At 43.4% G+C, this 461,373-nt stretch carries 399 protein-coding genes, 1 tRNA gene, 2 other RNA genes, 9 pseudogenes and 2 riboswitches (2 of these 413 only partly in view); of the genes and pseudogenes, 343 read left to right on the top strand and 68 right to left on the bottom strand.

Going from position 1 to position 461,373, the window contains the following annotated elements; translation table 11 throughout:
- Window positions 1-372, bottom strand: the 5' portion of a protein-coding gene (locus ACZ49W_RS07130) for a hypothetical protein (RefSeq protein ID WP_464814625.1). 288 nt of this gene lie to the left of the window's left edge; only the first 372 of its 660 coding nucleotides appear in the window; its start codon is at window positions 370-372; its stop codon lies beyond the left edge, outside the window.
- Between the two features lie 331 nt (window positions 373-703).
- Here ACZ49W_RS07130 and brnQ point away from each other — a divergent pair, with 331 nt between their 5' ends.
- The 14 genes from brnQ (at window position 704) to ACZ49W_RS07060 (ending at window position 16,148) form a co-directional block, all read left to right on the top strand.
- The gene (gene brnQ / locus ACZ49W_RS07125) at window positions 704-2,038 is read left to right on the top strand and encodes a branched-chain amino acid transport system II carrier protein (protein ID WP_464814624.1); all 1,335 of its coding nucleotides are present in this window, start codon (window positions 704-706) and stop codon (window positions 2,036-2,038) included.
- Window positions 2,039-2,156: 118 nt separating this feature from the next.
- A complete protein-coding gene (gene sstT / locus ACZ49W_RS07120; RefSeq protein ID WP_464814623.1) occupies window positions 2,157-3,374 on the top strand; it encodes a serine/threonine transporter SstT in 1,218 nt (405 codons plus the stop codon).
- 91 nt (window positions 3,375-3,465) lie between these two features.
- Window positions 3,466-4,452: a LacI family DNA-binding transcriptional regulator gene (locus ACZ49W_RS07115; RefSeq protein ID WP_464814622.1), complete on the top strand. Its 987-nt coding sequence runs from the start codon at window positions 3,466-3,468 to the stop codon at window positions 4,450-4,452.
- A 137-nt stretch (window positions 4,453-4,589) separates the two neighbouring features.
- On the top strand, window positions 4,590-5,609 hold the full coding sequence (locus ACZ49W_RS07110; protein ID WP_464814621.1) for a hypothetical protein: 1,020 nt from the start codon (window positions 4,590-4,592) through the stop codon (window positions 5,607-5,609).
- A gap of 14 nt (window positions 5,610-5,623) precedes the next feature.
- On the top strand, window positions 5,624-6,580 hold the full coding sequence (locus ACZ49W_RS07105) for an NAD(P)-dependent oxidoreductase (protein WP_464814620.1): 957 nt from the start codon (window positions 5,624-5,626) through the stop codon (window positions 6,578-6,580).
- An 88-nt stretch (window positions 6,581-6,668) separates the two neighbouring features.
- Complete coding sequence (locus tag ACZ49W_RS07100) at window positions 6,669-8,120, top strand: PTS galactitol transporter subunit IIC (protein ID WP_464814619.1); 1,452 nt, start codon at window positions 6,669-6,671, stop codon at window positions 8,118-8,120.
- Window positions 8,121-8,222: 102 nt separating this feature from the next.
- Window positions 8,223-9,212 carry an amidohydrolase family protein gene (locus ACZ49W_RS07095; protein WP_464814618.1) on the top strand — a complete coding sequence of 330 codons (990 nt, stop codon included), beginning with the start codon at window positions 8,223-8,225 and terminating at the stop codon, window positions 9,210-9,212.
- An 86-nt stretch (window positions 9,213-9,298) separates the two neighbouring features.
- Window positions 9,299-10,819 (top strand): FGGY-family carbohydrate kinase, encoded by a 1,521-nt coding sequence (locus ACZ49W_RS07090; protein ID WP_464814617.1) that lies wholly within the window; start codon window positions 9,299-9,301, stop codon window positions 10,817-10,819.
- Window positions 10,816-11,547, top strand: coding sequence for a sugar phosphate isomerase/epimerase family protein (locus ACZ49W_RS07085; protein WP_464814616.1), 732 nt, complete (start codon window positions 10,816-10,818; stop codon window positions 11,545-11,547). Before ACZ49W_RS07090 ends, ACZ49W_RS07085 begins: the two co-directional genes overlap by 4 nt.
- Window positions 11,548-11,680: 133 nt before the next feature.
- The gene (locus ACZ49W_RS07080) at window positions 11,681-12,523 is read left to right on the top strand and encodes an SAM hydrolase/SAM-dependent halogenase family protein (protein WP_464814615.1); all 843 of its coding nucleotides are present in this window, start codon (window positions 11,681-11,683) and stop codon (window positions 12,521-12,523) included.
- A 9-nt stretch (window positions 12,524-12,532) separates the two neighbouring features.
- On the top strand, window positions 12,533-13,081 hold the full coding sequence (locus tag ACZ49W_RS07075; RefSeq protein WP_464814614.1) for an ECF-type riboflavin transporter substrate-binding protein: 549 nt from the start codon (window positions 12,533-12,535) through the stop codon (window positions 13,079-13,081).
- Window positions 13,082-13,084: 3 nt separating this feature from the next.
- The gene (locus tag ACZ49W_RS07070; RefSeq protein ID WP_464814613.1) at window positions 13,085-14,758 is read left to right on the top strand and encodes an ABC transporter ATP-binding protein; all 1,674 of its coding nucleotides are present in this window, start codon (window positions 13,085-13,087) and stop codon (window positions 14,756-14,758) included.
- Window positions 14,751-15,584 (top strand): energy-coupling factor transporter transmembrane component T family protein, encoded by an 834-nt coding sequence (locus ACZ49W_RS07065; protein WP_464814612.1) that lies wholly within the window; start codon window positions 14,751-14,753, stop codon window positions 15,582-15,584. The genes ACZ49W_RS07070 and ACZ49W_RS07065 overlap by 8 nt, the downstream gene beginning before the upstream one ends.
- 66 nt (window positions 15,585-15,650) lie before the next feature.
- Window positions 15,651-16,148 carry a beta-class carbonic anhydrase gene (locus tag ACZ49W_RS07060; RefSeq protein ID WP_464814611.1) on the top strand — a complete coding sequence of 166 codons (498 nt, stop codon included), beginning with the start codon at window positions 15,651-15,653 and terminating at the stop codon, window positions 16,146-16,148.
- 48 nt (window positions 16,149-16,196) lie between these two features.
- On the opposite strand, the gene ACZ49W_RS07055 is transcribed toward ACZ49W_RS07060, so the two are convergent.
- Window positions 16,197-16,400: a hypothetical protein gene (locus ACZ49W_RS07055; protein ID WP_464814610.1), complete on the bottom strand. Its 204-nt coding sequence runs from the start codon at window positions 16,398-16,400 to the stop codon at window positions 16,197-16,199.
- A 113-nt stretch (window positions 16,401-16,513) separates the two neighbouring features.
- Between ACZ49W_RS07055 and ACZ49W_RS07050 the strand changes: the two genes are divergently transcribed.
- The 3 genes from ACZ49W_RS07050 to ACZ49W_RS07040 all read left to right on the top strand — a co-directional run bounded on the left by ACZ49W_RS07050 (window position 16,514) and on the right by ACZ49W_RS07040 (window position 17,728).
- Window positions 16,514-16,852 (top strand): hypothetical protein, encoded by a 339-nt coding sequence (locus ACZ49W_RS07050; RefSeq protein WP_464814609.1) that lies wholly within the window; start codon window positions 16,514-16,516, stop codon window positions 16,850-16,852.
- 71 nt (window positions 16,853-16,923) lie between these two features.
- The gene (locus ACZ49W_RS07045; RefSeq protein WP_464814608.1) at window positions 16,924-17,532 is read left to right on the top strand and encodes a CPBP family intramembrane glutamic endopeptidase; all 609 of its coding nucleotides are present in this window, start codon (window positions 16,924-16,926) and stop codon (window positions 17,530-17,532) included.
- 25 nt (window positions 17,533-17,557) lie between these two features.
- Window positions 17,558-17,728: a hypothetical protein gene (locus tag ACZ49W_RS07040; protein ID WP_464814607.1), complete on the top strand. Its 171-nt coding sequence runs from the start codon at window positions 17,558-17,560 to the stop codon at window positions 17,726-17,728.
- A gap of 52 nt (window positions 17,729-17,780) precedes the next feature.
- Here the strand turns inward: ACZ49W_RS07040 and rsmG are convergent, their stop codons facing one another.
- On the bottom strand, window positions 17,781-18,494 hold the full coding sequence (gene rsmG, locus ACZ49W_RS07035) for a 16S rRNA (guanine(527)-N(7))-methyltransferase RsmG (protein ID WP_464814606.1): 714 nt from the start codon (window positions 18,492-18,494) through the stop codon (window positions 17,781-17,783).
- A gap of 166 nt (window positions 18,495-18,660) precedes the next feature.
- Here rsmG and ACZ49W_RS07030 point away from each other — a divergent pair, with 166 nt between their 5' ends.
- The 5 genes from ACZ49W_RS07030 (at window position 18,661) to ACZ49W_RS07010 (ending at window position 22,089) form a co-directional block, all read left to right on the top strand.
- Entirely contained in the window at window positions 18,661-19,212 is a 552-nt protein-coding gene (locus tag ACZ49W_RS07030) for a LemA family protein (RefSeq protein WP_464814605.1), read from the top strand.
- Between the two features lie 59 nt (window positions 19,213-19,271).
- Window positions 19,272-20,279: a dihydroorotate dehydrogenase gene (locus ACZ49W_RS07025; RefSeq protein WP_464814604.1), complete on the top strand. Its 1,008-nt coding sequence runs from the start codon at window positions 19,272-19,274 to the stop codon at window positions 20,277-20,279.
- 84 nt (window positions 20,280-20,363) lie between these two features.
- Complete coding sequence (htpX, locus tag ACZ49W_RS07020; protein ID WP_464814603.1) at window positions 20,364-21,263, top strand: zinc metalloprotease HtpX; 900 nt, start codon at window positions 20,364-20,366, stop codon at window positions 21,261-21,263.
- A 17-nt stretch (window positions 21,264-21,280) separates the two neighbouring features.
- Window positions 21,281-21,817 (top strand): YceD family protein, encoded by a 537-nt coding sequence (locus ACZ49W_RS07015; RefSeq protein ID WP_464814602.1) that lies wholly within the window; start codon window positions 21,281-21,283, stop codon window positions 21,815-21,817.
- Between the two features lie 119 nt (window positions 21,818-21,936).
- The gene (locus tag ACZ49W_RS07010; protein WP_464814601.1) at window positions 21,937-22,089 is read left to right on the top strand and encodes a hypothetical protein; all 153 of its coding nucleotides are present in this window, start codon (window positions 21,937-21,939) and stop codon (window positions 22,087-22,089) included.
- 33 nt (window positions 22,090-22,122) lie between these two features.
- Here ACZ49W_RS07010 and ACZ49W_RS07005 read toward each other — a convergent pair whose 3' ends face one another.
- The 3 genes from ACZ49W_RS07005 to ACZ49W_RS06995 are packed head-to-tail and all read right to left on the bottom strand — an operon-like array spanning window position 22,123 to window position 22,944.
- A complete protein-coding gene (locus ACZ49W_RS07005) occupies window positions 22,123-22,329 on the bottom strand; it encodes a hypothetical protein (protein ID WP_464814600.1) in 207 nt (68 codons plus the stop codon).
- Entirely contained in the window at window positions 22,295-22,576 is a 282-nt protein-coding gene (locus ACZ49W_RS07000; protein WP_464814972.1) for an Rgg family transcriptional regulator, read from the bottom strand. The genes ACZ49W_RS07005 and ACZ49W_RS07000 overlap by 35 nt, the downstream gene beginning before the upstream one ends.
- Before the next feature lie 20 nt (window positions 22,577-22,596).
- Window positions 22,597-22,944 (bottom strand): helix-turn-helix domain-containing protein, encoded by a 348-nt coding sequence (locus tag ACZ49W_RS06995; protein ID WP_464814599.1) that lies wholly within the window; start codon window positions 22,942-22,944, stop codon window positions 22,597-22,599.
- A 291-nt stretch (window positions 22,945-23,235) separates the two neighbouring features.
- Between ACZ49W_RS06995 and ACZ49W_RS06990 the strand changes: the two genes are divergently transcribed.
- From ACZ49W_RS06990 to ACZ49W_RS06925, 14 genes are all read left to right on the top strand, one after another.
- Window positions 23,236-24,210 carry an MFS transporter gene (locus ACZ49W_RS06990; RefSeq protein WP_464814971.1) on the top strand — a complete coding sequence of 325 codons (975 nt, stop codon included), beginning with the start codon at window positions 23,236-23,238 and terminating at the stop codon, window positions 24,208-24,210.
- Window positions 24,211-24,326: 116 nt separating this feature from the next.
- Window positions 24,327-25,262: a dihydroorotate oxidase gene (locus ACZ49W_RS06985; RefSeq protein ID WP_464814598.1), complete on the top strand. Its 936-nt coding sequence runs from the start codon at window positions 24,327-24,329 to the stop codon at window positions 25,260-25,262.
- Window positions 25,263-25,470: 208 nt separating this feature from the next.
- Window positions 25,471-25,947: a transcriptional regulator NrdR gene (gene nrdR / locus ACZ49W_RS06980; protein WP_464814597.1), complete on the top strand. Its 477-nt coding sequence runs from the start codon at window positions 25,471-25,473 to the stop codon at window positions 25,945-25,947.
- A complete protein-coding gene (locus ACZ49W_RS06975; protein ID WP_464814596.1) occupies window positions 25,944-27,125 on the top strand; it encodes a DnaD domain protein in 1,182 nt (393 codons plus the stop codon). Before nrdR ends, ACZ49W_RS06975 begins: the two co-directional genes overlap by 4 nt.
- A complete protein-coding gene (dnaI, locus tag ACZ49W_RS06970) occupies window positions 27,112-28,005 on the top strand; it encodes a primosomal protein DnaI (RefSeq protein ID WP_464814595.1) in 894 nt (297 codons plus the stop codon). Before ACZ49W_RS06975 ends, dnaI begins: the two co-directional genes overlap by 14 nt.
- Before the next feature lie 16 nt (window positions 28,006-28,021).
- A complete protein-coding gene (gene der / locus ACZ49W_RS06965) occupies window positions 28,022-29,332 on the top strand; it encodes a ribosome biogenesis GTPase Der (RefSeq protein WP_464814594.1) in 1,311 nt (436 codons plus the stop codon).
- A 137-nt stretch (window positions 29,333-29,469) separates the two neighbouring features.
- Entirely contained in the window at window positions 29,470-32,565 is a 3,096-nt protein-coding gene (locus tag ACZ49W_RS06960) for a pilus expression-regulating Snf2 family helicase (protein ID WP_464814593.1), read from the top strand.
- Between the two features lie 85 nt (window positions 32,566-32,650).
- The gene (locus tag ACZ49W_RS06955) at window positions 32,651-34,000 is read left to right on the top strand and encodes an MATE family efflux transporter (protein WP_464814592.1); all 1,350 of its coding nucleotides are present in this window, start codon (window positions 32,651-32,653) and stop codon (window positions 33,998-34,000) included.
- A gap of 110 nt (window positions 34,001-34,110) precedes the next feature.
- Window positions 34,111-34,722, top strand: coding sequence for a divisome accessory protein ZapJ (locus tag ACZ49W_RS06950; protein WP_464814591.1), 612 nt, complete (start codon window positions 34,111-34,113; stop codon window positions 34,720-34,722).
- Window positions 34,723-34,735: 13 nt separating this feature from the next.
- Window positions 34,736-36,067 carry a UDP-N-acetylmuramate--L-alanine ligase gene (murC, locus tag ACZ49W_RS06945; RefSeq protein ID WP_464814590.1) on the top strand — a complete coding sequence of 444 codons (1,332 nt, stop codon included), beginning with the start codon at window positions 34,736-34,738 and terminating at the stop codon, window positions 36,065-36,067.
- A 9-nt stretch (window positions 36,068-36,076) separates the two neighbouring features.
- Window positions 36,077-36,559: a GNAT family N-acetyltransferase gene (locus tag ACZ49W_RS06940; protein ID WP_464814589.1), complete on the top strand. Its 483-nt coding sequence runs from the start codon at window positions 36,077-36,079 to the stop codon at window positions 36,557-36,559.
- A 109-nt stretch (window positions 36,560-36,668) separates the two neighbouring features.
- On the top strand, window positions 36,669-38,417 hold the full coding sequence (mltG, locus tag ACZ49W_RS06935) for an endolytic transglycosylase MltG (RefSeq protein WP_464814588.1): 1,749 nt from the start codon (window positions 36,669-36,671) through the stop codon (window positions 38,415-38,417).
- Window positions 38,418-38,496: 79 nt separating this feature from the next.
- Window positions 38,497-38,982 (top strand): transcription elongation factor GreA, encoded by a 486-nt coding sequence (gene greA, locus ACZ49W_RS06930; protein ID WP_464814587.1) that lies wholly within the window; start codon window positions 38,497-38,499, stop codon window positions 38,980-38,982.
- A gap of 114 nt (window positions 38,983-39,096) precedes the next feature.
- Window positions 39,097-39,312, top strand: a complete 216-nt coding sequence (locus tag ACZ49W_RS06925) for a YdbC family protein (RefSeq protein WP_464814586.1) — start codon at window positions 39,097-39,099, stop codon at window positions 39,310-39,312.
- Between the two features lie 78 nt (window positions 39,313-39,390).
- Here ACZ49W_RS06925 and lysS read toward each other — a convergent pair whose 3' ends face one another.
- Window positions 39,391-40,881, bottom strand: a complete 1,491-nt coding sequence (gene lysS, locus ACZ49W_RS06920; protein ID WP_464814585.1) for a lysine--tRNA ligase — start codon at window positions 40,879-40,881, stop codon at window positions 39,391-39,393.
- Window positions 40,882-41,041: 160 nt separating this feature from the next.
- On the opposite strand from lysS, the gene ACZ49W_RS06915 reads away from it, so the two are divergent.
- Together ACZ49W_RS06915 and ACZ49W_RS06910 are read left to right on the top strand one after the other, a co-directional pair.
- Window positions 41,042-42,082, top strand: coding sequence for a M42 family metallopeptidase (locus ACZ49W_RS06915; protein WP_464814584.1), 1,041 nt, complete (start codon window positions 41,042-41,044; stop codon window positions 42,080-42,082).
- Window positions 42,083-42,147: 65 nt separating this feature from the next.
- Window positions 42,148-43,050 carry an HAD family hydrolase gene (locus ACZ49W_RS06910; RefSeq protein WP_464814583.1) on the top strand — a complete coding sequence of 301 codons (903 nt, stop codon included), beginning with the start codon at window positions 42,148-42,150 and terminating at the stop codon, window positions 43,048-43,050.
- A 239-nt stretch (window positions 43,051-43,289) separates the two neighbouring features.
- Here ACZ49W_RS06910 and ACZ49W_RS06905 read toward each other — a convergent pair whose 3' ends face one another.
- The 4 genes from ACZ49W_RS06905 to ACZ49W_RS06890 form a co-directional block, all read right to left on the bottom strand.
- Window positions 43,290-43,946: a histidine phosphatase family protein gene (locus tag ACZ49W_RS06905; RefSeq protein ID WP_464814582.1), complete on the bottom strand. Its 657-nt coding sequence runs from the start codon at window positions 43,944-43,946 to the stop codon at window positions 43,290-43,292.
- Between the two features lie 442 nt (window positions 43,947-44,388).
- On the bottom strand, window positions 44,389-44,862 hold the full coding sequence (locus ACZ49W_RS06900) for an aminoacyl-tRNA deacylase (RefSeq protein WP_464814581.1): 474 nt from the start codon (window positions 44,860-44,862) through the stop codon (window positions 44,389-44,391).
- A 91-nt stretch (window positions 44,863-44,953) separates the two neighbouring features.
- Window positions 44,954-45,904 (bottom strand): peptidoglycan recognition protein family protein, encoded by a 951-nt coding sequence (locus tag ACZ49W_RS06895; RefSeq protein WP_464814580.1) that lies wholly within the window; start codon window positions 45,902-45,904, stop codon window positions 44,954-44,956.
- Window positions 45,905-45,974: 70 nt separating this feature from the next.
- On the bottom strand, window positions 45,975-46,841 hold the full coding sequence (locus ACZ49W_RS06890) for a glycoside hydrolase family 25 protein (RefSeq protein ID WP_464814579.1): 867 nt from the start codon (window positions 46,839-46,841) through the stop codon (window positions 45,975-45,977).
- A 182-nt stretch (window positions 46,842-47,023) separates the two neighbouring features.
- Here ACZ49W_RS06890 and ACZ49W_RS06885 point away from each other — a divergent pair, with 182 nt between their 5' ends.
- From ACZ49W_RS06885 to tpiA, 6 genes are all read left to right on the top strand, one after another.
- Complete coding sequence (locus tag ACZ49W_RS06885) at window positions 47,024-47,524, top strand: ECF transporter S component (protein WP_464814578.1); 501 nt, start codon at window positions 47,024-47,026, stop codon at window positions 47,522-47,524.
- Window positions 47,525-47,536: 12 nt separating this feature from the next.
- Window positions 47,537-47,917, top strand: a complete 381-nt coding sequence (locus ACZ49W_RS06880; protein ID WP_464814577.1) for a DUF4430 domain-containing protein — start codon at window positions 47,537-47,539, stop codon at window positions 47,915-47,917.
- Between the two features lie 112 nt (window positions 47,918-48,029).
- Entirely contained in the window at window positions 48,030-50,726 is a 2,697-nt protein-coding gene (gene ppc, locus ACZ49W_RS06875) for a phosphoenolpyruvate carboxylase (RefSeq protein WP_464814576.1), read from the top strand.
- A 117-nt stretch (window positions 50,727-50,843) separates the two neighbouring features.
- Window positions 50,844-52,109 carry a cell division peptidoglycan polymerase FtsW gene (gene ftsW / locus ACZ49W_RS06870; protein WP_464814575.1) on the top strand — a complete coding sequence of 422 codons (1,266 nt, stop codon included), beginning with the start codon at window positions 50,844-50,846 and terminating at the stop codon, window positions 52,107-52,109.
- A 337-nt stretch (window positions 52,110-52,446) separates the two neighbouring features.
- Entirely contained in the window at window positions 52,447-53,643 is a 1,197-nt protein-coding gene (gene tuf / locus ACZ49W_RS06865) for an elongation factor Tu (RefSeq protein WP_464814574.1), read from the top strand.
- 159 nt (window positions 53,644-53,802) lie between these two features.
- Window positions 53,803-54,561: a triose-phosphate isomerase gene (gene tpiA, locus ACZ49W_RS06860; RefSeq protein WP_464814573.1), complete on the top strand. Its 759-nt coding sequence runs from the start codon at window positions 53,803-53,805 to the stop codon at window positions 54,559-54,561.
- Window positions 54,562-54,630: 69 nt separating this feature from the next.
- On the opposite strand, the gene ACZ49W_RS06855 is transcribed toward tpiA, so the two are convergent.
- The 5 genes from ACZ49W_RS06855 to ACZ49W_RS06835 form a co-directional block, all read right to left on the bottom strand.
- The gene (locus ACZ49W_RS06855; RefSeq protein WP_464814572.1) at window positions 54,631-55,869 is read right to left on the bottom strand and encodes an aminoacyltransferase; all 1,239 of its coding nucleotides are present in this window, start codon (window positions 55,867-55,869) and stop codon (window positions 54,631-54,633) included.
- Between the two features lie 10 nt (window positions 55,870-55,879).
- Window positions 55,880-57,115, bottom strand: coding sequence for an aminoacyltransferase (locus tag ACZ49W_RS06850; RefSeq protein ID WP_464814571.1), 1,236 nt, complete (start codon window positions 57,113-57,115; stop codon window positions 55,880-55,882).
- Window positions 57,112-58,329, bottom strand: a complete 1,218-nt coding sequence (locus ACZ49W_RS06845) for an aminoacyltransferase (protein WP_464814570.1) — start codon at window positions 58,327-58,329, stop codon at window positions 57,112-57,114. The genes ACZ49W_RS06850 and ACZ49W_RS06845 overlap by 4 nt, the downstream gene beginning before the upstream one ends.
- The gene (gene yidA, locus ACZ49W_RS06840; protein WP_464814569.1) at window positions 58,329-59,138 is read right to left on the bottom strand and encodes a sugar-phosphatase; all 810 of its coding nucleotides are present in this window, start codon (window positions 59,136-59,138) and stop codon (window positions 58,329-58,331) included. The genes ACZ49W_RS06845 and yidA overlap by 1 nt, the downstream gene beginning before the upstream one ends.
- 70 nt (window positions 59,139-59,208) lie before the next feature.
- On the bottom strand, window positions 59,209-60,501 hold the full coding sequence (locus ACZ49W_RS06835; RefSeq protein ID WP_464814568.1) for an HD domain-containing protein: 1,293 nt from the start codon (window positions 60,499-60,501) through the stop codon (window positions 59,209-59,211).
- A 102-nt stretch (window positions 60,502-60,603) separates the two neighbouring features.
- On the opposite strand from ACZ49W_RS06835, the gene ACZ49W_RS06830 reads away from it, so the two are divergent.
- From ACZ49W_RS06830 to ftsX, 9 genes are all read left to right on the top strand, one after another.
- The gene (locus ACZ49W_RS06830; RefSeq protein ID WP_464814567.1) at window positions 60,604-60,987 is read left to right on the top strand and encodes a YwiB family protein; all 384 of its coding nucleotides are present in this window, start codon (window positions 60,604-60,606) and stop codon (window positions 60,985-60,987) included.
- Between the two features lie 104 nt (window positions 60,988-61,091).
- A complete protein-coding gene (locus ACZ49W_RS06825; protein WP_464814566.1) occupies window positions 61,092-61,604 on the top strand; it encodes an HdeD family acid-resistance protein in 513 nt (170 codons plus the stop codon).
- A 197-nt stretch (window positions 61,605-61,801) separates the two neighbouring features.
- Window positions 61,802-64,495: a cation-translocating P-type ATPase gene (locus ACZ49W_RS06820; protein ID WP_464814565.1), complete on the top strand. Its 2,694-nt coding sequence runs from the start codon at window positions 61,802-61,804 to the stop codon at window positions 64,493-64,495.
- A gap of 169 nt (window positions 64,496-64,664) precedes the next feature.
- Window positions 64,665-65,573, top strand: a complete 909-nt coding sequence (locus tag ACZ49W_RS06815; RefSeq protein WP_464814564.1) for a metal ABC transporter ATP-binding protein — start codon at window positions 64,665-64,667, stop codon at window positions 65,571-65,573.
- A gap of 3 nt (window positions 65,574-65,576) precedes the next feature.
- The gene (locus ACZ49W_RS06810; RefSeq protein WP_464814563.1) at window positions 65,577-66,377 is read left to right on the top strand and encodes an ABC transporter permease; all 801 of its coding nucleotides are present in this window, start codon (window positions 65,577-65,579) and stop codon (window positions 66,375-66,377) included.
- A gap of 106 nt (window positions 66,378-66,483) precedes the next feature.
- A complete protein-coding gene (gene queG / locus ACZ49W_RS06805) occupies window positions 66,484-67,608 on the top strand; it encodes a tRNA epoxyqueuosine(34) reductase QueG (RefSeq protein WP_464814562.1) in 1,125 nt (374 codons plus the stop codon).
- Window positions 67,609-67,655: 47 nt separating this feature from the next.
- Window positions 67,656-68,751 (top strand): peptide chain release factor 2 gene (prfB, locus tag ACZ49W_RS06800; protein ID WP_464814561.1). Its coding sequence is split into 2 segments (ribosomal slippage): window positions 67,656-67,727 and window positions 67,729-68,751, totalling 1,095 coding nucleotides; the frame shifts between segments, so codons are not numbered across the junction.
- Between the two features lie 11 nt (window positions 68,752-68,762).
- Window positions 68,763-69,455, top strand: coding sequence for a cell division ATP-binding protein FtsE (ftsE, locus tag ACZ49W_RS06795; protein ID WP_464814560.1), 693 nt, complete (start codon window positions 68,763-68,765; stop codon window positions 69,453-69,455).
- The gene (gene ftsX, locus ACZ49W_RS06790; protein ID WP_464814559.1) at window positions 69,448-70,347 is read left to right on the top strand and encodes a permease-like cell division protein FtsX; all 900 of its coding nucleotides are present in this window, start codon (window positions 69,448-69,450) and stop codon (window positions 70,345-70,347) included. The genes ftsE and ftsX overlap by 8 nt, the downstream gene beginning before the upstream one ends.
- A 68-nt stretch (window positions 70,348-70,415) precedes the next feature.
- On the opposite strand, the gene ACZ49W_RS06785 is transcribed toward ftsX, so the two are convergent.
- A complete protein-coding gene (locus ACZ49W_RS06785) occupies window positions 70,416-71,054 on the bottom strand; it encodes an MBL fold metallo-hydrolase (RefSeq protein WP_464814558.1) in 639 nt (212 codons plus the stop codon).
- Window positions 71,055-71,139: 85 nt separating this feature from the next.
- Here ACZ49W_RS06785 and ACZ49W_RS06780 point away from each other — a divergent pair, with 85 nt between their 5' ends.
- From ACZ49W_RS06780 to nadE, 13 genes are all read left to right on the top strand, one after another.
- Window positions 71,140-73,590 (top strand): bifunctional DnaQ family exonuclease/ATP-dependent helicase, encoded by a 2,451-nt coding sequence (locus ACZ49W_RS06780; RefSeq protein ID WP_464814557.1) that lies wholly within the window; start codon window positions 71,140-71,142, stop codon window positions 73,588-73,590.
- A 90-nt stretch (window positions 73,591-73,680) separates the two neighbouring features.
- Window positions 73,681-74,157, top strand: coding sequence for a cell wall elongation regulator TseB-like domain-containing protein (locus tag ACZ49W_RS06775; protein ID WP_464814556.1), 477 nt, complete (start codon window positions 73,681-73,683; stop codon window positions 74,155-74,157).
- Window positions 74,154-75,335: a pyridoxal phosphate-dependent aminotransferase gene (locus ACZ49W_RS06770; protein ID WP_464814555.1), complete on the top strand. Its 1,182-nt coding sequence runs from the start codon at window positions 74,154-74,156 to the stop codon at window positions 75,333-75,335. Before ACZ49W_RS06775 ends, ACZ49W_RS06770 begins: the two co-directional genes overlap by 4 nt.
- A gap of 12 nt (window positions 75,336-75,347) precedes the next feature.
- Window positions 75,348-76,691, top strand: a complete 1,344-nt coding sequence (asnS, locus tag ACZ49W_RS06765) for an asparagine--tRNA ligase (RefSeq protein ID WP_464814554.1) — start codon at window positions 75,348-75,350, stop codon at window positions 76,689-76,691.
- Between the two features lie 436 nt (window positions 76,692-77,127).
- Window positions 77,128-77,691 (top strand): TlpA family protein disulfide reductase, encoded by a 564-nt coding sequence (locus tag ACZ49W_RS06760; RefSeq protein ID WP_464814553.1) that lies wholly within the window; start codon window positions 77,128-77,130, stop codon window positions 77,689-77,691.
- 62 nt (window positions 77,692-77,753) lie between these two features.
- Complete coding sequence (rapZ, locus tag ACZ49W_RS06755) at window positions 77,754-78,647, top strand: RNase adapter RapZ (RefSeq protein ID WP_464814552.1); 894 nt, start codon at window positions 77,754-77,756, stop codon at window positions 78,645-78,647.
- Window positions 78,644-79,621, top strand: a complete 978-nt coding sequence (locus tag ACZ49W_RS06750) for a YvcK family protein (RefSeq protein WP_464814551.1) — start codon at window positions 78,644-78,646, stop codon at window positions 79,619-79,621. Before rapZ ends, ACZ49W_RS06750 begins: the two co-directional genes overlap by 4 nt.
- Window positions 79,618-80,529, top strand: coding sequence for a DNA-binding protein WhiA (gene whiA, locus ACZ49W_RS06745; protein WP_464814550.1), 912 nt, complete (start codon window positions 79,618-79,620; stop codon window positions 80,527-80,529). Before ACZ49W_RS06750 ends, whiA begins: the two co-directional genes overlap by 4 nt.
- 200 nt (window positions 80,530-80,729) lie before the next feature.
- Window positions 80,730-86,192 carry a Rib/alpha-like domain-containing protein gene (locus tag ACZ49W_RS06740; protein ID WP_464814549.1) on the top strand — a complete coding sequence of 1,821 codons (5,463 nt, stop codon included), beginning with the start codon at window positions 80,730-80,732 and terminating at the stop codon, window positions 86,190-86,192.
- A gap of 283 nt (window positions 86,193-86,475) precedes the next feature.
- A complete protein-coding gene (locus ACZ49W_RS06735; protein ID WP_464814548.1) occupies window positions 86,476-95,769 on the top strand; it encodes a Rib/alpha-like domain-containing protein in 9,294 nt (3,097 codons plus the stop codon).
- Between the two features lie 153 nt (window positions 95,770-95,922).
- Window positions 95,923-97,317 (top strand): amino acid permease, encoded by a 1,395-nt coding sequence (locus ACZ49W_RS06730; RefSeq protein ID WP_464814547.1) that lies wholly within the window; start codon window positions 95,923-95,925, stop codon window positions 97,315-97,317.
- A 131-nt stretch (window positions 97,318-97,448) separates the two neighbouring features.
- Window positions 97,449-98,915, top strand: a complete 1,467-nt coding sequence (locus ACZ49W_RS06725) for a nicotinate phosphoribosyltransferase (RefSeq protein ID WP_464814546.1) — start codon at window positions 97,449-97,451, stop codon at window positions 98,913-98,915.
- Complete coding sequence (gene nadE / locus ACZ49W_RS06720; RefSeq protein WP_464814545.1) at window positions 98,912-99,736, top strand: NAD(+) synthase; 825 nt, start codon at window positions 98,912-98,914, stop codon at window positions 99,734-99,736. The genes ACZ49W_RS06725 and nadE overlap by 4 nt, the downstream gene beginning before the upstream one ends.
- Before the next feature lie 92 nt (window positions 99,737-99,828).
- Here nadE and pbp1a read toward each other — a convergent pair whose 3' ends face one another.
- On the bottom strand, window positions 99,829-102,054 hold the full coding sequence (gene pbp1a, locus ACZ49W_RS06715) for a penicillin-binding protein PBP1A (RefSeq protein WP_464814544.1): 2,226 nt from the start codon (window positions 102,052-102,054) through the stop codon (window positions 99,829-99,831).
- Window positions 102,023-102,643 (bottom strand): Holliday junction resolvase RecU, encoded by a 621-nt coding sequence (gene recU, locus ACZ49W_RS06710; RefSeq protein ID WP_464814543.1) that lies wholly within the window; start codon window positions 102,641-102,643, stop codon window positions 102,023-102,025. The genes pbp1a and recU overlap by 32 nt, the downstream gene beginning before the upstream one ends.
- A gap of 70 nt (window positions 102,644-102,713) precedes the next feature.
- Here recU and ACZ49W_RS06705 point away from each other — a divergent pair, with 70 nt between their 5' ends.
- From ACZ49W_RS06705 to ACZ49W_RS06685, 5 genes are all read left to right on the top strand, one after another.
- Window positions 102,714-103,244 carry an SLOG family protein gene (locus ACZ49W_RS06705; protein WP_464814542.1) on the top strand — a complete coding sequence of 177 codons (531 nt, stop codon included), beginning with the start codon at window positions 102,714-102,716 and terminating at the stop codon, window positions 103,242-103,244.
- A gap of 111 nt (window positions 103,245-103,355) precedes the next feature.
- Window positions 103,356-103,739, top strand: a complete 384-nt coding sequence (gene gpsB / locus ACZ49W_RS06700; RefSeq protein ID WP_464814541.1) for a cell division regulator GpsB — start codon at window positions 103,356-103,358, stop codon at window positions 103,737-103,739.
- A 15-nt stretch (window positions 103,740-103,754) separates the two neighbouring features.
- An RNA gene (rnpB, locus tag ACZ49W_RS06695) (RNase P RNA component class B) lies at window positions 103,755-104,135 on the top strand.
- Window positions 104,136-104,213: 78 nt separating this feature from the next.
- Complete coding sequence (locus ACZ49W_RS06690; protein WP_464814540.1) at window positions 104,214-105,371, top strand: THUMP domain-containing class I SAM-dependent RNA methyltransferase; 1,158 nt, start codon at window positions 104,214-104,216, stop codon at window positions 105,369-105,371.
- Between the two features lie 28 nt (window positions 105,372-105,399).
- Complete coding sequence (locus ACZ49W_RS06685; protein ID WP_464814539.1) at window positions 105,400-107,064, top strand: cell division site-positioning protein MapZ family protein; 1,665 nt, start codon at window positions 105,400-105,402, stop codon at window positions 107,062-107,064.
- A gap of 50 nt (window positions 107,065-107,114) precedes the next feature.
- Here the strand turns inward: ACZ49W_RS06685 and ACZ49W_RS06680 are convergent, their stop codons facing one another.
- Window positions 107,115-107,597 carry an S-ribosylhomocysteine lyase gene (locus ACZ49W_RS06680; RefSeq protein WP_464814538.1) on the bottom strand — a complete coding sequence of 161 codons (483 nt, stop codon included), beginning with the start codon at window positions 107,595-107,597 and terminating at the stop codon, window positions 107,115-107,117.
- A gap of 144 nt (window positions 107,598-107,741) precedes the next feature.
- On the opposite strand from ACZ49W_RS06680, the gene ACZ49W_RS06675 reads away from it, so the two are divergent.
- The 20 genes from ACZ49W_RS06675 (at window position 107,742) to ACZ49W_RS06580 (ending at window position 126,852) form a co-directional block, all read left to right on the top strand.
- Window positions 107,742-109,349 carry a ribonuclease Y gene (locus ACZ49W_RS06675; protein ID WP_464814537.1) on the top strand — a complete coding sequence of 536 codons (1,608 nt, stop codon included), beginning with the start codon at window positions 107,742-107,744 and terminating at the stop codon, window positions 109,347-109,349.
- Between the two features lie 127 nt (window positions 109,350-109,476).
- The gene (locus ACZ49W_RS06670; protein WP_464814536.1) at window positions 109,477-110,706 is read left to right on the top strand and encodes a hypothetical protein; all 1,230 of its coding nucleotides are present in this window, start codon (window positions 109,477-109,479) and stop codon (window positions 110,704-110,706) included.
- A complete protein-coding gene (locus ACZ49W_RS06665; protein ID WP_464814535.1) occupies window positions 110,699-111,700 on the top strand; it encodes a hypothetical protein in 1,002 nt (333 codons plus the stop codon). The genes ACZ49W_RS06670 and ACZ49W_RS06665 overlap by 8 nt, the downstream gene beginning before the upstream one ends.
- Entirely contained in the window at window positions 111,682-112,278 is a 597-nt protein-coding gene (locus tag ACZ49W_RS06660; protein ID WP_464814534.1) for an LPXTG cell wall anchor domain-containing protein, read from the top strand. Before ACZ49W_RS06665 ends, ACZ49W_RS06660 begins: the two co-directional genes overlap by 19 nt.
- A gap of 4 nt (window positions 112,279-112,282) precedes the next feature.
- Entirely contained in the window at window positions 112,283-112,762 is a 480-nt protein-coding gene (locus ACZ49W_RS06655; protein ID WP_464814533.1) for a hypothetical protein, read from the top strand.
- Between the two features lie 151 nt (window positions 112,763-112,913).
- Window positions 112,914-113,030 carry a putative holin-like toxin gene (locus ACZ49W_RS06650; RefSeq protein WP_464814532.1) on the top strand — a complete coding sequence of 39 codons (117 nt, stop codon included), beginning with the start codon at window positions 112,914-112,916 and terminating at the stop codon, window positions 113,028-113,030.
- A gap of 195 nt (window positions 113,031-113,225) precedes the next feature.
- Window positions 113,226-113,375 (top strand): putative holin-like toxin, encoded by a 150-nt coding sequence (locus ACZ49W_RS06645; protein ID WP_464814531.1) that lies wholly within the window; start codon window positions 113,226-113,228, stop codon window positions 113,373-113,375.
- Between the two features lie 313 nt (window positions 113,376-113,688).
- Window positions 113,689-114,309 carry a guanylate kinase gene (gene gmk / locus ACZ49W_RS06640; protein WP_464814530.1) on the top strand — a complete coding sequence of 207 codons (621 nt, stop codon included), beginning with the start codon at window positions 113,689-113,691 and terminating at the stop codon, window positions 114,307-114,309.
- A gap of 25 nt (window positions 114,310-114,334) precedes the next feature.
- Window positions 114,335-114,652 (top strand): DNA-directed RNA polymerase subunit omega, encoded by a 318-nt coding sequence (gene rpoZ / locus ACZ49W_RS06635; protein ID WP_464814529.1) that lies wholly within the window; start codon window positions 114,335-114,337, stop codon window positions 114,650-114,652.
- Window positions 114,653-114,699: 47 nt separating this feature from the next.
- Window positions 114,700-117,084 carry a primosomal protein N' gene (locus ACZ49W_RS06630; protein ID WP_464814528.1) on the top strand — a complete coding sequence of 795 codons (2,385 nt, stop codon included), beginning with the start codon at window positions 114,700-114,702 and terminating at the stop codon, window positions 117,082-117,084.
- A gap of 70 nt (window positions 117,085-117,154) precedes the next feature.
- Complete coding sequence (locus ACZ49W_RS06625; protein ID WP_464814527.1) at window positions 117,155-117,697, top strand: hypothetical protein; 543 nt, start codon at window positions 117,155-117,157, stop codon at window positions 117,695-117,697.
- Between the two features lie 13 nt (window positions 117,698-117,710).
- The gene (fmt, locus tag ACZ49W_RS06620) at window positions 117,711-118,658 is read left to right on the top strand and encodes a methionyl-tRNA formyltransferase (RefSeq protein ID WP_464814526.1); all 948 of its coding nucleotides are present in this window, start codon (window positions 117,711-117,713) and stop codon (window positions 118,656-118,658) included.
- Entirely contained in the window at window positions 118,636-119,952 is a 1,317-nt protein-coding gene (rsmB, locus tag ACZ49W_RS06615) for a 16S rRNA (cytosine(967)-C(5))-methyltransferase RsmB (RefSeq protein ID WP_464814525.1), read from the top strand. Before fmt ends, rsmB begins: the two co-directional genes overlap by 23 nt.
- Window positions 119,953-119,988: 36 nt before the next feature.
- Window positions 119,989-120,729 (top strand): Stp1/IreP family PP2C-type Ser/Thr phosphatase, encoded by a 741-nt coding sequence (locus ACZ49W_RS06610; RefSeq protein WP_464814524.1) that lies wholly within the window; start codon window positions 119,989-119,991, stop codon window positions 120,727-120,729.
- Window positions 120,726-122,633, top strand: a complete 1,908-nt coding sequence (gene pknB, locus ACZ49W_RS06605; RefSeq protein ID WP_464814523.1) for a Stk1 family PASTA domain-containing Ser/Thr kinase — start codon at window positions 120,726-120,728, stop codon at window positions 122,631-122,633. Before ACZ49W_RS06610 ends, pknB begins: the two co-directional genes overlap by 4 nt.
- A gap of 114 nt (window positions 122,634-122,747) precedes the next feature.
- Entirely contained in the window at window positions 122,748-123,446 is a 699-nt protein-coding gene (liaF, locus tag ACZ49W_RS06600; protein ID WP_464814522.1) for a cell wall-active antibiotics response protein LiaF, read from the top strand.
- Window positions 123,443-124,471 (top strand): envelope stress sensor histidine kinase LiaS, encoded by a 1,029-nt coding sequence (locus tag ACZ49W_RS06595; protein ID WP_464814521.1) that lies wholly within the window; start codon window positions 123,443-123,445, stop codon window positions 124,469-124,471. Before liaF ends, ACZ49W_RS06595 begins: the two co-directional genes overlap by 4 nt.
- Complete coding sequence (locus ACZ49W_RS06590; protein ID WP_464814520.1) at window positions 124,437-125,081, top strand: response regulator transcription factor; 645 nt, start codon at window positions 124,437-124,439, stop codon at window positions 125,079-125,081. The genes ACZ49W_RS06595 and ACZ49W_RS06590 overlap by 35 nt, the downstream gene beginning before the upstream one ends.
- A 14-nt stretch (window positions 125,082-125,095) precedes the next feature.
- Window positions 125,096-126,493 (top strand): Cof-type HAD-IIB family hydrolase, encoded by a 1,398-nt coding sequence (locus ACZ49W_RS06585; protein ID WP_464814519.1) that lies wholly within the window; start codon window positions 125,096-125,098, stop codon window positions 126,491-126,493.
- Window positions 126,490-126,852 carry a S1 RNA-binding domain-containing protein gene (locus ACZ49W_RS06580; protein WP_464814518.1) on the top strand — a complete coding sequence of 121 codons (363 nt, stop codon included), beginning with the start codon at window positions 126,490-126,492 and terminating at the stop codon, window positions 126,850-126,852. The genes ACZ49W_RS06585 and ACZ49W_RS06580 overlap by 4 nt, the downstream gene beginning before the upstream one ends.
- 36 nt (window positions 126,853-126,888) lie before the next feature.
- On the opposite strand, the gene ACZ49W_RS06575 is transcribed toward ACZ49W_RS06580, so the two are convergent.
- Window positions 126,889-127,521 (bottom strand): YigZ family protein, encoded by a 633-nt coding sequence (locus tag ACZ49W_RS06575; RefSeq protein WP_464814517.1) that lies wholly within the window; start codon window positions 127,519-127,521, stop codon window positions 126,889-126,891.
- Window positions 127,522-127,555: 34 nt separating this feature from the next.
- Between ACZ49W_RS06575 and ACZ49W_RS06570 the strand changes: the two genes are divergently transcribed.
- The 11 genes from ACZ49W_RS06570 (at window position 127,556) to ACZ49W_RS06520 (ending at window position 138,682) form a co-directional block, all read left to right on the top strand.
- The gene (locus ACZ49W_RS06570) at window positions 127,556-128,857 is read left to right on the top strand and encodes an ATP-dependent helicase ComFA (protein ID WP_464814516.1); all 1,302 of its coding nucleotides are present in this window, start codon (window positions 127,556-127,558) and stop codon (window positions 128,855-128,857) included.
- Window positions 128,854-129,516, top strand: a complete 663-nt coding sequence (locus ACZ49W_RS06565; RefSeq protein ID WP_464814515.1) for a ComF family protein — start codon at window positions 128,854-128,856, stop codon at window positions 129,514-129,516. The genes ACZ49W_RS06570 and ACZ49W_RS06565 overlap by 4 nt, the downstream gene beginning before the upstream one ends.
- Window positions 129,517-129,594: 78 nt before the next feature.
- Window positions 129,595-130,143: a ribosome hibernation-promoting factor, HPF/YfiA family gene (gene hpf / locus ACZ49W_RS06560; protein WP_464814514.1), complete on the top strand. Its 549-nt coding sequence runs from the start codon at window positions 129,595-129,597 to the stop codon at window positions 130,141-130,143.
- A 123-nt stretch (window positions 130,144-130,266) separates the two neighbouring features.
- Window positions 130,267-131,322, top strand: coding sequence for a hypothetical protein (locus tag ACZ49W_RS06555; RefSeq protein ID WP_464814513.1), 1,056 nt, complete (start codon window positions 130,267-130,269; stop codon window positions 131,320-131,322).
- Between the two features lie 14 nt (window positions 131,323-131,336).
- Entirely contained in the window at window positions 131,337-133,058 is a 1,722-nt protein-coding gene (locus ACZ49W_RS06550) for a zinc ribbon domain-containing protein (protein WP_464814512.1), read from the top strand.
- A gap of 62 nt (window positions 133,059-133,120) precedes the next feature.
- Window positions 133,121-134,719, top strand: coding sequence for an Hsp70 family protein (locus ACZ49W_RS06545; protein ID WP_464814511.1), 1,599 nt, complete (start codon window positions 133,121-133,123; stop codon window positions 134,717-134,719).
- Complete coding sequence (locus ACZ49W_RS06540) at window positions 134,716-135,270, top strand: hypothetical protein (RefSeq protein ID WP_464814510.1); 555 nt, start codon at window positions 134,716-134,718, stop codon at window positions 135,268-135,270. The genes ACZ49W_RS06545 and ACZ49W_RS06540 overlap by 4 nt, the downstream gene beginning before the upstream one ends.
- Entirely contained in the window at window positions 135,267-136,046 is a 780-nt protein-coding gene (locus ACZ49W_RS06535) for an ATP-binding cassette domain-containing protein (RefSeq protein ID WP_464814509.1), read from the top strand. Before ACZ49W_RS06540 ends, ACZ49W_RS06535 begins: the two co-directional genes overlap by 4 nt.
- An 8-nt stretch (window positions 136,047-136,054) precedes the next feature.
- Window positions 136,055-136,870 carry an ABC transporter permease gene (locus tag ACZ49W_RS06530; RefSeq protein ID WP_464814508.1) on the top strand — a complete coding sequence of 272 codons (816 nt, stop codon included), beginning with the start codon at window positions 136,055-136,057 and terminating at the stop codon, window positions 136,868-136,870.
- A gap of 1 nt (window position 136,871) precedes the next feature.
- Window positions 136,872-137,075 (top strand): hypothetical protein, encoded by a 204-nt coding sequence (locus tag ACZ49W_RS06525; RefSeq protein WP_464814507.1) that lies wholly within the window; start codon window positions 136,872-136,874, stop codon window positions 137,073-137,075.
- A gap of 11 nt (window positions 137,076-137,086) precedes the next feature.
- Window positions 137,087-138,682: a hypothetical protein gene (locus tag ACZ49W_RS06520; protein ID WP_464814506.1), complete on the top strand. Its 1,596-nt coding sequence runs from the start codon at window positions 137,087-137,089 to the stop codon at window positions 138,680-138,682.
- Window positions 138,683-138,735: 53 nt separating this feature from the next.
- Here the strand turns inward: ACZ49W_RS06520 and ACZ49W_RS06515 are convergent, their stop codons facing one another.
- Window positions 138,736-139,365, bottom strand: coding sequence for a TVP38/TMEM64 family protein (locus ACZ49W_RS06515; protein WP_464814505.1), 630 nt, complete (start codon window positions 139,363-139,365; stop codon window positions 138,736-138,738).
- Between the two features lie 42 nt (window positions 139,366-139,407).
- Between ACZ49W_RS06515 and ssrA the strand changes: the two genes are divergently transcribed.
- The 15 genes from ssrA to ACZ49W_RS06440 all read left to right on the top strand — a co-directional run bounded on the left by ssrA (window position 139,408) and on the right by ACZ49W_RS06440 (window position 164,520).
- Window positions 139,408-139,755: a transfer-messenger RNA gene (gene ssrA / locus ACZ49W_RS06510) on the top strand.
- A gap of 118 nt (window positions 139,756-139,873) precedes the next feature.
- Window positions 139,874-141,184, top strand: coding sequence for an RsmF rRNA methyltransferase first C-terminal domain-containing protein (locus ACZ49W_RS06505; protein ID WP_464814504.1), 1,311 nt, complete (start codon window positions 139,874-139,876; stop codon window positions 141,182-141,184).
- Between the two features lie 21 nt (window positions 141,185-141,205).
- Window positions 141,206-142,069: a phosphate ABC transporter substrate-binding protein PstS family protein gene (locus tag ACZ49W_RS06500; protein WP_464814503.1), complete on the top strand. Its 864-nt coding sequence runs from the start codon at window positions 141,206-141,208 to the stop codon at window positions 142,067-142,069.
- The gene (gene pstC / locus ACZ49W_RS06495) at window positions 142,069-143,007 is read left to right on the top strand and encodes a phosphate ABC transporter permease subunit PstC (protein ID WP_464814502.1); all 939 of its coding nucleotides are present in this window, start codon (window positions 142,069-142,071) and stop codon (window positions 143,005-143,007) included. Before ACZ49W_RS06500 ends, pstC begins: the two co-directional genes overlap by 1 nt.
- Complete coding sequence (pstA, locus tag ACZ49W_RS06490) at window positions 142,997-143,881, top strand: phosphate ABC transporter permease PstA (protein WP_464814501.1); 885 nt, start codon at window positions 142,997-142,999, stop codon at window positions 143,879-143,881. The genes pstC and pstA overlap by 11 nt, the downstream gene beginning before the upstream one ends.
- Before the next feature lie 9 nt (window positions 143,882-143,890).
- A complete protein-coding gene (gene pstB / locus ACZ49W_RS06485; RefSeq protein ID WP_464814500.1) occupies window positions 143,891-144,694 on the top strand; it encodes a phosphate ABC transporter ATP-binding protein PstB in 804 nt (267 codons plus the stop codon).
- Window positions 144,695-144,703: 9 nt separating this feature from the next.
- The gene (gene pstB, locus ACZ49W_RS06480; RefSeq protein WP_464814499.1) at window positions 144,704-145,462 is read left to right on the top strand and encodes a phosphate ABC transporter ATP-binding protein PstB; all 759 of its coding nucleotides are present in this window, start codon (window positions 144,704-144,706) and stop codon (window positions 145,460-145,462) included.
- Window positions 145,463-145,470: 8 nt separating this feature from the next.
- Entirely contained in the window at window positions 145,471-146,130 is a 660-nt protein-coding gene (phoU, locus tag ACZ49W_RS06475; protein WP_464814498.1) for a phosphate signaling complex protein PhoU, read from the top strand.
- 176 nt (window positions 146,131-146,306) lie between these two features.
- On the top strand, window positions 146,307-148,844 hold the full coding sequence (locus tag ACZ49W_RS06470; protein ID WP_464814497.1) for a M1 family metallopeptidase: 2,538 nt from the start codon (window positions 146,307-146,309) through the stop codon (window positions 148,842-148,844).
- Between the two features lie 199 nt (window positions 148,845-149,043).
- Window positions 149,044-159,426 (top strand): Rib/alpha-like domain-containing protein, encoded by a 10,383-nt coding sequence (locus tag ACZ49W_RS06465; protein ID WP_464814496.1) that lies wholly within the window; start codon window positions 149,044-149,046, stop codon window positions 159,424-159,426.
- Window positions 159,427-159,584: 158 nt separating this feature from the next.
- Complete coding sequence (locus ACZ49W_RS06460; RefSeq protein ID WP_464814495.1) at window positions 159,585-160,031, top strand: CopY/TcrY family copper transport repressor; 447 nt, start codon at window positions 159,585-159,587, stop codon at window positions 160,029-160,031.
- On the top strand, window positions 160,028-162,229 hold the full coding sequence (locus tag ACZ49W_RS06455) for a heavy metal translocating P-type ATPase (RefSeq protein ID WP_464814494.1): 2,202 nt from the start codon (window positions 160,028-160,030) through the stop codon (window positions 162,227-162,229). The genes ACZ49W_RS06460 and ACZ49W_RS06455 overlap by 4 nt, the downstream gene beginning before the upstream one ends.
- Window positions 162,226-162,435 (top strand): heavy-metal-associated domain-containing protein, encoded by a 210-nt coding sequence (locus ACZ49W_RS06450; protein WP_464814493.1) that lies wholly within the window; start codon window positions 162,226-162,228, stop codon window positions 162,433-162,435. The genes ACZ49W_RS06455 and ACZ49W_RS06450 overlap by 4 nt, the downstream gene beginning before the upstream one ends.
- Before the next feature lie 104 nt (window positions 162,436-162,539).
- The gene (locus tag ACZ49W_RS06445; protein WP_464814492.1) at window positions 162,540-163,214 is read left to right on the top strand and encodes a response regulator transcription factor; all 675 of its coding nucleotides are present in this window, start codon (window positions 162,540-162,542) and stop codon (window positions 163,212-163,214) included.
- A complete protein-coding gene (locus tag ACZ49W_RS06440) occupies window positions 163,204-164,520 on the top strand; it encodes a sensor histidine kinase (RefSeq protein WP_464814491.1) in 1,317 nt (438 codons plus the stop codon). Before ACZ49W_RS06445 ends, ACZ49W_RS06440 begins: the two co-directional genes overlap by 11 nt.
- Before the next feature lie 192 nt (window positions 164,521-164,712).
- On the opposite strand, the gene rpsT is transcribed toward ACZ49W_RS06440, so the two are convergent.
- The gene (rpsT, locus tag ACZ49W_RS06435) at window positions 164,713-164,964 is read right to left on the bottom strand and encodes a 30S ribosomal protein S20 (RefSeq protein ID WP_464814490.1); all 252 of its coding nucleotides are present in this window, start codon (window positions 164,962-164,964) and stop codon (window positions 164,713-164,715) included.
- A 124-nt stretch (window positions 164,965-165,088) separates the two neighbouring features.
- Entirely contained in the window at window positions 165,089-166,009 is a 921-nt protein-coding gene (gene coaA / locus ACZ49W_RS06430; RefSeq protein ID WP_464814489.1) for a type I pantothenate kinase, read from the bottom strand.
- A 167-nt stretch (window positions 166,010-166,176) separates the two neighbouring features.
- Here coaA and ACZ49W_RS06425 point away from each other — a divergent pair, with 167 nt between their 5' ends.
- The 9 genes from ACZ49W_RS06425 (at window position 166,177) to nox (ending at window position 175,550) form a co-directional block, all read left to right on the top strand.
- Window positions 166,177-166,767 carry a class I SAM-dependent methyltransferase gene (locus ACZ49W_RS06425; RefSeq protein WP_464814488.1) on the top strand — a complete coding sequence of 197 codons (591 nt, stop codon included), beginning with the start codon at window positions 166,177-166,179 and terminating at the stop codon, window positions 166,765-166,767.
- Window positions 166,764-168,041: a pyrimidine-nucleoside phosphorylase gene (locus tag ACZ49W_RS06420; RefSeq protein WP_464814487.1), complete on the top strand. Its 1,278-nt coding sequence runs from the start codon at window positions 166,764-166,766 to the stop codon at window positions 168,039-168,041. The genes ACZ49W_RS06425 and ACZ49W_RS06420 overlap by 4 nt, the downstream gene beginning before the upstream one ends.
- A 21-nt stretch (window positions 168,042-168,062) precedes the next feature.
- A complete protein-coding gene (gene deoC, locus ACZ49W_RS06415; RefSeq protein WP_464814486.1) occupies window positions 168,063-168,737 on the top strand; it encodes a deoxyribose-phosphate aldolase in 675 nt (224 codons plus the stop codon).
- Window positions 168,727-169,113, top strand: coding sequence for a cytidine deaminase (locus ACZ49W_RS06410; RefSeq protein WP_464814485.1), 387 nt, complete (start codon window positions 168,727-168,729; stop codon window positions 169,111-169,113). The genes deoC and ACZ49W_RS06410 overlap by 11 nt, the downstream gene beginning before the upstream one ends.
- A 76-nt stretch (window positions 169,114-169,189) precedes the next feature.
- Entirely contained in the window at window positions 169,190-170,245 is a 1,056-nt protein-coding gene (locus ACZ49W_RS06405) for a BMP family lipoprotein (RefSeq protein WP_464814484.1), read from the top strand.
- A gap of 133 nt (window positions 170,246-170,378) precedes the next feature.
- A complete protein-coding gene (locus ACZ49W_RS06400; protein WP_464814483.1) occupies window positions 170,379-171,911 on the top strand; it encodes an ABC transporter ATP-binding protein in 1,533 nt (510 codons plus the stop codon).
- Entirely contained in the window at window positions 171,904-172,965 is a 1,062-nt protein-coding gene (locus ACZ49W_RS06395; RefSeq protein WP_464814482.1) for an ABC transporter permease, read from the top strand. Before ACZ49W_RS06400 ends, ACZ49W_RS06395 begins: the two co-directional genes overlap by 8 nt.
- A 1-nt stretch (window position 172,966) precedes the next feature.
- Entirely contained in the window at window positions 172,967-173,932 is a 966-nt protein-coding gene (locus ACZ49W_RS06390; protein WP_464814481.1) for an ABC transporter permease, read from the top strand.
- Between the two features lie 247 nt (window positions 173,933-174,179).
- The gene (gene nox, locus ACZ49W_RS06385; RefSeq protein WP_464814480.1) at window positions 174,180-175,550 is read left to right on the top strand and encodes a H2O-forming NADH oxidase; all 1,371 of its coding nucleotides are present in this window, start codon (window positions 174,180-174,182) and stop codon (window positions 175,548-175,550) included.
- 51 nt (window positions 175,551-175,601) lie between these two features.
- Here nox and ACZ49W_RS06380 read toward each other — a convergent pair.
- Together ACZ49W_RS06380 and ACZ49W_RS06375 are read right to left on the bottom strand one after the other, a co-directional pair.
- A protein-coding gene (locus ACZ49W_RS06380; protein WP_464813996.1) for an IS3 family transposase occupies window positions 175,602-176,944 on the bottom strand; the annotation gives its coding sequence in 2 pieces (ribosomal slippage) (window positions 175,602-176,494 and window positions 176,494-176,944; 1,344 coding nt in all).
- Between the two features lie 68 nt (window positions 176,945-177,012).
- A complete protein-coding gene (locus tag ACZ49W_RS06375) occupies window positions 177,013-179,172 on the bottom strand; it encodes an LTA synthase family protein (protein WP_464814479.1) in 2,160 nt (719 codons plus the stop codon).
- Window positions 179,173-179,348: 176 nt separating this feature from the next.
- Between ACZ49W_RS06375 and ACZ49W_RS06370 the strand changes: the two genes are divergently transcribed.
- The 4 genes from ACZ49W_RS06370 (at window position 179,349) to gorA (ending at window position 183,024) form a co-directional block, all read left to right on the top strand.
- Complete coding sequence (locus tag ACZ49W_RS06370; protein WP_464814478.1) at window positions 179,349-180,503, top strand: class I SAM-dependent rRNA methyltransferase; 1,155 nt, start codon at window positions 179,349-179,351, stop codon at window positions 180,501-180,503.
- Window positions 180,504-181,190 (top strand): type I 3-dehydroquinate dehydratase, encoded by a 687-nt coding sequence (locus tag ACZ49W_RS06365; protein ID WP_464814477.1) that lies wholly within the window; start codon window positions 180,504-180,506, stop codon window positions 181,188-181,190. It begins immediately after the preceding gene.
- 29 nt (window positions 181,191-181,219) lie between these two features.
- Window positions 181,220-181,558 carry a YlbF/YmcA family competence regulator gene (locus ACZ49W_RS06360; protein WP_464814476.1) on the top strand — a complete coding sequence of 113 codons (339 nt, stop codon included), beginning with the start codon at window positions 181,220-181,222 and terminating at the stop codon, window positions 181,556-181,558.
- Between the two features lie 113 nt (window positions 181,559-181,671).
- Entirely contained in the window at window positions 181,672-183,024 is a 1,353-nt protein-coding gene (gene gorA / locus ACZ49W_RS06355; RefSeq protein WP_464814475.1) for a glutathione-disulfide reductase, read from the top strand.
- A gap of 45 nt (window positions 183,025-183,069) precedes the next feature.
- Here gorA and ACZ49W_RS06350 read toward each other — a convergent pair whose 3' ends face one another.
- The gene (locus ACZ49W_RS06350; protein WP_464814474.1) at window positions 183,070-183,507 is read right to left on the bottom strand and encodes a DUF6556 family protein; all 438 of its coding nucleotides are present in this window, start codon (window positions 183,505-183,507) and stop codon (window positions 183,070-183,072) included.
- A 119-nt stretch (window positions 183,508-183,626) separates the two neighbouring features.
- Between ACZ49W_RS06350 and ACZ49W_RS06345 the strand changes: the two genes are divergently transcribed.
- The 9 genes from ACZ49W_RS06345 to ACZ49W_RS06305 all read left to right on the top strand — a co-directional run bounded on the left by ACZ49W_RS06345 (window position 183,627) and on the right by ACZ49W_RS06305 (window position 191,790).
- Window positions 183,627-184,769: a cysteine desulfurase family protein gene (locus tag ACZ49W_RS06345; protein WP_464814473.1), complete on the top strand. Its 1,143-nt coding sequence runs from the start codon at window positions 183,627-183,629 to the stop codon at window positions 184,767-184,769.
- Window positions 184,769-185,983 carry a tRNA uracil 4-sulfurtransferase ThiI gene (gene thiI, locus ACZ49W_RS06340; RefSeq protein ID WP_464814472.1) on the top strand — a complete coding sequence of 405 codons (1,215 nt, stop codon included), beginning with the start codon at window positions 184,769-184,771 and terminating at the stop codon, window positions 185,981-185,983. Before ACZ49W_RS06345 ends, thiI begins: the two co-directional genes overlap by 1 nt.
- Before the next feature lie 9 nt (window positions 185,984-185,992).
- Window positions 185,993-186,535, top strand: coding sequence for a GNAT family N-acetyltransferase (locus ACZ49W_RS06335; protein ID WP_464814471.1), 543 nt, complete (start codon window positions 185,993-185,995; stop codon window positions 186,533-186,535).
- Between the two features lie 24 nt (window positions 186,536-186,559).
- A complete protein-coding gene (locus ACZ49W_RS06330) occupies window positions 186,560-187,420 on the top strand; it encodes a methionyl aminopeptidase (protein WP_464814470.1) in 861 nt (286 codons plus the stop codon).
- A gap of 1 nt (window position 187,421) precedes the next feature.
- Complete coding sequence (locus ACZ49W_RS06325) at window positions 187,422-188,351, top strand: YihY/virulence factor BrkB family protein (protein WP_464814469.1); 930 nt, start codon at window positions 187,422-187,424, stop codon at window positions 188,349-188,351.
- Between the two features lie 130 nt (window positions 188,352-188,481).
- Window positions 188,482-189,366 carry an ABC transporter ATP-binding protein gene (locus ACZ49W_RS06320; RefSeq protein ID WP_464814468.1) on the top strand — a complete coding sequence of 295 codons (885 nt, stop codon included), beginning with the start codon at window positions 188,482-188,484 and terminating at the stop codon, window positions 189,364-189,366.
- A gap of 2 nt (window positions 189,367-189,368) precedes the next feature.
- Window positions 189,369-190,091: an ABC transporter permease gene (locus ACZ49W_RS06315; protein ID WP_464814467.1), complete on the top strand. Its 723-nt coding sequence runs from the start codon at window positions 189,369-189,371 to the stop codon at window positions 190,089-190,091.
- Window positions 190,081-191,190 (top strand): histidine kinase, encoded by a 1,110-nt coding sequence (locus ACZ49W_RS06310; protein WP_464814466.1) that lies wholly within the window; start codon window positions 190,081-190,083, stop codon window positions 191,188-191,190. The genes ACZ49W_RS06315 and ACZ49W_RS06310 overlap by 11 nt, the downstream gene beginning before the upstream one ends.
- Window positions 191,191-191,790, top strand: coding sequence for a response regulator transcription factor (locus ACZ49W_RS06305; RefSeq protein WP_464814465.1), 600 nt, complete (start codon window positions 191,191-191,193; stop codon window positions 191,788-191,790).
- A 69-nt stretch (window positions 191,791-191,859) separates the two neighbouring features.
- Here the strand turns inward: ACZ49W_RS06305 and ACZ49W_RS06300 are convergent, their stop codons facing one another.
- Window positions 191,860-192,291 carry a GtrA family protein gene (locus ACZ49W_RS06300; protein ID WP_464814464.1) on the bottom strand — a complete coding sequence of 144 codons (432 nt, stop codon included), beginning with the start codon at window positions 192,289-192,291 and terminating at the stop codon, window positions 191,860-191,862.
- A gap of 114 nt (window positions 192,292-192,405) precedes the next feature.
- On the opposite strand from ACZ49W_RS06300, the gene ACZ49W_RS06295 reads away from it, so the two are divergent.
- Entirely contained in the window at window positions 192,406-193,338 is a 933-nt protein-coding gene (locus tag ACZ49W_RS06295) for a ketopantoate reductase family protein (RefSeq protein WP_464814463.1), read from the top strand.
- Window positions 193,339-193,363: 25 nt separating this feature from the next.
- Here ACZ49W_RS06295 and ACZ49W_RS06290 read toward each other — a convergent pair whose 3' ends face one another.
- Window positions 193,364-193,816: a hypothetical protein gene (locus ACZ49W_RS06290; RefSeq protein WP_464814462.1), complete on the bottom strand. Its 453-nt coding sequence runs from the start codon at window positions 193,814-193,816 to the stop codon at window positions 193,364-193,366.
- 218 nt (window positions 193,817-194,034) lie between these two features.
- Window positions 194,035-194,132: riboswitch (PreQ1 riboswitch) on the top strand.
- Here ACZ49W_RS06290 and ACZ49W_RS06285 point away from each other — a divergent pair.
- The 4 genes from ACZ49W_RS06285 to addA all read left to right on the top strand — a co-directional run bounded on the left by ACZ49W_RS06285 (window position 194,130) and on the right by addA (window position 201,892).
- On the top strand, window positions 194,130-194,639 hold the full coding sequence (locus ACZ49W_RS06285; protein ID WP_464814461.1) for a QueT transporter family protein: 510 nt from the start codon (window positions 194,130-194,132) through the stop codon (window positions 194,637-194,639). (Overlaps the previous riboswitch by 3 nt.)
- A gap of 27 nt (window positions 194,640-194,666) precedes the next feature.
- Window positions 194,667-195,029 (top strand): OsmC family protein, encoded by a 363-nt coding sequence (locus ACZ49W_RS06280; protein ID WP_464814460.1) that lies wholly within the window; start codon window positions 194,667-194,669, stop codon window positions 195,027-195,029.
- Between the two features lie 78 nt (window positions 195,030-195,107).
- Window positions 195,108-198,293, top strand: coding sequence for an ATP-dependent nuclease subunit B (rexB, locus tag ACZ49W_RS06275; protein WP_464814459.1), 3,186 nt, complete (start codon window positions 195,108-195,110; stop codon window positions 198,291-198,293).
- Entirely contained in the window at window positions 198,290-201,892 is a 3,603-nt protein-coding gene (addA, locus tag ACZ49W_RS06270) for a helicase-exonuclease AddAB subunit AddA (RefSeq protein ID WP_464814458.1), read from the top strand. The genes rexB and addA overlap by 4 nt, the downstream gene beginning before the upstream one ends.
- Before the next feature lie 37 nt (window positions 201,893-201,929).
- On the opposite strand, the gene ACZ49W_RS06265 is transcribed toward addA, so the two are convergent.
- Window positions 201,930-202,238 carry a hypothetical protein gene (locus tag ACZ49W_RS06265; protein ID WP_464814457.1) on the bottom strand — a complete coding sequence of 103 codons (309 nt, stop codon included), beginning with the start codon at window positions 202,236-202,238 and terminating at the stop codon, window positions 201,930-201,932.
- A gap of 167 nt (window positions 202,239-202,405) precedes the next feature.
- Here ACZ49W_RS06265 and trhO point away from each other — a divergent pair, with 167 nt between their 5' ends.
- From trhO to ACZ49W_RS06230, 7 genes are all read left to right on the top strand, one after another.
- Window positions 202,406-203,392 (top strand): oxygen-dependent tRNA uridine(34) hydroxylase TrhO, encoded by a 987-nt coding sequence (gene trhO / locus ACZ49W_RS06260; RefSeq protein ID WP_464814456.1) that lies wholly within the window; start codon window positions 202,406-202,408, stop codon window positions 203,390-203,392.
- Between the two features lie 95 nt (window positions 203,393-203,487).
- A tRNA-Thr gene (locus tag ACZ49W_RS06255) sits at window positions 203,488-203,560 on the top strand.
- Between the two features lie 66 nt (window positions 203,561-203,626).
- A complete protein-coding gene (locus ACZ49W_RS06250; RefSeq protein ID WP_464814455.1) occupies window positions 203,627-204,640 on the top strand; it encodes an NAD(P)/FAD-dependent oxidoreductase in 1,014 nt (337 codons plus the stop codon).
- A gap of 21 nt (window positions 204,641-204,661) precedes the next feature.
- Window positions 204,662-204,988, top strand: a complete 327-nt coding sequence (locus tag ACZ49W_RS06245; protein WP_464814454.1) for a DMT family transporter — start codon at window positions 204,662-204,664, stop codon at window positions 204,986-204,988.
- 129 nt (window positions 204,989-205,117) lie between these two features.
- Window positions 205,118-205,486: a MarR family transcriptional regulator gene (locus ACZ49W_RS06240; protein ID WP_464814453.1), complete on the top strand. Its 369-nt coding sequence runs from the start codon at window positions 205,118-205,120 to the stop codon at window positions 205,484-205,486.
- 15 nt (window positions 205,487-205,501) lie between these two features.
- Window positions 205,502-206,467, top strand: a complete 966-nt coding sequence (locus tag ACZ49W_RS06235; protein WP_464814452.1) for an NAD(P)H-dependent flavin oxidoreductase — start codon at window positions 205,502-205,504, stop codon at window positions 206,465-206,467.
- Window positions 206,460-207,302: an SDR family NAD(P)-dependent oxidoreductase gene (locus ACZ49W_RS06230; protein ID WP_464814451.1), complete on the top strand. Its 843-nt coding sequence runs from the start codon at window positions 206,460-206,462 to the stop codon at window positions 207,300-207,302. The genes ACZ49W_RS06235 and ACZ49W_RS06230 overlap by 8 nt, the downstream gene beginning before the upstream one ends.
- A gap of 38 nt (window positions 207,303-207,340) precedes the next feature.
- Here ACZ49W_RS06230 and mnmE read toward each other — a convergent pair whose 3' ends face one another.
- The gene (gene mnmE, locus ACZ49W_RS06225) at window positions 207,341-208,711 is read right to left on the bottom strand and encodes a tRNA uridine-5-carboxymethylaminomethyl(34) synthesis GTPase MnmE (protein ID WP_464814450.1); all 1,371 of its coding nucleotides are present in this window, start codon (window positions 208,709-208,711) and stop codon (window positions 207,341-207,343) included.
- Window positions 208,712-208,914: 203 nt separating this feature from the next.
- On the opposite strand from mnmE, the gene ACZ49W_RS06220 reads away from it, so the two are divergent.
- The 13 genes from ACZ49W_RS06220 (at window position 208,915) to trmD (ending at window position 219,447) form a co-directional block, all read left to right on the top strand.
- On the top strand, window positions 208,915-209,244 hold the full coding sequence (locus tag ACZ49W_RS06220; RefSeq protein ID WP_464814449.1) for a hypothetical protein: 330 nt from the start codon (window positions 208,915-208,917) through the stop codon (window positions 209,242-209,244).
- A 65-nt stretch (window positions 209,245-209,309) separates the two neighbouring features.
- Window positions 209,310-209,828, top strand: coding sequence for a hypothetical protein (locus tag ACZ49W_RS06215; protein WP_464814448.1), 519 nt, complete (start codon window positions 209,310-209,312; stop codon window positions 209,826-209,828).
- 78 nt (window positions 209,829-209,906) lie between these two features.
- A complete protein-coding gene (locus ACZ49W_RS06210) occupies window positions 209,907-210,281 on the top strand; it encodes a DUF1149 family protein (protein ID WP_464814447.1) in 375 nt (124 codons plus the stop codon).
- Between the two features lie 3 nt (window positions 210,282-210,284).
- Window positions 210,285-211,145 carry a DegV family protein gene (locus ACZ49W_RS06205; RefSeq protein WP_464814446.1) on the top strand — a complete coding sequence of 287 codons (861 nt, stop codon included), beginning with the start codon at window positions 210,285-210,287 and terminating at the stop codon, window positions 211,143-211,145.
- Window positions 211,146-211,148: 3 nt separating this feature from the next.
- Window positions 211,149-212,357, top strand: coding sequence for a CCA tRNA nucleotidyltransferase (locus ACZ49W_RS06200; RefSeq protein ID WP_464814445.1), 1,209 nt, complete (start codon window positions 211,149-211,151; stop codon window positions 212,355-212,357).
- A complete protein-coding gene (locus ACZ49W_RS06195; RefSeq protein ID WP_464814444.1) occupies window positions 212,350-214,218 on the top strand; it encodes an ABC-F family ATP-binding cassette domain-containing protein in 1,869 nt (622 codons plus the stop codon). The genes ACZ49W_RS06200 and ACZ49W_RS06195 overlap by 8 nt, the downstream gene beginning before the upstream one ends.
- A gap of 201 nt (window positions 214,219-214,419) precedes the next feature.
- Window positions 214,420-215,577: an efflux RND transporter periplasmic adaptor subunit gene (locus ACZ49W_RS06190; RefSeq protein WP_464814443.1), complete on the top strand. Its 1,158-nt coding sequence runs from the start codon at window positions 214,420-214,422 to the stop codon at window positions 215,575-215,577.
- 13 nt (window positions 215,578-215,590) lie between these two features.
- Window positions 215,591-216,301, top strand: coding sequence for an ABC transporter ATP-binding protein (locus ACZ49W_RS06185; RefSeq protein WP_464814442.1), 711 nt, complete (start codon window positions 215,591-215,593; stop codon window positions 216,299-216,301).
- Between the two features lie 10 nt (window positions 216,302-216,311).
- Window positions 216,312-217,529 (top strand): ABC transporter permease, encoded by a 1,218-nt coding sequence (locus tag ACZ49W_RS06180; protein ID WP_464814441.1) that lies wholly within the window; start codon window positions 216,312-216,314, stop codon window positions 217,527-217,529.
- A gap of 117 nt (window positions 217,530-217,646) precedes the next feature.
- Window positions 217,647-217,919 carry a 30S ribosomal protein S16 gene (rpsP, locus tag ACZ49W_RS06175; protein ID WP_464814440.1) on the top strand — a complete coding sequence of 91 codons (273 nt, stop codon included), beginning with the start codon at window positions 217,647-217,649 and terminating at the stop codon, window positions 217,917-217,919.
- 9 nt (window positions 217,920-217,928) lie between these two features.
- Window positions 217,929-218,168, top strand: a complete 240-nt coding sequence (locus ACZ49W_RS06170; RefSeq protein ID WP_464814439.1) for a KH domain-containing protein — start codon at window positions 217,929-217,931, stop codon at window positions 218,166-218,168.
- A 48-nt stretch (window positions 218,169-218,216) separates the two neighbouring features.
- The gene (gene rimM, locus ACZ49W_RS06165) at window positions 218,217-218,735 is read left to right on the top strand and encodes a ribosome maturation factor RimM (RefSeq protein WP_464814438.1); all 519 of its coding nucleotides are present in this window, start codon (window positions 218,217-218,219) and stop codon (window positions 218,733-218,735) included.
- A complete protein-coding gene (trmD, locus tag ACZ49W_RS06160) occupies window positions 218,725-219,447 on the top strand; it encodes a tRNA (guanosine(37)-N1)-methyltransferase TrmD (protein WP_464814970.1) in 723 nt (240 codons plus the stop codon). The genes rimM and trmD overlap by 11 nt, the downstream gene beginning before the upstream one ends.
- A 46-nt stretch (window positions 219,448-219,493) precedes the next feature.
- Here the strand turns inward: trmD and lctO are convergent.
- Window positions 219,494-220,630, bottom strand: a pseudogene (gene lctO / locus ACZ49W_RS06155) (L-lactate oxidase).
- A gap of 200 nt (window positions 220,631-220,830) precedes the next feature.
- Between lctO and nagB the strand changes: the two are divergent.
- The 16 genes from nagB (at window position 220,831) to ACZ49W_RS06075 (ending at window position 237,343) form a co-directional block, all read left to right on the top strand.
- Window positions 220,831-221,532: a glucosamine-6-phosphate deaminase gene (gene nagB, locus ACZ49W_RS06150; protein ID WP_464814437.1), complete on the top strand. Its 702-nt coding sequence runs from the start codon at window positions 220,831-220,833 to the stop codon at window positions 221,530-221,532.
- Between the two features lie 2 nt (window positions 221,533-221,534).
- A complete protein-coding gene (locus ACZ49W_RS06145; RefSeq protein WP_464814436.1) occupies window positions 221,535-222,266 on the top strand; it encodes a pseudouridine synthase in 732 nt (243 codons plus the stop codon).
- Between the two features lie 27 nt (window positions 222,267-222,293).
- Complete coding sequence (locus ACZ49W_RS06140) at window positions 222,294-223,241, top strand: competence protein CoiA (RefSeq protein ID WP_464814435.1); 948 nt, start codon at window positions 222,294-222,296, stop codon at window positions 223,239-223,241.
- Between the two features lie 4 nt (window positions 223,242-223,245).
- The gene (gene pepF / locus ACZ49W_RS06135) at window positions 223,246-225,051 is read left to right on the top strand and encodes an oligoendopeptidase F (protein ID WP_464814434.1); all 1,806 of its coding nucleotides are present in this window, start codon (window positions 223,246-223,248) and stop codon (window positions 225,049-225,051) included.
- A 119-nt stretch (window positions 225,052-225,170) separates the two neighbouring features.
- Window positions 225,171-225,785: an HAD-IA family hydrolase gene (locus ACZ49W_RS06130; protein ID WP_464814433.1), complete on the top strand. Its 615-nt coding sequence runs from the start codon at window positions 225,171-225,173 to the stop codon at window positions 225,783-225,785.
- 48 nt (window positions 225,786-225,833) lie between these two features.
- A complete protein-coding gene (locus tag ACZ49W_RS06125) occupies window positions 225,834-226,541 on the top strand; it encodes an O-methyltransferase (RefSeq protein WP_464814432.1) in 708 nt (235 codons plus the stop codon).
- A 61-nt stretch (window positions 226,542-226,602) separates the two neighbouring features.
- Window positions 226,603-227,592, top strand: coding sequence for a peptidylprolyl isomerase PrsA (gene prsA, locus ACZ49W_RS06120; protein ID WP_464814431.1), 990 nt, complete (start codon window positions 226,603-226,605; stop codon window positions 227,590-227,592).
- Between the two features lie 248 nt (window positions 227,593-227,840).
- Window positions 227,841-230,465 (top strand): alanine--tRNA ligase, encoded by a 2,625-nt coding sequence (gene alaS / locus ACZ49W_RS06115; RefSeq protein WP_464814430.1) that lies wholly within the window; start codon window positions 227,841-227,843, stop codon window positions 230,463-230,465.
- Window positions 230,466-230,556: 91 nt separating this feature from the next.
- The gene (locus ACZ49W_RS06110) at window positions 230,557-231,078 is read left to right on the top strand and encodes an HD domain-containing protein (RefSeq protein WP_464814429.1); all 522 of its coding nucleotides are present in this window, start codon (window positions 230,557-230,559) and stop codon (window positions 231,076-231,078) included.
- Between the two features lie 35 nt (window positions 231,079-231,113).
- Window positions 231,114-231,500, top strand: a complete 387-nt coding sequence (locus tag ACZ49W_RS06105) for a PaaI family thioesterase (RefSeq protein ID WP_464814428.1) — start codon at window positions 231,114-231,116, stop codon at window positions 231,498-231,500.
- Window positions 231,501-231,636: 136 nt separating this feature from the next.
- Window positions 231,637-233,985 (top strand): ABC transporter ATP-binding protein/permease, encoded by a 2,349-nt coding sequence (locus tag ACZ49W_RS06100; protein WP_464814427.1) that lies wholly within the window; start codon window positions 231,637-231,639, stop codon window positions 233,983-233,985.
- 91 nt (window positions 233,986-234,076) lie between these two features.
- Window positions 234,077-234,886, top strand: a complete 810-nt coding sequence (locus tag ACZ49W_RS06095; RefSeq protein WP_464814426.1) for an N-acyl homoserine lactonase family protein — start codon at window positions 234,077-234,079, stop codon at window positions 234,884-234,886.
- A gap of 73 nt (window positions 234,887-234,959) precedes the next feature.
- Complete coding sequence (locus ACZ49W_RS06090; RefSeq protein ID WP_464814425.1) at window positions 234,960-235,529, top strand: NAD-dependent epimerase/dehydratase family protein; 570 nt, start codon at window positions 234,960-234,962, stop codon at window positions 235,527-235,529.
- A 1-nt stretch (window position 235,530) separates the two neighbouring features.
- On the top strand, window positions 235,531-235,977 hold the full coding sequence (locus tag ACZ49W_RS06085) for an SRPBCC family protein (protein ID WP_464814424.1): 447 nt from the start codon (window positions 235,531-235,533) through the stop codon (window positions 235,975-235,977).
- On the top strand, window positions 235,974-236,459 hold the full coding sequence (locus ACZ49W_RS06080; protein ID WP_464814423.1) for an Rrf2 family transcriptional regulator: 486 nt from the start codon (window positions 235,974-235,976) through the stop codon (window positions 236,457-236,459). Before ACZ49W_RS06085 ends, ACZ49W_RS06080 begins: the two co-directional genes overlap by 4 nt.
- A 92-nt stretch (window positions 236,460-236,551) precedes the next feature.
- The gene (locus tag ACZ49W_RS06075) at window positions 236,552-237,343 is read left to right on the top strand and encodes an alpha/beta hydrolase fold domain-containing protein (RefSeq protein ID WP_464814422.1); all 792 of its coding nucleotides are present in this window, start codon (window positions 236,552-236,554) and stop codon (window positions 237,341-237,343) included.
- A 39-nt stretch (window positions 237,344-237,382) separates the two neighbouring features.
- Here the strand turns inward: ACZ49W_RS06075 and ACZ49W_RS06070 are convergent, their stop codons facing one another.
- Entirely contained in the window at window positions 237,383-237,736 is a 354-nt protein-coding gene (locus ACZ49W_RS06070; protein WP_464814421.1) for a DUF3397 family protein, read from the bottom strand.
- A 55-nt stretch (window positions 237,737-237,791) separates the two neighbouring features.
- On the opposite strand from ACZ49W_RS06070, the gene ACZ49W_RS06065 reads away from it, so the two are divergent.
- The 4 genes from ACZ49W_RS06065 (at window position 237,792) to rplA (ending at window position 240,580) form a co-directional block, all read left to right on the top strand.
- Window positions 237,792-238,343: a methylated-DNA--[protein]-cysteine S-methyltransferase gene (locus ACZ49W_RS06065; protein ID WP_464814420.1), complete on the top strand. Its 552-nt coding sequence runs from the start codon at window positions 237,792-237,794 to the stop codon at window positions 238,341-238,343.
- 29 nt (window positions 238,344-238,372) lie between these two features.
- Complete coding sequence (locus ACZ49W_RS06060) at window positions 238,373-239,245, top strand: CPBP family intramembrane glutamic endopeptidase (RefSeq protein ID WP_464814419.1); 873 nt, start codon at window positions 238,373-238,375, stop codon at window positions 239,243-239,245.
- A gap of 126 nt (window positions 239,246-239,371) precedes the next feature.
- Window positions 239,372-239,797, top strand: coding sequence for a 50S ribosomal protein L11 (gene rplK, locus ACZ49W_RS06055; RefSeq protein ID WP_464814418.1), 426 nt, complete (start codon window positions 239,372-239,374; stop codon window positions 239,795-239,797).
- 93 nt (window positions 239,798-239,890) lie between these two features.
- Window positions 239,891-240,580, top strand: a complete 690-nt coding sequence (gene rplA, locus ACZ49W_RS06050) for a 50S ribosomal protein L1 (RefSeq protein ID WP_464814417.1) — start codon at window positions 239,891-239,893, stop codon at window positions 240,578-240,580.
- Between the two features lie 42 nt (window positions 240,581-240,622).
- Here rplA and ACZ49W_RS06045 read toward each other — a convergent pair.
- Window positions 240,623-241,096: pseudogene (locus tag ACZ49W_RS06045) on the bottom strand (transposase); the annotation flags it as partial.
- A 694-nt stretch (window positions 241,097-241,790) separates the two neighbouring features.
- Between ACZ49W_RS06045 and ACZ49W_RS06040 the strand changes: the two are divergent.
- From ACZ49W_RS06040 to ACZ49W_RS06020, 5 genes are all read left to right on the top strand, one after another.
- Window positions 241,791-244,877, top strand: a complete 3,087-nt coding sequence (locus ACZ49W_RS06040; RefSeq protein WP_464814416.1) for a DEAD/DEAH box helicase family protein — start codon at window positions 241,791-241,793, stop codon at window positions 244,875-244,877.
- A 360-nt stretch (window positions 244,878-245,237) separates the two neighbouring features.
- On the top strand, window positions 245,238-246,302 hold the full coding sequence (locus ACZ49W_RS06035) for an AbiH family protein (RefSeq protein WP_464814415.1): 1,065 nt from the start codon (window positions 245,238-245,240) through the stop codon (window positions 246,300-246,302).
- Between the two features lie 23 nt (window positions 246,303-246,325).
- Complete coding sequence (locus ACZ49W_RS06030) at window positions 246,326-247,426, top strand: restriction endonuclease subunit S (protein ID WP_464814414.1); 1,101 nt, start codon at window positions 246,326-246,328, stop codon at window positions 247,424-247,426.
- Window positions 247,423-248,070 carry an SLATT domain-containing protein gene (locus tag ACZ49W_RS06025; RefSeq protein ID WP_464814413.1) on the top strand — a complete coding sequence of 216 codons (648 nt, stop codon included), beginning with the start codon at window positions 247,423-247,425 and terminating at the stop codon, window positions 248,068-248,070. The genes ACZ49W_RS06030 and ACZ49W_RS06025 overlap by 4 nt, the downstream gene beginning before the upstream one ends.
- 24 nt (window positions 248,071-248,094) lie before the next feature.
- Window positions 248,095-249,711, top strand: coding sequence for an HsdM family class I SAM-dependent methyltransferase (locus ACZ49W_RS06020; protein WP_464814412.1), 1,617 nt, complete (start codon window positions 248,095-248,097; stop codon window positions 249,709-249,711).
- Window positions 249,712-249,740: 29 nt separating this feature from the next.
- On the opposite strand, the gene queA is transcribed toward ACZ49W_RS06020, so the two are convergent.
- Window positions 249,741-250,772, bottom strand: coding sequence for a tRNA preQ1(34) S-adenosylmethionine ribosyltransferase-isomerase QueA (queA, locus tag ACZ49W_RS06015; RefSeq protein WP_464814411.1), 1,032 nt, complete (start codon window positions 250,770-250,772; stop codon window positions 249,741-249,743).
- Window positions 250,773-250,934: 162 nt separating this feature from the next.
- Between queA and ACZ49W_RS06010 the strand changes: the two are divergent.
- From ACZ49W_RS06010 to ACZ49W_RS05975, 8 genes and pseudogenes are all read left to right on the top strand, one after another.
- Window positions 250,935-251,033: pseudogene (locus ACZ49W_RS06010) on the top strand (YSIRK-type signal peptide-containing protein); the annotation flags it as partial.
- An 81-nt stretch (window positions 251,034-251,114) separates the two neighbouring features.
- On the top strand, window positions 251,115-256,268 hold the full coding sequence (locus ACZ49W_RS06005) for a ZmpA/ZmpB/ZmpC family metallo-endopeptidase (protein WP_464814969.1): 5,154 nt from the start codon (window positions 251,115-251,117) through the stop codon (window positions 256,266-256,268).
- A 151-nt stretch (window positions 256,269-256,419) separates the two neighbouring features.
- A complete protein-coding gene (locus ACZ49W_RS06000) occupies window positions 256,420-261,450 on the top strand; it encodes a ZmpA/ZmpB/ZmpC family metallo-endopeptidase (protein WP_464814410.1) in 5,031 nt (1,676 codons plus the stop codon).
- A gap of 150 nt (window positions 261,451-261,600) precedes the next feature.
- Complete coding sequence (gene rlmD, locus ACZ49W_RS05995) at window positions 261,601-262,953, top strand: 23S rRNA (uracil(1939)-C(5))-methyltransferase RlmD (protein WP_464814409.1); 1,353 nt, start codon at window positions 261,601-261,603, stop codon at window positions 262,951-262,953.
- 294 nt (window positions 262,954-263,247) lie between these two features.
- Entirely contained in the window at window positions 263,248-264,180 is a 933-nt protein-coding gene (locus ACZ49W_RS05990; protein WP_464814408.1) for a helix-turn-helix transcriptional regulator, read from the top strand.
- 86 nt (window positions 264,181-264,266) lie between these two features.
- Window positions 264,267-264,719: a DnaA ATPase domain-containing protein gene (locus ACZ49W_RS05985; RefSeq protein WP_464814407.1), complete on the top strand. Its 453-nt coding sequence runs from the start codon at window positions 264,267-264,269 to the stop codon at window positions 264,717-264,719.
- A 169-nt stretch (window positions 264,720-264,888) separates the two neighbouring features.
- On the top strand, window positions 264,889-265,425 hold the full coding sequence (locus tag ACZ49W_RS05980; protein ID WP_464814406.1) for a 3'-5' exonuclease: 537 nt from the start codon (window positions 264,889-264,891) through the stop codon (window positions 265,423-265,425).
- 149 nt (window positions 265,426-265,574) lie between these two features.
- Window positions 265,575-266,453, top strand: coding sequence for a ribonuclease D (locus tag ACZ49W_RS05975; protein WP_464814405.1), 879 nt, complete (start codon window positions 265,575-265,577; stop codon window positions 266,451-266,453).
- Between the two features lie 57 nt (window positions 266,454-266,510).
- On the opposite strand, the gene ACZ49W_RS05970 is transcribed toward ACZ49W_RS05975, so the two are convergent.
- From ACZ49W_RS05970 to ACZ49W_RS05950, 5 genes and pseudogenes are all read right to left on the bottom strand, one after another.
- Window positions 266,511-266,804 (bottom strand): DUF5960 family protein, encoded by a 294-nt coding sequence (locus ACZ49W_RS05970; protein WP_464814404.1) that lies wholly within the window; start codon window positions 266,802-266,804, stop codon window positions 266,511-266,513.
- Window positions 266,791-267,104: pseudogene (locus ACZ49W_RS05965) on the bottom strand (hypothetical protein). Before ACZ49W_RS05965 ends, ACZ49W_RS05970 begins: the two are co-directional and overlap by 14 nt.
- Before the next feature lie 53 nt (window positions 267,105-267,157).
- Window positions 267,158-268,573, bottom strand: a complete 1,416-nt coding sequence (locus ACZ49W_RS05960) for a Y-family DNA polymerase (protein ID WP_464814403.1) — start codon at window positions 268,571-268,573, stop codon at window positions 267,158-267,160.
- A gap of 122 nt (window positions 268,574-268,695) precedes the next feature.
- Window positions 268,696-268,923 carry a hypothetical protein gene (locus tag ACZ49W_RS05955; protein ID WP_464814402.1) on the bottom strand — a complete coding sequence of 76 codons (228 nt, stop codon included), beginning with the start codon at window positions 268,921-268,923 and terminating at the stop codon, window positions 268,696-268,698.
- Window positions 268,924-268,925: 2 nt separating this feature from the next.
- A complete protein-coding gene (locus ACZ49W_RS05950) occupies window positions 268,926-269,615 on the bottom strand; it encodes a helix-turn-helix domain-containing protein (protein WP_464814401.1) in 690 nt (229 codons plus the stop codon).
- A gap of 149 nt (window positions 269,616-269,764) precedes the next feature.
- On the opposite strand from ACZ49W_RS05950, the gene ACZ49W_RS05945 reads away from it, so the two are divergent.
- Window positions 269,765-271,303 carry an HsdM family class I SAM-dependent methyltransferase gene (locus ACZ49W_RS05945; protein ID WP_464814968.1) on the top strand — a complete coding sequence of 513 codons (1,539 nt, stop codon included), beginning with the start codon at window positions 269,765-269,767 and terminating at the stop codon, window positions 271,301-271,303.
- A gap of 98 nt (window positions 271,304-271,401) precedes the next feature.
- On the opposite strand, the gene ACZ49W_RS05940 is transcribed toward ACZ49W_RS05945, so the two are convergent.
- Window positions 271,402-272,037: a hypothetical protein gene (locus ACZ49W_RS05940; protein ID WP_464814400.1), complete on the bottom strand. Its 636-nt coding sequence runs from the start codon at window positions 272,035-272,037 to the stop codon at window positions 271,402-271,404.
- Window positions 272,038-272,227: 190 nt separating this feature from the next.
- Here ACZ49W_RS05940 and ACZ49W_RS05935 point away from each other — a divergent pair, with 190 nt between their 5' ends.
- Window positions 272,228-274,096 carry an XRE family transcriptional regulator gene (locus ACZ49W_RS05935; protein WP_464814399.1) on the top strand — a complete coding sequence of 623 codons (1,869 nt, stop codon included), beginning with the start codon at window positions 272,228-272,230 and terminating at the stop codon, window positions 274,094-274,096.
- Window positions 274,097-274,501: 405 nt separating this feature from the next.
- Window positions 274,502-275,107, top strand: a complete 606-nt coding sequence (locus ACZ49W_RS05930; RefSeq protein ID WP_464814398.1) for a hypothetical protein — start codon at window positions 274,502-274,504, stop codon at window positions 275,105-275,107.
- A 44-nt stretch (window positions 275,108-275,151) separates the two neighbouring features.
- Here the strand turns inward: ACZ49W_RS05930 and ACZ49W_RS05925 are convergent, their stop codons facing one another.
- The 5 genes from ACZ49W_RS05925 to ACZ49W_RS05905 form a co-directional block, all read right to left on the bottom strand.
- Window positions 275,152-277,107 (bottom strand): DNA polymerase, encoded by a 1,956-nt coding sequence (locus tag ACZ49W_RS05925; RefSeq protein ID WP_464814397.1) that lies wholly within the window; start codon window positions 277,105-277,107, stop codon window positions 275,152-275,154.
- A 234-nt stretch (window positions 277,108-277,341) separates the two neighbouring features.
- Window positions 277,342-277,890: a DUF2815 family protein gene (locus tag ACZ49W_RS05920; RefSeq protein WP_464814396.1), complete on the bottom strand. Its 549-nt coding sequence runs from the start codon at window positions 277,888-277,890 to the stop codon at window positions 277,342-277,344.
- 4 nt (window positions 277,891-277,894) lie between these two features.
- The gene (locus tag ACZ49W_RS05915; protein WP_464814395.1) at window positions 277,895-279,016 is read right to left on the bottom strand and encodes a DUF2800 domain-containing protein; all 1,122 of its coding nucleotides are present in this window, start codon (window positions 279,014-279,016) and stop codon (window positions 277,895-277,897) included.
- Window positions 279,009-279,332 carry a hypothetical protein gene (locus ACZ49W_RS05910; protein WP_464814394.1) on the bottom strand — a complete coding sequence of 108 codons (324 nt, stop codon included), beginning with the start codon at window positions 279,330-279,332 and terminating at the stop codon, window positions 279,009-279,011. Before ACZ49W_RS05910 ends, ACZ49W_RS05915 begins: the two co-directional genes overlap by 8 nt.
- Window positions 279,307-279,441, bottom strand: a complete 135-nt coding sequence (locus tag ACZ49W_RS05905) for a hypothetical protein (RefSeq protein WP_464814393.1) — start codon at window positions 279,439-279,441, stop codon at window positions 279,307-279,309. Before ACZ49W_RS05905 ends, ACZ49W_RS05910 begins: the two co-directional genes overlap by 26 nt.
- 308 nt (window positions 279,442-279,749) lie before the next feature.
- Between ACZ49W_RS05905 and ACZ49W_RS05900 the strand changes: the two genes are divergently transcribed.
- The 41 genes and pseudogenes from ACZ49W_RS05900 (at window position 279,750) to ACZ49W_RS05700 (ending at window position 317,587) form a co-directional block, all read left to right on the top strand.
- Complete coding sequence (locus ACZ49W_RS05900) at window positions 279,750-282,026, top strand: phage/plasmid primase, P4 family (RefSeq protein WP_464814392.1); 2,277 nt, start codon at window positions 279,750-279,752, stop codon at window positions 282,024-282,026.
- 274 nt (window positions 282,027-282,300) lie between these two features.
- The gene (locus tag ACZ49W_RS05895; RefSeq protein ID WP_464814391.1) at window positions 282,301-282,582 is read left to right on the top strand and encodes a VRR-NUC domain-containing protein; all 282 of its coding nucleotides are present in this window, start codon (window positions 282,301-282,303) and stop codon (window positions 282,580-282,582) included.
- Window positions 282,563-283,939, top strand: a pseudogene (locus ACZ49W_RS05890) (SNF2-related protein). The gene ACZ49W_RS05895 and the pseudogene ACZ49W_RS05890 overlap by 20 nt, the downstream one beginning before the upstream one ends.
- Window positions 283,932-284,435 (top strand): hypothetical protein, encoded by a 504-nt coding sequence (locus ACZ49W_RS05885; RefSeq protein WP_100664842.1) that lies wholly within the window; start codon window positions 283,932-283,934, stop codon window positions 284,433-284,435. Before ACZ49W_RS05890 ends, ACZ49W_RS05885 begins: the two are co-directional and overlap by 8 nt.
- Before the next feature lie 186 nt (window positions 284,436-284,621).
- Window positions 284,622-284,849 (top strand): DUF7678 domain-containing protein, encoded by a 228-nt coding sequence (locus tag ACZ49W_RS05880; RefSeq protein ID WP_464814390.1) that lies wholly within the window; start codon window positions 284,622-284,624, stop codon window positions 284,847-284,849.
- 88 nt (window positions 284,850-284,937) lie between these two features.
- The gene (locus ACZ49W_RS05875) at window positions 284,938-285,120 is read left to right on the top strand and encodes a DUF6900 domain-containing protein (protein WP_068993600.1); all 183 of its coding nucleotides are present in this window, start codon (window positions 284,938-284,940) and stop codon (window positions 285,118-285,120) included.
- A 47-nt stretch (window positions 285,121-285,167) separates the two neighbouring features.
- On the top strand, window positions 285,168-286,205 hold the full coding sequence (gene metK, locus ACZ49W_RS05870; protein WP_464814389.1) for a methionine adenosyltransferase: 1,038 nt from the start codon (window positions 285,168-285,170) through the stop codon (window positions 286,203-286,205).
- Between the two features lies 1 nt (window position 286,206).
- Entirely contained in the window at window positions 286,207-286,572 is a 366-nt protein-coding gene (locus tag ACZ49W_RS05865) for an HNH endonuclease (RefSeq protein ID WP_464814388.1), read from the top strand.
- Between the two features lie 298 nt (window positions 286,573-286,870).
- Window positions 286,871-287,332 carry a helix-turn-helix domain-containing protein gene (locus ACZ49W_RS05860; protein ID WP_464814387.1) on the top strand — a complete coding sequence of 154 codons (462 nt, stop codon included), beginning with the start codon at window positions 286,871-286,873 and terminating at the stop codon, window positions 287,330-287,332.
- Window positions 287,304-288,560: a site-specific DNA-methyltransferase gene (locus tag ACZ49W_RS05855; protein ID WP_464814386.1), complete on the top strand. Its 1,257-nt coding sequence runs from the start codon at window positions 287,304-287,306 to the stop codon at window positions 288,558-288,560. Before ACZ49W_RS05860 ends, ACZ49W_RS05855 begins: the two co-directional genes overlap by 29 nt.
- Window positions 288,557-289,837 (top strand): DNA cytosine methyltransferase, encoded by a 1,281-nt coding sequence (locus ACZ49W_RS05850; protein WP_464814385.1) that lies wholly within the window; start codon window positions 288,557-288,559, stop codon window positions 289,835-289,837. The genes ACZ49W_RS05855 and ACZ49W_RS05850 overlap by 4 nt, the downstream gene beginning before the upstream one ends.
- Window positions 289,838-289,909: 72 nt before the next feature.
- Window positions 289,910-290,158 carry an Nmad4 family putative nucleotide modification protein gene (locus tag ACZ49W_RS05845; protein ID WP_464814384.1) on the top strand — a complete coding sequence of 83 codons (249 nt, stop codon included), beginning with the start codon at window positions 289,910-289,912 and terminating at the stop codon, window positions 290,156-290,158.
- A gap of 1 nt (window position 290,159) precedes the next feature.
- The gene (locus ACZ49W_RS05840) at window positions 290,160-290,372 is read left to right on the top strand and encodes a DUF4314 domain-containing protein (protein WP_464814383.1); all 213 of its coding nucleotides are present in this window, start codon (window positions 290,160-290,162) and stop codon (window positions 290,370-290,372) included.
- Window position 290,373: 1 nt separating this feature from the next.
- Window positions 290,374-290,604, top strand: a complete 231-nt coding sequence (locus ACZ49W_RS05835; RefSeq protein ID WP_464814382.1) for a hypothetical protein — start codon at window positions 290,374-290,376, stop codon at window positions 290,602-290,604.
- A gap of 50 nt (window positions 290,605-290,654) precedes the next feature.
- The gene (locus tag ACZ49W_RS05830) at window positions 290,655-291,128 is read left to right on the top strand and encodes a phage terminase small subunit P27 family (protein WP_464814381.1); all 474 of its coding nucleotides are present in this window, start codon (window positions 290,655-290,657) and stop codon (window positions 291,126-291,128) included.
- Window positions 291,125-292,717 (top strand): terminase large subunit, encoded by a 1,593-nt coding sequence (locus tag ACZ49W_RS05825; protein WP_464814380.1) that lies wholly within the window; start codon window positions 291,125-291,127, stop codon window positions 292,715-292,717. Before ACZ49W_RS05830 ends, ACZ49W_RS05825 begins: the two co-directional genes overlap by 4 nt.
- A gap of 70 nt (window positions 292,718-292,787) precedes the next feature.
- Window positions 292,788-293,045 carry a type II toxin-antitoxin system Phd/YefM family antitoxin gene (locus ACZ49W_RS05820; RefSeq protein WP_018374772.1) on the top strand — a complete coding sequence of 86 codons (258 nt, stop codon included), beginning with the start codon at window positions 292,788-292,790 and terminating at the stop codon, window positions 293,043-293,045.
- Window positions 293,042-293,413: a type II toxin-antitoxin system death-on-curing family toxin gene (locus ACZ49W_RS05815; RefSeq protein ID WP_464814379.1), complete on the top strand. Its 372-nt coding sequence runs from the start codon at window positions 293,042-293,044 to the stop codon at window positions 293,411-293,413. The genes ACZ49W_RS05820 and ACZ49W_RS05815 overlap by 4 nt, the downstream gene beginning before the upstream one ends.
- Window positions 293,414-293,553: 140 nt before the next feature.
- Window positions 293,554-294,837: a phage portal protein gene (locus ACZ49W_RS05810; RefSeq protein WP_464814378.1), complete on the top strand. Its 1,284-nt coding sequence runs from the start codon at window positions 293,554-293,556 to the stop codon at window positions 294,835-294,837.
- Window positions 294,830-295,525, top strand: a complete 696-nt coding sequence (locus ACZ49W_RS05805) for a head maturation protease, ClpP-related (RefSeq protein ID WP_464814377.1) — start codon at window positions 294,830-294,832, stop codon at window positions 295,523-295,525. The genes ACZ49W_RS05810 and ACZ49W_RS05805 overlap by 8 nt, the downstream gene beginning before the upstream one ends.
- Window positions 295,526-295,543: 18 nt before the next feature.
- Window positions 295,544-296,749: a phage major capsid protein gene (locus ACZ49W_RS05800; RefSeq protein WP_464814376.1), complete on the top strand. Its 1,206-nt coding sequence runs from the start codon at window positions 295,544-295,546 to the stop codon at window positions 296,747-296,749.
- A gap of 2 nt (window positions 296,750-296,751) precedes the next feature.
- Window positions 296,752-297,009 (top strand): head-tail connector protein, encoded by a 258-nt coding sequence (locus tag ACZ49W_RS05795; protein WP_464814375.1) that lies wholly within the window; start codon window positions 296,752-296,754, stop codon window positions 297,007-297,009.
- Entirely contained in the window at window positions 297,009-297,347 is a 339-nt protein-coding gene (locus tag ACZ49W_RS05790; RefSeq protein ID WP_464814374.1) for a head-tail adaptor protein, read from the top strand. Before ACZ49W_RS05795 ends, ACZ49W_RS05790 begins: the two co-directional genes overlap by 1 nt.
- Complete coding sequence (locus ACZ49W_RS05785) at window positions 297,340-297,708, top strand: HK97 gp10 family phage protein (protein ID WP_464814373.1); 369 nt, start codon at window positions 297,340-297,342, stop codon at window positions 297,706-297,708. Before ACZ49W_RS05790 ends, ACZ49W_RS05785 begins: the two co-directional genes overlap by 8 nt.
- Window positions 297,709-297,714: 6 nt before the next feature.
- Entirely contained in the window at window positions 297,715-298,041 is a 327-nt protein-coding gene (locus tag ACZ49W_RS05780) for a hypothetical protein (protein ID WP_464814372.1), read from the top strand.
- 1 nt (window position 298,042) lies between these two features.
- Window positions 298,043-298,612, top strand: a complete 570-nt coding sequence (locus tag ACZ49W_RS05775; protein WP_464814371.1) for a major tail protein — start codon at window positions 298,043-298,045, stop codon at window positions 298,610-298,612.
- Between the two features lie 11 nt (window positions 298,613-298,623).
- Window positions 298,624-299,043, top strand: coding sequence for a hypothetical protein (locus ACZ49W_RS05770; protein WP_464814370.1), 420 nt, complete (start codon window positions 298,624-298,626; stop codon window positions 299,041-299,043).
- A gap of 32 nt (window positions 299,044-299,075) precedes the next feature.
- Window positions 299,076-299,207, top strand: a complete 132-nt coding sequence (locus ACZ49W_RS05765; RefSeq protein ID WP_270315119.1) for a hypothetical protein — start codon at window positions 299,076-299,078, stop codon at window positions 299,205-299,207.
- 18 nt (window positions 299,208-299,225) lie between these two features.
- Entirely contained in the window at window positions 299,226-302,345 is a 3,120-nt protein-coding gene (locus ACZ49W_RS05760; RefSeq protein ID WP_464814369.1) for a phage tail tape measure protein, read from the top strand.
- Entirely contained in the window at window positions 302,342-303,064 is a 723-nt protein-coding gene (locus tag ACZ49W_RS05755; RefSeq protein WP_464814368.1) for a phage tail protein, read from the top strand. The genes ACZ49W_RS05760 and ACZ49W_RS05755 overlap by 4 nt, the downstream gene beginning before the upstream one ends.
- Window positions 303,064-307,611, top strand: coding sequence for a phage tail spike protein (locus ACZ49W_RS05750; protein ID WP_464814367.1), 4,548 nt, complete (start codon window positions 303,064-303,066; stop codon window positions 307,609-307,611). The genes ACZ49W_RS05755 and ACZ49W_RS05750 overlap by 1 nt, the downstream gene beginning before the upstream one ends.
- A 12-nt stretch (window positions 307,612-307,623) precedes the next feature.
- Window positions 307,624-307,830 carry a hypothetical protein gene (locus ACZ49W_RS05745; RefSeq protein ID WP_464814366.1) on the top strand — a complete coding sequence of 69 codons (207 nt, stop codon included), beginning with the start codon at window positions 307,624-307,626 and terminating at the stop codon, window positions 307,828-307,830.
- Window positions 307,831-307,835: 5 nt separating this feature from the next.
- The gene (locus ACZ49W_RS05740) at window positions 307,836-308,204 is read left to right on the top strand and encodes a hypothetical protein (protein WP_222348619.1); all 369 of its coding nucleotides are present in this window, start codon (window positions 307,836-307,838) and stop codon (window positions 308,202-308,204) included.
- Window positions 308,182-308,577 carry a phage holin family protein gene (locus ACZ49W_RS05735; protein WP_464814365.1) on the top strand — a complete coding sequence of 132 codons (396 nt, stop codon included), beginning with the start codon at window positions 308,182-308,184 and terminating at the stop codon, window positions 308,575-308,577. The genes ACZ49W_RS05740 and ACZ49W_RS05735 overlap by 23 nt, the downstream gene beginning before the upstream one ends.
- A gap of 6 nt (window positions 308,578-308,583) precedes the next feature.
- On the top strand, window positions 308,584-310,053 hold the full coding sequence (locus ACZ49W_RS05730) for a LysM peptidoglycan-binding domain-containing protein (RefSeq protein ID WP_464814364.1): 1,470 nt from the start codon (window positions 308,584-308,586) through the stop codon (window positions 310,051-310,053).
- A gap of 222 nt (window positions 310,054-310,275) precedes the next feature.
- Window positions 310,276-311,517 carry a recombinase family protein gene (locus tag ACZ49W_RS05725; protein ID WP_464814363.1) on the top strand — a complete coding sequence of 414 codons (1,242 nt, stop codon included), beginning with the start codon at window positions 310,276-310,278 and terminating at the stop codon, window positions 311,515-311,517.
- The gene (locus tag ACZ49W_RS05720) at window positions 311,420-312,772 is read left to right on the top strand and encodes a recombinase family protein (RefSeq protein WP_464814967.1); all 1,353 of its coding nucleotides are present in this window, start codon (window positions 311,420-311,422) and stop codon (window positions 312,770-312,772) included. Before ACZ49W_RS05725 ends, ACZ49W_RS05720 begins: the two co-directional genes overlap by 98 nt.
- 102 nt (window positions 312,773-312,874) lie before the next feature.
- Entirely contained in the window at window positions 312,875-314,158 is a 1,284-nt protein-coding gene (locus tag ACZ49W_RS05715; RefSeq protein WP_464814362.1) for a GmrSD restriction endonuclease domain-containing protein, read from the top strand.
- Entirely contained in the window at window positions 314,155-314,874 is a 720-nt protein-coding gene (locus ACZ49W_RS05710; RefSeq protein WP_464814361.1) for a hypothetical protein, read from the top strand. Before ACZ49W_RS05715 ends, ACZ49W_RS05710 begins: the two co-directional genes overlap by 4 nt.
- A gap of 333 nt (window positions 314,875-315,207) precedes the next feature.
- Window positions 315,208-315,957 carry an ABC transporter ATP-binding protein gene (locus tag ACZ49W_RS05705; protein ID WP_464814360.1) on the top strand — a complete coding sequence of 250 codons (750 nt, stop codon included), beginning with the start codon at window positions 315,208-315,210 and terminating at the stop codon, window positions 315,955-315,957.
- Window positions 315,938-317,587, top strand: a complete 1,650-nt coding sequence (locus tag ACZ49W_RS05700; protein WP_464814359.1) for a hypothetical protein — start codon at window positions 315,938-315,940, stop codon at window positions 317,585-317,587. The genes ACZ49W_RS05705 and ACZ49W_RS05700 overlap by 20 nt, the downstream gene beginning before the upstream one ends.
- Before the next feature lie 43 nt (window positions 317,588-317,630).
- On the opposite strand, the gene yghU is transcribed toward ACZ49W_RS05700, so the two are convergent.
- The 3 genes from yghU to ACZ49W_RS05685 all read right to left on the bottom strand — a co-directional run bounded on the left by yghU (window position 317,631) and on the right by ACZ49W_RS05685 (window position 321,439).
- Window positions 317,631-318,422: a glutathione-dependent disulfide-bond oxidoreductase gene (gene yghU / locus ACZ49W_RS05695; RefSeq protein WP_464814358.1), complete on the bottom strand. Its 792-nt coding sequence runs from the start codon at window positions 318,420-318,422 to the stop codon at window positions 317,631-317,633.
- Between the two features lie 87 nt (window positions 318,423-318,509).
- A complete protein-coding gene (locus ACZ49W_RS05690) occupies window positions 318,510-319,250 on the bottom strand; it encodes an amino acid ABC transporter ATP-binding protein (RefSeq protein ID WP_464814357.1) in 741 nt (246 codons plus the stop codon).
- Window positions 319,250-321,439 carry an ABC transporter substrate-binding protein/permease gene (locus ACZ49W_RS05685; protein ID WP_464814356.1) on the bottom strand — a complete coding sequence of 730 codons (2,190 nt, stop codon included), beginning with the start codon at window positions 321,437-321,439 and terminating at the stop codon, window positions 319,250-319,252. Before ACZ49W_RS05685 ends, ACZ49W_RS05690 begins: the two co-directional genes overlap by 1 nt.
- Window positions 321,440-321,592: 153 nt before the next feature.
- Between ACZ49W_RS05685 and uvrB the strand changes: the two genes are divergently transcribed.
- A complete protein-coding gene (gene uvrB, locus ACZ49W_RS05680; RefSeq protein WP_464814355.1) occupies window positions 321,593-323,581 on the top strand; it encodes an excinuclease ABC subunit UvrB in 1,989 nt (662 codons plus the stop codon).
- 73 nt (window positions 323,582-323,654) lie between these two features.
- On the top strand, window positions 323,655-324,116 hold the full coding sequence (locus ACZ49W_RS05675; protein WP_464814354.1) for an 8-oxo-dGTP diphosphatase: 462 nt from the start codon (window positions 323,655-323,657) through the stop codon (window positions 324,114-324,116).
- Between the two features lie 68 nt (window positions 324,117-324,184).
- On the opposite strand, the gene ACZ49W_RS05670 is transcribed toward ACZ49W_RS05675, so the two are convergent.
- From ACZ49W_RS05670 to ACZ49W_RS05655, 4 genes are all read right to left on the bottom strand, one after another.
- A complete protein-coding gene (locus ACZ49W_RS05670) occupies window positions 324,185-325,321 on the bottom strand; it encodes an ABC transporter ATP-binding protein (RefSeq protein WP_464814353.1) in 1,137 nt (378 codons plus the stop codon).
- A gap of 12 nt (window positions 325,322-325,333) precedes the next feature.
- Window positions 325,334-326,170, bottom strand: coding sequence for a sugar ABC transporter permease (locus tag ACZ49W_RS05665; RefSeq protein WP_464814352.1), 837 nt, complete (start codon window positions 326,168-326,170; stop codon window positions 325,334-325,336).
- Window positions 326,170-327,522 carry a carbohydrate ABC transporter permease gene (locus tag ACZ49W_RS05660; RefSeq protein WP_464814351.1) on the bottom strand — a complete coding sequence of 451 codons (1,353 nt, stop codon included), beginning with the start codon at window positions 327,520-327,522 and terminating at the stop codon, window positions 326,170-326,172. Before ACZ49W_RS05660 ends, ACZ49W_RS05665 begins: the two co-directional genes overlap by 1 nt.
- Window positions 327,523-327,676: 154 nt before the next feature.
- Entirely contained in the window at window positions 327,677-328,927 is a 1,251-nt protein-coding gene (locus tag ACZ49W_RS05655; protein ID WP_464814350.1) for an extracellular solute-binding protein, read from the bottom strand.
- A gap of 167 nt (window positions 328,928-329,094) precedes the next feature.
- On the opposite strand from ACZ49W_RS05655, the pseudogene malQ reads away from it, so the two are divergent.
- From malQ to rpsU, 37 genes and pseudogenes are all read left to right on the top strand, one after another.
- A pseudogene (gene malQ, locus ACZ49W_RS05650) lies at window positions 329,095-330,642 on the top strand (4-alpha-glucanotransferase); the annotation flags it as partial.
- Between the two features lie 9 nt (window positions 330,643-330,651).
- A complete protein-coding gene (gene glgP / locus ACZ49W_RS05645; RefSeq protein ID WP_464814966.1) occupies window positions 330,652-332,910 on the top strand; it encodes a glycogen/starch/alpha-glucan family phosphorylase in 2,259 nt (752 codons plus the stop codon).
- A 290-nt stretch (window positions 332,911-333,200) separates the two neighbouring features.
- On the top strand, window positions 333,201-334,337 hold the full coding sequence (locus ACZ49W_RS05640) for a 1-propanol dehydrogenase PduQ (RefSeq protein ID WP_464814349.1): 1,137 nt from the start codon (window positions 333,201-333,203) through the stop codon (window positions 334,335-334,337).
- 84 nt (window positions 334,338-334,421) lie between these two features.
- A complete protein-coding gene (locus ACZ49W_RS05635) occupies window positions 334,422-334,766 on the top strand; it encodes a BMC domain-containing protein (protein ID WP_464814348.1) in 345 nt (114 codons plus the stop codon).
- A gap of 23 nt (window positions 334,767-334,789) precedes the next feature.
- Window positions 334,790-335,365 carry an ANTAR domain-containing response regulator gene (locus tag ACZ49W_RS05630; RefSeq protein ID WP_464814347.1) on the top strand — a complete coding sequence of 192 codons (576 nt, stop codon included), beginning with the start codon at window positions 334,790-334,792 and terminating at the stop codon, window positions 335,363-335,365.
- Window positions 335,352-336,773, top strand: a complete 1,422-nt coding sequence (locus tag ACZ49W_RS05625; protein ID WP_464814965.1) for a sensor histidine kinase — start codon at window positions 335,352-335,354, stop codon at window positions 336,771-336,773. Before ACZ49W_RS05630 ends, ACZ49W_RS05625 begins: the two co-directional genes overlap by 14 nt.
- Before the next feature lie 115 nt (window positions 336,774-336,888).
- Complete coding sequence (eutA, locus tag ACZ49W_RS05620) at window positions 336,889-338,322, top strand: ethanolamine ammonia-lyase reactivating factor EutA (RefSeq protein ID WP_464814346.1); 1,434 nt, start codon at window positions 336,889-336,891, stop codon at window positions 338,320-338,322.
- A 24-nt stretch (window positions 338,323-338,346) separates the two neighbouring features.
- Window positions 338,347-339,717, top strand: a complete 1,371-nt coding sequence (locus ACZ49W_RS05615; RefSeq protein ID WP_464814345.1) for an ethanolamine ammonia-lyase subunit EutB — start codon at window positions 338,347-338,349, stop codon at window positions 339,715-339,717.
- Window positions 339,718-339,733: 16 nt separating this feature from the next.
- Window positions 339,734-340,687: an ethanolamine ammonia-lyase subunit EutC gene (gene eutC / locus ACZ49W_RS05610; protein WP_464814344.1), complete on the top strand. Its 954-nt coding sequence runs from the start codon at window positions 339,734-339,736 to the stop codon at window positions 340,685-340,687.
- Between the two features lie 16 nt (window positions 340,688-340,703).
- Window positions 340,704-341,357 carry an ethanolamine utilization microcompartment protein EutL gene (gene eutL, locus ACZ49W_RS05605; RefSeq protein ID WP_464814343.1) on the top strand — a complete coding sequence of 218 codons (654 nt, stop codon included), beginning with the start codon at window positions 340,704-340,706 and terminating at the stop codon, window positions 341,355-341,357.
- A 16-nt stretch (window positions 341,358-341,373) separates the two neighbouring features.
- On the top strand, window positions 341,374-341,922 hold the full coding sequence (locus ACZ49W_RS05600; protein WP_464814342.1) for a BMC domain-containing protein: 549 nt from the start codon (window positions 341,374-341,376) through the stop codon (window positions 341,920-341,922).
- Complete coding sequence (locus ACZ49W_RS05595) at window positions 341,923-343,416, top strand: acetaldehyde dehydrogenase (acetylating) (protein ID WP_464814341.1); 1,494 nt, start codon at window positions 341,923-341,925, stop codon at window positions 343,414-343,416.
- A 20-nt stretch (window positions 343,417-343,436) separates the two neighbouring features.
- Complete coding sequence (locus tag ACZ49W_RS05590) at window positions 343,437-343,709, top strand: BMC domain-containing protein (RefSeq protein ID WP_464814340.1); 273 nt, start codon at window positions 343,437-343,439, stop codon at window positions 343,707-343,709.
- 41 nt (window positions 343,710-343,750) lie between these two features.
- A complete protein-coding gene (locus tag ACZ49W_RS05585) occupies window positions 343,751-344,032 on the top strand; it encodes a BMC domain-containing protein (RefSeq protein WP_464814339.1) in 282 nt (93 codons plus the stop codon).
- 77 nt (window positions 344,033-344,109) lie between these two features.
- Window positions 344,110-344,754: a hypothetical protein gene (locus ACZ49W_RS05580; protein WP_464814338.1), complete on the top strand. Its 645-nt coding sequence runs from the start codon at window positions 344,110-344,112 to the stop codon at window positions 344,752-344,754.
- A gap of 14 nt (window positions 344,755-344,768) precedes the next feature.
- Window positions 344,769-345,404 (top strand): ethanolamine utilization phosphate acetyltransferase EutD, encoded by a 636-nt coding sequence (gene eutD, locus ACZ49W_RS05575; protein ID WP_464814337.1) that lies wholly within the window; start codon window positions 344,769-344,771, stop codon window positions 345,402-345,404.
- Window positions 345,405-345,429: 25 nt separating this feature from the next.
- Window positions 345,430-346,050 carry an ethanolamine utilization protein gene (locus tag ACZ49W_RS05570; protein ID WP_464814336.1) on the top strand — a complete coding sequence of 207 codons (621 nt, stop codon included), beginning with the start codon at window positions 345,430-345,432 and terminating at the stop codon, window positions 346,048-346,050.
- A 14-nt stretch (window positions 346,051-346,064) separates the two neighbouring features.
- Complete coding sequence (locus ACZ49W_RS05565) at window positions 346,065-346,337, top strand: EutN/CcmL family microcompartment protein (RefSeq protein ID WP_464814335.1); 273 nt, start codon at window positions 346,065-346,067, stop codon at window positions 346,335-346,337.
- A 26-nt stretch (window positions 346,338-346,363) separates the two neighbouring features.
- Window positions 346,364-347,464 carry an ethanolamine utilization protein EutH gene (locus ACZ49W_RS05560; protein ID WP_464814334.1) on the top strand — a complete coding sequence of 367 codons (1,101 nt, stop codon included), beginning with the start codon at window positions 346,364-346,366 and terminating at the stop codon, window positions 347,462-347,464.
- Window positions 347,465-347,482: 18 nt separating this feature from the next.
- Complete coding sequence (locus tag ACZ49W_RS05555; protein ID WP_464814333.1) at window positions 347,483-347,932, top strand: cupin domain-containing protein; 450 nt, start codon at window positions 347,483-347,485, stop codon at window positions 347,930-347,932.
- Between the two features lie 182 nt (window positions 347,933-348,114).
- The gene (locus tag ACZ49W_RS05550; protein ID WP_464814332.1) at window positions 348,115-350,211 is read left to right on the top strand and encodes a C69 family dipeptidase; all 2,097 of its coding nucleotides are present in this window, start codon (window positions 348,115-348,117) and stop codon (window positions 350,209-350,211) included.
- Window positions 350,212-350,247: 36 nt separating this feature from the next.
- Window positions 350,248-353,463, top strand: coding sequence for a ZmpA/ZmpB/ZmpC family metallo-endopeptidase (locus ACZ49W_RS05545; protein WP_464814331.1), 3,216 nt, complete (start codon window positions 350,248-350,250; stop codon window positions 353,461-353,463).
- A gap of 76 nt (window positions 353,464-353,539) precedes the next feature.
- The gene (locus ACZ49W_RS05540; RefSeq protein ID WP_464814330.1) at window positions 353,540-357,088 is read left to right on the top strand and encodes a pneumococcal-type histidine triad protein; all 3,549 of its coding nucleotides are present in this window, start codon (window positions 353,540-353,542) and stop codon (window positions 357,086-357,088) included.
- A 104-nt stretch (window positions 357,089-357,192) separates the two neighbouring features.
- Window positions 357,193-359,232, top strand: a complete 2,040-nt coding sequence (locus ACZ49W_RS05535) for a dipeptidase (protein WP_464814329.1) — start codon at window positions 357,193-357,195, stop codon at window positions 359,230-359,232.
- Window positions 359,233-359,308: 76 nt separating this feature from the next.
- Window positions 359,309-362,347 (top strand): CocE/NonD family hydrolase, encoded by a 3,039-nt coding sequence (locus tag ACZ49W_RS05530; protein ID WP_464814328.1) that lies wholly within the window; start codon window positions 359,309-359,311, stop codon window positions 362,345-362,347.
- Window positions 362,348-362,411: 64 nt separating this feature from the next.
- Entirely contained in the window at window positions 362,412-362,663 is a 252-nt protein-coding gene (locus ACZ49W_RS05525) for a DUF1912 family protein (protein WP_464814327.1), read from the top strand.
- A 288-nt stretch (window positions 362,664-362,951) separates the two neighbouring features.
- Window positions 362,952-363,503, top strand: a complete 552-nt coding sequence (locus ACZ49W_RS05520) for a GNAT family N-acetyltransferase (protein WP_464814326.1) — start codon at window positions 362,952-362,954, stop codon at window positions 363,501-363,503.
- Entirely contained in the window at window positions 363,503-364,087 is a 585-nt protein-coding gene (locus ACZ49W_RS05515) for a P-loop NTPase family protein (RefSeq protein WP_464814964.1), read from the top strand. Before ACZ49W_RS05520 ends, ACZ49W_RS05515 begins: the two co-directional genes overlap by 1 nt.
- 100 nt (window positions 364,088-364,187) lie before the next feature.
- Complete coding sequence (locus ACZ49W_RS05510) at window positions 364,188-364,478, top strand: hypothetical protein (protein ID WP_464814325.1); 291 nt, start codon at window positions 364,188-364,190, stop codon at window positions 364,476-364,478.
- 11 nt (window positions 364,479-364,489) lie between these two features.
- The gene (locus ACZ49W_RS05505; RefSeq protein WP_464814324.1) at window positions 364,490-364,987 is read left to right on the top strand and encodes a DUF5655 domain-containing protein; all 498 of its coding nucleotides are present in this window, start codon (window positions 364,490-364,492) and stop codon (window positions 364,985-364,987) included.
- Window positions 364,988-365,004: 17 nt separating this feature from the next.
- Window positions 365,005-365,769, top strand: a complete 765-nt coding sequence (locus ACZ49W_RS05500; protein ID WP_464814323.1) for a hypothetical protein — start codon at window positions 365,005-365,007, stop codon at window positions 365,767-365,769.
- A 13-nt stretch (window positions 365,770-365,782) separates the two neighbouring features.
- Entirely contained in the window at window positions 365,783-368,428 is a 2,646-nt protein-coding gene (locus ACZ49W_RS05495; protein WP_464814322.1) for a valine--tRNA ligase, read from the top strand.
- An 84-nt stretch (window positions 368,429-368,512) separates the two neighbouring features.
- Entirely contained in the window at window positions 368,513-370,315 is a 1,803-nt protein-coding gene (locus tag ACZ49W_RS05490; protein WP_464814321.1) for a DUF6119 family protein, read from the top strand.
- Between the two features lie 27 nt (window positions 370,316-370,342).
- On the top strand, window positions 370,343-371,179 hold the full coding sequence (locus ACZ49W_RS05485) for a DNA adenine methylase (protein WP_464814320.1): 837 nt from the start codon (window positions 370,343-370,345) through the stop codon (window positions 371,177-371,179).
- Window positions 371,169-371,963: a DNA-methyltransferase gene (locus ACZ49W_RS05480; protein ID WP_464814319.1), complete on the top strand. Its 795-nt coding sequence runs from the start codon at window positions 371,169-371,171 to the stop codon at window positions 371,961-371,963. Before ACZ49W_RS05485 ends, ACZ49W_RS05480 begins: the two co-directional genes overlap by 11 nt.
- A 508-nt stretch (window positions 371,964-372,471) precedes the next feature.
- Window positions 372,472-373,326 carry a type II restriction endonuclease gene (locus ACZ49W_RS05475; protein WP_464814318.1) on the top strand — a complete coding sequence of 285 codons (855 nt, stop codon included), beginning with the start codon at window positions 372,472-372,474 and terminating at the stop codon, window positions 373,324-373,326.
- 157 nt (window positions 373,327-373,483) lie between these two features.
- A complete protein-coding gene (rpsU, locus tag ACZ49W_RS05470) occupies window positions 373,484-373,660 on the top strand; it encodes a 30S ribosomal protein S21 (protein ID WP_464814317.1) in 177 nt (58 codons plus the stop codon).
- A 104-nt stretch (window positions 373,661-373,764) separates the two neighbouring features.
- Here rpsU and mscL read toward each other — a convergent pair whose 3' ends face one another.
- Window positions 373,765-374,130, bottom strand: coding sequence for a large conductance mechanosensitive channel protein MscL (gene mscL, locus ACZ49W_RS05465; protein WP_464814316.1), 366 nt, complete (start codon window positions 374,128-374,130; stop codon window positions 373,765-373,767).
- A gap of 160 nt (window positions 374,131-374,290) precedes the next feature.
- Between mscL and dnaG the strand changes: the two genes are divergently transcribed.
- The 19 genes and pseudogenes from dnaG (at window position 374,291) to ACZ49W_RS05370 (ending at window position 392,417) form a co-directional block, all read left to right on the top strand.
- Window positions 374,291-376,081 carry a DNA primase gene (dnaG, locus tag ACZ49W_RS05460; RefSeq protein WP_464814315.1) on the top strand — a complete coding sequence of 597 codons (1,791 nt, stop codon included), beginning with the start codon at window positions 374,291-374,293 and terminating at the stop codon, window positions 376,079-376,081.
- A 7-nt stretch (window positions 376,082-376,088) separates the two neighbouring features.
- Window positions 376,089-377,198, top strand: a complete 1,110-nt coding sequence (gene rpoD, locus ACZ49W_RS05455) for an RNA polymerase sigma factor RpoD (protein ID WP_464814314.1) — start codon at window positions 376,089-376,091, stop codon at window positions 377,196-377,198.
- 73 nt (window positions 377,199-377,271) lie between these two features.
- Window positions 377,272-377,583 (top strand): metal-sulfur cluster assembly factor, encoded by a 312-nt coding sequence (locus ACZ49W_RS05450; protein ID WP_464814313.1) that lies wholly within the window; start codon window positions 377,272-377,274, stop codon window positions 377,581-377,583.
- An 11-nt stretch (window positions 377,584-377,594) separates the two neighbouring features.
- Window positions 377,595-378,521, top strand: a complete 927-nt coding sequence (locus tag ACZ49W_RS05445) for a glycosyltransferase family 2 protein (RefSeq protein WP_464814312.1) — start codon at window positions 377,595-377,597, stop codon at window positions 378,519-378,521.
- Window positions 378,522-378,595: 74 nt separating this feature from the next.
- A complete protein-coding gene (gene rfbD / locus ACZ49W_RS05440) occupies window positions 378,596-379,450 on the top strand; it encodes a dTDP-4-dehydrorhamnose reductase (RefSeq protein WP_464814311.1) in 855 nt (284 codons plus the stop codon).
- Between the two features lie 111 nt (window positions 379,451-379,561).
- Window positions 379,562-380,722, top strand: coding sequence for a beta 1-4 rhamnosyltransferase Cps2T (gene cps2T, locus ACZ49W_RS05435; protein ID WP_464814310.1), 1,161 nt, complete (start codon window positions 379,562-379,564; stop codon window positions 380,720-380,722).
- Window positions 380,712-381,650 carry a glycosyltransferase family 2 protein gene (locus ACZ49W_RS05430; RefSeq protein ID WP_464814309.1) on the top strand — a complete coding sequence of 313 codons (939 nt, stop codon included), beginning with the start codon at window positions 380,712-380,714 and terminating at the stop codon, window positions 381,648-381,650. The genes cps2T and ACZ49W_RS05430 overlap by 11 nt, the downstream gene beginning before the upstream one ends.
- Window positions 381,647-382,453, top strand: a complete 807-nt coding sequence (locus ACZ49W_RS05425; protein ID WP_464814308.1) for an ABC transporter permease — start codon at window positions 381,647-381,649, stop codon at window positions 382,451-382,453. The genes ACZ49W_RS05430 and ACZ49W_RS05425 overlap by 4 nt, the downstream gene beginning before the upstream one ends.
- Entirely contained in the window at window positions 382,453-383,619 is a 1,167-nt protein-coding gene (locus ACZ49W_RS05420) for an ABC transporter ATP-binding protein (RefSeq protein ID WP_464814307.1), read from the top strand. Before ACZ49W_RS05425 ends, ACZ49W_RS05420 begins: the two co-directional genes overlap by 1 nt.
- 2 nt (window positions 383,620-383,621) lie before the next feature.
- Window positions 383,622-384,881 (top strand): glycosyltransferase family protein, encoded by a 1,260-nt coding sequence (locus tag ACZ49W_RS05415; RefSeq protein WP_464814306.1) that lies wholly within the window; start codon window positions 383,622-383,624, stop codon window positions 384,879-384,881.
- Complete coding sequence (locus tag ACZ49W_RS05410) at window positions 384,874-386,097, top strand: rhamnosyltransferase WsaF family glycosyltransferase (protein ID WP_464814305.1); 1,224 nt, start codon at window positions 384,874-384,876, stop codon at window positions 386,095-386,097. Before ACZ49W_RS05415 ends, ACZ49W_RS05410 begins: the two co-directional genes overlap by 8 nt.
- Entirely contained in the window at window positions 386,090-387,073 is a 984-nt protein-coding gene (locus ACZ49W_RS05405; protein WP_464814304.1) for a glycosyltransferase family A protein, read from the top strand. Before ACZ49W_RS05410 ends, ACZ49W_RS05405 begins: the two co-directional genes overlap by 8 nt.
- A gap of 2 nt (window positions 387,074-387,075) precedes the next feature.
- Window positions 387,076-387,369 (top strand): annotated as a pseudogene (locus ACZ49W_RS05400) (glycosyltransferase family A protein); the annotation flags it as partial.
- 188 nt (window positions 387,370-387,557) lie between these two features.
- Window positions 387,558-387,959, top strand: a complete 402-nt coding sequence (tnpA, locus tag ACZ49W_RS05395; RefSeq protein ID WP_464814303.1) for an IS200/IS605 family transposase — start codon at window positions 387,558-387,560, stop codon at window positions 387,957-387,959.
- Window positions 387,956-389,065 carry an IS200/IS605 family element RNA-guided endonuclease TnpB gene (tnpB, locus tag ACZ49W_RS05390; protein WP_464814302.1) on the top strand — a complete coding sequence of 370 codons (1,110 nt, stop codon included), beginning with the start codon at window positions 387,956-387,958 and terminating at the stop codon, window positions 389,063-389,065. Before tnpA ends, tnpB begins: the two co-directional genes overlap by 4 nt.
- A gap of 313 nt (window positions 389,066-389,378) precedes the next feature.
- Window positions 389,379-390,305, top strand: a complete 927-nt coding sequence (locus ACZ49W_RS05385; RefSeq protein ID WP_464814301.1) for a glycosyltransferase family 2 protein — start codon at window positions 389,379-389,381, stop codon at window positions 390,303-390,305.
- Window positions 390,286-391,695 carry a DUF2142 domain-containing protein gene (locus ACZ49W_RS05380; protein WP_464814300.1) on the top strand — a complete coding sequence of 470 codons (1,410 nt, stop codon included), beginning with the start codon at window positions 390,286-390,288 and terminating at the stop codon, window positions 391,693-391,695. The genes ACZ49W_RS05385 and ACZ49W_RS05380 overlap by 20 nt, the downstream gene beginning before the upstream one ends.
- Window positions 391,696-391,738: 43 nt before the next feature.
- Window positions 391,739-391,879: a hypothetical protein gene (locus ACZ49W_RS05375; protein WP_464814299.1), complete on the top strand. Its 141-nt coding sequence runs from the start codon at window positions 391,739-391,741 to the stop codon at window positions 391,877-391,879.
- Window positions 391,857-392,417, top strand: coding sequence for an LPXTG cell wall anchor domain-containing protein (locus ACZ49W_RS05370; protein ID WP_464814298.1), 561 nt, complete (start codon window positions 391,857-391,859; stop codon window positions 392,415-392,417). The genes ACZ49W_RS05375 and ACZ49W_RS05370 overlap by 23 nt, the downstream gene beginning before the upstream one ends.
- 68 nt (window positions 392,418-392,485) lie before the next feature.
- Here the strand turns inward: ACZ49W_RS05370 and ACZ49W_RS05365 are convergent.
- From ACZ49W_RS05365 to murT, 3 genes and pseudogenes are all read right to left on the bottom strand, one after another.
- Window positions 392,486-392,674: pseudogene (locus ACZ49W_RS05365) on the bottom strand (ISL3 family transposase); the annotation flags it as partial.
- 215 nt (window positions 392,675-392,889) lie between these two features.
- Window positions 392,890-393,678 (bottom strand): lipid II isoglutaminyl synthase subunit GatD, encoded by a 789-nt coding sequence (gene gatD, locus ACZ49W_RS05360; protein ID WP_464814297.1) that lies wholly within the window; start codon window positions 393,676-393,678, stop codon window positions 392,890-392,892.
- A 1-nt stretch (window position 393,679) separates the two neighbouring features.
- Entirely contained in the window at window positions 393,680-395,020 is a 1,341-nt protein-coding gene (gene murT / locus ACZ49W_RS05355) for a lipid II isoglutaminyl synthase subunit MurT (RefSeq protein WP_464814296.1), read from the bottom strand.
- Window positions 395,021-395,123: 103 nt separating this feature from the next.
- Between murT and cdaA the strand changes: the two genes are divergently transcribed.
- From cdaA to ACZ49W_RS05320, 7 genes are all read left to right on the top strand, one after another.
- Window positions 395,124-395,975, top strand: coding sequence for a diadenylate cyclase CdaA (gene cdaA, locus ACZ49W_RS05350; protein WP_464814295.1), 852 nt, complete (start codon window positions 395,124-395,126; stop codon window positions 395,973-395,975).
- A complete protein-coding gene (locus ACZ49W_RS05345; protein WP_464814294.1) occupies window positions 395,968-396,945 on the top strand; it encodes a CdaR family protein in 978 nt (325 codons plus the stop codon). The genes cdaA and ACZ49W_RS05345 overlap by 8 nt, the downstream gene beginning before the upstream one ends.
- A gap of 57 nt (window positions 396,946-397,002) precedes the next feature.
- The gene (gene glmM / locus ACZ49W_RS05340) at window positions 397,003-398,355 is read left to right on the top strand and encodes a phosphoglucosamine mutase (protein ID WP_464814293.1); all 1,353 of its coding nucleotides are present in this window, start codon (window positions 397,003-397,005) and stop codon (window positions 398,353-398,355) included.
- A gap of 219 nt (window positions 398,356-398,574) precedes the next feature.
- A complete protein-coding gene (gene hemW, locus ACZ49W_RS05335; protein WP_464814292.1) occupies window positions 398,575-399,708 on the top strand; it encodes a radical SAM family heme chaperone HemW in 1,134 nt (377 codons plus the stop codon).
- Between the two features lie 4 nt (window positions 399,709-399,712).
- Window positions 399,713-400,462, top strand: a complete 750-nt coding sequence (locus ACZ49W_RS05330) for an acyl-ACP thioesterase domain-containing protein (RefSeq protein ID WP_464814291.1) — start codon at window positions 399,713-399,715, stop codon at window positions 400,460-400,462.
- Window positions 400,437-401,210, top strand: a complete 774-nt coding sequence (locus ACZ49W_RS05325) for a TIGR01457 family HAD-type hydrolase (protein ID WP_464814290.1) — start codon at window positions 400,437-400,439, stop codon at window positions 401,208-401,210. The genes ACZ49W_RS05330 and ACZ49W_RS05325 overlap by 26 nt, the downstream gene beginning before the upstream one ends.
- A complete protein-coding gene (locus tag ACZ49W_RS05320) occupies window positions 401,200-401,823 on the top strand; it encodes a TIGR01906 family membrane protein (RefSeq protein WP_464814289.1) in 624 nt (207 codons plus the stop codon). Before ACZ49W_RS05325 ends, ACZ49W_RS05320 begins: the two co-directional genes overlap by 11 nt.
- A 50-nt stretch (window positions 401,824-401,873) precedes the next feature.
- Here ACZ49W_RS05320 and ntdP read toward each other — a convergent pair whose 3' ends face one another.
- Window positions 401,874-402,407: a nucleoside tri-diphosphate phosphatase gene (ntdP, locus tag ACZ49W_RS05315; RefSeq protein ID WP_464814963.1), complete on the bottom strand. Its 534-nt coding sequence runs from the start codon at window positions 402,405-402,407 to the stop codon at window positions 401,874-401,876.
- 73 nt (window positions 402,408-402,480) lie between these two features.
- A complete protein-coding gene (gene recX, locus ACZ49W_RS05310) occupies window positions 402,481-403,254 on the bottom strand; it encodes a recombination regulator RecX (RefSeq protein WP_464814288.1) in 774 nt (257 codons plus the stop codon).
- 87 nt (window positions 403,255-403,341) lie between these two features.
- Here recX and rlmD (ACZ49W_RS05305) point away from each other — a divergent pair, with 87 nt between their 5' ends.
- Window positions 403,342-404,700, top strand: a complete 1,359-nt coding sequence (rlmD, locus tag ACZ49W_RS05305; RefSeq protein WP_464814287.1) for a 23S rRNA (uracil(1939)-C(5))-methyltransferase RlmD — start codon at window positions 403,342-403,344, stop codon at window positions 404,698-404,700.
- Between the two features lie 101 nt (window positions 404,701-404,801).
- Here the strand turns inward: rlmD (ACZ49W_RS05305) and ACZ49W_RS05300 are convergent, their stop codons facing one another.
- Window positions 404,802-405,938 (bottom strand): cation:proton antiporter, encoded by a 1,137-nt coding sequence (locus ACZ49W_RS05300; protein WP_464814286.1) that lies wholly within the window; start codon window positions 405,936-405,938, stop codon window positions 404,802-404,804.
- Between the two features lie 152 nt (window positions 405,939-406,090).
- On the opposite strand from ACZ49W_RS05300, the gene ACZ49W_RS05295 reads away from it, so the two are divergent.
- Window positions 406,091-406,768 (top strand): MgtC/SapB family protein, encoded by a 678-nt coding sequence (locus ACZ49W_RS05295; protein ID WP_464814285.1) that lies wholly within the window; start codon window positions 406,091-406,093, stop codon window positions 406,766-406,768.
- Between the two features lie 282 nt (window positions 406,769-407,050).
- Window positions 407,051-407,201: riboswitch (adenosylcobalamin (AdoCbl) riboswitch) on the bottom strand.
- A gap of 65 nt (window positions 407,202-407,266) precedes the next feature.
- Here the strand turns inward: ACZ49W_RS05295 and ACZ49W_RS05290 are convergent.
- Window positions 407,267-408,512: pseudogene (locus ACZ49W_RS05290) on the bottom strand (MFS transporter).
- Window positions 408,513-408,748: 236 nt separating this feature from the next.
- Window positions 408,749-409,519, bottom strand: coding sequence for a peptidylprolyl isomerase (locus tag ACZ49W_RS05285; protein ID WP_464814284.1), 771 nt, complete (start codon window positions 409,517-409,519; stop codon window positions 408,749-408,751).
- Window positions 409,520-409,681: 162 nt separating this feature from the next.
- Here ACZ49W_RS05285 and mntA point away from each other — a divergent pair, with 162 nt between their 5' ends.
- From mntA to ACZ49W_RS05265, 4 genes are all read left to right on the top strand, one after another.
- Window positions 409,682-410,029 (top strand): type VII toxin-antitoxin system MntA family adenylyltransferase antitoxin, encoded by a 348-nt coding sequence (mntA, locus tag ACZ49W_RS05280; protein WP_464814283.1) that lies wholly within the window; start codon window positions 409,682-409,684, stop codon window positions 410,027-410,029.
- On the top strand, window positions 410,019-410,378 hold the full coding sequence (locus ACZ49W_RS05275; RefSeq protein ID WP_464814282.1) for a HepT-like ribonuclease domain-containing protein: 360 nt from the start codon (window positions 410,019-410,021) through the stop codon (window positions 410,376-410,378). The genes mntA and ACZ49W_RS05275 overlap by 11 nt, the downstream gene beginning before the upstream one ends.
- Before the next feature lie 51 nt (window positions 410,379-410,429).
- Window positions 410,430-412,682 (top strand): DNA translocase FtsK, encoded by a 2,253-nt coding sequence (locus ACZ49W_RS05270; protein WP_464814281.1) that lies wholly within the window; start codon window positions 410,430-410,432, stop codon window positions 412,680-412,682.
- Window positions 412,683-412,827: 145 nt separating this feature from the next.
- Window positions 412,828-418,932, top strand: a complete 6,105-nt coding sequence (locus ACZ49W_RS05265; RefSeq protein WP_464814280.1) for a ZmpA/ZmpB/ZmpC family metallo-endopeptidase — start codon at window positions 412,828-412,830, stop codon at window positions 418,930-418,932.
- A gap of 55 nt (window positions 418,933-418,987) precedes the next feature.
- Here ACZ49W_RS05265 and ACZ49W_RS05260 read toward each other — a convergent pair whose 3' ends face one another.
- Both ACZ49W_RS05260 and ACZ49W_RS05255 read right to left on the bottom strand, forming a co-directional pair.
- Window positions 418,988-419,875 carry an IS3 family transposase gene (locus ACZ49W_RS05260; protein WP_464813868.1) on the bottom strand — a complete coding sequence of 296 codons (888 nt, stop codon included), beginning with the start codon at window positions 419,873-419,875 and terminating at the stop codon, window positions 418,988-418,990.
- Window positions 419,872-420,192, bottom strand: coding sequence for a transposase (locus ACZ49W_RS05255; protein WP_464813867.1), 321 nt, complete (start codon window positions 420,190-420,192; stop codon window positions 419,872-419,874). Before ACZ49W_RS05255 ends, ACZ49W_RS05260 begins: the two co-directional genes overlap by 4 nt.
- Window positions 420,193-420,347: 155 nt before the next feature.
- On the opposite strand from ACZ49W_RS05255, the gene ACZ49W_RS05250 reads away from it, so the two are divergent.
- The 12 genes from ACZ49W_RS05250 to fni all read left to right on the top strand — a co-directional run bounded on the left by ACZ49W_RS05250 (window position 420,348) and on the right by fni (window position 431,700).
- Entirely contained in the window at window positions 420,348-420,584 is a 237-nt protein-coding gene (locus ACZ49W_RS05250; RefSeq protein WP_464814279.1) for a DUF1146 family protein, read from the top strand.
- A gap of 13 nt (window positions 420,585-420,597) precedes the next feature.
- A complete protein-coding gene (gene murA, locus ACZ49W_RS05245) occupies window positions 420,598-421,875 on the top strand; it encodes a UDP-N-acetylglucosamine 1-carboxyvinyltransferase (RefSeq protein ID WP_464814278.1) in 1,278 nt (425 codons plus the stop codon).
- Window positions 421,872-422,048, top strand: coding sequence for a DNA-directed RNA polymerase subunit beta (locus ACZ49W_RS05240; protein ID WP_464814277.1), 177 nt, complete (start codon window positions 421,872-421,874; stop codon window positions 422,046-422,048). The genes murA and ACZ49W_RS05240 overlap by 4 nt, the downstream gene beginning before the upstream one ends.
- A 9-nt stretch (window positions 422,049-422,057) precedes the next feature.
- The gene (locus tag ACZ49W_RS05235) at window positions 422,058-422,894 is read left to right on the top strand and encodes a DNA/RNA non-specific endonuclease (RefSeq protein WP_464814276.1); all 837 of its coding nucleotides are present in this window, start codon (window positions 422,058-422,060) and stop codon (window positions 422,892-422,894) included.
- 279 nt (window positions 422,895-423,173) lie between these two features.
- A complete protein-coding gene (gene pheS, locus ACZ49W_RS05230; RefSeq protein WP_464814275.1) occupies window positions 423,174-424,223 on the top strand; it encodes a phenylalanine--tRNA ligase subunit alpha in 1,050 nt (349 codons plus the stop codon).
- Between the two features lie 12 nt (window positions 424,224-424,235).
- Window positions 424,236-426,638, top strand: coding sequence for a phenylalanine--tRNA ligase subunit beta (gene pheT / locus ACZ49W_RS05225; RefSeq protein ID WP_464814274.1), 2,403 nt, complete (start codon window positions 424,236-424,238; stop codon window positions 426,636-426,638).
- 120 nt (window positions 426,639-426,758) lie between these two features.
- Window positions 426,759-427,301: a hypothetical protein gene (locus ACZ49W_RS05220; RefSeq protein WP_464814273.1), complete on the top strand. Its 543-nt coding sequence runs from the start codon at window positions 426,759-426,761 to the stop codon at window positions 427,299-427,301.
- 107 nt (window positions 427,302-427,408) lie between these two features.
- A complete protein-coding gene (locus tag ACZ49W_RS05215; RefSeq protein WP_464814272.1) occupies window positions 427,409-427,585 on the top strand; it encodes a hypothetical protein in 177 nt (58 codons plus the stop codon).
- A gap of 306 nt (window positions 427,586-427,891) precedes the next feature.
- Window positions 427,892-428,773, top strand: coding sequence for a mevalonate kinase (mvk, locus tag ACZ49W_RS05210; protein ID WP_464814271.1), 882 nt, complete (start codon window positions 427,892-427,894; stop codon window positions 428,771-428,773).
- Window positions 428,755-429,699: a diphosphomevalonate decarboxylase gene (gene mvaD / locus ACZ49W_RS05205; protein WP_464814270.1), complete on the top strand. Its 945-nt coding sequence runs from the start codon at window positions 428,755-428,757 to the stop codon at window positions 429,697-429,699. The genes mvk and mvaD overlap by 19 nt, the downstream gene beginning before the upstream one ends.
- Window positions 429,692-430,690, top strand: coding sequence for a phosphomevalonate kinase (locus ACZ49W_RS05200; RefSeq protein WP_464814269.1), 999 nt, complete (start codon window positions 429,692-429,694; stop codon window positions 430,688-430,690). Before mvaD ends, ACZ49W_RS05200 begins: the two co-directional genes overlap by 8 nt.
- Window positions 430,690-431,700, top strand: a complete 1,011-nt coding sequence (gene fni, locus ACZ49W_RS05195) for a type 2 isopentenyl-diphosphate Delta-isomerase (protein ID WP_464814962.1) — start codon at window positions 430,690-430,692, stop codon at window positions 431,698-431,700. Before ACZ49W_RS05200 ends, fni begins: the two co-directional genes overlap by 1 nt.
- A 55-nt stretch (window positions 431,701-431,755) precedes the next feature.
- On the opposite strand, the gene ACZ49W_RS05190 is transcribed toward fni, so the two are convergent.
- On the bottom strand, window positions 431,756-432,736 hold the full coding sequence (locus ACZ49W_RS05190; RefSeq protein WP_464814268.1) for an L-lactate dehydrogenase: 981 nt from the start codon (window positions 432,734-432,736) through the stop codon (window positions 431,756-431,758).
- Between the two features lie 188 nt (window positions 432,737-432,924).
- Between ACZ49W_RS05190 and gyrA the strand changes: the two genes are divergently transcribed.
- The 11 genes from gyrA (at window position 432,925) to cydC (ending at window position 447,589) form a co-directional block, all read left to right on the top strand.
- Complete coding sequence (gene gyrA / locus ACZ49W_RS05185) at window positions 432,925-435,375, top strand: DNA gyrase subunit A (protein ID WP_464814267.1); 2,451 nt, start codon at window positions 432,925-432,927, stop codon at window positions 435,373-435,375.
- Between the two features lie 6 nt (window positions 435,376-435,381).
- A complete protein-coding gene (locus ACZ49W_RS05180) occupies window positions 435,382-436,125 on the top strand; it encodes a class A sortase (RefSeq protein WP_464814266.1) in 744 nt (247 codons plus the stop codon).
- Window positions 436,126-436,599: 474 nt separating this feature from the next.
- A complete protein-coding gene (gloA2, locus tag ACZ49W_RS05175; RefSeq protein ID WP_464814961.1) occupies window positions 436,600-437,001 on the top strand; it encodes an SMU1112c/YaeR family gloxylase I-like metalloprotein in 402 nt (133 codons plus the stop codon).
- A gap of 68 nt (window positions 437,002-437,069) precedes the next feature.
- Window positions 437,070-438,041 carry a DUF1002 domain-containing protein gene (locus ACZ49W_RS05170; RefSeq protein WP_464814265.1) on the top strand — a complete coding sequence of 324 codons (972 nt, stop codon included), beginning with the start codon at window positions 437,070-437,072 and terminating at the stop codon, window positions 438,039-438,041.
- Window positions 438,042-438,373: 332 nt separating this feature from the next.
- Complete coding sequence (locus ACZ49W_RS05165) at window positions 438,374-439,336, top strand: ROK family protein (protein ID WP_464814264.1); 963 nt, start codon at window positions 438,374-438,376, stop codon at window positions 439,334-439,336.
- Between the two features lie 191 nt (window positions 439,337-439,527).
- Window positions 439,528-440,427, top strand: coding sequence for a prenyltransferase (locus tag ACZ49W_RS05160; RefSeq protein WP_464814263.1), 900 nt, complete (start codon window positions 439,528-439,530; stop codon window positions 440,425-440,427).
- A 19-nt stretch (window positions 440,428-440,446) separates the two neighbouring features.
- Window positions 440,447-441,655 (top strand): NAD(P)/FAD-dependent oxidoreductase, encoded by a 1,209-nt coding sequence (locus ACZ49W_RS05155; protein ID WP_464814262.1) that lies wholly within the window; start codon window positions 440,447-440,449, stop codon window positions 441,653-441,655.
- A 32-nt stretch (window positions 441,656-441,687) separates the two neighbouring features.
- Window positions 441,688-443,109: a cytochrome ubiquinol oxidase subunit I gene (locus ACZ49W_RS05150; protein ID WP_464814261.1), complete on the top strand. Its 1,422-nt coding sequence runs from the start codon at window positions 441,688-441,690 to the stop codon at window positions 443,107-443,109.
- Window positions 443,109-444,143 carry a cytochrome d ubiquinol oxidase subunit II gene (gene cydB, locus ACZ49W_RS05145; protein WP_464814260.1) on the top strand — a complete coding sequence of 345 codons (1,035 nt, stop codon included), beginning with the start codon at window positions 443,109-443,111 and terminating at the stop codon, window positions 444,141-444,143. The genes ACZ49W_RS05150 and cydB overlap by 1 nt, the downstream gene beginning before the upstream one ends.
- Window positions 444,133-445,848 carry a thiol reductant ABC exporter subunit CydD gene (gene cydD, locus ACZ49W_RS05140; RefSeq protein ID WP_464814259.1) on the top strand — a complete coding sequence of 572 codons (1,716 nt, stop codon included), beginning with the start codon at window positions 444,133-444,135 and terminating at the stop codon, window positions 445,846-445,848. The genes cydB and cydD overlap by 11 nt, the downstream gene beginning before the upstream one ends.
- Window positions 445,841-447,589, top strand: coding sequence for a thiol reductant ABC exporter subunit CydC (gene cydC / locus ACZ49W_RS05135; RefSeq protein ID WP_464814258.1), 1,749 nt, complete (start codon window positions 445,841-445,843; stop codon window positions 447,587-447,589). Before cydD ends, cydC begins: the two co-directional genes overlap by 8 nt.
- An 860-nt stretch (window positions 447,590-448,449) precedes the next feature.
- Here cydC and ACZ49W_RS05130 read toward each other — a convergent pair.
- From ACZ49W_RS05130 to ACZ49W_RS05120, 3 genes are read right to left on the bottom strand one after another with little or no spacing between them, the layout of a single operon-like run.
- The gene (locus ACZ49W_RS05130) at window positions 448,450-449,007 is read right to left on the bottom strand and encodes a putative quinol monooxygenase (RefSeq protein ID WP_464814257.1); all 558 of its coding nucleotides are present in this window, start codon (window positions 449,005-449,007) and stop codon (window positions 448,450-448,452) included.
- On the bottom strand, window positions 449,004-449,921 hold the full coding sequence (locus ACZ49W_RS05125; protein WP_464814256.1) for an amidohydrolase family protein: 918 nt from the start codon (window positions 449,919-449,921) through the stop codon (window positions 449,004-449,006). The genes ACZ49W_RS05130 and ACZ49W_RS05125 overlap by 4 nt, the downstream gene beginning before the upstream one ends.
- A gap of 10 nt (window positions 449,922-449,931) precedes the next feature.
- Window positions 449,932-450,921: a polyprenyl synthetase family protein gene (locus ACZ49W_RS05120; RefSeq protein WP_464814255.1), complete on the bottom strand. Its 990-nt coding sequence runs from the start codon at window positions 450,919-450,921 to the stop codon at window positions 449,932-449,934.
- A 175-nt stretch (window positions 450,922-451,096) separates the two neighbouring features.
- Between ACZ49W_RS05120 and ACZ49W_RS05115 the strand changes: the two genes are divergently transcribed.
- The 8 genes from ACZ49W_RS05115 to purF form a co-directional block, all read left to right on the top strand.
- Window positions 451,097-451,228, top strand: a complete 132-nt coding sequence (locus ACZ49W_RS05115) for a teichoic acid D-Ala incorporation-associated protein DltX (RefSeq protein ID WP_464814254.1) — start codon at window positions 451,097-451,099, stop codon at window positions 451,226-451,228.
- An 8-nt stretch (window positions 451,229-451,236) separates the two neighbouring features.
- Window positions 451,237-452,784, top strand: coding sequence for a D-alanine--poly(phosphoribitol) ligase subunit DltA (gene dltA, locus ACZ49W_RS05110; RefSeq protein ID WP_464814253.1), 1,548 nt, complete (start codon window positions 451,237-451,239; stop codon window positions 452,782-452,784).
- Window positions 452,784-454,028 (top strand): D-alanyl-lipoteichoic acid biosynthesis protein DltB, encoded by a 1,245-nt coding sequence (gene dltB, locus ACZ49W_RS05105; RefSeq protein ID WP_464814252.1) that lies wholly within the window; start codon window positions 452,784-452,786, stop codon window positions 454,026-454,028. The genes dltA and dltB overlap by 1 nt, the downstream gene beginning before the upstream one ends.
- 91 nt (window positions 454,029-454,119) lie before the next feature.
- Window positions 454,120-454,359 (top strand): D-alanine--poly(phosphoribitol) ligase subunit DltC, encoded by a 240-nt coding sequence (gene dltC / locus ACZ49W_RS05100; RefSeq protein ID WP_464814251.1) that lies wholly within the window; start codon window positions 454,120-454,122, stop codon window positions 454,357-454,359.
- Window positions 454,352-455,620, top strand: coding sequence for a D-alanyl-lipoteichoic acid biosynthesis protein DltD (gene dltD, locus ACZ49W_RS05095; protein ID WP_464814250.1), 1,269 nt, complete (start codon window positions 454,352-454,354; stop codon window positions 455,618-455,620). Before dltC ends, dltD begins: the two co-directional genes overlap by 8 nt.
- A gap of 167 nt (window positions 455,621-455,787) precedes the next feature.
- Complete coding sequence (gene purC / locus ACZ49W_RS05090; protein ID WP_464814249.1) at window positions 455,788-456,495, top strand: phosphoribosylaminoimidazolesuccinocarboxamide synthase; 708 nt, start codon at window positions 455,788-455,790, stop codon at window positions 456,493-456,495.
- 1 nt (window position 456,496) lies between these two features.
- On the top strand, window positions 456,497-460,219 hold the full coding sequence (locus tag ACZ49W_RS05085) for a phosphoribosylformylglycinamidine synthase (RefSeq protein WP_464814248.1): 3,723 nt from the start codon (window positions 456,497-456,499) through the stop codon (window positions 460,217-460,219).
- 9 nt (window positions 460,220-460,228) lie between these two features.
- Window positions 460,229-461,373: the 5' portion of an amidophosphoribosyltransferase gene (purF, locus tag ACZ49W_RS05080; protein ID WP_464814247.1), read on the top strand. Its footprint extends 295 nt past the window's final position; the window shows 1,145 of its 1,440 coding nt (coding positions 1-1,145); it begins with the start codon at window positions 460,229-460,231; its stop codon lies beyond the right edge, outside the window.

The following is a 461,373-nucleotide window of genomic DNA, read 5'->3' as shown; positions in this document are numbered from 1 at the left end:
CTTAGCAGAGAAAAAGCTTGCTTGTGCTTTAGCTTTTTGATCGGTGTGTTCAGGTGAGTCCAACTGTTGAGGCTGAGGGGCAGGCTCTTGTGGCTGAACCTTCTGTTCAGCCTTTTGGTAGATGTCTGTCTGGTCTTGTTCCCCTTTTTCTTGCTCTTGGTTTAGGGCAGGTGGACTTTCTGAAACTTGTGCTTGGACAGGGAGATCTTGGGAGACATCCTTATTCGCTGTTTCAGGAGTTGTCATCTGTCTCGCTGTCTGGGCTTCTAGGACCACGCTCTGCGCCTTGACTCCTTGTGGTGTTAGGATAAATCCTAGGAAAAGAGCCATCCCCAGTAACCAATGCTTAAAGGAATGTGGTGGTTTTTGCATCTATTTCCTCCTATGTTCTCAAATCTGCTGTTCATCTTGTTGAAGCCAACAAGGTGTTGGAGTGCCCGTCATTGCACCCTCGTCATCGTCCTTAGCCTCCTATGAATGAGTATACCAAAAAACGCTTTCATCTTCAATTTATTTCTTATTTTTCTTAAACCGAACGCTAGGGTTCTTCTGTTTCGAACCTGTGCTGAAAAAGAGGGAGAAAGTTCGGTTTTCTCTCAAAAAGAGGGGAATAGATTATTCAAAAGTAAAATAATTTGTGAATTGGCTCTTCCATTTATCTAAAAATTTGGTATAATGATAAAAAATGAAAAGGAGATTTGTGATGTTAAAAAAAGGATCGCTGACAGGCCTACTTTTATTTGGCATATTTTTTGGAGCGGGAAACTTGATTTTCCCTCCTAGTTTAGGGGCTTTGTCAGGCGGGAATTTCTGGCCGGCTATTGCTGGATTTGTCTTGTCTGGTGTGGGGATAGCCGTCTTGACCTTGGTGATTGGTACACTCAATCCAAAAGGCTATGTGCATGAGATTTCTACCAAGATTTCCCCCCTTTATGCCACGATTTATCTGGTGGCGCTCTATCTTGCCATTGGCCCTTTCTTTGCCATTCCTAGAACAGCCACCACAGCCTATGAGGTGGGGATAGCGCCGCTTTTACCTAGTGGGGTAGCTGGTCTTGGCTTGGTCATTTTTACGGTGATTTACTTTGCCATTGCCTACCTCATCGCTCTTAATCCTTCCAAGATCCTTGATAGTATTGGTCGAATTTTGACCCCAGTTTTTGCTATTTTGATTGTCATTTTGGTGGTGTTAGGGGCTGCCAAGTACGGTAGTCATCCGACCCAAGAGGCTGTTGGAACCTATGCTAATGCTGCTTTTGGAACAGGATTTTTAGAAGGTTATAATACGCTAGATGCTCTTGCTGCGGTTGCCTTTAGTGTGATTGCGGTTCAAACCTTGAAGCAACTCGGCTTTACCTCTAAAAAAGAGTACATCTCAACCATCTGGGTGGTGGGGATCGTTGTGGCACTTGCCTTTAGTGCTCTTTATATCGGTCTTGGCTTTTTGGGCAATCACTTCCCAGTGCCACAAGACATCATGACAGGCGATACCAATAAAGGGGTTTATGTCCTTTCTCAAGCGACCCAAGCTATTTTTGGTAGCAGCGCGCAAATCTTCCTTGCTGTTATGGTTGCCATGACCTGCTTTACCACAACGGTTGGTTTGATTGTGGCAACGGCTGAGTTTTTCCAAAAGACCTTCCCAAGATTTTCTTATAAGGTCTATACCACAGCCTTTACCTTGATTGGTTTTGCGATTGCAAATGTGGGATTAAATGCCATCATTACCTATTCAGTTCCTGTTTTGCTCTTGCTTTATCCGATTACCATTACGATTGTCATGATGGTCATGTTAAATCGCTTAGTTCCTCTTTCAAAACTTGGTATGCAGATCACCATGGGAGTGGTGAGCGTCCTATCCTTCCTTGTGGTTCTGGCTAGCCAGTTCAAGTGGGAAGGGGTGAGCAATATGATTAACCACCTTCCGTTTGCGGACGCTTCTATGCCGTGGTTAGTGCCAGCTTTACTTGGTCTTGCCCTGTCCTTGGTCCTTCCAGGTAAGCAAAAAGCCGAAAGTTTTGAGATAGATCAGCTTTAAAAGATAGTAAAAAGAGAATGAAATCCTTTTCATTCTCTTTTCTTAACTTGAAATTTTCTTTATTTTCTTATATAATAGGAGTTACACTGATTAAAGCGATGAATAAAAGGAGTATCAGATGAAACAAACACTTGCTATGTGGCAGCGACTGAGTTTGATTCAGCGCATTATTGTTGGGGTTTTTGTGGGCTTAATCTTGGGGCTTTTGTTACCCAAGTGGTCCGTTATTGGCCTTTTTGGAACGGTCTTTGTTGGTGCGCTAAAAGGCGTTGCCCCCGTCTTAGTCTTTGTCTTGGTCGCTTATGCGCTTTGTCAAACGCGTGAGGGACAACAAACCAACATGAAAACGGTCATCGTTCTCTACCTTGTCGGAACCTTTTCTGCGGCTTTGGTGGCGGTTGTGGCGAGTTTTCTATTTCCTGTTCGCTTGATTCTATCAGAAGGCGGGGGAGCTAAGGTTGCCAGTCAAGCTCCGCATGGGATTGCGGATGTCTTTCAAACCTTTTTGACCAACATTGTGGATAATCCTATCAATGCGATTGCGACAGCTAACTATATCGGTGTATTGGCCTGGGCAGTTTTGTTTGGTCTAGCCCTACGAAAAGCTAGTGATAGCGTCAAGGACCTTTTGGGCAATCTTTCTGATGCCACGTCACAAGTGGTTCAGTGGGTGATCAACTGTGCGCCTTTTGGGATTATGGGCTTGGTTTACACCACGGTTGCAGATAATGGTCTTGGTGTTTTGGGACACTACGGTCAGCTGCTCTTGTTACTGATTGGTACCATGGCAGTGGTGGCTTTGGTGGTCAATCCTTTGATTGCCTTTGTCATGATGCGAAAGAATCCTTATCCTTTGGTTTTTCGTTGCTTAAAAGAAAGTGGCTTGACTGCCTTCTTTACGCGCTCATCAGCTGCCAATATTCCAGTTAATATGAAACTCTGTGAAGATCTAGGTCTTGATAAGGATACCTACTCCGTGTCTATTCCTCTTGGAGCGACCATCAATATGGCAGGGGCAGCGATTACCATCACGGTCTTGACCTTGGCTGCGACCAATACCTTGGGCATTACGGTTGATTTTCCGACGGCCTTTCTCCTTAGTGTGGTAGCGGCTCTTTCAGCCTGTGGAGCTTCTGGTGTCGCTGGGGGGTCTTTGCTCCTTGTACCACTAGCTTGTAGCTTATTTGGTATTTCAAATGATTTGGCGATTGAAGTGGTGGGGGTTGGATTTATCATCGGAGTTATCCAAGACTCTTGTGAGACAGCCATCAACTCTTCGACAGATGTCCTCTTTACAGCTGTTGCGGAAAAATCAGCTTGGAAGAAAAAGGCTTAAAAGAGGGGGAAGATCCCTCTTTTTTGGTCCAAAATTCCCAAAGCGTGGTAAAATAAAACTATGAAAAGACGGCAAATCAAAGGAGAAGAAGATGTCAAAGAGGGTAACCATCAAAGATATCGCCAAACAAGTCGGGGTCTCTCCAGCTACGATTTCCTATTATATGAATGGAAATTACAAAAAAATGTCAGATGAGACCAAGGCACGCATTGCAGCAGTGATTGCAGAAACAGGCTATCAACCCAGTAAAGTGGCGCAAAGCCTCGTCACCAGAGATACCAAAACCATCGGGGTTGCTCTGGCGGATATTACCAACCCCTTTACCTCAACGATGATGAAGGGTATTTACGATGCCTGCAAAGAAAGAGGCTATGCGGTGACCTTTACCAATTCCGACAATGCTGTCGAAAGTGAGCTAGCTAGTCTGGTGCAATTACGTCAGCAAAATGTTTCAGGGATTATTCTTGACTCGGTTGATCCCAATCATCCGCAATTAGCTGATTTTGACTCTCAGCAACTGGTCATGGTCGATCGGCAAGCCAAAATCTTGCAATTTGACACGGTGGTATCGGATAATCAAGATTCAACCCAAGCATTTCTGGCACTGATGAAAGAAAAAGGCTATGAAACCATCTATTTTGTAACCTTTCCCTTATCTGGCATCTCGACCAGAGAGCTACGCTATCAAGCCTTTCAAGAAGTCATGCGTCAAAATCCTCTAGACCATCTCTTGACCTTGGGGGAAGAAGGGCTAAAAGACAAGGTAGAAAGGATCTTGAACAGCTCAACTGAAAAACCAGCCTTTTTTACCATGAATGGTCCGTCCTTACTGGCTTTTCTCCAACTGGTCAAGGATCTGCCCTTTAGTTACCCAGTGGACTTTGGCTTGGGCACCTATGAGGATTTGGACTGGATGAGTGCTCTAAACCCGGGTGTTTCAGCTATTCGCCAGGATTCTTATGCCATTGGCTGTGAGGCGGCTTTTTGTCTATTGGATAAGCTAGAAGAGGGAGATTTCTCTCGCTCTGCAGAGCTAAAGGTGGTCAAGAACCAGATTATTTTGAGGGATTCTTTTTAAAAAATGAGAATTTTCGATAGAAAGCGCTTGCTTTTTCGAAAGATAAGCGTTATAATAAGAGAGTAAGGTTAAGTTTAACGTTTAACCTATTCTTTTAAGGTTTTGAGTTAAACGTTTCACTAGAAAAGGAGGTTGCCATGCACATTCAAAAAATCCTCAGTCATCCCTTGGAGGCCTGTTATGCGGTCTGTCGTTTGACGGATACTGAGCATGATTTTCTTCTTGTGGCTTCGGAAGTGGATGACGCTTGCTACGCTTTTGATGTCCATCATGACTTTAAACGTATAGTGGTCTGGGAGCGTGTCGGTGGAACCATGAGTTTGATTCCGATTCCAGGGACCATGGATTTTATCGCCACCCAGCGCTTTTATCCGGGCTTTGATGCTAGTCGGTGTCAGCTGGTTTACGCTCGCTTTACAGGGGAGACTTGGGAGGTTGAAAAACTCATGGATTTCCCTTATTTGCACCGCTTTGATGTGATTGAGTCGTCTGCGGGGCTCTTGTTTGTGGGCTGCACCATTGCGAATTCTAAGGCCTTTGTCGAGGATTGGTCGGACAAGGGAGCGATTTTTGTGGGGCGCTTTGATGCGCACAAACGTCAGCTTCTAGACTTGCGCGCCTTGCCTCTTAGGTTGTTGAAAAACCACGGCTACTATGCGGTACATGAAGAGGGCTATTCTCTCATCACCAGTGTTGAAGGGATTTTCAAACTCACCTATCCAGATAAGTCAGATACCAAGGATTGGCGCTTGGATCAGCTCTTTTCAGAGGAAACTAGCGACGTGGTGTCTGTGGATTTGAATGGCGATGGGCAAAAAGAACAGGTCATCATCCAAGGATTTCACGGGGATGGTTTTCGGATTTTGTCTGAGGATTTCTCCCAAGAGCTCTACCGTCATCCGGAAAGAACGCCTTTTGGGCATGCCCTTTGGGCTGGTGAGCTGCTAGGTGAGCAGGTGGCTGTCTTTGGTTACAGGTCAGATCAAGCAGACTTGTATCTCTACCGCTTTGAAGAAGGCAAGCTCGTCTATGATGTGGTGGATGAAGGCAATGCCTCTAGTAACTGTTTGGCCTTTGAAAAAGAAGGACGGGCCTATATCTTCTCTGCCAATAATGGCAGGGGCGAAGTGGCCTTATATGAATTAAGTCATCATTAAAAGGAGGACAAAAGATGTCTAAGAAAAAAGTATTGGTAACGGGTATCGTTCCTAAAGAAGGTTTGGTCGAATTGATGGAAAAATTTGACGTGACCCATACAGAGGGTGAACCTTTCTCTCGTGACTATGTCTTGGAACACTTGGGAGAGTATGATGCTTGGCTTCTTATGGGGCAAAAAGGGGACAAGGAACTCCTTGATGCAGGCAAAAATCTAGAAATGATTTCCCTTAATGCAGTTGGTTTTGACCATGTGGATATCGCTTATGCTAAGGAAAAAGGCATCGTGGTGTCTAATTCTCCACAGGCTGTGCGTATCCCAACAGCTGAGATGACCTTTACCTTATTGCTAGCTGCAACCAAACGCCTCGCCTTTTATGACAAGGTGGTGCGTGAGGGAGGCTGGATTGACCCAAGTGAGCGCCGTTATCAAGGATTGACCCTCAGTGGAGCGACCTTGGGAATCTACGGTATGGGTCGCATCGGTTCAACTGTGGCAGGTTTTGCCAAGGCTTTTGGCATGAAGGTCTTGTACCATGATCCTTTCCGTATGCCAGAAGAAAGGGAAGCAGAACTCGGCGTGGAATACCGTGAGTTTGACGATTTGGTCCAAGAAGCCGATGTCATCACCATCCATGCGCCACTCTTAGAGTCCACCCGTCACAAGTTTAACAAGGATATCTTTAAGAAGATGAAGAACCGCAGTTACTTGGTCAATGCTGCGCGTGGTCCAATCGTTTCTGAAGAAGATCTCATCTGGGCTTTGGAAACTGGTGAAATCGCTGGAGCTGGACTAGACGTGTTTGAATTTGAACCAGAAGTGTCAGAACGCCTTAGAGCTTTGGATAATGTCATCATGGCGCCTCATGCAGGAACAGGAACTATTGAGGGCAGACGTACTCTGGCTAAAGAAGCAGCAGATAATATCATCGCCTTTTATGAGGGTCATCCGCAAAATGTGGTCAACCCTTAAAGCCATCACATGTGGGGAAGACATTGCTTCCCCACATCTTAGAACAGCTGTGTAAGCGCTTAAAAATTAAAATAGAAAAGGAAATCTTATGTTACAAGCACTTCATGACTTTTTCGATGTCTTTGGTGCATCGACTGTTGTTCCTATGATGATCTTCATCGTCAGCCTTTTTCTCAAGGTTCCGCCTAAAAAAGCCTTCTTTAGTGCCCTTCGTGCTGGGGTGGGTTTGACAGGATTTGGCTGGGTCATCTCGTCTTTTGCCCCTCTTGTGACCAAGTACATCCAGCAGATGGTCCAAACCACAGGGCTTAATTTGCCGATTGTGGATATTGGTTGGCAGGCAGGGTCTTTGACCGCCTTCTCTTCTGAGATTGGCCTATCTTTCTTCGTCTTTGGTCTTTTGATTGAGCTGGTCCTCTTTTTGGTGGGGATCACACGGGTCTTTGTTCCGTCCAACCTGTGGAATAACTTTGGTTACATGGTTTGGGGAACCATGATGTATGCCGCAACAGGGAATTTTGTCCTCTCCTTTGCCTTTATGGTTTTCGTCCTTCTTTACTCTCTCATCATGTCAGAAGTGGTGGCAGACCGCTGGGCGGATTACTACGGCGTAAAAAATGCGACCATCAACTCCATTCACAACATTGAAACCTTGATTCCTGCTCTCATTTTAGATCCGATTTGGAACCTTCTTGGGGTCAACAAGGTCAAGCTCAATCCAGAATCCTTGAAAAAGAAATTGGGGATTTTCGGAGAGCCTATGGTTCTAGGTTTTCTGCTTGGTCTTATCATTGGCGTTCTTGGCAGTCTCAAGGATTTAGGGAATATCAAGGCTTGGGGTGGTATCTTGAGTTTTGCGGTCGCTCTTGCGGCTGTGATGACCATCTTCCCGCTCATCACGGGTGTCTTTGCTTCTGCCTTTTCACCCCTTGCTGCGGCAGTTGAGAGCAACAAGAAAAAAGAAAGCGAAGACGAAAGTATCAACAATAAGAAACGTTGGTTTATCGCTGTGGACGATGGGGTTGGCTTTGGTGAACCTGCGACCATCATTGCTGGTTTGATTTTAGTACCGATTATGGTTTTGATTTCCTTGGTCTTGCCGGGAAACAAAGCGCTTCCGGTCGTGGATTTGATTGCCATTCCCTTTATGATTGAAGCTATGATTGCTGTAACCAAGGGTAATATCTTGAAAGCCATCTTAAATGGGATTATCTGGTTCTCTCTAGGGCTTTATGCCGCCTCTAGCCTTGGTCCGATTTACACCGATGCTGTCAAACAATTTGGTGCAGCCCTCCCTGCTGGTGTCACCCTCATTATGAGTTTTAACCTCTTGGCACACCCGCTGACGGCTCTTGTCTTTTTTGCTTGGCTATCTGGCAATCCTCTTTATATCGGTGTGAGCGTTGTTATTTATCTAGTCTTCCTCGTCTTATTGAGAACGAGACGTGACAGCATTTACAGCTACCTCAAGAAAATGGCAGACAAAAACAGTGGCTTTGAAGGAAGTACCGAGAAAATCTTTATCGGCGGAGATGAGTAGGAGAGCCTTCTCCTCCTAAAGTTACTGGGGAAAACTTCATTGCATCGAAAATTTCTGCCCAAGGCAGAATCGCGACTTTGTATCTTATGAAAGGATTATCTTATGAAAAAAATTGATGGACATGCTCATATTGTTGGAGCGATTGCTGGTTTTAATGGGAAGGGTCGTTTGAATGCGATCGGCAATGGTTATGCGATTTGGGATGATGGAGAATTGATTAAGCTCATTCCAGATGGTTATGGGGACAAGGATTTTACAGCGGAGAGCTATCTTCGTTTCATGGATGACAATGGAATTGAAAAAGCGGTCATCCTGCAAGGTCATCTCAATGGCTACCAAAACTATGAAACTTACTTGGCGATGAAGAAATACCCTGAGCGCTTTACGGGAGCTTTCTCTGTGGATCCTTTTGCGGAAAATGCCATGACAATCGTCAAGCGCCATGTGGAAGAATTGGGCTTTAGGGCGATCAAGTTTGAAATCAGTCAAGGTGGCGGCATTCACGGTTATCGTGGTCAGATGACACCGTTTCGTCTAGATAGCGATCCACATGTTAGCCAGATTTTGAGCTATCTCTTGGATTATCCTGGTTTTGTGGTGACAGTAGATTATGGCAACTGGGATCAAATCAGCCATCAACCAGATGCGATTGCTAATCTTGCACGCCTTTACCCAAGTTTTGATTTTGTGGTTTGTCACTTGTCCTTCCCACATGCAGATACGCCAAATCGTTTGCGTGGGGATTTGGTGATGTGGAAAGACTTAGAGAATATCTACACCGACATTTCTGCGATCCAAGATATTGATCGTCCTGATGCCTTTCCATTTCCAAAATCAGAACAAAATGTACGCATTGCAAAGGAAATCTTGGGTGCAAAACGCATCATCTGGGGAACGGATGCACCGTGGTCTGCAACCTTTAACACTTATGAAGAATTATCTACTTGGCTAGAGCATACGGATATCTTTACGCCAGAAGAGCTAGAAGATGTCCTTTACAACAATGCTGATCGGGTTTATTTCAAACCAGCAGCCGTGGCAGCTAATCGTGCTGCGCAAGATGAGATTACCAAAGCCCTCAACCTTTTCTAGAAAAAGCTGAGTTCGGAGAGTAGGACCCATGGTCTTTCTCTCCTTCTTTGGCTAGATGATAAGAGAGATAGAAAGGAAAAAAGGATATGCCTTATTATTTAAGTATTGATTACGGGGGAACCTCCACTAAGGTTATCTTGTTTGACAAAGAGGGAAGGGAAGTGGCTCACCATGCTTTTGAGACCCTCAAGATTGAGGAGATACCAGGTCAACGGGAGATTGATTTGACCCAGCTCTGGCAGCAGGTCCAAACCAGTATCAAGAAGGTAATTGAGACTTCTCGAATCCATCCGCAAGAAGTTGCAGCTGTGACTTGTATTGGACACGGTAAAGGCTTGTATTTACTAGATAAAGGTGGACGAGAGTTAGGACGCGGCATCCTCTCGACTGATGAGAGAGCTAGCCATCTGGTCAGTCAATTTGAATCGCGTATCGGGGAACTCTGGTCCATCACCCATCAGCATGTGGTTGCCAGTCAAGCACCTGTTTTATTGCGTTATCTTAAAGAGAACGCCCCAGAAACCTATGCTAGCATCGGCTTTGTCTTATCAGCCAAGGATTATCTGCGCTATAAGCTGACCGGGCGCATCACCCAAGAAATCGGAGATGCTTCAGGCAACCACTGGATTAATTTGGAACAACAGACCTATGCGGATGAGAGTCTAACCTTTTTTGGCATTGAGGAGATGAGAATGGCGCGCCCTCCCTTGGTGGGGAGTCGCGATCTTGTCGCTGGTCTCTCGCAGGAGGTGGCAAGGGTTACGGGACTTTCTGCTGGGATATCGGTCATAGCTGGTCTCTTTGACATTGATGCCTGTGCCCTTTCATCTGGTGTTTTGGACGATCACTACATCAGCGCCATTGCTGGAACGTGGAATATCAATACTTATGTCAGTCACCTCCCAGCAGTGCAGGAGTCAGGTTTGATGAATTCCTTGTTTGCAGATGGAAAGTATCTAGTTGAGGCGAGTAGCCCCACCTCTGCTGGGAATTTAGATGCCATGCTCAAGATGCTCATGAGTGAGGAGATAGCGCATCTAAGTGATCAAGGGCAGTCTATTTATGAAACCTTGGAGATTTTTCTTGCTGAGACGGATAGCTGTTATAATTCCTTGATTTTTCTTCCGTTTTTGTATGGTAGTCAGGTCGGTGAAAAAGCCAGTAGTTGCTTCTTTGGATTGACACGGACATCTAGTAAATCACAGATGATAAGGGCGGTCTATGAGGGCATTTGCTTTGCTCATCGCTACCATATAGAGCAGCTCCTAGAGAGCATGGCAGAAGTACCTAGAGCTATTCGTCTGTCTGGTGGAGGGACCAATTCGTCTCAATGGATGCAGATGTTTGCCGATAGTCTAGGCTATCCTGTCGAGGTCTTGGAGGCTAAGGAATTGGGCGGTTTAGGAGGTGCTATACTAGCTAGATCTAGCTTAGAGGATCTATCCTTAGCTGCAGTCAGTCAACAGATGACCAGAGTCAAAGAAAGATACGAGCCAAATCCTAAGGCTCAAGACCACTACGACCAAAAATATCAAGTCTATCGGCGTTTACTAGAAGCCCTTAAACCTGTTTGGGTATCCTTAGAAGCCTTAAAGGAGCTATCATGACAAAGGAAGTATTGATTTTAAATAGTATCGTTTTTTTGGACCAACTAGAAAGGGGGGAGCGTCAGCTAGATCTGCTCGATATTTTACCTGATTTGGGTCTATCTTGTTTTGAAGTGCGACGGGAATTTTTAACCCAAGGTGAGAGAACAGAGCTAGCCAAGAAAGCTCATCAAATGGGAATCAGACTCTTTTATAGTGTTAATAGTGATTTTTTCCTTGAAGGGCAGGTCAATCCTCAGCTTTCTGCTATTCTTGCTGAAAGCAAGGATTTAGGTGCGTTTGGGCTCAAGCTCAATACCGGATCCAGCCAAGGGATTGAGGCAGATGAGCTAACACCTTACCAAGACTTGCTAAAAGCAGGACCAAGATTGTTTTTGGAAAACAATCAAACCCCAGAACACGCTAGCATCATGAACTGTAAGCGTAGTATGGACTTAGTGAGACAGGCTAATTTACCTATCGACTTTGTCTTTGATACAGCCAATTGGGCGTTTGTGGGAGAAAATCCCCTCAAGGCCAGAGATGAACTTAAAGAGGTGACCCGCTACCTCCACTTAAAGAATTATCAGTTAGAGGACGGCAAGGCCAGTCTTTCAGGACTCTTTGATGGAGAACTAGATATTTTAGATCTTATCAAGAGTTTTCCTCAGGTGGATTATTTGGCGCTAGAGTATCCTGCTTCACTAGAAACCTTGACAGCAGATATAGATCGTTTGAGTCATCAGTAAAGAAATCGGACAGGGAGTCAGCCTGTCCTTTTTATTATAGTTTTAAACTATACCATCGCTTAAAAAATTCCTCTTAGAAAAGCGAACGAAAATATGGTAAAATAGAATAATCTTTAAGAAAAAGAGGAAAGACATGGCAAATAAATTATTGGTATTGCAATCAGACTTTGGTCTAGTGGACGGGGCAGTGTCTGCTATGACAGGTGTGGCTCTACAAGAAGATCCGACCTTGGGCGTTCACCAATTGACGCATGACATTACACCGTATAACATTTTTGAAGCCAGCTACCGTCTCTTTCAGACCATTGATTACTGGCCAGAAGGGACGACCTTTGTCTCCGTCGTCGATCCTGGCGTAGGGTCTGACCGTAAGAGCGTGGTGGCCCTCACCGAGACCAACCAGTATATCGTGACTCCAGATAATGGGACGCTGTCTTATATCAAAAAGCATATCGGGATCAAGGCCATCAGAGAAATCTCTGAGGTCAAAAACCGCAGGGAAAACACCGAGTATTCCTATACCTTCCACGGTCGGGATGTCTATGCTTACACCGGTGCTAAGCTAGCTAGCCGCCACATCAGCTTTGAAGAGGTGGGGCCAGAGCTTTCGGTGGACCGGATTGTGGAGTTGCCAGCCGTAGAGACTAAGGTCGAAGACGGGCGTGTGCTTGGTGCTATCGACATCTTGGACGTGCGCTTTGGTTCTTTGTGGACCTCGATTACAAGAGAAGAGTTCTATACGCTAGATCCAAAGTTCGGCGATCGTTTTGAAGTGACCATCTATCACAACGATATGCTGGTCTATCAAAATCAAGTCACCTACGGCAAGTCTTTTGCTGATGTGCGTTTGGGGCAACCCATTCTTTATATCAATTCCCTCTATCGTCTAGGTCTTGCCATCAATCAAGGTTCTTTTGCCAAGGCCTATAATGTCGGTGTTGGTCCTAGCTGGATCATTGAAATTAAGAGTATTTAGGAGAAAATGATGAAAAATACACCTATCAAAAAAGTTGTCGCAACCGGTATCGGTGCAGCCCTCTTTATCGTGATCGGGATCTTGGTCAATATCCCAACCCCAGTGCCAAATACTAGCATTCAGTTGCAGTATGCGGTTTTAGCCCTCTTTGCTCTTCTTTACGGACCGGGTGTGGGCTTTTTCATCGGTCTCATCGGTCATGCGCTCAAGGATGCCATCCAGTATGGGTCTGTTTGGTGGACTTGGGTCATCGTGAGTGCCTTGATTGGTCTTGGCATCGGTCTTTTAGCCAAACGTATCCGCCTAGACAGTGGACGTGTCACCACTAAAGACTTGGTCCTCTTTAACGTCACGCAAGTCGTCTGCAACTTCCTTGGTTGGGGAGTCATCGCGCCTTTTGGCGATGTAGCGGTCTATAAGGAAATTGCAAGCAAGGTTTATGCCCAAGGCATCTGGTCTGCTAGTGTCAATGCCCTCACTATCGGTATTGGAGGCACTCTTCTCATCGTCCTTTATGCTAGAACGAGAACCCAATCTGGCAGCCTCAAAAAAGGATAAGCTATGGAAAAAGCGATAGAATGGAAAGATTTTTCCTTTCGTTATGACATTCAGCAAGAAGCAACCTTAAAAAATATAACTCTCACCATTTATCAAGGGGAAAAAGTCCTCATCGCAGGACCGTCTGGCTCTGGTAAATCCACACTAGGCCAGCTCATCAATGGCATCATTCCCAACCACTATAAAGGGGAAGCCACAGGCGACTTTTTCATGGAGGGAAAACCCGCCTATGATCTGTCCATCTATGACAAGTCTAGGCTAGTTAGCACGGTCTTGCAGGATACGGACGGACAGTTTATCGGTCTTTCGGTGGCTGAGGATATAGCCTTTGCCCTTGAAAATGACGGTGTGGCACAAGATAGCATGAAAGCCAGTGTTCATGACTGGGCAAAACGACTCGATCTAGACAGCTTACTGCCTCAAAGACCTCAAGATCTCTCAGGTGGGCAAAAGCAGCGGGTCAGCCTAGCGGGTGTCCTAGTAGATGAAAGCCCTATTCTCCTCTTTGATGAGCCGCTTGCTAATCTGGATCCTCATTCCGCAGATGTGATTTTGCGGTTGATTGATGATCTGCACCGCAAGGAGGAGCTGACCACCATCATCATCGAACACCGCTTAGAGGAGGTTCTAGAAGCGCAGGTGGACCGAGTGGTTTTGATGTCTGATGGAAGGATCGTTTTTAACGGTACGCCTAATGATCTGCTAAAGGCTGACATTTTGAGTACCTACGGCATCAGAGAACCACTTTATATCAGCAGTCTGCGTGAGTTGGGCTATGACTTGTCCAGTTTTGATGATTTGCTCGATCTCTCTCATCTGCCTCTAACACCTGCCAACCTCCCCCTACCGATAGAAAAAAACAATGTTTCTCAAGAAACCATCCTTGACATCAAGGATTTGTCTTTGACCTATCCCAATGGTAAAAAGGTCCTTGATGGGCTAAATTTGGCTATTGGTCGTGGGGAGCGCTTGGCTATCATCGGCAAAAATGGTGCTGGCAAGTCCAGTCTGGCCAAGGCGCTTTGCCAGTTTGTGCCAAGTCAGGGAGAGGTTCGCTATCAAGGGCAAGATTGTAGCCGAGATACCATCACAGAAAGGGCTAGCCGAATTGGTTATGTCCTGCAAAATCCCAATCAGATGATTAGCCAGACCTTGGTCAAAGACGAGGTGGCACTAGGTCTTGTCGCCAAAGGACTAGCCCAAGAGGAGATCGAAAGTAAGGTTCAGCGCGTGCTAAAGATCTGCGGTCTTTACGAGATGAGGGATTGGCCCATCTCAGCCCTTTCCTATGGGCAAAAGAAACGGGTCACCATCGCTTCTATTCTCGTTTTAGAACCAGAGGTCATCCTCTTAGATGAGCCGACAGCAGGGCAGGATCTGAAACACTATCAAGAAATGATGGATTTTCTAGATGATTTGCAAGAGGCAGGTCACACCATCGTCATGATTACTCATGACATGCAGCTTATGCTTGAGTATAGCGACCGTGCGGTGGTTTTGGTGGATGGGAGCATCATTTCAGATGGTAAGCCCTTTGACATCTTGAGCGATCCGGATCTTCTAGCGCGTGCTAATCTAAGAAAGACCAGCCTGTTTGACTTGGCTGGCGCTCTGGGAGTGAGTCCACAGAGTCTTACGGCTTACTACATTGATAGACAAGGAGACAGTCATGCTTGATGGAAAATTATTGGGTTATCAAGAGGGACATAGCCTCATTCACCGCTTGTCAGGTTCCAGCAAGCTTCTCTTTTTCGTCCTCACCTCCATCGCCTGCATGATTAGCTATGATACACGGCTCATCGCCTGTATCGCTATCTTTGCCATGGCGCTCTTTCCTATCGCTCGGATTCGGTGGAAGGACGTTTCGTTTGTCATCTATTTGGTCCTGATATTTGCGGTGCTAAATGTCATCATGGTCTATCTCTTTGCCCCTCATTACGGGGAGGAGATCTATGGGCACAGGACCATCATCTTCAAGGGGATTGGGCCGTACTCGCTTAGTCTTGAGGAGCTCTTTTACCTCTTTAACCTCGCGCTCAAATACTTTTGTACGGTGCCTTTGGCTGTCGTCTTTTTGCTCTCAACCCATCCTAGCCAGTTTGCCGCCAGTCTTAACCAGCTAGGTGTGCCTTACAAAACTGCCTATGCGGTCAGCTTGACCCTGCGTTATATCCCAGATTTGCAGGAAGATTACCGTATGATTCGTTTGTCCCAAGAAGCTAGGGGCCTAGACTTGTCTAAAAAAGCCAGCCTCCTTGCTCGCATCAAGGGCAATATCCGCATCATCGCTCCTTTGATTTTTAGCTCGCTAGAGCGCATTGATACGGTGGCTTTAGCCATGGAGCTGCGCCGTTTTGGTAGGGAGAAAAAGCGGACTTGGTATCATACCAAGCCCTATACCCTAGCGGACTGGCTCAGTGTCGCTGTGGCTGTCCTCTTTCTAGTCATAAGCCTTAGCCTCATTTCTCTCAACCACGGTCGTTTCTACAATCCGTGGAAATAAAATAGATTTTCAGAAAAAGCATATCCATTTTCTGACAAAACTTTCAAAAAATGATAAGATAAGGCTATGTCTTACTTTGAACACTTTTTATCTGCCAATCAAGCCTATGTCGCTCTTCACGGGGACTTGCATCTGCCTATTAAGCCCAAAACCAGAGTAGCCATTGTGACCTGTATGGACTCAAGGCTCCATGTCGGTCATGCCTTGGGTTTGGCACTTGGGGATGCCCATATCCTGCGTAATGCTGGCGGTCGGGTGACCGAGGATGTCTTGCGCTCCTTGGTCATTTCCGAGCAGCAACTGGGAACACGCGAAATCGTCGTACTCCATCACACCGACTGCGGTGCTCAGACCTTTACCAATGCAAGCTTTCATCAAGAACTTGAAACCAAACTGGGGGTGGATACCTCTCACATGGATTTCTTGCCTTTTTCAGATGTGGAGGCAAGTGTGCGTGAGGACATGGCTCTTCTCAAGGCGTCGCCTCTTATTCCAGATGATGTTGCTATTTATGGTGGTATCTATGACGTGGACACAGGACGCATCACCAAGGTGGAAGCCTAATACCTAACAAGAAGTCAGAACCAAGGGTTCTTGGCTTTTTTCTTAGCCCTAGAAATAGCGTCTAAGTGCAGCATCCAGATGACGGATGCCCCGCTCTCTCAAGTAAGAAAGAGACGGATCAATGCTCCTGTCAATGACTCCAAATAAGCACCAGTGCTCCCTAAAAATCATCTCATAATCAATCTCATGACCGATGAGAATAATCAGCGCATGAGGTGATGCACTGCGGATGTTTTTTAGAATCGTTTTCATTTTTTTCGGACGAGAAAAAGGCCCTGTTGTGATAAAATAGATAGTGTAAGGCGGATGAAAAGGTTTTCTATAAGTTATCTCATGTGGGATGTGTTGGTGAAAGGAGCAGAAAGATGAGAAAAATGTTAGTGTCTCTAGGAGTTGGGTTAGTTGTCGTGTCCAATGTGGCGATACTCTTTGGCATCGGAGGGAGTCCTAGCAGTAATACGGCGGTTCCTGTTTTACTTGTTTTTCTTGTATTTGTCTCTCAGTTGCGTAAAAAAACCATCAATCCAGCAGGTCTAGAGCTTTCAGCAGTATGGGCATTGGCTGGTCTATCAGTGCTGCGGCTCATCAATCACTTTTTTCCCTTATCAGACGGTGTCAATGCCAGCATGGGTTTGCTTACCTTTGTCATAGGGCTAGCACTTGTGGTATCCTTAGCTTTGAAGGAAAGGAAGAAGGAAAAGTAAAGGCGTTTATTATGATAGAAGAATGGGTAGCATGAAGCGATTCATTTTGCTAGAAAGAAGAGGGCTTAAAGATGGAAAAAATACCAGAGCGTTTGATTAATGGACTCCTAGGTTGTTGTAGTTTGTTCCTGATTTTTGGGATAACTTACAGTATAGATGGGAATGACTCTATACATCAGTTTGCCTTTATCTTGGTGACACTGGGCTTTGTCCTAGCATCGCTTTATCTGGTGAGGAAAATGAATATCGATAGTTTGAACTTGCCCAGTTTAAAATCTCTTTTACTCATGTGGGGACTCTTTCTCATTATGGAGACTTTTTCAAAATTGTATCTGCATTTCTTAGGGGTACATTCCCAAGCAGCAGATTTCAATGGGAGCTCCAAGATGTCTATTGCCCTTGTGATTGGGACTGGTATTTTAGACCCTATCTTAGAAGAAAGCTACTCGCGTGGTTTTCTACAAAAAGGTGCCTTTGCTAATAGGTGGTGGGGGATTGTCCTTGCCTCAATATTTTTTGCTTGGATGCATGGACCGAGTGACATCAGTGGTTTTTTCTTCTACTTTGTTCCAGGCTTGATTTTAGGTTATGCCTATAAAAAAACCGATAGCCTATGGACACCTATCTTCATGCATATTTTGCACAACAGTTTGGGAGTGTTATTAGCGATATTACTATAAGATTAGGTATGATGGAGGTTTTCTCATGAAAAAAATCGTTTTAGCTCTTGTTTTATATGCTGGTTTTGCCTTTAGCCTACACATCTTAAAGGAGCAGTTCGGTCTAGATGGAGGGCTTTATCAAGGTATTCGTCTCTTATTGCTTTTAGGGATATTTATTGTTTTTCGCTTGATTAACCGCTCGGAAAAAGAGTGAGCTGTTTGGCAATGAAAAAAACGACACGCATTAGAGTGTCGTTTTCTGGTTGTTAGAGTGGTTTCTTATTGGGGGTGCCTGCTTTTCTAGGGTATTTGTTGGGGGTTTCCTTGGCCTTTTGGATGATGACCAGATGACGCTCATCTCCGTTTGGTAAGGCATAGTCCATGACCTCTGTCACCTTGGCAAAGAGCAGGCGCAGGGCATTTTGGGCCTCATCTAGCTCAGATTTTGTATTGCTAGCCTTGAGGGCGATGAGTTTGCCCCCCACTTTGAGAAAAGGGATGGTCAGCTCTAAAAGGACCGATAGCCTAGCCACAGCGCGTGCTGTCACAAGGTCAAAACTAGCTCTAAAATCCTTGTCCTTGGCCAAATCTTCTGCCCGACCGTGGTAAAAATGTACCTTAGTCAGCCCCAACTCCTCCGAAAGAAGGTGCAAAAATTGGATGCGCTTGTTGAGGGAGTCGATGATGGTCACCTCAAGCTCTGGAAAGAGAATCTTCATGGGAAGGCTCGGAAAACCAGCCCCAGCCCCAATATCGAGGAGTCTGCTTGGCTTGTTTTCAATTGTGCCTTGTAGGATGGGGGCAATCGAATCATAGAAGTGCTTGAGATAGACCTCTTCTTTTTGGGTGATAGCGGTCAGATTGACCTTTTCATTCCACTCGATGAGGCGAGAAAAGTAGGTTTCAAATTGGTCTTTTTGTTGATCAGAAAGGGGAAATCCCTCTTGTTCTAATTGCTGATAAAAATCTTGCGGTGTCATAGAGGCTCCTTTGCTCGGTAGAAGAAAATCATCTCCATTTTACCACAATTTGTCTCGGAAAAAAAGGAAAGATTGTTTTCGATACTTTTTCACTAAAATGCGACTTTTTGTTCGTTTCTTCCTTCGTTTTTTGGTACAATAGAAAAAATGTAGAAAGGAGACGGAGATGACCATCTGGATTATCTTGGGAATAGTTGTTCTCTTGGTGGTTTGGGGAATCGCTAGCTACAACGGTTTGGTCCAAAGCAGGATGCAGACCAAGGAAGCCTGGAGTCAGATTGATGTGCAGCTAAAACGCCGTAACGATTTGATTCCTAACCTGATTGAGACGGTAAAAGGCTATGCTAGCTATGAGGAAAAGACCTTTGAAAAGATCACCCAACTGAGAACACAGGTTCAAACGGCAAGTAGCCCGCAAGAAGCTATGCAAGCCAGTGACGCTTTGTCCCGGCAAGTATCTGGACTCTTTGCGGTGGCTGAAAACTACCCTGACCTCAAGGCCAATAGTAGTTTTATCAAGCTGCAAGATGAGTTGACCAACACGGAAAATAAAATTTCCTACTCACGTCAGCTTTATAACAGCACCACCAGCAACTACAACACCAAATTACAGACTTTTCCGACCACTGTCATTGCAGGGCTCTTTGGCTTTAAGCCAAGTGAGTTCCTAGAAACGGCAGAAGAGGAAAGAGCTGTTCCAAAAGTATCATTTGATTAGTAATTGTTCGTCAAACAAGTAGTTATTGTATATATCTAAGCGATAAAGGGAGAAACAAGATGAAATCATTATTTTTTAATCCACCACTTCTTAACACACCATGCCCATGGTGCCGCGATTTAGACCAATTACGAGACCTCTACAACTCGGCTCACACAGGAGCTGTGACCACCCGTACCTCTATGATTGATGGTTTCCCAGATGATCCTAAGGTCAACCAGTTTGTCTTTTTCAACCCATTGACACAACAGGCAGCAACGCCAAATGTGTCTGAAGCAGGTGAGGGACAAACCTCTAGTCTAAACACCATTGGTTTTAGCCCTTATACGCTTGGGGAATACCTATCCTTTATCAAGACCATTTCAGATGAGCAAGAAGAAAGAGATCACTATAAGCCTTTCGTTGTGTCTGTCACTGGTGTGCCAGAAGAAATGGCAGAAGCCTACAAGATTATCACCGACTTTGAAGACCAAGTCAAGATGGACTTGATCATGGAGGTCAACCTTTCTTGTCCAAATATCCCAGGAAAAGTCTCTCCAGCCTATGACAAAGATGAGTTGCTCCTTTACCTTGAAGCTCTTAAAGGCTCTATCGATGATCTTAAAGAAGCAGGAACATATAAGGAGATTGCGATTGGGATTAAGACCCCACCATTTACCTACCAAGAGCAGTATGATGTCTTTATCTCAGCCCTACTTGAGATGACCAAACGTCATGGTGGCCTACCGATTACTTTCTTGGTATCGACCAACACTTTGGGATCTTCCCTTCTTCTTGATACAGATAACCTCCCTGATACCGTGCTTGCCTCTATGACAGGAACTGGTATTGGTGGTATGGCGGGTTCTGCTATCCATCCTCTTTCTCTTGGAAATGTCTATACCATCCGTCAGATGTTAAACGACTATCCAGAGCTTAGCGACCTTCAAATCATTGGTGTTGGAGGGGTGAGTGACCTTGGTGGCTTCAAGCGCATGAAGTCTGTTGGTGCAGACTTTGTCGGTATCGCGACCGCTCTAGGAGTCAAGGGTCTCTCAGTCTTTGAAGAAATCAACAGCCAACTCTAGTCCATAGGACCAAGTAGGAAAAGTCTGGGAGTTTTACTTCCAGCTTTTCGTATTCTATACTAAAATAGTAAGGAAGATCAGACCATGTTATATGATCAGATTGCCTCCAATAAGCGCAGGACTCTTGTTTTGCTGGTGGTGTTTTTTGCCCTCTTATCAGCGATTGGAGCAGCTGTGGGCTACCTGATGCTCGGCAACTGGGCAGCTGGGGTGGCGATTGCTGCCATCATCGGGGCTATTTATGCCTTTAGCATGATTTTTCAGTCCACCAGCGTCGTTATGGCCATGAATCAGGCGCGTGAAGTCAGTGAAGCAGAGGCACCAGACCTCTATCATATTGTTGAGGATATGGCTATGGTGGCGAGGATTCCTATGCCCAAGGTCTATATCGTTGATGATCCATCGCTCAATGCCTTTGCGACGGGTTCTAGCCCTGAAAATGCGGCGGTTGCTGTGACCACAGGTCTATTAGCGGTCATGAATCGTGAGGAACTAGAAGGGGTTATCGGACACGAAGTCAGCCACATCCGAAACTATGACATTCGCATCTCCACCATTGCCGTTGCTTTGACCAGTGCTGTTGCCTTGATTTCCAGTATGGCAGGTCGGATGATGTGGTATGGTGGTGGCAATAGAAGACGCAGCAATGACAACAAGGATAATGGAGTGGAGGGCGTTCTTGTCTTGGTTCTCTCTATTGTGACCATTGTCCTAGCGCCTCTAGCGGCAAGCCTCGTGCAGCTCGCTATCTCAAGGCAACGCGAGTATCTGGCGGATGCCAGCTCCGTTGAGCTGACCAGAAATCCCTATGGACTTATCAAGGCGCTTGAAAAACTCAAGACCTCTAGCCCTATGGATCACCCAGTCGATGATGCCAGCAGTGCCCTTTATATCAATGACCCTAAAAAATCAGGCGCTCTTCAGCATCTCTTTTATACCCATCCGCCACTCGATGATCGGATTGAACGCCTCAAACACATGTAAAAAGAAAGGAATCCCCCGTGTTTTACCTCAGTGAGATTAGAAAACAAGCAGATGGCCTCGCCTTTGATGAGACCCTGTCTCTAGGAGAAGCGCTAAAAGAGCGCAATCCTGAAATCCTAGCCATCACTCCCATCCATGCCAAGGGAAAAGTGACCAAAAGTGGTGCGCTCTACCTTCTTGATTATGAGCTTAGCTATACCATCACCCTTGCTTCTAGCCGTTCGCTAGAACCCGTAGAACAAAAAGAAGACTACCCTGTTAATGAAGTCTTCATTGAAAAAGCCGATGTGGCTGAAAACCAAACCTTGGTGGATGAGGACTTGGTTCTCATCTTAGAGGGAGATCGCATTGACCTAGAAGAAAGCGTCATGGATAACATTTTGCTTTCGATTCCCATGCAGGTCCTCACCGAAGAGGAAAAGACCAGTCAAAGCCTCCCATCAGGTGGCAACTGGTCTGTTATAAGCCAAAGCGACTACGAAACCATGAAACAAGCTAAAAAAGAAGAAAATAACCCTTTTGCCAGTCTCACTGGTTTGTTTGATGAAGAGTAAAACTGTTCAGTGAACAGTTTTAGCCCGAACCTAAAAACAAGAGAGTGAGGAAAAATCGCATTTCTTTGAAATGACCGATTTTTGTCTCGCTCCTTTTGTAAGATGGTTAAGGAGTAGCGATGAAACGATGGCTTTTGATTGGTTGTTGCTTTGTCCTCTTTTTCTATGGACTAAAGAAAATGGCGCAAGGCTCTTACATCAGTGGATTATTTAAGATAGGACTTGCTGGACTTATGCTGATAATCTATTGGGATAAGGAAAGTTTCAAATGATGTTATAAGAAAAGCCACTAGAGCCAAGTTGTTCTAGTGGTTTTTGTGTGCGGTCATCATCTGCTTAAAATCATCAGGAGCGAGCCTTTTAGCGAGTTCTTGCTTGGACTGTTCATAGACAGGACCGTTATCATCGATAAAAGAAATAGTGGATAAGATCTGGGTCAGTTGAGCTAGAGCTGTCTTTTTATCCCGATACTGGTAATCAAAAAGGGCGACGAGTTCTTTTATTTTGAGCATTGGCTTGGTCATTTTCATCAAGACAGAGCAGGATGGTGTTATTGAGGAGCATATAGATAGGGGAAAAGCCCCAGTCAATGGTCTGGTAGTAACGCTTGCAGATGTTTAGAGCTAGGGTTGACAGGGCAATCATGTGTTCATGCTGATAAAAAGGCATGGCTTGGCAGTAGAGATAGAGGTCGTGAAGGGTCCAATTGTCTAAGGACATGAGATATTGGTGAATGTGTTCCAATTCAAGAGGAGAAATAGGCTCTGCTTTACTGCGGCCTAGGAGGAGTTTGATGAGAAGAACGGACAGGTCGGGATCTGAAAAATACCTTGGTATCTTTTGGTTTCTAGCATTTGCTCCAAGTTGGAGAGTTGCTGATCGCTAACTTGTGTGTGCAGTTGGCTAATGGAGAGCTGCTCTTTTTCTTGAAAAGACTGATAGACGTACATAAATTCGATGATGTTAACGCCAAGCCTATCTAGCAGCAGCATAAAATTGCGAGTGGAAATATCTGATAAACCGCGTTCCACCTTTGATAGAAAGGCAACGGTCATCAGATTTTGGCAAACCTGCTCAAGGGTCAATGACTGAGATGTTCTGAAATAGCGTAAGGTTTTTCCGATCATGTCCTCTCCTTTTTACCCTATATGACAAAATAATGGATAATTTTAGTATAGTGCTAGAATGAGTAGGAGTCAACTAAAACAATTTTAGGAGGGTCTTATGACGAAGTCTTATCGTTTCTTATTTCAAACACGGGCGATTGGTTGCGAAAGCTAGCGCTTCCCTTTATTGTCTTACAAAAAACGGGTTCTGCCTTTCACATGGCGACCTTGTATGGGATTTCCTTTTTACCTTGGCTCTTTTTTTCCTTATTTGGGGGTATTTTAGCGGATCACTATCGGAAAAATTGAGTCATTGCTTTTGGTCATCTCTTATCCTTGGTCTTTTTGTGGCTACTGATTCAACAGTTGCATCAGCCCTCTCTTCATTTATTCCACATTTATCTTCTTGCCTTTTTGTTAGCTAGCGTTGAACCCTTGGTGCATCCGTCTTTTCATAGTTTACTGCCAGAGTTGGTGACAAAAGATCACATTGCGAGAGCTAATTCTGAGATTCAACTTATTGATAATGGCTTAAACATCATCGGTCCTATGGTTAGTGGTGGTTTGATGACCTTGGTGTCGCCTTATCGTTTGCTCTGGTTTAATCTCATTTTCTTTTTAGTGGCAGGGCTTTTGGTCTTGTTTATCCAAGGGGAAAAACCGATCAAAAGCTCTTCGGAAAATGTGGTTCAGACCTTGGTTTCTGGTTTTACCTATCTTTACAAGGATAGGGTGATTTTATCAGGCTCTCTTTTGTTTTTGATGACCAATTTTGGCATTCATCTCTTTCAAGCCAATCTCATTTACTATCTCACCAAAACTTTGGGCTACAGTGCATTTGACTATGGTCTTATCCTTTCTTTAGCAGGTCTAGGTGCGATTTTGGGTTCGCTCTTAGCCGCTAGACTAGATGGACAGTATCAAGCAGGGAAGATTATTGCGCTAAGTACCATGAGTGCAGGCTTGTTCACCCTTCTCCTTCCTCTTTCAGGGTCTCTTTGGTATCTGGGTGTCATCTTAGCCATGACCAATCTTTGTGGCAGTGTCAATGTTGTGACTTACTTTACCCTTAGGCAAAGCATTGTTCCCAAGGCTATGCTTGGTCGGGTCATCAGTGTGACACGGATGATTTCTTACCTATCCATCCCTCTAGGCGCTTACTTAGGCGGTTATCTGGTTTCTAAGGATATTTCGATTCCAACTCTCATTCTTCTAGCAGGTCTCATCCGTTTTTTGGCAGGGGTCTTTGGCTATCTTAGCCCTTTGAATCAGTCTTTGGAGAAATGATAGTTTCCCTCCCACCCCGCAAGCCTTTGGGCTGATAGAGATAGAAAGGCGCTTAAAAGTATTTTTTAGGTGCTTTTTATGATAAAATGAAGAAAATGAGTATTTAGGAGGAACATATGGTATCAACTAAGACAAATATTGCAGGATTTTCTTTTGAAAATTGCCTGATGAATGCAGCAGGAGTTGCTTGTATGACGATTGAAGAGCTAGAGGAAGTAAAAAACTCGGTAGCTGGGACATTTGTAACCAAGACGGCAACTTTAGAATTTCGTGAGGGAAATCCTGAACCTCGTTATCAGGATGTGCCACTTGGCTCAATCAATTCGATGGGGCTTCCCAATCAAGGTTTGGATTATTATCTGAATTATCTACTGGATTTACAAGAAAAAGAACCAGAACGAACGTTCTTTTTATCTCTAGTTGGTATGTCTCAGGAAGAAACGCACACCATTTTAAAACAGGTTGAAGCAAGCTCTTTTAAGGGATTGACAGAATTAAATTTATCTTGTCCAAACGTACCAGGCAAGCCCCAAATTGCTTATGATTTTGAAACGACTGAACAGATTTTAAAAGATGTTTTTAGCTATTTTACAAAACCATTGGGAATCAAGCTTCCTCCTTATTTTGACATGGTGCACTTTGATCAGGCTGCAGCTATTTTTAATCAATTTCCACTGGCTTTTGTGAATTGTGTGAATTCTATTGGGAACGGCTTATACATTGAGGATGAATCGGTGGTTATTCGTCCTAAGAATGGTTTTGGAGGAATTGGCGGTGAGTATATTAAACCAACAGCGCTTGCTAATGTTCACGCCTTTTACCAACGTTTGAAGCCAGAAATTCAAATCATTGGAACGGGTGGTGTATTGAACGGTCGTGATGCTTTTGAGCATATTCTTTGTGGAGCGAGTATGGTTCAGATTGGAACAACTCTCCACAAAGAAGGAATCGCTGCGTTTGCTCGTATCACAGCAGAATTACAAGCTATCATGGCAGAAAAAGGTTACCAGACTCTCGATGATTTCCGCGGGAAATTGCGCTATGTTATATAGAATAAAGTCATCGATGGCTGGTGAGAAAAAGAAATGTGTCTTTATCTATTTGTTTAATTTATATACGAACTAAGTCCATCATGAATAAATAAGTTATTAAATGACGAGATATAGCCGGTGTGCGTGCAAGCCTTTTGGCTTGCTTTTCTATTGCCATAAAATATGCTATAATGATAAGATAAGGTCAAAAAGAAAAGAGGTGAGTGATTTGCGTTGTCCAAAATGTCACGGGAATAAATCCAGTGTAGTGGATAGTAGGCAAGCAGAAGATGGCTATACCATTAGGCGAAGGCGGGCTTGTGATGATTGTCAGACCCGTTTTACGACCTTTGAGCGAGTGGAGGAGCTGCCGCTTCTTGTGGTCAAAAAAGATGGCACGAGGGAGCAATTTTCAAGGGACAAGATTTTAAATGGGATTATTCAAAGTGCCCAGAAACGTCCAGTGTCCAGCAGTGATATTGAAAAGGTCATCAACCGTATTGAGCGCAAGGTGCGCATGGACTATGATAGTGAGGTGGCAACAGAGGTCATTGGTAATCTCGTTATGGATGAGCTAGCAGAGCTAGATGAGATTACGTATGTGCGTTTTGCCAGTGTTTATAAGAGCTTTAAGGATGTTGATGAGATTGAGGAGCTCTTGCGGCAAATCACCCAGCGAGTGAGGAGTAAGAGCAAGCGACCATGAGATCGAGTGATTCTTTTACCTACATAAAGCACAATCAAGTCAGTCTTGATGCCAACAGTCTCATCAAGTGCTACCTTCCCATCATGGGAAGAGATGCGCTGGCTCTCTACCAGTATCTTGTGGTCTTTTTTGATGATGGGGCGGAGGAGCACCGTTTTATCTACCTCATGGATCACTTGGGGGTGAACTTTACCGCCTTTCAAGAGGCCTTGGCAGTTTTGACTGCCCTTGATTTGGTGTGCTTGTATCAAAAAAATCAGTCTCGTTATGTGATCGAGTTGAAAACGCCCATCAAACCAGAAGAGTTTGTCGCACATCCTGTTTATCTGCGCCTCTTACAGGGAAAATTAACGGAAACTACCATTAAAAGCCTGAGCTATCAAGAACCGCAAGGACTGGAAAATATTTCCAAATCCTTTTCAGAAGTATTTTCAGCAGAAGGTCAAGTGGCGCCTAAACGCCCTCATCCCAAGCATGATTTTCCCCTTGATGCTTTTAAAAATCGCATGAAACAAGATGGCTTAGTCTTTAAGGAGGAGCGCACGGATGTCTTGGCGCTTTATCAGCTCATGGAGCAAGAAGGGCTCAACTGGTTAGAGCTTTACCGCTTGGCCAAGGAAACCGCCTATCAGCAGGTGCTTCAAGTGTCACGGCTAGTGGCGCAGTTGCAGGCGAAGCCTTCTCTAAGTAGTTTGTCTTCTCAAGAAGAGAAGATTTTTCGAGCGGTTAAGGGGGTTAGTCCAAGAGATCTTCTCGCCCAGATCAAGCAAACCAGACACGCTCAAGTTGTGGCGAGTGAGACCAAGGCGGTTGATAGCTTAGTGGCGCAAGGTTTTTTGGATGAAGTGATTAATTTGCTTCTCCTTTATAGTTTTGAGCGGGTGGATTCAGCAAATTTGAATGTGACCTTTTTCAAAAAAGTAGCCAATGATATGGCTTACCAAGGGGTGAAAACCGCTCAAGATGGCTTGGTGTATTTGCGAAAAACCAGAGAAGAAACCAGCCAAAAGAAACCAAGAAAGCCAAGAGCTAGCACCAAGAAAAAGGCCAGCAATGTGCCAGACTGGAGCAATCCAAACTACGTCAACCAGACCACCGAGGCGGAAAAAGAAGCCTTGGAAATGAAAAAACAAGCCAAACTAGCACGCTTAGAGGAGGGTGAGGATGCAAAAGATTGACCAGCATTTAGGAAATACTCAAGTTAGAGCCAGCTTGAGAGTTCTTGAGGAGCAGATTCTCTCACAGCCTGTGATTGCTGCCTTTATCACTGAGCATGAGCTGACGAGCCAAGAAGTGACAAGGAGCCTCCCTAAGTTTAACCAATATTTGGTGGAAAAAAGGCGGTTTGACGAAGGAGCGTCTGATTACAGCGCCAAGGGTTACGAGCCTATTCTTGTGATGAATGAAGGCTATGCGGATGTGTCTTATCGTGAAACCAAGGAACACAGGGATTATGCGCTGAACCAAGAGGTGGAAAACCGCATCCAGCTCATCAATCTGCCCAAGTCTTATCGCCACATCAGCTTTCAGGATATTGACTGGGATGATCGTAATCGCGAGGAAATCTTAGGTCAGTTGATTGACTGGGTGGCAGACTACGAAAAAGACTCTAAGGGGATTTACCTCTACGGTGATATGGGAATCGGTAAGTCTTTTATGTTGGCTGCTTTTGCCCATGAGTTGTCGAAGAGAAAAGGGGTTTCAACGACTTTCTTACATTTTCCTAGTTTTGCGGTGGACATCAAGCATGCCATCACCGATAACAAGGTCAAAGAAGAGATTGATAAGGTTAAGAGTGCAGAAGTTCTGATTTTGGATGATATTGGAGCGGAGCAGTCCAGTTCTTGGTTGCGTGATGAGGTCTTGCAGGTCATCTTGCAGTACCGCATGCTGGAGGAGTTGCCGACCTTTTTCACCTCTAATTATAGTTTAGCAGACTTGGAACAAAAATTAGCCGATGTCAGAGGTAGTGAAGAAAGCTGGCAGGCCAAGCGGGTCATGGAGCGTATTCGCTTTCTCGCCAAGGAATGGCACCTCAAAGGCATCAACCGAAGATAGAAATAAGGAGAACAATATGGCACTACCAACAGTTGCTATTGTAGGGCGGCCCAATGTGGGCAAATCGACCCTGTTTAATCGGATCGCAGGAGAACGAATCTCGATTGTAGAAGATGTAGAAGGTGTGACGCGGGATCGGATCTATGCCACAGCCGAATGGCTCAACCGTTCCTTTAGTTTGATTGATACAGGTGGTATCGATGATGTGGATGCGCCTTTTATGGAGCAAATCAAGCACCAAGCTGACATCGCCATGACAGAAGCGGATGTCATCGTCTTTGTGGTGTCGGCAAAAGAAGGGGTGACCGATGCCGATGAGTATGTGGCAAAAATCCTCTACCGCACCCATAAACCAGTGATTTTGGTGGTCAATAAGGTGGACAACCCTGAGATGAAGTCTGAGATTTACGACTTTTATTCGCTTGGTTTAGGAGATCCCTATCCAGTGTCATCTGTCCACGGGATGGGAACAGGAGATGTACTCGATGCCATTATCAACGACCTACCAAATGAAGGCGAAGAGGAAGATCCAGACTTGATTAAGTTTAGCTTGATTGGTCGTCCCAATGTGGGCAAATCGAGTCTGATCAATGCCATCTTGGGTGAGGAGCGCGTGATTGCAAGTCCCATCGCAGGAACAACCCGTGATGCCATTGACACCACCTTTGTGGATAGCGAGGGGCAAGAATACCTCATGATTGATACCGCTGGAATGAGAAAGTCGGGCAAGGTCTATGAAAATACGGAGAAATACTCCGTCATGCGCTCCATGAGAGCCATTGACCGCTCCGACATCGTGCTTCTCGTCATCAATGCTGAAGAAGGCATCAGAGATTATGACAAGCGGATTGCTGGCTTTGCGCACGAAGCAGGTAAGGGGATGATTATCGTGGTCAATAAGTGGGATGCGATTGAAAAAGACAACCACACCACCAACCAGTGGGAAGCTAATATCCGGGAAGAATTCCAGTTTATCCCTTATGCGCCCATTATCTTTGTCTCAGCGGTGACCAAACAGCGGCTCAACCGCCTACCTGAGATGATTAAGCGCATCAGCGAGAGCCAAAACCGCAGGATTTCCTCAGCTGTGCTCAATGAAGTTATCATGGATGCGGTCGCCATCAACCCAACGCCAACGGATAAGGGAAGACGACTCAAGATTTTCTATGCCACTCAGGTGTCTGTCAAGCCACCGACCTTTGTCATTTTTGTCAATGAAGAAGAGCTTATGCACTTCTCCTACTTACGTTTTTTGGATAACCAAATCCGAAAAGCCTTTGGTTTTGAAGGCACACCAATTCACTTGATTGCAAGGAAAAGAAAATAGAATAGAATGAAAAGCAAGGTCATTTGGCTTTGCTTTTTCCTTTTGCAAAAAACCGATAAGATTTGTAAAATTAAGTTAATAATAGAAAAATAAATGGAAAAATGCTATAATAGAGGGGAAAATAAGGTGGTGACAGTATGGCAAGAATGATTCCAGGTCGTATTCGAAACGAAGGCATCGACCTGTCAGAAAAAGGCTTAGTCGAGTTTTTAGGAGAAAAGGCAGATACCATCAGTGCCTTGGTTGATGGTGTTTTCATTGACTTTTCTTTTGATGACGGTAGGGTCAAGTGTGAGTGTGTTGATTTTTCAAACAAGGGTTACTGCAAGCACTTGGCGGCTGTTGAGCATGCGCTTAAAAATCACTCCAAAGCCAAGCAATTAGCCCATCAGGTTCGGGTGAGAGAAGAAAAAAAGGTCAAGCAGGAAAAACAGAAATCCTTCGGACGCTTGTTTTTAGAAGGCTTGCAGCTGGATTATGACACCAGCACACTTTACCGTTTGTCTGCCTATGGGATTGAGGACACCTACCACAGAGAGATGCGCTGGACGCTAAAGCTTAATCGTCTTCCAGACAAGCGCAGTTATGTCATCCGTGATATCAAGTCTTTTTTGAATACGGTCAAAAAAGGACATGGGTATCAAATGGGGAAAAATTATTTTGAAACGCTTTCGCTGGATCGCTTTGATGAAGAAAGTCAAGCTGTCATTCGTTTTTTATGGCGCTTGGTTCCTGATCAAGACGGCATTGATACCAGTTATTTATTTGAGGGGCAAAATCGGTTTTTGTCTTTACCGAGTGGCTTTTTTGAGGAGGGGATGACCCTTCTCAGTCATCTTTATGAATTTGAGTATGAGCTGGGTCAAAAGACTTATCAAGAGGTCACCTTTGCTCCCTTGAGTCAAGTTGTTGGTCTGTATGAGATTAGAATAGAGGAGCGAAAGCATCAATTTGAGATGCGGATCACAGAAAATGATGCGACCTTTTTCTTTGGTTATGCTTATGCTTGGTATAGGGACACCTTCTACCAGTTAGACCTTAGGCAGCAAAAATTAGCCGCAGCTATTGATACCCTTCCCCTAGAGGATGAGGGGGACCGTTTCTTGTCTTTTCATCTGGAAGATCAAGATAAGCTGGCACTTAGTTTAAAGGACTTTGCCCAGCTAGGTCCGGTACGTGCACCTGAGCACTTGGAAATCAAGGATTTTGTTGCGATTTTTGCATTTGCTCTCTCAGACCCTCACACCATTGAGCTGACCCTTTCCTTTGACTATGGGACTAAAGAGGTGACGAGTGATGAGGAGCTTTCTAAACTTCCTTTTACTAGCCCTCGTGAGCACGAAGAGTCTGTCTTTTCCTTGATAGACAAGGCAGGATTTGAAGGGCGTTTTGTCGCTTACAAATCACAGCGTTGGGATAGGGACTGGTTTACCTTTTTCACCGAAAGTCTTCCCTTGTTTAAGCAAGCAGGACAGGTCATTGTGAGCGATGTCTTATCAAGTTTATTTGTCACCAAGGGACCTATGATTTCTCTTGAAAAGGCAGCGGGTTTACTAGAGGTGGCCTTTGATTTTTCTGGCATTTTAGAAACAGATGTCAAAGAAGCCATGAACGCTCTTCTCAATCAGAAATCCTATTATTTGAGCCGTTCAGGTCGTTTGGTGATTTTTGATGAGGAAACAAAAAAAGTCAGTGAGACCTTGAAGCGCTTGCGAGCAGGCAAGGTGTCAGACAATCGCTTGTCCATCTCTAGTAGTGGTGCCTACCAGATGACTCAGCTCTTTTCTGATATGGATCGGGTCACTTTTTCAAAAGAAGTGGAGCAAATGGCTTATGATCTCATGCACCCCGAACAGTTTGATTTGCCACCATTAGCCATCAAGGGAGAGCTACGCGATTACCAAAAGGTTGGGGTCAAGTGGTTTAACATGCTCAATAGCTATGGCTTTGGTGGAATTTTGGCAGATGATATGGGACTTGGCAAGACCTTTCAGACCATCGCTTTTTTGAGCAGTCAGTTGAGGGCAGATTCTAAGGTCTTGATTCTCTCGCCGTCTAGTTTGATTTATAACTGGCAGGATGAGTTTGAAAAATTCGCCCCGCATTTGGATGCCAAAGTGGCTTATGGTCCCAAGTCGCTTAGAGATGACATCATCTTAGCCAATCATCAGGTGACGATTACTAGCTACCATTCCTTTAGGCAGGATTTTGAACACTACAAGCGCCAAAGCTATGATTATTTGATTTTGGATGAAGCCCAGCATCTTAAAAATATGCGCACCAAGACTGCCCAGCATTTGCGTGCTTTTCCAGTTAAGCGGTGTTTTGCCTTATCTGGAACACCGATTGAAAATAAACTGATGGAAATCTGGTCGATTTTCCAAATGGTTTTACCAGGGCTTTTGCCAGGTCAACGGCAGTTTAGCAAACTCTCTCCAGAAGAGGTTGCCAAGTATATTCGCCCCTTTATCCTAAGACGTAAAAAAGAAGAGGTGCTCACAGAGTTGCCAGAACTGACGGAAGTGACCTATGTCAATGAGCTAGCTGATGAGCAAAAAGCCATCTACCTTGCCCAACTAGAGCAGATGCAGCAGATGATTCGGACGCATAGTGATGCGGAACTCAGTCGTGGTCGCATTGACATCTTGTCTGGTATCATGCGCTTGCGGCAGATTTGTGATACCCCTGCCCTCTTTATGCCCTATGAGGGGGAAAGCGGTAAGCTAGATAGCCTGTTTCAGTTGCTAGAGCAGATCAAGGAAAATGGGCACCGCGCCCTCATCTTTTCTCAGTTTAGGGGCATGCTAGACCTCCTAGAAGAAAAGATGGCTGATCTTGGCTTGAGTCACTTTAAGATAACTGGTTCTACCCCTTCGCATTTGCGCCAAGAGATGACCAAGGCCTTTAACAAGGGCGAGCGAGATAGCTTTCTCATTTCCTTAAAGGCAGGAGGAGTAGGGCTCAATCTCACTGGAGCCGACACGGTCATCCTCATTGACCTCTGGTGGAATCCAGCCGTTGAGATGCAGGCTATCGGTAGAGCCCACCGAATGGGGCAAGAAAATAAGGTTGAAGTCTATCGTCTTATCACAAAAGGCACGATTGAAGAGAAGATCTTAGCTCTTCAAGAAAGTAAAAAGCACCTCATCTCTACTGTCTTAGAAGGCTCAGGAGCCGAAGGCAAGTTGAGCTTAGAAGAAATTAAGATGATTTTAGGCATTGAGGTAGATTAGAGAAGGACTGGAGAGTATTTCCAGCCCTTCTTTATTTGCGACGTCAAATGTGTTATACTAAGAAAAAATAAGAAGAGGAAGAAGTATGTATCCAACCAAGAGTCAAGAAGAGAAAATCAAGCTCTTCTTTCAGATTTTTTTGCCCATATTGGTCTATCAATTCGCCAATTTTTCGGCTTATTTTATTGACACGACCATGACTGGTCAGTACAGCACACTGGATTTAGCTGGGGTGTCGATTGCGACCAATCTTTGGAGTCCCTTTTTTTCTTTTTTGACGGGGCTTTTATCTGCTTTGGTTCCGATTGTTGGTCAGCATTTGGGTCAGCAAAAGCCCCAGCGCATTGCTAGTGATTTTTATCAGTTTTTTTATTTGTCCTTGGGGCTAGCGCTTGTTTTGTTTGCTTTGATTTATATTGGTGCCCCAGCGGTCTTGGGCAGTCTTTCCTTAGATAGAGCAGTTCACCAGATTGCTTGGCGTTATCTGAGTTATCTTTCTATCGGAATTATTCCCCTCATGCTGTTTAGTGTCATCCGTTCTTTATTTGATGCGCTTGGTTTGACGCGGCTTTCCATGTATTTGATGCTTCTCATCTTACCGCTCAATGCTGGTCTTAATTATATGATTATCTACGGCAAAGGGCCTTTTCCAAGGCTCGGTGGGGCAGGAACAGGACTTGGAACGGCGCTTGCGTATTGGATTTTGCTGTTTGTAGCCTTAGCGATTTTGCGCTACCATCGCGTTTTAAAAGGCTACCGTTTATGGCAGGTTCGCCCGCTACGTTTTGAGGGGCTAAAGGCAGGTTTGCTGCTTGGTTTACCGATTGGGGGAACCATTTTTGCGGAGGTTGGGATTTTTTCTGCGGTTGGGATCTTGATGGCTAAGTTTTCGTCTTTGGTGATTGCTAGCCACCAGTCTGCTATGAACTTTTCCACGCTCATGTACGCCTTTCCTTTGAGTATTTCGATGGCGATGGCCATCATGGTTTCTTACGAAGTGGGGGCAAAGCGCTGGGAGGATGTGGCGGCTTATACCAAGATTGGGCGCATCATGGCAGGTTTATTCTTTTTTGTGACCTTTGTCTTTCTCTTTAGTTTTCGCTACCAAGTGGCAGAACTCTACGGGCACGACAAAGACTTTGTGCGCTTGACGGCAGTCTTTTTGACTTATAGCTTATTTTTCCAGATGGCAGATAGCTTTGCAGCTCCCTTGCAAGGGATTTTAAGAGGCTACAAGGATACTGCTGTTCCTTTTGTCATTGGTGTTGTGAGCTACTGGGGCGTTACCATTCCTGTTGCCTTGTTTTTAGATAATGTTTTGCACTTTGGTCCTTATAGCTATTGGATTGGCTTGATTTTGAGTTTGGTGGTGAGTGGGGCCTTGTTCCAATGGCGTCTCAACCGGGTGAAAAAGATTCAAGAAAGGGAGAGTTAGGCATTTTGCCTAGCTTTTTTTGATGGGAAATTGCCCCATTCCCACTTAATTTTGAAAAATAAAGGAATTTACGGTATAATAGGGTCTGTCTAGAGAAAGGAAAGAAATGCATGCCAGAAGCAAAGAGACGCTTCCCTCTTGTGGGTGACAATGAACCTGTCGTCACACCAGAGCGACAGATGAATTTGTATGAAGAAGCAGACTTTATTAGCAATAGCCATCAAAACCAATCGGCTCAACTTCCCCATCCTAGTGAGTGGGTGAGCTATGAGAACTTTGACCTCCCCCAGTTTAGTCAGGAAAAATCCTTGGTCAAGGAAAGTCCAGCACCTCCTTCTCCCCTAGAAGAGGGAGCGTCTTATGCTGAACGTATGAAAGAAGAGGCAAGACGAGATGTGAAGGCGAAAAAAAATGCCCACATTGAGCGCTTGCCTCAAAAAGCCCAGCTCACTTTTCCTATTTCAAAAGAAAAGGCCTTGATGGAATTGGCGCAAAAAAGGGAGTCCCTACACGATTTAACCGCTCCTCTTAGGCAAAAAGACTATATTTTAGTGGAGTTGAAAAAACGTTATAAGGAGCCAGATAACCCTTCCTTAAAGACAAAAAAGACAAGCAATAATTATGACTTTTTAAAGAAAAGCCAAATTTACAACCCGACAAAGAAATCCGAGTCAGATTACAAGCCCATTAAGGAAGTCAATCTGACCCACTACCATTCATAAAGAAGGAAAAACCATGACAAAGCACTATCATTTTATCGGAATTAAAGGATCAGGCATGAGTGCCCTTGCTCTTATGCTACATCAAATGGGGCACAAGGTCCAAGGAAGCGATGTGGACAAGTACTATTTCACCCAATATGGTTTAGAAGAAGCTGGCATTGCCATCTTTCCATTTGATGAAAAGAACCTGACAGAGGACGTTGAGTTGATCGCAGGGAATGCCTTTAGAGAGGACAACAACCAAGAAGTGGCCTATGCGATTAAGGAAAACCGTCCTTTTAGACGCTACCATGAGTTTTTGGGGCATTTTATGGAGCAGTTCACTAGTTTTGGTGTGGCAGGTGCTCACGGAAAGACGTCAACAACTGGGCTACTTGCGCATGTGCTCAAGCATATTGCGGATACGTCTTATTTGATTGGTGATGGGACAGGTAGGGGTTCTGCTAGCAGCGACTATTTTGTCTTTGAAGCCGATGAGTATGAGCGCCATTTTGCGCCATATCATCCCGATTATTCGATTATTACCAATATTGATTTTGACCACCCAGACTATTTCACCAGTCTTGAGGACGTTTTTTCGGCCTTTGACGACTATGCCAAGCAGGTCAAAAAAGCGCTATTTGTTTACGGTGAGGACAAGGAATTGCGCCGTTTGACTAGTCCAGCGGATATTTACTATTATGGTTTTTCAAAAGAGGATGATTTTACGGCAGTGGATTTGGTGCGAACGACCAATGGTTCTGATTTCAAGGTCGAGCATCAAGGGAAGGTCATTGGTTCTTTCCACTTGCCTGCTTTTGGTAAACACAATATTTTAAACGCCACAGCTGTCATTGCCAACCTTTATGTGGCTGGTTTTGATATGGCAGATGTGGCCAAACATCTTGGAACATTTGGTGGGGTGAAGCGTCGCTTTACTGAAAAGTTAGTAGGTGATACTATTATCATTGATGATTTTGCCCATCATCCGACTGAAATCGTGGCAACGCTTGACGCTGCTCGTCAAAAATACCCTTCAAAAGAAATCGTAGCCGTTTTCCAACCCCATACCTTTACACGGACGATTGCACTCTTGGATGAATTTGCCAGTGCTCTTGATGAGGCAGATAGTGTCTATCTGGCTCAGATTTATGGCTCAGCGCGTGAAGTGGATAAGGGTGAGGTCAAGATTGAAGACTTGGCAGAAAAGATTAAAAAGAAGGCAGAAACGATTACCGTTGACAATGTCTCACCGCTCTTAGGACACAAGGACGCTGTTTATGTCTTTATGGGAGCAGGGGACATCCAGACCTATGAGTATGCGTTTGAGCAGCTGATTTCACGGCTCGCTCAAAATAACCGATAAGGAGAACTCATGCAAATCAGAAATGCTAAAAGGAGCGATTTAGACGCGCTCTATGCGATTGAAGAGGAAAATTTTGCAGCAAACGAAGCCCTACCCAAATCGGTTTTAGAAGCCTATTTAGCGACGATTTCAGACACGCTCTTAGTTGCAGAGATAGACGGGCATTTGGCAGGCTATATTGCTAGTCACGCAAGAAAAGACAAGTATCTAGAGGATGAGGTCTTTACAGGGGCTAGACCCAATACCGTTGAAGGAGGCTTTTTGGTCATCAGTTCCCTCGCTGTTTCGAAGAGCTTTCAAGGTCAAGGAGTGGGGACAGCCCTTCTTGCTGCCTTAAAAGATTTGGCAGTCGCTCAGAACCGGCTTGGACTTAGTTTGACCTGCCACGATTACCTCATCAAATATTATGAATGGAATGGCTTCAAAGATGAAGGAGAATCCAGCTCGACGCTAGGTGGTGAAACTTGGTTTAATATGGTGTGGTATCGGTAACATTTTATTACAAGGAGATAACAATTTCCCGATAAAGTAGGGAATAATCTTGCTTTTATGCGACTTTTAGGTTATAATGGCGTTTGATAAAAATGAGGAGGTTGAGCGTTTGAAAGACAACGACACACCTAAGAAACAAGGTGAGCCCTCTTTTAAGGAGCAGATTTTATCTGAGCTAGAAGAGGCCAACCGATTAAGAAAATTAAAAGAAGAAGAACTCCGTCAAAAAGAGCTGGAAGTTCAAGCTGCAGCTGAAAAGACGGAGGAGCTTTTTGAGGCTTATACCGAGCAAAAGCGTCTTGAAGATCGTTCAAAAGGTGATAGGGCTGCTCTTGAAAAGAAAGCTCAAGCTGCTTTAGATGACATCAAGGTGGATGACACCATGGCTCATCTTGATCCCGAGGTGAGATCGACTCTCAATTACATCACCAGAACCTTTACACCAGATAAAAGGGACAAGGATGAGGATTTCTCGGCGAGCTCTCGTCTGAAAGAAGAACCGATTGAGCTGGTTCAGACGCAAAATTTAGCAGACCTCGTTGGTTTATCTGACCATGCAGAAGCAAGCCTTTCTGAGGTGATGGAAACCATGGATTTGTCCAACTTGCGACAAGACACGGCCTTTTTGACCGCCATCAAGGAAGAAGAGGAAAAAGAAGAAGCTAAGAAAACTAAAAAAGAGAAAAAAACTGATTTGCCGCGTAAGGACAAAAGCAAGCAAACAGGAACCTTGGCCAAGCGAATTTCGCGTGTCTTGATTGCCTTGATTTTGATTATTGGTCTTGGGACAGCTTTTTTTGGTTATACTTATGTCACTTCGGCGCTGAATCCCGTGGATAAAAAAGCCACAGACTATGTGCAGGTGGATATTCCAGCTGGTTCTGGCAATAAGTTGATTGGACAGATTTTAGAAAAAGCAGGCGTGATTAAGAGTGGAACGGTCTTTAACTACTACACCAAGTTCCATAATTACACTAATTTCCAGAGTGGTTACTACAATCTACAAAAGAGCATGTCACTGGAGGAAATCGCTAAAGCCCTGCAAGAAGGGGGAACAGCTGAGCCCACGAGACCAGCGGCTGGTAAGATTTTAATTCCTGAAGGCTACACGATTGAGCAAATCGCAACAGCCATCACGGAAAATGCAGCCAACAAGAAAAAGGGCAAAACACCTTATAAGCGGGCGGATTTCTTAAAATTGGTTAAGGACCAAACCTTTATCGAAAAGATGACCAAAAAGTATCCAGAATTACTCGCTAGCTTGCCTAAGGCTTCAGACGTCACCTATCAGTTGGAGGGGTATTTATTCCCAGCAACCTACAATTACTATGATGAAACCACTTTGGAAGATTTGGTAGATCAGATGTTGGCTGCGATGAATACCAACCTCTCCTCTTATTACAGTACGATTGAGTCTTCAGGAAGAACGGTGAATGACATTTTAAGTTTGGCTTCCTTGGTGGAAAAAGAAGGGGCGACAGACGATGATAGAAAGACCATTGCTGGAATTTTCTATAATCGCTTGAATCAAAATATGCCTTTGCAAAGCAATATTGCTATTCTTTATGCAGAAGGTAAGCTCGGTCAAAAGACGACCCTAGCAGAAGATGCTAGCATTGATACCAGCATTGATTCGCCTTATAATATCTATAAGAATACAGGTCTGATGCCTGGTCCAGTGGATAGCCCAGGGCTTTCAGCCATTAAGGCGGTCATCAAGCCAACGGAAACCAACTACCTTTACTTTGTCGCTGATGTGAAAACAGGCAAGGTCTATTATGCTGAAAACTATGATGAACACGAAGCTAACGTGGAAAAATACATCAATAGTCAGCTAAATAGTAGCAGTAGTAACTAGTGAAGTAGAGTTTGGGCTGGTCCCAACTCTCTTCTTTACACGAAAATTATTCAACATTATCATTAGAAAAGAGATTATTATGGCAGAAAAAACCTATCAAATGACCCTTGCAGAAAAAGAGCAACTTGAAAAAGAACTAGAAGAACTCAAGCTCGTTCGTCGTCCAGAAGTGGTCGAGCGTATTAAAATCGCTCGCTCGTATGGAGACTTGTCTGAAAACAGCGAATACGATGCCGCAAAAGATGAACAAGCCTTTGTGGAAGATCAAATTTCAACCCTTGAAACCAAGATTCGCTATGCTGAAATCATTGATAGCGATAGCATTGCTAAAGACGAGGTAGCGATCGGAAGAACCGTCGTTGTCCAAGAAGTCGGTACAAACGATAAAGATACCTATGCTATTGTTGGTGCAGCTAGTGCCGATATTTTCTCTGGCAAGATTTCCAATGAAAGTCCGATTGCCCAAGCCCTTATCGGGAAAAAAGTGGGAGAGACAGCAAGAATTGACTCTCCTGGTGGTAGCTACGAAGTGGAAATTGTTAGCGTTGCAAAAACAGAACAATAATATTCCAAGGGTAGGCAGAAAGCCTGCTCTTTTTTAAACTATTTTTCTCTACATTTTGGCAAGATTTTGCTATAATAAGAGAACCTATTGCGAATAATAAGATGAGGAGGCATTATGGCAGAATTTAAGTTTGAAATTGTAGAGGAACTCTTGGTTCTCTCTACCAGTGAAAATGGTTGGACCAAGGAGTTGAACCGCGTGAGTTTCAATGGGGCAGAGCCCAAGTTTGACATCAGAAGTTGGAGTCCTGATCACACCAAGATGGGAAAGGGTATTACCCTAACCAACGAAGAGTTCAAAACCTTGACGGATGCCTTTAAGGGACATTAAAAAAGAGTTTGGTACAATCCTATGTCCCCCAATGTTTGGGGAGCTAGGACGTGCCAGACTCTTTTTTGTTGGTTAGCTTTATTTCATCGTTGGGAAAAGAAGGACATCACGAATAGTGGTGGTATCGGTGAGTAACATGCAGAGACGGTCAATCCCAATACCAAGTCCACCTGTTGGTGGCATACCGTATTCGAGGGCTTCGATATAATCATAGTCGATGCCAGTTGCTTCATCGTCTCCCAATTCTTTGGCCTTTGCTTGGGCCTTGAAGCGCTCAAGCTGGTCGATTGGATCGTTTAACTCTGTGAAGGCATTGCCATATTCTTTGGTCATGATAAAGAGCTCAAAACGATCGGTAAAGCGTGGGTCTTCTGGGTTCTTCTTGGCAAGAGGAGAAACGGCAACAGGATGGCCATAGATGAAGGTTGGCTGGATAAGGGTATCTTCGACAAATTCTTCAAAGAAAGCATTGATGATTTGTCCGACTTCAGTGTAGTGCTTCTCCACAGGAACGTGTTTTTCCTTAGCCAGAGCAACCGCTTCTTCAAAGGTCATGTCTTGCCAGAAGTCCACACCTGTTTCTTCTTTGATGGCATCGACCATGTGGACGCGTTTGAATGGCAAGTGAATATCAATCTGTGTTCCTTGATACATGATTGGCCCCTCACCCTTAACTGCTTTAGCAGCATGTTGGATGATGCCTTCTGTCAGGTTCATGATGTCATCAAAGTCAGCGTAGGCTTCGTAAACTTCGATGGAAGTAAACTCAGGATTGTGGGTTGCATCCATCCCTTCATTACGGAAAATCCGTCCGATTTCATAGACTTTTTCCATACCACCGACGATTAAGCGTTTCAAATGCAACTCGGTTGCGATACGAAGCACCATATCGATATTTTGTGCATTGTGATGGGTGATGAAAGGACGAGCCGCAGCGCCTCCTGCTTCGTTGTGAAGGACAGGGGTCTCTACTTCCAAGAAGCCAAGTCCGTCAAGATAACGGCGGATTTCAGAGATGATTTGAGAGCGTGTGATAAAGCGTTCAAAACTCTCACGGTTGGAAATCAAGTCCAAGTAGCGCTTGCGGTAGATGGTTTCGACATCAGTCAGGCCGTGGAATTTCTCAGGCAGAGGGCGAAGGGCCTTAGAGAGATGCGTGAGCTTGGTTGCCTTAATAGACAACTCGCCCATATCGGTCCGCATGATTTCGCCTTCTACTCCTAGGAAATCACCAAGGTCTGCTTTTTTGAAAATTTCGTAATTTTCTTCACCCACCATGTCTTTTCTGACATAGATTTGGATTTGACCTTCACGGTCTTGGATATGGGCAAAACCAGCCTTACCCTTGCCACGCTTGGTCATAAGACGACCAGCGATAATAGCTGTTTGGTCGAGTTCGAGTAGGTCTTCTTTGGTTTTATCGGCGTATTTGGCTTTCAACTCACCAGAGTTGCTGGTGCGCTCAAAGCGTTTTCCAAAAGGATCAATCCCTTGTTGGACTAGGTCATTCATTTTTTGACGACGAACCAACTGCTGATCGTTGAGTTCTTCTAAGTGTTCTGTTGTCATGTTATCCTCCTTGTAGTCATCCCTTTCATTTTACCACAAAAGAGGGGGAAAATATACCCTGAAAGCTAAGAAAATCAATGAAAGACCAAGGGGTAATCTGAGATGAGTTGCACAAGAAATAGCGAGATTGTGCTATAATAAGAAATAGGAGGATAAAGCAATGAAGACAGTTGTGGATTATTTACAAGAATTGGTGGCGATTCCCTCACCGACAGGCTATACCAAGCAGGTAGAAGCCTATTTGGTGCAAACTTTGGAGCAGCTAGGCTATCAGCCAGAGCATAGCCCAAAAGGAACGGTCAGTGTCACACTTGAAGGAGAAATCACGGACAAGGAGCGTTATGTGACCGCTCATGTGGACACTTTGGGAGCGATTGTGAGAAGTATCAAGCCAGATGGACGCTTGAAGTTAGACAAGATCGGAGGCTACCCTTGGAACATGATTGAGGGAGAAAATTGCCTTATTCACTCATCCAAGACAGGTCAAAAACATAGTGGAACTATCCTGATTCATCAAACCTCAACCCATGTCTATAGGGACGCAGGAACCTTAGAGCGCACTCAGGATAATATGGAAGTCAGGCTAGATGAAAAGGTTAAAACAGCAGACGAAACTAAAGAACTAGGCATTGGAGTAGGGGATTTTGTCTCTTTTGATCCACGTTTTCAAGTGAGTGAGACGGGTTTTATCAAGTCACGTTTTTTGGATGACAAGGTATCAGCTGCCATTTTGCTCTATCTTTTGGATTGCTACCAAGCCGAAAAGCTGGTCTTACCCGTGACGACCACCTTTGCCTTTAGTGTTTTTGAGGAGGTGGGACACGGAGCTAACTCCAACTTCTCAGACAAGGTAGTCGAGTATGTGGCGGTAGATATGGGCGCTATGGGAGATGACCAAGCAACAGATGAGTACACGGTTTCTATCTGTGTCAAGGATGCGTCTGGTCCTTACCATTATGCTTTTAGGCAGCATTTGGTGGATTTGGCACAAGCCCAAAACATCCCTTATCAGCTTGACATCTATCCGTATTATGGCAGTGATGCGTCCGCTGCGATTTCTGCTGGTCTTGAAGCCAAACATGCTCTTTTTGGAGCGGGCATTGAGTCTAGCCACTCCTATGAGCGAACCCATTTAGATTCGGTGGAGGCAACCAAATATCTTCTCAACGCTTATTTGTTTAGCCCTTTGGTTGAAGATTAGGTGTGAAAATAGTATAATGAAAGCGTCCCATTTTCTTAAAAAAATGAAAGAAAGGCTGAAAAAACGTGATCACTTCCATTGTATTTGACGTCGATGATACCATTTATGACCAAGAAGCCCCTTATAGACTAGCGATTGAGCAGGTCTTTCCTGATTTTGATTATGAGCATAACCAACAGGCTTATATCCGTTTTCGCCATTATTCTGATGTTGGTTTTCCACGTGTTATGGCCAAAGAGTGGACCACGGAGTATTTCCGTTACTGGCGTTTGCGTGAGACCTTGTTAGAATTTGGTTACAGGGAGATTGATGAAGCGAGTGCTAAGACTTTTCAAGAGGTTTACGAATATGAGCTAGATCATATCACCATGCTTGATGAGATGCGCATGACCCTTGATTTTCTCAAGGAAAAAGGGGTCAAGATGGGCATTATTACCAATGGACCGACCGAGCATCAGCTCAAAAAAGTCAAAAAACTAGGCCTTTATGATTACATCGAGCCCAAGTGCGTTATCGTCAGTCAAGCTACCGGTTTTCAAAAGCCAGAAAAAGAGATTTTCAATCTGGCGGCCGAGCAGTTTGACATGAATCCCAGCACCACCCTTTATGTGGGGGACTCTTACGACAATGATGTCAAGGGGGCACAGGCAGCAGGCTGGCATGCGCTGTGGTTTAACCACCGTGGTCGAACCCTAAAGGCTGGTCACAAGCCGGTTTATGATTTGGAGATTGATAACTTCGAGCAGCTTTACGGAGCCGTCAAGGTCTTGTTTGACCTTCCGACCAACAAGTATATTTTTGATGCCAATGACAAAGAAAATCCTGTCTTTCAAATGGGCTTGGAAAATGGTCTGATGATGGCAGCAGAGAGACTTCTTGAGAGCAATATGAGTATTGATAAGGTGGTCATCATGTTGCGCCTGGATAAAAAACAAGAGCGCCTCCTTCGGATTAAATACACGAGGTAATCGCCTTTTTCGTGAAGTGAATAATATAGTCGTTTAGGTTATCTTTTATGACTTTGTTAACTCTTGCCTAACTCCAGTGATGTCTGCGACAACGCCATTTTATCCTAAAAGCAAACAAACTGACTATAAAACAGAGGCTGGGAAAAATGTACCCAACCTCTGTTTATTTCTAACCTAAATATAAAAGAGTGAGGAAAAATCAAAGACGGTAACATTGAGCCGATTTTTCCCACTCTCTTTTATTGTGCCATGAGTTTGGCTGGTTGGTAGTCCTCAGACGTCATGTAGGACAGGTCATTCCAAATGACCACTTTAAAGGTTTGATTATCCGTGGTTTCAAGAATGGTGATGCTGCCGTTATCCAGAAAACCCTTTTGCCTCAAGAGAGCGGTCGGATAACCAAGAAGGTAGCCTAGTCCTGCTGATAGGGTCGGACCGTGTCCCACGATAAGGACATTATCTAGTTCGTCTGGATTCAGCTCTTGGATAAAGTCAGCAATGCGGTGGGTGACCTGATAGACACTCTCTGCGCTAAACAAAGAATGATTGAATTGGGCGAGATTGTGGGCAAAGGCATGCATCTGTTTGGGATAGATGGCATTGATAATGCTGAATTTTTGACCTTCGAGATTGCCCAAATGCCATTCTCTAAGTTGTTTGGTCTTATCCAGTCGTGGTGGATTGATCTGCTGATTTTGGATAATCCTTGCCGTGTCCTTAGCTCGTTTGAGGTCGCTCGTGTAGATGCGGTCAAATGGCACATATTTCAGCGCCTGACCGAGTTCATTGATTTGTGAAATCGCATCGGTGGTCAACTCTGGGTGGTTGGTCGCGCCTTGTAAGCGCCCTTCCAAATTCCACGATGTCTCACCGTGCCTGATAAAATAAAGTTTCATCTCATCTCCTTTTATTAAGATACAAAGGTGCGGTTCTTGCTTTAGCAAGAAATCTTCCAAAGAAAATTAGGGAACTTGACGAAGAAACCTTAGTTTCTAGGAAAGTGAGTCTATTTTCAAAGGAAGATACAAAGTCGCGATTTGCGTTAGCAAAATTTTCAATGGGAAAATAGCGAAGTATTCCCCTCGCCAGAGATAAAGGTCACTTGCGTTCCTCTTTATCCCACGCTTCTTGCTATTAGGCAAGAAGCTAAGCGACTGACTAGCTTTTTCATTCGGTCAACTTGACCTCAGAAAAAGCGTCGCCACCATAAGATACAAAGGGCGTTCAGCCCGAGTTCCACTCGCTAGTGATAAAGGACGCTAACGCATCTCTTTATCCTACGCTTCTTGCTATCTGGCAAGAAGCTAGCCGCAAAGCTCACCTTTACTTTTCGCTTCATCATTCGCTCAGATCAGCAAAGTGCGCTTCTACAAAGTCAGCTAAGGTTTGGCTATGCACGTCAATGGAGCGTCCCACTTCGCCCGAAGAGACAATCATATCTCCAAGCTCAAGCGCGCTGTTATCAATATAAATGGGAAAGTTGTGTCTTTGGCGAATGCCGACAGGATTATTGGCACCATGGATATAGCCAGTGGTTTTTTGTAAGTCCTTTTGCGGAATCATATGGACTTTTTTGTTGCCAGATACCTTGGCTAGTTTTTTCTCAGAGAGATGGCGAGTGATGGGAAGAATACCAATCACAGGCCCTGTTTTATCTCCTATCAGTGCAAGGGTTTTAAAAATCCTGTCCCTCGTGATGCCGTCAGGCAAATCGCCTTCAAGGGCATTGAGAGCTAAGGCAGTATAAGGGATATTGGCCTTGTCTAAGATTTGTTCGACAAGGGTCTTCTTCAAACTTTTTTTCTTACTCACGTTTTTTCCTTTTTTTGTGAAATGATCTCGTCCTAAAAGATAAACGAAAAGACGGTATTAAGATTATTATAGCATGTTTTTATCGTCAGCACTAGGTCAAGAGATTGTAATAGGCTTGAACCAAGTCCACAAAGTCTGCAAATTGGTATGAGACACCAAAAAAGGATTGGGCGCTATTTTCAAAATAAGCGCTTGGGTCGGTGTGATCTGTCCCTCCTAGATAGGTGCTGACTAGCTCATGGCTCCAGACGGTTCCTGTCTTATCTTCCTTAGCCATGGTCACAGGTAGCCCGTTTTGCTTGAGCTGATAGGCGGTGTAGTAGGCGGCGTTTGCGAGCTGTTTGGCGAAATCTTTTGCAGAATGCTGGTGAACCATTTCAAACTGGATATAGTAAGGATTGGCATTGGGGCCAGCCCCTTGGGCAGCTTTTTTCTCATCGGCAATAGACAAGACCTTGTTTTGGTCGATAAAGGCATGGACAAAAACGCCAGTCTTTGGGTAATTTTTAACCATATAGTCCACTTCGCTGTCTAGGCTTGAGCTGTCGTTGCCTGTGCTGTGAACGATGATCCCTCTTGGTTTTTGTAACCAAGTTTGATAGGAAGAGGCTTGAAAGCCTTGGTCCTTTCTCTCTAATTTAGCTTTAGGATAGTGGAGGGTATCTGCGATATAGCTATTGATGGGGTTTTGGTGATTGAGATCAAGCCCCCTTGCTTCTGCAAAGTAGGTCTGGTTTTTAAAAATCACCTTGACAAAGGTCTTGGGCTGTCCAAAAAGATAGGACAGGTGATAGGACTTGATTTTAAGAGCGGTATTGGCTGGAACTTGTCTAGACCACAGGGTGGATCTGGTCGGATAGAGGTTTAAAGCGGTCTTAGTGCGTACCAGTTCTTGGTCCTTGAGCGTATAGCTACTTCTTGGAAGAATGGTTGTGAGTAAGCCCACGATCAAGATGATGAGGGCTAAAAGAAAAAGTCCTAGTTTTTTTCTGTTTCGTCTGATTTTACGATTGGTTTGTCGTTTCTTCTTTTTTCTTGGCATGATTTTATCTTATCATATTTTTTAGAAATTAGAGGTGGATAAACTAAAGAAGAGCCAAACAGTTTTGGCTCTAATTGTTTTCTTTTATGGGACCAAATAATTTTTCGTAAGTGGTCTTTTTATCCTTGTTAACTGAGATTTGATTGAGGTCAAGTGGTCGATCAAATCCGTTGAGATAACCTTGAGAGGTGTATTGGTGGAGGTCATAGTTGAGCGTGGTATTTGGTGCTGCTTCAAAATAACCAGAGTCAGAGCCATAGGTTGGAATCCAGACGGCATCAAAATTTTTGACCGAGATTTCTTGCTCCTGCATAAAGTAGGTCCCAATGTAGATACCGACATTTTTAGCGCCTAAATCCTTTAGTTCTTTTCTAAAAGCCTCGATGCCTTTATTCATATCCTTCATGGTTTCTTCTTCAACGTCAACCCAGTAAAAGGTCGGGTGGTAAGGAGAAGCGTTTTTATAAAATTCTTGCGCTTCTTCTTTCATTTCCTTGACATTTTTACCAAGGGCATAACTATAAACAGCAACAGGGACATTTCTTTTTTGGAGCTCTTTGATATGGGTGCGAAAAGATTTGTCCACCCCTGTGGTATAGGCAGCGTTATTGGTGGCTGTGATTTGTGACCCGCCATAAACGCGCACAATAGCTCCGGAAATTTGGTTTGATAGCATATCGTAGTCAATCTCACTAGGGAGTTGCCAGCCAGAAAGATCGATAATGGGATTTAATACAACATCTGTTTGCGTGCTTGTTGAGCTTGTCTTTTTTTGGCTCGATTTAGAAGTTGAGGTGGGAAGCTGGTTCAATGTGGCTTTAGCTTGGGCGAGGTTTTTCTTTTGGATGTGATCCGAATGCACCTTAGCGACAAGAACCAATAGGCTAAAGAGAGCAAAAAAGATTAGCACGACGATGGGTTTTAGTCTTCTTCTCATCATTACCTCCATTGTAACCGAAAAATGCTTAAAAAGCAAAGTTTGTTTTTAGAATTGGGACGCTTTAGTGATAATGTTATATAATTTTTGATAAAATGTTATATTTGGTAACTAATGTAACAAAGAAATCTTGACAAGAGGGCTTCTTTTGGAGTAAACTGAGGGAAGAAGAGGTGAAAAATGTGTCTGTGAAACAAATCAGTCGTGTGGCGATTTTAGCTGCCCTGTGTGTGGTCTTGCGCTATGCGTTTTCGAGCCTTCCCAACATCCAGCCCTTGACGGCTATTTTTTTGTGGTGGGCGCTATGGGTTAGCTTCGGGGAATCCTTAGCGATTATGACGATCAGTATGGTAGTGAGTGGCTTTTTGTTGCTATTTGGACCTTGGGTCTTATTTCAAATCCTGTCTTTTGCGCTGGTGGTGAGCTTATTTAGGCTCCTAGCTGGGCAATTGGGGAGAAAGTCCTTAATCATTCAGACTTTCCTTGCAACAGGGGCAACCTTTTGCTATGGCTTACTCATTGATAGTATGCTGGCGCTATTTTATGACAGTCCAGTTATGGTTTATGTCCTATCAGGTCTTAGCTTTGATGTTTTACATGCCTTATCGACCTTAGTGTTTTACCCTTTGGTGGGACGTTTATTTGCTCGCTTTTTCCCTCAACTATTTCAAAATAAAATTTAAAGGAGTCTTGCGATGACCAAATGGATTAAAACCCTACTTGTTACCCTAGCTTGTTTCTTGGTGACGGCTTGTGCCAATTCAAATACCCAAAAAACAGAAGAAAAAACCGCCCAAACGACGGTGCACCTGATTGTGACTGCTAATAACAATAAGACGGATGAAACGGTCAAAGCCCAAAAAGATAGCACCGTCATGGATGTCTTAAAAGCCAACTATGATGTTAAAGAAAAAGACGGTTTTATCACAGCTATTGATGGTGTCTCTCAGGACGAGGCAAAAAAACGCTACTGGATGTTTAAGGTCAATGACAAAGTCGCTCCAAAAGCCGCCAATCAAATCAAGGTTAAAGAAGGCGATAAGATTGAATTTTATCAAGAAACCTTTAACAATTAAGAAAAAGTGGGAAGCCCCACTTTTTTTGTGAAACGGTGAACGTTATTGGTATTTTTGGCAAAAACGTGATAGGATAGAAAGAGTAAGAAAGCATGAGTGAGGAAAGTGAGCTGTGAGTATTCAACGATTAGAAAATTTAAGTGATAAAACCAGTGTTGAAAAAGAAGTTGCCATCTTAAAACAATTGCTTGAAGAAGTTACCCAACAAATAGCAGGCAATGAAACGATGGATCTAATTAGGCGACTGAGTGAACAGTCCTTAAAGCAAGATTACCAAGCGCTTGAAGCAACGATTCATAGCATTAGCAATGAGCAAATGGTCGTGATTGCTCGCTATTTTTCGATTTTACCGCTTTTAATCAATATTGCAGAAGACGTTGATTTGTCTTATGCGGTCAATTATCAAAAAAATCAAGATGAAGACTACCAAGGGAAGTTGTCCTTGATTATGGACGAAGTGGTCAAAGAAGCAGATGCCAAACACTTGCTTGAAAAAATGACCGTTGTTCCTGTCTTGACAGCCCATCCAACCCAAGTGCAACGCAGAACCATGTTGGGGCTAACCAGAAGCATTCATCAGCTATTGCGCAAGCACCGAGACTTAAAAGAAGGGCTCTTGGATGAGAAAAAATGGCGGCGTGACCTCCGCAGGCAGATCCAGCTCATCATGTCTTCGGATATGATTCGGGAGAAAAAGCTCAAAGTTAAAAATGAGATTACCAATGTCACGGAGTATTACAACCAGTCTTTGATTGCGGCCATTACGGACTTGACTTTGACCTATAAGCGACTAGCTAGTGAGCGTGGGCTAGACTTAGAAACCCCTCATCCCATTAACATGGGCATGTGGATTGGAGGAGATAGGGACGGGAATCCTTATGTGACAGCTGAAACCCTACGCTTGTCGGCGGTGACACAAAGCGATGTCATCTTGTCCTACTATATCCAGATGGTTGAGGGCTTGTACGATGAGCTATCCATTTCGACCTCTCTTTCACAAGCAACACCAGAAGTGGAAGCCTTAGCGGAGAAATCCACCAACAGTTCTGAGTTTCGTGAGAAAGAGCCTTACAGAAGAGCGCTTGATTATATCAAGATGCGCTTACAAGCGACCAAGGATTACTTGGTCTTGGACCAAGAAAATCCCCTTCGTTATCAAAAAGCGCAGGATTTCAAGGCGGATTTGAAGGCGATTGAAACCTCGCTTGAGACCCATCAAGGGCAAGGTTTGATTGAAGGGCCTTTTGAAGCGCTTCTTATGGCAGTGGATATTTTTGGTTTTTATTTGGCTAGCATTGATTTACGTCAAGATTCGAGTGTTCATGAGGCTTGTGTGGCTGAACTCTTGCGAGAAGCGCAGATCGAAGCGCATTATAGCCAGCTAGACGAGAAGGAAAAATGCCGTGTGCTCCTCCATCAATTAATGGAAGAGCCGAGGACGCTTTCTTCTGTTCCCAGTCAAAAGTCAGAACTCTTACAAAAAGAGTTGGCTATTTTCCAAATGGCGCGTGATCTCAAGGATAAAATCGGTGAAGAGGTCATCAAGCAACACATCATCTCGCATTCAGAAAGTGTATCTGATCTCCTTGAGTTGGCTGTCCTCCTCAAAGAAGTTGGGCTGGTTAATCAAGAAAAAGCAAGAGTTCAGATTGTGCCGCTTTTTGAAACCATCGAGGATTTGACCAGTGCTAGCGCCATCATAGCAGGGTATTTGGAGCTTCCTGTCGTGGATAGCTGGCTAAATCATAACCACCGTTACCAAGAGATTATGCTAGGCTATTCTGACAGTAACAAGGACGGTGGCTACTTAGCTTCTGGCTGGACGCTTTATAAGGCCCAGCGGCAACTAACGGCTATCGGGGACGAGCATGATGTCAGGATTACCTTCTTCCATGGTCGCGGTGGTACAGTCGGTCGTGGTGGGGGGCCATCTTATGATGCCATTACCTCTCAGCCTTTTGGTTCTATTAAGGATCGCATCCGCCTCACTGAGCAAGGAGAAGTCATCGGGAATAAATATGGAAACAAAGACGCTGCCTACTACAATCTCGAAATGCTGGTTTCTGCCACGCTCAATCGCATGGTCATGCGCATGATATCAGATGAGGCAGACATTGTGGAGTATCGAGCGATTATGGATGAGATTGTAGCGGATAGTTATGCGACTTACCGAGACTTGGTTTTTCATAATCCACACTTTTATGATTATTTCTTCACGGCAAGTCCTATCAAGGAAGTGTCTAGCCTCAATATCGGATCACGTCCAGCTGCTAGAAAAACCATCACAGAAATCAGTGGCTTAAGAGCCATTCCTTGGGTCTTTTCTTGGTCACAAAATCGGGTCATGCTTCCTGGTTGGTACGGGGTCGGCTCAAGTTTTAAGGCCTTTATTGATAAAGAGGAGGGAAATCTTGCTATGCTACAAAAAATGTATCAAGAATGGCCTTTCTTTAGAAGTCTCTTGTCTAATGTAGACATGGTCTTGTCCAAGTCCAACATGAACATTGCCTTTCGCTATGCAGAACTCTGTGAAGACGAGGAGACAAGGAGTGTCTTTAACCTGATCTTAGATGAGTGGCAACTGACCAAGGAGCTAATCCTTGCTATTGAAGGGCATGATGACCTTTTGTTTGATAACCCTTATCTCAAAGCCAGCCTTGATTACCGCCTGCCTTACTTCAATGTCCTCAATTATATCCAAATTGAGTTGATTAACCGCTTGCGCTCAGGCGAGCTCTCTCCTAAGCAGGAAAACCTCATTCACATCACTATCAACGGCATTGCAACAGGGCTTCGGAACTCTGGTTAAAGGCAAGAAAACTTTTGGTTACGACCAGAAGTTTTTTTGTTCGTCACGATTGAGATTTTCTTTTTTGAGCCAAAGGTGGTATAATCTTTAAGATATAAGGAAAAATCGGAGAAATCCATGAAGATTGATAAAAAACATTTAGTAAATTATTCCATTGTTATCCCCTATCTGATGCTGTCAGTGATTGGGCTAATTATTGTTTATTCAACCACAAGCACTAGCTTGATCCAATTTGGCTTAAATCCTTTTCGTTCCGTGTTAAACCAAGGTCTCTTTTTAGTGGTCAGTCTCATCGCTATCACCTTTATTTATCGTTTGAAGCTTAACTTTTTGAAAAATGGCAAAGTGCTCAGCGCAGTGATGGTGATTGAAATGATTTTGCTCATGATCACGCGTTTCTTTCGACCTGTTAATGGGGCACACGGTTGGATTGTTTTAGGACCGATTAGCTTTCAGCCAGCCGAGTATCTTAAATTGATTATGATTTGGTTTTTGGCCTACACCTTTTCTCAAAAGCAAGACCAAATCGCACAAGAAGATTATCAAGCCCTAACCCAGAAGCGATGGTTTCCAAGGAACTTGGAGCAGTTAAAAGATTGGCGCGTTTATGCCTTGTTTTTGATTTTATTGGTTGCAGCCCAGCCCGATTTAGGAAATGCCACCATCATTGTTCTCACCAGCATTATCATGTATGCCGTTAGCGGGATTGCTTACCGATGGTTTTCGAGTTTGATGATTGGGATTGTCAGCGCCTCAGCCCTATTTTTAGGAGCGACGGCTCTGATTGGCGTGGACACCATGGCTAAGATTCCTATTTTTGGTTATGTTGCCAAACGTTTTAGTGCCTTTTTCAATCCTTTTGAAGACTTGACCGACTCAGGGCACCAGTTGGCCAACTCCTATTATGCCATGAGTAATGGGGGCTGGTTTGGTCTTGGTCTTGGCAATTCTATCGAAAAAAGAGGCTACCTACCAGAAGCCCAGACTGACTTTGTTTTTGCCATTGTCATGGAAGAGTTGGGCTTGATTGGATCAGTGTTGATTCTAGGATTGGTCTTTTTCTTGATTCTTAGAATTTTATTAGTCGGTATTAAGGCTAAAAATCCTTTTAACAGCATGATTGCCCTCGGTGTCGGTGCCATGATGCTGACTCAGGTTTTTGTCAATATCGGAGGAATCTCAGGCTTAATCCCATCCACTGGGGTGACCTTTCCTTTTCTTTCGCAAGGAGGAAATAGTTTGCTCGTTTTATCTGTGGCCATTGGTTTTGTCCTCAATATCGATGCCAATGAAAAACGAGAAACCATCTACCAAGAAGCACAAGCCAACTACCAAGCCCAAATGGAAAAAGACTATCCTTTTGGTTCAAGCAACCGTTTTTAGCCAAATAGAAGAGAAGAAAAGAGCGAGTGACAGACTTGCTCTTTTGTCATAAGTAGCAGCAGATTTTTAGTAGAGAAGTGAAAAATGAACGAAGAGATTTCTGCCATTTATTCCGTCAGAAGATTGCAACAACGAAACCAAACGATTCTTTTTTTGCTTCTAGTATGCCTTCTCATCTCAAAAATCAGCCTTAGGAGCACTTGGTCAAAGAATAATTGCGAAAAAAGCATTAAAACACTTGCATTTTTAGTGTAATTTGATAGAATAGTAAAGTACAGTTAGACCGTATTTTACCGTCTATCTTATAAAATATATTTTATTGGAGGCTTTTCCTAAAATGGCAAAAGAAAAATACGATCGTAGTAAACCACACGTTAACATTGGTACTATCGGACACGTTGACCACGGTAAAACTACTTTGACAGCAGCTATCACAACTGTATTGGCACGTCGTTTGCCTTCAGCAGTTAACCAACCAAAAGACTATGCGTCTATCGATGCTGCTCCAGAAGAACGTGAACGCGGAATCACCATCAACACTGCGCACGTTGAGTACGAAACTGACAAACGTCACTACGCTCACATCGACGCGCCAGGACACGCGGACTACGTTAAAAACATGATCACTGGTGCTGCCCAAATGGACGGTGCGATCCTTGTAGTTGCGTCAACTGATGGACCAATGCCACAAACTCGTGAGCACATCCTTCTTTCACGTCAGGTTGGTGTTAAACACTTGATCGTCTTCATGAACAAGGTTGACCTTGTTGACGACGAAGAATTGCTTGAACTCGTTGAAATGGAAATCCGTGACCTTCTTTCAGAATACGATTTCCCAGGTGACGATCTTCCAGTTATCCAAGGTTCAGCTCTTAAAGCGCTTGAAGGTGATGCTAAATTTGAAGACATCATCATGGACCTTATGAACACTGTTGATGAGTACATCCCAGAACCAGAACGTGATACTGACAAACCACTTCTTCTCCCAGTCGAAGACGTCTTCTCTATCACTGGACGTGGTACTGTTGCTTCAGGACGTATCGACCGTGGTACTGTTCGTGTCAATGACGAAGTTGAAATCGTTGGTTTGACTGAAGAAACTCGTAAAGCAGTTGTTACCGGAGTTGAAATGTTCCGTAAACAATTGGACGAAGGACTTGCAGGAGACAACGTTGGTGTTCTTCTTCGTGGTGTTCAACGTGACGAAATCGAACGTGGACAAGTTCTTGCGAAACCAGGATCAATCAACCCACACACTAAATTTAAAGGTGAAGTTTATATCCTTACTAAAGAAGAAGGTGGACGTCACACTCCATTCTTCAACAACTACCGTCCACAATTCTACTTCCGTACAACTGACGTAACAGGTTCTATCGAACTTCCTGCAGGTACAGAAATGGTTATGCCTGGTGATAACGTGACAATCGACGTTGAGTTGATCCACCCAATCGCCGTAGAACAAGGTACTACATTCTCTATCCGTGAGGGTGGACGTACTGTTGGTTCAGGTATCGTTTCAGAAATCGAAGCATAATTGCTTTCTTCCCAAAGGAACTAATTACAAGTCAGACAAAAAAGTCCCACTTTATGGGGCTTTTTCTTGTTCTTTCCTTAGAAAGTGTGAAAAATCTTGGTTTTTATTGTGAAATATGATACAATAAGAAGGTAATTAAATTAGAAGAGGTATGTGAACATGTCACGTAAACCATTTATCGCAGGAAACTGGAAAATGAACAAAAGCCCTAAAGAAGCGCAAGCATTTGTCGAAGCGATTGCTGGCAAATTGCCTTCAGATGAGTTGGTAGAAGCAGCGATTGCAGCACCAGCCCTTGATTTGAACGCTCTTCTTTGGTTTGCTAAGGAATCAACACTTAAAGTAGCGGCACAAAACTGCTATTTTGAAGATGAGGGAGCCTTCACTGGTGAAAACAGCCCTAAAGTCTTGGCTGAGATGGGTGTGCCTTATGTGGTGATTGGTCACTCTGAGCGTCGTGATTATTTCCACGAAACAGACGAAGACATCAACAAAAAAGCGCATGCTATTTTCAGAAATGGCATGACACCAATCATCTGTTGTGGTGAAAGTCTTGAAACGTATGAAGCTGGTAAGGCGGTTGAGTTTGTTGGTGCTCAAGTATCAGCAGCTCTTAAAGGCCTTTCTGCTGACCAAGTGGCTTCTCTTGTGATTGCCTATGAGCCAATCTGGGCGATTGGAACAGGAAAATCAGCTACTCAAGAAGATGCACAAAAGATGTGTAAGGCAGTGCGTGATGTCGTTGCTAAAGATTTTGGACAAGAAGTAGCCGACAAGGTACGTGTTCAATACGGTGGTTCAGTAAAACCTGAAAACGTTGCGGAATACATGGCTTGCCCAGACGTAGATGGTGCTTTGGTTGGTGGTGCTTCTCTTGAGCCAGCTAGCTTCCTTGCCCTTCTTGATTTTGTAAAATGAGTCTTATCGAAACGAACTACACGATTAATAAAAAAGGTTGGAATGATTTCCAGCCTTTTTATTTTGAGGTTAGACGCGTTTTAATAGTTTTTTGATAACTTGGATCAAGCGGTATTTCATCGGATAAGGATAGTAATAAAAACTTCCAGGTTTTCGTTCGATATGACCTTTAAAGTTTTGTTTGAAACCTAGGATGCCATCTGTTCCATCAAATTTTCCTTCGATACCAAGCAGATTATAGGAGGGAATATGCCGCCTAATACTTTCTAACATAGCATATTCTTGGATGAGGGCAGGAGCATAGAATTTGTTAAATTCATGATACGAGCCACTGGAGTAGTAGGTGGTTTCTTGATTGGTATACATAAAGAGGCTACCAGCTAGGATGATATCTTTTTCGCCATATGTTTCAAGAAAGGGAGCTGCTTCTTCCATCCTAAGGTCAAAACTGTCTAGTTGACTTCGCAGTTCTCTTAGGCGATTTTGCTTTTTCTCAGACTGGGGGTGTTGGAGGATGTCTTGTTCCAGTTGGTTGATTTTTTGCCTTAAGGCTTGTCTTTGGTGGGACAATTGTTGCTGATAGTCAGCGAAGTTCACTGTAGCTACAATAAATTCAGCATCACTTCCAAAACTATCGTATAGAATCTGATAATAGGAAAAATTTTTCTCCTCAAAACCTTTGCGAACGGATGTTGCATCTAAAATATCTTGGAACAATGGGAGCTCATCACGGGTTAGGCGTTTTAGCTTGATTCCAAAACTTCCTGCTTTTTTGATGAGGGACTTCCCTTTTTTACTAAAGGAAGCGACGAGTGTGTCTTCCCTTAATGATGAAAGTGATTTGACATAGTGCCAGTCACTAGTTCCATAACCCGAAGTTAGTCCACCATAGTGGTAGCCAGCTGCTTGATAGAGGTGAATCAGTTCCTCATTAGCTGGTCCGGTCGGTTCTCCTTTGTCGGTATAAGTTTGATAGGTGTCATAAGGTTTGATTTCTAATTCGATAACCTTTTGTGCCTTAGCAAAAGCCTTTAGCTGCACTAAAAATTCTGGGAGGAAATCTTTCCTTTGATAGATAGGACCGTAGTGGATTTCCATGCGGTTCCCTCCAGCGATAGGAGTGCTAAAGGCAAGTGCCGCTACTTGTATGTGACCGTGGTTGTCTTTAAGAGCGATGAGGTGAGGTGTGTATCCCCGTTTGTTCAGGAGTTTTGCCATGGCACTGGACTGTTCAAAGCTACGATGTGCGACAGTTTTGGCAAAATCGTCAAATGCTTCTTCACTAATGATTTGTAATGGCAAGGACATGTGTTTCTCCTTAGCGCCCCATCAGTTTTTTTAGGAAAGTGATGGCTTTATATTTTAAAGGGGAAGGGTAATAGCGGAAGGTTCCCATCTTTCTGACAATGTAGCCGTTAAAATTTTGTTTAAAACGTAATACCCCATCGGAATGGTCAAATTTCCCTGTAATACCAAGAAAATTGTAAAGAGGAATCTGACGCTCAATGCTTTTTAGCATGACGTGTTCTTGTAAGAGGGCTGGGGCGTAGAAACTATTGAATTCTGTGTAGGAACCGCTAAAGAGGTAAACACTTTCTTGAGGGGTATAGATGAAAAGGCTGGCTGCTAGAACCACATCTTCATCTCCGTATTGACGAATCATTTTCTTTGCTTCATCAATCCTTACAGTAAAGGTGTCAAACTGGTCGGTTATCTCTCGCAGTTGATTCTTCTTTTTATGTGAGTTGGGATGATTTTGTAAATCGTCTTCTAATTTTTGAATCTTTTGTTTGAGTTTTTCTTGGCTTGAGGTTAGCTGATGGAGGTAGTGAGTAAAGTTGAGGGTTGCCACCATAAACTCGCAGTTGTCACCAAAGCTGTCATAAAAATCTTGATAATAATCGAGCGATTTGTCCGCATATTGGTGGCGATCAGCCGTTTTAGTGGTGATGTCTTTAAAGATATGGAGCTCTTCACGTTTCAAAGGGCGGATGGTAATGCCAAAAGTTTTGGTCTTTTTGATGAGGGGACGTCCTTTTTTGCTAAAGGAAGGAATCAATTGTTCAGCGCTCAAGCCACTGAGATCCTTGACATAATGCCAGTCAGGCTCACCGCCTGGATAACCAGTTTTTAGACCATCATGGGCATAGCCTAGGCTGGTTAGTTGCTCGATGAGTTCGGGGTGCTCTGCGGACATGGCTTCGCCATCGGTGGTGAAACTCTGGTAGGTGTCATAGGGCTTGACTAACAGTTCCAAAGCCCCTTGTTCCTTGGCGTAGGTCTTTAAGGCTTGGTAAAAATCGCTTAAAAAACTAGGATCAAAAACAACTGGTCCAGAATTAATTTCCATGTGCAGTCCTCCCGTCATAGGCATGCTATAAAGTAGGGCTGCCACCTTGATTTGATCCTTGTCGCTCAATCCTAGGAAATGGACGCTATATCCTCTCTTTTTGAGGAGGCTTGCCATCTCTAAGGATTGTAGGAAGGACTTTTCAGGCACTGTTTGGATAAAGTCAGAAAACTGTTGTTCAGTTAGTGAAGTGAGGGTTTTCATGAATGTCTCTTTCTCATTTTTTTTCGGATATCATAAGCCCAAGTTGACAGTTTATAAAGGAGAGGGTTGACAGGTAGGGTAAACTCTCCAATGAATTCTTCAATGGTTGGACCATAGTGAGATTTAAAGCGGGTCAGACCATCGTCTAGAGTGCCTTCAACCCCTCCAAGATTGGCCCAGCGTACGCCTCTTTTTTGGGCATCGGTAAATATCTTGGCATCGACTAAATATTGAGGGAAAACGAGCTTGAAGTCTTGGTTCATGCCCGCGTAGAGGAGTTCCATGGTGTCGCCAAATTGGATGCCGAGGGTTCCTGAAATGACGATTTCCTCAGAATATTGGCTCGCTAAAGGAGAGAGCTCTTTGATGGCTTTTTCATAGGAAGCGATTTGTTCATTGAGTTTGTTTAAGCGTCGTTTTTGATGAGCAGGAGTATCTGCGAGGTCTATTTTAGCTGTCTCTAACTTAGAGCGATAGAGGTCTAAGGTTTTTTGAGGATGAAAGAAAGCTAAGTAGAGATAAGCATCGTCTCCATAAGTGGTCATGAGTTTTTTAAAGTAGTCACTGTTTCTGAGGGAAACGCCTTTTCTTTCTTCAGTCAGGGCAATCACTTTGGCAAAGTCATCGACTTGCTCAATACCGACACGCTCCACCCTGACACCATAGTTTTTGGCATATTTGATCAAGCGTTTAGATCGTTTACTATAGTCTTTTTCAAAATCATCAACCAAATAAACATTGGCTTGGAAACGGGGCTGGATGGTCTCTGAGATAAAAAGGGTCTCGCCAGCCCATTTAACCCCAGCTGCTTCAAGATTAGCGATGGCAGCTCTCGTTTCAGAGTTTTCATCGATTTCTTCGTTGATTTTGTGAGCCTTTAGGAGAAGGGCAGGATCAAACTTGATAAAGAGGGCTTTTTTGGTCTTACCAAATGCCTTTAGTGAGGTCATGACAAAAGCCACCAGCTCTTTATCTTGATAGTCCATGACTGGTCCTCTTGGGATGTAGAACATGGTCATGCCAAGAGGAAGTGACTTGATGAGGATACTCGCCACAGCGACTAGCTGATTATCTTTGTAAAAGCCTAGGCGTTCATTCGCCCAGTTGTCCTTGATGTTTGCCCAGTTGGCGCTTTGGAGGAGGTTGGTTTGCTGGCTTTCTTTGACAAAAGCGTCGTGTTCACTCGCAGAGATACCGACTTTATAGCTATACATTAGTTGAGTACCCACTTTCTAATGGCATAGGCGACACCGGATTGGTCGTTGGATTTGGTGATATGTTTGGCGATTTGTTTGACACTTGGATTGCCATTTTCCATGACAACAGGAGTGCCTGCGACTTCTAGCATGGCACGGTCATTTTCTTCGTCACCAATAGCCATAATCTCGTCTGGTGTGATACCTAGTTTTTCAGCCAAGTGGAGGATAGCGGTTCCTTTGTCTGTGGTTTTGGGAAGGATTTCGAGATAAAAGGGCGCAGACTTGACTAAGGTGTAGCGTTCATAGAGGTCAGCAGGGAGCTGCTCGATGACTCTATTTAGTAGAGCAGGTTCATCGATATACATCATCTTTATGATGTTACGATCTTTCATCTCTTCTGGTGTACGGTAAAAAATAGGCAGATCCACTAAACTAGATTCATGCACAGTGTATTTCCCGATATTACGATTTGGGGTAAAGATGCCGCGTTTACTGATGGCATGCATGTGAACACCGAGCTTAAGGCTAAGCTGGTGCACATCAAGATAGTCTTCGTAGCTCATGGTGGTGGCAGCTAGCTCTTTTCCTGTGGCGGTTTCTTGGACGAGACCGCCATTGAAGGTCACGACATAGTCTCCTTCTTGATCGAGCTTTAGGTCTTTTAGGAGCTGCTTCACGCCTGAGATGGGACGCCCTGTGGCGATGACGACCTTAACTCCAGCTTTTTTGGCATCTTGGATTGCCTCAAAGACTTCTGGTGTGATTTCTCTTTTGGAAGTTAATAAGGTGCCGTCGATGTCAACGGCTACTAATTTAATAGACATAGGATTTCCTTTCGGGTAAAAATATCATCTTCTATCTTACTAAAAATATCAGGATTTGTCATAAACCAGTCTAACCTTGATTGGAATTCTGACACAGCTGGATAAAGGCTTCTTTTTCCTCGGTAAAGAGGTCATCTAGTTGAAGCATATCCTTTGGAAAATAAAAGCGCAAATCCCCTTGAAGAGTACCAAGTAGCGAGTGGACGATGGGAGAAGTTTGTGAGAGCTCTTGCAAGCGACCATCCGCTAGGAGGATCTCAATCTGGGTTTTGGGATTATTGGCTGTCGGGCGATAGATGTCATAAGGAAGGTCAAAACTCTGATTGAGCGCTGTATAGTAGGTCGGATCATAGCCGACTTCAAGAACGAGATCTTGCAGCTTTTTGAGAAGTTCTGGATCTTCTTTTAACAAGACCACAGATTTAAAGACATGGCGGTTGATAAAGCGGCTGGATAAATCGCTGAGAATCGGGTCAAAAGCCTCCATCCAGTCCTCGAAATACGCCGTCATCACACTATCGTCTAATTTGAGGTAGTCTTTTAGCTGGTAATTTTTCTGGAAAAAAGGAAGCAAGCGTGGGCTTGTTCTTTCAAAATAAGCGGGATTCCTCTGAAAGAGAACCTTAGCGCGCTTGAGGAGCTGAGTGAGCAAGACCTCCATGGATCGACTCGCAGGGTGAAAATAAACCTGCATATACATCTGATAGCGACTGAGCAGATAGTCCTCCACGGCATGATAACCACCATAGGTAAAGGCAATACCATCCTTAACAGGGCGAATACTGCTCAAAATACGGGTCAGATCAAATTGCCCATACTCCACCCCAGTAAAGTAGGAGTCTCTCAGCAGATAGTCCATGCGGTCGCAGTCAATCTGGCTAGAGATGAGTTGCACCACTTGCTTGTTGGGATAGGTGTGGTTGATGACACTGGCGACTTTTTCTGGAAAGTCAGGTGCTACCCGTGAGAGGATAGCGTGAATCTGGGTACTGTCATCGAGGATAATCTGCCTTGTGATGGCTTCATGATCCGTGTCAAAAAGGTGTTCAAAGGTGTGGGAGTAAGCCCCGTGTCCAATGTCATGCAAAAGAGCAGCTGTCATGGTGAGGAGATTTTCTCCCTCGTCCCAGATGTCAGAAAAAGCCTTGCTAAAGCGTTCAACAATCCGGCGAGAGAGTTCATACACGCCTAGCGAATGAGAAAAGCGGCTGTGTTCCCCACCGTGAAAGGTGAAGCTGGTCGTGCCCAGCTGTTTGATCCGGCGCAGGCGTTGAAATTCAGGTGTATTGATGAGGTCGTAGATGACAGGGTGATCCACTACGACTTGATGATGGACAGGGTCACGGAATAATTTTTCTTTCATAGGATTATTATAGCATAAAGCGGTGGCTTCTTCTTGCAAGTTCTCTTAAAGCCTGCTACAATACAAAATAAAAACGACTTTTGAATGAAGGAGGACAAACAAGTGGGTATTCGTCTAAAAAATCGAATCGACATGGAAGGACAGATTGAGGAAATCGAAGAAAGTTATGAAGGAGAGGTGATTGAAAAAGGCGATCAGCTCTACCTTCAGTTTAAAAATGAAGCCGATGAGCAGATGGTCTTAAAGGTGGAAAAGGCTAAGGTGACCTTGACCCGATTTGGTCAGTCTAAAAGCCAGATGCGCTTTATCTTGGACCAGTTAGGCGAAGCGACTTTTCCAACCCCAGTGGGACTTCAAACCCTCATCACCAAAACCAAACGCCTCGATCTAGGAGAAAAGCAGCTTTCCTTATCCTATGACCTCTTGGCTAAGGAAGATGATGAGAAAAGCTTGGCCCACTATGATTTAGACGTTTTTTGGGATTAGTCTAAGACCCACTTGATTTTTTAAACTATTTTTTGTAAACTAATGAGAAGTCCATTGCTATTTTTTGGACTTATAGTATATATTTAGGAAAAAGGAGTATAAAAATGAAGTGGTTATCTCTTCTTGTGAGTATTGTTTTGATTTGCCTTGGTGGCTGGTTGCTTTTCAATCCACTAGCTAGTCTAGCAGGAATTGGCTGGTTGATGGCGCTTGGTTTGTTGATTTCAGGAGTCACTGAAATCATGAATTATTTCAACTCACGTTACCAACATAGTTTTTGGGAATTGCTTTACGCTATTGTCACTGTCTTGTTTGGTCTTGCGCTTTTGTTTGGCCCAGCCCTTAACTTGGCTCTTTTAGCCCCAACTATTTTAACCTACTGGTTATTAATCGGCGGTGTGGTTCGGTTGATTTCTGGTCTTGAATTGAGAGGACGTGTGCGCATCTTAGGACGTAGCCTTGTTTGGTCTGGTGCTTTATCATTGCTTTTAGGTTTGATCATGTTGGCAAATCCTGGTGCATCAGCTTTATTCCTAGGCTATGTGATTGCTCTTTCTCTCATTTATAAGGGCGTTGAAGCCTTGATTTTCTTCTTTGACTTGGTGGCATTTTCTTAAAAAAATGTCCGATAAGACTTGCGAATTTCCTTATTTTCGTGTACAATATTAGGCAAATAAGGGAGTAGCTAGCGGGTTATACCGTTACAAGGTCGTCAGTCCGAAAGAAATTTCCGGCCTTGTATGAAATAGCGAGACTTGTTGAAAAAACAAGTCTCTTTTTGTTTGTCGCAAAAAGAGATGAAAAAGGAGAGATCATGACAGAAAAACAAAGGCAAGAAGCCTTTTATCGTCAGTCTATCGACCAAGTGTTAAACGAAGTTGATAGCCAATCCAATGGGCTTTCATCCGCTCAAGTGGAAAGTCGTCTTGGTATTTACGGCAAAAACGAACTGCCTGAAGGGGAGAAAAAGTCTGTTTTCGCGCGTTTTCTTGACCAGTTTAAGGACTTGATGATTATCATCTTGTTGATTGCAGCGGTGCTGTCTGTGGTGACATCTGGAGGAGAGGATATTGCAGATGCCATTATTATCCTTGCTGTGGTCATTATCAATGCCGCTTTTGGGGTTTACCAAGAAGGTCGGGCAGAAGAAGCGATTGAAGCCCTTAGAAACATGTCCACTCCTACGGCCAAGGTCCTAAGAGATGGGCAAATCCAAGAGGTGTCCTCAACTGAGCTGGTGCCTGGAGATATCGTGACTCTAGAAGCAGGGGATGTGGTGCCTGCTGATATGCGTCTCATGGAGTCTAATTCCCTCAAAATCGAGGAAGCAGCCCTCACCGGAGAGTCTGTCCCTGTCGATAAGGACGCTGGAGTCGTGCTAGAAGGGGATGTGGCACTGGGGGATCGCATCAACATGGCTTATCAAAGTGCCAATGTGACCTATGGTCGTGCGATTGGTGTGGTCGTCAATACTGGTCTTTACACCGAGGTGGGACGTATCGCAGGTATGCTCCAAGAGACGGACGAAACCGCAACACCGCTTAAAGAAAGCCTTAATAATCTCTCTAAGGTCTTGACCTATGCCATTTTAGCCATTGCAGCGGTGACATTTGTCATCGGAACCTTCCTACAAGGACATCCTTGGGTGGAAGAGTTGACCACCTCTGTGGCTCTAGCGGTTGCGGCTATTCCAGAGGGGCTTCCTGCTATCGTGACCATCGTCCTTGCCATGGGAACGCAAGTTCTAGCTAAACGTAACGCAGTGATCAGAAGACTCCCTGCGGTAGAGACGCTAGGCTCAACCGAGATTATCGCTTCTGATAAGACTGGGACTCTCACGATGAACAAGATGACCGTGGAAAAAGTCTTTTATGATGCGGTCTTGCACGATGCAAAAGACGACATCGAGCTTGGGCTTGACATGCCACTTCTACGCTCTGTGGTTCTTGCCAATGATACGCAAATCGACCCAGACGGGAACCTCCTAGGAGATCCGACAGAAACCGCCTTTATCCAGTACGCCTTGGACAAGGGCTATGACGTCAAAGGTTTCCTTGAGAAATACCCTCGTGTAGCGGAAATCCCATTTGACTCAGATCGTAAGCTCATGTCAACGGTTCATCCCTTGCCAGATGGTCGTTACTTGGTGGCTGTAAAAGGAGCGCCAGATCAACTCCTTAAACGTTGTACCCATAGGGATAAGGCAGGAGACATTGCTCCAGTTGATGAAGTGATTACAGAACTCATCACCACCAATAACTCTGCCATGGCGCATGAGGCCTTACGTGTTTTAGGTGGGGCGTATAAGATTATCGATGAAATCCCAAGTGATTTAACCAGTGAAAACTTAGAAAATGACCTCATCTTTACCGGTCTTATCGGTATGATTGACCCAGAGCGTGCTGAAGCTCGTGATGCGGTCAAGGTGGCAAAAGAAGCGGGCATTCGTCCGATAATGATTACAGGAGACCACCAAGACACAGCAGAAGCTATTGCCAAGCGTTTGGGCATTATTGATGAAAAAGACACCGAAGACCGTGTGTTGACAGGTGCTGAGCTGGATCAGCTTTCTGATGCTGAATTTGACAAGGTAGTGGCTCAATACTCTGTCTATGCGCGTGTGTCACCTGAGCACAAGGTGAGAATCGTAAAAGCCTGGCAACATCAAGGCAAGGTGGTTGCCATGACAGGAGATGGGGTCAATGACGCTCCAGCTCTTAAGACTGCTGACATCGGTATCGGTATGGGAATCACAGGAACAGAAGTTTCTAAAGGTGCGTCTGATATGATTCTAGCAGATGATAACTTTGCGACCATCATCGTTGCAGTTGAGGAGGGACGTAAGGTCTTCTCCAACATCCAAAAGACCATCCAATACCTGCTTTCAGCTAATACCGCAGAAGTCTTGACCATCTTCTTTGCCACCCTCTTTGGTTGGGATGTCTTACAGCCGGTTCATCTCTTGTGGATTAACTTGGTGACCGACACCTTCCCAGCTATTGCTCTTGGGGTTGAGCCAGCCGAGCCTGGTCTCATGCGTCATAAGCCACGTGGTAGAAACTCTAGTTTCTTCTCAGGTGGGGTCATGTCCTCTATCATCTATCAAGGAATTTTACAAGGTCTGCTTGTGCTTGGGGTTTACTGGTACGGTATTACCTTCCCAGTTCATACAGAAACAGCCCTCATTCATGCAGATGCCCTCACCATGTCCTTTGCGACCTTGGGGCTCATCCAGCTGGTGCATGCCTTTAACGTCAAGTCTGTGTACCAGTCTGTCTTTACGGTTGGACCGTTCAAGTCTGCGACCTTCAACTGGTCGATCCTCATTTCCTTGGTGCTTCTCATGTCCACCATCGTTATCAAACCGCTTGAAGGGATCTTCCGTGTAACGGAGCTTGATCTTAGCCAATGGTTGGTGGTCTTTGCAGGAAGCTTTGCCATGTTAGGCATTGTTGAAATCGTGAAATTGGTCCAAAGAAAATTAGGACTTGATAAAAATGCTATTTAATAGCTAAAAAGAAAGGTTGAAACGAGCGTTTCAGCCTTTTTTGCTGTTATCTTTTGTTATAATAAAAATAAGCAAGAGAAAAGTAGCTAAAAGATGGAGCGGTTGAGAAAAGAACTCTGATTTGTAGTTGATGAAATGAACATTTTTGATAAGACAAAAAGGAGTAAACATGATAATAGATATTAACCGATTGAGTGTGAGGTACGGTGAGCATCTGGCTTTGAAAGAGGTGTCGGTCACGATTGATAAGGGTGATTTTATTGGTTTGTTGGGCTCTAACGGCGCAGGCAAATCAACTTTTATCAATGCTTTGGTGGGTTTGCAAAAAACAGCTGGCGGTGAGATTAACTATAATGAGGCAGAACTGCATCAGAAAAAGCAGCCTTTTGCTTCAATTGGCTTTACCTCGCAGACTTCGATGATGGATTATTACACCACGGTGTGGGACAATGTCATTCTAGGCTTGCATCTAGCTGGAAAAAAAGGGCATGAGGCGGCTAGTCTGTGTGAAGCAGCTCTAAGGATCACCAGTCTTTTGGATAAAAAGGATAGCTTGGTCGAGTCCTTATCTGGTGGACAGCTCCAACGGGTCCAAATCGCCAGATCCATTGCCCATCAGCCTGATATTTATCTATTGGATGAGCCGACGGTGGGGTTAGATGCAGAGTCCTCAGATAAACTGCTTTGCTATCTAAAGAAAGAGTCCCAAAGAGGAAAGACCGTCATGATTTCCTCCCATGATATCCACCTGTTAGAGCAGTTTTGTACCAAGATTCTCTTTTTAAAACAAGGGCGTGTGGCCTTCTTTGGGCCGATAGATGCCTTTATCGATCGAGATGTGTCAGTGATTCAGTTTGTCAGTGCTAGTCCTTTGAGCGCCGATCAGTTGGCTTGGTTGGAGGATTACCGCTACCAGACCAAAGTGGAGGGAGAGCGGACTGGTTTGGTCTATGTGTCTAAAAAAGACTCCTTTCAAACCATCCTCAATGAACTGTGGACTGTTTTTGACATTGTTGACATCGCAATCAAAGACAAACAGCTAAGGGAAAGCTATCTGGAGAGAGTAAGGGAGGAATGAGTCTTGAAAGCCAGTGATTTAAGGAAAAAATCGAATTTAGGGGCCTATGGTGGGCTTATCGTTGCAAGAAATGAGCTCACTGCCTTTTTAAGAAGTGAAGGACTGATTGCCTCTCAGTTAGTCCAACCCCTTCTTTATGTTATCTTTATCGTTATCGGTCTCAATGCTTCGATAGGATCGGTCTCCTATGCTGGTATAAGGGTGCCCTACGCGGAATATACCCTTATCGGCATTATCGGCTTACTCATCATTGGTCAGATGACTCAGGTGATTTACCGCGTAACCATTGATAAAAAATATGGCTTGCTGGCTCTGAAGCTCAGCAGTGGGGTAAGACCTATCTATTATCTCTTAGGCATGAGTCTTTTTGCTGTTTTAGGCCTGTTGATTCAAGAGATAGCGATTGGCGGGGTTGCGATATTATTTCATATTCCGCTTCAGCTTGGTAAATATGGGGTGGTCATGTTGCTTTCCTTGGTCGTCTTACTCTTTTGGAATGCCCTTGGTGTTTTGATCACCATGTTTATTAACGATTATCGGACAAGGGATTTGGTCATCCGCTTTTTCTTGTCTCCTTTGGGATTTACCGCCCCTATTTTCTATGTGATGGATGGTGCTCCAGATTTTATTAAAATCATGGGACAATTAAACCCACTGACCTACCAGATTGCCGTCTTTAGACAGGTTTATTTTGAGTCCTATCAGCTCGTTTCCATTGGGGCCTTGGTCTTGGTTTCTGCTTTGGCCATGCTTTTTACGACACTCATTATCCCTAAAATCAATCTGGTTCTTGTCGAGAGATGAAACATCACCCCCATTCTCCTAAGAAGGAGAGTGGGGCTTTTTTTGAAAAAGTAGGAAAAGCAACTTTGACCTTGAAAGTTTGGGAAATTTCTTATAAGATAGACCTATGACACTCAAAGAAGAGATTAAACAACTGGCCTATGAGATTGGAATTTCCAAAATCGGCTTTACCACAGCGGATAACTTTGATTATTTGGAAAAAAGCCTGCGTCTGGCTTATGAAAATGGCACCAATTCTGGTTTTGAGCATAAAAATATCGAGGAACGCTTGGATCCAAAGCTCTCTTTGGCAAGCGCTAAAACCATTATTTCCATTGCCGTAGCTTATCCGCATAAACTCCCCATTCCCCCGCAAAAGACCCCCTATAAACGAGGGAAGTTTACCCCTAATAGTTGGGGCTTAGACTATCACCGTGTCCTCCAAGACAAGTTGCAGCGTTTAGCGAGAGGGATTGAGGAGCTGTGTCAAGATTTTCCTCTGGAACACAAGGCCATGGTGGATACGGGTGCCTTGGTTGATACTGCGGTGGCAAGACGGGCTGGGATTGGTTTTATCGGTAAAAATGGTTTGGTCATTTCAAAAGAATACGGATCTTATATGTATCTGGGGGAGTTGATTACCAACCTTGAGATTGAGCCGGATAGTCCTGTGGATTATGACTGCGGGGATTGTAGGCGGTGCTTAGATGCCTGTCCGACCTCTTGTCTTAATGGGGATGGTACCATGAATGCCAAGCGTTGCCTGAGTTTTCAGACCCAAGACAAGGGCATGATGGATCTGGAGTTTCGTAAAAAAATCAAGACCGTTATCTATGGCTGTGACATCTGTCAGATTTCTTGCCCCTACAATAAGGGCATCAACAATCCACTAGCCAGCGATATTGATCCTGATTTGGCCCACCCTGAGTTGATTCCTTTTTTGGAGTTGAGTAACAAGTCCTTTAAGGAAAAGTTTGGCATGATTGCAGGTTCTTGGCGGGGGAAAAATATCTTGCAGCGCAATGCCATTATTGCCCTAGCCAATGCCCATGATAAGACGGCTATCATCAAGCTCTTAGAAATCATTGAGAAAAAGCAAAATCCCATTCATGTGGCCACTGCCATCTGGGCACTTGGTGAAATTGTGCGTACGCCGAGCGATGATTTAATAACTCTCATTCTTGAGATTGAGACAGATAACACCGATATTTTGACGGAGCGTGAGCGCTTATTAAAAAAATGGCAAGTTTAGCCAAATTGTGTTAGAATAAAACAGATTATAAGAAAGAGGTACATCAAATGGATATGGCCGAAAACAGGCATAAAATCAATACACACAAAGAAAAGCTAGCCAGCTTTGGGAGGTCTCTTTGACTTAGAAGGTCTTGAAGAAGAGATTGCCCAATTAGAACACCAAATGTCAGACCCTGATTTTTGGAATGACAATCAAGCCGCGCAAAAGGTCTCCCAAGACTTGAATGAAAAAAAGCAAGCCTACCAGACCTTTCATGACATGCTAGAGCTTTCTGATGAGATTGAGGTCTTGTTAGAGTTGGTGACAGAGGATGAGAGTTTGGCAGAAGAGCTAGAAAGCAGTTTGGTAAAGCTCGACCAGCTCATGACCAGTTACGAGATGACCTTGCTCCTTTCTGACCCTTATGACAACAACAACGCTATCCTAGAGATTCATCCTGGTTCAGGGGGGACAGAAGCCCAAGATTGGGGAGATATGTTGCTACGAATGTACACTCGTTTTGGTCATCAAAAAGGCTTTAAGGTGGAGGTCTTAGACTATCAAGCAGGTGATGAAGCAGGCATCAAGAGTGTCACCCTTTCCTTTGAAGGGCCTCATGCTTATGGTCTTTTGAAGTCTGAGATGGGAGTGCATCGCTTGGTTAGGATTTCACCGTTTGACTCGGCTAAGCGTAGGCATACGTCGTTTGCCTCAGTGGAGGTCATGCCAGAATTGGATGATACCATTGAGGTCGATATCCGTGATGAGGACATCAAGATGGATACTTTTCGCTCTGGCGGTGCTGGGGGGCAAAATGTCAATAAGGTCTCAACCGGTGTGCGTTTGACCCATATCCCAACAGGGATTGTTGTGGCCTCAACCGTGGATAGGACTCAATACGGCAATAGAGACCGTGCCATGAAGATGCTCCAAGCCAAGCTCTATCAGTTGGAAGAAGAGAAAAAAGCTGCAGAAGTCAGCGCCCTTAAGGGCGATAAAAAAGAAATCACTTGGGGCAGTCAGATTCGTTCTTACGTCTTTACTCCTTATACCATGGTCAAGGATCATAGGACCAGCTATGAGGTCGCTCAGGTGGACAAGGTTATGGACGGAGACTTGGATGGCTTTATCGATGCTTACCTCAAGTGGAAAATGGAATAAAGGAGGACAAGATGGCGGATATTCGATTTGAAAATGTGACGAAAAAATACAAACGCTCAACCCCAGTCTTACGCAATATTGACCTGACCATTGAACAAGGCGAGTTTGTCTATCTGGTTGGTCCCTCTGGTGCGGGGAAATCTAGCTTGATCAAACTCTTGTACCGTGAGGAGCAAGTGACCAAGGGAGATTTGAGTGTGGGACGTTTTGATGTGACCAAGATGAGAAAGAGTCAGATTCCGATTCTTCGCAGGAGTTTGGGTGTGGTCTTTCAAGATTACAAGCTCTTGCCCAATAAAACGGTCTATGAAAATGTTGCTTTTGCGATGGAAGTCATTGGCAAAAAGCGTAAAGAAATCAAGCAGCGTGTCCCTCAAGTTCTAGAAATGGTGGGCATAAGGCATAAGGCCAAGAGTTTTCCAAAGCAACTCTCAGGCGGGGAGCAACAGCGTGTTGCGATTGCGCGTGCCATTGTCAACCATCCTAAGATTTTAATCGCTGATGAACCAACCGGAAACCTCGATCCAGAGATTTCTCTTGAAATCATGCACATCCTTGAGGAGATTCATGACAGTGGGACGACTGTGATTATGGCAACGCATAATAGTCAGTTGGTGCATGCCTTTAGACACCGAGTTGTGGCGCTAGAAAACGGCCGCATTGTCAGAGATGAAGAGGAAGGAGAGTACGGATACGATGATTAGAAGTCTGGGAAATTCCTTTAAAAGTTTAAAGCGAAACGGCTGGATGACCTTTGCTGCCATCACTTCGGTGACGATTGTATTGGCTTTGGTAGGTTTCTTTGTGGCGCTTTTGCTCAATACGGAACGCATCGCCTCTGGCATTGAAAAAAATGTTAAGATCAATGCTTATTTAGCAGTGGATTCGACTGAAAATCAAGAAACCACCAAGGATGGTAGTAACAATAGCAGTTATCATCAAGTCAAAGAGGCTCTTGAAAAACTAGAGCGAGTGGACAAGGTGACCTTTTTGAGTAAGGACCAGCAGCTGGATAACCTGAAAAAGACCTTGGGCGAAGGCTGGGGCAATCTGGACTCTAACCCACTTTCGGATGTTTATGTGGTCGAGGTCAAGTCTCCATCTGACATCAAGGCAGTCGCTAGCGAGATTAAGGAAATCAAGGGCGTTGACGAAGTGGACTACGGTGGAGCCGATACCGACAAACTCTTTGCGGTTGCCAACTTTATCCGAGTGTGGGGATTTGCTGGGGTCGGTGTCTTTGTCCTCATTGCCATCCTCCTCATCTCCAATACCACGCGCTTGACCATCCTCTCTCAGAAAAATGACATTGAGATTATGCGTTTAGTGGGCGCTAAAAATTCTTACATCAGAGGTCCTTTTTTCTTTGAAGGGGCTTGGGTAGGACTTTTGGGTGCTATTCTTCCTGCGGTTGCTCTCTTCTTCATCTATGAGGGTGTTTATCATGCGGTCAATCCGACCCTCTTACAGCAGGAATTGAGCTTGTATCCACCGACCTTCTTTTTACCTCTCTTAATTGGTGGTGTCCTTTTACTAGGGATGTTAATCGGTTCCTTTGGTTCCTTGATTGCCATGAGACGGCATTTGAAAGTATAGTCACTGCCGTTTAGCTTTGATAACTTTGTCTTCAATCTTAAAAACACAGGAAAACCTGTGTTTTTTGCTTAATCTTGAAAATAAGGGTTGGTTTTGATTTCGTGCTCAATGCTGGTTTTAGGTCCGTGACCAGGATAGACGGTGTAGTGGTCTGGCAGGGTGAAGAGTTGGGTTTTGATACCATAAATGAGGTCGTCAAAGTTACTGGTCGGCAGATCCGTTCGTCCGATGCTTCCCCTAAACAGAGCATCACCAGAAAAGACCACCTCATCGTCTTGAAAGACAAAGGAAACTCCGCCATGAGAGTGTCCTGGGGTGGGGACTACGGTAAAGGTGAACTCTCCTATCTCATAAGGAACATGATAGTGAAAAAAGTCATCCGCTGGTTCGATGATGACATCCTCCATATCAGCGTGTCTAGAAAGACCTGAGAGGTTATCAAGAGGAGAGCCTAGCCAGCTAGCCTCTTGTTCTGAGATATAGACGGGTGGCTGGTTGAAATGCTGTCTGACCAAATCCACACTCATGATGTGGTCGTAGTGGGCATGTGAGAGAAGGATGGCAGCCACGGGTTTATCGATCTCTTCTAGGGTTTTAAGGATAGTCTTACCATCACTACCTGGGTCAATGACGAGGCAAGCCTCCTCACCAATGAGGTAATAGGTGTTTTCCTGCGCAGCAGGGTTAATCGTTTTCAAAATCTTCATGTCTTTAGTGTAGCAAAAAAAGACGAATTTGGCGATAAAAAGGTCTCACTGAGCAAGAGTCCATCTAAAATGATATAATAAAGCTATGAAAAATGAGAAACATACTCGGTATGCGGTCGTGGATCTAGAGGCCAATAAGGATGCCTTAGGTTTTTCCATCATTCAGGTCGGCATCGTCCTCATCGAAGATGGGAAAATCATTGATCATTATCAAACCGATGTCAATCCGCACCAGTCTTTGGATTCCCATGTGGTGGAGCTGACTGGAATTACCGATCAGCAATTACAAACAGCGCCCGATTTTGCACAAGTAGCAGGCGAGATTTATCATTATTTAGAAGATACCGTTTTTGTGGCTCATAATGTCCAGTTTGATGCCAATCTTTTGGCAGAAGCTCTCTTTCTTGAGGGCTATGAGTTGCGCGTCCCTTGGGTGGATACGGTAGAACTCTCACGGGTGCTCTATCCCACCATGGAAAAATATGGTTTGGAATCGCTGAGCCAATCCTTGGGCATTAAGCTAGACCAGGCCCATACTGCCTTAGCCGATGCAAGGGCAACGGCAGAGCTATTTTTAAAGATCCAAGACAAACTCAGAAAACTGCCCAAGGTGACTCTCTTAGCCTTGAGCCGCTTGGCGGACAACCTCTTATATGAAAGCCACTTGGTGATTGATGATCTGTTAGCCCAAAAATCAAAGACACAAGAGCAGGACTATGGGGTGATTGGCGAGATTGCTTGCTTGAAACCAAAGCCAAGTCCTAGAGGTCCTCTTTCTTGGTCTTTTGATTTTACCAGCAATCTCAAGCAGCTGGGGCTATCGCCAAGACAAGGGCAAGAGGCGTTTGCAGATGTGGTGAATCAAGAGCTTGAAAATCCCTTTCCTAGCTTTATCGAAGCAAAAACAGGCATGGGAAAAACCTACTCTTACTTGATTCCTTTATTGTCCAAAGCGAAGGCCCCCATTATTGTTGCGCTGTCCACCTTGGCCTTACAAGACCAGTTGATGACACAAGAGGTGGCAAATTTGCAGGCTGTTTTTCCTTTTAAGGCAACCAGTATCAAGGCGCCTCGTCACTACATTAGTCTAGAGGCCTTTTCTAGGGTCTTGCATCAGCCTGACAAAAATCGCCATATCAACTGCCACAAAATGCAGATTTTGGTCTGGCTGTGTGAGACAAGGACGGGAGACCTTGATGAGCTCAAAAACCAGCATCAATTTGAAGCCTTTTTTGATGATTTGAGACATAAAGGTCAGCTCCAGCCTGCCTCTCCCTTTTATTCCCTTGATTTTTGGCGAAAGGTCAATCAAGACCTTAAAGACAGCCAATTAGTTATCACCAATCATGCGTATTTACTGGAAATGGCTAAAGCATCCCCGCAAAAATTAAAGGCTGATGTGGTGGTGATTGATGAAGCCCAGCGTTTCTTCTTTAGTTTAGAGCGTTTGGCACAGAAAAAAATTGATTTAAAGCCAGAGATAAAAGAGGTCAGACGCCTCCTGCAAGCGCCTCAGTCTTTGCTTGAGAGACGGTTATTAGAGAGCCTTCTGTTTGAGCTCTTGCGTTTAGAGAAACTCTCCAAGAAACGGCATGTGCTAACCAAACAGGAAAAACAAAAATTGTCCCAAGACCTCTTGGAGTTAAAAAAAACAGGGCTCTCTCGCTTAGAGCAGTTTTTATCACTTGATTTTCCTTACTTTTTTGTGGAGCAAGATTATCTCGGTAAAGAGGCCAAACCTTATCTCAAGGCGAGCCGTGAGCGGCTCTTGACCTTTGACGAGGTGCTTGGTCCCAAGAAAACCTATTTTGTCTCAGCGACCCTGACCCTTAGCCCAAAGATTCATCTAGCGGATTTATTGGGGATTTCTGCTTACCATTTTCATCAGATTTCGGGTCAATTTGCTAAAGAACAGCGGATTTTTGTTGATACAGATATGCGAGAGGTTCACCGAAATGATGTGGATTACACCGCGCAACTGGCTTGGAAGATTTGGCGTCTAGCTCAACTGAAAAAGCCAATTTTGGTCCTTTTTACCTCTAAAAAAGATTTGTTTGCTGTCTCAGAAGCGCTAGAAGAAATCGATTGCCCCCATCTTTGCCAGTACAAGCACGGAGATGCGACCAACTTGAAACGTCGCTTTGACCGTGAAAAGTCAGCCGTCTTACTTGGGACAGGAAGTTTTTGGGAGGGCATGGACTTTAGCCAGCAAGACCAGCTCATTCAGGTGATTGTTCGTCTGCCCTTTGATCATCCAGGAGATGCCTTTATCCAAAAAGTTTTGGCCAATTTTGAAAAAGAAGGAAAAAACGGCTTTTATCAGTACAGCTTACCTGCCATGATGCTCCGACTCAAGCAAGCGCTTGGTCGTTCGAGCAGAAAGGAAAATCAAACCTCTTGTGTGGTCATTCTAGACGCTAGGATTTTGAGCAAGTCTTATGGAAAATCCGTTAAAACCTTGCTCGCGCAAGAATCTCCTGTTCAGGAAGAAAATTTTGATAAAATCCTGTGGGAAATAGCAGAATTTTTGATATAATGGAAAGTAAGTGTTAGGCTAGTGAAGTGATAGAGAACGTTTTTTCTCGTTATTCTTGCCTAAGTAGTTAAAATGAAAGAGAGGAAAATAGTGATAAAAACAGCATTAACGCCACTAAAGCAATATGGCATAGGCTTGTTGTTGGTCTGTTTTTCTCTTTTGTTTGCGGTCTTTATCATCTTCTATTTAGGTCTGCAACCCCGTCAAAAAGAAACGAGAGAAGCCAGGCAAATAGCGCAGTCTAGTGGAGAGGTCACCAAAATCAACAGCACCAGCGTCTATTACGGTGAGACCACTCTTTATACCGTTTTTGGTCAAAATAAGGAGAACCAAGCGGTCATCCTAGCCATCTCTCCTCAGACTGGAAAAGTGGAGACGTTTGAGCTATCAAAGGGCCTTAGTCAAGAACAGGCGAAAGAAAAAGCCAAAGAAAACGGTGCGAAAAGCTCTAGTCGCGTTTTGTTTGGAGAATATCAATCAAAACCCATTTGGGAGGTCAAATCGGGTCAGTCCTATTATCTGATTGATTTTGAAACGGGAAATCTAGTGAAGAAGGAGGGCTTATGAAGCAGCTAGCACAGCGGATTTTAGACATGAAAGAAAGCGTGACCTTGGCAGCTGATGCAAGAGCCAAGGCGTTAAAAGCCCAAGGAAGAGACATTCTATCTCTGACCTTGGGTCAGCCAGACTTTCCAACACCAGCACATATTGATGAAGCAGCCCTTTTGGCTATAAGAAGTGGTAAGGCTAGCTTTTACACAGTGGCAAGCGGACTACCTGAGCTCAAGTCAGCTATTCAATCCTATATGAAAACCTACTATGGTTATGAGGTGAGCACTCGTCAGATCACGGTGGCAACAGGAGCGAAGTTTTCGCTTTACACCTTCTTTATGAGTGTCCTAGACCCAGGTGATGAGGTGATTATCCCCACACCTTACTGGGTGTCTTATAGCGATCAGGTGGAGCTAGCTGAAGGTAGCCCAGTCTTTGTTTCTGGTCTTGAGGCAAATGACTTTAAGGTGACAGTAGAGGACTTAGAAAAGGCTAGAACCGCTAAAACCAAGGTCTTGGTGCTCAATTCTCCATCAAACCCTACCGGTATGATTTATAGCAAAGAAGAACTACTGGCTATTGGAAACTGGGCGGTGGAGCACGACATTCTCATCTTAGCTGATGATATTTATGGACGTTTGGTCTATAATGGAGCGGAGTTTATCCCGATTTCTAGCTTGTCTAAAGCCATTCGTAAACAAACGATTGTCATCAACGGCTTGTCTAAAGCCTACTCTATGACTGGTTGGCGAGTGGGATTTGCTGTGGGAGATGAGGCGATTATTTCCAGCATGAGTAAGCTAACGGGACAAACCACCTCAAATCTAACCGCAGTCAGTCAGTATGCTGCTATTGAGGCACTCACTGGTCCGCAGGATTCGGTGGAAATGATGCGCCAAGCTTTTGAGGAAAGGCTCAATGCCATTTATCCCTTGCTAGCTGAGGTGCCTGGCTTTACCGTTAAAAAACCGCAGGGAGCCTTTTACCTCTTTCCAAATGTCAAAAAAGCCATGAAAATGAAAGGTTACACCGATGTGACCGCATTTACCACAGCCATTTTGGAAGAAACAGGAGTCGCCTTGGTGACAGGAGCAGGCTTTGGTGCTCCAGAAAATGTCCGCATGAGCTACGCCACAGATCTAGCAACCCTAAAAGAAGCCGTAAAACGGCTCCATGAGTTTATGAAAAAATAGAAAAGAGAGAATATGTCAAACTATATCACCATTACAGATGTCAAAAAACATGTCGGAGAAGAAGTCACTATCGGTGCTTGGGTGGCCAATAAGTCTGGAAAAGGAAAAATCGCCTTTTTACAACTGCGTGACGGAACTGCCTTTTTCCAAGGGGTTGCCTTTAAGCCTAACTTTATCGAGAAATTCGGCGAAGAAGTAGGAACTGAAAAGTTTAATACCATCAAAAAACTCAGCCAAGAAAGCTCGGTCTATGTGACAGGTGTGGTCAAAGAAGATGAGCGTTCTAAGTTTGGCTATGAGCTTGATATTACAGATATCCAAGTCATCGGTTCTTCTGAGGACTATCCTATCACGCCAAAAGAGCACGGCACGGACTTTCTCATGGACAACCGTCACCTCTGGCTACGTTCTCGTAAGCAGATGGCCATGATGCGCATCAGAAATGCCATTATCTATGCCTCTTACGAATTTTTCGACCAAAATGGCTTTGTCAAGTTTGATAGTCCTATCCTTTCAGGAAATGCAGCGGAAAACACGACGGAGCTTTTTGAAACGGATTATTTCGGAAATCCTGCCTTCCTAAGCCAGTCTGGTCAGCTCTACCTAGAAGCTGGGATGATGGCGCTAGGTCGTGTCTATGACTTTGGACCGGTCTTTCGTGCGGAAAAATCCAAGACCAGACGTCATTTGACTGAGTTTTGGATGATGGATGCTGAGTATCCTTTCTTGACTCATGACCAATCTCTTGATTTGCAAGAAGCCTATGTCAAAGCGCTTATTCAAGGCGTTTTGGACCGTGCGCCTGAGGCTTTGGAAATCTTGGACCGTGATACCGACTTACTTAAAAAATACATTGCAGAGCCATTCAAACGTGTCTCTTATGATGATGCCATCGACCTCTTGAAAGAGCATGCTGATGATGAGGATGCAGACTATGAGCCAATCGAGCACGGAGATGACTTTGGTTCACCGCATGAAACCTGGATTTCCAACTATTTTGGTGTACCGACCTTTATCGTCAACTACCCAGCAAGCTTTAAGGCCTTTTATATGAAACCAGTCCCAGGAAATGAAGAGCGTGTGCTCTGTGCGGATCTCCTTGCCCCAGAAGGCTATGGGGAAATCATCGGAGGTTCTGAAAGGGAGACAGACTACGATAAATTATACAACAAGATTGTTGAAAACGGTCTTGATCCAAAAGATTATGACTGGTATCTTGATTTGCGTAAATACGGAACGGTTCCACATGCTGGTTTTGGACTTGGTTTAGAGCGCATGGTGACCTTTGTCGCAGGGACCAAACACATCCGTGAAGCCATCCCATTCCCACGTATGTTGCATCGCATTAAACCGTAAGAGGTGAGCTGTGGTCTGACTTAGTCAGACACAAAGACTTTGAAAAATCTATCTTTTTCTGAAGAAGTTAGCTCCGTATTCAGTGATTAAGCGACCAAGTTTGACCAGTCTTTGTTCGGTCAATGGGTCTTAGAAAAGCGCTATTTAATAGTTTATTGGTGAGGATAAGGCTGTTATTCAGCCTTTTTCACTATTCTTTCGCCTATAGTCATTTCGTTTATCTTTTATGACTGTGTTAACTCGTCTTGCCTAACGGTAAGTTATGTCTGCGACTCGTTGCCTCGTCCTAAAAGCAAACGAAACAACTATATCTTCTGAACGTTTTAAATCATCATATTAAACGCTTTCATTATCTTTTTTGTTGTGTTATACTATCCTTATAGAACAATAACCGCACCGCATTTGGTGTTTGCACCTAAACAGAAAGGATACTCACATGAAAAAATGGACCATTTTAGCGACGGCAACCTTGGCTACACTAACGCTTGCTGCTTGTTCTCATCAAAAAGAGGACACGAGTAGTCCGATTTTACCTAAAACGACCCAGCTGTCGAGCGTTCCTGATGTGACCCTTGAAGCACCCGATGGCAAAAAGGTTCACCTCTCTGATTTTAAGGGGAAAAAGGTCTATATTAACTTTTGGGGGACTTGGTGTGGGCCTTGTCGGGCAGAGATGCCAGACCTTGAGAAGGTCTATCAAAAGTATAAGGACAACAAAGACTATGTGTTTATCTCTGTGGCGTCGCCAAATGACAAGGAGTTGGGCAACACCCAGCCTGTTGATGCCAAGAAGAATAAGAAAGAAGTGCTAGAGGAAGCTAAAAAAATCGGGGTTAGCTATCCTGTTTACTTTGACACCAAAGATAGCCTAGCCAAGGCTTACAAGCTTAGGTCTATTCCGACACAGATCTTTATCCCAAGTGATGGTAAGAGTAGTTCTTATCTCGCTGGAGGTCTGTCTCAAGAAACCTTAGAACAGCTTCTGAAAGAAACCAAATAATTTTTAGAACCTCCTTTCTTGAATGGAGGTTCTAAATCCATCAATAGTAGAAAGGAAATGACATGCAAGAAACCTTACAATTAGTCATCGTGACGGGCCTAAGTGGAGCGGGAAAGACCGTTGCCATTCAGTCTTTTGAAGATTTGGGTTATTTTACCGTGGACAATATGCCACCTGCCCTTGTTCCCAAGTTTTTAGAACTCTTGTCTCACAATCAGCAAGAATCTTATCAAAAAGTCGCTCTTGTCATTGACATGCGTAGCCGTCTCTTTTTTAGAGAGTGGTTAGATGTTTTGAATGATTTGGAAAAAGAAGAAGGGCTTGAGGTTAGGATTCTCTTTTTAGATGCAACGGATACGGAGTTGGTTTCGCGCTATAAGGAAACCAGACGTAGTCATCCCTTAGCACCCGATGGACGGGTCTTAGATGGCATTGTTTTGGAGCGTGAGTTACTGTCGCCTCTCAAAAATCTCAGCCAGCATGTGGTGGATACCACCACCTTAACCCCTAGAAGGTTGCGTGAGACCATCAGTGAACAGTTTGGGAACTCAGGAGAAACAGCTGGCTTTCATATTGAAGTGGTGAGCTTTGGCTTTAAATACGGGATTCCGCTCGATGCTGATCTGATGTTTGATGTCCGTTTTTTGCCTAATCCTTATTATCAAGCAGACTTGCGCCAAAAAACAGGATTGAATCAAGCAGTTTACGATTATGTGATGGAACAAAAGCAATCCGAAGACTTTTACCGTCACCTCTTGGCTCTCTTAGAACCCATTATCCCAGATTATCAAAAAGAAGGAAAGGCGCTTTTAACCATCGCTATTGGCTGTACAGGTGGTCAACACCGGAGTGTGGCTTTTGCCCATCGTTTGGTAGAAGCTCTCAAAAAAGATTGGCCTGTTCATGAAAGTCACAGGGACAAGGATCGACGAAAAGAAACGGTGAACCGCTCATGAGAAAACCAAAGATTACAGTGATTGGAGGAGGAACAGGGATTCCTGTCATTCTCAACAGCCTGCGCCACCAAGATGTGGACATTACTGCTATTGTGACTGTGGCAGATGATGGAGGTTCTTCAGGAGAGCTGCGCTCAAGCCTGCAGTTGACTCCCCCTGGAGATTTACGCAATGTCCTCGTTGCCATGAGTGATATGCCAAAATTTTATGAAAAGATTTTTCAATACCGTTTCAAGGATAACGAGAGTCCTTTTTCCGGTCATCCTTTGGGGAATCTTATCATTGCAGGGATTTCAGAAATGCAGGCTTCGACCTATGATGCCATGCAGATTTTGACCAAATTTTTCCATACCACAGGCAAGATCTACCCAGCCAGTGAGCAGCCTTTGACGCTTCATGCTGTCTTTCAAGATGGGCATGAGGTCATTGGTGAGAGCAAGATTGCAGGCTATGAAGGCATGATTGATTACGTTTTTGTGACCAATACCTATAATGATGAAAAACCTAGCGCCAGTCGCAAGGTAGTTGAAACGATCATGAACAGTGATATGATTGTCCTTGGTCCTGGCTCGCTCTTTACCTCTATCCTTCCCAATCTCGTCATCCCAGAGATTAAGGAGGCGCTAAATACCACCAAGGCTGAGGTGGTCTATGTCTGCAATATCATGACCCAGCACGGTGAGACAGAGCGCTTTACAGACGCGGATCATGTGGCGGTCCTCAGTCGTCATCTGGGTCAAGCTGTTATCGACACCGTTTTGGTCAATGTGGAAGAAGTGCCAAAAAGCTATATGAATAGCAATCAATTTGACGAATATCTGGTGCAGGTGGACCATGATTTTGAAGGCTTGCGCCATTTGGCAAAGCGAGTGATTTCTGCCAATTTTTTGAGATTAGAAAAGGGAGGCGCCTTTCACCACGGCGATTTGGTGGTGGAAGAACTCATGCGCCTCATTAAGGTGAGGTCCTCATGAATTTTACCCATCGTGTGAAAGAAGAACTCTTGAGCCTTCCTATGGCAGATAAGGCGGAACTTTCTGCCCTCATCAAACTCTTGGGCAATGTGGGTCTGAGTCGTTCGGGGCTAACCTTGTCTGTAACTACTGCTCAAGCAAGATTGGCGCGAGTCCTTTATGAATGGTTGCTAAAGACCTATCATGTCCTACCAGAGTTGCGCCATCATCAAAAGACCAATCTCAGGAAAAATCGGGTTTATACCGTTGTGGTTAGCCACCAAGTTGAAGCCATTTTAGATGATCTGCAGCTAGCCGATGCTTTTTTTGGCTTAGAAACAGGGATAGAAAAAAGAGTGCTATCAGATGACGAAGCAGGGCGTGCTTATTTGAGGGGGGCTTTTTTGGCGGTTGGAACCATTCGCGATCCAGAGTCTGGCAAATACCAGCTAGAGTTGCCTTCTGTCTATCTTGAGCATGCGCAGGCGCTGGCTTGTCTTATGCAGAAGTTTCTCCTTGATGCCAAGGTGATTGAGCGAAAAAATGGGGCGGTCACTTATTTGCAAAAGGCAGAAGACATCTTAGATTTTCTCATTGTGGTAGGAGCAAAAGACAGTTTTCAGACCTTGGAAGAAATCAAGATTTTGCGTGAAACGAGAAATGATCTCAACCGAGCCAATAATGCAGAAACAGCCAATATTGCAAGAACTATCGCCGCCAGCATGAAAACCATTCATAATATCGCAAAATTAAAGGAAAGCAAAGGCTTTGAAAATTTGCCCGTCGAGTTGCAACAAGTGGCAGAATTGCGTCTCGCCCACCCAGACTATTCTCTCCAAGAACTCGCTGATAGTCTTCCCTTCCCCATTACTAAAAGCGGAGTCAATCATAGACTAAGAAAACTCAATAAACTAGCAGAAGAGATTTAGAAACTGTCGATTTTATCGAATATTCCGACAGTTTATTTTTTGTTTTATTAGAAAATCTGACATTTTGAAAGTAAAATTTATTTGTTTAAATAAAGGTGAAAGTGTGAAAAATACTTTGACAAATCAATAAAATAAGACTAAAATGTTACTATATAGAATGCCTTTTCATCTATATCATTTATCACTATAAGGAGATTCCCATGGATTTTAAGAAAAAGGAAATATTTTCCATCCGTAAATTTAAAGTTGGTGTATTTTCTGTTTTATTAGGCTCGTTGGCAGTCGGTGTGTCAACTGTATCAGCAGATAGTTTGGAGGGTCAAGCTCAGACCAATCCTGATGCTGCCTTGAGTAATAAAGCAGAAAACGACCTTCAAGAAGATGTAGCACTTGTGACAGCTACTCCAGTTGAAGCGCCAAAAGCCCTTGAAACAGGCCTAGCGCAAGAAAAAACCGAAGCAATCGTTGAAAAACCAGTTGCAGAAGAAGTAAAAGTTGCTAGTGACCTTGTAAAACCAGAAGTTAAGGAAGCAGCTAGTCAGAGCGTTCTTACGCCTAGCTTGCCTGAAAAGGTTGCGGTGGCAGATCCTACCAACTTGACGGATAACGACAAGTCTAAGGTTCTTCGTCGTGTCTTGAAAGCCAATCCTGATTTGCTGGCTGAGAATGTAGCGATTGCAAACGATGGGACCATCACCCTCACCAAAGATGATCAGGTTAAGACCCTTCTTGCCAGTGATGTGGTTTATGAGGCGGCAAGTATTCCAACTGGTGACCAGCCTTTTGCGGAAGTCAGCACCAAAAACCCAGCGATTAAGTCTGTGACGGAAAATGCGCGTGAGATTGTCTTTTGGCAAGGTGTGGGTAGTACCGAGCGTGTGAAATTAGCGACGGTTGACCTCAACTTTGCAGCTGATCTCAAATTCATGTTCACCCAACATGATAGCCCTAACCAATACGATCCAAATGAAACAGACTGGAAACGCAATGGTTCAGATGCCAAGGTAAGTTTGGATGTTGTTCGTCCAACCAACCGTAAGACGGAAGTTTATCTGAAACCAGGGTCTATTTTGGAGAGAGCGGACAAGGGAACCACGATTCAAGATAGTTATACAGCGACCCTCAAGATTTCACAATCAGGTCGTAGAGCGCAATACACACCAGGATCACATCCTTATGTCTTGCACTCCATTGCCGTTCCAAATGTGACCAATCCAATCAATAAACCAGTTGGTCAGATGGTAACCAATGATGAAATTTTAAACGCTGTTAAGGCTGCTTTTGTAGGTCTTCCAGCAGACACAGAAAAACCAATCAATCCAGCTAATAACGCGATTTACCCACGTTGGACAGCTCTGGGATGGAACGATATTAAGGCGGAGGTCTTGACGACTACCCTTCCAGGATCTGGTAAAAATAACAAGGTTGAAGTGAAATTGACACTTCCAGCGGATCGTGGTGGCAACACCGTGACTGTACCAGTTATTGTCAACTATGTGCCTGAAGCGCAAGCACAAACGGTTAATTTGGGTGAAACTCCTGTTGCGACCAACTCTATCAAGGACTTCAGTAAGTTGCCAACTGGAACTACAGCCGCTTATAAGACCAAGATTGATACCTCAAAAGCAGGCGATAAGGCAGGCACTGTTGTCGTGACTTATAAAGATGGCACCAAAGATGAAGTTCCAGTAACGGTCAAGGTTGTGGATAACCGTACGGACGCTGAAAAATACACGCCAACTGAAAAAGCTCAAACAGTTAATCTCAACCAAGCCCCTGTTGCTGCTGATTCGGTAGCTAATCTCAAAGACTTACCAGCAGGGACTAAGACTGCCTTTAAGACGCAAATCGATACCAAGACACCAGGCAATAAACCAGGTACCGTTATCGTGACTTATCCAGATAATTCTAAGGATGAGCTTCCAGTAACCATTAAGGTTGTGGATAACCGTACGGACGCTGAAAAATACACGCCAACTGAAAAAGCTCAAACAGTTAACTTGAACCAAGCGCCAAAAGCGGCGGACTCCGTTGCCAATCTCGGTGACCTCCCAGCAGGTACTAAGACAGCCTTTAAAACTCAAATCGATACCAAGACACCAGGTAATAAACCAGGTACCGTTATCGTGACTTATCCAGATAATTCTAAGGATGAACTTCCAGTGACCATCAAGGTTGTCGATAACCGCACGGACGCTGAAAAATATGACCCAACAGCTAAGACTCAAACGGTTGGTCTTAATGCGACACCAAAATCTGATGCTTCTGTTGGCAACTTGAGTCAGCTACCAAAAGGAACCACCACTGCCTTCAAGAGTCCAGTGGATACTAAGACGGCAGGTGATAAACCAGCGACCGTAGTGGTAACTTACCCAGACAATTCTAAAGACGAAGTTCCAGTAACTGTTAAGGTAACGGATAACCGTACGGATGCGGATAAGTACGAACCAACCGAAAAACCACAAAGTGTTAATCTTAACCAAACACCTAAGTCTGATGATTCCGTGGCTAACCTCAAAGATTTGCCAGCCGGTACTAAGACCGCCTTCAAGACACCAGTGGATACTAAGACGGCAGGTGATAAGCCAGCAGTTGTGGTTGTCAGCTACCCAGATGGTTCAACAGATGAACTTCCAGTAACCATCAAGGTCGTCGATAATCGTACCGACGCTGACAAGTACGATCCAACAGCCAAGAGCCAAACCGTTGGTCTTAATGCGACACCAAAATCTGACGCTTCTATTGGTAACTTGAGCGACCTTCCAAAAGGCACAACCACTGCCTTCAAGAGTCCAGTGGATACTAAGACGGCAGGTGATAAACCAGCGACCGTAGTGGTAACTTACCCAGACAATTCTAAAGACGAAGTTCCAGTAACTGTTAAGGTAACGGATAACCGTACGGATGCGGATAAGTACGAACCAACAGCCAAGAGCCAAACCGTTGGTCTTAATGCGACACCAAAATCTGACGCTTCTATTGGTAACTTGAGCGACCTTCCAAAAGGCACAACCACTGCCTTCAAGACGCCAGTTGACACTAAGACCGCAGGTGACAAACCAGCGACAGTTGTCGTGACTTACCCAGACAATTCTAAAGACGAAGTGCCAGTAACTGTTAAGGTAACGGATAACCGTACGGATGCGGATAAGTACGAGCCAACCGAAAAACCACAAAGTGTGAACTTGAATGACACACCTAAGTCTGATGATTCCGTGGCTAACCTCAAAGATTTGCCAGCCGGTACTAAGACAGCCTTCAAGACACCAGTGGATACTAAGACGGCAGGCGATAAGCCAGCAGTTGTGGTTGTCAGCTACCCAGATGGTTCAACAGATGAACTTCCAGTCACCATCAAAGTTGTCGATAACCGCACGGACGCAGACAAGTACGAACCAACAGCCAAGAGCCAAACCGTTGGTCTTAATGCGACACCAAAATCTGACGCTTCTATTGGTAACTTGAGCGACCTTCCAAAAGGCACAACCACTGCCTTCAAGACGCCAGTTGACACTAAGACCGCAGGTGACAAACCAGCGACCGTAGTGGTAACTTACCCAGACAATTCTAAGGACGAAGTGCCAGTAACTGTTAAGGTAACCGATAACCGTACGGATGCGGACAAATACGAACCAACCGAAAAACCACAAAGTGTGAACTTGAATGACACACCTAAGTCTGATGACTCTGTGGCAAATCTTAAAGATTTGCCAGCCGGTACTAAGACCGCCTTCAAGACACCAGTGGATACTAAGACGGCAGGTGATAAGCCAGCAGTTGTGGTTGTCAGCTACCCAGACGGTTCAACAGATGAACTTCCAGTAACCATCAAAGTTGTCGATAACCGCACTGACGCTGACAAGTACGATCCAATCGCTAAGGATCAAAAAGTGAACATGGGCGATCAACCAAAAGCAGCGGATTCTATCGCTAACCTCAAGGATCTTCCAGAAGGCACGAAAGTTGACTTCAAATCACCAGTTGATACGTCAACTGCTGGCGACAAGGATGCTGTTGTGGTGGTAACCTACCCAGATGGTTCTAAGGACGAAGTTCCAGTGAAGATCACGATTGTTGATCCACGCACTGACGCTGACAAGTACGATCCAATCGCTAAGGATCAAAAAGTGAACATGGGCGATCAACCAAAAGCAGCGGATTCTATCGCTAACCTCAAGGATCTTCCAGAAGGCACGAAAGTTGACTTCAAATCACCAGTTGATACATCAACTGCTGGCGACAAGGACGCTGTTGTGGTAGTGACTTACCCAGATGGTTCTAAGGACGAAGTTCCAGTGAAGATCACGATTGTTGATCCACGCACTGACGCTGACAAGTACGATCCAATCGCTAAGGATCAAAAAGTGAACATGGGCGATCAACCAAAAGCAGCGGATTCTATCGCTAACCTCAAGGATCTTCCAGAAGGCACGAAAGTTGACTTCAAATCACCAGTTGATACATCAACTGCTGGCGACAAGGACGCTGTTGTGGTAGTGACTTACCCAGATGGTTCTAAGGACGAAGTTCCAGTGAAGATCACGATTGTTGATCCACGCACGGACGCAGACAAGTACGAGCCAGTAGCTAAGGATCAAAAAGTGAACATGGGCGATCAACCAAAAGCAGCGGATTCTATCGCTAACCTCAAGGATCTTCCAGAAGGCACGAAAGTTGACTTCAAATCACCAGTTGATACATCAACTGCTGGCGACAAGGACGCTGTTGTGGTAGTAACCTACCCAGATGGTTCTAAGGACGAAGTTCCAGTGAAGATCACGATTGTTGATCCACGCACTGACGCTGACAAGTATGAACCAATCGCTAAGGATCAAAAAGTGAACATGGGCGATCAACCAAAAGCAGCGGATTCTATCGCTAACCTCAAGGATCTTCCAGAAGGCACGAAAGTTGACTTCAAATCACCAGTTGATACGTCAACTGCTGGCGACAAGGATGCTGTTGTGGTGGTAACCTACCCAGATGGTTCTAAGGACGAAGTTCCAGTGAAGATCACGATTGTTGATCCACGCACTGACGCTGACAAGTATGAACCAATCGCTAAGGATCAAAAAGTGAACATGGGCGATCAACCAAAAGCAGCGGATTCTATCGCTAACCTCAAGGATCTTCCAGAAGGCACGAAAGTTGACTTCAAATCACCAGTTGATACATCAACTGCTGGCGACAAGGACGCTGTTGTGGTAGTGACTTACCCAGATGGTTCTAAGGACGAAGTTCCAGTGAAGATCACGATTGTTGATCCACGCACGGACGCAGACAAGTACGAGCCAGTAGCTAAGGATCAAAAGGTCAACATGGGAGACCAACCAAAATCTGATGCTTCTATCGGTAACCTCAAAGACTTGCCAGCAGGTACCAAGACTAGCTTCAAGAGCCCAGTTGATACGAGCACTCCAGGAGTTAAAGACGCAGTAGTTGTCGTGACTTACCCAGATGGCTCAAAAGATGAAGTTCCAGTTCGTATCATCGTGGCAGAACCTCAGAAAGCTATGCCAGTTAGCCGACCAATGGCTAAGAAAGCTGAACAAGCAACCCTACCAAAAACAGGTGATAGCTCCAACTCTCTTCTAGCAGTAGGTGCGATTCTAACTGTCCTTGGTTTGGGAATGACTACTAAAGGTCGCAAGAACGAAGATTAAGCCCAGTTGTCTGCTCTTTCCTAAGAGAGTAAGGGCATCGGTTAATCAAACAAAAAACTAGACACTTAAACAAGAGTGTCTAGTTTTTTTGTGTTTTTAGAAATGATTTTTTCTTTTTAGTTTGATGTATAAAATTAAAAGAGGATAAATAAGCATAAAGATAATTAACAAAAAATTTGTAAAACCGAAAACATAACGTTTGACAACTCTTTCACAACACGGTAGAATGTTCTCAATAGGTGTTACTTCCTATGAAACTATTTTCATTAAAGAAGGAGAATTTATGGATTTTAAACGTAAACAGATTTTTTCTATTCGTAAGTTTACAGTTGGGGTATTCTCGGTCCTTTTAGGATCTATGATTACCGGAACTGCTCTTGCTGAAGCAGATACCATCACTGCATCAACTGAGCAATCAGCTGCACTAGTAGGCACAAGCCCATCAATAGAAGCAACTGCTGAAACAAAAACCACAACAGAGCTTGCTCCTAAAGAAGAGGTTGCAAAAGTGGTTGAGGACTTGAAGCCCTCAGATGCTCAGGGAGAAGTCGCTAAGGTTGAGCAAACTGCCAAGGAAGTAGCACCAGAAAAAGAAGCGAAACCAGTAGCAACTTCTGAGCTAGCACCTAAGGCAACAAGCCCTGTGGCAGAAACGCTAGCACCAACTCAAGCGTCAAATTCGCAAACGCTTGCAAGCGAAACACCAAAAGAGGCACCAGCGCTTGAGTTTAGCCTTTCTGAAAAAGTAGCAGTGGCTGACCCAGCAAACCTCAAAGAGAGTGACAAGAGCAAAATTTTGAGCCGTGTCCTACGTGCAAACCCAGGGCTCACTGCTGAAAATGTCGTCATCGCTAGTGACGGACGTGTCACCATCACCCAAGACGGACGTGTCCATGTCATCGATGCTAAGGATACCGTCTATGAAGCAGAGCGTATCCCTGAAGGGGACCAGACTTTTGCCGTGTCTGATGCTAAAAGATGGTCAGCAACGACAAATAATGAAAAAACTCAAGTCCGTAATCAGTTCTTAAACGTGACGAGCACGAATCAAGGTAACGTTGCCTCAGCGACACCATCTGGAAAACAAGATATCTATTTCTGGAATGGAAAACCTGCTAGCTCTGACATCAAACTCGCTGATGTCACCTATAAGGCGGCTCCAACAGGTACTAATGCAGTGAAGTACTCCCTCCATCAAAACTCAAACGGAGCGGCAGCCCTTCGTGCGAATCAAATCTTTAATGATGGGAAAGTCTCTTCCTCTAGTTCAAAAATTAATTTGAAGGAAGAGACAACGAATTTAACGACAACGGTTTCCATTGCTAAAGGGTCTGTATTAAATGCGCAAACAGCTAATATCGCAGGAGTTCGCTACTCCAGTGTTCTTGCGGTGCAACAACAAACAGCTGCTAATACCAAAAACCCTGAAGCTGGGAATAACCTTACGGTAAAAAATGTTCGTGATAACTATAAGGCGCAAACTTACCAGCTCGTCTATGCCAATGGTAGCCAACCTTACTTCTTCAGAAATGTCCAAGTCCCATCTGTCAGTAAGGCGATTACCAAAGATGAAGGAGAAAAAGTTACCCAAGCCGATGTAGAAGCTGCGGTTAAGGCTGCTTTTGACACTATCGCCAAAAACACCACTTCTGGTATTCCTTCATATAAGACAGGAGATTACACTCGTCCTGCCATCACTTGGAACGAACTAAAAAAGACCTTCCTAGTGGATAAAGATGGAAATTCTATCGAAGAAAGTGCTCTCCCAACGAGTGGAACAGACCAACTCGTTTATCTCAAGCTCGCCTTTAATGAAAATAATGGCGGAAACGAAGTGGTGATTCCTGTCAAGGTGACATGGACAGTCAGCAAGGTTAGTAAGCCAGATGTCACGGCAAATGACAATGGTAGCGTGACAGTCACACCCGTGCAAAAGACCGGTAAGGAAGAACCGACTAAATTGGACGTAACTTACACTCCAGAAGGATTAACAACACCGAAGACCTTGAGTGCAACCAAAACAAATGGGCAGTGGACTCTTCCAGCTGATGCACCAAGTGGTACAACCATTGATGCCAATACTGGAGCTATCACTCTTCCAGAAAATGCCGTAGCAGATGGAACAGAAGTCAAAGCTATCGCCACCAGTGCGAGTGGTGCAACTTCTCCACAAGGTGAGGATGCAGCTAAAACCCTTCCACCAAAAGCACCAAGCATTGATAAAACAGCGAATGCGACAACAATCACACCAAGTACCGAAGGCAAACCTGCAACAGGTTTGACGGTGACTTATACCCCAGCTCCTACAGAGGAAAATGAAAATCCTGAACCAGTTGAGTTAGTGGCGACCAAGGGTGAAGATGGACGTTGGAGTCTTCCAGACGATGCGCCAGAAGGGGTGACAATCGATCCTCAAACTGGAAAGATCACCATTCCTGCAAACCAAATCAAGGAAGGCACAAATGTTGAAGCCAAATCTTCTAATGAAGCAGGAGATTCAACAGCAGAAGAGCCAGCAGATATCACTGCGCCAGAAGCACCAGTAGCTAAGGCAAACGACGATGGTAGTGTGACCGTGACACCTCCGTCAGATGATGACGTCGCTAAGATGAACGTCACTTATACGCCAGAAGGTGGTACTGAAAAGACTGCTCAAATTACTAAGGATGAAAACGGCAAGTGGAAATCAGATGATCCAAATGTTACGGTGAATCCAGATACGGGTGTCGTGACTATCCCAGCTGATAAAGTTAAGGACAACACGACCGTTTCAGCAAATGCTGTTGATGCTTCAAACAATGTTTCACCAAAATCAAATGAAGTAACAGCAAAACAAGTACCAACACCAACGGAATCTGCTAAGATTTCTCCAGTAGAAGCTGGGGCAGATAGTGTCACCTTGACTGGTCTTGATGGGCTAGATAAGAAAAAAGTTTATGAATTGGTCATTTCACCAACCAAGGATTCTCAACAAAATGCTTCTCAGTTGGTTGATGGTCTTTTCCAAAAATATCCAAATGCAGGAGATAAAATTAGCCTTTTAAGAGATAGTTTTGATGATACGACAACCTTACCAGAGGGACAATGGTTGACCCTTCGAGATAAGGCTGGTAATATCATTGATCAAATTCAAATTGGTCCAAAAACACCACCAGAAAAGGCTCCAGCACCAGAAGCACCAACCGTCACACCAAACGATAATGGTAGCGTGACGGTGACACCAAGCACCACAGGTGAGCCTGCGACTAAGGTGGACGTGACTTATACGCCAGAAGGTAGCGATACGCCTGTAACGGTAACGGCTACAAAAGGGACAGATGGAACTTGGAGCGTTCCAGCAGGTTCTGATGTGACGGTTGATCCAGCGACGGGTGCGATTTCTATTCCAGCGGACAAGGTCAAAGACGGATCAACTGTTACCGCTAAGGCGAAAAACAAGGATGATGTTGCTTCACCAGATGCAACAGGCCAAGCTGGCAACAACCCAGTTGTCAAGCCAGATAAACCAGTGATTGACACAGACTTGACCAACAAGGCAGGAACAACAGATGCCATTACTGTTTCTGGCAAAGAGGGTGAAACCATTACCCTTTACGGTCCAAATAGTGAAGAAATCGGAACAGGTACGGTTGGTAGCGATGGCAAGGCAGTGATTAAACCAAACAAGGCTATTCCAGCAGGCGACATCACAGCCAAGGCAACCAAAGACGGTCAAACTTCTGATGCGAGTGCGCCTAAGACGGCAACAGTAGCAGCACCTACTAAGCCAGCCATTACAACTGATTTGACTAAGCAAGCGGGTGAAAAACCTGAGATTTCAGTGACGACAACACCAGGTGCTGAGGTAACACTCTACGATGAGAACAATAATCCTATTGGTAGTGCCACAGCAGATGAAAATGGTGTAGCCAAAATCACACCAGAAAATCCATTGCCAGAGGGTGACATCACAGCTAAGGCAAGCAAGGATGGTCAAGACTCTGAGATTAGCGACCCAGCTAAGGCAACCAAGTCTGATGCCAACAAGTACACACCAACACTCAAACCAGACGCACCAAATACGAAGGCGCCAGCTAAAGGTAAAGCTTTGATTAATGGTTCAGATGCACCAGGTGCAAGCCTTGGTGACAGCGATAAAGATGCGATTAAGGACAAGGTTGATGTGTCTAAATTGCCAGCAGGTACAACGCTTGATATTCCAGCTGATGCAACAGTTGGTGGTACAGCGGATAATCCAACCGTAGCTGTTACAGTGAACTATCCAGATGGAACCTCTGAAACAGTTGACGTCCCTGTTAAACAAAAAGACAGTGCCAAGAATGAGCCAGAAATCAACCCAACAGCTGAACCAGGTAAGTCAACAGCTGACAAGGCCTTGATTGACCAAAAACCAGAAGTTGGTAAGGAATTGACTAGCCCAACAGACCAAGCGTCTGTCATTGCTAAGGTCAAATTGCCAGATGGTGCAACAGCAACTATTCCAGATGGCACTAAGATTGGTGGCACAGAGGACAACCCAACAGTTGAAGTTCTCGTTCATTATCCAGATGGTTCTATTGATAAGATCCAAGTTCCTGTGAAACAAAAGGATAGTTCAGCTAATGAACCAACGCTCAAGGAAGATGCACCAAACACACCAGCTCCAGCAGCAGGTAAGGCGCTCATCGATCAAGAGCCAGTCGTTGGTGAGCCAATCACATCTGATGCCGACAAGAAAGCTATCACGGACAAGGTTGATCTTCCAGATGCCTTCAAGGATGCGGACGGCAAACCAGTTGCAGGCACAACCGTTGAAGTTGCAGGCCCAGTCAAGACTAACGCTGATGGCGACAAGGTCGTTCCAGTTGAAGTGACTTATCCAGACGGCACCAAAGATACGGTTGATGTTCCTGTGAAACAAAAGGACAGCGAAAAACCAGCCAATGAGCCAAGCCTCAAACCAGATGCGGCTAAGACACCAGAAACAGCTAAAGGCAAAGCCTTGATTGACGGTTCTGATGCACCGGGTTCAGACTTGAGCGAACCTGACAAGGCTGCTATTGTGGACAAGGTGAAAGTTCCAGCAGGTGCGTCTGCTAAGGTTCCAGATGATGCCAAGGTTGAAGGTACCGTGGACAACCCAACAGTTCCAGTTGAAGTGACCTATCCAGATGGTACTAAGGAAACTATCCAAGTCCCTGTTAAACAAAAAGACAGTGCCAAGAATGAGCCAGAAATCAACCCAACAGCTGAACCAGATAAGTCAACAGCTGACAAGGCCTTGATTGACCAAAAACCAGAAGTTGGTAAGGAATTGACTAGCCCAACAGACCAAGCGTCTGTCATTGCTAAGGTCAAATTGCCAGACGGTGCGACGGCAACTATTCCAGATGGCACTAAGATTGGTGGCACAGAGGACAACCCAACAGTTGAAGTTCTCGTTCATTATCCAGATGGTTCTATTGATAAGATCCAAGTTCCTGTGAAACAAAAGGATAGTTCAGCTAATGAACCAAGCCTCAAACCAGATGGCGCAGATACGCCAGCTCCAGCAGCAGGTAAGGCGCTCATCGATCAAGAACCAGTTGTTGGTGAACCAATCACATCTGATGCCGACAAGAAAGCCATCACGGACAAGGTTGACCTTCCAGACGCCTTCAAGAACCCAGATGGTACACCTAAAGAAGGCACAACTGTTGAAGTTGCAGGCCCAGTCAAGACTAACGCTGATGGCGATAAGGTTGTTCCAGTTGAAGTGACTTATCCAGACGGCACCAAAGATACGGTTGATGTTCCTGTGAAACAAAAGGACAGCGAAAAACCAGCCAATGAGCCAAGCCTCAAACCGGATGCGGCTAAGACACCAGAAACAGCTAAAGGCAAAGCCTTGATTGACGGTTCTGATGCACCGGGTTCAGATTTGAGCGAACCTGACAAGGCTGCTATTGTGGACAAGGTGAAAGTTCCAGCAGGTGCGTCTGCTAAGGTTCCAGATGATGCCAAGGTTGAAGGTACCGTGGACAACCCAACAGTTCCAGTTGAAGTGACCTATCCAGATGGTACTAAGGAAACTATCCAAGTCCCTGTTAAACAAAAAGACAGTGCCAAGAATGAGCCAGAAATCAACCCAACAGCTGAACCAGGTAAGTCAACAGCTGACAAGGCCTTGATTGACCAAAAACCAGAAGTTGGTAAGGAATTGACTAGCCCAACAGACCAAGCGTCTGTCATTGCTAAGGTCAAATTGCCAGATGGTGCAACAGCAACTATTCCAGATGGCACTAAGATTGGTGGCACAGAGGACAACCCAACAGTTGAAGTTCTCGTTCATTATCCAGATGGTTCTATTGATAAGATCCAAGTTCCTGTGAAACAAAAGGATAGCGAAGCGAACGAGCCAAGCCTCAAACCAGATGGCGCAGATACACCAGCTCCAGCAGCAGGTAAGGCGCTCATCGATCAAGAGCCAGTCGTTGGTGAGCCAATCACATCTGATGCCGACAAGAAAGCCATCACGGACAAGGTTGACCTTCCAGACGCCTTCAAGAACCCAGATGGTACACCTAAAGAAGGCACAACTGTTGAAGTTGCAGGCCCAGTCAAGACCAACGCTGATGGCGATAAGGTTGTTCCAGTTGAAGTGACTTATCCAGACGGCACCAAAGATACGGTTGATGTTCCTGTGAAACAAAAGGACAGCGAAAAACCAGCCAATGAGCCAAGCCTCAAACCAGATGCGGCTAAGACACCAGAAACAGCTAAAGGCAAAGCCTTGATTGACGGTTCTGATGCACCGGGTTCAGATTTGAGCAAACCTGACAAGGCTGCTATTGTGGACAAGGTGAAAGTTCCAGCAGGTGCGTCTGCTAAGGTTCCAGATGATGCCAAGGTTGAAGGTACCGTGGACAACCCAACAGTTCCAGTTGAAGTGACCTATCCAGATGGTACTAAGGAAACTATCCAAGTCCCTGTTAAACAAAAAGACAGTGCCAAGAATGAGCCAGAAATCAACCCAACAGCTGAACCAGGTAAGTCAACAGCTGACAAGGCCTTGATTGACCAAAAACCAGAAGTTGGTAAGGAATTGACTAGCTCAACAGACCAAGCGTCTGTCATTGCTAAGGTCAAATTGCCAGATGGTGCAACAGCAACTATTCCAGATGGCACTAAGATTGGTGGCACAGAGGACAACCCAACAGTTGAAGTTCTCGTTCATTATCCAGATGGTTCTATTGATAAGATCCAAGTTCCTGTGAAACAAAAGGATAGCGAAGCGAACGAGCCAAGCCTCAAACCAGATGGCGCAGATACACCAGCTCCAGCAGCCGGTAAGGCGCTCATCGATCAAGATCCAGTTGTTGGTGAACCAATCACATCTGATGCCGACAAGAAAGCCATCACGGACAAGGTTGACCTTCCAGACGCCTTCAAGAACCCAGATGGTACACCTAAAGAAGGCACAACTGTTGAAGTTGCAGGCCCAGTCAAGACTAACGCTGATGGCGACAAGGTCGTTCCAGTTGAAGTGACTTACCCAGATGGCACTAAAGATATCGTTGATGTTCCTGTGAAACAAAAGGACAGCGAAAAACCAGCCAATGAGCCAAGCCTCAAACCGGATGCGGCTAAGACACCAGAAACAGCTAAAGGCAAAGCCTTGATTGACGGTTCTGATGCACCGGGTTCAGATTTGAGCAAACCTGACAAGGCTGCTATTGTGGACAAGGTGAAAGTTCCAGCAGGTGCGTCTGCTAAGGTTCCAGATGATGCCAAGGTTGAAGGTACCGTGGACAACCCAACAGTTCCAGTTGAAGTGACCTATCCAGATGGTACTAAGGAAACTATCCAAGTCCCTGTTAAACAAAAAGACAGTGCCAAGAATGAGCCAGAAATCAACCCAACAGCTGAACCAGGTAAGTCAACAGCTGACAAGGCCTTGATTGACCAAAAACCAGAAGTTGGTAAGGAATTGACTAGCTCAACAGACCAAGCGTCTGTCATTGCTAAGGTCAAATTGCCAGATGGTGCAACAGCAACTATTCCAGATGGCACTAAGATTGGTGGCACAGAGGACAACCCAACAGTTGAAGTTCTCGTTCATTATCCAGATGGTTCTATTGATAAGATCCAAGTTCCTGTGAAACAAAAGGATAGCGAAGCGAACGAGCCAAGCCTCAAACCAGATGGCGCAGATACACCAGCTCCAGCAGCCGGTAAGGCGCTCATCGATCAAGATCCAGTTGTTGGTGAACCAATCACATCTGATGCCGACAAGAAAGCCATCACGGACAAGGTTGACCTTCCAGACGCCTTCAAGAACCCAGATGGTACACCTAAAGAAGGCACAACTGTTGAAGTTGCAGGCCCAGTCAAGACTAACGCTGATGGCGACAAGGTCGTTCCAGTTGAAGTGACTTATCCAGATGGTACCAAAGATACGGTTGACGTTCCTGTGAAACAAAAGGATAGCGAAGCGAACGAGCCAAGCCTCAAACCAGATGCACCAAACACACCAGCTCCAGCAGCAGGTAAGGCGCTCATCGATCAAGAGCTAGTTGTTGGTGAACCAATCACATCTGATGCCGATAAGAAAGCTATCACGGACAAGGTTGACCTTCCAGACGCCTTCAAGGATGCGGACGGCAAACCAGTTGCAGGTACAACTGTTGAAGTTGCAGGCCCAGTTAAGACTAACGCCAACGGCGACAAGGTCGTTCCAGTTGAGGTAACTTACCCAGATGGCACGAAAGACCTCATTGATGTCCCTGTTCAGCAAAAAGAATCTGCAGTGCTTGAACCAGCTTACACTGGTAAGGCTTACCTTGAGATGCCAATTGTTGAAGGAACGCCAGTCACGACTGAAACGGATAAAGCAGCTATCATCGGTAAGGTTGCAACAGATAACCTTCCAGAAGGGACTACGGTCGTGGTACCAGAAGGAGCTAAGATTGAGCAAAATGGTGATCAGCCAGTTGTGGTTGTCGAAGTGATTTACCCAGATGGTACCGTTGATTATCTCAAAGTGCCAGTCGATCATAAGGAAACAGTGATTATTCCAGCAGACAAGACATTCGTAGGAAACGCGAACCACTTAACGCCAGAGGAACAAGCTATTGTCAAAGGTAAAGTGGAAGCGGCTAATCCAGGTGCTAGCGTTACTGTTGATGAAAAAGGAAATGCAACGCTTATCCTACCAAATGGTCAAGAAGTGATGATTTCTGGATTAGACTTAGTCGTTGAAAAGATGATCCCATCTACACCAGAAAAGACACCAGTAGGAGACGTCAACCATCTCACACCAGAAGAACAAGCCATTGTCAAAGGTAAAGTGGAAGCGGCTAACCCAGGTGTTATTGTCAGCGTTGATGAAAAAGGAAACGCAACGCTTATCCTGCCAAATGGACAACGTGTTGTAATCCCTGCATCAGACTTAGTTTACCTTGCTAGCCAAGCGTCAGCTCAAGCAGAGAGCAAGGCAGCAGCAAAACACCTTCCAAACACAGGTGAAGAACAAACGACTCTTCCAATTCTCGGTGCAATTCTAAGCGGATTAGCACTTATGGGATTGAAACGCCGTAAGGAAGAAAAAGACAACTAAAGCTAAGTGAGCTTTAAGGCTGTCAAAGAGAACCTTTCGAGGTTCTCTTTTTTTGTGTCAGCCATCATCATAACAATTTTCTGATAAATAAACTTGATAATTTATCAAAAATGCGGTAGAATAAAAGGATATTGTGTATGTAAAGGAGACATTATGCAAGCTTCAAAAAATGAAGATAAAGAGTCGAAGGCTAATAATAGCTTAGATCGCGCTTTATCAAGTCGTCATGTTCAAATTATTGCGATTGCAGGAACGATCGGAACAGGATTGTTTCTAGGTTCTGGAAGATCCATTTCCCTTACAGGCCCCTCCATCATTCTTGTTTATCTTGTGACCGGATTTTTCATGTATCTGATGATGCGAGCCATGGGAGAGATGCTCTACCAAAGCCCTAATGAACACACTTTCATTAGTTTCATTACCCGTTATTTGGGCAAGGGCTGGGGGCATTTTGCTAGCTGGTCTTACTGGATTTCAGTCGTTTTCATCGGTATGGCAGAAATTACGGCGATTGGCGAATACGTCCAATTTTGGCTACCTGATGTGCCAAGGTGGTTGATTCAAATTGTCTTTTTAGTGCTACTTAGTCTGGTCAATTTGGTAGCGGTTAAGCTCTTTGGTGAGGTTGAGTTTTGGTTTGGAATGATAAAAATCATTGCCATTTTAGCGCTCATCGCAACCGCCATCATCATGGTTTTGACCGATTTTAAAACCCCTGTTGGGCATGCGTCGCTTTCCAATATCACCAATGGCTTTCAACTCTTTCCAAATGGTTGGTGGAAGTTTTTCTTAGGTTTTCAGATGGTTTTCTTTTCTTACCAAGCGATTGAGTTTGTCGGCTTAACGACGTCTGAAACCAAGGACCCAAGAAAGGTTATTCCAAAGGCCATCAACGAAATCCCGACCCGCATTATCATTTTCTATATCGGAGCGCTGCTTGCCATCATGGCGATTTACCCATGGCAAGGCCTGACAGCAGCGGAGTCACCTTTCGTTAAGGTCTTTGAGCTAGCAGGGATCAAGTGGGCAGCAGCTTTGATCAACTTTGTGGTCTTGACGTCAGCTTCTTCAGCGCTCAATTCCACCCTTTACTCAACCGGTCGGCAGCTTTACCAAATGGCAAAAGAACCTTCCAATGCTTTCTTAAAGAAACTCAAGGTCGATCAGATTTCCGAGCAACAGGTCCCTAAAAATGCCATCTTGGTATCTGCGGTCTGTGTTGCAGTGGCAGCTCTTATCAGTGTCTTGCCTGGTGTTTCTGATTCCTTTGCCTTGATTACAGCCTCTTCATCAGGCGTTTATATTGCCATTTACATTTTGGTGATGCTAGCACACCTGCGTTATCGCAAGTCCAAAGATTTCATGGCAGATGGTTTCTTAATGCCACAATACCGCATTTTGAATCCTTTAACCATCCTCTTCTTTGGGGTTGTTTACCTCTCTCTTTTCTTCCAAGAATCCACTTATGTTGGAGCGATTGGGGCAACCATTTGGATTGTCGTTTTAGGGATTTATAGCAATCTTGTCTTTGGTAAAAAAGATGCTTAAAAGGTTTGGGACAAACGTGTCCCAAACCTTTTTTGCTATTTTAAGCGCGCTGAAAAAGCAGTTTTGGAAATAGAAGTCTCCTTATAAATTATGGTATAATAGAGTAACGAATGAAAAAGTAGGAAAATCGAATGTACACAGATGATAGTTTGACCTTACACACCGATCTCTACCAGATCAACATGATGCAGGTTTATTTTGACCAAGGAATTCACAATAAGCGTGCAGTTTTTGAACTGTACTTCAGGCAGTTGCCATTTTCAAATGGCTATGCCGTTTTTGCTGGTCTAGAACGCATGGTTCAGTATTTGGAGCAGTTGGTTTTCTCTGAAACCGACTTGGCTTATTTGCGTGGTTTGGGCTACCCAGAAGACTTCTTGGCTTATCTCAAAGATTTTAAGCTAGATCTTTCTATCAAGTCCGTCAAGGAAGGTAATGTCGTTTTTGCCAATGAACCCTTGGTGCAAGTTGAAGGGCCTCTTGCCCAGTGTCAATTAATTGAAACAGCGCTTCTCAACATCATCAATTTCCAAACCCTAATTGCCACCAAGGCAGCGAGGATTAAGGCGGTCATGGAAGAGGGCGAATTGTTGCTAGAATTTGGAACCAGACGCGCGCAAGAGATGGATGCGGCTATCTGGGGAGCCAGAGCTGCGGTCATTGGAGGGGCTGATGCGACCAGCAACGTCAGGGCAGGCAAGCGTTTTGGCATTGCTGTTTCAGGTACGCATGCGCACGCTCTTGTACAGGCTTATGGCAATGACTACGAAGCTTTTAAGGCTTATGCGTCTAGTCACAGAGACTGCGTCTTTTTGGTAGATACCTATGATACCCTTCGTTTGGGTGTGCCAGCAGCCATTAAGGTAGCTAAGGAATTTGGTGATCGCATTCATTTCAAAGGCGTGCGAATCGACTCAGGTGACATGGCTTATCTCTCTAAGAAAGTGCGTGAACAGCTAGATGAAGCTGGTTTTCCAGATGCCAAGATCTATGCCTCCAATGATTTGGATGAAAACACCATCCTAAACTTAAAGATGCAAAAGGCTAAGATTGACATCTGGGGCGTGGGAACCAAGCTCATCACAGCCTATGACCAGCCAGCTTTGGGAGCGGTCTATAAGTTGGTTTCTATCGAAGATGAAAAGGGTCACATGCGTGATACCATCAAGCTTTCCAACAATGCGGAAAAAGTCTCAACCCCAGGGAAAAAGCAGGTTTGGCGCATTACCAGTAGAGAAAAAGGAAAAACCGAAGGGGATTACATCACCTTTGCCGACTGCGATGTGAGAAAGTTGGATAAAATCCACATGTTCCACCCTGTTTATACTTATATCCACAAGTGGGTGAGTAATTTTGAAGCGACTCCTCTTTTGGTTCCGATTTATGACAAGGGTACATTGGTTTATGACTTGCCAAGTTTAGAGGAGATTAGGGCGTATGCCAAGCATGAACTCAATGCCCTTTGGGAAGAGTACAGACGTGCCCTTAATCCACAAGAATACCCTGTTGATTTGGCGGAAAATGTCTGGAAAAATAAGATGGAACTCATCGATCGCGTGAGAAAAGAGTGTTTGAGTAAAGGAGTTGAGTTGTCATGAGTTTACAAGAAAGTATCATCAAGGAGCTAGGGGTCAAACCCAGTATTGATGCCAAAGAGGAGATTAGACGATCCATTGATTTTCTAAAAAGTTACCTCTATAAGCACAGCTTTTTGAAAACCTACGTTTTAGGCATTTCCGGTGGGCAGGATTCGACCTTGGCAGGGCGCTTGGCGCAACTGACCATGGAGGAGATGCGACAAGAAACAGGGGATAGCAGCTATCAGTTTATCGCTGTACGCCTGCCTTACGGCATTCAAGCAGACGAAGCAGATGCTAAGCGAGCGCTTGACTTTATCAGAGCCGATCAAGTGCTAGTGGTCAATATTAAAGAAGCCGTGGATGGACAAGTCGCAGCCTTGAAGCAGGCAGGCATTGACGTTTCTGACTTTAATAAAGGGAATATCAAGGCAAGACAACGCATGATTAGCCAATATGCCATTGCAGGTGAGAGCAAGGGAGCTGTGATTGGAACGGACCACGCAGCGGAGAATATCACTGGCTTTTTCACCAAGTATGGTGATGGTGGTGCAGATATTCTTCCCCTTTTTCGGTTGAATAAACGCCAAGGCAAGGCTCTGTTAAAAGAATTAGGAGCAGATAAGGCTCTCTATGAAAAGGTACCGACAGCTGACCTAGAGGACAATAAGCCCGGGCTAGCCGACGAGGTGGCACTTGGCGTGACCTATCAAGATATTGATGATTATCTAGAGGGCTTGCCGATACCAGAGGAACGCAAGACCATCATTGAAAATTGGTGGCAAAAAACCAGCCATAAACGGCATTTACCTATTACCGTTTTTGATGATTTTTGGAAATAAAAAAATGAAAAAGCGTTTGAGACAGGAAGTTCTCAGACGCTTTTTGCTTTTCATGAAGAAAGAGCTTGAGATTCTCTCAAGCTCTTTGGGTTTTATGGGGTAGTTGGTGTTCCTGCTTGACCTCTAGTAGGAACGCCGTTGGCACCGTTATCAGTTCGATTAGCTTGACCGGTTGTGGCTTCAGCTGTCTGGTCATTGGTCTCTGTTGTTGTGGTAGAGCCAGTAGTGTCGCTACTATCTGTCAGGCTAGAGGAGCTGCTAGCGCTAGTTGAACTGCTACTTGCTTGCGTTTCTTCTGAAGAAGATGGGATATAATAGTCCCTGCTATTACGCTTGGTGCCATTGCGGTAGAGATAACCACCGCTACGGTAGAGCCCGTCTGGCATTTCCCAGTCCTCACTGTAACCACCCGTGAGATAGAGCATCATCGCTCGATAGACACGCCCTGCGACATTTAAGCCATCTCCGTAAATAGGCGTAAGACGATTTTTATAGCCTGTCCAGACTGCCATAGCATATTTATTGGTGTAGCCAACAAAGTTTTCATCAGGCGCCATGGTTCCAACGCTATAAGTGCTGATTCCTGTCTGATTAGCAATGGTATCAAGCTCGTCATCGGTGTAGTTAGAGGTTCCTGTCTTACCTGCTTGGGCAACGCCAGCAATCGCTGCGTCGGTTCCTGTACCGTAAGTCAGAACGGTTTTCATCATGTCCGTCATCATGTAAGCCGTGGTTTCTTTCATAGCACGCTTACCTTCTGGTTCATAGGTCTGGCTGCTGCCATCATTGAACTCGATTTTATTGACGTACTGGGGTTTGTAATAGGTTCCGCCATTAGCAAAGGCAGAGTAAGCTGCTGCCATTTTTTCGCTACTTGCGCCGTATTTTGGATCGGTACTCGAATTATTACTTGAGATGGCATTTGAATAGTGCATCTCAGGGTAGTCAATCCCCAAACCATTCAAGAATTTAAGGGCATCCCCTAATCCTGTTGCTTCAAGTGCTCGAACGGCTGGCACGTTTCTAGACTGCATGATGGCGGTCTGAATGGTCATCCAACCATAGTACTGCCTATCCCAGTCATAGAGCTGAGTAGAGGTTCCAGGCCAGTAGTAAACGGAGTCGTTGGTTGACTGGGCTGTTGAATTATAAACATCATTGTCAAGGGCAGGCGCATAAGCTGAGATTGGCTTCATGGTAGAACCCCAGTCTCGGTCAGTTAGGACCGCTTGGTTGGTTCCAAACGAAACAGTGGTATCCTGATTACGTCCGCCTAGCTGGGCGATGACTTTACCTGTGGTGACATCCATGATGGTTGAAGCGACTTGAAAATCACTGTCAGGATAAGCCACATAGTCTGGACTGTTGTAAATCTCCCACAGATGTTGTTGGGCTGCAGTATTCACATTGGTGTAAACTTTCAACCCAGAAGTGAAGATATCCTTACCTGTTTTTTCTTTCACTTCTGCGATGACTTGCTTGAGGTAGTTATCGAGGTATTTCTCATAGCTCGAGCGTTGTTGGAGGACTTGAAGTCCGTCGTTAACAGGGGTTGCAAGAGCAGCTTCGTAGTCGGATTTTTTGATGTGTCCGTACTGATACATTTGTGCAAGAACAGTGTCCCTGCGGGTCTTGGCTGCATCTGGGTTGGTATAAGGGTCGTATTGGCTAGGTGCTTGTGGAATTCCTGCTAAGAGAGCTAGCTGAGCAATAGAAAGCTCAGGCAGGTCTTTGCCGTAATAGTTCTTAGCAGCTGTGCGCATGCCGTAGTAGCCATTTCCCATATAAACTTTATTGATATAGAAGGTTAAGATTTGCTCCTTGGTGTATTTTCTCTCCATTTGAAGGGATAGCCAAGCCTCTTGCGCCTTACGCTTGATGGTTTGGTCGCTTTCATTGGTGGAGAAATAAGCCAGTTTAATCAACTGCTGGTCGAGCGTTGAGCCCCCTTGGGTGGTTCTACTCACGAGATTGTGCCAAGCAGATCCCATGATCCGAAAAACGTCAATGCCTCGGTGTTCAAAGAAACGCCTGTCTTCAATAGAGGTAATGGCATTAACCAGATTGACAGGAATACTATCTGGCGTGACACTTTCGCGCTGTTCAGACCCAAGGTCAGCAATCTGATTGCCATCGCTATCATAAACCAAGCTGGAGTTGACTGCGATGAGGTTTTTCTCCTCTAACTTTGGCGCTGTCATAGCGTAATAACCAAAGAGCAATGCACCAGCCACCACACCGATGATAATCAAACTCAGGACTGTACTGATGGTATATTTTAAAATCTTAATGATCGTTTTCTTTTGAATCATAATCACCGCCTAATAATTTTTCGATAATATCTAGGTAAGGAACTTGCGGAAATGCTGCTTGTTTGATAAAATAACCCTGTTTTTTGATATAATCAAGAGGGATGGAACGCTTCGTGCGCGTAGCTGGTTCCACATAAAAGGCAATTAAATCAGCTGCAAGTAAAAGATACGTCTCTTGTAAGCTCGTAAAATGAAGAAGGACAAAGCAGATTCCCCCTTGCTTTAAAACCTGTTCCATGTGTTTGATTTGGTGGTCATGGAAATTTTTCAAAGGCATACCTGTCTTTTGCCTGGTTTCTTTGGCTTCAAAGTCGAGGTAGTGTCCCTTATAGACGCCAGAATAATCGGTGGTTGAGGCCTGTCTAAAGTAGGCTTCAACAATCTTAGCCTGACTGCGCTTTGGGTAATCGACTTTGACGATTTGAATAGGGGTTGGTTTTTTGTGAATGACCGCAAGCCCATGAGTGAGATAGTAGCGATTGGTTGTGTTAATCGCTGCCTCAAAGGACATGCCACGGTTGGCAAAGTTGGTGGTCTTTGTGGTCGTTTCATTCCCTGAAGGTCTTGGTTTCAATCCTTGAGGGTAATTCACCATCCTCTTTTCTCCCTTCATTTTTCTTACAATACACTCCATTATACCATATTTTGAGAAAGGATAGCAAAAAATGACCGTTATTCTCACAACTGGCTATAAGAATAGTGACCTCGGTATCTTTGGTGCCAAGGATCCTAGACTAGCCATCATCAAAAAAGCCATCAAAAAAGATTTGGAAGACCTCTGCGACGAAGGGCTAGAATGGCTGATTTTCACAGGGAATTTGGGCTTTGAGGCCTGGGTCTTGGAGGTGGCGCTTGAGCTAAAGGACGAGTATGGTTTGAAACTAGGAACAATTTTTCCCTTTGAAACCCACGGGCAAAATTGGAACGAAGCCAACCAAGCGCTTCTAGCGCGCTTTAAATCCTTGGATTTTGTCAAATACAGTTTTCCCAAGTATGAGCATCCGAGTCAATTTCAACAATACAATCAATTTCTCATCGATCACACAGATGGGGCTTATCTCTTTTATGATGACGAAAACGAAACTAAATTGTCATATTTTGTCCAAAAAATTAAAAATCTAGACGACTATAATATCAAATGGCTGACGTTTGAGCGTTTAAATGAGTTGGCCGAAGAATGGGAAGAAGAGAACTAAAGAAAGATTGTTAAGTAAAATACTTGTCTTTTTTTTCCTTTTTCGGTATGATAAACATAAGGAGTGGGAAATACCCCTCTTTTTTAAGATTGATAGGTGAGGGAGAAGAGAATGGCCAGTATTATTTTAAGTCCAAAAGACATTTACGAACAAGAGTTTAAGACCGTGATGCGCGGTTATGACAAGCAAGAAGTGGATGAGTTTTTAGATGACGTCATCAAAGATTATGAGACTTACGCTGCGCAGATTGACAGTTTGAAAAAAGAAATTGCAAGCCTAAAGGAGAAATTAGAGTTTGCTCCAACCCCTGTTGCGCCTAGCTTTAACTCGCAAGTGGCAACGCCTCAAGCACCCGCTTATGGTGGCGGAGCAACAGCAAGTCTAGCTTCTCAAGCAGAAAGCAGTGCACGTCCGCAATCAGCGACCAACCTTGATATTTTAAAACGCATTAGTCGTTTGGAAAAGGCTGTTTTTGGGCAACAGATTACCGAATAGAGCTAAAAACGTGCAATTTTTGGATAATCGCATGAGTTTCAAGCGTAGATTCATGAGGAAAGTCCATGCTAGCACTGGCTGAGATGCCAGTAGTGTTTGTGCTAGGCGAATCCATAAGCCTAGGGACGTCTTTTTAGGCGTTACGGCGGATAAAATGGCTAAGTCTTTTGATAGGCCAGAGTCATCCTGAAAGTGCCACAGTGACGCAGTTTTCATGGAAACGTGAAAAATGGAACGCGGTAAACCCCTCAAGCTAGCAACCCAAATTTTGGTCGGGGCATGAGGTAGCTGGAAATCAATGGGAACGGACTACCTTGACTACATTCGTAGTAGACAGATGATTATCGATGGAGATAGGGACCTAGCTATCTCTTGAACAAAACATGGCTTATAGAAAATTGCATATAGGTAGGGGGCAGGCTGTAAGGTCTGCCCCCGTTTTGACGAAAAGAAATGAGAAAGTACAAGACAGAAATGAAAGCAAAAGAACAGATGAACTTGGTTGCAACTGTTGCAGCAGGGCTAGAAGCAGTGACAGCAAAAGAAGTCAGAGCCTTGGGCATTGACTGTCAGGTGGAAAACGGCAAAGTCCTCTTTCAAGGCGACAGCAAAACCATCATGACAACTAATCTATGGCTGCGCTCGGCTGACCGGATTAAAATCATTGTAGGAGAGTTTCAGGCCAAAACTTTTGAAGAGCTCTTTCAAGGGGTCTTTGCCCTAGACTGGGCGTCTTACCTGCCTTTAGGCGCTAAGTTTCCCATCGCTAAGGCAAAATCAGTCAAGTCCAAACTCCACAATGAACCAAGTATTCAAGCCATCAGTAAAAAAGCGGTGGTCAAAAAACTTCAAGCGCACTACCATCGCCCAGAAGGCGTGCCACTGCAAGAGATTGGTGCCGAGTACAAGATTGAAGTCCACCTCTTAAAAGACAAGGTGACCGTTCTTCTCGATACAACTGGTAGCAGTCTTTTTAAGCGTGGGTATCGTGAGGAAAAAGGGCTAGCGCCCATCAAGGAAAATATGGCAGCAGCCATCATGCTTCTGTCTAACTGGTATCCAGATAAACCTTTGATTGACCCGACTTGTGGCTCTGGGACCTTCTGCATTGAGGCTGCCATGATAGCTAAAAATATAGCGCCTGGTCTATCTCGTTCATTTGCCTTTGAGGCTTGGGACTGGATGGATGAGCAGGTGTTTGAACAGCTAAAAGATGAAGCTAGAAAAGCCATCAAAGATCTGCCCCTTGATATTTTAGGAAGCGATATTGATGCTCGGATGGTAGAGCTTGCTAAGCGCAATGCAACAGTAGCAGGCGTTGCTGATGTCATTACCTTTAAGCAGATGCGTCTGCAAGATTTGAAAACGGATAAGATAAATGGGGTGATTGTCTCAAATCCCCCTTACGGTGAGCGATTGTTAGATGACAAATCAATTGATATACTATATAATGAAATGGGACAGACCTTTGCGCCCTTGACCACTTGGAGTAAGTTTATCTTGACCAGTGATGAAGGCTTTGAAGCCAAATACGGAACAAAGGCTGATAAAAAAAGAAAGTTATATAACGGGACCTTAAAAGTTGACTTATACCAGTACTTCGGTGAGCGTGTTAGACGTCACACAATTTGAACACTTATTTCCAAGAAAGGAGAAGGGGATGTCAAAGAAAAAAAAGTCAAAGAAAAAGCGATTAAAACCGGCTGACGATGGGCTTAAACTAGAAGAAGTCAAGGGAGAGACCGTAGAAGCGATTCTCCAAAAAGAAGCTGATAAAAAAGCAGGCATCACAGCAGAAGATAATATCCTAGACCGCTATATCAAGCAAAATCGTGACAAGGTCAATGCCAAGAAATTTGACTATATCGATGCTAAACAGCTAGACACCAAAGTTCTCGATGACTTTATCCAGCAGCAGCGTGAAGAATTGGCAAAGGCCGATCTTTTAGGGAATGATAGCGCCAAAAAAGAAGAGCCTGAGCTAGAAGAGGACGGGGGAAATCAAAGGCAAGCCCTACCAGTAAGTGAACCAGCTGTTAAACCTGTCTTTGAGCGCAGTGAAAGAGAAAACCTAGAAGAAACCAAGGTTGCAGATCCTCTGCCGATTTCCCTAGAAGAAGTATCTCAAGTTGTTGAGGGAGTCGCTCTAGCGCCAGAGCCTCTTGCTGAGGAAGAAACAAACTCAGTATCAGACAGCCCAGAACCTGAAGAAAAGGCAGAAAAAACACAGCCAATTCACCCCTTATCTCGCTCTCGTCAAGATGATTTTGTCCTAGGAAAAGAAACAAAATCCCATAAGCGGGCTTGGATCATCGGCACGCTGACCATCGCTGCGGTGGTGCTTGCAGGCGCGGGTTACTATGCCCTTAATCAAGGCTCTCAATCCGCCAAAACCACTCAAACGAGTTCTTCTTCGACCTCAAGCAGTTCCAGCCAAAAAAGTGATACAGCCAAGGTCAATTCGGAAGCCTTTGATAAATTTTACGCTGATTTCTTTACAGATAGTAGCAAAACCAAGCTCAAAAACAGCCAGTTTGATAAATTAGCGGATTTGGAGAGTGCCTTAAATAAACTAAAGGGCACGTCTTACTACGATAAGGCAAAGAGTAACTTTGACAAACTCAAGCGGGCGATTGAGGCCATCAAGGCAGTCAATGGTCAGTTTCAAGGGGATGCTATTGTTGATGGGGAAAAACAAAGCGTTTCAGCAAAAGCAGATGCCAATTTTGAAAGTTTATCCAGCGAAACGCTAAACACAGGAAACGCCAGCCTTGATACCTTGATTCAAGCCGTGGTATCAGAAGGGAAAAACAATGGTGGCACGTCTAGGGAAGCCGGCGCTAGAGCGAGTGTGGCTGAAAACCCTAGCCCAGCTCCAGCAGTACCCGCCCAATCAGAAGCCACAGCGCCAGTTGTCCCAAGTCAAGAAAGCGCAACATCAGCACCAGCTGCGGGACCAAGTGTTGGCGTAGGTGCGCCAAGTTCTTCTACCATGTTGCCACTCTCACAAGGTTATTTGGCTGTTGATATTTCTAAACTGCAACGCAACCTCAGTCGTGTGCCTTACAATCAAGCGCTCATCCAAGACACCAGCAATCCTGCTTGGGTCTTTACACCAGGCGTGCTCGAAAAGATTGTTAGCGTATCTCAAGCTAGAGGCTACTTTACAGGAAACAACTACTACATTGAACCTGTCAATATCATCAATGGCAACGGTTATTACAACATGTTCAAGTCAGATGGGACTTATCTCTTCTCCATCAACTGTAAGACCGGCTACTTTGTTGGTAATGCTCCGGGCTATGCGGATGCTTTGGATTATTAAAAAAGATTTCGTTTGCTTTGGCAACGAAATCTTTTTTTTACTTTGTCATTTTAGACCAAGTAGCGCTGGTAAGGATCGTCTGAGATGCCTTTTTCAAGGATGAGTTTTGCCCATTCCTTGGCAGAAAAAAGGCTATGGTCCTTGTAGTTTCCGCAGGACTCAATAGTGGTGCCTGGCACCTCTTCCCAAGTGGTGCTTTGGGCGATTTCTTCGAGTGATGATTTGATGACCTTGGCGATGTCTGTGGCGCTAGGTCTGCCCCAAACAATCATGTGAAAACCAGTCCTGCAACCAAAGGGTGAGCAGTCAATCATGCCATCCATGCGCTCACGGATGAGCTTGGCAAGGAGATGCTCAATCGTGTGCAATCCGCTGGTTGGGATGGCATCTTCGTTTGGTTGCACCAAACGGATGTCAAAGTTGGTAATGACATCCCCAACAGGGCCTTTTTCTTCTGCGATGAGGCGGACATAAGGGGCTTTAACGGCGGTGTGATCCAACTCAAAACTTTCCACAACAACGTCTTTTTTCATGAGATTCCTCCAAAATAATAGTCTTTCTTTTATCATACCATAAATTCGAGGAGGAGTTACTATTTTAAATTGTCCAAATGCCAATTTTATGGTAAAATGAAAAGTGGTTTTCAAAACCATAAATGTAAAAATGGAGGCAGACTGATGTTAGCAGTAGTGATTGCCATTGGATCTTCCCTCATTGGTTTGGTCATGGGTTATGTTGCCATTAAGACAGGGATGAAATCATCCCAAGAAGCAGCAGAACTCACTCTTTTAAATGCGGAGCAAGAAGCCGTCAATCTAAGAGGGCAAGCAGAGTATGATGCAAGCCAGATTAGAGAGCGTGCAGAGCGTGAAGGAACAGCTTATAAAAAAGAGCTGCTCCTTGAAGCAAAAGAAGAGGCTAGAAAATATCGTGAAGAAGTCGAAAGAGAGTTTAAACAAGAGCGCCAAGAGCTCAAGCAAATGGATAGCCGTTTGACTGAGCGCGCCAACTCTCTTGATCGTAAAGATGAAAATTTGACAAGTAAGGAACGCCTACTTGATCAAAAAGAACAAAGTCTTTTTGATAAATCTAGACATATTGATGAGCGTGAAGAAGCAGTTGGTAAACTAGAAGCCGAAAAAACGGCAGAGTTAGAACGAGTGGGCAAGATGACCATTGCAGAAGCAAGGGAAATCATCTTGACCGAGACGCAAAACAACTTGACGCATGATATCGCCACACGGATCAAAGCAGCAGATGAAGAGGTGAAAGACCGTGCAGATAAGGCGGCGAAGGAGCTGATGGCGCAAGCCATGCAGCGCTTGGCTGGGGATTATGTCGCAGAGCAGACCATCACAACGGTGCATCTGCCAGATGACAATATGAAAGGGCGGATTATTGGACGAGAAGGGCGCAATATCAGAGCCCTTGAGAGTTTGACAGGGATTGATGTGATCATTGACGATACCCCAGAGACGGTCATGCTGTCTGGTTTTGACCCGATTCGCCGAGAGATTGCCCGCTTGACCTTGGAGGCCTTGATCAAGGACGGACGCATCCATCCAGCTAGGATTGAGGAGTTGGTGGAGAAAAACCGTCTTGAGATTGACCATCGGATTAGAGAATACGGGGAAGCCGCTGCCTATGAGATTGGAGCGCCTAACCTTCATCCTGATTTGATTAAGATCATGGGACGTTTGCATTTTAGGACCAGCTATGGGCAAAATGTCCTTAGGCACTCTATCGAGGTGGCAAAGCTCTCTGGCATCCTAGCTGGTGAGCTGGGGGAAAACGTCGCTCTTGCCAGACGGGCTGGTTTCCTCCATGATATGGGAAAAGCCATTGACCGTGAGGTTGAGGGCAGCCATGTGGAGATTGGGACCGAGTTTGCCCGCAAGTATAAGGAGCACCCTGTGGTCATCAATACCATTGCCAGTCACCACGGTGATGTCGAGCCTGAGAGTGTCATTGCTGTGATTGTCGCTGCAGCCGATGCCCTTAGCTCTGCACGCCCAGGAGCTCGAAATGAGTCGATTGAAAACTATATCAAGCGCTTGCGCGATCTTGAAGACATTGCCACCAGCTTTGATGGGGTCAAATCGAGCTACGCCCTTCAAGCCGGTCGTGAGATTCGCATCATGGTCGAGCCAGAAGAGGTCTCTGATGATGAGATGACCATCCTCGCCCATCAGGTGCGCCAAAAAATCGAAAACGAACTCAACTACCCCGGCAATATCAAGGTCACCGTCATTCGTGAACTACGTGCCGTCGAGTACGCCAAATAAACCACAAGAGTTGGAACAGCTGTTCTAACTCTTTTTTACTTTTTTTACAAAAAAACTTGACAAAACATTGACAAAAATGTAGAGAGAGAGAGTATAATTGAACTAATCAACTAGAAAGGAAATCTTTATGAAAAAAGAAAAGCGAAAAGGCTCTGGTACCATCAAAAAGTCTAAAGCCTTCGGAGCGGTCGGGGTACTTGCTCTTACTATGATGGGCGTGCCTGTTGTCGGGCATGCTGATGATGTGGCTCCAGCGGTGATGGCTGGGGATGGTGCCGTTGCAAACACTGAAACTGGTGACGTTAAGGCTATCAGTGAATCTGAGGTTAGTGGTGCTAAGGCTTCTGCGGACAAGGCTTCTGCTGATGTGACGGCTCAAGAGTCCAAGGTAGAGGGTACTCGTTCTGAGATTGCCTCTACCGAGAAAGGGGTATCTGATGCGGCGGCGAAACTCGTTGCTTATGATACGATTTCTGAGGCGGATGTAGATGCGGCGAAATCTGCGGCGGATACGGCTAAGGCTGCGGCTGAAGCGTCTGCACAACGTGTCGATGCGGCGCGTGGGGTAGAAACCTCTGCACAAACTTCCCTTGATGCTAAGGCTAAGGAAGTCAATGATGACCGCCAAGCCAAAGAAGCGGCTCAAAACTTGGTGGATTCTCTCGCTACTAGCGATGGGGTATCTCATCTTGAGGCTAAGGTATCTGACCTTCAAGACAAGGTAGCTCAATCTAGCCAAGCTAAGGAAGCGGCTCAAACTGCTCTGGACTCTGCAAAAACAGCCCAAACCAATAAGGGTCAGGCTGTTGAAACGGCTCGTCAGGGTGTTGCTTCTGCCCAAACTGCGGTAGATACGGCGGCTGCTGCAGCGAAATCTGCCACGGACGGGGTATCTGCGGCGCAGACGGCTAAGGATATGGCACAAACCGCCCTTGCCACGGCTAAGGCTGGTAAACAGGTTACAGAGACTGTAACCGAGACGGTTCCTGTTGGGGGTAGTCAGACTTCTAAGCTCAATATTGCTTTGAAAGACCCTAGTCGTCCGAAAAAGTATCATAACCAAATTGACCCTTACCAAGCGCATATCGTTACGACAAAAGAGTACTTAGACGCGGTTAAGGCTTTGGCTAACGGTACGGGTACGGTTGAAGCGGTTCGTGATGCGATTGTTAAGGGTTCTGATGAAAGTCACTTTGACCCTACGCACTTCCTTGCTGACCCTAATAATAAAGGTTTGGACAAGCGTTATGCTAAACTTAGCAACGAGTGGAAGGGTATGACAGAAGAGTACGACCTCAGCAAAGGCTTGCCTAAGGATGTCCTCAAGGAACTCTCTCTATGGAGCAGCTTTGATTAACTCTATCCGTAGCCAGTTGGGTACTCCTTTATTGGAAGTCACTCCTGAATCTGTAGATTTTATCTCTAACGCTCAACGTTGGTATAGTTCTTTTAGTCCTGATGGTAGTCATGAGTATAAACTGTATAATGTAGATATTAATTCTATTAAGCCTCCTTTGATTTACACTTATTACAACACACTACCAGATACCTTGCAACAACTTTCTCCAAAAATCTCAGAAAAAGTTTATGTTGCTCATACTGGGGGTGAATATACAGACTTAGATAATTACTTAGCTTTTGATGCAAGGTATAAATTGACTAAGGGTCAGTTGTTCTCTCAAGTTTACCGTGCAGTCGTAGATGCTTTGTATGGGACAACTACTGAGGATTTCCAACGTACCTTGTCTGTGCTTGGTTTGAAGGATAGTGGGGTAACTGAATTTGCTCTAACTCCAACAGCTGAGTTAGCTCCCCACGGTGAAGACCCTAAAGTGTTTGACATGTTCCTCGTAAAATCTGGGGGTACTCCTTACTCCAACCCTTACGAAGTCCGCACCACTACCAATGCTGGGTCTAAGGAAGTGACTAAGCAGGTAACGAAGACGGTGGTTGACGCTGAGGCGGTTAAACAAGCCCAAGCGGGGTATGATGCGGCGGTCGAAGCCCTCTCTACGGCTCAAGCTAACAAGGACGCTAAAGATAATGCCTATACCGAAGCTCGCCAAGCGCTTCACGTCGCTCAACAACACTTGTCTGATGTTCAGTCTGGTACGGTTGACCTTGTTGCCTTGCAACAGGCTTTGGACCGTGCTAGTCAATCTCTAGCCGATAACCAACGTGACTTGAAACTTGCTCAAGCTAACCTAGAGGCGGCTCGTCAAGCTCAAGCTAACCAAACGCAGGCGCTAGCACAAGCTCGTCAAGCCCTCTCTGTGGCTCAAGATAAGCTCGCTAAGGACGAGGAAGCCTTGAAGGTACTAGAGCCTTGTCCGTGGCTAAAAAGGCGGTAGCGGAAGCGACTAACCAAGCCACTTCTGATGCGGACTTGGTAGGAACGTCTCAGGCGGCTTATGGACGCTTGCTTGACCTCTACCGTACTAAGGAGGCTGAGGTACCTAAACTTCGCCAAGCTATGGCTGATGGTAAAGCTCAGTTAGAAACCTTGCGTAACTGTCTGTCTGACGAACTCGCTACCTTAGAAACCCTTAGAGGGGTATCTAGCAAGGCTAGCGCTGACTACGCTAGCCTCAAGGCTGAGTACGATGCGCAGGTTAAGGATAAGGCGCTCTCTGATGCCAAGAAGGACATTGAAGCCAAAGGCGGATGTGTTGAAGAGGTGCGAAATAGCAAAGGACAACTCGTCGCAATCAAGGATGTGGACGGAGTCCTCACACCAAAAGCCCCTAAACCACAAAGCATGAGCCAAACCCAAGGCAAACCAGCCTCAAGCACACCAACCCAAAGCTACGCCAAACGTAGCGAACGCAGCTTACCCCAAACAGGCAGCCAAAACTCCCTAGCACTCACCCTCCTAGGCTTTTTCACCCTAGGACTAGTCGGACACAACAGCAGAAGAAAGAGAGGGTAGGGGGATGAACGAGATATTGTTTTTCAAATTAACCGATAGAGAGATGCAAAATGGCGAAAAAATTTCACCAAAAGGCATTATGGAAGCGCACTACTATCATGCAAAATCTCATCCAAAAAAGGATAAACAAGGCAAAGAAGTAGGAAAAGTGCTCCTAACGGTTAGCAGTTCTGTTGCTAAGAAGATAGATTACGCTATTTTCATGGAGAAAGACATGAAAAAAGGTTTTGTGGCTAGGGTAAATGATTTTGATAAATTCTCAAACAGAGAACCACAAAATAGTGATTACACCGTGCCATCTCAGTGGGAAGGTGAGTTGTACCAAAAAGAAAATGACAAAGACTATACTTGGTTTGAACTAGATATTGATTCAGATGCGACCATTCAAGACTTTTCAAATCTTCCTCATAACAATACTCGGGCAGTTGCTTATGTGACCATGCAAGATTTTCAAGCAAAAATGAACCAACCTCTACGCCCATAAGGATAACAAAAGATCTCCTTGATTAATGTCAAGGAGATTTTTTGTGGTATAATAGATAACGTAGAAAAGTTAAGACGGTGGCTCTCATTTCTGAAAGGGTGGTGATGCCTATGGAAATAGGTGGAAAAATCCAAAAGAAAGGAGTAGCTTGTTGAGTGTAGCAGAAGCGCTAGGCTTGATGATTGCTTTTGGTAGTTTGATTGTATCAATTATCACAACAGTCATTTCTCTAGTCAGCTATATGGAAAACAAAAACAACCGTCGATAACTTTGGCGAGTTTACGGTTGTCTTTATAACTAATAAATGAGCTACCGTCTTAAACGGTTCTACAAGGAGTTGGTTTGCCGACCAACTCCTTTTTATATATTCCATTTTACCGCTATTTTCCCCAAAAGTCAAATATGGTATAATAGATAACGTAGAAAAGTCAAGACGGTGGCTCTCATTTCTGAAAGGACGGTGATGCCTATGGGCGAATCATCAAAATCTGACAGAAAGGAGGAGCAGCTTTTGTCAACGTTTGAAGTATTGACACTCATGCTTGCAGCCGGTAACTTTGTTATCGCTCTAGTGATGTTGATACTTGAACTCGTAAAAACGACAAAAAAATAACCGTCTAGCTTTGGTCAGTTAACGGTTATTTTCTAACTAAAAACGAGCCACCGTCTTAAACGGTTCTACAAAGGGGAGTTGTTGGCGCAACTGCCCTTTTTTCTATATCCATTTTACCGTTATTTTTAAAAAAAGTCAATAATGGCGTGTTTGGGCGCTTGTGAGGTGATTTGTTTTTCGTTGGTTTTTTTACTATTGCATGAGGGTGAAAGGGAAGCTGTTCTCTTTTTTGTCCTCAAGAAATCTCCAAGTTCTCTTGAAAAAATCGTGACTTTTTGGTAAACTAGTACTAATAAAATTCGAGGAGTATGACATGTCTGAACGTGGGCTTTTAATTGTCTTTTCAGGGCCGTCTGGTGTCGGAAAAGGGACGGTGAGAGAGGCAATTTTTTCAACGCCTGACCATAAATTTGAGTATTCGGTATCCATGACCACCCGCCCTAAGCGTGAGGGAGAGGTCGAAGGGAAAGATTATTTCTTTAGAACCAAGGAAGAATTTGAAGATTTGATCCGTCGTGGTGAGATGCTAGAGTATGCTGAGTATGTCGGTAATTACTATGGCACTCCTTTGGCTTATGTCAATGAAACACTGGACAAGGGAATCGATGTTTTTCTTGAGATTGAAGTGCAAGGAGCGCTTCAAGTGAAAAAGAAAGTCCCTGATGGCGTTTTTATCTTTTTAACACCGCCAGATTTGGAGGAATTGCAGGAACGCTTGATTGGTCGTGGAACAGATAGTCGTGAAGTCATTGCAAAGCGCATTGAAAAGGCTAAAGAAGAGATTGCTCTCATGCGTGAGTATGACTATGCAGTGGTCAACGATCAAGTGCCCCTAGCAGCCGAGCGGGTGAAACGTATTATCGAGACCGAGCACTTCCGTGTGGAGCGGGTGATTGGCCGCTATGACCAGATGATTAAAGAAACTGACCAGTAAACTTGTAGAAAAGAGATGAACGCTTATGATGTTAAAACCGTCTATTGATACCTTGCTTGACAAGGTTCCATCCAAATATTCCCTAGTCACCCTTCAAGCCAAGCGTGCCCACGAATTGGCAAGTGGTGCTGAACCAACCAAGGATTTTAAATCTGTGAAGCATACCCTTCAAGCTCTAGAAGAGATTGAAGCAGGTATGGTCACCATCCATCCTGATCCAGAAGGCAAGCGTGAGCAAGTCCGTGCGAGAAAAGAAGCGGAAAAACGCGCTAAGGAAGAAGAAGAAAAACGTATTAAAGAGCAAATCGCTAAAGAAAAAGAGGAAGAAGGAGAAAAAATCTAAGGTGAATCATCTTAGATTTTTTCCTGTTTTACTAGAAAGGAGCTGCCATGTTTGCGGATGTGATTGTCGATTTGCCGACCATGCAGACGGATCAACCCTATTCTTATCACGTGCCAGAGGAGATGAGAGACAGCCTAAAGATTGGCAGTCGGGTGCATGTTCCTTTTGGAAAGAGCAATCGTCTCTTGCAAGGGATCGTTCTTGGTGTGAGAAAAGAAGAGCCAAAACAAGAGAACAAGGCGATTGTCGAGTTACTAGACTTAGAGCCAGTCCTTACCAAAGAGCAGCTTTGGCTAGCTGATGAGATGCGCCACAAGGTGTTTTCCTACAAGATTTCGATTTTAAAGGCTATGCTGCCCAGTCTGTTAAATTCGCACTATGATCGCTTGTTGGAAAAAGGAGAGGGGTTATCTCAAGCAGAAAAAGAGCGTTGGTTTGGGGATAAGCAAAGTCGCTTGGTATCAGAACTCACTCAAGAAGAGCGATTGGAACTCGCCTCTTATCTCAAATCTGGAAAAATCAAACAGACCTATCTTGCCAAGGACAAGCAACAAATCAAAACAGAAAAGTGGTTTGTGGTCAGTCGTCCTGAGCTAGAGCAGTTGGAGGTGGGAGCACGGGCTAAAAAGCGTCAGGCCTTAAAAGAGCTTTTGCTTTCTGGACCTGAAAAGGGACGTTTGAGCGATCTTTATCAAGATTTTTCTAGAGATCAGGTGGCTTACTTTATCCAACAAGGGGCGATTGTCGTGGAGGAAAGAGAGGTTCAGCGCAGTCAATTTTATTTTGACCAAGTGGAAAAGAGTGCTTCGTTGACGTTGAACGCTGAACAAAGCCAAGCAGTTACGACCATTTTAGAGGCGGTCGGACAAAAAGATGGTCGTTCCATCCTGCTTGAGGGGATTACAGGCAGTGGTAAAACCGAAGTCTATCTGCAAGCGATTGAGCGGGTCTTGCATCAAGGGAAAAATGCCATTGTTCTGGTGCCTGAAATTGCCCTAACCCCTCAGATGACCAAGCGGTTTATTTCCCGCTTTGGGGAGCAAGTGGCCATCATGCACTCTGGCTTGTCTGACGGTGAGAAGTTTGATGAATGGCGCAAGATTAAAAATCAAGAAGCCAGAGTAGTGGTGGGAGCGAGATCTGCGATTTTTGCTCCTTTGGACAATATCGGTGTCATCATCATTGATGAAGAGCATGAAGCCAGCTATAAGCAGGAAAATGCGCCTAGGTATCACGCCAGAGATGTGGCGATTTTAAGAGCGAAGTACCATCAAGCTGCCCTTGTCTTAGGGTCAGCGACACCTAGTATTGAAAGCAGGGCGAGAGCGACCAAAGGGGTCTATGATTTTCTCCAGCTCACCCAAAGGGCCAATCCAATGGCGCGTGTTCCCAAGGTTGAGGTGGTGGATTTTAAGGACTATCTGGGAAAACAAGAGACCAATAATTTTACCCCAGTGCTGGTGGACAAGATCAAAGACCGTTTGGAAAAGGGAGAGCAGTCGGTGCTTCTCCTCAATAAGCGAGGGTACTCTAGCTTTATGATGTGTAGGGACTGTGGCTATGTGGATAACTGTCCCAACTGTGATATTTCCCTAACGCTTCACATGGACAAGCATCAGATGGTCTGCCACTATTGTGGTTTTCAAAAAGGTATTCCAAGAAGTTGTCCGAACTGTCAAAGCAGACAGATTCGCTACTATGGAACAGGGACGCAAAAGGCGCAAGAAGAGCTAGAGCAGCTCTTTCCAGAAGCTAGGATTTTACGGATGGATGTCGATACCACTAAGAAAAAAGGGGCGCATGCCGATATGCTAGCTACCTTTGGTCGAGGTGAGGCGGATATTTTGCTGGGCACCCAGATGATTGCCAAGGGCTTGGATTTTCCCAATGTGACGCTGGTTGGGGTCTTAAATGCCGATACGGCGTTGAATCTACCTGATTTTCGCTCGGCTGAGCGGACCTTCCAACTCTTGACCCAAGTCGCCGGCAGGGCTGGTCGGGCTGAAAAAGCAGGGGAGGTCATCATTCAGACCTACAACCCCAAAAACTATGCCATTGCTTTTGCCAAAGAGCAAGACTATGAGGGCTTTTATGCCTATGAGATGGGACTGCGTCGTCAGTTGGCTTATCCGCCTTATTATTACACGGTGAGTTTGACGGTTTCTCATTCGGATGAGGAAAAGGCGATTGCTTTTTCTTATCAGCTCTTAGGGCTGTTAAAAGAGGGCTTGAGTGAGCAAGCACGCTTTTTAGGACCGATTCCAAAGCCGATTGCTAGAACTCACAATCTTTATCATTATCAAATTATCATCAAGTACCGTTTTGAGGAGCATTTGGAGGCGACCTTAAATGCGGTCTTGGATTTGACCCAAGAGGCGGAGAACCGTGCTATGCGAGTGGTGATTGACTACGAGCCACAGCAACTGATGTAAAGGATGCGATTTTTGGGAAAATATGGTAAAATGATATAATAATTCTTGTCTGAAAGGAAAAGAAAGCGAGATGGGACTGCTCTTACTGCTTTTAGGTCTGTGGAAAATTGGACGAAAGGCGCTTTCCTATGAAGAAATCGGTCGTTTTGAACAGGTGATTTTACCAGTTTATGCCCTCATTCTCTTTTGCCTAAGCATGAGCTGGACGGCCTATGACCTCTTGGTTAGTGGAGGCATTTTCCTCTTGGCATGGGGGATTTCTCGCTACCAGCTAAAGGATATGACCTATCAAGAAACGGGTCAGCTAGATGCCTACCAGCGTCCGATTGTCAAGGTGAGAAAAGGCCCTTCCTTTCTGCTTGGCTGGGGCGTGAGCCTTGTGATTGGGCTTTTGTTGCCCCTCTTGTTTGGCCATCATTGGGAGAAAAAAGAGGTTTTTTCGGAAATAGGCAAGGAAATCAGCAAGGAAGTTTTTAGTTTCCTTACCTTTTTCCACCACGGAGAGTGGTATCTCTGGGCCTTGACGGGCAGTGTCGGATTCTTTTACACCCTTGGCTTAATTAAGCGCATACCAAGTGCGAGGGAGAGCTTGAGAAAACGCAATAAACACTGAAATGAGGAAAGCAATGACAAAATTAATCTTTATGGGAACACCAGCTTTTTCAGCAACGGTCTTAAACGGGCTACTAGAAAGTGGTCAGTATGACATTATAGCGGTCGTGACTCAGCCCGATCGCTTGGTGGGGCGTAAAAAAATCTTGACCCCCACTCCGGTTAAAGAAGTGGCCTTGGCACACGATTTACCCCTTTATCAACCAGAAAAATTATCGGGTAGTCAAGAACTCGATGACTTGATGCGTCTTGGGGCAGACGGGATTGTGACGGCTGCTTTTGGGCAGTTTTTACCTGAAAAACTCTTGAACAGTGTGTCTTTTGCTATCAATGTGCACGCCTCGCTCCTTCCCAAATACCGTGGAGGAGCACCGATTCACTATGCTTTGATCAATGGGGACGAAGAAGCTGGAGTGACCATCATGGAGATGGTCAAGCAGATGGATGCAGGCGATATGGTGGCTAAAAAGAGCCTGCCGATCCTTGAGACGGACAATGTCGGTACCCTCTTTGAAAATCTAGCCCTTCTAGGGCGCGATCTTCTGCTAGATACCCTGCCAGCTTATCTGAGTGGAGACATCATCCCAGAAAAGCAGGATGAGCGTTTGGTGAGCTTTGCCCCCAATATTACACCCGAGCAAGAAAGCATTGACTGGACTCGTTCGGCGCGTGAGATTGTCAATCAAATCAGGGGCATGTACCCATGGCCAGTGGCCCATACCCTCCTAGATGGCAAACGGTTTAAGATTCAAGAAGCCAAGGTGGTGGACGCTCAAGGTCAGCCTGGAACTATCCTTGAAAAAACCAAGAAAACGTTAATCATCGCAGCTGGAGAAAGAGCGGTTTCTTTGATAAAGGTTCAGCCTTTTGGTAAGCCTGCCATGATGATTGCAGACTTTTTAAATGGTTTAGGAAGAGACTTGGAGATTGGAGATCAATTTGGTTCAGAAAACAAGCGCTAGAGCCTGTGCCTTATCGGTTTTAGAGGCTGTTCTAGAAGAGGATGCTTATAGCAATATCCTTTTAAATCAGACCTTGAACAAGGCAAGACTAAAGCAAAAGGACAAGGCCTTGGTGACCGAGATTGTCTATGGGACTATAGCGCGAAAATTAACGCTAGAATGGTACTTATCTCACTATATTGAAGACCGTGATCAGCTGGAGGCTTGGGTTTATCCCTTGCTCTTGATGAGTGCTTATCAGCTGCTTTATCTAGATAAGCTCCCCCCTCATGCGGTCATCTATGAGGCAGTGGACTTGGCAAAGGCGCGTGAGGGCAACAAGCGCTATTCTGGTCTGGTCAATGCGGTCTTGAGACGCTTGGTGGATGAACCTTTACCGGATGTATCCACCATCAAACGTAAAAACAAGCGCTATTCTGTCCAGTATGCTCTTCCTGTATGGTTGGTGAGAAAACTGATTGCTCAATTTGGTGAAGAAAGGGCACTGCGCTTATTTGACAGTTTATTGAGTCGTAATAAGGCTAGCGTTCGTGTTAGTAATCCTCAAGATTTAGAAACTTTGTCACAGGAGTTTGGGGCAAAGCCGTCTTTGCTTTCTCCTGTTGGTCTAGTCAAGGAAGCTGGTCACTTTGCAGGTACGACCGCTTTTGAAAGAGGCGCCATCACCATCCAAGACGAGTCCAGCCAGCTGGTGGCACCCACCCTTGAGATAAAAGGAGATGAGGAAATTCTCGATGCTTGTAGCGCACCAGGAGGTAAGACAACGCATCTGGCTCAGTATTTGACGACAGGGCATGTCACTGCGCTGGACCTTTATGATCACAAGTTAGCCTTGGTCGAAGAAAACGCCAAGCGCCTGCATGTCGCAGATAGGATTACGACTAAAAAGATGGATGCTAGCTTGGTTCATGAGCATTTTGCTGCGGATACCTTTGATAAGATTTTAGTGGATGCGCCTTGCTCTGGATTTGGGCTGTTGCGGCGTAAGCCTGATCTCAAATACAAGAAAAAAGAAACAGATTTGTCAGATTTACAGGAAATTCAGCTAAAAATCTTAGATAGTGTTTGTCAAACCCTTAAAAAAGGTGGTATAATAACATATAGTACCTGTACCATTTTTGAAGAAGAAAATCAAGCTGTCTTGCAGAAATTTTTGGCGCAGCATCCAAACTTTGAGCAGGTTCCCTTGACACATGAACGGGAAGATATTGTGAAAGATGGGTGTTTGGTCATTACTCCTGAACAGTATCAGACAGACGGCTTTTTTATCGGACAAGTAAGACGCATGGCGTAAAAAAGAAAGGAACTGACCTTGTCAGAACGAAAACACATGAAATTTTCACTCTTAACCGATATTGGACAGCGACGCTCCAATAATCAAGATTATGTCAATAAATTTGAAAATAATAGTGGGATTCCCCTCATCGTCTTAGCAGATGGTATGGGCGGGCACCGAGCAGGTAATATCGCCAGTGAGATGGCAGTTATGGACTTAGGACGTGCTTGGGTCAATACTGATTTTACCGAATTTAGTCAGATTAGGGATTGGATGCTTGAAACCATTGAAGCCGAAAATCAAAAAATCTACCAACTCGGTCAAGAAGAGGACTACAAGGGCATGGGGACGACCATTGAAGCCTTGGCTGTGATTGATCGCACAGTCCTTTATGCACATATTGGAGATTCACGTGTCGGCTTGATCCGAAATGGGAACTACACCCAGCTCACCAGTGATCACTCTTTGGTCAATGCCTTGGTTAAGGCAGGTCAACTGACGGAAGAAGAAGCCAAGAACCATCCGCAAAAAAATATCATCACGCAGTCAGTCGGACAACCCCGTCCCATCGAGTTAGACCTTGGGATTCAGTCACTAGAAGTTGGAGATTACCTTCTTGCCAATAGTGATGGTTTGACCAATATGATTTCAAAAGAGACCATTGTAGAGGTCTTAAATCAAGATTTGAGTTTGGATGAAAAGGCCAAGACCTTGATTGATTTGGCTAACCAAGCAGGCGGTCTTGACAATATCACTGTTGTTCTTGTTCACCTTGAAAAGGAGGATGAGGCATGATCCAGATTGGCAAGTTATTTGCTGGTCGTTATCGGATTCTCAAGTCTATTGGACGCGGTGGCATGGCGGATGTTTATCTAGCCAATGATTTGATTTTGGACAATGAAGAGGTCGCTATTAAGGTTTTAAGAACCAATTATCAGACCGATCAGGTGGCAGTGGCACGTTTTCAGCGAGAAGCGCGTGCCATGGCAGAGCTCAACCACCCCAATATTGTTTCCATCCGTGACATTGGAGAAGAAGACGGCCAGCAGTTTTTGGTGATGGAATATGTGGACGGTGAGGATTTAAAAAAATATATCCAAGACCATGCGCCACTTTCTAATAAGGAAGTGGTCCGGATTATGGAAGAGGTTCTCTCTGCCATGACCCTTGCGCATGAGCAAGGGATTGTCCACCGTGATTTGAAACCGCAAAATATTCTGTTGACCAAGGACGGTCAGGTCAAGGTGACTGACTTTGGGATTGCTGTTGCCTTTGCAGAGACCAGTCTGACCCAGACTAACTCGATGCTTGGTTCGGTGCACTACCTCTCGCCAGAGCAGGCAAGGGGCTCAAAAGCAACCGTGCAAAGTGATATTTACGCCATGGGAATTATGCTCTTTGAGATGTTAACAGGGCACATTCCTTATGACGGAGATAGTGCGGTAACCATTGCCCTCCAGCATTTCCAAAAGCCACTGCCTTCTATCCTTGAGGAAAATAAGAATGTTCCCCAAGCTCTGGAAAATGTGGTGATCAAAGCAACAGCCAAAAAGCTGAGCGATCGCTACCAATCCACTTATGAGATGAGCAGGGACCTTGATACTTGTCTTTCCCCTCAAAGAAAGCGGGAGAAAAAGTTAGTCTTTAGCGACAAGACAGATACCAAGAGTTTACCCAAAGTGGAGCAAAACACGGCTAAAGTCACTACAGAGCAGCTCTTGAAGCAAGAGTCTAAGACTAAAAAAGACAAGGAAGCCACGCAGAAAAAAAACAAACCAAAGAAGGATAAAGCAAGCACGCACAAGAAAAAGAATCCTTTTTCTGTCATTTTGAAAATCTTCTTTGCCCTTGTGATTGTCCTTGTCGCCTTTATGGCCTTTCTCTTGATGACCAGACCAAAGACCATTTCTGTTCCTGATGTGACAGGCATCAGCCTTTCTGTTGCCAAGGAAAATATCCAAAAAGCAGGTCTGTCTGTCGGCAATGTCCAAGAAGAAGAAAACGATGATGTTGATGAAGGACAAGTCATCAGAACCAATCCAAGTGCTGGCACCTCAAGAAGAGAAGGGGCTAAGATTGATTTGTTCGTCTCAAAAGGTCCTTCAAAAAATGGTTTTGAATTGCCTGATTATGTCGGTCAAAATTATCAAGATGCGGTCAATGATTTGATTGCCAATTATGATGTCTTAGAGTCGCAGATTACCATCAAACGGGTGACCACGGACAAGTATGACCCAGATATGGTCATCAAACAAAGTCCAAAGGCCAAAAATAAATTTAACCCAGATGGCAGCCGTAAGATTGTCCTTGAAGTGGCGACCAGCAGCCTTGTTTCTATGCCAGACTTGTCTGGAGATACCTTTAGTCAAGCAGCTAAGACCCTCACAGACCTTGGTGTGGCTTCTAGTCGTATCAAGGCTTACCACTATGAGACAGGAGTAGAGATTAAGACGCCGCCGTCAACTGCTCCAGTTGTCGCGCAAACGCCTTATTATGGAGGCAATTTGAGTTTGTCATCAGATGATGAGATTATTCTTTATCTCTCCTATCCAGAGACCAGCGCTTCTTCTGAGGAAAGAAATGAGCGAGACAGTAGCACAAGTAGCAATACACGCTCTAGCAACAGTTCATCTAGCCGCTCTCGCACAGAAGAAAGCAGTAGTGAGTCCTCATCTGTTACAGATAGCACTGAGGAATAAAGAAAGAAGAGGTGGGCACAAAGCCCTTCCTCTTTTTTGCTGCTTCGACAGGTCGTAGCTGAAATTTTAAGGAAAATTTGGTACAATGTCAAGTAATGATGAGAGAGGTTTAGCGTGAGAAAGTTTCAATTTTTTTTATTAGTGGAAGCGGTGCTGTTGACCATGGCTTTGCTGACGATTTTTTCGCAGAACATATCCGCTGCCCTTTGCTTGATTTTCTTGTTACTTTTAGCGTTTCGCTATTACAATATCGGTAGTCAAAGCAATTTTTTACTGACCGTAGCCTTTTTGACCTGCTTTTTGGTCTTTATGCTCAATCCTTATGTGGTGATGGCGATTGTCTTTGGGGTGATTTATGTCATGATTAATCATTTTGCCCAAGTCAAAAAGAAAAATCGCTATGCCCTCTTACGATTTAAGGATGAAGAATTGGGGGTCAAGACGGTGAGAAACCAATGGATTGGCACCAGACAATACAGTTCATCAGATGATTATGCCTTTGATGACATTAATATTATCCGTATCACAGGAAGTGATCAGATTGATTTGAGCCGAGTGATTGTGCGAGGAAAAGACAATGTTATCATGATGAGAAAGGTTTACGGACCAACGACCATTATTGTTCCGATTGATGTCAAGGTTCGCATCAGTGTGAGTGCGGTGTATGGCAGTCTGTCTTATTTTCAAGCGCCTGCTTATGATTTGCGCAATGAAACCATCCAACTGGAAGATGAAGGCTATCTGGATGCCATTAAGTCTGTTCGCATCATCGTGAATGTCATTGCAGGGCAAGTGAAGGTGGTCAAGCGATGAGAAAATATTATGTGCTTTTGTTTCCCTTCATCTATGCCTTTATCACGATTTTTTCCATTGTCTTTATCCTGTTGGACAGTCTTGACATTGACATCTTAGACAAGCTAGCAAAGGTTGAGGTTTTAGAGAAATTTGCCTTTTCGGTGATTTTATTGACCTTGTCCTTGATGATTTTGCTCATTCTCTTGTGGATGCTGGTGGATGACAATAGCAAGCGGCATTTGAATTATAATCTGCGTCGCATTATCAACAATCAGCCGATTTCTTATCTGGATGATACGGAGATTAGTAAAAATTTGGTGCGCTTGTCGCAAAAAGTAAATCGCCTCACCAGTAGCCTGCAAAAAACGGAAAATACCCAAATTTTAAATGGGCAAGAGATTGTGAAGCAAGAGCGAAAACGCATTGCAAGAGATTTACATGATACCGTTAGTCAGGAGTTATTTGCCTCTTCTCTCATGATTTCTGGTCTGCATCAGAGTTTGGATCTGGTTAGTCAAGAGCAATTAAAAGAGCAGTTGAGTGGCATTGAGGTGATTTTAAATAAAGCGCAAGATGATTTGCGGATTTTATTGCTCCACCTAAGACCAACTGAGTTAGAAGGTAGGACCTTATCACAGGGTCTTGCCATGATTTTAAAGGAATTAACAGATAAGTCAGCCATCACAATCGTCTATCAAGAAGAGGTCAAGGAATTGCCAAAGATGATCGAGGAAAATCTCTTTCGGATTGCTCAGGAATTTATCAGCAATACCTTAAAACATGCTGATGCCAAGCAGCTGGAAGTTTATCTCTATCAAAAAGATAGCGAAGTCGAGTTGAAGATGATTGATGACGGAAAAGGGTTTGATCTCGATAGTGTTAGAGAATTGAGTTACGGGTTGAAAAATATTGAGGACAGGGTGGCTGACTTAGCTGGGACCATGACCTATTTAAGTAGCCCTGGGAATGGTGTTTCTATGGCCATTCATTTGCCATTAGTGAAAGGAGATGAGGATGCAAGTCATACGCGTTCTACTGATTGACGACCATGAGATGGTTCGTCTTGGACTAAAGAGTTTTTTAAATTTACAGCCTCACATTGATGTGGTGGGAGAAGCCAGCACAGGCAAGCAAGGTGTGGATTTGGCTTTGGAGCTAAAGCCAGATGTTGTTGTGATGGATTTGGTTATGCCTGAGTTAGACGGAGTTGAGGCGACCCTTCTCTTACTAAAAGAGTGGAAGGATGCTAAAATCTTAGTGCTAACTTCTTATTTGGATAATGAAAAGATTTATCCTGTTATTGAAGCAGGGGCAAAAGGTTATATGCTCAAGACCTCCAGTGCAGCAGAAATTTTAAATAGTATTGAAAAGGTGGCAAGGGGTGAGCTTGCCATCGAAACTGAAGTGGATAAAAAAATGAAGTACCACAAGGAGCACCCCGAGCTACACGAGGACTTGACAGCGCGTGAGCGAGATGTGCTCACGCTTCTGACCAAGGGCTATGATAATCAGACCATTGCTGATGAGCTTTTTATCTCGCTTAAAACGGTTAAGACCCATGTGTCTAATATCCTAGCCAAGCTAGAAGTCGAAGATCGCACCCAAGCTGTTGTCTATGCCTTTAGGCATCACTTGGTAGAACGAGAAGATTAAAAAAGGAGAAACGTGTGAATAAAACCTTACAGTACAAAGCAAAAAAAGTGAAAGCTGTCTTTTTTGACATTGACGATACCCTAAGAAGAAAGGCAACGGGTTATATTCCAGAGTCGATTAAAACCGTGTTTGCTGCCTTAAAGGAAAAAGGCATTGCAACAGGGATTGCGACAGGACGGGCATTTTATGGGGTCGTACCAGAAATCCGTGCCCTAGAACCGGATTATTTTGTTACCATCAATGGGGCGAGTGTCTTGGACAAAAAAGGAGATGAGATCTTTGATCAACCCGTGTCACTGGACTTATTAAAGGACTATGTGGCTTGGTGTCAAGAGATTGGCATTGCCTATGGTTTTACTGGAAGAGATGAAGCGGTTGTGTCTGAGTGGACACCGATGATCAAAGAAGCCATGGAGCCTGTTTATGGCGAGTGCTTGGTGGATAAGGATTACCACTTGACCCACCCTGTTTATCAAATGTGGACTTTCTCAGAACATAATGCAGACTTGGTCTTACCAGATACTCTTGCTGAGCATTTTCGCTTGGTGCCTTGGCATCCTTACTCCTCAGACGCAGTTCAAAAAGACCTTTCCAAAGCGACTGGCTTAGAAAAAGTCCTTCAAAAAGAAGGCTGGAAGCCTGCTAATGTCCTTTTCTTTGGTGACGGGCCAAATGATGTGGAGATGCTGGATTATGTTGGTCTTCCTGTTGTCATGGGAGATGGGGTGGAAGAAGCCAAAGAAAGAGCGGCTTATATCACTGGCACCATTGAAGAGGATGGGATTTATCAAGTCTTACTGGACTTGGGTATTTTGGAGAAACCCTTAGAATTTCCACAATTAGACGCCAATCTGTCCGGGAAACGTGCTATTATCCATACCAATTATGGGGACATGGAGGTGGTCTTGTTTGCAGATCAAGCACCTAAAGCGGTGGAAAATTTCATTGGTCATGCTAAGGAAGGCTATTACGATGGGGTGATTTTCCACCGGATTATCCCAGATTTCATGATTCAAGGCGGAGACCCGACTGGAACGGGTATGGGGGGCGAGTCCATTTATGGGGATGCTTTTGAGGATGAGTTTTCAAAAGAACTCTATCATTTAAGAGGCGCTCTTTCGATGGCTAATGCTGGTCCAAACACCAATGGCAGTCAGTTCTTTATCGTGCAAAATGAACACTTGGCTTATAATAAAAAAGAGCTAAAGCGGGCAGGTTGGCCAGAAGTGGTGGCGGATGCCTATGCCACAGGAGGCGGAACACCTCATCTAGACCACCGTCATACTGTTTTTGGTCACTTGGCAAATGCAGCTTCCTATCACGTTTTAGATAAAATTGCTGCTGTTGAAACGGACTTTAGCGATAAGCCCATCGATGATGTGGTGATCACATCCATAGAGGTACTAGGATGAAAATTGGTGATAAGGTAAAAGGAAAAATTGTCAGTATTAAGCCCTATGGTGCTTTTGTCGAGTTAAAGCATCACCAGATTGGTCTCATTCATATTTCTGAAATCAAGAGCGGCTATATTGACAATATCTATCACATCCTTAGTGTTGGGGATGAAGTCTTGGTGCAGGTGATTGATTATGACGAATACAGCAAAAAGGTGAGTTTGTCCTTACGGACGCTAGAAGAAGAAAGAAAAAGTCACGCTAGTCGCCACCGTTTTTCTAATGACCGCTATAAAATTGGTTTTAAACCCTTGAAAGAAGCCCTCCCCAACTGGATAAAAGAAGGATTAGATGACTTAAAACACCGAGCAGGATAATGAAAAAACAACGAGATTGCTGTTCTCGTTGTTTTGTTATGCTATGGGAACTTCCACGATGGTTGTTCCTATTTCTTGAATTGTAATCTTGCCGTGATAGTAATCAGTCAAGCGCTCAAAGAGAGCTGGAGCGGCTTCTTTTTCCAGATAGAGGTGAACCTCCACCTGATCGGTAAAGATAGCATCAGTCGCCACCAGCCCTTCTTTTTCAAGGAATTGCTCCAAGAGCTGGTACTGGGGGTAAGAAAGCCTTATGGCAAAACCATCTAAGGTCTTGATATGGACCTTGCCGATGGTTTCAATCGCATGAGAGACACTACCAGAGTAGGCACGAATAAGTCCGCCTGTCCCTAGCTTGATGCCACCAAAGTATCTGGTCACGACAGCTAAAACATTGGTCAAGCCTTGTTTTTCAAGCACACTCAGCATAGGAATACCAGCTGTTCCACTGGGTTCGCCGTCATCGCTGGAGCGTTTGATTTGTGCGTCTTCTCCAATAATCATGGCAGAGCAGGAGTGGTTGGCTTTGTGATGCTCCTTTTTGATGCGAGCGATGATGTTTCGTCCTTCTTCTTCACTTGAGATGCGTGCGAGGTGGCAGATGAAGCGGGATTTTTTGATATTTTCTTCGATTTCTGCGGTACGGGCAATGGTTTTGTAATCTTTCATAAGAAAAGTGTATCACATTTTCGAATAAAGAGGTATGAAAAACCTTAAAACCTATTGTGGACGTCTGATGGTCGAGGCTGATCTCTTGGAGGAAGAAAAAAGAGAAGCTAAGCAGCTTCCTGCTATGGTTACAAAAGACAATACCTTAGTCTGCCAACGGTGTCAAACGCTGATAGAGTCGGACTGGCTCTTGCCAGATGGCAGGCATTATTGTCGGGTTTGTCTAGCCTTTGGTAGGTTAGTCGAAGGAGATAGGCTCTATTATTTTCCCAAAGCTCACTTTAAAAAAAAGGAGGTTCTCGTCTGGAAAGGTTCGCTAACACCTTATCAGCAAGCCGTATCAGATGCTCTTCTTGAAGCTATTGCTAAGAAAGAAGAAATCTTGGTCCATGCCGTGACGGGAGCAGGTAAGACAGAGATGATTTACCCTACGCTTTCTTGTTTATTAAAAGAAGGCTTGCAAGTAGCGGTAGTGAGTCCTCGCATTGATGTCTGTATTGAACTTCATAAACGTTTAAAACGTGATTTTTCTTGTTCCCTTGCCCTTTTGCATGGTGGTTCATCGCCTTATCAAGGCGAGCAGCTGGTGGTGGCTACGATTCATCAACTCTATAAATTTTATCAAACGTTTGATGCCATTATTATTGATGAGGTGGATGCCTTCCCCTTAGTGGATAATCCTTTTTTGTATCAGGCTATTAGGCAGGCTTTGACTCCTCAAGGTCTTCGACTCTTTTTGACTGCTACTTCGACTGATCAGCTTGATAGAGAGGTCAAGGCTGGTCGTCTAAAAAGAGTCCATCTAGCCAGACGCTTTCACGGCAATCCCTTGGTGGTGCCGACTTGTCGTTATGTGACTCCGATAAAAGAGCACTTAGCAAAAAGGCGATTGCCCCAATCTCTCTTACATCATATCAAGCGTCAGCGACAGACTTCCTATCCACTCTTGCTCTTTTTTCCCCATATTGCCCTAGGGGAGCAGTTTAGCGCCCTGCTTTCTCGTTATTTTCCAGAGGAAAAGATTGCTTTTGTGTCAAGCCAGTCCAAGGAGCGTCATGCGTCTGTTGAGGCATTTCGGAAACATCAAGTGGATATCTTGGTTTCGACAACGATTTTGGAGCGTGGGGTGACCTTTCCTTGTGTAGATGTCTTTGTGATTTGGGCTAATCATCATCTCTATACTCGCTCCTCTTTAGTCCAGATTTCAGGTCGGGTAGGACGAAGCCTAGAGCGCCCTACTGGGGAACTTATCTTTTTCCATGATGGAAAGACCAAAGCCATGGCTCAAGCCATCAAGGAAATTAAAATGATGAATCGAAAAGGAGGTGTGCAATGATCTGTTTATGGTGTCAAGAAAAATGTCCTGTGGAGACTTCTTTTACGGCTCTTTTTCTCCTTAAAAAGGAAAGCCCAAGACTATGTCCACATTGCGACGCAGGATTTGAGCAAATCAGCGCTTCTGCTTGTTTGACTTGTTGCAAAGACAGTCAAACAGAGGTCTGCACCGATTGCCAGTATTGGCAAGAAAAAGGACAAAGTGTTTCGCATCGTAGTCTTTACCGTTATAACGAGGTGATGAAGGCGTTTATGCAGCAATATAAATTTGGCGGAGATTATTTATTGCGCTTTGCTTTTAGTTCACTTTTAAAAAAAGAATTGGGCAAAGAAAAACACTGGACCTTGGTTCCGATTCCCTTGAGCGATAAGCGTCTAAGAGAGCGTGGTTTTAATCAAGTAACGGGGCTTTTGGAGGGAGCCGGTCTGTCTTATCAAGACTTATTGGTAAAAAAACATACCCAAAAACAATCCAGCAAAGGACGGCTTGAGCGTCTGGAAACCTCACAACCCTTTGCTTTAAAGGAAAAGGCAGAGCTGCCCAATCGTATTATCTTAGTCGATGATATTTATACCACAGGAACGACGCTCATGCTTGCTAAAAGTGTCTTAATGAAAGCAGGTGTGAAAATGATTAAAACTTTTTCTCTCGCCAGATAGGATAAGGCTTGCATAAAGTTTATGAAAGCGGTATAATAAAGATGTAATCAAAGTATTCTTTAGAAAAGAGGTAATCTTATGATTGACTATAACATTCGTGGTGAAAACATCGAAGTGACAGAAGCTCTTAGAAGCTATGTTGAAGATAAACTCGCAAAGATTGAAAAATACCTCAATTCAGAACAAAGCATTCATGCGCGTGTTAATCTCAAGGTTTACCGTGAAAAAAATGCTAAGGTTGAAGTCACCATTCCGTTAGGGAGCTTGACCCTAAGGGCAGAAGATATTTCTCAAGATATGTATGGTTCTATTGATTTGGTGGTCGATAAGATTGAACGTCAAATCCGTAAAAATAAGACAAAAATTGCAAAAAAACACCGTGAGAAGATTGCCACAGGTCAGGTCTTTACCACAGAGTTTGAGCAAGAAGCGATTGAGGACACACCAGCTGTCAAAGTGGTGAGAACCAAGATGATTGATCTTAAACCCATGGACATCGAAGAAGCCCTCCTTCAAATGGAATTGCTCGGTCATGATTTCTTTATCTACACCGACGCAAAAGACGGCACGACTAATGTGCTTTACTACCGTGAGGACGGTAACGTTGGCTTGATTGAAGCCAAATAAGAGAAAAATCAGCAGAAGACATTCTGCTGATTTTTTTGTGGGTAATACTTGGACAAAAAACCTTAACAAAACCTTAAATTTATGATAAAATAAAGAAAATAAAAGATTTATGGAGGAAATGTGATGAACAAAGCAGATTGGTTGGAGTACTTTGAAGCCATCAATGGTCGTCCAGCAACAGCAGATGAAATCAAACAGGCCTTGGCGAATAAGGAATTCGAAGACGAAACAACAGTTGTTTACGAGGCTGGTGAAGAAAGTGTCGTAGAGCCTGTGCAAGCGATGAAAGAAGAACCAGCTCAAGCCAAAGAGCCACCAGTCATGCCACAGACACCACCAACGTCGGGGGCTAGGATTTCTTCTTCTAACTTCAATAAAGAGGATATTAAAGAAAAAGGAAAGGCTTATTTTAATTGGTTTTTAACCCATCTAAAAAATCCAACTGCGGATAAATTTGATGGTCAGTGGTTATATGGAAGTGTAACTCTAATCATTTCTGCCTTTCTTTTGTCAGCTGCTTGGATGAATTATCTCTCTCGCTTTTTAATGTCTATTGCTAATGCTTCTGTAAAAGATATGACGTTACGTACTACTGCACCAGAGAAATATGATTTGTTTGTCAATGCAGTGAAATCGGAGTTGGGGCTTGGCAAAGTTATTCAGGTTGGACTTTTGTTTTTTATTATTTATGTCTTGGCAACCGTTCTTCCAGTTATCATTGATAGACTAGGAAAAAATAGCAATCAATCATTTTTATTGGATTGGGGTAGACGTTTGGTCATTTCTCCGATTTTCTTGGTATTAAATGGCGCTGCTTACCTCCTTTCTTATTTGCAACCGGATAAGTTGATTATATCAAGTTCTTACTTTGAACAACTACTTAATTTTGGTAATGGTTTCTCTTCGTTTGTTACACTTTCCAATTTGATTAAAGAGGTTCCAGCTTTGAAGTCACTTCAGACAGTAGGAACTTATCTAGCAGTATTGGCAATTCTTGGATTTGTTGTTTTGTTGGTTTCTCTCGTTTCTAACATTAAATCTTCTATTTCTGTTCTTAGTCGTTTTTACGTTGCTTGTTGTAGTGTTGTCGTTTTATTTGCGGTAGTTTATTTTGTTGATAAGACAGTTGTGACAACAATCTTTAAAGCATTTACTTCAGTCTATACAGCAGCGTTTTAGTTAGGAGAAACCTTGTGACAAAAGAAGAATGGATTCGTTTATTTGAGGAAAGGTTGGGTCGAAAACCCAGTCCACAAGAGTTTAAGAAGGCAAAAGAAGCAGGATTTCAACCTGATTCACTCCCTCAAATCGAGAAAGAGCCTAGCCAAGCTCTTGAGGAAAGGATTTACGATATTGCAGAAGAGGAGACGCCTAGTCGTCCGAAAGCTAGTGCACCTTCTCTTGTCTATGACATTGCTGAGGAGAGCGAGCCAACTCTCTTAAAAGAGATTGATTCGATTGTTCAAACCACTTCCTCTCCTAAAGAGAGCAGCGCCTTTTCGTCTGCGGCTTCACAAGAGTCCAGTGAGCCTTTGTCTGATCGCGAAAAATGGTTGCAGACTTTTGAACATTATTTGGGCCGCAAACCTAGTCCACAAGAGTTTGCTTTTGGCAAGGCCAATCAGTTTCATCTCACCAGTATCAATCAGCTCTTACCGACTGCTGCCCCCAAGGCGCCAATGAGCAAGAAAAAGAAAATCTTGATATGGACGGGGCTTGTTGCTGTCGTGGTGCTGGTTTCTGGCTATGCTTATGGCAGCCACTATTATGCCAAAGAAAGTGTCGCCCAGCGTTATAGCAAGGTCGTGGGAAAAAATGTTGATCAAGCTCTTTCCTACGAGGCTTGGTCCGATACGAAAAAAACGATTAAGCGCTCAGAGTTGACCTACACCAATACCAAACAGATGAAAACCACCCAAAAAGTTGAGGATCTTTTATCTGGTGAGACCATGCAGGTAGTGGGACGAAAATTTTTGATTTTCCCAGATTGGAAGGTCATGGTGCATCCTGTGGATTTGACTCTTACGTCCAATACGCAAGGGCTTGATATTACCGTGAATGAGCAGTCTTTTTCTAAGACAAAAAATGATCACTATCAAGAAACCCTCAAGCACCTTTATCCTGGTACCTATGATATTGCTGCTAAGGGTAAGGTGGAAAATCAAGAGATTAACTTATCTACGTCACAACTATTGACCAAGTCGCTCACCATTCCTTTGACCGTGAAATATTTGAGCTTTAAGGTGGATAGCAATCTCAGTGATGGGGAGCTTTATGTCGGCAAGCAAAAAATTGGTGCCTTAGCAGATGGTCGATTGGAAGTCAGCAATCTCGCTGCGACAGAGTCTGCGGATGTTTATGTAAAAAAGACCTTTGGTGATCATGCTGTGACATCAAAAAAAGTCAATGTGACCAAACTTCAAGACGGTGAAACCATTACTCTTGATGCTGATGGTATCTTGAGTCGCGATACGGCAAACGATCTCATCAAGCAAGCCTATTACAAGCTCGGTCAGTACGAAGATAGCCACACTACCCCTAAAAATCTCACTGATATTTTTGTCAGCGGTACGACGAATACCATGTACCGAGATGTGGTGGAAATGATTGAGACCAATACCACCAATGCTAAGAATCGCAGTGCCAACAATATTTCCTTTAGCGATGTGGATGTCACCAAGGTAACACAGACTGGTCCTAATACCTATAAGGTTGATTTCACGGTTGTCTATGACTTTTATTATGCTTATAGCTCGCAGCACCGTTCGTCTGGTCATATCAAGCAAAAACTCGCTTGGGCGGTCAATGTGGAACGTAGCGGTAAGGACAATAGCTCTTCGTCTGAGAATTACCGGATTGTCGAAAAGGCAGGGAACTCTGAAAAAATCGCTGATTTAGAAAATAGTGTTAATTAAAAAGCAAATTAGGAGCAAGGCGAAGGCCAGCTCCTCGTTTTGCATGAAATGAGGAAGGTGTAATGAGAAAAAAAGCGGTCGGTATCGACCTTGGAACGACAAATTCTGCCATGGCTATCATCAAAGATGATAAGCCTGAGATTATTCCCATTGGTGCCAATGATGAGGCAGTACTTCGTTCCGCCATTTATTTTTCCACAATCGGTGGAAAACAACGTGTGTTCTTTGGCTCTGATGCCATCAATAGAGGCACAGAAATTGGTAAGATTGAGTATTTCAAACAAGACTTTAAGCGGAATATCGCTGATCAAAGGGTTTCGCATGAAGCAGGTCAGCACCTGCAAGTCAATTCTGTGATTTTGTCTGCCTTGATTTTGCATGAATTTAAAAAGCGAGCTAAGATTGTGGCCAAAGAGCAGGGGCTAGATGATATTAAAGAAGCGGTCATTACTGTGCCAGCTTATTTCACATCAGAACAACGCCAAGCAACTAAAAAAGCAGGACAATTAGCTGGTTTTGATGTGCTACGAATCATCAATGAACCAACGGCAGCAGCTATTGCTTATGTGCATGAAAAGGGCATTAAAGGCAATGTCTTGGTGTACGATTTGGGTGGTGGAACCTTTGATGTGACGGTGATGACGGTTTTGGATCACCAGTACCACATCCTAGCAACAGATGGTAATCACCGTTTGGGCGGGCTTGATTTTGATAAACAATTGGTTAAGCTCCTTTCTAGAAAGCTCGCCAATCAAGGCTTTAATGCTAGCATGCTCAGTAGCAAAGAGCAGATGCAGATGCGCTATCAGGCAGAAAAGCTAAAAATTAGCTTGTCGGTTAATCCGAGTGCTTTTTATGAGATTGTCAGTGATCAAGGTGAGTTTGGTGTTGAGGTGACCCAAGACGAATTTAGACATGAAGTGGCCCATCTCCTAAAAGACACGCAAGACAAGACCCAACAGACCTTAGAGGCTTCAGGGCTTCAGTGGTCAGATGTGGATCATATCCTCTTGGTCGGCGGCTCAACTCGGATGCCCTTGGTGCGTCAGATGATTGAGAAAATTAGTGGCAAGACTCCATCTTATGACCTCAATCCAGATACTATTGTCGCTGAAGGGGCTAGCATTATCGCTGATTTGATGGTCAATGAGCAAGTGAGCTTTAACGAAACGGGAACAGAAGAGACTGCGGATAAAATGGTGGTCAAAGATGTGACCTCTCAAGGTATAGGCCTTTTGTTTAAAAAATCAGCCCAGCAATCCTATCCTTTTGGTGGTGATATGTATAACCGCGTCATTGTCAAAAAAAATACTCCCATCCCTGCCCAATTTACCAAGGAAATTTTTGCGGTGGCAGATGGACAAAATAATTTTCAGTTGCGCATCACTGAAGGAAATTATGAAAATCCAATGAGTGTTAAGTTGGTGTTTCAAGTGGTCGAGCCTTTGAGCCGTGCTTATCAAAAAGGTGAAAAGATTGCAGATGTGCAATTTACCTTTGATACGGAGCAGATTTTGAGAGTAACCACTATTGAAGCATCCACCCAGCAAGTCATCCATACCCACCAAGTCTATGCGAGATTTGATCAAATCAAAGAGCAAGTCGCAGAAGATTTAGCCGATTTACAAGACATGATTCAACCTTTTATTGACCTGTCATGAGATTAGAAGAAACGATTAAAGAAGAACTAGACCATGCCGATTACTATCAAGGCAAGCACATCAAAACAGGTCAGATCCTGCCTTATCTACGCCCAATTCAGGAGCGCATCAACCAGACAGATTCAGCAGAACATATCTATCAAGTCTTAACCCTCCTTCAAGAAGAGTTGGGCAGCAGAGAAGCGCTTGGTTTATTAGACGCTATGTCTGAAAAGACCAGTCTCGCTCTTTCTATGATAAAGCCCCACTTTATCACAGAAAGAGCTAAGGCAAGCTATGATGCCCACTTGCTGGAGCTTAGTCAACCAGAGTTTGTTCAACCACCAGAAACGCTCAAGGTGAGGCAAGAAATCAGCTTGAGCTCGCCTGTACCAATCACAGAAGCGACGAGGGGCTTCAAATCTTGGCTATTTTGGTTGGTAGCCTTTGTGATTATCGTGGTTTTGGCGGCTGTTTTAGTTTGGATGCGGGTCAGTTTAGGGCTGGTTTTTGCTGTGGTGATTGTTTTGTTGGTTGTTGCGTTGTTATTTTTGAATGAGGAAGAAGGATGAAACCTAGTCAGTTGACGTTTGAGCATATTTGTTTTCGGTATTCAGGAAGCGATGTGGACTTGTTCCATCAGTTTGACATCACGGTCAAAACTGGTGAGATGGTCGGTATCTTGGGGAGCTCTGGGAGTGGGAAAACGACCTTAACAGAGATTTTGCTTCAGGGTTTGACACCGACTTGTCAGGAATTTCGGATGTTGGAAAATGGCGTTCCCATTAAAAAAGCTAATTGGAGTTATGTTCCGCAGCAAAATTTCTTGCGAGAGTATTTAAAAGTCAGTGAGATTTTTGAGATTTACGCTGCAGGCAATTTAAAATCATATACCCAAGCCGAGCGAAAAGCGAGGGTTAAAAAAATCATGCAGGATTTAGGATTAGAAGCCTTTGAGCAGAAAAAAATTTCGCAGTTGAGTGGTGGGCAAAAAAGACGGGTCAGCATTGGGATTGAGCTTTTAAGTGAGTCGCCTTACTTTATCTTGGATGAGCCCTCTAGCGGTCTTGATGCGCTGAGTGATCGCAATTTGCTCTTAACCCTGCGTATCTTAGCTAAGACAGCCAATAAGGCGATTATCGTCATCACTCACAACACGGAAAATCTCCAGTTGTTTGATAAAATTATCTTTTTAGCCAAGGGGCTGCCTAAGTTTGTCGGGAGTTTTGAAGAACTCTTAAAAGAGTTTAAGACCACAGATACCTATACCATCCAAAAATATTTGGACCTTAGTATCGCAGATATCTACCAAGACTTGCTCACTTCAGGAAAAGTCTATCGCATTTAGGAGGGGTTATGGTTGGTTTACGATTAAATTGGTATCAATTTAAAAATAAATGGATGGATTTTCTAAAGGTCTTGCTGGGTTTAATCTTGTTTCAAGTCTTGATTTTATATATCCAGCAAAAAGGTTTCTTAAAAGAATTTGAACCGACACGCATGACGCTTTTTTTGCTCTTGTTTTCATCGAGTTTGTTGATTTTGGTGCAAAATAGCATCTACATCAGTAGTGAGCGTGCGATTTTAGAAAGGGATTTTTTCTCGGTTTTAAATCGTCGGTCTTATGCTTTATCGACCTTGATTTTTCACGCTTTCTTAGCCATCATAGAGGCCTTGGTCTTTACCATTTCCTACCATGTTTTGGTGCCCTTGTTTGATGTGGATTTGGCGTCAAAAGGCATTGTATTTTCTTGGTTTGATGCTGAGGTTTTCTTGAGTGTGACGTTGGTCTTTCTTTGCTCGCATTTTTTAGCCTTGGTGATTTCCACTCTAACAGGAAGCAATGATATTAGTTCTGTGATTTTAGCGGTTGTGGTGGGGATTGCTCAATTTTCTTTGTCTGGCACGATTTTACAATTACCAAAAGCCATTGATCCCTTGCAACACTTTATTTTCTTGAGTGATGGGCACAAGCTATTTGGCATGACCAATCATCTGCGTGATTTACCGTCTGCGCTGGCTAAGTTTCACATTCCAATTGCAACGAAAGAACTCAATCAATTCAAGGCAAGCCAATTAGCTATGGAAAAAGGCTGGCTCGCCCTTTTTGGACACGCTTTGTGCTATGCAGCTAGTTTTGTCCTATTACTAAATATGAAAAGGAGGAAGTAAAATGACAAAAGAGGAATGGACCACACAATTTCAGGTCATGAAAGGCCGTGTGCCAACAGCAGAGGAATTTCAAAAAGCCAAGGAAGCAGGCTTTCCAGACATTAGCTTAAACAAGAAGTCGCCTTTGCCGCTAGGCTGGTTTATCAAAGGCGGTAGTTTTGTTCTCGTTGCGATTTTAGGCTATGTCATCGGATACTTATTTTAAAGGAGAAAAGGATGAAAATAAAAATCAAGCACAAGGGGTATATGATTGGGCTGTTGAGTGTTTTTCTGGTTTTTTTGATTATCGGACGCTACACCAGAAGCACAGCCTTGACCAGCTCGGATGTTGTCTATGCGACAGAAGTACGCAATAAAAAGACGGGAGAAACGGTCCGTTATGAAGTCAGACGCTTGAAAAATAAGAAGTTTCAAGTAAAAAACACCAAGACAGGTGACCTCTATGAAGCAGACCCACAAACGGTTGCTGAAAATTATTTGAGAATTTCTCTGCCTGATCATGAAGGGGATTTGGTCATCAGAAAAGGTTTGATTCCAGGTCAAGCCCCAACTGTGGAAATCCAAAACTCAGACAAATACGAACAAATTCCAGATACCTCAACGGTCAGCTCTGTGGATAAAAAAGAAGCAGCTTCTAGCAGCACATCTAGTAGCCAAAAGAGCTCCTCTAGTTCCAAATCTAGCAGCTCCTCTACCAAGGAGAGCTCTACATCCTCATCTAGTGAAACCTCATCAAGCTCTAGCGCTAGCACCTCTAGTCAAGCAGAGATTGTCAAAGGTGTTAGCCTTAGTAAAGAGGATGAAAGCAGTATTATTGAGAAATTTGGAGAGTGGCTCTATCAAAGCGACTACGCTAAGGATGCGGTTGTGGTCAACAGTCCTTTTGATGTGGCAAAGGCCAGCAAAGATGATGAATGGATGCATTTGACAACAGATGATGGCGATGTCTTGGCTAGACTGACAGGTAAAACAAATAAGGTTTTGAGCGACGACCTCAAAAAACAAAGGGATACATACCGATTGACCTTGTTGGGTAATGACCTCACGAGTGACAAGTCTGAGGATTATCGCTCAACAGCCAGCTACCGGATTTATACCCTAAAAGACGGGGGTCACCACTATTTCAACAAGCTTTCGGATGAAGAAAAACTGATTCAGGATAAAATCAAGGATAAAAAGGATGCAGAAGCCTACACTGCTTATTACAAAGACGCAGTGAACGCTGATAAAGCCAGCTATCAGATTGTCCTTGCTAGCAATGGTAAGGTCTATTATGCCATGGATTATCTCACCAAAGAGGACAAGGAGAATAAAGGGCGTTACCTAGAAGCACCAGAAGATATGCAGGCGACCTATACTAAATTGATTGCCGAGTATTCTGGAGAAGCCTCCAGTCAAAGTACCCCTAGCTCCTCTCAAGCAGAAGAAAGCAAGGAGAGTTCTACAGAAGCTAGTAGCATTCCCAAAGAATTGGTCGGCACCTGGGCAAAAGAAGTGGGCTCACAAGGCTATCAAGAATTGACCTATGAAGCAGATGGTGCTAGTAGCCGTCGTGCCAATGGTAAGCTCGAACAAGGTAAGATTGAGCGCTTAGAAAAAATAGCAGATAATCTCTATATTTTTGATGCCTATGATAACTTTGACGCTCTGTTTCCTATCTTTGGTATAGGCGGATCCGGTATGCAAACTAAATCTGGCTTTAAATTAGATGGAGATCATTTGACCTATGTGATGTGGTCGGCACCTTTGGATAAAGAACTCACTCCGACCAAAGATAACTATCAAGAATTAGGTATTTTCCAACGTAAATAAAAAAAGTCTTAGAACCAAGTTAAGGTTCTAAGACTTTTTGTTTATTTGGGTATCTACATCCGCATCAAGTAACGAAGGAGCTCGCCACCGTAAATCCAGAGGTAGCTATATCCAAGGATAGAAAAAGGTTTGGTAATGAGGATAATCGTGGTAAAGCGTCTGAGCGACATGCTGCTAAGACCTGTAATCATGACGACGATGTCAGCAGGCGAGATAGGCGATGCCATGCAAAAGATAAAGAAATACTCGTACCATTTGCTGTCTAACTTTTGCTCATACTTTTGAATTTCCTTGTCCTTGGTAAAAAGACGAATAAAGGGTTTGCCGTAACGCCTCACCAAAAGGAACAAGATAACACTACCTGCGACCAAACCGATGTAGTTGGTCAAAAAGCCAAGAATAGGTCCAAAGACCAAATAGCCAGCCACGGTCGTCACCCCTCCTGGAATGATAGGAATGACAATTTGAACAATCTGAATGATAATAAAAATGAGAGGAGCTACAATCTTGTAGTGACTGACCCAGTCTTTGAGAGCGTTTTGGTCGTTTAGGATGCCCATCTTAAAGAGCCATACGACGAGAACCGCCGATGCAATCAGTGCGAGAACACCGATGATTTGAAATGTTTTTTGCCAAAATTTATACATGCTCTTATTATACAAAAAAAGTCTTTTATTTGCCATTATTTACTCTTTTTGCTATAATAAAATATACTATTTCATTTTGGGGTCGTTACGGATTCGACAGGCATTATGAGGCAGGTCTTGCAACCCGTCGTGCGGACGTTAAGCGCCAGTTAAATATAACTGCAAAAAATAACACTTCTTACGCTTTAGCTGCCTAAAAACCAGCGGGCGTGATCCGATTGAGATGGCTTGTGTTTCATGAGGGTCTTAAAAATAACAAGCTACGCTTTTCTAAGGTCTAGGTAGGAAAGAAGAGATGTTTAGACTCGCGCTTGATGGCTTGAGCTATGTGTCAAAAGAGCGTTAAATCTAAGACATAGCCTATGGTTGTAGAGGGATCTGTTGGCAGGTGTTTGGACGTGGGTTCGACTCCCACCGGCTCCATTTTATCTTTGTGATGGGCACCGAATGTGGTGTTTTTATTTTACAATGAATGCTCAAAAGGCTAGTTTTAGTGGTTTTGAGAGCATTTGTTTTTTTGGATTATTTAATATATAATAAACCTATGACACTACCAAAAGCCTTTATTGAAAAATACCAAGCTCTTCTTGGAGAAGAAGCAAAAGCCTTTATCGCGAGTTTTGAAGAAGAAGCCGTTTCAGGTTTTCGGACCAATCCGCTTAAAGAGGGGCAAAAAGCCTTTCCTGATGCTATTAGTGGCCTTTCCCTCAGCCACTATGGCAAGATTTCGGGAAAGTCTATCGCACATGCGACGGGTCTTGTGTATTCGCAAGAGCCTGCAGCCCAGATGGTGGGGGATATAGCACGTCCAAAACCAGGGATGCGGGTCTTAGATTTGGCAGCAGCTCCAGGGGGAAAGAGCACGCATCTCTTGTCCTTTATGGACAATCAAGGGGTGCTGGTTAGTAATGAGATTTCAAGTAAACGCAGTAAAATCTTGGTTGAAAACATTGAGCGTTTTGGTGCGAGAAATGTGGTCGTGACCAATGAATCTGCCGAGCGCCTCTCAAAAGTTTTTCCAGCTTATTTTGATCTGATTGTCTTTGACGGGCCGTGTTCAGGTGAGGGCATGTTTCGTAAGGATCCAGCTGCCATGACTTACTGGGATGAGGACTACCCTCTAGCTTGCAGTCGCCTGCAAAAGGAAATCCTAGAGGATGCTCTTTTGATGCTGGCTCCTGGTGGGGACTTGATTTACTCTACCTGTACTTGGTCACAGGAAGAAAATGAGGGCGTTGTCCAGTGGCTTTTAGAGACCTATCCAGATCTTGAGCTGGTTGAGGTGCCAAAGAAAAATGGCATGGTACAAGGCATTGATATGCCAGAGGTGGCGCGGATGTACCCTCATCTCTTTAAAGGGGAGGGGCAGTTTGTGGCCCATCTAAAAGACCGACGTGATCCTGTAAGAACAAAGGTCCGTTCTGGCAAGAGCCATCTCAATAAGGAGCAAGAAACCCTCTGGCGTACGTTTGCGCGTGAGCATTTGACGGTTGACTTATCCGGTCTTTTGCAGGTCTTTGGCGATCAGCTGTACCTGCTTCCCCATGATTTGCCAGATTTGTCCAAGCTCAAGATCGCTAGAAATGGCCTTCATCTAGGCACTTTTAAAAAGAAACGGTTTGAACCCTCTTTTGCGCTGGGCTTGGCCTTAAAACCAAGTGAGGTCAAAGCGACCATAGTGCTAGACGAGGACCAGTTTAAGACCTATGTGTCTGGGAGCACCCTAAGTCTTGAGCAGTCCTACCCCAACGGCTGGTATCAGCTGGTGGTTGAGGGCAATGGTCTTGGCTTTGCCAAGGTGGTTGGCAGCACTGTCAAAAATTACTATCCCAAGGGGTTACGATTTCAAGTATAAGTGATAAAGAAAGAGAAAAACATGACACGAAAGCGAATAGCTTTACTAGCCACAGGGCTAGTGCTCACCTCCCTTGCCTTGTCTGGTTGTGCCAGCTTGGTTGATAAGGGAGAATCCACCACCGCCGTGGGGTCCACAGCCCTGCAACCCTTGGTTGAGGCGGTGGCAGATGATTACACCAAGGACCACAAGGTTTATATTAATGTGCAAGGCGGTGGCTCTGGTACAGGCTTATCTCAAGTGCAGTCAGGAGCTGTTCAAATCGGCAATAGTGACTTGTTTGCTGAGGAAAAATCAGGTATTGATGCCAGCCAGTTAGTGGACCACCGAGTCGCTGTAGTGGGCATTGCCCCCATCGTTCATAAGGGAGTTGGGGTCGAAAATGTCACTCAAGAGGAGCTAAAGAAAATTTTTACTGGTCAAGTGACCAACTGGAAAGAACTGGGTGGAAAAGACCTTGAGATTACGCTTATCAACCGTGCGGCTGGTTCTGGAAGTCGGGTATCTTTTGATCAAGCCATCATGCAGGGGCAAAAGCCTAAAAAAGCCCAAGAGCAGGATTCCAATGGCATGGTGAGAAGCATTGTGGCGCAGACCCCAGGCGCCATCTCTTATCTGGCCTTTCCTTATATTGATGAGAGTGTGTTGACCCTAAAGATTGATGGGCATGAAGCCAAGGCTAAGAATGTCATCACCAATAGCTGGCCACTGTGGTCTTATGAACACATGTACACCAAAGGAAAACCCGATCAGGTGACCAAGCGTTTTCTTGATTATGTGATGAGTGAGCAGATTCAAGATAAGATCATTAGTGAGATGGGCTATATTCCTATCAAAGATATGCAGGTAGAAAAGACTGCGACTGGTGAGGTGAAGGAGAAATAATGGACGATAAAACAATGGCAAAACAGCTTTTAGAACCGTCTAAAAACATGCGGTTGGAGCGTTTTGGAAGGTTGTTGACCTTTTCTTGTTTGTGCTTGATTGTCCTTGTGGTGGCCATGATTTTGTGGTTTGTGGCGCAAAAGGGACTATCTACCTTTTTTGTCAATCACATCAATCCTTTTAGCTTTTTATTTGGGACAGACTGGAGTCCATCAGAGCTGGGTCGTGACGGCAAGCCCTTGCTTGGCGCTCTTCCAATGATTTTAGGGTCTTTTCTGGTGACGCTTTTGTCTGCCCTTCTTGCCACTCCCTTTGCTATTGCGGTTGCTCTCTTTATGACAGAGATTTCTCCCAAGCGTGGGGCTAGGATTATGCAGCCAGCCATTGAACTCTTGGTAGGGATCCCTTCTGTGGTTTATGGCTTTATTGGGCTTAGTGTGGTGGTGCCTTTTGTGCGCAGCCTCTTTGGAGGGTCTGGTTTTGGGATTTTATCGGGGATTTTTGTCCTCTTTGTCATGATTTTACCCACAGTGACCTCTATGACGGTGGATACGCTAAAGGCTGTTCCTAGACACTACAAGGAAGCCAGCCTAGCGCTTGGGGCGACCCGTTTTCAAACCATTCGCAGGGTCATTTTGACCGCAGCGACACCAGGGATTTTGACCGCCATTGTCTTTGGGATGGCACGTGCCTTTGGTGAGGCCTTAGCCATTCAGATGGTGGTGGGAAATGCAGCGCTCATGCCAACGAGTCTCATCACACCTGCTTCGACCCTCACGTCGGTCTTGACCATGGGGATTGGTAATACCGTGACGGGAACAGTGCAAAATAATGCCCTTTGGAGCCTTGCGCTCATCCTTCTTTTGATGAGTCTTGGGTTTAATTTGTTGATGAAATGGATGACACGTCCACGAGGTAAGAAAAACTATGCACGCTAAAACCCTTGATAAAATAGCCACAGGAGTCATCTACTTCTTGTCTGGCTTGGTTTTGTTGATTTTATGTGGCCTGATTGGCTATATCTTGGTCACGGGGCTACCGCATGTGTCTTGGTCCTTTTTGACTAGCCCGTCTAGCAGTTTCAAGGCTGGCGGAGGCATTGCCGTTCAGCTTTATAACAGTCTCTTTCTTCTAGTTGTGACTCTTTTGATTTCCCTTCCTTTATCTTTGGGGGCTGGTATTTACTTATCTGAATACGCAAGAAATACTCTTTTGATACGCATCATTCGTCAGGCAATTGAGATTTTGAGTTCGCTACCTTCTGTGGTGGTGGGACTCTTTGGCTTTTTGCTTTTTGTGGTGCAGATGGGCTACGGTTTTTCTATCTTGTCTGGAGCTTTGGCGCTAACCATCTTCAATCTTCCGATGATGACAAGAAATGTCGAGGAGAGTCTAAAGACTGTCCACCATACGCAGCGTGAGGCAGGGCTAGCCCTTGGTTTATCCCGTTGGGAAACCGTTGTTCACGTTGTCGTGCCAGAAGCTCTTCCAGGGATTATCACAGGAGTGGTCCTAACCAGTGGGCGGATTTTTGGTGAAGCGGCAGCTCTCATCTATACAGCCGGCCAGTCAGCCCCTGCTCTTGATTGGTCCAACTGGAATCCCCTTAGCATTTCAAGCCCTATCTCAATTTTTAGGCAGGCAGAGACCTTGGCTGTTCACATCTGGAAGGTCAATGGCGAAGGCTTATTGCCCGATGCTGTTGAGATTTCAGCAGGTAGCAGTGCGGTTCTTCTCCTCTTTATCCTCTTGTTTAACTTTTTAGCCCGCTATCTGGGTAAAAAATTGCACGCCAAACTAACGGCACAATAAAGGAGCATCATGACGACCTATAATTGGAATGACAAACATATTATCACCTTTAAGGATAAGGATTTAGCCCTTGAAACTAAGGATTTGCACGTCTTTTATGGGGCCAAAGAGTCCATCAAGGGGGTGGATATGTCATTTGAAAAAAATAGCATCACAGCTCTCATCGGCCCGTCTGGATCAGGGAAATCCACTTTTTTGCGCAGCCTTAATCGCATGAATGATACCATCGATCTGGCAAGAGTGACCGGTGAAATCTGGTACAAGGGGATTGACATCAACCGTCCAGAGGTCAATGTCTATGAGATGCGAAAACAAATCGGGATGGTCTTTCAACGTCCTAATCCTTTTGCCAAGTCCATTTATGGCAATATCACCTTTGCCCTAGAGCGCAGCGGGATTAAGGACAAGGCTATTTTGGATGAGGTGGTCGAAACCTCTCTCAAACAAGCTGCCCTCTGGAATCAGGTCAAGGACGATTTGCACAAGTCGGCACTGGCCCTATCAGGTGGTCAGCAGCAAAGGCTTTGTATCGCAAGAGCCATTGCGGTCAAGCCAGATATCTTGCTCATGGATGAGCCAGCTTCAGCGCTGGATCCTATCTCGACCATGCAGGTGGAAGAAACCATGCTGGAGCTAAAAAAAGACTATACCATCATCATCGTCACTCATAATATGCAGCAGGCCGCCAGATCGAGTGACTACACTGCCTTTTTCTATAATGGGGACTTGATTGAGTACGATGAGACCAGAAAAGTCTTTCAAAATGCTAGTCTTGCATCTACCAGAGATTACGTGTCTGGTCGCTTTGGATAGGAGGAAGAGATGTCAGAACCGATTTTACGTATCAGTGACTTGTCCCTATACTATGGCAAGAAAAAGTCACTCAACGAGATTTCCATGGATATTTTCCCCAATGAAATCACCGCCTTCATCGGCCCATCCGGCTCAGGAAAATCTACCTTACTACGCTCCATCAACCGCATGCATGACTTGGTTCCCAATGTCACTGTGACAGGCACCATCATTTATCGGGGGCATAATATTTATAGTCCGCGCATTGATACTGTGGAGCTTAGAAAAGAGATCGGCATGGTCTTTCAGCAGCCCAATCCCTTTCCCATGTCCATTTATGAAAATGTGGTCTATGGTTTGCGCTTAAAGGGCGAAAAGGATAAGGAAAAACTAGATGCCATCGTTGAAGAATCCCTCAAGCAAGCCTCCATTTGGGATGAGGTCAAGGACCGTTTGCATGATTCAGCACTCGGTCTGTCAGGAGGTCAGCAGCAGCGGATTTGTATCGCAAGGGTGCTAGCCACTAGCCCTGAGATTATTTTATTAGACGAGCCGACCTCGGCGCTTGATCCGATTTCATCTGGCAAGGTGGAGGAGACCCTTTATCAACTCAAGGACAAATACACTCAGATTATCGTGACCCACAGCATGCAGCAGGCTACCCGAATTTCAGACCGGACGGCCTTTTTCCTCAATGGCAATCTGATTGAGTATGATAGGACAAAGAAAATATTCCTTAACCCCGAAGAGCAAAAAACCGAAGATTATATCACTGGAAAATTTGGATAGGAGATGCTATGTTACGCACACAATTTGAAGAAGAATTAGAAAAACTACACAATCGCTTTTACGTGATGGGAACGGAAGTCCTAGCGCAGATCAATAAAAGCGTGCGCGCCTTTGTCAGCCATGATACTGAGTTAGCTGAGGAGGTCATCATCGGTGATGAGGTGGTCAATGAATATGAGGTGAAACTGGAGAAAAAATCTCTTGAGATTATTGCCCTTCAGCAGCCCATCGCACAAGATTTACGCCAAGTTATCACCGTTTTAAAGGCCTCTAGTGATGTCGAACGCATGGGGGATCACGCGGTTTCTGTGGCACGGGCGACGCTTCGGTTGAAGGGAGATGACGTCCTGTATTTGACCTCAGTCGAAGGACAAATCAAGCAACTAGGACGTTCAGTGAAAAATATGGTCGAAGAAGCCTTAGATGCTTATGTGACCGGTGATGAAGCCAAGGCGCGTGAAGTGGCCAAGATGGATTTAGACATTGATGAGCAATTCAAATCTATTCAAAATCAAGCGGTCGAAGCTATTCGTGAGCAGCCTGATGCGATTGTTGCAGGAAAAGAGTATTTTCAAGTGTTGCTCTATCTTGAGCGCATCGGAGATTACGCGAAAAACCTCTGTGAGTGGGTGGTTTATCTCAGAACTGGTAAAATTATTGAGTTATAGTCTTTTCGTTTTTCAAATTTCAAACAATGGGTCGCAAGTGAAACAGCGGCCTTTTTTGTTTCCAGAGCTTAGCAATGAAAGGGAAAAGAAAGGCAAATAAAAATAAGGGAAAATTAGGATTTTTTTAAGAAATGTGGTATAATGAGAGCAACTTTTATTTAGGTAAGGAGATTAGGATGACAAAAGTAGAACGTTTGATTGAGCGCTTTATTCCAGAACATTATAACCTGTTTTTGGATATCGATCGAAAAGCTAAGACCTTCACAGGAAATGTCGCAATCACAGGGGAGGCTTTGAAGGAAACTGTTTCTTTGCATCAAAAGGATTTGAGCATTCATTCGGTTCTTTTGGACAATACAGCCTTGTCGTTTAGCGTGGATGAGGAGCGTGAAGTTGTCGATATCGACTTGCCTGAACTTGGAAATATGACCTTGGTCATCGAGTTTTCAGGAAATATCACAGACAACATGACTGGCATGTACCCTTCTTACTACACCGTGGATGGGGTGAAAAAAGAGATTATCTCAACCCAGTTTGAGAGTCACTTTGCGCGTGAAGTTTTCCCAAGCATTGATGAACCTGAAGCCAAGGCGACTTTTGATTTGTCCCTCAAGTTTGACCAAAAAGAGGGGGAAATTGCCCTAGCCAATATGCCTGAAGTTCATAGCGAGCGCAGGCAAGAAACAGGGGTTTGGACCTTTGATACCACCCCTCGCATGTCCTCATATCTGCTCGCTTTTGCCTTTGGTGAGTTGCACGGCAAACTCTCCAAGACCAAAAATGGTACAGAAATCGGTGTCTTTGCCACGGTTGCCCATAAGGCATCTTCTCTTGATTTTGCGCTTGATATTGCTGAGCGGGTTATTGAGTTTTACGAGGATTATTTTGGAGTTCCTTATCCGATTCCACAATGTTACCATGTGGCTTTGCCTGACTTTTCATCAGGGGCTATGGAAAACTGGGGCCTGATCACCTATCGTGAAATCTATCTCTTGGTGGATGAAAACTCAACAGCTCTTAGCCGTCAGACCGTTGCCCTCGTGATTGCCCATGAGATTGCCCACCAGTGGTTTGGTAATCTTGTGACCATGAAGTGGTGGGATGACCTTTGGCTCAATGAAAGTTTTGCCAACATGATGGAGTATGTGTCTGTGGATGCTATTGAGCCGTCATGGAAGATTTTTGAGGACTTCCAAACGACTGGTGTGCCTGCGGCTCTTGAGCGCGATGCCATCGATGGGGTGCAGTCTGTCCATGTGGAAGTCAGCCATCCAGATGAGATTAACACCCTCTTTGATGCGGCTATTGTCTATGCCAAGGGAAGCCGTCTTATGCACATGTTGCGCCGTTGGTTGGGAGATCAAGACTTTGCAGCAGGTCTTAACCACTATTTCAAAGAACACCAGTATGGCAACACCATTGGTCTAGATCTTTGGAATGCGCTAGGGCAAGTATCTGGTAAAGACGTGGCAGGATTTATGGATAGCTGGTTGGAACAACCGGGTTACCCTGTTGTTACTGCTAAGGTGGAAGGTGACACCTTGATTTTAACGCAAAAGCAATTTTTCATCGGTGAGCATGAAGACAAGGGACGCTTGTGGCATATTCCACTCAATAGCAACTGGGAAGGTCTACCAGATGTGATGACGCAAGCGGTGCTTGAAATTCCAAATTATAGCCAACTGAAGGATCAAAATACAGGCGCCCTTCGTCTTAACACAGGAAATACGGCCCACTATATCACCAACTATGAGGGTGAACTTTTGGATGCGGTGATTGCTGAATTACCAGACCTAGATGCCACTAGTAAGCTACAAGCTGTGCAAGAGCGCCGTCTTTTAGCCCAAGCACAAATCATTTCTTATGCTAGCCTTCTTCCGATTTTAGAGCCTCTAAAAGATGAGTCGGCTTATATGGTAATGGCTGCCATGCAGTCTGTTATCGCAGACCTTCGTCTCTTTATCGAGGAAAAGAGTGAGGAAGAAGATCACTTTAATCAATTTGTACGCGAGCTCTTCCACGCCCAATATGAGCGCCTTGGATTTGAGAAGAAAGCAGGAGAGAGCGACGAAGATGAAAAGGTTCGTCAACTCGTCCTTTCAAACCTCGTGACGGCGAACGACAAGAACATGATGGCAAAAGCCAGTGAGATTTTTGCCCAGTATGACGGCAATCTTGACAGTATTCCAGCAAGTGTGCGCCTTTCTATCCTGTCTAGCCAGATGAAGATGCACGAAACTCCAGAGCTAGTGGACCTCTATCTCTCCACTTATCCGACCACGCGTGATGCTAATCTGCGTGACGAGCTTGCGATTGCCTTATCATTGACACAATCTGAAGAAACCTTGGAGCGTTTGGTTGCTGCCTTGAAAGACAAAGATGTCATCAAACCGCAAGACCTCTTCTTATGGTATATGCGTCTCCTTCGCAATAGCTTTAGTCAAGAGCAAATATGGACTTGGTCTAGGGAAAATTGGGACTGGATCAAAAAAGCCTTGGGTGGAGACATGAGCTTTGATAGCTTTGTCATCGCACCAGCCCGTGTCTTTAAGACCGCACAGCGCCTAGATGAGTACAAGGCCTTCTTTGAGCCACAACTTGGTGATCTGGCTATTAGCCGTAACATTTCCATGGGTATCAGCCAGATTAAGGCGCGTGTGGATTTGATTGAAAAAGATAAACCAGCTGTTGTAGCAGCACTCTTAGCATTATAGTCAGAAAAAGAGTTTGGAAGTCGTATTTCCGAGCTCTTTTTAGCTGGTTTTTTTAAATTGTGAAAATAGTGCTTAATATAGTAAAAAGTTGACAATTTCAATGAAAATCGTTATAATTTAGGGAGGTAATGCAAGTATAGTCCTCGCATAGAGTCCCCATGCTTGTTGTTATTAAAAAATAGAGAAGGAGTTCTGACCTTTGAAAAAGAACAAACATTCCAAATTTGATTGGTACAAAAGTAACCAACGCTTTTCATTAAGAAAGTATCATTTTGGTGTAGCAAGTGTCTTGCTTGGGACTGTTTTGACGCTAGGACTTGGTGACAAGGCTCAAGCTGATACAACAGAAGCGGGAGCTGACCCTCTTGTGACGGGTGTCGTCCCAGAGGACAAGGAAGCACTGGCTGAACCAGTAGCAGCGAGTAGCCTCGTAGCGCAAGATACCGCAGCTAAGGCGCAAGAAGAAGCGCCAAAAGCAGTTGAAGCGACAGCTGATACCAGTGCTCAAGAGAAGGAAGAAGTCACACCAGCTCTTGAAGCAACGCCAGCCGAAAGCACAGCAGCCCAACCTGCTGCGAAGCCAAAACCAAAAGCTCCTAGCCGTGAAGAGGCCTTTCCAAACGAAGGGCAAGCTATCCCGACTGGAACAGGTTTTCGTAAGGTAAGCCCTGAGACTTATACTCAAGCCGTGACGGACATCAATGCCCTTAGCCACCTCAATGACATTGAAAGAGCCTACTATCTTGGTCAGTTGGCTGAATTAACCAAAGGGGTTATCGATCGTAATTCTAAAGTTGCCGAACTTATTGCTGAGGCAAGAGCTTACGATCAGCGTGTCTCAACCAACCGTGGGACATCTGAAGCCGATGCCATCCAAAGTGCAGAGGTTTCAAAGGATGCTAGAAATACCATTAGTGGTGACGTTCGTCTCAAGTATGCTGATAACGTTAATGCAAATACGAGCGACAACACCAAGGGCTTAGGAGGTGTTACTGTCTATGCTCAATGGTATGAAAAGAATGGTCTCGCCTCTCCTATCTATAAGACAACCACCAAAGACGATGGTAGCTTTGTCATTGATATGGCGCCATTCATCGGAGCAGATGGGAAGAAATGGACCTTTAATGCTTATGCCTCTCTAGGGGCGGGCGATGCCAATGCCGAAAAATGGCGGATTTGGTCTGTCAACCCAGATGAAAGCAAATATAGCTTGCTTTACTCTTACGGTGAAGAGCAAATCGCACCAGAAGGAGATGCGCTGGACACGACTGCGGGTGCCAATAATGACACCGTCAATCAACGTTTGACCGATGTTGAAATCCAGTATGCTCACAAGAACTCTGATTTTTGGAAACAAAATGCAACGCAAACGCCAGCCTCACCAGATAAGAATGAAGGTGGTTTAGTTTCTGGTTCTGTTTACTGGAACAATGATGACCCTCAAGGAAACCTCCTTTGGAATGGTTTGATTAGTCGCGAAAAAGATGATATTGGACTTGAAGGCGTCAATGTCTATGCCTCTTACCTAAGTGACTATGCGGTGCAACAGTTAAACTCAGCTGACGTGCTTCAAAAATTTGTGGTAGCTGGGTCTGAATGGCAACCAAAAATCAATAATGATAAAACCTCTAATATCCGTAGCGGTAAGTGGAATCGTGAAAATGAGGAAAAACTAAGAGAATACCTCGTTCAACAAATCACAGCTGATCGTGCCAAATGGATTGCAGAAACTGTAACAGCCAAAACCGATGCTAAGGGTGATTTCAAAATCCAATTCAATGGAACCATGGGTTCTACATGGAATAACCCTGTTGCACCAGGTCTTATCCCAGGAATTAACAATGCTATCAAGAATAATTCTGAGGTGGCACTGCCTGATGGAACTAGGGTAAAAGGAATGGAATTGGCTGGTAAAGTAGCGCCAAATCCTTCCTTTGGTAGCTTTACGTCAAATGGTAACGGTTCAGCTAGCGACCCTAAAAAAATCGCAAAACACATTAACTTGGACTGGGTGATGGTGACAACGGATGCCCAAGGCATTTCCTTTACCACACCATTTTATGGCGACGTTCCTCGTGCAGCCAATGCTAGCCAATGGGGAGATGAAGGAGCAGTATCTTGGAATGTTTCTAATAATGCTGGTATTCAACCCTTGACACCGGGAAACTATAACATCTCTAACGTACGCTTTGCTGCCTTCCACAATGATGCGAAGTTTGACATTGTTAACTACGACTCATACTCAAACTATGCAGGACCTGGCGATACCGCCATTGCCAAGACTACGGGTCTTTCCCCAGTTGGGAACGAAAACTATAAGATTGTCTGGAAAGATGAAGATGGCAAGGTTCTTAATCCAGATGCGCCTACTGTTCGTCCTCTAGCAGATGGAACGCTTCCAGATTCAACTTTCAAAGTGCCAGATGACTTGAAAAAGACCACCACTTACTTTGCAGAGTTGTATAATGTCAATGAGGATGGTAGTCTGCCGAAATATCCAATTCAAAAGGATTCTTTCACAGCTGTTTACCGCATGTTGCCAAACTATGAGGATACTTATGCCAACCAAGGTGCTAAGAATACTAAGAGTGCAAATCCAACCTTCGATTTAGCCCATACCAAAGATACGGTTGAAAAATTACCTGTTCCAGAAGGGGCGAAATTCTCCTTTGTTTCTCTTGATGGATCAGACGCAGCACCAAGCAACTTCTCTATTGATGAAAATACAGGTGTCATCACATGGAAAGATGCCAAAGAAGATACTTCTGTTGGTGTGATGGTTGCTTATAAAGACGGTACCTTTGCCACGACAACAGCGAAATTCTTCGTTAATAAAGCCGATAATGAGAAGTATGAGCCTGCTTATACCGATACCGAAGTCAAGGCAGGTCAATCAGCAACCTCACAAGTGCCAACCTTTACAGATAAAGAGGGCAAAGCTGCTACTCCAAAAGTTAAATCTTACGCACTTGATACAACTGCACCAGCAGATACGAGTGTTGATAGCGAAGGTAAGGTCACTTATAAAGCACCAGCTGGAACAGCCCCTGGAACCGTTGTTGAAGTACCAGTTGTTGTGACTTATGAAGATGGCACAACAGACACCGTTAAGGCCAAGTTCACCGTTGTCGAATCTGACACAGACAAGTACACGCCAGCCTACGAGGAAGCATCTAACAAGGCTGGACAAAATGCGGTAACCAAAGCGCCAACCTTCACAGACAAAGCAGGTACAGCAGCTACTCCAGAACCAGCGCCAACCTACAAACTTGGAGAGAACGCTCCACAAGGCGCTAGCATCGACGAAAAGACAGGTGTTGTTACCCTTCCAATCCCAGCAGATGCTGAACCAGGCAAAGAATATAAGGTGCCAGTTGTGGTAACTTATAATGATGGTACAACCGATACAGTGGACGCACCGATTAAGGTGACGGATTCTGACAAGGATACCTACGCTCCTACTTATGCCGATACTGAGGTGAAAGCCGGTCAATCAGCAACATCAAAAGTACCAACCTTTACCGATAAAGATGGTGCTACTGCAACGCCAACAGCCACTTATGCTCTTGGTGACAACCCACCACAAGGTGCAACAGTCAATACAGATGGTACAGTAACCTACACTGCGCCAGCTAATACTCCAGTGGGAACTGTTGTTGAAGTTCCAGTTGTGGTGACTTACGAAGATGGTTCAAAAGATACTGTTAAGGCTAAATTCACCGTTGTGGATTCTGATACAGACAAGTACACACCTAAGTACGAGGAAGCTTCTAACAAAGCAGGACAAAATGCGGTAACCAAAGCTCCAACCTTCACGGATAAAGATGGAGCTACTGCGACACCAAGCCCAGCACCAACATACAAACTCGGTGACAATCCACCAACAGGTGCTACTGTTGATGAAAAGACAGGTGTCGTTACCCTTCCAATCCCAGCAGATGCTAAACCAGGTACAGAATACAAAGTTCCAGTTGTGGTAACTTATAATGATGGTACGACAGATAATGTGGATGCTCCGATTAAGGTGACAGATTCTGACACAGACAAGTACACGCCTAAGTATGAGGAAGCTTCTAACAAAGCAGGACAAAATGCGGTAACCAAAGCGCCAACCTTCACGGATAAAGATGGAGCTACTGCAACACCAAGCCCAGCACCAACCTACAAACTCGGTGATAATGCGCCAACAGGTGCTACTGTTGATGAAAAGACAGGTGTTGTTACCCTTCCAATCCCAGAGAACGCAACTCCAGGCACAGAGTACAAAGTTCCGGTTGTGGTGACTTACGGAGATGGTACGACAGATAATGTGGATGCTCCGATTAAGGTAGCCAATTCTGATAAAGACCAATATACTCCGGCTTATGCCGATACTGAGGTTAAAGCAGGTCAATCAGCGACATCAAAAGTACCAACCTTTACGGATGGATCTGGTACAGCTGCGACACCAACAGGCGTTTCTTATACTCTTGGTGACAACCCACCACAAGGTGCAACGGTCAATGCAGATGGTACGGTAACCTACGCTGCGCCAGCTGGAACTGCTTCAGGAACTGTCGTTGAAGTGCCAGTTGTAGTCACTTACGAGGACGGATCAAAAGAAACAGTCAAAGCGAAATTTACTGTTGTGGATTCTGACGCAGATAAATTTGAGCCTAAGTACGAGGAAGCTTCTGCGAAACCAGGTAAGGATGCGGTGTCTAAAGCGCCAACCTTCACGGATAAAGATGGAGCTACTGCAACACCAAGCCCAGCACCAACCTTTAAACTTGGTGACAATGCGCCAGAAGGGGCAAAAGTTGACCCAACGACTGGTGTTGTGACCATGCCAATCCCAGAAGACGCTAAACCAGGTACAGAATACAAGGTGCCAGTTGAAGTGACTTACGGTGACGGCACTAAGGACACGGTTGAAGTTCCAGTTAAGGTGGTTCCAACCGATGCGGATCAATACACGCCAGTTGGTAAGGATCAAACCGTTAACAAGGGTGACCAACCAAAACCAGAAGATTCGATTGACAACCTCAAAGACCTTCCAGAAGGTACTAAGGTAGAGTTCAAGGATCCAGTGGACACCACTACACCAGGTGATAAGGATGCGACAGTTGTCGTGACTTACCCAGATGGTTCTAAGGATGAAGTGCCAGTTAAAGTTAAGGTGACTGATCCAACCACTGACGCTGACAAGTACACACCAGCTTACGAAGAAGCTTCTGCGAAACCAGGTAAGGATGCGGTGTCTAAAGCGCCAACCTTCACGGATAAAGATGGAGCTACTGCAACACCAAGCCCAGCACCAACCTTCAAACTTGGTGACAATGCGCCAGAAGGGGCAAAAGTTGACCCAACGACTGGTGTTGTGACCATGCCAATCCCAGAAGATGCCAAACCAGGTACAGAATACAAGGTGCCAGTTGAAGTGACTTACGGTGACGGCACTAAGGACACGGTTGAAGTTCCAGTTAAGGTTGTTCCAACCGATGCGGATCAATACACGCCAGTTGGTAAGGATCAAACCGTTAACAAGGGTGACCAACCAAAACCAGAAGATTCGATTGACAACCTCAAAGACCTTCCAGAAGGCACTAAGGTAGAATTCAAGGATCCAGTGGATACGACGACACCAGGTGATAAGGATGCGACAGTTGTCGTGACTTACCCAGATGGTTCTAAGGATGAAGTGCCAGTTAAGGTGAAAGTGACTGATCCAACCACTGACGCAGATAAGTACACACCAGCTTACGAGGAAGCTTCTGCGAAACCAGGTAAGGATGCGGTGTCTAAAGCGCCAACCTTCACGGATAAAGATGGAGCTACTGCAACACCAAGCCCAGCACCAACCTTCAAACTTGGTGACAATGCGCCAGAAGGGGCAAAAGTTGACCCAACGACTGGTGTTGTGACCATGCCAATCCCAGAAGACGCTAAACCAGGTACAGAATACAAGGTGCCAGTTGAAGTGACTTACGGTGACGGCACTAAGGACACGGTTGAAGTTCCAGTTAAGGTGGTTCCAACCGATGCGGATCAATACACGCCAGTTGGTAAGGATCAAACCGTTAACAAGGGTGACCAACCAAAACCAGAAGATTCGATTGACAACCTCAAAGACCTTCCAGAAGGTACTAAGGTAGAGTTCAAGGATCCAGTGGACACCACTACACCAGGTGATAAGGATGCGACAGTTGTCGTGACTTACCCAGATGGTTCTAAGGATGAAGTGCCAGTTAAAGTTAAGGTGACTGATCCAACCACTGACGCTGACAAGTACACACCAGCTTACGAGGAAGCTTCTGCGAAACCAGGTAAGGATGCGGTGTCTAAAGCGCCAACCTTCACGGATAAAGATGGAGCTACTGCAACACCAAGCCCAGCACCAACCTTCAAACTTGGTGACAATGCGCCAGAAGGGGCAAAAGTTGACCCAACGACTGGTGTTGTGACCATGCCAATCCCAGAAGATGCCAAACCAGGTACAGAGTATAAGGTGCCAGTTGAAGTGACTTACGGTGATGGCACTAAGGACACGGTTGAAGTTCCAGTTAAGGTGGTTCCAACCGATGCGGATCAATACACGCCAGTTGGTAAAGATCAAACCGTTAACAAGGGTGACCAACCAAAACCAGAAGATTCGATTGACAACCTCAAAGACCTTCCAGAAGGAACTAAGGTAGAATTCAAGGATCCAGTGGATACGACGACACCAGGTGACAAGGATGCGACAGTTGTGGTGACTTACCCAGATGGTTCTAAGGATGAAGTGCCAGTTAAAGTTAAGGTGACTGATCCAACCACTGACGCTGACAAGTACACACCAGCTTACGAGGAAGCTTCTGCGAAACCAGGTAAGGATGCGGTGTCTAAAGCGCCAACCTTCACGGATAAAGATGGAGCTACTGCAACACCAAGCCCAGCACCAACCTTTAAACTTGGTGACAATGCGTCAGAAGGGGCAAAAGTTGACCCAACGACTGGTGTTGTGACCATGCCAATCCCAGAAGATGCCAAACCAGGTACAGAGTATAAGGTGCCAGTTGAAGTGACTTACGGTGATGGCACTAAGGACACGGTTGAAGTTCCAGTTAAGGTGGTTCCAACCGATGCGGATCAATACACGCCAGTTGGTAAAGATCAAACCGTTAACAAGGGTGACCAACCAAAACCAGAAGATTCGATTGACAACCTCAAAGACCTTCCAGAAGGCACTAAGGTAGAATTCAAGGATCCAGTGGACACCACTACACCAGGTGACAAGGATGCGACAGTTGTCGTGACTTACCCAGATGGTTCTAAGGATGAAGTGCCAGTTAAAGTTAAAGTGGTTGACCCACGCACTGACGCAGATAAGTACACACCAATCGGTAAGGACCAAACGGTTAAACCAGGTGACAAGCCAAAAGCTGAGGATTCGATTGAAAACCTCAAAGACCTCCCAGAAGGTACGAAGGTAGAGTTCAAGGATCCAGTGGATACGACTACTCCAGGTGAGAAAGAAGCGACAGTTGTCGTGACTTACCCAGATGGTTCTAAGGACGAAGTACCAGTTAAGGTGAAAGTGGTTGACCCACGCACTGACGCAGACAAGTACGATCCAATCGGTAAGGATCAAACGGTTAAACCGGGTGACAAGCCAAAAGCTGAGGATTCGATTGAAAACCTCAAGGACCTTCCAGAAGGCACTAAGGTAGAATTCAAGGATCCAGTGGACACCACGACACCAGGTGACAAGGAAGCGACAGTTGTGGTGACTTACCCAGACGGTTCTAAGGACGAAGTGCCAGTTAAAGTGAAAGTGGTTGACCCACGCACTGACGCAGATAAGTACACACCAATCGGTAAGGACCAAACGGTTAAACCAGGTGACAAGCCAAAAGCTGAGGATTCGATTGAAAACCTCAAAGACCTACCAGAAGGTACGAAGGTAGAGTTCAAGGATCCAGTGGACACCACGACACCAGGTGACAAGGATGCGACAGTTGTGGTGACTTACCCAGATGGTTCTAAGGATGAAGTGCCAGTTAAAGTTAAGGTGACTGATCCACGCACTGACGCAGATAAGTACACACCAATCGGTAAAGATCAAACGGTTAAACCAGGTGACAAGCCAAAAGCTGAGGATTCCATTGAAAACCTCAAAGAACTACCAGAAGGTACGAAGGTAGAGTTCAAGGATCCAGTGGACACCACGACACCAGGTGACAAGGATGCGACAGTTGTGGTGACTTACCCAGACGGTTCTAAGGACGAAGTGCCAGTTAAAGTGAAAGTGGTTGACCCACGCACTGACGCAGATAAGTACACACCAATCGGTAAGGATCAAACGGTTAAACCAGGTGACAAGCCAAAAGCTGAGGATTCCATTGAAAACCTCAAAGACCTCCCAGAAGGCACCAAGGTAGAGTTCAAGGATCCAGTGGACACCACGACACCAGGTGACAAGGATGCGACAGTTGTGGTGACTTACCCAGATGGTTCTAAGGACGAAGTGCCAGTTAAAGTTAAGGTGACTGATCCACGCACTGACGCAGACAAGTACGATCCAATCGGTAAGGATCAAACGGTTAAACCGGGTGACAAGCCAAAAGCTGAGGATTCGATTGAAAACCTCAAGGACCTTCCAGAAGGCACTAAGGTAGAATTCAAGGATCCAGTGGACACCACGACACCAGGTGACAAGGAAGCGACAGTTGTGGTGACTTACCCAGACGGTTCTAAGGACGAAGTGCCAGTTAAAGTGAAAGTGGTTGACCCACGCACTGACGCAGATAAGTACACACCAATCGGTAAGGACCAAACGGTTAAACCAGGTGACAAGCCAAAAGCTGAGGATTCGATTGAAAACCTCAAAGACCTACCAGAAGGTACGAAGGTAGAGTTCAAGGATCCAGTGGACACCACGACACCAGGTGACAAGGATGCGACAGTTGTGGTGACTTACCCAGATGGTTCTAAGGATGAAGTGCCAGTTAAAGTTAAGGTGACTGATCCACGCACTGACGCAGATAAGTACACACCAATCGGTAAAGATCAAACGGTTAAACCAGGTGACAAGCCAAAAGCTGAGGATTCCATTGAAAACCTCAAAGAACTACCAGAAGGTACGAAGGTAGAGTTCAAGGATCCAGTGGACACCACGACACCAGGTGACAAGGATGCGACAGTTGTGGTGACTTACCCAGACGGTTCTAAGGACGAAGTGCCAGTTAAAGTGAAAGTGGTTGACCCACGCACTGACGCAGATAAGTACACACCAATCGGTAAGGATCAAACGGTTAAACCAGGTGACAAGCCAAAAGCTGAGGATTCCATTGAAAACCTCAAAGACCTCCCAGAAGGCACCAAGGTAGAGTTCAAGGATCCAGTGGACACCACGACACCAGGTGACAAGGATGCGACAGTTGTGGTGACTTACCCAGATGGTTCTAAGGACGAAGTGCCAGTTAAAGTTAAGGTGACTGATCCACGCACTGACGCAGATAAGTACACACCAATCGGTAAGGACCAAACGGTTAAACCAGGTGACAAGCCAAAAGCTGAGGATTCGATTGAAAACCTCAAAGACCTCCCAGAAGGTACGAAGGTAGAGTTCAAGGATCCAGTGGATACGACTACTCCAGGTGAGAAAGAAGCGACAGTTGTCGTGACTTACCCAGATGGTTCTAAGGACGAAGTGCCAGTTAAGGTGAAAGTGGTTGACCCACGCACTGACGCAGACAAGTACGATCCAATCGGTAAGGATCAAACGGTTAAACCGGGTGACAAGCCAAAAGCTGAGGATTCGATTGAAAACCTCAAGGACCTTCCAGAAGGCACTAAGGTAGAATTCAAGGATCCAGTGGACACCACGACACCAGGTGACAAGGAAGCGACAGTTGTGGTGACTTACCCAGACGGTTCTAAGGACGAAGTGCCAGTTAAAGTGAAAGTGGTTGACCCACGCACTGACGCAGATAAGTACACACCAATCGGTAAAGATCAAACGGTTAAACCAGGTGACAAGCCAAAAGCTGAGGATTCGATTGAAAACCTCAAGGACCTTCCAGAAGGTACGAAGGTAGAATTCAAGGATCCAGTGGACACCACGACACCAGGTGACAAGGAAGCGACAGTTGTGGTGACTTACCCAGACGGTTCTAAGGACGAAGTGCCAGTTAAAGTGAAAGTGGTTGACCCACGCACTGACGCAGATAAGTACGATCCAATCGGTAAGGATCAAACGGTTAAACCGGGTGACAAGCCAAAAGCTGAGGATTCGATTGAAAACCTCAAGGACCTTCCAGAAGGTACGAAGGTAGAGTTCAAGGATCCAGTGGATACGACTACTCCAGGAATTAAAGAAGCTATTGTAGTAGTGACCTATCCAGATGGTTCTAAGGACGAAGTCAAGGTGAGAATCATTGTCGAAGATAAGAGCCAGCCTTCAGATCAAACAGATAAGACGAAGGAAACACCTCGTCAAACGACTCAAAATGAGTTACCAAAAACTGGAGAAACTTCTATGTCTCTCCTCCCTGTTGGTGCTGTTTTGATGACCTTAGGTCTAGGAATGATGGCAAAAGGCCGTAAGCGTGAGAATGACTAAGTTAGTTCATTTCTAACCGCACAGGAAAGAGAGAACGTTTAACGTTCTCTCTTTTTTTGATGAAAACAATCTCTTCTCTTGACAAATACCGATTACAGGTGTAAACTATAATCACAAATAACGTTTACAGTTGTAATCAAAAAGAGGGGGGATTCCTAATGAATGATAAAGAGATGAGTCCAGCTGAGTGGGAGGTTATGCGGGTCTTGTGGGCTAGTCCTAGGAGCAGGAGCAGTTATATCATCTCTCAATTAGAAGAAGAGTTTGGCTGGAAAAGTAGTACCATCAAGACCTTGCTCAATCGACTGAAGAACAAGGGCTTGATCGAGATGGTCAAAGAAGATAGGAAATTTTACTATCTCCCTCTTTTGGATGAAAACGAGCATCTGAACAAGGTCTTTAGGCAGCTATTTGATCATATTTGTCAAACCAAGCATGGAGAAGCCATGAGCAATCTATTAAGAGGCGTTGAGCTTAGTCAGTCGGATTTAGATTTGTTAGAGGTGACCATTAAAGAAAAACGGCTTAGTGCTAAGGATGATCTCAGTTGCCAATGTAAACGTGGTCAATGTGCTTGCAGGCATTGCCAAAAGGAGGAAGCATGACAAAACGTGAATATGAAATCAAAGGCATGACATGTGCGGCGTGCGCCTTAACCATTGAAAAAGTGGTGGGAAAGCTAGATGGGGTTGAGACGGCCAAGGTCAATCCCGCCACCAACACCCTAACAGTCGAGGGTCAAGGTCAAAACCTAGATGATAGGGTCCAAGAAAAAGTGGAAAAGGCTGGTTATCAGGCAAAGGTAAAAGTTTTTGCGCCTAAAAAGCAGAATGATGAGGCTCTAGCTGGGCTGAAAAAGCGTTTATGGATAGCCCTTTTAGCGACGCTTCCTTTGTTGTATCTGGCTATGGGGCCTATGATTGGTTTAGGGCTACCTCAGATAGATGCCGGCTTATTAGGAGTGATTGAGCTAGGCTTGATCAGTATCGTCTTGTTCCAAGGGCGTTCTATCTATCAAAGAGGGCTTTTCTCCCTCTTTCACGGGGAGCCCAATATGGATAGCTTGATCTCTCTAGGAACAGGGGCTGCGGTTTTGGCAAGTTTATTTTCGCTCTATTCTCTGGTTATGACGGGCGAGTCGAGGAATCATCTCTATTTTGAGTCGGCTGCGGTTATTTTGACCTTGGTGTTCTTGGGAAAATACTTGGAGGAAAAATCAAAACGCCAGACCTCTCAAGCAGTCGAGGAATTGCTCAATCTCATCCCAGATCAGGTTGAGGTCTTGCGAGATGGCAGTTTTCAGATGCTTCCTTTTGAGGCTGTTCAAAAAGGGGACAGCATTCGGATTAAACCAGGGGGTAAGATTCCTGTTGATGGAGTCGTCCTTGAAGGAAGGAGCTGGGTCGATGAGTCGAGTATGACGGGTGAGCCTTTGCCTGTTGAAAAAGAGAAAGGTGACCAGCTGCTCAGTGGTACCATCAATCAAGAAGGGGTTTTGATTTATCAAGCGACCAAGGTGGGAGAAGAAACCAGTCTGGCTCAGATTGTTCAGCTGGTTGAAGCTGCGCAAAATACCAAGGCAGAATTGGCCAACTTAGCCGACCGTCTGGCTCGTGTTTTTGTTCCAACGGTCTTGGTGCTGGCTCTCTTGTCCTTTGTCTTTTGGCTGGTCATCATGGGGCGCAGTTTTGAGTTTTCGCTTTCTATCTTGATTGCGGTCTTGGTGATTGCTTGCCCTTGTGCCTTGGGCTTAGCCACGCCTGTTGCGATTATGGTTGCGACTGGAACAGGTGCAAAAGAAGGGATCTTAATCAAATCTGCAGCCAGTCTTGAAAAAGGCGATCAGATGACGACCCTTGTGTTGGATAAAACAGGAACCATTACCAAGGGCAAACCAGAAATGAATCGCATTGTCACTAGAGGCCATCTTTCAAAAAACGAAGCCTTGCAATTAGCAGCCAGTTTGGAGCAATATTCGGAGCATCCTATCGCCCACGCCTTTATCACTAAAGCAAGAGAAGATGGAGAAGAGGTGGTCTTTGTAGAAGATGTTCAGATAGAAGCAGGAAAAGGCCTCTTAGGAAGCTATAAGGGACAAGGTCTGCTTTTGGGAAATAAGCGCTTGATGCAGGAAGAGGGCATTTCTTTGGCGGATTTAGCTGCTTTTGAGGGCTTATCCAGTCCCATTTATTTGGCCATTGATGGGGAGGTGCTCGCAGGTTTTGAAGTAGCAGACTTGGTGAAAACAGATAGCAAAAGAGCTATTGCCTCCCTAAAAAAACGAGGGCTTCGAGTGATGATGCTGACAGGAGATGAGGAAGAAACAGCTCGTGCTATTGCTAGGGAAGTCGGCATTGATGACGTTATCTCTGGTGTTTTGCCAAGTCAAAAACATGCCGTTATTGAAACCTTAAAACAAGAAGGAAATAGAGTGGCTATGGTTGGTGATGGCATCAATGATGCGGCAGCTCTTGCAAGCGCGGATTTAGGGATTGCCATTGGTTCTGGCGCAGATATTGCTATTGAGTCAGCCGATGTGATTTTAATGAGAAGTCAGTTGCAAGATTTGGTCGGTTTTTTTGCCCTATCACAGGTCAGTCTTAAAACCATCAAGGAAAATCTCTTCTGGGCCTTCCTTTATAATATCCTAGGTATTCCCTTAGCCATGGGGATTTGGTATCTCTTTGGTGGTCCTCTCCTCAATCCGATGTTCGCCGGTCTTGCGATGAGTTTAAGCTCGCTTTCTGTCATTCTCAATGCCCTACGTTTACCCCTTAGATGGAAGAAAGGAAAAGAAAAATGAAACAAACCCTTTATTTAGAAAATATGTCCTGTGACCACTGCAAAATGCGGGTCACACAAGCCCTAGAAGCGATGGCAGGTGTTAGCCATGTTAAGGTTGACTTACCTAGCCAGCGTGTTACCCTTGAGGTGGAAGTGCCTTACAACCAAGCAGATTATCAAGCGGCCCTTGAAGATACCATTTACGAGGTTAACCGAGTGGAATAGCAGCAAAAAACAGAAGTCTGGTTTCAGGCATCTGTTTTTTTGCTTTTCCTTTAGTTGAAATTAAGGCAAATATGGTATAATGACTTAAAAGGTAGGAAAGAAACATGATAAAAATATTATTAGTAGAAGATGACTTGAGTTTATCAAACTCTGTCTTTGATTTTTTGGATGATTTTGCAGATGTCATGCAGGCTTTTGATGGCGAGGAGGGGCTTTATGAGGCCGAAAGTGGTGTCTATGACTTGATTTTATTGGACCTGATGTTGCCTGAAAAGAACGGCTTTCAAGTCTTAAAAGAGTTGCGCGAAAAAGGAGTGACCACACCTGTCATTATCATGACCGCTAAAGAAAGCATCGATGACAAGGGACATGGCTTTGAGCTAGGAGCGGATGATTATCTGACCAAACCCTTTTACCTTGAAGAGCTCAAGATGCGCATCCAAGCCCTGCTCAAACGCTCCGGCAAGATCACAGACAATACCATTACTTACGGAGATGTTTCTGTCAATCTCTCCACCAATACAACCTTGGTGAATGGCAAAGAAGTGGACCTTTTGGGCAAAGAATTTGACCTTTTGCTCTATTTCTTGCAAAATCAAAATGTCATTTTGCCTAAAACCCAGATTTTTGATCGGATTTGGGGGTTTGACAGCGACACCACGATTTCTGTGGTGGAGGTCTATGTGTCCAAGATTCGTAAAAAGTTAAAGGGAACAGATTTTGCAAAACATCTGCAAACACTTCGGAGTGTGGGGTATATTTTAAAACATGAAGCATAAGGTTGGCGCCTCTTTTAAATCGGATAACTGGGATTCTTTCATTCACTTTTTCATGGTTTTCACTGGCATTTTCATCATTATGACAGTGATTATCCTGCAATTTATGCGTTTTGGGATTTACGCTTCAGTGGATTCCAGCCTAAAAACAGCACAAAAAGATGCCAATTCTTATGTGACCCTCACCATGATTAAGAGTAGTCTGGCTTATCTCAGTGGCAAAACAGATCAAAAAGAGGAAAAGACGGACAACAAAACTAAGGTCACCCCTCCGAGTGAAGTGGTGGCAAACACCAACTTGATTGTCTATGACCAAGAAGGCACGATTTTAAATAGTCTGGATTCCTTTTCTGGTTTAGACAGTCTGCCTTTAGGGAAAAATAAACTCGGCAAGATTTCACAAGTGGAAGTGACCAATATCTCAGGGAAAAAGCAAAAGTATCGCACCTTGACCATTGCGATTAACAATCTGGCTTACCCTGAGGTGGCTTATGCCAAGATTGCCATCAATACCACTCAGTTAGAAGAGGCGAACGATCGCTATTCACGCATGATTGTGATCATCATGGTGGTCTTTTGGATCATCTCGATTGGGGCTAGCGTTTATCTGGCAAATTGGAGTCGTAAGCCGATTTTACTGAGTTATGAAAAGCAAAAGGCTTTTGTCGAAAATGCCAGTCACGAACTAAGAACCCCCTTGGCTGTTTTACAAAATCGCTTAGAAACCCTCTTTAGAAAGCCAGAATCAACTATTTTAGAAAATACCGAGCAGATTGCCTCCAGTTTAGAAGAAGTGCGTAATATGCGGCTCTTGACCACTAATTTGCTGAATCTAGCTAGACGTGATGATGGGATTAAGCCCAATATGGAGGACATCCAGCCCCAATTTTTCACCGATATTTTTAAGAATTATAGCTTGATTGCTGAAGAAACAGGAAAGAGCTTTGAAGGACAGCTAGACATAAATCGTGTGGTAAAATCTGATAAGACCCTACTCAAGCAGCTCATGACCATTCTTTTTGATAATGCGCTGAAATATACAGGCGATGATGGCAAGATTCATTTTGCAGTTGAAACCAGAGATAAGTTTCTCCTGTTGCGAGTGTCGGATAATGGCATTGGCATTTGTGATGAGGATAAAAAACATATCTTTGATCGCTTTTACCGTGTGGATAAGGCAAGAACCAGACAGCAAGGTGGTTTTGGACTGGGCTTGTCCCTTGCCAAGCAAATTGTGGAGTCTATGAAAGGCACTATCACAGTGGAAGACAACTCACCACAAGGGACTGTTTTTGAAGTTAGATTATAAAAAAATGTCTCTTTCTGATTGAGTTGAGCAGATGCCTATCAGTCACACTAGAAATAAAAAAGGAAGCTTGGGATACGGGACCGAGCTTCCTTTTGATTTATTGTCTTATAGAGAAAACCAATTGTCTGAATTTTTGTGACTTCTCCTTTTTAAAGGCACGAAAAAACAGCCTAAAGATAGACTGTTCTTACATTAGTTAGCTAATTTGCTAGCAAGACGTGATTTGTCGCGACTTGCTTTGTTTTTGTGGATCAATCCTTTTGATTCTGCTTTATCAATGATTGAGCTTGCAGCGCGGAACAACTCTTCAGTTGGGTTTGCTTCAAAAGCTTTGATAGCTGTACGCATTGCAGACTTTTGAGAAGAGTTTTTAGCGTTTTGCTTAGCGCTAAGCTCAGCACGTTTAATCGCTGATTTGATGTTTGCCACTCGATTCACCTCCATTTATATTAACTATGCTATTATATCCAAATTTTTGAGATTTGACAAGGGAAAATGCTCTATTTTTCTAAAAATCTTTGAAAAGAAAGTTAGTTCTAGGCTCTAAAGGTCAAAAGCCGACAAAAGTCTAGCGTTTTAAGAGCAGATAGTCAATGATGTGTTCTTTAGACTTATGTAAAATCACATCTGCTCGAGATCGGGTCGGCTGGATATAGGTTTCAAGATTGATGAGATTGATGCTTTCCCAAGTGTGGTGGGCAATAGCTAAGCTATCTGCTCGGTCTAGTTGGGTAAAGCGGTGGTAGTAGTTATCAGGACGGGATTTGGCCATCTCAAGCAAGGTTTGAAATCGCTCTAGATACCAGTCCTCGATGTCTTTTGGATCAGCGTCAATATAGAGCGAAAAATCATAGTAATCGGTCACATAGAGGTGGTGGTTTTCTTGATTTTGAAAAACATTGATGCCCTCAATGATGAGGATGTCAGGGGATTGAATGGTCTGAGTATGATCAGAAAGAATGTCATAGCTCTTATGGGAATAGACTGGAATGGTCATTTCTCTTCCCTCTTTCATGGCATCTAAAAATTGTAACAGGAGTTCCATATTGTAAGACTCAGGAAAGCCTTTGCGATGGCTGATGTTTTTTTCTTTTAAAATCTGATTGGGGTACAAAAAGCCGTCGGTTGTGACCAACTCCACCTTTTGATCAGCAAAAGCACGTGACAGCAATAGCTGTAAGAGCCGACTGGTCGTTGATTTCCCCACAGCCACACTACCTGCAATACCGATGATAAAAGGGGTTGGCTTTAGTTTTTGGTTTAAAAAGGCTTCTTTTTGCGCTTGTAAGGCTTCTTTATTGGTCTTGTACAATTGGATGAGTTGGAGCAAGGGCAGGTAGATATCCGTCACATCCTCAATCCGAATGCGATCATTGAGGCTTTTGATGGCCTCTAACTCCTCTCCTGTTAATAGGGGAAGAGATATTTGTCCTAGGTCTTGCCAATCCTTTCTCGAGAGATAATTAAAATGACTTAAATCTTGCTGCATAGCATCCTCCTCTTTCAGATTTATTATATCATGTTTTTCAAGATTAGGTAAGACGTAAAAAAGACCGAACAATTGTTTGTGAGGGATAATGCAATGTTAATCTTGAAAACTCTTGCGCCTTGTGTTAAAATAGGTATAATGAGAATAGTATTGGTAAAAACGAAACAATGACAAATATGTATTATAGTAAACAACCAGATAGTGCGCACGATGTCAAAAACTTGAGTGTGACGTTGCTGGGTGAGCGCTTTGATTTTTTGACGGATTCGGGTGTCTTTTCAAAAAATATGATTGATTACGGCAGCAGAGTCTTGCTCTCAAGTCTTGATTTTCAAGAGGGAGAAAGTCTTTTAGATGTTGGTTGTGGCTATGGTCCATTAGGCATTACTCTTGCTAAAACGCAAAAACTTGCCGTAACCATGGTGGATGTCAATGAGCGCGCTCTTGATTTGGCACGAAAAAATTCAGAGAGAAATAGAGTTGAGGCAAGGATTTTGACCTCAGATGTCTATGAAAATGTTGAGGGGTCTTTTGATCATATCATTAGTAACCCTCCTATTAGAGCAGGAAAGTCAGTGGTTCATGCCATCTTAGAAGGAGCCAAGACTCATCTAAAAGATGGGGGTGATTTGACCATTGTGATTCAGAAAAAACAAGGTGCCCCTAGTGCTAAAAAGAAGATGGAAGAGCTATTTGGGAATTGTAGCATCTTAAAAAAAGACAAAGGATATTATATTTTAAGAAGTGTAAACGCATGAGAGCAGTTGATCTAATTCAAAAAAAACGTGATGGGAAAAGCCTAAATACCGAAGAGATGGCTTGGTTGATTGAACAGTATGCGGCAGGTCTTGTCCCAGACTATCAGATGTCAGCCTTTGCCATGGCGGTTTATTTTAAGGGCATGAGTGTGGCTGAAACCATGGCCATGACCCTTAGCATGCTAAAAACAGGTAAAGAATATGACCTTTCTAGCATCTCAGGAATTAAGGTGGATAAGCACTCGACAGGCGGTGTGGGAGATAAGGTAACCTTGATTTTGGTGCCACTTGTTGCGAGTTTTGGTGTTCCAGTTGCCAAGATGAGTGGTCGTGGTCTCGGACATACAGGTGGGACTCTAGACAAGTTAGAAGCCATTAGGGGTTATCAGATCAACTTGACGGAGCAGGATTTCTTGCGACAAGTTAGAGAGATTGGTTTATCTGTCATCGGTCAGTCAGATGACTTGGTTAAGGCAGATAAGTTGCTCTATGCTCTTAGGGATGTGACCGCAACGGTAGATATTATGCCCTTGATTGCAAGCTCGATTATGAGTAAGAAGATTGCAGCTGGAGCGGATAAGATTCTCCTAGATGTTACGGTTGGTGATGGGGCTTTCATGAAGAATGAAGACGAGGCGCAAGAACTGGCTAAAATCATGGTGGCCTTAGGACGCGAGATGGGACGTGAGACCATTGCGGTCTTGACCGACATGAGCCAACCTCTTGGTCTTGCGATTGGGAATCGTTTGGAAGTTTTGGAGGCTCTTTCTGTTATGAAAGGAGAGGGCAGAGATGATCTAACCGACTTTATCTGTCAACTCGCCCAGCTGATGCTGGATTTGGTGGGTAAAAAGGTTTCGCTTGCTGAGATAAGAGAGCATCTTGTTGGTGGACAGGCTCTTGAAAAATTTGAAGCCATGGTTCTTGCCCAAGGAGGGGATTTGGAGGACTTGTATCGCCCGGTTAGGGTCGAGACGATAGAGGAGATTAGAGCTGAAAAAGAAGGCTATATTACCCAACTCCCTGCCCTTTATTTTGGTCAGTTAGCCATGAAACTAGGAGCAGGTCGTGAGGTCAAAACGGACGGACTGGACTATGAAGCAGGTATTGTTTTTGAAAAGAAAGTTGGAGACTGGGTCCGAAAAGGTCAGGTCGTAGCCAAACTCTATACAAATAAAAAAATTGACGAAAAATGGCTTACAGAATGCCAGAAAAATGTTAAAATAGGAGATGAGAAAATAGAGCCAAAAGAGATCATTAAGGTCATCTCTTAGGCCTACAAAAAGGAGATTAAAGTGCCTGAAACACTTCCTATCAACAAATACATCGACCATACCTTACTAAAGCCAGATAGCAGCCAAGCAGCTATTGATACGCTTCTCAAAGAAGCACTGGACTATGATTTTGCCAGTGTCTGTGTCAATCCGACTTGGGTCGCTCATGCCAAGGACGTCTTAGAAGGTAGCGATGTCAAAGTTTGTACGGTTATCGGCTTTCCCTTGGGAGCAACCCTTTCTCAAGTCAAGGCCTTTGAAGCCAAAGAAGCTGTCCTAGCAGGAGCTGATGAGCTTGATATGGTCATCAATATCGGTGCCCTAAAATCTGGGAATTTTGATTTGGTTGAAGAGGATATTCGAGCAGTGGTTGAAGCGAGTCAAGGTCGCTTGGTCAAGGTTATCATTGAAACCTGTCTTTTAACGGATGAGGAGAAGATTAAAGCCTGTCAGTTAGCCGTTTCTGCTGGGGCAGATTATGTCAAGACATCAACTGGTTTTTCAACAGGCGGCGCTACGGTTGAAGATGTGGCCTTGATGAGAAAAACAGTTGGTGAGATAGTTGGCGTTAAGGCGGCAGGTGGCGCTCGCTCTCTAGCAGATGCCCAGGCCTTTATTGAAGCCGGAGCAACCCGCATTGGGACCTCGTCAGGGGTTGCCATCATGAATGGGCAAGAGGTGACGCATGGCTACTGATTTGGTGCGTTTAGCCAAAAAAGCAAGCGAGACGGCCTATGTCCCTTACTCGCACTTCCCAGTCGGAGCAGCCTTGAAGTGCCAAGATGGTTCGGTCTTTTTGGGATGCAACATTGAAAATGCTAGTTTTGGACTGACCAATTGTGCAGAAAGGACAGCGATCTTTAAGGCTATCTCAGAAGGACAGCGGGATTTTTCAGAATTAGCTATTTACGGTGAAACAGATGATCCCATCTCACCTTGCGGTGCCTGTCGTCAGGTGATGGTTGAGTTCTTGTCACCAGATAAAAAAGTTATTTTAGTGGCCAAAAATGGTCGGACGGTCGAGATGACGGTCGGGGAATTACTTCCATATTCGTTTACGGATTTGACTTAACGGGGTTTATCCGAAACTTTTCTTTCGCTTTGCAACAATTGTTGCATTATCATATCTTTTAGGAGGGTTCATTTTCATGAACAAAAAACTTATTGGTGTTGGTCTAGCTTCTGTGGCTGTTCTTGGATTGGCAGCTTGTGCTCATCGTGGCGGGTCTTCTTCAGCAGGAAAAGACGCTAAAACAGATTTGAAAGTGGCGATCGTGACCGATACAGGTGGTGTTGATGATAAATCATTTAACCAATCTGCTTGGGAAGGTCTTCAAGCTTGGGGTAAAGATAACGGTTTGTCTAAAGACAAAGGTTACACTTATTTCCAATCATCTAACGAGTCTGAATACGCAACAAACCTAAGTAGCGCTATCGACAGCGGATACAATCTTGTCTTTGGTGTTGGTTTTGCCCTTCATGATGCGGTTGAAAAAGCGGCTAAGGACAATGGAGATACAAACTTTGTTCTTATCGATGATGTCATCGAAGGTGAAAAGAACGTGGCAAGCGTAACCTTTGCAGATAACGAGGCTGCTTATCTTGCAGGGATTGCTGCTGCAAAAGCAACAAAGACCAAACAAGTTGGTTTCATCGGTGGTATGGAAGGAACAGTTATCTCACGCTTTGAAAAAGGATTTGAAGCTGGGGTAAAATCTGTTGACCCTAACATCAAGGTTTCTGTTGAATACGCTGGTTCATTTGGTGACCCAGCTAAAGGTAAAACCATCGCTGCTGCGCAATACGCAGCAGGTGCTGACGTGATTTATCAAGCAGCAGGTGGTACTGGTACAGGTGTCTTCAGCGAAGCTAAGTCTATCAACGAAACCAAGAACGAAGATGAAAAAGTTTGGGTCATCGGTGTTGACCGTGACCAATCTGCAGAAGGAAACTACACGTCTAAAGACGGTAAGTCTTCTAACTTCGTTCTTGCTTCAACCATCAAAGAAGTGGGTCAATCAGTTAAACTTATCTCTAACCAAACGAAAGATGGTAAATTCCCTGGTGGTAAAACAACCGTTTACGGTTTGAAAGACGGTGGTGTTGACATCAAAACCACTAACCTTAGCGAAGATGCTGTGAAAGCTATCAAAGAAGCTAAGGAAAAAATTATCGCTGGCGACATCAAAGTTCCAGAAAAATAACATCATCAGCAAAAGAACGACCTTCGTCGGTCGTTCTTTTGTAAAATGAGCTGAGATATTGATATCTCAGTAAAGTTTAGCAAATCTTGCTAGACTTTACTGACACATGAATACCCTTGAAAGGAAAACCCTTATGACCGAACATGTCATTGAAATGAAAAAGATCACAAAAAAATTCGGTGATTTTGTAGCCAATGACCAAATTGACTTGCAATTACGCAAAGGGGAAATCCATGCTCTACTTGGTGAAAATGGAGCAGGAAAATCAACCCTAATGAACATGTTGGCTGGTCTTTTAGAGCCAACCAGTGGCGAGATTGTCATCAATGGTACGCCTGTAAACATTGACTCTCCCTCTAAATCCAACAGTCTTGGGATTGGAATGGTGCACCAGCACTTTATGTTGGTGGAGGCCTTTACCGTGGCAGAAAACATCATGCTGGGAAATGAGATGGTGAAAAACGGTAGCCTAGACCTAAAAAGTGCTACCAAAGAGATTGAAGCCTTATCAGCTAAGTATGGTTTGGCAGTTGATCCAAATGCCAAGATCGAAGATATTTCTGTCGGTGCCCAACAACGGGTGGAGATTCTAAAAACCCTCTATCGTGGGGCGGATATTCTCATTTTTGATGAACCAACAGCAGTTTTGACACCGTCTGAGATTCAAGAATTGATGGAGATTATGAAAAATCTTGTCAAAGAAGGCAAGTCCATCATCCTCATCACCCACAAACTCGATGAAATTCGGGCGGTTGCAGACCGTGTGACGGTTATTCGCCGTGGAAAGAGTATTGAAACAGTTGATGTCGCAGGAGCTAGTGCAGAAGATTTAGCTGAAATGATGGTGGGACGCTCTGTTTCCTTTAAGACACAGAAGAAACCGTCTGAGCCTAAAGAGGTGGTTCTTTCGATTCAAAACCTAGTGGTCAATGAAAACCGTGGTGTTCCAGCCGTTAAAAATCTATCCTTAGATGTGAGGGCAGGAGAGATTGTAGGGATTGCAGGGATTGATGGCAATGGTCAGACCGAGCTAATCCAAGCCATTACAGGCTTGCGCAAGGTACAGTCTGGGACGATTACAATCAAAGGTCAAGATGTGACCAAGTCAAGTTCTCGTCAGATTACAGAGTTAAAGGTCGGGCATGTACCAGAGGACCGTCATAGAGATGGCTTGGTTCTTCCCATGACCCTAGCAGAAAATATCGCCCTTCAAACCTATTATAAGGAACCCTTGAGTAAAAATGGGGTACTAGATTACAAAGCAATCAATGACTATGCCAAAAAATTGATGGTTGAATTTGATGTGCGTGGGGCAAATGAATTGGTTCCAGCCAAAGGATTTTCAGGAGGAAATCAGCAAAAAGCCATCATCGCTCGTGAAGTGGACCGAAATCCTGATTTGTTGATTGTCAGTCAGCCAACCCGTGGTTTGGATGTCGGAGCGATTGAGTACATTCATAAACGTTTGATTGAAGAACGTGATAAAGGCAAGGCTGTTTTGGTGGTGAGCTTTGAATTGGACGAGATTTTGAACCTCTCTGATCGCATTGCCGTTATCCATGATGGCGTGATTCAAGGGATTGTCTCTCCTGAAACAACCAATAAACAAGAACTCGGTATTTTGATGGCGGGTGGTTCAATTGAAAAGGAGGATAGTCATGTCTAAGAATGCACAAAATATTGTTGTGCCTCTCATTTCTGTATTGTTAGGGGTGGTCCTTGGTGCCATCGTCATGTTGCTCTTTGGTTACGATCCCTTGTGGGGCTACGAGGGTCTCATTCAGGTGGCATTTGGTAGTGTAAAAAACATCGGTGAAATTTTTAGGGCTATGGGACCTCTTATTCTCATTGCTCTTGGCTTTACGGTGGCGAGTCGTGCTGGTTTCTTCAATGTTGGTCTGCCTGGTCAGGCTTTAGCAGGTTGGGTAGCAGCAGGCTGGTTTGCTCTATCGCACCCAGATATGTCTCGTCCCCTCTTGATTGTCTTGACCGCTCTTATCGGGATGATTGCTGGTGGTCTTGCAGGGGCGATTCCAGGAATCTTACGCGCCTACCTTGGGACCAGTGAGGTCATTGTCACCATCATGATGAACTATGTCATCCTCTATGGTAGCAATGCTATCATTCGAAGTGGATTTGCCAAGTCTATCATGCGAAGTGTGGATTCGAGTATTCAGGTGAGCAAAAATGCTTCTTATCAAACGCCTTGGTTGGATGCTTTGACCAATCACTCACGGATGAATATTGGGATTTTCTTTGCCATTATTGCGATTCTTGTGATCTGGTTCTTGCTCAACAAGACCACACTTGGTTTTGAAATCCGCTCTGTTGGTCTTAACCCTTATGCCAGTGAATATGCTGGAATGTCAGCCAAACGAACTATCATCCTTTCCATGATTATCTCAGGGGCTTTGGCTGGTCTTGGCGGTGTTGTTGAGGGGCTTGGAACCTTTGAAAATGTCTTTGTGCAACCAAGTTCTCTCTCTATCGGTTTTGATGGGATGGCGGTCAGTCTTTTGGCAGCCAACTCTCCAATTGGTATTTTCTTTGCCGCCTTGCTCTTTGCAGTATTGAGTGTTGGTAAGCCAGGGATGACCATTGCGGGGATTCCACCAGAATTGATCAATGTTGTGACAGCTTTGATTATCTTCTTTGTCGCAGCTCACTATTTGATTGAGCGCTATATGAAGCCCAAAAAAGTAGCGAAAGGTGGTAAATAAGATGCCTTCATTAAGTTTAGTTACGGTTTTATCCTTGCTGGTGTCCTCTATGTTGGTCTATTCTGCGCCACTCATTTTCACCAGTATCGGTGGTGTCTTTTCAGAACGTTCTGGGATTGTTAATGTCGGACTAGAGGGAATCATGGTAATGGGTGCCTTTTCAGGTATCGTCTTTAACTTGACCTTTGTAGATACGTTTGGTAAAGCAACACCGTGGTTGGCGCTTTTGGTTGGTGGTTTGGTTGGGGTTCTCTTTTCTCTCCTTCATGCCGTTGCAACCATTCATTTTAGGGCAGATCATATCGTTAGTGGTACGGTCTTGAACCTTCTTGCGCCTTCTCTTGCAGTCTTTTTGACCAAGGCACTTTATGCCAAAGGGCAAACTGATAATATCCAAGAGTCTTTTGGGAAGTTTTCTTTCCCTGGTTTATCTCAGATTCCTGTATTGGGAGATATTTTCTTTAAAAATACCAGTATCTTGGGTTATCTTGCTATCGCCTTTTCTTTCCTCGCTTGGTACATTCTTTATAAGACGCGCTTTGGTTTACGTTTACGTTCGGTTGGAGAACACCCTCAAGCGGCAGATACCCTTGGGATTAACGTTTATCGCATGCGTTATTTTGGCGTGATGATTTCAGGTTTCTTAGGAGGAGTTGGTGGTGCTGTTTATGCCCAGTCTATTTCAGTAAACTTCTCTGCGACAACCATTTTAGGTCCTGGTTTCATTGCTCTTGCCGCTATGATTTTTGGGAAATGGAATCCAATCGGTGCCATGCTAGCCAGTCTTTTCTTTGGTTTATCCCAAAGTTTGGCGGTTATCGGTAGCCAGTTGCCTTTGTTGTCTCATATTCCAACGGTTTACTTGCAAATTGCGCCATATCTCTTTACGATTATTGTCTTGGCTGCTTTCTTTGGTCGCTCCATCGCACCAAAAGCAGTTGGGGTCAACTATATCAAATCAAAATAAAAAGATTGAATCTAGACTGGAGTGTTTCACTTCAGTCTTTTATGCATCAAAAAGATTAGAATTTCTTACAATCAAACAGCTTTAATGGAACTTATTTAGAATGTTTATAATATAGGGAAGGCATTTTAAAGCAAAAAATAAAAGAAAAGATAAGAAATAGAAAAAAATCACAAAAATCCTTGAAAACGCTTTACGAAAATGTTATACTGAATGCGTAATAAAAATAAAACGAAAGTTGGTTTTTTCTATGAGTAAGATTGTTGTTGTTGGTGCGAACCACGCTGGTACAGCATGTATTAAGACCATGTTAGCAAACTATGGCTCAGATAACGAAGTCATTGTCTTTGACCAAAACTCAAACATTTCTTTCCTCGGTTGTGGGATGGCGCTTTGGATCGGAAAACAAATCTCAGGTCCAGAAGGTCTCTTCTATTCTGACAAGGAGCAGTTGGAGAGCATGGGGGCAAAAGTTTATATGAACGCTCCTGTTGAGTCCATCGACTACGATAACAAGGAAGTTCATGCTATTTTAGAAGACGGTTCAAAACACGTTGAGTCTTATGACAAGCTCATCTTTGCGACAGGCTCACAGCCTATCCTTCCTCCAATCAAGGGAGCAGAAATCAAAGAAGGATCACGTGAATTTGAAGCCACTCTTAAAAACTTGCAATTTGTTAAACTCTATCAAAATGCAGCAGACGTGATTGAAAAGTTAAAAGACAAGGACATCAAACGCGTAGCTGTTGTGGGGGCAGGCTATATCGGTGTTGAGCTAGCAGAAGCTTTCCAACGTGAAGGAAAAGAAGTTATTTTGATTGACGTAGTAGATACTTGTCTTGCTGGATATTATGACCGCGACCTCACCGATATGATGAGCAAGAACCTTGAAGACCATGGCATCCAACTTGCCTTTGGTCAAACGGTTCAAGCAGTCGAAGGAGATGGCAAGGTTGAGCGTATCGTGACTGATAAGGAAACCTTTGATGTGGATATGGTTATTTTGGCTGTTGGCTTCCGTCCAAATACCGCTCTTGGTGATGGCAAGATTGAACTCTTCCGCAACGGTGCCTTCCTCGTTAACAAGAAACAAGAAACCAGCCTCAAGGACGTTTATGCCATCGGTGACTGTGCAACGGTTTATGACAATGCGATTGAGGACACCAACTACATCGCTCTTGCCACCAATGCGGTACGTTCTGGTATCGTTGCAGCCCACAATGCTTGCGGTACAGAACTTGAGTCTATCGGCGTTCAAGGTTCAAACGGGATTGCCATCTATGATCTTAAGATGGTTTCTACTGGTTTGACGCTGGAAAAGGCGAAGCGTTTTGGCTACAATGCAGCTGTAACCGAGTTTACTGACAATCAAAAACCTGAATTTATCGAACATGACAATTATCCTGTGACCCTCAAGATTGTCTATGATAAGGACACACGTGTGGTGCTAGGAGCGCAAATGGCTTCTAAAGAAGACATGTCTATGGGAATCCACATGTTCTCCCTAGCCATTCAAGAAAAGGTGACCATTGATCGCCTTGCCCTTCTTGACATCTTCTTCTTGCCACACTTCAACAAGCCTTACAACTACATCACCATGGCAGCACTTGGTGCAGAGTAATAAGAAAAACCCATCAGCTGTGTACTGACCCCCAAAAGTTGGACATTTTATTTATCTAAAGGATTTAGTTCTGTACCCCACAGGACTAAGTCCTTTTAGTTTTGCTTTGATTCGTTTGTTGTTGTAGTAAAAAATGTAATCTGTGATAGCTTGCTCAAGGTCATCAAGGGATTGATAAGACTTCTCAAATCCATAAAACATTTCAGATTTGAGAATGCCAAAGAAGGACTCCATCATCCCATTATCTGGACTATTTCCCTTGCGAGACATAGAGGAACGAATTCCTTTGGTTTTCAAAAAGTGATGATAAGATTGGTGCTGGTATTGCCAGCCTTGATCGCTGTGAAGAATGGTTCCGCTATATGAATCTGCTGGAAAAACCTTCTCAAGCATGGTTTTAATCTGTTTCAAGTCAGGGGAGCGAGATAGGGTAAAATCAATAATCTCACTGTTATAGCCATCAAGAACAGGGGAGAGATAAAGTTTCCCTCCAGGTAAGGCAAACTCCGTCACATCGGTATAGCACTTCTCGTAAGGTTTAGAGCCTTCGAATTGACGTTTAATCAGATTATCAGACTTCTTACCAACCTCACCTTTGTAAGAAGAATACTTGCGCTTACGACGAATACGAGCGGTCAAGCCTAACTCTTTCATCAAGCGCTGCACCTTTTTGTGATTGATGATAAAGCCACGATTTCGTAATTCTAAATGAATCCGACGATAGCCGTAATTACCTTTATGGTCATCATAAATAGATTGTATTTCATCCTTGATAGTTTTCTCCTTATCTGGCTTAGCCAGTCGCTTCACTTGATAGTAATAGGTGGAGCGTGGCAAATCAAGGATTTCGAGTAGCGTTTCTAGGGAAAACTGATTCGTTAATGCTTGAATGATTTCTGTTGCTCTTTGCGCTTTGCTTCGTCCCTCAAGCGGTATTCTCTCAGCTTTTTTAGCACAGCATTCTCCGCTCTAAGGTATTCATTTTCATGTTTTAGTCGTTCTAACTCTGTCATTTGGTCCAAAGTCTTTTTTGGTTTACGTCCCATCTTTGGTGGTCTCCCTCTTGATTTTTCAAGAATAGTATAACCGTTTTTCTTGTATTTGGCTATCCAATTTGGGAGCATCCCTCGATTTGGCAAGGCATAATCAAGGGAAACTGAGAGTTGAGAGCAACCATGAATCAAGACTTTATCCATTATTTCCTGCTTTAATTCGGGTGAATAATACCGATTTTTACCCTTTTCAACAATCTCAACACCATATTTATCCATGAGTTTAACCATGTACTTGAGATTGGAAGGACAGACTTCATATCGCTGACTGATCTGAGGCCATGATACACCTCTCTTTCTCAACTTGTATATACCTCGTTTATCTTCATAACTTAATTTCATAAGAAAAGCACCCCAATCGTTAGATTTTGTGTCTAACTTTTGGGGTGCAGTTCACTGATGGGTTTTTCTTATTCACTATTTTCGTCAGAAGAACTGGAGCTTTCGCTCGTTTCTTCTTTTTCCTCGTGTAAAGCCACATAGCTTGGCGCTTGGAAGAGGTCTTGGGTGGATTTGTTTCCATTTTGACTATAAAGGCTGGTTGATTTGCTGCCTTTTTTCTTCTCAATCGCCTTGAGGGCTGGGAAGGATTTGGTATAAGAAATGGTTGAGGTATCAATCGGTTTTAGACCGCTGTCCTTGTCAAATCGCAGGAGATCCCCTGTTTGGATGCGGTCACTAGTTGACAGTTGAAGCTTGGTGGCTTCCTTAATCTTATCCACTTCAGCTACGGTGCTTTGGTCAGGATTGGTGATTTCCTCTCCTGTTTGAGTGTTGTAAAGTTTGCCGTCATAGCTGGTGTATTTCGGTGTGACGAAGTTTCCAGAAGTTCTAAAGGCAACGGTTTGACTATTTTGTGGGGAGAGCAGGTCTTGACCGAGTTCCACATATTTGCTAGAGTCGATGCCTAGGATATGGAGGAGCGTTGGGAGGTTATCCACCTCACCGCCATAAGTATCACTGATGAAGCCTTGGTCCATGCCTGGGATGTGAATCATGTAAGGCACGCGTTGGAGCATGGCATTGTCGTAGTCAGTCCAAGTTTCAGGGTTTTTCCCTAAAAGGCTAGCTAGACTCGTGTTGCGGGAGTTGGAAATCCCATAATGGTCTCCGTAGAGGACAAAAATCGAGTTGTCATAAAGACCAGCTGCCTTGAGGTAGTTGAAGAAGGCTTCAAGGGCTGAGTCAAGGTAGTTGGCTGTTGCAAAATAACCGTTGATGGTTTCATCGTCGGTCTTTGCGAGAGGAAAGCCTGTTTCATCCCCTGAGAGACTCTGGTAGGGATAGTGGTTAGAAACGGTGATAAACTTGGTATAGAAGGGCTGCTGCATGCGCTCTAAGTACTTGATGGAGTCCTTGAACATGACCTTGTCGTTTAACCCGTATTGGAAGGAATTTTTCTTATTGGGTTTTGACATGTAAGATTGGTCAAAGAAGTAGTTGTAGCCCAGTTGTCTATAGACGTTACTGCGATTCCAGAAGGTTCCGATATTGCCATGAAAGACAGCACTCGTGTAGCCATCGACTTGGGATAGGATATCAGGAGCAGCTTCTTGTGTATTAGCTCCCCCATATTGGACGAAGAAGGAACCTTGGTTGAGCCCAAACAGAGAGGTTTCCATTAGCGTTTCGGCGTCAGAAGTTTTTCCAGCCTTGACTTGGTGGAAGAAGTTTGAAAAGGCAAAGGTTTCCTTAGAATGGTAGAGAGAGTTGATGAAGGGTGTCACCTCGTGTTCGGTTCCGTCCACATTGAGCTTGTAGTCAATGAGGAATTGTTGGAAACTCTCTAGGTGGATGATAAAGACATTGCGCCCTTTTCCGATACCGTAGTAGGCTGGATTGGGTTCAGCGTAGTGCTGTTTGATGTAGTTTTTGACGTCATTGATTTCCTCGGGCTTGGCTTCTGAGCGGACTTTTTGGGTTTGATAGGTTTGGTTCCCATCATAACCAAGAAAGGCAGGAAGACCAAGGGCTCTCACCACATAGGTGTTTGAGAAACCACGAGAAAGCAATTCTGGACGATCGACCTCTGCCATAAAGAGGTTAATCGAAAAGAGCAGGGCTGAAAAGGCACTGACGGCAAAGCTAGCCCGCACGCTGAGTGGTCTAGGGTCTCTTGTGATGATCTTTTTCTTAAAGAGAAAGATAAAGACAAAAACATCAAGGAGATAAACCACATCCCAAGGACGCAAGAGATTGACGGCGGAGCTTCCCAGTCCAGCAGAAACCTTTGAGGTCGCCATGATGGTGTTGATGGTGATAAAGTCTGAAAACTCTCTGAAATAGATGGCGTTAGCGATGAGAAGAATATTTAAAATCGCATAAAGCACCCATGTGAGAGGGTAAAAGACCTTGGCAGGTTTCACATAAAGAGCCAGTCCTAAAAAGAGGAGGCTAATCGGGATAGGGTTAATCAGGGTGAGGAGAAGTTGATAGGGATTCTCAAGCCCTAGATTAAAGTCAACATGATAGGCCCAAGTGCTTTTGAGCCAGTAACAAATCAGGAGAGTGAGGATAAAACCAAGACGGGTACTCACAGCCTGACGAAGGGTTTTGATTAGTTTTTTCACAAGAAAAGTCCTCGTTCAAAAAATTTCCTAAATGTAAAATCTCATTCCCATTATACCATATTTCAAAAAGAAGGGTAAATGAGAACATGAGACTTGCTGAAAATGAGCCCTTAACTGAAAAAAGATGTCAAGAGTGGATATAGACTGATGCAGTAAAATTTGTTATAATAGGAAACATGAAAATGGTAGAAGTGACCTCTCTTTGCGCCCAAAAGATAAGAGAAGGGGTGCAATTATTGTCCCCAAAAGATGTGATTGAGGAAGCGACTGGCTTGGTTCGGTTGCGGTATAAACATCAAAATCTAGGAACAGCTTATCTCGCTTCGCAACAAAAAGGGATTGGCTGGTTTTTGGGACAAGGGATTGAAAACCTGTCTGTGGACTATTTTGAAGGATTATTTAAAGTAGCTAAGAGAAAACGCCTGTCTTATCAAAAGGATACGGAAACGACGGCTTATCGCCTTTTTAACCAAGACGGGGATGATTTTGGTGGTCTGACGATTGACCGTTATGGAGATTTTGCCCTCTTTTCGTGGTACAATCGCTTTGTTTATGAGAACCGAGAGCGGATTGTTGAGGCTTTTAAAAGCGTTTTTCCTGAGCTAAAAGGGGCTTATGAAAAGATTCGTTTTTCTGGTTTAGACTACGAAAGCGCCCACCTTTACGGTGAGAAGGCTCCTGACACCTTTTTAATTAAGGAAAATGGGGTCAGCTATCAAGTCTTTTTGAACGATGGCTTGATGACAGGGATTTTCCTCGATCAGCATGAGGTGAGAAAAGAGCTGGTTTTAGGGCTAGCCAAGGGCAAGCGTGTCTTAAACATGTTTTCTTATACCGCGGCTTTTTCGGTGGCAGCGGCTTACGGCGGAGCAAGAGAAACGGTTTCTGTGGATTTGGCCAAGCGCTCTCGTCCTCTTTCTGAGGCGCATTTTGCAGCCAATGGTCTTGAGACCAGCAGGCATCTTTTTCACGTCATGGATGTTTTTGAGTATTTCAAATATGCGAGGAAAAAGGGCTTGACCTTTGATGTGATTATTCTTGATCCGCCTAGTTTTGCCAGAAATAAGAAAAAGACCTTCTCCGTTGCCAAAGACTATCATAAACTGATCGAGGATAGTCTTCCGCTATTAAGTGGAGGTGGGCTCATCATTGCTTCGACCAATGCCAGCAATGTGTCTTTGGCTCAGTTTACAAAAGAAATCGAAAAAGGTTTTGGAGCAAGGTCTCATCAATATCAGGCGACCTTCCAGTTACCAGCTGATTTTACGGTCAACCCTTTTGACCCGAGCAGTAATTACCTAAAAGTATTGACAATAAAGGTGGATAGATAAATGAAATTAGTTGTCTCTGTCATGCCAAAAAGTAAAGAAGAGGCAGAAAATTTAGAGGCTAGCCTCTATCAGGCGGCAGATATTATCGAGTGGCGAGCAGATTACCTCAAAAAAGAGGAGATTATCTCTGTTGCGCCTGTGATTTTTGAGAAATTTTCTGGGCATGAAATCTGTTTCACCTTGCGAACCAAACAAGAAGGTGGCGAGATGGAGGTCACTAGCCAAGAGTATGTTCAGCTGATCCAGTCAATTCAGTCTTTGTTTGCGCCAGACTACATTGATTTTGAGTTTTTTTCTCATCGGGAGGTCTTTGACCAGCTTTTAGACTTTCCAAATCTCATCTTGTCCTATACCAATATGGACGAAACGCCGGATAATCTGCTTGAGATTTTCTCAAAGCTCACCACCTTTTCTCCCAAAGTGGTTAAGGTGGCTGTTATGCCAAAGAGCCAGCAGGATGTGCTGGATTTGATGAACTACACCAGAGGCATCAAGGCGCTTAATCCCGAACAGACCTATGTCACCATGTCTATGGGAGTGATGGGAAGATTGACGCGTCTTGCTGGGGATCTAATCGGGTCTAGCTGGACGTTTGCGAGCTTGTCAGAAGCTAGTTGCCAAGGGCAGTTACCTATTGCTGATATGGTACATATCTTGGACCTTTTGGACCGAGGAGACTGTAAATAAGTAATAAACTAATAAAAAAGGAGATAACTATGTCAACATCTATTTATGATTTAGCCAACGAATTAGAGCGTGCAATTCGCCAATTGCCAGAATACAAAGAGGTTGAAAAAATCAAACAAGACATCGTGGCAGATAGCGAGGCAAAAGCACTTTGGGATGAGTTTTCAGCTTTGCAACAAGAGGTGCAAGGCATGCTTCAAACGGGGCATATCCCGTCTCAAGAAGATCAAGACAAGATGCAAGCCATGAGCGAGCGCATCAATCAAAATCCGATTTTAAGAGACTATTTTGCAGCACAACAACGCTTGTCTGTTTATATGCTTGATATTGAAAAAATCGTCTTTAAACCTCTACAAGAGTTGGTTTAAGAGAGAAGAAAAGGCTGGCAGTGTCCAGCTTTTTTGATGCCTTGTAGCAGATTTTTGTCAATCACTGGCTTTTATGTTAGAGTTAAGATATGAATGAAAAAGGAGAAACGAAAATGACGAAAGCCTATGATTATATTGTCATTGGAGCAGGAAGTGGCGGCATTGCGTCTGCCAATCGGGCGGCCATGTACGGGGCTAAGGTGCTTTTAATTGAAGCAAAAGACCTAGGGGGAACCTGTGTCAATGTGGGTTGTGTCCCTAAAAAAGTGATGTGGAATGGGGCTGAGGTGGCCTCAACCATCAAACATTATGCAGCTCCCTATGGTTTTGAGCTTGCGGACTGGTCCTTTGATTTTAAGACCTTAAAGGCCAATCGTGAGGCTTATATCGACCGGATTCATGGTTCTTATGAGAGAGGCTTAGCTAGTAACGGGGTTGAGCACATTAAGGCTTATGCGCAGTTTGTGGATGAGCATACGGTGGAAGCTGGTGGAGAGACCTATACGGCACCTCATATTTTGATTGCGACAGGTGGGCACCCTGTTTTGCCTGAGATTCCTGGGGCTGAGTATGGTATCACGTCTGATGGCTTTTTTGCCCTTGACGCATTGCCAGAGCGTGTAGCTGTCGTGGGAGCTGGTTATATTGCTGTTGAGATAGCTGGGGTGCTCAATGCCTTGGGCAGCGAGACCCATCTCTTTATGAGAAAGGATCGACCTCTTCGCACTTTTGACAAGGGGATTGTGGAAACTCTTACCAAGACCATGGCAAAAGAAGGGGTACACTTGCATCCGCATGCGACTCCAAAATCTGTGAAAAAACAAGCAGATGGTAGTTTAGTCTTGACCCTAGAAAATGGCGAGAGCTACGAGGTCGATACGCTCATCTGGGCGATCGGGCGCAAGCCAAATGTCATAGGGTTTGGACTGGATAAAATCGGCATCAAACTCAATCCTCAAGGCTTTATCGAGACGGATGCCTATGAGAATACCAACATCAAGGGCATTTATGCGGTGGGTGATGTCAATGGGAAACTTGCCCTCACTCCCGTAGCGGTCGCAGCGGGTCGTCGTCTTTCAGAACGCCTCTTTAATCATAAGCCAGAGGAAAAGATGGATTATACGGATGTGGCGACGGTTATCTTTAGCCATCCTGCGCTTGGTTCGGTCGGTCTGTCTGAGGAGGCTGCTATCGAGCGCTTTGGGCAAGACGATATCAAGGTCTATGAATCCAAATTTACCTCGATGTACACAGCCATCACCAAGGATCCTGAACCTTGTCACCTCAAGCTCGTCTGTCAGGGCAAGCATGAAAAGATTGTTGGCCTACACGGTATCGGAGCAGGCGTGGATGAGATGATCCAAGGTTTTGCCGTTGCCATCAAGATGGGGGCGACCAAGTCTGATTTTGACCAAACGGTCGCTATTCACCCGACAGGCGCAGAAGAATTTGTGACCATGCGATAAAAAGAGAGTGGGATGCCACTCTCTTTTGGTATGTGAAGAATAATGCTATGGTTTATTGGTTGTATCAGCTGCGGTACCAGTTTCTTGATTAGCTGTGGCAGCAGGGGTGCTGGTATTTGTTTCTGTGTCTGCTTGCGCTTTTTCTGCACTTGCTTGGCTTTCAGATGAGCTAGTGCTGGTTTCGTTTTCATCTTTTGCAGAAGTGTCTGCTGAAGGTGCTGGGGTGTCTGCTGTTTTTTCTTCTTGATTGGCTGCGGCAGGTTCTTTTTGGATAATGGTGGTTTTTGGGGTGTCGTTATTAGACTTGTCTTTATCTTTATTGCTATTTAAGGCATTGTTAATGGTGAGAGAAGCTACCACGATACTGAGGATACTACCAATGAGGGCAACGGTTTTTTGAAGGGCGGTAAAACCTGTCTTGACATGCTCGGTAGCAGAGGGTTGGGGTTTGGTTTTTTCTTTTCTAGAATAATGTTGACTCATAATCTTCTCCTTTTTATGGTACCTTTCTATTATATGATTTTATTCGCGAAAAGACAAAAATTTTTAGTAAAGAAAGACTTGTGGTATAATAGAAACACTGACAAAAGGAAAGGAATGCTATGATTTATCTGGATCACGCTGCAACGACCAAGCCCTATGAGGAGGTTTTAGCCACTTATCGTGAGGTGGCCTTGCAGTTTTTTGGAAATCCTTCAAGCCTGCATGATTTGGGAACCAAGGCGACACGTTTATTGGAAGCTAGTCGCAAGCAAATAGCAGACTTGCTGGGGAAGGAAGCGGATGAGATTTTTTTCACCTCAGGTGGAACGGAAAGTGACAACTGGGCGCTCAAGGGAGTGGCTTTTGAAAAAGCGGCTTATGGCAAGCACATTATCATTTCAGCTGTGGAACACCCTGCCGTGAGGGAGTCTGCCCTTTGGCTGGAGAGCTTGGGATTTGAGGTGAGTGTCGCTCCTGTTGATGCGTCTGGTCGTGTGGATGTAGCAGCTTTTGAAGCGCTCTTGCGCCCAGATACGATTTTGGTATCAGTGATGGCGGTTAATAACGAGATGGGAGCGGTGCAACCTATTCGTGAGTTGGTTAGTCTTTTAGAGGATAGGCCGACTGTCACCTTTCATGTCGATGCGGTCCAGGCTATCGGCAAGCTCCCTTTGGCGGACTTTTTGCCTGAGCGCGTGGATCTGGCTTCTTTTTCTGCCCACAAATTTCATGGGCCTAGAGGGGTCGGCATCTTATACAAAAAACGTGGCAAACGCTTGACCCCGCTTTTAAGCGGTGGTGGGCAAGAAGAGGGCTTGCGTTCTACGACAGAAAATCTTGCAGGGATTGTAGCGACGGCCAAGGCTCTGCGATTGACCTTGGACAAGGCTGAAAAACAGGCTGAAGGCTTGCAGCTCCTCAAAAAGCAGATATTAGACAGCCTTTCCTCTTATTCCGATGTGACCCTGTTTTCTAGTGAAGACGGCTCCCCTCATATCGTGACTTTTGGGGTCAAGGGGGTGCGTGGCGAGGTCATGGTGCATGCCTTTGAGGATAGGGGCATCTATCTCTCGACCACCAGTGCTTGTTCGTCCAAGGCAGGCAAACCAGCTGGTACGCTTATCGCTATGGGCGTTCCTGCCAAACAAGCGCAAACCGCTATTCGCATCAGTCTAGATGAGACCACAAGAGCTGAAGAAGTGGCCAGATTTTTAGACGTTTTTGACGAGATTTACCATCAAACCAAGAAAGTGAGACAGTAATGGATTACGTTGAAATTATGGTTCGCCACGGCGAGCTATCGACCAAAGGAAAAAATCGTATGCGCTTTATCAACCAACTTAGGCGCAATATCGAACATGTCCTTGCCCCCTACCCAGAGGTTAAAGTCAGATCTGACCGTGACAGGACCCATGTTTACCTCAATGGGACAGACTATCAGCCCATCGCAGAAGCCTTGAGGCATATCTTTGGGATTCAAGCCTTTTCGCCTTCTTATAAGGTTGAAAAAGATTTGGAAGCCTTAAAAGAAGCCGTCCAAACCATCATGACAGGCCTCTATCGTGAGGGCATGACCTTTAAAATCACCACCAAGCGTAGCGACCACACCTTTGACTGGGATAGTCAAGAGCTCAATCAGTTGCTTGGAGGCGCTGTTTTTGAGGCTCTGCCAGAGATTAAGGTGCAGATGAAAGTGCCAGATGTCAACCTCAAGGTGGAAATCAGAGATGATGCGGCTTATCTCTCTCATGAGGAAATCAAAGGCGCAGGTGGACTGCCAGTGGGGACATCTGGACGAGGCATGCTCATGTTGTCTGGTGGGATTGACTCACCAGTTGCCGGCTACTTGGCGCTCAAGCGTGGCGTTGAGATTGAGGCGGTGCATTTTGCTAGTCCGCCTTACACCAGTCCAGGATCGCTGCAAAAGGCGCAGGATTTGGCGCGAAAATTGACCAAGTTTGGCGGCAATATCCAGTTTATCGAAGTGCCATTCACAGAAATTCAAGAAGAAATCAAGGAAAAAGCGCCAGAAAGTTACTTGATGACCTTGACCAGACGCTTTATGTTGCGGATTACTGACCGCATCCGTGAGGAGAGAAAGGGCTTGGTCATCGTTAATGGAGAAAGTCTAGGGCAGGTGGCCAGCCAAACGCTTGAAAGCATGCAGGCCATCAACGCTGTGACCACGACACCGATTGTACGTCCCGTGGTGACCATGGACAAACTAGAGATTATCGAGTTGGCTCAGGCCATTGACACCTTTGAGCTGTCTATCCAGCCTTTTGAGGACTGCTGTACTATTTTTGCGCCAGACCGTCCAAAGACCAATCCGAAAATCAAAAATGTTGAGCAATACGAGGCGAGACTGGATGTTGAAGGCTTAATCGAGCGAGCAGTGGCAGGGATTAAGGTGACAGAAATCACGCCAAAAGCCGAGCTGGATGAGGTGGATGAGCTAATCGAAGGGCTGCTCTAGGATTTTGCCATGGACAGATGGATTGCCTTAGCCAAGTCTGCTTTCATGGAGGGAGAACGGGTCTATTTGCGCCCCTTTTGTATGGCGGATTTTCCTGATTTTTTAGAGATGACACAGACCAAGGAAAATGCCCGCTATATCTTTCCAAAAGGGTTGACGAAGGAGCAGGCTGAATATCTCCTAGTGCATGACTGGATCAAAGAGCCGCTAGGCAAATGGGCGATTGTCGAAAAAAGCACTCAAGCCTTTTTAGGGGCCATTCGCCTAGAAGCCTTCAAAGAGAAAAAGGCGAGCGCTGACTTGGCTTATGTGATCAGAAGAAGCGCGTGGAACAAGGGATATGCCAGTGAATGTGTGCGCTTGATGAGTCAGAAAGCCTTTGAGGAGTGGCAGCTAAAGACGCTAAGAATCGTCACCCATAGGGACAATAAAGCTAGTCAGAAAGTGGCACAAAAGGCTGGATTTCACCATCATTCTAGCTTTAAAGGGAGTGACCGTTATACCCATCGAACCGAATGGTATGAGGTCTTTCGATTAGAAAGACCAAGATAAAAAATAGAAAAAAAGAGGAAGAAAATGATTACACTAAAATCACAAAGAGAAATCGAAGCGATGGAAAGAGCAGGAGCTGTTCTTGCCGATATTCATCGCCACTTGAGAGATATGATCAAACCAGGGCTAGACATGTGGGAGATTGAGGAGTATGTCAGAAGACGCTGCAAGGAAGAAAATGTCCTCCCCCTTCAAATCGGGGTGGAAGGCAGCCTCATGGACTACCCTTATGCTACCTGCTGTGGCCTCAATGATGAGGTGGCTCACGCCTTTCCACGTCATTATATCCTAAAAGAAGGAGACCTTTTGAAGGTGGATATGGTGCTTAGTGAGCCGCTGGATAAGTCCGTGGTGGATGTGTCTAAGCTAGATTTTAACAATATCGAGCAGATGAAAGCCTATACCCAAACCTATACCGGTGGCGTGGGAGATTCTTGCTGGGCTTATGCGGTTGGTGAGGTGTCACAAGAAGTGCGTGATTTGATGGAAGTGACCAAAGAATGCCTCTACCGTGGCATCGAGCAAGCCGTTGTCGGTAATCGTTTGGGCGATATTGGCGCTGCCATCCAAGAATATGCCGAAGGAAAAGGATACGGCGTGGTACGTGACTTAGTCGGACACGGAGTTGGACCAACCATGCACGAAGATCCGCTCGTGCCTCACTACGGGGTCAAGGGACGTGGACTTCGCTTGCGTGAAGGCATGGTCTTGACCATCGAACCGATGATTAACACTGGGACTTGGGAAATCGATACCGATCAAAAAACAGGTTGGGCGCATAAGACCCTAGATGGCGGCTTGTCTTGCCAGTACGAACATGTCTTTGTCATTACCAAGGATGGGCCAAAAATTTTGACCAGCCAAGGCGAAGAAAGAACCTACTAGGATGGACCTCTCATCGCTCTTAAAGAAGGGACGAAGGATCTTGGATTCTCGTCTCGTTCGTTCTTTTTGGTCCCATTACCAAGCAGCGGAGATGCAATTGTCTAGTATTGCGGTAGCCTACTACCTCATGTTGACGGCTTTTCCAATTTTAATCATTGCGGCCAATGTCTTTCCTTATCTCAATATTGATTTGTCTGATTTTTTGTCCCTCCTAAGAGATAGTCTGCCAAACCAGCTCTATCAAACGGTGGAATCAGTTATTATCGATATGTTTTCCAAACCAGCAGGGAGTCTTCTAGGAGTGGCAACCTTGACAGCGCTCTGGACCATGACTAAAAGTCTTAGTTCCTTGCAGGTTGCGATTAATAAGGCTTACTGTGTGTCGCATAACCGTAGTTTTTTGCTCAGCCACTTGGTGGGGGCTGTGCTTGGTTTGTTGATTCTATTTTTGCTGACCTTTGCTTTGGTCTTTACCACTTTTTCAGAAGCAGCACTGTCTGCCTTGCATAAGCGCTATGATCTGGGGAATTGGGTGGATATGACCCTATCTTTGACCAAACCTGTGCTGTCTCTTAGTGTGGTCATAGGGTTGATGCTTCTTTACTATATGTTGCCAAATGTCAAAGGAAGAAAGTGGCGCTATACACTTCCAGGTAGTTTATTGACCAGCTTTGTCCTTTTTTTCCTGAGCAATCTCTTTAGCCAATATGTGACTAGACAGTTTGACCGTCTAGGGGATTTGAAGGTTTTTGGATCGATTGTGATTTTTGTTTTGATGATTTGGTTCATTTTTCTAGCCCGTATTTTGATTATCGGTGCCGTACTCAATGCTACAGCCCAAGAACTCAACCAAGGTCTTTTAGAAGCTAGACAAGTCGATGTCAGAAACTGGGTGGATCTAAAAGGCTTTCGACAGTTTATAAAGAAATAACAAAAAATTTGGAGCAAAACTGTTCCAATTTTTTTTTGATGACAAATGTCAGATTATCTTATGACAGAGGTGACTAGTGAAAGGCTGAAAAAGGCGGTAGAATAAGGGTATAGAAAGGACGGTAGTAACGATGCCAACATCCCTCATTTGTGTCAACCAATTACAAAAACAGTTCGGTAGCAAGCAGGTTTTAAAATCGATGAGCTTTGCCATTCAAAAGGGCGATTGTCTCGCTCTGATTGGAGCTAATGGCGCTGGTAAGACCACCTTGTTTTCCTGCCTTTTAGGCGACCTCAACATTTCCCAAGGAGACATCACCGTCATGGGAGAAGCACCAACCTCCCCAAAATTAAGGAACAAAATCGGGGTCCTCTATCAAGAAAATAAAATCGCAGATTATCTGAGTGTTAATGAGTTAATTGCTTATGAACGCTCCATTTACAAGGACAGCCTGTCTTTAGCCGAGATTGATGCTATGCTGCAATTTAGCACTGCACAAAAGAAACAAGTTGCCAGTCAACTGTCTGGAGGTCAAAGACGACTTCTCTCTTTTATCTTGGTCTTGATTGGAAAACCTGACATCATTTACCTTGATGAGCCGACTGCTGCTATGGATACGGGTACGAGACAGCGCTTTTGGGACATCATCCAGACCTTGAAGGAGAGTGGCAAGACCATTATTTATTCATCTCACTATATCGAGGAAGTGGAACACACTGCTGATCGGATCTTGGTTTTGCACCACGGCGAGTTGCTGCGAGATACGACTCCTTATGGTTTGCGTAGTGAGGAGCATGAAAAGGTCTTTACGCTTCCTCTTGATGACCTTGAGGTCTTGAGAGGTCTTCCGGTCTATGACGTAGAAGAAAAATACGATCGCCTCATTTGCAAGACCCATGAGCCACAGTTGGTCTTTGATGCGTTGATCAAGGCCGACTGTCCGATTGAAGCAATCGAGATGACGAACCGTAGTCTTCTCAATAGCTTATTTGAAGAAACTGCCAAAGGAGAATAGCCATGAATACCCTAAAAGCCCTCGTGATAATGGAATACCATATCGCCAAACGCCGTCTAGCCAACTTAGTGATTTCGATAGGTTTGCCAGTCTTGTTTTTCCTTTTTTTCTCTGCGCTCAATCAGGGAGATAAAATTTATAGTCAAACCTACATGCTATCGATGACGGCTTTTTCTAGCTTGAGCTTTGCTTTTTTCACTTTTCCAAACACCCTTCATGATGACCGTACCAGTAACCGACTCAAAGAACTGCGTCACTCGCCTGTTCCCATGTGGCAATACTATGTCAGCAAGATGCTTAGAATCCTCTTTTACTATCTAGTTTCTGTTGTAGTTGTCTTTAGTGTGGGGCACTTTTTTAGAAGGGTGAATATGCCGATGCAGGATTGGTTGGCGCTTGGTAGTCTCTTAATCCTTGGGGGCATTTGTATGATGGGACTTAGCGTCTTACTTTCTACCATCAAGTCTTCTGAATTGCTCTCTATGGTAGGTAATCTCTGCTATGTGGGCTTGGCTCTTCTAGGCGGTCTATGGGTACCGGTTGAAACTTTTCCGAAATTTTTACAAAGCATTTCCAAATTTACGCCGACCTATCACTACGCTCATCTCCTAACCAGCTACTCTAGCCATGACTTTGCCTATTCTTCCTTGCTTATCTTGGTGCTTTATGGCATAATGGGGTTAATCATTGGTGTCTATTTTCAAAAGAAAGTGAGTGTTTCCTAAGGTGAAGCCATCTGTTCAACGTCACAGACCCTTTTATTTGGCCATGATTTTTATGGCTTATCCTATTTTAGGTGCTTTATTTTACGATTATCCCAAGTGGGTCTTGCCGATGACCTTTCTTTTTGCAGCTAGCTACTTGTATATGATTCGTTGTCAAAAGCAAAAGCTCTGGACTCAGATACTGGCTTGGTTCTACGAGATTTTTTACATTAGTTTTATGGTCATGATGTCTCAATCAGTGGGAATCATGTGGTTTTCTTTTTACTTGAGCAATCTCATCGTGTATCGCTATAAGGATTCTTTTAAGTCCTTTCGTTTTATTAGCTTTGTGCTCATGATTGTGATCAATACCGTTTTTGTGGCGGTTTATAGTCATGATCTGACTACGATTGCCACAGCGTTTAGTATGGGAGCCTTTGCCTTAGGGATGATGTTTATCCTCACCCAACAACGCCGCCTCAATGAACAAGAAGAAGCCCTCTACCAGCAACATGCTTATATCAATCTCTTGAGCGCTGAAAATGAGCGTAACCGCATCGCTCAGGATTTGCATGACACGTTGGGGCACGTCTTTGCCATGATGACCATTAAGACCGAACTAGCTCTTAAGCAACTGGAAAAACACCAAGAAAATGCCGTTAAAAAGGAATTGACCGAACTCCATGATATGAGTCGCACTTCTATGCAGGAAGTGAGGCAGCTGGTCAATCATTTTAAAACCAGAACCCTCAAGGAGGAGCTAGAACATTTGGAACAAATGCTAGCCTTATCTGATATCCAGTTTGACTTGGACTTGGCTCTAGAAGCCGATCGCCTCTCTCCAGCCCTCCAGTCTAACAGTGTCATGATGGTGCGTGAGTTGGTCAATAATGTCATCAAACACGCCCATGCCAAGCGCTTGACCCTAAGATTAGCTGAAGAAGGAGAAGCTCTTGTCATTGAAGCCCAAGATGATGGTATCGGTTTTGCGCAAGTCACGGGTGAGGAATTGCACTCTATTAGAGAGCGTCTAGCCCTTATTAGGGGAGAGGTGACAATCGTTTCTGACAAAAATCCAACCTTGGTGCGCTTGTATTTGAAAAAAGAAAGGAACCTTTAGATGAAACTTCTCCTTGCTGAAGACCAGTCCATGTTGCGAGATGCCCTTTGTCAGTTGCTACTCCTAGAGGATGATGTGGAAACCGTTAAAACAGCCAAAAACGGTGAAGAAGCTATTGCACTTCTTGAAGCAGAAGCCTTTGACGTGGCAATCTTAGATGTAGAAATGCCGCAAAAAACAGGTCTAGATGTCCTGGAGTGGGTGAGAAAAGAGGGATTGCCTATCAAGGTGGTTATCGTGACCACCTTTAGACGCTCAGGCTATTTCAAACGTGCCCTCAAAGCCCATGTGGATGCCTATGTCCTAAAGGACCGCTCCACGAGTGAACTCATGACGACCCTCCACAAGGTCTTGGCTGGGCAAAAAGAGTATTCGCCAGAACTCATGGAAGAAGTCGCTTTTTCCAGCAATCCCTTGAGTTCTCGTGAGCTTGAGATTCTCCGCTTGGTGGAACAAGGTAACTCCAACCAAGCCATATCCGCCCAGCTCTTTTTATCCAATGGCACCGTCAGAAACTATCTGACCACTATCTTTACAAAACTTGGTGCCCATAATCGAACTGAAGCTGTCCGAATTGCCAAGGAAAGGGATTGGTTGTAAAAAAGCCTCTTTTGTAAAAAAAGATGGCTTTTTGCTTTGCTAAAGGAAGAGGTATTGAAAAAGGAAACCTTATGTGGAGCTGTGATCGTTGAAAACGATGAGCTTACTAAAGAGGTAGTTTAAGACGATGATGAGGACTTGTGAAAAGAGGCTTTCAATCTTATCCACCCAAAAGAGATCATCTGAGACGAATTGCCCGATGAGATGAGGATAGGTCTCCACCAAGAGAAAAGCCAAGGATAAATCAAGAAGTAAGGTCGCTAGGCGAGCAGTGACAAATTTGCCAAGGCGTTTGACCCAGCCTGTTTGAGGCTGCTTAAAGACCCATTTGTCGTTGGTAAAAAAGGCAAAGAGAATGGCGGTGAGATTGGCTAGGCTGGCTGATAGGGTCGCTTCTTTGGTCAGAGCAAAGAATAGACTGCGCGTGATAAAATAGACGACAGTAGCCAATACACCAAAAAAGAGATAACTGAAAATTTCATTGTTGAGTAGTTTCTTCATATCCTCTACTTTATCATATTTTTAGAAAAGATACCATTCTAATCCAAAAGAACATTGTTTTAAATTTTTAGAAAATAAGAAATTATGGTATGATAAGAAAAAGGAGGAATGAAGATGAAAACATTATTTGCTGGAGCCGGTGCTTTGGGTTCGCGTTTTGCTTATATGCTCTCTCAAAATGGGGCTGATGTGACCTTGATGGATGACTGGCAACCCCATGTAGAAAAGCTTAAAAAAGATGGGCTAAAAGTCATCATTGACGGGGATGACTTAGGGTATCACCATTTCCCTGTCTTTTATCCAGAGGAGTTAGAAGGGGAATTTGATGTGGTTTTTGTTGCGGTCAAGTCCATGCAACTTCCCTCTACCATGGAAAAACTCAAGCCCTTTTTGAAAGAGGACACCAAGGTTCTTTGTATTCTCAATGGTTTAGGGCATGTGGATACCTTGAAAGAGTTTGTCCAACCAGAAAATATCTTAATCGGTGTGACGCTTTGGACCAGTGGGTTGGGAGGTCCGGGTATCTTAGACGCGGTTGGGACTGGAAAGACGGAGATTAAGCAAGTCGCAGGAGAGGACACTAGAAAAACGAGAGAGATTATTGAACGGTATAACCAAGCCGGTCTAAACTTTCACTATTCGGATAATGTGGAGCAATCCATTTGGCATAAGGCTGGTCTAAATGGGGTTCTCAATACTTATTGTACCCTCATTGATTGTAACATCAATCAGTATGGGTCTTATAGTGGGGAGGATGCTCTGACGGATGCTGTTTTAGACGAGTTTGTAGCAGTAGGGCGTGCGCTGGGTGTTGCGGTCAATAAAGCAATCATCAAAGCCAATATCCACTCCTGTTTTGACCCTAAAACAGCGGGTCTCCACTACCCTTCTCTTTATCAAGACATGAAAAATGGTCGCCTTACCGAAATTGACTACCTCAACGGTTATGTAGCAAGGCGCGGAAAAGAACAAGGCATCAAGACCCCTGTTTGTGACCTGATCACTCACCTCATCCATGCTAAAGAAGAAGTCAATGGAAATCATTAAGCTAATAAAAAAGAGTAGGAGAGGCCTACTCTTTTTGACTATCATCGTTTTGGTAGAGTTTGATAAGATTAGCCACTTCTTTTCCAATCTTGACGGTCAAAAAGTAAATGCTAAAAGCAATCATCAAGGTTTGGAAGTATTTGCTATCTTCTTTGGTATCCGAAAAAATCTTGCTGACGTAGAGGTCAAAGTACAAGGAAAAGCAAGTAATGAGAAAGCTAGGCTGGAAAATCTTGACCGTGTAGCGTAGGCTGGGGCGCTTGAGACGCTTGAGGATAAAATAAGCGAAGATGCCACTGGCATGATACATGATTCCAAGCAAGATACCAGACAAAAACATGAGTTGCTCAAAGGTAAAATCACTCTTATGGTCGATAAAGTCTAGTAAAGGAATAAAGCCTAAAAGCACGACAAACTCTAAAAGAGTAAAGATCAGGATTTGGATAATGATTTTCTTTGGTTTGGATAGGGGAAGCATAAGACCTCATTTTTATGTTTTCCTTATATTGTAAAGGATAAGGTGGAAAAAGGCAAGTCATTGGAAAAGACTTGTCATCCTATTTTAGCAAAATCTTGCTTGGTATTGGTCATTAGAATATAAGGCTGATAAATGGACGAACAAGCTATTATAGCATTAAAAATACCTTAGCGACATGACCTATTTATCAGTAGCTTACCTTTCTTTTTCAGAGAAAATATGCTACAATAGAGCTGTTGCAAAGCAACCCTTGGTGCTTAAGATCCTTTCGCCAAGCATATTAGAAACGGTTTAGCCGTCAAAGGAGAAGAAAATGAAACCAATAACCAGTAAAGATATGGTGCAGATTGCCCTTGTTGCCGCGGTTTATGTGGTCTTGACCATCACCCCGCCTTTAAATGCCATCAGCTACGGTGCTTACCAGTTCCGTGTGTCTGAAATGCTGAATTTTTTAGGCTTTTATCATCGCAAGTATATCTTAGGGGTGACCCTTGGTTGTATGATTGCTAATTTTTTCAGTTTTGGAGTGATTGATGTAGTCGTGGGTGGTTTATCGACCTTAGTCTTTGTCTCTTTGGGTGTTTTTTTGTTCAAACGCTATCAAGGAGAGCGTGTACTGGGTGGTTTGTTTGATAAGGCCTTTTTCTACTTTTCTATCTTTTTTGCCTTATCGATGTTTACCGTTGCCTTGGAGTTAACCATCATCGCTGGTTTGCCATTTTTTGCCACTTGGATGACCACTGCAGTGGGCGAATTGGCTTCGCTCTTGGTGGGGAGCCTTGTGATTGAGCGTTTGGCTAGGGCGATTGATTTCAAAAAATAATCTCACATTCCCAAAAGGAGGAGAAGTATGTATCATCACAAGGTCAAAGGACAAGGTTTTTTAGAAGCAAAAGGAATGGGCTATGGCGAATCCATTGACCTCTTTGGAAAAACCAGTCAAGGAGAAACGCCCATGAGTTTGGTCAATATGGCCTTGGCCGGCTGTGTTACCATGTGTGTGCAGGGCTATTTTGCCAAGGTTCATGCTGAGCGTCACATCGAGATTGAGACGCTTTCTGACTACGAGGCAGGTCACTTTAGTTTGAGCCTGCAATTGAAAGAACCTCTTGATGAAAAGGAACAAGCGGCAGTCTTAGCTTATGTGGACGAACGCTGCCGTGTCAAGCAATTATTTAAAGACGATATCAAGGTTACGATTAGCTTTTTATAAAGAAAGAGAGTGGTTCTAGGAACGACTCTCTTTTCAGTTATGGTATAATGAAACTCAAGACGAAAGGAGCAAGGCAAGATGAAACTTCTCTATACAGATATCTGGCAGGATATGACTCCGATACTAGCAAAAGAGGCGAAAGACTATGCCGCAACAGGTAAGCGAGTATTTTATATTGCGCCTAACTCACTGTCCTTTGAAAAAGAAAAACAGGTTTTGGCTTACTTACCTCATCAGGCATCCTTTGCCATTACTATTACACGCTTTACCCAGATGGCGCGCTATTTTGTGTTTGATCAGCCCTTGATGGAAAAAGGGTTAGATGAGACACAGTTGAGTCTGCTTTTGTACCGCATTTTGCTAGGCATCAAAGAGGAGGAATTGCCCTACTATGGTCGGGTCAAATCTTCTTTGGATTTTATCCAGCAATTACTGGTCCTTTATAAAGAGATGCAGACAGCGAGAATGACCCTGTTTGATTTGGAAGGACTGGAAAATAAGGCCAAGGCGGCGGACTTGATTTTGATTTTTAGTCGCCTTCAAGCTACCATGTTGGAGGAAAATTTTGAGACTAGAGGTGTTTTGCAGTCTTTTACTCAAGCTCTTTTCGATCAGCAGTTAGGAGATAGGCTCAAGGATGTGGTTGTGGTGATCGATGGTTTTACTCGCTTTTCTGCGGAGGAAGAGGCTTTTATCCAGCAGTTGAACGCCGCTTGCCATGAGGTGGTGATTGGCACCTATATTAGTCAAAAGGCTTATCGATCGGTTTATAGTGGTGGTAGTAGCTATGAGTCTAGTTTGGATTTTATGAGGGAATTAGCAAGACAGTATGAAACAGCTCCCCTCTACCAATCTAGCCAAGGGTCGACTAGTCCTTTTGCGCCTTTGTCACGCGCTTTTGAGGCAGTTTTTAGCCCTGTTGATAGCCAAGAACCTCCGCTTGAGATGGGAGAGCATCTCCTTTTAAGACGTTACCGCACACAAAAAGAAGAATTAGAAGGTGTCGCTAGAGACATTAGAGAAAAGCTAAAAGCTGGCTACCGTTATCAGGATATCCGTGTCTTACTTGGAGATGTGTCGAGTTATCAACAACTGATTGAAACGGTGTTTGAGCGCTATGATATTCCCTACTATATAGCAGAGAGTCGGCAGATGGCCCACCATCCCTTGATTGTGTTGGTGGAGTCTTTGGAGCGAATTGTGCGTTACCACTATCGCAGTGAAGATGTCTTTAACCTCTTAAAGACCGGTCTTTACATGGATTTGGACCAAGATTTATTGGATCATTTTGAGGCTTATGTTCGCTTTGCAGATATCAAGGGGAAAGTTGCCTTTACTCAGCCTTTTACCTTAAAAAGTCCAAAAGGAGACGACCTAGAGTCGCTCAATCGTTTTAAGGGAGAAGTCCTTGCTCCTTTGATGACTTTTCTTGGTAGCCGCAAACAATCTGGCAAGAGTTTGTTGAGTAAATTGATGAACTTTTTAGAAACGATTGAACTGCCCAAGCAGTTGAGTCGCTTGGTGGAAGGGGCTTCTGAAGATGAGCGCCAACAACACCGAGAGGCTTGGGAGACCTTTTGCCAGTTGCTTGAAAGTTTAGATCGGATTGTCGGACAGACTTCTTTGAGTCTTTTAGACTTTTTATCCATCCTCTCCCATAGTTTGCTTTCTGGGAATTATCGTACGGTGCCTGCTACGGTGGATGTGGTTCAGGTGGCGGACTATGACTTGGTCGAAGCACACAGCAGTCCCTTGGTCTATGCTGTTGGATTGACCCAGTCGCATTTTCCTAGGATAATGCGTCCAAGCAGTCTTTTGTCCGAAGATGAGCGCCTCTACCTTAATGCCAAAGAGGGGGATTACCGTTTGGAAGTGGCTGGGCGTGAAGCCAGTAAGCGCCATCATTTTCTAGCTCTATCTTTGTTAAACAGTGCTAAGGAGCAGCTGATATTGAGCTACCCTCAGTTGCTGTCGGAAACCCAAGAAGAGCCGTCTCCTTATCTCAAAATACTGAACCAGCTGGGCATTCCTTTTGTTGATAAGGGGGCTATTTCACCTTCTTATAAGGAAGTGATCAGGCGTTTGCTGAGTGTCAACCACCTAACCTTAGCAGGTCTTGATCCTGCTAGTCCAGCCTTTTTGAGAGCAGGAGCCAAGCAGATAAGAGAGCGTTTAGAGGAGGGGCGGTTGGCTACTAGTTTAGATAGCAGACTCTTGACGCAAGCGGTATCGCTAGAGGTTCTGAATCAGCGTTTCAAAGAGGGACACTTGCTCTTATCAGCTTCTGCTCTCCAAACCTTTTACAATAACCAGTATCTCTATTTCTTGCGTTATGTCTTGGGACTGCAAAGCGAAGAAAGTATCTATCCTGATGCGAGACAGCACGGGCGTTACTTGCACCGAGTTTTTGAATTGGTCATGGCGGATCAAGGACAAGAGACGTTTGACCAAAAATTAGACAAAGCCTTAAAAACGGCTCGTTCTGAGGATACCTTCGCTCAATTTTACCAACAGGATCAGGCAGGTGTTTACAGCTTGAGTGTTTTGAGTGATATTGCTAAAAGCACCGCAGCTATTTTGGCTAGGGACAGTCATCAGGTTGTGGACGAGGAGCTTTCTTTTCAGCTTGAACTCAACAAAAGTTTGTCTGTGCGTGGCGTGATTGACCAGCTCAAACAAACTCCTCTTAATAGCTACGGTGTCGTGGATTATAAGTCTAGCAGTAAACGCTTTGATTTGCTGAGTTTTTACCACGGTTTAGATGTGCAGTTGGTAACTTATTTGCAAGCTTTGGCGCAACAGGATCTGCCCTTATTTGGAGCCATGTATCTGCACATGATGGAACCAAAGCTGGATTTTGAAGGGGGGGAGGAAGACAGCGCCTTGGTGCAACAAGCCCACAAAGCCTTGTCTTATAAAGGACTCTTTTTAAAACAAGACCAGCCTCTAGCGGATACTTCTCTTTATCAGATGAATCATTCACTCTATGATAAGGAGGAATTGGAGCTTTTGTTTACCTATAATCGGCATCTCTTTGAAGTGGCTAAGGAGGTGATTTTATCTGGACACTTTGCCATCAACCCCTATACTAAGGATGGTCGTACGGTTCTAGGCGACCAACTCAAGGCGATTACGCGTTTTTCAGCTGATCAGCATTTGGGAGAAAGCAGAAAACTTTTGCGTCTTCCTCAAGAGTTAGTGCGAAATGACAAGGAAAGACGCTTGTATCTCTTGGAGAAAATGAAGGAGGAAACGGATCGATGAAAACTCCATTTTTAGATCAAGAGGCGATTGTTGCTCTAAAAGCGCAGGAAAAAGCCTCCCAACTGGAGCAAAAACGCACTCCAGAGCAGATTGATGCCATTTATACGCATGGGGGCAATATCTTGGTCTCAGCATCTGCTGGTTCTGGAAAGACCTTTGTCATGATTGAGCGGATTATGGACATGATCGAGCGTGGTGTGAGCCTTAATCGTCTTTTTATCTCGACCTTTACGGTCAAGGCAGCACAAGAGTTAAAAGAGCGGCTGGAGCGTAAACTTAGGAGTCGTCTTGCTGAGGCTAAGACGGATGAAACAAGAGCTTATTTTTCAGCTCAGTTAGCCCTCTTACCCTTATCTGATATTGGTACCATGGATGCCTTTACCAATCAATTGGTCAAGGATTATGGGCATCTAATTGGAGTGCCGTCTCATTTTCGTATTATGCAGGATCAAAGCGAGATGTCGCTTTTGAAAAAAGAAGTCTTTCAGGATCTCTTTAATGACTACATGACTGGAAAAGACCGTGTTCGTTTCCTATCTATGGTCAAAAATCTCACCCTCGGAGCCAAAGACACCAAGCCTTTTGAAGCTTTGGTTTATGGCATTACGGATTTTTCCCAGTCCACTAGCCATCCAAAGCAGTGGTTACAGGAGGTCTTTTTATCCAGCTATGAGCCGAGTACCTTAGCGACTTTGGGACAAAAGCAAAGAGAGGCTTATTTAGAGGATTTGGCTTATCTCTTAGGTGAGATGAAAGGCTTTTTCCAGTACCATTTAGAACAAGCCAGAACTTATTTTCCAAAGGCCAAGTATCTGGATAATCTGGCAGAGGTTAGCCAGCTTTTAGATGCCCTAGAAGAAGAGAGTAAGGACGGCTTATTGGCATTAGCTAAGGCTATCCTTGATATCAATAAGCAAAGTAATGGCAGGGGGTTGACCAATGCGAGTCGTCCAAGCGACGAGGACTTGATGGCATATAAAACGCGGTACAATGCGGATAAAAATGATTATCTAGAGAACCTAAAAGCTAGCGTCCAAGGTATTTTAGACCAAGAAGAAATCGTCAAGTATCAAGACCAGCTCCTTCCTTTACTAACCATTTTGCGGGATTTTGTGCTGGATTTTTCGGACCAATACCTGCAACTGAAAAAGCAAGAAGGCCAGTTTGAATTTAGCGACTTGGCTCACTTGTCTATCCATTTGCTCGAAACGCAAAAAGAGCTGAGAGAGCAGTTGCAAGACCAATTTGTCGAAATCATGGTAGATGAATATCAAGACAATAATCACCTGCAAGAAACCCTTTTAGATCTCTTATCTCGAGGTGATAATCGCTTTATGGTAGGGGACATTAAGCAGTCCATCTACCGTTTTAGACAGGCTGACCCGCAGATTTTTAACCAAAAGTTTCAGGATTACAATAAGACCGAAACGAGCAACCACTTGATCTTGCTCAAGGAGAATTTTAGAAGCCATCAGAATGTTCTTGACTCCACCAATTTGCTGTTTCGTCATCTCATGGATCAGGCTCTAGGGGAAATCACCTACGACAGCAGTCATGAACTTTTAGCGGGGACTTTGGAGCAGAGGCTTGAGCGACCTGATCATCAGACGACCTTTCTCTTTTATGAGCAAAATGAGACAGAACCCTTAGATGGTGGGGAGATCGAGCTAGTCGCACAGGAGATTTTACGCTTACATAGGGAAAAAGAAATCTCTTTTTCAGACATCGCTCTTTTAGTCCCCTCACGCAGTGCCAATAAAGCCATTACAAGGATCTTTCAAGACTATCAAATTCCCTTGGTAGCTGATGGTGGGGAGACCCACTATCTTGAGTCCGTGGAAGTGATGGTCATGCTTGAGACCCTAAGAACCATCAACAATCCCTTGAATGACTATGCTCTTGTGGCTTTGCTTCGTTCTCCTATGTTTAGTTGGAAAGAAGATGAGCTGGCTCGGGTGGCAGTTTTGGTCGAGGACAAGATGCCGTTTTATGACAAATTGCAGCAGGTGGAAAAGCAAGCTGATCATAATCTTGTGAACAAAGACCTCCTTGAAAAAACTAGAATCTTTCTAGCAACCCTCTCTCATTGGCGAGAGGTCGCTCGTTTGAGCAGCCTTTATGATTTGATTTGGACCATTTATGAAGAGAAATTTTATCTCGATTATGTTGGAGGACAGCCCAATGCCGAGCAGGCTAAGGCCAATCTCTATGCTCTTGCTCATCGGGCCAATCAATTTGAAAGCACGGGATTTAAGGGATTGACGCGTTTTATCGCTTTGATGGATCATTTGATTAAAGAAGAGCATGATTTGGCAGATGTGCCGGTATCAAGCCCTTCTGATGCCGTCCAACTCTTGACCATTCATAAGAGTAAGGGGTTGGAGTTTCCTTATGTTTTTTTGCTCAACTTAGATAAGAAATTTAATTTGAAAGATGTCACCACCAATGTGGTTCTCAGTCGGACGTATGGGATTGGCAGCCTTTATCTGGCAGATAAAAAGGCAGACATCGAGACTTTTCTTTCTAGTCTCAAGGTGAAAATGCCCAGTGTCCCTTATCAGATTATTCAAGAAGACTTGGTGCTTGAGACCTTGTCTGAACGCCTACGCCTGCTCTATGTCGCCATGACTAGGGCAAAAGACCAGCTCTATCTGGTCGGAAAAGGCAAACCTCATCAGATTCAAGAGGAAAAGGAGCAAGAGGGTAGCAGTGTGGTCTTGCCTTTTCAGGTAAGACGGCGTGCCAGAAGTTTCCAAGACTGGATTTTGGCGGTTTATCACCATCTTGAGAAGAAGGACCGCCTCTTTAATCTAGTGACAAAGACAGAAGAAGAGATCCTAGCAGGACGTCGGCAAAAAAGCGAGTTGCAGGAAATCTTAGATGAGAGTGATCCCTACTCACCAGCTGAGATTTTAGAGGCTTTAGAGACCATGGAGCAGGTCTTTGCTCTCAATCACAAGTACGATCGAGCCATTCATCTCCCTCGTGTGACGACACCTAGCCAGATTAAGGCTTTTTATGAACCCATTAGCGAGACAGAAGGGGTGGCGATTTTGGATAAGAACGAGCGTCCTTTGACGTTTACGCTTCCGAATTTGGGTCAGAAAGCGCCTGTCACAGGGGCCATGATTGGAAGTGCCACCCACGAACTCATGCAACGCCTACCTCTTTCAAACGAGGTCACGTTTGAAGACTTGGAAACTGCCCTTAGCCAAGTCCAAGCTGACCCTGCGGTTAAGAAAAAAATAGACCTACATAAGATCTATGCTTTCTTTCAAACACCGCTTGGTCAGCTCCTTCAAAAAGAACATCAAAAAGTCCACCGTGAAGCACCTTTTGCTATGATTGAGCAAGATCCCATCAGCAAGGAAGACTTTGTAATTCGGGGAATTTTAGATGGCTATGTGTTATTAGACGATCGCATTATTTTGTTTGATTACAAGACTGATCGTTATCAGCATCCGCAGCAAGTGTTAGAACGCTACAAAGAGCAGATGGCCCTCTATGCCACGGCTTTATCGCGTTCTTATCAAATGGAGCAGGTGGAGCAGTACCTGATTCTCTTAGGAGGAAGGCACTTGGAGGTTTTAAAAGTCTAAAAGAAAAAGCTAGGTCAAAAAGCCTAGCTCTTTTTCATTAGAGCAAAAAGGGTTCCACAGTGATATCCAGTTGCGGATACTTGGTGGTTAGGGTTTGGCTGGTTTCTTGGTAGAGCCTTCTGATGGTTTCAATGCGTTCTGGAAATTCATGACCAATGTAGTGGGCTTGAGATTCCAGACTCAAAAAGAGACTGTGAAAGAGTTGATTCATCTCTTCGAGTTTCTTTTTTAATGCGTCATCTTTGTCCAAAAAATCAGGGATGACATAAGGCGCAAAGAGCAAGGGATCAGCTGTTTCTTCTTTAATCGGATAGGTGCCGTATTCTAAGGCAAATTCGTAATGCATAGGAGTCCTTTCTAGCTTGTCGCTGGTTTTCATTTTACCACATTTTGAGTGAAAGCGGTCTATATTTGTCTTAAAATCACCAAAAAACCTTTGCTATTTTGGGCTTAAAATAGTAAAATAAAGGTGATTGAGAAAATCAAATCTATTGCAAAGATTGGAGAAAGACCATGTCAGAAAAAATTAGAGTATTGCTTTATTATAAGTATGTTCCGATTGAGAACGCAGAAGAATATGCCAAAAAACACTTGGCTTTTTGTAAGTCCATCGGTCTAAAAGGACGCATCCTCATCGCAGATGAAGGGATTAACGGTACTGTTTCAGGAGACTACGAAACCACTCAAAAATACATGGACTGGGTGCATAGCGATCCTCGTTTTAGTGACCTTTGGTTCAAAATTGACGAAGAAGATCATCAAGCCTTCCGCAAGATGTTTGTACGCTACAAGAAAGAAATCGTTCACCTTGGTTTAGAAGATAATGATTTTGATAATGACGTCAATCCACTTGAGTTGACAGGTGAGTATCTCTCACCAAAACAATTCAAGGAAGCCCTCTTGGATGAAGATACGGTTGTTCTTGATACCCGTAACGACTACGAGTACGACCTCGGTCACTTTAAAGGAGCGATTCGCCCTGACATCCGCAACTTCCGTGAGTTGCCACAATGGGTGCGTGACAACAAAGAAAAATTCATGGACAAGCGCGTGGTCGTTTACTGTACCGGTGGTGTACGCTGTGAAAAATTCTCTGGTTGGATGGTGCGTGAAGGCTACAAGGATGTAGGTCAACTACACGGTGGTATCGCGACTTACGGCAAAGATCCAGAAGTCCGTGGTGAACTTTGGGAAGGAAAAATGTACGTCTTTGATGACCGTATTTCTGTTGACATTAACCATGTCGATCCAAGCGTTATCGGAAAAGACTGGTACGACGGAACTCCGTGTGATCGCTATGTGAATTGTGCCAACCCATTTTGTAACCGTCAATTCTTCACTTCAGAAGAAAATGAAGATAAATACGTCCGTGGTTGCTCAAAAGAGTGCCGTGCCCATGAGCGCAATCGCTACGTCGCAGAACACGGTCTTAGCCGTGAAGAGTGGGCAAAACGTCTAGAAGCTATCGGTGAAGAGCTTCCATTCCATAAAGAAGCTTAATCGAATGAGAGACTGGTTCAGCTGGTCTCTTTTTGTGTGAGAAATCCTAAAAAAGATTGACTTTAACGCCCAATATGGTATAATAGTTTCGAAAAGCCGATTTAGCTCAGTTGGTAGAGCAACGCACTCGTAACGCGTAGGTCACAGGTTCGAGCCCTGCAATCGGCATTTTGACACCAGAGAGCCTGCCTAGGCTTTTTTATTTTCTAATGGTCTGATCAAAGATGAATAGGTATGGAAAGAAGAGAAGATATGACAGACGAAAAAGTATATGATATTACGATTATTGGAGGGGGACCTATCGGGCTTTTTGCAGCTTTTTATGCGGGCTTGAGAAGCTTATCGGTCAAGATCATCGAATCTTTGGATGAGCTGGGCGGACAGCCTGCGATTTTATACCCAGAAAAGCTCATCTATGATATCCCGGGCTTTCCAGCTATTTCAGGAAAGAATTTGACGGAAAATCTCATTGAGCAACTTTCACGTTTTGACGCTACGACCACCATTTGTTTGGGAGAGACTCTCGAAACCTTTGAACGTGAGGGGAAGGTATTTAGATTAAACACTAATCGTGGTCAACATTTTTCAAAAGCTATTGTCCTAGCTTGTGGCAATGGGGCTTTTGCGCCTAGACCGCTCGGGCTAGAAGGGGAAGACAAGCATCATCAAGAGACTATTTTTTATCATGTGCCCCAGTTGGAACGTTTCAGAAATCAAGACGTGGTTATCTGTGGCGGCGGGGATTCAGCAGTGGACTGGGCAAATAGTCTGGTGAATGTGGCAAAGTCTGTGACTTTGGTCCACCGCAGAGAGGCTTTTCGAGCGCATGAGCATAGTGTCGCTCAACTAGAAGCATCTAAGGTTCAGATCTTAACCCCCTATCTGCCTTTGACATTTTTAGAAGAGCAGGATCAACTTAAAGGACTGCGGGTCAAAAAGGTCAAATCAGAGGAGACGCAGGATCTGTTCTTTGATGCCTTGATTGTGAGTTTTGGTTTTTCCACCAACCACAAACACTTGAAACACTGGAACTTAGATACCAAGCGCTCTAGTGTCTTAGTTAATCGCTATCTTGAAACCAGTCAAGCGGGTGTGTATGCGATTGGAGATAGCGCCTTTTATGAGGGCAGGGCTGATTTGATTGCGACTGGTTTTGGCGAAGCTCCTCTTGCGATTAACCGTGCTATGGATTTCATCTATCCAGAACGAGATAACCGTATGGTGCATTCCACATCTTTGTTGAAATAAAAGTTTAGAAGGAAGAGTAAAATGTCTTATCTTTATTTGATTTTAGCTATTATAGGCGAACTATTTGGGACCAATATGATTAAAGTGTCAGATGGCTTTTCTAAGCCTCTACCAACCTTTGGTGCCTTGGTTTCTTTTGGGATTTGTTTTTATTTTCTCTCCTTATCATTAAAGACCATTCCTTTAGGTGTCGCTTATGCGACTTGGTCTGGTTTAGGTCTAGTATTGACCGCAGCTATTGCGGTCTTTATCTTTAAGGAAACGATTAATCTTTACAGCATTATCGGGCTTATCTTGATCATCATTGGTGTTTTATTGATGAATCTTCTTGGTAATACTGGTCACTAAGAACTGTCATCTCCCCTTTAGCCTTTTTCTTTGGGTTATGAAGGGGAGTTTTTTCTTGACAAGGGGTAGTGAAAAGATTATACTAGCTATATAATTGCTTGTGCAAGCAATTTTAAAAAGGAGAGCCTTATGCAAGACATGGTAGATGATTGGCTAGAAAGAAGGCGTAGGGAAAAAGAGCTTATCCAACAGATGGAAAGTGCTCTCAAGCAGGTCTCAAACGGCATCAGCTTGAATGAATTTTACGCCCTTCACGCCCTTAGTAGCCGAGCAGGAAAGCGACTTCGCATTAGTGATTTGAGTGAGGACATTGGTCTTAGTCTGAGTGCGACCTCAAGAATGTTGGTGCGATTTGAGACCAGCTGTGGGGTGATTCGCCGAGTGACATGTCAAGAGGATAAGCGAGAAACTCAGCTAGCCTTAACGAAAGAGGGAGAGAAGATTTTGCAAGAAGCCTATCAAGTGATTATCCCTCTCTTACAAGATAGAACAGTATAAAAAGGAGACCTGATGATGAATCAAAGTAAACGTGTAACAGAAATTTTAGGAACAAAATATCCCCTCATCCAAGGACCGATGAACTGGTTGACCGATGCCAAGATGGTAGCAGCTGTTTCCAATGCAGGAGGTCTTGGGATTTTAGGACCCAATGCAGGTCAGTTTGACCTCTTGTCCGTAGAAGAAAGCTACACCGCTATGCGAGAGGAGATTAAAAAGACCAAGGAATTGACCGATAAAAACTTTGGTATCAATATTTTACTTCCCATTAATCCCTTTAGTGAGGCGCTCTTAGAAGCCGCTTTTGCAGAGGGTGTCCGCTATTTTGCGACAGTTGGTGAGGCGGATGCTGAGGTGTTTGAGCGCATCAAAGCGCAGGATGGCATCATCATTCATCGTCCATTAGATGCTACATCAGACAATATGAAAGAAGCAGAAGCATTGGGTGCAGACCTTTTAGTGGCGACAGGTTATGATGAGGGTGGCATTATTCCAGACCGTCATATCGGGACCTTTACCATTGTGCCAGCCATGGTAGATGCAGTATCGATTCCTGTTCTGGCAGCAGGTGGAATCAATGATCGCCGAGGGGTCAAGGCGTCCTTTGCCCTTGGGGCTAGTGGTGTTTATATTGGCACACGCTTTTTGCTCACACAGGAATCCAGACTAGCACCAGAGGTCAAAGCTGCCCTACTGGAAGCGAAAAATTCAGATGTCCTCTTGGTGGCACGCAACCAGCGTTCTTTGAATAACAGCCTGTCCCAACGTTTGGCAAAAGATTACGAAAAAGGAATGAGTAAGACTGATAGCATGGCTCTTATCAAAGAGCATGGAGGCACTCGCAAGGGCATGCTAGAAGGTGACGTGGAAAATGGTATCATTTCAGTCAATACAGGGATTGAAATCATCAACGATTTGCCTAGGATTGCTGATTTGGTTGAAGATTTGATGACAGAAAACGGAGAAAAGACAGATGACTAAAGGTGTTTTGATGGTGACAGGGGCTTCAAAGGGAATCGGCTTTGATTTGTTGATTGAAGCCCTAAAGGCAGGCTATCAGGTAGCTGCGACCAGCCGAAATCATGAGGCCTTGACTGAAAAAGTCGCCCAGCACTTACCCGATAAGCAAGCTGACTTTTTAGCCCTATCCATGACTTTTGACGAAGCCAGTATTCAAGCTGCGGTGGAAGCGACCTTGGAACGATTTTCTCGCATTGATGTTCTAGTCAATAATGCAGGTTACGCCATTTTAGGTGCCTTGGAGGCCTTCTCCATGGCGGAGGTCAGAGCTAATTTTGATGTCAATGTCTTTGGTCTCTTACAGATGACACAGGCCGTCTTGCCCCAGATGCGAGCCCAAAAGTCGGGGCATATCATCAATTTAGCCTCCATTTCAGGAACCGTGACAGGTCCCACACAAGGCATCTACTCAGCGACCAAGGCTGCCGTTATCATGATGAGTGAGGCGCTGAGTGATGAGGTTGCTCCCTTTGGTATCCAGGTGACAGCCATCTGCCCGGGCGGGGTGAGAACCGACTTTTTAGACCAAAGTTCGATGAAGCGTCCTGAAAAAGAGATTCCAGATTATCAAGTGGTCCAAGCGACTATGGAGAGTTTAGAGCGTCTTAACCACAACCAAAGTGGCGATCCCAAGCTCGTGGCCAAAGCTATTCTTGAAGTGGCTCAAAGGCCACAAGCACCCAAGCGTCTCTATCTTGGTCAAGGTGCCCTTTCTGGCTTAGAACATAAGGTCAATCAAGTCATCCAAGATGCTAATCAATATCTTGATTTAAGCCGGAGTATTGATCGTCCTTGATGAGTACAAAAAAGTATCAGCTTTTAAGCTGATACTTTTTATTTTCCTAGACAGAACTGACTAAAGAGTTGGGTGATGAGTTCATCAGGAGCGGCATCTCCTGTGATTTCCCCTAGAATTTCCCAAGTTCTGGTCAGGTCAATTTGCAAGAGATCCACAGGCATGCCAAGAGCCAGACCGTCATTGACGGCTTGTAGGCTCTCAAGTGCCTGTTCAATCAAGCTGATATGACGCGCGTTGGAGAGGTAGGTGGCATCTTGTTCCAGCTGTTGGGCTTGCTCAAAAAAGAGTTGGTTGATGCGTACTTCCAACTGATCCATGTTTTGATTTGTCAGAGCGGAGATAGGGATAGCATCTTGGGGGATTTGGTCTGTTTCGATGCGCTGAGGCAAGTCGGTCTTGTTGAGAAGGACCAAGCGGGGCGTATCCTTGCTGAGGTCGAGGAGTCTGCGATCTTGTTCGGTCAGTGTTTCGGAGCTATTGAGAACAAGGAGGACCAAATCTGCTTCTTCAAGGGCTTTTTTAGAGCGCTCCACACCGATTTGCTCAACAATATCATCGGTCTCACGGATGCCTGCGGTGTCGATGAGTTTGAGTGGTAGACCATTGATGTTCACATATTCTTCGATGACATCACGCGTGGTGCCTGCAATATCCGTCACGATGGCCTTATCTTCTTGGAGGAGGTTATTTAAAAGACTAGATTTTCCAACATTGGGGCGTCCAATGATGGCAGTCGCTAGACCTTCACGCAGGATTTTGCCTTGTTTAGCAGTCTTGAGGAGTTGGCGTAGGAGCTGTTCGAAACTCTCGGTTTTTTCCCTCAGGAGGGCAGTGGTCATCTCCTCGACATCATCGTATTCGGGATAGTCGATATTGACTTCGACCTGAGCTAGCGTGGCTAGGATTTCATCTCTAATGCTATTGATGAGCTGGGAAAGGGATCCTTCTAGTTGACCGATAGCATTAGCCATCGCCTTGTCGGTCTTCGCGCGAATCAAGTCCATAACGGCTTCTGCTTGCGTCAGGTCGATTCGCCCATTTAAAAAGGCACGTTTGGTAAACTCGCCAGGCTCGGCTAATCTCGCACCAGTCTTTAGGACCAGTTGCAAGATTTCATTGGTCACTGCCAGACCACCGTGGGTGTTGATCTCAACGATATGCTCGCGTGTAAAGGTTTTTGGCTCTTTCATGACAGTCACCATAACCTCATCAACGACTTGTCCCTTATCCATGATATGACCGTAGTGAATGGTATGGGAGGGAACATTGTCAAGATCCTTGCCCTTAAAAATCTGGTTGGCGAGTGTAATCGCCTCACTCCCAGATAGGCGAACAATCCCAATCGCCCCCTCACCAAGAGGGGTCGAAATAGCTGCAATTGTGTCAAATTCTTTTGTAATACTCATATTCCTTGGTTTTCCTTTGTGTTATAGGGTAATGGATGTCTTAATCTGTTCAAATCTACCATCGTCTATTATACCATTTTTAGTGGCAGGGGTCTTTAGAGAAGTGAGGATAGAAATTCAAGCTAATAAAAAACAGAAAATTGCAAATGAAAGGCTTGATTTTTTTTATAAAAGGAATAAACTAGGAGAAAAGGAGGTTTGTTATGGCTTATGTCTTAGTCTTATATACTCTAGTGGTGCTTTTGGCAGCGATTGCTCAATTAAAAAGGGAAAGAGGATTTCAAGTGAGGTCAGGCGCTATTTCCTCACCGAATGCGATAATCTTTGCAGTCGCATTTGTCTTGTTTCTTTTGTCAATTTGTCATCTTTTTGGTAGTTTTTTCTGGATTAAGGTTGCTATGACGGTTTTGCTTGTCTTTTTGTCCCTTATCCTCTATGTGGTACGAAAGCGCAGTCAAGAACCTCTTCATCTCAGCCATCATTTGGTGCGTTTCTTGATTCATTTGGTTTTGATTTGGAGTTTATTTTGGTGAGGGAAATGGGATTTAGCTGATTTTCCTTCCTTTCTTTTTGTCAAAATTTTTGCTATAATAAGCCCATGAAAACCATTGAAACTGTTTATCAACATCATGCTGAAATGCCCTATATTGCAGAGAAATATCAGACAGAATTACTGAGAAAACCTATCCCTAAGTGGGCTATGGAACGCACAGTAGAAGGCTTTCTTCCCGGTCATATCATTATGCTTTGGCGCATCCAGTTTGGCACCTACACGAGTGCATCCCCTCACCACAAGTATTTTGCCACCAGCTATGGGGTTAAGGCAGAAGATATTTTAGAGGAGCTGATAGCAAAAGGTTACGTTCAAAAGGAAAGTGCCTTTGCTTCGCTGTCTCATCTTCCAGCCGGTCAGCTAAAAGACTGGCTCAAGGAAAAAGGAGTGAGTGGTTTATCTAAGATGAAGCGTGCGGATTTGGATCAAGCCATGCTTGTGAATTTTAGCGAAGAAGAGTTGGCACAACGATTTGAACTTAGGGGCTATCAGTTGACCAAAGAAGGGCGTGCGCTTTTAGAGGCGCATCCAGAAATTGTAGAGAGACACCCTAAAAAATTCTAGTTGATTTCTAGCCTTCTTTTTACTAAATGGCAAGAATATGATATACTGAAAAGGACTGTAAGAAACAAGGAGAACATCATGGAATTAGTACGTGAACAAGTCTTTTTAAATCAATACCATTACGATGCTAGGAACCTAGAATGGGAAAAGGAAAATGGCACACCAGAAACCAGTGCAGAAGTGACCTTTCAGTTGATTGAGCAAAACGAAGAACAAAACCAAACCTCAATTGTAGCAGTTTTACAATTTATGGTCGTCAAAGACGAGTTTGTCTTGTCTGGTGTCATCTCTCAGATGAACCATATTAAAAACCGAATCGTCAATCAACCTAGCGAATTTTCTCAAGAAGAAGTGCAAGGTCTTGCTGCGCCCCTCCTTGATATGTTGCAGCGTTTGACCTATGAAGTAACAGAAATCGCCTTGGACCGTCCAGGCGTAACTTTGGAGTTTTAAACCATGAAATTAGCCGTGATTACGGATTCTTCTGCTTATCTCCCTGCCGAGATCAAGCAAGCAGAGCAGCTTTTTGTATTAGATATTCCCATTGTTTTTGGGCAAGAGAGTTTTGTTGAAGGAAAAGACATAACCTTGGATAGCTTTTATGAGCGCATGAAACAAGAAAAAGCGCTACCAAAGACCAGCCAACCTAGTCTAGCTGCCTTGGTAGAACTTTTGGATAAGCTGGTAGCAGAAGGCTATACCCATGTGATTGGTCTCTTTTTGTCCAGTGGGATTTCTGGCTTTTGGCAGAATATCCAGTACCTGCCAGAAGACTATGATCAGATGATCATTGCCTTTCCAGATACCAAAATTACCAGCGCCCCACTCGGTGTCTTGGTGAAGACAGCGCTAGAAGGCGCTAAGGCTGGACTTGATTTTGAGGCCATCTTGGAGAGAATGGCTATTCAGATTGACCAGTTGGATGCTTTTATCATGGTGGATGACCTCAACCACTTGGTCAAGGGAGGACGTTTGTCTAATGGCTCTGCCCTTTTGGGAAATCTTCTTAGTATCAAGCCGATTTTATATTTCAATGATGGTGTCATCGAAGTGTATGACAAGGTCAGAACGGAGAAAAAAGCGGTTAAGCGCTTGATGGAATCCATCGAAGAGAAAGCAGCACAAGGTCAGCAAGTGTTTATCATTGAGGCTAGAGCGAAAGAAAAAGCACAAGCCTTGTACCAGCAACTGCTTGAGCAAGGCTATGATAGCAAACGCTTGGCGATTGTACCGTTTAACAGTGTGATTGCGACCCACTTGGGAGAGGGAGCGATTGCCCTTGCGACCATACCAGTCTTTGAAAACGGAGATGATTGAGTCATGAAATTAAGATTCTTGCCTTCTGAATTTCAGAAGGCTTTGCCTATTTTAGAACGGATTAAAACAGCAGGATTTGATGCCTATTTTGTCGGCGGTAGCGTGCGCGATGCTTTATTAGAGCGCCCCATCCATGATGTGGATATCGCAAGCAGTGCCTATCCTGAGGAGATTAAGGCTATTTTTGAGCGGACCATTGATGTCGGCATTGAGCACGGGACGATCTTGGTCCTATCTCCCTTTGGGGAATACGAGGTCACAACCTTTCGGACAGAAGATGTTTATGTGGATTACAGGCGGCCTAGTCAGGTGTCTTTTGTGCGCTCTTTGGATGAGGATTTGAAACGTCGAGACTTTACGGTCAATGCCCTAGCTTTGGATGAAAAGGGAGAAGTGATTGACCGTTTTCAGGGCTTAGCTGACCTTGAACGCCGGATTTTGCGGGCTGTGGGAGAAGCGAGTGAGCGTTTTAACGAGGATGCTCTTCGGATTTTACGGGGGCTTCGTTTTGCGGCTAGCCTTGATTTTACCATTGAGGAGGCGACTTTTTCGGCTATGCGGACTCATGCTCCCCTTTTGGAAAAAATTTCAGTGGAGCGCTCCTTTATCGAGTGTGATAAGCTCTTGAGCGCCCCCCACTGGAAAAAGGGGCTAAAAGCTCTTTTGGACTGTCAGGCACATCGCTATCTCCCAGGTCTAGCTGGTCAAGAAAAAGCCTTAGATCAGCTATTAACGCAACTGCCAGATGACTTTGTTTTTGACTCTTCACAAGAGGTTTGGGCTTATCTGATTGTCTGCTTAGGCTGTGCGGTCAAGCCCTTTTTGAAGGCTTGGAAGACCTCTAGTCAATTTCAAAAAGAGGTGGCCTGTTTGGTAGAGATTTATCAGTGGCGCTTGCATCATTCGATAACGAAGAGAGATGTGTACGATTATGGCAAAACCGCCCTAGAGGTGGTGGAGCGGCTTAGAAGTGCCCAAAATTTACCGACAGATGTGCCTGCTATTTATCGTTATGAAGCCGAGCTCACCATCAAGGATAAGAAAGATTTGGCTGTCAATGGGGGTGATTTGATGCGGGAGTTGCAGCTTTCAGCTGGTCCTGAACTAGGTCGGATCTTAAACTGGATTGAGGATCAGGTGGTAGAGGGGCATCTCGTCAATGATCGCGAAACTATTTTAAAAGCAGTTGAAGGAGAAAGAGCCAATGGGTGATTTTATCGTAGAAGGCTTAACCAAAACGGTTGGGGATAAGACGGTTTTTCGGGATATTTCCTTTTTGATTCATGACTTAGACCGGATTGGACTCATCGGGGTCAATGGGACAGGAAAAACCACACTTTTAGATGTTTTGTCCGAAAGGACAGGTTTTGACGGGGACCGCTCGCCCTTTATCAAGGCTAAGGATTACCGTATCGCTTATTTGTCCCAAGAACCAGATTTTGATGATGAGAAAAGCGTACTAGACACTGTTTTATCCAGTGATTTAGAAGAGATGAGAGTGATTCGCGATTACGAACACCTCATGAGCCACTATCAAGAAAAAGATCAAGCCAAACTTGAGAAGCTCATGGCGCGTCTGGACGCTTTAGATGCTTGGAGTATTGAAAGTCAGGTCAAGACTGTTTTGTCAAAACTAGGGATCGAGGATCTCTTGCAGCCGGTCGGTAAGCTCTCTGGAGGCTTGCGCAGACGGGTCCAACTGGCTCAGGTCCTCCTATCAGAGGCGGATTTATTGCTCTTAGACGAGCCGACCAACCATTTGGACATTGGCACCATCGCTTGGTTGACCAACTATCTCAAAAGTAGCAAGCAGACCGTTCTTTTCATCACGCATGATCGCTATTTTCTCGATCAAGTCGCAACACGGATGTTTGAGCTGGCTCAGGCACGTTTGACAGAATACCAGGGCAATTACCAAGATTATGTCCGTCTCAAATCCGAGCAGGAAGCACGTGATTTAGCCAGCCTTCATAAGAAACAACAGCTCTATAAGCAAGAGCTAGAATGGATGAGAAGGCAACCTCAAGCACGGGCGACCAAGCAAGAAGCACGAATCAATCGTTTTCATGGTTTGAAGCAGGACCTTTCTCAAACACAGACCAAGGAAGAATTGTCCATTCAGTTTGATAGTCAGCGGATCGGGAAAAAAGTCATTGAGTTTAAGGATGTGAGCTTTGCTTATGGGGAACGTTTGATTTTAAAGGATTTTGATTTTCTCATCCAAAACAAGGATCGTATCGGCATCGTTGGGGATAATGGTGTTGGTAAGTCAACCCTGCTCAACCTCATCAATGGAGACTTGCAGCCCACTAAGGGTGAGGTTTCTATCGGCGAAACGGTCAAGATTGCCTACTTTTCTCAAGCTATCAAGGACATGGGTGAGGATAAGCGGGTCATCAATTACCTGCAAGAAGTGGCAGAAGAAAGTAAAACCAGCCAAGGGACAGTCAGCGTGACCAATCTGTTGGAGCAATTTTTATTTCCAAGATCCACACACGGCACGCTCATTAGCAAGCTCTCAGGAGGAGAGAAAAAACGCCTCTACCTACTCAAGCTCCTTTTGACCCAGCCCAATGTCTTGCTGTTAGACGAGCCAACCAATGACTTGGATATTGCGACCTTGACGGTATTGGAGCAGTTTTTAGAAGAGTTTGCTGGACCTGTTATCACTGTTAGCCATGACCGTTATTTTCTGGATAAGGTGGCAAGGAAGATTCTCGCTTTTGAGAATGGTGGCATTACTATTTTCTTTGGCAATTACACGGATTATTTGGATGAAAAGGCCTTTTTGGAAAAAGCCAGCCTAGAGGTCAAAGAAAATCCTAAATCTAAAGAAACCAAAGTGAAAACTGAAAAGGTTCGCCTGACCTATCAAGAGAAAAAAGAATGGGAAACTATCGAAGAAGAAATCGAAAACCTTGAAAATGAAATCGCAGCGATCGAACAAGAAATGCTCGAAAAATCAGAGGACTACGTGGCCTTGGGAGATTTGCAAAAGCGTCTAGATGTCGCTAATGATAGCCTTCTTGCCAAGTATGACCGTTATGAATACCTGAGTGAAAAGGCTGAATAAGGTTGGCGTTAAAGTTCAATAAAAAGTTTTTTCAAAAAGATTAGCGCGATCCTAAAAATAAGAGAGTAGGGAAGAATCGAAGACTCCAAAATGACCGAGTTCTTTCCCACTCTCTTTTTTTGACAATAGCTTGACAGTCAAATCAACAAATGGTAAAATTGTATCACAAAAACAACACAAGCTGGAGAGCGAGGAGATAGTATGTCAAGAAAACGTAGGAAATTGGAACTGTCCAATAAGAAAAAAATGGCGATTGCTGGTGTTGGAACGGTCGTCATTTTGGGAATTGGTGGCTTGATTTATGCCAGCCAAGGAAAAAGTGAAGCGATTTATAAGGTTGCTAGTGCCAAAGAGGGTTCACTAGCCTCTTCGACCCTCTTATCAGGATCTGTTAGCGCCCTTTCTGAGCAGTATGTTTACTATGATGCGACCAAAGGTAACAGCGCCAATGTCACGGTTTCTATTGGCGATGAGGTTTCAGAAGGAGACCAGCTGGTCCAATACGACATCACCAAGGCACAAGCGGATTATGATGCAGCTGTCCGCAATCTCAACAAGGTTGGGCGTCAGATTAACTACCTGCAAACCTATGGCAAATTGCCGTCAGCTAATTTAGGTTCAGATGACGAAGGTGGACTCTCCACCCCGATTAACACAGGAGGCACTTATAGTGATCAACTCCAAGATCTCAACGATGCCTACGCCGATGCCCAAGGCAATGTGGACAAAGCCCAAGAAGTCTTGAACGAAACCGCCGTTTTGAGTGATGTTTCAGGAACCGTGGTTGAGGTCAATCGTAATATTGATCCATCCTCCAAGACCAGCCAAACCCTTGTTCATGTGACCAGTGAAGGTCAATTACAAATCAAAGGAACCTTGAGTGAGTATGACCTAGCTACCTTAAAGGTCGGTCAAAAGGTCAAGATTAAGTCCAAGGTTTTTCCTAAAAAAGAATGGGATGGTGTCATTTCCTACATCTCTAACTATCCAAAAGAAAGAGATACCGCAGGTCAGGACAATAGCGGCAAAACAGCCAGCTACGAATATCGTGTGGACATCACAGGAGATCCAGGTGCCCTCAAACAAGGCTTTAGTGTGTCTGTTGAAGTCGTCAATGACAGAAAGAGTGTCACAGTTCCTATCTCAGCGGTGGTTAACGAAAAAGGCAAACACTATGTTTGGGTCTTTGATAAAGCAAACAATAAGGTAACCAAGATGGAAGTGGCAACCGCCAATGCTGATGGTAGCCATCAAGAAATCACCTCTGGTCTTCATCAAGGGCAAGAAGTCATCACCAATCCAAGCAAGGATCTAAAAAATGGTGAAAAATTGGATCACACCGTAGCCGACAAATCCTAGAAGGAGATAAGGTATGACGAGTACAGGTAAAGAATTGATGAGCCTAAAAGGGATTGTCAAGTCTTATCACAATGGAGACGAGGAATTGCGCGTCTTAAAAGGCATAGACTTGAGTGTTTATGATGGGGAGTTTCTTGCTATCATGGGGCCTTCTGGTTCAGGAAAATCCACTCTCATGAACATTATTGGCTTACTAGATCGACCAACCGAAGGACACTATATTCTTGATGGCACCTCTGTTTCAGAACTGTCTGAAACAGATCTTGCTCATGTCCGAAATGAAGAGATCGGCTTTGTCTTTCAACAATTTTTCCTCCTTTCAAAGCTCAGTGCTAAGGATAATGTGGAGTTGCCCCTTATCTATGCTGGCATGGGAGCTGGAAAGCGTAAAAAACTAGCAGAGAAATTTCTTGAAAAAGTGGAGCTAAAAGACAGGATGAACCATCTGCCGTCTGAACTCTCAGGAGGACAAAAACAACGCGTAGCGATTGCACGTGCCTTGGTCAACAACCCATCCATCATTTTAGCTGATGAGCCAACAGGGGCGCTTGATACCAAGACAGGAAACCAGATTATGGAGTTTTTGACCCAGCTTAACCGCGAAGGAAAAACCATCATCATGGTGACTCACGAGCCTGAGATTGCCGATTATGCTACGAGAAAAATTGTCATTCGTGACGGGGAAATTACCCTTGATACGACTGATAGCGTTCGGATAGATTAGGAGGGGAAGGATGCAAAACTGGAAATTTGCCATAGGATCTGTCCTTAGTCATAAGATGCGCTCTTTTCTCACGATGCTAGGTGTTATCATGGGGGTCGCTGCCGTAGCGGTTATCATGGCCTTGGGGGCTGGTTTGAGTCGTTATGTGGGCGATCAAGCCTTGGAGTTACAGCATGACTTGCCAGTTTACTATACAACGACTGATAGTCCTTTTACGGTTGATGACAATGCTCCAAAAGCACCAGAGGTCAGAGAGGCTTGGGTGGAGCAGATTGTTCGCTCAACGCCAGGAGCTTCTGGCTATTATGTGACCAACTCTTTGCCAGAGACTTTGGCTTATGAAAATAAAAAAGCAAAGCAGGTCGCCATCACGGGTGCCAACAGCACCTATTTTGAAGTCAAAAAACTAAAAATCTTGGCAGGCCGTTCTATCAATGAGAACGATATGAGTCAGTTTGCTCGGGTTATCATGATTGATAAAACCTTGGCTAAAAATCTCTTTTCCTCTAACGAGGCAGCGGTCAATAAGGTGATTGATGTTGGAGATAAAAAATATCGGGTCATCGGTGTTTATACCGAAGAAGGCGCTGTTAAGACGGCTTCCGATGCTAATGGAGCAGCTCTCATGTCCAATACCCAGCTCTCTGCTGAGTTTGGAGCAGATGAGGTGCAAGGCATTTATGTGCATATTCCAAATGTTGAGGATTCAGCGCGTGTCGGAAAAGAAGTGGCTAAGCAACTGACTGAGTTGACCAAACCTCAAGTCGGAAAATTCACTGCCTTGGAAATTGATGAAATCGTGGCACAAGCCAATACACAAATCGGTGTGGTAACCACTGTTATCGGTATTATCGGAGGGATTTCTCTCTTTGTCGGTGGTATCGGGGTGATGAATATCATGTTGGTGTCTGTGACCGAGCGGACCCGCGAGATTGGGCTTAGAAAGGCGCTTGGCGCAACCAGACGCAATATTCTTTCTCAATTCTTGATTGAGTCCATGGTCTTGACTTTGATTGGTGGACTGATTGGTCTGGTTTTGGCCTTCCTTGTGACTCTCCTCTTAGGAAGCATCCCAGCCTTGGTGGATTATATTGGAAAACCAACCCTTGATTTAAAAACCGTCCTAGTTGCGATTGCTTTTTCAGTAGGGGTGGGAGCTGTCTTTGGAATCTTACCTGCCAACCGAGCTAGCAAGTTAGATCCGATCGAAGCCCTTCGCTACGAATAAAATAAAAGAGTGTCAAGAAAAAAACTTGACACCTTTTTTTCACTGTGATATACTAGAAAACGTAAGAATGAGTGATTGTTCTTAAAATCAATTTATAACAGAAAAGAGATTAGAAAAATGGCAGTAAAAATCCGTTTAACTCGTATGGGTTCTAAAAAGAAACCTTTCTACCGTATCAACGTTGCAGATTCACGTGCACCACGTGATGGACGTTTCATCGAAACCGTTGGAACTTACAACCCACTTGTAGCTGAAAACCAAGTGACCCTTAAAGAAGACCGCGTTCTTGACTGGTTGTCTAAAGGTGCGCAACCATCTGACACTGTTCGCAGCATCCTTTCAAAAGCTGGTGTGATGAAGAAATTCCACGATCAAAAATTCTCAAAATAATAAAAGCCTATGGACACGATTGAAAATCTCATTATCGCTATTGTGAAACCCTTGATTTCACATCCCGATCAGTTGACAATACGAATAGAGGATACTCCTGAGTTTTTGGAGTATCATTTGAACTTGGATCCCGAAGACATTGGGCGTGTGATTGGTAAAAAGGGTCGCACGATTACAGCGATAAGGTCGATTGTCTATTCTGTGCCAACTCAAGGAAAAAAAGTTAGAATTGTAATTGATGAAAAGTAGTGACCTTGGTTGCTACTTTTTTTACCATAGGAAAGGCTAGGAAATCAGATGAATTATTTTAACGTGGGGAAAATCGTTAATACTCAAGGGCTGCAAGGGGAATTGCGTGTTCTCAGTGTGACCGATTTTACCGAGGAGCGTTTCAAAAAAGGAAGTCAGTTAGCTATTTTTAGTCCCAAAGATGAGTTGATCAGACAGGTGGAAATCGCTAGCCACAGAAAGCACAAAAACTTTGATATTGTCAAGTTTAAGGGACTCTCTCATATCAATGAGGTGGAGCAGTACAAGGGCTGTGAACTCAAGGTGGCAGAAGAAGCTCTGGCAGAGCTGCCAGAAGATGAATTTTACTACCATGAGATTATCGGTCTTCCTGTTTATGAAGGGGAGACATATATCGGAGAGGTCAAGGAAATCCTGCAACCGGGTGCCAACGATGTCTGGGTCGTGGCAAGAAAAGGCAAACGAGATTTGCTCTTGCCTTATATCCCATCTGTTATCTTGTCTGTCAATCTAGCGGACTCACGAGTCGAAGTGGAGCTCTTGGAAGGATTGGATGATGAGGATTGATATTTTAACCCTCTTTCCTGAAATGTTTGCGCCACTGGAGCATTCCATTGTTGGAAAGGCTGTTGATAAGGGCTTACTCTCCATCCATTATCACAATTTTAGGGATTATGCGGAAAAAGCGAGGCATGTCGATGATGAGCCCTACGGTGGTGGGCAAGGTATGCTTCTTCGGGCTCAGCCGATTTTTGATGCCTTTGATGCCCTGCCAAAGACCAATCCTCGTGTGATTTTGCTAGACCCAGCTGGTCGGACTTTTGACCAGGCCTATGCTGAAGAATTGGCCAAGGAAGAGCAGTTGATCTTTATTTGTGGTCACTATGAAGGCTATGATGAGCGGATTAAGACGCTGGTCACGGACGAGATTTCCCTAGGTGATTTTGTCTTGACAGGAGGAGAGCTAGCTGCCATGACCATGGTGGATGCGACCGTTCGCTTGATCCCAGAGGTTATTGGTAAGGAAGTTAGCCATCAAGACGATAGTTTTTCTTCTGGTTTACTGGAATATCCACAATACACCAGACCCTATGACTATCGGGGAATGGTGGTGCCAGATGTTCTTATGAGCGGTCATCATGAAAATATCCGTATCTGGCGTTTGAAAGAAGCACTAAAAAAGACTTACCTACGCCGCCCAGACTTGTTAGAACATTACAGCTTGAGTGCCGAGGAAGAAAAATTGTTGCAAGAGATCAAGAATGAAGAGATGATTTAAAAAGCAGTGGAGTTTGAGCTCAACTGCTTTTTTGTATAGCTGTTTCTTAGTAGAGTTTTAAAGGACTTGCTTCAAATGGGAAGGTTGGGTCGTAAGGATTATGTCTGAGTTCTGTATTTTTGACATCCTTAATGGTTTGGGTTCTTGCTAGTTGCATAACCATCTTGAGTTCGTCGTTCAATTTTTCAAAGACTTGGCGAACCCCAACACTACCACCGAGCGCAAGACCATAGATAGCAGGGCGACCAATAGCCACCAAGTCAGCTCCAGAAGCAATCGCCTTAAAGACATGCTGACCACGACGCACACCAGAGTCAAAGACAATCGGTACACGTTTGTCAACGGCTTCTGCCACTTCTTGAAGAGAGTCAAAGGCAGCAGGGCCACCATCTAGTTGACGACCACCGTGGTTGGTTACCCAGATACCAGATGCCCCAGCATCAAGGGCAATTTTGACATCTTCTTTGCATTGAGGACCTTTTACATAGATAGGAAGACCAGAGTAAGAAGCGATAAACTCAACGTCACGAGGAGAGAGTTTTTGCTTGGCAGAACGATAAACAAAGTCCATGGTCTGACCAGCACCGTTAGGCAGATATTCTTCAACGATTGGCATGCCAACTGGAAAGACGTAGCCGTTTCGTGCATCTGTTTCACGGTTTCCCCCAACGGTTGCATCAGCGGTGAGAACAATGGCTTTGATGCCTTGTTCTTTGACGCGGTCCATGATATTGCGATTAATCCCATCATCTTTACTAAAATAGAATTGGAACCATTCTGGTGCCCCATTAAGCGCCTTGGTGACGTCAGGGAGATCCACTGAAGAATAAGAACTAATGGTGTAGATGGTATTAAACTCTCCAACGCCTTTAGCACTTGCAATCTCTCCTTGGACATTGGCTAACTTGTGCGCTGCGACAGGTGCCATGATGATGGGAGAGGCGATTTTATCGCCATAAATCTCGGTTTCTGTATTTGGATTTTCCACATCGCGTAGGCATTGGGGAATGATGAGCTTGTGATTGAAGGATCGGATGTTTTCGTTTAGGGTAAAGGTGTCGCCTGCCCCACTTGCAATATAACCAAAAGCTCCTTTTGGAATAACTTGCTGTGCCATTTTTTACAAATCATAAATATTAAAAAATTGAATAGGCCCTTCAGCAGTACTGGTGTAAAAAGTCATGGTATTTCCTCCTAAAATGTTAACGCTTTCTAACTCTATTCTAGCAACTTTATAAAGAATAGTCAATAAAATTTCAAAAATTATTTTTTTCACAATTCACTTATAAAAAATCGTGTAAAAAGTAAAAATATCGATTGACAATTTGCGTAAAACTTGCTATACTTAAGAAAAATCGGTATAGACCAAAAGGAGAAGAGCAAATGAAAATCATTCAAGTCGCTGATCAAAAAGAAGGAGGAAAGGTTGCCTTTGCTGTCTTAAAAGAGCGTTTGCAAGAAGGTGCTAAGGTTTTAGGATTGGCAACAGGCAGCACGCCTCTAACCTTGTATCAAGAAATCGTTGCGTCTGACTTAGATTTTTCTGAGTTGACAAGCTTGAATTTGGATGAGTATGTTGGTTTGACGGCAGAAGATCCGCAGTCTTATGCTTACTTTATGAAGGAGCATTTGTTCCAGTACAAACCATTTGCCAAGAGCTATCTTCCAAATGGTGTGGCAGAAAACCTTGATGAAGAAGTTGAGCGGTACAACCAGTTATTGGAAGCCCATCCTATTGATGTTCAGGTTTTGGGGATTGGACAAAATGGTCATATCGGTTTTAATGAGCCAGGGACTTCTTTTGAAAGCAGGACACATGTGGTGGACCTAGAAGACAGCACGATCAAGGCCAATGCCCGCTTTTTTGAGGACGCTTCGCAAGTGCCAAAACAAGCGCTTTCTATGGGAATTGCTTCGATTATGGCAGCAAAAAGTATTATTTTAATGGCTTATGGTCAAGAAAAAGCAGAGGCAGTTGCTGGGGCTGTTAACGGTTCAGTGACACCTGATTTACCAGCTAGTATTCTGCAAGAACACGATGATGTGGTTCTCATCGTTGACCAAGCAGCAGGGAGCCTTTTGTAAGCATGCGGTTGGATCATCTTTTAAGAGAAGCAGGTTTTGGCTCTAGAAGAGATGTCAAAGCCTTGTTTAAGGCTAGGCAGATTACGATTGATGGTAGTCTGCCTCTTTCTTTGGCGCAGATGGTGGATACTGGTTTGCAGGACATTCGTGTCAATGGACGACAAGTGACCGGCTACACGGAACGCTATTTTTTACTGCATAAACCAAGTGGGGTGGTGACAGCGAGTCATGATAAAACTCACCAGACGGTGATTGATCTGGTGGCTCAAGGAGAGCGCGAAGGTCTTTATGCGGTTGGAAGGCTAGATAGAAATACTCAAGGTTTGGTTCTTCTCACGACCAATGGTCCCTTAGGTTATCGGATGCTTCACCCCACTTTTCATGTCAAAAAGACTTATTGGGTCAAGGTTAATGGGCCTTTAGCTGATGATGTGGTGCCGTTTTTTAGGCAAGGGGTGGTTTTCCTAGATGGTCAGGTTTGTAAGCCAGCTGATATTGAGATTTTATCGTGTTCTGCTAAGACTAGTACGGCTCTTGTGACCTTATCTGAAGGGCATTTTCATCAGGTGAAAAAGATGTTTTTAGCTTATGGGGTCAAGGTGATGACTTTGAAACGGACGCGTTTTGGTCCTTTTGACTTGGATAATGGGCTACCTCTTGGTGCTTATCGTTCCTTAACGTCGGATGAAAAAAAGGCGCTTCTTTCTTATTTTTTGCCTCTTGATTACGAATAAGGAGGTAAAGACAAGGAGGAAGGCAAGATGTGGATGGCTTATGACGACAAGGGGCACTTGGTCAACGCTTTAGAGGGAGAACTTAGCTTAGAACAGGCTTATTTTTGCCCTTCTTGTCAGAAGCCTTTGCAGCTAAGGCAGGGTTTGGTAAAGCGTCCTCATTTTGCCCATAAGGTGACTTGTCCTTTGACTTGGGAAAATGAAGGAGCAGAACATCTATCTCTCAAAGCCAAACTATATGAAAATTTGAGACACAGTGAAGAAGTTGCGGTGGAAAAGGTGCTGCCAGATTTAGATCAAGTTGCAGACCTTCTGGTCAATCAGCACTTGGCGCTTGAAATTCAGTGTAGCCCCTTATCCGAAAAACGTTTGATCGAGCGGACCAAGGCTTATCACGAAGCAGGCTATCAAGTTAGGTGGCTTCTAGGAAAGAACTTGTGGCTGGGTCAAAAACTCTCGCGCTTACAGAAACAATTCCTGTACTTCTCCCAGAATATGGGCTTTCATCTTTGGGAATTAGATGATGAGAGGAACCAGATTCGCTTGCGCTATTTGATTTATGAGGATTACAAGGGCAGATGCCACTACTTGACCAAGACCTATGATTTGCAGCAACCCTTACTCCAGATTCTACGAGAACCTTTTCAGCCCCAGTTTCTATCGTCTTATGAGGTAGTTAGTCAGACAGATGTCCTTCTTTATATCCAAGAACAATTAGTACGAAAGAATAAATATTGGCTGAAAAAACAAGAAGAAGCTTATCTCAGAGGGGACAACCTCCTCAGTCTATCTGCAAGAGATTTTTATCCGCAGGTGAGACCAATAGAAAGTGACAATGGATTTTGCCAGATTGAGGGAGAATTGACCGACTTTTTCCAACAATTTGAAGCCTATTATCAAAAAATAACAGATAAAACACGTCAAATCCTGTATCCCCCAGCTTTTTATGGTACAATAAAAAACAAAAAGGAGTGAAGGAATGTCAGAGAACAGAAAACATTTAGAAGAGCGTTACATGTGGGATTTGAGTACCATTTTTGCTAGCGATAGCCTATGGGAAGAGGAGTACGAGGCTTTATTGGCTGAGTTACCGAGTCTTTCGGCTTATGTCGGTCATCTTTTGGATTCGGCAGAGAGCTTGCTTGACATTACCAATCGTTATATGGACTTGGCTAGTCGCATCGAGACCCTTTATGTCTATGCTCATATGAAAAACGATGAGGACACCACGGTTGCCTACTATCAAGAGTTAGAATCAAAGGCTATGAGTCTTTCCAATCAATTTGAAGCCGCCTTTTCTTTCTATGAACCAGAGTTTATGGAGCTTAGTTCTGAGCGTTATCAAGCCTTTTTGGAAGAAGTGCCAGCTCTTAGAGAGTACAATCATTATTTTGAGCGCCTTTTCCAACAAAGGGCGCATGTCCTATCTCAAGCTGAAGAGGCTCTCCTTGCAGAAGCAGGAGATATTTTCGCCGCACCGGGAGATATTTTTGGCATTTTGGACAATGCCGATATTCGTTTTCCTTCTATCTTGGACGAAGAGGGTGAGGAAATCGAGCTCACACATGGTAACTTTATTAGCTTGATGGAATCAAAAGACCGTAAGGTCAGAGAAGATGCTTACGAGGCGCTTTACCGCACCTACGAGCAATTCCAACACACCTATGCCAAGACTCTTCAAAGTAATGTCAAAGTGCAAAATTTCAAGGCAAAGGCGCGTCATTACCAGTCTGCGCGTGAGGCTTCTTTAGCGAGCAATTTCATTCCTGAAAGTGTTTATGAAACCTTGCTTGAAGCGGTACGTGAACACCTGCCTTTACTTCACCGTTATGTCGCCCTAAGAAAGAAAATCTTAGGCGTGGATGAGCTCAAGATGTTTGACATGTATGTGCCGCTTTCTAATACGGATTTGGCTTATGACTATGATGCTGCCTTAACTAAGGCAGAAGAAGTTCTTTCTGTCTTGGGTGACGAGTACCTTGATATTATCAAAGAGATGTTTAGAAATCGTTGGATTGATGTGCACGTCAATAAAGGGAAACGCTCAGGCGCCTACTCTGGTGGAGCCTATACGACCAACGCCTTTATCCTTCTCAACTGGCAGGAAACCTTGGATAATCTCTATACCTTGGTTCATGAAGCAGGTCACAGTGTCCATTCTATGTTGACTCGTCGCAATCAACCTTACGTTTACGGGGATTATAGTTTGTTCTTGGCTGAGATTGCCTCAACCACCAATGAAAATATCATGACCGAAACCCTCCTAAAAGAAGTGACGGATGAAAAAGAGCGCTTTGCCATCTTGAATAATTATCTAGACGGCTTTAAGGGCACCATTTTTCGCCAAACTCAGTTTGCGGAATTTGAACATGCCATTTATCAGGCGGATCAAAAAGGCGAAGTCCTAACGAGCGATTACCTCAATCAGCTTTATGCCGATCTCAACGAGCAGTATTACGGACTGCCTAAAGAAGATAATGAACTCATCCAATATGAGTGGGCACGGATTCCTCACTTCTACTACAATTATTATGTTTACCAATATGCGACCGGTTTTGCCGCAGCTAGCTATTTGGCAGATAAAATTGTTCACGGCACAGCAGAGGACAAAGAGCATTATCTCAATTACCTCAAAGCTGGAAATTCAGATTATTCGCTCAATGTCATCGCCAAAGCCGGCGTGGATATGACCAAGAAAGATTATCTCAATCAAGCCTTCAAGGTCTTTGAAGAACGCTTAACAGAGCTTGAAGCCTTGGTAGAAAAGGGAGTACATCAGTCCTAGAAAGTGACAGGCTTTGTCGGAAATTTGATGTGACAAAAGAAGGTTAAGTGAAAACGATTGGGGATTCCTCAGTTGTTTTCAGTCTGCTTTCAAGCTTATGAGGATAAAAAGGAGCGAATATGACCGCATTTATTTGGGATTTGGATGGGACTTTGGTGGATTCTTATGATGCCTTGATGGCGGCAGTTGAGGTGGTATATGACCGTTATGCTTTGCCCTTTGATGAAACAGCTATCCGAACCTTTGTCTTGCGTTATTCTGTCAAGGAGTTGATGGCTCAAATTGCTAGAGAAAACGGCTGGTCTCTTGAGCGAGGAAAGGCCATGTGGCAGCTATTTCGAAAGGAGCAAGAAAAACGAGATGACCATATTCGTCTGATGCCTCACGCTGAAGTAATCTTGAGGGAAAGTCGTGCAAGAGGTGTTCAGCATTTTATTTATACCCATAAGGGTAGCACGACGCAGGTTTTGCTTGAACGCCTGGGGATTTGGGGCTATTTTACAGAAGTCTTGACCTCTGAGAGTGGCTTTGCTAGAAAACCAGACCCAGAAGCGCTTTTTTATCTGATAGACAAATACCAGCTGGATTTAAGAAAAACCTATTACATAGGTGATCGCCCTATGGACATTGAAGCCGCCAGTCGTGCGGGACTACTGAGCCTCAATCTTTCCACCTATTCAGCTACTAATAACACGTCTATCAAGGATTTGAGCGCTTTGCGAAAGTGGTTCTAACTTTGAGATTACTTTGACAAGCCTAGGGGCTTATGGTAAGATAAAAGCATGGTAAAAACGTATAATCAAGGGTCAAACCCCAATATGAGACGTCCCGTGGTCAAAGAAGAGATTGTGACCTTGATGCGGGAGCAGCAAGCACAAAACAAGGGGCATTTAAAAGTTTTGGAAACCTTTGCTAAAGAACATAATATCCCCATTATCCCTCATGAAACGGCTGTTTATTTTAGATGGCTATTAGAGAGCATCCAGCCAAAGAAGATTTTAGAAATCGGAACGGCAATTGGTTTTTCAGCGCTTTTGATGGCAGATAGTGCCAAGGCTAGCCAGATTACAACTATTGAGCGCAATCCAGAGATGATTGCGCTTGCTAAGGAAAATTTTGCTCAATATGATGAGAGAGGGCAGATTACTCTGGTTGAAGGAGATGCGGTGGATCTTTTGACTCGTCTTGATGAAACCTATGATTTGGTCTTTATGGACTCGGCTAAGTCCAAGTACATCGTCTTTTTACCAGAGGTACTTAAACACCTGTCGCTAGGTGGTCTAGTGGTTATTGATGATGTTTTTCAAGGGGGCGATGTAGCTCTGCCGCTTGAGGAGATTAAGCGTGGGCAGCGTGCTATTTACCGTGGTTTGCATCGCTTATTTGATGCGACTTTGGACAATCCTGGCTTGACAGCTAGTCTTTTGCCACTTGGTGATGGCCTTTTACTGCTGAGAAAGACTGCTGATGAGGTGGTCTTGCCTGATTAAGCAGGATTTAAGAAAATATGATATACTAGAGGGGCTAACGAATAAAAGGAGTATGATTCCCATGAAATTAAAGAAAACAGTTGCAGCAGGGCTGGTGACACTTTTGTCAGTGGTAGCTCTTTCTGCTTGTAGCAGTAAGGACGATAAGTCCTTAATCACCATGAAAGGTGATACGATTACCGTTTCAGATTTTTATAACCAAGTCAAGAGCTCATCAGCTGGTCAACAATCTATGCTGACCTTGGTCTTGTCTAGAGTCTTTGAATCCCAATACGGAAAAAAAGTCTCTGAAAAAGAAGTCAATGAGGCCTACAATAAGTCAGCCGAATCTTACGGAGGGTCTTTCTCCCAAGCTCTGGCTCAAGCTGGTATGACACCTGAAACCTATAAACAAACCATTCGCTTGCAAAAACTGATTGAATATGCGGTCAACCAACAAGCTGAAAAAGCCCTTACTGACGCCAACTATAAAAAGGCTTATGAAAATTATAAGCCAGAAGTGACTGTTCAAGCTATCAAATTGACCGACGAAGGTAAGGCTAAGTCTGTGCTTGATCAAGTCAAAGCAGAAGGCGCTGACTTTGCTGCTATTGCCAAGGAAAATATGGGCGATCAAAAAACGGAGTACAGCTTTGATTCTTCAGATAGCACCCTTCCAGCAGATGTCCAAAATAAAGCCTTTGAGTTAGATGTGAACGGTATCTCAGATGTCTTGACTGTTCTTGATAATAGTACCTATACAACCAACTACTACATCATCAAGGTCACCAAGAAAGAAGAGAAAAAAGCCGACTGGAAAGAGTACAAGGCAAAACTTAAGAAGATTATCCTTGCGGAACAAACCGCAGATGGTAGCCTTCAAAAGAAAGTCATCTCTGAAGCGCTTGAAAAGGCTAATGTTAAGATTAAAGACCAAGCCTTCTCCAACATCCTATCTCAATATGCTTTGGATAACAATAGCGCAACATCTAGTTCGTCAAGTGAAAGCAAGTCTAGCTCAAGCGAAATTCCAGCAGCTTCTAGCAGCAGTGAGGCAAGTTCTGGTCAATAATAGCATCATGGCTTGACGTCTGGCAAAAAAATCAGTATAATAAAGTCATTGAGAATGAATAGACTCTAATCTTTTCAGGAAACTGGCGGTTGCTGCGAGCCAGAAGATGGATCTATTTTTGCTACTCATGTCACTATTTTATTTAAGATAACCAAACGAGAATGACAAGTTCATTGAAGAAAGGTGGTACCGCGCTTTTATGCGCCCTTTCAGATCAATGGGCTTGTTTTTTGTTAAAGGAGAAACGCATGAAACAAATGACCAGTGCCCAAGTGCGCCAAATGTTCCTAGATTATTTCAAGTCCAAAGGTCACAGTGTTGAGCCATCGGCTAACCTTGTGCCAGTAAACGATCCCACTCTTCTTTGGATTAACTCTGGGGTGGCGACACTTAAAAAATATTTTGACGGGAGTGTCGCTCCTGAAAATCCACGGATTACCAATGCCCAAAAGGCTATTAGGACAAATGACATCGAAAATGTCGGAAAAACTGCCCGTCACCACACCATGTTTGAGATGCTTGGGAACTTCTCTATCGGAGATTACTTCCGTGATGAGGCTATCGCTTTTGCCTATGAGCTATTGACTAGCCCTGAGTGGTTTGATTTTCCAAAAGACAAGCTCTACATGACTTACTACCCAGATGATAAGGATTCTTACAATCGCTGGGTTGAGCTTGGGGTTGACCCTAGTCACTTGATTCCGCTTGAGGATAACTTCTGGGAAATCGGTGCTGGTCCATCTGGTCCAGATACAGAAATCTTCTTTGATCGTGGAGAAGCCTTTGATCCAGAAGGACTTGGCATTAAATTGTTGGAAGAAGACATCGAAAATGACCGCTATATCGAAATTTGGAACATCGTCTTGTCTCAGTTCAATGCTGATCCAAGTGTGCCACGTAGTGAATACAAGGAATTGCCAAATAAAAATATTGATACGGGAGCAGGTTTGGAGCGTTTGGTAGCCGTTATCCAAGGGGCTAAGACTAACTTTGAAACGGACCTCTTTATGCCAATTATCAAAGAGTTAGAAAGTATGTCAGGTAAGACCTATGATCCAGACGGCGACAATATGAGCTTCAAGGTTATCGCTGACCATATTCGTTCGCTTTCCTTTGCTATCGGTGATGGTGCTCTTCCAGGTAATGAAGGCCGTGGTTACGTGCTACGTCGTTTGTTGCGTCGTGCGGTCATGCACGGTCGTAAGCTTGGCATCAAGGGACCTTTCCTCTACAAGTTGGTGCCAACGGTTGGGGAAATCATGGAGAGTTACTATCCAGAAGTTTCTGAGAAGAAAGACTTTATTGAAAAAATCATCAAACGTGAGGAAGAAACTTTTGCTCGTACCATTGATGCAGGAAGCATTCACCTTGAAGAAGTTTTGGCTGAACTCAAAGAAAAAGATGAGAACCGTTTGTCTGGTGCAGCCATCTTTAAACTCTATGATACCTATGGTTTCCCAGTAGAGTTGACGGAGGAATTGGCTGAAGATGCAGGTTTTAGCATCGATCACGAAGGCTTTAAAGCTGCCATGAAAGAACAACAAGAACGTGCGCGGGCTAGTGCTGTTAAGGGTGGTTCGATGGGCATGCAAAATGAAACCTTGGCAGGCATTGTTGAGCCGTCTGAGTTTAGTTACGACAAGGAAGAATTGGATGGAGTGCTCTCTGTTATCATTGCAGACAATGAGCGTACCGAAATGGTTTCAGAAGGAGAAGCCCTTCTCGTCTTTAGTCATACGCCTTTCTACGCTGAAATGGGGGGACAAGTGGCTGACCACGGTGTCATCAAGAACCAAACTGGAGATGTCGTGGCTGAAATCGTTGATGTGCAAAAGGCACCAAATGGTCAAGCGCTCCACAAGGCAGAGGTTCGTGCTAGCCTAGCGGTTGGTCAGACATATACCTTGGAGATTGACCACGCAAGACGACACAAGGTCATGAAAAATCATACGGCAACCCACCTGCTTCATGCCGCTCTTCATAATATTATCGGTAAGCACGCTACTCAGGCCGGCTCTCTTAACGAAGCGGACTTCTTGCGCTTTGACTTCACCCATTTTGAAGCGCTTAGCAAGGACGAGCTAAAGGCTATCGAAGAGCAAGTCAATGAGCAAATCTGGAAAGCCTTACCTGTTGTTACGGTGGAAACAGATGTGGATACAGCTAAGGAGATGGGGGCTATGGCCCTCTTTGGTGAAAAATATGGCAAGGTCGTGCGCGTGGTTTCAATTGGAGATTACTCCGTGGAACTCTGTGGGGGAACCCATATTGGCAACACGTCTGAAATCGGTCTCTTTAAGATTCTTAAAGAAGAAGGAATCGGCTCTGGTACCCGTCGTATCCTAGCAGTAACGAGCCGTGAAGCCTTTTACGCCTATCGTGAAGAAGAAGAACGTCTAAAAGCGATTGCAACAACACTCAAGTCGCCACAGCTCAAAGACGTTCCAGCCAAGGTTGTGAGCCTACAAGAACAGTTGCGTGAGCTACAAAAAGAAAATGCCAGTCTTAAAGAAAAAGCAGCGGCAGCCCAAGCAGCACAACTCTTTACCGCCGTTAAAGAAGCAGCAAACCTTCGCTATATCGCAGAAGAAGTTACCGTTTCTTCTGCAGGGGATCTAAGAACCCTTGCGGATAATTGGAAACAAGGCGATTACTCTGATGTTTTGGTACTAGTAGCCAATCTTGGTGACAAGGTCAGCCTTCTTGTGGCAAGCAAGACCAAAGAAGTTGCGGCGGGCAACCTCATCAAGAGCTTGGCTCCAATCGTGGATGGTCGAGGTGGTGGTAAGCCTGACCTTGCTATGGCAGGTGGCTCTAAGCCAGCCGCTATCCCAGCGTTGTTAGCTAGTGTTGGAGAAGAGTTGTCTCACTAAATCTGATTTTTGTCACCTATGACCATGAAGAGAGATCCAAGTGGATTCTCTCTTTTATGTGCCTTTATGTCAGGAGCATACGAGATAGGCAGTGACACGTTTTAATCGTACGCTTGATGGTCGGTTTGAAAATAGTGCGGAGCATTCTTTTCAGGCAGCAATAGCTGCCATTGTTCTCAAGGACTATTATCCAGAACCATTAGATATGGAAAAGGTTATGTCTATGTTGTTACTCCATGATTTGGGAGAGATTGGTGCAGGGGATACTTGGGTGTTTGATGAAGAGAATAAGAAACATGCTCATGAGAGAGAAGCTCAATCTATTGATATGATTATGGGGCTCTTGCCCGATGCTGATGGTGTCAAGATGAAAGGCTATTGGCTGGAGTTTGAGAAAGGAAGGAGCCTAGAAGCCAGATATGCCAGATGCATGGATGCTTTAGTTCCCTTGATTAACCACCTAGAGGTGTCAGAGCAAGGCTATAATCCTAATCAACTCAGTGCCAAACAGGTTTTAGAAAAGAAAGTCTTTATCAAGGAAGAATCCGAGGATTTATGGCAGTTAGTCGAAGAGCTAGTTGAGGCAAGTGTCAAAAAAGGGCTCTATCGCTAACCGAATAAAAATAAAGAAGAAAAGAGAGGAAAATAATGGAAAAATCCTTACATGAAATTCGTGTCTTTGAAAATTTTGAAGAGGTCACGTCTAGCAAGGGGCATGTCGTGGTTAGGACCAAAGTAGTAGAGAAGTCCTTAAATTATTACGGTTTTGCCCACGGTGGCTACCTCTTTACCCTGTGCGATCAAATCAGCGGTTTAGTTGCCCTATCAACAGGTGTGGATGCGGTCACTCTGCAGTCCAATATCAACTACCTCAAAGCAGGAAAGCTCGGTGAAACCTTGACCATCGAAGGGAAGTGTGTCCATGATGGTCGCGCGACCAAGGTGGTCGATGTGACAGTGCTGAACCAAAAAGAGCAAGTCATCGTAAAAGCAAGCTTTACCATGTTTGTAACCGGTGAGCGCAAAGATAATTAAAAAGCCAGTTTCTATTGGCTTTTTTTGTATGATCAAAAAAAAGCAGAGAAAATGAAGACAAAACTATTGACAAAAAAAGTCTTTGGATATAAAATATATCCAAGATAAAAAATATCTCAAGAAAAGGAGCTTATCTATGCTGGAATTAAAATCCATTCGTAAGATTTATGCATTAGGTGGAGAAAAACATCTCGCTTTGGACGATGTTTCTGTCACCTTTGGTGATAAAGAGTTTGTTTCGATTTTAGGGGCGAGTGGTAGTGGAAAAACCACGCTCTTAAATGTCATTGGTGGTCTAGATAGCTACGATAGTGGCGATATGATTGTGGATGGTACCTCAACGAGAACCTTTAAGGACAAGGATTGGGATAGTTACCGTAACGGGACTATTGGGTTTGTCTTTCAAAGTTATAATCTCATTAGTCATTTGTCGATTCTTGAAAATGTCAAGCTAGCACTATCTATCTCAGGTGTTTCCAACAAAGAAAGTACTCAGCGTGCCCTTAATGCTTTAAGAGAGGTGGGACTAGAAAACCACGCTCATAAGAAACCCAACCAGCTTTCAGGTGGGCAGATGCAGCGTGTAGCGATTGCTAGAGCTTTGGTGACCAATCCAAAGATTATTTTGGCAGATGAGCCGACAGGTGCTTTGGATAGTCAGACCAGTGTTCAGATTATGGAGCTGATTAAAGAGATTAGCAAAGATAAGCTGGTTATTATGGTGACTCACAATCCAGAACTCGCACAAGAATATAGTGACCGCATTATTCGTGTGTCTGATGGGCGTATTGTTGAAGACACTGCACCAAAACAGGAGTTGTCAAAAACAGGTCAAGAAGGTTATAAGCCTGTCAAAACAGCTATGTCATTTGGTCAAGCTGTCTCATCTAGTTTTAAAAATTTATTAACCAAAAAGACGAGAACCCTATTAACCACTCTCGCCGCAAGTATTGGTATTATCAGTGTTGGTGTCGTTCTAGCTATTTCTCAAGGGATGAAAGGCTATATCAATACCACTCAGCAAGAGACACTCTCTACCATGCCTATTACCATTTCTCAGGTGGATTCAGGGCTAGGGGCAAGAACTCTCTCGGAGCGTTTGTCAGAAAACACGAATGCACAAAAGACGACGGATATTCGCCCTGCTAAGAATAGTCAAAGCCATCAAAATCGTTATACTGAAAAAGCTTTGGGGCAGGAAAATTTCATTGACTATATGAAAACCAATGCCTCGTCTTACTATAAGAGTATGAATCTCAATAGTGGCTACGCTCTGAAGGCTTTGATCAAAGACCAAAACGGCAATATCACAGAGGTAGAGGACAATACCGTTCAGACCTTGATTGCAACGAATACTAATTTTGCAGTTTTACCAACAGATGAAACAACCATCACAGACAAATATCAACTGGTCGCTGCCAAAGGAGATCGTTTCGTTTACCCTACGGATCATCAACTTATCTTATTTCTAGATTCAGACGGGAGTCTAAGTGAGAAGCAACTCAAGATGTTGGGCTATTCAGGTAAGGACAAGGTGGCTGTTCAAGATGTTCTTGGAAAGAAAATCCGTGTCCTTGATAATAACAGCTACTTCCAAGAGATAAATGGACACTTTCTTCCAAATCCAGTGAACGAAGACCTGTATAATAAGGGGACAGAGTTGGAAATCACGGCGGTCATGCAGCTGAAAGATGCAACGACCACCACCTTTAACGGGACGCTAGGCTATGCGCAAACCTTTCTCGATCAGATGTTGAATAAAGAAAAAACATCCGCTGTTGTGAGCGCCCAGCAAAAAACGCCGACCCAAAGTGTTCTAGGTCTAGCCAATGATAGTTTGAGTGAGGAGGCTTATCAACAAACCATGCAAAGACTAGGAGGATCAGACATCCCGACTAGTATTAGTTTTTACGCCAAATCCTTTGATGATCGTGAAAAAATCTTATCGGTTCTCCAAGATTTTAATCAAGCCCTAGCCAAGCGTTATGGTAAGGACAGTGCAGACTATGAGAAATATGTAATCACCTATACCGATGTGTCTAAGACCTTGACATCTGCTTTTACAGACGTGATTAACTCAGTAACCTTTATTTTGACGGCTTTTTCTGGGATTTCTCTTTTGGTATCATCAGTCATGATTGGGATTTTGACTTATGTTTCCGTGATTGAGCGGACCAAAGAAATCGGTATTTTACGTGCGATTGGCTCACGAAAGAAAGATATTTCACGTATTTTCAATGCCGAAGCTAGTTTATTAGGTTTGACGTCTGGTCTCTTGGGTGTAGGAGTAGCGGCACTTTTGACCTTGCCAATCAATCAAATCGTTGCCAATTCTTTGAAGATTACAGGGTTTACGGCTAGTCTATCTCTTGAAACAGCGGGCGCCTTGGTTCTTCTCAGTATCGGTCTAACTTTCTTGGCGGGCTACATTCCATCTCAGCTTGCCTCACGCAAAAATCCTGTCGAAGCTCTACGAACAGAGTAATGTGAGAAAAAGCAAAAAAACTATTGACAAAAAAAGTCTTTGGATATATAATGTATTTAAGATAAAAAATATCTCAAGAAAGGAGTGAGAAATGATTCGGGTACATGTCTTTAAAACGGGGATGGTTGAGGTAGATGAAGCTTTACTCTATCACCAATTATCGACCAATCCTCTAGCTTATACGGGACTCTTTCGTAGTCCCAAGCACAGGGTACTCATTCCTGTCACATCTTATTTGATTGAACACCCTAAGGGCTATCTCTTGTATGACACAGGCTGGCACAAGGCGGTGCGACAAGATCCGAAGAAACATCTCGGCTACCGCTATCTCTTTAGTAAGCCCTATCTGCCAGAAGGTTGGGCGGTAGATGAACGCCTAAGGCACTTTGGTCTAAGTGCTAAGGATCTCGATTATTTAGTGCTCTCTCATTTGGACTTGGATCATGCTGGTGGTTTGGCACATGTCAAGGATGCCAAGCGGATTATGGTTCACGAAAAGGAGTGGCAGGCAGCACAAAAAGATAAGGTTCGTTACCTATCTTCTCTTTGGGAGGGGGTAAACTTTGAGACTTTTATGACAAGGACCAATCAAGTCTTTGGTAAGGCATCCTATGATGTCTTTGGTGATGACTCGGTCCATCTAGTGGCGACACCAGGGCATAGTCTTGGTTTGACCAGTATTGTGGTGAAAAATCCTGAAGATGATTTTATCGTTTTGGGTTCAGATGTCGGCTATGCTGGGGATTCCATAGAGAAGCGAAAGATTCCTGGCGTTCTTGCTGATAAGCCTGCAGCCGTGTCCTCCCTGATGTGGATGAAAGATCTCTCTCAAATGGCAGGCTGCAAGGGAATTTTCTTCAACCATGACATTCGTCAAAAGGAAGAAACCATCGTGTTATAATTCTGTCCTTGTCCTAAGGGAAGGCGGGATAATCGTTAGTTAGAATTGAAATAACAGAAAAGAGGAAAAAAAGATGACAACAGTTGTATTATTAGGTGGAAATGGCTATATCGGACGCAATGTGACAGAGACTTGGCTCAAAAAAGATCCGAGCGCAGAGTTTTATGTGGTCTCTCGTTCTGGTCAAAACAGCCTTGTCAATAAACGCATTCACAACATCGCAGCTGACGTGACAGATGCTGCAGCGGTAAAGGCTAAGCTACCAGAACAGGTGGATTACATTGTGGATTTTGTAGGTCGTCCGGAGAGTGATCCTGCAGCATTTAAAAAAGTCAATGATGATCCCGCAGAAGTGATGCTCCAAATCGCTAAGGAAAAGAAGGTCAAAGCCATGGGCTTTATCGGCGGTCTCTTAGGACCTAAATCCTTCCTTGAAGGCAAAAAACGTATCGCAGATAAGTTACGTGCGAGCGGGATTCGAACGGAAGTGGTCGAACCCACTGTGGTTTACGGCAATGGACGTAGTGATGTTTTGGCTAAAATGATTCCCCTTTTTAAATTCTTAGGGATGTTTGTCAAAAATATGAAACCTGTTCTAGTGTCTGATGTAGCAGATGAAATGGTTTCAAAAATGGTGAACTAAGATGGTTGTTGAACGTGTCGTTATTGAAAAAACGATCAAAGCTCCTATTTCTGAAGTCTTTGAGTGGTTTTATCATTCGGAAAACTTCATTAAATCTCCCATTGTTTTTAAGGCGGATTGGCGAAAAGGTAGCAGGTGGACAAAAGGTTCCCAACGTGATATTATCATGATAGCGGGCTGGTATTTTGAAGAGATTACCAATGTGGAGCAAAATCGTCTTATCCACTACCGTGTCAATCGCTCTTTCCCTGTGGTTAGGCAGGATTTTACTGAGATTGCCTTTGAAGAACGCAGAAGAGCTGAAACCTTGGTTCGGTGGACCATCGAGCTAGAGGTAAAAAGTCCTATCTTTGCCAAACAAGCCAGTCAACTGGGAGGTAAGATGGCTAAAATCCTCTACTCAACCATCATGACAGCAGGAAAAAAAGTGTTGGAGGGACAGCAATGAAGTTAAATAAAAGTTTTGAACAGGCCACTTATGTGATTACCATGTTGGCTTTGCAAGAGGAGCACAAACCTGTCAAAAGTCACGTCTTAAGTCAGGTCTTGCAGGTGTCTGACTCTTATCTCAAAAAGATTTTGATGAAACTCGCCAAGGCAGGTTTGATTCGCTCTAGTGCCAGTAAGTTAGGCGGCTACCAATTGGCTAAGTCGGTTGATGAAATCAGCCTAAAAGACATCTTTTTTGCCCTAGAGCTCCACTCAGATATTATTGAATTTAAACACATCGCCCATCATATCTACTCTGATACTAGGCATGTTCGTGATGGTGAAGAAAAGGTAAAAATGACCCTATCAAAAGGATTAAGCGCCTTTTTTGATCAATTAGATACCTTGAAAATCTCCGAGTTACTCCACCCAGAAGCCTATCAAGGCGGTGCCATTGATTGGAATAAGGAGGCTGAAAGACTGAGTGAGGTGAAAAAATGAGCCGTTCTTTCAGAGCAATCTTGCTAGAGAGGCTCTTACGGTTTCAGAGTAAAAAACAGAGCGCTAGTGAGCTAGAAGAGGCTTTCAAAGAAATGCAAAAAGGAGCAATTCCCCGCTATGAATTTCCAAGAGGGCTAGCGTTTAGTGTTCCTTTCAAGCGCTTGAATCAGTATCAGCGACCTGTTTTTCAGTTGAATGGTGAAGCCAAAGAGCGAGTGATCATTTATTTTCATGGAGGTGGTCACACTCAGAACTTTATGCCGTATCATTGGCGCTTTCTCAATCGTCTAGCTGAGGAAACGGATAGTCAAGTCCTTGCTTTGGACTATGGCTTGGTGCCTTTTTTCCAGCATCAAGATGCCTTGGATTTGGTCTTTGAGGTATATCAAGACCAGCAACCGCAACTAAGGAGCAAAACAGTTATTTTTATGGGAGATAGCTCCGGTGGCGGTCTTGCCTTGACAGCAGCCTCTTACCTAGCAAGTCAGGGATTGCCCTTGCCAGATCAGTTCATACTGATTTCCCCTTGGTTGGATTTGAGTCTCTCAAATCCTAGGATAAAGGACTATCAGGATATGGACCCGATTTTATCTAAAGAGCGCTTGAGTGTTGCAGCCAAATTTTGGGCAGGAGAGCGTCGTTTACAAGATCCCCTGATCAGTCCAATCTTTGGGGAGAGCTTGCCCATAAAGACAAGCCTTTATATCGGTACTAGAGACATTTTTTACCCAGATGTCTTGGCTTATGCCGAAAAACTAGAGCAAGCAGGTGTAACGGTTCATCTAAGTGTCCAAGACGGTATGAACCATATCTACCCTCTCTTGCCCTTGATTCCAGAAGGGAAATGCGCTCAAGCAGCCATAATAAAGGAAATATTGGAGTAGAAAAAATCCTTTGAAACAATCGTTTCAAAGGATTTTAGTTTATTGGAAAAAAATGGCTATCACTAATATCAAATAAATCATACTAGAGAGCAAGAAACTACTGCGCCAAAAGACCTTGAAAAATCGTCGGTAAGAAAAGCGTGTCGGAGTTCGCCTAAGGAGTAAAAAGCGAAGAACAATAGCCAAGAGCGCTAGGAGCATGCTATAATAGGACAGGCAAGTGTGGGCGAAAAAATGTCCAGATAATAACAGCATTTCCACCATGTAAAAGGGGAGGGTCAAGTCAGGAAACTTGAGTCCAAAACGTTCGAGGTTAAAAAGGCGCGTGATAAAGATGCAAATCAAAGGGGTTATTATAAAGAGGGCGAGTGCCAATAATTTATCGAGTATCATGTTTTTATTGTACCGTGAAACGCTTAAAAAGTAAACTGTTTGAAGGAGAAGGAAGATGAGAAAAAGTAGCTGTGTGAAAGAATGCTTTGAAACACCTTTTGGTCCCATGCTAGGAGTGGCAAATCAAGAAGAACTTTATCTCTTGGTTTTTGAGGATTCAAAGAAAGGTCAACTCCTGTTTTCTCGTTTGGAAAAAGAGCTAGGTGAGGAGATACCAAGAGGGAGTAACCTTATTTTAAAAGAAGTCCAACAGCAACTAGAGGCTTATAGTCAAGGCTTTATCGAGAAATTTGCTCTTCCCTTGGCGAAGCGAGGCACTCTATTTCAACGTCAAGTATGGAAGCAACTAAAGCAAATCCCTTATGGTAAGACCAACTCCTACCAAGCTTTGGCTAGACAATTAGGGGATGAAAACAAGACGAGGGCTCTGGGACAAGCTGTTGCCAACAATCCTTTTATTATCCTAGTGCCTTGCCACCGTGTGTTGGCTAAATCAGGACATTTATCGGGCTATGCTGGAGGAAAAGAGAGAAAGAAGAGCTTATTGGCTTTGGAGCGCTTGACAGCAGGATCCTCTTTTGATAGACTAGCTAAGGTCTCAGAGTGAGGCTATATTTTGGATAATTTGGAGGAAAAATGAATAGTTTAACACGAACAGCACAAAAGCCACCTAGACATTGGTGGACACCTCTTTTAGTTGCGACTTTTGGCTTTGTTGTTGTGAATACGTTGACAGCAATCCTTTTGACCCCTGTTTTTGGTCTGTTGCTTAAAGAAGGTCTGTCAGTCAAAGAAGGGAGTTTAGCAGAGAACTTGGCTCATCTGTTTGGATTTTCAGGCGCACTTATTTTCATGTTGGTCTATAACAAAGGTGTCAATAAACGTGATAGCCGCTCGCTAGGGTTTCGTGCGAGTGATTTGCCCCTTGAGTATCTTAAAGGGATTGGCTTGGCACTTGGAATGATGGCCTTGGTGGTTGCTTCTGTTACCCTTCTTGGTGGTTTTCAGTTCGCTTTTGTTAATCAGCCAAATCTTCTTGCTATTCTTGTCTTGTTCATCGGTTTTGTCATTCAAGGTTTGACCGAAGAGGTGTTAGCGAGAGGCTATGTGCAAAATAGTGTCGCCAGTCTAAAAGGCAAGGTCTGGGGTGTCTTGGTCAGTGCGATTTTCTTTGCCGCTCTTCACGGGGCAAATCCAGGCATGACTCTCATCACCTTACTTAATCTTTTTATCTTTGGTTTGGTCTTCTCCCTTCTTTTTCTCTTGACAGATAGCATGTGGCTGATTGGAGCAGCCCACACCACTTGGAATTTTGTTCAAGGACCGATTTTAGGCATTGAAGTGAGTGGCAATCGCTTTGCTGCGACGCTTTTTGAAGCAAAGTCAACAACTGAACTATCTTGGTTAAATGGAGGTTCTTTTGGTGTTGAGGGTAGCCTTTTTACCACTTTGTTTGGTCTTTTGGCTTGTCTTTGGATGCTGAAAGTTTTGAGAGCAAAAAATTCCTAAAATGCGAGGGAAAATCCTTGCATTTTATTTTTATTTCAGTATAATAGTTAGAGTATGCTAAGCATACCTGTGGGAGGTAAAAAAAATATCTTTACCGCCAAAACCACAACAGGAGGATTTTAGAAAATGGCTAAAAAAGTCGAAAAACTCGTTAAACTTCAAATCCCTGCTGGTAAAGCAACACCAGCTCCACCAGTCGGACCAGCACTTGGTCAAGCCGGTATCAACATCATGGGATTCACAAAAGAATTTAACGCTCGTACAGCAGACCAAGCTGGTATGATTATCCCAGTTGTTATCTCTGTTTATGAGGACAAATCATTTACATTCATCACCAAAACACCACCAGCTGCCGTTCTTTTGAAAAAAGCAGCAGGTGTTGAAAAAGGTTCTGGTACACCAAACACGGCTAAAGTAGCAACTGTTACACGTGCACAGGTGCAAGAAATCGCTGAAACTAAAATGCCAGATTTGAACGCTGCATCTCTTGAAGCTGCTATGCGTATGATTGAAGGTACTGCTCGTTCTATGGGATTCACTGTTGTTGACTAATAGTACCCCATTACCCGCAAGACTTCATCCGTTCTAGATGAGTGACGTGGGAGATGAAAATCGTTAAAACCACATTACAAGGAGAAAGAAAAAATGGCTAAAAAAAGCAAACAAATGCGTGCTGCTCTTGAAAAATTTGACAGCACAAAAGCTTACAGCGTAGAAGAAGCTGTGGCACTCGCAAAAGAAACAAACTTTGCAAAATTTGACGCAACTGTAGAAGTTGCTTACAACCTTAATATCGACGTGCGTAAAGCAGATCAACAAATCCGTGGTGCTATGGTCCTTCCAAACGGGACTGGTAAAACTGCTCGCGTTCTTGTTTTTGCACGTGGTGCAAAAGCTGAAGAAGCAAAAGCAGCTGGTGCTGACTTCGTTGGTGAAGAAGATCTTGTTTCAAAAATCAACGATGGTTGGTTGGATTTTGATGTCGTGATTGCAACCCCTGATATGATGGCACTTGTTGGACGTCTTGGACGTGTCCTTGGTCCACGTAACCTCATGCCAAACCCTAAGACTGGTACAGTTACAATGGATGTAGCTAAAGCAGTTGAAGAGTCTAAAGGTGGTAAAATCACTTACCGTGCTGATAAAGCAGGTATCGTTCAAGCTGTTATCGGTAAAGTATCTTTCGATGCAGACAAATTGGTTGAAAACTTTAAGGCTTTCAACGATGTCATCGTTAAAGCAAAACCATCAACAGCTAAGGGAACTTACATGACTAACGTTGCGATTACAACAACACAAGGTCCTGGTATCAAGGTTGATCCAAATTCATTGTAATCACTGTTGAAAAGAAGCTCAATATCAACCGTAGTGGGTGATTTATAAAGAGCAACGAGAGAGAACCAGATGTGTTCTCTCTTTTTGTATGTTCAAAGCGATGAGAATCTTGATTTTAAAGTTTTTGAAGTTATAGAAAACAAAGACTTGGCACTTGATGTCTTTGATGATTTTATTGGTGGCTTCGAGTTTGGCATTGGAATAAGGGAGTTTAAGAGCGTTGGTGATGTAGGTTCTGTAGGATTTAAAGGTGCAAAAAACGGTTTTAAAGAGAGCTTTCTGCTATTCTTCTGTAGTAGCTTCCAGTGGATTGGATTAGTTTAGCCCGAGCTTGAAAATGAGAAAGGCGAGGTCGTTTAATGATAGAAATATAGCGTTAGACATATCACAGGTGAAAGTTTTAACCGTCTCCTGAACCTTTCTCAGGTATCTGTAGAAGTAGTTCTTGATAGTGGTCTGGCGGTTGTTCTCAAGAAGCGCCATGACTTTCTTGGTCTCAAAATCTTGAGCGATGAAGGTGAATTCGTCTTTGTTTCGATTTTGGGCTGAGCCAGACTATCTCCGGATTGGTTCACTCCCCAGATAACATTCGAGGCAATATGAGAAATCGTAAACTGATTGAGTTGTCTTTGAATCGCAGAGATGGAGATATGGAAATGTCTTGCAATAGCAGTATTGTTGAGTTTTTCGGTGTGAGGTTGAATGGTTTTGTGCCAGATAGACTGGGAGATTTGATGCGCTTTCCCCCACACAGCGGACAGTTTAGCGCAGGGGAAACGAGCTTAACCGTAATTTCGAGATGGTCATCTCCTTTATGAGTGGATAAAATCCTGATATTTGGGTCTTTTAGTCCGATTAAATTTGAGGTATGATTTTCGCTTTTCTATTTTTCAGCTCAAGAATCAACAGTCACTTCTCTGATTTGTACTCAAAAAGCTCCATAACCTCCGTGAGGTATTTTACCCATTACAGATATTATAGAGTCTAAAAACCTAGGATGTCCTAGGTTTTTTTGCTATTTTCATCAAAAAATCGTCAAAAAGTAGAGCAAAAACTTGACAAATCGAAACGTTGATATACTACATATATCAAAGGGTTGACCTTCGGCCAACCCTTTTCTAACAGTAAACATCATTAAAAATGGTCATCTCTTTTGAGATGTTTCATCGCTATTTAGAAAACCGTTTTCAAAAAAAAAGGAACTGTTCTTATGTCTTGTTACAACGAACTCTCTCGTGTCCAACTGCCAGCTGTTTTGCACCTAGAGCGTCTAGGTTATCGCTACCTGAGTAAGAACGATGACCTCTACCAAAAGAGGGACAAGACCACCAATATTCTCCTAGATGTCCTCAAGGAGCAGTTTTTTAAGCTCAATCCAGCTGCGAGTGAGCAGGATTTTAAACGAGAGCACCAAAATATCCAGTTAGAGCTTGGCGCAAATGATTTGGGACGGCGTTTTTTCTTGCGTTTGCAAGGCAAAAGTGCTGACTCCTCTTTTTGCTGGATCAACTGGGAGGATTTTCGTAAAAATGACCTGAGAGTGGCGATCGAAGTGACCTACAAAGATGGTGAGGAGCGCTTTCGTCCTGACTTGGTCATCTTTGTCAATGGTCTGCCTTTGTCTTATATCGAGCTCAAGCGTCCCAACCATGTGGCAGGAGGTGAGACAGGGATTTCTATCGAAAAAGAGCGTTTGTCTAGACGCATGCAGACCAAGGCTTTTAGGCGCTTTAACAACATCACCCAGCTCATCGCCTTATCGGATAACCAGCCCTATATCGAGGATTTGGGAGATTTTCAAGGGTCTTACTATACCTCCATCAGTAGGGGGGTCATCAAGCTCAATGCCTTTAAGGAGGAAAGGCAAAGCGACTATATCGATCATCTCCTTCCCTTAGAGGAGCATCAGGTGGTTGAGCTCTTGACGGATACGAATAAGCAGGTGCTCCGGCACTCGAAAGAGTTTCTCACCAATTGTGAGGAAAATACTCCCTTGAATAGCTTTCTCTCCTCCCTTTATTTCCCAGAGCGGTTGGGATTTTTCCTGCGCTATGGCTTGGTCTATGTGGAGGAGACGACCAAGGCAGGAGACAAGGATCTGCAAAAACACGTCCTGCGCTATCCCCAGTATTTTGCGACCAGAAGCATTGAAAAAGCCCTTGATGAGGGGGTCAAAAAAGGCATTATCTGGCACACGCAAGGCTCAGGTAAGACGGCGCTGGCTTATTTTAATGTGCGCTATTTGACAGATTATTTTGCCAAAAAAGGTAAAGTACCTCGTTTTTACTTCATCGTGGACCGACTAGATCTAGCAGAGCAGAGTGCTAAGGAGTTTAGAAAGCGTGGTCTCTCGGTCAAGATGATGGAAAATAAAGACCAGCTCAACCAGCCTTTTTCTGAGGATATTGCTGTCTTTAATATCCAAAAAACCACCGAGGAGACCGATCTGACGGATCACTCTGGCTATGACCTCAATGTACAAAATGTCTATTTTATAGATGAGGCACACCGTTCATACAACGAGCGCGGATCCTACCTGCCTAATCTTTATCAGGCAGATCCTAATGCCATCAAGATTGCCCTGACAGGAACCCCCTTAATCCACATGGATCAGACCAAGGAAAAGGTGGACCGTGCAACGACCAGAGAGATTTTTGGGGACTATATCCACAAATACTACTATCACCAGTCCATCGCTGATGGCTATACCCTACGTCTCATGAGAGAGCGCATTGCCACCGCTTATGAGGAGCATTTGCAAGAGCAAAATCAAACTTGGCAGGACCAAGAGGTGACAGAGAAGGCCTTTAAGGCGCATAGAGACTATGTAAAACCGCTGCTCGAGTATATCTTGCAGGACTTTTCGGACTTTAGGACCAGATATGGTGATGAGACGACAGGGGGCATGATCGTTGCCCATACGTCGGAGCAGGCTAGGGAGCTGGCGCGTCTTTTTGAGGAAAAGAAAGAAAAGGCAGAAACGCCCTTTACCTTTGCTCTCATCCTTTCTAGCCTAGAGGACAAGGAAGAGATGAAGCGTGAGCGTGACCGCTTTAAAAAAGGGGAAATTGACTTTCTCATCGTCCACAGCATGCTGCTAACAGGATTTGATGCTCCAAGGCTCAAAAAACTCTATCTGGCAAGAAAAATTAAGGCGCACACGCTCCTTCAAACCCTGACACGGGTCAACCGCCCTTACAAGGATTTTCGCTTTGGCTATGTGGTGGATTTTGCCAATATCTCAGAAGAATTTGAAAAGACCAATCAAGCCTATCTCACAGAGCTCAAGGAGGAGTACGAGGAAGAGGAGGCTTATCAAGCTATCTTTATGAAGGAAGAGGAGCTAAAAGCCGAGCTAGAAGAAGCCCAAAAAGAACTGAGTCGCTATCCGATAGATAATCTCGAGCACTTCTCAAGAGAGCTCTCCACTATCATGGATAAAACAGCGCTCAAAGAGGTCAAAAAAGCGCTCGACACCCTAAGGTCTGGCTACAACCAAGCCAGATATCTAGGCTATGAGGACCTGCTCAAGACTCTTGATAAGGAAAAAATCGCAAACCTCTACCACCTGTTAGACGATCGGATCAAAACCCTGAATATCCTCTACCGTGAGGACGGGGAGGAATCCAGTGACTTTTTAGATCTAGCCCTAAAGGGGACAGCCATCTCCTTTGAAAAACTAGGTGAAGAAGAACTGGAACTAGCCAAGGTCAAGGAGGCTACCACAGACAGCAGACGGCGGACCGCAGAAGTCCTGATGGAAAATGAGGACACCGAAGACCCCGACTACCAAAGAGCCTACAAGGACTTTAAAGACGCAGTCAGAGAGAGTGAAAATATCAAAGACAGCCAGACCTACAAGGACTACTACGAGAAGTTTAAGGCTATCCTCACAAAGTCTGAGGCCATCAAAAAAGCCGAAGTCGAAAGCTACAAGGCAGTGGGTGAGCGTTATAAAGTTATCCACGATGCCGTGGAGAAAATCAATGCAGAAAACAAGCGCCTAGCCGCTCACTTTAGCGGAGATAGGAAATACGCCAGAGCCTACCGCAAAACCACTCAGTCAAGAGATAGCAAGACCAACCCAGAGTTATTGGCAGTCGCCCAAGATGCCAAAAGTGAGCTAGACCAAGCCGTCATGAACAACCGAGCTATCCTCACAAACCAAGGCTACTTTGAAAAGGAAAGCGCCAAAGCCATCAGCAAACACAAACGAAAACGAGGCTTTACCCTCTTGCAACTCCCAATTATCAAGCAGTTTGCCAAGATTTTGAGTAAGGAATATATGGAGGAATAACAAGATACAAAGGGACGATTTGCCTAAGGCAAAATTTTCGACAGGAAAATTAGGAAAACTGACGAAGAAGCTTTGGCTTCTAGGAAGTTTTATCTATTTTATCGAGAAAATAGTCCCGTGTTCAGTTAAGATGCACAGCCCGTAGCCCGTGTTCCACGCACCAAGTCTAAAGGAGACTAAAGCCTCTCTTTAGACTACGCTTTTTGCTATCAGGCAAAAAGCTAGGTGCCTGACTTGTTTTTCCGAGTTTTGTCATCGAAACCCCGGAAAAACATCGCAATTGTAAGATACAAAGCCACGGTTTGCGTAGCAAAATTACGATACAAAGCCCGTTAAAAAAGTGAAAAGAAGGAGGAAGAGATGGAAAATCTGTTTATTATTGGAAATGGGTTTGACTTGGCACATGGACTCAAGACCAGTTATGGGGCATTTAAAGAATATATCCACCATAAAGGAAAAATAACGAAAACAGATCAAGAACTACGACAAGAAGATTTAGTTGACATCAATCATCCTTTTTTGGGAATTTGTGCTGATGAAAAGGGTCGGATTACGGATGAGAAGTTGGCAAGATTTTACTATCATTTGATGCTGAAGATTAGCGATCTGAGAGAAGACGAGATGTGGCATGAGTTTGAGGAAAATCTCGGTTATCTCCACATGCTCCCAGAGTGGGAAGATTTTTCTGAGGATATGGAAAAAATTGCTTATCTGTTGGAACAAGTCTATGCGCCAGCGACACGAGAGCTTTTTCTCCAATGGATAGAAGAGGAGGTGTCAAAAGATGTAGAAAAATTGAGCGTTGTGAATCGAAAGCAGCTCATCTGGGATCTCAAAGACAGTTATTTTCTCACCTTTAACTTTACCAGAGTGTTAGAGGAGTTTTATGAGATACCTGAACATCTGGTGTGTCACATTCATCTTGCTAGGGATGAGAAAAGAGAAAGAGTCGCTATTGTGGGGCATGGTAGAGAGATGCTGGATTTACGAAAAATGGAAAATTCGCCATCTGGCTATTTCTTAGAGAGTGCAACTTATTCCACTCACAAAGATACCCTTGCTCAGTACACTGCTTACGCTGATTTTTTTCAGCGGTTGACCACTGTACGTCGGGTTTACTGCATTGGTCATAGTTTGTCAAAGATTGATGAGTTGTATTTTAGGGTCTTATTTGATGAACATGAGGGTGAAATTGAGCTTTATTTTGATAGCTATTTTCATGATGAAGGAAAAGATAATAACTATCAAGACATGCTACGTCGCCTTCAAATCTATGGCGCTCGAATCAAAAAAGCTACGGTGATTAACCTAGAAACCAGAGAGGAATTTGAACTCCCAGTGGATAGAGGCCGTGAGGAAGAATTGGTTAGACAAAATCAAGATTATATTTACATAAATTATATGGGGGGAGAGGAATCTTGGTGAAGAGGGAGGAAGAGATGGAGGAGATGAGATTAAAGGATTTACTAGTAATAAAAAACGGAAAAAAATATGATGCTTTGGGAGAAGGAGAAATTCCAGTATTTGGTTCAGGCGGTATTATAACATATGTCGATGACTTTCTTTATGATGGGGACACAATCTTGTTACCTAGGAAAGGAACATTGAATAATATCATGTTCCATACTGGAAAAGTTTGGACTATAGATACAATGTATTATACAGATATTAATAATAAAAAAGTTATTTCTGAATTTCTATATTTTTATTTAAAATCATTAGATATTAATAATCTTCACACAGGTTCTACAGTACCAAGTATGACAGCTTCTGCATATTATGGAATACATATCCCCCTCCCCCCTCTCCCCACCCAAAAAGCCATCGCTGGTGTGCTGTCCGTCCTTGATGACAAGATAACCCTCAACAACCAGATTAACGAGGAGTTGGAGAAGCTAGCGACGCTGATCTATGAGCGGTGGTTTGTGCAGTTTGACTTTCCTGATAGTAAGGGTCGCCCCTACAAAAGCTCAGGCGGTGAGATGGTCTATGATGACAAGCTCAAACGAGAAATCCCTAAAGGGTGGGAAGTCAAGAAGTTGGGGGAATTGGCAGAACTCTATCAGCCACAAATTATATCTTCTAAAGATTTAGTGGATGATGGTAAATATGAGGTATATGGTGCAAATGGAGTTATCGGAAGATATAGTGACTATAATCATGAACAAAGTCAAGTTATCATAGGTTGCCGTGGAGTTTGTGGAAATGTTTTAATAACGGAACCTTATTCCTGGATTACAGGAAATTCTATGGTGATAGACTTTAATGATAAAGAAAATATTTCTTTAGATTATGTTGAAAAGTTACTCCTTAATTCACATATTGAAAGAGTTATAACTGGTTCTGTACAAAAACAAATTACTAGAACCAATTTATCAAGTTTGAAAGTTGTTCAACCTTCAAAAGAAATATTATTAGAGTATAGTAATCTTTTGAGGAGCAATCTAGAAAAACGATTTAAATTGAAACAAGAAAACCGCCATCTCGCAGAACTGCGTGACTGGTTACTGCCTATGCTGATGAATGGGCAAGTGAGGGTGAGTGAATGACAAATGTCAACAAGGAATTTAAAGAAAGAACAATTGAGGATGAAATCAGTTTAAAAGCAGATACCTTGTCAATTGTCCGAACCGCACGTATAAAAGCGAGTGAGCGATTGTATAGCTACGCTCAAAAATGGGAATTTATTTTTCTATTGATGAGTATTTTGTCAATGGGAATGTTAATCTTTTCGCTTAAAAATTTAGAAAAAGATAATCGTATTATCATTTCTGCCTTGTTCTCGGTTTATAGCCTTCTCGTGCAAAATTTTGTTTCTAAGTTAAATTACAATGAACGTGCCTTGAAATTTCACTATCATCAGTTGAACATAGAAAATCTATTATTAGAGCTAAAAGGATTATTGCGCAATAAAGAGATGACTCAGGAAGAAAAAGAGAGACAATATAAGGAAACCATGCGTGTCTATCAAACAAGCTTAGAAGGCTATGAAAATCATTCGGATTTGGATCATAAAAAAGCGAGAAAACGCAAAACAAAACATTATGATGAGGTTAACCAAAGAAACTGTTGTTCACTATCGCCAATAAAAGAATGGCTTTCTTACAAAGATTTTAGCTGGGACTCACTTTTTCTTTATGTTCAGTTTCCCATTGTTAGCCTATTTCTTTCTTTTTACCTCACTTCAAAATAATTATAGACAAGGAGTAAAGACCCCATGAACCCAACACACACCCAACAGATTAAACAGTTGGTCGATGATTTAAAAGCCGTTTTGACTCATGCAGGGCTAAGCGGTGAGGCGGGCGAGTATGCCCTTGTGACTCAGTCATTTCTCTACAAGTTTTTGAACGACAAGTTCCTCTATGAGGCGAGGAAATTAGATAGCCACTATGACTATCAGGGCCTGATGGCGCTGAGTGAGGATGCCTATGAGGAGGTGCTTATCGATGTGGGCAATGAAGCTGCAGAGCTCAAGAAAGAGCATCTCCTAGAGTCTCTTCACCCCTTGCAAAACCATCCTGATTTTGCCAAGACCTTTGATGAGACCTTAAACGACATCGCCGTGATCAATGATGCTATCTTCTCAGTTCACACGTCGGGTGATAGCGAGATTCGCCTCTTTGATAGTAACCTCATCGAAAGCAACATCAATGATTCCCAAAAGCGCAACGAAGTGGCGAAAAAAATCATCAATCTCTTAGCCAGTGTGCGCTTTGAGGATGGTATCTTTTCTGAAGGCTTTGACTTTTTCCTCACTATCTTTGAGTACATGATTAAAGACTACAACAAAGACGGTGGGGGCAAGTATGCCGAATACTACACGCCTCACTCAGTCGCTAAGATTATCGCTCGGATCTTGGTAGGACATGACGAGCCAAGCAGTGTCAAGATCTATGACCCCGCAGCAGGTTCAGGCAGTCTCCTCATGAACCTAGCAGGCCAGATTGGACGCGATCGCCTTTCGGTTTATGCTCAGGACATCTCGCAAAAATCTTCTAAGCTACTGCGTCTCAACCTCATCCTCAACGGTCTAAGCCACTCCATCCAAAATATTGTGCAGGGTAATACCATTATCGATAACCGCCATGAGGACAAGATGGACTATATCGTATCCAACCCGCCTTTTAAGCTAGATTTTTCTGACTGGCAAAGTGAAGTCACTGACCAAAAAGACGCGGATACACGTTTCTTTGCAGGCGTGCCCAATGTCCCAACCAAGAAAAAAGACAGCATGGCCATCTACCTGCTCTTTGTTCAGCACGTCATTTACAGCCTCAAGGAGACTGGAAAGGCAGCCATCGTGGTGCCGACAGGCTTTATCACCGAAAGTAAAGGCATTGCTAAGGAAATCAGACGTTATCTAGTGAAAAACCGCATGTTAGCAGGCGTTGTCTCCATGCCGTCTAATATCTTTGCTACCACAGGGACCAACGTCTCCATCCTTTTTCTAGACAAGACCAACAAGGACACCGTCACTCTCATCGATGCCTCAAAGCTTGGAAGTAAGATCAAAGATGGCAGTAATCAAAAAACAATCCTCTCATCGGACGACGAGGAGCATATCATCAACACTTTTATCAACAAAGAAGCCCTAGAGGATTTCTCTGTGGTGGTTAGTTACGAGGATATTGCTGAGAAAAATGATTCCTTTAGCGCAGGGCAGTATTTTGATATCAAGATTGACTATGTGGAGCTAACGACTGAGGAGTTTGAAGAAAAACTCAGCCACTCAAAAGCTCGGCTTTCTGATTTATTTGCCCAGTCTAAGGACTTGGAAGAGAGTATTTTAGCCAATCTTGAATCGTTGGTATTTGATGAGGAGACAAAATAAGAGTTTGGAAATAGCCAAACTCTTATTTTTTACTTCACAAACATGGCATCTCCAAAGCTAAAGAAGCGGTAGTGGTTTTCAATGGCGTGTTGGTAGCTCTCAAGGGTGAACTCGCGTCCAGCAAAAGCGGAGACTAGCATGACCAAGGTGGATTTTGGCAGGTGGAAATTGGTGGAAAAAGCGTCCACCACCTTAAACTGGTAGCCCGGTTTGATAAAGATATTGGTCCAACCAGAAGCTGCCCTTAGCTTGCCGTCATATTGGGAGCCGATAGTTTCAAGGGTACGAATGGAGGTGGTGCCGACTGCGACCACGCGCTTGCCATTTGCCTTGACCTGATTGAGAGTGTCGGCTGCTTCTTGAGAGAGCTGGTAAAACTCGGAGTGCATCTCGTGCTCCTCAATCTTATCCGCCGAAACAGGACGAAAGGTCCCAAGCCCCACGTGAAGGGTCAGATAGACCAGATGAACGCCCTTGGCTTCAATCTCAGCCAGCAAATCCTCGGTGAAGTGCAGTCCTGCTGTCGGAGCAGCGGCAGAGCCATTTTCCTTGGCATAGACGGTCTGGTAGCGTTCCTTGTCCTCTAGTTTTTCATGGATATAAGGAGGCAGTGGCATCTCACCGAGGCTTTCTAGCACCTCTAGGAAGATGCCCTCATAGTGGAACTGGACGATGCGCCCGCCGTGCTCTAGCTCCTCGGTGATGGTGGCACTCAAGCGTCCGTCACCAAAGGCGACCTTGGTGCCGACTTTGAGACGTTTGGCAGGTTTGGCGAGAACTTCCCAATGGTCATCCTCTAGCTGTTTTAAAAGCAAGAACTCTACATGTCCATGGGTGTCTGGCTTTTCCCCATAAAGTCTTGCAGGAAGTACCCGAGTGTTGTTCATGACAAGGGCATCCCCAGGCTCTAACTCATCAAGGATATGGTAAAACTGGGTGTCAACCATGGTCTTTTTTTCACGGTCAATGACCAACAGTTTGGACTGATCACGTTGCTCAAGCGGTGTCTGCGCAATCAGCTCCTCAGGTAAATCAAAATCAAAATCACTGGTTTGTAACATCATATTCCTCTTTTTAAATCAGTATCTCTTCTATTTTATTTTAAAATGCAGGAAAAAGCAAACAATTTTAAGAAGTTGTTGCAAGAAATGCAACGAAAGTCAGCAAAAATCGGAAAGAAGTGATAAAATAGAAAAGAAGAAAGCGTTTTTAAGAAAGGAGATGGGATGAAGGAATTTCGTTTTTCCATTAGAAAATTAAAGATTGGTCTAGTGTCCTTAGCTATCGGCTGTTTTAGTGTGGGAAGTGTCTCTGGTTTAGAGGCTAAAGCCCAGCAAGAGGGCTTGTCTGTGCAGTACCACTATCAAACGGCAGACGAGGTGACGCAGGAGGAAAAAGAACTCATGCACACGGGGCTACCGCAGAATACGAACCAAGAGAATCAGGTGTACTATGTGGTCTATCAACCAGCGGGCTCTGCCTTACCAAAGACAGGGAGTTTGTCCCCTTCGCTGTTGACCTTGTCAGGTGGCGCTTTGTTGGTTGTGATTGGTTTTGGAATGAGGAAAAAGAAAGGGGCTTCTGTGGTTTCCTCTCTCTTTTTGGTGGGCGCTGCTGGTGTGATTGCCGTTTCTAGCGTTTCTGCCTTGGAGCGGGGGCTACTTTCGCCTTACGATCAGTCTTTCACCATTCAAGTGGGCGATAAGCTCCCTGATATTCAGCACATCCCTGGTTATCGCTACTTGGGCTATGTGGATGAGGCTGATTTGGCTAAGAAGGCATTGGCGCAACCAAGCAGTGATAAGGATATTGCGCAAGAAAAGACGCCAACACAAGAAGGGGCGGCTCTTTCTCGTCAGTTTCCTTCCATCTCGCAAGACAAGGTCGCACAGGAAAGCGAGCCATCCGAAAAGTTGGCATTCGATTCCAATGTGATAGCCTCTCAACCAACACCATCCATTGAAGCCCCGCAAGTTGAGTTGACCCACGAAATTGATCCAAATCCTCCAGTTGTTGAAAAACCCGAGCTTGAATTGCACCACGAGGTTGATCCAAATCCTCCAGTGGTTGAGAAACCAGAGTTTGATTTGCAGCACGAGGTTGATCCAAATCCTCCAGTAGTTGAAAAACCTGAGCTTGAATTGAAACACGAGGTTGATCCAAATCCTCCAGTTGTTGAAAAACCCGAGCTTGAGTTGCACCATGAGGTTGATCCAAATCCTCCAGTGGTTGAGAAGCCCGAGTTTGAATTGCACCACGAGGTTGATCCAAATCCTCCAGTGGTTGAAAAACCCGAGTTTGAATTGAAACACGAAGTTGATCCAAATCCTCCAGTGGTTGAGAAACCAGAGTTTGAATTGAAACACGAAGTTGATCCAAATCCTCCAGTGGTTGAGAAGCCCGAGTTTGAATTGAAACACGAAGTTGATCCAAATCCTCCAGTGGTTGAGAAACCAGAGTTTGATTTGCAGCACGAGGTTGATCCAAATCCTCCAGTAGTTGAAAAACCCGAGCTGGAATTGCACCACGAGGTTGATCCAAATCCTCCAGTGGTTGAAAAACCCGAGCTTGAGTTGCACCATGAGGTTGATCCAAATCCTCCAGTAGTTGAAAAACCTGAGCTTGAATTGAAACACGAGGTTGATCCAAATCCTCCAGTGGTTGAAAAACCCGAGCTGGAATTGAAACACGAGGTTGATCCAAATCCTCCAGTTGTTGAAAAGCCTGAGTTTGAATTGCAACACGAAGTAGATCCCAATCCCCCTGTTGTTGACAAGCCAAGTCTAGATTTATCCAAAGAACATGTTTCAGTAGTTGACCCCAATCCACCGGTGGTTGAGAAATCTGAATTAGACCCGAGCGCACTGGTTTCCCAAACGCCTCCGCCAGTCGAGGACCCTTCTGTTGACTTGACTCACGAAGTCGATCCAAATCCTCCAGTGGTTGAAAAGCCAGAATTTGATTTGCGTCACGAGGTTGATCAAGACCCTCCAGTTGTTGAAAAACCCGAGCTTGAATTGCACCACGAGGTCGATCCAAATCCTCTAGTGGTTGAAAAACCTATTTTTGAGTTGAGGAAAGAAGTGGACGCAGAGCCAGAAGTCATCAGTAAGCCTGTGTTTGTTTTGACCAAAGAGAGGGTCAGTTTGGTTGATGTCGATACCTTGGTTGTCGAAAAAGGTTTGGCACCCTTGCAGTTGGCTAGTCTGGTCAAAGATGTTGAGGACCTCTTGCATCAGCCAGTGGATGTCGAGCGTAAGACCCCTGCTAGCTTGAGCCACTATGAAACTGCCAAAACCCAGGCGCTAGAAGCCCTGTCTCAAGTCCACGCCTTTTTATTGACTTTCCCGACTGTCAAGCACCCAGATTTAGCTTCCCATGAGGCTGCCTTGAGAACGGCAAAAGATAGCTATGAAAGGGCTAAAAATAGCTTAGAAGAGATTGAGAAGATCAAACCAAGCCTTGAGTTGACCCAACTTGAGCAGGTTGGAGATAGACCAGAATTTGTGCTAGCCTATCACTTGCAAGATCCAGATGAGAGTTTTGTTGGCCTAGAGTTATTGCTCAAGGACAAGGCGACACAAGAGGTCAAGCAAAGGCTGTCGCTGTCTAAATCTCAACTTTCAAACATTCCTTTACCTCATTTGGATGAAGAAAAGGACTATCAACTTGAGGCCAAGCTCCTCTATCAAACCAAGCAGGGCCAAGCAGCAGAAAGTCTGCCAGTGCAAGAAGTGGCTCTTGCTCGTAAGCAGGTTGCTATTCGAGGCATCCAGTCCGCCCAACTCTTGCAGCTAGAAGATGGTCAGCTGAGCTCAGTTTCTCACATGACTAGCGCTAGTCAACCGGAACGCTATTATTTGCGCTTATTGCGAGATGATAAGCGCACGCTCTTGTTGCCGGTCAGTCAGCTAGTGCCAAATGAAAAGGGTTATACTATTCGGGCTTCTTATCCTGACTGGGCAAAAGGGAAAGACAGTGTGAATCCGGACATCACAGTCAATCTATCCCAAGACGGACAGATTCATCTTGCTTCATCGCCTGCTAACGAACAGAGAAACGAGCAAGCATCTAGGCAAACAGCTTATGCCAACCTAGAAAAACTCCTTCCTTTCTATAACAGGGATTATATCGTGCGTTTGGGAAATCAACTGGATGAGAGCTCACCTTTGTTTAGCAAGAAAGTGGCTAGCCTAGCGACCATGCAGGATCAGGCCATTAAGGCGGATTGGTATGCGGACAAGGGAAGCATCAACCATCTGTTAGTCCGTTTTGACGATGGTACAAAGACTGTGCTAGACTTGACACCAAAGGGATTCTTTAAGGATACCGGCATCTATGAATATGCCATAGCAGGCACGCCTCTCCTTTATACGCCAGAGCAATTTGTACAGTTGCCAGACCACCTTTTGGATGATGTGATAGCCCGTCTGGAACAGGTAGCCTATACGTCAGATGAGCTATGGAAACTCATCTACCCAACCTCTGATTTTCGCTTAGAGGACGAGGGTAAGGAGGAGCTTTTGCAAAAGCTCTATCTAGAAAATTCCTTCAAGCAAGTGAAAGATCATCTGCTCTCCCTCATATCAGCGACCTTAGCACAAAGTGAGGTGGCAGATTTATCTGACTCTCGGATTGCTCAAGCCATCAAGGCTCGCTTGGAGAAAGAGGGTCTTGCTCTCTTGCTGGGTCTGACCTATATGAATCGGTATTATGGGGTTCACTTTGACGAGGTGAATATCAAGGATTTGGCGACTTTCTATCCAGCCTTTTTGGGCAAGGGGGAAAGTGATGTCTTAGCTTTCCTTGCTGGTCTAGGACGTTCAGGCTATGATCACCTTCATGCCAAGGGCAATCCTGAAACCTATGCGAAATATCTCGCTCCTCTTTCTGGTAAAGCTGGTCTAAGGGATTATCTAAGTGCTTATCGTCAGCTCTTTACCCAAAAAGATGAGGACGCTTGGTTTAAGTCAGCGACTAAGGCTTATATCGTGGAAGAACCATCGCATGCTAAACCAGATCAAGCCTATCAGGTCTATGATTTGCTTAATTCGCCACTCCACCAATACATGATTTTACCGCTGCTTAATCTTTCTCAAGAAGGTATCTTTATCATGAGCAACATGGTGACCCTAACCTTTGGTCTCTTTGGACGTTACATGGATATGGATTTAAAAGAGACCGACCCAGCACGGTATCAGCTAGAGCTAGAGAAGTGGAAGAAACAGGTCGATTATTTCGCAGGGGTACAAAGGGATCACATGGACTTCTGGTATCGCATGATTAAGCCAAATGTCAAAGACAAACTCTATCATCAAGACGATTTGCTTCCTCTGACGGTTTGGGATGGCTATAAGGTCATCTCAAACAAGGAAGGTAGTCGGTGGTTACCGCCTTATGGTGATGAGGCGACCTCCAATATGTTAGAGTTCTTTGGTCCAATCGGCAAATACTATAAGTGGCACAATGCTGGTGCTTATGCTGGAGGCAAGGTGCATTATGAACGGACACAGGCGATAAGCTTATATGGCTCTTCTGTCTATACGCATGAAATGACCCACAATTTAGATTGGACGGTGTATCTAGGTGGTCATCATAGACGACCTTATATGGGACCTGAAGCCTTTGCTCAAGGTCTTCTCCAGTCTGCTCAAAGCGCAAATGTTGGCAACTTTGCTCTCAATACGCATATCAATTATGACAACTATGACAGTGGTCGTTATAAGACCGCTAGACTGTATAATCTCTCCCCAGATCGCTTCCAGACCGAGGCGGATCTCAAGACCTACACACATGGCATGATGGATGTCATCTACACGCTTGAGGCTTTAGAAGGACAAGCTATCCTTGAGTCCAACCCAGTCGATGAGATGCCCCTCCTTCATACTATTAGTGTCCTTCCAAAACCAGTCGGCTATATCTCGAAAATCAATCCAATAACCAAAGAAGAGGCAGAAAGCCTTCATACACTGGATGATTTGGTGGATAAGGGCATTGTCCTAGCGACCAGTGCTGAACATAATACCAAGTTTATCGGTCAAGATGGCTATAATCAAGTCCCTCTCTTTAGCGCTAATTACAGTGGTCTAACCTTTGATAAGGGCAATGGTGCCATCGATACCCTTAGCTTCAAGCGCCTAGCTTATGAAGTGTTAGCAGCTTATGGCTATGATGGTTTCTTGGGTTATGTTTCTGATCAATATAAGGCACAAGCCATAGCAGAAGGTGTTCCTCTCAATGACACTTATATCCTGTCTAAGATTAGTGGAGGCAAGTACCATACCTTCCAAGACTTTAAAAAAGCGCAGTACAAGGAGCGTTTGGATAAGGTCAATCGCTTGAAACCTATCACCTTTACCTACTTAGGCGAGACACACCATGTTTCCCAAGCAGATATCATCAAACTTATGAAAGAGGCCATCCAGCGTGACCTCAAGATCAAGAAGAATAGCCCATCCGCTGCACCAAATAGTGTCAAAGCGCTTAAAGAAGCCATTTACCGCGCTTATCTCCTTGATACCGATGACTTTAGACAGTCTATCTATCAAGGTGAGTGACAAATATAGAGAGAATCCAGAGAAAGGATTCTCTCTTTTTATTTCACCCTAATCAATGAACGAAAAATAAGAAAATAAAATCACGATAAAACCTGCCAGAAATCAGACAAACATGATATAATAACAGTATCAAAACCATAGGAGTAAAAAGATGAAGCCATATATGAAGGAAAAGCGGACACGGTTTTCGTTGAGAAAATTATCGCTAGGTCTTGTGTCACTGGCCGTCGGTGCCTTTTGGATGGTATCCCAGCCAGAAACAGCGGTCTTGGCGCAGGAAACCACTGACCAAGGGCAAAATCAAGACCTCTCTACCACTTATCACTATGTCTTAGAAAGTGAGTTGACCAAGGAGGAGAAGGCCCTCATCAAAGAGGGGCTTCCGCAAAATATCAACCAAGACGATCAGACCTACTGGTTGGTTTACCGTCCAGATGAAAGCGTCTTGCCAAAGACGGGGAGCCAGTGGTCAAGCCTAGCGCTAGCAGGTGAGGTCTTGTTTGTTGTCTTGGGTGTCAGTCTTTTGGCGACCCGAAAAGGAAAAAAAGAAAGACTGATTTCCTCTATTATCCTCGTGACAGCTGCAGGCGCTTTGTCTGTACCAGCAGGTGAAGCCCTACAATTAGGGGGGCATTTATCTAGCCACGATCAAGCCTTCACAGTCAAGGTCGGCGAGAAGCTGCCTGAAGGTAAGGAAATCGCTGGTTACCACTATGTGGGCTACATCGTTGAAGCTAGCACCAAAGACCAGCCAGCGCCTCTCAAGGACGAGAAAAAAGAAACCACCCCTCAAGGTCAACAAGGAGACTCTACCCTGCCTCTCTACGGCTTTAAGGTCACCCAAAACGATCAAGGTCTCAAGGCAGTCGATAGCCAACCACCAGTGGTTGAAAAGCCAAGTTTCGATTTGGATAAGGAACAGGTCTCCACAGTAGATCAAGAACCGCCAGTTGTCGAAAAACCAAGTTTCGATTTGGACAAAGAAAAAGTTTCAACAGTCGATAGCGAACCACCAGTTGTCGAAAAACCAAGTTTCGATTTGGACAAAGAAAAAGTTTCAACAGTCGATAGCGAACCACCAGTGGTCGAGAAACCAAGTTTCGATTTAGATAAAGAACAGGTTTCGACAGTCGATAGCGAACCGCCAGTGGTCGAGAAACCAAGTTTCGATTTAGATAAAGAACAGGTTTCGACAGTCGATAGCGAACCGCCAGTGGTTGAGAAACCAAGTTTCGATTTGGACAAAGAAAAAGTTTCAACAGTCGATAGCGAACCACCAGTGGTCGAGAAACCAAGTTTCGATTTAGATAAAGAACAGGTTTCGACAGTGGATCAAGCCCCTCCAGTAGTTGAAAAACCAACCTTTGATTTGGATAAAGAAAAGGTCTCCACAGTAGACCAAGCCCCACCAGTCATTGAAAAACCAATAGCAGAGTTGCCACAGGTAGATAAGACGGCTTTGGAACAGGAAGTGGCTGGGGATGAGCAGCGTCAAGCGACCATTCTTTACCAGCATGCCACAGAAGCGCCGAAAACCGCTTACCATCAAGCCTTGACCTCAAGCAAGCAGGTCCTTGCTAGCCCTTTGGTGACGCAGGCAGAGGTGGATGCTGCCTTGGCAGGACTTCGTAAGGCAATCGCTGATTTAGACGGCAGAGAATGGGAAAAACCACAGCTCCTAGCAAGCGCTCCCGACACACAAAAAGGCAGCACCACAGCTGACATTAGCTATGAGCTAGTGGACAAGGATGGCAGCTATCAATCTGCCACTGTCGCCCTTTATGACGGGGAGCGTTTGGTGAAAGAGCTCCCCCTTGATAGCACGCACCGTATCAGCTTGACTGACTTAACTCCAGGTGTGACCTACACACTCAAAACCAGCATGGTCTATGACCTTGGACACGGCAAAGAAACGGAAAATCTTGCGGATCAGACCTTCCAAATCCCGCTCAAGGAGACACCAAACCTTGCCATCACCAAGGTCGCCCCAGATGACTTGAAAAAGGAAGTGGCGGTGACGCTTGGTCTTACCGATCCAGACCAAGCTCATGTGTCTGCTCAGTTGGGCGTTTATGATGGTGATACCTTGGTGAAAAGCCTTGATGTGACGGACTTTAGCCGTCCTATCACGGTGACAGGTCTGTCCTACGATACCCCTTACACGCTGAAGGCGGATTTGGTCTATGACCTTGGCAATGGCAACAAGAGCCAATCTGTCACCCATCCCGAGCCTGTTCTTTTGACCCTCAAAAAAGTGGTCTTTAGAGATTTGACCTCAGCACAGCTCTACCGCAATGACAAGGGCACGCTCACTGAGGTGACTAGCCTTCCATCTGAGTCTGACTTGTCCAACTACGTGGTTAAGGTAAGCTCCAAGGATTTCAAGGACGCTTACCTGCCAGTAACTGCCATCAAGGATGGTCAGATTCATGTGACCTCTCCTGAGCTGGTGCATGAAGGAGCAGATGGCTATGCTTCTGACTTTGTCTTTAGCCTAAATCAATTACCAAGAGAGACGGAGTACAGCGCTTTAGCCAACTACGACGCTAGCCGTGCTACTGCCTATGAAAATGTAGCCAAGCTCATGCCTTTCTACAATAAGGAAGAGGTCATCAAGTATGGTAACAAGGTTGACCCAACCAGCAAACTCGCTACTACGCCAATCACGTCCTTAGTGCCAATGGCGGGAAATCGATTTGTGACCAATTACTATACCGACCACGCTCAAGTGGACAAGCTCTTTATCCATTATGCGGATAATACCAAGGAAGAGTTGAGTCTTTCCAATGGTCGTTTCTTTAGAGATAGTGGGGTCAAAGAGTACGACCTAGCAGACGGACTCCTCTACACTCCAGACCAATTTATCACCAGCCAAGATGCGCTCTTAGATGAGTTGGTCGCTGAGTTGCAAAAGGTAGACTACTGGCAAGCGCTGCAAACGATTAATCCGAATTTCACTTATCCAGAGAAAATTCGTGATTACCGCCTCTTCTCCTATACTAAAAATGGTGGAGATGCCAAAGAAGCTCAGCGAGAATTAAGCGAAGGTAAGATGGATCCGATTTTCCTTTCCAAGTCCTTTGATCAAGTCAAGGCAGGACTCAAGACCTACCTAGCCTCCCTCCTTTCTCAAGAAAATGTCCATCTAGGACAGGCATCGTCCTACCTCAAGGATCGCATCTTAAACGATAAGGAAAAACTCCTCATCGGTCTAAGCTACATGGATCGTTGGTACAATGTCAATTACGATGAGAAAAACATCAAAGATTTGGCTCTATTCCGCCAAGATTTCTTTGGCAAACCAGTGGATAGCCTTCAAATCCTGACGGCTATCGGAGCTGAAAAACCAGAAGCTTTAGTAGCAAGCACTCCAAAAATCTATGCTGATCATCTAGGAACGCTCAACGGCAAGTCCAGTTTGGCGGACTATCTCTCTAGCTATCGCCAGCTCTTCCTTCCGGAACAAAGCGATAATCAGTGGTTTAAAAACAATACCAAGGCCTACATTATCGAAGAGCCGTCCAGAACCAGACCAGACATTGAGGTCAGTGCTTGGAATCACATGAGCCGCTATCGTTATGACGCTTTCCAAAGAGCCTTGCTTCCTTTGTTGACCCTTCCAGATAAGCATAGTGTCTGGGTGATGGCAACCATGTCTTCCTTGGCCTTTGGTCTTTACTCCAATGATATTAATATGGAGCTAGAAAAGACCGATCCTGAAAAGTGGGCTCAAGACATTAAGAATTATGAGGAAAATACCTTGGTGAGATCGGCTCATCAGCTGAGAGATCACTTTGATATGTGGTATCGCATCGCCAAGCCAGAATTGAAAGACCGCATGCTAGCTCCTTATTATAAGGGGGATGTCGATATGAATATTCCAGTTGGCATTTGGGGTGGTTATCGGACTTGGAACCGCTTTGCTGGTGGGGTGAACTGGCAAGGTAGTGAAGAGCCAGGAATCGAAAACTTCTTTGCTCCGCTTGCCAAATGGTATCCAAGAAACGATACAGAAGCCTATGCCATCAATGGTAGGGTGCCGAACATTCATTTTGTGGAACTTAGTATCCCGACAGGAGCCTCTATCTTTACGCATGAGTTTACCCATTTGATGGATAGTTCCGTGCATTTGGGAGGCTACGGTAGAAGGAAAGGTGTGGGACCAGAAGCCTATGCTAGAACCATGTTCCAAGCCCCTGTCTGGGATCCAACCAGCCCAGGCTTGTGGACGGCTCTAGGATTTAACTCCATCAATGACTTTAGCACAGAAGAGGGCAAAAAATACGAGCGCAACCGCTACACCAACCTCTCACCAGAGCGTTTCCAAAGCATGAAGGATTTGGAACAATACTTCAAGGGCATGTATGATGTGCTTTATACCTTGCAGGCTTTTGAAGGCGATCTTCTTACCAAGATGCCAACCAAGGATTTGAAAAATCTCATCAGTTACCTCAAACCTGTGATTAAAGAAAAAGGCGAGCTTTATTCCGCTTATCGCATGAAGTTCACCGACGAAGAGTTGGAGAAACTCTCCCTCACTTCCCTCAAAGATTTAATCGATAATAAAATCATCGTTAGCTACGTGGAACACTTGAATCCATTTCAATGGACCAGAAAATCCATCGCTAATATGAAGGAAGAAAATGGTCTTGATGGTTTTGACCACGGAGAGAGTGAGTATGTCGAGCTGCCTCTTGCGTCTAGCTTGTATAGCGCTCACACTTATACCAATGACACACCAGATTCACTGACCTTCCGCGAGTTGGCTTTTGAGCTTCTCGCTATGAAGGGCTATGATGCCATGGTTGGTTATATCTCTAGCCAATACCAAGAACCAGCCGCCCAAGAAGGCAGGGACTATAATGATGCTTACATTGTTGAGAAAATCTTTGGCGGGGAATACCCAGATTTTGCAGCCTTTAAGAAAGCTATGTTAGAGGAGCATTTGGCAAAAGCTGACCAGATGAAACCAGTATCCTTTGTATATAAACGTAAACGTTATCAAGCGACACCTGAAACCATCAAAATGCTCATGCAAACGGCTCTTGACAATATCAAGGCGCAGACCACCAAAGCGGGAATCAAGTCCGCTAGCCAAGATATGATTAACCTCAAACTAGCGATTTATCAGGCTTATCTCCTTGATACCGATGACTTTAGACAGTCCGTCTATCAAAATTAGACAGCCCTGTGTTTTGTAACGCTAACCCCTTGGTTTGTTCAATCAAGCCGAGGGGTTTTTAAGAGTTGACGGTTTCGCTGAAAAAGTATACAATAGGAAGGAAATCCTCATGTGAGGGACTATGAAGCAAAAAAGAAATGAGACAAACAAATGAAAAAAAATGATATGGTGCGTGTGGAAGTGGTGGACTTGAGCCACGAAGGACTAGGCATTGCCAAGGTAGATGGCTTGGTCTTTTTTGTGGAAAATGCTCTGCCTGGTGAAATCATCCAGATGCGGGTGTTAAAGGTGCAAAAGCGTGTCGGTTTTGGTAAGGTAGAGGAGTGGATTAGCCAGTCTCCCTACCGAGTGACGGATTTGGATCAAGCCTACCTCAGAACTGGAATTGCAGATCTCGGTCATCTGACCTATGAGGAGCAGTTGCGCTTTAAACGCCAACAAGTAGAGCAATCCTTGAAAAAAATTGCTGGATTAGATCAGGTAACAGTGGGCGACACCATGGGGATGGACCAGCCTTTGGGCTACCGCAATAAGGCGCAAGTCCCTGTCAGACGGGTAGCCGGTCAACTCGAAACAGGATTTTTTCGAAAAAATTCCCATAATCTTGTGCCTGTCGAGGATTTTTATATCCAAGACAAGACCATCGATAGGGTGCTAGTGACCTTGCGGGACCTCTTGAGACGCTATGACCTCAAGCCCTATGATGAGGCGACGCAAAGTGGTCTCATCCGTCATCTGGTGGTCAGACGAGGCCACTATACCGGTGAAATTATGGTGATTTTAGTAACCACCAGACCCAAGATTTTCCGTGTGGATCAGCTCCTAGAAAAGCTGAAAGAAGCCTTTCCAGAGATTGTCTCCGTCTGGCAAAACATCAATGATCAAGATACCAATGTCATTTTTGGAAAGCAGTGGAAATTGCTCTACGGTAAAGCTACGATAGAAGATCAGATGCTGGGCAAGACCTATGCCATCTCAGCTCCCTCCTTTTATCAGGTCAATACCCAAATGGCTGAAAAACTCTATCAAGTGGCCATTGATTTTGCCGAGGTTAGCAAAGACGATGTCCTCATCGATGCCTACTCAGGAATCGGTACCATCGGTCTATCCTTTGCTGACAAGGTTAAGGCAGTTTATGGCGTTGAGGTCATCCCCGAAGCAGTCGAAAATGCAAGGGAAAATGCCAAGCGCAATGGCATCACCAATGCTCACTACGTTTGCGCTAGCGCAGAAAAAGCCATGCACCAGTGGCAAAAAGAGGGGATAGAGCCGACTATTATCGTCGTTGACCCACCTAGAAAAGGGCTAAACGAGAGCTTTATCCAAGTGAGCAGCCAGATGAAGCCAGAAAAAATCGTCTATATCTCCTGCAACCCAGCCACCATGGCGCGTGACATCAAACGCTACCAAGAACTCGGCTATCACCTAAAACAAGTCCAGCCCGTGGATTTATTCCCACAGACGCATCACGTCGAGTGTGTTGCTCTGCTGGTAAAAGCCTAGAAACCTTTGAACGAAAGGGATAATGAAAAGCCTTGATTGCAAGGCTTTTTGCTTTATAGTGGGAAAGTATTAGAATGAGTAATTTTTGGAATGAGTAGAAGTGATAGCAAGAAATTTCCTCATTCTATTTCCATTTACCCTATGGGTATGTGTTTATTTCCATTGACTAGGTGTTTTTGGAAATAGAAACGTACCCACCTTTCAAAGTCGTCTAAATAGTTGCAATGGAAATAGTGGTAACAATTGAATATAAACTGTTAGAGATGTTATAATTTTTTTAGAATTGAGGTAAATATGAACGATCAAGAACGATTACTAACGGTTTTTCTACGTTTGCAATCAGGTGCTCATCTTTCTAAGTTACAGTTAGCAGATGAGTTTGGAGTTAGTGAAAAAACAATACAGAGAGATTTTTCTCTATTAGGTCATTTCTTGGAATCTCAGCCTATAGTTGCAGCGGAGCTTACTTATGATGCGAAATACCATACCCGTTATCTAAAAGGGAAATCATTTTTTAATAAAAAGGATATTTTGGTAATATCAAAGATTTTATTAGAAAACCGTTCTTTGAACAAAGAGGAAAATAAGTCTCTAATCGATAATTTGTTAGCTTTAATTTCTAAAGAGGAACAAAAAGAGGTTTCTCAAATTATTGCGAGCGAACTACTAAATTATGCGCCATTGTCAGATTCTCAAAATCGAATTGATAAAATCTGGGAATGGTCAGAAATGATACGAAAAGAGCAAGTTCTAGATATTCGATATCAATCGCCTTATAATACTGAAAAACAACATACGATTCTTCCTGTATCCCTATACTATGATGTACATTATTTTTATGTTGTGGCATTTAACTTGACGTTTGAGTCGTATATGACCCTAAAATTGGATAGAATTATAGATTGGAAAGTATCAAATGAAAAGAAACCTCAGATTTCTTACGGGAAGAAATTTCGTGATGGAGAAGTACGGAACAAACGTGTTGACCCATTTATGGGACGTGAGTTGACGATTAGAGTTCAATTTGCTTATGACCCGACTATTGTAACAGATCAATTTCCAACTGCTAGGATTATTGAACGTACACCCGAAGGAGTTATCATTGAATTTATCAGTCAAGACACACCAGGATTGAAACGATGGTTACTGAGTCAAGCAGATGCTTTGACAGTGCTTTCTCCTGCAACGTTAGTAGATGATATGAAGAATTTTCTGATAAGAATGTAGCAAAATTATGACAAGTAGACTAGGTGGACAAATATTGTCTATGAAATCTTTTATAATAGACTTATCAGAAAGATGAGGTATAAAAGATGAAACAAGTCAATAAAAATCAAACATTTGAGAATTTTTCGGTCAATGATGGAAATGCTTGGGCTTTAGCTGCATTAAAGACAGTTACTAAGGATAAGAATTACTATAATCCGGTTTATATATACGGTGAAAAAGGAGTTGGGAAGTCGCACTTGCTAAATGCCACCATTAACGCAATTGTTGAACGAAATAAGGTAGCCTTTCTATCAGCAAAAGAACTGTCAGATGAAATTATGGAAAATGTTATGTTGTCAGATGATGATTATGTTCTCATCGATGACTTGCACTTACTTCCAAAAGATAAAGCTCTGGAAGAAAAAATCGTAATGCTGATTGAAGCAAACAAAAAACAGTTGATTATTTCTTCAACTGTTGCGCCAAATAGCATGGAAGTTTCTAGTAAATTACAGGAACGACTTCAATGGGGACTAACAACAAATATGACCTCCTAAAATCAATGATTAGTAAACTTAAATAGGAGGGAGAAATCTAACATGCAAGAATGGATTGTTGTCGATCAGTTCAGGAATGTGATTGCACAAGGTTTTTATGATAAACAATCAGCAGAATTTTATGCAAAAAATATTCCAAACGCTAGTGTAGTGAAGAAGTAGGTAAAAAATGATTCAAGAAGTACAAATAAAAAAACATTTTATATTAGAGTCCTATGTAGTATTTGACATAGCGACGTCCGGTCTCTCTCCAGAGGACTCATCTTTGCTAGGAATTTTCGCTATTAGAATTGAAAAAGGAGAGATAGCAGAACGTTTTAATAAGATAGTCAGAAATCAAGAAGAATTATCAGAATTTATGACTGATGTGACGAAAATAACCAACGAAATGATGAGGAGAGGTGAATCAGCAGAGCAAGTGTTAAATGATTTTCAAGTATTTTGTGGTAATTTGACTCTTGTTGCCCATAATGCAGAGTTTGAAATGAACTTTTTGAATTATTATTTTCAAAAGTATGCTTTTCAAGCCTTGAATCACCCAGTGATTGATTCACTAGAATTAGTACGGAAGACTTACCCAGAATTAAAACGATATTCTTTGACACGATTAGCGCAATTTTTTGACTTTGATACAAATAATCAAAATCCAGAATTTGGAGTTGAAACTACTCAAATGCTTATTGAAAAACTCAGAGTGTTTTGTTAAAGGTAAGATGAGTTCTAATTTTTGATTGAATATAAGTTGAAAGGATTGGGCAATGAAAAAAATCGATTCAGAAAATCAAATAATTAAGGCTTATTTTGAAAGCAATGAATAAATGTTAATTGTCAGACAGATATTTAGAAAGGTAAAATATGGTTAAAATTATTAGGATAAATTTAAAAACACATGCAGAGAATAGGAAAGATTTGATTGATTATTGTTTAAATAACCACAAACAGTTTCTCGCCATCGGTTGGGCAGGTGAGTTTGAGACATTTGAAGCATATTTTAATACTGTCAGAAGTGGTATGAAAAGAATTAACCCAGTTTTAAATATTTTTAGAAATGTTGCAATCGATGATTTGTTCTGGACGAGGGATCTGGAGGGTAATTATTGGATTTGTCGCTCAAAAGGGAAAGCAGAAGCTTTTTTTAGTAAAGAGTTAGATATCGGTGCAGTGATTCCAGTTGAAGCTTATAAAGTAGGTTTGCAAGTTCCAGGGCAGATTAAAGCGTCTTTCAATAGGGCAAATGCAGGTACGGCTAATGAAATTCGAGATGCAATCATTGAGGAATACTCTAAAGCCACTTATAATAATTTATCTCAAACTGAGCATTATCAAGTTAATCAGTTGCGAGGGAATTTATTAGATAATCTACCCGATTTTGATTTAGAGGAGTTGGTTATCTCTTATATTCAAATTAAATATGATTATTATGTTCTTTCAAATTCTATTGCTAGTAAGTCGACAACTATAAAAATTGAATGTGAATTTTTGTCCCGTAATCCAGCAAATGTATCGAAGGCAGTTGTACAGGTCAAAGGTAAAAAAGCTGCTACTTTGGATGCGATGCAATTTTCAAGTTTTGTAGAAGCAGGTTATAAGGTATTTCTATTTGCGCCAAATGTAGAAAATGCAGAAAAGCTGAAAAATATTATTGTTATCACGCCAAGTGAATTACTTGATTTCTATAACACTTATAAAATAATTTTGCCAAAATCCATTACTCAATGGGAAAAATTATATTAATCCAAATAAGATTGTTAACTAAATTGATTATTTGAAAGGGGCAATTGATTTGCTCCTTTATTTTATACTCGTCACCGTTTTTTGATAGCTATATTTCCAAATTAGATTATTTTCCTTCACACTCTCTACCTTGAAGATGAAGTAATGATCGCGATTATCTCTAGCCTTTTCCTTATTTAGGACAAAGTAATTCTTACGAGAAGTTGCCATTGTTTTGAGGATATCATCGGTCAAGAAGGTCAATGGAATATACATATTGGAGTAGCGGTAGAAGTCACGTTCAAAATCTTGGTAGCTCTCACTGTAATAGTCCATTTGCAAGTGATTACGCTGAAATTCAAGCTGATTCATAGAGGACCTCCTCTTCAAGTTCAATACTAATAATATCGTTCAATTTCAAATTGATGTGACCAGTTGGGGTTTTTATCAAAATGAAATCTTTTGTCAGACTTGGTATTGTTCCAGTGTAGGAAACTCGCCTGTTTTTTTCAACGACATGAATGCGTGTGTGCAATTGCCCAGCGTACACTTGACTGAGGAGTAATAATTTCTTCTCTAGCGATAAATCAGACATGTTGATGTTACTTTGTTTGCATCATCAGAAAGAGCAGATGTATGGTCAGATAGGAAAAATCCCATCCATTTTTGCATCTTTGTATCCTGCTACTCTCTTGCTGACTGAAATGGTAAGTATGAACGGTCAATCATTTTAATCCCTCCAATCCACCAGCGGAATGACCGCCGATAAGTTTACTACGTACAATATTTCTGGAACCTTCAGTTAGGACGGTTCCTTTTTGTATGGCCAAAAAGCCGAACTGTTCTCTGACAACATCAATTGCTGTCTGAAGTCTATTTTCTTTTTCAATTTGTTCTACATCATCAAAGAGTGATAGTAGAGTATAGTTTTCATCTACGAAGCCACTATAAGATACACCAATTTGTCTCACAGCACCAGAGGTGTATTTCTTTCGGAATAATTCTAGTACATGACCAACCATTGTTTTTGGAAGATTTGCTGGGTCGATTTTTTTCTGAGCATTTATAGATTTTTTCATCTCAGTCCTAGAATAGCCGATATGAATAGAAACAACAGTAGCTTTCTTATGTGCCGAGCGAAGACGGTTAGCAACCTGGTCAGCCATTTCAGCTAATACAATTTCAATTTCTCTTTGGGTTCTGTAATCTCTAGGAAGTACTTGAGAATTACCCAATCCTCGTGATTTTGGTTTATAGGGTTCATGGACATTGCTCTCGTCAACTCCATTTGCGTGAAACCAAAGCTGAACTCCGACTTTACCGAATTCTTTTTTGAGAATATCAGGATTGAAATTGGCCAGTTCTTTGATTGAATGAATTCCAAGTTTTTGTAAATGAATCTCTGTTTTACTGCCAATCCCCCAAAAGTCCGTTAATTTCGGAATAGCCCATACCTTAGTTTCAACATCTTGGTATGACCAGTTAGCTCTCATTGTAGCAGTTTTCTTGGCTTCATTATCCAGAGCTAATTTAGCTAGAAGGGGGTTGGAATTACTCATTCCCACAGTTGAGATAATACCTGTTTTACGGTAAATATCTCTCTGAATCATAGCCGAAACATTATCCAACATATCTTTCCTAGACATTGACTTATCAGGAATAAAGTAAGAAAGTGAGCTAGTAAGGTCAATAAAGCCTTCATCGATTGAATAGGGGAGAATATCATCTGGAGCAGCATAGTTTTGAAAGATATGTTGAATCTCTAAATTCTTCTTGATATATCTGTCCATGCGAGGAGGAACAATGAGTGTACGCTTTGCCCAGTGTTCGATGAAAGATTTATACTTCGGTGTTACCTCAATGCCCTGCTTCCATGCATTCTGATAGCTGAATTTACGAGTGTTTATGTCAAATGGTAAGTCGTAGGAACGCCCTACGTTTGCTTTTCCGAATACTTTCTTAAACATGGGTGAGGAAGCGAGTATTAATCCTGCTGAGTTATCTGCTCGGCTCATGACGCATAATGATGTGTAGAGCGGATGCAAACCTCTATCCACACATTCTACCGAAGCGTAGAAGGACTTCATATCGAGGAAGGCTATGTCACTTTGAGGTTCAATAGAATAGTCGATATAGCCCATAAGGTTATCTCCGTTTGAGTTTCTCTAGCTCTTCGATAAGTTCACCGATATAATCTGTGATGTCGTATTCGAACTTGTCGGGAGTAAAGATAATACGTTCGTCCTTTATGTAAATCATTTCTTTAACGTTCATTGGTATTTTCATCCTCCTCGGTCATAGCAATCAAAATAGAATCTTCTATCAAAAAAGCGTAAGGATAGATTTTTGCATCATCATTTTGAGGAATAAGGATTTCATCGAATCCTTCGTTTTCTAGTCGCTCTTCAAAGTTGTCCATTTTGAAAATTTCAACTTTACAATCAGGGTTGAAACCATATGTTCCAAGTTCTAAAATATCTTTTAATTTCATGACTATACTCCCTCGATAGGCATAAAGTGTCCCACAACTAGACCAACAATTCTTGGTTCATCCTCATAAGGGATGAACTTCTCAGAATAGTCCTTATTCAGGGAGACCATTCTGAACCCATCTTCTTCACGGTAGAGTTTTTTGATATAAACTGAGTCATTCCATGATAATGCATAAACAGCCCCGTCATAGTCGAATCCGTTTGAACGAATTAGTGCGACTTCACCACTCTTATAGATAGGTTCCATAGAGTCTCCCTCAATCCAAGCAGCAATGTCGTAACCGTATTGTTCCTCTTCAGAGTAGACTGTCTCAGTTTCAAACTCGTCAAAGAATCCTTCCCCAAGACCAGCAGATAGCTGAATATCTGATAGTACTTGGACAGAGAAGAGAGGAGTGACGTTTGAAGTTTGTTGGGAAAAAAGTAGTTCCTCGACATAGCCCTCTGCCTTTGCCTGATTTTTCGGAGATAACTGAAGATAGTTATTGACGATATTGTACTCAGATTCAAAATAGGTAACAGGGACGTCTAGGATTTTAGATAATAAGGTAAGATGCTTTTGGTTCGGTTTAGCTCGACCTGACTCCCAGCTATTATAGGATGAACGGTTGATATTGAGTAAGTTTGCAATTTCTGTTTGAGAAAAACCTTTAGAAATTCGCTTTTCTTTGAGATTTTTTTCCGAAAACATGGTATAATACTCCTATGTTGTTTTATAGAACAACATAAGTGTAACATTTCATTCGAGATATGTCTATAGGTGAGTGGATTATATTGATAATATATGGTAAGCTAAGTAATGTGTAGTTAAATATTTTTAGGAGATTCTATTTGGAACAAGTGAAAAAATATATAAAATTTCAAAATGAAGAACACATAAAGCGGTTTGGACAGTATTTTACTAATGAGAATATTGCCAAGTTTATGACCGATTGGGTAATTCAAGATTCTACTGAATCAATTTTAGATCCGGCAGTTGGAAACGGTGTGTTTTTTGATTCTTTACCTGACGAATTAAAAAAGACAATTGCCACTAAGGGTTACGAAGTTGATAAATCTATTTTAACTTTCTTTTCAATTCCTGAGTCCTACAAAATAGAAAATCTTGATTTTTTAAAAAGTAGTTGGGAAAAAAAGTATGATGCAATAGTGTGCAATCCGCCGTATAAAAAATTTCAAACAATTGAAAACCGAAAAGAGTTAGTCAATATTTTTAAATATTATACGGGAATACAGTTAAGCGGATATACAAATTTGTATTTATTCTTTTTGGTAAAAAGTATTTTTCAACTTTCTGATAGAGGAAGGTTAGCGTTTATTATACCTTCCGAATTCATGAATTCTAAATCAGGGATCGCAGTAAAATCTTTATTATTAGATAAAAAGTTGTTACATGCAGTCATTAATTTTAAAAATGATAAGGATATTTTTATCAATGCGAATACGACATCTTGCATTTTATTAATAGATAAAGAAGTAAAAGAAGATATTCATTTTTATGATTTATCAACATTATCCGATATTACAACATTAAATTTAGATACCTGTAGTAAAGTGCTCAAGGTGGCATATCAGGATATTTTGGCAGAAGAGAAGTGGGCAAGATATTTACATAATAAAATAGATGATACAACGAAACATGTTAATTTAGAATCAGTGTCAAAATTTTGTCGAATTAAAAGAGGAATAGCGACAGGCGCTAATGATTATTTTCTTTTAAATAAGACTCGGCTACTTGACTATAACATTAGTGAGAATCATACTTTAAAATGCATACCAAAATCTTCACTGGTTTCCGAGCTAATTTTTGATGAAAGGCAGTTAACCAAACTTTCTGAAACAGATAAACAGATATATCTGTTAAATTTACCATTAGAGGACAATGCTATATCAGCTTTTGAGATGAACTACATTGGTTACGGTGTAGAACTTGAAATTCATAAAAAGTATTTACCGTCAAAGAGAAAAAGATGGTATTTGATGGAAACACAGGAGACTGCCCCAATATGGATTTCGACAGCTTTTAGAAATAACCAATTAAAAGTTATAAGGAATTTAACTGAATCAAAAAATTTGACTACATTTCATTCGGTCTATATTAATGAAGAGTATAAAAAATTTTTAAATGTAATTTATTGTTACCTTGTCACACCAACAGCTCAAAAAATACTTATAGAGAATTGTAAAGTAATGGGGAACGGATTGATAAAGTTTCAACCGAACGATATTAACGAAGCTAACATGCTTAACTTAAATTTAATCTCTGATGCTGATTTAAAAGCTATTGAGTTTATCTATGATAGTTTTGTTAGGAAAGATATAGATAATGACAAATTTATTAACTCTCTTGAGAGCATTTTCAATAAGTATCTACTGTGAGACCTGATTCGATTATAAAAAAAGCATCCGAAAAAAATCTAATTGAGATTTTTTTCAGATGCCTATTCGTTATCAAAACTGGCTTAATTTTAGTTCATTTAGGAATTCTTTTTAGCAATAGCTTCAATGTTTGCCTTGATAAGTAGTTCAAGGAACTTTACAGGAGTTCGTTTAGTTGCACTAGATAGATCTTTGCACTTTGAAGATTGAAGGTTTCCGTTGTTACTAGGATTTACATATATATCAGGAATCCAAGCAGTTGGAAAAACGATACATTTCTCCAAACCAATTTTCATGTCATCTTTGAAACTTATTATAAAAGTTGCCACATAAAGATCAGGATTTTCATTTTCGGTATAAAAAGATATCAATTTTTCTGCTTTTGAAATATCATCTTTATTTTTTCGACCTCCTAAAACAGATGACTTAATATTGACATACGAGTCACTATTACCGTTAAGTGAGAATTGAAAGTCATAGACACCTACTTCTGATTCAGCCGGAGTAACTTTGTCAAAACCCAAATCTACAGCATATTTTTCTAAATTTTGACTAATAATCTCTTCAACAATCCTCCATACTGTCCTTCCCTTGGCAGCTTTTCTCCAGCCAAAAGGCATCATTTCGTTGTTGGCTATGGGGATATCGCCTATTTTAGAAATCAATTTATTTAGTATATCTTCGAGCTGCAGACGTTCAGCCTCTACCTTTTCAATTTGTAATTTATCTGACATAAGTAACTCCTTTTATTTTTATAATATTCTATCACATCTATCTTTTATTTACAACCTGAAACCACCTACTCTTATTACAGTGCTTAGTACTTATTGCTCCAAATAAGTTAATTTCAATAAATCATATCATTTTTTTTAGAGTTTACAAAAAAGATACAATGTTAATTCAACAATATAATGAGGTTCAGTGATGTTCGATAAATATATTTTTGATACTTACCAGGATTTAATCATAAAAACTGTTAGAGGATTCATATTCAATAATAAGGATAATACTGATTTATCTACATACATGGTACCTGAACCAAACGGATATATTGAGTTTGATGATTTCGAACTATATAAGATTTATTATGAAGTTGTTGATAATTCTAAACTGAAACTTGAAATTATTGTGATTGCGGATGTTATTGTTCGTCAGTACATCAAAGGTGAAATGGAACTAGATACGAAATCGAAGTACGTTTCAGTCTATGTAGATATGGAGCTTGATTCAGGTATTAAAGTTTTTAATATTTATAATGCAGAGTTCAAATCTGACCAATATAAAAAAACTAAAAATCTGATGCTTAGTAGGGATTGGGTTCCGTACATTCCTAAGAAAGAATTTGATAACATTGCAGAATCTTTTCTTAAAAAATATTTTCCTGTAGCACTTCGGCAGCCAACTCCTATACCGGTAGAGTTAATTGTAGCTGAGATGGGACTTTCGATACATCGAGAGAAGTTAACATTAGATGATTCAATTTTTGGTAAAATGGTTTTTAAAGATACTAAAGTAGAGGTGATTGAAAATGACCGACTTGTCTCGAAGCCTTTTAGCAAAGGAAGTATCTTGGTAGATAAAGATGTTGTCTATAAGAGAAATGTTGGTTCTTTCAATAACACTGTAATTCATGAGTGTGTGCACTGGGAATTACATAAAGTATTTCACGAAGTAAGAATGATACTTGATAATAAGTATTCAGTAGCTAGTAGTTGGACTGAGGATAACCTAGCTGATTCAAGCTTGTGGTCCCCTCTTGATTGGATGGAATGGCATGCTAATGGAATTGCTCCCCGGATCCTTATGCCAAAAGTTCAAACTAAAATTAAGATTAGAGAGTTATTTCAAACTTTAACCCTAGTGAATCCTGATATTAGTCGTTCTGAACTTGTACGTGAAGTGGTTGATGAACTTGCTGAATTCTTTAATGTATCCAAGCAGGCAGCAAAAATTAGAATGATTGACTTGGGCTTCAAAGAAGCAAATGGAGTTTACAATTACTTAGATGATAGGTATATGCACAATTTCGCTTTTGAGCTTGAAGCTTTTGATAATGGAAGTAGCTATACAATCACATCGAATGATTTATGCTTTGAATATTGTTTTAATGAGTCATTCAGACAAATCATTGATGGAAATAAGTTTCTTTACATTGATAACCACCTTTGTTTAAAAGATAAAAAATATATTTTCATGACAAAAGATGGACCAGTGATGACTGATTATGCTTATGAACATATGGATGAATGTTGTCTCCTGTTCAAGGTAAAGTCGAAGAAATATACTTCCATCTCTGATGAAGACTATTATGATTATGTGTTGAATCGTGGGGTAACAAGAGAGAGCGAAATAAAAGCTGACTTTGTGGAGATTTTACAGAATCCGAGTTTAATGGATCAGTTACCACCTTTAGAAATGGTGAAACTTTCAAAAAATATTTCTGATTTATTAAAGGAATTACCTTTTGAATTCTCTGGGACATTACGCAGTCACAGAAAGAGGAAAAAATGCTCTCAACCATTATTAGCGAATATTGTTGGCATTACGGAAAAAACTCTCAGAAGTTATGAAACCAAAGAAGATAATCTACCTAAGCTTGAGTTAGCATTGGCATTTTGTTTTGCTTTAAAACTTATGCTACCTATAAGCGAAGATATGCTTGAAAAAGCGGGACACAAATTAACTAAAATTCACCAGCATCAAGTTTATAAACTGTTACTAACGACAAGTTATTTCAAACCATTAGCTGAAATAAATACAATATTACAAGCAGCACAAATGAAGACACTATAGACTATCAAATTTTTGATGGTCTTTTTTTAAAAACCAAAAAGCGGAAATTCAATTTCCGCTTTTTGCGCATTAATTGATTAATTCAAGGCTTTATCTTATCAAGAACATTATAGGCAATAGGGTTTAGCTACGGAAGTCTAGACTACCTGTTTTTTGGGGGTGCAAAGTTCTATACTTATGTTGTAAAGATTAATCCTACATTTTATTGACTTCTTAAAGATACTTTGTAATGGGGAAATTATCCTACGTTATCGGCTTTAACTGTGTCTTTAAGAAATAGCAGTTCAGCTATAAAGCCAGCTGACCATGATTTAGCAAAGGAACTGCTGATGTGGTCAGAAACAAAATTGAATATTGGATTGTCATACTCTTTTTCTTTGCTTGCCAAAGAAAAGGAGTCAAGATATGACAACAATTGATAAAAATACTAATTCAAAATACACCCCAGATCGCTATAAAAGTGAAAAGTCATTTAATGGTGTTGAACCTACTGATACACAGGTATTAGCTCCATTCGTAATTAGAGATAAAACGATGCTAGTTAACAAGGATGTTAATCAAGATAATCTCAAAACGTTTAACATCTATGGCAAGCGAATTCTTGTTGGATTTGTACCAGTTGAACGAGATGGGTTTGTGAATGCCCTTCGTGTCTTTAACATGGATACCAATGAATACTTGAGCCGTCATTCTAAAGGAAAGCATGATGATTTATCTTTAGATGAGATGTTCGAGAAAATGGATAATGATGAGAAATTTGGCTACGACCCAACTGGAACCCCTTCACATGAGGAGAAACTGATGCTTATTGAAACACTAGAAGAATTGATTGATGTTGTTTATCAACGTAATGAAAAGTACGGTAAAATCCTAAAGCTAATCTACCAAGATGTCACAATTAGTAAACAAGAAATTATTGAAAAACTTGGTCTGAAAAAGACCCAAGGGTATGATGCAATCAAGAAAGCACATGCACTCGCAAAAGAGGTATATAAAGAACTAAATCAATAATTGAAAATCGCCACCTCAGAAAGTGAGATGGCGATTTTTTTAGTCTAGTCTTTTTGATAAAAGGAACACTCGTATCCATCTGCACGCAGATTGATGTCAGGCATCCATTCTGGTGCAATTCCCATCAACGATGCAATTTCATCAAGTTTTTGTTCCATAGGACATTCGATTATTACTTCATCGTGGACATGGCCTACAATTTTAAACTCTTTCAGTTGTTTTAATGAGTATGCAAGAATGTCACGGCTGATAGCTTGTACAATGTTTTCTACAAATTTTGGACCATAACTTTCTAACCTCTCCCAACGTTTGGCAGTTCCAGTTCCTTCGTATGTGACAGACTCTCCACCGAACTGATTCTCTCCAATTCTTGGTTTGATATATGATAATTTACGACCAGATGGGAGTGTAATGAATAGAATGCCGCTTCTTACTTCAAATTGAATACCGTGAGTAGATATTGGAATTAGTTCCTTTACAGCAGTCTTTACAGCATTATCAACATCCCACCAGAATAGAACGATATTGGGATTTGCCTGACGCCAAGAGTTTACTAATGGTTGGAGTTCTTCTTCTGATAGTCCCATATCAAGTGCTCCCATGGCTTTGAGTGCCCCTACTGAACCACCATAGCCGCAAGCTAGCTCCGCAATTTTTCCTTTTTGCCTCAGTTCAGAATTTTGTCCATGCTTCTCAACAGGCACACCAAACATTTGTGAGGCAGACATACAGTAGATGTCTTTCCCTTGTTCAAATACCTTACTACGCCATCTCTCACCAGCTAAGTGGGACAGTACACGAGCTTCGATAGCTGAAAAGTCGCAAACAATGAATTTCTTTCCTTCACTTGGAACGAAAGCAGTACGTATTAGTTGCGATAAGGTATCTTGAGTGTCATAGAGTAGCTCAGTAGCTTCTAAGTCACCAGTTCTAAAAAGTTTTCTAGCTTCCCCAATGTCAGGAAGATAGTTCTGTGGTAAATTCTGAAGTTGCACCAAGCGCCCAGCCCAACGCCCTGTTCGATTGGCTCCATAGAATTGAAACATCCCTCTAGCACGTCCATCCTTACAAACACAGTTCATCATGGCATGGTATTTGGAAACACTTGATTTGGCAGTTTGCTGACGAAGTTTGAGAACTTGAGCTGTTTTTTCATCAACCGTTTTGAGAAGTTCTTTAACAGCTTTTTTGTCGAGTGAATCAGTTGTTACTCCGTGATCTCGTAACCAGCCAATCATCTGCAGGACAGAGTTTGGATTTTCAAGACCTGTTAAAGCTTTCAGTTCATCTTGGATTTTGGTCTTGCTTTCGGTATCAATTTTGATAGCAGCTTTGACAAAATCAACATCTATGCCAATACCACAGTCGTTGATAATCTGATCCTGTTGATATTCTTCCCAAACAAAGTCAGGTACGGATAAGTTTTTCAGTCGTTCCTTGATGGCCAATTCGACTTCCACATCTCGCTTGTTGTAGTCGATAAATGCGGACCACTTGTCAGGCGCGTGATGAGGAAAGTTGCGAACTCGCCCTCCATTGACCTTAGTAGGCTTACAAGGTACGCAGAAGTAGCGAATGAGGTCAGCACCCTCTCTCATCTTTTGGTCTTTGAGTTTGAGAACTGTTCCAACCCCTTCCAAGGAAAGTGGAAGTCCTAAATAGGCTGACCAAATCATGCTACATCTCCATGAAACTGGAGATAAAAATCCAAATGATAACAATTCGGGATGATATTTCTTGAGCCAGTTGGAAAGACAAATTCTCTCAAATGTAGCGTTGAATGCCCATTTAATGACTCTATCGTCTACTAAAGCTTCAAGAATGTCCTGTGGTAATTTCTCCTTAGTTAAGTCGTAAACAGTCATTGGTCCATTATCGACAGATATCGCAAATAGAAGGAGTTCAAAGCTGTCATCTTCCGCATAGCGATAGACTCCCGATTTTCGTAAGTCAATTTCACAATAGGTTTCGATGTCAATGCTGAGTTCTTTAATTGGCATAGTACGTCCTTTCTGAAAAAGGTGACAGAAGTACTGCCACCTAAAGTTCTATTTGTTTTTTCGACTGAGTGGTGTTTGGCTAAGTTTTTCTTTATTTTGCTTAGCTTTTCGTTCCATTTCATTTCGAATGTCATCTCTAATGGTCATATATCCAAAATATAGTCCGATTAGCACCCAGAGTCCCATAATAGTACAAGTAAAAATAGTATACATCATCAATCTGATTCTCCATTTCTAGTTCAAAAAGTCATCATCTTCTTCTGTCGCAAAATCATCCTCAGCACGAGTGCGTCCTCCGAGTGGCTCACCATCACGCAATTTTTGCAAGTTATTCAAACCGCAAGCAATACCTTTATTACCATTGGAATTGAAAGCATAGAAGGTAATAGAAGCACGACCGTAAATACCTGAGTACAATTCTGAAGTATCAATGATTTCTTGACGATTGCCATCAACCACTCCAGGTTTGTGTGGAGAGTTGGCATTTACGAAGTAAGCATTTTTGTATGCTTCATCATCAGGGCGTTCAAGGTCACCATCACGAAGTGGAGTTTTCAGAGTAGATAATGCAGGTACAGATTTGCCGTTGCCTTTGAGTTTTGACTCACCTTCTTTGTATGCTTGTTCAATGGCTGCTTTAATCTTGTTAATGGTGACTGTATCCTCTTTCGGAATGATGAGAGAAACACTGTATTTGGGAGTACTGCCATTGATAGATTTTGGTTCGTTGGCATTTAAGTAGCTGAAGCGAGTGTTTGGTCCTGTAATTACTTTAGTTGTCATATAGTTATTCCTCTTTAAATTCATTTTTTGCTAGGTTCATCTCTTGACGGCTATCGTCAATTGGAACGAGTGTTGGTTTACCACTTGGTTTTATTATGAGACCACCAAGGAGGTCATTAAAAGTTTTCTTGCCAAGTAACTTAGTCATGGCAGTGATAGTGAGCAGTTTCTTCTCATAAGGATCATAGCCTGCTTCCATCACAGCTTGGCTAACGGCTGACTCATCTGAGAATTTACGAACAGAGCGACCTTCAACCAGTTTGTATCCTGGAATAGGATGTCCATCTGTGGCTTGATTTAATGCATAAGCTTTGATGTCGTTTGCCCATGAAATCAATAGATCTAGTTTAGGCAAAATCTCTGCAATATCCTCGTTATCAAGGGTATCTGGATTTGCAAACTCCATCTTGGCAAGAGCCAAATTATCCTCCGCACGTTTGCGACAGACATTCTTGAGTTTACAGAATTGGCAGTGTTTACCAGACTCCATTTCCCCCTCACCTTTGAATGCAAGTTCAGCTTTTGGAGCGAGTTCGTTTTCTGCCCATTCAAGCAACTCAGTCTTTTCAATCTCAAAGGTAGAAATGTTATGTTTTCGTGGTTGAAATATGGTAAGAGTTACCTTTTCAAAATCATAAAGCCCATCAAACATCTCAAGAGCGCCTAGGGCATAACACATCATTTGTGGGTTATAGTCTGCGTCAACTAGAACACCAAGTCCGTGCTTATAATCAATAACCTGAAGAAGTCCGTCTGCCACAATAAGGCAATCTCCAGTTCCAAATCCTTCAGGTACCCATTTGGAAAAGTCCAGTCGTTGTTCGACAAGGACTGTAGGGTCACGGGAGTAGCCTCTGGCTTTCTCTACTTGTTCCATGACATAGTTGCGGTATTCTTCTGCACAATTCTGCATTTCATCGTTGTAAAATGCTAAATCCTCAGTCGGATCACGCGCATTCCTACCCAAAGCTTTCTCGACTAGATAAGCACACAATTCGTGAGCATCCGTACCTTCAAGAGCAAAATCAGATGTTGTGTCTGGTAGTTCCTCTGTAAGTCGAACAGATGGTGGGCAGTTCAACCATCGATGCGATGCAGACGCAGATAGAATGGCGTGGTTAGTCATTACCAATCCCTCCAGCTTCTTCAAGGACTTCCGCAAAGTGTTTAGGGTCAAGCGCTGATAGAGAAGAAGCACCGTAAGCATTTAGAAGAGCACGAACCTCGTTCTTATATCCGTCTTTAGCTTTGGTCGCAAGGACTGCACGGACATCTTCCAATTGAATTTCCTTTTGTGATTCAGTTTTAGGTGGATTCGGTTTCGGTACGGTTTCTTCCTCAGAAGTGAGGAGTTTCTTGAACTCATCCACCAATCGAAGGTAGTACTTTGCGGTTTCTTCCATATCATGAATTAGTCTATTCAGTTCTTTCATTTTGCTCATTGTTTTCTTCCTCCTTTATTTTACGAGCGAGTTGCTTTGAGATGACACTGATGGCGGTGAGTGTATCGACCAGTTCATCATTGTGATTCACAGTTATTTCTTGAGTCATTTTGTGACCTCCTATCTTATTAGGTAGAGATGTGAACAGAAATTCCGATTTTTAATAAAAATTTTTTGAATAGATGTTTTTCATCCCTTACACCTATATAGGTAATACTGGTATGAAATTTTCCGCCTTTTTATAAAATTTTTTTTATTTTGTAATGCAATAAAATAATCTTCCTCTGGCTATATAAAGGAAGATTATTTTTTTTGAAAAAATTTTTATTAAGAGGCGGAAAAATGAGTCTTAGTTCTACCTAATAAGGTAGGAGGGAAAATCTCCTCATATCATTAATTACATTTGGAGGGTGCATAATGCAATTTACCTTATCTCATTCTGGACAGACTGGGGTTCAGACAACTACGGTTTATCCCAATCAAGTAACGGTTACAGATGAAGTTTCGTTAAAAACAGTTTCTGAGTATGACCATGTGGCAGGGCTGTTTTTAAACAATACACGCTCAAATACCAATTTCGTCAAGTCGGATGTCTTGGTCATGGATATTGATAATGACCATTCTGAGAATCCAGATGAGTGGATAACTGTAGAGAGATTAAAAGAAATTTTTGCGGATTATAACTTTGCCTTGGCAACTAGTCGAAGTCATATGCAGGCAAAGGCAGGAAAAGCCCCAAGACCAAAATATCATATTTACTTCCAAATCAATGAGGTGAACGATAAAGACATCTATGTGGCCATGAAAGAGGAACTCTGTAATCAATATAATTTCTTTGATGATCATGCCAAGGATGCGGCACGTTTTTTCTTTGGGAATCCAAATGCACAGGTTATATGGCATAATTCATGGCTAACTATAGATGAAGATTTGTTTCAAGCTGTGTCTATTGATGACGAGGAAGATTTCGATGCAGACTTCTATACTCCTCCAAGTGGACCAATCCAGCAAGGGAGTCGTAATTCAACAATGTCTGTATTTGCAGCAAAGATTCTCAAACGGTTAGGCGTGACCCAAGAAGCTAGGGATGGCTTTGATGAGCAGGCACAGAAATGTGTACCACCACTTGATAAAGCAGAGTTAGATTCCATCTGGGGAAGTGCAGTCCGATTCTACAACAGAACCATAAAAACATCTAAAGGCTACGTGGCTCCAGATGCTTTTAATCGAGACTCCTTGAAACCAGATGATTATTCTGACATTGGAGAAGCAGGAGTACTGGCTCGTGAGTTTGGGGATAAATTGGCTTATACAAATGCGACAGACTATCTCACATTTAATGGGAAGTATTGGAAGGAAGACAAGCAGTTAGCAATTGGAACTATCCTTGAATTCATGGACATACAACTTAAAGAAGCAAGTGAACAGTATGAAAGTGCCATTAAACAACTCGTCCAGACCGGTATTCCAGAAAGTATTGTTCGTGAGGGTGGGAAAGGCTTAGTGAAACTAATTGATTCACCAAATCAACAGATACTGCTCGCCAAGTATCTTTCGGCAAAAGCATATTATCAATTCGTCATGAAACGTAGGGACTACCGTTACATTATGGCGACCCACAATACCGCCAAGCCTATGCTTGCAATTGACATTTCTGAACTGGATAAAAACGATATGTTACTAAACACTCCCGATGCAACCTATGACCTTAAGTGTGGCTTATCTGGTAGTCATGCACATTCTGCGACGGATTATCTGACAAAAATTGCCACTGCAAGTCCAGGTAATCAAGGGATGGGGCTTTGGCAAGAGACTTTAGCGACCTTTTTCTGCGGAGACCAAGAACTGATTGGCTATGTTCAGATGGTAGTCGGAATGGCAGCCATTGGAAAAGTCTATCAGGAACATATGATTATCGCTTATGGAGGTGGTGCAAATGGAAAATCAACCTTTTGGAATACCATAGCTCGTGTACTAGGTAGCTATTCTGGAAAATTATCCGCTGATGCCTTGACCATGTCGAACAAACGGAATGTTAAGCCCGAGATGGCTGAACTAAAAGGAAAACGACTCATTATTGCATCTGAAATGGATGAAGGGATGCGTTTGAATACAGGGCTGGTTAAGCAACTTTGTTCGACTGATGAAATTTACGCTGAGAAGAAGTACAAAGATCCCTTCCATTTTGTTCCATCCCATACGCTGGTTCTTTACACCAACCATCTGCCAAAAGTCGGAGCGAACGATGATGGTATTTGGCGACGATTAATTGTGATCCCATTCAATGCCAAGATTACGGGCAAGTCAGATGTGAAGAACTTTGCGGACCATCTTTATGACAATGCGGCACCAGCCATCATATCTTGGATCATCGAAGGAGCTGAGAAGGCAATCAAGGCAAACTTTAAAACGAAATTACCAAAGGTTGTTCAAGAATCTGTCAGAGCATATCGAGAAGCCAATGATTGGTTGGGACATTTCATTGAGGAAAACTGTGAGATTGAGAAAGGTTATCTCCAAAAATCAGGCGATTTATATTCTGCCTATCGTGCCTACACTCTACAGAATGGAGAATATATCAGAAGTACTACTGACTTTTACACGGCACTTGAATCGGCAGGCTACCATCGTCAGAGGACTAGTAAGTTTAATGCCATTGTTGGTTTGAAACTATTGGATGACTTTTTGGACTAATGGAAGTCATGCTAGCCTTTGAAAAAAAGTCTGACAAATTTTTGAGTATGAAGATTGGAAGTTGGAGGTCATGGAACATAATATGGCTTACTTGGCTGAGTGTCAGCTTTAAGATATGAGTTCCACAACCAGCACTATTATTAGTTATGGAAGTAGTGATACTCTTTTCTATAACTTTTATAATGGGTTAATTATTACTATAAAAGCCCTATATAAAAAGTTACTGATTCGAGTTTACTAGACCTCCATTCTTTTTCTGACGAAAGGATTGTTTATGAGAGAAAGATTTGTAGAGCGGAAATTAGTAAGTGAAGTGAAAAAGCGTGGAGGCATTTGTCCTAAATGGATATCACCATCTTTTTCTGGTGTACCAGACAGGCTAGTGTTTTTACCCAAGGGCAAGTTTGGCTTGGTGGAAGTAAAGGCTCCTGACCAAAAGCCAAGGAAGTTACAAGTGTCAAGGCATAAACTGTTTGAGCGGTTAGGTTTTAAGGTTTATGTTCTTGACCACATTGAGATGATTGGAGATGTGCTAGATGAAATTGACATTACATAACTATCAAGTAGTCGCCAAGGACTTTATCATTGGTCACCCTTATGCAGCGGTCATCTTAGACATGGGGATGGGAAAGACGGCTACAACCTTGTCTGCAGTGAATGAGCTGATGTTTGATCGATTTGAAGTCACCAAGGTTTTGGTTATTGCCCCACTTCGAGTCGCAAATACGGTATGGAGCGATGAGATTGAGCAATGGGCGGAGTTGTGTCACTTACGGTATTCGAAAATTGTGGGGACATCCAAGCAACGAAAAGTAGCTCTTCAGAAAGATGCGGATATTTATATCGTCAATCGTGAAAACCTCCCTTGGTTGGTGGAACAATGCAGTCCCTATTTCAAGTGGGATATGGTGGTGATTGATGAATTGAGCTCTTTCAAGTCTTGGCAGTCTAAACGTTTCAAAGCTTTCATGGCAATGCGTCCTTACATGAAACGTATCGTAGGGTTGACTGGAACACCTAGTTCAAACGGACTGATGGACTTGTTCGCAGAGTTTAAAGTCATTGACGGAGGGGAACGCCTTGGTCGATTCATTGGTGAGTTTCGTAGTCGCTACTTTGAAGAAGGTCGTCGCAATGGAAACATTGTTTATGAATATATCCCCATGGACTATGCGGAGTGTCAAATTCAAGACAAGATTAGTGATATTACCATTTCCATGAAGGCTCTAGATTATCTGGATATGCCTGAATTGATTTCAACCAAGAAACTGGTGCGTATGACGAAAAAGGAAAAAGAAAAATATAGTCAGTTTAAGAAAGAGTATGTATTGTCAGAGTTGGATGGACTAGAAGTAACTGCTGCAAATGCTGCAAGCCTTACGAACAAGTTAGTTCAGTTGTCCAATGGAGCCGTATATTCTGATGATCATACGGTTGTGGCATTACATGAACAGAAACTAGATGCCCTTGAAGATATCCTTTAATCCGCAAATGGAGAGCCTGTCTTAGTTGCCTATTGGTTCAAACATGACTTAGCTCGGATTATTGGTCGTTTAGAAAAACTCAAGGTAAAGAGTCGGGTGTTGAAAACAGAAGAAGATATTCGTGAGTGGAACAAGGGAAATGTTCCAGTTGGCTTACTTCATCCAGCGGGAGCTGGTCATGGGTTGAACCTCCAAAAAGGCGGTCACCACTTGGTCTGGTTTGGATTAACGTGGTCATTGGAATTATACCAACAAACGAATGCACGACTTTGGCGTCAAGGCCAGGAGGCTGAAACAGTTGTTATCCAACACATTGTGACTGAGGGAACAATTGATGAGGAAATCCTCAAGGCACTAGAAAACAAAGATGCACAACAAGAACGGCTGATTGAAGCTGTAAAAGCACAAGTAGGAGGGACAGATGGATAAGGTGGATTATATTGCTAAAAACTATCGTGACATGAAAATGAAGTTACAGTTAGTTCAAGAGAAATTGCTCAACTATCGACCGATCTCAGAGAATAGTGTGATTCAGTCACTGGTATTTGAGAAGTCAGAGCATGAAAAGGTCAAGAAAAGTAGAAACCATGGTCGTAGTGAGCTGATTTCCCTTAGTTTTAGAGAAAAACAAGAACAAGAAAATCAAGAGTACCTCAGTAGTTTGCTCAATACCTACTACTGCTTAAAAATGGATCTATACTACTTTGAGTTCGTTATGGAGCTAATACCTGATGATTTGAAGCCATTAGCTAAGGATTTAATTTACTTAGGCAAGAGTTGGACTGAACTAGAGGAGGTTTACGAAATCAGTCATTCAACACTTGCTTATCGTAGGCGTAAGATTCTAAAACAATTACGCAAGTGTTATCGTTGGACTTCAAAAAGTCTTGAACTTAAGGTGGAAGATTATCACATCCCTATCTAGTGATGGCCGATTGCACTAAATTGGTACTAAATTAGCACTAAATTTGTACTGTTTTAGTACTGATTTTCAACCTAGACCTGTGATATACTTAAGCTGTCAAAAAAAGATAAAAATCTCCCTCAAATGACTGGATATTCTTAGGCTGATAGGGTAATATACATCTAGAAAAACCAAAGGAGAATAACCATGTGGACTGAAGGACTGATTGATTATCAAGGACAAAAAGTGGATTACATTGCAAAGGTTAGTCCCCAACCTTCAGAGGTTGGAATTGACCTTGGATGTGTTTTCAAATTAGATATTGAAGTAGCTGAAGAAACTATCGTTTCTTACGACAGAGGATGGGAAATCTATCCTGCAACAGAAGAAGGTGAAGCCATTCTTGAGGCGGTTTTGATGGTTTTAACTGTTTAAAATATCTTTAAAATAATGCAGAAATGACTGGATATATCTCCTTTTTAGAGTTAATATGTACACAACAAAAGAAGAGGAGAACGATACAATGACAAAACGCCAACAAGAAAAACTCAATGCCCTTTTAACAGAGATTGCTAAAGAAGAACTACTAGTTGAAACTTTGGAAAAACGCTGGAGCGACAACCTCGATTTCTACGATGTTTCGGTTTGGGGAATCAAAAGAGCATTGGAGAGAGCCTACGAAGCAGGCCGACAATCAGTAAAATAAACCAAAGCCTAACCTCATAAAGGTTGGGCTTTTTGCGTGGAGGAATTATGATTATTACTAGTGAACAAGTGTCAGTTGGACACCCAGATAAAATCTGTGATCAGATTTCAGATGCTATTGTGACAGAGTGTCTTAAGTTTGACAAATCAAGTCGAGTGGCAGTTGAGACCTTAATCAAGGATAACCAAGTTGTGGTAGCTGGTGAAATTTCAAGCAAACATTTCTTTAATCTCGAGAACATTGTTCGACAGGTTATCGAGCCACTTGGTATGAAGAATGTTCGGGTAACTAACCTACTTGGACTCCAAAGCTCCGATATTGCCCAAGGTATTGATAATGGTGGAGCTGGTGACCAGGGGATGATGTTCGGTTATGCGACAGATGAAACACCTGAGTACCTGCCCCTTCCTTATGTTCTAGCCACTCGAGTCCTTGAGAAACTGATATCACTTGGTCACCCCTTACTTGGAAAGGACGCTAAAGCACAGGTATCCTACGATTATGAGAAGAAACGGATTGACACCTTCTTAGTTTCCATCCAACATACCGAAACGGCTGACCTTGCCAAAGTGAAACGAATTGTGACTGAAGCTATGATGGCAGTAGCTCTTCGTTACCGTCAGAATCTAGATTTTAAAGTTCTAGTCAATCCAACTGGTCGTTTTGTTCTTGGTGGCTCATTTGCGGATGCAGGAGTTACTGGTAGAAAGATTGTGGCTGATACCTACGGTGGTTTCGCACATCATGGTGGAGGTGCCTTCTCTGGAAAAGACCCAAGCAAGGTTGACCGCTCTGCTGCATACATGGCACGAAAGATTGCTAAGGATATTGTTCGAGAAGGGTATGCGAAACGATGTGAAGTAGAATTAGCCTATGCCATTGGAGTTGCAGAACCTGTGTCAGTGTATGTAGAAACCTTTGGAACCAGTCGCTACACCACAAAACAACTGGAAGGGATGATTCTTGAGCGGTATGATTTAACACCAAGAGGTATCACTAAGGAACTTCATCTCTTGAATGTAGACTACACCAAAACATCTTGCTTCGGACATTTCACGAAAGACTATCTACCTTGGGAGAAGTAAAATGCCAAGAAGACCAAGCACACCTTGTAAACAAAATGGTTGTCCTAACCTAGTACCTTATGGTCACAGGTATTGTGCGAATCATAAAGCAAACCACCAGCTCGAAGCCAAGTCAACCAAAGCCAAAGGCTACAACGCACAGTGGAACAAAGCACGACTTCGTTACTTAAAAGTTCATCCACTCTGTGTTCAATGCAAAGCCAAAGGTCGACTGACCAAGGCAACTGTTGTTGACCACATCACTCCCCACCGAGGTGACCAAGAACTCTTTTGGAATCAATCAAACTGGCAAGCACTTTGTAAGTCTTGTCATGATAGAAAGACCAAGACGACTGACCGATATGTAGAATATTCCTATCGATTTTAATCGTGGAGTTTCGTTACAAAAGTATCTCATTTTTCACCCATTGGGGGAGGGGGGATAAAATCTCGAACCCCTTGGGAGACTAAGACCGACGCCCCCTCAAACGTGCAATTTCGCAAAATTCGCAAGCGGGTACATTAAAATCGTGTCATTTTGATGTCCCTTCCCACCGTTATCACGTTTCTAGTGTGGGGATGTAGCGTTCCCTAGTATGTAATTTTGGTAATAAAATAGTGAAAAAGGCTAGAAACAATGTAGAAAATAGTTGTTTTTAGTCCTTTTTTGCTGGAAAGGAAAACAAATGGACGAAAGCCAACGCAAACAAATCTGGAAAATGCGAGCAGAAGGTCTTGGCTATGGATTAATCGGCAAGGCTACAGGTCTATCGAGAGATTCAGTTAAGAAATACTGTAAACGAAATCCAGCATTGCTTGGACATGGTGCTGCGACAAAGCAGATGGCAAAAGCCGACCAGAATGATGGACTTCGTTGCCCTCAGTGTTATCAAGTACTTAAAACTCACAAAATAGGTAGACCAAAGAAGTTCTGTTCGGATAAGTGTCGTAAGGTTTGGTGGACAACTCATTCTGACGAACACGATAAATCAAAAACCGCATATGAAGATTTGACTTGCCAACAATGTGGTAGGTCATTTTTATCTTATGCCAATCCATATAGAAAATATTGTAGCCATTCGTGTTACATTAAATCACGCTTTTATAAAGGAGAAACCAATGACAAGTCAACCAACAATGGAAATTAGAGAGATTCGATTGTCTGAATTACACCCAGCTTCTTACAATCCTAGGAAAAAACTCAAAAAGGGTGACAAGGAATATGAAAAGATTAAACAAAGCCTACTCAAGTTTGGCTACGTTGACCCCATCATTGTCAATAAAGATTTGACGGTTATTGGTGGTCACCAACGATTAACTGTATTGAAGGACTTAGACTATGAAACTGCCAAATGTGTCATTGTCGATTTATCCAAGGAAGATGAAAAGGCTTTAAATATTGCCCTTAATAAAATTACCGGTCAATGGGATGACCATCTTTTGGCGGACTTGCTTTTGGATTTACAGGAGTCGGATTTCAATCTCGACTTGACTGGTTTTGAACCACCAGAAATCGACGATATCCTATCAAATGTTCATGATAAAGACCTATCGGATGATGACTTTGATGTAGAAGAGGAATTGAAGAAACCCACCTTTTCAAAACGAGGGGACATTTGGCAACTTGGTAAGCATCGAGTGATTTGTGGAGACTCTACGAAAGCTGAAACTTATGACCAACTTTTAGGTGATAAAAAGGCAAATTTGGTTGTGACTGACCCTCCCTATAATGTTGATGTAGAAGAAACAGCTGGAAAGATTCTCAATGACAATATGCCAGATAGTGACTTTTACCAATTTCTCTTTGAAATGTTCTCTCAGGTAGAAAAACATATGGAAGCCGATGCCTCCATCTATGTTTTCCATGCTGATACGGAAGGATTGAACTTCCGTAAGGCATTTAAAGATGCAGGCTTCTATCTCAGTGGGTGTTGCATTTGGAAGAAGAACTCATTAGTACTTGGACGTAGTCCTTACCAATGGCGACATGAACCAGTTTTATACGGGTGGCGTCAAAAAGGCAAACACCAATGGTTCAGTGACCGTAAACAGACAACAATCTGGGAATATGATCGTCCAAAATCTAGTAAAGACCACCCAACGATGAAACCAATTTCGCTCATGGCTTATCCTATTCAAAATTCATCCATGCGAGGAACGCTTGTCCTAGATCCATTCCTTGGTTCAGGTTCAACTCTCATGGCTGCTGACCAAACAGGTCGTATTTGTTATGGCATTGAGTTGGATGAGAAGTTTGTGGATGTCATTGTCAAACGTTATATAGAGTCAACAGGAAATCATAACGTGACGGTGTTGCGCAATGGACAGACATTGACCTTTGATGAAGCCTATTCAATGATGGAGGAGACGGTATGACCTTAACTTTTCTTGATTTCTTTGCAGGAGTGGGTGGTTTTCGTCGTGGTTTGGAATTAGCTGGTTTCAAATGTATCGGTTACTGTGAAAAGGATAAGTTTGCACGAAAATCTTATGAAGCAATGTATGACACGAAAGGAGAATGGTTTCATGACGACATCACAAGCATTGACCCAACACAACTTCCAAAAGCAGATTTATGGACTGCGGGAAGCCCTTGTCAAAATGTGTCTATCGCAGGGAAGCGAGCCGGTCTATACGGTGAACGAAGTGGACTCTTTTTTACATTTGTTGACCTCCTCCAAAGCCAAGAGGAAGAAGATAAACCCGAGTGGATACTCCTTGAAAATGTTAAGGGACTTTTATCAAGTGGCGGGGGACGAGATTATCTCGACTATCTCTCTATCTTGGATGAAGCAGGGTACGACCTTGAGTGGCAAGTGTTCAATTCAAAAGACTACGGAGTTCCCCAAAATCGAGAACGCATCTACACTCTCGGACATCTTAGAAGCAGAGGTCGACGAAAAGTACTACCTATCAGCGGAGAAAGCGGTAGCCATCTTAAGCAACTTGTAGGTGGTATGCAAAGCTATCGTGTCTACGACCCTAGTGGAATTGCCACAACTCTTGTTGGTGAGGGGGGAGGACTGGGTGCTAAGACAGGTCTTTATCTAATTGACCAATCTTTGACAGAACCAAAGTTGACAGATGAGGCACGTTGTATCACTGCACGATATACTGCTGGAGCTACAAAACGGACTGCGATGAACTCTGGAGTACTCGAAATTCAACCCATTCTGACACCCAATCGAATCAATAAGCGTCAAAATGGACGTAGGCTCAAGGAACAGGATGAGCCAATGTTCACATTGACCTCTCAAGACCGCCATGGTGTTCTTGAAGGCATCAAGGTCAGAAATGGTACGAAGCAAGGTTATCAAGTTGCAGAGGTTGGAGATTCAGTGGATTTATCCTATCCAAACTCTCCAACTAGACGAGCAAGAGTTGGGAAGGGAATTGCCCATAACCTCTCCTGTGGTGGGCAAATGGGTGCTGTGGTTTGGAATGATCGAGTTGTAAAAATCAGACGCTTAACCCCTCGAGAATGTTTTCGCCTACAAGGTTTTTCGGATGCTTTGTTCGAGAAAGCCCAAGCAGTAAACTCCGATGCCCAACTGTATAAACAAGCTGGAAATGGTGTGACGGTAACAGTGGTTTATGCCATTGGATGTGCCATTCTAGCAAGCGAAGAATTATCGAAAATATCTTTAAAATAATCGAGAAATGACTGGATATAAGTTTCCTTTAGAGTTAATATGTACACAACAAAGGAAGAGGAGAACAAATCCATGACAACAACACTTGAAAAACTTTATGAAATCTATCCAGCAACCGCAAGCATCATTCCTTACAAAGATTGGGTCATCGTTGCATCGAATGGACATAAAGGAACAGAAGTTGAGATTTACGAAACTGCTGATAGCCTTGAAGAGTTTGAAAACTTCGAACGCAGATTTGACCGCATTTACCAAGAAGCAGGAACATTCGAAGACTTTGGACATGCAGTTAAGTGGGCATTTGAAAAGATTGGAGAATAACATGGACTCAAAAATTTTCAACTACCTAAAGACAATCTATCCTGTTGGGACTAAAGTTAGATTAGTAAAAATGGATGACCCACATCCAGTTCCTAAAGGAACACTTGGAACTGTGATTGGAGTGGATGATATTGGTTCACTCTTAGTTAAGTGGGAAAATGGCAGTTGCCTAAATGTTTTGTATGGAATTGATATCGTAGAAAAGGTAATTTGAGATGTGGGAAATTATGACTCGAACGGTTGGAGACAGACATTATGTTTGTGAATTTCTCCGTGAAGACACAACAGACCCAAGGAATATAGACGGTGCTTGGATTAGAATACTGATGATCAATCGAGATGGTAAAAATATCTACCAGTATCGATATGGAAATGAAATAGATAACATGGACGATATTGATAGAAATGTCTGTCAGGCTATACTTGATAACTTTAATGAACTTTAAGAAAGAACTCGAATTGAGTTCTTTTTTCTTACTTTAAAGGAGGTGAGATTGTGGCAATCAGGGGGCGAAAACCAAAGCCTACGAATATGAAAATACTTGAGGGAAATCCTGGTAAGCGACCACTCCCTACGAATGAAGTCAAACCAAAACAAAAAGCCCCACGTTGCCCACAGTGGCTTGAAGATGATGCAAAGAAGGAGTGGAAACGGATGGGAAAAATTCTCGAACAGATGGGAATTTTAACCGAAATGGACATGACTGCATTTGCAGGTTATTGTCAAGCTTATGCTCGCTGGAAAGAGGCAGAAGAGTTCCTTTCCAAGCATGGCTCCATTATCAAAACTCCGAATGGCTATCTCCAACAAGTCCCTCAAGTTTCTATCAGCCAGACTAACCTCAAAATCATGCTTAAATTCTGTGAACAATTTGGTTTGACACCTTCGGCACGAAACCGATTAGCGATAATGGATTCAGAAGTCGGAATTGGGGATGAAATGGAAGATTTGTTAGGAGGAATTTTATGAGCTATCATTATGAACCAAGTCCATTCATGCTTCCAACCTCACACTACGATAAGGTAAAGGCTGATAGGGCAGTAACATTTATCAATAATCTCTCCCACACTAAAGGCAAGTGGGCAGGAAAGCGATTTGATTTGTTGCCGTGGCAGGAACAGATTGTCCGTGACCTATTTGGAATTGTCAAGGAAGATGGCAATCGCCAATTTCTAACAGCCTACATAGAAATTCCAAAGAAGAATGGCAAGTCTGAGCTAGCGGCAGCAATCGCTCTTTATCTACTTTATGCAGATAATGAAGCAAGTAGCGAAGTTTATGGAGCGGCTTGTGACCGAAATCAAGCGTCAATCGTGTTTGATGTAGCCAAGCAGATGGTGCAGATGAGTCGCCCTTTGGAAAAGCGGTCTAAGATAATGGGAGCTACCAAGCGTATTGTAAATTATTCTAATGCAGGGTTTTACCAAGTTCTTTCTGCAGAGACTGGGACAAAACATGGACTAAACGTATCTGGCTTGGTCTTTGATGAAATCCACGCTCAGCCAAATCGTCATTTGTATGATGTATTAACTAAGGGGTCAGGAGACGCAAGGGAACAACCCCTCTTTTTTATTATCACGACAGCTGGAACGGATAGAAACTCTATCTGTTATGAGTTACATACCAAAGCATTGGATATTCTGAATGGTAGAAAGAAGGACACGTCATTCTATCCAGTGGTTTATGGTTTATCTGATGAAGATGATTGGAATGATGAAGCCAACTGGCTAAAGGCCAATCCTTCATTAGGGCATACAATTGGGATTGACCGAGTAAGAGAAGCCTACCAACAGGCACTTGACAATCCTGCTGAAGAAAATGTCTTTAAGCAGCTCCGTCTAAATATGTGGACAAGTTCAAGTGTTGCTTGGATTCCAGAACATGTTTATGCCAAAGGAAATGATCCTATCCAATATGATAGTCTCAAGGGGCGTAGTTGTTATGCAGGTTTAGACCTATCTAGTACGTCAGATATCACTGCCTTTGTCTTGGTATTCCCTCCTAGATTTGAAGAAGAGAATTATATCGTTCTGCCATTTTTCTGGCTACCTGAGGATACACTGGAACTGAGATGTCGACGTGACCATGTTTTATATGATGTTTGGGAGCGTCAGGGCTACATCAAAACTACAGAGGGTAATGTTGTTCACTATGGTTTTATCGAAAAGTTTATTGAAGACTTATCGGAAATCTATCATATCAAGGAAATAGCCTATGACCGTTGGAATGCGACACAAATGGTTCAGAATCTAGAAGGAATGGGCTTGACCATGGTGCCTTTCGGTCAGGGATACAAGGATATGAGTCCACCGTCTAAGGAACTCTATAAACTTATGATGGAAGGCAAGATTCAACATGGTGGGCATCCAGTTCTGAAATGGATGGGACAAAATGTAGTCATGAGACAAGACCCTGCAGGTAATATCAAGCCTGATAAGGAAAAGTCAGTCGAGAAGATTGACGGTATTGTAGCACTCATTATGGGACTGGATCGTTGTATTCGTCATCAAATCGATGAAGGAAGTGTTTATGATGAACGTGGAATATTGAGTTTTTAGGATAAAAACAGCCTAAATAGGTTGAATATATCCTAAAAAGTGGTAGAATAGAAAAAAGGAGGATATTACTATGCAAATCAATATTGAAAACTTAGTCTCTATTTCTGAAGCAAATCAAAACTTTTCTAAGGTAGCTCGTATGGTCGATACGAATGGTACTGCAGTAATTTTGAAAAATAACACACCAAAGTATGTATTAGTGGACTATCAGAGTCTAATTAAAGAGGAACAGGCAACACCTACGGTTGTTGAACAATCAACTTTGGATGAAGTTGCGACTTCGGTTTTATCACGCCATCTTGATGCATTTAAGGAATTGGCAAAATGAAAATATTAACTGTTGAACAGGTTATTGAATTACATACTAGGTTAATTCAAGCTACTGGCGGTTTAGATGGTGTTAGGGATGTTGGTTTAATAGAATCTTCACTATCTTCAGCTTTTAGTACTTATTTTGGTGTTGAGAAATATCCAAGTATTGAAGAAAAGGCTGCTAGACTTTGTTATTCGCTAGTTAATAATCATGCCTTCCTTGATGGGAACAAACGAATTGGAGTTTTTGTCATGATTATTTTCCTAGAATTAAATGGCATTGTGTTAAATCAGACTGATGATGAAGTAGTGAAGTTAGGACTTGGAGTAGCTTCTTTAGAATTAGATTATTATGCAATTTTAGAATATATTCGGGATCATTAAAACTTTTCTTATTGAGGAGATAACTTCAAGAAAGTGATAGAATATGGTATATTCTTGAAGAAGGGGAGATGAAAAACATCTAAGATTAAACGAGAAGCACTTTAATCGAAGTGCTTTTTTCGTACTCAAAAGGAGGAACTATGGGATTACTAGATTTACTAGGACGTAAGCGTGCTAGAGATAAACCACGAAATAGTTATGAAGGTCAGGACTTCTCTTATCTGTTTGGACGAACGACCAGTGGGGAGAATGTGGATGAGTTTAAAGCTATGCAGACGACAGCTGTCTATGCATGTGTCCGCATCTTAGCTGAAGCAGTAGCTTCACTACCCATTCATGTTTATGAGAGGACGGCAACTGGAAAGGAGAAAAAGGTGGAACATCCCCTTTATTTTCTCTTGCATGATGAACCTAACCCTGAGATGTCATCCTTTGTCTTCAGAGAAACCTTGATGAGCCATCTACTGATATGGGGAAATGCTTATGTCCAGATTATCCGAGATAGGAGTGGACAGGTTATCAGTCTTTACCCACTTTTACCAGATAAGATGTCAGTTCATCGAGATGAGAGTGGTAAGCTCTATTACAAATACAAGCGTCAGTCAGAGGAAAATCCAAACTTTAAGGAAAAAGGAGATGCTATTTTAAAAGCAGAAGATGTTCTCCATGTTCCTGGTCTGGGTTTTGATGGCTTAATAGGTTATTCTCCAATTGCCCTTGCAAAAAATGCTATCGGTATGACATTGGCTACTGAGAACTATGGAGCCTCATTCTTTAAAAATGGTGCAAATCCAGGTGGCGTTTTGGAACATCCAGGGATTCTCAAAGATCCCAAACGAGTGAGAGATTCATGGAATGCAGTCTATAATGGGGTTACCAATGCCCATAAAGTGGCAGTTCTTGAGGAAGGGATGAAATACACTCAAGTAGGCATTCCGCCAGAAGAAGCCCAGTTTCTTCAGACAAGAAAATTCCAAATCAATGAAATTGCAAGACTCTACCGCATTCCGCCTCATATGGTTGGCGACTTGGAGAAATCCTCATTTTCAAACATTGAGCAACAATCTCTAGAATTTGTTAAATATACCTTAGACCCTTGGGTAGTTCGTCTCGAACAGGCTTTCAAGAGGTCTCTTTTTTTACCTGAAGAAAAGAAAACCTATTTTGTGAAGTTTAATGTGGATGGTCTACTTCGTGGGGACTATCAGAGTCGAATGAATGGCTATGCGATTGGGAGACAAAATGGCTGGCTATCGACCAATGATATTCGTGAACTTGAGGACTTGAACCTCCTTTCAGATGAGGAAGGAGGTAATCTCTACTTGATAAATGGAAACATGACAAAACTGAAGGATGCGGGTGGCTTTATGAAACAAGCATCAGTAGAACAAGAAACTCAATCTGAGGAGGATATGGATGCATAAGTTTTGGAATTTTACAGAAGATGATAGTGGTCGAACTCTTCGAATAGAGGGGCAGATTGCTGATGAGACGTGGTTTGGCGATGAAGTCACGCCCAAAGTATTTAAAAATGATTTATATGCAGGAAACGGAGACATCACCCTCTGGATTAATAGTCCAGGGGGTGATGTATTTGCGGCTGCTCAAATCTATAACATGTTGATGGATTACAAAGGTGATGTCCATGTAGTGATTGATGGATTAGCCGCAAGTGCTGCGAGTGTCATTGCCATGGCAGGTACAACGGTTTCTATGAGTCCAGTTGCCATGATGATGATTCACAACCCTTGGACTGTGGCACAAGGTGAAGCCAAGGACATGCAGAAGGTCATTGAAATGTTGGGAGAGATTAAGGAATCCATCATCAATGCCTATGAACTAAGAACAGGACTTTCAAGAACCAAACTCTCGCACCTTATGGACTCAGAGTCTTGGTTCAATGCCAAAAAGGCTGTTGAACTGGGCTTTGCGGACAAGATTCTCTTTGACAAACAAGAGGAACATGGAATGGAGACTGAGAGTTATTCTTTCAGTCGAAATGCTGCCCAACAAGATTTACTTGTAAAAATGCAGGCGAAACTTGAAGTCCAACAACCAAAGAAAACAATCCCTATCAATCAGTTGGAAAAACGATTGAATTTGCTCAAATAACGAAAGGAATATGAACTGATGTCTAAATTACTTGAATTGAAAGAAAAACGTAACCAATCTTGGCAACAAGCAAAAACCTTCCTTGACTCTGTTCGCTCAGAAGACGGACTGGTATCAGAGGAAGATTCCAAACGTTATGATGATATGGAAGCAAAAATCAACCTCTACAATCAAGAGATTGCTCGATTGGAGCGACAAGAAAAGATTGACCTTGAACTTTCTCAACCAGCATCACAGGCTCTAATTGGGCAGCCCACTACAGTTTTGAATGACAAGACTTCTGAAGAGGAAAAGAAAGGTGTGGCTTCTGATAGCTATGCCAAGACATTTTGGACAAGTGTCCGTAAGCGTCACTTCTTTGATGTCAAAGACGTCCTTCGTGTAGGGGAAGATACCGAAGGTGGTCATCTTGTTCCTGATGAGTATGAGAAGAAACTGGTTCAAGGATTACAAGAAGAGAATTTCTTCCGTAGCCTTGCGACTGTTATCAAAACATCTAGTGGTGAGCGTAAGATTCCTGTTGTGACAGGACATGGTTCAGCATCATGGATGGATGAAAATGGCCTTTATCCTGAAACAGAAGAAACATTTGGTCAGGTGACACTAGACTCTCATAAGATTGGTACTGCCATTCGCATTTCAGAAGAGTTGCTTAACGATTCAGTCTTCGACCTTGAGTCCTATATGACAGCTGAATTTGCTCGTCGAATTGGAACGGAAGAAGAAAAGGCATTCTTAATTGGTGATGGTTCAAAGAAACCGACAGGTATCTTTACTCATGCAGAAGTTACAGGTCCAACGACTGCTACAAAGGATATTACCTTTGACGACATGATTGAATTGTATCATTCTCTACCTGCGCCATATCGTAAGAACGCAGTTTGGATTTTACATGATACGACTGTCAAAGCTATCCGTAAACTCAAGGACAACAACGGCAATTACATTTGGCAACCATCCACTCAAGCTGGACAACCAGATTTGATTCTAAATCGTCCATACTATACCTCAACCTTTGCCCCGCTACCTGAAGCAGGAAACAAGGCCATTGCATTTGGTGATTTCTCTTATTATTGGATTGCTGATCGTCAGGGTCGTACCTTCAAACGTCTGAATGAACTCTATGCCAATAATGGACAGATTGGTTTTCTTGCTTCACAACGTGTGGATGGTAAGTTAGTCCTACCTGAAGCCGTTAAGACTTTAACTGTGAAGGCTAAGTAATCATGGTTAGTTTAGCAGAAGCAAAACAGTATCTCAAAGTGGAACACGATGATGAGGATGGACTGATTGAGCAATTACTAGAAACCAGTCAACAACTCTGTGAAAATATTTTGCGTCAATCAATTTATTCAGAAGTTCTAAAGACGGCAATCCTATACGGGGTTGCCTATCTTTATGAACATAGAGAAGATGCAAATCATAAGAAGTTGAAAGAAACGCTTTATCATTTGTTGTTGGCTGAACGAAAGGAAGTGTTCTGATGAAGATTGCACCTTTGAGGGAACGATTGTCATTTTATGTTCGACAGATTGTTCAAGATGATATTGGCAATGAAAGTTCGATATGGATACCTTTATTTGAACGGTGGTGCTCTTGTCGTCCTCTCACCTTGACCGAAAGGGATGGGAGTGTTACGAAACAGGAACAAGAGAAAATCCAGTTCACCCTCAGGTATGAAAAGGCGATTCTTGGACTTCATTCCTTAACGACTCACATTCAATTTCGAGGTCAAACCTATGAGATTGAGTCGATTGATGGAGATACAGTGCCAAGGCAATTGATTTATATCGTCGCCATTAAGGAGGAGAAATATGACTAAAATTGGACTGGATGCACTAGAAACTGCCATCGCAAATGAGCTGGCGGAGTTTGTAGAGGATACCACAGAGGTGATGCGTGAAGTTGTAGAGGAAGTTACTGAGGAATCCATCGAAACCTTGAAAGCAACGTCACCTAGAAAGAGTGGTTCTTATGCCAAAGGGTGGAAGAGTAAAGCAACGATTGATACCAGTACAGGTTTAACCAAAACCATTCATAATCGAACGCCAGGACTGACGCATCTATTAGAAAATGGTCATGCCAAAAGCTCTGGTGGGCGAGTTAAGGGAATTAAGCATATCGTACCTGTTGAGAAACAAGCGATACAATCCTTAGAAGAAAAGCTGAGAAAGCGAGTGTGATAAGACATGTTACTGAGCGAAATGTACTCCATTCTCAAAGGACTACAGCTCCCCCTCGCTTACCATCATTTTGAAGAAGGGAGTCGTCCAAGACCACCATATCTGGTTTATTTGGTGACTGATTCAGAAAATCATGGTGCAGACAATTGGACCTATCATAAGCAAAATAATCTGCAAGTGGAACTCTATACCACTAAGAAAGATTTAGCAACTGAACAAAAGGTGGAGTCATTATTTGACAGCCACCTTATTTATTTTGAAAAAGTAGAGACCTATATCTCATCTGAGAAACTCTATCAAATAACCTATTACATCAGATTACATGGAGGATAATATGACTGAAAAGAATAAGGTCACCTTTGGACTACAAGATATCCATTGGGCAGAAGTTACAAGCGAAGGTTCTGATGGTACGTTGACATATGGCAATGTGGAACAACTTCGTGGTGCTGCAGAATTAACCCTTGAACCAACAGGAGACAAGGGTTCTTATAAGGCAGACAATATCAATTTTTATACAACGGAGTCAAACGATGGTTATGAAGGAACGCTAAAAGTTGCTCTTCTAACGCAGGAATTTTTGACTCGAGTCCTTGGAGAACAGTTGGATGTGACGACAAATACCATCTCAGAAATCGCAAATAGCGAGAAGAAAAATTTTGCGTTGATGTTCCGTTTTGAAGGGGATAAAAAAGAAACACTACACGTTTTGTATTATTGTTACGCATCTCGTCCGACTGTTGGTTCAAAAACCAAGTCAGGTTCGGATATCAATGAGGTAGAGTTGACCTTTACTGCCAGTCCTCGCCCACTTGATAAGGTTGTGCGTCGACGAACAACAGAGGAAACGAGTGATGAGATTCGTCAAAATTGGTTCAAGGCAGTTTTTGAACCTCGTAAGTAAAGGAGAAGTCCATGAGAGAAAGTATTACCATAGCAGGCACGACCTACGAGTTAGCGACAAATGCCTACACACCAATTGCTTATAAAGAGCAGTTTGGCAAGGACTATTTCCAAGATTTATTCTCTATGGTCAATAGCCAAGCAATCTTGGCAAAACTTGACCAGTTGGAAGAAGGAGAAGATTTACAGGCATACCATATTGATGTTTCTATTTTGTCTGATTTCGACATGACCTTTTTCCATCGGATTTTTTGGGTCTTTGCGAAGTCAGCCAATCCACGAGTGAAACCATTTGTGGATTTTTATATGGAGATGGAAGAATTTCCAGTGCAGGATATTGCCCCTGTCTTGATGAATATGTTGAACCAAGGGATGTCAACTAGAAAAAAGCAGATGAAACAGAAACAGCAAGTGAGGAAATCTTCACAGTAGAGAGCTATTTCTCCTGTTGTAAGGAGACCGGTTTGACCATTGACGATTTAAAACATATCTCTATTGGGATGGCACTTGACTACCAAACGGATTATGTGGAGATGCGTACTCGAGAAACTTCTCAAACACGCAGGGCAACTCAAGCTGATTTTGATAATTTCTGATGGTAGAAAGGAGGGACTATGGCTGGAAACATAAAGGGAATTACGATTGAAATTGGTGGCGATACCCAACCCTTACAAGATGCCCTAAAAGGTGTAAACAAACAAGCATCTGAAGCTACCAAAGAACTAAGACAGATTGATAAGGCTCTCAAGTTTGATACAGGCAATGTCACCCTCCTTACTCAAAAGCAGGAAGTATTAGCTAAACAAGTTGAAACAACTCGAGAAAAGCTTGCGACATTAAGGCAAGCACAAGCTCAAGTTGAGGCTCAGTTTAAGGCAGGTACCATTGGAGCAGACCAGTATCGAGCCTTTCAACGGGAGCTTGAAACCACCAAAAATGTTCTGACTAGTTATGAAGATAAACTAGCAAGTGTCACACGTACCATTTCTGAAAACGGCAGTCAGGTTGATAGTAATAAGGCTAAACTACAAGCACTTCAGTCAGAACAGGCTCAATTAGTATCAGAGAGTGAGAAGTTAACAAGTTCTATTAAACTTCAAGAATCAGCTCTTAGCTCAAACGCAAGTGAGTCCGATAAGTTGGCACTTGCCCATCAAAAGGTGACAGGGCATTCAGAGATACTGGAAAGACAGATTCAAAATTTAGAGAAACAACTGGAACTAACAAAGAGTGAATTTGGTGATCAGTCAATCGAAGCCAATAAGCTTGAGAAAACACTCAATGAAACCAAGGTTGCCTACAACCATCTTCAAAATGAGATGGAGGAAATGGCATCTAGTTCTGATGTTGCAAAGTCTAGTCTCTCTGAAACCAATCAGCTTCTTAAAGCTGACCTCCTAATGGAGTTTGGTGACCAAATTAGTGAATTATCTCAGAAACTAGTTGATTTTGGGAAACAATCCTTGGATGCCTTTCTTGAGATAGATGAAGGGATGGACGTGATTGTCACAAAGACAGGGGCAACTGGAACTGCCCTTGACGAGATGACTGATATGGCTAAGCAGCTTGCGACGGAGATACCGACCGATTTCAATACAGCAGGAACTGCAGTTGGGTTATTGAATACGCAATTTGATTTGACAGGCGATGCCCTAAAATCAGCATCCACTCAACTGATTCAGTTCTCGGAAATCAATGGTAGTGATGTTTCAAGCTCTGCAATTTCTGCAAAACAAGCCATTGAAGCATATGGCTTGCAGGCTAGTGATTTGGCAAGGGTTCTCGATACAGTCACTTACACTAGTCAAGAAACTGGAGTCGGTGTTCAGGAATTGATGGATAAGGCAGTTGCTGGAGCACCTCAGATAAAATCACTTGGTTTATCATTTGATGATGGTGTGACGCTTATGGGGAGGTTTGAGAAAGCTGGGGTGGATTCATCTGCAGCTCTCTCTTCATTATCAAAAGCAGCAGTAGCTTATGCCAAAGATGGCTTGACTCTGAAAGATGGTTTGGCTGGTACAGTTGAACAAATCAAACAATCCACCAGTGAAACAGAAGCACTGTCTTTGGCATCAGAGGTATTTGGCAGTAAAGCGGCTCCACGAATGGTTGATGCCATTAAACGAGGAGCCTTAACATTTGAAGACCTAGCAGGAACAGCAGAAAAGGCTGCAGGTATCGTCACTCAAACCTACGAGGGTACGCTTGATCCAATTGACCAGTTCACAACAGCACAAAATAGTGCCAAGCTGGCAATGGGAGAAATAGGTGATGCAATTGCCTCAACACTTGCCCCAGTACTACAAGTCTTGGCGGAGTTATTGCAGCAGGTTGCGACATGGTTTTCTGGTCTTTCAGAACCGATAAAACAGTTCTTGGTAATTGTCGGACTTCTAGTTGCTGGTTTTGGCTTATTACTCCCAGTTTTTCTTGCCCTTCAAGCTGCCGCTATGGCTATGGGAACTACCATTGTCAGTTTACTAACGGCAGCAGCTCCCATAGTTGGTATGATTTTAGGAATAATTGCCGTTATCGCCCTCTTAGTTGTTGGGATTCAACAGCTCTGGCAACATAACGAAGGATTTCGGACGGCTGTTCTGGAAATATGGACGGCTATCTACAGCTTTATATCGACCATCATTCAAGAAGTTTCAAGTTTTATCATGTCCATTTGGGGGACACTCACTACTTGGTGGAGCGAAAACCAACAACTGATTCTTGATGCTGCAAACACAGTATGGAATGCCATTTCAACGGTCATCACAACAGTAATGACAATTCTTGGACCATTGATTCAAGCTAGTTGGGAAAATATCAAACTCATTATCACAACCGCATGGGACATGATAAAGATAGTAGTTGGAACAGCTATCAATGTGGTTCTTGGAATCATTAAAGCTGTGATGCAAGTCATAACTGGTGATTGGGCGGGTGCTTGGGAAACGATTAAGCAGGTACTTTCAACGGTATGGGAGGGAATTACATCTCTTATATCCATTGCATTAAACTTCATTGCCCAATTTATTTCAACTGCTTGGACGGGTATCAAGAATACCATCTCAAATTTACTATCTGCCATTAGTTCTGTTATTTCAAGTATATGGTCAGCAATTCAATCGACAATATCGAGTGTCCTGTCTGCGATTGGTTCAACTGTTTCAACTATTTGGAATGGTATCCGTAACACGGTGTCTAATGTCTTGACCGGTATCTCAAATACGGTTTCGTCTGTTTGGAATGGTGTGAAAAATACCATTTCAAGTGCAATCAATGGTGCAAGAGATGCTGTGAGTAATGCCATCAATGCCATTAAAAATCTCTTTAATTTCCAAATCAGATGGCCACATATTCCCCTTCCTCATTTTCGAGTATCAGGTTCAGCCAATCCACTTGATTGGTTAAAGGGCGGTATTCCAAGAATCTCCATTGATTGGTATGCCAAAGGAGGAATTTTAACCAAACCAACCGCATTTGGGGTAAACGGCAATAGCCTAATGGTAGGAGGTGAGGCTGGAAAAGAAGCAGTCTTGCCTTTGAATGAACAAACATTGGGTGCAATTGGTCGAGGAATCGCAAAGACCATGACAAGCAATCTACCAACCATTCACATTACCATTACTGGAAATACGGTAAGAGAAGAGCCAGACCTTCACCAACTAGCGGAGATGGTTGGAGAGAAACTCGTTTATGAATTAGAACGTCAACAAGGATTGAGAGGAGTGAAACCATGATTAGACATAATGCATTAACCATTGGTGGTGTGTCCACGGCAAGTTTTCCTTTTAAGGTAATCGTGGAAGATAGCCCTTCTATCGCAGTAAGTGAGAGTAAGACGCAATTGATAGAACACCAAGGTCTGTCAGGTGCGGTTCTTCAAACCAATCCTCGCAGAAGTGTCATGGAACTGAGCTACACCCTCTATCTTGTAAAACCTAGTGAAGAACAGCTATTTACCTTTTTGAAGCTATTTTTGAAAGAAGGATTTTGGCTTGAGAACGCAAATTTCAAGACCGTACGCTTTTGGTGTTACAAGGTTCACCACACTCCAGTTCAAAAGGATAAGCTGGGGGTGTTTGAGCTTAAGGTTATCTTTTCTTGTCACCCAACCAAGTGGTTCAAAACGACAACCTCGCAGGTGTTTAGAACCAGTGGAGTTTTGCGATGTCAAGGTTCAGCAATCGCTTTTCCAAAGATTACCATAAGTGGCAACTCGACTAGTGAAACTAGCTTTACGATTGGGGATGATGTCATCCGCTTGGAGAGATTACAAGAAACACTCATTATGGATAATAATCCTAGTCAGCCAAGTTTTAAGACACAAAGAGGTCAGCCTGTAAAATGGTCTGGCGATTTTATTTCCATTGATGCAGGCAGAAATGACTTGGTTGGAGTTGTTCTTGGTACTGGCATCACATCATTAACAATAGAAATGAATTGGGGGTGGGCTTAGTGTTATCATTATTAGACAAAACTGTTCGAACGGCAAAATGGCATGGGAAACCACTCCCAGAAACCATCAAGGCAAGCGTTAAAGAAAACTTGAATGGGGATTTTGTACTGAACTTTACCTATCCAATCACAGACAGCGGACTATTTCGAGAGTTAAAAGAGGACTACCTCGTTCGTAGTCCAGTTCCAGTATTGGGATACCAGTTGTTTCGGATAAAGAAAGTTATCGAAGGAGACACCAGTCTTGAAGTTATGGCCTATCACATATCAGATGACATCATGACTAGGTTGGTATCGCCATTTAGGTGTGAACAGGTAACCTGTGCAACAGCCCTATCAAGCATGGTCATGGGAAGCAAGTCTCCACTGGGAGATTTTTCTTTTACCAGTGACATTGTCAAGAACAGAACCTATACAACGGACAAGGAACAGACGCTTTACTCCACACTACTGGATGGTAAACATTCTATTCTTGGAACTTGGGAGGGAGAATTGGTTCGAGATAACCTTGCCCTAACAATAAAGGGTGAGCGGGGACAAGACCGTGGAGTTGTTATCTCTACTCACTACAATTTGAAAAAGTATCAGAGAACCAAAGAAAGTACACAGATTATCACACGAATCCATGCGACTTCAAGCTTTAAACAAGAGGGGCAGGATAGGGAAACAGTACTTCAAGTAACTGTAGACAGTCCACTGATAAACACCTATCCTTTCATCAATGAAGTAACCTATACCAATAATCTTCTCAGAACTCGTCAGGAGTTAATAGAGTGGGCTAGTAGCAAGTTTCGCTTAGAGGGAATTGATAAGCCAAAAGATGCCATCATCATTGAGGCATTTGAGTTAGATGGTCAAACGGTTCATCTAGGGGATACAGTGACTTTAAAAAGCAAGCTACACGGCATTGATGTGAGGAAGAAAGCCATCGCTTATGATTATGATCCTTTAGCTAAGAATTACCGCTCTATCACTTTTGATGATAAGGCAAGTATCGGTACAGGTAAGACTGGTGGTAGCCTAACTACACTAGCAAATAATCTCCTTGATGGGAATAAGCGGAGTGAGGATGTTGCCATTGAAATTGCCCTTGAGAATGCCAATAGAGCCTTTGAAGCAGAATTTGAGAAACGTCAAGTAGCCATCGATAACGCTATCGAACAGGCTCAAAGTTATGGGGAGGTCTATGCGGATCGATTAAAGGCTAGCATTGATAATGAACTTACTTCTATTCACCAACAGATGCGGCAACAGGAAGAGGAGCAGCAACGCACAACTCGTGATTTAATGGCAAAGGCTGGGGTAAATACCAACCTAGCCACAGAAGCCAAACAAAAGGCAGAACAGGCTCAAACTGCGGCCACTGAAGCCCTCAGAAGGTCAGAACAAGCCAAGCTTGATGCCATTCAAGAAGCTAACCGATTGACCTCAACGGAGCGTAGTCAAACTGAGACAAAGATTGCGACAGCAAAATCACAAGCTATCACTGAAGCTAGTCGATTAGTTGATGTAGCAAAATCACTGTTAGGTGGGCAGTTGGCAACTGTAAGTACCAATCTCTCACAAACCAAGGAGGATATAAAACTTCTTGCGAGTAAGCAACTGGTGGATAGTCTGACTGGTCGAGTGACTAGTGCAGAATCCATGATTCAAGTACAGGCAGACCAAATTTCTCAGCGAGTAAAGACTAGCGATTTTAACCAAGCAAAACAGAGAATCGAAACTGCCGAGTCATCTATTACGCAATTGGGGAATCGCATAACAACTGAAATCAGTCAGGTGGATGCGAAAATTCCAACTAGCCTAGATGGACTAAATTTAATGACTGGTACTCGTGATTGGTCGAATAAAGGAAATGCTTGGCATTTCGGAAACAATTGGTCAACTGAAACAGAGAATTTCAGAGGACTGGTTGTTCGCTCTACCCAAGCGGGATTTAACGGAAGTCATCAGAATATTGTTGTTAAAGCAGGAGATGTCATTACCTTTAGCTTTTATGCCAAAGCTAATCAACCACTCGCCTCAATTAAGGTTTCATCTGTTTGGACTGGTTCAAGTGTCTATCGTGCTCCCGTCGCAAGAGTGAGAGAATCGGACGATATCATATCTGTCACAAGTGACTGGAGACGCTACTGGAAAACAGTTCATGTCTTATCTGATGGTTCACTCCAATTTCGGACAGAGTACAATGGCAGCACTATCCCAAATAGCAATAAATTCTATGTGGCAGGATTGAAAGTCGCAAAGACCTCACTAGACACAGGCTATTCAGAAAATCCAGCAGATATAGCTGGGGAATTGACCACCCAACGGACACTCATCACTCAAACGGCTTCTGGTGTAGAGCAGGTTTCTACAAGATTAACTGAAGCAAATGGAAAGATTTCTAGTAGTGAGACACAGATTCGACAATTAGTTTCGGATGTATCCTCAAAGGTTAGTCAAACGGATTTCAATAACTTGAAACGAACTGTTGAAGGACATACTACATCCATCCAACAGACGCAACAATCTATTTTGCTTAAGGCTGATAAGACAGTTCTTGAAGGGGTCAAAACAACCGCTGACAATGCCTTGGCTAAGACCAATACAAACGCAAGTCAGATTACTCAAACAAAGGCAGATTTAAGGATTGCCAATGACGCCATCTCACAGAAAGTCGCAAAGACTGATTTTAATAGCTTGACTGGTCGAGTAGCTAGTGCAGAAACTACTATCCGGACACAAGCTGGGCAAATTGAACAACGACTAACAAGTACGCAAGTTGAATCTGCCATTAATTCAAAAGGCTACCAAACTAAGTCACAGGTTGATTCCAATATTACAGGTCGTGGCTATCTTACGAGTAGTTCGTTACAACCCTATGCGACGACAACCAGTGTGCAGAATTTGGTCAAAACAACCTCTGATAGCTTTACTCAGCGGATTAGTCAGACGGAAAGCAGAATCCCAACTTCAGTTTCACATCGCAACTTGATAGCTGGTACTTCGGATAGATGGGGTGCTTATCAGACGATAAATGCCAATAGTAACTGGATTGCATCTTTAGGAAGGGTGCAATTTGGGGATAATAGTGGCATTTATGTTGGCTCAAAAGTTCATTTATATGTTCATATCTCAGCGGATGAGATTACCTTTGACCCTGCTATAACGACTCGTTCCATGAAACTCCAAGGTCCAATCTTGGATAATCAAAATACTTGGACGTGGACCAACTGGAATTTGTATCACCCTTTCTACAATAAGTGGAGCAGTAATCTGACAACTGGTAACAATTATCGGTTAATCAAACTGACCTCTACCATCACTCAAGAGATGTACCAACACTCTAAAGGATTTGAACTTCAAGTCAGAATTGATGGGGTTAAGACAGGTAAGTTTCATGTGAGAGCCTTAATGGTATCAACTGGTGATATCTTTCCAGACTATTGGACACCGTCAATAGACGACTTTACGACAGTAACCGCCTTTCATGAAGTGCGAGATACCGTAAGTAGTCACACTCGAACAATTGGAGATCACAGTAATCAAATCAGTCAGGTTGTCCAAACGGCTAATGGGATTGTGACACGAGTTGGCAATCTAGAAACAAGCCGAGCGACAACTGCTACAGTAACTGCCATTCAAACGCAGGTTTCAACACTTGCAGGGGCGTGGTCGGTTCGAAATCTGACCAGTGCAGGAACAGTCCTCAGTCAGCTCAATCTCAATAAGGATGGCACAGTTAAGATTGATGGAAAACTCGTTCAAATAACAGGCACGACCTTTATCCAAGATGGTGTGATTGCGAGCGGTAAGATTGCCAGTCTTGATGCAGGCAAGATTACGTCAGGCATCATCTCAGCAGCTCGAATTGGAGCAGAAGCCATTACTGCGGATAAGTTAAAGGTTGACCAGGCTTTCTTCACCAAGTTTATGGCAACGGAAGCTTACCTCAAGCAGTTATTTGCCAAATCTGCCTTTATAACCCAAGTGCAGTCAGTAACCCTATCTGCCAACAAAATTTCAGGCGGTATTTTGTCAGCAATCAACGGAGCTATGAAAATCAATCTATCACTTGGAAACATTAAGTTCTATACCAACTCTCCATCCATTTCTCGTGAGGTTAGTGGATATCCTCACCAATGGGTTTCCTTTGAGACAGGAACGTCCAATGGTAAGCCATGTGGTGTAACCATTATCGGTTCGAATCGATGGAACAACTGGAATGCCAATGACGGTGGCTTTGTAGGGATTCGAGCATGGAACGGTACTGATACTGACCAAATCGATGTGGTAGGCGATAAGGTACGTTTAGCTAGTGCTCCATATACCAATCCAGATGGCTGGGAGATTGTAACGTTGCCTAACCGACTGAGTATCGACGCTTTCAAAGCATCTGACCGACCAAGTTCTATTTTGAATATCGGAGATATCCGCATCTATCGAAATGGGACAACCTATGTCAGCTTGAAAGATGTTCTTCATCAATTCAATCACAACTTTAAACACTTAGTAAACATCACAGGTCGAGGTGATGTCATCTTGACATGGGATACGATTAAATAAAGGAGTTCACAGATGAATCTAGAACAAATCAACCAATCATTAAAACTAACTATCCAGGAGCTTGTCACCAAGCTATCTGATGAAATCACCGCTAAGAACCTCATTGCCATTCAATTGGTGGAAAGGGATGAGGAACTTAGCCTATTGCATAAAGAAAAACAGGAATTGACTGAGCTATTAGAAGTTCAGACAAAACCTGAAGAAGGGAAAGGAGAATAGTTATCATGGCACTTCTCAATATTGACAAAGTAACAGAACCATTTGATTTGGAGACGGCTCTCGCTTACATGCGTAAGAATGGAGAGTTCATTCGTTGTAAGACAGCAGAGCAGGATTTTTATATGTATCTTGAAGAAGTAAGGCGACCTGCCATTAAAAATGGAAAGCGGCAGCTGGTTACAACAGAAACAGTTTGGGCGTTTAATCAGTGGGGCAGTACCACATTAACTCTGAATCTTTCTGATTTATTCCATGATTGTTTTTATCTGATGCGATTTGATGAGAACGGGCAACCGGATTGGTCAGACCCTACCATTGTGCAGGAAGGTTCAGTAGAAAGTGAGGTGACCGATGAAGGAACTGTTAACTCTTAATAAGATTTTATTTTCCATGATTGGAGGCTTGATTGGTAGTCTATTTGGGGAGTTGGATGGTATCCTATATGCCCTACTTGTCTTCATTATTATTGACTATCTAACAGGAATTTTTGCGGCAATTGTAGAGAAACAATTGTCAAGTAGTATCGGTTTTCGTGGCATCTTTAAAAAGATAGCCATTTTATTTTTAGTTTCACTAGGTCATCTGATTGATACTGTAATCATCAAGCAAGGTGGAACAATACGAACCATGGTCATTTTCTTTTATCTCAGTAATGAGGGGTTAAGTATTCTAGAAAATACCGTTCGAATTGGTTTACCAATACCTGAGAAACTACAAGCAATCTTAAAACAAATCAATGAGAGGTGAGAAGATATGGGAAAACATCTAGTTATTTGTGGTCATGGACAAGGGCGAACAGGCTATGATCCTGGATCAGTGAATACCAAACTAGGCATCACAGAAGCAGGAAAGGTTCGAGAATTAGCCAAGTTAATGTCTAAGTATAGCGGACAACAGATTGATTTTATAACCGAACAAAATGTTTATGATTATCGGAGTATTACTAGTATTGGTAAGGGATACGACTCGATTACTGAATTGCACTTCAATGCCTTTAATGGTAGTGCCAAAGGGACAGAAGTCTTGATTCAATCTTCCTTAGAAGCAGATAAGGAAGATATGGCTATCCTATCTCTCCTTTCACGTTATTTCCAAAATCGTGGTATTAAGAAGGTAGATTGGCTCTATAATGCCAACCAAGCAGCAAGTCGTGGATACACTTATCGTTTGGTGGAGATTGCCTTCATTGATAATGAACAAGATATGGCGATTTTTGAGAACAAGAAAGAGGACATTGCGAGAGGTCTGGTATCAGCTATTACTGGAGTAGAAGTCAAGACCATAGTTCCCTCGACACCCAGTTCAGCAGGTGGGAGTTCAGGAGCTCCTACAAAACCAGTCTATCTTGTTGGTGATAGTCTTAGGGTGTTGCCTCATGCGACTCATTATCAGACTGGTCAAAAAATCGCCAACTGGGTCAAGGGGGGGACCTACAAAATCCTCCAAGTGAAGAATGTTCACCAGTCCAACAGTAAGAGAGCTTATCTACTTGATGGAATCAAGTCATGGGTGCTTGAGCAGGATGTAGAAGGAACAACTAAAGGCCATAGTGAGCAGACCTATCAAGCACAGAAAGGTGATACCTATTATGGAATCGCTCGGAAGTTTGGTTTAACAGTTGATGCCCTTCTTGCGGTTAATGGTTTGAAGAAGACGGATATTTTAAGAGTTGGACAAACTCTAAAGGTCAACGCAGCTTCACGGACAACAACCGCTATTCCAACCAGTGTTGCCAGTCGTGTGGTTGCGTCCGCTTTATCCAAGGTCGGTCAAAAGGTGACCGTTCCATCTAACCCATATGGTGGACAATGTGTTGCCTTGGTGGATAAGATTGTTCAAGAACTTACGGATAAGAATATGTCCTATACGAATGCCATTGATTGTTTGAAGAAAGCAAAATCAAATGGTTTCCAAGTAATCTACGATGCTTGGGGTGTGAATCCTAAAGCAGGTGATTTTTATGTCATTCAGACGGATGGTTTGGTATATGGTCACATTGGTGTCTGTGTGACGGATTCTGATGGAAAAAGTATAGATGGTGTGGAACAGAATATTGATGGGTATTCTGACCATAATAAGAACGGTATCAATGACCAATTGGAAATTGGTGGCGGTGGAATTAGTCGTCGTGTGAAACGTCAATGGATGGCGGATGGCTCACTCTACGATTCAACTGGAACAGTTAAACTGGGTAAAGTTGTAGGTTGGTTTAGAATTTCATAATTAAGATATAAGCCTGGTGGAAACATCAGGCTTTATTTTTTGTCTTTTTTTCAATAAGTGCGGAAAAATTACTCCCAAACCTACCTAGTAAGGTAGGAGGAATAAATTGTATTCCATGAACTATGGCATAAATCAATCAGGTCAAAATAGTTGGTCTGATAACTTGACTAATATTCCCTTTTGAGTGATATATAGTGTGCCATTACATAGGAAGGAGAGTAAATGTCCGTAAAGAAGATTAGAGTTAATAAACAAAAACATAAGAAGAGGGTCTGTGCCTACATTCGAGTTTCCACGACTAATGGAAGTCAGTTAGAATCGTTAGAAAATCAGAAACAGTATTTTGAAAACCTGTATTCTAATAGAGATGATACAGATTTCAAGGGTGTATATTTCGACAAAGGCATATCAGGCTCTAAAGATAAGCGTCCAGATTTTCAAGCAATGATTGAAGATTGTCGTAAAGGTATGATTGATGTTATTCATACCAAGTCAATTGCCCGCTTTGCCAGAAACACGGTTACAGTTCTTGAAATTAGTCGTGAACTGAAGGCGATTGGAGTAGACATATTCTTCGAGGAACAAAACATTCATACCCTTTCAAGTGAGGGGGAAGTGATGCTTTCGGTATTGGCGAGTATCGCAGAGGACGAATTGAGGAGTATGAGTGGCAATCAACGATGGGCGTTTCAAAAGAAATTCCAGCGAGGAGAGCCGGTCATTAACACCAAGCGATTCTTAGGATACGATGTAGACGAAAATGGTGAGTTGATCATTAATCCAGAAGAAGCCTCAATAGTTAAAGAGATATTCTCATTATACCTTGCAGGAAATGGTACACATCGTATTGCCAAACAGTTAAATGAAAAGGGAGTTTCGACTGTTACAGGTGCTAAATGGCATGATACCACAATCCGTCAAATGTTAAGCAATGAAAAATACAAAGGTTCAGTCTTACTGCAGAAGTATTATCATGATGGTGTGAATGGTCCTAAAAAATTGAACCAAGGAGAACTTGAACAATACTTGATAGAAGATAACCATGAAGCTATTATTTCAAAAGGAGACTGGCAAGCAGTTCAGGAAAAATTAAATAGTAGAAGATGGCAACAAGGTAGAAACAAAATCTATAAATTTACAGGTTTGTTAAAGTGTCAGCATTGTGGCTCGACTTTAAAGAGACAGGTTTCATATAAGAAAAAAATTGTTTGGTGCTGTTCCAAATACATTAAAGAGGGAAAAGTAGCTTGTCAGGGGATGCGAGTGCCAGAAGCAGATATTTCAAATTGGGAGATAACCTCACCAGTTACAGTAATAGAAAGGGATGGAAATGGGGAAAAGTATTACAGTTATTCCGGCCAAGAAAGTGCAGACCAGCGTTCTTCATCAGGTCAGGAAGAAAATCAAGGTAGCCGCATATTGTCGAGTGTCCACCGACCAAGAAGAACAGCTATCAAGTTATGAAAATCAAGTCAATTATTACCGAGAGTATATCTCCAAACACGAGGACTATGACTTAGTTGACATCTATGCGGATGAGGGCATCTCAGCAACCAATACCAAAAAACGTGATGCCTTTAACCGCTTGATACAAGATTGTAGGGCTGGTAAGGTGGATAGGATTTTGGTCAAGTCAATCAGTCGATTTGCCAGAAATACCCTTGATTGCATCAAGTACGTCCGAGAGCTGAAAGAACTGGGTGTTGGTGTGACTTTTGAGAAGGAGAATATTGACAGCCTAGATTCCAAAGGTGAAGTTCTCCTGACCATCCTTTCTTCCTTGGCACAGGATGAGTCACGTTCCATTTCGGAGAATGCGACGTGGGGAATTCGTAAGAAGTTTGAACGTGGTGAGGTGCGCGTGAATACCACTAAGTTCATGGGTTATGACAAGGATGAGAATGGTAGGCTTATCATTAACCCTCAGCAAGCTGAAACGGTTAAATTCATATACGAAAAATTCTTGGAGGGGTATAGTCCAGAGTCAATAGCTAAGTATTTGAATGACAATGAAATACCTGGTTGGACTGGAAAGGCAAATTGGTATCCAAGTGCTATACAGAAAATGCTTCAAAATGAAAAGTACAAGGGTGATGCCTTATTGCAAAAGACTTTTACCGTTGATTTTCTGACTAAGAAACGAGTTCAAAATGACGGTCAAGTTAACCAATACTATGTAGAAAATAGCCATGAAGCTATTATCGACAAAAACACTTGGGAATTGGTACAGATGGAATTGGAAAGGAGGAAAGCCTACCGAGAGGAGCACCAGCACAAGTCCTATATCATGCAAAATGATGATAACCCTTTTACAACTAAGGTGTTCTGTGCAGAATGTGGTTCGGCCTTTGGTCGAAAGAACTGGACGACCAGTCGAGGTAAACGTAAAGTTTGGCAGTGTAACAATCGTTATAGGGTCAAAGGACAGATTGGCTGTCAGAATAACCATATTGATGAAGAAACGCTAGAGAAAGCCGTAGTAATGGCTGTAGAACTATTGAGTGAGAACGTGGATCTATTGCATGGGAAGTGGAATAAGATTCTAGAAGAAAATCGTCCGCTAGAAAAGCATTATTGTACGAAGTTGGCTGAAATGATAAACAAGCCTTACTGGGAATTCGATTCGTATGAGATGTGTCAGGTGGTGGACAGCATAACAATTGCGGAGGATGGGCAGATAACTGTCAGATATTTAGAGGGGACTGAGGTAGATTTGTAAGTGACTGTGACCGAAAGGTTGCGGTTTTTTGCGTTGTTTCATGGTATAATAAGAACTAAATAGACACCATTAGGTGATTGAAAAATAAGAGGATGTAATGTTATGGAGAATAAAGTATATTATGGAGAGTACTCTTTGGACTATTGGATTGAATTGATTCTTTCTAAAAATATTATTCTACCCGAATATCAAAGAAATTTTTCGTGGGACGAGGCTAAAAGAAAGAAATTAATTGCTTCACTTAAAAATAAGGAATTTGTTCCACCTGTAACTATTGGTTCATTTACTAAAAATGGTGTGAAAGAAAATCTTCTAATTGATGGACAACAAAGACTAACAAGCATTTTATTGTCAGTGTTAGGATTTTTTCCAGATCGTGAAACCTATAAAATGCATTCAAAAAATAAAGTCAGAAAATACATTGATGAAAATGACGATTTTGCAGATGACACTGATTCCTTCACAGATGTAATTAACTGGTCGTTTAATGACTTACTTAAAGAAGATAATTTAACGATCTCAAAGATAAAATCAAATCTAGAAAAGGATAAATCTTTCAAAGCGTTGAATAATGATGATGAAATTGACCCTCATTTTTTGAAGAATACTTTTTTAGGATTCTCGTATCTAGTACCTAATAATAGTCAAAGAGGGGATCAGCAAAGATACTATTCTTCCGTTTTTAGAAATATTAATAGACAGGGGATGGTTTTGACTGGTCAAGAAAGTAGAGAGGCACTCTACTATTTAGATGATAGTAAAACTGATTTCTTTAAGCCTGAATTTATCAAACTAATTGAAGGTGACCTATCTATTGACTTTATAAGATATTTATCAATTTTATCAGAATATAAAAAAAATAATAGTGCCCAAAATTTATGTAGTGGTTTTGGTGGAAAAAAAGAAAAACTAGAGGAGTACTATGAAAATTATATAAATTTTATAATTGGTGATAAAAATGATAACACAATTGAAATTTATATTAGTTATGAGGAGTTGTTTGAAAGTAATGAACAGCTACCCTCTGGTGAACTACCTCATTCAAGATACTATCAAAATTTGTGGGAAATAATTAGTAATTCACCATTAAGCAAAACAACATTTGAGTCTATTATTGATTGTGATATGTATTACTTTGGTTTAATTTATTTAATAATATTTGAAAAAAAGGTTATTGGTTCACAAAACTGGTCGAGTATTATAAAGAAAATAAATGAACAAATTTCTGAATATAAAGCTCCATATCTTGATAAATATGGTATTCCAACATATGAATTTTCAAAAGCAGAATATAACAGCTATCACCAAAAGAACCCATCTGCATTGAAATATTTACGTGAGAGAGTTGAGAAATCAATTGAAATTTATAGGGAGTATGGGCTATGACCAAACATGAAGATTTTATTAACAGTCCTATTGAATCTGTAATGATGGAAGCACTTTCTGCAATTAGTTCTATAAATACAGGAATCGAAACTTATCCTTTAAATGAGTACTTGCTAAAGACAATTTTTTTACAAATGACAGGTTTTCAAGAACAAAAATTTAAATGTATTGTTTGGGAAATGGCTACTGAGGATTTTGAGTTCAGAAGAGATTTTTTAAGAGATTATGCCACACAAGGTTTTTCGACATATGACTCTAAGAAATCCATATATCAGAAATTAATGATTCTACTGGATAGGGATGAATTTTCTGAATCTGACAGAAAGGTAATAGTCGAGGAAGCTAAAGATATTGTATGTAAAATTTTCGATGAAAGTAATATCCAATATTGGAATGGTAATGCTTTTATAGAATTCAAGGGTAATATAAAGAATAAAATTGGATATAAGTGCATTGCTAGAAAGGGAACAGGTTACAATTTATTGGAGAGTGAAGGGCAGAAAGCATACGATAAGTTATACCGACATAGAAATCGATTGGCTCATAATACACTATCATATCAACGTAATTTGCCTAAGTTACAAGAATTAGAAAATAAAGAATTTGGGGATTCTAACTATTTTATTTGGTTCTACATATTGATAGTTATAGATAAAATTATGATAAAGCTATTTAATGAATTTAATAAAGCTACCAAAAGGCTCCTGGATATTTGAATTATCACAGCTATTAGACAGTTTTGTAATAAATTTCGTTCCATAATTTAATCCTAGCCTTAAACCTCTCCGTTTCGTTCCATAATATAGGTAAATCCTATCACCACACGTGGAGTGCGCGGTTCTGTTGACTAAAGCACAGAATTGAAAGTGTAGAAATGGCTTGAAATAAAGGGTTTTTCCGAGGGTTTGGACGTAAATCTAGGTCCTCGGATTTTCTGCGTTATAGGGGTTGCAATGAGGCTGATTTTTATTGTTGGATAGAATGAAAAAAACGCTTGCAATCCGCTTAGAAAAGGTGTATGATAATCTTAAAACAAGGAGGAAACGTCTATGATTGAGTTTAAAGGTGTGAGCAAGGTCTATGAGGAAAAAGTTGCCTTGAAAGATTTGAATTTGACTATTGAAGATGGGGAGATTGTTGGTTTAATCGGTCATAATGGTGCAGGAAAATCAACGACCATCAAGTCTTTGGTCAGCATTATCAATCCGACTGCAGGACAGATCGCAGTAGATGGTTTGGATTTGGAAAAGAACCGTTTGGCGATCAAGTGTAAGACCGGCTATGTGGCAGACTCACCTGACTTATTCTTACGTTTGAGTGCCGAGGAGTTCTGGGAGTTGGTGGCGATTTCCTATGATATGAAGCAGACTCAGTATGAGGCACGCCTCAAGGAGTTGCTAGAGATTTTTGATTTTAGTGAGCATCGCTATGAGGTGATTGAGTCCTTTTCTCATGGGATGCGACAAAAAGTGTTTGTCATCGGAGCCCTTTTATCTGATCCAGACATCTGGGTCTTGGACGAACCCTTGACAGGACTAGATCCACAGGCTGCTTTTGACTTGAAACAAATGATGAAAAAACATGCTGAGAAAGGCAAAACCGTTCTCTTTTCAACCCATGTATTGGAAGTAGCAGAGCAGTTGTGTGATCGTTTGGCCATTTTGAAAAAAGGCGAACTCATCTTTTACGGCACGATTGCGGAGTTAAAAGATAAACACCCAGAAAAGAGCCTAGAGAGCATCTATCTGGACATGGCTGGTCGAAAGGAGGAGCTTGAACATGAGATGGAAGGTGATTAAAAAATTAGTTGACATCAACCTCTTGCAAACGCAGACCCCTGATCAGATAAATCGCTTTCGCAAACGCCAAAAGCAAAATCCCAATAAACCATCAGGCGTGTCTAAAAAAATCTTAAGAACCTATTTATCGGTTGGGGTACTCTATATTATCCTATTTGGAATGCAGGGAGTTTTCATCCCGATTGAGCGGATGCCGGGTTATTTTACCAATACTGTTTTGGTCTTTCTTGTCTATATGTTTTCCCAAGGTTTCATGGCCCTCTTTAACGTTTTTTATGAGAGTAAGGATCTTGAAAGTTACCGCCCTTATGCCTTTAAGGAATCAGAGATTATGCTAGCTAAAGGCTTTTCAGTGGCGCTGACCTTGAGTATCGGGCTTTTTCCGGTCATGACCTACTTTATCATTTTGGGCTTGCGTAGTCCCAATACGCCGGTTCTTGGTATTTTGGCTGCTATTTTGTCCTTGCTCTTGCTCCTTGGTGTCTTTGCGCTTTCCCTTTTGATTGGGGTTCACTTGGTGACCAAGACCAGTGTCTTTCGCAAATACAAGACCTTCTTTTCTAATTTTTTGTTAGGCTTTGCCATGCTTTTAGGGATTGGGGCTATTCTTTGGATCAATGTGCAAAATAGTAACGCTATAAAACAGCTAGACGGTCCGATAAAAGATCAGCCTTTGTACTTTAAACCACTGGAGTGGCTATATGATCTGACCTTGAACCCCTTGTCACTCAATGGTCTGATTGGACTGGTTGTTTGGGGATTGGTTTTTGTTTTGTTGCTTGTTTTTGTCAAAAAGCAAGTGGTGCCACAGTTTTATCAAGCAGCGGTGTCAACTGGCTCTGCCGTGCAACAAAAACGAACTAAATCACGCTTTAGCTTGGATAAGGGAGCTTCCTTTAAACGTTTTGTCTATCAATATCAGATTGGTTTGATTTCTCAAGGAACTTCCCTCGTTCAGACCCTTCTGGTGGGGAGTTTGCTGCCTTACTTTTTCCTCTTTCCTTTCTTTATGGGAATTCACTCAGCAGGCGGTCATTTTCACGGGCAAGACTTTTTAAATTTGAGGTATGGTTTTCCTTTCGCTTTAATTGCTTATGCGATTGGTCTTTTCTCTTTTAGCTTAACCTACATTGGAATTTCACTGGAGCGAGAAAATTATGAATACCTTAAGACCCTACCGTTTGATATGAACCACTATCTCAAGCTCAAGTTTTGGTATCTCTTCCTCATTCAGTCCATCATTCCCTATGCTATCTTTGCCATTCTTTTTGGACTTGTCCTACGTATCGGTCTTCCCCTCTTCTTATTGACCAGCTTCGTTTGGTTTCTGTCCGCTTATGCTTGGAGCGTGATAGCTTATGATTATGATAGGAAGAACTTGATGCTTCATTGGACCAATATCAATGATTTGTTTAACCGTGGCGGAACGTCAATGGTCTTGCGTCAACTAGCCTTGGTTCTCTTTATCTTTGTTATTATCGGTATTATTGTAGCGAGCTTTATCTTGGTTTCAGCTCTTCCTGTTTACTGGGGTTATGGTCTTACGATTTTTATGCTATTGCTAGTTCTTTTGAGCACTTATCTCATGCATCGGTATTATTGGAAACATTTTGAACGTTTGAAAAATTAAAGACAAAAACAGACACGAGCTTTAGTTCGTGTCTGTTTTGTTTTTAGTCGATGGCTTGATAAGGCACTTCAAGGGCCCGTTTGACAGCAGGGCGTTTTGCGATGCGCTTGGTCCAGTCTTGGAGATGAGAGTAGCTCTTGACATCTAAAAAGATACCAGCCTTGTCCCAAATCTTGTCCTCAGCCAGTCTGCCATACCAAGACCAAATCGCTATATCTGCAATGGTATAGTCCTCACCAGCTATGTACGGCTTGGTCTCAAGCTCCTTATCTAAGAGATCGAGTTGGCGCTTGGTTTCCATAGCAAAACGGTCAATCGCATAATCAATACGTTCTGGTGCATAGTGAAAGAAATGCCCAAATCCACCACCAAGAAGAGGCGCAGCACCTGTCTGCCAGAAGAGCCAGTTGAGGGTTTCCGTACGCGTTCTCACGTCTTTTGGTAAAAAGTGATCAAATTTTTCTGCCAAGTAGAGCAAGATTGATGCTGACTCAAACACACGGATGGGCTCATCCTCGCTTGATTGATCCAGAAGTGCCGGAATTTTTGAGTTGGGATTGATGGCGACAAAGTCAGAACCAAATTGGTCACCAGCTCCAATGTCGATTCTAAAAAGATCGTAGTCTGCTTGGGTGATGCCCAGTTCTTTTAATTCTTCAAGTAGGATGAGTGGTTTGATGCCATTTGGTGTTCCTAGCGAATAAAGCTGCAAAGGCTTGTTTCCTCGTGGGAGGATTTTCTCAAAACGAGCGCCAGCAGTGGGTTGATTGATGCTCCCCCAAGTACCGCCTAGTTGTTCTGGTGCTTGCCAGATATCTGGTAAACCTTGTAACATAATGATGTCTCCTTATCTTTTGATAATGTTATCCTATCAAAAAGTCACCAGAATAGCAAAAAATGAAGCGGGATTCCGCTTCATTGATTAAGCATTTAAGACCTTGTCTAAGAAGTCCTTGAGACGTGGGTGTTTAGGATGATCGAAAATCTCCTCTGGTGTGCCGTCCTCAAGGAACTCACCACCATCGGTAAAGATGACGCGGTTGGCCACACGTCTGGCAAATCCCATCTCGTGGGTCACGATCAACATGGTCATGCCTTGTTCTGCCAAGTCTCGCATAACGTTCAACACATCACCGACCATCTCAGGGTCAAGGGCAGATGTTGGCTCGTCAAAGAGCATGATGTCTGGGTTCATGGCAAGACTCCTTGCGATGGCAACCCGTTGTTTTTGCCCACCAGAGAGACTATCAGGAAGGGCATCACGTTTGTCAGCTAGACCGACTTTTTCAAGAAGTTCCATAGCGTGTTTTTCTGCTTCCTCTTGACTAGCACGATCTAGCTGTGTTGGAGCAAAGGTGATGTTTTCAAGTACCGTCATGTGAGGGAAGAGGTTGAAATGTTGGAACACCATGCCGATATTTTCCCTAGCCTTATCGATATTGGTCTTTGGATCAGACAGATCAAAGCCATCAATCGTCACTTTACCACTCGTGATACTTTCAAGGAGATTGAGGGTACGTAGGAAAGTTGATTTTCCAGAACCAGATGGGCCGATGATACAAACCACATCTCCTTCGTAGAACTTGGCATCAATGCCTTTTAAGACTTCATTTTTACCATAGGATTTGTGCAAATCTTGGACATCAATTTTTAATTCAGCCATTAGTTAATCCTCTTTTCTAAGCGTTTTGCTAGACGGGTGAGTAGGGTGATAATCACCAAGTACATCACAGCAAGAATAGCGTACATTCTAAAGGATTGATAGTTTCTTGCGATGATGATTTTACCAGTTTGGAAGAGTTCCACCAGACCAATCGCAGAGACGATTGTCGTGTCCTTAAGGGAGATGACAAACTGGTTGACAAAGCTTGGCAGCATGAGTTTGACCGCTTGTGGTAGGATAACCTTGCGCATGGTTGTGCCATACGAGAGACCTAGACTACGGCTGGCTTCCATTTGTCCAGCTGGCACAGCTTCAATCCCTCCACGCACGATTTCAGCGATATAAGCACCACCGTTGAGGGAAAGCGCAATGGTTGCTGCGACAAAGTCGTTGATTGGACTTTGTTTTCCTGTTAGTGATTCGATAAGGTTTGGAATACCCCAGAAAATGAAAGCAGCCACAATCATGAGAGGAATACCACGGATGACATCGACAAAGATGGCAGCGATGGTTCTAAGCGCTTTGTTTGGCGCAACACTCATCATTCCAAAGATGACCCCGATAACCATAGCGATGGCAAAGGAGAGGAGCGTTAGACCAAGGGTTGTGCCAAGTCCTGCGAGCAGTTGCTTGTAGTTGTTTGAAATCAAGCCAACGATAGTGGTTTCATCCACTTCCTTGCTGTTTGAGCTTGTCGCTGTATTATCAGATGTTGCGAGGTATTTGTTGATGATCTCATCATATTTACCAGAAGCCTTGAGGGCTGCGAGTCCATTGTTGAACATTTGGATCAACTCAGGATTGCTGCCTTTTTTCACGGCAAAGCCAAGGTCACCTGATTTTTCTCCTTTGAGTGGTGTTTCAAATTGACGGCCTTGTTGGATGGCGTATTTTAGCACCGCTTCATCATCCATGATGGCATCTACTGAACCAGAGTTTAAGCTATCATACATGGTCGAACCATCGTCAAAGGCTTTTAATTTGTAGCCATACTTATCTTGATTGTCCTTTAAGAAGGTATAAGATGAGGTTCCATTTTTAGCGCCGACTGTTTTGCCTTTAAGGTCAGAGTAATCTTTGATTTTGCTGCCTTTTTTAGTGGCAAGGATAATGTTTGACGTGTAGTAGGCATCAGAGAAATCAAAGATTTTCTTACGAGCATCGGTGATGGTCATTCCTGCGATGACGCCGTCTGCTTGGCTAGATTGCACAGCGTTAAGCGCAGCGTCAAAGCCAGGATTGGTAATAGTGAGGTTGAAACCTTGTTGATCAGCGATAGCCTTGATCAGCTCCATGTCAATTCCAGTATAAGTGCCAGAACCGTCTTGGAATTCAAAAGGTGCAAAGGATGAGTCAGAAACAATAGTGTAGTTGTCTTTGACTGGGGTTGCTTTTGCAGACGCATCACCAGTGAGTTTGAGGTCAAAGTTAGATGAGCTAGAAGTCGTGCCAAGCCACTTATCCATGATTTGTTGATAAGTACCGTCTGCTTTCATCTCAGCAAAAGCCTTGTTGAACTCAGGAATCAAAGACTCATAAGCTCCTCCTTTTTTAACGGCAAAGGCGAAACTGCCGACTTTTTCTCCATCCATGTTGATGGCATAGTCTTTGCCTTGACTGATAGCATATTTGACCACGGGCTCATCGTCCATAGCGGCATCCACAGAACCAGAGTCAAGACTGTTGTTCATCAGATCTCCTGTATCAAAGGTTTTGATCTTGTAGCCATATTCTTTTTGGTGTTTTTGTAAAAAGGCTTGAGCGGCTGTTCCGTTTTTAACCCCAACGGTTTTGCCTTTTAGATCTTTGTAGCTGGTGATTTTTTTATCTTTACGGGTGTAAAGCACAACCGCCGTGTCATAATAAGTGTCAGAGAAAGTGAAGACTTTTTTACGGGCTTCGGTCACAGTTGTTACAGCCATAAGGGCATCGGCCTGTCCAGCTTGAACGGCATTGACTGCGGCATCAAAGCCAGGGAAGGTCATATTGACATCCCAGCCAGCACGTTTTGCGACTTCGTTGATGATGTCAACGTCAATTCCTTTATAAACTTGATCTGAATCTTTAAATTCAAATGGGGCGTAAGCCGTGTCCGATACGATATTGATGGTATCAGCACTTGCTTTTGTGCCGAAGATTAAGAAACATGATAGAACGCTCAGAAGAAGAGCTGTGATTTTTTTCTTCATGTTACCCTCCTTTTTCTAAAATTACTATCATTATATCAGAAATCCTTTCATAGGGCAAATGATAATTGCTTTCCGTGTTAGGTTATCTAACATATATAGCAAAAGAAAATTATGGTTGATTATGATATAATAAGAAAAAAGAGGAGAAGTGCCATGATTAACCGTGTGACGGACAACAAGTTTAAATTAGTATCCAAATATCAACCTTCTGGAGATCAGCCAGAAGCCATCAAGACCTTGGTGGAAAATATCGAAGGTGGAGAAAAAGCTCAAATCCTGCTCGGAGCGACTGGAACAGGAAAGACCTATACCATGAGTCAGGTCATCGCTGCCGTCAACAAACCCACTCTTGTCATCGCCCATAACAAAACACTTGCAGGGCAGCTTTATGGGGAATTTAAAGAATTTTTCCCAGACAATGCGGTGGAATATTTTGTTTCCTACTATGATTTTTACCAACCAGAAGCTTATGTACCATCTACTGATACCTATATCGAAAAAGACAGTTCGGTCAATGAGGAAATCGACCGCCTCAGACATTCGGCAACTGCCGCCCTTCTTGAGCGAAACGATGTCATTGTAGTGGCATCTGTTTCTGCCATCTACGGTTTGGGGGACCCCAACAACTATGGCGACAACGTGCTTAGTCTGCGCCCTGGTCTTGAGATGTCACGTGACGACTTGCTCAATAATCTAGTCAGCATTCAGTTTGATCGCAACGACATTGATTTTAAACGTGGAACTTTTCGTGTGCGGGGCGATGTGGTGGAAATCTTTCCAGCCAGCCGTGATGAAAATGCCTTTCGGATTGAATTTTTCGGTGATGAGATTGAGCGTATTCGTGAGATTAACGCTCTAACAGGTCAGGTCTTGGGTGAGGTGACCCACTTGCCCATTTTCCCTGTGACCCACTTTGTGACGCAGGAAAATACCTTGGGGCAGGCGATTGATGAGATTAAGGCAGACTTGGACAAACAGCTCAAACTCTTTGAATCAGAAGGGAAGCTCCTAGAAGCCCAACGTCTCAAACAACGCACTGACTACGACATTGAGATGTTGCAGGAGATGGGCTACACCAATGGGGTGGAGAACTACTCGCGTTATATGGACGGACGTATCGAAGGTGAGCCGCCTTATACCTTGTTAGATTTCTTCCCAGAGGATTTTCTCATCATGGTGGACGAAAGCCACATGACCATGGGGCAAATCAAGGGCATGTATAATGGCGATAAAGCGAGAAAACAGATGTTGGTGGATTATGGTTTTCGCTTGCCATCGGCTCTGGATAACCGCCCGTTGCGTCGGGAAGAATTTGAAGGGCATGTGGACCAAATTGTGTACGTTTCAGCCACTCCGGGTGACTATGAGCTGGAGCAGACCGACACTATTGTCGAGCAGATTATTCGTCCAACAGGCTTGCTCGATCCAGAAGTTGAGGTCAGACCAACCATGGGGCAAATGGATGACCTCTTGGGTGAAATCAATGCCCGTGTTGAAAAAGGCGAACGTGTCTTTGTGACCACGCTGACCAAGCGTATGGCAGAAGATTTGACCGACTATCTCAAGGAAATGGGGGTCAAGGTCAAGTACATGCACAGTGACATCAAGACCCTAGAACGGACGGAGATTATCCGTGACCTTCGCCTCGGTGTCTTTGATGTCCTTATCGGAATCAACCTGCTTCGGGAGGGGATTGATGTGCCAGAGGTGAGCCTCGTAGCCATCCTTGATGCGGATAAGGAAGGTTTTCTTAGAAATGAGCGTGGGCTCATTCAGACCATTGGTCGTGCCGCAAGAAATAGCAACGGTCATGTTATCATGTATGCCGACACCATGACCCAGTCCATGCAAAAGGCGATAGATGAAACGGCTCGTCGTCGTGCTATCCAGATGGCTTATAACGAGGAGCACGGCATCACTCCCCAAACCATCAAAAAAGAAATCCGTGACCTCATCGCCGTCACCACTCTAGAAGAAGCTGAGAAACAAGACACTATCAATCCAGCTAGCCTTAATAAACAAGAACGAAAAGACCTCATCAAGAAACTCCAAAAACAAATGCAAGAGGCTTCTGATCTCCTTGACTTTGAACAAGCCGCTGAGATTAGGGATATTATTTTAGAGTTAAAGAGTATAGATTAACAGAAGATGTGAGCAAGAAACTCAATTCCATAAGATATGAAAGCACTCATAAACTAACCCAAAGGAGACAACCATGTCACGTTCAGAATCTGTTATTTTAACCAACCTATGCCGAGTGACAAGTGAAGAGGGGCGAGTCTTAGTCATTGAACGACGCGATCCGTCTTGGCCTGGGGTGACTTTCCCAGGCGGGCACGTTGAAAAGGGAGAAAGCCTGTATGATGCAGTTATTCGTGAGATGAAAGAAGAAACAGGTCTTGTGATTGCAAACCCTAGGTTAGTCGGTATCAAGCAGTTTGAAACACGAGACACCCAAGAACGCTATTTGGTTTTTTTCTACACGGCAAATCAGTTTACAGGAGAGGTGCGCTCTTCTAGTGAGGGACGTGTTTTTTGGGTCTCTCCAGATGAGCTTTATAACCTGACCTTGGTGCCTAATTTTTGGGATGACTGGAAGCTCTTTGAAGATCCTTCCATCTTTGAGTTAGTCTATCGTAGAAGGGAAGATGGGGAATTCGATAAACGGCATCTCTAACAAAATGACCACTGGATTTCAAATCCAGTGGTCATTTTATGTTTGGTTAGCTTGCTTGCCTCTTTATCCTAGTCACTGATGCGTTTGGTGCTTTCCTTGTCAAAGAAATGGGCTTTGGCGAGGTTAAAGGTGAGTGGGAGTTTTTCACCCGGTTGGTGGAAGTCTCTTGCGTCCACTCTGGCGGCAAATTCGGTGCCAGCTGCGGTGACATAAAGCATGGTTTCGCTACCGAGTAACTCAGACACCACCACTGTTGCAGTGAGGGTAGCATTGGGGTAGGTATCTTGGGCGATGAGCTGGCTAGAGATGTCCTCTGGTCTAATGCCTAGTACCACGGTTTTATTGAGATAACCTGCTTGCTCTAAGCGTTTGCTTTGTCCTTCAGGGAGGGCGAGCTTGGTGCCGTCTGATAGGGTCAGCTGGTCTTTTTCCACGTGTACGTTAAAGAAATTCATGGCTGGGCTACCGATAAAGCCAGCGACAAATTGGTTGACCGGTTGGTTATAGAGTTCTTGTGGGGTGCCGATTTGTTCGATGCGTCCGATAGAGCCGGTTCCTTCTGGATTTTTGGTGGCACTCATGATGACGATGCGATCAGCCAGAGTCATAGCTTCTGTCTGGTCGTGGGTGACGTAGATAGTCGTTGATCCCAGACGTTGGTGAATTTTAGCAATCTCTGCCCGCATAGACACCCGAAGTTTGGCATCAAGGTTAGAGAGGGGCTCGTCCATGAGAAAGACCTTGGCATCACGCACGATAGCACGCCCCATGGCGACCCTTTGGCGTTGTCCGCCTGAGAGGTCGGCTGGTTTTCGGTCTAGAAATTCAGTCAATCCTAGCGTTTCTGCGGCTTCACGCACCCGCTTGTCAATCTCGTCCTTGCTGTATTTGCGTAGTTTTAGCCCAAAAGCCATGTTGTCATAGACACTCATGTGGGGATAGAGGGCATAGTTTTGAAAGACCATAGCAATGTCACGGTCTTTAGGTGCGACATCGTTCATGAGCGTCTCGTCGATGTAAAACTCCCCTTCGGTGATGTCCTCTAAGCCTGCAATCATCCGCAGTGTTGTGGATTTACCACAACCTGATGGACCAACAAAGACGATAAATTCCTTATCCTTGATGTCAAGGTTAAAATCTTCCACAGCATAGTGGGTGGTATTAGGGTATTTTTTATGAATATGGTTGAGAGTTAAGGTCGTCATAGTCCTTCCTTTCTATTTAACAGAGCCGCCTGTGATACCTTCGACGTAGTATTTCTGCATGAAGATAAAGAGTAGCGTAATCGGGATTGCAATGAGAACTGCTCCAGCTGCAAAGGTGGTAAACCAAGTATTGATTTTATCTTGGACCAACATGGCAAAGAGTCCAATAGCCACCGTGTATTTGGACGTAGCATCTCCCAAGATGACTTGGGCAAAGATAAAGTCAACCCAAGGTCCGATAAAGGCGGTTAGGGCAGTATAGACGATAATCGGACGAGATAAAGGCAGGGTGATGTGCCAGAAAATATCCATGCGGCTCGCCCCATCAATCATAGCAGACTCATCTAGCGAGTAAGGCACCGTATCAAAGAAACCTTTGGCGATGTAAAAGCCAAGGGCAGCCCCAGCTGAGTACACAAAGATGAGAGCAGTTAGGGTCTGAGTGAGGTTAAAGGCCTTTAAGATATAGTAGATGGCAATCATGCTCATAAAGCCTGGAAACATATTGAGGACAAGAGCGAGTTTTAAAAAGCGATTGCGAAACTTAAACTTAATCCGACTGAGGGAGTAAGCCATAGCTACCGTAATCAAGGTCGAAAGGACACAGGTCGCACTTGCCACCCAAAGGGTGTTTAAAAACCATTTTCCAAAAGGAAAAGACGGGTTAGTAAAGAGTCGAATATAGTTGTCAAGCGTCCATGTTTTGGGGATAAAGTAAGGCACAAAAGCCGTTCCTTCTCCGCGAAAACTGGTCAGTACCACCCAGACGACAGGAAGTAGCCAAAGGATGGATAGCAAGGTCAGCAGGAGATAAGTGAGGCTGAGGGTTTGTTTCTTTTGGTGTTGCATTAGCGAGTGCCTCCTTCCTTATAAGCATTGGTTCTGGTATAAGCCAGTAAGCTAAAGATTGCAGAAAGAACAAAGATGATAATCCCAATAACAGAAGCCAAGTTATAGTCAGCTGCTGAAACGGTGAGTTTGTAAAGCCAAGTCACCAAGAGGTCTGTGCTACCAGCCTGATAGAAGTTAGAGTTAACAGGACCGCCACCTGTTAGGAGGTAAATGACGTTGAAGTTATTGATATTACCGATGAATTGCTGAATCAGATAAGGGGTCATAACCATCAAAATTTGTGGGAAGGTGATGGAGCGGAAAATCTGGAATTTATTGGCCCCATCGATTTCAGCCGCCTCGATTTGCTCGCTAGGGAGATTGAGGATGATACCGGTGGCAATCAGCATGGTAAAGGGGATCCCTACCCACATATTGACGAGGATAACAGAAACCTTTGCCCAAATCGGATCAGACAAGAAAGGGATGGGCTGGCTGATGAGGTGGAGTTGCTCTAAGATGGTATTGAGCGGTCCTGCATCATTGAGAAGGTTTCTCATAATGAGTAGAGAGATAAACTGAGGCACGGCAATCGTGATGACAAAGACCGTCCGCCAGAATTTTTTAAAACGTAGCCCCTTGGTATTGATGATGAGGGCGAGGATAATGCCAAAGAAGAAGTTAGTCGCTGTCGCAAAGACTGCCCAAATCAAGGTCCAAGAAAGGACGGGAAAGAAGGTGGTGGCTAGTCTGCCGTTAAAGAGGCTACCAAAGTTGGCAAAGCCGACCCAGTGAAAGAGGGATTTGGGTGGCAGATGACTGTGATCAAAGCTGGTAAAAGCGATACAAATCATGTAAATGAGCGGCAAGACCGTAAAGAGGACGATGCCAAGCAAGGGAATGCCCATCAAAGTCATGTGAAAACGCTCATTGGTCAAGGTTCTCAAGTCGTCCTTGAAGCTTGGGAGGGCTTGATTTCTTTGTTTTAGCTGATAAATATGGCTAGCACTCTTGAGGTTGCACCAATAAAGATAGGCAAAAAAGGCACAAAAGATAAGAGAAGCAAGCCCAAAGATGAGCAGCAACATAGAATTATCTCCCTCGACAGCCACCTGAATTTTTACCCCATCAATGACCTGTGTGGACATGCCCTGTGTCTTGGTTCCAAGGGTGACAAGACCAGAAAGAGCGGGGATAATCTGGGTGACAAAGGCGATGAGAAAGAGAATCTCACTGATTAAAAAGAGACTACCTTTGATGATTTGTTTGTGGCAAAAATTTGCCCAACCCATGATAAGAAGAGATGGGGTGATGGTTGGCCCTCCTTTTTTGAGGGCTTCTAGGACGGGAGACGTCTCGTGGTGTTTCATGATAAAAATCTCCTTATTTTAAGGGAAAGAGGCTGGAAATAGTGGAATCCGAGCCTCTTTTTAGCGGTATCGTCTGGGACAAAGGTGTTTTTGAGAAACACTGGCTCAACCCACTCATCGAGTCGATTGGTCAAACCTAGTATTTGTCCCGCTTCTATTTAGCGTTGGCGATGTCCTTGTCAAATTGTTGCAACTTAGCCAAGTAGTCACTTTCTTTAATCTTGCCGTTGTAGGTATCGCTCATGATGGCTTTGGATTCATTCCAGAAAGTTCCCATTTGGCTGAGTTTTGGCATAACGACGGTGTATTCTGTTGAAGAACCCATCTTGATTACGGCTTTTGCTAGCTCGTCTGCTTGGACATTATCAGCAGCTTGGGCAGTCTTGTTGGATGGTACGACAAAGTTGGTCTTGAATTGGTTTTCTTGACTTTCTTGGTTGGTGAGGTAAGAAGCGAGTTTGTAGCTAGCTGCGATGCGTTTGGTGTCGCCCTTAGCTGGAGCTTGGTTGACCGCGTAGAGTTTGACCCCAAGAAAGGCTTTTTGTTGTACAGTATTGCCACCGATGGTAATCGTTGGGTAAACAGCTACACCGAGATTTTCAGCACCGATGGCTTTTTGAGCATTTTTGTAATCCCAAGGTCCTGTTTCGATAGCAGCGACAGTGCCATCTGCGAATTTAGACATGACATTATTTGGATCTAAGTTGACAAAGCCTTTGTTGTTCTTTTGATCAGCAATCCATTTGAGAACAGACACACCTGCTTCATTGCCCCAGTTGGTGCCTTTTGGATCTTCACCATTTGGTCCAAAGAGGGTATCTCCCACAGACAAGAAGAGAGGACCTTCACTGTAAGAGTTGATGTCTTTAAACGGCGCACCAAAGGTTGCTTTAGTGGTGATGGTTTCGTAGTTGGTCACATCCTCAGGGGTGAGTTTGTTTTTATTATAGAGGAGGACTTGCGACTCAACGCCATAAGGAAAGGCGTAGGTCTTGCCCTTGTACTGGGCACCGACAATAGCTTGGTCAGTTTGGGTATCAGCGATTTCCTTGGTGTAGTTTTCAGGAATTTCTTGGATGACACCAGATTCCACGAGCTGTCCTAATTGGTCATGTGGAAGAGAAAAGACATCAGCTGCGGCACTTGGATCTTTTTTAACCTTTTCTTGGGCATCAGCGTTGACGGACTCGATGATTTCTACCTTATAGCCACTTTCTTTTTCAAATTTTTTGATGATGTCTTGATAAGATGTTTTGGTGTCGGTTGGCACCCAGACCTTGATGGTCTTGCTATCAGAAGCCGTATCAGCTGACTTGCTGTCCTTACCAGAGCTGCAAGCTGCTAAGACACTACCAGCAAGCGTAAGGCTAGCAGCCGTGATCATCATTTTTTTCCATGTTTTCATGTGAGTTCCTCCTTTTGAAAACGTTTTATTTTTGTTAATACTATTATGCAACCGTTTGCGAAGTTTGTCAAGTTTTTTTCGTTAATTTTTTTAGAAAAATGGAGGAAACTGTGTTAAACTAAGGAAAATTAAATTTTTTAAAAAAAGCGCTTGCATTACGCAAACGATTGCGCTATAATAAAATCATCTTAGATTTGAACAATCGAAAGAGAAAGGAAGATACTATGATGAAACGAGCAAGCGGTGTGCTCATGCACATCAGTTCCCTCCCTGGTCCTTTTGGGATTGGAACCTTTGGCAAGAGTGCCTATGACTTTGTTGATTGGTTGAGAAAGACTGGGCAAACTTACTGGCAGATTCTCCCTCTAACGACGACGAGCTATGGGGATTCGCCTTATCAGTCCTTTTCTGCCGTTGCAGGCAATACTCACTTTATTGATTTTGACCTTTTGAGAAAAGAAGGCTTACTCGAAAAAGCAGACTACCAAGGGGTGAACTTTGGCGAGGATGAGAGTCGCGTCGATTATGCGCGGATCTTTGAAGCAAGGCGTCCTATTTTAGAAAAGGCAGTGACACGCTTTTTAGCCGATGAGGCTTGCCGAAAAGATTTAGCTGCTTTTGAAAAAGAGCAAAAAAGCTGGATCCTTGATTATGCGGAATTTATGGCTTTTAAGGAATACTTTGGTAACAAGGCCTTGCAAGAATGGGATGATGCAGCATTGGTAGCGCGTGAGGAAACTGCCCTTGCTAACTATCGTCAAAAGCTGGCAGATGTGATTGCTTATCACAAGGTCACCCAGTATTTCTTCTTTAAACAGTGGCAGGAGTTGAAAGCCTATGCCAACCAAAAAGGCATCGCCATCATCGGAGACATGCCCATCTATATCTCAGCCGACAGTGTTGAGGTCTGGACCATGCCACATCTCTTTAAAGTTGATGACAAGCGCCGTCCCCTCTATGTGGCAGGTGTTCCAGCCGATGACTTTAGCGCTGATGGTCAGCTTTGGGGCAATCCTATCTATGATTGGGAGGCTCACAAAAAAAGTCACTACGACTGGTGGGTGTACCGGATTAGAGAGAGTTTCAAGCTCTATAATTACCTTCGTATCGACCATTTCAAAGGCTTTTCAGATTATTGGCAAATCCCAGCCGATGCCAAAACAGCCGTGACAGGCGAGTGGCAACCAGGCCCTGGCTATGACTTGTTTAAGGTGGTCAAGGAAGAGTTGGGTGAGCTACCGATTATTGCAGAAGACTTGGGCTATATCGATGAACGTGCCAAACAACTTTTGGCGGACTGTGGTTTTCCTGGGATGAAGATTTTAGAGTTTGGTTTTTACGATGTGACAGGAAACAGCATTGATATTCCTCACCGTGCGGTTCCAAACAGTATTTCTTATCTAGGGACGCATGACAATGAGGTGGTCAATGGTTGGTATGAGGGGCTTGATAGCAAGCAACGTGCCTTTTTAGATGATTATACCAACCGTAGAAGTGACCAACCGCTCTATCAAATCATGCTCAAAACCCTTTTTGCAACAGCTAGCCATACAGCTATTGCTAGCATGCAGGACATTTTGGATCTTCCAAAGGACACGCGCATGAATATCCCATCCACCATCGGCGGAAACTGGCAGTGGCGCTTGCTGCCTGAACAAGTGAGCGAGGAAAAAACAGCCTTTTTAACCCATATCACAAGCTTATATCAACGAGGAAACAAGAACATGACATTTCAAACTTTTGTAGAAAAACGTGGAGATACTTTAGCCGACTTGAGTAATGAAGCCATCTATCTTGCCCTTCTTGACTATGTCAAAGATTTGGCCAAAGACAAGCCTAAAAATCAAGGCAAACGCAAGGTTTATTACATCTCTGCTGAATTTTTGATTGGAAAACTCCTCTCAAACAATCTCATCAACCTTGGTCTTTATGATGAAATCAAAGAAGAGTTGGCAGCAGCAGGCAAATCACTCAGTGAGATTGAGGATTTAGAACCAGAGCCATCTCTTGGTAATGGTGGTCTTGGACGTTTGGCTTCTTGCTTTATTGATTCGATGTCAACACTTGGCATCAATGGTGAGGGGGTAGGACTCAACTATCATTATGGTCTCTTTAAGCAGGTCTTTAAGGCTAATCAACAAACAGCTGAGCCAAACGACTGGATTACCGATGATAGCTGGTTGCTTCCAACAGATGTTCACTATGACGTACCATTTAAAGACTTTACTTTGCGCTCACGCTTGGATCGTTTGGATATCCTAGGGTTTGGACAAGACACCAAAAACTACCTCAATCTCTTTGACATTGATGGGCTTAATCGTGATTTGATTGAGGAGGGCATCACCTTTGACAAGACGAAAATCAAAGAAAACCTCACGCTCTTCCTTTATCCAGATGATTCGGACAAGGCTGGAGAGTTGCTTCGGATTTACCAACAATACTTCATGGTATCAAATGCCGCTCAACTCTTGATTGATGAGGCTTTGGAGCGTGGCTCTAATCTCCATGATCTGCATGAGTATGCTTATGTCCAAATCAATGACACCCACCCGTCTATGGTCATTCCAGAATTGATTCGCCTTTTGACGGAAAAACATGAGTTTACCTTTGATGAAGCAGTCGCTGTGGTGAGCCAAATGGTAGGCTACACCAATCACACGATCCTAGCTGAAGCTCTTGAAAAATGGCCGCTCGCTTACCTTGAAGAAGTGGTGCCACACCTAGTGGTCATCATCAAGAAACTAGATGCCATCATTCGTGAGCGCTATAGCGATTCTCGTGTGCAAATCATTGATGAAGATGATCGTGTTCACATGGCGCACATGGATATTCATTTCTCTACCTCTGTCAATGGGGTGGCTGCCCTTCATACGGAAATCTTGAAAGCGTCTGAGTTAGCACCTTTCTACAAACTTTATCCTGAACGTTTTAACAACAAGACCAACGGAATTACCTTCCGTCGGTGGTTGGAGTTTGCCAATCCAGAGCTAGCCAGCTACATTAAGGAACTCATCGGAGATGGTTATCTATCTGATGCGACAGAACTTGAAAAACTCCTCGCCTTTAGCCAAGACAAGGACGTTCACAAGCGTCTTGGTGACATCAAACAAGGCAACAAAGTGCGCCTTAAGACTTTCTTGAAAGCGCATCAAGGCATTGATTTGGACGAGCATTCCATCATTGATACGCAAATCAAGCGTTTCCATGAGTACAAACGTCAACAGATGAATGCCCTTTACGTCATTTACAAGTATCTGGAGATTAAAAAAGGCAACCTGCCTGAGCGCAAGATTACCATTCTCTTTGGTGGTAAGGCTGCCCCAGCCTACACCATCGCCCAAGACATCATTCACTTGATTTTGACCCTGTCTGAACTCATCAACAATGACCCTGAGGTCAGCCCTTATCTCAATGTCTTTTTGGTAGAAAATTATAACGTGACCGTAGCTGAAAAACTCATCCCAGCAACCGATGTGTCCGAGCAAATCTCTCTTGCCTCTAAGGAAGCATCAGGTACTGGAAATATGAAATTCATGCTAAATGGTGCCCTCACTCTTGGGACCATGGACGGTGCTAATGTCGAGATTGCAGAGCTAGCCGGCAAGGATAATATCTATACCTTTGGTAAAGACAGCGACACCATCATTAGCCTCTATGACACAGCTGGTTATGTGGCGCGTGACTATTATGAAGATGCGCTGATTGGAGAGTGTGTGGACTTTATCGTGAGTGAAGAACTTCTGGCATTGGGCAACCAAGAACGCCTCGAGCGCCTCTATCAAGAACTCATCAATAAGGATTGGTTCATGACGCTGATCGATTTGAAAGAATATATCGCTGTTAAAGAGCAAGTCTTTAAGGACTACGAGGACCAAGACATCTGGCAAGCCAAAGCCCTGCAAAATATTGCCATGGCAGGCTTCTTCTCATCAGACCGTACTATTGCAGACTACAATCGTGACATCTGGCATAGCCAAGTCTAAGAATGAGCAGAAATCAATAGACAAAGCCGTTGGACGAATCAGTCCAACGGCTTTTTTGTTTAGTGGTTTTGCTTTTTGCAAAATAGGAAAAACATCACAAGATGGTGTGAAAAAAGCCAGCTTTTGATTGCATCGAAAGCGTTTTTATGATAAACTACTGATAAGTACAACGGAGTACGATAAATAAAAAAGCAATGAGGCTATAAGAACGAACGATGAACGAAAGGGCATGGTTGGTTTCTTATAGCTTTTTTCATTGTTAAAACCAAGTCCAGCAGAAAGGAGAAGAAATGGATAAAATTTTTTACAAGACTGAGTTATGCATCGGCAGTGGCTCACTAGAAGAACTCAGGCGGTTTCACAAGGAGAGTGTCTTTGTGGTGGCAGATCCTTTTTTAAAAACGTCTGGGCAACTCGATAGCATCTTAGCTTATTTGGATGAGAGCAATGACCGAGTTGTCTTTACGGATATTGTACCAGATCCACCCATTGAAACGGTGGTGGCAGGTATTCAAGCAACCCAAGGAAGGGAGATCAGTCTGGTCTTGTCCATTGGTGGTGGATCTGCCATTGATGCGGCTAAAGCCATGTATTATTTTGCCAAAAAACAAGGGCTTTTTAAGGATGCTATCATGGTGGCTATTCCAACGACCAGTGGTACAGGCTCAGAGGTGACGGACTTTTCGGTCATCACAGATGCGCAAAAAGGAACCAAGTATCCTTTGGTGACCAGAGAGATATTACCTGATTTGGCCATCTTGGATGCCGATCTCGTGCTTTCTTTGCCGCCTAATATCACAGCAGATACCGGAATGGATGTTTTAACGCATGCGATTGAGGCTTATGTGTCCACTAAAGCGAGTGATTTTTCCGACGCTTTGGCTGAAAAAGCCATCAAGCTAGTCTTTGAATACCTCCCAAGAGCCTACCAAAATGGTCAAGATATTGAAGCTAGAGAAAAAATGCACGCAGCCTCTACCTTGGCAGGAATGGCCTTTAACACAGCTTCTTTGGGTTTAAATCATGGCGTAGCACATGCTGCGGGGGCGAAATTTCATGTGCCCCACGGGCGTTTGAACAGCATTTTGATGCCTCACATTATCCAGTACAATGCTAATCTAAATCCAAGAGATCGTCGTCAGATGAATAAGGATGTGGCAAAGCGTTACCAAGACATCGCCCGCCTCATCGGCTATCAAGCCTCTAGCCCAGCCTTAGGGGTACGGCAGTTGATTGAGGCGGTTAAGCGATTGCAAAAGCAATTAGATATGCCTGCTTCTTTAAGTGCCTACGGAATTTCCAGAATGGATTTTGATACTGATAAGGAGCAAATTGCACATGCTGCTCTCCTTGATGGCTGTACCGTGACCAATCCTAGAGTGCCGACTGTTTCTGATATTTTAGGAATCCTTGAGAGTGCATTTTAATATTGAACATTTTGTATGTTTATCATATAATAAAGTCATGGAAACGTGAGGCAAACTTCTAAGAAAACAAAGAAGGAGTCTAAAGTGGAAGAAAAACAAAGGATGATTCAGGAATATGTTCCTGGCAAACAAGTGACCTTAGCTCACCTAATTGCGAACCCAGATGATGTCATTTATGAAAAACTGGGGCTGATTGTTGAGAAAAAAGGAGCTATTGGCATTCTCACCATCACACCGAGTGAAGCGGCCATTATTGCGGTAGATATTGCGACAAAAGCAGCGGATGTTGAAGTTGGTTTTGTGGATCGTTTTAGTGGTTCTGTGGTCTTAACAGGTGATGTGGCGTCGGTTGAGGCGGCATTGGTGGCGGTTCTTCAAGGCTTGGAAGACATTTTAGGTTTTTCTAGTACCCTTGTCACACGCACATAAAAATCAGATTGTTGAGGAAACGTATGAAAGGTAGAATACTAATTGTTGATGATGATCCAATCGTGAGATTAGATATTCGAGAAGCCTTGGAAAAGGCAGATTATGAAGTGGTTGCTGAAGCCACAGATGGTTTTGAAGCGATTGAGCTTTGTCAAAAATATCGCTCGGACTTGGTCATCATGGATATTAAGATGCCTTTGCTGGATGGTCTTACCGCTAGCAAAAAAATTCTTGATGATAATCTGGCTTACAGTGTGATTTTGCTATCCGCTTATGATGATGAGCATTTTATGGAGAGGGCAAAACTTTATGGAGTTAGCGGTTATTTGATCAAACCACTGGATATGAAATCTCTAATTCCTATGGTGGAGGTTTCGATTGAAAAAGGACGCCAGCTGCAACAGTTATCCAATGAAATGATGCGCTTGTCCAAAAAGCTAGACGATAGGATCATTATCGAAAAAGCAAAGGGGCTTTTGATGATGCGTGATCACTTGTCTGAAACAGAAGCATTTAAGCAGATTCGAACAATTAGTATGCAAAAACGAGTCCCTATGGTTGAGATTGCAAAATTATTGGTTTTACATGATGATGTATAAGCAAAAAATATTTGACCTTTGCAAAGAACATACAGATTTGGATGATCATGATATTGCTTATCTTGTGACCAAGGCAAAGCAGTTGATGAAGAGCTCGCACTATGATGATGAGGAAGTCTTTATCGATGTCAAGAGTGCTTATTCGGAAAATGCGGTGGTGATTTTCCACAAGAAAATTAAGACCAAGGAGGCTTTCTACCAAAAAGAAGTGGTCGGTTTGATGGCTGATTTGGAAAACGAACCAGGGGTCATTAGAACCCTGCACACTGGTCTTTCCACCGTTGGCTTATCTGGTATTTCTCAAGAAGGAGTTTCCATTCGCCAGAGCGTTTTTCCCATTTGGCGTGAAGGTCGTGTGATTGGGACGCTTATCCTAGAAAGGGCAGAACCGCTCATTTATTCGGAGTCTGAGTTTGGTAATGAGGGGATCAAAGCCCTACTAGCATCTGAAACTGAGCAATTCATCTTATCAGATGTGTTGGATGATGCGGTGTTGGTCTTTGACCAATTTGGTCATTTGATTTATCATAATCAAGCCGCCAAGACCATGTATCAAGAAAAACTCGGCTACAAGGATGATATTTCGGCTCTACACTATGATAATTTGTCCTTGGATTATGTCTGTTTTAAGAAATTACTTCGCAAAATACGCTTGAACCGCTTGTCAAAAGAACCTACCATGGTCCAGTATGGGCGCTATCATTTTAGTGTGACACGTTCTTGGTTGGACGCTCAAAAACGCTTGGTCATGGTCTTTCGCGACCAAACAGATATGGTACAAAAAGAACGCCAACTCTCTGCTTTAGATGCGACCCTTCATGAGATGAATCATCGCATCAAAAATCAGCTCCAAACCTTGAGTTCGCTCTTGGCTTTAGAAGAGCGCAGGGTAGAAGACGACAAGAGTAAAAAGATCTTGACAAAGAGTATGAGTCGGATTGCTGCGATGGCAAAGACACAAGAGCTCCTATCGTTTAAGGGAGATAAGGGCAATCAGATTGATCTGAGCCAACTGTTAAAAGCAGTCCTTGAACATATCGCTCACATCTGCTCAAGAGAGAGTGATATTGAGCTAAGCGCTCAGATTCAAGAGGGGCTACATCTTGATAGCACACGGGCTGTTTCGTTGGCTTTGGTTTTAAATGAGCTCATTCAAAACAGTTATGACCATGCTTTTTGTCAAAAGAAGGCAGAAAAATCAAAAATTCGTTTGCATGTTCGCTCAGAAGGTGGTATAATAAAAGCAAGAGTAACCGATAATGGAAACGGTTACGACACCACCCGACCTGCTAGAGGGCACTTGGGACTAACGATTGTCAATAGTTTGGTGACAGGAAAGCTGTCTGGACAGCTATTAGTTTCCTCGAGCTTATCCGGCACGAGGGTGACGATTACATTTAAAGAATAAAAGAATCAATATCTAACGAAGAAGTTAGTTTGAAGAGCAATGACGCTTAAAGAAGATGAGTAAACGCTTGTTTACTGGTCGATCTTTGAGCGTCTTTTTTTGGGAGGTTTTCCACATGTCAGATAAGATTTTGAGTGTTGGTCTAGACCTTGGCACTGCCACGACCCAGTTGGTGTTATCCGAGCTGACCATCGAGAATATCTCCTCTGTCTTTACCATTCCACGGATTTACATCACGGATAAAAAGGTCTTATACAAGAGTGATATTATCTTTACTCCGATCTCAGAGCAGTTGTTGATTGAGGTGGATAAGATCAAAGACTTTGTGATGACCGAGTATCAAAAGGCAGGGATTGAGAAAAAAGATATTCAGATGGGGGCGGTGATCATTACTGGAGAGACGGCCCGTAAGGAAAATGCCAGCCAGGTCTTGCAGGCGCTTAGTGGCTATGCTGGAGATTTTGTCGTTGCGACTGCTGGTCCAGACCTTGAGAGCATCATCGCAGGCAAAGGAGCTTGTAGCCATATCTATTCCGAGGAACACCATACTTCGGTAGTCAATATTGATATTGGTGGTGGCACGTCAAATCTAGCGGTCTTTCGAGAAGGTGATTTGATTGATACAGCTTGCTTTGATATTGGTGGGCGTTTGATTCGCTTGGATCCTAAGACCCATCGGATTACTTATATCGCTCCTAAGCTTGAGAAAATCATTGCAGATAAGGGCCTGCAGCTAGCAGTTGGATCTGTTGCCAAGCGTTCGGACTTGGATCAGCTGATTGATGAGCTGGTGTGTGTCTTAGAGCAGGCGGTTGGTATTTCAAATGATAGCCCTTATTACACCTTTCTTGAAACCAATCATGGTCTCAAGCTCAGTTACGAGATTCGCTGCGTATCTTTTTCTGGAGGGGTAGCAGATGCGATTTTAGATACATCATCTTTGCTGGATGAATTTCAATATGGCGATATCGGTATTTTACTTGGTCGTGCGCTTAGAAAATCCAAGATTTTCACCGAGAAAAAGGTCATAAAATCAGCAGAAACCATTCGAGCAACGGTAGTTGGGGCAGGAAGTCACACCACTGATGTGAGTGGTAGTACCATCACTTATATCTCTCAGGTGCTTCCGATTAAAAATGTTCCGGTTTTGAAACTCGCTAAGAGCGATGAAAAAGAAGATGAAGCGACCCTGACTGCCATCATTAAAGACAAGGTGAATTGGTTTACTTTGGAAAATGAAGTCCAGCAAATCGCTCTTGCCCTAACTGGAGTGAAAAGCCCTAGTTTTATCCGAGTCCAAGAGTACGCTAGAAGCGTTGTTTCTGGGATGAAGGAAAGCATCGAAAAAGGTATTCCTTTGGTCGTTGTCGTCGAAGAAGATATGGCAAAGGTTCTTGGTCAGTGCCTTTATGCGCTACTGCCTAGAGATTATCCCTTTGTTTGCATTGATTCGGTGGATGTGCAAAATGGGGATTATATCGATATTGGAAATCCTGTCGTTGAAGGATCGGTCTTACCTGTTGTGGTAAAAACATTAGTCTTTAACTAAGTAGATAAAAGGAGGATAGCTTTAATGATTTTAAAAACAAAATTATTCGGTAGAGTATATGATTTTAAATCTGTCAAAGAAGTATTGGCTAAGGCCAATGAGTACAAGTCAGGTGACCAGCTAGCAGGGGTTGCAGCAACTTCTGCTGAAGAGCGTGTCGCAGCCAAAGTCGTGCTAGCCCAGTTGACGCTAGAAGATTTGTTCAACCATCCGGTGGTTCCTTATGAAGAGGATGAGGTGACACGCATCATCATCGATGATGTCAATCTCAGAACCTTTAACAAGATTAAACACTGGACGGTACAGGATTTGCGTGAGTGGATTCTAGACAACAATACAACCGATATTGATATCAAATGGATTTCTCGTGGTTTGACTTCTGAAATGGTGGCTGCGGTTGCTAAACTTATGACCAACTTGGACTTAATCGTAGGAGCGCAAAAAATCACCATCACAAAGACGGCTAACACGACCATTGGGATGCCAGGAACGTTTTCATCTCGGTTGCAACCCAACCATACCACGGATGACCCAGATGGGATTATGGCCTCTACGATGGAAGGATTTGCCTATGGTTGTGGGGATGCGCTGTTAGGGCTTAACCCCGTAGATGATTCGGTCGAAAGCACCAAGCGTATCCTTCATAAATTCAATGACTTTATTGAAGAATATCAAATCCCGACCCAACATTGTGTGTTGGCTCACGTGACCACTCAGATTGAAGCCATGAATCAAGGCGCACCAACTGGACTGGTCTTCCAATCCATTGCTGGATCTGAAAAAGGAAATGAAGCCTTTGGTTTTAATGCAGCCACGATCCAAGAAGCCAGAGATACTGCTTTAAAAGTGGGTTCAGCTGCTGGTCCAAATGTCATGTATTTTGAAACAGGTCAAGGTTCTGAATTGTCCTCTGATGCGCACAATGGTGCCGACCAAGTGACTATGGAGGCACGTTGCTACGGCTTTGCTAAACGTTTTGATCCTTTCCTTGTCAATACCGTGGTAGGGTTCATCGGACCAGAATACCTCTACGACTCCAAACAAGTTATCCGTGCGGGTCTAGAAGATCACTTTATGGGCAAACTCACTGGTATTTCTATGGGTTGTGACATTTGCTACACCAACCACATGAAGGCGGACCAAAATGATGCGGAAAATCTTCTTGTTCTTCTTGGTGCGGCTAATGTCAACTACATCATGGCGATTCCACACGGGGATGACATCATGCTCAACTATCAAACCACTGGTTATCATGAAACAGCGACCATGCGTGATTTGTTTAACAAACGTCCAATCAAGGAATTTGAAGAATGGATGGAAAAAATGGGCTTGATGAAAGATGGTCATCTCACTGAAATCGGTGGAGACGGTTCTATCTTTATGAAAACCAACTAATGAGGAGGAAGTCACAGTGGATGAATTACAATTAAAAGAAATGATTCGCTCATTGCTTAGTGAAATGAGTGGTGAAACGGCAACTGGAGAAACTCCAGAAATCGCTGTGGTCAAAGAAGAACCTCAAAACGAGGTAGAAGTCGATAGCTTGAGCGCAGCTAAAACAAAGCAATATGAGCTTCCATCTGAGAGTGATGCGGATATTGAAGATGGCATCATTCCAGATATTACCGAAGTGGATATCCAAGAACAGTTCTTAGTGCCTCATGCGATCAATGAAGAGGCTTATCGCAAAATTAAGAAATTCACGCCAGCTCGTCTTGGTCTTTGGCGAGCAGGGAATCGCTATAAGACACAGTCTGTGTTACGCTTTAGAGCCGACCATGCGGCAGCTCAGGATGCAGTTTTCTCTTATGTTTCGGATGATTTTGTTAAGGACATGGGCTTTATTCCCGTTCAAACGCTCGCTGCGACTAAGGATGAGTATTTGACTCGCCCAGACTTGGGACGGATTTTCTCAGAAGAGCAACAACAATTTATCAAAGAACACTGCACGCCAAACGCTAAGGTGCAGATTGTCGTTGGAGATGGTCTTAGCTCATCTGCTATTGAAGCCAATGTCAGAGATTTTCTGCCAGCCCTAAAACAAGGTCTCAAGATGTTTGGGCTTGACTTTAACGAAGTGCTCTTTATCAAGCATGCGCGTGTGGCTGCCATGGACCAAATCGCAGAATTGACTGGTGCAGAAGTCATCTGTATGCTGGTTGGAGAGCGTCCTGGTCTTGTGACCGCAGAGTCCATGAGTGCTTACTTAGCTTATCGCCCAACAGTTGGTATGCCTGAAGCCAAACGGACGGTGCTTTCCAATATCCATAAAGGTGGAACACCAGCCGTTGAAGCAGGTGCTTATGTGGCTGAAATCATCAAAAAGATTCTTGAACACAAGAAATCTGGTGTGGATTTGAAATAAAAAGGAGGACCTTATTGTGATAAATGAACGTCTCGGTGCTACTGTTTTAAGTGCCCTACTTATTCCAAATGTCGATGCAGGTCTTGCGGCTTCCTTGGAGCTACAACCGCATCATAGAAGCCTTGGGATCATTACCGCAGATAGCGATGATGTGACCTATGTGGCGCTAGATGAAGCGACCAAGGCTGCGGATGTTGAGGTTGTCTATGCTAGAAGTATGTATGCGGGTGCTGGCAATGCCTCAACCAAACTAGCTGGTGAGGTCATCGGTATCCTAGCTGGTCCTAATCCAGAAGAAGTGAGAAGTGGTCTTGATGTGGCTGTCTATGAAATTGAAAATGGTGCTTGTTTTTACAGTGCCAATGACGACAATAGCATCCCTTATTTTGCTCACTGCATCTCAAGAGCAGGGTCTTACCTATCAGCTGGTGCTAATGCTGAGGAAGGTACGGCTATTGCTTACTTGATTGCCCCTCCAGCTGAGGCTATGGTCGGTCTTGATGCGGCTCTAAAAGCGGCGGATGTGCAGGTCGGTGCCTTTTATGGTCCACCAAGTGAAACCAACTTTGCTGGTGGCTTGTTGGTGGGGTCACAGTCTGCTTGTCGGGCGGCTTGTGATGCCTTTGCAAAAACGATTGTGGCAGTAGCCAATGATCCAAAGAGCTACTAAAATAGAGGACATGTAGATGACAAAACGAGCACTCGGTTTAATTGAAGTCAGAGGTTATCTAGGAGCTGTGGTTGCAGCTGATGCCGCACTAAAGGCAGCCGATGTGTCATTGCTTAATATTGAAACGGTCAAGTCAGGTCTTAATACCGTTCAGCTGATAGGAGATGTCAGTGCCGTTCGCTCGGCTGTGGATGCGGCGGTTGATGTGATTGTGAGTGAGCCTTATTACATTGCTAGTCATGTGATTTCACGACTAGACGATCAAACGCAGCTTCTTTTTGGCAAAAAAGAAGACAGTCACCCAACAGCTCTAGAGGCAACTCCTGATTTAGATAACCAAGAAGAAATCATCTTCCAAGACGTTGCAGAAGTCGTGGTCTCTGAAAAAGAGCCGCTCTTGGTTCCCAAATACCAAAAAGAAGAGCTTGAAAAACTAAAGGTGACAAAACTTCGTAGCATTGCTTATACAGAAAGCGATATTGCCCTTTCAAAGAAAGAGATTAAATTTGGCAATAAACGGACCTTGGTGGATGCCTTGTCTAAATTGTTAGAAAGGAAGGAATAGATGTTTTTAGAAGATAAAGACTTGGTTTCGATTCAAGAGGTGAGAAACCTTGTGCGTGCAGCCAAACGTGCACAAGAACAGCTCGCACAAATGAGTCAAGAACAAATTGATACCATTGTCAAAGTGGTCGCTAAAGCTTGTTATGATGAGCGCGAACGCTTGGCTAAAATGGCGGTAGAAGAGACTGGTTTTGGTCGCTGGCAAGATAAAGTCTTAAAAAACGCTCTTGCTTCTAAAGGGATTTTAGAAGAAATCAAGGACATGAGAACAGTCGGAATTCTACGGGAGGACAAGGAAAACCGTATCACAGAAGTTGCTGTTCCTGTTGGGGTGATTGCAGGACTAATTCCCTCCACTAATCCCACCTCAACCGTGATTTATAAGGCTTTGATTGCCCTTAAAGCGGGAAATAGTATCGTCTTTTCACCTCACCCTCATGCGCTAAAAAGCATTGAGGCAACGGTGGACATCATTAAAAAAGCAGCGAAAAGTGCTGGTTGTCCAGACGGTGCTATCGGAGTTATTACCCGTGTATCCCTCCAAGCGACCAAGGAATTGATGACCAATAAGGATACCAATCTTATCTTAGCCACTGGTGGCACACCTATGGTTAAGGCGGCCTACTCTTCTGGAACGCCTGCGATTGGCGTTGGTCCAGGAAATGGTCCATCCTTTATCGAAAAGACTGCGGATATTCAAAAGGCTGTTCGTCAAATTATTGAGTCTAAGACCTTTGATAATGGCGTGATTTGTGCGTCTGAGCAATCCATCATCGTAGAAGAAGAAAGCAAAGACGCTGTTGTGGCAGAGTTTAAAAAGCAAGGCGCTTACTTTGTACCAAAAGAAGATGCCAAGAAACTGGGAAGATTTATCATCCTACCAACAGGTGCCATGAATCCTAAAATGGTTGGAAAATCTGTTCAAGTTATCGGTGAGTTAGCAGGCATTTATGTTCCAGAAGATGCTAAACTCTTGATTGCAGATGGTGAGGGCGTCGGCAAGCAATATCCGTATTCTATGGAAAAATTAGCGCCAGTGCTTGGTTTTTACACCGTCAAGGACTGGAAAGAAGCCTGTGAGCTCAGCATGAAGATTTTGCACCACGAAGGCATCGGACACACCATGTCCATCCACACGCGTGACGATCATATCGTCAAAGAGTTTGCCCTTAAAAAACCAGTATCACGGCTTTTGGTTAACACCCCAGCTGCTCTTGGTGGTGTTGGGGCAACGACACGGCTCTTCCCAGCCTTTACTCTAGGTTGTGGGGCTGTGGGCGGTAGTGCAACGTCTGACAATGTCAGTCCAGTACATCTCTTTAATATCCGCCGGATTGCCTATGGCACAACTGAACTCTCTGACTTGCGTCAGGCAGAAGGGCAAGTCCATCAAGCGCCAGCTATTGAGGTCGAAACTGTCTTACCTGATGTGACTAATGAAGATCAGCTGGTTGATTTGCTAGTCAAGCGTGTTCTTGCAACACTAAATAAATAATTTTTTGGAGGAAATAGATTATGGCACATTCAAATGCACTTGGAATGGTAGAAACAAGAGGATTGGTCGGCGCGATTGAAGCCGCTGATGCAATGGTTAAGGCAGCCAACGTAACCCTTGTTGGCAAAGAACAAGTCGGCGCAGGACTTGTTACTGTCATGGTTCGTGGAGATGTGGGTGCGGTTAAAGCAGCCACAGACGCAGGCGCAGCTGCAGCAGAAAATGTTGGCGACTTGGTATCAGTTCATGTCATCCCACGTCCACACGCAGAAGTAGAAGTGATTTTACCCTAAGGATTAAGCCTTAAGAAAGATAAACGAAAGGAAAATAAATTATGGCACACGCAAATGCATTAGGAATGGTAGAAACAAGAGGATTGGTCGGCGCGATTGAGGCAGCTGATGCAATGGTTAAGGCAGCTAACGTGACCTTGATTGGAAAAGAACAAGTCGGCGCAGGACTTGTCACTGTCATGGTTCGTGGAGATGTGGGCGCTGTTAAAGCAGCCACAGACGCAGGCGCAGCTGCAGCAGAAAATGTTGGCGACTTGGTATCTGTTCACGTCATCCCACGTCCACACGCAGAAGTAGAAGTGATTCTACCTCAATCAGAATAAGGAAAATGAGAGGGACCTTCCTACCTTGTCACTCAAGGATAAGGTAGGTGAATCCCATCATAGAAGGATGTGAAGCTATGCCAGTTCTTACAGAAGCAAAGATTAGAAAAATGATGAAAGAATCTGGTCTCCTAGGTCGAGGAGTCTTGGAGTTAGGCGCAGATGAAAAATTGACGCCTGCTGCCAGAGGATTCTTAAACGATCGTCATATTAGCATTGTCACGTCTCATCGCACACAAGAAAAAGCAAGCCTGTCAGATAAAAGAGATCATAAACCGATTAGCACCCTAGAAGAGTCTGCTGTTTACCCTTGCTTATTTCAGTTGACCAAGCTCTATCCTTATTTTTTGAATGCTCAAAGGGCTTTACATCAAGCCTTTCTGAAGGAAAAGTGTGATCAGGTGGGACGATTACTTCATGTCCTTGAAAATCTGGTTGGTGAGCGCATTTTAGAAGATTTAAGAGACTATGATGACACCTTTTTGTCCCATACGGAATTGCAGGCTATACGGCTGAACAAACAACTAGACCAGCAAGGGGTAGCCATGACTTATGACGTGGAGGAGTGGCGTTTGGTGTGTTATAGCGCATACATTGAAACAAGGCTAATCCGTCAAAGCATGGAAAAAATCGCTGACTTAGAGCGTGATGGCTTTGCAACACAGGTGATTCAAACCTTGAAGTCGCTTGAGGTCTTGTTGTGGCTCATCGCCAGTGAATAGGAGGAGAAGGTGAGATGTCTATTGAACAATTAGTGAATAAGGTTGTTGAAAAATTAGAAAAAGAATTGGCGCTAGACACCAGTTTTGAAGTCGAAGCGAGCGGTCGGCATGTGCATTTGAGTCAAAAGGATTTGGATGCCTTGTTTGGACCAGGCTATCAACTGACCAAGGCAAAGGATCTGTCGCAACCTGGTCAGTATGCAGCCGAAGAGCGCATCACCATTCTAGGACCAAAAGGTGCGCTTCATAATGTCGTTATCTTAGGACCTGTGCGTAAGGAATCCCAAGTCGAAATTTCTGCAACGGATGGTTTGACCTTGGGCACCAAGGCGCCGATTCGTGAAAGTGGGGATATTGAAGGGACTCCCGGTATCATTCTTGCCAAAGGTACTAATAGTGTTTCCCTAGACAAGGGCTTGATTGTGGCGAAACGTCATGTGCATATGACACCAGAAGATGCTAAAAAAGCAGGTGTGGAAAATCATGAAATCGTTCAGGTCAAAGTAGAAAGCGACGGGCGTTCTCTGATTTTTGATGACGTGGTAATCCGTGTCAGTCCACAGTTTGCCACTTACATGCATATTGACTACGATGAAGCCAATGCTTGTGGTTTTAAAAAAGGCATGAGAGGCCAAATCATTAAAAAATAAGGGGCAAAAGAGAGGTTGATACCAGATGGAAAATTTAGATCAATTAGTTCAGATGATTACAGACCGCTTGCTGCAACAACTCAAACAAGCCCCTAAAAAAGAGTTGCTCTATGTGGTTGGCTCTCCTATTCTAAAAACCTCCCTCGAAAGACAAGGGTATGACTTGACCCTAGATATCAAAGAAGCCGACCGAGTGATTTTAGATGAGGTGAGCTTAGGGATGCTCCTAAGACTAGCAGGGCTTTGTCCAGTTGGTCAAGAAGAAGAAGCTATCCTTGAGAGCTTGCTTAAAGGAAAGAGCATCCTTGCCTCAAACGAGAAGGTCAAGGTGCGGTCTTATCAGGCTTCTTCCAAGGCTATTCTTTACAGAGATGTGACCAAACAGTTGAAACAGCTAGAAGACTATGGTCTGGTCTTTTATGAGGAGGGGGACGTTCTTTCTCTCTTATCTGCCGAGAAAAAAGAAGTCGTCTTAACCCAAGCACCTGATCGTGTGCCTAAGCGACCAAAACTCGTGACAGAAGCCAAGTTAAAAGCGCTAGACTTGAGTGAGGGAGATGTCTTTACCGTTGAAAAAGGCATGATTGTCACAGCGTTAGCTAAAGACTATCTCAAACGTCACCGGATCCAAATCATCACAGAATAAAAAGGAGTTAGATTATGTTTGTTGGGAAAATCGTTGGGAGTTTATGGGCAACCAGAAAGGATGAAAAATTAAATGGTTTGAAGTTTTTGGTGGTTGAGCCAACCCTAAGCGACCCCAAAACAACAGCTTCTCTGGTCATTGCAGCCGATTGTATCGGTGCAGGTGAGGGGGATTTGGTCATGGTGACAACAGGAAGCTCCGCTCGTGTGAGCTTAAACAAACCCGATATTCCAGTGGATATGGTGGTCACCGCCATTATTGACAAGGTGGATTATCAAACTGATTAAAATCAAATCAGGAGAAAAAGAAATATATGAGTATTAATGAGATTATTATCTACATCATGGTCCTTTTCATGCTCATCGGTGCCGTGGATAAGTGTATCGGTGGCAAATTAGGACTGAGTGAAAAATTTGAAGAAGGTATTATGGCCATGGGGGCTCTTGCCCTTTCCATGGCAGGGATCATGGTAGTGGCACCGTTATTGGCGAGTGTGTTAAAACCTGTTATTGTGCCGCTTTATGGCTTGGTGGGAGCTGACCCTTCCATCTTTGCCACGACCTTTATCGCCAATGATATGGGAGGTGCGCCTTTGGCGCTTAGTCTAGCTCAGGATCAAGCGGTCGGTAACTTTGCCGCTTATGTCCTTGGCTCTATGATGGGACCGACCATTGTCTTTACCATTCCAGTAGCGCTTGGGATTATTGAAAAAGAAGATCGTCCTTTATTGGCACGCGGTATCCTTTATGGTTTGGTAACGGTTCCTATTGGCTGCTTGATTGGTGGTCTTTTGGTACCAGGGCTTAGCTTTGTCACCCTTTTGGTCAATTTGATTCCGATTGTCATCGTGTCTGCCCTTATCTTTATCGGGCTTTTGGTGGCACCAGATGGCATGATTAAAGGCTTTGAAGTTTTTGGACAAATCATTGTGGTCATTGCGACACTTGGCCTTGCCTTTGGTGCCGCTCAGCTCCTAACAGGCAATCAATGGCTCATCAACCTCTATCCATCAGGCGCAGATACGCTCAAGGAAGCTTTTGAAGTGGTTGGCTCTATTGCTGTGACCTTGGCAGGTGCTTTTGGGCTGGTTGCAGTCTTTACCAAAGCCTTTAACAAACCGCTCTCAGCAGTTGGGAAATCTCTTGGGATGAACGAAGTCGGCGCAGCAGGTTTGGTCGCTTCTCTTGCTAACAATATTGCGATGTTCCAAATGCTCAAAGATATGGATAAACGTGGCAAGATTATTAACGTGGCCTTTGCTGTTTCTGCCTCTTTTGTCATTGGTGACCACCTTGGCTTTACAGCTGGTCAAAAACCAGAGATGATTGTTCCGATGATGGTGGGTAAATTTGTCGGCGGTGTGACAGCTGTTTTACTGGCCTTTATGCTCACTAAAAAAGAAGCAGCAGAATAAGAAGAAGGGAAAAAGACTATGGCAGACATCAATCGTGCAGAATTAGAACAAATGGTGCGTGCGATCATTTTAGAAGAGTTGGGGAAGTCCAGTCATAAAACCACCAGCAAAGACGGTGTGACAGCTATCTCCCTTCCTAAACTCGATGTGCGCAAAGAAGATCGTCTTGATACAGGAAAAGAAAGTGACAAGGTCTATACCAGAGATTTATTGACCTTGGAAGAAAGCCCACGTCTAGGTCTTGGGCTCATGACCATGGAAGAAACCACCTTCCCATGGCACTTGGACTATGATGAAATCGACTATGTCATCGAAGGCAGACTCGATATCATCGTTGGTGATGAAGTCATCTCAGCTGGTCCAGGTGAGGTCATCTTCATTCCAAAAGGAAGCGACATCCAGTTTTCTGTCAAAGAAAAAGCCCGCTTCATCTACATTACTTATCCAGCCGATTGGCAAAATCAATAACAAGAAACGAGCAAGTTTTAAGAAAGGCTTGCTCGTTTTTTTATTTCAAAACTTAAACTTTTCTTAAAAAGGGTGAAAAACTTAACACTCTTTGGTCAGCTGGGAGGGTATAATGTAATCGGATACAAATCAAAGGAAGATCTTTGATAATTTTTGATTCGGACTTAAAGGAGGTCATCAACATGGAATCAAAATACGTTAAAACACTCTTGGCAGCGGCTTTATTTTCTACTGTGATGCTAGCGTCTAAGCCGGCAGAAGCCTGCTCTGCTTTTATTATTGGTAAGAACTTGACAGAAGACGGTTCCTACATGTTTGGTCGGACCGAGGATTATCCTTTCCAAGACGGGACAGCTGATCACAACAAGAACTTCATCGTTCATGAGGCGACTGACTATCAACCAGGTGAGGTCCAACATGACGGCGACACAGGTTTTACCTATGAGCATGCGGCGCACGAGTACAAATACACCTCCACTCCAGATGCTGAACGTGGGGATAATCTAGAAACAACCGCTCAAAAAGCGCAACAAAGTGCTGATCAAGGGTTTGCAGAAAGCAACCTCAACGGAACCTACGGTGCACACGGTTTTAACGAGCACGGTGTGTCCATGTCTGCTACTGTAACGGCTAGCCCTGTTCCAGGCTATGAAACAGGAAACTTCCAAAAGATTGAAAAGGTCGATCCTTTCACCAAGATTCAAGAAGACACCTTGAAAAAAGAAGCCAAGGAAGCTGCTATCGCTAAGGCTCTAGCAGATGGAAAGAGTCAAGAAGAAGCAGACAAGGCAGGAGAAACTGCAGAACAAGCCATCAAACCACTAGGTGGTCTTGGCGAGTCTAGCATGATTGATTTGGTGCTCCCTCGGGTCAAGACAGCGCGCGAAGGTGTCGAGCTAGTGGCAAAAGTCCTCGATGAAAAAGGGGCTTATGATGGAAATGTCATCATGATTGGAGACAAAAAGGAACTCTGGTATATGGAAATTCTTTCTGGTCACCAATATGTTGCCATCAAATATCCAGATGACAAATACTCTGTTTTTCCCAATACTTGGTCTTTAGGTAGCGTTGATTTTAATGATAAGGAAAATGTCATCGCTTCAAAAGAAGTTGAAGCGATTGCGAAAAAAGCAGGATCTGCTACCTATGATGATAAAGGTAATTTCTTGATTGCCCGCTCTTATGGTCCAGACAAAGATTCCCCAGGCAACCGCTCAAGAGCCTATGCAGGGATTAAGCTCTTAGATCCAGCCTCTCCTATCAAGTTTGATGATCCATTTTATGATTTACTTCGCTCACCAAGCGACCCAAGTAAGAAATTTTCACTTCGGGATGTCTTTGCCTTGCAAAGAAACCGCTTTGAGCATATGACGCAGTTTATCCCAGATGATCAAGCACCAGCAGAACTCCACTACAACCGCAGGATTGGGAATGACCTTTATAAATACCCACTCGGCAATAAAAACGTCATCAATGCTCACGTCTATCAAATTCGCCCAGATCTACCAACGGAATTTGGCGGGGTGGCTTGGCTAGGCTTTGGTCAAACTAGAAATACCCTTTATTTGCCATACTACGGCAATATCATGGAAACACCAAAAGAGTTTCACCCACAAACAACGGAGTATGACACCAATTCTTGGTACTGGACAGCTCAAAACATTGATAAACTCACCTCTGAGCACTATGATTTGTTTGACCACACCATCCAAAACCGTTGGAAAGCCATTGAAGAAAAAGAAATAGCTCGTCAAGAAAAGATGAATCAATTCTATGCCAAAGCAGGGCTCTCTAAGGATAAGGAAAAAGAATGGGTAACTGCAGATTTCCTTGATCTCGCCAAGACCATGTTTAAAGAAATGAAGACGGTGGAAAAGAAAATCCAAGAAGCGATCGCAGGCGACAAGGATGCGCTCAAATGGTTGCAAAGTCAAGATAATCTTCCTAGCCTACCAGAGCCACGCTTCTTGTCCTTGATGATGCAGCCGACCTACCATGCACCGGTCAATCCAGTTGCTCCTGTGGTTAAAAATAGCCCTGTCGTGAAAGGCATGACGCATCTCCTTCAACCACAAGCACAAGCCGATGAAAAAACACCAAATGCCAAAGAAACAGCACAACCACTTACTCAAGAAGAAAAGACCAAATCAACGATGTCTAATAACCTAAATCAAGAAATACTACCAAGCACAGGCAGCAAGGAACAATCTCTTCTTCCAGTAGCAGGAATCTTGAGCTTACTCTTGGCTGGTCTTGGCTTAAAGAAAAAAGAAAACTAGTTTTTTCCTTTACGTCCGATGAAATGAGGTTGGCTAATGAAAAACAAACGCTTAAAAACGCTTTTTCTAGGAAAAAGATCCCTTCCCCTTTATTCTACCGCTTTACTCATCGCAGCAAGTGGCTATGTGTCCTTAGTTAAAGCCGATGAAGTGGATACAAGTCTAAACCAAGAGCCACAGGCTGCACTTGCGACTCATCAAGAAACAACACCCTCGACCGAGCGAGCTGCAACCACTCAAGAGACAGACGTTGCGCTTGAGAATGCCAAGCTCTTGATGCCATTTGCGGGTGATGATCAAATCAAGGATTTTGCCAAGTCTCTTCCAGCAGATGACAAGTTGGTTAATGAAGCACTATTATCTGCGACCCCTCTTCAAGGTCATGCGATTGTGACCGATTTGGAAGAAAAGGGAGCTTTGGTGGACCAAGTCCTACTCCATTATAAGGATAAGGCAACAGAATCTCGCCCGATTCTTTACCAAGCGACTGATCAAGACAGGCATCTGCATTATGATTTGGGAAATGGTCTCTCTTATACGCCCCAAGCGAGCGTTAGGGATGTGAGTGCGATTTTGGACCGGATTGTTCCTGAACTTCAAAAGGTGGCGTATCGCTCGGAGCAAACCTATGCGGCGCTTGGTTTAACAGCTGACCAAGACAATCAGATGACCCAGTTGTATCTGGAACCTGCTTTTGATGCAACCAAGGAAAGCATCCGAGAAAGCATGAAAAAAGTGCTAGAAAGCGATCAAACCTTGGACTTTAGTAGTCCTTCTGCGGTAGATGCTTGGGTGCAAAAGCTGATTGACCATAAGGAAGCGATTCTATTTGGTCTTTCTTACCTCAATCGGTGGTACGATGTGGCTTATGGTGAGATCAATACCAAGGATTTGACGATTTATCACCAAGATTTCTTTGGCAAGAAAAATCGTCCTTTGGACCTCTTGCTGGCGCTAGGTGAGAAGGGTTATCAAGCCTATGCTCCGCAAAATAACTATGAGACCTATCAAGAGGTGGTGGCTAACTTTACTGGGCAAGCGACTTTGCCTGATCTCTTGGAATATTATAGAGAGGCGTTTTTACCAGAAGTGAGCACGGCTGATTGGTTTAAGCAGACTTCAAAAGCCTATATCGTGGATGAGCCGTCTCATGAGTTGACAGGTGTTTCGATGACCTTATATGACCGTCTCAAAGACCTCACAAGAACAGATGAGTACACCACAGATAAGAATAAAAAACGCTTTAGAAACATGCTATTGCCGCTTTTGACCATTCCAGAGCACAATGTCTATATCATCAACGATTTGGCCAATATTGTCTTTGGAACTTATGAACGCTATGTGGATCCAAAACTTGAGGCAGAAAATCCGTCTCTTTATCAAGAAAAGGTAGCTGCTTTTGAAAAAGAAGTGGCAGAAGCAGCAGAAAAATTTAGGCGGCATTTTGACACATGGTACCGGATTTTACCAGAAGAGTACAAGCATCAGATGGCTTATTATGTGCCGGTTTGGGATACCCAAGGCATCTATGAGCGTAGTCCAAAGACGGGCTTGTTTGAAGGCTTTTGGTTTACCGATAGTGGGGAGAACACGAGACCATCCATTCAAAATTTCTTTGGTCCAACAGGGTCTCATCAGCCTCGTGATGACCGTTATGTGGGAGCTTACGCTGATGCGTTGGAAAAGGAAGTCGCCTTTATCATCACCAGTCTCATCAGTGAGCGTGGTATTGGTACACTGACCCATGAGATGGTGCATATGTTTGACTATTACACTTATCTCTTGCAAAATGGTCGGCGGCAATTCATGTGGCCAGAAGCCTTTCCAGAAGGTTTCCTCCAAGCACCAGACAACAGTGACGTGCCAATTATCGGGATTAACTCTGTCCTAGACCATACGGATAATACGGAGCGTCAGCGTTTCCACAATTTAAAACCAGAACGCTTTCAAACTGCAGATGATCTTAAAGACTATATGCACGGTGTTTTTGATGTGGTGTATCTGATGGAGTACGCAGAAGGTATGGCGGTTCTTGAGAAAGATCAAGATATTCAAAAGAAATGGTTTAACAAGTTAGAAACCATCAATGTGGTTGATGACAACGGCTACAATGAGGGCAGAAATGTTAAGCGACCATTTACTGATGAAGAGTGGAAGGAAATGAAGCTCAAGACCATTGATGACTTAGTGGACAACAACGTCATGGTCAACCGTGGCTACAATCCTAAATATGATAAGACCATTGAGTTTGACGCTGAGCATCCGAATCAACTACTCCAAAATGGTTATGATATGATCACGCCTTTTGGTCCGATTTATGCTTCAGCAGAAAGCCCATCTTCACCAGGAGATCTCTCCTTTAGACGCACAGGTTTTGAGCTTTTGGCTGAAAAAGGATTCAAAGATGGTTTGGTGCCGTATGCTTCCAATCAATATCAAAATGAAGCCTGGTCTTTGGAAACGCCAGACTGGTCGGTTAGCGATCCCCTTGTTTTGGGGCATATCTTGCCAGAATATCAAGGTTCTTTTGCTAACTTTAAAAAGGCCATGTACCATCAGCGTATCGATCAGCTGGAACAATTAAAACCAGTGACCATTCATCTCGGAGATGAAGTGGTAGAGGTCAGCTCTTTTGATGTCTTGATGGATTTGATGAGAAAAGCCGTGGATGAGGATATCAAGAACGATGCTATTGACAATAGTCAAGCTTCTCAAGTCACCCAGTTGGAAAAAGCCCTTTTAGATGCTTACCTCAAGTCAACGGATGACTTTAGAACCTCAATCTTTGCTGAAAAAATGGCAGAACCCCAACCAGAACTCCCACAAGACCAGCCAAAATCAGAGACCAAGGGTGAGGAAATGCCCCCAGCCTTTGAGAAAAAGGATGACAATAAAGTGGGGCAACAAGTCCAGCCGAAGCAAGATAAGGAAATCCAAAGCCACTCCCAAGAAACGACTCCAAAACACGAGCATACCGTCTTGGGTGATGAAGGTTACGGTCAAACCAATGCGACCACTCTCTTGCAGTCTTTAGAGAGGATCAAATCACGGCATTTAGCTGTAAAACAAAGGGCAGAACACTCTCGCATGACGCTGTCTAAAGAGCAGGACAAGGATAGCCGTGAGATGACATCGTCTCAAGATAACCTGCCAGATACAGGTGACGTTCGATCAGCTGCACCTCTTGCTATGGGGCTTTTGCTCCTTGGTGTTGCTAGCTTTGGCGCTCGCATCTCAACTAAAAAAGAATAGAGAGAAAGCAAACGAAGGAAAGGAGGCTGGGTTATTCCAGTCTCTTTTTTACTCTGTTAGGAGGTAAAAAGACACGATGAAAGGATTTTACAAAGAAAGACCAAAATGGTCGCTTAGAAAATACTCAGTCGGCTTACTATCTGTTTTGATGGGAATCGGCTGGCTGTCCCCCGTAGCAGCTGAGACATTGTCAGAAGGAGGGCTGCCCCTTGACTACCATTATGTGTCTGAGGACGAGCTGACTAAGGAAGAAAAACAATGGATTCACCCAGATCTTCCTAAGGCTTTTGAAAAGGAGACGTCCTACTATCTGGTTTACCGACCAGAAAAAGCCCACGCCCTTCCTGTGACGGGAATGACTGGTCTGAGTGATCTTATGGCAGGAGCGGGATTGCTTTTTCTAGTGGCTGGGGTGATTTGGTCTAAAAAACGTCAAACATTTCAGATGGTGTCGCTTTTTGTTGTCACAACATCAGGACTTGTATGGCATTTGGATCCCAGTCAGGCGCTAGAAAGCCATCTGCTTAAAGCCTATGATCAAACCTTTTTCTTAAAAGCAGGAGATGATCTTCCAAATCCTCTTTCTATTCAAGGATTTCACTATGTTGGCTACCTTATGCCGTCAGAGTGGCAGGCATTGGAAGAAGAAAAAACGGCTAATTTAGAAAAGGCATCAGACAAACATCTGACGGCAGACCAAAGAGAAAAAAGGGAAAATGACCAGACGTCAGAAAGGATAGCACCAGTCATTCCTACTCTCAATCCATCACGCACGTCAGAGTCAAGCGTAGGTTCTATTTTAGAGTCCTCTCATTCCACCGCTTCGTCTGTCTTGTCAGAAGGTCTTGTGGAGAGTTCAGAGGTGGCAACCCCAGATACCTCATCTGCTGTATTGGCAACTCCGCCTTCTCTTGCTGATTCAGTCGTAGGTTCTATTTTAGAGTCCTCTCATTCCACCGCCTCGTCCGTCATGTCAGAAGGTCTTGTGGAGAGTTCAGAGGTGGCGGTAGCGGATACCTCGTCTGTTTTAGTGGAGACTCCGCCTTCTCTTGCTGATTCAGTCGCAGGTTCAGTTTTAGAGTCCTCTCATTCCACCGCCTCGTCCGTCATGTCAGAAGGTCTTGTGGAGAGTTCAGAGGTGGCGGTAGCGGATACCTCGTCTGTTTTAGTGGAGACTCCGCCTTCTCTTGCTGATTCAGTCGCAGATTCAGTTTTAGAGTTATCTCATTCCACCGCTTCGTCTGTCATGTCAGAAGGTCTTGTGGAGAGTTCAGAGGTGGCGGTAGCGGATACCTCGTCTGTTTTAGTGGAGACTCCGCCTTCTCTTGCTGATTCAGTCGCAGATTCAGTTTTAGAGTTATCTCATTCCACCGCTTCGTCTATCTTGTCAGAAGGTCTTGTGGAGAGTTCAGAGGTAGTAACCCCGGATACCTCATCTGCTGTATTGGCAACTCCGTCTTCTCTTGCAGCTTCAGTCGCAGATTCTATTTTAGAGCCCTCCCATTCCACCGCTTCGTCCACATTGTCAGAAGGTCTTGCCTTGGGTTCTGAGGTGGTGCTGCCAGCTACCTCGTCTGTTTCTAGCCTTTCGGAAAGGAGTGTCAATTCTTCTCTTGCTATGACTTCTGAACAAGGGAAACATCAAGAAATGGATCAAGCCACTAGCCTTAGCGCCTCGTCTGCTATGAGTGTGACCACGTCTGTGGTGGCAACGGGCTCTTTGACCCCAGACAAGCCAATCGTCAATCATCCTCTAGGTCCACCGCCTGTGATGCCCTTAGACGCCTTTACTTTTAGCGCACAAAATGTGGTCGCAAAACTAGATGAAGGCTACTTGGTCGGACACGGATTTCCAGGCACCTTGGGCTATCACACGCATTTCTTTTATTTCAAGGACTTGACGCCAGAACAAATCCAAGCGGCAGATGCTGTCTTAGCCATGAAAGCCAGCGATCCTAGTCCCCAAAAAGCACAGCCTACGACCATTCCGATTGAAAGCATCTTTCCAATCGAGAGTTTTTCAAGAGATGCCACAGATAAGGAAAAGATGACCTATATCGCTGATACCTATCATATTCCTCTTGAGGCCATAAAAATCTCCAAGGACTATTTCGTCTTTAACAATCCCGATCAAGCCTACGACCCGACCCATATTCACCCTTATGCTGTCTTAAAGGACCATGTCCGCATTCCTTTAGAAACAGATGTGCCTGAATTAAATTTCCTCAACGAATGGCTCACTACCTCTTACCGTGCTGGGCTTTCGCCTTATCGCCTAAAGGTTCAAGGCAATACCTTTGTCATTCCACATGTGGATCATAACCATTATATCCTGATTCAAACGCCAGATGCCAAGGCATTTGTGCAGCGTTTTTTGCCGGATGTGACGCTCACCTATCAGGCTGGTGCCTTCCAAAAAGAACCTGTCGTGCAAGAAGTGGCCAAACTCATTGCTGAAAGTAAAAATCGTTATAGCAAAAATCCGATTTATCTCGATAAACTGCTCCTTAGTCTGGGACGCTTTTTGGATGATTTAGAGCAATTACCAAGCAATTCCACAGCGGGCTATCTGGCAGATTTGAAGTCATTTAAAGAGCAGTATATCGCGCAAGAATTTTCCTTTGAGACAAAAGGAGAAAACAACCTACTGACAAAGCGTTACACGGAGTTGGTTCACCAGCTTTCTCTTAGTACACTTAATAAAGACGAGGAAAAAGAGGTCTTAGCGCACTTGCAAAAGGCTGTTCAAGACAAGGATGAAAAGACCTTGGCTCATGTTGCCGGCTTGCTTTCAAGTCTGGATGATTTCAAGAAACGTCCAGGGATTACAGCGGTTGAGTATTTGAAATTCTTTTTTGAAACCTTACATGACGCGAGAGTACCAGCTGATGTGCGCCAAAAAATGGCTGAAGCCAGCATTTTGATTTATCAAGATCAAGCTGAGCGTCTCCCTGTTTCTTTGCCTTTGCATTATAGAGCGTTTTACGAGCTCAAAGAGCAGGCAAAAGCCTACCTCGCAAAAGGTGAAAAACAAGACTTGAGTGCAGAAAGTCTGCTTGAGCAAACAGGTACCACGGACACCTATGCCCACTTGATCGCCGATTTTATCGGTGTGATTGATAAAGACAGCTCCGTGCCTCAATTTGACAGCCAACCGCAAACGAAAAAAGAAGGCACGCAGGAACAAAAAGAACAGCAAGAATTACTGGATGTCTTGGTCAAGGTCACAGAACTCGCCAATTATCTAGAAGAGGCAACTGTAAGACAAGCGCAGTTGGACAACATTCATCACTTCTACCAAGAAATTAAAGCGTCCCAAAAAAACCATCAGCAACTCCTAGAAGAACTCAACCAATTCATCCAAACCCTAGAAACCTTATTAAGAGAAGAAGAGGAACAAGACCAAGCTAAGGACAAGGATAATAGCCGAGATGCTTCTTTACAAGAGGACACTCCTTCTTTTGAAAAGGCATCAGCTGACGACGAGGACGAAGCGCCTGATCCAAAGGGAGATGAAAACGAGGACGAAGAAGAGTTTGAAGATGACGAAGAAGCCCTATCTTCTTTTGATGAGGAGACGAGTTCGCTTTGGTTTCATGCGCCAAATTTTTTCCTCAAAAGGTGAAGGATTTAACACTTTTGTCAGAAGAAAAGGAGTATAATGTAAGCGAATACAAGGTTAGGAAAACCATCTTGTTTGATTTTCATTGACAAAGGAGGAGATAACAGATGAAATCAAAACATATTAAAACCATTTTTGCCGCAGCACTCTTTTCAACCATGGTTTTGGCAGCAAAACCAGCAGAAGCATGTACTGGTTTTATCATTGGTAAGGATTTGACAGAGGACGGCACCTTCATGTTTGGTCGTACCGAAGACTATCCGTTCCAAGACGGCAATGCAGCCCACAATAAAAACTTCATCGTGCATGAAGCAACGACCTACCAAGATGGTGACGTGCTTCATGAAGGCGACACTGGCTTTAACTATCCTCACGAAGCCACAGAAATGAAATACACCACTGTATCAGATGGTAGTCGTGATGACGGTGAAAACCTCAACGGTGACTATGGTGAGCATGGCTTTAACGAAGCTGGAGTATCTATGACCGCTACTGTAACGGCTAGTCCTCTTGCTTACCAAAAAGGTAATCATAAAGAAATCGAAAAAGTTGACCCATTTGCCCAAGTCCTAGAAGAGCAAGAAAAAGCGAAAATCAAAGAAAAGGCCTTGGCTGAAGGAAAAACAGAAGAAGAAGCAGATGCTCTTGCAGAATCTACCTATCACAGACTAGGGGCTCTTGGTGAGTCTGGTATGACTGACCTTATCTTACCACGGGTGAAAACAGCGCGTGAAGGGGTTGAGCTCATGGCTAAGGTCTTGGATGATAGAGGTGCTTATGATGGTAATATCGTCTTAATCGCTGATCCAAATGAACTTTGGTACATGGAAATCCTTTCTCGTCATCAATATGTAGCCATTAAGTATCCAGCGGATAAATTCTCTGTCTTTCCAAATACTTGGTTCCTAGGTAGCGTTGACTTTAACGATAAAGAAAATGTCATTGCTTCAAAAGATGTCATTGCAGTTGCTAAAAAAGCAGGGACAGCGACCTATGACAAGGACGGCAACTTCCTTATCGCACGTTCTTATGGCCCAAATAAATACTCTCCTGGTGACCAATCTCGTGCCTTTGCAGGCATCAAATGGCTAGATCCAGACGCAGATGTGCACTATGAAGACCAATTCTATGATTTGCTTCGCACACCAACGCACAAGGATCACAAATACACTGTTCAAGATGCCTTTGCCCTTCAACGTAACCGCTTTGAACACTTGCCACAATTTAAACCAGACGATGAAGTCCCAGCTGGTTATCACAAGAAATGGGATGACCCTGTTTACAAATATGCCCTTGGTAACAGAAACGTTATCGATCCACATGTTTACCAAACAGGACTAAAACTTCCAGTTGGATTTGGTGGTGTTGCTTGGATGGGACTTGGTCAATCTAGAAATACTCCGTACATTTCTTACTACGGTAATATCACTAAAACACCAGATTACTTCCATCCACAATCTCAAAGCTATGATACCAACTCATGGTACTGGACAGCGCAACACATTGACGAGTTAGCATCTAGCAATGCCTCCCTCTTTGGCAAGACCATTCAAAATCGTTGGAAAGCCTTAGAGCGTGCAGAAATCAAACGTCAAAAGATGCAAAATGATTTCTACGAAACAGCTGGTCTAACTGCTGAGCAAGCAAGTGGCGCAGTCACTCAAGACTTCTTTGCCTTGACGGATGTCGTCTTTAAAGAAATGAAACTGGTCGAAAGCAAGATGGAAGCAGCCATTAAAGGCGACCGTGCCGCTCTTGCTTACTTGGAAGATGTTTCTACCCTCCCAGAATTACCAGCCCTTCATTTGAAAAAGGCTGATAGCGCACCAACAAGCTTTGAACAAAAGAAATTTGATTTGAAAGACTTGGATAAGATTGTCCAAAATGAAAATGGCAAATCTATTCATCACATGGTCACACCAATTGTCACTCCAGAAAAAGACATGAAGGCTATGGTGAAACAAGTTGCTCATCAAGATAAAGCAGCTACTTACTCTCTTATGACAACGGAGAAGAAGGCTATGGATAAAACAGATAATGCCCTTCCAGAAACAGGTGCAAAATCAAGTCTCCTTGCAAGCAGCCTAGGTCTTGTGAGCCTTGCTTTGGCAGGAGCTTTGATGAAGAAAAAGAAAGAGACTGTTTAAGTAAAAACAGCTAGAAAGACGTAGCTAGTTGCTACGCCTTTCTTTTTAAGTAAAAATGAAAGAGAGTGTAACTGTTATGAAAAAATCATCCCTTTGGCGTTGGTCTTTGGCATCTAGTGCTGTGTTAGCATCTATTGCTTTTCAACAGGCGCTAGCGGATCAAGAATCAAGCACCACCTCAGAAACGACGTCTTCTCTTGTTCAAGCAGAACCAGCTGTTACGACCACAAATGACACCCCTGAAACACCTCTTCCAGTGCAAGACCAAGCCCAAAAACCAGACACGCCCCAAGAAAGCACCAGCCCAAAGGCTGCGACGGGCTTACTTGAGGAGCATCCCGATTTCCAAGCTGGACAGACCAAAGAAGAAGTGGCGAGTCAACTATTGCGCTGGGCAGCTACGGATCCTCATCAATTAGGAAAACAAGAAAAAGACATTCATTATTTTGCAGAAAGTCTAGGGTTACTCAATTCAGATGATAGCCAAAATCTAGTTGATGAAAAGACCTATCAAGATATGGATAAGGTCGCTCAAACCTTACACGCAGCCTACCGCAGTGAGAAAAAAGCCCCCCTCTTTATCAATGGCAAAGCTCAACCTATTTTTCCTTTCACCCCAGGGGACAAAAAGCATTACAATCCTAAAACGAGCCAGATTGTGCGTCAAGTGGTCTATGTGGAAACCGATTATGACACCGATGGTGACGGCAAGCGTGATTTGGTAAAGGCCCTCATCCAAGTGCCAAGAGCAGCCGTAGAGGGAGATTACAAGGCATCAACCATTTTTGAAGCCCTCCCTTATATCACAGGAACAACTGGTGCAAGTCGCTTGTCTGATTTAGGACTGACTGAAAAAGAAAACCCAACCAAGTGGGATTTGCATCAAACAGCGGATCCTCGGATTTCACAGGGAGAAATCTCAACCAAAGAAGCCTCAGAAGCGCTAGATCGTTCCACTTGGCATTACCAAAATCCTTATGAAGATAATAAATGGGATTTTGAGGACTTGAACTGGTATAATTATTTCTTGGTAAGAGGCTATGCAGTAGTTTCTAGTGCAGGTCTTGGTTCCTACGATTCAGAAGGTTTTAACACGACAGGTTCAGATGTCGAAGTAGCAGCCTTTAAGTCCATTATCGAGTGGCTAGAGGGCAAGCGCAAGGCTTATACTGATAAAGAGCACAATATCGAAATCAAAGCCAGTGATTGGTCTAATGGTAAGGTCGGTATGACCGGTCTATCGTGGGGCGGCACCACCCAATTTGCCCTAGCAGGAACAGGGGTTGATGGTTTAAAAACCATTGTACCTCAGGCAGGAATTGCCAGCTGGTATGAGTATTTTAATAGCCAAGGTAGCCCTTATCAAGTCTCCCCAAGCAGTGATATTTCTTGGTTATCGACTTATGTGTCTGGTCGGATTTTGGATCAAAAAGATTGGGACAGTATCAAAGAGAAATATACCAACTATATCAGTGAACTGAACAAAGATCAGCACGCTCATGATTTTTATTATAATCCGTTGTGGGAAAACCGAGACTATACCTTAAATGCGGATAAGATTAAGATTCCAGCCTTGATTGTGCAAGGAACCAATGATCCTGTTGTGAGACCAAAGAACTTTGAGTTGATGTATGACACCTTTAAACGTGCAGGTCAGCCTGTCAAAGTCTATCTCCATCAAGGAAATCATATCGAGCCGACCGATCTTTTGTCGCCTTCTGAAAAGGCTGGTCATCCTCAAGTTTTCTTTGATTTGCTGAACCGTTGGTTTAGTCACTATTTGGATGGGGTTGATAATAGTGTTGAAGACTTGCCAAATGTCGTGGCGCAAAACAACTACGACCCCAATGAGTGGTCCACCTTTGATCGGTGGGAAAGCGATCACCACCTGACCCTAAAAACCGCTGATCCAAAAGACCAAGTCACCACCATTACCAGCAGCTATGTGGATAAGGCAGGAATTGATTGGCGCTATCGTGAAGACGCTATGAGTAAGGCTAGTAGCGTTGCTAATTTGTCCTATCAGATTGATGTTCCAGAAGATTTGACCATTAAAGGCTCTACCCCAGTGCATTTCAAAGCCGCCCTCAAGAGCGGTGAGGGTAAGAACCTTCCACTCAATGCTGTCCTCTTAGATGTGGCAGACGAGCCTTTTGATGTAGCAGGGGAAAATGTGGACTACGAAAGCTACGGTTACCGCTATGTTTGGCAGGATAAAGTGGTCAAGGATAAGGGTGGTTTTTACCAAGGTAGTAACTTAGCAGATAAGGACATCAGGCAGTACGGCACTGTCAAGACGACCAGCAAGGTGATCGCAAACGGCTGGATGAACTTAACCACACCAGAGGCAGCTTATGCGTCAAGTACCGCCATTAATCCTATCACACCTAAGGCAGGTGACTTCCACGATTATACACTCTATCTTCAACCAACTGTCTATCATGTGAAAAAAGGTCATCGCTTGGTACTTGCACTATCGACTTATGATACCAATAATATCTATATTCCAGACGAATACCAAGTGCAATTCAAGACAGGTAGTATTGAAGCCAATATCCCTATCGTTGAAGACAGTCGCACTCTAGAAGGTCAGCTTCTTCCTGTTACTGGAGCGAACCTTGAGACATACAGCTTACTAGGTGAGGATAGCGATGCGCCTGTTGTTGAAAAACCAAGTTTTGACTTAGGAAGCCTTCACAAAGAAGTTGACAAAGATCCATTGGTGGTTGAAAAACCAACTTTTGATTTGATTAAAGAAGTGGATACTAACCCACCAGTCATTGAAAAACCAAGTTTTGATTTAGAAAGCCTTCACAAAGAAGTTGACAAAGATCCATTAATGGTTGAAAAACCAAGTTTTGATCTTGAAAGCCTAAGGATGCCAACAACGCACTATCAAGACTTAGAACAACAAAAAGTAGTCGCTAAAACAAGTGAACAAGAGCAAGTCAACCAGCAAAAACCAGAACTTATGGTGGTGCGTGAAGAACAACAAAAGAGCCTTCCTGAAACCTCCTCACAAGAAGGTAATAAACTAGCTCTTATCGGTCTTGCATTGACAGGTAGCCTTTTCTTGACCTCAGTCAAAAAGAAAAGCGATGCTCTAAGCGACTAAAAGAGACTAACGCTAGCAAAACCAGTTGAAAAATGATAGAATAAGGGTCAGAAAAGGAGATACCATGACCAAAGAAGAAGCATTTTTGAACGAACTAGAAAGCTGGCTAGAAAGCCAAGTCATGATTAACCAGATGGCTATGCAAGAAAGCCAAAAAATCGCAGATGAAGGTGATGAAAGAGCAAAAGATGCCTTTATTCGCTATGAGAGCAAGCTTGATGCTTATCAATTTTTACTGGGAAAATTTGCCAACCTGCATGCTGGAAAAGATTTTCATGACTTTCCAGAAGACCTATTTGGCAAACGCACTTATTGAGTATCAGACGCTATCTTTGTTTTTTAAAGAAAAGACACCAAGAAGTTTTAACTTTGACTTGCTATTTACTCAAAAATCTGTTAGAATATAGTCAATTTAGAGGAGTTTTGAAAACACCATCTCACAGAAAGTGGCGGCGCTGAGAAATCCACAGATGGCACAAAACGGGTTGCTAAAGGGTATAATTGGATAAAAAAGAGCGGGCTCTGCCCGAATCTGGGTGGTACCGCGGAAGCATTTTCGTCCCTAGCTGATTGGCTAGGGGCTTTTTTGTTCAAGGAGGATGGGATGAAAGGACTGAGCGCATTACCGACAATAGAAACTGACCGCTTAATCTTACGCAACCGGCAGATGAGTGATGCCAGAGATATTTTTGCCTATGCCAGTCTGCCTGAGGTGGCTAATCCCGCTGGTTTTCCTGCGGTTCTTAGCTTGGAAGCTGAGCGAATTTATATGGAGAGAATTTACCCTGAAAATCTCCGTAAGCAAGATTTGCCAGATGGCTATGTCTTGGTTTTGAAAGAAACAGGTCGGGTTATCGGATCGTTGGATTTTAATCATCGTCATGGCGATGGGGTTTTAGAAATGGGCTATCTGCTCCACTCAGACTATTGGGGACAGGGCTTAGTTCCAGAAGCAGCGCGAGCCATGCTAAAAGTGGGATTTGAGAGTCTAGGTTTAGATAAAATTCTTCTCATTTGTTTTGATAGCAATAAACAAAGCAGACGTGTGGCGGAAAAACTAGGCTTTCGCTTAGAAAAAACTCAGCCAACCACAGATATTCATGACAAGCCTTGTCAGAATTTGGTTTATGGATTGACAAAGGAGGATAAGCGATGATGAGCATTGTTTTGATTGGCGCACAAGCATCGGGTAAAATGACTGTTGGACAAGAACTTGAAAAATTGACCGATTTGCCCCTTTTTCATAACCATGAAACCATTGACTTCGTTGGAAAATTTCTCCCCATGTCAGTGGAAAGTAGGGAGTTGATTGACAAGATTCGGATGGCATTTTTCAAGACCTTTGCAAAAACAAAGACACCCATGATTTTTACTGTGGTCATTGACTTTTCAGATGCCAATGAATTGGCTTATTTGCAGGATATCCAATTCATTTTTGAAAATGAGGGCCAACAGGTTCTTTTTGTGGAGTTAGGCTGTGATTTGAAAGAGCGTTTGCGCCGTAATCGCACTGAAAACCGCCTCAAGCACAAGCCCATCAAACGGAATCTGGATTGGTCTGATAAGGACTTGCTAACCAGTCACGACACTATGTGTTTGACTAGCCAAAGACAACCGGATGAACTCCACCACTATTTCAAAATTGACAATACGCATCTTTCTGCTCAAGAAGCGGCAGAAAGGATTTTGGAGGAGGTAGAAAGAATAGATAAATCTTATCACAGCCTGTTGAGCGAATAATAGCATGTTATGAGAACATTGCTTTAGAGATTAGCCTATGAAGGAGGAATAGATAAATGAAAAAGATTTACAAAGACTATTTGAGAAAAATTTGGAGGTCTTGACAGGCTTTGTCTTTGTCAGATCCGAATTTTCTATTGAAAATCAACGTTTTGACACTCTGGCTTTTGACCCTGAAAATCAGTCCTTTGTGGTGATTGAGTACAAGCGGTCTCGCCATCACAGTGTTTTTGATCAAGGGGTTTCTTATCTCAATACGCTTTTAAACCATAAGGCGGATTTTGTCTTGGAATATAATGAGCGTTTTAATGTTCATCTCAAGCGAAATCAGGTGGATTGGTCTCAAAGTAAGGTTATCTTTGTCTCGCCGTCCTGCAAAAACAAGCCATAGATTTTAAGGATTTGAATATTGAATTATGGCAAGTGAAGCGTTATGAAAATGACTTGGTGATGGTTGATAAGTTTGAAAAATCAGCCGGTGCGCCAAGTATGAAACAAAAAGAACTGAGTCAGTCAAGGTCTTCGTTAAAAGAAATCGTCCGAGAAATTAGATCGTACACCGAAGAAGAGCATTTACAAGACAAATCCGAAACCATTCGTGAACTTTATGATGACGTTAAACAAGCCATTTTAAATCTTTCTTATGATATTGAGATGATTCCCAAGAAACACTACTTGGCTTTTAAAAAAGAGGGTAAAAACCTTGTGGATATTGAAATCCAAAAGAAACAACTGAAACTTTGGTTGAATGCTAAGTGGAGTGACTTGACTGATAGCCTAGGTCTGGCTCGGAATGTTGTTAACATTGGTCATTTAGGCAATGGGGATTATGAAATTATAGCTGCGGATAGTCAGCATTTGGAGTATGTGATGAGCCTAGTTAAACAGCTCCTTACTTAGAAAGGATAAAGATAAAAATGAAGAAAAAAATAGGATTTTTGCTGCTTACAGCAGCCTTGTTAGGAGCTTGCCAGCAAGGAAAAACCAATCAAGCAGCTAAGAATACAGACCAAACGAGCACAAAAACGGCGACTTCTACGACGACTTCCCCATCGAGTGCTGCATCTTCTAGTGAGACTTCTACTTCGTCCAGCAAGGTGGAAAAATCGGATGTTGAGCGCTATGCCAGTGTCTTTGAGGAGTACCGCACCCTCCTTCAAGCGGTCAATACAGGCGATCGCTCAATCTTGCAAACTGCTCCTAGTCAAGGGGGAGATGCCCTCCATCAAGCCCTTGATCCAACCATCAAGGAAATGCTCTTTAGACCCAACACTGAGATCTTTTATAGCTTTACCGACCTAAATGGAGATGGGAAGAACGAGCTCCTCCTTGCGACTAAAAATCAAGATAGGACAAACACCTATCCCTTTGCCCTTTATTATCTGGACGGAGAAACTCCAGCCCTCCTAGCCCAATCTCTTGTTGCCCCAGTTGGTGGGGGACGAGCGAGCTTTAGTTGCTACCAAGGTGGGCAAGTGCTTGCGAGCGACTGGTCATCTGGTACTGGAGAGGGAACGAGCCGTCTACTTCAAATCACCTCAGATGGGGCCCAGAAGCTCTCTGAACAAGCCGTGCAGATTCCAGGAACAGACCTTGATGCAACCTTTGGTCTTGACAAGGATAAAATGATTGATCCAAATAGCCTTACTTGGCAGAGCTTGCAGGATTACTTAAACCAATAGAAGGAGAAACTACATGACAAACCAACTTTCACCAAAATACAATCCCGCTCAAGTAGAAAGCGGACGTTACAACAAATGGCTAGCAGCTGACGCTTTTAAACCGTCAGGTGATGCAGAAGCTAAGCCTTACTCTATCGTGATTCCACCGCCAAATGTGACCGGAAAACTCCACCTAGGTCACGCTTGGGATACCACGCTACAAGACATTATCATTCGCCAAAAGCGCATGCAAGGTTATGATGTCCTTTGGCTACCTGGGATGGACCATGCAGGGATCGCAACCCAGGCCAAGGTTGAGGAGCGCTTGCGTGGTGAAGGAATCACGAGGTATGACCTTGGTCGTGAGAAATTCCTTGAAAAGGTCTGGGAGTGGAAAGACGAATACGCAGCAACCATCAAAGAGCAGTGGGGCAAGCTAGGTCTTTCTCTTGACTATGCGCGTGAGCGTTTCACGCTAGATGAGGGACTTTCAAAAGCCGTGCGCAAGGTCTTTGTGGATCTTTACAAAAAAGGTTGGATTTACCGCGGGGAGTTTATCATCAACTGGGATCCAGCAGCTCGTACGGCTCTTTCTGATATTGAGGTCATCCACAAGGATGTAGAAGGGGCTTTCTATCACATGAATTATGCCCTTGAAGATGGTTCTGGTGTCCTACAAGTGGCAACGACTCGTCCAGAAACCATGTTTGGGGATGTGGCGGTTGCGGTCAATCCAGAAGATCCACGCTACAAGGATTTGATTGGTAAAAATGTAATCTTGCCAATTCTAAACAAACCGATTCCAATCGTGGCAGATGAGCATGCTGACCCAGAATTTGGAACAGGTGTGGTGAAAATCACGCCTGCCCATGACCCAAATGACTTCTTGGTAGGTCAACGCCACAATCTGCCACAAGTTAATGTCATGAACGATGACGGAACCATGAACGAACTCGCAGGTGAATTTGTCGGCATGGATCGCTTTGAAGCCCGCAAGGCTGTTGTGACCAAATTGGAAGAAATCGGTGCCCTTGTTGAGATTGAAAAACGGGTGCATTCTGTTGGTCACTCCGAGCGTAGCGGTGCGGTGGTTGAGCCAAGACTCTCTACGCAGTGGTTTGTCAAGATGGATGAGCTAGCCAAACACGCTATTCAAAACCAAGAAACCGATGATAAGGTGGACTTTTACCCAGCTCGCTTTAACGACACCTTCCTTTCTTGGATGGAAAATGTCCATGACTGGGTGATTTCTCGTCAGCTCTGGTGGGGACATCAGATCCCTGCTTGGTACAATGAAGCAGGTGAAATCTATGTGGGCATGGAAGCGCCAGAAGGGGACGGTTGGGTACAAGATGAGGACGTACTTGACACTTGGTTTAGCTCAGCCCTTTGGCCGTTTTCAACCATGGGCTGGCCTGATGTAGAAGATCCTGACTTTAAGCGCTACTTCCCAACGACCACGCTTGTCACAGGATACGACATCATCTTTTTCTGGGTGTCTCGCATGATTTTCCAATCTCTAGAGTTCACAGATAGAAGACCATTTAAAAACGTCCTCATTCATGGACTCATCCGTGACGAACAAGGTCGCAAGATGTCTAAGTCTCTCGGAAACGGAATTGACCCAATGGATGTGATTGACCAGTACGGAGCAGATAGCCTCAGATGGTTCCTCTCAAATGGTTCAGCACCAGGTCAGGACGTGCGTTTCTCTTATGAAAAGATGGATGCCAGCTGGAACTTTATCAATAAAATCTGGAACATCTCTCGCTATATCCTCATGAACCGTGAGGGCATAACCTTAGAAGAAGCCAAAAAACATGTGGATGATGTAGCAAGTGGCGGAAACATCACAGACCGCTGGATTTTGCATGAACTCAACGAAACCATCAGAAAAGTCACGGAAAACTTTGAGAAGTTTGAGTTTGGTGTGGCAGGGCATATCCTTTATAACTTCATCTGGGACGAGTTTGCAGACTGGTATGTGGAGCTGACCAAGGAAGTCCTTTATAGCGACAATGAGACTGAAAAAGTTGCAACCAGAAGTGTCCTTCTTTATACACTGGATCAAATCTTGCGCCTCTTGCATCCTATCATGCCATTTGTGACAGAGGAGATCTTTGGACAATTGTCTGATACTTCAATTGTCAATGCTAGCTATCCAGTTGTGCGGGCTGATTTTGAAGACGAAAAGGCAAAAGCTGGTGTAGAAAGTCTCAAAGAAGTTATCCGTGCGGTTAGAAATGCAAGAAGTGAAGTCAATGTCGCACCAAGTAAGCCAATTACCCTTCTCATTAAGACAAAATCGGCTGATTTGACGGACTTTTTCAAAGCGCATGAAAACTATATCAGACGCTTTGCTAATCCAGAAGTGCTTGAAATCGCTGAAAATCTCACCGCACCAGAGCTTGCCATGACCAGCGTCATCACAGGAGCGGAGCTTTATCTGCCACTTGCGGATCTTTTGAATATTAATGAAGAAATCTCAAGGCTTGAAAAAGAGCTAGACAAGTGGGCCAAAGAAGTCGAAATGGTGGAGAAAAAACTCTCCAACGAGCGCTTTGTAGCTAATGCCAAACCAGAAATCGTCCAAAAAGAACGTGACAAAGAAGCTGACTATAAGGCTAAGTATGAGGCGACAAAAGCCAGACTCAAGGAAATGAGAAAACTCGTGAAATAAGATGAAAACACGGCAAACTGCCGTGTTTTTCTATTATATCTGGAATATGGTATAATGGAAGTAGCTTAAAATTGGAGAGTACTCATGAAAAAGACAAGATCATATAGTTTGGTGTTGCATAATAAAGAGAAGATTGAAGATTGTTTAAAATCAGACTTTTTAAAACAAACATATTTTGAGGTTGACATACAGAAACATAAAGTAGATGAAGGAAGGATATATATTTCTCCAACAACAGCATCATCTGTAGAATGGATTGAAGAATTGAATACTTATACTCAAACATATATAAATGATAAAGATTATCAAAAGGGTTCTAATAAAGCAGTGATGATAATTAAATATAAAAGTAAAATATTTAGTTTATTGTATGGCTATGGTAGAAGTATGTTAGATGATAGTTCTATTGTTAAAAATTTTGGATTAAAAACAGCTATCAATTTAATTTCAGAAGACAGTATTAAGACTATGAATCCTTTGAATATTTCTTCAGATTATATCGACATCCAAAAACAAGCATTGTATTTTACGGAACAAAATCAATTTCAATTAAATACAGGTGCAGAGATATTAAAAGCCATTTCAGGAAAAGCAAGTGAAGATACTCACTTTACTTCTATATCTGGAACAGACTCTTTGAGAATTTCTGCTTCATCTGATTTAATGATAACGGGATTATTGGATGAAATTATAAGTGCCTTTGAAGATAATAGCTATAAAAATAAAGGTTTTGAATGGATAGTTCATGTACAAATTGTTAAAGATAGAACAACAATTGATACTTTGAATAATCAGTTAGTAGAAGCTATAAAAAATGATGAAGATTCGTTACAGATTGCTCCAAATAAAATTTTAGATGTGTCCATTATTCAAGGTTATTTTATAAATGGAATGAATAAAGCAAAGGAAAAAATCAACTTTGCAGATTATATTCCGTATGAAGAATTTTTTGAATTTTCGAGAACTAATCAGCATAATGTACTAAGTAAGTTGAAAAGTTCCTCTCTTTATTATTGGAATGCTGAACAAGATAAGGCAGAAAGAATATCAAATATTTATGATTGTATCTTATTTGAAACTAGTTTGGAAGGTAGCAAATCTTTTATAAATAATGGAGATTGGTTTAAAATAGAAGATAACTATTATAAGTATATTGTACAAAAAGTAAATTCTATCCCTGTAAATGATAAAATTCATCCAATTCCATGTGAAGGAAATTGGGATGAAGGAACGTATAATGAAAAATTTGCCAATTCAAATTCAGATTACTATCTTTTTGACAAATCTAATTTCCATCTAGCTGAATATGGAAGAAGCAAGATAGAAGCTGCAGATGTGATAACAAAATCTAAACAATTTATTCATATTAAAAAAGGAGGTTCGTCTTCTACACTAAGTCATTTATTTTATCAAGGATTAGTTTCAGCTCAATTATTTAAAAAAGAGGAACAATTTTGTAAATTCATTAAAGAGAATCATTCTGACATAGATATATCGTTCGAAGATACTATTGAAGTTATCTATGGGATTATTGATAAAAGATTTCAGAAACAAAGTAATTTGCTACCGTTTTTTTCCATGATTAGTTTATCTCAAGCTTACGATGATATTTCAATTATTGGTTATCGTTGTTCCCTCTTATTTATTGAACACAAATTTCCTCCACTTCTTCCTAGTATAGAAGAGCAGGTATATAATATTTGTGAGAAGTGTATAAAAGAACCGTTAAGCACAAAAGCTCTTTTAGAGAAAATCAAAGATCAAGATAATTTTAGAGACGTATCTGATAATAAATTGAAATCGATTTTTACAAAGTTAGTTAAACAAGGCAAGTTATGTGTTGAGAAGAAAAGAATGAATATGTATTCTTTATGCAAATCGAAATAGAATTGAATAAGGAGAAATCAATTAAAGATGAATTATAATCTCTCCCCCTTCACCAAATGGACAGGGGGCAAGCGGCAACTACTTCCTCAGTTGAGGAGTTATATGCCAGACACATTTAACCAGTATTTTGAGCCTTTTGTTGGTGGGGGTGCCTTATTTTTTGACTTGGCGCCGAAACAGGCGGTGATAAATGATTTTAATGCGGAGTTGATTAATTGTTACTGTCAGATAAAGGAAAACCCTAAAACCTTGATTGAACTTCTGTCTTTTCATAAGGTACATAATTCAAAAGACTATTATTTGGATATCCGCTCAAGCGATCGAGATGGGCGCATTGAGAAGATGTCAGATGTAGAACGTGCAGCACGCATTTTGTACATGTTGCGTGTGAATTTTAATGGCTTGTATCGTGTTAATGCGAAAAATCAATTTAATGTGCCTTATGGACGCTATAAAAATCCCAAGATTGTGGATGAAGAGTTGATTTTAAAAATTAGCCAGTATTTGAATGAAAATGATATTAAGATTTTACAAGGTGATTTTGAAGTTGCGGTAGCAGACGCCAAAGAAGGCGATTTTGTGTATTTTGATCCACCGTATATCCCCTTATCTGAGACAAGTTCTTTTACGTCCTACACGCATGAGGGATTTTCTTATGAGGATCAGGTGCGTTTACGCGATACGTTTCAATCTTTGACGGATAGAGGCGTCAAAGCAATGTTATCTAATTCCTCTAGTCCTTTGGTGGAAGAGCTTTATCAAGATTTTAATCTTCACTATGTGGAGGCAACGAGAACTAATGGTGCGAAGCGTTCTAGTCGTGGAAAAATTTCGGAGATTATTGTGACCAATTATGACGATTAACGAATATCAGTATGGGGGTGTATTGATGACAAAACCGTACTATCATAAGGATAAGTCTATTTTAGTTCATGCGGATACTTTTGAGTTTCTTAAGAAAATGAAAGCAGAAAGCATGGATATGATTTTTGCAGATCCACCATATTTTCTGAGTAATGGAGGAATTTCTAATTCAGGTGGTCAGGTGGTTTCTGTAGACAAAGGCGACTGGGATAAAGTGAATAGTCTAGAAGAAAAACATGACTTCAATCGAAGATGGATTCGTTTGGTCAAGCCGATTTTAAAACCCAATGGAACGATTTGGATTTCAGGAAGTTTACACAATATATACTCTGTTGGTATGGCTTTGGAACAGGAAGGTTTCAAGATTTTGAATAACATCACTTGGCAAAAGACTAATCCAGCACCTAATCTTTCCTGCCGTTATTTTACGCATTCGACCGAGACCATTTTATGGGCGAGAAAGGATGACAAAAAAGCACGGCACTATTATAATTACGAACTGATGAAGGAAATCAATGGTGGAAAGCAGATGAAAGATGTTTGGACAGGTGCTCTGACGAAAAAAGCAGAAAAATGGGCAGGGAAGCATCCGACACAAAAACCCGAGTATTTATTAGAGCGTATTATTTTAGCGAGTACCAGAGAGGGTGACTGTATTTTAGATCCCTTTGTGGGTAGCGGTACGACAGGTGTTGTTGCTAAGCGTTTGGGTCGGCGATTTATTGGCGTTGACGCTGAAAAAGATTACCTAAATATTGCAATAAGGAGGTTGGAAAGTCTATAAAAAAGGAGAAGCCAATATGAAAACAGGATTGGTCTTTGAATTAGAGATGGATTAACCAACCTTTATTGATCAGAAAAAAAGGGTAAGAAGTCGTCGAGAATGATTTTGATAAAAAGTATTAAAATCTAAAAAATTCGTCTAAAAAAATGCCCCAAGCAGTTTCGCTGGAAAGTTAAATTTCATGGGAAAGAAGTGGTAGAAATTTTTCAAAAAAACGGAATTTACCGTTATTTTACTGAAATTGGCTTAGCTTATCCCTCTCTGATTTCTAAAAAGTTACTACCAGCTGACTCTATTTTTGTTTTATCAGAAAATACGAGTGGGAGTGTAGATAAAAATGATGTTCGCGTCTGAATAAGGAAGTGAAATACTATTATTTATTAGATATATAGTTTACAAAACCAGAATATAAAGATGTACTGGATTAGATCATTAGCGTAGGATGTGATTATCGTTTCAATTATATTCTGTTAAAGGAATTTGGGCTACTAGTGCCAAAGGAGAAAAAATGAGAGATTTCGAAGAATGGCTGTCAACCATGACAGATACCGTAGCAGACTGGACTTATTATACAGATTTTCCAAAGGTGTATCAGAATGTGGAAGAGATAAAAATTCCTCTAAATATTTTAAATAGCTTAGTTGGAAGTCAAAATATTAGACAGGATTTTTTATCCCTCTTATCCCAATATCCTGAAGTGTTAAAAGTGATTCCTATTTTGATAGCCAAACGCTTGAAAGATACCATCATTGTTAAGGATGCTTTAAAAGATTTTTACTTTAATTTCAAAAACCCTAACTATACGGATAAAGAGTATGCTTTATTTATGGAAAAATCTGGTCTATTTGATTTGTTACAACACCATGTGGTTGCTAATTTGGTTGATTATGTAACAGGTGTAGAAGTTGGCATGGATACCAATGGAAGAAAAAATCGGACAGGTCATGCGATGGAGAATCTGGTGCAAAGTTATTTGGAAAAAGAAGGCTATCTTTTAGGTCGAACCCTTTATAAAGAAATGTACCAAGATCAGGTAGAAAAAACATTTGGTGTAGATCTTGCTGCAATTACCAATCAAGGTAATACTGCGAAAAGATTTGACTTTGTTTTTGAAAAGAACCATGTGGTCTATTTAGTGGAAACAAATTTTTACTCGAGTGGAGGTTCTAAACTTAATGAAACAGCTAGGTCTTATAAATTGATCGCAGAGCAGACAAGAAATATTCCTCAGGTTGAGTTTATTTGGATCACAGACGGTCAAGGATGGTTTAAGGCTAAAAAGAACCTCAGAGAAACCTTTGATGTTTTACCTTATTTGTTTAATATTCAAGATTTAGAAGATGGGGTATTAAAGAACTTCTAAAATCGAAGTACTCTAGGTACCATGAAGGTGAATTAGTTTTGTTTTAGAGCATCATCGTTTAAAGAAATGATCAAAAACAGTTGACAAACTATTTTAAATAAGGTATCCTATAAAGGAACGTGAAAATGTTACATTGAAATTGAAGGGAGTGAAAAATATGTCAAAAACAGTCGTACGCAAGAATGAATCCCTTGACGATGCACTTCGTCGTTTCAAACGTTCTGTAACGAAAGCGGGTACACTTCAAGAAGCGCGTAAACGTGAGTTTTATGAAAAACCATCTGTAAAACGTAAACGCAAATCTGAAGCAGCGCGCAAGCGTAAGAAATTCTAATGACAGTAAAAAAGCATAAGTTTAAGACTTATGCTTTTTGTTTTTACAAGGTAAAAGACTAGAAAAAAACACTCCAATGACTAGGAGTGTTAAAGAGAATTGGATTACTTTTTAGCGAGAAGATCACGGATTTCAGTGAGCAATTCTTCTTGGGTTGGGCCAGCTGGAGCTTCTGGTTCTTCCTCTTTTTTTCCTGCAGCCATCACGCGGTTAGCTGCTTGGACGATAAAGAACAAAATCGTTCCAACGATAAGGAAGTTGACAACAGCATTGATAAAGTTACCAACCATGATAGAGCCAATCTTAATCCCTGAAAAATCGGGTGTTCCGATAATCATTCCGATAATAGGAGTGATGATGTCCTTTACAAGAGAAGTCACGATGGCGCTAAAAGCGGCTCCAACGATGACAGCGACAGCTAAATCAAGGACGTTACCCTTGAAGAGAAATGCTTTTAATTCTTTAAGCATGGTATCCACCTTTTCTTTTTGATTACAGCCGTTATTATAGCGAAAAATGTAAAGGCATGCAAGCCAAATGACTTACTTTATTTTATTTTACAATTAACCTAGCTTGTGGTATAATAGAACGCAAAACTAATTTGCTAGTTTTGGAGGTGATGACTGAGTTTTGGATAAAAGTCAGATTGCTGATATTAAGCAGCGCACCAACATTGTTGAGGTGATTGGTGAGGTTGTTGACTTGTCGCGTTCAGGTCGCCAATACTTGGGGAGATGCCCTTTTCACAAGGAAAAAACACCTTCCTTTAATGTCGTCGAGGATAAGCAGTTTTACCGTTGCTTTGGCTGTGGCAAATCAGGAGATGTGTTTCGCTTTTTGGAGGACTATCACCAGATTAGCTTTATGGAGAGTGTGCGTCTGTTGGCTGATCGCCTAGGGATTTCCCTGCCGGAGAGTCAAGTACGTCCTTCTTCTAAACAAAATGCCAATCAGCCGCTTTACGATATTCACGAAGATGCGGCGAATTTTTATCATGCGGTTTTGATGACCACCACCATAGGGGAAAAGGCGAGGCAGTACCTCTACGGACGCGGTTTGACAGATGATGACTTGGCTTATTTTCGCTTGGGGCTTGCGCCTGAAGGGTCAGATTATTTTTATCGGTTTTTATCTGAAAAACACCCAGACAAATATAGCGAAGAGACCTTGTTTCAATCGGGATTGTTTGGGGTTTCGCAGCAAGGACAGCTTTACGATAATTTTCAAAATCGCATCATGTTTCCCTTGACAACCGATCAAGGACAGGTCATGGCTTTTTCTGGTCGTATTTGGGAAAATAAAGACGGACAAGTCCAAGAAGCCAAATACAAAAATAGTCGCTCAACACCGATTTTTAACAAATCCTATGAGTTGTACCATTTGGACCGAGCCAAAAGAGCTATGAGCCAGTCCAGAGAGTGCTATCTCATGGAAGGCTTTTTGGACGTGATTGCTGCGCATCAAGCTGGTATTGATAATGCTGTTGCTTCTATGGGAACAGCCCTTACTCAAGAGCAAGTCAAGCATTTGAGTCGCTTTGCTAATAAAGTTATTTTGGCTTACGATGGTGACGCAGCTGGTCAGGCTGCCATCGCAAAAGCTCTTCCTCTCTTAGAGGGGAAGGCTGTTGAGGTGGTCCAGTTTCCAGAGCAGCAAGATCCAGATGAGTTTTTAAGGCGGCACTCCAAAGAGAGCTTTGTTCACTTGATGCAAAGGGAAAGAAAAAGCTTGTTTGAGTTTTGGCTTTACCATTTGTTGCCGGCAGACTTTAATCACATGGCAGATGAGATTTCCTATGTGGAGCAAATGGCGCAGTTGATTGCAAAAGAACCTTCCATTACTGCTCAAGCCATTTATATTTCTAAAATGACGGCGCTTGTGCCTAATCTCAGCCAAGATCAGATTGAGGCGATTGTCAATGAAGAACGTCTTAAATTGCGCCAGCGCTCAAGTGAAAATCCTCTGCCAAGAGGAGAGGTGATCGAGCAGGTCCAAGCCAAGCGCAGCTCACAGACCTTTGCTGAGATGCAGCTGTTTTATCGCCTTTTGCACCAAGACTTATATCTCAATCGTTTTCGGCAGGATGAGGATTTTCATTTTGTGACGCGTGAAATTGAAAGTCTTTATCAAGTGCTAAAGCAAACAGGAGAAATCACTCGTCTTGATTTAGAAGAGTTAGACCAAGCATCGCAGCAAATCTATTACGAAATATTAGATAGTCGCCTACCAGAAGAGTGCACCGAAGAGGAAATCCATCAGTTAATGAACCGCCTAGAAAAAGAGCGGATTCATCAGGATTTTAAGCAACAAAAGCAGCTATTGAACCGCTCTAAGAGCCAAACAGTAGCAAACGAAGAGCAGGAATTGGCTTTGTTTGAAGCGCTTTTGAACAGTAAACGCAGTATGGAACAGATGGAGTAGAGGAATTATGACAGAAAAAAAAGAAATCACAACTTTTAATGTACAAGTCGCAGAATTTATCCGTCAACACAAACAACAAGGAACAGCGGTTGATGACGAAGTGACCGAAAAGCTGGTCATTCCTTTTGCTCTAGATGCAGAACAAATTGATAATTTGTTGGAACGTTTGACAGATGGTGGCATCTCCATTACAGATAAAGAGGGAAATCCTTCCACTCAATATGCTGTTGAGGAGATTAAGCCGGAAGAATTGACGGACGAGGAACTTCTTGGTAGCAATTCTGCCAAGGTTAACGACCCCGTGCGCATGTACCTCAAGGAAATTGGGATTGTCCCTTTGTTGACCAACGAGGAGGAAAAAGAGTTAGCAGTTGCCGTGGCAGCAGGGGATGTCCTTGCAAAACAGCGTTTAGCCGAAGCTAACCTACGTTTGGTAGTCTCCATTGCTAAGCGCTATGTGGGACGGGGAATGCAGTTTTTGGATTTAATCCAAGAAGGAAATATGGGCTTGATGAAAGCAGTTGATAAGTTTGATTATTCCAAAGGGTTCAAATTTTCGACCTATGCGACTTGGTGGATTCGTCAAGCCATCACAAGAGCTATCGCTGACCAAGCAAGAACCATTCGTATCCCTGTTCACATGGTAGAAACCATCAATAAGTTAGTCAGAGAACAACGCAACCTCTTGCAAGAATTAGGGCAAGATCCGACACCAGAACAAATCGCAGAGCGCATGGATATGACGCCAGATAAGGTGCGTGAAATCCTCAAAATCGCACAGGAACCTGTGTCTCTTGAAACCCCAATCGGGGAAGAAGATGATAGTCACCTGGGAGATTTTATCGAAGATGAAGTCATTGAAAATCCAGTTGATTATACCACACGGGTGGTTCTTCGTGAGCAGCTAGACGAGGTGCTAGATACCTTGACAGACCGTGAGGAAAACGTCCTTCGTTTGCGCTTTGGACTCGATGACGGCAAGATGCGTACTCTAGAGGATGTCGGCAAGGTCTTTAACGTAACGCGTGAGCGGATTCGTCAGATTGAGGCTAAAGCGCTACGCAAGCTCCGCCATCCGAGCCGTAGCAAACAGTTGCGTGATTTCATGGAAGACTAATCAATCAAGAAAGTCAGATGGGTGGGGCAGTCCGACCATCTGCTTTTCTTTATACAAAAAAGGAAGAAAGAAAATGGAAACAGCAAATCTAAAAGAGCAAATCATGGAGCGCTTAGAAAATATCATTGACCCTGAGCTTGGTATTGATATTGTCAATCTCGGCTTGATTTATGATGTGCGTTTAGAAAAAAGTGGTTGGGTGGAGATTGATTTGACCCTAACCACCATGGGATGCCCCTTAGCAGATTTGATTACAGACCAGATTTACGAGGAATTAAAGGGCCTTTCTGAGGTGAAAAAGGTTGATGTTAAGCTAGTTTGGAGTCCAGCTTGGACCACAGAACGACTCAGCCGTTATGCGAGGATTGCCCTAGGGATTCGCTAGAAAGGAAGAAAATGAAGACGCTATCTTTGGTTATTCCTTGTTACAACGAAGAAAAGACGATTACTCCTTTTTTAGCAGCTGTTCAGGCTATTGAGGTAGCCATGTCTGAGGAAGTAGTGTTTGAGTACTGGTTTATCAATGATGGTTCAAAGGATGAGACCTTGTCTATTTTAAGAGACTTAGCACAGACGACCTCTAATATTCACTACCTCTCCTTTTCTAGAAATTTTGGCAAGGAAGCGGCTCTTTTAGCTGGGTTAGAAGAGGCAAGGGGTGATCTGGTGGCGGTCATGGATGTGGATTTGCAAGATCCGCCAGACCTCCTGCCTGAAATGTATGCCAAGATTCAAGAAGGTTATGATGTGGTCGGAACTAGACGTGCGGACCGCAAGGGAGAACCAGCCCTTCGTTCCTTGTTTGCCAAAGGCTTTTACCGTATCATCAATCGCATCTCGGACACAGAGATGGTGGATGGCGCAAGAGATTTTCGACTGATGACCAGACAGGTCGTGGATAGTATTTTGGAGCTGGGTGAGGTCAATCGCTTTTCTAAGGGGATTTTTTCATGGGTGGGTTACCAAGTGACCTATATCAGTTATGATAATCGTGAGCGTATCGCAGGGGAGACGTCTTGGAATTTTTGGCAATTATGGCGCTATTCTTTGGATGGTTTTATCAACTTTTCCGAGGTTCCGCTTAATCTCTCCATGTGGGCAGGTGCTCTTTCTTTTGTGGCTTCGATTCTTGGGATTTTATTTGTCGTGATTCGTAAACTGACGGTAGGCGGTAGTGTGACGGGTTGGGCCAGTCTGGTGTCGCTTATCCTCTTTATTGGAGGCCTTCAACTCTTGAGTCTTGGGATTATTGGCAAATATATTGCAAAGATTTTCCTAGAAACCAAAAAACGCCCTGTTTATATCATCAAGGAAAAGGGTTAGGTTTATGCCTTTCAATGGAAAAAATGCTGGCTTTAGTGTAGAATGAAAGAAAGAAGAACAAAAGGAGATCAAGCATGATTTTAATCACAGGTAGTAAGGGGCAGCTAGGGACAGAGTTGCGTTATCTTTTGGATGAGCGAAACGAAGAGTATGTAGCGCTTGACGTAGCTGAGATGGACATCACCAACAAGGAGCAGGTGGATAGCGTCTTTGCGCAGGTCAAACCTAGCCTTGTTTATCACTGCGCAGCCTACACAGCCGTGGACGCTGCTGAGGATGAAGGAAAAGAGCTAGACTACGCCATCAATGTGGTGGGAACAAGACATATCGCTGAAGCCTGTCAAAAGTGGCAGGCGACCATGGTTTATATCTCAACCGACTATGTTTTTGATGGGGAAAAGCCTGTCGGAGAGGAGTGGGAAGTGGATGATGTTCCAAATCCACAAACAGAGTATGGTAGAACCAAGCACCTGGGCGAAGAAGCGGTTAAGGAGCTGTTGAGCGACTATTACATTATCCGGACGGCTTGGGTCTTTGGGAACTACGGCAAGAACTTTGTCTTTACCATGCAACAGTTGGCAAAAACACACGACACCCTCACCGTGGTCAATGACCAACATGGTCGTCCGACTTGGACCAGAACCTTGGCGGAGTTCATGACCTATTTAGCTGAAAATCGTAAGCCCTTTGGCATCTATCATTTGTCCAACGATGCTGCAGAAGATACGACCTGGTATGATTTTGCTGTCGAAATCCTAAAAGACACCGCTGTTACGGTTAAACCTGTGGATTCTAGCCAATTCCCAGCCAAGGCTAAACGCCCATTTAACTCCACCATGAGTTTGAAAAAGGCAAAAGAAACAGGCTTTGTCATTCCGACTTGGCAAGACGCTTTACAAGAATTTTATAAACAAGAGAAAAAATCATAAGATAAAAACGAGCAGGCTTAGGCTTGCTCCTTTTTACTTTACGGGTAAGACTAGCCCCAGCAAGGGATTTTATGGTATAATAGATCTAATTGTATGGAGAATGAAATCAAGATGACACAAGATATTTTCATCATCGGAAGTCGTGGATTGCCAGCCAAGTATGGCGGTTTTGAAACCTTTGTGGAGGCTTTGGTCACCCATAGAGTGTCCGACGAGATCCGCTACCATGTGGCCTGTCTTAGCGAGGATAAAGCAAAAGTCCCTTTTTCCTATCAGGGGGTGGCTTGTTATCCGATTTATGTGCCGACCTTTCTCGGTCCAGCGCGTGTAATTGCTTATGATCTCAAGGCGATTGCTCTTGCTCTTGATTGGATAAAGGAACGTCAAGTCGAGCATCCCATTTTTTATATTTTAGGCAACACCATTGGGGCTTTTATCGCACCTGTGGCCCATCAGATTCATCAAATAGGCGGAAAACTCTATGTCAATCCAGATGGTCTAGAGTGGCAGCGTTCCAAGTGGTCTAAGCCCGTCCAAGCTTATCTCAAATACTCAGAAAAAAAGATGAGCCAAGTAGCTGATCTCCTCATTTGTGACAATAAAGGCATTGAGACCTATATAGCGCAGCAATACCCTTGGGCAAAGACGACCTGTATTGCTTATGGGACGGACTTGACAGCGTCGTCACTTGATGCAGCTGATACAGTCGTCCGACAATTTTTTGAGAAATGGCAGACCAAGGAAAAGGGATACTATCTGATTGTTGGGCGTTTTGTACCAGAGAATAACTACGAAACCATGATTCGAGAGTTTATGGCTTCGTCTACAAGGAAGGAACTGCTGATTATCGCCAACCATGAGGGCAATCCTTATGTGGATGTCTTGAAAGAGCGGACCCATTTTGACCAAGATAAGAGAATCAAGTTTGTGGGAACGGTCTATGAAAAGGACCTGTTAAAGTATATCAGAGAGGCTGCTTATGCTTATCTTCATGGTCATGAGGTTGGAGGGACCAATCCGGGACTTTTAGAAGCCTTAGCGCAGACGGATCTCAACTTGGTTTTAGGGGTTGATTTTAACCAAGAGGTCGCTAGAGAGACTGCCCACTACTGGAACAAGGATGAAGGGAGCTTAAGTCAATTGATTGACCAAGTAGATGAGGGTGGCTCTTTTGAGAGCTTGGGACAACAAGCCAAACAACATATAGCTCACAACTATACTTGGGAAAAAATTGTAGCAGAGTATGAGGAATTATTTTTAAATGAAGATTAATATTCTCTTGTCCACCTATAATGGCGAGAGCTTTCTAAGAGAGCAAATCGAAAGCATCAGACAGCAGACGGTGAGTGACTGGCAGCTCCTCATTCGTGATGACGGCTCTAGTGATGGCACACTTTCCATTATTCAAGAATTTGTGGATAAGGATAATCGCATCCGTTGGATCAATCCAGATGATTCGACCAATGTTGGGGTGATTAAGAGTTTTTATAGCTTATTGAAACATGAAGCAGCAGACCTCTATTTTTTCAGTGACCAAGATGATATTTGGTTAAAGGATAAACTAAGCAAAACCCTACAGACAGCTGAGACTTACCCCGTGGATGTGCCGCTTTTGGTTTATACCGATTTGCGCGTGGTTGATCAAAGTTTAGCGACACTCTCAGAAAGTATGATTAAAAGCCAGTCCGGTCATGCCAATACCAGCCTTAGACAAGAGTTGACGGAAAATACTGTGACCGGAGGGACTATGATGATTAATCATGCCTTGGCGCAGAAATGGACAGTAACAGAAGGACTCCTCATGCACGACTGGTATCTGGGTCTTTTAGCTGCGGCTTTAGGCAACTTGGTTTACCTCGATGAAGTAACAGAACTATATCGTCAGCATCAAAGCAATGTCTTGGGGGCGAGAACCCTTAGAAAACGCATGAAAAATTGGATCAAGCCCCACCGCTTGATTGAGAAATATTGGTGGCTCATCAACGCCAGTCAAAGGCAAGCGAGATATTTGTTGGAGTTTGAGCTCACCTTAGAAAATAAAAAACTGGTCGAAGCCTTTGTCACCATTTTAGATCAGCCCTTAGCCACTAGATGGCGCTATCTAAAGGACTATAAACTCGCTAAAAACCGATGGTTTCATACAGTGGTTTTTAGGACGCTTGTACTAACCAAATTTGGGTATAAAAAGGAGAAAGAATGAACTTATTAAGTAAACGCAATCTCATCCTACTGAAAGAAATGGTCAAAACGGACTTTAAATTGAGGTATCAAGGAAGCTTGATTGGACATCTTTGGTCGATTTTAAAGCCCCTCCTGCTCTTTACCATCATGTATTTGGTCTTTGTTCGTTTTTTACGTTTTGATGATGGCACACCTCATTATGCTGTGAGTTTATTGCTTGGTATGGTAACTTGGAACTTTTTTACTGAAGCAACCAGTATGGGGATGTTATCCATTGTTTCAAGAGGAGATTTGCTAAGGAAAATTAGTTTTCCTAAGCAAATTATTGTTTTTTCATCAATTATTAATGCGGCCATTAACTATTCAATTAACTTAATAGTTGTTTTTCTCTTTGGCTTAATCAACGGTGTACCATTTACGGCTAATATTTTTATTATTATTCCCTTATTTATAGAGTTGTTATTCTTTTCAACGGGAATTGCTTTTATTTTAGCGACTTTATTTGTAAAATATAGAGATATGGGCCCTATTTGGGAAGTCATTCTTCAAGCAGGCATGTATGCAACACCGATTATCTACTCTATTACTTACATTATTCAACGAGGACATATGGGAGTTGCCAAAATAATGATGATGAATCCTATAGCACAGATTATTCAGGATTTACGTCACTTTATTGTTTATTCTGGAGCGACGATTTCTTGGGATATGTTTCAAAATAAATGGTTCACTATCATTCCTTATCTCATTTCTCTTGTTATGTTTGGTATTGGATACCTTGTCTTTAAGAGAAATGCCAAGAAGTTTGCGGAGATTTTATAATGTCAAAAAAAGAAATTGCTTTAAAAGTAGAACATGTGAGTAAATCCTTTAAACTTCCTACGGAGAGTACTCAAAGTCTTAGAACCAGTTTAGTCAACTATTTTAAAGGCATCAAAGGATATAAAGAGCAGCATGTTTTAGATGATATTTCCTTTGAAGTTGAAAAAGGAGACTTTTTTGGAATTATAGGAAGAAATGGTTCTGGAAAGTCAACCTTGCTCAAAATTATTTCTCAAATCTATGTTCCAGAAAAAGGAAAAGTAACAGTCAACGGTAAACTAGTACCGTTTATTGAATTGGGAGTAGGTTTCAACCCTGAGTTGACTGGGCGAGAAAATATTTATATGAATGGTGCTCTTCTAGGATTTTCTCATGAAGATGTAGACAGCATGTATGATGATATTGTTGACTTTGCAGAACTGCATGACTTTATGGATCAAAAATTGAAAAACTATTCCAGTGGTATGCAGGTGCGCCTTGCTTTTTCAATTGCCATTAAAGCGCAAGGTGATATTTTGATTTTAGATGAAGTCTTAGCCGTTGGAGATGAAGCTTTTCAGAGAAAGTGTTTTGATTATTTTGCAAAACTCAAGCGAGAGAAAAAGACCGTTATTTTGGTGACCCACTCTATGGAGCAAGTTCAACGATTTTGTAACAAAGCCATGTTGATTGATAAGGGGCATAGAACTGAAATTGGAACTCCACTTGAAATTGCAACAATTTATAAGGAATTAAATGGTATCACTGTTCAAAAAGAGAAAGAGAACGAAGTCGATAATCAGTTAATTTCTGTTGAGGCAGATTTTAAAAATCATGATGATGAAAAACTGACATTTGACTTTATCACCTACTTTAAGGAAGTGATAGATGATCCTGTTTTGACTTTCACCATTCACCGTGACCAAGGGGAGCTACTTTATAGATGGACTTCTGATGAAGAGGTGGAAGGTGAGGTAACGATCATTCAAAATCGAGTGCATTTGTCTTTTGAAATTCAGAACATTTTTCCGAATGGGAAATTTACTACGGAATTTGGGGTCAAATCACGAGATAGATCTAAGGAATATGCTTTATTTAGTGGCATTGTTGATTTTGAATTAATTAATCGTGGAAAATCAGGAAATAATATTTATTGGAAACCAAAAGCGAAAGCTGAATTAAGTTAAAAATGACAAGATTAAACTTACAGAAGAAAAAAATACTCCTTACCCATATTTGGATGAGAGGCTTTGGGGGAGCTGAAATCAATATATTAGAATTGGCTACTTTTTTGAAGGATAGAGGGGCAGATGTGACTATTTTTACCTATCTATTGAAAGAACCAATGAAAACGGTAATACAAGAAAGAAAGATAGATGTTACGACGAACTTAAATGATGTGAAACTGTCATCATATCATTATGTTTTTGTGTCACAAGATATTGTACCGACTTCTTTGGTTAAATCTTTATCCAATGAAAACGAGTCTCTCCCTCAGTTTATTTTTTTACATATGGCAGCTTTAAAAGAGTATGTTTTGGAACAACCTTATATCTACCAGTTGGAGGAAAAGATTTCCTCGGCAACATTGGCTATATCCCAAGAAATTATTGATAAAAATCTGTTCAGGTTTTTTAGAGAAATCCCACAACTGATTTTTTATCCTAATCCAGTTCCTCCAGAGTATTTTCAGGAAACCAATCAGAGAAATATAGCTGAATTGAAAAAAATAGCAGTCATTTCAAACCATCCTCCCCAAGAAGTTAAAGAATTAAAAAACTATCTTGAAGCTCAGGGAATAAGTGTTGATTATTACGGTGTATGGTCAAATACTTATGAACTGATTTCACCAGAATTATTGAGTAGTTATGATTGTGTTGTAGGGATAGGAAAAAATATTCAATATTGCCTTGCTATGGGAGTTCCTATTTATGTTTATGATCATTTTGCAGGTCCAGGATATTTAAATGAGGAGAATTATGAATTGGCTTCTTATCATAATTTTTCAGGAAGAGGTTTTGAAAAAGAGAAGAGAACTTCCAAAGAGCTTGCAGACAATATTATTTCTGGTTTTCAAAGTGCCTTGATATTCCAAACATCTCGTCAAGAAGAATTTAGGGAACGATTTTCATTGGAGAAAGTATTAGAATCTTTATTTGAAATTTTGGAAAAAGAAGTTCCTAAGCATATTTTTCTGAGCAAAGAATATGTTAACTATGTTGAAGCTATGAATATTTTGATAGAGAAATCACTGGTACGTTTAGAAAATGATGTTTCTAATTTATGGAAAGCGGTTAATGAATGTAGAGAAGCCGTCTCTGATTATGAAAGAGATAATAAAAGTTTAGCAATAGAACTAAATGAAATAAAGACTTCTCGCTTTTATCAATATTTTCAAAAATGGCAAAAAATACTAGAAAAATTTAGAAAGAGTGAGAAAAGTGTTTAATAAAATTGTGCGAGTGTACAAAACGGAAGGCGGACGAGCGCTAGTTCGAAAACTCAGAAATCGTCTAGTCCATAATTCTAAAGAAGTTCAATCTAGGATTGACATGAATCATATCCCTCTTATGCCTCAGTTTGACGATGTGATTCAGGCAGATTATATCAATCATCCGTATCAAAAACCAGCTAAACTGAAAAAAGAAAAACTTAACATTGCTTGGGTAACGCCTCCTGTTGGTCCTGGTGGTGGTGGGCACACGACTATTTCTAGGTTTGTGAAGCATCTAAAGGCTCAAGGGCACCAACTGACTTTTTACCTTTATCGAAACAACACTATTAATCAATCTGCTAAGGAAGCTCAAGATATTTTTGAAAAATCTTACGGCTTAGATGTTCCTGTTAAGGAAATGGCAGAGTTCGAGGGGGAAGATGTTGTTTTTGCGACAAGCTGGGAAACAGCTTATGGAGTTTTCAACCTAAAGGGAGATAATCTACATAAGTTTTATTTTGTACAGGATTTTGAGCCCATTTTTTATGGGGTCGGGTCACGCTATAAGTTAGCAGAAGCGACCTATAAATTTGGTTTTTATGGTATTACAGCTGGGAAATGGTTGCCAGAGCGCATCAAAGAGTATGGAATGGAAGCGGATTATTTTGATTTTGGAGCAGATATTGATATTTATCGTGCTAAAAAACCGCATTATAAAAGGAAGCAAATCTGTTTTTATGCTAGAGCCCATACCGATAGACGTGGTTTTGAAATTGGTGTGATGGCGTTAAAGCTATTTAAAGAGAAACATCCTGATTATGAGATTGTCTTTTTTGGTCAATCTATGGCTGCTTATGCGATTCCATTTGAGTTTATCGATAGAGGGATTTTAACCAAACAAGAGTTAGCTGAACTTTATCATGAAAGCATTGCTTGTTTGGTACTTTCTTTGACAAACGTCTCACTTCTTCCTTTGGAATTGCTGGTTGCTGGTTGCGTCCCTGTGATGAATACAGGGGAGAATAACACGCTTGTTTTGGGAGATTGTCCTGATATTGTTTACGCTGAAGCTTATCCATCAGATTTGGCGGAAAAACTAGGTCAAGTTGTCGAAAGAAAAGATCTCAATTCTTTAGCAGATAAAATGGGAGATCGCTATCATACTGCTTCATGGGAAGAAAGCTATCAAAAAGTCGAAGCAATTATTTGTCGTGAGGTGTTAGATGTCTAATTCTATCAAAGCTACGGTTTTTATTCCTGTTTATAATGGAGAAAATGACCATTTAGAAGAAACATTGACGGCGCTCTATCAGCAAAAAACGGATTTTTTATGGAACGTTTTGATTACGGATTCAGGTTCCCAAGATCGTTCTGTTGAGATTATCCAACAGTTTTCTAAGCAATATAATAATCTCACTTTGCTTGAAATTCCTAAGAGTGAGTACTCTCACGGAGGTACTCGGCAAATGGCAGCAGAACGAGCATCAGGGGAAATCATGGTTTATCTGAGTCAAGATGCAGTTCCTTATCGAAAAGATTGGTTGCAAGAAATGGTGGCGCCCTTTGCTCTAAGTCCAAGTATTGTGGGAGTTGTTGGCAAGCAAAAACCCAGAATATCTTGCTTTCCAGCCATGAAGTATGATATTGAAGCTGTCTTTAACGAGCAAGGGGTCGCAGATGCTATCACACTTTGGACGAGAGAAAACGAGGAGTTTAAAGGAAAATATACCAAAGAATCTTTTTATAGTGATGTATGTTCAGCAGCGCCACGAGAATTTTTGGTGAATGAAATAGGCTATCGTCCAGTTGCCTACTCAGAAGACTATGAGTATGGCAAGGATATTTTAGATGCTGGCTATATCAAGGCCTATACATCAAAGGCAGTTGTTGAACATTCGAATGATGTGTATCTTCGTGATTATAAAAAAAGAATTTTCGATGAAACCTATAACGTGCGTCTAAATAGTGGGGTAACAACGCCAATTTCTTCGATGACGGTTTGGAAACAAACGATAAAAGGTGGCTTGAAAGATACTCCTAAAATTTTAAGAGACAAGGATTATTCTTGGAAACGAAAACTTTATTGGTTGGTTATGAATCCTCTTTTTCATTTAGAAAAATGGAGAGGGATCAGATTAGCGAATCGTGTATCTTTAGAGATAGATACATCAGAATATTCTTTGGAAAAAGCGAAAAGTAAGGATTAGATATGACATTAAACCACACGTTTATCATCTCAGCTTACGGGGAAAGCCCGTATTTAGAGAATTGTATTCGTTCATTAAAAGAGCAGACCAAACAGTCAGAAATCTTACTTTATATTTCAAAGCCCAATGATTATGTGAGGAATTTGTGTCGAAAGTATGAGATTGTAATGAAAACTGGAGGCGGTGGTGGGATTGGCCCAGACTGGAATCGAGCGTTTTCCTTTGTGACAACAACTTACGCTACGATAGCTCATCAGGATGATCTTTATGAAAAGTCTTATGCTGAAAAAGTGATGCAAGCATTTAACCGATAGCACGTAATTCCCCCACCTCTTAGGTGGCGGGATGTAAGTGCTTCGGTCTAGTGCATGGCTGTATGCCCTGCGCGTGACCGACAAAGAAGAAACATTAGACCAAGCTTGACTTGTCTTTTTCGTTGTGTTATTCTATAATCAGTTACTAAACTGAAAGAATAATCATATCAATGAAACTAGATACAAATGCACATTCAGTCTTTCTTCTTCACTACCACCTTATTCTAGTAGTGAAATATCGTAGACAAGTGTTCACTGATGAAATTTCTGAACGTGCTAAAGAAATATTCGAGTATATCGCCCCTCGTTATAAAATCGAATTAGTTGAGTGGAACCACGATAAAGACCATGTTCATATTCTCTTCAAGGGGCAGCCTAAGACAGAAATGAGTAAATTCATCAATGCCTACAAATCTGCGAGTAGTCGACTACTCAAAAAAGAGTTTTCAGTTATTCGTCAACGGTTGTGGAAAGAAATGTTCTGGTCACAATCATTCTGCCTCCTATCAAGTGGCGGTGCTCCAATTGATGTCATTAAGCAGTATATTGAAAATCAAGGACAGAAAAAATGACCATTAGACAGAAATCTTATAAATTTCGCCTATATCCCAACCTTGATCAGCGCATTATGTTTGCGAAAACATTCGGTTCATCTCGTGCTATCTGGAACATGATGCTTGCAGATAAAATCAAGTATTATGAGGAGACAGGGAAAACGCTCAGAAACACACCGGCTCAGTATAAGAAAGAGTTCCCTTGGTTGAAAGAAGTTGACAGTTTGGCACTTGCCAATGTTCAACTCAACTTGCAAAAAGCTTATAAATCATTCTTCAATTCTGGATTTGGCTTTCCTAAATTCAAGTCAAAACGTCACCGTCAGTCTTATCGCACAAATAACCAAAACGGGACAATAGCTGTTTCTGAAGGGAAAGTCAAGCTCCCTAAAATTGGTTGGGTGAAATTAGAACAGCATCGTCAAATGAGTGGTACGATTAAGAGTGCGACGATTTCTATGTCAGAGACTGGGAAATATTATATTTCTATTCTTTGTGAAAGCGAGGTTTGTCCTCTTTCAAAAACGGGTTTGTCTGTTGGGGTTGATTTGGGTATTGAACATTTTGCTATTTTGTCAACAGGTGAAAAGGTTGGTAATGAGCGGTTTTTGAAAACCTTATCTAAGAAATTAGCTAGGGAACAGAAAATCTTATCTCGTCGTGCTTTGGTGGCTAAGAAGGCGGGTAGGAAACTGTCTGAGAGTGCTAATTATCAAAAGCAGCGCATAAAGGTTGCAAAAATACATGAGAAAATTTCCAATAAGCGCAAGGACTTTCTGAATAAGCTCAGTACAGAACTGGTCAAGAAATATGATATTATTTGTGTTGAGGACTTATCGAGTAAAAACCTGATGGCTAACCATAGGTTATCTAAGGCTATAGGTGATGTCTCATGGTCTGAATTTGTGAGAATGTTGGAATACAAGGCGGAGTGGTACGAGAAACAAGTATCAAAAATCAGCCGTTGGTATCCATCATCTCAACTGTGTTCAGAGTGTGGGTATCATTCGGGTAAGAAACCCCTCAATGTTAGAAACTGGGTATGCGAGAATTGCGGTTCTTGCCATGATAGGGACATCAATGCGAGTATCAATATCCTAAACGAAGGATTGAGGCTAGCCTAATCATAAATAAATGAACCGTAGGAACTACGGGGATAGCTTGGTAAACTAGTGTAACCTCTGTTGGTTAGTCAGCTAATCAATAAGTCTGCACTCTACCCAAGAAGCCCCTACCTCTTAGCGTATGCGTAGGTAGGGGTGGTTCACCAGATGAACTCAATAGAAATCAACTCTCAGAAAAAGAAAAAAACAAGTTGAGCAAGATTTAAAATTGGTTCAATATGATATTACAATTGGGCAATATTATCTCAAAAAAGACAAATACTTTTTTATTCTAAAGTGAGTTTAGTGATTGTATTAATAAGAAAGGAAAAAAATGAAAGAAAAAATTGCTGTTCTACTTCCAGCCTACAATGAAGAATTGACGATTCAAAAAGTGGTACAGGATTTTAAACAAGTCTTACCCGATGCAGATATTTACGTCTATGATAATAATTCAAAAGATAAGACTTCAATTTTAGCTCAAGAAGAGGGAGCTATTGTCCGATTTGAATCTCGTCAAGGAAAAGGGAATGTTGTTCGGTCAATGTTTCGTGAAATTGATGCTGATTATTATATCATGGTGGATGCGGATGATACATATCCAGCAACAGAAGTGGAAAAGTTACTTGCTCCTTTACGACAAGGAAAGGCAGATATGACCATTGGTGATCGTTTGTCAAATGGGACTTATGCCAAGGAAAACAAGAGAGGCTTTCACCAATTTGGAAACAATCTCGTTAAGTCGCTCATTAACCGTTTATATAAGGGAAATTATAACGATATTATGACTGGTTATCGAGGGTTTAACCGTCTTTTCGTCAAAACGTTTCCTGTTTTATCTCCAGGATTTGAAATTGAAACGGAGCTGTCTATTCATGCTTTGGATAAACGTTTTCGTTTGGTTGAGGTGCCGATTACTTATCAAGATCGTCCAGAAGGAAGTGAGTCGAAACTTAATACCTTTTCAGATGGCTTTAAAGTTCTAAAAACAATCTTCAATCTTTTTAAAGATTATAAGCCATTCTTATTTTTCAGTTGTTTAAGCTTGGCTTTCTTTATCCTTGGTCTAGGGGTGGGAATTCCAGTTATTAGCGAATTTACTAAGACAGGGTTGATTGATAAATTTCCGTCAGCCGTTTTAGCGACAGGCCTTATGATTTTAGCTGCTTTATTCTTTACAGCGGGTTTGATTTTAGATACTATCGTGAGACAGCATAGAATGCAGTATGAGTTAAAGGTTTATGATTATTATGAGAAATAAAGATAGACAGCTAAAACCAGAATATTTTTTCTTAACCCTTGTTTTCACTATTGGCACGTTGTTTTTATTTCTTTTTCCTCCTATGACAGCACCAGATGAGCATGGGCATTTCTCAAAATCTTATGCATTTGCTGAAGGAAAAATTATTCCCTATTACAAAGATATTGGTCAACATCAAACTTGGGAAGAGTATGGATTTGACTTACCAGAAGGAATAAAAAAGTTGAATGAAAATGCACTAGATGTGGATTTTAATGAAACTCATCCTTTTCAATACAAGAGTTTGAAGACAGGGACTTTTACGACTAAAACAAGAGTTTTTAATGGCTTAGGAGGACAATTAAATTACTCTTTTGTCCAATATATTCCACAAATTGTGGGTGTTTATCTGAGCAAGCATTTTACGACGAATCTTTTAACGATCTATTTTGTGGCTAGGTGTGTTAACTTTTTAGTGTATGCTTTGCTTGTCTTTTATGCAATTCGACTGACTCCTTATGGAAAATGGGGGATGGCCTTTTTAGGGCTAAATCCTATGTCCCTTGAATTAGCTACTTCTACAAGTGGTGATGGGTTTACGAATGCGGCGAGTTTTTTCTTTATCGCTCTGATATTAAATTTAAGTGCGAAGGAAACTTTAACGTTTAAAAAATTACTTCCGTCATTCTTTTTATTCATTCTTCTTGTTCAAATGAAGCCAACCTTAATTATATTCTCGCTCTTGTATTTTCTCATACCTAATAAATCTTTTCCTTTTTTGAAGAAAATTGGATATGGAGTAGTGGTGTTGGGAACGGCATTAGCATGGTATGTGTTGTGGGGAAAACTATTTCCAAATCAAGATATAATGTATAAAGATTTTGCCTATCCTAGTCAGCAAGTCTTGTGGATAAGGCATCATTTGATTGATTTTATTGCTGTTTTCAAACAAACTGTGATGACCAAAACTGAATTTTTATTACATTCTTATAGTGGAAAATTTGGATTATTGAATCGTAATATTCCTTACTGGTGGAGTTTAGGTTACTATTTTATTGTTATCGCTAGTGTACTCATTGAGTCCAATAAATTAAAGATTTCTTTATTTGGGCGTTTCATTTCGTTGGTTACTTTGAGTGGTTATGTCATTTTGAATTTTATAGCTCTTTATCAAATTTGGAATCCTGTGGGAGCACCTGTAATTAATGGCTTACAAGGACGATACTTTATTGCTTCAAGCATACTTGCGTTGATTATTTTAGGGAATAATCATGACCTTTTAAAACAATCGGGATTTATAAAAGGATTGAAGTATGGTTTGATAATATTATTCCTTATGTTTTTAGGAGCAACCAGTTTGTTTTTAGTAAAATCTTATGGCTTTTTGGCCCTTTGTCCACTATACAAGTAGAATTTGACAAGGTGTAGGAACAGTTATTCTAGAATCATAGAAAATGCTTTCTTTATTGGCCTTTATCAGCTTTAGTGAATCGGTTTTAGCTAAAGACGCGCCTAATCTTCTCCTCGCTAATGGTCATGAGTTGCGTTTTGTGAGTCAGGTAGATGCCTTTTTTGGCTTATCAAGTAGCGGATGAGGATTGGAGTAGCGAGATTGTCGGCAAGGCTTCATCAGGCCAGTTGTTCAACTTGAATGTTTATCCGATCTTGCTTCAATCAAGCTTGGTGAGGGTGAAACAAGTTCCAAGTGAAGACCTGATTTTTGAAAAGCCGTCACTCTCATTGTCTGACCTTCTTCCAGAACATCAAATGGGTTCGGATGCGAATCTTATCGATCAGACCATCTTGACTCCAGAAGAAGCTAAAGCACTGATGACAAACAAGGCTGACGAGATGGAAAAACAACCAAACCCAGAATTTACTGGTGAAGTTGATCCAGTGAGCGGTAAGTTGGTTGTTCAAGGTGGTAACGGTGTTTATGCTGTTCTTTCAAATGAAGAAGCAGCTCTTGCTACTCTTCTTGGTATCTCTAAAGATAAAAAAGAAGCGAATAAACCAGCTGCTGAAAAGAAAGAATTACCAAAAACGGGTGAAGCTTCAACTAGTCTTGCAACAGTGATTGGTGTGATGTCAGTTGCTGCAGGTGCTTACGGACTTCGTCGTAAAGCAAACTAATCTTTTGGATTTATGGTAGGGTAATAAAACTGACTCACTGCCAATTGTAGTGGGTGGCTTATCAAAAAGGAGAAGACCAGCTTGGCCTTCTCCTTTTTGAGGTTTAAAACGATGAGCATTTTAGTTTTGAAGTTTCTACATTCAAAAATCTGCCGTTTGCTCTCTTTGATGAGTTTGTTTGTGGCTTCAAGTTTGGAGTTGGAATAGGGTCATTCAAGATCATGTGTAATATAGGTTTGATAGGATTTAAAGGTCCGTAAATAAAAGATGTTTTGTGACAATTACGGCTGTCCTTTTCTCCGCACATTATTATAATCTACCTACTACAGTTGACACTGTGCCTTTTTCATCATGAACCTTTTAAGAACGAAACAAGGACCCTGACCCTCTTGAAATGAGGAACAAGGCCCTTGCTGAATCTTTTGTTATTTCAGTGTCCTGACAGAAAGCAGATTAGAATGCATCAACGTGTCTATCCCTCAAAATCTGCCTTGCTCTTAACATCTCCGACTTCCTCTGCGGTTTCTTCCGCGAGGATGTCTTGATAAAGTGGGAGCTTGATATCTTGTCCGTATTTATTTTTGAGGGCGGTGGTGACTAAGCGGTAGGCGAGGTTAGGATTGCGTGAGAGCAGGGGACCATGGAAATAGCTACCGTAAACATTCTTGTAATGCACGCCTTCGGTGCCGTCTTCCTTGTTATTGCCACAGCCATAGACGACGCGTCCCAAGGGTTTTTCGTCCTCAGATAGGAAGGTTCTGCCTTGGTGATTCTCAAAGCCGTAGTAGGTTTCGTCAAATTCTTCGTTGTAGATTTTGATGTCACCGATGAAGCGGTTGTGGTCTTGATTGAGGGTATAATGTCCCATGACACCGATGCCTTCGATGCGCTCTCCATTTGACTGGATATAGTATTGTCCTAGGAGCTGAAAGCCACCGCATATTCCTAGGATGACCTTATCGTTTTGGATAAAGGTATTAATAGCCTCACGCTTGGAGGGAAGATCCTTGGCGACGATGGATTGCTCGAAATCCTGCCCCCCTCCAAAGAAAACCATATCATAATCATCTGGGTTGAAATCATCTCCAATCGATACGATGTCAAAGGTCATGTGAGCGCCTAATTTTTCACCAACGTGTTTGATCATCAAGACATTACCATTATCCCCATAGGTATTGAGGAGATCGCCGTAGAGATGGGCGACGCGCAAGCTATAAGGAAGGGATTCTTGAACAGTGGATTGCAGGGAAATATAAGTCATCTTAGACCTCCTTTTGGATCACATGTTGCTTAGCTAGGATTTCGCGCAACTCTAGCATGGCGGTGTAAGTCGCTAAGATATAAGCGTGGCTACTATCTTGATGCTTAATCTTTTCGATCAAATCAAGCAGACTCGTGGCGACTGCAATCTTGTCTTTGTCGTAGCCGGTGACCCGTAAGCGTCTTGCAATTTCAGCACTTCTGACCCCTCCGGCAAAGATTTGTGTGATAGGCATATCGGTAATGCTTTCAAAATGCGCGTCCCAAATCCAGCTAGTATCGATACCGTCAGCGTAGTTGGCGTTGAGGAGGACCGATAAACTGAAATCATAAGGAGCAAGTCTAATCATCTCAAGCGCTTGAGTCGCACCGACAGGATTTTTAATCAAAACAAGGGTACAGTCTTTGTCCCCTATTTTAAAGGTTTCTTGTCGTCCAAAGACCGCCTTACTTTTTTCAAACCCTTTTTTGATGATGGCAGGATCGACCCCTAAAAATTCAGCGATAGCGACACTAGCTAGGGCATTGTAGATGTTGTAAAGCCCACCGATATTGATCTTGTAATCCTCACCATCAATGCGAAACGTTGACGACGTATTGGTCACATCAAGCAAGTCCGTCAAGCGATAGTCTAGTGTCGGACGGCTAAAACCACAGTTTTCACAGATATAATCTCCCAAGTTAGCATAGGTATTGACACGATATTTGAGAATATGGTGGCAGTTGGGGCAAAGGATGCCTTCGGTATTGTAGTGGGCAGGCTTAGGCGCTTCTTTTTCAAGATCAAAACCGTAATATTTGACGGGGTTTTGGATGCTTGATGGGTGAAAGAGTGGACTATCGCCATTGGCAAGAATGGTCGCTTGTGGCGCACTTTTTGCCCCGTCTAAGAGAAACTGGTAAGTGGTATAAATCTCTCCGTAGCGATCCATCTGATCTCTAAAGATATTGGTAAAGACAAAAAGGCTAGGCGTGAGATAGCGGGTAATCTTAGGCAAGCTTGCCTCATCGATCTCAAGGACAGCAATCTTTTTACCAGATTTTCCGGACTTTGCGGTCAAAAAGGTGGATGTGATCCCCGTGATCATGTTTGCCCCACTCGGATTGGTCACGACCTCTCCAAAGGCTTCTTTTAAGATACCGACGGTTAGAGCTGTGGTGAGGGTCTTGCCGTTTGTCCCTGTGATGACCACGATTTCATAATCTTTGGAGAGACTTTTTAAGAGATCAGGGTCAATTTTAAGGGCAATCTTACCAGGCAGGGTCGAACCACGCCCCAGTTGTTTTAAAAGCAGGTGGCTGGTGCGTCCTGCTAATTTTGCTAAGGTAGTTTTCATAGTCATAGTGCTATTTTATCATAAAATTTAAGTTATGATACAGAAAAACTATCGAGAAAATGGTATAATGAAGAGTATGAGTAGTTTGTAAGAAGTAGAGGTTTGGTCTATGACCTATTGGATGACAGTGGATCCCAAGTTCTGGTCGAGCTTGGTGGCAAATCCATGGACAACATTTATCAATATCGTTGATATTACACTGGTAGCTTATCTGATTTATCGATTTATCAGAGCCTTGGCTGGCACCAAGATTATGTCTTTGGTGCAAGGGGTTATCTTGTTTGTTTTGGTGCGTTTTGTGGCGGAATTTTTAGGCCTCACCACCATTACTTGGTTGATGAATCAGGTCATCACTTACGGGGTGATTGCAGGGGTCATCATCTTTGCTCCTGAGATTCGGACTGGACTAGAGCGTTTTGGGCGTACGCCCAATGTTTTTATGCCGACTCAGTCCATGACAGATGAGGAGCGCATGATTGATGCCTTTGTCAAGTCAGTGGCGTATATGAGCCCTCGAAAAATCGGGGCGCTGATCGCTGTTGAGCGCGCCCAGACCTTGCAGGAATATATGGCAACAGGGATTCCGCTTCATGCGGATATTTCCAACCAGCTTTTGATTAACATCTTTATCCCCAATACCCCTCTTCATGACGGGGCGGTCATCGTCAAAGGGAGTGAGATTGCGGTTGCCAGTGCTTATCTGCCCCTATCGGAGTCGAGTCATATCTCTAAGGAGTTTGGGACCAGACACCGGGCAGCGATTGGTCTGTCCGAGCAATCGGATGCCTTTACCATCATTGTATCAGAAGAGACTGGCGGCATCTCGGTGGCTTATCAAGGGGAATTTTACCATGATTTAACCTTGGAAAATTTTGAGGCTTTGCTTCGGATGACCTTTATCTCTGAGCAAAAGGAGAAGAAATCTTTCCTTTCACGATTCAAGGGAGGTTCGCATGACTAAGATTAGGCGTTTATTTTTAACCAAACTCAGTCTAGCTTTGGTGTCTTTAGGTCTCGCCATCTTGCTCTTTTTGACTGCGACATCAGCCAATTATAGCAATAAAACCAACCAAGTGGATAAAACGACAGTCGAGACTTACTCCCACACGCTAGAGCATGTGCCGATTGACATCAAGTATGATACGGATAAGTATTTTATCAGCGGCTATTCTTACGATGCGGAAGTTTATTTGACCTCAACCAATCGGGTTAAGCTGGATTCTGAAATCAATCCTGATACCAGAAAGTTTAAGCTCGTTGCAGATTTAACACGGGTTTCAGAAGGCACCACACGGGTTAATCTGGAAATCAGGGATTTGCCATCTGATTTGACGGCCACCATCTCGCCCACCAGCATTTCAGTGACCGTTGGGCAAAAAAAGAGCAAGACCTTTAAGCTAGAATCTGACCAAGCTAAGGTTAAGCTGGCAACAGGTTATGAGCTGACCTCGCTTTCCCTATCGGAAAAAGAGGTCAAGGTCACGAGTGACGAAGCGACCATTGATCAAATCGACCATGTGGAAGCGAGGCTCCCAGAGGACAAGACCCTTTCTGCTGATTACGACGGACAAGCAACCTTGCAGGCTGTTTCAGCAGATGGTAAGGTCTTACCAAGTATCATCGAACCTGCCAAGGTCAAACTCTCAGCCAAGGTCAGACCCATCACCAAGACCGTTCCCTTGAAGGTCGAATTGGTCGGAAAACTCGATGAGAATCTCTCCAACATCCTGTATAAACTGGATCAAGAGCAGGTAAAATTGCAAGGCAGTAGAGAGTTACTTTCTGACATCAATGAAGTAACGGTTAAGCTCGATACCACAGGCATTACCAAAGACGGCACGAGACTGGTCGATGTTTCTAGTCAGTTGCCAGAAGGGGTGAGCGTTGACCCTGAGCAAGTCGGAGTCAAACTCACGGTTATCAAAAAATAATACAAAATAGAATAAGGAAACTAAAGGAGGAAGTGCAAGCAAGCACATCAAAACATTATGGGAAAATATTTTGGAACAGATGGTGTTCGTGGGGAAGCTAATGTTGAGTTGACCCCAGAGTTGGCCTTTAAGCTAGGCCGTTTTGGAGGCTATGTTCTTAGCCAACACGAAACAGGAAGACCGCGTGTCTTTGTCGCGCGTGATACCCGTATCTCAGGGGAGATGCTAGAAGCAGCTCTCGTAGCAGGACTCTTGTCCGTGGGGATTGAGGTCTATCAGCTGGGCGTTTTAGCCACGCCTGGGGTGGCTTACTTGGTGAGGACCGAGCAGGCGAGTGCTGGAGTCATGATCTCAGCCAGCCATAATCCTGCTAAGGACAATGGTATCAAGTTCTTTGGAAATGATGGCTTTAAGCTCAATGACGATGTCGAGCTTGAAATCGAGGCGCTTCTGGATGCTGATGAGGACCACCTGCCTCGCCCGAGCGCAGAAGGACTTGGTGTCTTGGTGCCTTATCCAGAAGGCATCCGCAAGTATGAGAAATTCTTGGTCTCAACAGGTATTGAGCTAGAAGGCATGAAAGTGGCCTTGGATACGGCCAATGGAGCAGCGGCGGCTTCTGCGAGAGATATTTTCCTTGATTTAGGAGCAGAGATTAGCTTGATTGGTGATGTGCCAAATGGCCTCAACATCAATGACAAGGTCGGATCCACTCACCCAGAAGCCCTCCAAGAATTGGTGAAAACAGAAGGTGCAGCCCTTGGTCTTGCCTTTGACGGGGATAGTGACCGCTTGATCGCAGTTGACGAGCGCGGTGAGATTGTTGATGGCGATAAGATCATGTTCATCATCGGAAAATACTTGGCACAAAAAGGTCAGCTAGAAAAAAATACCATCGTCACAACTGTTATGTCCAATCTAGGATTTCACAAGGCCTTGGATGCTGAGGGCATCAAAAAGGCTGTCACCGCAGTTGGGGATCGCTATGTGGTAGAGGAAATGAGAAAGTCTGGCTATAACCTGGGTGGCGAGCAGTCAGGGCATGTCATCATCATGGACTACAACACCACAGGAGATGGTCAGCTTACTGCCATTCAACTGACAAAAATCATGAAAGAAACAGGCAAAGCTCTTTCTGAATTGGCGGATGAAGTGACCATCTACCCACAAAAATTGGTCAATATTCCTGTGGAAAATAGCATGAAAGACAAGGCCATGAGCGTTCCTGCTATCGCAGCTGTTATCGCACGAATGGAAGAAGAAATGGCAGGCAATGGGCGTATCTTGGTCCGTCCAAGTGGTACCGAGCCTCTCCTTCGTGTCATGGCAGAAGCCCCAAGCCATGAGGAAGTCGATTATTATGTGGACACTATCGCAGATGTGGTCAGGGCTGAAATTGGTCTTGACTAAGGGACAAATGATGAAGAGGCTGGGGCAAAAGTACCCAGCTTCTATTTATTTCTAACTGCTGTTTTAAAGGCGCTAGTCATCTAGTGAGGCTAATGCGCTTGATTTTTCAAGCTTTTATCCCCTACTAGACCTTATGGAGGTGGGACGACAAAATCGAATTTCTTTGAAATTACCGATTTTTGTCCCACTCTCTCTTCAGTCTTATGGTAAAATAAGAACATGAAACAAAAACCAACCTCGGCTTATGTGCATATTCCTTTTTGCACCCAGATTTGTTACTATTGTGATTTTGCGAAGGTTTTTATTAAAAATCAGCCTGTGGATGATTATCTTGATGCACTATTGAGCGAATTTCGAGCTTATGATATCCATGAACTCAAGACCCTCTATATCGGAGGGGGGACACCGACCGCCATTACAGCAAAGCAGCTGGCTTATCTCCTTAGCGAGCTGACCAAAGAATTGGATTTATCCCATATGAAGGAGTTTACCATTGAGGCAAACCCTGGAGATTTGACACCAGATAAGGTAGCAGTTTTGAAAGATTCTGCGGTCAATCGGGTTTCTCTTGGCGTGCAGACCTTTAATGATCGTCATCTCAAGCAGATCGGCCGTAGCCACAATGAAGCCCAGATTTATAGCACCATTGATAGCCTCAAGGGCGCAGGCTTTGATAATATCTCTATTGACCTCATCTATGCTCTGCCTGGACAAACTATGGCGGATGTGGAGGAAAATGTGAGCAAAGCTTTAGCTCTTGATATTCCCCACTTGAGTTTATATAGTCTTATCCTTGAGCATCACACGGTGTTTATGAATCGGATGCGAAGGGGCAAACTCAATCTACCGACCGAGGATTTGGAGGCGGAGATGTTTGAGTATATCATTACCCAGATGAAGGCGAATGGTTTTGACCACTATGAGATTTCCAATTTTAGTAAGCCTGGATTTGAAAGTAGGCACAATCTCATGTACTGGGATAATGCCGAGTATTTTGGCTGCGGGGCTGGGGCTTCTGGCTATATTCACGGCATGCGTTACCGCAATCGTGGGCCCATCCAGCACTATTTGAAAGCCATCAAGGAAGACCGCCACGCTCGCTTGTCTGAGGAATATTTGACCAAAGAGGAGCAGATGGAGGAAGAATTTTTCCTTGGTTTGCGCAAGAAATCAGGCGTATCCATTCAGCGATTTGAAGAAAAATTCGGGGTTTCCTTTGAAGAGCGCTATGGTCAAGTGGTCAAAGAGCTAAGAGAAGATGGTCTTTTGTCCAAGGACAAAGACTTCATTCGGATGACCCAAAAGGGCCTCTTTTTAGGGGACACCGTTGCAGAAAAATTTATTTTGGAGTAAATCTATGGCAAGTGTATTTGAAATGCCTTATCAGGTGCCTTTTTTTCAGGCAGATAATAAACATCAGATGACCCTACCCAGTATGTTGTCTTTGGCCTTGCAGGTATCGAGTCTGCACTCGAAAAGTTTGGGGCGTAGCGATCAGTTTGTCTTTGAGACCTATGGCTTGGTTTGGGTGGTGACAGCCTATGATGTCACTATCCACCGTTTTCCGGTCTATGATGAAGCCATCACCATCAAGACGGTAGCCTATGCCTATAACAAATACCTCTGTTACCGGACCATTGAGCTCTTGGATGAAAAAGGCGAGGTCTTGGTCTTTATGGAGGCGACTTTTGCGTTGATTAACTTTGAAACCAGAAAGATTAGCCCAGTTCCAGAGGCGTTAATCGCTCCTTATCAGTCCGAGGCGATCAAGCGTATGAAACGCGGAGAAAGGTTGCCGACACTGGAGGGAGCAACAGCCTATCCGCTAGTCATTGATTATTTTGATTTGGATCTGAACAACCATGTGACCAATCACAAGTATGTGGATTTTTTCTATCGGCATTTGGACATGGCCTTTTTGGAGCGCCATAGTCCCAAGCGTTTGCTCCTCTATTACCATAAGGAGTTAAGAGCTAAGGACAAGGCCGAACACTTGGTCAAACAAGAAGGTCTGACCACCTTCCATGAAATCCGCTCAAGCAAGGGATTACACACACAAGCAAAAATAGAATGGAGAGAAGATGAGTTACAAGGGTTATTTGATTGATTTGGACGGTACGATTTATAAGGGCAATCATGTGATTGAAGCAGGGCGAGATTTTGTCTATGGCTTGCAAGAACGTGGCATCCCTTATCTCTTTGTGACCAATAATACTACTAGAACCCCTCAGATGGTGCAGGACATGCTGGCGCAGAAATTTGCCATTGAAACGCCTCTTGACACCATCTATACGGCAACCCTTGCCACGATTGATTATATGAATGACCTCGGATTAGATAAGACCGCCTATGTCATTGGTGATGTGGGGCTAGAGAGTGCGGTGCGTGAGGCAGGTTATATCCTAGATGAGGAGAATCCTGCTTATGTCGTGGTGGGCTTGGACTGGCAGGTGACCTATGACAAATTCGCCCTAGCGACGCTAGCCATTCAAAAGGGGGCTGTCTTTATTGGTACCAATCCTGACCTCAATATTCCAACGGAGCGCGGCTTGCTTCCTGGTGCGGGTTCCTTGATTGCCCTCCTAGAATCTGCGACACGTGTGATACCAACTATTATTGGCAAACCGCAAGCTATTATCATGGAAAAAGCCTTGGCGCATCTTGGCACAAAAAAAGAAGAAACCCTAATGGTTGGGGACAACTATCTGACGGATATCAAGGCGGGTCTTGATAATGGTCTTGCATCATTACTGGTGACGACTGGTTTTACCAGTCCAGAAGAAGTCCCTCATTTGCCTGTTGCTCCGACCCATGTGGTGGCGAGTCTTGCGGAGTGGTCTTTGGATGAAAATTAAGGGACAACTCTTGTTTTTATCGCTCTGGTGGCTGGCAATCTCGGTGGTTCTGACCCTTATTTTAGCTACTATCATTTACCCATTTGAGGTAAAAAACTTTGATTTGGTCCGTCAAACAGGGCTTTCTACAGCAACTTTACAGGCGAATTTTAGGCAGTTGATGGCGTATTTGACCAATCCTTTTGTGGCGCATTTGCAGATGGCAGATTTCCCTTCTTCGGTAAATGGACTCAAGCATTTTGAGGATGTCAAGCATCTCTTTTTACTGGCAGAAGGTCTTACTATCTTGGGGGCTTTTCCCGCGGTTAAGATTTGGCAAAAACGAAAAGAAGCGCCTCTCTTTTATGCTCATTGGTTTTCGAGGCTAGCGGTTCTGCCTTTTGTGTTCTTGGGCTTGTCAGCTCTTGTGGGCTTTGATACCTTCTTTATTTGGTTTCATCAGGTCTTTTTTGCGGGGGATACGACTTGGCTCTTCGATCCAGCGCTTGATCCTGTCATCACAGCGCTGCCTGAGGGGTATTTTCTCCATTGTTTTGTCCTCTTTTTTGTCATATTTGAGGGTGGTCTAGTCTTTTTGTTATGGTGGCAAAAGAGAAAATTGGTTAAGAAATGAGAAAAACGACCTTCTTCTATCGGTGTTTGACCGATGAGAGGAAAGTCGTTTTATTTTTTCTTTAACTCTAAATAGCGCTTGTACCAAATCTTGACATAAGCATCTGAAAAAGGGCCACGCTCTTTGTTGATCCAGTCCACGAGGATTTTGACATTTTCTTTTAAGATGTAGTCAATATCTGGGGAGTAGTGCATGTGTTTGCGGTGGAGTTCGTACTCATCGGTGTCAAGGAGACGTTTTTCCCCATTGGGAAAGACCTTGACATCCAAGTCATAATCAATGTATTTTAAGGCTTCAGCATCCAAAACATAAGGGCTTGCAAGGTTGCAGTAGTAGGACACCCCTTCATCGCGGATCATGGCGATGATGTTGAACCAGTATTTTTTATGAAAATAAACGATAGCAGGTTCTCTCGTGACCCAGCGTCTGCCGTCATTTTCAGTGACCAAGGTGTGGTCATTGACCCCAATCAGAGCGTTTTCGGTTGTTTTTAGAACCATGGTGTCTCGCCAAGCACGGTGCAAGGTTCCGTCATGTTTGTAACTTTGGATGGTAATATAGTCGCCTTCTTTAGGTAATTTCATCATATTTCACTTTCTAAAGACGTTCTCCTGCCTATTTTACCATATTTTTACAAAAAAGTCTGAAGTTGACCGTTTAAAAATAATCCTTTAGCTGTCGGTTGATGTCAGAAGAGGCAAATCCTTTGCGCATGAGGGCTTGAAAGAGGCGGTTTTTGAGCTCATAGCCATCGTAGCGCCTAGCGTATTTTCGGTATTGCTTATCGATTTCGCTTTCTAGGAGCTCTTGTTCAAAATCATCGTCCTTCTCGATTTCGAGATCTTCATAGGCAAAGCTGGCTTCTTGAAAAGCATAGCCGCGATTCATAAGGGACTGGATGATTTTTTGTTTGAGGGCCTTTTGGGGAAGGCGATTTTCATAGCGTTTGAGCAGTTGTTTGGCAGATTTTTCAAGCCCTTCGCTGAAATCTGCTTGGTCCAAAAGGTCTTGAACCACAGCCTTGTCTATACCTTTTTGACCTAGCTTTTGGAGTAGCCAATAAGGTCCCTTGCCCTTTCTAGCGTAGATGTCAATGGCTCTTTTGGCGTAGGCTTCATCATCAACAAAGCCTTGTTCCTTGAGATGGTCAATGATGCGAGGGAGATAGTCGTTTTCAATCTCATGTTTTTTGAGGTAGAGGGCGATTTCTTTTTGTGTGCGCAACTGAAAAGACAGGTAGTAGAGGGCCAGTTGCTTGCCATAAGCAATCTGGTCAAAATCCTTGATTTCAAGTAGCAAGTTCTCTTCTATATCTCGACCAGTTACCAAGCGAAACTTGACCAAGGTATCTTCGCAGAGGTAGAGTTTTTCATCGGTATCAAAGCGGACCAGATAGCGGCGTTTTTTCTTTTCGATTTGAGTAATTTTCATAGGACTATTATAACAAAAATGGTACAATGAGAGTAGTATCGTCTAAAAAGTATAAGACAAAGACGACAAAATCATGAGGGAGGCCGTATGGCACTAGCAGTTAAGCAAAAAATTCCATTAAAAATCAAGCGCATGGGCATTAACGGGGAGGGAATTGGTTTTTATCAAAAGACCCTTGTTTTTGTACCAGGGGCGCTAAAAGGCGAGGATGTTTTGTGTCAGGTAACTGCCATTAAGCGCAATTTCGCAGAAGCTAGGTTACTAGACATCAAAAAACGCTCCAAATTTCGGGTGACACCTGCCTGTCCCATTTATAGCGAATGTGGAGGCTGTCAGATTATGCACTTGCGCTATGACAAGCAGTTGGATTTTAAGGATGATGTCATCCGCCAAGCGCTGAAAAAATTTAAGCCCAAAGGTTATGAGGACTATGAGGTCAGACCGACCCTAGGCATGGACGATCCCTTTCATTATCGGGCTAAGTTGCAGTTTCAGGTCAGACAGTTCGGCAAGAAAATCATAGCAGGGCTCTATGCGGAAAATTCTCATCGTTTGATTAACATCAAGGACTGTTTGGTGCAAGATGAGGTGACACAAAAAGTGGTCAACCGCATCGTAGCGCTACTCAGCCAGTATCAAGTCCCTATCTATCAAGAACGCAAGCGAGATGGCATCAGGACCCTCATGGTCAGACGGGCCCGTGAAACGGGTGAGGTGCAGCTGATTTTTATCAGTAGCCGTGAGTTGGTGTTGACCAAGGTCATTCAGGATTTGGTCAAGGACTTTCCAGAGGTTAAGACCGTGGCTCTAAATATTAACCGGAGCCGTTCTAGCGAGATTTACGGGCAAGTGACGGAAATCCTCTGGGGACAAGAGCGTATCAAAGAGGGGGTGCTGGATTATAGTTTCGCCCTTTCCCCCCGTGCTTTTTACCAGCTCAATCCAGAACAAACTGAAAAACTCTACCGCGAAGCGGTTAAGTCCCTAGATGTCAAACCTAGTGACCATCTGATTGATGCCTACTGTGGGGTGGGGACTATCGGCTTTGCCTTTGCGGACAAGGTCGCCTCTGTCAGAGGGATGGACATTATCCCTGAAGCCATCTCAGATGCTAAGGCTAATGCCCGTGCCATGGGCTTTGATAACACCTATTATGAAGCAGGCAAGGCTGAAGACATCATCCCCAAATGGTACCAAGAGGGCTACCGTGCAGATGCTCTCATCGTCGATCCACCGCGTACAGGGCTGGATGACAAACTCCTCAAAACCATATTGACCTACGCCCCAGAAAAAATGGTCTATGTGTCCTGCAACGTCTCCACCCTAGCCAGAGATTTGGTGGAGCTGTCCAAGGTCTATCAAGTCCGCTATATCCAGTCGGTGGATATGTTCCCCCACACAGCAAGGACCGAGGCGGTGGTTTCCTTGATTCGTAAGGAAAAATGAATAGTATTCAAATGTTAATTTTGTGTGACATTATCTTTAGTTAGACTAGAGAGATACGATACAAAAACCATTGCTCCTAAAAGGAACAATGGTTTTTGTATCTATTGTTGCTCTTTTCCAAAAGAATATTTGAGCAGGAAAGGAGCGATAAAGGTGGATAGGATAACCACGAGTACCAGTTCAGAATAGGTGGTGGTACTGATGATATTTTGAGCGAGTCCGATTTGGACGATAATCAGTGCCATCTCCCCACGGCTGACCATACCGCTACCGATAGTGAGCGAATCCATTTGACCAAATTGGTAACCACGTCCGACCAAGTACCCTGGGATGAGTTTGGTTAAGACAGCAACTGCGGTAAATAAAAGGATGGTCGGTGTTTGTTCTAACATGCCGTCAAACTTGAGCGGTAAAGCGATAGAGGTGAAGAAAATTGGGATGAAAAAGGCGTAACTCAGTGTCGCAATCCGTGTTTCGACCTTTTCACCGTAAGGCGTCTGCCCGATAGCAAGCCCTGCAAAGAAGGAGCCGATGATGGCGCTTAGTCCCACCGCATCCGCTAATAGGGAGAGGGACAAGCAAATGAGCAAGGCTAACAAGGTTTCTTTTTCTAAGAAGTCTATTTTTTCTGACCATCTGAGAAAGGCAGGAATGATGTATTTCATACAGACCGCTAAAAAGATAAAGAAAATGGCTTGTAGGCCGATTTGGTGAAAGAGGTTGACCGACGCGCCAGTTGTCCCAAGAAAGAGACTAAGGAGTAGGACAGCTAAGATATCATCCACAACCGCAGCTCCGATGATGATGGCACCTGTTTTACTTTTGATGCGCTTGTACTCAGACAAGACTTCTACAGTGATGGAAATGCTGGTCGCAGCAAAGACGAGTCCGTAGAAAATAGCCGCATTGACCTCATAGCCAAAGAGGCGAGAGAGGACAAAAAAGCTGGCTAGAGGAACCACAACACCAGTGATGGCAACCAGTAAACTGGGTTTGAGGTATTTTTTGAGCATGTCAAAATGAGCCTCTAACCCTGCCATAAACATCAGCAGGATAACCCCGACTTCGGATAGAAAATGTAGCACCTCCCCTTCTTTAACCAAGTGAAGGAGCGATGGGCCTAAAATAATGCCGACGAAGAGTTGACCAACAACGGCAGGAATCCCCGCTTTTTTAGAGACCACCGTCGCAATAACGCTGGCCAGTAAAATCAGGGAGATTTCAAATAACGTGTGCATATAACCTCCTAATGCAAAATAGAGTATCACTATTATAGTAGCATTGATTGGAGAAAAAAGGAAGCAAAAGGGCTGAACAATTTAATTTCTTGACACCTTTTTTTAAAAGGCTTACAATGAAGGAGCAGTGATTTTAAGAGAGGGGGACTGTGATGAGCATAGCAGACATGATGTTAAGACTGGGTTTAGCCCTCTTGTTTTCGGGTGTGATTGGTTATGATCGGCAACGAAAAAGCCGTCCAGCAGGACTTCGCACCCACCTTTTGGTCTGTGTTGGAGCAACGACCATTGCTCTCATTCAGAGTGCTGTTTTTTATGAAAAAATTCAGCTCCATCCGCAAATTGAGGTCGATCAGGTCAGGTTACTGGCGCCCATTGTTAGCGGGATTGGTTTTTTAGGTGCAGGAACCATTGTCATCACCAAGCAGCGGGTGGCAGGGCTCACGACGGCAGCCTCGCTTTGGACGGTGGCAGGCATTGGGATTGCTTTGGGCATGGGCTATTATGCGATTGCGGTTTTGAGTTTTTTAGCTGTCCTCTTTTCTTTGGCGGTGATTACTCGCATCGTCAAACCACCTGTGGTCAAGCGTTTGGAAATTCATTTTGTACACAGAGTAGAGACCAAGGAATTTCTCACCCAGTTTTTTGAGCACTATCACATTGAGCTCGATAACGTGGTTTTTGATGTGGAAAATGTCAAGGGGAGAAAGATTTATCGCAATATCTTCACCCTGCATTTGCCAGAGGATGTGTCAATGGTCGATGTCATTGAAAAATTGTCCACTAGACCCAATATTTTGAAAATCCGCTTGGTTTCTGTGGTAGAGTAGCCATCACTTGTTTGAGAGGACAAGTGATTTTTTTGTTTTAACGGCTCAACTAAAAACGAAAAAAGAACCTAGCGCTGTTGCTAAGCTCTTTATCTTATAAACAAGTAAAAGAAAGTCTTATACGTCTTTGTATATCAGGCTATGCGTCGTTGGATAGCAGTTACTTTCCTCATTATCGGCCCTGCTCCGTTGCAGAAAGATGAAAACTCATCTTTAGAAAAATAGGTGTACTATAACGTAGAGCCAATAATGGAAAGAACTGCATCACTGAACTGTCTTCCAAACTGACATCACGACCTTACATCGAGGCCTGAAATCTACTAAAATTTAAGAATAAAGACCTGACTTAAAACGCAGAAGCATTTATCACAGTGGCGGGACCGCGTTGGATTTGCACCAAACTTCCATATCCTTAAAAGTACTAAAACTATTTCCTAGCATCTCCATTATAGTACACCTCTTATCAAAATGCAAGGAAAAAGTCGTCGGATTAGGCCTCTATCTTTGTGTTTTATTTTTTTGATTGGTGATGACCATGAAGGTCAAAAGAATGGATAAAATCAGAAAAACTATCCACGTTAATGGGAGGCTGATGATGGCAAGAGCGCTAAAAACGGCAGTTCCAAGAGGAATGCTAAAGGCAAAGAGCAGGCTTATAAAGGAGTTGGCACGCGCTAGGATATGTGAGGGAAGTTTAGTCAAAATCATGCTGTTGACTTTGGGGTTGATCTTTCCTGCCAAGTAAGCACCAAACAAAAAGGCGAGGAGAGGCAAGACCTCTGACAGATGAAGGAGGTGAGCTAGGGCAAAGAGAATCATAGCACTTCCCACCCAAATCATAATCTGGTTGAGCGACAGCCGACCGAAGTAGTCATGGGGAAAGAGGCTACCAAGCACCATGCCCACGATAAAGACCACATCAATTAAGAAGATGCCCTGGCTAAAGGAGAGACCAAATAAGCTGTGATGGAGCAGATAGATGTTGTAGATGGAAGAGATGGAGGATGCGATAAAGTTGACCAAAATGATGGAAAGGAGAAGAGGTAAAAACCGCTTGGTTTCAGGGTCTTCAAAAGACTTTTCCATGAGTTGGTAGAGTTCTTTCATTTCCTTAAAGAAAGGCTGTTTGTCGTTTTCGTCTTGTGTGATAGGCTCATAGGTCAAGTTTTTGCGTTTGAGGTAGAGAACGCTAGATGAGAGAAAGAAAAACAGGGCGTTGAGGAAGGCGACCAACATGAAGTTTTGATGGCTGATGGCAAGCAGATAAATCCCCAAGGCTTGTCCAGCTAAGTTGCCTAATAATTGGATAACTTGCCAGAAGGAATAGGCTTCGTTGAGATCCTTTTCTGGAATATTCTTTTTGACGATAGGCATGAGCAGACCACCGCGGTAATCACTGAGCATATCTGAGAAGATATTTAGCAAACAAATAAAAGAAAAAGCCAGATAAGTGCTGGATTTGGTCAGAAAAGCGACTGTGACAAACATCACAGTTTGAAGGTAGCCGGCTTGAATCACCCACTGGGCTTTGCTATTAGTCTGATCGGCTCTTTTTCCGACAAAGAGGGTAAAAAGAATCGGTACCATCAGGATAAAGTTGGCGATACCAACAGCGAATTTAGGGTTTGGCATGCTGGATGCAAAGACGATAAAGACCAAATTGTAGATGGCTGCCCCCCAAGGTATTGAACAAGCGTGAGAGGGTTAAAATGGCGTAAAAACGGCTTTGGGTTAATAATTTCATAAAACCTCCTAAGCAAGCTCTTGTCAGCAGTTATGCTCTTTTTGATTGATCTTCTTGAACCTTATTATACACTTTTTGAGGTAAAAATCAAATATTTTCAGAAAGAAATGTCTTTTCTAAAAAATAATTAAAAGACTAAAAAAGCGCTGGAAGTGGTCTTCCAAACGCTTTAAAATTTGAGTGTTTTTCATCTTTAGTTTTCATACCTGACTAAGTTTCCAACACCGACTTATGTTTTATTTTTCTGCTTCTTTTAAAATCTCAATAGAGGTGATGGTGATGGGGTCTTTGGGCTTGTCGGAAGAATCGGTTGGGGTGTTTGCGATGGCATCAATGACATCCATGCCTTCGATGACCTGTCCAAAGACGGTGTAGTTACCGTCTCCTTGAGGGTAGCCGCCTTTTTGGTAGGCTTCAAAGAGTTTTTTGGGGTAAAGGCTAGGATCTAACTGGCTGGTCATATTTTGATGGTTTTGAACAATGTAAAATTGGCTGCCGTTGGTATTGGGGCCTCGGTTCGCCATAGCAACCGCTCCTCTGATGTTGTAGAGGTAGTCAGACACTTCGTTTTGAAAGCCATCGCCAGCGTCTTTGTTTTTATCTTTGCCCTTCCAGATGGACTCACCTCCTGTGCCGTCGCCTTTTGGATCACCCGATTGGACCATGAAATCCTTGATGACGCGATGAAAGCTCACTCCATTGTAGTAGCCGTCTTTGGCGTGGGTGAGGAAATTTTCCACCGCTAGTGGCGCATATTTTGGAAAGAGTTTGATGGTCACACTGCCTTTGGTGGTATTGAGTTTGACCTCAGCCTCGTCTTTGGCGACAGTTGAGGATAGTTGGGGGAAGTCCGCCTTGTTTAGGGTGTTGAGTCTATCTTGTGCTGCTTTTTGATTTTCTTGACTCGCAACATAATCGTCTCCCTTGATGGTACGATCCATCTGTTGGCAACCCGTGAGAAGCAAAAGTGAAAGTGGCAATAGGAATAATAAGGATTTTTTTGTCATAAGCATACCTTTCGTTTTTTTCTATTGTACCACAAATGCAGCGAGATGGGAAAATGGGGTAAAAAATGGTTGTCCCGTTCTTGATTGATAAGGAGTTGACTTTCTTTTTTGCTTCGTTTTTGTTAAAATGACAGTAGAAGAGACTAAAAAAGGAGCAATGAGATGGTATATACGTTAGAAGAAATTAAAAAACGAGTTGCCCCTGTTGCCAAATCCTATCAGATTTCTGCGATCTATCTTTTTGGCTCTTATGCAAGAGGAGAAGCGGATAAAAATAGTGACCTCGATTTGGCAGTTGTTGTGGAAGGTTCAAAAGCAGATGGGTTAAGGTTTTTCAATCTATCGGATGAATTAGAATCTATTTTCCATATTTCGGTAGATGTTTTATCTGTTGAAGAGATAGAAGAAGCAGCTACTTATATTGGCAAGCAATTAAAAGAGAGATTTTATCAAGAAAGGATCATGATTTATGAGGCTGAGCCAAGAAGAGAGCGATTATTTGTATCTTAATCAAATGCTAGACTATGCTAGAGAAGTTGGAAAAACGTTAGAGAAATGTTTGATTTATCATATCCCAGAGAATGATGAGATGGTGACGAGTTCTTTGGCGATGCATATTGGTCAAATTGGAGAGCAACTGGATTCTAGAAAAATTTCTCAGGACTTGCAAGATCGTTATAAGGAAAAGATAAATTGGTCTGCTATCAAACGGTTTAGAGATAAAGCTTATCATCATTATGGAAAAATTAATACGAGATTAATTTTAACCATTGCCCATCATGACATTCCTAAATTGGTTGGTGACTTAGAAGACATTATCAAAGAATTAGATAAAGAAAGAGAACAAACAAGTCAGTGATTGACTTGTTTTTGTTTATCAAGAGTTCATTAGTGTGATATAATGAAAGCTATGGCAGAAACAAAACGACAAGCAAAAACAAAGGGGCGAAAGAAACGCCCCACCAAGGAAGAATTAAGACGACAGGCAGCTCTGAAGCGATTGGTCAGGCGACTGCTCTTGGCTTTTGTGCTTTTTTTTGCCTGCCTTCGGATGGGGCGCTTTGGGATTACAGCTTACAATCTGGTGCGTCTTTTGGTCGGTAGTCTGGCCTATCCTGTGATGATAGCAACCATAGTCTATCTCTTTGCCTTTAAATGGGCTAAGAAACTGGAAAACGTCGTGATTGGTGCTAGTGTGATGCTGGTCGGTCTTTTGCTAGAGTGGCACACCTATCTCTTTTTGACACCGGACATGCGCGGGCAAACGGTCTTTCGAGGGACTTTTCAGCTCTTGATGGATGATTTGCTGTCGGTTCAGGTTAGGCATTTTACTGGTGGGGGGATGCTGGGAGCCTTACTCTATCGTCCTATTTCTTTCCTATTTTCAGGAGTGGGGGCTGGCTTGATTGGTGTGCTTGTGATTGTCCTTGGGGCCTTTCTCATGAGCCCTTGGGATATCTTGGATGTGAGCCACTTTATCAAGCGCAAGTATCAAGAGACCTTTGACCTTTATGAGGAAAAACGCCGAGAGAAAAAAGCAAGTCAGCAAGAAAAAGCAGCTCAAGCTCAAGTGGAGCCTTTGGTTGATTTGGAAACAGGCGAGATTTTTGATGATCTGCCACTTGAGAAGGCGGAACCTGTTATCATCGCTCATGAAGACGCAGAAGAACCAGACGATTGGCAGGAGCTAAAGGAGGAAAGCAGGGCGTTTGAGAGTAAGAGCTTGGCAGAACCACTTTCGATGCAAGACTATGTTCTTCCTAGTATTGATCTCTTTGCACCCGATAAGCCTAAAAACCAGCAAAAAGAGAAAAAGTTGGTGCGTGAAAATATCAAGATTTTAGAGCGAACCTTTGCGAGCTTTGGCATTCAAGTGGTGGTGGAGCGTGCGGAGATTGGGCCATCGGTGACCAAGTATGAGGTTAAGCCAGCTGTTGGTGTTAGGGTCAATCGGATTGCCAACCTGGCTGATGACTTGGCGCTTGCTCTAGCAGCCAAGGACGTGCGGATTGAAGCGCCTATTCCAGGAAAATCCTTGGTCGGCATCGAAGTGCCCAATGCCGAAGTGGCGACGGTGTCCTTTCGTGAGTTGTGGGAGCAGTCCAAGACCGATCCTAAGAAACTCCTTGAGATTCCTCTAGGTAAGGCGGTCAATGGGACGGCACGCAGTTTTGACTTGAGTCGGATGCCCCACCTTTTGGTCGCAGGCTCGACCGGTTCTGGGAAATCGGTTGCTGTTAATGGTATGATTTCTAGCATCTTGATGAAGGCGCGCCCTGATCAGGTCAAGTTTTTGATGATTGACCCCAAGATGGTGGAGCTGTCGGTCTATAATGATATTCCCCACCTGCTCATCCCTGTGGTGACCAATCCAAGAAAAGCCAGCAAGGCCCTTCAAAAAGTGGTGGATGAGATGGAACAGCGCTATGAAAAATTTAGCCGTTTAGGGGTGAGAAATCTCGAAGGCTATAATGCGAAAATCCTCGCTGAACAAGAAAAGGGAGATGTCCGTGATTATCCTCTGCCTCTCTTAGTGGTTATTGTGGATGAGTTGGCCGATTTGATGATGGTGGCTAGTAAAGAGGTGGAAGATGCCATTATTCGTCTGGGGCAAAAGGCGCGTGCGGCTGGGATTCACATGATTCTTGCGACACAACGCCCTTCGGTTGATGTCATCAGTGGTCTTATTAAGGCTAATGTGCCGAGTCGGGTTGCCTTTGCGGTGTCAAGCGGGACAGATAGCCGGACCATTCTTGATGAAAATGGAGCAGAAAAACTCTTGGGACGTGGGGATATGCTCTTTAAACCCATTGACGAAAACCACCCTGTCCGTCTGCAAGGTTCCTTTATCTCAGATGCGGACGTGGAAGGTATCGTGAGCTTTATCAAAAACCAAGCCGAAGCCAACTATGACGATAGCTTTGACCCAGGTGAGGTGAGTGAAACAGAAACAGGCGGAGGCGCTGACCTTGGAGGAGACCCGCTCTTTCAAGAAGCCAAGGCTTTGGTGATTGAGACTCAAAAAGCCAGCGCTTCTATGCTGCAACGCCGCTTGTCGGTGGGCTTTAACCGTGCAACAAGGCTAATGGAGGAACTGGAGGCAGCAGGGGTCATCGGTCCAGCTGAAGGCACCAAGCCAAGAAAAGTTTTGGAGAATCAGTGAAGAAAGATAATAGTAGAGGCACTTGCCTCTCCTTGCTGTTTTAGCAACAGGGAGAGAGTGCCTTTTTCTTGTGTATTCGTTTTCAAAAAATTGGCGAATTCCTTTTAAAAATGTTATAATGTTAAGATAGGAAGGAAGTTCGCAAATGAAAAATGGATTTAATAAATGTTATACCTTTTCTATCCGAAAATTAACTATCGGAGCGGTATCTTTAGCTATTGGTGCTTTTTGGCTGGTAGGGGCGTCAGCTGGAGATACTGTAAGCGCTCTCGATGTCGGACAAACGCAGCAACAGCAAGCGATACAGGTGTCTTACCAGTACGTTGCTGAAGAGGATTTGAGTCCTACGGAAAAAAACTTGCTCAAGCAGGGCTTACCAGATAATACCAACGAGGAACAGCAGACCTATTATTTGGTTTATCGCTCTAATCAAAAGGGTGTTCTTCCTCAGACTGGTATGACGACAGAAGCAGGCCTTCTCCTTGGAGGGAGCAGTTTAGTTGTGATTGGGCTTTCGGCTCTAGGCTTGAAGAAAAAGAAGCGGATTATCTCTTCCATGATCCTTATCACAGGTCTTGGTAGTGCCTTTTCTTTGAGTTCAATCGCAGCGTTAGATAGTGGGCGCTTGTCCAATTACAATCAAACCCTAACGCTAAAGGTTGGGGATAGCTTGCCAAAAGGGCAAGACTTGCCGGATCGGATTTATGTGGGGTATTTGACTGAAAAAGATGTGTCAGGTAGCACCTCAGACAATCAAGCTAAAACAGAGGAGTCAACACCAACAACAGAGAAAACGGCTGAGCAAAAGCCTGATGTGGAGCAAACACCAGCACCAACAGCGGCAACGCCAATCCCTGCTGTTCCAGAAACCCCAAGTGTTCCGTCAGACAGCGTGGTTGAAAATGCAGGCACAACTGAAACTCCAAGTCCCGTTGTCCCCGAAACCCCAAGTGTTTCAGAAGGACCAGTGACACCAAATGTTCCGTCAGACAGCGTGGTTGAAAATGCAGGCACAACTGAAACTCCAACTCCCGTTGTCCCCGAAACCCCAAGTGTTTCAGAAGGACCAGTGACACCAAATGTTCCGTCAGACAACACGGTTGATACTGCGGTTACCCCAGTAACGCCAAGTCCCGTTGTCCCCGAAACTCCAAGTGTTTCAGACAATACAGAGACGCCAAGTGTTCCGTCAGACAGCACGGATGAAAATGCAAGCACAACAGAAACCCCAACCCCCGTTGTCCCCGAAACCCCAAGTGTTTCAGAAGTAACAGTGACACCGAGTGTTCCATCAGACAGCACGGATGAAAATGCAAGCACAACAGAAACCCCAACCCCCGTTGTCCCCGAAACCCCAAGTGTTTCAGAAGTAACAGTGACACCGAGTGTTCCATCAGACAGCACGGATGAAAATGCAAGCACAACAGAAACCCCAACTCCCGTTGTTCCCGAAACCCCAAATGTTTCATCCAATGCAGAGACGCCAAATGTTCCATCAGACAATGCGCAAGAGACGGGTTCTTTGGATAATCCAGCGACACCAGAAAAAAATGACGCAAATCCAGATTATTCGCTCTTGAATGTGGAAGGTGTCAAGCAACACATGGTCGATGAGCCTTTGGTCGTTGTTCAGCCAAGTTTTGACTTGAGCGGTTACGAGCATGCGGTGGGTACACCAGAAGAAGTCGTCAAACCAGAACTGGATTTAAGTACACTCCAGCATGAAGTCGGTGAACCAGAAACTACACCAGTTAAGCCTATTTTAGACCCAAATAGTTTGAAGGAGCATGCCCTTGGTGAAGTAGAAATCACTCCAATAAAACCGGAGTTTGATCTGTCAAGTCTTAACGAGCATCAAGTGGGCGATCCAGAAATCGTACCAGCAAAACCTGTCTTTGATTTGAGTGGTTACGAGCATGCGGTTGATACACCAGAAGAAGTCGTTAAACCAGAACTGGATCTAAGTACACTCAAGCATGAATTAGGTGAACCCGAAACCACACCAGTTAAGCCAGTTTTAGATCCAGATAGTTTGAAGGAGCATGCCCTTGGTGAAGCAGAAATCACTCCAGTAAAACCAGAGTTTGATCTGTCAAGTCTTAACGAGCACCAAGTGGGTGAGCCAGAAATCGTACCAGAAAAACCTGTCTTTGACTTGAGTGGCTATGCACATGCGGTTGACACACCAGAAGAGGTCACCAAGCCAGAACTAGATCCAAGCACGCTCAAACATGAGGTAGATGAGCCAGAAACTACTCCAGTCAAACCTATTCTAGATCCAGAAAGTTTGAAAGAGCACGTTGTCGGTGAACCAGAGGTCAGTCCAGAAAAACCGACCTTTGATCTCAATAGTTTGAGAGAGCACCAGCTGGGAGAGCCAGAAACGACTCCAGAAAAACCAGTCTTTGATTTGACGGGCTATGAGCATGCGGTAGGCACCCCTGAGGAAGTTGTCAAACCAGAACTAGATCCAAGCACGCTCAAGCATGAGGTGGATGAGCCAGAAACCACTCCAGTCAAACCCGCCTTTGACCTAGATAGCATAAAACCTAAAGAAGAGCCAACGGTAGTACCGCCAGTCATCTCTAACCAGCCGACAGAGGCAGGATCTGATGTGGAGAAAGAAAAAGATGTCTTTTCTCCGCATTATACAGGAGATTTCGCTCTTTATAGGAAAGGAAATCAAGATGGAACGCTCCAAAGGGTGACCTATTTAAGTGCTATTCCAAGCGATCTCTCTCCTTATTTTGTCCAACTTGAGACTAAGAACAGCGCTCCGATCGTGGCTAATCTCACTCAGATTACAAGTGTCCAAAAAGATGGTAAAGATTATTATTTGGTAACAGCAGAAAATCCTAATAAAGATAGTACCAAACCTTATCATATGTTGCTGGCTAAGCCAAGTGCGGGTATCACTTCCTTTAGCGATTTGCTCGCGCAAATGAAGGCTAATCCTGCTGGCCACTACACCCTAGCAACCAATCTGACAGCAGATGATGTGACACCAGACGAAGGAAGCACCAGCTATCTTGCTGGCGACTTCACAGGTCATCTCGACGGGGCTGGCTTTACCATCTATGATACCAAGCTACCGCTCTTTGACCATCTCAGTCACGCACAAATCAGCCATCTTAATTTGAAGAACGTCGCTATTAACCAACCGAACGGCGATAAGGTAGCCGCCCTAGCTAAGACAGCAGACGGCGCTAATATCACAGATGTGGCTGTCCAAGGAAACGTTTATGGCATGCAAAGGGTAGCTGGTTTGGTCGCCCAAGCCCGTAATAATACGCGCCTTGAGAATGTCACTTTTGAGGGTGAAGTCTATCCGACACATCCTTATGATGGTTATGAAAACGGTGCCTTGGTAGGTAGTCTAGAAAATAGTCAAATCAATCACGCCGTCGTTAAGGCTGTCCTAAGCCCTCATTCTGATTACAAGACAAGCGCTAACGGTCTAGTTGTCGGTAAGGTTGATAGTGGCTCTCAAGTTAACAATGTCTATGCGACGGGATGGATAGATGAGCTTAAACCAATCGGCAATCATCTCTCAGGTGGTCTCTTTGGTATTTTTGAAGGGCAAGGGTCAAACCTCATCAGTAGCGTTATTGCCCCAAGTACAGATGAGATTGTTGGAACAAATAATGGCGCGCTAGCTAGTGTCTACCGCATCACAGGTCAGACAAGTGGGAATCGTAACCTTGCAACTGTTCAAGACCTTGATCCATCAGCGCTTGCTTCTAAACTAGCAGAGTTCGGTCTAGCTGACCTTGCTAAGAAAGTTGATCCAAAAGACTCCTATCAAGAGATTGATCAGGCTAAGGCGGATCATGAGTTGATTTATCGTAACTTGGCTAAGCTCATGCCATTTGCAAGCAAGGAAGATATCGTCCAAGCAGGAAATAGCTTGTCTTCAAGTGATCCTCTTGCTCAAAAAGAACTGATAAGTGTCACTCCGATGGATGGTCGAACGATTTTGACTGGTCTAGATAGTGCTAATCAAGTTAAGACTATTCTTTTGTACTACAAAGACGGAAGCAGTGAGCAGCGCTCTGTGACTTACCAAAATCAAACGGGACAAGTTGCAAACTACAAGATTGCTGATGGTCTTTCCTATACACCGAAGTTTATCTTGACAGATGAACGTCTTGCTGATGAGATAACAAATGAGTTGCAAAAAGTTGATGTCAACAATCTCTACGACTCACTAAAAATACCATACAGCGTCTTTAAGACTTTGTATCTCCAAGATGCTATCCCTAGTCTAAAACGAAATCTCAAAACAGAAGTGAAGAAACTGCTTGCGACCAACCTGATTGACCCAGCTAATCAAGCAGCTAGAGATGCTTTGAAAGCTAAAATTCTAGCCAACAAAGAAGCCATCGTTTTAGGTCTTGCTTATATGAACCGTTGGTACAATGTCACGGTTGATGAAACCAATGTCAAGGATCTCATGGTCTATCAAAATGATTTCCTCACTGGTCAGCCATCATCCAATCTTGACTATCTCATCGCTTTAGGTAGTACCACAGATAACCTAAGACCGGTCAATAGTCCAAGCACTTACCAAAGTGTGATCGGCAAGTACCGTCAGGAACAACTGGATCTGGTTAGCTTGTTGAAACAGTACAGACAGATTTTTGCACCGCATTTAACCGATGATGCGTGGCTCAAGAAAAACTCTAAAGCCTATATGGTTGAAATGCCATCCTTGGAACAACCAGATGCACCGGTTAACATCTTTGATCGTTTGGCGGCTAAGAAATCGTGGAATAAATTCCTCTTGCCACTCTTGACCCTACCAGAGGAAAATATGTATATCACCTCTACCATGACAGGAATTGAGCTTGGTATGTATGATACCTACATTGACATGAACCTCAAGTATAGAGATCCAGCAACCTTTGCAAAAGAGCTAGAAAAAATGCATAAACTGGTGGAAGAAGGAGCCGTCCATCTTAGAAATCATCTCGATTTCTTCTCACGGATTTTAGGACCAGAGCAGTCTAAGGAACTTAGGAAGAATCTTCAAATCAAGGATACCTTCATGGGCTTAGATGGCAACTGGAAGAACTCATCTGGTCAAAATTCAACCAAAGCTATTGAAAACTTCTTTGGACCAGCAGGTCTTTGGGATACTTTGACCCATCCGAATGCAGGAGCTGTTACCAATGTCTTTGACATCTACTTCTCAAAGACCAAACTCCTATCCGATCTCGGAGCAACCTCACTCAGTCATGAATTGACCCATGCTATGGATGGGGACGTTTACTTCTATGGTCACAATAGAAGAGATGGTTATGGTGCAGAGGACTTTGCCTTAGGTCTTTACGAGTCCGTTCGTTTCCCATTCCAAGAAGACTTAGGCTGGAACGACATGCTTGAGTTTAAACCTGAAAATAGCTACTATGCGACTTCGCCAAGCCGTTATAAGACTCCAGAAGACTTACAAATCTTTATGAAACGTCTCTTTGATTTGATTTATACCATGGATTATCTTGAAGGTGAAGCTATTCTCAAACAACCAAATGAGGTCAAAGCGCAGATGCTCAGCAAGTTAAATGTAAGACCAATTGTTCCGGGTTCACGAAACCCTGAAGGGTCAGTTATTGTGAAAGAATTAGATCAGTACGCTATTGCTGATATGAACTTGCACAGCATTGATGATTTGGTTAAAAATAGCCTTGTTTCTAGACGGAGCTACCATGGTGAGTATGGCAGAAATGGTTACCACTATATTAAACTCTTTAGCCCATTCTACGCTGCACCAAACAGTACGATAGGGCAAGGTGACCCCCTCAGCTTTAGACGCAATGCCTTTGAATTTTTAGGGGAAAAAGGTTACAAGGATGGTATGGTGCCTTACCTTTCTAACCAATACAAAGAAGAAGCTCAAGCAGCAGGGCACAAGTATCTAACCGAAGACTTTGTCATGCACAAACTCTTTGGACGCACCCCAGAAGAGCAACGGATTCATGCTATTCACGAACGCATGGATAAGGCAGATCAAATTAAGCCAGTCACGGTGATGTATAATGGTAAGCGACAAATCAATAATCTTGAAGACTTGAAGAAACTCTTCCAACAAGCCGTGAGTGTTGATGCTAATTACTATTACAACAATCGTAATGAATTTAATTACACTGGTATTACAGAGCAAAATTCTGAAGTGTATAAACTCAGAAAAGCCATTCATAAGGCTTACTTCGACCTCACGAATGAGTTGAGAAGTTCTATCTATAAGGATTAATAGGAGAAAAGGGAACACTTTGTCAAGCCCCAGATAAAATGGACAGTTAAAAAAGTTAGTTTTTTAGAAGGTATGCTTCCCTAAATTCTAAGGGAGTCATACCTTTTAATTTTTCTTGTGGTCTGTGGCAATTATACCAGTCGATGTATTCCCTGATTTGTTGGACGAGGGCTTCCCTATCCTCAGGTGGAAATAGTCTCAAGGATTCACTCTTCAAGTGGGAAAAGAAATTCTCGCATGCCGCATTATCATAACAATTTCCCTTGCCAGAATGAGAAATGGTCACACCGTATTGATCTAATTTTCGGAGATACTGTTGATTGGTATATTGAAAACCTTGGTCAGAATGAAGAACACAGACTTTGGTTGAATCCCAAGAATCGTGAAAGACCTGATCTATATTGTCAAAAACTAACTTGTTATCATTGAAATCTGATAGCGTATAGGCTAAAATGGAATTGTCATAACAATCTTTTATGACACTTAAGAACATCCTCCCTTGTTTGTGGTAAACGTAGCTAACATCTGTCGTCAGTTTTTGGAGAGGGCGTTCTGCTTTAAAGTTTCGGGCAAGCATGTTGTAGTGGACGTGTCTTGCCTTTTCATTTATCTCTCGTTGCGTGCAGGATTGGTACCGCTTCTTCCGAATCGGAGACCGATGACCAAGAATACGCATATAGCGCAAGACAGTTTTAGGGTTAGGATAAAGTTGATAGTGTCTTCTCAGTTGATAAGAGATGAAGCGATAGCCTTTTTGAGTGTCATGGAAGATAGCTGTAATCTTTTGGGCTAAGTTCGCATCAAACTGCTTATAGATTGGTCTCCCCTTGCTCAACCAAAGGTAGTAGGAAGACCTAGGAAAGCCCAAATAGGCACATAAAGAGGAGACTGAGTAACGATCTTTCAACTGCTCCACGACTTGATAGAGGTGGACTCTTCTCACGGATTGAGGAGAGTCCTTAAGGTCTTTAAAATTGCATTCTCCATTCGTAGATAAGCATTCTGTTCCTCTAGGGTCATCTCCTCTATATTCCTTGTCTTGGGACGACCAGTGGACTTCCTACCTCGTAAATCTTGGGAGAGTAAAGTAGGGTCTTCTCGGTATTTTCTTGTCCAAGTCAAAACTTGGTTGTCTGATTTTAACCCATATTTTTTGACAATAGAAGGCATCCCTCCGCTCTTTCCACTGAGGTAGTCTTCCACTACCTGTAATTTGAACTCGGGTGGATATTTGGTGAACTTGCTTCCTTTTTTAGCCATAAAAAAAGAACCTCCTTATATGAACAGTATATAACTTTTTTATACTGTCCATTATAAGCGGTTCTTTTCACTTTTGGGTGTTCTCTTTTTTCGTTAACAATGAGAAGCGTCCTCCTTTCTTGTCTGTCATCAGTAAGGTGTGGTATAATAAGGGAATGAATATCATTGAAACGAGTATCATGGTGACGAGCCATGTCATCTTCACGGCGATTTCTTATCGCCTCTTGATTGAGTTGGTGGATTGGTCAAAATGGATGAAACTAAATCCCGATAAGCTATCAAGCCTTCGATTATTTGTCTTGTTTTTAAGCATGGCTTTGGGGTATTTGGTCAGTCATTTTGTGCTAGACATTGTTCAGCTCAGTCAGGAAATGTTGATACGTTTGAGTTAAGAGGAAATAAAAAATGGATAAGATGATTATTGATGGCGGCAACACCCGCCTAGTAGGTGAGGTGACGATTGAAGGGGCTAAAAATGCAGTTTTGCCCCTACTTGCCGCAACGATTTTAGCCAGTGAAGGCAAAACGGTTTTGACCAATGTCCCGATATTATCAGATGTTTTTATCATGAATCAGGTGGTACGTGGTCTCAATGTTGAGGTAACTTTTGATGAGGACCGCCATGCGATTACAGTGGATGCCACCAAGCCCATGCTGGATACGGCTCCTTATGAGTATGTGAGTCAGATGCGGGCTTCTATTGTGGTTTTGGGTCCGATTTTGGCGCGAAATGGCCACGCTAAGGTCTCTATGCCTGGGGGCTGTACCATCGGAAGTCGTCCTATTGATTTGCATTTAAAGGGTCTTGCTCAAATGGGGGCAAAGATTCACCAAGAAGGTGGCGACATTACAGCAACGGCACAGCGCTTGCACGGGGCATCCATTTACTTGGATTTTCCAAGCGTTGGTGCGACGCAAAACCTCATGATGGCAGCGACTTTAGCCGATGGGGTGACGGTTCTTGATAATGCGGCGCGTGAGCCTGAGATTGTCGATTTGGCTATTTTACTTAATAAAATGGGAGCGAATATCAAGGGGGCAGGCACCAGCACCATTACCATTGTTGGTGTTGAGCGTCTACACGGAGCTAACCATGATGTGGTGCAAGACCGTATTGAGGCGGGAACCTTTATGGTGGCAGCGGCTATGACTTCTGGAGATGTGCTCATCAAGGATGCTATTTTTGAGCATAATCGTCCTCTCCTTACCAAACTCATTGAAATGGGAGTTGAGGTGACAGAAGAAAGCGGTGGCATCCGCATTAAGGCAGATACGCCCAGCCTTTTGCCTACGAACGTCAAAACCCAGCCCCACCCTGGTTTTCCAACCGATATGCAGGCGCAATTTACAGCGCTCATGGCAGTGGTGAATGGCGAGTCCACCATGATTGAGACCGTTTTTGAGAATCGTTTCCAACACCTAGAGGAAATGCGTCGCATGGGGCTTTCTGTTGCCATGTCTCATGATACGGCTAGGATTTACGGAGGAAAGCTTCAAGGCGCTCCCGTCATGTCAACGGATTTAAGGGCTAGTGCGGCGCTCATTCTAGCAGGTCTAGTGGCCAAAGGGCGCACCGTGGTGACCCAGCTCAGTCATTTGGATAGGGGATACTATCAATTCCATGAAAAATTGCAAGGTTTGGGGGCTAACATCAAGCGAGTAAGAGAAGAGGAAGAGGCATGAAAACGGTGAGAAATCGATTGTTAAAAGCTGTGGGTGTTCTTGTTTTGTGTGCCTTTGGTCTGGTCTTAGGGTTAGTTTTGGGTTACGCTTTTCTTGGCGGAGAAACTGATCCTTGGGCCATCCTCTCTCCTCACAAGTGGCAGGAGATTATCGCCAAATTCACGGGAAAATAGGAGGAGCAGATGGCAAAGAAAAGACGGAAAAAACAAGCCCCTCTCTGGCTGAGTGCCTTAGTCTTGGTGGGAGGGCTGGCTCTAAAGCAAGTTTACCCCAACCTCACCTCTAGTCACGAGGCTCCTAAAACAGTCGTCCGGTCCAAGGCAAGTGACACAGCCCCTAGTCAAGCGCTAGCCGAAAGTGTTCTCAGCGAGGAGATTAAGGGACAAATCGGCGCACCCCTCAAGTGGAATGGGGCGGGGGCTTTCATCGTCAATGACAACAAAACAGATTTGGATGCCAAGGTCTCAAGCGCTCCCTATGCTACCAATGAAACCAAAATCGTTGATGGCAAGGAACTGCCAACACTTGGAAATGCACTGCTCAGCAAGGCAACTAGACAGTATCAAAGCAGGGAGCAGACGGGAAATGGAACCACCTCTTGGACACCAGTTGCTTGGCACCAACTTAAAAACTTGTCTGGTGAGTATGACCACGCTGTGGATCGGGGGCATCTCTTAGCCTACGCTCTGGTGGGTGGTCTCAAGCGCTTTGATGCCTCAACCAGTAATCCCAAAAACGTTGCCACCCAGACAGCTTGGTCCAACCAAGCGGCCAGCCCAGACTCCACTGGACAAAACTATTATGAAAGCTTGGTCCGAAAGGCGCTCGACCAAAACAAACGTGTCCGCTACCGTGTCAAGCTCTTCTATGAAGGAGATAACCTCTTGGCATCTGGTCGCCAGCTTGAGGCCAAATCAGCAGATGGCAGCCTAGAATTCAATGTTTTTGTGCCTAATGTGCAAAATGGCTTGCAGTTTGACTACAAAACAGGAGCTGTTCACCAAGTTTCTGCTCAGTAGGACTTGCGAGATGCTCAAAATTTTGATAAAATAAACCGTAAAAATAGAATAAGGTTCTTGCAAGACTAGTAACTAGGACAAGCCCTTGCCAGGGAATGTAGGTCGTGACTGGAAGCCTACAAAAGGGACACCTAGCCAATTCACTTGCTTTTTGAACCAAGCAATCAAGGTTGCTCAATCGCTAGAAGCTAGACGATTTGGGCGATAAAAAACGGATGGTACCGCGTGTCAACGCTCCGTAGTGGAGTTTTGGCACGCTTTTTTGTTAGGAGGAAAGAAATGTCAACCATTGAAGAGAAATTAACCAAGCTCAGAGAAGACACCCTAAAGCAGCTCAAAGACCTGCGTCTTGAAAATCAAAAAGAATTACAAGACCTAAAAGTCTCCGTCTTGGGAAAAAAAGGGAGTCTGACTGAGATTTTAAAGGGGATGAAGGATGTCTCACAAGAGATGCGCCCTATTATCGGTAAGCACGTCAATGAAGCGCGTGATATTTTGAATGCTGCTTTTGAAGAGAGCGCGGCTTATCTGGAAGAAGAAGCCATCAAGGCACAGCTCGCTAGCGAAAGCATCGATGTGACCCTACCTGGTCGCCCAGTAGCTATTGGAAACCGTCATCTTTTAACTCAGATTAGCCAAGAAATCGAAGATATCTTTCTTGGTATGGGCTTTCAGATTGTGGATGGTTTTGAGGTGGAGCGTGACTACTACAACTTTGAGCGCATGAATCTGCCAAAAGATCACCCTGCACGTGATATGCAAGATACCTTTTACATCACTGAGGAGATTTTGCTGAGGACCCACACCAGTCCTGTTCAGGCCAGAACCTTGGACGAGCATGATTTTAGCAAAGGTCCTCTCAAGATGATCTCCCCTGGACGGGTCTTTAGACGTGATACAGATGATGCTACCCACAGCCACCAATTCCACCAAATCGAAGGCTTGGTCGTGGGTGAGGGCATCTCCATGGCCGATCTCAAAGGAACGCTTGAGATGATTATCCACAAGATGTTTGGTGAGGACAGAAAGATTCGTCTGCGTCCCTCTTATTTCCCTTTCACAGAGCCATCTGTTGAGGTGGATGTGTCTTGCTTTAAATGTGGCGGAGAGGGCTGTTCGGTTTGCAAAAAGACAGGTTGGATTGAGATTTTAGGAGCTGGTATGGTACACCCTCGTGTCCTTGAGATGAGTGGGGTAGATAGTGAGCGTTATTCTGGTTTTGCCTTTGGTCTTGGTCAGGAGCGCATTGCCATGCTGCGTTATGGCATTATGGATATTCGTGGTTTCTACCAAGGTGATAGTCGTTTCAACGCACAGTTCAAGGGATAAGAAAGGATTGGCATGTTAGTTAGTTATAAATGGTTAAAAGAATTAGTTGATGTGGAGGCAAGCCCCCTAGAGTTGGCAGAAAAAATGTCTACCACAGGCATTGAAGTGGAAGGTGTTTCAAAACCAGGAGAAGGGCTGTCTAAGATTGTCGTGGGTGAGGTCCTCTCGTGTGAGGATGTGCCAGATACGCATCTACATCTCTGTCAAGTCGATACAGGGGATGACGAACCTCGCCAGATTGTCTGTGGTGCGCCCAATATCGCAGCGGGACAAAAGGTCATGGTGGCTCTACCGGGTGCGCGCATTGCGGACAATTATAAGATTAAAAAGGGCAAGATCCGTGGCATGGAGTCGCTTGGGATGATCTGCTCGCTGTCTGAGCTTGGTATATCTGATTCTGTCGTGCCAAAAGAAACAGCAGATGGCATCTATGTCTTGCCAGAAACAGCTGTTCCAGGTCGTGATGCACTGGCTTATCTCGATTTACATGATGACATCATCGAGTTATCTTTGACCCCTAATCGTGCGGATGCGATGTCTATGCGTGGGGTGGCACATGAGGTGGCAGCTATTTATGATCAGTCTGTTCATTTTGAAATGAGAAACTTGGTCGAAGAGGAGAAAAAGGTGAGTGAGCGCCTTAGCCTTGAGGTCGAAACAGATTTAGCTCCATTTTACGCTTTTCGAGTTATCGAGGATGTGACGATTCAGCCTAGTCCTCAGTGGCTTCAAAATCTCCTCATGAATCAGGGAGTTCGCCCCATCAACAACATTGTCGATGTGACCAACTATTGCTTACTTTACTTTGGTCAACCCATGCATGCTTTTGATTTGGACAAGTTTGAAGGGGACAAGGTTGTTGTCAGACAGGCTAGAGTTGGAGAAAGCCTCGTGACCCTTGATGGAGAAACGAGAAACTTGGTGCCAGAGGACTTGGTTATCACGGTGGCAGACCAGCCAGTAGCGCTTGCTGGGGTCATGGGGGGTGAAAATACCGAGATTGATGATAACTCAAAAACAGTAGCTCTTGAGGTGGCTATCTTTGATGGGAAAGCGATTCGCAAAACCAGTAGCCGCCTTGGTTTACGCTCAGAGAGTTCAGCCCGCTTTGAAAAAGGGATCAATCAAGCTGATACTTTAGAAGCTCTTGATTATGCAGCGAGCCTCATGGCAGAACTGTCAGGAGGGCGAGTGCTTTCTGGTGTCCTCTCAAAAGGTCAAGTGGATATAGAACCGGTCTTGGTTTCCACCACACTTTCTTATGTCAATCAGCGTCTAGGAACAGTGCTTAGTCTAGCTGATGTTGAGGGGATCTTCCACCAGCTTGGCTTTGGCTTTGAGGGAGAAGGCGAGCACTTCACAGTATCTGTGCCAAAACGCCGTTGGGACATCACTATTCCAGCTGATTTGGTCGAAGAAATCGCCCGTATCTACGGCTATGACAAACTTCCAACCACCCTACCTGAGACGGCAGGGAGTGCTGGGGAGTTGACCAAGACACAGGCACTTCGTCGTAGAGTGCGGACCTTGGCAGAAGCAGCAGGGCTTTCAGAAGTCTTGACCTACTCCTTGACCACTGGTCCTAAGGCGACAGCCTTTAACTTCGAGCCAAGCGCTTTGACAGAGTTGATGTGGCCTATGTCGATTGACCGCTCTGTTTTGCGTCAGAATCTTGTATCGGGTCTTTTGGATGTCGTGGCTTATAATGTTGCTCGTAAAAATCGTCACCAAGCTATCTACGAGATTGGCAAGGTCTTTGAAAGTGCGGAGCAAAAGACAGATTTGCCAAAGGAAAAGGAGCATTTTGCCTTTGCCTTGAGCGGTCTTGTCACAGAAAAAGACTTCCAAACACAGGCTGTTCCGGTTGATTTTTACCAAGCCAAGGGTATTGTTGAAGCCTTGGCGGATAAATTGGGGCTAACCTTCCACTTTACCCCAAGTCAACAACTCTCTAGTCTGCATCCGGGTCGAACAGCCCTTGTTCTCTTGGATGAGGCGGTCATTGGTTTTGTCGGACAGGTCCATCCACAGCTGGCAAAAGAGCTAGATTTACCAGAAACCTATGTGGCAGAGTTGGATCTTGGTGTCATTGAAGCCCATCTATCAGAAAACTACACCTACCAAGAAATCAGCAAGTTCCCAAGCGTGTCACGTGACATTGCCCTCTTGGTTGATCGTTCTGTTAGCCATGCTGATATTGTCGCAGCTATCTCAGCTGCCAAGGTGAAACGCCTAACAGACATCAAACTCTTTGATGTTTATAGCGGCATTGGTATCGCTGATCATCAAAAATCTATGGCTTATAGCCTCACCTTCCAAAATAGAGAAGCCAGCCTCACCGACGAAGAAGTGGCAGGCTACATGGAAAAAATCACCAAGTCTCTCGTGGATGCTATCGGTGCAGAGATTCGTTAGAAAAATCTGTTTTCTTGTATATTCAAGGAACAGGATGACCAAATATAACTGAGGTTGGGATGTGTTTCTCAACTTCAGTTATTTTATTTGTTAATATTGCGACAGATATAAGGAGACACTATGGTTAATTGGACAAAAAGTCAAGTCAAAGCGATTATTGAACAGCACGAAGCCTACAAAAACGAAACAACTTATACTTTTTATATCGATGGAAAAGAATATACACAAGAGGACTTGGATCTTTGGCAGAAAAAAGAATATCTCAAGGTTAGTCGTTTTTTGAAAAGACTTTTAAAGAAGAATCTAGAGGTGGATCAAAAGAGTTCCTTGTCTGAACTAGAAACAGTCATCCTTCAAGAAAAACTGACTCTAAGTCAAGATCAATTACGCCAAAGACTAAAGACACAGATTGCTCTTGGAAATCTAACTTCCAAACTCTTGAGCACCTTTTCATTTGGAAGGCGGCGCATTTCTAGGGCAGACATATACGTAAAAAATCCTGTCTATCAGGCAGAAGAAGTCATGAAAAGATTCGAAGAGATGATGACGGTTAATCAAATAGAAAACCAGATGTTTAATTTTAAGGCTAATCCCAATCATTTTTATTCTAAAGGGGATGGAAAAAACAAACCGTTGTTGAAATCACTGGGGGCTCACCTCTAGCAACTGAGTTTACCCTTGTTTATGGTGATGATTCTGGCTTAGTTTCTAAAACCGATTCTAACTTTGATGTTGAGACTTTTGGGGCAGCTTATTTGTCAGGTGGTATGGTGATTGGAGGTGTGAGGCATAAGATGATTGATGAGAAAGACGGTGATTTGCATGTTCAATTACAAGTTGAGTTTCCAATCTTGACACCTAAAAGCATGATCCACCAACATGCGATCCATTTACTGGTTGAGTTTTCAAATTGGCTAAGAGATATTGAAATGAACGAGGTGAAATAAGGCTAGCGACAACCGTTTTCATGCTGAGAGAGTTCTTTCTTTTTTCTCTGTTTTAAGAAATGCTAGATTTTTCCATTCAATCCCTATATCACAGCTAAAAGTCGCATTTTTTTGCTATTTATATTACAATAGGTAGGCATAGTAATGTGATATAGTCTTTTAGTTTATCTTTTATGATTTTGTTAACTCGTCCTAAAAGCAAACGAAATGACTATAAAGTCTTTGTCTGGTTATCTTTTGCGTTTGTGTGACAGTTTCCTAAAATCAAGAGGCAAAGATTGAGAAATAAAAAGAGAAATGAGAACCATGAAAGAAAGTGGACAAGGTCTTGCCCACAGCAAGATTATCTTGATGGGCGAGCATGCGGTGGTTTACCATTATCCTGCGATTGCAGCCCCTTTACTGGATATTCAAGTGACCTGTCGGGTGACAGAAAAAGAAGAAATAAACCCTATTCCCTACGATAAGCAAGATACCTTAGATCGGGCGATTTGGCTGGCTTTAGACCATCTAGGACAGTTAGGCACTCCCTTAGCTTATGAGGTGGATTCTGATATTCCAGAAAAGCGGGGGATGGGCTCATCGGCTGCCGTCAGTCTAGCGGCCATTCGAGCGGTCTTTGACTATTTTGAAGCGCCCTTGTCTGATGAGGTGTTAGAAAGTCTAGCCCATCAAGCCGAACGGGTTGCCCATCACAATCCCAGTGGGTTGGATGTCAAGACCTGTATGAGCGATGAAGCAATTATCTTTGTGAAAGATCGAGGGTTTTCGACCATTTCCTTAGATTTGGACGCTTATTTGGTCATTGCAGATACAGGTATTTATGGACACACCAGAGAGGCGGTGCAAAAGATTGAAGAGGCAGGAGAAAAAGCGACCAGTCGTCTTGCTGTCTTGGGACGCTTGACAAAGGAAGCGGAGAGTGCTATTTCACAAAAACACCTGCAAAAACTAGGGAAAGCCATGACGGAGGCGCACCTTGTTCTGGATGAGCTTGACGTGTCCTGCCTTTTAGCCAATCAGCTCGTTGAGGCGGCTCTAGCCTTTGGGGCTTTTGGTGCCAAGATGAGTGGCGGTGGCCTTGGTGGCTGCATCATTGCCTTAGTGTCAAAAAAAGAAGAAGCCATAGATTTAGGGCAAGTTTTACAAGAGAAAGGGGCGGTCAAGACATGGATCGAAAAACTATAACGGTCACTTCTTATGCCAATATCGCCATTATCAAATATTGGGGAAAAAAAGATAGTGCAAGGATGATACCAGCGACCAGCAGTATCTCTTTGACCTTGGAAAATATGGTCACTAAAACCAGCCTGTCCGCCTTGGATGAGCGAGCAACGAGAGACCTCTTTTATTTGGATGGACAGCTCCAAGATGAAGCCGAACATCAAAAAGTCAGCCGAATTGTGGACCAATTTCGTCCAGAAGGTGGGCCTTTTGTGCGCATTGAGACTTTTAATCACATGCCGACCGCAGCTGGACTGTCCTCTAGCTCTAGCGGTCTATCTGCCTTGGTCAAGGCTTGTGATGCCTTTTTTGAGACCCATCTTTCCCAAGAAGATTTGGCGCAAAAAGCCAAGTTTGCGTCAGGCTCGTCTGCGAGAAGTTTCTTTGGTCCTGTGACAGCTTGGGACAAGGACACGGGTGAGATTTACCCTGTTAAGACTGATTTGAAGCTGGCTATGATCATGATTGTCCTCAACGATCAAAAAAAAGCCATCTCCAGCCGAGAAGGGATGAAACGGTGCGTGGAAACCTCAACGGTCTTTGAGGAATGGGTCAAGCAGTCTGAAAAAGATTATACAGCTATGCTTGACTATCTAGCGCAAAATGATTTTGAAAAAGTGGGCGAGCTGACGGAAGCAAACGCCCTTGCCATGCACCGCACAACTGAGTTTGCAAAACCTGCCTTTTCTTATTTGACTCCTGCGAGTTATGCGGCTATGGATAAGGTCAGAGCCTTGAGACAAGAGGGCTTTGCTTGCTATTTCACCATGGATGCAGGGCCAAATGTCAAGGTTCTCTGCCTTGAAAAAGATCTTGAAGCCTTATCCGAACGCTTGAGTCAGGATTATGAACTGATTATTTCAAAGACAAAGGACCCGGCAGATGACTGATACACATGTAAAAACCTGTGGCAAGCTCTATCTAGCAGGGGAGTATGCCGTGCTAACTCCAGGAAGAACGGCCCTCATCTATCCCGTTCCCATCTATATGTCTGCTGGAATTAAGCCAGCGGAGAGCTATCAGTTGACTTCAGATTTGTTTGACTATGGGGTTGATCTCATGCCAGATGAGGGATATGCCCTCATCCAAGAGAGCGTCCTACTCATGGAGAGCTACCTCCAAGCCATCGGCAAACCTATTTCTCCCATCCAGTTAGATATCTGGGGGAAGATGGAAAAAGACGGGAAAAAGCTAGGCATTGGCTCAAGCGGTAGTGTGGTGGTCTTGACCCTCAAGGCTATGGCAGCGCAGGCCCAGCTCACTTTAACACCAGATTTGCTCTTTAAGTTGGCAGCAGTCGTGCTCTTAAAGCGAGGAGACAATGGCTCCATGGGAGATATAGCCTGCATCAGTTATGAGAGATTGATTGCCTACACCAGTTTTGACCGTGAAAAGGTGAGAAGGTGGTTGGAAAAAGAGGATTTAATACGTGTTTTGGAGAAAGACTGGGGTTATACGATTGAGGTCATTTCTCCCTCCTTACCGGTTCTGCTTTTAGTGGGCTGGACCAAGGAGCCAGCCATTTCTAGCCATTTGATTAGAGAAGTCAAGGCTCACATCACGCCACAATTTTTAGAACAGATGGAAGTAGCTGTCAAGACTATGAAAGAGGGCTTGCTTCTTTCGGACAAGGTGGCATTTTTAAGTGGGGTTAGACAGGCTGCGACTCTTCTTGAAGGTTTACACCCAGCCATTTATTCGGAGTCCCTCAAGCGCTTGAGTGCTGGAGTAGAAGGATTTGATGCGGCTGCAAAGAGTAGTGGCGCAGGTGGTGGCGATTGTGGGCTGGCTTTTGCTTTTTCAGAGGCCACTTGCCAGCAGATTGAAGCAAATTGGCAAGAAGCTGGTATTGATTTACTAATGAAGGAGGTTCTCAGATGATAGCCAATCGCAAAGACGATCACATCAAGCACGCCCTTGCTTACCAGTCTCCCTATAATAGCTTTGATGATGTGGAGCTGATTCAAAGAGCTCTCCCTCATTATGACCTATCAGAGATTGATCTTTCCACCAGTTTTGCAGGAAGGACCTTTCCCTATCCTTTTTACATCAATGCCATGACCGGAGGAAGCGATCAAGCTTACGAGATTAACCGCAAACTCGCTCAAGTGGCTTCTGCTTGTGGGTTACTCTTGGTGACAGGGTCTTATAGTGCAGCCCTAAAAGACGAGAAGGCTAAGGCCTCTTATACCGTGATTAAGGAGCAGCCAGATGTTCTCCTTGGTACCAATATCGGTCTTGATAAACCTTATCAGGCAGGGCAAAAAGCGGTTCAAGATTTAGATGCCATTTTCTTGCAGGTGCATATCAATCTCATGCAGGAACTCCTCATGCCAGAAGGTGAGCGCACCTTTAAGCATTGGAAATCCCATTTGAAAGACTATGCGACCCAAATTTCTGTTCCAGTGATCTTAAAAGAGGTGGGTTTTGGCATGGATCTTGCCACCATCAAAGAGGCTTATGAGCTAGGAATTCGGACAGTGGACCTTTCTGGTAGGGGAGGCACTAGCTTTGCTTATATTGAAAATCAACGAGGAGATCACCGTGACTACCTCAATCAATGGGGGCAGACCACCGTGCAGGCGCTTTTCAATGCCCAGCCCATGATGGAGAAGATGGAGATTCTAGCCAGTGGTGGGATTCGCCATCCCCTAGACATGGCAAAGGCTCTGGCCTTGGGCGCTAGAGCAGTTGGATTGTCTAGAACCATGTTAGAACTGGTCACCACTCATTCTGTCGAGGATGCCATCGCCATCGTGGAATCTTGGAAAAAAGATTTGGCCCTTATCATGTGCGCCTTATCAGCTAAAAATATAGACCAGCTCAGACAGACCTCTTATATCCTTCACGGTCGCTTAGCTCAGAGTCAAGTGATTTACCGTGGAGAATAAGAGATAAAAGGCAACAAAAAAAGAAGTCCGTTAACGAACTTCTTTTTTAATGTTCTTAGTTTTTCACTGCTGAAGCAAATTCTTCTTTAGCGAAGGCTTCGTCAATGATTGCTTTCAATTGTTTAGCAGATGCTTGCATGAGCTCCAATTCTTTTTCATCAAGTGGGATGTTAACTGGAGCGACAAGACCATGTGCATTGATGATAGCAGGTTGTCCGATATAAACGCCTTCAACACCTTCGTATTGACCTTCTTGGTAAACAGATACTGGAAGGACAGCGTATTCGTTGTCAAAGATAGCTTTTGTGATACGAGCAAGGGCAACTGCGATACCGTAGTAAGTTGCACCTTTTTTGTTGATGATAGAGTAAGCAGCATCACGAACAGAAACAAAGAGGTTGTGAAGGTCTTCTTCTGTCTTGTCTTTTTCTTCGATCAACCATTTCTTAAGGTTCAAACCACCAAAGTTAGCGTGTGACCAAACGGCAAATTCAGAATCACCGTGTTCACCCATGATGTAGGCATGGACAGAACGTGCATCAACGTTAGCTTCTTCAGCAAGTGCTTGACGGAAACGTGCAGAGTCAAGAGATGTTCCTGAACCGATAACACGTTCTTTAGGGAAACCAGAGAATTTCCATGTAGAGTAAGTCAAGATGTCAACAGGGTTAGCTGCAACAAGGAAGATTCCGTTGAAACCAGCTTCAACGATTGAAGTAACAACTTCTTTGTTGATGCGAAGGTTCTTTTCAACAAGATCAAGACGAGTTTCACCTGGTTTTTGTGGTGCACCTGCTGTAAGGACAACAAGATCAGCATCACTAGCATCTGCATACTCAGCAGAGTAAACCTTTTTAGGTGAAGTAAATGGAAGCGCATGGCTCAAATCTTCAGCATCACCTTGTGTTTTGTCTTTGAAAATGTCAATAATTCCAAGTTCTTGTGCGATTCCTTGGTTAACCAAAGCAAAAGCATAAGAAGAACCTACGGCACCGTCGCCGACAAGGATAACTTTTTTGTGTAGTTTGTTTGTCATCGTGACACACTCCTTAAAATTTTATTAGAATTATTATTCTTCGTTTTCATTCTATCATTTTCAAAAGGATTTGTCATGATAGAAACATAAAGCGCTTAATTTTTTTTTACAGGAAGGCGCTTTAGCTGAATTTTTAGGGAAAGTATGGTATAATAGTAAATGATTTTCACTAGGAAAAGAGGTTGTTCATGAAGGACAAGCATTTAATTGATATTAACCTAACCAGCGAGATGAAAACGAGCTTCATTGACTATGCCATGAGTGTCATTGTTGCGCGTGCTCTTCCTGATGTTAGAGATGGGTTAAAGCCCGTTCATAGGCGGATTTTATACGGGATGAACGAGCTTGGGGTTACCCCAGATAAACCTCATAAAAAGTCAGCCAGAATCACTGGGGATGTTATGGGTAAGTACCACCCACACGGGGATTCCTCTATTTATGAAGCCATGGTTCGGATGGCGCAGTGGTGGAGTTACCGCTATATCTTGGTCGATGGGCATGGAAATTTTGGTTCCATGGATGGTGATAGGGCCGCTGCCCAGCGTTATACCGAAGCAAGGCTCAGCAAGATTGCCATGGAGATGCTCAAGGACATCAACAAAAATACGGTCAATTTTGTCCCAAACTACGATGGTAGTGAGCGAGAGCCAGAGGTCTTGCCGGCACGTTTTCCAAATCTTTTGGTTAATGGCGCGACTGGGATTGCAGTCGGCATGGCGACCAATATTCCGCCGCATAACCTGGGTGAAACCATCGATGCGGTCAAGCTCTACCTCGATAATGAAGATGTGACGACAAGAGAACTCATGGAGGTCTTACCGGGACCTGACTTTCCAACAGGTGGTTTGGTCATGGGGAAATCTGGCATTCACCGTGCCTATGAGACGGGACGAGGGTCTATCGTTCTTAGAGCGCGTACAGAAATCGAGGAGATGGCTTCTGGACGTGAGCGAATCGTGGTGAGTGAATTTCCTTATATGGTTAACAAGACCAAAGTTCATGAGCATATCGTGAAACTCGCTCAGGAGAAGCGTATCGAAGGCATCACAGCTGTGCGTGATGAGTCCAACCGTGAGGGGGTTCGTCTGGTGATTGAAGTCAGACGCGATGCTTCAGCTAGCGTGATTCTAAACAATCTCTTTAAGTTGACTAGCCTTCAGACCAATTTTGGTTTTAACATGTTAGCTATTGAAAAAGGCGTGCCAAAGGTCTTGTCTTTGCGTCAGATCTTGGGCAATTATGTCGAATACCAAAAAGAAGTTATCACTAGACGAACCCAGTTTGATAAGGATAAGGCAGAGAGCAGGGCGCATATCCTCTCTGGACTCTTGATTGCTCTTGATCATCTAGATGAGGTCATCCGCATTATCCGTAGCAGTGAGACTGATGAAATCGCCAAAAATCTCTTGATGGAGCGCTTTGATTTGAGTGAGCGCCAGAGTCTTGCCATTTTAGACATGCGTTTGCGTCGTTTGACAGGCTTGGAACGCGATAAAATCCAGTCAGAATATGATGAGTTATTGCGTTTGATTGCGGATTTGACAGATATTTTAGCAAAACCAGAGCGTGTGGTCGCAATCATCAAGGAAGAGCTCGAGGAGATTAAGCGCAAGTTTTCAGATGACAGACGTACCGAGTTGATGGTGGGAGAAGTTCTCTCAATTGAGGACGAAGACTTGATTGAGGAAGAAGAAGTCCTCATCACCTTGTCTAATAAAGGCTACATTAAACGCTTGGCACAAGACGAATTTAGAAGTCAACGTAGAGGTGGTCGTGGTGTGCAAGGGACCGGGGTCAACGATGATGATTTTGTGAAAGAATTGATCTCAACCAACACCCATGATGCTATGCTCTTTTTCACCAACGCGGGCCGTGTTTATCGTCTTAAAGGCTATGAAATCCCTGAATATGGTCGGACAGCTAAGGGACTGCCAGTTGTCAACTTGCTGAAATTAGCTGAAAATGAAACCATCCAGACCATTATTAATGTCAAACAAGACGATTTTGCGAGCAAGCATCTCTTTTTTGCAACTAGGTTTGGTGTGGTCAAGCGGGTCAGCCTTTCTGAATTTAGTAATATTCGTCAAAGTGGTCTGATTGCCCTTAATCTGAAAGAAAATGATGAACTCGTGAATGTTCTTTTGACAAATGAAGCAGATGATGTTATCATGGGTACTAAATTTGGTTATTCTGTCCGTTTCAAAGCAGCCGCGGTACGTCAAATGGGACGCTCGGCTACTGGGGTTAGAGGGATTGACCTTAGACCTGACGATAAGGTGATTGGTGTTGCGACCATTACAGACAATCAAGAAGTCTTGGTCCTCACTGAAAAAGGCTATGGCAAGCGCACCTCAGCTAGGGAGTATCCGACTAAAAATCGTGGAGGTAAAGGGCTTAAGACTGTCAGTGTGACGGAGAAAAACGGGGAGCTCGCAGGTCTTGTCACGGTAGATGGCACGGAAGATATCATGGTAATGACAGATACTGGAGTTATCATTAGAACCAATATTGCCCACATCTCCCAAACGGGGCGTGTGACTCAAGGAGTCAAGGTTATGAGACTGGATGAGAAGGCCAAAATTGTTACCTTTACCTTAGTGGATAAGGAAGAGGAAGAGAACAAAGAAAGCGAAGGATAAGCGCTCATGAAACGTAAGAAAAACAAGTTTAGATTAGGCAATGCTTTGCGCAGGACCTTGATTGTGGTCTTATTTGCGGTAGGGATTGCTCTGATTTTCAACAAATCCATCCGCAACAGCCTGATTGCGGCTAATACCAACAAGTATCAGGTTTCACATGTCTCTAGGGAAAAAATTGAGAAAAACAAGCAAAAAGACACGACCTTTGATTTTTCAGCTGTAGAGTCTATCAGCACCGAATCGGTCTTAGCCGATCAGATGGCGGCCCAAGATCTGCCCGTCATTGGAGGGATTTCTATCCCTGAATTGGGACTTAATTTGCCAATCTTTAAGGGACTTGGCAATACTGAGTTGACCTACGGGGCTGGAACCATGAAGGAAAACCAAGTCATGGGTGGCGAAAACAACTATGCTTTAGCTAGCCATCATGTGTTTGGCATTGCAGGGTCTTCTCAAATGCTCTTTTCTCCCCTTGATCGGGCGAAAAATGGCATGAAGATTTATCTCACAGATAAGGATAAGATTTATACTTATGTCATTTCAGAAGTGACGTCTGTAACACCTGAACACGTTGAGGTCGTGGATGACACGCCAGGTGTGAGAAACTTGACCTTGGTGACCTGTACTGATGCAGATGCCACCGCTCGGATTATCGTTCACGCTAACCTAGAGGGGGAAACAGATTTTGCCAAGGCGCCAAAGGATGTTCAAGAGTCCTTTACCAAAGCCTATAACCAAATCTCTCTCTAGAAGGAGCAATAAAGGGGCAGCAGGACTGCCTCTTTATTTTGAGAGAGTGGGTAAAAACGTCATTTCAAAGAAATGCCTTCTGTATCGTAGATTGCGACGTTTTTTGAGGTCAAGTTGACCCAATGCAAAAGCTAGCCAGTCGCCTAGCTTCTTGACAGCTAGCAAGAAGTGTGTGCTAAAGAGGAGGGGACCTCTATTGATGGCGAGTGGAACACGCCCTACGAACTTTGGAAAATTAGGAAAGCTTCCTAGAACTTTAGGGTTCTTCGTCAGCTTTCCTAATTTTCCAGTGTTCGCATACCGGGCTTTGTATCTTAGTGAAATTGAACACGGAGCTATTTTCTTCGGGAAAAAGATAAGTTGTCCTTGGAACTTGGTATTCCCCTCGTCCAACTTCCTATTTTCCCATCGAAAATTTCTGCCAAAGGCAGAATTGCTCCTTTGTATCTTAGTGAAAGGTTTATTATTTATTATATGAATTTGGATGCGATTCATCATGCGGCGATCATTGTTTCGGACTATGAGCGTTCGCGTGCGTTTTATGTGGAAACCTTAGGGTTTCGTGTGATTAGGGAAAACTATCGCCCTGATCGAGGTGACTACAAGTTAGATTTGGCTTGTGGGGGTGTTGAGTTAGAAATTTTTGGGCAAAAGGTGTCTGATGCGAGCTACCAAGCTCCGCCCAAGCGCCTCTCCTATCCGGAAGCTACGGGTTTACGTCATTTGGCTTTTGCTGTGGCAGATGTGGAGGCAGCCAAGGCGGAATTGGAGGACAAGGGCGTCTTTGTCGAGCCTGTCCGCAGGGACACCTACACGGGAAAGAAGATGACCTTTTTCTTTGACCCCGATGGTCTGCCTTTGGAGTTGCATGAGTAAGCTGTTAAGCTAAAAGTTAGTTTTGTATGCTAGACTGAAATCTAACTTGAAAAAGGAGTATTACTGATATGAAATTAAAACAATTAGCAGTAGGAAGTTTGGTGGTGTTAGGCTCAAGTCTTGCCTTATCCACAGCGAGTGCGGCCACTCAAGTGCAAAAGGTCATCGACGAGACTTATGTGCAGCCCGATTATGTCTTGGGATACTCGCTAGACCAAGCGCAGCGTGAGCAGACCCTTGATTTGCTCCAATACGATAGCACAAAGGATCAAGAAGAGGCTGTCAAGACCTTGACCACCAGTGATTATGCCAAGATTATGGATGTGGCAGACGATAGTAGCTTACAGCTCTATTCATCCGTCAAGATCAAAAAATTAGGCAAATCTGAAACTCTTCAAGTCAAGATCGTGACACCAGAAAATATTACCAAGGTCACGGAAAATATGTATCGTAATGCTGCGGTGACCTTAGGAATCGAGCATGCGCAAATCAGTGTGGCTTCTCCGATTGCTGTCACAGGAGAGAGCGCTCTGGCTGGAATCTACTACTCGCTAGAGGAAAAAGGGGTCAAGGTTTCTGACGAGAACAAGCAACTAGCCCAAGAAGAACTCTCTGCAATCTCCAACATCAGTCAGGAAAACCAAGGCAAGGAAGGCTTTGATGCCGACAAGCTCAATGTCGCTATGACAGACATCAAGTCAGCCGTGGCAGATGGTGGCTCTAAGCTCAGTCAAGAGGACATTAAAAAAATCGTTGAGGATACTCTGACTAGATATGGACTCAAGTCTTCCATGACGCAAAATCAGATAACCCTTATCATCAATTTTGCGGTCAATCTTTCTAAAAGCAATATCATCACAGATGCTGATTTCAAAAAGACCCTCTCATCTTTGAAAGACAGTATTGTCTCTCAAGCGGGCTCTCTTTTTGACAAAATTAATCTCAACTTTGATGCCGGAAAAACACTAAATGAAAGCAAGGGCTTTTTTGAACGCATTTGGCAACAAATTGTAGCTTTCTTTAGCCAATTTACAGGATAGTCTGTTATTTATCGATTTTTAATAAATGATGTGTATGTTTTAAATTTTTTTGAATTTTTAAAATCACCCTTGTCAGATGAAATAGACGAAAGTACCTCCTATGACACTTTAGTGAATAGGAGGTATTTTGTTAATGATAGAGTAATGTATTTATTCTGTCGCATAACATTTAGGTGTTTTTAACGATTTCTTTCTTAACTTATTTTCTCTATTCATCATAGCGATATGACGAGCACTTAGAAAAGCGAATGACCTTCTTGAGAAGGCTAACAAAAATGTCCTGTCTTTTCCTTTCATTTGTGGTACACTAGAAAAAGAAAAAGGAGGAGCGTATGCACAGGTATTTGACGATTGACATTGGTGGGACCTTTATCAAGTCTGCTTTGCTGACGCAAGAATTGGTTATAGAACAGTCTTTTGAACCAGTAGCGACACCCAAGTCTCGGGCGGAATTTTTAGTCCTTTTGGTGGCGATGGTCAAGGAGCAAAAAGACCTGATTTCTGGGGTGGCGATTTCGTGTCCGGGGACGATTGATCAAAAAACAGGCTTCGTCTATCAAGGAGGCTTGATTCCTTATTTGAGTGCCTTTTCTCTAGGAGAGTCTTTGGCACAAGCGACGGGCTTTTCGGTCAGTGTGGTTAATGATGCAGATGCAGCAGCCCTTTGTGAAGCAAGGCGAGGAAGCCTTAGAGATGTGGCAGCAGGTGCTGTCTTGGTATTGGGGACAGGTGTTGGCTTGGCTTTAGTGGCAGACGGTGGGCTTTCCAGTCTGCGAAATTTAGAAATGAAAGGCTTATCCAAAAATTCTCTCAAGTCCATCCTTTCTCAGGAAGAACATCCCTTGCAGGGCTTACTTCATTTCTTGCAGTGGCAGATGAAAGGCGTGGAACAGCTCGCCTTTAACACAGGATCTGCTGTCCAGTTTGTCAAAGATGCTAGCCAAGTCTTGCAATTAGAAAAAGAAGATGGTCAAGCAGTCTTTAAAGCGCTGGAAAAAGGACAAAATCAAGCCTTAATCCAACTATTTGAACACTATTGTGAAACCATTGCAGGCTTGATTGTGAATCTGACATCTGTGATAGCGCTGGAGCGTGTAGCTATCGGAGGAGGCATTAGTCAGCAAGACTTGCTGATTCAAGGAATTCAGTCCGCCTATCAAAAGGCTATCCAAGCTAAAGGAGCAGCTCGTCTAGACCTTGATGTGGAGATTGTGACTTGTCACTTTCAACAAGATGCTAATCTCCTGGGTGCTCTCCTCTTTTACCTAGACAAACAAGCTCTTTTATCTAAATAGAATGAATACAATATAAAATACAGCCACTTTTTACTCCAAAAAGTGGCTGTTTTGTTGGAAATGAGAGCGTTTTAGGCGAAAGAAGAACCAAATTTCATTTTTATAGTCATTCTTGATAACTAATTATTTTCAAAATCACTTTTTTCTTATATAATAGAAGTGTAAGAAAAAATTAAGGAAAGGAGGGGAGGATGACCTTACGCAACTTTTTGGAGCTGGTGGAGATAAAAGCGAAAACAGCGAGTGTCTTACCCTTTTTGATTGGGCTGTGTTACAGTTACTACCATTTTGGTGTCGTACGGCCCCTTGAGGTCTTGCTTTATTTTGTAGCGATGGTCTTGTTCAACATGTTTGTCGATGTGTGGGACAATTACAATGACTACAAAAATGCTAAGAACTTAGACTATCAAAAAGACACCAATATCATCGGCAGAGAGGGTTTACCGCTCAAGCAGATTGAGCGTCTCTTATTCATCTTATTTGTAGGCGCTTCCTTGATTGGAATCTACCTCGTCTATCTGACAGGATGGCCGATTTTACTCATGGGTGGTTTTTGCTTTCTGGTTGGGATTTTATATTCAGCAGGTCCAAAACCCTTGTCTAGTCTTCCTTTGGGAGAAGTCTTTTCAGGTTTTACCATGGGCTTTATGATTAGCCTGATTTGTGTTTATCTCAGCAGTAGCTCTGAGTTTTCTTGGCATGCGAAGTCCTTGTTTGACCTCTTTTTGATTGCTCTACCCAATACACTGTGGATTGCAAACTTGATGCTTGCAAACAATTTGTGTGACAAGGAAGAAGATGAGAGCAACCACCGCTATACCTTGGTCCATTATCTTGGGGTGAGAAATAGTTTGTGTTTGTTTAGTTTCGCTAATGGTCTAGCCCTTTTAGCGATTGTCTTGGAGGTGGCTCTGGGACTTGCTCCGCCTACGGTGCTATTGACTCTATTGTTGATTCCCTTCATTTATCAGCAAAATCGTCTGCTATGGCAAAAGCAAGTCAAGAGTGAGACCTTTGTGTGTGCTATTAGGATCTTGGCTCTGGGTTCTTTGACCCAAGTCTTGACCTATGTTCTTGGAATTTTTATTTAAAAAGGAGTTGGACGATACGATGAAAGAAGTATTAGTCTTAGGTGCTGGATATGCTGGTTTGAAAGCTGTCCGCAAATTGCAAAAAGAAGCTGGTGACTTCCACATCACCCTTGTTGACCGAAACAGCTACCACTACGAAGCAACAGAGCTTCACGAAGTGGCTTCTGGTTCTCAACCAAAAGAAAAGATTTCTTACCCGATTCGTGAAGTCTTGGATGACAAGAAAGTCACCTTCATCGAGGATGAAGTGACCAAGGTCGATGTGGAGACAAAGACTGTCACCCTTAAACATCACGATGCCCTTCACTACGATTACTTGGTGGTGGCACTTGGTTTTTGTTCAGAAACCTTTGGTATCAAAGGCGCTAAGGAAAATGCCCTTCAAATGGTGGACATTGACACCGCTGAAGCCATTCACCATCACATCTTAGATCAAATGAAGCGCTACCGTGAAACCAAAGACAAAGATCTTCTTCGTCTATTGATTTGTGGCGCTGGCTTTACCGGAATTGAGCTAGCAGGTGCCTTTGTCGATGAGAGAAAACGCTATGCTGAAATCGCAGGTGTCTCTCCAAGCGAGATTGAGATTGTCTGCGTGGAAGCAGCCAGCCGTATTCTTCCAATGTTTGATGATGAGATGATGAATTATGCCCTTGATTTGCTCAAAAAACTTGACATCAATCTCATGCTCGGCTGCATGATTAAAGAAATCGCAGAAGGCAAGGTGCTCTATGCGACTGAAGCAACAGGAGAAGAGCTCCAATCTATCTCAGCAGGTACCATCGTTTGGACGACCGGTGTCAGCGGTAGTCCAGTCATGGGAGCATCTGGTTTCAAAGAACGTCGTGGCCGTGTCATTATCGCATCAGACCTTCGTGATCCAGACCATGATGATGTTTATATCGTTGGTGACGTGTCCGCCTTTATGGATCCAGAGACCAACCGTCCTTATCCAACCACAGCCCAAATTGCAACGCAAATGGGAGCACATGTGGCTAAGAACTTGGCACATCAACTAAAAGGTGAAAAGACAGAAGACTTTGTGTACCACTCTCAAGGAACAGTCGCTTCTGTTGGAAATACGCATGCTTTTGGTGAGGCGATGGGTAATAAAGTCAAGGGTTATCCTGCCTCATTTGTGAAGAAGATGATTATGAACAAATCCCTTCTTGATATTGGTGGGCTAAAAGAACTCTTGTCTCATGGTCGTTTTGACCTTTACCATTAATGGTAGCTTTGTTCACATGTTTGGAGGACATTATGGATATTGAAACTTTAGCACGGATTCAGTTTGCCATGACCACGATTTTCCACTTTTTCTTCGTGCCATTCTCTATTGGTACGGCTTTAGTGGTTGCGATCATGGAGACTTGCTACGTCGTCACTAAAAAAGAAGAATATAAAAAAATGACCAAGTTTTGGGGCAATATCATGCTTCTTAGCTTTGCGGTCGGTGTCGTGACAGGGATCATCCAAGAATTTCAATTCGGAATGAACTGGTCAGACTATTCTCGTTTTGTTGGGGACATCTTTGGAGCTCCCCTTGCGGTCGAAGCCCTCTTTGCCTTCTTTATGGAGTCAACCTTCCTTGGGCTTTGGATGTTTACTTGGGACAATAAAAAGATTGGTAAAAAACTGCACGTAGCCTTTATCTGGCTAGTGGTCTTGGGCTCTTTTGCCTCAGCCATGTGGATTTTGATTGCTAACGCCTTTATGCAACATCCTGTTGGTTATGAAGTGGTGAATGGCAGAGCGCAGATGACCGATTTCTTTGCCCTTGTCTTTAACCCTCAATTCTTCTACGAGTACAGTCACGTCATGACAGGTGCTATCACCATGGGTGGTATCCTTGTGGCTGGTATGGCTGCCTTTAAACTTTTGGGCAAGGAAAAATTGAGTGAAAGTGTCCAACACCTTTACAAAAAATCTCTTCGCTTAGGTCTTTTGGTTTCCCTTATTGGTTCGATTTCTGTCTTGGCAGCAGGAGATTTGCAAATGTCTTATCTCCTTCATGACCAACCCATGAAATTTGCGGCTATGGAAGGAGATTATGAAGACTCTGGCGATCCAGCTGCTTGGTCTGTCATTGCTTGGGCAGATGAAGCTGAACACAAGCAAGTTTTTGGGGTGAAAATCCCTTACATGCTCTCTATCCTTTCTTATCACAAACTTTCTGGTTCTGTTAAGGGGATGGATACCGCCAATAAAGAATTGGTTGAGAAATACGGAGATAGAAACTACTACCCAATGGTCAATCTTCTCTTTTACAACTTCCGTTTGATGGCTGCTATGGGAACACTTATGCTTGGCGTTTCTGCACTAGGGCTTTACCTCACAAGGAAGAAAAAACCAATTCTCTATGAAAAGAAATGGATGCTTTGGATTGTTGGTTTGACGACTTTTGCACCATTTATCGCAAATACGGCTGGTTGGGTCATCACTGAGCAAGGACGTTATCCTTGGACAGTTTATGGACTTTTCACTATCAAAGATAGTGTGTCACCAAACGTTTCTGTTGCATCACTTTTGATTTCTAACACCGTTTATTTCTTACTCTTTAGTGCCTTGTCTGTGACCTTGATTAGCTTAATCTTACGTGAATTCAAAAAAGGTCCAGAAGCTGCGGCAAAAGAAGTAGGAGGCTATACAGCGGTAGATGCCTTTAGTAAGGAGGCCTTCTAATGACTGCTTTACAATTACTTTGGTTCTTTTTAATCGGTCTTTTGTTCTCAGGATTTTTCTTCCTAGAAGGCTTTGACTTTGGTGTGGGGATGGCGGTACAAACGCTTGCCCACAACGAAGAAGAAAAAGATCAAATCGTTGATACCATCGGTCCTGTTTGGGACGGAAACGAGGTTTGGCTCTTGACAGGTGGTGGTGCCATGTTTGCCTCTTTCCCCTACTGGTACGCCTCTCTCTTTAGTGGCTATTATTTGATTCTCCTTCTCATCTTGGTTGGTTTGATTATCCGTGGGGTATCGTTTGAGTTTCGTCATAAGGTGCCTCTTGAGAAGAAACAAACCTGGAACTGGACATTAAGCATTGGTTCTTTCCTTGTACCTTTCTTCTTTGGCGTTATGTTTATCAGCCTTGTCCAAGGGATGCCGCTAGATGCGAAAGGCAATATCAGTGCTGGTTTCTTTGACTATATCAATATCTTCTCTCTTGTGGGAGGGGTGGCGATGGTCTTGCTCACTTACCTTCACGGGCTCAACTACTTGACCCTCAAGACAGAAGGAGCGGTGAGAGAACGTGCGAGAAACTATGCTCAATTACTTTACTGGGTACTCTATGTGGGCTTGGTCCTCTTTGCGATTTTGCTCTTCTTTAGAACGGATTTCTTCCGCCTTCACTTAGTTGGCACTTTGGCACTGGTGGTGCTAATTGTTGCCCTCACAGTGATTGCGCAGGTTTCTGTCTTTAACAAGAAAGAGATGACAGCCTTTATTGCCAGTGGTCTTTCTTTGATTGCAGTGGTAGCGCTCCTTTTCCAAGGGCTCTTCCCACGCGTGATGATTAGTTCCATCAGTCCAAAATTTGACCTCTTGATTCAAAATGCTTCATCTAGTCCTTACACTTTGGGTGTGATGACGGTAGTGGCTTTGACCCTCGTGCCATTTGTGCTGGCTTACACAGCTTGGTCTTACTATATCTTTAGAAAACGGGTCAAACTCCCTGTGCCACATGCAGTGATGGAGGAAAAACATGCTGGATAAAGCGGTTATGCGCTTAGCTGGTATCAGAAAAATTCTAGGATTGCTTGCGGGATATGATATCCTTCAAGCAATCTTTATTATCGGCCAAGCAGTCGGCTTAAGCCGAATGATTACATTATTTTGGGAGGGTAAGGGCTTGAGTCTTTCTTCTCTCTCCCTTTTTATTGGCGCTTACCTAGGGCGCCATGCCATCAATTATGCCAAAGACCGAATGCTGGATGACTTTTCTGCTCAGCAAGCCAAGCTCTTGCGCAAGCAGCTGTTAGAAAAGATTTTTGCCCTTGGTCCTACCATTGTGCAAAAAGAAGGAACAGGAAATGTCATCACCATGAGTTTGGATGGGATTTCTTTGGTAGAAAACTATCTCCATCTCATCCTTAATAAGATGATGAATATGAGCGTGATTCCTTGGATTATCTTGGCATATGTCTTTCTTCTCGACTGGAAATCTGGTGTGGTCTTGCTCTTGGTTTTCCCTTTGATTATCATCTTTATGATTGTCCTAGGTTACGCTGCTCAGGCTAAGGCGGATAAGCAGTATGCCTCCTATCAAATCTTGTCTAACCATTTCTTGGACTCGCTTCGTGGGATTGATACGCTCAAGTTTTTTGGACTGTCCAAACGTTACGCTAAGAGCATCTACAGGACTAGTGAGAATTTTAGAAAGGCGACCATGAGTTCGCTTCGGATTGGGATTTTGTCCACCTTTGCTTTGGACTTTTTCACCACGCTATCCATTGCTATTGTAGCGGTTCTTCTTGGACTTCGTTTGATCAATGGGCAGATGCTTTTGTTTCCAGCCTTGACTATTTTAATTTTATCACCAGAATATTTCTTGCCTGTGCGAGATTTTTCCAGTGACTATCATGCGACCTTGGACGGGAAAAATGCCATGCAGGCCATCTATACCATCTTGAACCAAGAAAGCATCAAGGGCGAGCAGGTCAGTCTGCCTACTTGGCAGGACAAGAGTCAGCTGGTCTTAGATGATATTGCTATTAGTTATGATGGTAAGCCTTTCTTGCAAGGGACTAATCTGACTTTTGAAGGCTATCAAAAAGTAGGGATTATCGGGATGAGTGGTTCTGGAAAATCCAGTCTAATCAATCTCTTGAGTGGTTTTCTACCACTAGCTCAAGGGAGTATTACCGTAGAGGGCAAGGAAGTGGTCAATCTCGATCAAGAGGATTGGAAGAAACAGCTGCTTTATATCCCACAAAACCCTTATGTGTTTGAGATGACCTTGAGGGAGAACATTACCTTCTACACGCCAGATGCTAGTGACCAAGATGTCCTAGAAGCCATTCGAGTGGTGGGCTTGGACGAGTTGGTAGAAGAATTACCAGACGGCTTAGATACCCACATCGGAAACGGGGCAAGGCCGCTCAGTGGCGGACAAGCCCAGCGGATTGCCCTAGCGAGAGCCTTTCTAGATAAGGAACGAAAGATTATGATTTTGGACGAGCCAACAGCCCATTTGGATATCGAAACGGAGCTGGAATTGAAGGAAAAGATGGTTCCACTGATGGAAAATCGTCTGGTCCTCTTTGCCACCCACCGGCTTCACTGGCTCAATCAGATGGACTTAATCGTTGTTCTGGAAAAAGGTCAGGTGGTTGAAGTCGGCACCTATGAGGATTTACTAGCCAAAAAAGGTGCCTTCTACCAACTCAAATATGCTATGGGAGGTGAGAGCCATGTCTAAGATTCCTTTATTTAGCGCTCTTTCGCGCGATAACTGGGTCAAGCCCTTCTTTAGACAGTATAGAAAAAGTTTGGTACTGGCCATTATTCTAGGGTTTTTGACCCTCTTTTGTGCGGCAGCCTTGATGTTTACCTCTGGTTTTCTCATCAGCCGCTCGGCCTCTATCCCAGAAAATATCCTCTTGGTTTACATTCCTATTGTCTTGACCAGAGCTTTTGGGGTGGGTCGTCCTGTCTTTCGCTATCTGGAGAGACTGACCAGCCACAACTGGGTGCTCAAGATGACCTCCAAACTCCGTCTCAAACTCTACCAAACCTTGGAGCGTGATGCAGTCTTTATCAAACGTGACTACCGTTTGGGGGATGTGGTGGGGCTTTTAGCCGAGGACATCAATCACCTGCAAGACCTCTATCTCAGAACCATTTTCCCAACCGTCATTGCCTGGCTGCTCTATCTCTTTGTGGTCATTGGGCTGGGGTATTTCTCCCTTTGGTTTGGGCTGTTCATGCTCTTTTATCTTGGGATTTTGGTCTTTGTCTTTCCGCTCTTTTCGGTCTTGGTCAATGGTGCTAGGCAGCAAAAGCAAAAGGTCTTGAGAAACCAACTCTATACCAGCCTGACGGACAATGTGCTAGGGATTTCAGACTGGATTTTTAGCCAGAGAGGGCAGGAGTATGTCGAACTCCATGAAGCCTCCCAAGATGAACTCCTAGCGGTTGAAGCCAAGATGAAACGCTTTAATAATGCGCGTGGTTTCTTGTTCCAAGTTTTTTATGCGGTGTTGATTTTAGTGACTCTACTTTGGGCTGGTACTACCTTTAAGGGCACCCACGGAGGAGAAGCCAACTGGATTGCTGCCTTTGTCTTGTCCCTTTTGCCATTGATGGATGCTTTTGTTGGGCTATCCAACGCTGCGCAAGAGACGACTGCCTATGCCGAGTCCATTGAACGCTTAAATGACCTCCCTCCAGTCACGCAAGATGAAAGGCATCAAGAACACCCACAAGCCCCTTATGATTTGTTGGTGGATAAGGTCAGCTTTTCTTATCCCAATACAGAGAAAAAGGTCTTGAAAGACCTGACCCTAACGGTGAAACAAGGGGAAAAATTAGCCATTCTAGGACGCAGTGGTTCTGGAAAAAGCACGCTAGCTACCTTGATCAGAGGGGACTTAAAACCCGATCAAGGTCGGATTTTACTGGGCGGTGTTAATGTTTCTAGTCTTGGCGATAGGATTTCAGACTATATCGGGGTCATCCAGCAAGCCCCTTATCTCTTTAATACTACCCTTTTAAATAATCTGCGTCTGGGTAACGAAGAAGCCAGCGAAGCAGAAGTCTGGGAAGTATTGGCGCATGTTGGGCTAAAAGAAATGGTGGAGCAGCTTCCCCAAGGGCTTGAGACCATGGTGGATGAGGCAGGCTTGCGCTTTTCAGGAGGTGAACGGCACCGTTTGGCCTTGGCGCGTATCCTGCTCAAAGATACCCCAGTCGTCCTTCTTGACGAGCCGACGGTCGGTCTTGATCCCATCACGGAAAAACACCTCCTTGCGACCTTCATGGAAGCCTTAGAGGGCAAGACTCTGATCTGGATTACCCACCATTTGAAGGGAATTCACCATGTGGACCGGGTCATCTTTCTCGAACACGGAGAGCTAGAAATGTCCGGATCTCCAGAAGAATTAGCTAGGACCAGTCCACGCTATCAAAAACTCAAGGCCATCGATGATGGTGAGCTATAAGTGAATCAAAAAGAGTGACTCTATGTCAAATATAGTGGGTGACTTATCATGAAATACGAGAGAGAGCCAGATGCGTTCTCTCTTTTTTTAGGAAACAAGCCCAGCTCTTGGTGTTGGTGGTATAGGTTTTATATAACACCTTCTAATGATTTAGGTGACGCTTTGCAGTACCAGTCACATGGGACTTTTATGGTACTCAAAAAGCTCCATCATATCTGATAGAGCACAATTTGTTGCTTTTTTAGGTAGGTCAGACAGGATTGTCCTAGATTTATTTGACTCGTTGTAATAACCTTGTTACCCCCCTTATGATTAGATAGTCCAACAGAGGAAATGCAATATAAAACAGAGCTGACAGGACATGATTTTGTATGCCTAGCAGACTAAACAGGAATAATAGATTGACACACTGGACTAGAATTGCCGATAAAAAAGTTGGTAATAACGGATTAACATTGCAGCGTCTTAAAAATTGGACAATCAATATGGAATAGGTTGAGAAGATTGCAGGTACTAAAGGGGAGTCAGTGTTTGAGCTAGCGAGCAGTTGAACGGCATAAAAAATAGAAAAGTTGAGAATAATGGTTGGCAAGGAATGAGCTAACTTAATTTTGCTATTTCGATAAATATAATAATAAGCAATGATACCAGTGATATTAAAAAAACTTTGGATAAAGAAAAGAATATCTAAATCCGAATGGGGATAGCGGTACACGAAATGTTCAAGCAGGGGAAGTGTTAGGGCAGAGGCTAGAGATACGAGTAATGATTTCAATAGCATTGTTGCATGTTTCGTCTTCATGTTTATTTACTCCGGCTGATGATTATCAGTCCTATCGTAGCATAAACACCATGAGGTATCACTCATAAACAAGGGTCATTGTCCCAGAGAAATTTAAAAGGGTGGCGGTCGCCTCAGGTTCCTTGTCAAGAAGTGGTGTGGTGGAGGCTTCAATCAAAATTAAGCTATCGGTCGCTTCGTTTCTTCCGATAAAGCCTTCCTTACTTTTTCTGATCTCTTCCTTGATGGTAGGAATATCTTTTTCTTCCATGGTGGTGATGCGATACTGAAGAGTGTTGATGTCGCTTTTAACTAGGACAAAACTGTAAGCAAAGAGAGGGGTTAGTGAGAGCCGTTTTTCAAAGGTGATATGGTCCTTGGCAAAGGAGGCAAACTGTTTATAGTGTGGAGTTTCGAGATGGTGTTGATAGCTTTCTTCGTCCTTATAAAATTCGAGGACATAAAAGCGGTTGGGATCAAGGTTGTCTTGGTAGAGCCGCATGATGAGCATTCCCTTTAATTCTTTAAAATGAGTTTCGAAGAAGTTTTTTTGCCCTTCTTTGAGAAAAGCAGGGATATTCTCATTTTCAACGCGCAGTTGAAAGAAATTTAGCACAGGTGGGGTCTTGAGAATCATATTTCTTCTCCTTTGATGAGATGGATAAGATTGTCTGAAAAAATAGCTTTCTTTTCTTGGTCTGATAAGGGGAGATTTTCAATGGTTTTTGTGATAACACTCCTCGCTCCAAAGGGTGGAATTCCAAAAGGCGTATCGGTTCCAAAGAGAACATGAGGAACGCCAAAATAATCAATAGTGAGTTCCAAAGCCTTAGGATTGCCTAAAATAGCGGTATCGACATAGAATTTTTTGAAGTCCGCTGCCAAATCTGAAGGCAAGATATAGCGAATCCGCTCCGAAAAGAAAGGCGCCATAGCCCCAGCATGGTGGACGATAATCTTTAAGTCTGGGTAGCGCTTGAAGATACCTGCTTGAACCAAATCTAACATGGCTTGGCTTTGTTCATATTCCCATGAAAAAATCAAATTATTATCAGGTTTTCGTTCATCAAAGACAGGATGCAGAAAGATGGGAATGTTGAGTTCGGCACATGTCTTAAAAATCGGATCAAAATCTGGATGAGCGATGGATTTTCCCAAATGCCTGCTAAAGAGCTGGACACCGAGAAAATCTTTTGAAGGGGCTACATCATCTTCTAAAATAGCCAAACTTCCCCCAATGTCGTTGAGTGAAAGCATGGCTAAAGCGCCTTTAATGTTAGGCGAGCTTCTCGTTATCTCAAGAAGTTCTGCATTTGCATCCTTAGTCACAGCTAAAGCCTCTTTTGGTTCAAGGAAATCTTCGGGATTGAGATTGACCATTGAGAGGATTTCTTGTGTGTCTGAGGAGAGCAGTTCTCGCCTTTTTTCCATATCTTGCAAGAGTGGATGCTGTAAAAAAGGCATTTGTTCAGCAATATCAGGCACCATCTTTTGCATGGTTTGATAAAAATGTGGTGGTAAAATGTGTGAAAAGGCATCGATTTTAAGCATAGGTATCTCCTTACATGGCACGCTTGAGTAATTGTTTGGTGAGTTTTGACAAAAATTTTTGTGAAGGGGAGACAGGAAGTTTTTTGATGTCGGCTAGGGCTTTTTGGGTTAGTCGCTTGGCGAGTTGTCTAGCTTGTGTGACGCCTTGATAATCATGTACTAGGCGACGTACTTTTTGCAGGTCTGTCTGACTGATGTCGGATTTTTGATTTAAAAAGGGCGCAAAGGCAGCTGGATTTTCTTTTAAGGCTAGCAGTAGCGGCAAGCTATAAACCCCATTTGGAATATCCTCTAGCACAGGTTTGTTAAAGGTGTCTTCCGTAGCTGTATAGTCTAGAATGTCATCTAAAATTTGAAAAGCTAGCCCAATGAAAAAGCCAATGCGACCGGCGAGTCTAACGGTCTCCTTATCGCCACCTCCAAAGTAAGCTCCTTCTTTACAAGCCAACTTAAAGAGAGCGGCTGTTTTTCCAGAAACAGCTCTAAGGTAGTCAGAAATAGACTGGTCTTGGTTGTAATAGAGGGTCATTTGATCGAGTTCCCCCATGAGGATTTTACGCATGGTCTTAGCGTTGATAGCCATGTAGGGCGTGTTTTCCATGGTTTCAAGGAGCAAATCAAAAAAGATGGTAAAGAGGAGATCTCCGGTATAAACAGCGATGTCTTTGCCAAATCGCGCCTGAATCGTTGTTTGTCCGCGCCTTAGAGGAGAGTCGTCAATGATGTCGTCGTGAACCAAGGTAGCAAGGTGCAGGATCTCAAGAGAAGCAGCAATCTTGATGAGTTTGTCTTGATGGTCTTGGTCTTGTTTTTTTTCTGGGTTTAGTCCAGCGCATAAGAGGAAAAAGGCAGGGCGCAAGTATTTGCCGCCTCCTCTGTTGAGGTCAACGAGAGCAGACTTGATTTGAGTATTTCGGGTGTGCATCCTTTGGTCGATGGTTTGTTTGACTTTTTCTAGCTGATTTTCCAACTCAGGATACTGGTTCCAATACGATGACATGCTGTTCTCCTTCAAGCTTTCTATCCTTATATTTTACCCTATTTTCAAGGGATTGACCAGCCCAAAATAGGCTTTTTCAAGATGAAGGTAAAAAGGAAAACATTTTTTAGTTAATTTTTAAGGCAAAAAATGGTAAAATGGAGCGTAACGACTTTAGAATTAAAGAAGAATGGAAATGAATGAAAAGAAAACTGTAACACGTTTTATCGGGCAGACACTCTTGTATTTTGTGATTTTTCTTGCCCTATTGTATTTCTTCAGTTACCTTGGTCAAGGTCAGGGTGGCTTTATCTATAATGAATTTTAGAGGTGAACATGAAAGAACGTCTTTTAACCGATATGATTGAAACCATCGAGAAATGGGCTAGTTTAGACCCTGATTTCCCAGTCTATCAGATTATGGGAAAGACCTATACTTACGGCGATTTGAAGCGTGATTCGGATAGCCTAGCGGCTCAGATTGATGCGATGAATCTCCCCGCTAAGTCTCCTGTTGTGGTCTTTGGGGCGCAGGAGTATGAGATGCTAGCGACCTTTGTGGCTCTGACTAAGTCTGGTCATGCTTACATTCCCATTGATAGCCACTCCGCCTTGGATCGTGTGGCTTCTATCCTTGAGGTGGCAGAGCCTAGTCTGGTGATTGCGGTGCATGCCTTTCCGCTAGAGACATCTGCTCCAGTCCTTACTATGGCTGATGTCAAGGCTGCTTTTGCAAAAGAAACCAGCTATCAAGTGACACACTCGGTCAAAGGAGATGATAACTACTACATCATCTTTACGTCTGGTACGACCGGTAAGCCCAAGGGAGTGCAGATTTCGCATGACAATCTCCTTAGCTTTACCAACTGGATGATCACAGACGAGGAGTTTATGGTGCCTGAGCGTCCACAGATGCTAGCACAACCGCCTTACTCTTTTGACTTGTCGGTCATGTACTGGGCACCGACCCTTGCCATGGGAGGGACACTCTTTGCCCTACCAAGTGAGCTAGCTCAGGATTTCAAAGCCCTTTTTGCAGAAATTTTAAAACTCCCTGTTGCCATTTGGACATCCACACCGTCTTTTGCGGACTTGGCGATGTTGTCTGATGATTTTTGTGCAGAGAAAATGCCAGAGATTACGCATTTCTACTTTGACGGGGAGGAATTGACCGTCAAAACCGCTCAAAAACTCCGTGAGCGTTTCCCAAGTGCTCGTATCATCAATGCCTATGGTCCAACAGAAGCCACCGTGGCTCTCTCAGCCGTAGCTGTGACGGATGATATGCTAGCCAATCTAAAACGCCTGCCAATCGGCTATCCAAAACCAGATTCTCCGACTTTTATCTTAGGAGAAAATGGCGAAAAACTTCCTGTGGGTCAGCAGGGTGAAATCGTGGTCACTGGACCAGCCGTGTCTAAGGGCTACATGAACAACCCTGAAAAAACAGCAGAAGCCTTCTTTACCCTAGACGGTGCGCCTGCCTATCACACAGGAGATGTGGGGTCATACAATGAAGAAGGACTCCTCCTTTACGGTGGTCGTATGGACTTCCAAATCAAGTTTAACGGATACCGCATTGAGCTTGAGGACGTGTCTCAAAACCTCAATAAATCCAAGTATGTGGAGGCTGCTGTTGCAGTTCCGCGCTACAATAAGGACCACAAGGTGCAAAATTTGCTCGCCTACATTATCCTAAAAGACGGTGTGCGTGAGGCGTTTGCTAAGGACATGGACATTACCAAGGCCATCAAGGAAGATCTTTCTGACATCATGATGTCTTACATGATGCCATCTAAGTTCCTCTACCGTGAGAGCCTGCCGCTCACTCCAAATGGCAAGATTGACATCAAGGGACTGATCAATGAGGTGAACAACAGGTGATGGATTTAATTAAGAGCATTCCCCACCTCGAGCCTTACGGTGACCCTCAGTATTTTGTTTATATCATCTTAGCGGTATTGCCGATTTATATCGGTCTCTTTTTCAAAAAACGCTTTGCTATTTATGAGGTTTTAGTTAGCCTAGCTTTCATCGTCTTTATGTTGGTGGGGTCAAAGACCAACCAACTTTTAGCAGTCGCTATCTACATTATCTGGGAGACGCTTGTGGTCTTTGGCTACAAGGCTTATCGCAAAAGAGCCGACTCCAAGTGGGTTTTCTACTTAGCAAGTGGGCTATCTATTCTGCCTCTTGCCTTGGTCAAGGTGACGCCAGCTATCAACGGACATCAGTCCTTGCTTGGATTTTTAGGGATTTCTTACCTGACCTTTAGGGCGGTGGGCATGGTCATCGAAACCAGAGATGGGCTACTAAAAGACTTTACCCTCTGGCAATTCTTGCGTTTTCTCCTCTTTATGCCGACCTTTTCAGGTGGTCCGATTGATCGTTTCAGGCGCTTTGAGGAAAACTATACTAAGATTCCAGAAAGAGACGAACTCCTTGATATGCTAGAAGTGGCCGTCAAGTACATCATGCTAGGCTTTCTCTACAAGTTTATCTTGGCGCATATCTTTGGTTCGATGATGTTGTCTCCTTTGAAGCAAGAGGCCCTTGCTCAAGGTGGCTGGTTTAACCTACCGACACTTGGGGTCATGTATGTCTTTGGACTGGATCTCTTCTTTGACTTTGCGGGTTACTCCATGTTTGCGGTGGCACTCTCTCATTTTATGGGAATTAGAACGCCAATAAACTTTGATAAACCCTTTGTTTCAAGAGATTTAAAGGAATTTTGGAACCGGTGGCACATGAGTCTGTCCTTCTGGTTTAGGGACTTTGTCTTTATGCGTTTGGTGACGGTTTTCATCCGCAACAAAGTCTTTAAAAATCGAAATGTTACCTCAAGTGTGGCTTATATCGTGAATATGTTGGTCATGGGTTTTTGGCACGGGGTGACCTGGTACTATATCGCCTACGGACTCTTTCACGGGGTGGGCTTGGTCATCAATGACGCTTGGATCAGAAAGAAAAAGACCCTCAACAAAGAACGTAAAAAAGCAGGGCAGTCGCCTTTACCGGACAATAGGTGGACAAAACTATTAGGACAAGTCATCACCTTCCATGTGGTCATGCTGTCCTTCCTACTCTTCTCAGGATTTTTACAAGATCTCTGGTTTGGGAAGAAGTAGTATTGACTGATACTGTAAAAACTTGCAATACTCTTTGCAAGATATTGGACGCAAAATCTCTGGGATTTGCTTAAAAAGAAAGGAAAATAAAATGGACGTAAAAGAACAAGTCATTGCAATTATCGACGAACTTTTCATGGAGGACGTATCTGATATGATGGACGAGGACCTCTTTGATGCTGGGGTTTTGGATAGCATGGGAACGGTGGAACTCATCGTGGAGTTAGAATCTCGCTTTGACATCAAGGTCCCTGTGACCGAATTTGGACGTGATGATTGGAATACTGCCAATAAAATCGTTGAGGGTGTAACGGAGCTAAGGAATGCTTAAACGACTGTGGTTAATCTTAGGACCGGTCATCTGTGCCTTAGCCATGGTCTTGGGACTGCTCTTTTTCTATCCCATGCACTTTTCGCACAATGTCATGGAAGAAAAAAAAGCAGCCGTCACGCTAACGGCAGCCAGCTTTAAGGCGAGAGCGCAGAAAATGCGTGCCTTTACCGATACCGAGATGCGCTTTGTTCCCTTCTTTGGCTCAAGTGAGTGGTTGCGCTTTGACAGCCTTCACCCTGCTGTTTTGGCAGAGAAATATGACCGCAATTATCGTCCGTATTTTCTAGGGCAAAGAGGAGCAGCCTCGCTCAATCAATATTTTGGGATGCAACAGTTTCTCCCTCAACTGGAAAATCAAACGGTAGTTTATGTGGTTTCTCCCCAGTGGTTCACTAAAAAGGGTTATGGTGGTGCAGCCTTTCGCCAGTATTTTAATAGCGATCAGTTGACCAGCTTTTTAAAGGGGCAAGAAGGAGACGAGGCAGCAAGCTACGCAGCTAAGCGTTTGTTGAAGCTCTATCCGAATGTGGCCATGAAGGATAATGTTGAAAAAGTGGCGGATGGTAAGGCTCTCACCACCTTTGATCGCAACTACATCCGCTTGACTAGCCGTCTTTATCAGCGTGAAGATGCCTTCTTTAGTAGCTTTTTAGCGCCGACTAATGGTAATTACGAGCAGTTTGTCACACCACAATTAGACCGTTTGCCGGATAAGTTTTCTTATGAGGAACTGGAAAAAATCGGTTTAGCAGATGCTAAAAAAGCAACGAACGACAATGATTTTGGGATCGATAATCAATTTTACCAAAAGCGGATTGCCAAAAAATTGAAGAAATTAGAAGGATTTCAAAAAAATCTTTCCTACTTGCAATCCCCTGAGTATAACGATTTGCAACTGGTGCTGAGCCAGTTTGCCAAGTCACATACCAATGCGGTCTTTGTTATCCCGCCCGTTAATCAAAAGTGGGTCGAGTTTACTGGACTAGACCCTGCTATGTATCAACAAACAGTTGAGAAGATTCGCTATCAACTGGAGAGTCAAGGCTTTACCAATATCGTTGATTTTTCACAAGATGGTGGGAAGCCCTACTTTATGCAGGATACCATTCACATGGGTTGGTTGGGTTGGTTGGCCTTTGATCAAGCGGTCAATCCTTTGATTAGTAAGCCGCAAAAAGCGCCCAACTATCGTTTGAACGATCGTTTCTTTAGCCAAGATTGGGCTGATTATACCGGTTCGACCTCATCATTTGAATGAAACTTTAATGAAAAAAGCCAAAAAGAGAATGAACATAAGTTCATTCTCTTTTTGTTTATAGACGGATATTATATCTAGTTTTATCTAAAAACATTTCTTTTTACTTGAAAAAAAATAGGTTTAGCGTTAAAATAAAAGAACAATAAAATAGAAAGACGAACAATATTATGAAAAAAGAATTGTTGTATTCAGGAAAAGCAAAGGATATCTTTGCCACAGATGAAGAGGGCGTGATTTTAGCCCAGTACAAGGACCAGGCGACAGCCTTTAACGGTGTGAAAAAAGAACAAATCTCTGGAAAAGGCAGACTCAATAACTTGATTTCTTCTTTGATTTTTGAACATCTAAAAGACAAAGGGATCAGAACGCACTTTATCAAGCAAGTGTCAGAAACCGAACAGTTAAACGAACAAGTGTCGATTATCCCGCTTGAAGTGGTACTAAGAAACGTGACGGCAGGTTCATTTTCCAAACGTTTTGGCGTTGAAGAAGGAATCGAGCTAGAAAGTCCTATCGTGGAATTTTACTATAAAAATGATGAGCTAGATGATCCTTTCATCAATGACGAGCACGTGGCTTTTCTAGGTATTGCAAGTGCTGAGGAGGTGGCTTTTCTAAAAGAAGAAACCAGACGGATCAATGAGGTGCTAAAGGAGCTGTTTTCTGAAATCGGTCTGCGTTTGATTGACTTTAAATTGGAATTTGGACGCACTAAAGATGGCAGCATTATCCTAGCTGATGAGATTTCCCCTGATACGTCTAGGCTTTGGGACAAGGATGGACAGCACATGGATAAGGATGTCTTTAGACGTGGTCTTGGCGATCTGCGTGATGTCTATGAGGTGGTTTTGGCACGCTTGAAAGAAAGAGGATAAGATGGATAAGCGGATTTTTGTTGAGAAAAAGAAAGATTTTAGGGTCAAGGAAAAGAGTCTTAAAAAAAGTTTGACCGAAGAGCTTGGACTAAAGACTCTAGAAGGACTTGAAATCGTCCAAAACTATGATGTTTTTGGCGTGTCAGAAGCAGGTCTGAACAAAGCAAAGGAGCATATTTTTTCTGAAAAGGTAACCGATGAGCTCTTATCAGAAAGTGATCTTGCTGAGCGCTTAAAAGAGCGTAAGTACTTTGCCATTGAAGCTCTCCCAGGTCAGTTTGACCAGCGTGCTGCAAGTAGTGAGGAAGCCCTATATCTTTTGGGTGAAGAGGGTGCGATCGTAAAAACAGCAACTCTTTATCTTTTTAACTCAGATCTGGCGGATGCAGAATTTGAAGCTATCAAGGCGCAACTTTTAAATCCTGTGGATTCTCGTTTCAAGGATTTGAGTCAGCCCCTTCGTTTGGAGGAATTTTCAGCGTCTAATCAAGATATTCCTGTGCTGGATTTCTTTTTAACAGCGACAAAAGCGGATTTTGAAACCTACAAAAAGGAAGAGGGACTTGCTATGGAAGTGGCTGATCTTCTCTTTATCCAAGAGTATTTCAAGACTATTGGACGTGCTCCGACTGAGACAGAGCTAAAAGTTTTAGATACCTACTGGTCTGATCATTGTAGGCATACGACTTTTGAGACAGAGCTAAAGCACATGGATTTCTCAAGCTCTCATTTTGAAGCGGAATTACAAGCTGCTTTGGAAAATTATCTGCATCTGCGCAAGGAGGCAGGTAGAAAGGATCGCCCACAAACGCTGATGGATATGGCGACAGTTGGCGCTTCTTACATGAGAAAAAAAGGGCAGTTAGATGACCTTGAAGTATCTGATGAAATCAATGCCTGCTCAGTTGAGATTGAAGTTGATGTAGATGGGGTGAAAGAACCGTGGCTTCTCATGTTTAAGAATGAAACCCATAATCACCCAACTGAGATTGAGCCATTTGGTGGGGCAGCGACCTGTATCGGTGGAGCGATTCGTGACCCCTTATCAGGACGGTCTTATGTTTACCAAGCCATGAGAATCTCTGGGGCAGGGGACATTACAGCGCCTTACAGCACGACTCGAAAGGGCAAACTCCCTCAAAAGGTCATCTCTAAAACAGCGACGCACGGTTATTCTTCTTACGGGAACCAAATCGGTCTTGCGACAACTGCTGTAAGAGAATATTTCCACCCAGGCTTTGTGGCAAAACGTATGGAGCTTGGAGCTGTGGTGGCGGCTGCACCGAAGGAAAATGTCGTTCGCAAAAAACCTCAAGCAGGAGACGTTATCGTGATTTTAGGAGGGGCGACTGGACGTGACGGCATTGGTGGTGCAACGGGGTCATCTAAGGTGCAGACCAAAGAAAGCTTAACCACGGCAGGAGCTGAAGTTCAAAAAGGAAATGCAATCGAAGAACGTAAAATTCAGCGTCTCTTTAGAAATCCAGCCGTTTCTAAACTCATCAAAAAATCCAATGACTTTGGAGCAGGTGGGGTCTGCGTGGCGTTAGGTGAGTTGGCAGACGGTGTGGCGATTGATCTGGACTTGATTCCGCTGAAATATCAAGGACTAAATGGTACGGAGATTGCCATCTCAGAGTCTCAAGAGCGTATGTCAGCGGTCATTGATCCAAAAGACCTTGCCACCTTTATCCAACTTGCTGAAAAAGAAAATCTACACGCGCTAGCAGTCGCTAAGGTGACTGAAGAACCCCGTCTTGTCATGACTTGGAAAGGTGAGACCATCGTTGATATTGAGCGGAGTTTCCTTGATACCAATGGGGTCAGAGTGGAAGTTGATGTTAAGGTCGTAGATAGTACCGATGAAAAGCCTTATCAAACGAAAACTTCTAAAGCAAGCCTTGAGAAAGATTTGGAACATCTCCTTTCTAGTCTCAACCATACCAGCCAAAAGGGTTTGCAGACTATTTTTGACTCTTCTGTGGGCAGATCTACGGTCAATCATCCTCTTGGCGGACGTTATCAGATCACACCGAGTGAGGCTTCTGTGCAAAAACTTCCGGTAGAACACGGTGTGACCCAGACGGTTTCTCTCATTGCGCAAGGCTATGACCCTTACGTGGCATCTTGGTCCCCTTATCACGGGGCTATCTATGCGGTCGTAGAAGCAGCAGCTAGACTTCTAGCCACAGGTAGCAAGCTGGATAAGGCTAGATTTACCTATCAGGAATATTTCGAGCGCATGGACAAGGATCCTGAGCGTTTCGGTAAGCCAGTTGCTGCCCTTCTTGGGGCTCTTCAGGCACAAGTTGCTTTAGGTCTTCCTGTGATTGGAGGAAAAGACTCCATGAGTGGAACCTTTGAAGATTTAAAAGTTCCACCGACCTTGGTTGCTTTTGGAGTGACGACAGCAAAGGCTTCTGAGATTCTCTCACCAGAGTTTAAAGCTCAAGGAGAGTATATTTACTATCTCCCTGGTGAAAACCTATCTGATCATGTCGATTTTGAACAGATTAAAGCGAATTTTGATCAATTTGCCAAGATAAAAGAAAGCCATCAGCTAACCAGTGCAGCCAGTGTGCGCTATGGTGGTTTGGCTGAAACGCTTGCTCTGATGACTTTTGGTAATCATATCGGAGCTAAGGTAACTGGTCTTGAAGTAGAAACACTGCTTGAAGCTGAGTTGGCTGGCTTTGTCTTTACCAGCAAGGAAAAAATCGAAGGGATTACCCCAATCGGTCAGACGGTGTCTGATTTTGTGCTAGCCCTAGATAATCTTGAACTCTCAGGTGAGAAACTGCTCGCAAGCTATGAGAAGACCTTAGAGCCTATTTATCCAACGCTTTTTGAGCAAGAAACCGAGCTTTTAGATGTGCCCCAGGTCAAAACCGATTTTGTTAAGAAATCCCCTGAAATCGTAGAACAACCCCTTGTGTATATCCCAGTCTTTCCAGGGACCAATTCTGAGTATGATTCAGCCAAGGCTTTTGAAAAAGAGGGAGCTAAGGTGGTCATGAAACCTTTTGTAACCTTAAATGAAGAAGCCATCACACGTTCCGTAGATGAGATGGCAAGCCTTTTAGATCAGGCGAATATCTTCTTTTTAGCAGGTGGATTTTCAGCAGCAGATGAGCCAGATGGTTCTGCTAAGTTCATTGTAAATATCTTGCTCAATGCAAAAATCAAAGAAGCAGTAAGACGTTTCCTAGCAAGAGGTGGACTGATCATCGGGATTTGTAACGGTTTTCAAGCTTTGGTCAAGTCTGGTCTGCTCCCTTACGGGGACTTTGATCTAGCAGATGAGATGAGCCCAACTCTCTTTTACAATGACTGTAATCAGCACGTGGCAAAAATGGTGGAAACGAGAATCGCAAACACCAACTCTCCTTGGCTATCTGAAGTAGCAGTAGGAGATGCCTTTACAACACCAGTCTCTCACGGAGAAGGGAAGTTTATCGCAAAAGGGGAGGCTTTAGAAAAGCTCATCAAAAACGGTCAAATCTTTAGCCAATATGCGGACTTTGATGGAAATGCCAGCATGGATTCTAGATTTAATCCAAATGGCTCTAGCTGTGCCATCGAAGGCATCACCAGTCCAAATGGACAAATCATCGGAAAAATGGCTCACTCAGAGCGCTACGAAGACGGACTTTTCCAAAATATCCCAGGGAATAAGGACATGGGACTCTTTAGAAGTGCCGTTCGCTATTTTACACAAAAATAAGAGGAAAACATGGTTTATGAAGTAAAATCGCTCAATGAAGAATGTGGACTTTTTGGCATTTGGGGACACCCCAATGCCAGCCACATCACCTATTTTGGGCTACATAGTTTGCAACACAGAGGGCAAGAAGGAGCAGGGATTTTATCCAATGATCAAGGCTATTTGAAACGTTTTCGTGGAATGGGCTTGGTCTCTGAGGTCTTTAAAAATCCGAGCGATTTAGAAGATCTCACAGGAACAGCAGCCATGGGGCATGTACGGTATGCGACAGCCGGAGGCTCTTCGATTAACAACGTTCAGCCTTTCTTATTTGACTTCTATGATATGCAGTTGGGCTTAGCCCACAATGGTAATTTAACCAATACCAAGACCTTAAAAGCAGAACTTGAAAAAGATGGTGCGATTTTCTCTAGTTCATCAGATACAGAGATTTTAGCCCATTTGATTAGACGCAGTAAAAAAGAGGACTTTCTAGATAAGGTCAAAGAGGCGCTCAATACGGTCAAAGGTGGCTTTGCCTATTTGCTGATGACCAAGGACAAGCTGATTGCAGCGCTTGACCCCAATGGTTTTCGTCCCCTTTCTATCGGAAAGATGAAAAACGGAGCTTGGGTGGTATCGAGCGAGACCTGTGCTTTTGAAGTCGTAGGAGCTGAGTGGGTCAGAGATTTAAAACCTGGTGAAGTGGTCGTGATTGATGATGCAGGGCTTCACATCGATACCTATACGACGGATACCCAGCTTGCCATTTGTTCGATGGAGTATGTTTATTTTGCAAGACCTGATAGTGTCATCAATGGTGTCAATGTCCATGCAGCTAGAAAGCGCATGGGAAAACGCTTGGCACGTGAATTTCATCATGAGGCTGATATCGTTATCGGCGTTCCCAATTCCTCGCTTTCAGCTGCCTCAGGTTTTTCAGAAGAGTCAGGACTTCCCAATGAAATGGGCTTGATTAAAAATCAATACAGTCAAAGAACCTTTATCCAACCCACACAAGAATTGCGTGAGCAGGGCGTGCGTATGAAGTTATCTGCGGTTTCAAGTATCGTCAAGGACAAGCGTGTCGTTATGGTCGATGACTCGATTGTAAGAGGGACGACGAGTAGACGAATCGTTCAGCTTTTAAAAGATGCTGGAGCAAAAGAGGTCCA

This window comes from Streptococcus sp. STR1/CE/0325, from assembly GCF_055386095.1.
This window is presented reverse-complemented; position numbering and strand designations above follow the sequence as displayed.

Bases quoted from the DNA above. Each gene is read 5' to 3' on its own strand.
- ACZ49W_RS05160 (WP_464814263.1), top strand. From the start codon at position 439,528: ATGACCTTACGCAACTTTTTGGAGCTGGTGGAGATAAAAGCGAAAACA.
- ACZ49W_RS05905 (WP_464814393.1), bottom strand. From the start codon at position 279,441: ATGACTCAAGAAATAACTGTGAATCACAATGATGAACTGGTCGATACA.
- cydD (WP_464814259.1), top strand. From the start codon at position 444,133: ATGCTGGATAAAGCGGTTATGCGCTTAGCTGGTATCAGAAAAATTCTA.
- ntdP (WP_464814963.1), bottom strand. From the start codon at position 402,407: ATGAAATTACCTAAAGAAGGCGACTATATTACCATCCAAAGTTACAAA.
- ACZ49W_RS05540 (WP_464814330.1), top strand. From the start codon at position 353,540: ATGAAAGGATTTTACAAAGAAAGACCAAAATGGTCGCTTAGAAAATAC.
- gpsB (WP_464814541.1), top strand. From the start codon at position 103,356: ATGGCCAGTATTATTTTAAGTCCAAAAGACATTTACGAACAAGAGTTT.
- ACZ49W_RS05775 (WP_464814371.1), top strand. From the start codon at position 298,043: ATGACTGAAAAGAATAAGGTCACCTTTGGACTACAAGATATCCATTGG.
- ACZ49W_RS06555 (WP_464814513.1), top strand. From the start codon at position 130,267: ATGAACAAAGCAGATTGGTTGGAGTACTTTGAAGCCATCAATGGTCGT.
- ACZ49W_RS06580 (WP_464814518.1), top strand. From the start codon at position 126,490: ATGAAAATTGGTGATAAGGTAAAAGGAAAAATTGTCAGTATTAAGCCC.
- ACZ49W_RS05930 (WP_464814398.1), top strand. From the start codon at position 274,502: ATGACAACAATTGATAAAAATACTAATTCAAAATACACCCCAGATCGC.
- mvaD (WP_464814270.1), top strand. From the start codon at position 428,755: ATGGATCGAAAAACTATAACGGTCACTTCTTATGCCAATATCGCCATT.
- ACZ49W_RS05115 (WP_464814254.1), top strand. From the start codon at position 451,097: ATGAATGAAAAGAAAACTGTAACACGTTTTATCGGGCAGACACTCTTG.
- dltC (WP_464814251.1), top strand. From the start codon at position 454,120: ATGGACGTAAAAGAACAAGTCATTGCAATTATCGACGAACTTTTCATG.
- ACZ49W_RS06075 (WP_464814422.1), top strand. From the start codon at position 236,552: ATGCAAAAAGGAGCAATTCCCCGCTATGAATTTCCAAGAGGGCTAGCG.
- ACZ49W_RS05555 (WP_464814333.1), top strand. From the start codon at position 347,483: ATGGCAGACATCAATCGTGCAGAATTAGAACAAATGGTGCGTGCGATC.
- ACZ49W_RS05600 (WP_464814342.1), top strand. From the start codon at position 341,374: ATGACAAAACGAGCACTCGGTTTAATTGAAGTCAGAGGTTATCTAGGA.
- ACZ49W_RS06365 (WP_464814477.1), top strand. From the start codon at position 180,504: ATGAAATTAGTTGTCTCTGTCATGCCAAAAAGTAAAGAAGAGGCAGAA.
- ACZ49W_RS06245 (WP_464814454.1), top strand. From the start codon at position 204,662: ATGTCTTATCTTTATTTGATTTTAGCTATTATAGGCGAACTATTTGGG.
- rfbD (WP_464814311.1), top strand. From the start codon at position 378,596: ATGATTTTAATCACAGGTAGTAAGGGGCAGCTAGGGACAGAGTTGCGT.
- ACZ49W_RS05985 (WP_464814407.1), top strand. From the start codon at position 264,267: ATGAAACAAGTCAATAAAAATCAAACATTTGAGAATTTTTCGGTCAAT.
- phoU (WP_464814498.1), top strand. From the start codon at position 145,471: ATGTTACGCACACAATTTGAAGAAGAATTAGAAAAACTACACAATCGC.
- ACZ49W_RS06890 (WP_464814579.1), bottom strand. From the start codon at position 46,841: ATGAGAAGAAGACTAAAACCCATCGTCGTGCTAATCTTTTTTGCTCTC.
- ACZ49W_RS05915 (WP_464814395.1), bottom strand. From the start codon at position 279,016: ATGACTAACCACGCCATTCTATCTGCGTCTGCATCGCATCGATGGTTG.
- ACZ49W_RS06905 (WP_464814582.1), bottom strand. From the start codon at position 43,946: ATGAAACTTTATTTTATCAGGCACGGTGAGACATCGTGGAATTTGGAA.
- recU (WP_464814543.1), bottom strand. From the start codon at position 102,643: ATGGTGAATTACCCTCAAGGATTGAAACCAAGACCTTCAGGGAATGAA.
- ACZ49W_RS05665 (WP_464814352.1), bottom strand. From the start codon at position 326,170: ATGCAACACCAAAAGAAACAAACCCTCAGCCTCACTTATCTCCTGCTG.
- ACZ49W_RS06295 (WP_464814463.1), top strand. From the start codon at position 192,406: ATGAAAACATTATTTGCTGGAGCCGGTGCTTTGGGTTCGCGTTTTGCT.
- ACZ49W_RS05585 (WP_464814339.1), top strand. From the start codon at position 343,751: ATGGCACACGCAAATGCATTAGGAATGGTAGAAACAAGAGGATTGGTC.
- ACZ49W_RS05980 (WP_464814406.1), top strand. From the start codon at position 264,889: ATGATTCAAGAAGTACAAATAAAAAAACATTTTATATTAGAGTCCTAT.
- ACZ49W_RS05155 (WP_464814262.1), top strand. From the start codon at position 440,447: ATGAAAGAAGTATTAGTCTTAGGTGCTGGATATGCTGGTTTGAAAGCT.
- tnpB (WP_464814302.1), top strand. From the start codon at position 387,956: ATGACCATTAGACAGAAATCTTATAAATTTCGCCTATATCCCAACCTT.
- sstT (WP_464814623.1), top strand. From the start codon at position 2,157: ATGAAACAAACACTTGCTATGTGGCAGCGACTGAGTTTGATTCAGCGC.
- rpsP (WP_464814440.1), top strand. From the start codon at position 217,647: ATGGCAGTAAAAATCCGTTTAACTCGTATGGGTTCTAAAAAGAAACCT.
- ACZ49W_RS06730 (WP_464814547.1), top strand. From the start codon at position 95,923: ATGCAAGCTTCAAAAAATGAAGATAAAGAGTCGAAGGCTAATAATAGC.
- lysS (WP_464814585.1), bottom strand. From the start codon at position 40,881: ATGACAACAGAACACTTAGAAGAACTCAACGATCAGCAGTTGGTTCGT.
- ACZ49W_RS05545 (WP_464814331.1), top strand. From the start codon at position 350,248: ATGAAAAACAAACGCTTAAAAACGCTTTTTCTAGGAAAAAGATCCCTT.
- ACZ49W_RS05795 (WP_464814375.1), top strand. From the start codon at position 296,752: ATGGTTAGTTTAGCAGAAGCAAAACAGTATCTCAAAGTGGAACACGAT.
- glmM (WP_464814293.1), top strand. From the start codon at position 397,003: ATGGGAAAATATTTTGGAACAGATGGTGTTCGTGGGGAAGCTAATGTT.
- pstB (WP_464814500.1), top strand. From the start codon at position 143,891: ATGACGACCTATAATTGGAATGACAAACATATTATCACCTTTAAGGAT.
- ACZ49W_RS05850 (WP_464814385.1), top strand. From the start codon at position 288,557: ATGACCTTAACTTTTCTTGATTTCTTTGCAGGAGTGGGTGGTTTTCGT.
- ACZ49W_RS06190 (WP_464814443.1), top strand. From the start codon at position 214,420: ATGTCAAGAAAACGTAGGAAATTGGAACTGTCCAATAAGAAAAAAATG.
- tnpA (WP_464814303.1), top strand. From the start codon at position 387,558: ATGAAACTAGATACAAATGCACATTCAGTCTTTCTTCTTCACTACCAC.
- ACZ49W_RS05385 (WP_464814301.1), top strand. From the start codon at position 389,379: ATGAAAGAAAAAATTGCTGTTCTACTTCCAGCCTACAATGAAGAATTG.
- ACZ49W_RS05700 (WP_464814359.1), top strand. From the start codon at position 315,938: ATGAGATGGAAGGTGATTAAAAAATTAGTTGACATCAACCTCTTGCAA.
- ACZ49W_RS06500 (WP_464814503.1), top strand. From the start codon at position 141,206: ATGACACGAAAGCGAATAGCTTTACTAGCCACAGGGCTAGTGCTCACC.
- ACZ49W_RS06300 (WP_464814464.1), bottom strand. From the start codon at position 192,291: ATGAAGAAACTACTCAACAATGAAATTTTCAGTTATCTCTTTTTTGGT.
- ACZ49W_RS06210 (WP_464814447.1), top strand. From the start codon at position 209,907: ATGGAATTAGTACGTGAACAAGTCTTTTTAAATCAATACCATTACGAT.
- pheS (WP_464814275.1), top strand. From the start codon at position 423,174: ATGTCAACCATTGAAGAGAAATTAACCAAGCTCAGAGAAGACACCCTA.
- ACZ49W_RS06685 (WP_464814539.1), top strand. From the start codon at position 105,400: ATGTCAAAGAAAAAAAAGTCAAAGAAAAAGCGATTAAAACCGGCTGAC.
- ACZ49W_RS06250 (WP_464814455.1), top strand. From the start codon at position 203,627: ATGGAAAGAAGAGAAGATATGACAGACGAAAAAGTATATGATATTACG.
- ACZ49W_RS05405 (WP_464814304.1), top strand. From the start codon at position 386,090: ATGTCTAATTCTATCAAAGCTACGGTTTTTATTCCTGTTTATAATGGA.
- ACZ49W_RS05690 (WP_464814357.1), bottom strand. From the start codon at position 319,250: ATGGCTGAATTAAAAATTGATGTCCAAGATTTGCACAAATCCTATGGT.
- ACZ49W_RS06535 (WP_464814509.1), top strand. From the start codon at position 135,267: ATGAAACCTAGTCAGTTGACGTTTGAGCATATTTGTTTTCGGTATTCA.
- ACZ49W_RS06565 (WP_464814515.1), top strand. From the start codon at position 128,854: ATGATCTGTTTATGGTGTCAAGAAAAATGTCCTGTGGAGACTTCTTTT.
- ACZ49W_RS05960 (WP_464814403.1), bottom strand. From the start codon at position 268,573: ATGGGCTATATCGACTATTCTATTGAACCTCAAAGTGACATAGCCTTC.
- ACZ49W_RS05920 (WP_464814396.1), bottom strand. From the start codon at position 277,890: ATGACAACTAAAGTAATTACAGGACCAAACACTCGCTTCAGCTACTTA.
- addA (WP_464814458.1), top strand. From the start codon at position 198,290: ATGAAAACTCCATTTTTAGATCAAGAGGCGATTGTTGCTCTAAAAGCG.
- ACZ49W_RS06290 (WP_464814462.1), bottom strand. From the start codon at position 193,816: ATGCTTCCCCTATCCAAACCAAAGAAAATCATTATCCAAATCCTGATC.
- ACZ49W_RS06985 (WP_464814598.1), top strand. From the start codon at position 24,327: ATGGTATCAACTAAGACAAATATTGCAGGATTTTCTTTTGAAAATTGC.
- rpoD (WP_464814314.1), top strand. From the start codon at position 376,089: ATGACAGAAAAAAAAGAAATCACAACTTTTAATGTACAAGTCGCAGAA.
- ACZ49W_RS05560 (WP_464814334.1), top strand. From the start codon at position 346,364: ATGAGTATTAATGAGATTATTATCTACATCATGGTCCTTTTCATGCTC.
- ACZ49W_RS06220 (WP_464814449.1), top strand. From the start codon at position 208,915: ATGGCTTATGTCTTAGTCTTATATACTCTAGTGGTGCTTTTGGCAGCG.
- dltB (WP_464814252.1), top strand. From the start codon at position 452,784: ATGGATTTAATTAAGAGCATTCCCCACCTCGAGCCTTACGGTGACCCT.
- ACZ49W_RS06315 (WP_464814467.1), top strand. From the start codon at position 189,369: ATGAATACCCTAAAAGCCCTCGTGATAATGGAATACCATATCGCCAAA.
- ACZ49W_RS06925 (WP_464814586.1), top strand. From the start codon at position 39,097: ATGGCAGAATTTAAGTTTGAAATTGTAGAGGAACTCTTGGTTCTCTCT.
- ACZ49W_RS06770 (WP_464814555.1), top strand. From the start codon at position 74,154: ATGAAGCAGCTAGCACAGCGGATTTTAGACATGAAAGAAAGCGTGACC.
- rexB (WP_464814459.1), top strand. From the start codon at position 195,108: ATGAAACTTCTCTATACAGATATCTGGCAGGATATGACTCCGATACTA.
- ACZ49W_RS05320 (WP_464814289.1), top strand. From the start codon at position 401,200: ATGAAAATTAAGGGACAACTCTTGTTTTTATCGCTCTGGTGGCTGGCA.
- mntA (WP_464814283.1), top strand. From the start codon at position 409,682: ATGGTATATACGTTAGAAGAAATTAAAAAACGAGTTGCCCCTGTTGCC.
- ACZ49W_RS06030 (WP_464814414.1), top strand. From the start codon at position 246,326: ATGAGATTAAAGGATTTACTAGTAATAAAAAACGGAAAAAAATATGAT.
- ACZ49W_RS05255 (WP_464813867.1), bottom strand. From the start codon at position 420,192: ATGGCTAAAAAAGGAAGCAAGTTCACCAAATATCCACCCGAGTTCAAA.
- ACZ49W_RS05785 (WP_464814373.1), top strand. From the start codon at position 297,340: ATGACTAAAATTGGACTGGATGCACTAGAAACTGCCATCGCAAATGAG.
- ACZ49W_RS07100 (WP_464814619.1), top strand. From the start codon at position 6,669: ATGTTACAAGCACTTCATGACTTTTTCGATGTCTTTGGTGCATCGACT.
- ACZ49W_RS06065 (WP_464814420.1), top strand. From the start codon at position 237,792: ATGAGAAAAAGTAGCTGTGTGAAAGAATGCTTTGAAACACCTTTTGGT.
- mscL (WP_464814316.1), bottom strand. From the start codon at position 374,130: ATGCTTAAAGAATTAAAAGCATTTCTCTTCAAGGGTAACGTCCTTGAT.
- mnmE (WP_464814450.1), bottom strand. From the start codon at position 208,711: ATGAGTATTACAAAAGAATTTGACACAATTGCAGCTATTTCGACCCCT.
- ACZ49W_RS06205 (WP_464814446.1), top strand. From the start codon at position 210,285: ATGAAATTAGCCGTGATTACGGATTCTTCTGCTTATCTCCCTGCCGAG.
- ACZ49W_RS05250 (WP_464814279.1), top strand. From the start codon at position 420,348: ATGAATATCATTGAAACGAGTATCATGGTGACGAGCCATGTCATCTTC.
- ACZ49W_RS05420 (WP_464814307.1), top strand. From the start codon at position 382,453: ATGTCAAAAAAAGAAATTGCTTTAAAAGTAGAACATGTGAGTAAATCC.
- ACZ49W_RS06170 (WP_464814439.1), top strand. From the start codon at position 217,929: ATGGACACGATTGAAAATCTCATTATCGCTATTGTGAAACCCTTGATT.
- ACZ49W_RS05880 (WP_464814390.1), top strand. From the start codon at position 284,622: ATGTGGACTGAAGGACTGATTGATTATCAAGGACAAAAAGTGGATTAC.
- ACZ49W_RS05125 (WP_464814256.1), bottom strand. From the start codon at position 449,921: ATGCTTAAAATCGATGCCTTTTCACACATTTTACCACCACATTTTTAT.
- ACZ49W_RS05950 (WP_464814401.1), bottom strand. From the start codon at position 269,615: ATGTTTTCGGAAAAAAATCTCAAAGAAAAGCGAATTTCTAAAGGTTTT.
- ACZ49W_RS06575 (WP_464814517.1), bottom strand. From the start codon at position 127,521: ATGAAAGATTACAAAACCATTGCCCGTACCGCAGAAATCGAAGAAAAT.
- ACZ49W_RS05770 (WP_464814370.1), top strand. From the start codon at position 298,624: ATGAGAGAAAGTATTACCATAGCAGGCACGACCTACGAGTTAGCGACA.
- gmk (WP_464814530.1), top strand. From the start codon at position 113,689: ATGTCTGAACGTGGGCTTTTAATTGTCTTTTCAGGGCCGTCTGGTGTC.
- ACZ49W_RS05430 (WP_464814309.1), top strand. From the start codon at position 380,712: ATGAAGATTAATATTCTCTTGTCCACCTATAATGGCGAGAGCTTTCTA.
- ACZ49W_RS05935 (WP_464814399.1), top strand. From the start codon at position 272,228: ATGTTCGATAAATATATTTTTGATACTTACCAGGATTTAATCATAAAA.
- ACZ49W_RS06570 (WP_464814516.1), top strand. From the start codon at position 127,556: ATGAAAAACCTTAAAACCTATTGTGGACGTCTGATGGTCGAGGCTGAT.
- ACZ49W_RS05580 (WP_464814338.1), top strand. From the start codon at position 344,110: ATGCCAGTTCTTACAGAAGCAAAGATTAGAAAAATGATGAAAGAATCT.
- ACZ49W_RS06750 (WP_464814551.1), top strand. From the start codon at position 78,644: ATGAGAAAACCAAAGATTACAGTGATTGGAGGAGGAACAGGGATTCCT.
- ACZ49W_RS05820 (WP_018374772.1), top strand. From the start codon at position 292,788: ATGCAAATCAATATTGAAAACTTAGTCTCTATTTCTGAAGCAAATCAA.
- rplK (WP_464814418.1), top strand. From the start codon at position 239,372: ATGGCTAAAAAAGTCGAAAAACTCGTTAAACTTCAAATCCCTGCTGGT.
- ACZ49W_RS05940 (WP_464814400.1), bottom strand. From the start codon at position 272,037: ATGTCAGATAAATTACAAATTGAAAAGGTAGAGGCTGAACGTCTGCAG.
- ACZ49W_RS06655 (WP_464814533.1), top strand. From the start codon at position 112,283: ATGAACGAGATATTGTTTTTCAAATTAACCGATAGAGAGATGCAAAAT.
- ACZ49W_RS07070 (WP_464814613.1), top strand. From the start codon at position 13,085: ATGGAAAAAGCGATAGAATGGAAAGATTTTTCCTTTCGTTATGACATT.
- hpf (WP_464814514.1), top strand. From the start codon at position 129,595: ATGATTGACTATAACATTCGTGGTGAAAACATCGAAGTGACAGAAGCT.
- ACZ49W_RS06235 (WP_464814452.1), top strand. From the start codon at position 205,502: ATGAATCAAAGTAAACGTGTAACAGAAATTTTAGGAACAAAATATCCC.
- hemW (WP_464814292.1), top strand. From the start codon at position 398,575: ATGAAACAAAAACCAACCTCGGCTTATGTGCATATTCCTTTTTGCACC.
- ACZ49W_RS05150 (WP_464814261.1), top strand. From the start codon at position 441,688: ATGGATATTGAAACTTTAGCACGGATTCAGTTTGCCATGACCACGATT.
- ACZ49W_RS06130 (WP_464814433.1), top strand. From the start codon at position 225,171: ATGACCGCATTTATTTGGGATTTGGATGGGACTTTGGTGGATTCTTAT.
- ACZ49W_RS05670 (WP_464814353.1), bottom strand. From the start codon at position 325,321: ATGACGACCTTAACTCTCAACCATATTCATAAAAAATACCCTAATACC.
- ACZ49W_RS06095 (WP_464814426.1), top strand. From the start codon at position 234,077: ATGATTCGGGTACATGTCTTTAAAACGGGGATGGTTGAGGTAGATGAA.
- greA (WP_464814587.1), top strand. From the start codon at position 38,497: ATGGCAGAAAAAACCTATCAAATGACCCTTGCAGAAAAAGAGCAACTT.
- thiI (WP_464814472.1), top strand. From the start codon at position 184,769: ATGGATTACGTTGAAATTATGGTTCGCCACGGCGAGCTATCGACCAAA.
- ACZ49W_RS05285 (WP_464814284.1), bottom strand. From the start codon at position 409,519: ATGACAAAAAAATCCTTATTATTCCTATTGCCACTTTCACTTTTGCTT.
- dnaI (WP_464814595.1), top strand. From the start codon at position 27,112: ATGCAAAAGATTGACCAGCATTTAGGAAATACTCAAGTTAGAGCCAGC.
- ACZ49W_RS06670 (WP_464814536.1), top strand. From the start codon at position 109,477: ATGAAAAAAGAAAAGCGAAAAGGCTCTGGTACCATCAAAAAGTCTAAA.
- ACZ49W_RS06735 (WP_464814548.1), top strand. From the start codon at position 86,476: ATGGATTTTAAACGTAAACAGATTTTTTCTATTCGTAAGTTTACAGTT.
- ACZ49W_RS05655 (WP_464814350.1), bottom strand. From the start codon at position 328,927: ATGAAAACATGGAAAAAAATGATGATCACGGCTGCTAGCCTTACGCTT.
- ACZ49W_RS06825 (WP_464814566.1), top strand. From the start codon at position 61,092: ATGAAGTGGTTATCTCTTCTTGTGAGTATTGTTTTGATTTGCCTTGGT.
- ACZ49W_RS05810 (WP_464814378.1), top strand. From the start codon at position 293,554: ATGGGATTACTAGATTTACTAGGACGTAAGCGTGCTAGAGATAAACCA.
- ACZ49W_RS06740 (WP_464814549.1), top strand. From the start codon at position 80,730: ATGGATTTTAAGAAAAAGGAAATATTTTCCATCCGTAAATTTAAAGTT.
- ACZ49W_RS06040 (WP_464814416.1), top strand. From the start codon at position 241,791: ATGTCTTGTTACAACGAACTCTCTCGTGTCCAACTGCCAGCTGTTTTG.
- ACZ49W_RS05885 (WP_100664842.1), top strand. From the start codon at position 283,932: ATGGATAAGGTGGATTATATTGCTAAAAACTATCGTGACATGAAAATG.
- rpsT (WP_464814490.1), bottom strand. From the start codon at position 164,964: ATGGAGGTGAATCGAGTGGCAAACATCAAATCAGCGATTAAACGTGCT.
- cdaA (WP_464814295.1), top strand. From the start codon at position 395,124: ATGACCTATTGGATGACAGTGGATCCCAAGTTCTGGTCGAGCTTGGTG.
- tpiA (WP_464814573.1), top strand. From the start codon at position 53,803: ATGTCACGTAAACCATTTATCGCAGGAAACTGGAAAATGAACAAAAGC.
- yghU (WP_464814358.1), bottom strand. From the start codon at position 318,422: ATGTTACAAGGTTTACCAGATATCTGGCAAGCACCAGAACAACTAGGC.
- ACZ49W_RS05790 (WP_464814374.1), top strand. From the start codon at position 297,009: ATGAAGATTGCACCTTTGAGGGAACGATTGTCATTTTATGTTCGACAG.
- ACZ49W_RS06140 (WP_464814435.1), top strand. From the start codon at position 222,294: ATGTGGATGGCTTATGACGACAAGGGGCACTTGGTCAACGCTTTAGAG.
- recX (WP_464814288.1), bottom strand. From the start codon at position 403,254: ATGAAAATTACTCAAATCGAAAAGAAAAAACGCCGCTATCTGGTCCGC.
- ACZ49W_RS05300 (WP_464814286.1), bottom strand. From the start codon at position 405,938: ATGCACACGTTATTTGAAATCTCCCTGATTTTACTGGCCAGCGTTATT.
- ACZ49W_RS06895 (WP_464814580.1), bottom strand. From the start codon at position 45,904: ATGCCAAGAAAAAAGAAGAAACGACAAACCAATCGTAAAATCAGACGA.
- ACZ49W_RS05170 (WP_464814265.1), top strand. From the start codon at position 437,070: ATGAAATTAAAACAATTAGCAGTAGGAAGTTTGGTGGTGTTAGGCTCA.
- queA (WP_464814411.1), bottom strand. From the start codon at position 250,772: ATGTTACAAACCAGTGATTTTGATTTTGATTTACCTGAGGAGCTGATT.
- ACZ49W_RS06005 (WP_464814969.1), top strand. From the start codon at position 251,115: ATGCACACGGGGCTACCGCAGAATACGAACCAAGAGAATCAGGTGTAC.
- ACZ49W_RS06000 (WP_464814410.1), top strand. From the start codon at position 256,420: ATGAAGCCATATATGAAGGAAAAGCGGACACGGTTTTCGTTGAGAAAA.
- ACZ49W_RS05165 (WP_464814264.1), top strand. From the start codon at position 438,374: ATGCACAGGTATTTGACGATTGACATTGGTGGGACCTTTATCAAGTCT.
- ACZ49W_RS05875 (WP_068993600.1), top strand. From the start codon at position 284,938: ATGACAAAACGCCAACAAGAAAAACTCAATGCCCTTTTAACAGAGATT.
- pstA (WP_464814501.1), top strand. From the start codon at position 142,997: ATGCACGCTAAAACCCTTGATAAAATAGCCACAGGAGTCATCTACTTC.
- ACZ49W_RS05730 (WP_464814364.1), top strand. From the start codon at position 308,584: ATGGGAAAACATCTAGTTATTTGTGGTCATGGACAAGGGCGAACAGGC.
- ACZ49W_RS05200 (WP_464814269.1), top strand. From the start codon at position 429,692: ATGACTGATACACATGTAAAAACCTGTGGCAAGCTCTATCTAGCAGGG.
- ACZ49W_RS06420 (WP_464814487.1), top strand. From the start codon at position 166,764: ATGAGAGCAGTTGATCTAATTCAAAAAAAACGTGATGGGAAAAGCCTA.
- ACZ49W_RS05330 (WP_464814291.1), top strand. From the start codon at position 399,713: ATGGCAAGTGTATTTGAAATGCCTTATCAGGTGCCTTTTTTTCAGGCA.
- ACZ49W_RS07005 (WP_464814600.1), bottom strand. From the start codon at position 22,329: ATGCTCAAAATAAAAGAACTCGTCGCCCTTTTTGATTACCAGTATCGG.
- ACZ49W_RS06940 (WP_464814589.1), top strand. From the start codon at position 36,077: ATGCAAATCAGAAATGCTAAAAGGAGCGATTTAGACGCGCTCTATGCG.
- ACZ49W_RS05845 (WP_464814384.1), top strand. From the start codon at position 289,910: ATGACAACAACACTTGAAAAACTTTATGAAATCTATCCAGCAACCGCA.
- ACZ49W_RS05970 (WP_464814404.1), bottom strand. From the start codon at position 266,804: ATGAATCAGCTTGAATTTCAGCGTAATCACTTGCAAATGGACTATTAC.
- dltA (WP_464814253.1), top strand. From the start codon at position 451,237: ATGAAAGAACGTCTTTTAACCGATATGATTGAAACCATCGAGAAATGG.
- ACZ49W_RS05640 (WP_464814349.1), top strand. From the start codon at position 333,201: ATGGATAAAATTTTTTACAAGACTGAGTTATGCATCGGCAGTGGCTCA.
- ACZ49W_RS05490 (WP_464814321.1), top strand. From the start codon at position 368,513: ATGAAAAAGACAAGATCATATAGTTTGGTGTTGCATAATAAAGAGAAG.
- glgP (WP_464814966.1), top strand. From the start codon at position 330,652: ATGACATTTCAAACTTTTGTAGAAAAACGTGGAGATACTTTAGCCGAC.
- rpoZ (WP_464814529.1), top strand. From the start codon at position 114,335: ATGATGTTAAAACCGTCTATTGATACCTTGCTTGACAAGGTTCCATCC.
- murC (WP_464814590.1), top strand. From the start codon at position 34,736: ATGACAAAGCACTATCATTTTATCGGAATTAAAGGATCAGGCATGAGT.
- mvk (WP_464814271.1), top strand. From the start codon at position 427,892: ATGAAAGAAAGTGGACAAGGTCTTGCCCACAGCAAGATTATCTTGATG.
- ACZ49W_RS05530 (WP_464814328.1), top strand. From the start codon at position 359,309: ATGAAAAAATCATCCCTTTGGCGTTGGTCTTTGGCATCTAGTGCTGTG.
- ACZ49W_RS07080 (WP_464814615.1), top strand. From the start codon at position 11,681: ATGGCAAATAAATTATTGGTATTGCAATCAGACTTTGGTCTAGTGGAC.
- ACZ49W_RS05550 (WP_464814332.1), top strand. From the start codon at position 348,115: ATGGAATCAAAATACGTTAAAACACTCTTGGCAGCGGCTTTATTTTCT.
- ACZ49W_RS06025 (WP_464814413.1), top strand. From the start codon at position 247,423: ATGACAAATGTCAACAAGGAATTTAAAGAAAGAACAATTGAGGATGAA.
- ACZ49W_RS05900 (WP_464814392.1), top strand. From the start codon at position 279,750: ATGCAATTTACCTTATCTCATTCTGGACAGACTGGGGTTCAGACAACT.
- ACZ49W_RS06610 (WP_464814524.1), top strand. From the start codon at position 119,989: ATGAAATTTTCACTCTTAACCGATATTGGACAGCGACGCTCCAATAAT.
- alaS (WP_464814430.1), top strand. From the start codon at position 227,841: ATGAAACAAATGACCAGTGCCCAAGTGCGCCAAATGTTCCTAGATTAT.
- eutA (WP_464814346.1), top strand. From the start codon at position 336,889: ATGTCAGATAAGATTTTGAGTGTTGGTCTAGACCTTGGCACTGCCACG.
- ACZ49W_RS05130 (WP_464814257.1), bottom strand. From the start codon at position 449,007: ATGATTCTCAAGACCCCACCTGTGCTAAATTTCTTTCAACTGCGCGTT.
- ACZ49W_RS05265 (WP_464814280.1), top strand. From the start codon at position 412,828: ATGAAAAATGGATTTAATAAATGTTATACCTTTTCTATCCGAAAATTA.
- ACZ49W_RS05475 (WP_464814318.1), top strand. From the start codon at position 372,472: ATGAGAGATTTCGAAGAATGGCTGTCAACCATGACAGATACCGTAGCA.
- ACZ49W_RS05415 (WP_464814306.1), top strand. From the start codon at position 383,622: ATGACAAGATTAAACTTACAGAAGAAAAAAATACTCCTTACCCATATT.
- ACZ49W_RS06505 (WP_464814504.1), top strand. From the start codon at position 139,874: ATGACACTACCAAAAGCCTTTATTGAAAAATACCAAGCTCTTCTTGGA.
- ACZ49W_RS07110 (WP_464814621.1), top strand. From the start codon at position 4,590: ATGCACATTCAAAAAATCCTCAGTCATCCCTTGGAGGCCTGTTATGCG.
- ACZ49W_RS06950 (WP_464814591.1), top strand. From the start codon at position 34,111: ATGCCAGAAGCAAAGAGACGCTTCCCTCTTGTGGGTGACAATGAACCT.
- ACZ49W_RS06780 (WP_464814557.1), top strand. From the start codon at position 71,140: ATGAAAAATGAGAAACATACTCGGTATGCGGTCGTGGATCTAGAGGCC.
- fmt (WP_464814526.1), top strand. From the start codon at position 117,711: ATGACAAAATTAATCTTTATGGGAACACCAGCTTTTTCAGCAACGGTC.
- ACZ49W_RS06520 (WP_464814506.1), top strand. From the start codon at position 137,087: ATGAAAATAAAAATCAAGCACAAGGGGTATATGATTGGGCTGTTGAGT.
- ACZ49W_RS05745 (WP_464814366.1), top strand. From the start codon at position 307,624: ATGAATCTAGAACAAATCAACCAATCATTAAAACTAACTATCCAGGAG.
- ftsW (WP_464814575.1), top strand. From the start codon at position 50,844: ATGAAGATTGATAAAAAACATTTAGTAAATTATTCCATTGTTATCCCC.
- ACZ49W_RS06305 (WP_464814465.1), top strand. From the start codon at position 191,191: ATGAAACTTCTCCTTGCTGAAGACCAGTCCATGTTGCGAGATGCCCTT.
- metK (WP_464814389.1), top strand. From the start codon at position 285,168: ATGATTATTACTAGTGAACAAGTGTCAGTTGGACACCCAGATAAAATC.
- ACZ49W_RS05240 (WP_464814277.1), top strand. From the start codon at position 421,872: ATGAAAACGGTGAGAAATCGATTGTTAAAAGCTGTGGGTGTTCTTGTT.
- ACZ49W_RS06645 (WP_464814531.1), top strand. From the start codon at position 113,226: ATGCCTATGGGCGAATCATCAAAATCTGACAGAAAGGAGGAGCAGCTT.
- ACZ49W_RS06960 (WP_464814593.1), top strand. From the start codon at position 29,470: ATGGCAAGAATGATTCCAGGTCGTATTCGAAACGAAGGCATCGACCTG.
- ACZ49W_RS06705 (WP_464814542.1), top strand. From the start codon at position 102,714: ATGACCGTTATTCTCACAACTGGCTATAAGAATAGTGACCTCGGTATC.
- ACZ49W_RS07010 (WP_464814601.1), top strand. From the start codon at position 21,937: ATGAAACGATGGCTTTTGATTGGTTGTTGCTTTGTCCTCTTTTTCTAT.
- ACZ49W_RS06815 (WP_464814564.1), top strand. From the start codon at position 64,665: ATGATAATAGATATTAACCGATTGAGTGTGAGGTACGGTGAGCATCTG.
- ACZ49W_RS05705 (WP_464814360.1), top strand. From the start codon at position 315,208: ATGATTGAGTTTAAAGGTGTGAGCAAGGTCTATGAGGAAAAAGTTGCC.
- ACZ49W_RS06230 (WP_464814451.1), top strand. From the start codon at position 206,460: ATGACTAAAGGTGTTTTGATGGTGACAGGGGCTTCAAAGGGAATCGGC.
- ACZ49W_RS05485 (WP_464814320.1), top strand. From the start codon at position 370,343: ATGAATTATAATCTCTCCCCCTTCACCAAATGGACAGGGGGCAAGCGG.
- ACZ49W_RS05815 (WP_464814379.1), top strand. From the start codon at position 293,042: ATGAAAATATTAACTGTTGAACAGGTTATTGAATTACATACTAGGTTA.
- ACZ49W_RS05805 (WP_464814377.1), top strand. From the start codon at position 294,830: ATGCATAAGTTTTGGAATTTTACAGAAGATGATAGTGGTCGAACTCTT.
- ACZ49W_RS06060 (WP_464814419.1), top strand. From the start codon at position 238,373: ATGAATAGTTTAACACGAACAGCACAAAAGCCACCTAGACATTGGTGG.
- ACZ49W_RS05825 (WP_464814380.1), top strand. From the start codon at position 291,125: ATGAGCTATCATTATGAACCAAGTCCATTCATGCTTCCAACCTCACAC.
- ACZ49W_RS05520 (WP_464814326.1), top strand. From the start codon at position 362,952: ATGAAAGGACTGAGCGCATTACCGACAATAGAAACTGACCGCTTAATC.
- ACZ49W_RS06915 (WP_464814584.1), top strand. From the start codon at position 41,042: ATGAAGACAGTTGTGGATTATTTACAAGAATTGGTGGCGATTCCCTCA.
- ACZ49W_RS07075 (WP_464814614.1), top strand. From the start codon at position 12,533: ATGAAAAATACACCTATCAAAAAAGTTGTCGCAACCGGTATCGGTGCA.
- ACZ49W_RS06180 (WP_464814441.1), top strand. From the start codon at position 216,312: ATGCAAAACTGGAAATTTGCCATAGGATCTGTCCTTAGTCATAAGATG.
- ACZ49W_RS07095 (WP_464814618.1), top strand. From the start codon at position 8,223: ATGAAAAAAATTGATGGACATGCTCATATTGTTGGAGCGATTGCTGGT.
- ACZ49W_RS05990 (WP_464814408.1), top strand. From the start codon at position 263,248: ATGAACGATCAAGAACGATTACTAACGGTTTTTCTACGTTTGCAATCA.
- ACZ49W_RS06460 (WP_464814495.1), top strand. From the start codon at position 159,585: ATGAATGATAAAGAGATGAGTCCAGCTGAGTGGGAGGTTATGCGGGTC.
- ACZ49W_RS05835 (WP_464814382.1), top strand. From the start codon at position 290,374: ATGTGGGAAATTATGACTCGAACGGTTGGAGACAGACATTATGTTTGT.
- trhO (WP_464814456.1), top strand. From the start codon at position 202,406: ATGTCAGAAAAAATTAGAGTATTGCTTTATTATAAGTATGTTCCGATT.
- ACZ49W_RS06020 (WP_464814412.1), top strand. From the start codon at position 248,095: ATGAACCCAACACACACCCAACAGATTAAACAGTTGGTCGATGATTTA.
- coaA (WP_464814489.1), bottom strand. From the start codon at position 166,009: ATGCAGCAAGATTTAAGTCATTTTAATTATCTCTCGAGAAAGGATTGG.
- ACZ49W_RS05120 (WP_464814255.1), bottom strand. From the start codon at position 450,921: ATGTCATCGTATTGGAACCAGTATCCTGAGTTGGAAAATCAGCTAGAA.
- ACZ49W_RS06855 (WP_464814572.1), bottom strand. From the start codon at position 55,869: ATGTCCTTGCCATTACAAATCATTAGTGAAGAAGCATTTGACGATTTT.
- ACZ49W_RS05910 (WP_464814394.1), bottom strand. From the start codon at position 279,332: ATGAGCAAAATGAAAGAACTGAATAGACTAATTCATGATATGGAAGAA.
- yidA (WP_464814569.1), bottom strand. From the start codon at position 59,138: ATGTCTATTAAATTAGTAGCCGTTGACATCGACGGCACCTTATTAACT.
- ACZ49W_RS05800 (WP_464814376.1), top strand. From the start codon at position 295,544: ATGTCTAAATTACTTGAATTGAAAGAAAAACGTAACCAATCTTGGCAA.
- ACZ49W_RS05450 (WP_464814313.1), top strand. From the start codon at position 377,272: ATGGAAACAGCAAATCTAAAAGAGCAAATCATGGAGCGCTTAGAAAAT.
- cps2T (WP_464814310.1), top strand. From the start codon at position 379,562: ATGACACAAGATATTTTCATCATCGGAAGTCGTGGATTGCCAGCCAAG.
- ACZ49W_RS06540 (WP_464814510.1), top strand. From the start codon at position 134,716: ATGAGATTAGAAGAAACGATTAAAGAAGAACTAGACCATGCCGATTAC.
- ACZ49W_RS06455 (WP_464814494.1), top strand. From the start codon at position 160,028: ATGACAAAACGTGAATATGAAATCAAAGGCATGACATGTGCGGCGTGC.
- rplA (WP_464814417.1), top strand. From the start codon at position 239,891: ATGGCTAAAAAAAGCAAACAAATGCGTGCTGCTCTTGAAAAATTTGAC.
- ACZ49W_RS05685 (WP_464814356.1), bottom strand. From the start codon at position 321,439: ATGAAGAAAAAAATCACAGCTCTTCTTCTGAGCGTTCTATCATGTTTC.
- ACZ49W_RS06390 (WP_464814481.1), top strand. From the start codon at position 172,967: ATGCCTTCATTAAGTTTAGTTACGGTTTTATCCTTGCTGGTGTCCTCT.
- ACZ49W_RS05565 (WP_464814335.1), top strand. From the start codon at position 346,065: ATGTTTGTTGGGAAAATCGTTGGGAGTTTATGGGCAACCAGAAAGGAT.
- ACZ49W_RS06880 (WP_464814577.1), top strand. From the start codon at position 47,537: ATGACCAAATGGATTAAAACCCTACTTGTTACCCTAGCTTGTTTCTTG.
- ACZ49W_RS06145 (WP_464814436.1), top strand. From the start codon at position 221,535: ATGCGGTTGGATCATCTTTTAAGAGAAGCAGGTTTTGGCTCTAGAAGA.
- ACZ49W_RS05855 (WP_464814386.1), top strand. From the start codon at position 287,304: ATGACAAGTCAACCAACAATGGAAATTAGAGAGATTCGATTGTCTGAA.
- nox (WP_464814480.1), top strand. From the start codon at position 174,180: ATGAGTAAGATTGTTGTTGTTGGTGCGAACCACGCTGGTACAGCATGT.
- ACZ49W_RS06335 (WP_464814471.1), top strand. From the start codon at position 185,993: ATGGACAGATGGATTGCCTTAGCCAAGTCTGCTTTCATGGAGGGAGAA.
- ACZ49W_RS05445 (WP_464814312.1), top strand. From the start codon at position 377,595: ATGAAGACGCTATCTTTGGTTATTCCTTGTTACAACGAAGAAAAGACG.
- pknB (WP_464814523.1), top strand. From the start codon at position 120,726: ATGATCCAGATTGGCAAGTTATTTGCTGGTCGTTATCGGATTCTCAAG.
- ACZ49W_RS06240 (WP_464814453.1), top strand. From the start codon at position 205,118: ATGCAAGACATGGTAGATGATTGGCTAGAAAGAAGGCGTAGGGAAAAA.
- nagB (WP_464814437.1), top strand. From the start codon at position 220,831: ATGAAAATCATTCAAGTCGCTGATCAAAAAGAAGGAGGAAAGGTTGCC.
- ACZ49W_RS06675 (WP_464814537.1), top strand. From the start codon at position 107,742: ATGTTAGCAGTAGTGATTGCCATTGGATCTTCCCTCATTGGTTTGGTC.
- ACZ49W_RS07045 (WP_464814608.1), top strand. From the start codon at position 16,924: ATGGAAAAAATACCAGAGCGTTTGATTAATGGACTCCTAGGTTGTTGT.
- pstB (WP_464814499.1), top strand. From the start codon at position 144,704: ATGTCAGAACCGATTTTACGTATCAGTGACTTGTCCCTATACTATGGC.
- ACZ49W_RS05740 (WP_222348619.1), top strand. From the start codon at position 307,836: ATGGCACTTCTCAATATTGACAAAGTAACAGAACCATTTGATTTGGAG.
- ACZ49W_RS06330 (WP_464814470.1), top strand. From the start codon at position 186,560: ATGATTACACTAAAATCACAAAGAGAAATCGAAGCGATGGAAAGAGCA.
- ACZ49W_RS06545 (WP_464814511.1), top strand. From the start codon at position 133,121: ATGAGAAAAAAAGCGGTCGGTATCGACCTTGGAACGACAAATTCTGCC.
- ACZ49W_RS06995 (WP_464814599.1), bottom strand. From the start codon at position 22,944: ATGATCGGAAAAACCTTACGCTATTTCAGAACATCTCAGTCATTGACC.
- ACZ49W_RS05755 (WP_464814368.1), top strand. From the start codon at position 302,342: ATGATTAGACATAATGCATTAACCATTGGTGGTGTGTCCACGGCAAGT.
- ACZ49W_RS05590 (WP_464814340.1), top strand. From the start codon at position 343,437: ATGGCACATTCAAATGCACTTGGAATGGTAGAAACAAGAGGATTGGTC.
- ACZ49W_RS06090 (WP_464814425.1), top strand. From the start codon at position 234,960: ATGACAACAGTTGTATTATTAGGTGGAAATGGCTATATCGGACGCAAT.
- ACZ49W_RS06185 (WP_464814442.1), top strand. From the start codon at position 215,591: ATGACGAGTACAGGTAAAGAATTGATGAGCCTAAAAGGGATTGTCAAG.
- ACZ49W_RS07105 (WP_464814620.1), top strand. From the start codon at position 5,624: ATGTCTAAGAAAAAAGTATTGGTAACGGGTATCGTTCCTAAAGAAGGT.
- ACZ49W_RS06470 (WP_464814497.1), top strand. From the start codon at position 146,307: ATGACAAAAGTAGAACGTTTGATTGAGCGCTTTATTCCAGAACATTAT.
- ACZ49W_RS05715 (WP_464814362.1), top strand. From the start codon at position 312,875: ATGGAGAATAAAGTATATTATGGAGAGTACTCTTTGGACTATTGGATT.
- ACZ49W_RS05500 (WP_464814323.1), top strand. From the start codon at position 365,005: ATGAAGAAAAAAATAGGATTTTTGCTGCTTACAGCAGCCTTGTTAGGA.
- der (WP_464814594.1), top strand. From the start codon at position 28,022: ATGGCACTACCAACAGTTGCTATTGTAGGGCGGCCCAATGTGGGCAAA.
- ACZ49W_RS06845 (WP_464814570.1), bottom strand. From the start codon at position 58,329: ATGTATAGCTATAAAGTCGGTATCTCTGCGAGTGAACACGACGCTTTT.
- ACZ49W_RS07065 (WP_464814612.1), top strand. From the start codon at position 14,751: ATGCTTGATGGAAAATTATTGGGTTATCAAGAGGGACATAGCCTCATT.
- ACZ49W_RS06785 (WP_464814558.1), bottom strand. From the start codon at position 71,054: ATGAAGATTTTGAAAACGATTAACCCTGCTGCGCAGGAAAACACCTAT.
- ACZ49W_RS06725 (WP_464814546.1), top strand. From the start codon at position 97,449: ATGTACACAGATGATAGTTTGACCTTACACACCGATCTCTACCAGATC.
- ACZ49W_RS07040 (WP_464814607.1), top strand. From the start codon at position 17,558: ATGAAAAAAATCGTTTTAGCTCTTGTTTTATATGCTGGTTTTGCCTTT.
- ACZ49W_RS07025 (WP_464814604.1), top strand. From the start codon at position 19,272: ATGAAATCATTATTTTTTAATCCACCACTTCTTAACACACCATGCCCA.
- ACZ49W_RS06280 (WP_464814460.1), top strand. From the start codon at position 194,667: ATGTATCATCACAAGGTCAAAGGACAAGGTTTTTTAGAAGCAAAAGGA.
- ACZ49W_RS05615 (WP_464814345.1), top strand. From the start codon at position 338,347: ATGATTTTAAAAACAAAATTATTCGGTAGAGTATATGATTTTAAATCT.
- ACZ49W_RS06035 (WP_464814415.1), top strand. From the start codon at position 245,238: ATGGAAAATCTGTTTATTATTGGAAATGGGTTTGACTTGGCACATGGA.
- ACZ49W_RS05190 (WP_464814268.1), bottom strand. From the start codon at position 432,736: ATGACAAACAAACTACACAAAAAAGTTATCCTTGTCGGCGACGGTGCC.
- rlmD (WP_464814287.1), top strand. From the start codon at position 403,342: ATGGCACTAGCAGTTAAGCAAAAAATTCCATTAAAAATCAAGCGCATG.
- pstC (WP_464814502.1), top strand. From the start codon at position 142,069: ATGGACGATAAAACAATGGCAAAACAGCTTTTAGAACCGTCTAAAAAC.
- ACZ49W_RS07090 (WP_464814617.1), top strand. From the start codon at position 9,299: ATGCCTTATTATTTAAGTATTGATTACGGGGGAACCTCCACTAAGGTT.
- ACZ49W_RS06265 (WP_464814457.1), bottom strand. From the start codon at position 202,238: ATGCATTACGAATTTGCCTTAGAATACGGCACCTATCCGATTAAAGAA.
- ACZ49W_RS06320 (WP_464814468.1), top strand. From the start codon at position 188,482: ATGCCAACATCCCTCATTTGTGTCAACCAATTACAAAAACAGTTCGGT.
- ACZ49W_RS05925 (WP_464814397.1), bottom strand. From the start codon at position 277,107: ATGCCAATTAAAGAACTCAGCATTGACATCGAAACCTATTGTGAAATT.
- ACZ49W_RS06975 (WP_464814596.1), top strand. From the start codon at position 25,944: ATGAGATCGAGTGATTCTTTTACCTACATAAAGCACAATCAAGTCAGT.
- ACZ49W_RS06445 (WP_464814492.1), top strand. From the start codon at position 162,540: ATGATAAAAATATTATTAGTAGAAGATGACTTGAGTTTATCAAACTCT.
- ACZ49W_RS05270 (WP_464814281.1), top strand. From the start codon at position 410,430: ATGGCAGAAACAAAACGACAAGCAAAAACAAAGGGGCGAAAGAAACGC.
- ACZ49W_RS06530 (WP_464814508.1), top strand. From the start codon at position 136,055: ATGGTTGGTTTACGATTAAATTGGTATCAATTTAAAAATAAATGGATG.
- ACZ49W_RS05495 (WP_464814322.1), top strand. From the start codon at position 365,783: ATGACAAACCAACTTTCACCAAAATACAATCCCGCTCAAGTAGAAAGC.
- ACZ49W_RS06630 (WP_464814528.1), top strand. From the start codon at position 114,700: ATGTTTGCGGATGTGATTGTCGATTTGCCGACCATGCAGACGGATCAA.
- brnQ (WP_464814624.1), top strand. From the start codon at position 704: ATGTTAAAAAAAGGATCGCTGACAGGCCTACTTTTATTTGGCATATTT.
- ACZ49W_RS06590 (WP_464814520.1), top strand. From the start codon at position 124,437: ATGAGGATGCAAGTCATACGCGTTCTACTGATTGACGACCATGAGATG.
- cydB (WP_464814260.1), top strand. From the start codon at position 443,109: ATGACTGCTTTACAATTACTTTGGTTCTTTTTAATCGGTCTTTTGTTC.
- rpsU (WP_464814317.1), top strand. From the start codon at position 373,484: ATGTCAAAAACAGTCGTACGCAAGAATGAATCCCTTGACGATGCACTT.
- murT (WP_464814296.1), bottom strand. From the start codon at position 395,020: ATGACTATGAAAACTACCTTAGCAAAATTAGCAGGACGCACCAGCCAC.
- ACZ49W_RS05525 (WP_464814327.1), top strand. From the start codon at position 362,412: ATGACCAAAGAAGAAGCATTTTTGAACGAACTAGAAAGCTGGCTAGAA.
- asnS (WP_464814554.1), top strand. From the start codon at position 75,348: ATGTCAAACTATATCACCATTACAGATGTCAAAAAACATGTCGGAGAA.
- ACZ49W_RS06080 (WP_464814423.1), top strand. From the start codon at position 235,974: ATGAAGTTAAATAAAAGTTTTGAACAGGCCACTTATGTGATTACCATG.
- ACZ49W_RS06850 (WP_464814571.1), bottom strand. From the start codon at position 57,115: ATGAAAACCCTCACTTCACTAACTGAACAACAGTTTTCTGACTTTATC.
- ftsX (WP_464814559.1), top strand. From the start codon at position 69,448: ATGATTAGAAGTCTGGGAAATTCCTTTAAAAGTTTAAAGCGAAACGGC.
- ACZ49W_RS05865 (WP_464814388.1), top strand. From the start codon at position 286,207: ATGCCAAGAAGACCAAGCACACCTTGTAAACAAAATGGTTGTCCTAAC.
- ACZ49W_RS06820 (WP_464814565.1), top strand. From the start codon at position 61,802: ATGACAGAAAAACAAAGGCAAGAAGCCTTTTATCGTCAGTCTATCGAC.
- murA (WP_464814278.1), top strand. From the start codon at position 420,598: ATGGATAAGATGATTATTGATGGCGGCAACACCCGCCTAGTAGGTGAG.
- ACZ49W_RS06680 (WP_464814538.1), bottom strand. From the start codon at position 107,597: ATGAAAAAAGACGTTGTTGTGGAAAGTTTTGAGTTGGATCACACCGCC.
- ACZ49W_RS05375 (WP_464814299.1), top strand. From the start codon at position 391,739: ATGCTTTCTTTATTGGCCTTTATCAGCTTTAGTGAATCGGTTTTAGCT.
- ACZ49W_RS07050 (WP_464814609.1), top strand. From the start codon at position 16,514: ATGAGAAAAATGTTAGTGTCTCTAGGAGTTGGGTTAGTTGTCGTGTCC.
- ACZ49W_RS07030 (WP_464814605.1), top strand. From the start codon at position 18,661: ATGACCATCTGGATTATCTTGGGAATAGTTGTTCTCTTGGTGGTTTGG.
- ACZ49W_RS05085 (WP_464814248.1), top strand. From the start codon at position 456,497: ATGGATAAGCGGATTTTTGTTGAGAAAAAGAAAGATTTTAGGGTCAAG.
- ACZ49W_RS06395 (WP_464814482.1), top strand. From the start codon at position 171,904: ATGTCTAAGAATGCACAAAATATTGTTGTGCCTCTCATTTCTGTATTG.
- ACZ49W_RS05710 (WP_464814361.1), top strand. From the start codon at position 314,155: ATGACCAAACATGAAGATTTTATTAACAGTCCTATTGAATCTGTAATG.
- ACZ49W_RS06595 (WP_464814521.1), top strand. From the start codon at position 123,443: ATGAGAAAATATTATGTGCTTTTGTTTCCCTTCATCTATGCCTTTATC.
- ACZ49W_RS06835 (WP_464814568.1), bottom strand. From the start codon at position 60,501: ATGAAAGAAAAATTATTCCGTGACCCTGTCCATCATCAAGTCGTAGTG.
- uvrB (WP_464814355.1), top strand. From the start codon at position 321,593: ATGATTAACCGTGTGACGGACAACAAGTTTAAATTAGTATCCAAATAT.
- ACZ49W_RS05570 (WP_464814336.1), top strand. From the start codon at position 345,430: ATGGAAAATTTAGATCAATTAGTTCAGATGATTACAGACCGCTTGCTG.
- ACZ49W_RS06100 (WP_464814427.1), top strand. From the start codon at position 231,637: ATGCTGGAATTAAAATCCATTCGTAAGATTTATGCATTAGGTGGAGAA.
- ACZ49W_RS07085 (WP_464814616.1), top strand. From the start codon at position 10,816: ATGACAAAGGAAGTATTGATTTTAAATAGTATCGTTTTTTTGGACCAA.
- dltD (WP_464814250.1), top strand. From the start codon at position 454,352: ATGCTTAAACGACTGTGGTTAATCTTAGGACCGGTCATCTGTGCCTTA.
- ACZ49W_RS05235 (WP_464814276.1), top strand. From the start codon at position 422,058: ATGGCAAAGAAAAGACGGAAAAAACAAGCCCCTCTCTGGCTGAGTGCC.
- ftsE (WP_464814560.1), top strand. From the start codon at position 68,763: ATGGCGGATATTCGATTTGAAAATGTGACGAAAAAATACAAACGCTCA.
- nadE (WP_464814545.1), top strand. From the start codon at position 98,912: ATGAGTTTACAAGAAAGTATCATCAAGGAGCTAGGGGTCAAACCCAGT.
- ACZ49W_RS05630 (WP_464814347.1), top strand. From the start codon at position 334,790: ATGAAAGGTAGAATACTAATTGTTGATGATGATCCAATCGTGAGATTA.
- ACZ49W_RS06450 (WP_464814493.1), top strand. From the start codon at position 162,226: ATGAAACAAACCCTTTATTTAGAAAATATGTCCTGTGACCACTGCAAA.
- trmD (WP_464814970.1), top strand. From the start codon at position 218,725: ATGAGGATTGATATTTTAACCCTCTTTCCTGAAATGTTTGCGCCACTG.
- ACZ49W_RS06200 (WP_464814445.1), top strand. From the start codon at position 211,149: ATGAAATTAAGATTCTTGCCTTCTGAATTTCAGAAGGCTTTGCCTATT.
- ACZ49W_RS06440 (WP_464814491.1), top strand. From the start codon at position 163,204: ATGAAGCATAAGGTTGGCGCCTCTTTTAAATCGGATAACTGGGATTCT.
- whiA (WP_464814550.1), top strand. From the start codon at position 79,618: ATGAATTTTACCCATCGTGTGAAAGAAGAACTCTTGAGCCTTCCTATG.
- ACZ49W_RS06400 (WP_464814483.1), top strand. From the start codon at position 170,379: ATGACCGAACATGTCATTGAAATGAAAAAGATCACAAAAAAATTCGGT.
- ACZ49W_RS06070 (WP_464814421.1), bottom strand. From the start codon at position 237,736: ATGATACTCGATAAATTATTGGCACTCGCCCTCTTTATAATAACCCCT.
- ACZ49W_RS05480 (WP_464814319.1), top strand. From the start codon at position 371,169: ATGACGATTAACGAATATCAGTATGGGGGTGTATTGATGACAAAACCG.
- ACZ49W_RS06195 (WP_464814444.1), top strand. From the start codon at position 212,350: ATGGGTGATTTTATCGTAGAAGGCTTAACCAAAACGGTTGGGGATAAG.
- ACZ49W_RS05180 (WP_464814266.1), top strand. From the start codon at position 435,382: ATGAAACGTAAGAAAAACAAGTTTAGATTAGGCAATGCTTTGCGCAGG.
- ACZ49W_RS06085 (WP_464814424.1), top strand. From the start codon at position 235,531: ATGGTTGTTGAACGTGTCGTTATTGAAAAAACGATCAAAGCTCCTATT.
- pepF (WP_464814434.1), top strand. From the start codon at position 223,246: ATGTCAGAGAACAGAAAACATTTAGAAGAGCGTTACATGTGGGATTTG.
- ACZ49W_RS06405 (WP_464814484.1), top strand. From the start codon at position 169,190: ATGAACAAAAAACTTATTGGTGTTGGTCTAGCTTCTGTGGCTGTTCTT.
- tuf (WP_464814574.1), top strand. From the start codon at position 52,447: ATGGCAAAAGAAAAATACGATCGTAGTAAACCACACGTTAACATTGGT.
- ACZ49W_RS05955 (WP_464814402.1), bottom strand. From the start codon at position 268,923: ATGAAATTAAAAGATATTTTAGAACTTGGAACATATGGTTTCAACCCT.
- ACZ49W_RS07060 (WP_464814611.1), top strand. From the start codon at position 15,651: ATGTCTTACTTTGAACACTTTTTATCTGCCAATCAAGCCTATGTCGCT.
- ACZ49W_RS06410 (WP_464814485.1), top strand. From the start codon at position 168,727: ATGGCTACTGATTTGGTGCGTTTAGCCAAAAAAGCAAGCGAGACGGCC.
- ACZ49W_RS05425 (WP_464814308.1), top strand. From the start codon at position 381,647: ATGAACTTATTAAGTAAACGCAATCTCATCCTACTGAAAGAAATGGTC.
- ACZ49W_RS05860 (WP_464814387.1), top strand. From the start codon at position 286,871: ATGGACGAAAGCCAACGCAAACAAATCTGGAAAATGCGAGCAGAAGGT.
- prsA (WP_464814431.1), top strand. From the start codon at position 226,603: ATGAAATTAAAGAAAACAGTTGCAGCAGGGCTGGTGACACTTTTGTCA.
- ACZ49W_RS06760 (WP_464814553.1), top strand. From the start codon at position 77,128: ATGAAAAAATGGACCATTTTAGCGACGGCAACCTTGGCTACACTAACG.
- ACZ49W_RS06690 (WP_464814540.1), top strand. From the start codon at position 104,214: ATGAAAGCAAAAGAACAGATGAACTTGGTTGCAACTGTTGCAGCAGGG.
- ACZ49W_RS06625 (WP_464814527.1), top strand. From the start codon at position 117,155: ATGGGACTGCTCTTACTGCTTTTAGGTCTGTGGAAAATTGGACGAAAG.
- ACZ49W_RS06215 (WP_464814448.1), top strand. From the start codon at position 209,310: ATGAAAACCATTGAAACTGTTTATCAACATCATGCTGAAATGCCCTAT.
- rimM (WP_464814438.1), top strand. From the start codon at position 218,217: ATGAATTATTTTAACGTGGGGAAAATCGTTAATACTCAAGGGCTGCAA.
- gatD (WP_464814297.1), bottom strand. From the start codon at position 393,678: ATGACTTATATTTCCCTGCAATCCACTGTTCAAGAATCCCTTCCTTAT.
- cydC (WP_464814258.1), top strand. From the start codon at position 445,841: ATGTCTAAGATTCCTTTATTTAGCGCTCTTTCGCGCGATAACTGGGTC.
- ACZ49W_RS05735 (WP_464814365.1), top strand. From the start codon at position 308,182: ATGAAGGAACTGTTAACTCTTAATAAGATTTTATTTTCCATGATTGGA.
- rsmG (WP_464814606.1), bottom strand. From the start codon at position 18,494: ATGACACCGCAAGATTTTTATCAGCAATTAGAACAAGAGGGATTTCCC.
- ACZ49W_RS05295 (WP_464814285.1), top strand. From the start codon at position 406,091: ATGAGCATAGCAGACATGATGTTAAGACTGGGTTTAGCCCTCTTGTTT.
- ACZ49W_RS06515 (WP_464814505.1), bottom strand. From the start codon at position 139,365: ATGGCAAATAAAAGACTTTTTTTGTATAATAAGAGCATGTATAAATTT.
- ACZ49W_RS07115 (WP_464814622.1), top strand. From the start codon at position 3,466: ATGTCAAAGAGGGTAACCATCAAAGATATCGCCAAACAAGTCGGGGTC.
- rlmD (WP_464814409.1), top strand. From the start codon at position 261,601: ATGAAAAAAAATGATATGGTGCGTGTGGAAGTGGTGGACTTGAGCCAC.
- ACZ49W_RS06525 (WP_464814507.1), top strand. From the start codon at position 136,872: ATGACAAAAGAGGAATGGACCACACAATTTCAGGTCATGAAAGGCCGT.
- ACZ49W_RS05675 (WP_464814354.1), top strand. From the start codon at position 323,655: ATGTCACGTTCAGAATCTGTTATTTTAACCAACCTATGCCGAGTGACA.
- ACZ49W_RS05535 (WP_464814329.1), top strand. From the start codon at position 357,193: ATGAAATCAAAACATATTAAAACCATTTTTGCCGCAGCACTCTTTTCA.
- rapZ (WP_464814552.1), top strand. From the start codon at position 77,754: ATGCAAGAAACCTTACAATTAGTCATCGTGACGGGCCTAAGTGGAGCG.
- ACZ49W_RS07055 (WP_464814610.1), bottom strand. From the start codon at position 16,400: ATGAAAACGATTCTAAAAAACATCCGCAGTGCATCACCTCATGCGCTG.
- ACZ49W_RS06325 (WP_464814469.1), top strand. From the start codon at position 187,422: ATGGACCTCTCATCGCTCTTAAAGAAGGGACGAAGGATCTTGGATTCT.
- ACZ49W_RS06360 (WP_464814476.1), top strand. From the start codon at position 181,220: ATGTCAACATCTATTTATGATTTAGCCAACGAATTAGAGCGTGCAATT.
- ACZ49W_RS06125 (WP_464814432.1), top strand. From the start codon at position 225,834: ATGGTAAAAACGTATAATCAAGGGTCAAACCCCAATATGAGACGTCCC.
- ACZ49W_RS05625 (WP_464814965.1), top strand. From the start codon at position 335,352: ATGATGATGTATAAGCAAAAAATATTTGACCTTTGCAAAGAACATACA.
- gyrA (WP_464814267.1), top strand. From the start codon at position 432,925: ATGAAGGACAAGCATTTAATTGATATTAACCTAACCAGCGAGATGAAA.
- purC (WP_464814249.1), top strand. From the start codon at position 455,788: ATGAAAAAAGAATTGTTGTATTCAGGAAAAGCAAAGGATATCTTTGCC.
- ACZ49W_RS06425 (WP_464814488.1), top strand. From the start codon at position 166,177: ATGACAAATATGTATTATAGTAAACAACCAGATAGTGCGCACGATGTC.
- ACZ49W_RS05515 (WP_464814964.1), top strand. From the start codon at position 363,503: ATGAGCATTGTTTTGATTGGCGCACAAGCATCGGGTAAAATGACTGTT.
- ACZ49W_RS05660 (WP_464814351.1), bottom strand. From the start codon at position 327,522: ATGAAACACCACGAGACGTCTCCCGTCCTAGAAGCCCTCAAAAAAGGA.
- ACZ49W_RS05220 (WP_464814273.1), top strand. From the start codon at position 426,759: ATGGTTAATTGGACAAAAAGTCAAGTCAAAGCGATTATTGAACAGCAC.
- htpX (WP_464814603.1), top strand. From the start codon at position 20,364: ATGTTATATGATCAGATTGCCTCCAATAAGCGCAGGACTCTTGTTTTG.
- ACZ49W_RS06345 (WP_464814473.1), top strand. From the start codon at position 183,627: ATGATTTATCTGGATCACGCTGCAACGACCAAGCCCTATGAGGAGGTT.
- ACZ49W_RS06955 (WP_464814592.1), top strand. From the start codon at position 32,651: ATGTATCCAACCAAGAGTCAAGAAGAGAAAATCAAGCTCTTCTTTCAG.
- ACZ49W_RS05780 (WP_464814372.1), top strand. From the start codon at position 297,715: ATGTTACTGAGCGAAATGTACTCCATTCTCAAAGGACTACAGCTCCCC.
- ACZ49W_RS06350 (WP_464814474.1), bottom strand. From the start codon at position 183,507: ATGAGTCAACATTATTCTAGAAAAGAAAAAACCAAACCCCAACCCTCT.
- ACZ49W_RS05325 (WP_464814290.1), top strand. From the start codon at position 400,437: ATGAGTTACAAGGGTTATTTGATTGATTTGGACGGTACGATTTATAAG.
- ACZ49W_RS06370 (WP_464814478.1), top strand. From the start codon at position 179,349: ATGAAAATGGTAGAAGTGACCTCTCTTTGCGCCCAAAAGATAAGAGAA.
- gorA (WP_464814475.1), top strand. From the start codon at position 181,672: ATGACGAAAGCCTATGATTATATTGTCATTGGAGCAGGAAGTGGCGGC.
- queG (WP_464814562.1), top strand. From the start codon at position 66,484: ATGACACTCAAAGAAGAGATTAAACAACTGGCCTATGAGATTGGAATT.
- ACZ49W_RS06105 (WP_464814428.1), top strand. From the start codon at position 231,114: ATGGAAAAATCCTTACATGAAATTCGTGTCTTTGAAAATTTTGAAGAG.
- ACZ49W_RS05975 (WP_464814405.1), top strand. From the start codon at position 265,575: ATGGTTAAAATTATTAGGATAAATTTAAAAACACATGCAGAGAATAGG.
- ACZ49W_RS05895 (WP_464814391.1), top strand. From the start codon at position 282,301: ATGAGAGAAAGATTTGTAGAGCGGAAATTAGTAAGTGAAGTGAAAAAG.
- ACZ49W_RS05840 (WP_464814383.1), top strand. From the start codon at position 290,160: ATGGACTCAAAAATTTTCAACTACCTAAAGACAATCTATCCTGTTGGG.
- ACZ49W_RS05760 (WP_464814369.1), top strand. From the start codon at position 299,226: ATGGCTGGAAACATAAAGGGAATTACGATTGAAATTGGTGGCGATACC.
- ACZ49W_RS05345 (WP_464814294.1), top strand. From the start codon at position 395,968: ATGACTAAGATTAGGCGTTTATTTTTAACCAAACTCAGTCTAGCTTTG.
- gloA2 (WP_464814961.1), top strand. From the start codon at position 436,600: ATGAATTTGGATGCGATTCATCATGCGGCGATCATTGTTTCGGACTAT.
- ACZ49W_RS05725 (WP_464814363.1), top strand. From the start codon at position 310,276: ATGTCCGTAAAGAAGATTAGAGTTAATAAACAAAAACATAAGAAGAGG.
- eutD (WP_464814337.1), top strand. From the start codon at position 344,769: ATGTCTATTGAACAATTAGTGAATAAGGTTGTTGAAAAATTAGAAAAA.
- pheT (WP_464814274.1), top strand. From the start codon at position 424,236: ATGTTAGTTAGTTATAAATGGTTAAAAGAATTAGTTGATGTGGAGGCA.
- ACZ49W_RS06285 (WP_464814461.1), top strand. From the start codon at position 194,130: ATGAAACCAATAACCAGTAAAGATATGGTGCAGATTGCCCTTGTTGCC.
- ACZ49W_RS05380 (WP_464814300.1), top strand. From the start codon at position 390,286: ATGATTATTATGAGAAATAAAGATAGACAGCTAAAACCAGAATATTTT.
- ACZ49W_RS05595 (WP_464814341.1), top strand. From the start codon at position 341,923: ATGTTTTTAGAAGATAAAGACTTGGTTTCGATTCAAGAGGTGAGAAAC.